The sequence below is a fragment of the Hungatella effluvii genome, assembly GCF_003201875.1.
Taxonomy (GTDB): domain Bacteria; phylum Bacillota; class Clostridia; order Lachnospirales; family Lachnospiraceae; genus Hungatella; species Hungatella effluvii.
This window is the reverse complement of sequence record NZ_QJKD01000001.1, coordinates 57,672-519,044: the sequence shown is the minus strand read 5'-3', so window position 1 is coordinate 519,044 and position 461,373 is coordinate 57,672. Positions and strand designations below refer to the sequence as shown.

General features: G+C 49.2%; 379 protein-coding genes, 1 tRNA gene and 3 pseudogenes (2 of these 383 running past the window's edge). 309 read left to right on the top strand and 74 right to left on the bottom strand.

Features of this window, described 5'->3' with window-relative positions; all coding sequences use genetic code 11:
• The 3 genes from DFR60_RS02135 to DFR60_RS02125 form a co-directional block, all read left to right on the top strand.
• Positions 1 to 1,882 carry the 3' portion of an AAA family ATPase gene (locus DFR60_RS02135; protein ID WP_110321404.1) on the top strand. Its footprint begins 392 nt before the window's first position, so 1,882 of the gene's 2,274 nt are visible here — the last part of the coding sequence; the start codon falls outside the window, past its left edge; its stop codon occupies positions 1,880 to 1,882.
• 163 nt (positions 1,883 to 2,045) lie between these two features.
• Positions 2,046 to 3,020, top strand: coding sequence for a peptidylprolyl isomerase (locus tag DFR60_RS02130; RefSeq protein WP_110321403.1), 975 nt, complete (start codon positions 2,046 to 2,048; stop codon positions 3,018 to 3,020).
• A 27-nt stretch (positions 3,021 to 3,047) separates the two neighbouring features.
• Positions 3,048 to 3,278, top strand: a complete 231-nt coding sequence (locus tag DFR60_RS02125; RefSeq protein ID WP_110321402.1) for a hypothetical protein — start codon at positions 3,048 to 3,050, stop codon at positions 3,276 to 3,278.
• 101 nt (positions 3,279 to 3,379) lie between these two features.
• On the opposite strand, the gene DFR60_RS02120 is transcribed toward DFR60_RS02125, so the two are convergent.
• Entirely contained in the window at positions 3,380 to 4,678 is a 1,299-nt protein-coding gene (locus DFR60_RS02120; RefSeq protein WP_110321401.1) for a M18 family aminopeptidase, read from the bottom strand.
• 204 nt (positions 4,679 to 4,882) lie between these two features.
• Here DFR60_RS02120 and DFR60_RS02115 point away from each other — a divergent pair, with 204 nt between their 5' ends.
• From DFR60_RS02115 to DFR60_RS02070, 10 genes are all read left to right on the top strand, one after another.
• Positions 4,883 to 5,668, top strand: coding sequence for a DUF6882 domain-containing protein (locus DFR60_RS02115; protein WP_110321400.1), 786 nt, complete (start codon positions 4,883 to 4,885; stop codon positions 5,666 to 5,668).
• 1 nt (position 5,669) lies between these two features.
• Entirely contained in the window at positions 5,670 to 6,167 is a 498-nt protein-coding gene (locus DFR60_RS02110; protein WP_002600978.1) for a DUF5721 family protein, read from the top strand.
• Between the two features lie 147 nt (positions 6,168 to 6,314).
• A complete protein-coding gene (gene htpG, locus DFR60_RS02105) occupies positions 6,315 to 8,333 on the top strand; it encodes a molecular chaperone HtpG (protein WP_110321615.1) in 2,019 nt (672 codons plus the stop codon).
• 88 nt (positions 8,334 to 8,421) lie between these two features.
• Positions 8,422 to 8,718, top strand: a complete 297-nt coding sequence (locus DFR60_RS02100; RefSeq protein WP_110321399.1) for a sulfate transporter — start codon at positions 8,422 to 8,424, stop codon at positions 8,716 to 8,718.
• 130 nt (positions 8,719 to 8,848) lie between these two features.
• Positions 8,849 to 9,346 (top strand): MarR family winged helix-turn-helix transcriptional regulator, encoded by a 498-nt coding sequence (locus DFR60_RS02095; protein WP_110321398.1) that lies wholly within the window; start codon positions 8,849 to 8,851, stop codon positions 9,344 to 9,346.
• A gap of 36 nt (positions 9,347 to 9,382) precedes the next feature.
• Positions 9,383 to 9,976 (top strand): flavodoxin domain-containing protein, encoded by a 594-nt coding sequence (locus tag DFR60_RS02090; protein WP_110321397.1) that lies wholly within the window; start codon positions 9,383 to 9,385, stop codon positions 9,974 to 9,976.
• An 87-nt stretch (positions 9,977 to 10,063) separates the two neighbouring features.
• Positions 10,064 to 10,906, top strand: a complete 843-nt coding sequence (locus DFR60_RS02085; RefSeq protein ID WP_110321396.1) for a DegV family protein — start codon at positions 10,064 to 10,066, stop codon at positions 10,904 to 10,906.
• Positions 10,907 to 11,199: 293 nt separating this feature from the next.
• Positions 11,200 to 11,625 (top strand): flavodoxin family protein, encoded by a 426-nt coding sequence (locus DFR60_RS02080; protein WP_110321395.1) that lies wholly within the window; start codon positions 11,200 to 11,202, stop codon positions 11,623 to 11,625.
• A gap of 10 nt (positions 11,626 to 11,635) precedes the next feature.
• Positions 11,636 to 12,865, top strand: a complete 1,230-nt coding sequence (locus DFR60_RS02075; RefSeq protein ID WP_110321394.1) for a CapA family protein — start codon at positions 11,636 to 11,638, stop codon at positions 12,863 to 12,865.
• Between the two features lie 54 nt (positions 12,866 to 12,919).
• Complete coding sequence (locus DFR60_RS02070; protein ID WP_110321393.1) at positions 12,920 to 13,435, top strand: GNAT family N-acetyltransferase; 516 nt, start codon at positions 12,920 to 12,922, stop codon at positions 13,433 to 13,435.
• A 45-nt stretch (positions 13,436 to 13,480) separates the two neighbouring features.
• Here DFR60_RS02070 and mnmL read toward each other — a convergent pair whose 3' ends face one another.
• A complete protein-coding gene (gene mnmL, locus DFR60_RS02065) occupies positions 13,481 to 14,464 on the bottom strand; it encodes a tRNA modification radical SAM protein MnmL/YtqA (RefSeq protein WP_110321392.1) in 984 nt (327 codons plus the stop codon).
• Positions 14,465 to 14,969: 505 nt separating this feature from the next.
• Here mnmL and DFR60_RS02060 point away from each other — a divergent pair.
• Genes DFR60_RS02060 through DFR60_RS02045 form a run of 4 tightly spaced genes read left to right on the top strand, consistent with a single transcriptional unit; the run spans position 14,970 to position 18,396 of the window.
• Positions 14,970 to 16,268 (top strand): galactokinase, encoded by a 1,299-nt coding sequence (locus DFR60_RS02060; RefSeq protein WP_110321391.1) that lies wholly within the window; start codon positions 14,970 to 14,972, stop codon positions 16,266 to 16,268.
• A gap of 13 nt (positions 16,269 to 16,281) precedes the next feature.
• Positions 16,282 to 16,929 carry a cytidylate kinase-like family protein gene (locus tag DFR60_RS02055; protein ID WP_110321390.1) on the top strand — a complete coding sequence of 216 codons (648 nt, stop codon included), beginning with the start codon at positions 16,282 to 16,284 and terminating at the stop codon, positions 16,927 to 16,929.
• Between the two features lies 1 nt (position 16,930).
• Complete coding sequence (locus tag DFR60_RS02050) at positions 16,931 to 17,869, top strand: DMT family transporter (protein WP_110321389.1); 939 nt, start codon at positions 16,931 to 16,933, stop codon at positions 17,867 to 17,869.
• 53 nt (positions 17,870 to 17,922) lie between these two features.
• Complete coding sequence (locus DFR60_RS02045; RefSeq protein ID WP_110321388.1) at positions 17,923 to 18,396, top strand: GNAT family N-acetyltransferase; 474 nt, start codon at positions 17,923 to 17,925, stop codon at positions 18,394 to 18,396.
• A gap of 238 nt (positions 18,397 to 18,634) precedes the next feature.
• Here the strand turns inward: DFR60_RS02045 and DFR60_RS02040 are convergent, their stop codons facing one another.
• On the bottom strand, positions 18,635 to 19,537 hold the full coding sequence (locus DFR60_RS02040; RefSeq protein ID WP_025530148.1) for a LysR family transcriptional regulator: 903 nt from the start codon (positions 19,535 to 19,537) through the stop codon (positions 18,635 to 18,637).
• A gap of 143 nt (positions 19,538 to 19,680) precedes the next feature.
• On the opposite strand from DFR60_RS02040, the gene DFR60_RS02035 reads away from it, so the two are divergent.
• From DFR60_RS02035 to DFR60_RS31200, 4 genes and pseudogenes are all read left to right on the top strand, one after another.
• Complete coding sequence (locus DFR60_RS02035; RefSeq protein ID WP_110321387.1) at positions 19,681 to 20,925, top strand: cation:proton antiporter; 1,245 nt, start codon at positions 19,681 to 19,683, stop codon at positions 20,923 to 20,925.
• A gap of 423 nt (positions 20,926 to 21,348) precedes the next feature.
• Positions 21,349 to 22,179 carry a class I SAM-dependent methyltransferase gene (locus tag DFR60_RS02030; RefSeq protein WP_243004958.1) on the top strand — a complete coding sequence of 277 codons (831 nt, stop codon included), beginning with the start codon at positions 21,349 to 21,351 and terminating at the stop codon, positions 22,177 to 22,179.
• Entirely contained in the window at positions 22,176 to 22,505 is a 330-nt protein-coding gene (locus DFR60_RS02025; protein WP_110321386.1) for a TIGR04076 family protein, read from the top strand. Before DFR60_RS02030 ends, DFR60_RS02025 begins: the two co-directional genes overlap by 4 nt.
• Positions 22,506 to 22,592: 87 nt before the next feature.
• A pseudogene (locus DFR60_RS31200) lies at positions 22,593 to 22,646 on the top strand (DUF6783 domain-containing protein); the annotation flags it as partial.
• Between the two features lie 78 nt (positions 22,647 to 22,724).
• On the opposite strand, the gene DFR60_RS02020 reads toward DFR60_RS31200, so the two are convergent.
• The 4 genes from DFR60_RS02020 to DFR60_RS02005 form a co-directional block, all read right to left on the bottom strand.
• Positions 22,725 to 23,492 (bottom strand): EFR1 family ferrodoxin, encoded by a 768-nt coding sequence (locus tag DFR60_RS02020; RefSeq protein WP_110321385.1) that lies wholly within the window; start codon positions 23,490 to 23,492, stop codon positions 22,725 to 22,727.
• A gap of 24 nt (positions 23,493 to 23,516) precedes the next feature.
• Positions 23,517 to 23,867 (bottom strand): ArsR/SmtB family transcription factor, encoded by a 351-nt coding sequence (locus DFR60_RS02015; protein WP_110321384.1) that lies wholly within the window; start codon positions 23,865 to 23,867, stop codon positions 23,517 to 23,519.
• A gap of 11 nt (positions 23,868 to 23,878) precedes the next feature.
• Positions 23,879 to 24,652, bottom strand: coding sequence for a nitroreductase family protein (locus tag DFR60_RS02010; RefSeq protein ID WP_110321383.1), 774 nt, complete (start codon positions 24,650 to 24,652; stop codon positions 23,879 to 23,881).
• A gap of 80 nt (positions 24,653 to 24,732) precedes the next feature.
• Positions 24,733 to 27,240, bottom strand: a complete 2,508-nt coding sequence (locus DFR60_RS02005) for an excinuclease ABC subunit UvrA (RefSeq protein WP_243004957.1) — start codon at positions 27,238 to 27,240, stop codon at positions 24,733 to 24,735.
• A 287-nt stretch (positions 27,241 to 27,527) separates the two neighbouring features.
• Here DFR60_RS02005 and DFR60_RS02000 point away from each other — a divergent pair, with 287 nt between their 5' ends.
• The 9 genes from DFR60_RS02000 to DFR60_RS30225 all read left to right on the top strand — a co-directional run bounded on the left by DFR60_RS02000 (position 27,528) and on the right by DFR60_RS30225 (position 38,451).
• A complete protein-coding gene (locus DFR60_RS02000; RefSeq protein WP_025530155.1) occupies positions 27,528 to 27,854 on the top strand; it encodes a thioredoxin family protein in 327 nt (108 codons plus the stop codon).
• A gap of 36 nt (positions 27,855 to 27,890) precedes the next feature.
• Positions 27,891 to 28,808, top strand: coding sequence for a thioredoxin-disulfide reductase (gene trxB, locus DFR60_RS01995; RefSeq protein WP_110321382.1), 918 nt, complete (start codon positions 27,891 to 27,893; stop codon positions 28,806 to 28,808).
• Positions 28,809 to 29,345: 537 nt separating this feature from the next.
• On the top strand, positions 29,346 to 30,257 hold the full coding sequence (locus tag DFR60_RS01990; protein ID WP_110321381.1) for an ABC transporter permease: 912 nt from the start codon (positions 29,346 to 29,348) through the stop codon (positions 30,255 to 30,257).
• A 27-nt stretch (positions 30,258 to 30,284) separates the two neighbouring features.
• Complete coding sequence (locus tag DFR60_RS01985; protein WP_110321380.1) at positions 30,285 to 31,157, top strand: carbohydrate ABC transporter permease; 873 nt, start codon at positions 30,285 to 30,287, stop codon at positions 31,155 to 31,157.
• A 227-nt stretch (positions 31,158 to 31,384) separates the two neighbouring features.
• A complete protein-coding gene (locus DFR60_RS01980) occupies positions 31,385 to 32,944 on the top strand; it encodes an ABC transporter substrate-binding protein (RefSeq protein ID WP_110321379.1) in 1,560 nt (519 codons plus the stop codon).
• Between the two features lie 12 nt (positions 32,945 to 32,956).
• A complete protein-coding gene (locus DFR60_RS01975; protein ID WP_110321378.1) occupies positions 32,957 to 34,171 on the top strand; it encodes an exo-alpha-sialidase in 1,215 nt (404 codons plus the stop codon).
• Between the two features lie 73 nt (positions 34,172 to 34,244).
• Positions 34,245 to 36,464 carry an AraC family transcriptional regulator gene (locus tag DFR60_RS01970; RefSeq protein WP_110321377.1) on the top strand — a complete coding sequence of 740 codons (2,220 nt, stop codon included), beginning with the start codon at positions 34,245 to 34,247 and terminating at the stop codon, positions 36,462 to 36,464.
• A 32-nt stretch (positions 36,465 to 36,496) separates the two neighbouring features.
• On the top strand, positions 36,497 to 37,855 hold the full coding sequence (locus DFR60_RS01965) for a glycoside hydrolase family 28 protein (RefSeq protein ID WP_110321376.1): 1,359 nt from the start codon (positions 36,497 to 36,499) through the stop codon (positions 37,853 to 37,855).
• Between the two features lie 440 nt (positions 37,856 to 38,295).
• Positions 38,296 to 38,451, top strand: a complete 156-nt coding sequence (locus DFR60_RS30225) for a hypothetical protein (RefSeq protein ID WP_167437480.1) — start codon at positions 38,296 to 38,298, stop codon at positions 38,449 to 38,451.
• Between the two features lie 18 nt (positions 38,452 to 38,469).
• Here the strand turns inward: DFR60_RS30225 and DFR60_RS01960 are convergent.
• Positions 38,470 to 38,557, bottom strand: a tRNA-Ser gene (locus DFR60_RS01960).
• Between the two features lie 449 nt (positions 38,558 to 39,006).
• Between DFR60_RS01960 and DFR60_RS01955 the strand changes: the two genes are divergently transcribed.
• Positions 39,007 to 39,228, top strand: coding sequence for an HPr family phosphocarrier protein (locus tag DFR60_RS01955; protein ID WP_110321375.1), 222 nt, complete (start codon positions 39,007 to 39,009; stop codon positions 39,226 to 39,228).
• 130 nt (positions 39,229 to 39,358) lie between these two features.
• Here the strand turns inward: DFR60_RS01955 and DFR60_RS01950 are convergent, their stop codons facing one another.
• A complete protein-coding gene (locus tag DFR60_RS01950; protein ID WP_110321374.1) occupies positions 39,359 to 40,396 on the bottom strand; it encodes a lysozyme in 1,038 nt (345 codons plus the stop codon).
• A 160-nt stretch (positions 40,397 to 40,556) separates the two neighbouring features.
• On the opposite strand from DFR60_RS01950, the gene DFR60_RS01945 reads away from it, so the two are divergent.
• The 12 genes from DFR60_RS01945 to DFR60_RS01890 all read left to right on the top strand — a co-directional run bounded on the left by DFR60_RS01945 (position 40,557) and on the right by DFR60_RS01890 (position 54,493).
• Entirely contained in the window at positions 40,557 to 42,161 is a 1,605-nt protein-coding gene (locus DFR60_RS01945; protein WP_207659479.1) for a ClC family H(+)/Cl(-) exchange transporter, read from the top strand.
• A gap of 97 nt (positions 42,162 to 42,258) precedes the next feature.
• Positions 42,259 to 43,125, top strand: a complete 867-nt coding sequence (locus DFR60_RS01940) for a MurR/RpiR family transcriptional regulator (RefSeq protein WP_110321372.1) — start codon at positions 42,259 to 42,261, stop codon at positions 43,123 to 43,125.
• A 174-nt stretch (positions 43,126 to 43,299) separates the two neighbouring features.
• On the top strand, positions 43,300 to 44,076 hold the full coding sequence (locus DFR60_RS01935) for an ABC transporter ATP-binding protein (protein WP_110321371.1): 777 nt from the start codon (positions 43,300 to 43,302) through the stop codon (positions 44,074 to 44,076).
• A gap of 4 nt (positions 44,077 to 44,080) precedes the next feature.
• Entirely contained in the window at positions 44,081 to 45,769 is a 1,689-nt protein-coding gene (locus tag DFR60_RS01930; protein WP_110321370.1) for an ABC transporter permease subunit, read from the top strand.
• The gene (locus tag DFR60_RS01925; RefSeq protein WP_110321369.1) at positions 45,766 to 46,758 is read left to right on the top strand and encodes an extracellular solute-binding protein; all 993 of its coding nucleotides are present in this window, start codon (positions 45,766 to 45,768) and stop codon (positions 46,756 to 46,758) included. Before DFR60_RS01930 ends, DFR60_RS01925 begins: the two co-directional genes overlap by 4 nt.
• A 60-nt stretch (positions 46,759 to 46,818) precedes the next feature.
• On the top strand, positions 46,819 to 47,916 hold the full coding sequence (locus tag DFR60_RS01920) for a 2-aminoethylphosphonate--pyruvate transaminase (RefSeq protein ID WP_110321368.1): 1,098 nt from the start codon (positions 46,819 to 46,821) through the stop codon (positions 47,914 to 47,916).
• A gap of 4 nt (positions 47,917 to 47,920) precedes the next feature.
• A complete protein-coding gene (gene phnX, locus DFR60_RS01915) occupies positions 47,921 to 48,703 on the top strand; it encodes a phosphonoacetaldehyde hydrolase (protein ID WP_110321367.1) in 783 nt (260 codons plus the stop codon).
• Positions 48,704 to 48,939: 236 nt separating this feature from the next.
• Positions 48,940 to 49,392 (top strand): PTS sugar transporter subunit IIA, encoded by a 453-nt coding sequence (locus DFR60_RS01910; protein WP_110321366.1) that lies wholly within the window; start codon positions 48,940 to 48,942, stop codon positions 49,390 to 49,392.
• 4 nt (positions 49,393 to 49,396) lie between these two features.
• Positions 49,397 to 50,464, top strand: coding sequence for a PTS fructose transporter subunit EIIC (locus DFR60_RS01905; protein ID WP_055656364.1), 1,068 nt, complete (start codon positions 49,397 to 49,399; stop codon positions 50,462 to 50,464).
• Between the two features lie 27 nt (positions 50,465 to 50,491).
• Entirely contained in the window at positions 50,492 to 50,800 is a 309-nt protein-coding gene (locus tag DFR60_RS01900) for a PTS fructose-like transporter subunit IIB (RefSeq protein WP_002600942.1), read from the top strand.
• A gap of 131 nt (positions 50,801 to 50,931) precedes the next feature.
• The gene (locus DFR60_RS01895) at positions 50,932 to 52,968 is read left to right on the top strand and encodes a BglG family transcription antiterminator (RefSeq protein WP_110321365.1); all 2,037 of its coding nucleotides are present in this window, start codon (positions 50,932 to 50,934) and stop codon (positions 52,966 to 52,968) included.
• Positions 52,969 to 53,281: 313 nt separating this feature from the next.
• Entirely contained in the window at positions 53,282 to 54,493 is a 1,212-nt protein-coding gene (locus tag DFR60_RS01890; protein ID WP_110321364.1) for an MFS transporter, read from the top strand.
• Between the two features lie 175 nt (positions 54,494 to 54,668).
• Here the strand turns inward: DFR60_RS01890 and DFR60_RS30760 are convergent, their stop codons facing one another.
• Positions 54,669 to 55,007: a hypothetical protein gene (locus DFR60_RS30760; protein ID WP_243004956.1), complete on the bottom strand. Its 339-nt coding sequence runs from the start codon at positions 55,005 to 55,007 to the stop codon at positions 54,669 to 54,671.
• Between the two features lie 1,541 nt (positions 55,008 to 56,548).
• Here DFR60_RS30760 and DFR60_RS01880 point away from each other — a divergent pair.
• Positions 56,549 to 57,424 carry a peptidoglycan recognition protein family protein gene (locus DFR60_RS01880; protein ID WP_110321362.1) on the top strand — a complete coding sequence of 292 codons (876 nt, stop codon included), beginning with the start codon at positions 56,549 to 56,551 and terminating at the stop codon, positions 57,422 to 57,424.
• A 135-nt stretch (positions 57,425 to 57,559) separates the two neighbouring features.
• Here DFR60_RS01880 and DFR60_RS01875 read toward each other — a convergent pair whose 3' ends face one another.
• On the bottom strand, positions 57,560 to 59,344 hold the full coding sequence (locus DFR60_RS01875; RefSeq protein ID WP_110321361.1) for a sensor histidine kinase: 1,785 nt from the start codon (positions 59,342 to 59,344) through the stop codon (positions 57,560 to 57,562).
• On the bottom strand, positions 59,328 to 60,866 hold the full coding sequence (locus DFR60_RS01870) for a response regulator transcription factor (protein WP_110321360.1): 1,539 nt from the start codon (positions 60,864 to 60,866) through the stop codon (positions 59,328 to 59,330). The genes DFR60_RS01875 and DFR60_RS01870 overlap by 17 nt, the downstream gene beginning before the upstream one ends.
• Positions 60,867 to 61,347: 481 nt before the next feature.
• On the opposite strand from DFR60_RS01870, the gene DFR60_RS01865 reads away from it, so the two are divergent.
• The 7 genes from DFR60_RS01865 to DFR60_RS01835 all read left to right on the top strand — a co-directional run bounded on the left by DFR60_RS01865 (position 61,348) and on the right by DFR60_RS01835 (position 67,526).
• A complete protein-coding gene (locus tag DFR60_RS01865; RefSeq protein WP_110321359.1) occupies positions 61,348 to 62,709 on the top strand; it encodes an ABC transporter substrate-binding protein in 1,362 nt (453 codons plus the stop codon).
• A gap of 132 nt (positions 62,710 to 62,841) precedes the next feature.
• On the top strand, positions 62,842 to 63,711 hold the full coding sequence (locus DFR60_RS01860; RefSeq protein WP_002600933.1) for a carbohydrate ABC transporter permease: 870 nt from the start codon (positions 62,842 to 62,844) through the stop codon (positions 63,709 to 63,711).
• On the top strand, positions 63,708 to 64,544 hold the full coding sequence (locus tag DFR60_RS01855; protein WP_110321358.1) for a carbohydrate ABC transporter permease: 837 nt from the start codon (positions 63,708 to 63,710) through the stop codon (positions 64,542 to 64,544). Before DFR60_RS01860 ends, DFR60_RS01855 begins: the two co-directional genes overlap by 4 nt.
• A 63-nt stretch (positions 64,545 to 64,607) precedes the next feature.
• A complete protein-coding gene (locus DFR60_RS01850) occupies positions 64,608 to 65,381 on the top strand; it encodes an HpcH/HpaI aldolase family protein (RefSeq protein WP_110321357.1) in 774 nt (257 codons plus the stop codon).
• 28 nt (positions 65,382 to 65,409) lie between these two features.
• Positions 65,410 to 66,405 carry an aldo/keto reductase gene (locus DFR60_RS01845; protein WP_110321356.1) on the top strand — a complete coding sequence of 332 codons (996 nt, stop codon included), beginning with the start codon at positions 65,410 to 65,412 and terminating at the stop codon, positions 66,403 to 66,405.
• 128 nt (positions 66,406 to 66,533) lie between these two features.
• Complete coding sequence (locus tag DFR60_RS01840) at positions 66,534 to 67,082, top strand: ferredoxin domain-containing protein (protein ID WP_110321355.1); 549 nt, start codon at positions 66,534 to 66,536, stop codon at positions 67,080 to 67,082.
• 27 nt (positions 67,083 to 67,109) lie between these two features.
• A complete protein-coding gene (locus tag DFR60_RS01835) occupies positions 67,110 to 67,526 on the top strand; it encodes a MarR family winged helix-turn-helix transcriptional regulator (protein ID WP_055656327.1) in 417 nt (138 codons plus the stop codon).
• Between the two features lie 6 nt (positions 67,527 to 67,532).
• Here the strand turns inward: DFR60_RS01835 and DFR60_RS01830 are convergent, their stop codons facing one another.
• The 3 genes from DFR60_RS01830 to DFR60_RS01820 form a co-directional block, all read right to left on the bottom strand.
• Entirely contained in the window at positions 67,533 to 68,864 is a 1,332-nt protein-coding gene (locus tag DFR60_RS01830; protein ID WP_110321354.1) for an MATE family efflux transporter, read from the bottom strand.
• A gap of 258 nt (positions 68,865 to 69,122) precedes the next feature.
• Positions 69,123 to 69,563: a C-GCAxxG-C-C family protein gene (locus DFR60_RS01825; RefSeq protein ID WP_110321353.1), complete on the bottom strand. Its 441-nt coding sequence runs from the start codon at positions 69,561 to 69,563 to the stop codon at positions 69,123 to 69,125.
• Positions 69,564 to 69,717: 154 nt separating this feature from the next.
• Positions 69,718 to 70,488: a TMEM164 family acyltransferase gene (locus DFR60_RS01820; protein WP_110321352.1), complete on the bottom strand. Its 771-nt coding sequence runs from the start codon at positions 70,486 to 70,488 to the stop codon at positions 69,718 to 69,720.
• A gap of 166 nt (positions 70,489 to 70,654) precedes the next feature.
• Between DFR60_RS01820 and DFR60_RS01815 the strand changes: the two genes are divergently transcribed.
• The 10 genes from DFR60_RS01815 to DFR60_RS01765 all read left to right on the top strand — a co-directional run bounded on the left by DFR60_RS01815 (position 70,655) and on the right by DFR60_RS01765 (position 83,091).
• The gene (locus DFR60_RS01815; RefSeq protein ID WP_243004955.1) at positions 70,655 to 71,071 is read left to right on the top strand and encodes a VOC family protein; all 417 of its coding nucleotides are present in this window, start codon (positions 70,655 to 70,657) and stop codon (positions 71,069 to 71,071) included.
• A 17-nt stretch (positions 71,072 to 71,088) separates the two neighbouring features.
• Positions 71,089 to 72,657: a response regulator transcription factor gene (locus DFR60_RS01810; protein WP_110321351.1), complete on the top strand. Its 1,569-nt coding sequence runs from the start codon at positions 71,089 to 71,091 to the stop codon at positions 72,655 to 72,657.
• A gap of 6 nt (positions 72,658 to 72,663) precedes the next feature.
• Positions 72,664 to 74,487 carry a sensor histidine kinase gene (locus DFR60_RS01805; protein ID WP_110321350.1) on the top strand — a complete coding sequence of 608 codons (1,824 nt, stop codon included), beginning with the start codon at positions 72,664 to 72,666 and terminating at the stop codon, positions 74,485 to 74,487.
• A 273-nt stretch (positions 74,488 to 74,760) separates the two neighbouring features.
• A complete protein-coding gene (locus tag DFR60_RS01800; protein ID WP_110321349.1) occupies positions 74,761 to 76,191 on the top strand; it encodes an ABC transporter substrate-binding protein in 1,431 nt (476 codons plus the stop codon).
• A 129-nt stretch (positions 76,192 to 76,320) separates the two neighbouring features.
• Positions 76,321 to 77,226 (top strand): carbohydrate ABC transporter permease, encoded by a 906-nt coding sequence (locus DFR60_RS01795; protein WP_110321348.1) that lies wholly within the window; start codon positions 76,321 to 76,323, stop codon positions 77,224 to 77,226.
• On the top strand, positions 77,226 to 78,068 hold the full coding sequence (locus DFR60_RS01790) for a carbohydrate ABC transporter permease (protein ID WP_110321347.1): 843 nt from the start codon (positions 77,226 to 77,228) through the stop codon (positions 78,066 to 78,068). The genes DFR60_RS01795 and DFR60_RS01790 overlap by 1 nt, the downstream gene beginning before the upstream one ends.
• A gap of 50 nt (positions 78,069 to 78,118) precedes the next feature.
• Positions 78,119 to 80,422, top strand: a complete 2,304-nt coding sequence (locus tag DFR60_RS01785; protein ID WP_110321346.1) for a hypothetical protein — start codon at positions 78,119 to 78,121, stop codon at positions 80,420 to 80,422.
• Positions 80,423 to 80,790: 368 nt separating this feature from the next.
• The gene (locus tag DFR60_RS01775) at positions 80,791 to 81,636 is read left to right on the top strand and encodes a basic amino acid ABC transporter substrate-binding protein (protein ID WP_110321344.1); all 846 of its coding nucleotides are present in this window, start codon (positions 80,791 to 80,793) and stop codon (positions 81,634 to 81,636) included.
• Positions 81,637 to 81,653: 17 nt separating this feature from the next.
• Positions 81,654 to 82,346 carry an amino acid ABC transporter permease gene (locus DFR60_RS01770; protein ID WP_002600914.1) on the top strand — a complete coding sequence of 231 codons (693 nt, stop codon included), beginning with the start codon at positions 81,654 to 81,656 and terminating at the stop codon, positions 82,344 to 82,346.
• Between the two features lie 61 nt (positions 82,347 to 82,407).
• Positions 82,408 to 83,091, top strand: coding sequence for an amino acid ABC transporter ATP-binding protein (locus DFR60_RS01765; protein WP_278321366.1), 684 nt, complete (start codon positions 82,408 to 82,410; stop codon positions 83,089 to 83,091).
• Positions 83,092 to 83,184: 93 nt separating this feature from the next.
• On the opposite strand, the gene DFR60_RS01760 is transcribed toward DFR60_RS01765, so the two are convergent.
• Together DFR60_RS01760 and DFR60_RS01755 are read right to left on the bottom strand one after the other, a co-directional pair.
• Entirely contained in the window at positions 83,185 to 83,421 is a 237-nt protein-coding gene (locus DFR60_RS01760) for a 4Fe-4S dicluster domain-containing protein (protein ID WP_110321343.1), read from the bottom strand.
• Positions 83,422 to 83,438: 17 nt separating this feature from the next.
• Positions 83,439 to 85,121, bottom strand: a complete 1,683-nt coding sequence (locus DFR60_RS01755) for an FAD-binding protein (RefSeq protein ID WP_243004954.1) — start codon at positions 85,119 to 85,121, stop codon at positions 83,439 to 83,441.
• 166 nt (positions 85,122 to 85,287) lie between these two features.
• Here DFR60_RS01755 and DFR60_RS01750 point away from each other — a divergent pair, with 166 nt between their 5' ends.
• Positions 85,288 to 86,175, top strand: a complete 888-nt coding sequence (locus DFR60_RS01750) for a LysR family transcriptional regulator (protein WP_110321342.1) — start codon at positions 85,288 to 85,290, stop codon at positions 86,173 to 86,175.
• A gap of 127 nt (positions 86,176 to 86,302) precedes the next feature.
• On the opposite strand, the gene DFR60_RS01745 is transcribed toward DFR60_RS01750, so the two are convergent.
• Complete coding sequence (locus tag DFR60_RS01745; protein WP_110321341.1) at positions 86,303 to 86,866, bottom strand: hypothetical protein; 564 nt, start codon at positions 86,864 to 86,866, stop codon at positions 86,303 to 86,305.
• Positions 86,867 to 87,158: 292 nt separating this feature from the next.
• On the opposite strand from DFR60_RS01745, the gene DFR60_RS01740 reads away from it, so the two are divergent.
• From DFR60_RS01740 to DFR60_RS01715, 6 genes are read left to right on the top strand one after another with little or no spacing between them, the layout of a single operon-like run.
• On the top strand, positions 87,159 to 88,106 hold the full coding sequence (locus DFR60_RS01740; protein WP_110321340.1) for an ABC transporter permease: 948 nt from the start codon (positions 87,159 to 87,161) through the stop codon (positions 88,104 to 88,106).
• Positions 88,107 to 88,116: 10 nt separating this feature from the next.
• Positions 88,117 to 88,977 (top strand): ABC transporter permease, encoded by an 861-nt coding sequence (locus tag DFR60_RS01735; protein ID WP_110321339.1) that lies wholly within the window; start codon positions 88,117 to 88,119, stop codon positions 88,975 to 88,977.
• A 15-nt stretch (positions 88,978 to 88,992) separates the two neighbouring features.
• Positions 88,993 to 89,982 carry an ABC transporter ATP-binding protein gene (locus tag DFR60_RS01730; protein ID WP_110321338.1) on the top strand — a complete coding sequence of 330 codons (990 nt, stop codon included), beginning with the start codon at positions 88,993 to 88,995 and terminating at the stop codon, positions 89,980 to 89,982.
• Between the two features lies 1 nt (position 89,983).
• Complete coding sequence (locus DFR60_RS01725) at positions 89,984 to 90,934, top strand: ABC transporter ATP-binding protein (protein WP_110321337.1); 951 nt, start codon at positions 89,984 to 89,986, stop codon at positions 90,932 to 90,934.
• 12 nt (positions 90,935 to 90,946) lie between these two features.
• Positions 90,947 to 92,563: an ABC transporter substrate-binding protein gene (locus DFR60_RS01720; RefSeq protein ID WP_110321336.1), complete on the top strand. Its 1,617-nt coding sequence runs from the start codon at positions 90,947 to 90,949 to the stop codon at positions 92,561 to 92,563.
• Between the two features lie 13 nt (positions 92,564 to 92,576).
• On the top strand, positions 92,577 to 93,944 hold the full coding sequence (locus DFR60_RS01715; protein ID WP_110321335.1) for a subtype B tannase: 1,368 nt from the start codon (positions 92,577 to 92,579) through the stop codon (positions 93,942 to 93,944).
• Positions 93,945 to 93,966: 22 nt separating this feature from the next.
• Here DFR60_RS01715 and DFR60_RS01710 read toward each other — a convergent pair whose 3' ends face one another.
• Entirely contained in the window at positions 93,967 to 94,635 is a 669-nt protein-coding gene (locus DFR60_RS01710; RefSeq protein ID WP_110321334.1) for a Crp/Fnr family transcriptional regulator, read from the bottom strand.
• 235 nt (positions 94,636 to 94,870) lie between these two features.
• On the opposite strand from DFR60_RS01710, the gene DFR60_RS01705 reads away from it, so the two are divergent.
• The 13 genes from DFR60_RS01705 to ftsH (DFR60_RS01645) all read left to right on the top strand — a co-directional run bounded on the left by DFR60_RS01705 (position 94,871) and on the right by ftsH (DFR60_RS01645) (position 111,342).
• On the top strand, positions 94,871 to 96,346 hold the full coding sequence (locus tag DFR60_RS01705) for an SLC13 family permease (protein ID WP_243004953.1): 1,476 nt from the start codon (positions 94,871 to 94,873) through the stop codon (positions 96,344 to 96,346).
• Positions 96,347 to 96,365: 19 nt separating this feature from the next.
• Positions 96,366 to 97,295 carry an NAD(P)/FAD-dependent oxidoreductase gene (locus tag DFR60_RS01700; RefSeq protein ID WP_278321365.1) on the top strand — a complete coding sequence of 310 codons (930 nt, stop codon included), beginning with the start codon at positions 96,366 to 96,368 and terminating at the stop codon, positions 97,293 to 97,295.
• A gap of 168 nt (positions 97,296 to 97,463) precedes the next feature.
• Entirely contained in the window at positions 97,464 to 97,775 is a 312-nt protein-coding gene (locus tag DFR60_RS01695) for a thioredoxin family protein (protein ID WP_002600909.1), read from the top strand.
• 51 nt (positions 97,776 to 97,826) lie between these two features.
• A complete protein-coding gene (locus DFR60_RS01690) occupies positions 97,827 to 99,689 on the top strand; it encodes an aryl-sulfate sulfotransferase (RefSeq protein WP_110321332.1) in 1,863 nt (620 codons plus the stop codon).
• A 105-nt stretch (positions 99,690 to 99,794) separates the two neighbouring features.
• On the top strand, positions 99,795 to 101,672 hold the full coding sequence (locus DFR60_RS01685) for an aryl-sulfate sulfotransferase (protein WP_110321331.1): 1,878 nt from the start codon (positions 99,795 to 99,797) through the stop codon (positions 101,670 to 101,672).
• Positions 101,673 to 101,730: 58 nt separating this feature from the next.
• The gene (gene asrA, locus DFR60_RS01680) at positions 101,731 to 102,765 is read left to right on the top strand and encodes an anaerobic sulfite reductase subunit AsrA (protein ID WP_110321330.1); all 1,035 of its coding nucleotides are present in this window, start codon (positions 101,731 to 101,733) and stop codon (positions 102,763 to 102,765) included.
• A gap of 18 nt (positions 102,766 to 102,783) precedes the next feature.
• Positions 102,784 to 103,575 (top strand): anaerobic sulfite reductase subunit AsrB, encoded by a 792-nt coding sequence (gene asrB / locus DFR60_RS01675; RefSeq protein ID WP_002600905.1) that lies wholly within the window; start codon positions 102,784 to 102,786, stop codon positions 103,573 to 103,575.
• 19 nt (positions 103,576 to 103,594) lie between these two features.
• Positions 103,595 to 104,659: a sulfite reductase subunit C gene (asrC, locus tag DFR60_RS01670; protein WP_055656294.1), complete on the top strand. Its 1,065-nt coding sequence runs from the start codon at positions 103,595 to 103,597 to the stop codon at positions 104,657 to 104,659.
• An 868-nt stretch (positions 104,660 to 105,527) separates the two neighbouring features.
• Positions 105,528 to 106,178, top strand: coding sequence for a precorrin-2 dehydrogenase/sirohydrochlorin ferrochelatase family protein (locus DFR60_RS01665; protein WP_110321329.1), 651 nt, complete (start codon positions 105,528 to 105,530; stop codon positions 106,176 to 106,178).
• The gene (gene hemC, locus DFR60_RS01660) at positions 106,171 to 107,106 is read left to right on the top strand and encodes a hydroxymethylbilane synthase (RefSeq protein WP_110321328.1); all 936 of its coding nucleotides are present in this window, start codon (positions 106,171 to 106,173) and stop codon (positions 107,104 to 107,106) included. Before DFR60_RS01665 ends, hemC begins: the two co-directional genes overlap by 8 nt.
• A gap of 2 nt (positions 107,107 to 107,108) precedes the next feature.
• On the top strand, positions 107,109 to 108,617 hold the full coding sequence (gene cobA / locus DFR60_RS01655; RefSeq protein WP_110321327.1) for a uroporphyrinogen-III C-methyltransferase: 1,509 nt from the start codon (positions 107,109 to 107,111) through the stop codon (positions 108,615 to 108,617).
• A gap of 320 nt (positions 108,618 to 108,937) precedes the next feature.
• Positions 108,938 to 109,441 (top strand): flavodoxin family protein BilS, encoded by a 504-nt coding sequence (gene bilS, locus DFR60_RS01650; RefSeq protein ID WP_110321326.1) that lies wholly within the window; start codon positions 108,938 to 108,940, stop codon positions 109,439 to 109,441.
• A gap of 23 nt (positions 109,442 to 109,464) precedes the next feature.
• Positions 109,465 to 111,342 (top strand): ATP-dependent zinc metalloprotease FtsH, encoded by a 1,878-nt coding sequence (ftsH, locus tag DFR60_RS01645; protein WP_110321325.1) that lies wholly within the window; start codon positions 109,465 to 109,467, stop codon positions 111,340 to 111,342.
• An 8-nt stretch (positions 111,343 to 111,350) separates the two neighbouring features.
• Here ftsH (DFR60_RS01645) and DFR60_RS01640 read toward each other — a convergent pair whose 3' ends face one another.
• A complete protein-coding gene (locus tag DFR60_RS01640) occupies positions 111,351 to 112,316 on the bottom strand; it encodes a helix-turn-helix domain-containing protein (RefSeq protein WP_110321324.1) in 966 nt (321 codons plus the stop codon).
• Between the two features lie 138 nt (positions 112,317 to 112,454).
• Between DFR60_RS01640 and gnpA the strand changes: the two genes are divergently transcribed.
• Entirely contained in the window at positions 112,455 to 114,614 is a 2,160-nt protein-coding gene (gene gnpA, locus DFR60_RS01635; RefSeq protein ID WP_110321323.1) for a 1,3-beta-galactosyl-N-acetylhexosamine phosphorylase, read from the top strand.
• Positions 114,615 to 114,764: 150 nt separating this feature from the next.
• Complete coding sequence (locus tag DFR60_RS01630; RefSeq protein WP_110321322.1) at positions 114,765 to 116,099, top strand: MATE family efflux transporter; 1,335 nt, start codon at positions 114,765 to 114,767, stop codon at positions 116,097 to 116,099.
• A gap of 43 nt (positions 116,100 to 116,142) precedes the next feature.
• On the opposite strand, the gene DFR60_RS01625 is transcribed toward DFR60_RS01630, so the two are convergent.
• Entirely contained in the window at positions 116,143 to 116,553 is a 411-nt protein-coding gene (locus tag DFR60_RS01625) for an ester cyclase (protein ID WP_110321321.1), read from the bottom strand.
• 1,265 nt (positions 116,554 to 117,818) lie between these two features.
• Between DFR60_RS01625 and DFR60_RS01620 the strand changes: the two genes are divergently transcribed.
• The gene (locus DFR60_RS01620) at positions 117,819 to 119,075 is read left to right on the top strand and encodes an IS110 family RNA-guided transposase (protein WP_110321320.1); all 1,257 of its coding nucleotides are present in this window, start codon (positions 117,819 to 117,821) and stop codon (positions 119,073 to 119,075) included.
• 187 nt (positions 119,076 to 119,262) lie between these two features.
• Here the strand turns inward: DFR60_RS01620 and DFR60_RS01615 are convergent, their stop codons facing one another.
• The gene (locus DFR60_RS01615) at positions 119,263 to 120,345 is read right to left on the bottom strand and encodes a GntR family transcriptional regulator (RefSeq protein WP_110321319.1); all 1,083 of its coding nucleotides are present in this window, start codon (positions 120,343 to 120,345) and stop codon (positions 119,263 to 119,265) included.
• Positions 120,346 to 120,577: 232 nt separating this feature from the next.
• Between DFR60_RS01615 and DFR60_RS01610 the strand changes: the two genes are divergently transcribed.
• The 5 genes from DFR60_RS01610 to DFR60_RS01590 all read left to right on the top strand — a co-directional run bounded on the left by DFR60_RS01610 (position 120,578) and on the right by DFR60_RS01590 (position 129,786).
• Complete coding sequence (locus DFR60_RS01610; RefSeq protein ID WP_167437479.1) at positions 120,578 to 121,477, top strand: carbohydrate ABC transporter permease; 900 nt, start codon at positions 120,578 to 120,580, stop codon at positions 121,475 to 121,477.
• 12 nt (positions 121,478 to 121,489) lie between these two features.
• Positions 121,490 to 122,323 carry a carbohydrate ABC transporter permease gene (locus tag DFR60_RS01605; RefSeq protein ID WP_167437478.1) on the top strand — a complete coding sequence of 278 codons (834 nt, stop codon included), beginning with the start codon at positions 121,490 to 121,492 and terminating at the stop codon, positions 122,321 to 122,323.
• A 51-nt stretch (positions 122,324 to 122,374) separates the two neighbouring features.
• Positions 122,375 to 123,826 carry an ABC transporter substrate-binding protein gene (locus DFR60_RS01600; RefSeq protein WP_110321316.1) on the top strand — a complete coding sequence of 484 codons (1,452 nt, stop codon included), beginning with the start codon at positions 122,375 to 122,377 and terminating at the stop codon, positions 123,824 to 123,826.
• Positions 123,827 to 123,860: 34 nt separating this feature from the next.
• Positions 123,861 to 127,706, top strand: coding sequence for a glycoside hydrolase family 2 TIM barrel-domain containing protein (locus DFR60_RS01595; protein WP_207659478.1), 3,846 nt, complete (start codon positions 123,861 to 123,863; stop codon positions 127,704 to 127,706).
• A gap of 310 nt (positions 127,707 to 128,016) precedes the next feature.
• Complete coding sequence (locus tag DFR60_RS01590; protein WP_110321314.1) at positions 128,017 to 129,786, top strand: glycoside hydrolase family 2 protein; 1,770 nt, start codon at positions 128,017 to 128,019, stop codon at positions 129,784 to 129,786.
• A 56-nt stretch (positions 129,787 to 129,842) separates the two neighbouring features.
• On the opposite strand, the gene DFR60_RS01585 is transcribed toward DFR60_RS01590, so the two are convergent.
• Genes DFR60_RS01585 through DFR60_RS01580 form a run of 3 tightly spaced genes read right to left on the bottom strand, consistent with a single transcriptional unit; the run spans position 129,843 to position 136,462 of the window.
• Positions 129,843 to 134,414, bottom strand: coding sequence for a polysaccharide lyase family 8 super-sandwich domain-containing protein (locus DFR60_RS01585; protein WP_110321313.1), 4,572 nt, complete (start codon positions 134,412 to 134,414; stop codon positions 129,843 to 129,845).
• 33 nt (positions 134,415 to 134,447) lie between these two features.
• Positions 134,448 to 134,711 (bottom strand): hypothetical protein, encoded by a 264-nt coding sequence (locus tag DFR60_RS30130; protein WP_146218570.1) that lies wholly within the window; start codon positions 134,709 to 134,711, stop codon positions 134,448 to 134,450.
• Complete coding sequence (locus DFR60_RS01580; RefSeq protein WP_110321312.1) at positions 134,684 to 136,462, bottom strand: sigma-54-dependent transcriptional regulator; 1,779 nt, start codon at positions 136,460 to 136,462, stop codon at positions 134,684 to 134,686. The genes DFR60_RS30130 and DFR60_RS01580 overlap by 28 nt, the downstream gene beginning before the upstream one ends.
• Before the next feature lie 259 nt (positions 136,463 to 136,721).
• Here DFR60_RS01580 and DFR60_RS01575 point away from each other — a divergent pair, with 259 nt between their 5' ends.
• The 8 genes from DFR60_RS01575 to DFR60_RS01540 all read left to right on the top strand — a co-directional run bounded on the left by DFR60_RS01575 (position 136,722) and on the right by DFR60_RS01540 (position 145,908).
• On the top strand, positions 136,722 to 138,056 hold the full coding sequence (locus DFR60_RS01575; protein ID WP_110321311.1) for a four-carbon acid sugar kinase family protein: 1,335 nt from the start codon (positions 136,722 to 136,724) through the stop codon (positions 138,054 to 138,056).
• On the top strand, positions 137,992 to 139,152 hold the full coding sequence (locus DFR60_RS01570; protein ID WP_110321310.1) for an iron-containing alcohol dehydrogenase: 1,161 nt from the start codon (positions 137,992 to 137,994) through the stop codon (positions 139,150 to 139,152). The genes DFR60_RS01575 and DFR60_RS01570 overlap by 65 nt, the downstream gene beginning before the upstream one ends.
• A gap of 75 nt (positions 139,153 to 139,227) precedes the next feature.
• Positions 139,228 to 140,121: a 4-hydroxy-tetrahydrodipicolinate synthase gene (gene dapA / locus DFR60_RS01565; RefSeq protein ID WP_110321309.1), complete on the top strand. Its 894-nt coding sequence runs from the start codon at positions 139,228 to 139,230 to the stop codon at positions 140,119 to 140,121.
• Positions 140,122 to 140,135: 14 nt separating this feature from the next.
• On the top strand, positions 140,136 to 141,206 hold the full coding sequence (pdxA, locus tag DFR60_RS01560; protein ID WP_110321308.1) for a 4-hydroxythreonine-4-phosphate dehydrogenase PdxA: 1,071 nt from the start codon (positions 140,136 to 140,138) through the stop codon (positions 141,204 to 141,206).
• The gene (locus tag DFR60_RS01555) at positions 141,203 to 142,834 is read left to right on the top strand and encodes a type 2 periplasmic-binding domain-containing protein (protein WP_110321307.1); all 1,632 of its coding nucleotides are present in this window, start codon (positions 141,203 to 141,205) and stop codon (positions 142,832 to 142,834) included. Before pdxA ends, DFR60_RS01555 begins: the two co-directional genes overlap by 4 nt.
• 19 nt (positions 142,835 to 142,853) lie before the next feature.
• Positions 142,854 to 143,828: an ABC transporter permease gene (locus DFR60_RS01550; protein ID WP_110321306.1), complete on the top strand. Its 975-nt coding sequence runs from the start codon at positions 142,854 to 142,856 to the stop codon at positions 143,826 to 143,828.
• 17 nt (positions 143,829 to 143,845) lie between these two features.
• Positions 143,846 to 144,724 (top strand): carbohydrate ABC transporter permease, encoded by an 879-nt coding sequence (locus tag DFR60_RS01545; protein WP_110321305.1) that lies wholly within the window; start codon positions 143,846 to 143,848, stop codon positions 144,722 to 144,724.
• A gap of 17 nt (positions 144,725 to 144,741) precedes the next feature.
• Positions 144,742 to 145,908 carry a sialidase family protein gene (locus DFR60_RS01540; RefSeq protein ID WP_110321304.1) on the top strand — a complete coding sequence of 389 codons (1,167 nt, stop codon included), beginning with the start codon at positions 144,742 to 144,744 and terminating at the stop codon, positions 145,906 to 145,908.
• Between the two features lie 60 nt (positions 145,909 to 145,968).
• Here the strand turns inward: DFR60_RS01540 and DFR60_RS01535 are convergent, their stop codons facing one another.
• Positions 145,969 to 146,925 (bottom strand): helix-turn-helix domain-containing protein, encoded by a 957-nt coding sequence (locus tag DFR60_RS01535; protein ID WP_110321303.1) that lies wholly within the window; start codon positions 146,923 to 146,925, stop codon positions 145,969 to 145,971.
• Between the two features lie 180 nt (positions 146,926 to 147,105).
• On the opposite strand from DFR60_RS01535, the gene DFR60_RS01530 reads away from it, so the two are divergent.
• The 7 genes from DFR60_RS01530 (at position 147,106) to DFR60_RS01500 (ending at position 156,889) form a co-directional block, all read left to right on the top strand.
• Positions 147,106 to 148,287: an MFS transporter gene (locus DFR60_RS01530; RefSeq protein ID WP_110321302.1), complete on the top strand. Its 1,182-nt coding sequence runs from the start codon at positions 147,106 to 147,108 to the stop codon at positions 148,285 to 148,287.
• The gene (locus DFR60_RS01525; RefSeq protein ID WP_110321301.1) at positions 148,284 to 149,924 is read left to right on the top strand and encodes a hypothetical protein; all 1,641 of its coding nucleotides are present in this window, start codon (positions 148,284 to 148,286) and stop codon (positions 149,922 to 149,924) included. Before DFR60_RS01530 ends, DFR60_RS01525 begins: the two co-directional genes overlap by 4 nt.
• Positions 149,925 to 150,107: 183 nt before the next feature.
• Positions 150,108 to 151,253, top strand: a complete 1,146-nt coding sequence (gene bglB, locus DFR60_RS01520) for a beta-galactosidase BglB (RefSeq protein WP_110321300.1) — start codon at positions 150,108 to 150,110, stop codon at positions 151,251 to 151,253.
• On the top strand, positions 151,253 to 152,164 hold the full coding sequence (locus DFR60_RS01515; protein WP_055656236.1) for a carbohydrate ABC transporter permease: 912 nt from the start codon (positions 151,253 to 151,255) through the stop codon (positions 152,162 to 152,164). Before bglB ends, DFR60_RS01515 begins: the two co-directional genes overlap by 1 nt.
• Positions 152,165 to 152,178: 14 nt before the next feature.
• Entirely contained in the window at positions 152,179 to 152,997 is an 819-nt protein-coding gene (locus DFR60_RS01510; protein WP_110321299.1) for a carbohydrate ABC transporter permease, read from the top strand.
• Positions 152,998 to 153,088: 91 nt separating this feature from the next.
• The gene (locus DFR60_RS01505; RefSeq protein ID WP_110321298.1) at positions 153,089 to 154,351 is read left to right on the top strand and encodes an ABC transporter substrate-binding protein; all 1,263 of its coding nucleotides are present in this window, start codon (positions 153,089 to 153,091) and stop codon (positions 154,349 to 154,351) included.
• A gap of 90 nt (positions 154,352 to 154,441) precedes the next feature.
• On the top strand, positions 154,442 to 156,889 hold the full coding sequence (locus DFR60_RS01500; protein WP_110321608.1) for a hypothetical protein: 2,448 nt from the start codon (positions 154,442 to 154,444) through the stop codon (positions 156,887 to 156,889).
• A gap of 59 nt (positions 156,890 to 156,948) precedes the next feature.
• Here DFR60_RS01500 and DFR60_RS01495 read toward each other — a convergent pair whose 3' ends face one another.
• On the bottom strand, positions 156,949 to 158,607 hold the full coding sequence (locus DFR60_RS01495) for an AAA family ATPase (protein ID WP_167437477.1): 1,659 nt from the start codon (positions 158,605 to 158,607) through the stop codon (positions 156,949 to 156,951).
• Between the two features lie 49 nt (positions 158,608 to 158,656).
• Positions 158,657 to 159,616 carry a radical SAM protein gene (locus DFR60_RS01490; RefSeq protein WP_110321296.1) on the bottom strand — a complete coding sequence of 320 codons (960 nt, stop codon included), beginning with the start codon at positions 159,614 to 159,616 and terminating at the stop codon, positions 158,657 to 158,659.
• A 90-nt stretch (positions 159,617 to 159,706) separates the two neighbouring features.
• On the opposite strand from DFR60_RS01490, the gene DFR60_RS01485 reads away from it, so the two are divergent.
• From DFR60_RS01485 to DFR60_RS01475, 3 genes are read left to right on the top strand one after another with little or no spacing between them, the layout of a single operon-like run.
• Positions 159,707 to 160,411: an AzlC family ABC transporter permease gene (locus tag DFR60_RS01485; RefSeq protein ID WP_110321295.1), complete on the top strand. Its 705-nt coding sequence runs from the start codon at positions 159,707 to 159,709 to the stop codon at positions 160,409 to 160,411.
• The gene (locus tag DFR60_RS01480) at positions 160,408 to 160,743 is read left to right on the top strand and encodes a branched-chain amino acid transporter permease (RefSeq protein ID WP_110321294.1); all 336 of its coding nucleotides are present in this window, start codon (positions 160,408 to 160,410) and stop codon (positions 160,741 to 160,743) included. The genes DFR60_RS01485 and DFR60_RS01480 overlap by 4 nt, the downstream gene beginning before the upstream one ends.
• Entirely contained in the window at positions 160,740 to 161,165 is a 426-nt protein-coding gene (locus DFR60_RS01475) for a hypothetical protein (protein ID WP_110321293.1), read from the top strand. Before DFR60_RS01480 ends, DFR60_RS01475 begins: the two co-directional genes overlap by 4 nt.
• Positions 161,166 to 161,264: 99 nt before the next feature.
• On the opposite strand, the gene DFR60_RS01470 is transcribed toward DFR60_RS01475, so the two are convergent.
• Complete coding sequence (locus tag DFR60_RS01470) at positions 161,265 to 162,143, bottom strand: helix-turn-helix transcriptional regulator (RefSeq protein WP_110321292.1); 879 nt, start codon at positions 162,141 to 162,143, stop codon at positions 161,265 to 161,267.
• Between the two features lie 187 nt (positions 162,144 to 162,330).
• On the opposite strand from DFR60_RS01470, the gene uxuA reads away from it, so the two are divergent.
• The gene (gene uxuA, locus DFR60_RS01465; protein ID WP_110321291.1) at positions 162,331 to 163,386 is read left to right on the top strand and encodes a mannonate dehydratase; all 1,056 of its coding nucleotides are present in this window, start codon (positions 162,331 to 162,333) and stop codon (positions 163,384 to 163,386) included.
• A gap of 92 nt (positions 163,387 to 163,478) precedes the next feature.
• A complete protein-coding gene (locus DFR60_RS01460) occupies positions 163,479 to 164,327 on the top strand; it encodes an SDR family oxidoreductase (protein WP_110321290.1) in 849 nt (282 codons plus the stop codon).
• 135 nt (positions 164,328 to 164,462) lie between these two features.
• Here DFR60_RS01460 and DFR60_RS01455 read toward each other — a convergent pair whose 3' ends face one another.
• Positions 164,463 to 164,645 carry a hypothetical protein gene (locus DFR60_RS01455; protein WP_110321289.1) on the bottom strand — a complete coding sequence of 61 codons (183 nt, stop codon included), beginning with the start codon at positions 164,643 to 164,645 and terminating at the stop codon, positions 164,463 to 164,465.
• Between the two features lie 169 nt (positions 164,646 to 164,814).
• Here DFR60_RS01455 and DFR60_RS01450 point away from each other — a divergent pair, with 169 nt between their 5' ends.
• Positions 164,815 to 165,435, top strand: coding sequence for a LytTR family DNA-binding domain-containing protein (locus DFR60_RS01450; protein ID WP_110321288.1), 621 nt, complete (start codon positions 164,815 to 164,817; stop codon positions 165,433 to 165,435).
• Positions 165,436 to 165,537: 102 nt separating this feature from the next.
• Here DFR60_RS01450 and DFR60_RS01445 read toward each other — a convergent pair whose 3' ends face one another.
• Both DFR60_RS01445 and DFR60_RS01440 read right to left on the bottom strand, forming a co-directional pair.
• Positions 165,538 to 166,419 (bottom strand): aldose 1-epimerase family protein, encoded by an 882-nt coding sequence (locus tag DFR60_RS01445; protein WP_110321287.1) that lies wholly within the window; start codon positions 166,417 to 166,419, stop codon positions 165,538 to 165,540.
• Between the two features lie 29 nt (positions 166,420 to 166,448).
• Complete coding sequence (locus tag DFR60_RS01440) at positions 166,449 to 167,495, bottom strand: LacI family DNA-binding transcriptional regulator (RefSeq protein WP_110321286.1); 1,047 nt, start codon at positions 167,493 to 167,495, stop codon at positions 166,449 to 166,451.
• A 241-nt stretch (positions 167,496 to 167,736) separates the two neighbouring features.
• Between DFR60_RS01440 and DFR60_RS01435 the strand changes: the two genes are divergently transcribed.
• From DFR60_RS01435 to DFR60_RS01360, 16 genes are all read left to right on the top strand, one after another.
• On the top strand, positions 167,737 to 168,540 hold the full coding sequence (locus tag DFR60_RS01435) for an ABC transporter permease (protein ID WP_110321285.1): 804 nt from the start codon (positions 167,737 to 167,739) through the stop codon (positions 168,538 to 168,540).
• On the top strand, positions 168,516 to 169,307 hold the full coding sequence (locus tag DFR60_RS01430) for an ABC transporter ATP-binding protein (protein ID WP_110321284.1): 792 nt from the start codon (positions 168,516 to 168,518) through the stop codon (positions 169,305 to 169,307). Before DFR60_RS01435 ends, DFR60_RS01430 begins: the two co-directional genes overlap by 25 nt.
• Before the next feature lie 84 nt (positions 169,308 to 169,391).
• Positions 169,392 to 170,480, top strand: a complete 1,089-nt coding sequence (locus DFR60_RS01425; protein ID WP_110321283.1) for an ABC transporter substrate-binding protein — start codon at positions 169,392 to 169,394, stop codon at positions 170,478 to 170,480.
• Positions 170,481 to 170,623: 143 nt separating this feature from the next.
• Positions 170,624 to 171,445 carry a sugar phosphate isomerase family gene (locus DFR60_RS01420; RefSeq protein WP_110321282.1) on the top strand — a complete coding sequence of 274 codons (822 nt, stop codon included), beginning with the start codon at positions 170,624 to 170,626 and terminating at the stop codon, positions 171,443 to 171,445.
• Positions 171,446 to 171,522: 77 nt separating this feature from the next.
• The gene (locus DFR60_RS01415; RefSeq protein ID WP_110321281.1) at positions 171,523 to 172,674 is read left to right on the top strand and encodes a class II fructose-bisphosphate aldolase; all 1,152 of its coding nucleotides are present in this window, start codon (positions 171,523 to 171,525) and stop codon (positions 172,672 to 172,674) included.
• A 239-nt stretch (positions 172,675 to 172,913) separates the two neighbouring features.
• Positions 172,914 to 174,635: a glycoside hydrolase family 3 protein gene (locus tag DFR60_RS01410; RefSeq protein WP_110321280.1), complete on the top strand. Its 1,722-nt coding sequence runs from the start codon at positions 172,914 to 172,916 to the stop codon at positions 174,633 to 174,635.
• 30 nt (positions 174,636 to 174,665) lie between these two features.
• Positions 174,666 to 176,564 (top strand): DUF4838 domain-containing protein, encoded by a 1,899-nt coding sequence (locus DFR60_RS01405; RefSeq protein ID WP_110321279.1) that lies wholly within the window; start codon positions 174,666 to 174,668, stop codon positions 176,562 to 176,564.
• A gap of 192 nt (positions 176,565 to 176,756) precedes the next feature.
• Positions 176,757 to 177,710, top strand: a complete 954-nt coding sequence (locus DFR60_RS01400) for a carbohydrate ABC transporter permease (protein WP_110321278.1) — start codon at positions 176,757 to 176,759, stop codon at positions 177,708 to 177,710.
• Between the two features lie 28 nt (positions 177,711 to 177,738).
• On the top strand, positions 177,739 to 178,581 hold the full coding sequence (locus tag DFR60_RS01395) for a carbohydrate ABC transporter permease (protein ID WP_002600856.1): 843 nt from the start codon (positions 177,739 to 177,741) through the stop codon (positions 178,579 to 178,581).
• Positions 178,582 to 178,608: 27 nt separating this feature from the next.
• A complete protein-coding gene (locus DFR60_RS01390; protein ID WP_110321277.1) occupies positions 178,609 to 179,487 on the top strand; it encodes a sugar phosphate isomerase/epimerase family protein in 879 nt (292 codons plus the stop codon).
• A 13-nt stretch (positions 179,488 to 179,500) separates the two neighbouring features.
• Positions 179,501 to 180,601, top strand: coding sequence for a Gfo/Idh/MocA family protein (locus tag DFR60_RS01385; protein WP_110321276.1), 1,101 nt, complete (start codon positions 179,501 to 179,503; stop codon positions 180,599 to 180,601).
• 62 nt (positions 180,602 to 180,663) lie between these two features.
• Complete coding sequence (locus DFR60_RS01380; protein ID WP_110321275.1) at positions 180,664 to 181,500, top strand: sugar phosphate isomerase/epimerase family protein; 837 nt, start codon at positions 180,664 to 180,666, stop codon at positions 181,498 to 181,500.
• A 9-nt stretch (positions 181,501 to 181,509) separates the two neighbouring features.
• Positions 181,510 to 182,772, top strand: a complete 1,263-nt coding sequence (locus DFR60_RS01375; RefSeq protein ID WP_110321274.1) for a glucose-6-phosphate isomerase — start codon at positions 181,510 to 181,512, stop codon at positions 182,770 to 182,772.
• A gap of 16 nt (positions 182,773 to 182,788) precedes the next feature.
• Positions 182,789 to 184,309 (top strand): ABC transporter substrate-binding protein, encoded by a 1,521-nt coding sequence (locus DFR60_RS01370; protein ID WP_110321273.1) that lies wholly within the window; start codon positions 182,789 to 182,791, stop codon positions 184,307 to 184,309.
• A 106-nt stretch (positions 184,310 to 184,415) separates the two neighbouring features.
• The gene (locus DFR60_RS01365; RefSeq protein ID WP_110321272.1) at positions 184,416 to 185,633 is read left to right on the top strand and encodes an ROK family transcriptional regulator; all 1,218 of its coding nucleotides are present in this window, start codon (positions 184,416 to 184,418) and stop codon (positions 185,631 to 185,633) included.
• Positions 185,634 to 185,801: 168 nt separating this feature from the next.
• Positions 185,802 to 186,836, top strand: a complete 1,035-nt coding sequence (locus DFR60_RS01360) for a Gfo/Idh/MocA family protein (protein WP_110321271.1) — start codon at positions 185,802 to 185,804, stop codon at positions 186,834 to 186,836.
• Positions 186,837 to 187,030: 194 nt separating this feature from the next.
• Here DFR60_RS01360 and DFR60_RS01355 read toward each other — a convergent pair whose 3' ends face one another.
• The 4 genes from DFR60_RS01355 to DFR60_RS01340 form a co-directional block, all read right to left on the bottom strand.
• Positions 187,031 to 187,777 (bottom strand): hypothetical protein, encoded by a 747-nt coding sequence (locus DFR60_RS01355; RefSeq protein WP_110321270.1) that lies wholly within the window; start codon positions 187,775 to 187,777, stop codon positions 187,031 to 187,033.
• Between the two features lie 132 nt (positions 187,778 to 187,909).
• Complete coding sequence (locus DFR60_RS01350; protein ID WP_110321269.1) at positions 187,910 to 188,176, bottom strand: immunity 17 family protein; 267 nt, start codon at positions 188,174 to 188,176, stop codon at positions 187,910 to 187,912.
• 80 nt (positions 188,177 to 188,256) lie between these two features.
• Positions 188,257 to 188,700 (bottom strand): hypothetical protein, encoded by a 444-nt coding sequence (locus DFR60_RS01345; RefSeq protein ID WP_243004952.1) that lies wholly within the window; start codon positions 188,698 to 188,700, stop codon positions 188,257 to 188,259.
• Positions 188,701 to 188,890: 190 nt separating this feature from the next.
• The gene (locus DFR60_RS01340) at positions 188,891 to 189,499 is read right to left on the bottom strand and encodes a TetR/AcrR family transcriptional regulator (RefSeq protein ID WP_110321267.1); all 609 of its coding nucleotides are present in this window, start codon (positions 189,497 to 189,499) and stop codon (positions 188,891 to 188,893) included.
• A 529-nt stretch (positions 189,500 to 190,028) separates the two neighbouring features.
• Between DFR60_RS01340 and DFR60_RS01335 the strand changes: the two genes are divergently transcribed.
• The 25 genes from DFR60_RS01335 to DFR60_RS01215 all read left to right on the top strand — a co-directional run bounded on the left by DFR60_RS01335 (position 190,029) and on the right by DFR60_RS01215 (position 220,325).
• Positions 190,029 to 191,315: a phosphoglucose isomerase-related protein gene (locus tag DFR60_RS01335; RefSeq protein WP_110321266.1), complete on the top strand. Its 1,287-nt coding sequence runs from the start codon at positions 190,029 to 190,031 to the stop codon at positions 191,313 to 191,315.
• A complete protein-coding gene (locus DFR60_RS01330; protein WP_110321265.1) occupies positions 191,302 to 192,369 on the top strand; it encodes a Gfo/Idh/MocA family protein in 1,068 nt (355 codons plus the stop codon). Before DFR60_RS01335 ends, DFR60_RS01330 begins: the two co-directional genes overlap by 14 nt.
• Before the next feature lie 133 nt (positions 192,370 to 192,502).
• Positions 192,503 to 193,354 carry a sugar phosphate isomerase/epimerase family protein gene (locus tag DFR60_RS01325; protein WP_110321264.1) on the top strand — a complete coding sequence of 284 codons (852 nt, stop codon included), beginning with the start codon at positions 192,503 to 192,505 and terminating at the stop codon, positions 193,352 to 193,354.
• 34 nt (positions 193,355 to 193,388) lie between these two features.
• Positions 193,389 to 194,801 (top strand): ABC transporter substrate-binding protein, encoded by a 1,413-nt coding sequence (locus tag DFR60_RS01320; protein ID WP_110321263.1) that lies wholly within the window; start codon positions 193,389 to 193,391, stop codon positions 194,799 to 194,801.
• Positions 194,802 to 194,817: 16 nt separating this feature from the next.
• Positions 194,818 to 195,750 (top strand): carbohydrate ABC transporter permease, encoded by a 933-nt coding sequence (locus tag DFR60_RS01315; RefSeq protein ID WP_110321262.1) that lies wholly within the window; start codon positions 194,818 to 194,820, stop codon positions 195,748 to 195,750.
• A 176-nt stretch (positions 195,751 to 195,926) separates the two neighbouring features.
• A complete protein-coding gene (locus DFR60_RS01310) occupies positions 195,927 to 196,748 on the top strand; it encodes a carbohydrate ABC transporter permease (RefSeq protein WP_110321261.1) in 822 nt (273 codons plus the stop codon).
• Between the two features lie 18 nt (positions 196,749 to 196,766).
• Positions 196,767 to 197,984: an ROK family transcriptional regulator gene (locus tag DFR60_RS01305; RefSeq protein ID WP_110321260.1), complete on the top strand. Its 1,218-nt coding sequence runs from the start codon at positions 196,767 to 196,769 to the stop codon at positions 197,982 to 197,984.
• Between the two features lie 34 nt (positions 197,985 to 198,018).
• Entirely contained in the window at positions 198,019 to 199,053 is a 1,035-nt protein-coding gene (locus DFR60_RS01300; protein ID WP_110321259.1) for a Gfo/Idh/MocA family protein, read from the top strand.
• Positions 199,054 to 199,614: 561 nt separating this feature from the next.
• Complete coding sequence (locus DFR60_RS01295) at positions 199,615 to 200,814, top strand: diphosphate--fructose-6-phosphate 1-phosphotransferase (RefSeq protein WP_110321258.1); 1,200 nt, start codon at positions 199,615 to 199,617, stop codon at positions 200,812 to 200,814.
• Positions 200,815 to 200,832: 18 nt separating this feature from the next.
• On the top strand, positions 200,833 to 201,669 hold the full coding sequence (locus DFR60_RS01290; protein WP_110321257.1) for a triose-phosphate isomerase: 837 nt from the start codon (positions 200,833 to 200,835) through the stop codon (positions 201,667 to 201,669).
• A gap of 29 nt (positions 201,670 to 201,698) precedes the next feature.
• Positions 201,699 to 203,192, top strand: a complete 1,494-nt coding sequence (locus DFR60_RS01285; protein WP_110321256.1) for a lactate racemase domain-containing protein — start codon at positions 201,699 to 201,701, stop codon at positions 203,190 to 203,192.
• A 136-nt stretch (positions 203,193 to 203,328) separates the two neighbouring features.
• Entirely contained in the window at positions 203,329 to 204,474 is a 1,146-nt protein-coding gene (nagA, locus tag DFR60_RS01280; RefSeq protein ID WP_110321255.1) for an N-acetylglucosamine-6-phosphate deacetylase, read from the top strand.
• Positions 204,475 to 204,510: 36 nt separating this feature from the next.
• Positions 204,511 to 205,308, top strand: a complete 798-nt coding sequence (locus DFR60_RS01275; protein WP_110321254.1) for a sulfite exporter TauE/SafE family protein — start codon at positions 204,511 to 204,513, stop codon at positions 205,306 to 205,308.
• A gap of 179 nt (positions 205,309 to 205,487) precedes the next feature.
• Positions 205,488 to 206,219, top strand: a complete 732-nt coding sequence (locus DFR60_RS01270) for a sulfite exporter TauE/SafE family protein (RefSeq protein WP_110321253.1) — start codon at positions 205,488 to 205,490, stop codon at positions 206,217 to 206,219.
• Positions 206,220 to 206,664: 445 nt separating this feature from the next.
• Positions 206,665 to 208,026, top strand: coding sequence for an ABC transporter substrate-binding protein (locus DFR60_RS01265; RefSeq protein ID WP_110321252.1), 1,362 nt, complete (start codon positions 206,665 to 206,667; stop codon positions 208,024 to 208,026).
• 21 nt (positions 208,027 to 208,047) lie between these two features.
• Positions 208,048 to 209,250, top strand: a complete 1,203-nt coding sequence (locus DFR60_RS01260; RefSeq protein ID WP_110321251.1) for an AGE family epimerase/isomerase — start codon at positions 208,048 to 208,050, stop codon at positions 209,248 to 209,250.
• A 28-nt stretch (positions 209,251 to 209,278) separates the two neighbouring features.
• A complete protein-coding gene (locus tag DFR60_RS01255) occupies positions 209,279 to 210,700 on the top strand; it encodes an ABC transporter substrate-binding protein (RefSeq protein WP_110321250.1) in 1,422 nt (473 codons plus the stop codon).
• 322 nt (positions 210,701 to 211,022) lie between these two features.
• Complete coding sequence (locus tag DFR60_RS01250) at positions 211,023 to 212,363, top strand: L-fucose/L-arabinose isomerase family protein (RefSeq protein ID WP_110321249.1); 1,341 nt, start codon at positions 211,023 to 211,025, stop codon at positions 212,361 to 212,363.
• 100 nt (positions 212,364 to 212,463) lie between these two features.
• Positions 212,464 to 213,474, top strand: a complete 1,011-nt coding sequence (locus DFR60_RS01245) for a LacI family DNA-binding transcriptional regulator (protein WP_110321248.1) — start codon at positions 212,464 to 212,466, stop codon at positions 213,472 to 213,474.
• A 138-nt stretch (positions 213,475 to 213,612) separates the two neighbouring features.
• Positions 213,613 to 214,968 (top strand): ABC transporter substrate-binding protein, encoded by a 1,356-nt coding sequence (locus DFR60_RS01240; RefSeq protein ID WP_110321247.1) that lies wholly within the window; start codon positions 213,613 to 213,615, stop codon positions 214,966 to 214,968.
• Between the two features lie 51 nt (positions 214,969 to 215,019).
• Complete coding sequence (locus tag DFR60_RS01235; protein ID WP_110321246.1) at positions 215,020 to 216,426, top strand: sulfatase family protein; 1,407 nt, start codon at positions 215,020 to 215,022, stop codon at positions 216,424 to 216,426.
• Between the two features lie 14 nt (positions 216,427 to 216,440).
• Positions 216,441 to 217,361, top strand: coding sequence for a carbohydrate ABC transporter permease (locus tag DFR60_RS01230; RefSeq protein WP_055656136.1), 921 nt, complete (start codon positions 216,441 to 216,443; stop codon positions 217,359 to 217,361).
• A gap of 16 nt (positions 217,362 to 217,377) precedes the next feature.
• Positions 217,378 to 218,217 carry a carbohydrate ABC transporter permease gene (locus tag DFR60_RS01225; protein ID WP_110321245.1) on the top strand — a complete coding sequence of 280 codons (840 nt, stop codon included), beginning with the start codon at positions 217,378 to 217,380 and terminating at the stop codon, positions 218,215 to 218,217.
• A gap of 16 nt (positions 218,218 to 218,233) precedes the next feature.
• On the top strand, positions 218,234 to 219,088 hold the full coding sequence (locus DFR60_RS01220; protein WP_055656132.1) for a class II fructose-bisphosphate aldolase: 855 nt from the start codon (positions 218,234 to 218,236) through the stop codon (positions 219,086 to 219,088).
• 181 nt (positions 219,089 to 219,269) lie between these two features.
• Positions 219,270 to 220,325 (top strand): SIS domain-containing protein, encoded by a 1,056-nt coding sequence (locus DFR60_RS01215; protein ID WP_110321244.1) that lies wholly within the window; start codon positions 219,270 to 219,272, stop codon positions 220,323 to 220,325.
• Positions 220,326 to 220,506: 181 nt separating this feature from the next.
• Here DFR60_RS01215 and DFR60_RS01210 read toward each other — a convergent pair whose 3' ends face one another.
• Both DFR60_RS01210 and DFR60_RS01205 read right to left on the bottom strand, forming a co-directional pair.
• Positions 220,507 to 222,099, bottom strand: a complete 1,593-nt coding sequence (locus tag DFR60_RS01210; RefSeq protein ID WP_110321243.1) for a response regulator transcription factor — start codon at positions 222,097 to 222,099, stop codon at positions 220,507 to 220,509.
• Between the two features lie 23 nt (positions 222,100 to 222,122).
• Complete coding sequence (locus tag DFR60_RS01205) at positions 222,123 to 224,048, bottom strand: cache domain-containing sensor histidine kinase (RefSeq protein WP_110321242.1); 1,926 nt, start codon at positions 224,046 to 224,048, stop codon at positions 222,123 to 222,125.
• Between the two features lie 177 nt (positions 224,049 to 224,225).
• Here DFR60_RS01205 and DFR60_RS01200 point away from each other — a divergent pair, with 177 nt between their 5' ends.
• The 21 genes from DFR60_RS01200 (at position 224,226) to larE (ending at position 244,093) form a co-directional block, all read left to right on the top strand.
• Complete coding sequence (locus tag DFR60_RS01200) at positions 224,226 to 225,137, top strand: carbohydrate ABC transporter permease (RefSeq protein WP_110321241.1); 912 nt, start codon at positions 224,226 to 224,228, stop codon at positions 225,135 to 225,137.
• Positions 225,137 to 225,967: a carbohydrate ABC transporter permease gene (locus tag DFR60_RS01195; RefSeq protein ID WP_110321240.1), complete on the top strand. Its 831-nt coding sequence runs from the start codon at positions 225,137 to 225,139 to the stop codon at positions 225,965 to 225,967. The genes DFR60_RS01200 and DFR60_RS01195 overlap by 1 nt, the downstream gene beginning before the upstream one ends.
• Before the next feature lie 71 nt (positions 225,968 to 226,038).
• Positions 226,039 to 227,427: an ABC transporter substrate-binding protein gene (locus DFR60_RS01190; protein ID WP_110321239.1), complete on the top strand. Its 1,389-nt coding sequence runs from the start codon at positions 226,039 to 226,041 to the stop codon at positions 227,425 to 227,427.
• Positions 227,428 to 227,458: 31 nt separating this feature from the next.
• Positions 227,459 to 228,211 (top strand): cupin domain-containing protein, encoded by a 753-nt coding sequence (locus DFR60_RS01185; RefSeq protein WP_146218569.1) that lies wholly within the window; start codon positions 227,459 to 227,461, stop codon positions 228,209 to 228,211.
• Entirely contained in the window at positions 228,211 to 228,987 is a 777-nt protein-coding gene (locus DFR60_RS01180) for a hypothetical protein (RefSeq protein ID WP_243004951.1), read from the top strand. Before DFR60_RS01185 ends, DFR60_RS01180 begins: the two co-directional genes overlap by 1 nt.
• Positions 228,988 to 229,001: 14 nt before the next feature.
• The gene (locus DFR60_RS01175) at positions 229,002 to 229,748 is read left to right on the top strand and encodes a hypothetical protein (protein WP_110321237.1); all 747 of its coding nucleotides are present in this window, start codon (positions 229,002 to 229,004) and stop codon (positions 229,746 to 229,748) included.
• 294 nt (positions 229,749 to 230,042) lie between these two features.
• Entirely contained in the window at positions 230,043 to 230,717 is a 675-nt protein-coding gene (locus tag DFR60_RS01170) for a transglycosylase domain-containing protein (RefSeq protein ID WP_432764096.1), read from the top strand.
• Between the two features lie 326 nt (positions 230,718 to 231,043).
• Complete coding sequence (locus DFR60_RS01165) at positions 231,044 to 231,607, top strand: Uma2 family endonuclease (RefSeq protein WP_110321235.1); 564 nt, start codon at positions 231,044 to 231,046, stop codon at positions 231,605 to 231,607.
• A gap of 82 nt (positions 231,608 to 231,689) precedes the next feature.
• Complete coding sequence (locus DFR60_RS01160; RefSeq protein WP_110321234.1) at positions 231,690 to 232,364, top strand: 3'-5' exonuclease; 675 nt, start codon at positions 231,690 to 231,692, stop codon at positions 232,362 to 232,364.
• 93 nt (positions 232,365 to 232,457) lie between these two features.
• A complete protein-coding gene (locus DFR60_RS30220) occupies positions 232,458 to 232,634 on the top strand; it encodes a hypothetical protein (RefSeq protein WP_167437475.1) in 177 nt (58 codons plus the stop codon).
• Between the two features lie 38 nt (positions 232,635 to 232,672).
• Positions 232,673 to 233,254: a VanZ family protein gene (locus tag DFR60_RS01155; protein WP_207659477.1), complete on the top strand. Its 582-nt coding sequence runs from the start codon at positions 232,673 to 232,675 to the stop codon at positions 233,252 to 233,254.
• Positions 233,251 to 233,781, top strand: coding sequence for a GNAT family N-acetyltransferase (locus tag DFR60_RS01150; RefSeq protein ID WP_002600819.1), 531 nt, complete (start codon positions 233,251 to 233,253; stop codon positions 233,779 to 233,781). The genes DFR60_RS01155 and DFR60_RS01150 overlap by 4 nt, the downstream gene beginning before the upstream one ends.
• Positions 233,782 to 234,328: 547 nt before the next feature.
• Positions 234,329 to 236,008, top strand: coding sequence for an ABC transporter substrate-binding protein (locus DFR60_RS01145; protein ID WP_110321232.1), 1,680 nt, complete (start codon positions 234,329 to 234,331; stop codon positions 236,006 to 236,008).
• 66 nt (positions 236,009 to 236,074) lie between these two features.
• Complete coding sequence (locus DFR60_RS01140; protein ID WP_110321607.1) at positions 236,075 to 237,055, top strand: ABC transporter permease; 981 nt, start codon at positions 236,075 to 236,077, stop codon at positions 237,053 to 237,055.
• Entirely contained in the window at positions 237,052 to 237,867 is an 816-nt protein-coding gene (locus tag DFR60_RS01135; protein WP_110321231.1) for an ABC transporter permease, read from the top strand. The genes DFR60_RS01140 and DFR60_RS01135 overlap by 4 nt, the downstream gene beginning before the upstream one ends.
• An 88-nt stretch (positions 237,868 to 237,955) precedes the next feature.
• Positions 237,956 to 238,939, top strand: a complete 984-nt coding sequence (locus DFR60_RS01130) for an ABC transporter ATP-binding protein (protein ID WP_110321230.1) — start codon at positions 237,956 to 237,958, stop codon at positions 238,937 to 238,939.
• A complete protein-coding gene (locus tag DFR60_RS01125; protein WP_110321229.1) occupies positions 238,902 to 239,501 on the top strand; it encodes an ABC transporter ATP-binding protein in 600 nt (199 codons plus the stop codon). The genes DFR60_RS01130 and DFR60_RS01125 overlap by 38 nt, the downstream gene beginning before the upstream one ends.
• Positions 239,502 to 239,611: 110 nt before the next feature.
• Positions 239,612 to 240,355: a nickel pincer cofactor biosynthesis protein LarB gene (gene larB, locus DFR60_RS01120; RefSeq protein ID WP_110321606.1), complete on the top strand. Its 744-nt coding sequence runs from the start codon at positions 239,612 to 239,614 to the stop codon at positions 240,353 to 240,355.
• The gene (larC, locus tag DFR60_RS01115) at positions 240,356 to 241,684 is read left to right on the top strand and encodes a nickel pincer cofactor biosynthesis protein LarC (protein ID WP_110321228.1); all 1,329 of its coding nucleotides are present in this window, start codon (positions 240,356 to 240,358) and stop codon (positions 241,682 to 241,684) included. It abuts the gene before it with no gap.
• Between the two features lie 160 nt (positions 241,685 to 241,844).
• Positions 241,845 to 243,239, top strand: coding sequence for an ATP-binding protein (locus DFR60_RS01110; protein ID WP_110321227.1), 1,395 nt, complete (start codon positions 241,845 to 241,847; stop codon positions 243,237 to 243,239).
• Positions 243,240 to 243,268: 29 nt separating this feature from the next.
• A complete protein-coding gene (gene larE, locus DFR60_RS01105) occupies positions 243,269 to 244,093 on the top strand; it encodes an ATP-dependent sacrificial sulfur transferase LarE (protein WP_207659476.1) in 825 nt (274 codons plus the stop codon).
• 73 nt (positions 244,094 to 244,166) lie between these two features.
• On the opposite strand, the gene DFR60_RS01100 is transcribed toward larE, so the two are convergent.
• Both DFR60_RS01100 and DFR60_RS01095 read right to left on the bottom strand, forming a co-directional pair.
• Complete coding sequence (locus DFR60_RS01100; RefSeq protein WP_110321225.1) at positions 244,167 to 245,093, bottom strand: ketopantoate reductase family protein; 927 nt, start codon at positions 245,091 to 245,093, stop codon at positions 244,167 to 244,169.
• Between the two features lie 597 nt (positions 245,094 to 245,690).
• Positions 245,691 to 246,623, bottom strand: coding sequence for a LysR family transcriptional regulator (locus DFR60_RS01095; RefSeq protein WP_110321224.1), 933 nt, complete (start codon positions 246,621 to 246,623; stop codon positions 245,691 to 245,693).
• A 260-nt stretch (positions 246,624 to 246,883) separates the two neighbouring features.
• On the opposite strand from DFR60_RS01095, the gene DFR60_RS01090 reads away from it, so the two are divergent.
• From DFR60_RS01090 to ytvI, 7 genes are all read left to right on the top strand, one after another.
• Positions 246,884 to 247,717 (top strand): ABC transporter permease, encoded by an 834-nt coding sequence (locus DFR60_RS01090; RefSeq protein ID WP_002600806.1) that lies wholly within the window; start codon positions 246,884 to 246,886, stop codon positions 247,715 to 247,717.
• Complete coding sequence (locus DFR60_RS01085; protein WP_002600805.1) at positions 247,710 to 248,492, top strand: ABC transporter permease; 783 nt, start codon at positions 247,710 to 247,712, stop codon at positions 248,490 to 248,492. Before DFR60_RS01090 ends, DFR60_RS01085 begins: the two co-directional genes overlap by 8 nt.
• Positions 248,493 to 248,547: 55 nt before the next feature.
• Positions 248,548 to 249,621 (top strand): ABC transporter ATP-binding protein, encoded by a 1,074-nt coding sequence (locus DFR60_RS01080; protein ID WP_110321223.1) that lies wholly within the window; start codon positions 248,548 to 248,550, stop codon positions 249,619 to 249,621.
• 160 nt (positions 249,622 to 249,781) lie between these two features.
• A complete protein-coding gene (locus tag DFR60_RS01075; RefSeq protein ID WP_110321222.1) occupies positions 249,782 to 250,837 on the top strand; it encodes an ABC transporter substrate-binding protein in 1,056 nt (351 codons plus the stop codon).
• A gap of 604 nt (positions 250,838 to 251,441) precedes the next feature.
• Positions 251,442 to 253,358, top strand: coding sequence for an adenine deaminase C-terminal domain-containing protein (locus DFR60_RS01070; protein ID WP_110321221.1), 1,917 nt, complete (start codon positions 251,442 to 251,444; stop codon positions 253,356 to 253,358).
• Entirely contained in the window at positions 253,355 to 254,716 is a 1,362-nt protein-coding gene (locus DFR60_RS01065; protein WP_110321220.1) for an amidohydrolase, read from the top strand. The genes DFR60_RS01070 and DFR60_RS01065 overlap by 4 nt, the downstream gene beginning before the upstream one ends.
• Positions 254,717 to 255,003: 287 nt before the next feature.
• Positions 255,004 to 256,098 (top strand): sporulation integral membrane protein YtvI, encoded by a 1,095-nt coding sequence (ytvI, locus tag DFR60_RS01060; RefSeq protein WP_110321219.1) that lies wholly within the window; start codon positions 255,004 to 255,006, stop codon positions 256,096 to 256,098.
• A 78-nt stretch (positions 256,099 to 256,176) separates the two neighbouring features.
• Here ytvI and DFR60_RS01055 read toward each other — a convergent pair whose 3' ends face one another.
• From DFR60_RS01055 to DFR60_RS01040, 4 genes are read right to left on the bottom strand one after another with little or no spacing between them, the layout of a single operon-like run.
• Positions 256,177 to 256,914, bottom strand: a complete 738-nt coding sequence (locus DFR60_RS01055) for an SDR family NAD(P)-dependent oxidoreductase (RefSeq protein ID WP_110321218.1) — start codon at positions 256,912 to 256,914, stop codon at positions 256,177 to 256,179.
• Positions 256,915 to 256,918: 4 nt separating this feature from the next.
• Positions 256,919 to 258,214: a purine/pyrimidine permease gene (locus DFR60_RS01050; RefSeq protein WP_025530101.1), complete on the bottom strand. Its 1,296-nt coding sequence runs from the start codon at positions 258,212 to 258,214 to the stop codon at positions 256,919 to 256,921.
• Positions 258,215 to 258,245: 31 nt separating this feature from the next.
• Positions 258,246 to 259,238, bottom strand: a complete 993-nt coding sequence (locus DFR60_RS01045) for a RibD family protein (protein WP_110321217.1) — start codon at positions 259,236 to 259,238, stop codon at positions 258,246 to 258,248.
• A 49-nt stretch (positions 259,239 to 259,287) separates the two neighbouring features.
• The gene (locus DFR60_RS01040; protein ID WP_110321216.1) at positions 259,288 to 260,577 is read right to left on the bottom strand and encodes a uracil-xanthine permease family protein; all 1,290 of its coding nucleotides are present in this window, start codon (positions 260,575 to 260,577) and stop codon (positions 259,288 to 259,290) included.
• Positions 260,578 to 260,790: 213 nt separating this feature from the next.
• On the opposite strand from DFR60_RS01040, the gene DFR60_RS01035 reads away from it, so the two are divergent.
• Positions 260,791 to 261,819 (top strand): substrate-binding domain-containing protein, encoded by a 1,029-nt coding sequence (locus tag DFR60_RS01035; RefSeq protein ID WP_110321215.1) that lies wholly within the window; start codon positions 260,791 to 260,793, stop codon positions 261,817 to 261,819.
• A 196-nt stretch (positions 261,820 to 262,015) separates the two neighbouring features.
• Here the strand turns inward: DFR60_RS01035 and DFR60_RS01030 are convergent, their stop codons facing one another.
• Positions 262,016 to 263,335: an alpha-glucosidase/alpha-galactosidase gene (locus tag DFR60_RS01030; RefSeq protein WP_110321214.1), complete on the bottom strand. Its 1,320-nt coding sequence runs from the start codon at positions 263,333 to 263,335 to the stop codon at positions 262,016 to 262,018.
• A 136-nt stretch (positions 263,336 to 263,471) separates the two neighbouring features.
• Between DFR60_RS01030 and DFR60_RS01025 the strand changes: the two genes are divergently transcribed.
• From DFR60_RS01025 to DFR60_RS00990, 8 genes are all read left to right on the top strand, one after another.
• Entirely contained in the window at positions 263,472 to 264,284 is an 813-nt protein-coding gene (locus DFR60_RS01025) for an AraC family transcriptional regulator (protein ID WP_110321605.1), read from the top strand.
• A gap of 120 nt (positions 264,285 to 264,404) precedes the next feature.
• Complete coding sequence (gene rpsO / locus DFR60_RS01020; RefSeq protein ID WP_002600792.1) at positions 264,405 to 264,671, top strand: 30S ribosomal protein S15; 267 nt, start codon at positions 264,405 to 264,407, stop codon at positions 264,669 to 264,671.
• Between the two features lie 205 nt (positions 264,672 to 264,876).
• Complete coding sequence (locus DFR60_RS01015) at positions 264,877 to 267,132, top strand: polyribonucleotide nucleotidyltransferase (protein WP_110321213.1); 2,256 nt, start codon at positions 264,877 to 264,879, stop codon at positions 267,130 to 267,132.
• A gap of 73 nt (positions 267,133 to 267,205) precedes the next feature.
• Positions 267,206 to 268,834, top strand: a complete 1,629-nt coding sequence (locus DFR60_RS01010) for an amidohydrolase (RefSeq protein ID WP_110321212.1) — start codon at positions 267,206 to 267,208, stop codon at positions 268,832 to 268,834.
• Positions 268,835 to 268,855: 21 nt separating this feature from the next.
• On the top strand, positions 268,856 to 270,883 hold the full coding sequence (locus DFR60_RS01005; protein WP_110321211.1) for a DUF2264 domain-containing protein: 2,028 nt from the start codon (positions 268,856 to 268,858) through the stop codon (positions 270,881 to 270,883).
• A 124-nt stretch (positions 270,884 to 271,007) separates the two neighbouring features.
• Positions 271,008 to 271,682 (top strand): GNAT family N-acetyltransferase, encoded by a 675-nt coding sequence (locus DFR60_RS01000; RefSeq protein WP_110321210.1) that lies wholly within the window; start codon positions 271,008 to 271,010, stop codon positions 271,680 to 271,682.
• A gap of 585 nt (positions 271,683 to 272,267) precedes the next feature.
• Positions 272,268 to 274,871: a cation-translocating P-type ATPase gene (locus DFR60_RS00995; RefSeq protein ID WP_110321604.1), complete on the top strand. Its 2,604-nt coding sequence runs from the start codon at positions 272,268 to 272,270 to the stop codon at positions 274,869 to 274,871.
• A gap of 152 nt (positions 274,872 to 275,023) precedes the next feature.
• Positions 275,024 to 276,325, top strand: coding sequence for a DUF1576 domain-containing protein (locus DFR60_RS00990; protein WP_110321209.1), 1,302 nt, complete (start codon positions 275,024 to 275,026; stop codon positions 276,323 to 276,325).
• A gap of 79 nt (positions 276,326 to 276,404) precedes the next feature.
• Here the strand turns inward: DFR60_RS00990 and DFR60_RS00985 are convergent, their stop codons facing one another.
• The 5 genes from DFR60_RS00985 to DFR60_RS00965 form a co-directional block, all read right to left on the bottom strand.
• Positions 276,405 to 276,731 carry a hypothetical protein gene (locus DFR60_RS00985; RefSeq protein WP_110321208.1) on the bottom strand — a complete coding sequence of 109 codons (327 nt, stop codon included), beginning with the start codon at positions 276,729 to 276,731 and terminating at the stop codon, positions 276,405 to 276,407.
• Between the two features lie 110 nt (positions 276,732 to 276,841).
• A complete protein-coding gene (locus DFR60_RS00980) occupies positions 276,842 to 277,198 on the bottom strand; it encodes a hypothetical protein (RefSeq protein WP_110321207.1) in 357 nt (118 codons plus the stop codon).
• 33 nt (positions 277,199 to 277,231) lie between these two features.
• Complete coding sequence (locus DFR60_RS00975) at positions 277,232 to 277,501, bottom strand: hypothetical protein (protein WP_110321206.1); 270 nt, start codon at positions 277,499 to 277,501, stop codon at positions 277,232 to 277,234.
• 161 nt (positions 277,502 to 277,662) lie between these two features.
• The gene (locus DFR60_RS00970) at positions 277,663 to 278,673 is read right to left on the bottom strand and encodes an anti-sigma-I factor RsgI family protein (protein WP_243004966.1); all 1,011 of its coding nucleotides are present in this window, start codon (positions 278,671 to 278,673) and stop codon (positions 277,663 to 277,665) included.
• Entirely contained in the window at positions 278,657 to 279,376 is a 720-nt protein-coding gene (locus DFR60_RS00965) for a sigma factor (protein ID WP_167437472.1), read from the bottom strand. The genes DFR60_RS00970 and DFR60_RS00965 overlap by 17 nt, the downstream gene beginning before the upstream one ends.
• A 142-nt stretch (positions 279,377 to 279,518) precedes the next feature.
• Between DFR60_RS00965 and DFR60_RS00960 the strand changes: the two genes are divergently transcribed.
• From DFR60_RS00960 to DFR60_RS00940, 4 genes are all read left to right on the top strand, one after another.
• The gene (locus DFR60_RS00960) at positions 279,519 to 279,794 is read left to right on the top strand and encodes a hypothetical protein (protein WP_110321204.1); all 276 of its coding nucleotides are present in this window, start codon (positions 279,519 to 279,521) and stop codon (positions 279,792 to 279,794) included.
• Positions 279,795 to 280,086: 292 nt separating this feature from the next.
• Positions 280,087 to 282,021 carry an ABC-F family ATP-binding cassette domain-containing protein gene (locus DFR60_RS00950; protein WP_110321602.1) on the top strand — a complete coding sequence of 645 codons (1,935 nt, stop codon included), beginning with the start codon at positions 280,087 to 280,089 and terminating at the stop codon, positions 282,019 to 282,021.
• A gap of 320 nt (positions 282,022 to 282,341) precedes the next feature.
• Positions 282,342 to 282,701 carry a YccF domain-containing protein gene (locus DFR60_RS00945; protein ID WP_110321202.1) on the top strand — a complete coding sequence of 120 codons (360 nt, stop codon included), beginning with the start codon at positions 282,342 to 282,344 and terminating at the stop codon, positions 282,699 to 282,701.
• A gap of 2 nt (positions 282,702 to 282,703) precedes the next feature.
• Positions 282,704 to 283,528, top strand: a complete 825-nt coding sequence (locus DFR60_RS00940; protein WP_110321201.1) for an EcsC family protein — start codon at positions 282,704 to 282,706, stop codon at positions 283,526 to 283,528.
• Positions 283,529 to 283,587: 59 nt separating this feature from the next.
• Here DFR60_RS00940 and DFR60_RS00935 read toward each other — a convergent pair whose 3' ends face one another.
• Complete coding sequence (locus tag DFR60_RS00935; RefSeq protein WP_110321200.1) at positions 283,588 to 284,451, bottom strand: AraC family transcriptional regulator; 864 nt, start codon at positions 284,449 to 284,451, stop codon at positions 283,588 to 283,590.
• Positions 284,452 to 284,676: 225 nt separating this feature from the next.
• Between DFR60_RS00935 and DFR60_RS00930 the strand changes: the two genes are divergently transcribed.
• The 13 genes and pseudogenes from DFR60_RS00930 (at position 284,677) to DFR60_RS00870 (ending at position 298,524) form a co-directional block, all read left to right on the top strand.
• Positions 284,677 to 286,044 (top strand): ABC transporter substrate-binding protein, encoded by a 1,368-nt coding sequence (locus DFR60_RS00930; RefSeq protein WP_110321199.1) that lies wholly within the window; start codon positions 284,677 to 284,679, stop codon positions 286,042 to 286,044.
• Between the two features lie 398 nt (positions 286,045 to 286,442).
• On the top strand, positions 286,443 to 287,327 hold the full coding sequence (locus DFR60_RS00925; RefSeq protein WP_055657284.1) for a carbohydrate ABC transporter permease: 885 nt from the start codon (positions 286,443 to 286,445) through the stop codon (positions 287,325 to 287,327).
• 17 nt (positions 287,328 to 287,344) lie between these two features.
• Positions 287,345 to 288,169 carry a carbohydrate ABC transporter permease gene (locus DFR60_RS00920; RefSeq protein ID WP_110321198.1) on the top strand — a complete coding sequence of 275 codons (825 nt, stop codon included), beginning with the start codon at positions 287,345 to 287,347 and terminating at the stop codon, positions 288,167 to 288,169.
• Positions 288,170 to 288,176: 7 nt separating this feature from the next.
• Complete coding sequence (locus DFR60_RS00915; protein WP_110321197.1) at positions 288,177 to 289,028, top strand: sugar phosphate isomerase/epimerase family protein; 852 nt, start codon at positions 288,177 to 288,179, stop codon at positions 289,026 to 289,028.
• Positions 289,025 to 290,077: a zinc-dependent alcohol dehydrogenase gene (locus DFR60_RS00910; RefSeq protein WP_110321196.1), complete on the top strand. Its 1,053-nt coding sequence runs from the start codon at positions 289,025 to 289,027 to the stop codon at positions 290,075 to 290,077. The genes DFR60_RS00915 and DFR60_RS00910 overlap by 4 nt, the downstream gene beginning before the upstream one ends.
• 2 nt (positions 290,078 to 290,079) lie before the next feature.
• On the top strand, positions 290,080 to 291,465 hold the full coding sequence (locus tag DFR60_RS00905) for a glycoside hydrolase family 57 (RefSeq protein WP_110321195.1): 1,386 nt from the start codon (positions 290,080 to 290,082) through the stop codon (positions 291,463 to 291,465).
• 1 nt (position 291,466) lies between these two features.
• Positions 291,467 to 292,453 carry a radical SAM protein gene (locus DFR60_RS00900; protein ID WP_110321194.1) on the top strand — a complete coding sequence of 329 codons (987 nt, stop codon included), beginning with the start codon at positions 291,467 to 291,469 and terminating at the stop codon, positions 292,451 to 292,453.
• A 489-nt stretch (positions 292,454 to 292,942) separates the two neighbouring features.
• The gene (locus DFR60_RS00895; RefSeq protein ID WP_110321193.1) at positions 292,943 to 294,004 is read left to right on the top strand and encodes a Fic family protein; all 1,062 of its coding nucleotides are present in this window, start codon (positions 292,943 to 292,945) and stop codon (positions 294,002 to 294,004) included.
• Positions 294,004 to 294,245: pseudogene (locus DFR60_RS00890) on the top strand (SAM-dependent DNA methyltransferase); the annotation flags it as partial. The gene DFR60_RS00895 and the pseudogene DFR60_RS00890, both read left to right, overlap by 1 nt.
• A gap of 685 nt (positions 294,246 to 294,930) precedes the next feature.
• The gene (locus DFR60_RS30755) at positions 294,931 to 295,218 is read left to right on the top strand and encodes a hypothetical protein (protein ID WP_243004950.1); all 288 of its coding nucleotides are present in this window, start codon (positions 294,931 to 294,933) and stop codon (positions 295,216 to 295,218) included.
• 37 nt (positions 295,219 to 295,255) lie between these two features.
• The gene (locus DFR60_RS30750) at positions 295,256 to 295,522 is read left to right on the top strand and encodes a hypothetical protein (protein WP_243004949.1); all 267 of its coding nucleotides are present in this window, start codon (positions 295,256 to 295,258) and stop codon (positions 295,520 to 295,522) included.
• Positions 295,523 to 295,637: 115 nt separating this feature from the next.
• Positions 295,638 to 295,772 carry a hypothetical protein gene (locus DFR60_RS31120; protein WP_278321362.1) on the top strand — a complete coding sequence of 45 codons (135 nt, stop codon included), beginning with the start codon at positions 295,638 to 295,640 and terminating at the stop codon, positions 295,770 to 295,772.
• Between the two features lie 22 nt (positions 295,773 to 295,794).
• Entirely contained in the window at positions 295,795 to 298,524 is a 2,730-nt protein-coding gene (locus tag DFR60_RS00870) for a translation factor GTPase family protein (protein ID WP_110321190.1), read from the top strand.
• Positions 298,525 to 298,577: 53 nt separating this feature from the next.
• Here the strand turns inward: DFR60_RS00870 and DFR60_RS00865 are convergent, their stop codons facing one another.
• The gene (locus DFR60_RS00865; RefSeq protein ID WP_110321189.1) at positions 298,578 to 300,434 is read right to left on the bottom strand and encodes an LTA synthase family protein; all 1,857 of its coding nucleotides are present in this window, start codon (positions 300,432 to 300,434) and stop codon (positions 298,578 to 298,580) included.
• Between the two features lie 201 nt (positions 300,435 to 300,635).
• Here DFR60_RS00865 and DFR60_RS00860 point away from each other — a divergent pair, with 201 nt between their 5' ends.
• Positions 300,636 to 300,932, top strand: a complete 297-nt coding sequence (locus DFR60_RS00860; RefSeq protein ID WP_110321188.1) for an ATP-dependent Clp protease adaptor ClpS — start codon at positions 300,636 to 300,638, stop codon at positions 300,930 to 300,932.
• A gap of 75 nt (positions 300,933 to 301,007) precedes the next feature.
• Positions 301,008 to 303,236, top strand: a complete 2,229-nt coding sequence (gene clpA, locus DFR60_RS00855) for an ATP-dependent Clp protease ATP-binding subunit ClpA (protein ID WP_110321187.1) — start codon at positions 301,008 to 301,010, stop codon at positions 303,234 to 303,236.
• Positions 303,237 to 303,407: 171 nt separating this feature from the next.
• Here clpA and DFR60_RS00850 read toward each other — a convergent pair whose 3' ends face one another.
• The 4 genes from DFR60_RS00850 to DFR60_RS00835 all read right to left on the bottom strand — a co-directional run bounded on the left by DFR60_RS00850 (position 303,408) and on the right by DFR60_RS00835 (position 307,456).
• Positions 303,408 to 304,058, bottom strand: coding sequence for a class I SAM-dependent methyltransferase (locus DFR60_RS00850; protein ID WP_110321186.1), 651 nt, complete (start codon positions 304,056 to 304,058; stop codon positions 303,408 to 303,410).
• The gene (locus DFR60_RS00845) at positions 304,039 to 304,596 is read right to left on the bottom strand and encodes a PadR family transcriptional regulator (protein WP_110321185.1); all 558 of its coding nucleotides are present in this window, start codon (positions 304,594 to 304,596) and stop codon (positions 304,039 to 304,041) included. The genes DFR60_RS00850 and DFR60_RS00845 overlap by 20 nt, the downstream gene beginning before the upstream one ends.
• An 88-nt stretch (positions 304,597 to 304,684) precedes the next feature.
• Positions 304,685 to 306,340 (bottom strand): glycoside hydrolase family 43 protein, encoded by a 1,656-nt coding sequence (locus tag DFR60_RS00840; RefSeq protein WP_110321184.1) that lies wholly within the window; start codon positions 306,338 to 306,340, stop codon positions 304,685 to 304,687.
• Positions 306,341 to 306,466: 126 nt separating this feature from the next.
• Positions 306,467 to 307,456, bottom strand: a complete 990-nt coding sequence (locus tag DFR60_RS00835; protein ID WP_110321183.1) for a serine hydrolase domain-containing protein — start codon at positions 307,454 to 307,456, stop codon at positions 306,467 to 306,469.
• 217 nt (positions 307,457 to 307,673) lie between these two features.
• On the opposite strand from DFR60_RS00835, the gene DFR60_RS00830 reads away from it, so the two are divergent.
• From DFR60_RS00830 to DFR60_RS00820, 3 genes are all read left to right on the top strand, one after another.
• The gene (locus tag DFR60_RS00830) at positions 307,674 to 309,080 is read left to right on the top strand and encodes an ABC transporter substrate-binding protein (protein ID WP_110321182.1); all 1,407 of its coding nucleotides are present in this window, start codon (positions 307,674 to 307,676) and stop codon (positions 309,078 to 309,080) included.
• A 127-nt stretch (positions 309,081 to 309,207) separates the two neighbouring features.
• The gene (locus tag DFR60_RS00825) at positions 309,208 to 310,095 is read left to right on the top strand and encodes a carbohydrate ABC transporter permease (protein ID WP_110321181.1); all 888 of its coding nucleotides are present in this window, start codon (positions 309,208 to 309,210) and stop codon (positions 310,093 to 310,095) included.
• The gene (locus tag DFR60_RS00820; protein WP_034534560.1) at positions 310,095 to 310,949 is read left to right on the top strand and encodes a carbohydrate ABC transporter permease; all 855 of its coding nucleotides are present in this window, start codon (positions 310,095 to 310,097) and stop codon (positions 310,947 to 310,949) included. The genes DFR60_RS00825 and DFR60_RS00820 overlap by 1 nt, the downstream gene beginning before the upstream one ends.
• On the opposite strand, the gene DFR60_RS31195 is transcribed toward DFR60_RS00820, so the two are convergent.
• Positions 310,924 to 311,190, bottom strand: coding sequence for a DUF6783 domain-containing protein (locus DFR60_RS31195; protein ID WP_432764095.1), 267 nt, complete (start codon positions 311,188 to 311,190; stop codon positions 310,924 to 310,926). The two genes, DFR60_RS00820 and DFR60_RS31195, sit on opposite strands and share 26 nt — an antisense overlap.
• Here DFR60_RS31195 and DFR60_RS31190 point away from each other — a divergent pair.
• The 3 genes from DFR60_RS31190 (at position 311,074) to DFR60_RS00805 (ending at position 314,933) form a co-directional block, all read left to right on the top strand.
• Positions 311,074 to 311,442, top strand: coding sequence for a DUF6783 domain-containing protein (locus tag DFR60_RS31190; protein ID WP_341457903.1), 369 nt, complete (start codon positions 311,074 to 311,076; stop codon positions 311,440 to 311,442). The two genes, DFR60_RS31195 and DFR60_RS31190, sit on opposite strands and share 117 nt — an antisense overlap.
• A gap of 123 nt (positions 311,443 to 311,565) precedes the next feature.
• The gene (locus tag DFR60_RS00810) at positions 311,566 to 313,401 is read left to right on the top strand and encodes a sensor histidine kinase (protein WP_110321179.1); all 1,836 of its coding nucleotides are present in this window, start codon (positions 311,566 to 311,568) and stop codon (positions 313,399 to 313,401) included.
• The gene (locus tag DFR60_RS00805) at positions 313,398 to 314,933 is read left to right on the top strand and encodes a response regulator (RefSeq protein ID WP_110321178.1); all 1,536 of its coding nucleotides are present in this window, start codon (positions 313,398 to 313,400) and stop codon (positions 314,931 to 314,933) included. Before DFR60_RS00810 ends, DFR60_RS00805 begins: the two co-directional genes overlap by 4 nt.
• A 530-nt stretch (positions 314,934 to 315,463) precedes the next feature.
• Here DFR60_RS00805 and DFR60_RS00795 read toward each other — a convergent pair.
• Complete coding sequence (locus DFR60_RS00795) at positions 315,464 to 317,707, bottom strand: helix-turn-helix transcriptional regulator (RefSeq protein WP_110321176.1); 2,244 nt, start codon at positions 317,705 to 317,707, stop codon at positions 315,464 to 315,466.
• Positions 317,708 to 317,939: 232 nt separating this feature from the next.
• Here DFR60_RS00795 and DFR60_RS00790 point away from each other — a divergent pair, with 232 nt between their 5' ends.
• The 3 genes from DFR60_RS00790 to DFR60_RS00780 all read left to right on the top strand — a co-directional run bounded on the left by DFR60_RS00790 (position 317,940) and on the right by DFR60_RS00780 (position 321,813).
• Complete coding sequence (locus DFR60_RS00790; protein ID WP_055657343.1) at positions 317,940 to 318,866, top strand: ABC transporter permease; 927 nt, start codon at positions 317,940 to 317,942, stop codon at positions 318,864 to 318,866.
• Positions 318,867 to 318,972: 106 nt separating this feature from the next.
• Positions 318,973 to 319,863: a carbohydrate ABC transporter permease gene (locus DFR60_RS00785; protein WP_002600741.1), complete on the top strand. Its 891-nt coding sequence runs from the start codon at positions 318,973 to 318,975 to the stop codon at positions 319,861 to 319,863.
• Positions 319,864 to 320,250: 387 nt separating this feature from the next.
• Positions 320,251 to 321,813: an extracellular solute-binding protein gene (locus DFR60_RS00780; RefSeq protein WP_110321175.1), complete on the top strand. Its 1,563-nt coding sequence runs from the start codon at positions 320,251 to 320,253 to the stop codon at positions 321,811 to 321,813.
• Positions 321,814 to 321,956: 143 nt separating this feature from the next.
• Here the strand turns inward: DFR60_RS00780 and DFR60_RS00775 are convergent, their stop codons facing one another.
• Positions 321,957 to 323,054, bottom strand: a complete 1,098-nt coding sequence (locus tag DFR60_RS00775; RefSeq protein WP_110321174.1) for an alpha/beta hydrolase family protein — start codon at positions 323,052 to 323,054, stop codon at positions 321,957 to 321,959.
• A gap of 239 nt (positions 323,055 to 323,293) precedes the next feature.
• On the opposite strand from DFR60_RS00775, the gene DFR60_RS00770 reads away from it, so the two are divergent.
• Together DFR60_RS00770 and DFR60_RS00765 are read left to right on the top strand one after the other, a co-directional pair.
• Positions 323,294 to 324,745, top strand: coding sequence for a glycoside hydrolase family 28 protein (locus DFR60_RS00770; RefSeq protein WP_110321173.1), 1,452 nt, complete (start codon positions 323,294 to 323,296; stop codon positions 324,743 to 324,745).
• A 70-nt stretch (positions 324,746 to 324,815) separates the two neighbouring features.
• A complete protein-coding gene (locus DFR60_RS00765; RefSeq protein ID WP_110321172.1) occupies positions 324,816 to 325,226 on the top strand; it encodes a hypothetical protein in 411 nt (136 codons plus the stop codon).
• Positions 325,227 to 325,579: 353 nt separating this feature from the next.
• On the opposite strand, the gene DFR60_RS00760 is transcribed toward DFR60_RS00765, so the two are convergent.
• Positions 325,580 to 326,791, bottom strand: a complete 1,212-nt coding sequence (locus DFR60_RS00760; protein WP_110321171.1) for a winged helix DNA-binding domain-containing protein — start codon at positions 326,789 to 326,791, stop codon at positions 325,580 to 325,582.
• A 270-nt stretch (positions 326,792 to 327,061) separates the two neighbouring features.
• On the opposite strand from DFR60_RS00760, the gene DFR60_RS00755 reads away from it, so the two are divergent.
• Entirely contained in the window at positions 327,062 to 328,225 is a 1,164-nt protein-coding gene (locus tag DFR60_RS00755) for a glycoside hydrolase family 88 protein (protein ID WP_110321170.1), read from the top strand.
• A 17-nt stretch (positions 328,226 to 328,242) separates the two neighbouring features.
• Positions 328,243 to 330,330, top strand: coding sequence for a glycoside hydrolase family 31 protein (locus DFR60_RS00750; protein WP_243004948.1), 2,088 nt, complete (start codon positions 328,243 to 328,245; stop codon positions 330,328 to 330,330).
• A gap of 50 nt (positions 330,331 to 330,380) precedes the next feature.
• Here DFR60_RS00750 and DFR60_RS00745 read toward each other — a convergent pair whose 3' ends face one another.
• The gene (locus tag DFR60_RS00745) at positions 330,381 to 330,998 is read right to left on the bottom strand and encodes a YesL family protein (protein ID WP_110321168.1); all 618 of its coding nucleotides are present in this window, start codon (positions 330,996 to 330,998) and stop codon (positions 330,381 to 330,383) included.
• Between the two features lie 250 nt (positions 330,999 to 331,248).
• On the opposite strand from DFR60_RS00745, the gene DFR60_RS00740 reads away from it, so the two are divergent.
• Together DFR60_RS00740 and DFR60_RS00735 are read left to right on the top strand one after the other, a co-directional pair.
• On the top strand, positions 331,249 to 332,166 hold the full coding sequence (locus tag DFR60_RS00740; RefSeq protein ID WP_110321167.1) for an ABC transporter permease: 918 nt from the start codon (positions 331,249 to 331,251) through the stop codon (positions 332,164 to 332,166).
• A 17-nt stretch (positions 332,167 to 332,183) separates the two neighbouring features.
• Entirely contained in the window at positions 332,184 to 333,071 is an 888-nt protein-coding gene (locus DFR60_RS00735; protein ID WP_110321166.1) for a carbohydrate ABC transporter permease, read from the top strand.
• Here DFR60_RS00735 and DFR60_RS00730 read toward each other — a convergent pair.
• Positions 333,068 to 335,344 carry an AraC family transcriptional regulator gene (locus DFR60_RS00730; RefSeq protein ID WP_110321165.1) on the bottom strand — a complete coding sequence of 759 codons (2,277 nt, stop codon included), beginning with the start codon at positions 335,342 to 335,344 and terminating at the stop codon, positions 333,068 to 333,070. The genes DFR60_RS00735 and DFR60_RS00730 overlap by 4 nt on opposite strands.
• 196 nt (positions 335,345 to 335,540) lie before the next feature.
• Here DFR60_RS00730 and DFR60_RS00725 point away from each other — a divergent pair, with 196 nt between their 5' ends.
• The 5 genes from DFR60_RS00725 to DFR60_RS00705 all read left to right on the top strand — a co-directional run bounded on the left by DFR60_RS00725 (position 335,541) and on the right by DFR60_RS00705 (position 342,576).
• The gene (locus tag DFR60_RS00725; protein ID WP_110321164.1) at positions 335,541 to 336,956 is read left to right on the top strand and encodes a DUF6807 domain-containing protein; all 1,416 of its coding nucleotides are present in this window, start codon (positions 335,541 to 335,543) and stop codon (positions 336,954 to 336,956) included.
• Complete coding sequence (locus DFR60_RS00720) at positions 336,953 to 338,035, top strand: Gfo/Idh/MocA family protein (RefSeq protein WP_167437471.1); 1,083 nt, start codon at positions 336,953 to 336,955, stop codon at positions 338,033 to 338,035. The genes DFR60_RS00725 and DFR60_RS00720 overlap by 4 nt, the downstream gene beginning before the upstream one ends.
• Positions 338,004 to 339,836: a heparinase II/III domain-containing protein gene (locus DFR60_RS00715; RefSeq protein WP_110321162.1), complete on the top strand. Its 1,833-nt coding sequence runs from the start codon at positions 338,004 to 338,006 to the stop codon at positions 339,834 to 339,836. The genes DFR60_RS00720 and DFR60_RS00715 overlap by 32 nt, the downstream gene beginning before the upstream one ends.
• Entirely contained in the window at positions 339,833 to 341,494 is a 1,662-nt protein-coding gene (locus tag DFR60_RS00710) for an extracellular solute-binding protein (RefSeq protein ID WP_110321161.1), read from the top strand. Before DFR60_RS00715 ends, DFR60_RS00710 begins: the two co-directional genes overlap by 4 nt.
• A gap of 62 nt (positions 341,495 to 341,556) precedes the next feature.
• On the top strand, positions 341,557 to 342,576 hold the full coding sequence (locus DFR60_RS00705; RefSeq protein WP_110321160.1) for a hydroxyacid dehydrogenase: 1,020 nt from the start codon (positions 341,557 to 341,559) through the stop codon (positions 342,574 to 342,576).
• A gap of 68 nt (positions 342,577 to 342,644) precedes the next feature.
• On the opposite strand, the gene DFR60_RS00700 is transcribed toward DFR60_RS00705, so the two are convergent.
• On the bottom strand, positions 342,645 to 343,439 hold the full coding sequence (locus DFR60_RS00700) for an ABC transporter permease (RefSeq protein WP_167437470.1): 795 nt from the start codon (positions 343,437 to 343,439) through the stop codon (positions 342,645 to 342,647).
• Complete coding sequence (locus DFR60_RS00695) at positions 343,432 to 344,199, bottom strand: ABC transporter ATP-binding protein (protein WP_002600721.1); 768 nt, start codon at positions 344,197 to 344,199, stop codon at positions 343,432 to 343,434. Before DFR60_RS00695 ends, DFR60_RS00700 begins: the two co-directional genes overlap by 8 nt.
• Positions 344,200 to 344,596: 397 nt before the next feature.
• Here DFR60_RS00695 and DFR60_RS00690 point away from each other — a divergent pair, with 397 nt between their 5' ends.
• The 18 genes from DFR60_RS00690 (at position 344,597) to DFR60_RS00605 (ending at position 366,795) form a co-directional block, all read left to right on the top strand.
• Positions 344,597 to 345,376, top strand: a complete 780-nt coding sequence (locus tag DFR60_RS00690) for a hypothetical protein (protein ID WP_110321159.1) — start codon at positions 344,597 to 344,599, stop codon at positions 345,374 to 345,376.
• Positions 345,377 to 345,393: 17 nt separating this feature from the next.
• A complete protein-coding gene (locus DFR60_RS00685) occupies positions 345,394 to 349,689 on the top strand; it encodes a right-handed parallel beta-helix repeat-containing protein (protein ID WP_146218567.1) in 4,296 nt (1,431 codons plus the stop codon).
• Positions 349,690 to 349,916: 227 nt separating this feature from the next.
• A complete protein-coding gene (locus tag DFR60_RS00680) occupies positions 349,917 to 350,603 on the top strand; it encodes a response regulator transcription factor (protein ID WP_110321599.1) in 687 nt (228 codons plus the stop codon).
• Positions 350,596 to 351,942 carry a HAMP domain-containing sensor histidine kinase gene (locus tag DFR60_RS00675; RefSeq protein ID WP_167437469.1) on the top strand — a complete coding sequence of 449 codons (1,347 nt, stop codon included), beginning with the start codon at positions 350,596 to 350,598 and terminating at the stop codon, positions 351,940 to 351,942. The genes DFR60_RS00680 and DFR60_RS00675 overlap by 8 nt, the downstream gene beginning before the upstream one ends.
• Positions 351,943 to 352,109: 167 nt before the next feature.
• Complete coding sequence (locus tag DFR60_RS00670) at positions 352,110 to 353,198, top strand: S-layer homology domain-containing protein (RefSeq protein ID WP_243004947.1); 1,089 nt, start codon at positions 352,110 to 352,112, stop codon at positions 353,196 to 353,198.
• A gap of 13 nt (positions 353,199 to 353,211) precedes the next feature.
• The gene (locus DFR60_RS00665) at positions 353,212 to 354,840 is read left to right on the top strand and encodes an efflux RND transporter periplasmic adaptor subunit (protein WP_110321155.1); all 1,629 of its coding nucleotides are present in this window, start codon (positions 353,212 to 353,214) and stop codon (positions 354,838 to 354,840) included.
• A gap of 32 nt (positions 354,841 to 354,872) precedes the next feature.
• Positions 354,873 to 355,577 (top strand): ABC transporter ATP-binding protein, encoded by a 705-nt coding sequence (locus tag DFR60_RS00660; protein WP_110321154.1) that lies wholly within the window; start codon positions 354,873 to 354,875, stop codon positions 355,575 to 355,577.
• A complete protein-coding gene (locus DFR60_RS00655) occupies positions 355,561 to 356,739 on the top strand; it encodes an ABC transporter permease (RefSeq protein ID WP_110321153.1) in 1,179 nt (392 codons plus the stop codon). The genes DFR60_RS00660 and DFR60_RS00655 overlap by 17 nt, the downstream gene beginning before the upstream one ends.
• Positions 356,740 to 356,946: 207 nt before the next feature.
• Positions 356,947 to 357,414, top strand: coding sequence for a ribosome maturation factor RimP (gene rimP, locus DFR60_RS00650; protein ID WP_002600711.1), 468 nt, complete (start codon positions 356,947 to 356,949; stop codon positions 357,412 to 357,414).
• Between the two features lie 34 nt (positions 357,415 to 357,448).
• Positions 357,449 to 358,669 (top strand): transcription termination factor NusA, encoded by a 1,221-nt coding sequence (nusA, locus tag DFR60_RS00645; protein ID WP_110321152.1) that lies wholly within the window; start codon positions 357,449 to 357,451, stop codon positions 358,667 to 358,669.
• A 19-nt stretch (positions 358,670 to 358,688) separates the two neighbouring features.
• The gene (rnpM, locus tag DFR60_RS00640; RefSeq protein ID WP_002600709.1) at positions 358,689 to 358,958 is read left to right on the top strand and encodes an RNase P modulator RnpM; all 270 of its coding nucleotides are present in this window, start codon (positions 358,689 to 358,691) and stop codon (positions 358,956 to 358,958) included.
• Positions 358,951 to 359,286, top strand: coding sequence for a L7Ae/L30e/S12e/Gadd45 family ribosomal protein (locus tag DFR60_RS00635; protein WP_002600708.1), 336 nt, complete (start codon positions 358,951 to 358,953; stop codon positions 359,284 to 359,286). The genes rnpM and DFR60_RS00635 overlap by 8 nt, the downstream gene beginning before the upstream one ends.
• A complete protein-coding gene (infB, locus tag DFR60_RS00630; protein WP_110321151.1) occupies positions 359,273 to 362,437 on the top strand; it encodes a translation initiation factor IF-2 in 3,165 nt (1,054 codons plus the stop codon). Before DFR60_RS00635 ends, infB begins: the two co-directional genes overlap by 14 nt.
• Before the next feature lie 61 nt (positions 362,438 to 362,498).
• On the top strand, positions 362,499 to 362,861 hold the full coding sequence (gene rbfA, locus DFR60_RS00625) for a 30S ribosome-binding factor RbfA (protein ID WP_055657491.1): 363 nt from the start codon (positions 362,499 to 362,501) through the stop codon (positions 362,859 to 362,861).
• 11 nt (positions 362,862 to 362,872) lie between these two features.
• Complete coding sequence (locus DFR60_RS00620) at positions 362,873 to 363,832, top strand: DHH family phosphoesterase (RefSeq protein ID WP_110321150.1); 960 nt, start codon at positions 362,873 to 362,875, stop codon at positions 363,830 to 363,832.
• Between the two features lie 2 nt (positions 363,833 to 363,834).
• Positions 363,835 to 364,740 carry a tRNA pseudouridine(55) synthase TruB gene (gene truB, locus DFR60_RS00615; RefSeq protein ID WP_110321149.1) on the top strand — a complete coding sequence of 302 codons (906 nt, stop codon included), beginning with the start codon at positions 363,835 to 363,837 and terminating at the stop codon, positions 364,738 to 364,740.
• On the top strand, positions 364,740 to 365,696 hold the full coding sequence (locus DFR60_RS00610) for a bifunctional riboflavin kinase/FAD synthetase (RefSeq protein WP_207659487.1): 957 nt from the start codon (positions 364,740 to 364,742) through the stop codon (positions 365,694 to 365,696). Before truB ends, DFR60_RS00610 begins: the two co-directional genes overlap by 1 nt.
• 46 nt (positions 365,697 to 365,742) lie before the next feature.
• A complete protein-coding gene (locus DFR60_RS00605; protein ID WP_110321147.1) occupies positions 365,743 to 366,795 on the top strand; it encodes a C40 family peptidase in 1,053 nt (350 codons plus the stop codon).
• Positions 366,796 to 367,176: 381 nt separating this feature from the next.
• On the opposite strand, the gene pyrG is transcribed toward DFR60_RS00605, so the two are convergent.
• A complete protein-coding gene (gene pyrG / locus DFR60_RS00600) occupies positions 367,177 to 368,817 on the bottom strand; it encodes a CTP synthase (protein WP_110321146.1) in 1,641 nt (546 codons plus the stop codon).
• 253 nt (positions 368,818 to 369,070) lie between these two features.
• On the opposite strand from pyrG, the gene ftsH (DFR60_RS00595) reads away from it, so the two are divergent.
• From ftsH (DFR60_RS00595) to DFR60_RS00535, 13 genes are all read left to right on the top strand, one after another.
• Positions 369,071 to 371,131 carry an ATP-dependent zinc metalloprotease FtsH gene (gene ftsH / locus DFR60_RS00595; RefSeq protein ID WP_002600699.1) on the top strand — a complete coding sequence of 687 codons (2,061 nt, stop codon included), beginning with the start codon at positions 369,071 to 369,073 and terminating at the stop codon, positions 371,129 to 371,131.
• A gap of 388 nt (positions 371,132 to 371,519) precedes the next feature.
• On the top strand, positions 371,520 to 373,193 hold the full coding sequence (locus tag DFR60_RS00590; RefSeq protein WP_002600698.1) for a sensor histidine kinase: 1,674 nt from the start codon (positions 371,520 to 371,522) through the stop codon (positions 373,191 to 373,193).
• Between the two features lie 14 nt (positions 373,194 to 373,207).
• The gene (locus tag DFR60_RS00585; protein ID WP_025530622.1) at positions 373,208 to 374,785 is read left to right on the top strand and encodes a helix-turn-helix domain-containing protein; all 1,578 of its coding nucleotides are present in this window, start codon (positions 373,208 to 373,210) and stop codon (positions 374,783 to 374,785) included.
• A 201-nt stretch (positions 374,786 to 374,986) separates the two neighbouring features.
• On the top strand, positions 374,987 to 376,495 hold the full coding sequence (locus tag DFR60_RS00580; protein ID WP_110321145.1) for a sugar ABC transporter ATP-binding protein: 1,509 nt from the start codon (positions 374,987 to 374,989) through the stop codon (positions 376,493 to 376,495).
• Positions 376,496 to 376,508: 13 nt separating this feature from the next.
• Positions 376,509 to 377,513, top strand: a complete 1,005-nt coding sequence (locus DFR60_RS00575; protein WP_002600695.1) for an ABC transporter permease — start codon at positions 376,509 to 376,511, stop codon at positions 377,511 to 377,513.
• A 44-nt stretch (positions 377,514 to 377,557) separates the two neighbouring features.
• Complete coding sequence (locus DFR60_RS00570) at positions 377,558 to 378,868, top strand: hypothetical protein (RefSeq protein ID WP_002600694.1); 1,311 nt, start codon at positions 377,558 to 377,560, stop codon at positions 378,866 to 378,868.
• A 21-nt stretch (positions 378,869 to 378,889) separates the two neighbouring features.
• Positions 378,890 to 379,909, top strand: a complete 1,020-nt coding sequence (locus tag DFR60_RS00565; RefSeq protein WP_110321144.1) for an ABC transporter permease subunit — start codon at positions 378,890 to 378,892, stop codon at positions 379,907 to 379,909.
• Positions 379,910 to 379,923: 14 nt separating this feature from the next.
• Positions 379,924 to 381,465: a sulfatase gene (locus DFR60_RS00560; protein WP_110321143.1), complete on the top strand. Its 1,542-nt coding sequence runs from the start codon at positions 379,924 to 379,926 to the stop codon at positions 381,463 to 381,465.
• Positions 381,449 to 382,846: a family 43 glycosylhydrolase gene (locus tag DFR60_RS00555; protein WP_110321142.1), complete on the top strand. Its 1,398-nt coding sequence runs from the start codon at positions 381,449 to 381,451 to the stop codon at positions 382,844 to 382,846. Before DFR60_RS00560 ends, DFR60_RS00555 begins: the two co-directional genes overlap by 17 nt.
• Positions 382,847 to 382,878: 32 nt before the next feature.
• Positions 382,879 to 384,447 carry a sulfatase family protein gene (locus DFR60_RS00550; protein WP_110321141.1) on the top strand — a complete coding sequence of 523 codons (1,569 nt, stop codon included), beginning with the start codon at positions 382,879 to 382,881 and terminating at the stop codon, positions 384,445 to 384,447.
• Positions 384,416 to 386,032: a sulfatase family protein gene (locus DFR60_RS00545; RefSeq protein WP_110321140.1), complete on the top strand. Its 1,617-nt coding sequence runs from the start codon at positions 384,416 to 384,418 to the stop codon at positions 386,030 to 386,032. The genes DFR60_RS00550 and DFR60_RS00545 overlap by 32 nt, the downstream gene beginning before the upstream one ends.
• 128 nt (positions 386,033 to 386,160) lie before the next feature.
• Positions 386,161 to 387,018, top strand: coding sequence for an SAM-dependent methyltransferase (locus DFR60_RS00540; protein WP_110321139.1), 858 nt, complete (start codon positions 386,161 to 386,163; stop codon positions 387,016 to 387,018).
• Complete coding sequence (locus DFR60_RS00535) at positions 387,015 to 387,884, top strand: ATP-grasp domain-containing protein (RefSeq protein ID WP_110321138.1); 870 nt, start codon at positions 387,015 to 387,017, stop codon at positions 387,882 to 387,884. The genes DFR60_RS00540 and DFR60_RS00535 overlap by 4 nt, the downstream gene beginning before the upstream one ends.
• A 41-nt stretch (positions 387,885 to 387,925) precedes the next feature.
• On the opposite strand, the gene DFR60_RS00530 is transcribed toward DFR60_RS00535, so the two are convergent.
• On the bottom strand, positions 387,926 to 388,807 hold the full coding sequence (locus DFR60_RS00530; protein ID WP_110321137.1) for a helix-turn-helix domain-containing protein: 882 nt from the start codon (positions 388,805 to 388,807) through the stop codon (positions 387,926 to 387,928).
• Between the two features lie 169 nt (positions 388,808 to 388,976).
• Between DFR60_RS00530 and DFR60_RS00525 the strand changes: the two genes are divergently transcribed.
• From DFR60_RS00525 to DFR60_RS00510, 4 genes are read left to right on the top strand one after another with little or no spacing between them, the layout of a single operon-like run.
• Complete coding sequence (locus DFR60_RS00525) at positions 388,977 to 389,735, top strand: sugar phosphate isomerase/epimerase family protein (protein WP_110321136.1); 759 nt, start codon at positions 388,977 to 388,979, stop codon at positions 389,733 to 389,735.
• Positions 389,736 to 389,750: 15 nt separating this feature from the next.
• Positions 389,751 to 390,923 carry a Gfo/Idh/MocA family protein gene (locus DFR60_RS00520; protein ID WP_110321135.1) on the top strand — a complete coding sequence of 391 codons (1,173 nt, stop codon included), beginning with the start codon at positions 389,751 to 389,753 and terminating at the stop codon, positions 390,921 to 390,923.
• A 28-nt stretch (positions 390,924 to 390,951) separates the two neighbouring features.
• Positions 390,952 to 391,965, top strand: a complete 1,014-nt coding sequence (locus tag DFR60_RS00515; protein ID WP_110321134.1) for a Gfo/Idh/MocA family protein — start codon at positions 390,952 to 390,954, stop codon at positions 391,963 to 391,965.
• Positions 391,959 to 392,804: a sugar phosphate isomerase/epimerase family protein gene (locus DFR60_RS00510; protein ID WP_110321133.1), complete on the top strand. Its 846-nt coding sequence runs from the start codon at positions 391,959 to 391,961 to the stop codon at positions 392,802 to 392,804. Before DFR60_RS00515 ends, DFR60_RS00510 begins: the two co-directional genes overlap by 7 nt.
• Positions 392,805 to 392,916: 112 nt before the next feature.
• On the opposite strand, the gene DFR60_RS00505 is transcribed toward DFR60_RS00510, so the two are convergent.
• Positions 392,917 to 394,341 (bottom strand): N-acetylmuramoyl-L-alanine amidase family protein, encoded by a 1,425-nt coding sequence (locus DFR60_RS00505; RefSeq protein WP_110321132.1) that lies wholly within the window; start codon positions 394,339 to 394,341, stop codon positions 392,917 to 392,919.
• A gap of 540 nt (positions 394,342 to 394,881) precedes the next feature.
• On the opposite strand from DFR60_RS00505, the gene DFR60_RS00500 reads away from it, so the two are divergent.
• From DFR60_RS00500 to DFR60_RS00440, 13 genes and pseudogenes are all read left to right on the top strand, one after another.
• Positions 394,882 to 396,381, top strand: coding sequence for a TRM11 family SAM-dependent methyltransferase (locus tag DFR60_RS00500; RefSeq protein WP_110321131.1), 1,500 nt, complete (start codon positions 394,882 to 394,884; stop codon positions 396,379 to 396,381).
• A gap of 181 nt (positions 396,382 to 396,562) precedes the next feature.
• Complete coding sequence (locus DFR60_RS00495) at positions 396,563 to 397,582, top strand: helix-turn-helix domain-containing protein (RefSeq protein ID WP_243004946.1); 1,020 nt, start codon at positions 396,563 to 396,565, stop codon at positions 397,580 to 397,582.
• Between the two features lie 167 nt (positions 397,583 to 397,749).
• Positions 397,750 to 398,952, top strand: coding sequence for an acetate/propionate family kinase (locus DFR60_RS00490; RefSeq protein ID WP_110321129.1), 1,203 nt, complete (start codon positions 397,750 to 397,752; stop codon positions 398,950 to 398,952).
• A 20-nt stretch (positions 398,953 to 398,972) separates the two neighbouring features.
• Complete coding sequence (locus tag DFR60_RS00485) at positions 398,973 to 399,557, top strand: sugar O-acetyltransferase (protein ID WP_110321128.1); 585 nt, start codon at positions 398,973 to 398,975, stop codon at positions 399,555 to 399,557.
• Positions 399,558 to 399,957: 400 nt separating this feature from the next.
• Positions 399,958 to 401,640, top strand: a complete 1,683-nt coding sequence (locus DFR60_RS00480; protein ID WP_110321127.1) for a GGDEF domain-containing protein — start codon at positions 399,958 to 399,960, stop codon at positions 401,638 to 401,640.
• Positions 401,641 to 401,835: 195 nt separating this feature from the next.
• On the top strand, positions 401,836 to 403,212 hold the full coding sequence (locus DFR60_RS00475; RefSeq protein WP_110321126.1) for a Wadjet anti-phage system protein JetA family protein: 1,377 nt from the start codon (positions 401,836 to 401,838) through the stop codon (positions 403,210 to 403,212).
• Positions 403,212 to 403,859 (top strand): annotated as a pseudogene (locus DFR60_RS00470) (DUF4194 domain-containing protein); the annotation flags it as partial. The gene DFR60_RS00475 and the pseudogene DFR60_RS00470, both read left to right, overlap by 1 nt.
• Positions 403,843 to 407,214, top strand: a complete 3,372-nt coding sequence (locus tag DFR60_RS00465) for an ATP-binding protein (protein ID WP_110321124.1) — start codon at positions 403,843 to 403,845, stop codon at positions 407,212 to 407,214. The pseudogene DFR60_RS00470 and the gene DFR60_RS00465, both read left to right, overlap by 17 nt.
• A complete protein-coding gene (locus DFR60_RS00460; RefSeq protein WP_055657413.1) occupies positions 407,207 to 407,785 on the top strand; it encodes a glycerol-3-phosphate responsive antiterminator in 579 nt (192 codons plus the stop codon). Before DFR60_RS00465 ends, DFR60_RS00460 begins: the two co-directional genes overlap by 8 nt.
• Positions 407,786 to 407,996: 211 nt before the next feature.
• Complete coding sequence (gene uvrA / locus DFR60_RS00455) at positions 407,997 to 410,822, top strand: excinuclease ABC subunit UvrA (protein WP_002600672.1); 2,826 nt, start codon at positions 407,997 to 407,999, stop codon at positions 410,820 to 410,822.
• Positions 410,823 to 410,825: 3 nt separating this feature from the next.
• Positions 410,826 to 411,068, top strand: coding sequence for a hypothetical protein (locus tag DFR60_RS00450; RefSeq protein ID WP_110321123.1), 243 nt, complete (start codon positions 410,826 to 410,828; stop codon positions 411,066 to 411,068).
• A gap of 110 nt (positions 411,069 to 411,178) precedes the next feature.
• On the top strand, positions 411,179 to 414,382 hold the full coding sequence (locus tag DFR60_RS00445) for a UvrD-helicase domain-containing protein (protein WP_110321122.1): 3,204 nt from the start codon (positions 411,179 to 411,181) through the stop codon (positions 414,380 to 414,382).
• Between the two features lie 372 nt (positions 414,383 to 414,754).
• Positions 414,755 to 417,763 carry a 3'-5' exonuclease gene (locus tag DFR60_RS00440; protein WP_110321121.1) on the top strand — a complete coding sequence of 1,003 codons (3,009 nt, stop codon included), beginning with the start codon at positions 414,755 to 414,757 and terminating at the stop codon, positions 417,761 to 417,763.
• A 144-nt stretch (positions 417,764 to 417,907) separates the two neighbouring features.
• Here the strand turns inward: DFR60_RS00440 and DFR60_RS00435 are convergent, their stop codons facing one another.
• Positions 417,908 to 419,029 (bottom strand): substrate-binding domain-containing protein, encoded by a 1,122-nt coding sequence (locus tag DFR60_RS00435; RefSeq protein ID WP_110321120.1) that lies wholly within the window; start codon positions 419,027 to 419,029, stop codon positions 417,908 to 417,910.
• A 363-nt stretch (positions 419,030 to 419,392) separates the two neighbouring features.
• Here DFR60_RS00435 and DFR60_RS00430 point away from each other — a divergent pair, with 363 nt between their 5' ends.
• From DFR60_RS00430 to DFR60_RS00390, 9 genes are all read left to right on the top strand, one after another.
• Positions 419,393 to 420,181, top strand: a complete 789-nt coding sequence (locus DFR60_RS00430; protein ID WP_110321119.1) for a transketolase — start codon at positions 419,393 to 419,395, stop codon at positions 420,179 to 420,181.
• Positions 420,182 to 420,196: 15 nt separating this feature from the next.
• A complete protein-coding gene (locus tag DFR60_RS00425; protein WP_110321118.1) occupies positions 420,197 to 421,201 on the top strand; it encodes a transketolase family protein in 1,005 nt (334 codons plus the stop codon).
• Positions 421,179 to 421,874 (top strand): RpiB/LacA/LacB family sugar-phosphate isomerase, encoded by a 696-nt coding sequence (locus tag DFR60_RS00420; protein WP_110321117.1) that lies wholly within the window; start codon positions 421,179 to 421,181, stop codon positions 421,872 to 421,874. The genes DFR60_RS00425 and DFR60_RS00420 overlap by 23 nt, the downstream gene beginning before the upstream one ends.
• Positions 421,875 to 421,889: 15 nt before the next feature.
• Positions 421,890 to 422,804: a carbohydrate ABC transporter permease gene (locus DFR60_RS00415; RefSeq protein ID WP_110321116.1), complete on the top strand. Its 915-nt coding sequence runs from the start codon at positions 421,890 to 421,892 to the stop codon at positions 422,802 to 422,804.
• Between the two features lie 226 nt (positions 422,805 to 423,030).
• Complete coding sequence (locus tag DFR60_RS00410) at positions 423,031 to 423,642, top strand: carbohydrate ABC transporter permease (protein WP_167437468.1); 612 nt, start codon at positions 423,031 to 423,033, stop codon at positions 423,640 to 423,642.
• Between the two features lie 35 nt (positions 423,643 to 423,677).
• Complete coding sequence (locus DFR60_RS00405; RefSeq protein WP_110321114.1) at positions 423,678 to 425,171, top strand: ABC transporter substrate-binding protein; 1,494 nt, start codon at positions 423,678 to 423,680, stop codon at positions 425,169 to 425,171.
• Position 425,172: 1 nt separating this feature from the next.
• Positions 425,173 to 426,525 (top strand): glycoside hydrolase family 140 protein, encoded by a 1,353-nt coding sequence (locus DFR60_RS00400; protein WP_110321113.1) that lies wholly within the window; start codon positions 425,173 to 425,175, stop codon positions 426,523 to 426,525.
• Positions 426,526 to 426,668: 143 nt separating this feature from the next.
• Complete coding sequence (locus DFR60_RS00395; protein ID WP_110321112.1) at positions 426,669 to 427,223, top strand: dihydrofolate reductase family protein; 555 nt, start codon at positions 426,669 to 426,671, stop codon at positions 427,221 to 427,223.
• Between the two features lie 223 nt (positions 427,224 to 427,446).
• On the top strand, positions 427,447 to 427,821 hold the full coding sequence (locus tag DFR60_RS00390; RefSeq protein ID WP_243004945.1) for a hypothetical protein: 375 nt from the start codon (positions 427,447 to 427,449) through the stop codon (positions 427,819 to 427,821).
• Positions 427,822 to 427,936: 115 nt separating this feature from the next.
• Here the strand turns inward: DFR60_RS00390 and DFR60_RS00385 are convergent, their stop codons facing one another.
• Both DFR60_RS00385 and DFR60_RS00380 read right to left on the bottom strand, forming a co-directional pair.
• Positions 427,937 to 428,242 carry an AzlD domain-containing protein gene (locus DFR60_RS00385; protein WP_110321110.1) on the bottom strand — a complete coding sequence of 102 codons (306 nt, stop codon included), beginning with the start codon at positions 428,240 to 428,242 and terminating at the stop codon, positions 427,937 to 427,939.
• Positions 428,235 to 428,957 carry an AzlC family ABC transporter permease gene (locus DFR60_RS00380; protein ID WP_110321109.1) on the bottom strand — a complete coding sequence of 241 codons (723 nt, stop codon included), beginning with the start codon at positions 428,955 to 428,957 and terminating at the stop codon, positions 428,235 to 428,237. Before DFR60_RS00380 ends, DFR60_RS00385 begins: the two co-directional genes overlap by 8 nt.
• 177 nt (positions 428,958 to 429,134) lie before the next feature.
• On the opposite strand from DFR60_RS00380, the gene DFR60_RS00375 reads away from it, so the two are divergent.
• The 8 genes from DFR60_RS00375 (at position 429,135) to DFR60_RS00340 (ending at position 436,106) form a co-directional block, all read left to right on the top strand.
• A complete protein-coding gene (locus DFR60_RS00375; RefSeq protein ID WP_110321108.1) occupies positions 429,135 to 429,512 on the top strand; it encodes a ty transcription activator TEC1 in 378 nt (125 codons plus the stop codon).
• Between the two features lie 74 nt (positions 429,513 to 429,586).
• Positions 429,587 to 430,087: an RNA polymerase sigma factor gene (locus tag DFR60_RS00370; RefSeq protein WP_110321107.1), complete on the top strand. Its 501-nt coding sequence runs from the start codon at positions 429,587 to 429,589 to the stop codon at positions 430,085 to 430,087.
• Entirely contained in the window at positions 430,074 to 431,099 is a 1,026-nt protein-coding gene (locus DFR60_RS00365) for a hypothetical protein (RefSeq protein ID WP_110321106.1), read from the top strand. The genes DFR60_RS00370 and DFR60_RS00365 overlap by 14 nt, the downstream gene beginning before the upstream one ends.
• 5 nt (positions 431,100 to 431,104) lie before the next feature.
• On the top strand, positions 431,105 to 431,644 hold the full coding sequence (locus DFR60_RS00360; RefSeq protein WP_243004944.1) for an NUDIX hydrolase: 540 nt from the start codon (positions 431,105 to 431,107) through the stop codon (positions 431,642 to 431,644).
• A gap of 40 nt (positions 431,645 to 431,684) precedes the next feature.
• Entirely contained in the window at positions 431,685 to 431,894 is a 210-nt protein-coding gene (locus tag DFR60_RS30745; protein ID WP_243004943.1) for a helix-turn-helix domain-containing protein, read from the top strand.
• Positions 431,891 to 432,802: a transposase gene (locus DFR60_RS00355; RefSeq protein ID WP_243004942.1), complete on the top strand. Its 912-nt coding sequence runs from the start codon at positions 431,891 to 431,893 to the stop codon at positions 432,800 to 432,802. The genes DFR60_RS30745 and DFR60_RS00355 overlap by 4 nt, the downstream gene beginning before the upstream one ends.
• A gap of 818 nt (positions 432,803 to 433,620) precedes the next feature.
• The gene (locus tag DFR60_RS00345; RefSeq protein ID WP_110321105.1) at positions 433,621 to 435,543 is read left to right on the top strand and encodes an endonuclease MutS2; all 1,923 of its coding nucleotides are present in this window, start codon (positions 433,621 to 433,623) and stop codon (positions 435,541 to 435,543) included.
• Positions 435,543 to 436,106 (top strand): HD domain-containing protein, encoded by a 564-nt coding sequence (locus DFR60_RS00340; protein ID WP_110321104.1) that lies wholly within the window; start codon positions 435,543 to 435,545, stop codon positions 436,104 to 436,106. The genes DFR60_RS00345 and DFR60_RS00340 overlap by 1 nt, the downstream gene beginning before the upstream one ends.
• On the opposite strand, the gene DFR60_RS00335 is transcribed toward DFR60_RS00340, so the two are convergent.
• Positions 436,099 to 436,677, bottom strand: coding sequence for a ferritin-like domain-containing protein (locus DFR60_RS00335; RefSeq protein ID WP_110321103.1), 579 nt, complete (start codon positions 436,675 to 436,677; stop codon positions 436,099 to 436,101). The two genes, DFR60_RS00340 and DFR60_RS00335, sit on opposite strands and share 8 nt — an antisense overlap.
• A 100-nt stretch (positions 436,678 to 436,777) precedes the next feature.
• On the opposite strand from DFR60_RS00335, the gene DFR60_RS00330 reads away from it, so the two are divergent.
• The 10 genes from DFR60_RS00330 to DFR60_RS00280 all read left to right on the top strand — a co-directional run bounded on the left by DFR60_RS00330 (position 436,778) and on the right by DFR60_RS00280 (position 448,249).
• Positions 436,778 to 437,344, top strand: a complete 567-nt coding sequence (locus DFR60_RS00330; RefSeq protein ID WP_110321102.1) for an NUDIX hydrolase — start codon at positions 436,778 to 436,780, stop codon at positions 437,342 to 437,344.
• Between the two features lie 402 nt (positions 437,345 to 437,746).
• The gene (locus DFR60_RS00325) at positions 437,747 to 438,082 is read left to right on the top strand and encodes a cyclic-di-AMP receptor (RefSeq protein WP_002600650.1); all 336 of its coding nucleotides are present in this window, start codon (positions 437,747 to 437,749) and stop codon (positions 438,080 to 438,082) included.
• Positions 438,083 to 438,217: 135 nt separating this feature from the next.
• Positions 438,218 to 440,668, top strand: coding sequence for an exosporium glycoprotein BclB-related protein (locus DFR60_RS00320; RefSeq protein WP_110321101.1), 2,451 nt, complete (start codon positions 438,218 to 438,220; stop codon positions 440,666 to 440,668).
• Between the two features lie 391 nt (positions 440,669 to 441,059).
• Entirely contained in the window at positions 441,060 to 441,596 is a 537-nt protein-coding gene (locus DFR60_RS00310; RefSeq protein ID WP_110321099.1) for a hypothetical protein, read from the top strand.
• Between the two features lie 86 nt (positions 441,597 to 441,682).
• The gene (locus DFR60_RS31115; RefSeq protein ID WP_110321098.1) at positions 441,683 to 443,248 is read left to right on the top strand and encodes a collagen-like domain-containing protein; all 1,566 of its coding nucleotides are present in this window, start codon (positions 441,683 to 441,685) and stop codon (positions 443,246 to 443,248) included.
• Positions 443,249 to 443,298: 50 nt separating this feature from the next.
• Positions 443,299 to 444,645: a collagen-like domain-containing protein gene (locus tag DFR60_RS31110; protein ID WP_110321097.1), complete on the top strand. Its 1,347-nt coding sequence runs from the start codon at positions 443,299 to 443,301 to the stop codon at positions 444,643 to 444,645.
• Between the two features lie 500 nt (positions 444,646 to 445,145).
• Positions 445,146 to 445,685, top strand: coding sequence for a DUF4489 domain-containing protein (locus DFR60_RS00295; protein WP_110321096.1), 540 nt, complete (start codon positions 445,146 to 445,148; stop codon positions 445,683 to 445,685).
• A 19-nt stretch (positions 445,686 to 445,704) separates the two neighbouring features.
• A complete protein-coding gene (locus tag DFR60_RS00290; RefSeq protein WP_110321095.1) occupies positions 445,705 to 446,286 on the top strand; it encodes a DUF4489 domain-containing protein in 582 nt (193 codons plus the stop codon).
• Between the two features lie 23 nt (positions 446,287 to 446,309).
• Positions 446,310 to 447,038, top strand: a complete 729-nt coding sequence (locus tag DFR60_RS00285) for a hypothetical protein (protein WP_110321094.1) — start codon at positions 446,310 to 446,312, stop codon at positions 447,036 to 447,038.
• A gap of 122 nt (positions 447,039 to 447,160) precedes the next feature.
• Positions 447,161 to 448,249 (top strand): glycosyltransferase, encoded by a 1,089-nt coding sequence (locus DFR60_RS00280; RefSeq protein WP_110321093.1) that lies wholly within the window; start codon positions 447,161 to 447,163, stop codon positions 448,247 to 448,249.
• Positions 448,250 to 448,324: 75 nt separating this feature from the next.
• Here the strand turns inward: DFR60_RS00280 and DFR60_RS00275 are convergent, their stop codons facing one another.
• Complete coding sequence (locus DFR60_RS00275) at positions 448,325 to 448,948, bottom strand: DUF47 domain-containing protein (RefSeq protein WP_002600640.1); 624 nt, start codon at positions 448,946 to 448,948, stop codon at positions 448,325 to 448,327.
• Between the two features lie 71 nt (positions 448,949 to 449,019).
• Positions 449,020 to 450,072, bottom strand: a complete 1,053-nt coding sequence (locus DFR60_RS00270) for an inorganic phosphate transporter (protein ID WP_110321598.1) — start codon at positions 450,070 to 450,072, stop codon at positions 449,020 to 449,022.
• A 429-nt stretch (positions 450,073 to 450,501) separates the two neighbouring features.
• Here DFR60_RS00270 and DFR60_RS00265 point away from each other — a divergent pair, with 429 nt between their 5' ends.
• Positions 450,502 to 451,869, top strand: coding sequence for an MATE family efflux transporter (locus DFR60_RS00265; protein WP_110321092.1), 1,368 nt, complete (start codon positions 450,502 to 450,504; stop codon positions 451,867 to 451,869).
• Between the two features lie 95 nt (positions 451,870 to 451,964).
• Here DFR60_RS00265 and DFR60_RS00260 read toward each other — a convergent pair whose 3' ends face one another.
• Positions 451,965 to 453,443 carry a DUF1846 domain-containing protein gene (locus DFR60_RS00260; protein WP_002600637.1) on the bottom strand — a complete coding sequence of 493 codons (1,479 nt, stop codon included), beginning with the start codon at positions 453,441 to 453,443 and terminating at the stop codon, positions 451,965 to 451,967.
• Between the two features lie 330 nt (positions 453,444 to 453,773).
• Here DFR60_RS00260 and DFR60_RS00255 point away from each other — a divergent pair, with 330 nt between their 5' ends.
• The 6 genes from DFR60_RS00255 to DFR60_RS00230 form a co-directional block, all read left to right on the top strand.
• On the top strand, positions 453,774 to 454,469 hold the full coding sequence (locus DFR60_RS00255; protein ID WP_110321091.1) for a TetR/AcrR family transcriptional regulator: 696 nt from the start codon (positions 453,774 to 453,776) through the stop codon (positions 454,467 to 454,469).
• 1 nt (position 454,470) lies between these two features.
• On the top strand, positions 454,471 to 455,184 hold the full coding sequence (locus tag DFR60_RS00250; RefSeq protein WP_110321090.1) for an ABC transporter ATP-binding protein: 714 nt from the start codon (positions 454,471 to 454,473) through the stop codon (positions 455,182 to 455,184).
• Positions 455,185 to 455,202: 18 nt separating this feature from the next.
• A complete protein-coding gene (locus DFR60_RS00245) occupies positions 455,203 to 457,554 on the top strand; it encodes an ABC transporter permease (protein WP_110321089.1) in 2,352 nt (783 codons plus the stop codon).
• A 9-nt stretch (positions 457,555 to 457,563) separates the two neighbouring features.
• Complete coding sequence (locus DFR60_RS00240) at positions 457,564 to 458,778, top strand: efflux RND transporter periplasmic adaptor subunit (protein WP_110321088.1); 1,215 nt, start codon at positions 457,564 to 457,566, stop codon at positions 458,776 to 458,778.
• Between the two features lie 68 nt (positions 458,779 to 458,846).
• Positions 458,847 to 459,719 (top strand): type I methionyl aminopeptidase, encoded by an 873-nt coding sequence (gene map, locus DFR60_RS00235; protein WP_110321087.1) that lies wholly within the window; start codon positions 458,847 to 458,849, stop codon positions 459,717 to 459,719.
• A 208-nt stretch (positions 459,720 to 459,927) separates the two neighbouring features.
• On the top strand, positions 459,928 to 461,373 hold the 5' portion of the coding sequence (locus DFR60_RS00230; protein ID WP_110321086.1) for a sodium-translocating pyrophosphatase. The gene runs 639 nt beyond the window's last position; the window shows 1,446 of its 2,085 coding nt (coding positions 1–1,446); it begins with the start codon at positions 459,928 to 459,930; its stop codon lies beyond the right edge, outside the window.

Genomic DNA, 461,373 nt, shown 5'->3' with positions numbered 1-461,373 from the left:
GGAGCGGGTGACGGAACTGCTGGGACTGGATTACCGCCAGTTCCGCCAGATATCCATGATCGCCCAGGGGGAATTTCAGCAGCTTCTTGTGTCCAGCTCCAAAGAGAGAACCCAGATATTCCGCGATATTTTCCAGACTCGGATCTACGATACGATGACGGCGCTGCTGTCCTCCAGAGTGAAGGCCCTAAACGGCCGGATCGATGAGGTGAAGCACCGGGCGGACGAGATCACGGGAACGTTCCGCATTGAGAATGGGGACTGGGAAGAACTGAAATCAAAGAAAAACCGGAATTACCGAAAGCTTTTGGGATTTGTGGAACAGGAAAATGAACGGCTGGGTAACCGGGAGAGAGAACTGGCCTCCCGCCTGGGAGAACTGGACCAGACCTATAAGGACCGGGTGAGGGCGATCGAGGAGCTGCGAAGCGGCAACCAGGCAGTCCGAAAGTATGAAAGTGACAGGAAGACCCTGGCAAAGCTGGAAGAGGAGCGGGACGGCTTAAAAGAACAGAAAAAAGAGCTGGCCAGGGCATACGGCCGCCTCCCCGCCCGCCGGGAAAAGCTGGAGGGGAAGAAGTCGGATTTACGCGTGCTGGAGGAGCAGAAAAAGGGGCTTGCCGCATGGAAGGCCGCGCGCAGACAGCTGGTTGAACGGCAGGAAAAGTATCTAAAGCTCGATGGAGAAGCAAAGGAAAAGAAGCGGATTTACGAATATCAGGATGACTGTTTTAAGAAAGCGGCTGCGGGAATTATTGCAAGGGATCTGGTGGAAGGATTTCCGTGTCCGGTCTGCGGCTCCACTGTCCATCCGGCTCCCGCGTCCATGGAAGGCGAGGTGCCGGACGAGAAACAGATCCGGCGGCTGAAGGCGGACTATGAGGCGGCATTAGAAAAGGCATCGGCGGCCGCGAGCGACGCGGCGGCGCTGGTGGGCGCCGTAAAAAATATGGAAGAAAACCTTGGTTCTATGGATTTATCGGACGGCGGAGAGCGGGCTTTTCTCGAAATCGAGGAAAGGCTGCGCCTGCTGGAAGAAGAGACAAAACAGGAAGAAAAAGAGATCCGGGAGTGTGAAAAGGCCTACCAGGACTGCGCGGTTAAGCTGGAAAAGCAGAAAGCGGCTTATTCCCAGTTAAAGGCGGCCATCCGGGTTCCAAAACAGACGGAGCTGGTGGAACTATCCGGATTTGAAGCGGCGCTTACGGAATGTGAGAGAGACCGCAGGCAGACGGCCAAGGAAAAAGAACGGACGGGAGCGGCTCTGGTTTTGAACCGGCAGTCACTGGCCACTCTGAAAGGCCATCTGGAGGAAAAGGAAAAGCTGGAGACAGAGTACAGCGTGGTCCGTGAACTGGAACGGGCGGCCGGGGGATATAACGGCCGGAATCTGGTATTTGAGCAGTACGTCCTATCCGTCTATTTTGAGGACATTCTCCGGGCGGCAAACCGGCGCCTTCTCAAGATGAGCGGGGAGCGGTACGAACTGCACCGGCTGGACAGAACAAGAGACAGGAGAAGTAAGGAGAGCATGGAGATGGAGGTGCTTGACCAGTATACGGGCAAGCGCCGTTCCGTGAAGAGCCTGTCGGGAGGCGAGGCGTTTAACGCTGCGCTGGCACTGGCGCTGGGGACCTCCGATGTGATACAGAGCTACGCGGGAGGCATCCAGGTGGAAGCTCTCTTTGTGGACGAAGGCTTTGGCTCTCTCGATGCAGAATCCCTGGAACAGGCGGTGGCGATTCTGACCTCTTTGAGCGGCGGTTCCAGTATGGTTGGAATCATTTCCCATGTGGAAGAATTGAAAGAACAGATCGGCAGCCATATTCTGGTAGAAAAAACGAATCAGGGAAGTAGAATCGTGACAGAAAGTATGGTATAATGGCGGCAGACATTATACTGGCGCCGGTTCGGTGCCGTCCGGAGGATGGCAAAGCACAGACCGAACCGTGCGCATCCCCCGGAGGGAATCATGGCCGAAGGACATGGTATAATACTATTCGCATAACACATTGGAGAGTTTTTCATTCATACAGGAGTTGTCCATGAATTTTAAATATAGAAAAAAAGTGAAACAAACGCTGGCCGCTGTTCTGGCCGCCATGCTTCTTACCGGCTGCGCCAAGGGGCTTCCCATGGTCTCAGAGGTAAATGAAATGAAGGCATACACACTTCCGCAGTCCATGATTATTGTGGCGACTGAGCGCAACCGTTACCAGCAGGCATATACCGGCCAGATCTGGAGCGTGGAACTGCCGGATGGGGAGACATTTGAGACGTATCTGCTGGGGCAGGCCCAGGAATTCCTTCAGGAGATGAAATGGATGAATCTTCTGGCAAAGGATAAGGAGATTATCATCACGAGCGCCGAGAAGGAGGAGATCCGGAAGCTGTCGGAGGAGTATTATGAGTCTCTGACCGAGGATGACATCACGTACATGGGGGTGAAGGAGGACGATGTGCGGACGATGTATGAGGAATACTTCCTTTCCAACAAGGTGGTCAGTGAACTGACAAAGGATATGAATCTGGAGATCAGCGACAGTGAGGCAAAGGTCATAACCATCGACCAGATCGTCCTCTCAGACGGGAATACAGCCCAGGACGTGCTGAATCAGGTGAACGAAGACGGGGCGGACTTCGAAGCCATTGCACGGGAGTATTCAGAGGATAACGAGATTCAGAAACAGCTGGGACGCGGAGAAGCGAGGAAAGCGCTGGAGGATGCGGCATTTTCCCTGACGGCAGGCGAGATCAGCCCGGTGGTGGAGGATAACGGCATGTTCTACATCATCAAATGTGTGAGCGACTACGACGAGGATGCCACACAGGCGAGAAAGGATAACCTGTACCAGCAGAGGAAAAAGGACGCGTTCGGGCAGATATACGATCAGTTCAAGGCAGAGAATCCGGTTACATTCAGCAACGATATCTGGGATGGAATTAAGTTTTCCATTGACGATAAGACGACGACCACGAATTTTTTTGACTTGTACAGAAAACATTTTCCCAATTCATAATGGGGAAGGAAAGCAGAGGGGCATTCCATGGCAGAAGGGGGAAGGAGCAGCCGGGGCAGGAGCCGGAAGCGCAAAAGTACCAGGGGGAAGGCAGTTTTTGTCACGGTGCTTAAGTTTATTATGGTCCTTTTGATTGCAGCGGGACTTTTATTTTCCGGCACCTATGTATACCGGTACTGGGAAGGAAGCCGTACATCGACCACACCGCTGGAAACCGGCAGAGAGATTGTGCCGGAGACGATGAAGATCTATGAATAGCCTGTAAATAGCGGTTGGGCTTGAGCGCAGAAGAACGAGATAAGGAAACAGGAGGCTCCATCAGCTGGCGCCCCCTGTTTCCTGTTTTTTATTCAAGTCTTTCAATCCATGTTTGCTTTGTTAAAATAAGCAGTCACCAGATCAACAAGTGCTTTCTGATCCGCAGTCCCCATGACCTCCCTGGCGGAGTGCATGGCCAGCATCGGGATTCCCGCATCCACGGTGCGCATGGTTAAATAGCTGGAGGAAATACTTCCGAGAGTCGATCCGCCCTTCATATCGGAACGGTTGGAGAATTTCCTGTATGGAATTTTGGCATTTCTGCAGATGCTTTCAATCATTCCCGTGCTGGTCGCGTCGGTCGCGTAGGACTGGCTGGCCGACAGCTTGATGGCGACTCCGTCTCCCATGAGGATCTGGTTCTTGATATCACATTTTTCGCTGTGGTTGGGATGAATCGCGTGTGCGACGTCGAGGGACAGCATGAAGCCGTCAAACAGGGCGTTTAAGTAGGATTCTCTGGAGCAGCCGAGGGACAGGAAGAGCTTTTCCAGCACACGGTCCATGAGCAGCGAGGCGGCTCCCTGTTTCGTGCTGCTTCCGATCTCCTCATTGTCGTAAAGCGCGATCACATGTATCTCATTTCCGGCAGTGCTGTTCATGATACCGCTTAAGCAGGCCTGCACGGAGGTCAGGTTATCGAGACGCGGAGCGGAATAGAATTCACCGTCAAGTCCGCATAAAGTGCCGCTCTCCGTATTGTAGACGTAGATTTCGTAGTCCAGTATATCCTGCTTTTCCACACCGGCTTCGGCGGCCAGAGCCTTTAAGAAGAAATCTTCCTTTTCCAGGTCACTCTTAATTAAGGTTAAGAGCGGGAGCATGTCAACCTGCGGATTGACAGCGACGCCCTGATTGGCCTCCCGGTTCATGTGGATCGCCAGGTTTGGAATCGTGAGCACCGGGCGCTTAAAGTCCACGAATATGGTTTTCGTGCCGGACGGCGCATCACTGGTCACGCAGACTTTGCCTGCCATGGACAGCGGTCTGTCAAACCAGGTGTGAAGAAGCGGTCCGCCGTAGACCTCTGTGTTGAGTTTTCCGTACCGTCCTGAAGTTACCTCCGGAGAAGGCTTTAATTTCAGACAGGGCCAGTCCGTATGGGAGGCGGCCAGTTTAAGCTTCGGCGTCTGATCCGCCAGCTCGCCGATGGTAAATGCGATGAGCGTCGAATCGTATGCTTTTATATAGTAGGAGTGTCCCTGCTCCAGTTTCCAGGAACCGGAAAGGGAGAGTTCTGTAAATCCGGCGCCGTCTAAGGAAGCGGCGGCCGTCATGATGCAGTGATACGGGGATACGGAAGCGGAGATAAGCCGCTCCAGCTGTTTCATATCATTCATAGGTTTGACCTCTTTTCTGTGTAATTACAGCTTTTAGTATATCACAAAGTGGAAGAGGTGGGAATTGGTTCTTCTGATTTAAAAATGATTTTCCAAAGGTTATAAATATTTGTTACCAGGGAAAATACGAATGGCGTCCCCGCGCCTTCTATGGTAAAATAGTTCCATTGAGAACGAAGCGGAATACAGACGAGGAGGAGCAAAATGAACTTCTTTAAAAATCGAAAAAAAGCGGAGACTCCGGGAACTGATGGGAATGGGGATCATAATAGAAAGTCGGCTTTTACCTGTTGTGAATTTGACAGGAGCAGCTGGTTTCTCGTATTTTCCGCCTGCCTCGGCAAGGTGATGGCGGTTCAGGATGCGTGCAGGGATCTGGTTGTAAAGGACCGGGACTGGAATGTGGATTTTTCACGGGGCGTGATCGCTTTTGGAACAGACGAGTATCCCCTGCAGTTTCTTGGAAGCGAGGCGTCTTCTTCCAATACGTGGCTGTGGGGCTGGGAAAATGTGAATGGTTTTCCAGATGAGATTCTTCAGACGGCGAACCAGGTGAGAGCCGCGGGAGAAAAGTGGGGACTTGAGCCGCTTACGACTGCGGAATTTGAACTGACGGACAGTTTTAACGGCCATTCACTGTCCATAGTGGCCTGTGGGTTAGCGGAGCATTGCTGTTATTACCGGGGGCCGCATTCCGGCGGCGCGGTTCTGGTGGCCTTTTCCGGTGTCCCGGAGGAGGTCTTCGCACCGGTTACCGGGCAGAAATTTGTATCGCTTACCATGCAGTGTATCCAACAGTTTTCTGTCGACCATAAACTGTTTGTCGAGAGCTTCTTACTCTGGAATGAAACGCCGTATGAGTGGCAGGATCTTACGGTGAGGGCGCATTTTAAAGACGATCCCATTTTTAAAAATGACCTGATCATCGAATATGAGATCGTGGACAGCTTTTGGCGAATTAAATGCATGAAGAATACGGGGAGAATGTGAAATGATAGCATTAAGAATTGAAGATATCAGACAATTTACAGCCAAACTCTTTGTGGGAGAGACTTTTGATCACTTCCTGATCAAGGAAGCGGAGATTGTTACCTTTAATGTGTTTACCATCGACGGTCATATCCGCCAGGGGTATTATTCTGAAGAGGAGCTGGAGGAGAATCAGATGGAAGAACTGTCTTCCTGGAAGATGATCCGGCCATACTGTTTTTCACTGATTAAGGGGAAGAAGCTTCCGGGCAGCTTCCAGATTGTGCTGCAGATGCCGCCTCAGGCAGTGGATAAGTTTGTAACTGGCCATCAGATGCCTTTGAAGGCGGATCAGGTCAATGGCCTGTACTTAAATATTCGTTATGAGGAAGGAAAACTGTTCTGCGTGACCGGCACATCGGTCTCGATTTTTACATTGGACAAGACCCTGGATATGGAATGGGATCAGGCGGTGAGAAGCTTTTTGAAGAAAAACGAGATCATTTTCCAGGAGGAATAGGCGATTACTAGCACTCATTTAAAATGAGTGCTAATTTTCTATTGACATTTGGAAAATGGAGTATTAAAATACTCTTTGCAGGCAAAGAGTGAGAAACCATGGCAAACCATGGAAAAATATACAGCAAAGAGTAAGGAGTGTATGGATATGGCAAAGACAGGTAGTTTGACAATTAACAGCGAAAACATATTCCCGATTATCAAGAAGTGGCTTTATTCGGATCACGACATTTTCTACCGTGAATTAGTGTCTAACGGCTGCGATGCGATCACGAAATTAAAGAAGCTTGAGGTCATGGGAGAGTGGCAGAAGCCGGAGGACGTAGAATTTAAGATTACCGTGACGGTGGATTCCAACGATAAGACGATCACCTTCACCGATAACGGCCTCGGTATGACCATGGAAGAAGTGGATGAGTACATCAACCAGATCGCATTTTCAGGAGCACAGGATTTCCTGGAGAAGTATAAGGACAAGGCCAATGAGGATCAGATTATCGGCCATTTCGGACTGGGCTTCTATTCCGCGTTTATGGTAGCGGATAAGGTGACGATCGATACATTATCCTATCAGGAAGGTGCGGCGCCGGTTCACTGGGAATCCGACGGCGGCACGGAATATGAGATGGAAGAGGGGGATAAGACCTCTTTCGGAACCACGATTAAGCTGTACCTGAATGAAGAGAGTCTGGAGTTCTGCAACGAGTACCGCGCCAGAGAAGTGCTGGAGAAGTACTGCTCCTTCATGCCGGTGGAGATTTATCTGGAGAATTCCTCCGCTGAACCGCAGTATGATACCATCGAGAAGGACGAGCTGACCGAGAAAGACACCATTATCGAGACGATCGTCGAGGAAGCCAAGACCGAGGAGAAAGAGAATGAGAACGGCGAAAAAGAAGTCGTAGAGATTTCTCCAGCCAGGGAAAAATATAAGATCTTAAAGCGTCCCGTTCCGGAGAATGACATCCACCCGCTGTGGAACAAGCATCCGAACGAGTGTACAGAGGAAGAGTATAAAGGCTTTTACCGCAAGGTATTCCATGATTACAAGGAACCGCTGTTCTGGATTCATTTAAACATGGACTACCCGTTCAACTTAAAGGGAATCTTATACTTCCCGAAACTGAACTTAAATTATGACAGCCTGGAAGGCGTAATCAAGCTTTACAACAACCAGGTATTTATCGCAGACAACATCAAGGAAGTAATTCCGGAGTTCTTAATGCTGCTGAAGGGCGTGATTGACTGTCCGGATCTGCCGCTTAACGTATCGAGAAGCGCGCTGCAGAACGACGGCTTTGTCAAGAAGATTTCCGATTACATCACAAAGAAGGTAGCGGACAAGTTAAGCGGTATGTTTAAGACTGACCGTGAGAATTACGAGAAGTACTGGGATGATATCAATCCATTTATCAAATTCGGCTGCTTAAAGGACGAGAAATTCGCTGAAAAGATGAATGATTATATCATTTTCAAGAATCTGGAAGGCAAGTATTTGACTCTGGCCGACTGCCTGGAGGAGAATAAGGAAAAGCACGAGAACACCGTATTCTATATCACAGACGAGAAGGAACAGAGCCAGTACATCAATATGTTTAAGCAGGAAGGCATGGACGCGGTTTATATGACTCAGAATATCGACAGCCCGTTCATCAATTTCCTGGAGCAGAAGAATGAGAATGTGAAGTTCCTGGCTATCAACTCAGACTTATCAGACAGCTTTAAGGAAGAGATGACGGAAGAGGCCAGGGAAGCCATGAAGGGCGATGCGGACGCGCTGACAGAGGTGTTCAAGAAGGCACTTGGCAACGATAAACTGGAAGTAAAAGTGGAAAAACTGAAAAATGAAGCCGTTTCTTCCATGATTACGGTCTCCGAAGACAGCCGCCGTATGCAGGAGATGATGAAGATGTACACCATGCCGGGTATGGATCCGTCCATGTTTGGAGCCGGCGGTGAGACTCTGGTGCTCAACTACAACAATAAGCTGGTTCAGTACGTTCTGAATCACAGAGAGGGCGGCCACATCCAGGAAATCTGCGAGCAGCTGTATGACCTGGCTGCATTAAGCCACGGATCCCTGACTCCGGAGCGCATGACGAAATTCATTGCGAGAAGCAACGATATCATGATCCTCATGGCAGATATGGGGAAAGAAGTGGAATAAGAAACTAAGAATGATTGGGGATACCATTTTCCGCTCCCTTATGATATACTAGGTACTATGATTGTATAGTAACCAGGAGGAGATTCTTATGACGGACAAGATAAGGGAGATAAAGAAGGCAGTGCTGCGGCTTATGCTGGCGCTGGCCATCGGAGTATTAGCAGGAGCGGCCCCGGGTGCGGTGCTCATCTCTCATGCGGAGACGGAAAACGCGGCGGCTGCCGCGGAACCAGCTGCCGCAGAGACGGCTTCGGAAGATGACGGTACGACCTTTATGCTGGCATTTTTTGGAGGGATTATTCTGCTGATCCTCTTTGTCGTCGTGATTGTTGTTGCGACTGCCGCCAGTACGGCGGGGGTTGTAGGCGCACAGGAAGACGACTGATCTACAGACAGATAAGACGAACCGGCTGATCTCATGAAGACCAGCCGGAAAATAGGACAGGGAAGCCTGCGGACTTTCCTGTCCTCCCCTTTACGACAAATAGGTAACAAGTTACTATATGGAGGAACACATGCAGATTTCAGATCTCATCAGACGATTTAAAGGTACAAGAGAAAGGCAGGAGAAAGCCGTGTTCAGCACGCTGTGCATTGCTGAAAACAGGCTTCAGACCATATTCGATAAGAGCAGCTCCGGCATTACGCTTAAACAGTTTATGCTGCTGACCATGGTGCGGCAGTCGGAGGAGCGGCTGACGTTCACCCAGCTGGGAGATCTGCTGGGATGCTCCAGGCAGAATATCAAGAAGCTGGCCGCAGTTCTCGAACAGAAGGGTTTCGTTACAATCATACAGAACGAAAATGACAAGCGGGCATCATTTCTGCTTCCGACGGAACGGTTGGGCGAGTACTTTGAACAGACTGCAGCGCTTCACGGACAGAAACTTGCCTGTCTGTTTCAGGGGTACACGGATCGGGAGATGGAGCAGCTGTTTACGCTGCTTATGAAGCTGTACGATGGAATCGACGGCCTGGAGGCCGCGGAAGAGGCGATGAAGGAGACAACGTAACGGTTACAGGAAAAAGAGAGATACAGGAGGAATGATATGGATCGAATTATTATTTATGGCAGCAAATACGGAACGACGAAGCGTTATGCGGAAGAATTGTCACGAAGGACAGGAATACCGTGCAGGAACTGCAAGGAGGTAAAGTCTCTTTCTTCTTGTGAAGAGGTCATACACCTGGGAGGGATCTATGCCGGGCTGATTCTCGGTCTGGGCCACACGGCAAAGCTGCTTCGCCAGGAACCGGCCGCGAAGCTTCTGGTGGTCACCGTAGGGCTGTCAGACCCAAGCGATGAGACCAATGTCAGCAATATCAGAAATTTTATAAAGAAGCAGCTGGCGGACCCGCTTTGGGCCGAGGCGAAGCTCTTTCATCTGAGAGGAGGCATGGATTACTCCAGGCTGTCCGTCGCACACCGGGCGATGATGGGGCTTCTGTACAGCAGGGTTAAGAAGATTCCGCCGGAAGAGCGGAATTCCGAGACACAGGGGCTGATTGAGACATTTGGCAGGAAGGTGGATTTTACAGATTTTGAAAGCCTGAATGAGATTACCGGCTTTCTTATGGACGAAAACGGAACGAATGGCCCGGATCTCCGGAAACAGATGCAAAATGCGGAAGTTCAGGAGTAATATTCTATTGACATTCCACCGTGGCTTCCCTATAATATATAGTAATGAATACTACATGACAAGTTATATGTCAGGAGGAAATAGAATATGAGCTATAAGATTATCGGGGACAGCTGTCTGGATTTAACGGCTGACTTAAAGAAAGATCCGCATTTTCAGATCATTCCCCTTACTTTGCAGGTAGAGCATACCCAGGTAATAGATGATGAGACCTTTGACCAGAAGAAGTTTCTGGAGCTGGTAAGAAGCAGCAGTGAGTGTCCGCAGACCGCATGTCCGTCGCCTGAGAGGTTTAAGGAGGCATTTGAATGCGACGCGGAGCAGATATTTGTTATTACACTGTCTGAGCATTTAAGCGGAACGTACAACAGCGCTGTACTGGCGAAGAAGCTCTATGAGGAGGAACACGGCCAGGAAGGGAAGAGCATCGCGGTCTTCAGTTCCGATTCCGCCTCTTCCGGGGAGTTAAACATCGCCCTCTATATCCAGTCACTCTGTCAGGCATCTCTTCCATTTGAAGAGATTGAGGAGAAGACACGCAGCTTTATTAAGAATATGAGAACATATTTCGTACTGGAGAGTCTGGACACGCTGCGCAAGAACGGCCGTCTGACCGGCCTTCAGGCATTTTTTGCTACCGCACTGAACATTAAGCCGGTTATGGGAGCTGATTCCGGTGTGATCATCAAGCTGGATCAGGCGAGGGGGATCAATAAAGCCCTTACGCGTATGGCCGATATCGCGATCCGGGAAGCAGGAGAGACGAAAGACAAGGTACTTATTATCGCCCACTGCAACAATCCCGAGCGCGCAGAGGTGGTGAAGAACGAGATGTGCCGCCAGGCGTCATTTAAGGATGTCATCATTACAGAGACGGCCGGAGTGGCAACGGTATATGCCAGTGACGGCGGAATTATCGTTGCATTGTAGGCGGTATAACCTCCAGACATGTGCTTTGGAGCAGGAATATAGAACGAAGTATAATGAAACAGTAATGATAAAATAGTAATAGTAAAATAGTAATGCAAGTATATTGGGTAATGTGAATCAGGCCTTCGCGGCTGTCCTGAAATCGGATAGCTGCGAAGGTCTTTCTTTGTCATGGAGGTGTGAACGGTCATGCGCATATAAAGCATAAGCGCGGCCACTGCTGGCATAATTTGACAAATACACAGTCTCAGTGTAATATTAGTAAAGACTATCAAGAGATTGGAGCGGGAAGCATGAAGACAGCAGTGCGTTATTATTCCAGAACAGGAAATACGAAAGTAATCGCGGAAGCCATTGCCCCGGTGGCGGGCTGCCAGGCGGAATCCATCGAAGTTCCGCTGGAAGGAGTAACGGATATCTTATTTTTGGGAGGTGCGGTCTATTGGGGAAAGATTCCCAGGACACTGAAAGAGTATATAAAGAGCCTGTCCCCACAGCAGGTAAAGTGTGTAGCTGTCTTTACCACGGCAGGAATTCTGGAAGGTGCATCAGAAATTTATAAAGTATTTTTGAAGTATCATGACTTAACGGTTATGAAAGAAACGTACTTTTGTAATGGAAAACGGATTTACGATGGGAAAAATAAGGAAGAAACGGAAATATTTGCAGAAAAAGTTATGAATCAGGCTTCTATCATGAATCATTCGATAATGTATTAAGGAGGAAGGGATGAAACGGACGAATTTATTAATGAAGCTGCTGATAATCCTTCCGGTATTTCTCCTTGCGGCACTCCTCGTATGGATTGCGGTGGATGGACAGAGAGGCGGCATAAGGGAGACTCTTGCCTCCGGTCGGGAGACAGCGGCGGCTCCCGCGGCGCAGGAAGGGAAGCAGACGGCAGCTTCGGCTCCGGAGGCGGCTTCGGAGGAAGTGTTAAAGCTGGAAGTATCGGAAACGGAAGCGGCAAGTACGGCCGCAGTGGCGGAGACAGAACCGGAAGATCCTGTCGTTCATCTGCTTTTTAGTGGGGATGTATATTTTTCCAGTCATGTATTAACCGCATATGATAATGCAGGGGGCATACATGGAGTGCTGGATGAGGCATATCGGGACGAAATCGGCAGGGCGGACATCTATATGGCGAATCAGGAGTTCCCGTTCAGCGACAGAGGAACGCCGGCTCCGGATAAACAGTTTACATTTCGTGTACCGCCGGAGCGGGTCTCCATGATGCATGAACTGGGGATCGATATCGTGACGATTGCCAATAATCACACACTGGATTATGGAACAGATGCACTGGTGGATACGTGTACGACTTTGGAGAATGCGGGAATCCCCTATGTAGGCGCCGGTGCCAACATGGACCGTGCGAAGCAGCTGGAGACCATCGAGGTGCGCGGCAGAACCATCGGTTTCCTGGCAGCCTCAAGGGTGTATCCCGATACTTCCTGGGTGGCTAACAGCAAAAAGCCGGGAATGGTGAGCGGATACGATCCAACCATACTCTTAAAAGAGATCGAAGCGGCCGGGGAATACTGTGATTATCTGGTGGTGTACATGCACTGGGGAATCGAACGGGACGAAAAGCCGCAGGAATACCAGCGGACCCTTGGCAGACAGCTGATCGATGCGGGAGCCGATCTCGTCATTGGAAGCCATCCTCATGTACTGCAGGGGATTGAATACTATCAGGGAAAGCCGATTGTATACAGTCTCGGCAATTTTATCTTTGGAAGCAGCATTCCGAAGACCGCACTTTTGCGCGCTGATGTGGATCTGGAACAGAATCAGGTGAATTTATCCCTGGTTCCAGGCACTTCCGGGGCCGGATTTACAAAGGAACTGACCGATCCGGGAAAAAAGGCTGAGTTTTATCAGTACATGCAGGGGATTTCATTCGGTGTGTCCATTGATGAAAATGGCGTCGTGCGGGATGGGACGGCTGGTAATTAGAAAATTGAAGGAAAGACAGCGTAAAAGAATACGACAGGCGCTGAGGGAAGTGACATGAATTTACGGTTGGCTGAAATGGCTGATTTACCGCAGCTTAAAGCAGTATATAAAGAAATCATCCGAAATATGAATGAAAATGGAGTCCCAATCTGGGACGAAATATATCCTTGTGAGTTTTTCGCCGAAGATATTGAAAGGAATCGCCTTTACGTTCTCACGGAAGAAGAGAGAATTGTTTCTGCATTTGCTCTGTGCAGCTCAGCCTCTGGCGCTGACTGTGTGAGTTGGAGCGATGAGCAGGGGAAGGCCCTGTACATTGACCGGTTTGGAGTGAACGTCGATTACCTGAGAAGGGGAATCGGCAGTATTGCACTTAACATGGCGGTTGCCCGGGCGGGAGAACTGGGGGCTGAATACTTAAGGCTGTTTGTTGTGGATATCAATGAACCGGCGATTAATCTCTATGTGAAGAATGGTTTCAAAAAGGCAGAGGGAGTGTATGACGAGGTGATTGATGATGACCTTGTCCTGCATGAGTATGGGTTTGAGAGAATGGCGGCTCTGGTATAAAGAGACCGCCATTTTTTCTGTTTATGAATGGAGCGGGGAAATTGCTCAATCCGTCTGCCCCTTCAAATACCGGTCCCCCTGACACACGCCGCGTTCTTTGAAGCGCTTTGCCATGGAGTTCAGCACAAGCCGTTTGTTTCCGCTCCACACGGGGGCTACGAGAAGTTTTTTGGGACCGTCGCCGCTGATCCGGTGGATCACCGTCTCCGGCGGAAGAAGAGCGATACAGTCGATTACGAGATCGAGGTACTCCTCCAGCGAAAAGGTCTGAAAACCACCTGCGCGGTATAAGACAGCAAGGTCGGTTCCTTCCAGCACATGCAGAAGCTGCAGCTTGATACCGTCAATGCCGTGTTCCCCCAAGCGGCCGAGATAGCTGACCGTATCCTGTATCATGGCGGGCGTCTCCCCGGGAAGGCCGAGAATTACGTGGGCGATCACGGTCAGACCGGCGTCATGGAGTCTTTGATAAGCGTCTTCGAAGACAGATAGCGGGTAGCCGCGGCGAATGAAGCGCGCTGTTTCCTCGTGAATCGTCTGCAGGCCCAGTTCCACCCAGACCGGTTTCATGCGGTTTAACTCTAACAGAAGCGCGATTACTTCGGGCGGAAGGCAGTCGGGGCGTGTGGCAATGGACAGGACAGCGATGTCCGGATGAGTGATGGCCTCAGTAAACAGCGCCCTTAAGCGTGAAGTCGGCGCGTATGTGTTTGTATAGGACTGGAAATAGGCAATGTAACGGCCTTTGGGATATTCCGGTGAAGCTCCGGGCCGGGCTTTTTCCATCTTTTTTTCTACCCGGGCCTTAGCCGCTTCGATCTGTTCCGTGACGGATACGTGGGCGGACAGAGATTCGGCAAATTCTCCGGAACCGCCGCCGCTGCAGAAGATACAGCCGTCCGTACCCAGGGTGCCGTCGCGGTTCGGACAGGTCATGCCGCCGTCTAATGCCAGTTTATATATTTTATGACCATAGATACGTTTCATCTCATAATCCAGGGAATGGTACGGTTTTTCGTTCCAGTACATGAAAAGTCCTCCTTGCCTTTTGAGTTCTTCCTCATTATAAGGAAGCGGCAGGGCGGGTGTCAAGTTCCATTTCACAGTCTCACCGACTCACCGCTCCGGTCTGTCCCGGCTGGCTCATGCGGCCTTTCCTGTTCCAGTTTCGGGCATAAGCGGTTCTAAACGTGCAGGATTTTTCTAAAAGCCAGGGGAAATGCCCAAACTCGCTGACGCTCAGACAGGTGGGCATTTCCCCTGAACGAAAAATTCTGCGCGTTAAGAACCGCTAATACCCTGCAAAGTCACAGGAAAGGCCGCATGAGCCAGCCGGGACAGACCGGAGCGGTGAGTCGGTGAGACTGTGAAATGGAACAGCGTCAAATGAAATTATAGGATTTCGATAAATATTATATTGTAGAAGACTCGTAAGTTATGATATACTTTTGTCAAAGAGCAGATTCCCGCGGCGCAGGTGTCGGAGGTATTCTGATATTTTGAAAATGTATGGAAAAAAAGGAGATCATGTGACATGAAAGTATGCGATACAATCCAAATGCTCGAATCTGAAAAATCCAGGAAGCTTATGACCGCACTGTACGGCGAAGCGGCGGTGGATGCCAATATAGAACGGTATCAGAATCTTGTGAAAAGTTTTCAGAAAAAATTTGCGGAAGAAGACGTGACCCTGTTCAGCTCTCCGGGACGTACGGAAATCAGCGGCAATCATACGGATCATAACCATGGAAAAGTCCTTGCAGGAAGCATTAACTTAGACTGTGTCGGCGTGGCTGCGAAGAACAACAGCAGCAAGGTACATATTATCAGCGAAACATTTAATCAGAGCTTTATCATTGATCTGAATGATTTATCCCCCAGCGATAAAAAAGCCGGAACGATTGACCTGGTGAAGGGACTTCTTCAGGGCTTTAAGGAATCCGGCTATGAGGTCGGCGGTTTTAATGCCTATATTACGAGTAATGTCATCAGCGCGGCCGGCGTCAGCTCCTCTGCGTCCTTCGAGATGCTTTTATGTTCTATTTTAAATACATTCTTTAATGAAGGCCGTATGGATACCGTAGCCTACGCCCACATTGGAAAGTATTCCGAAAACGTATACTGGGACAAGGCATCCGGACTGCTGGATCAGATGGCCTGCGCGGTCGGCGGTCTCATCACCATCGATTTTCTGGAGCCGGCTTCTCCTGTTGTGGAGAAGATCGATTTTGATTTCAGCTCCCAGAATCACAGCCTGATTATCGTCAATACCGGAAAGGGCCATGCGGATTTAAGCGCGGATTATTCCTCTGTGCCGATCGAGATGAAGAAAGTGGCCGAATTCTTTGGAAAAGAGGTCTGTGCTGAGATTACTGAAGATGAGGTAATTGGAAACCTTGCGGAAGTGAGAGAGTATGCGGGAGACCGTTCTGTGCTGCGCGCCCTTCATTTCTTTGAGGAAAACAAGCGTGTGGAGGCGGAAGTAAAGGCGTTAAAGGAAGGCCGTTTTTCCGATTTCTTAAACAATATCACGGCTTCCGGCAATTCCTCCTGGAAATGGCTTCAGAACTGCTTTACCAACAGCGCCTATCAGGAGCAGGGGATCACTGTCGCACTGGCGCTTACGGAGTTATTCATCGCCGGGAAACAGCGCGGCGCGTGCCGTGTTCACGGGGGCGGATTCGCAGGGGTTATCATGGCTATGCTGCCAAACGATCTGGTGGAAGAGTACGTGGCATACATCGAGAAGGCCCTCGGAGAAGGCAATGCTTACCGCATGAGCATCCGCCCATACGGAGCCATCTGTTTTGATACGGTTATGGAAGAACAATAAGGGGGAAGGTATCATGAAGGAAAAACAGAATCTGGTCATTACCATTGGCCGGCAGTACGGCAGCGGCGGCCGGATCGTAGGCAAAGCGCTGGCGGAAGAGCTGGGAATACATTTTTACGATGAGGAAATACTGACCATGACATCGGAGCAGAGTGCAGTCGGAGAGGTATTTTTCCGTTTGGCCGATGAAAAGGCGGGCAATAACCTGCTTTATAAGATTGTAAGCGGGATGAAGCCGCAGCTGGGGAAGCCGTCTACAGACGGCGATATCGTGAAACCCGAGAATCTGTTCCGTTTCCAGTCCGAGGTTATCCGGGAACTGGCATACCAGGAGTCCTGTATCATCGCCGGACGCTGTGCTGATTACATCTTAAGCCGCGAGGACGTGGACGTGCCAGGCCTCGTAAAAATCTTCGTTTATGCCGATGTCCCGGCCCTGATCAAGCGTACCATGGAAGTGGATAAAGTGGACGAAAAAGAGGCTGCAAGACGTGTGAAGAAGATTAACAGAGAGCGCAAGGAATATTACCGTTACTATACAGGCGGCCGCTGGGAGGACTGGACCAATTACGATCTGATTATCAATACCAGCAAATTCGATTTGGAGCAGACCGCGAAGCTCATTAAAGATTACATCAAGTTAAAAGGAATTGAACTGTAAGATGAACCGGAAAAGTGCGTTTCTAACGACTACGATGGGCGTCTGCCTCACAGCGATGGTTTGCTGCGCGCTGTGGGGCAGCGCTTTTCCATGTATAAAGATAGGATATCAACTATTTCTGATTGACGGCAATGACATCTCCAGCCAGCTTTTATTTGCCGGCTGCCGTTTTACCCTTGCAGGTCTGCTGACGATTCTCATTGGCAGCCTGATGAACCGCCGTCCTCTAATCCCTCGGAAGACCTCCTGGATCCGGATCGCAAAGCTGTCCCTGTTCCAGACCGTCATCCAGTATCTCTTTTTCTACGTTGGCCTCGCCCACACGACAGGGGTGAAGGCCTCTATTATTGAGGCCTCCAACGTATTTGTAGCTATTCTCATAGCCAGCCTTATTTTCCGCCAGGAAAAGCTGGACAAACACAAGATCATCGGCTGCATCGCCGGCTTTGCCGGTGTTGTTTTAATCAACATCAACCAGGGCGGACTGGACATGAGCCTGTCCCTGACCGGAGAAGGCTTCATCCTGCTTTCGACCATCGCCTATGCGGTCTCCTCCGTCCTGATAAAAAGCTATTCCCGGGAGGACAATCCGGTTATGCTCAGCGGCTGGCAGTTCCTGCTCGGTGGAATTATCATGATTCTCTGTGGATATCTCACCGGCGGAAGCGTGAGTGTGTGGACAGCGCCTTCCATTTCCATGCTTTTCTACCTGGCAGCCGTCTCGGCGGTAGCGTATTCCCTCTGGGGAATCCTGCTGAAACTGAATCCTGTCTCCAAAGTCGCCGTCTTCGGATTCATGAACCCGGTCTTCGGAGTAATCCTCTCAGCCCTGTTCCTGGGCGAAGGACAACAGGCCTTCGGGCTGACTGCCACAGGAGCCCTGTTCCTGGTCTGCATCGGAATCTATATTGTAAACAAACCCGCCTCCTCCCAATCATAATTGCACGGGAGTAACGGGCCATATTAAAGTTCCCTTTGTGGAGGATACAGGAATTGAATATAAAAATAATCAATGCAAAAGTGAAACATATCGAAGAATGCATAGAAATACTGCAAAATTCTGACATGGGAAGAACCTACTTCACCAATCGTGAAAAAGCGGAAGTAATGCTTACGAATGGAATATTGAAAACAGGGGTATCTGTTGCAATCGATGAGAATGAGAAAATTCTGGGTTTTATTTATTATATGCCTAATGGCGTTTTTGGCAGTTATCCATATTTGCATATTATCGCTGTGAAAGAGGAATACCGTAACCTGGGCATTGGAAAGCAGATGATGAAGTATTTTGAAGAGAATGCTTCTGATCATATATCAACAAAATGTTTTCTTACCGTGGACGATTTTAATCCAAAAGCGAAAAAGCTTTATGAGGGATTGGGGTATCAATGTGTGGGAATTCTGCCTGATTTCTACAAAAAAGGAACAACTTGTTATATAATGATGAAAGAGATAACAAGGAGTTAGTTTACTTTGACACGAAATGGTTCAGTCCACCAGTTCATACTACGCAGCGGATACTTACTGGCGTATTAATAAAAAGGCGGGACAGGAGTTTCCCGATATCTAGTCCTATGATGTACAAGTCCCTTCGTTTGGAGACTGGGAGGGGGAGAAAAACCGAGAGTAAAAGCACTGTCCCTTTCTTTCCCGCCTCTCCTCTGTGGCAGTGTGCCTCTTAATCCCTTTTCCCGAAAAAACAATCTCAAGTATACTTACTTCTGGAGTACTCATAGTAAATCTTAGTAATTTCCTGCAATAGATCCGTATGCTCGAAATCCTTATGGTAAACCATATTGATCTCCCGCGTCATGCTCAGATTCTCGATTGGCAGTCCGGTCATCTTTCCCTTCCGCAGTTCCGAGGCAAATGCGCTCTTCGCCAGAATCGACACTCCGAAGTCTCTTCGCACCAAATCCTTGATCGTGGCCACGTTATCCACCTCCAGAGTCACATTTAACTCATCGATAGAGACGTTATTGCTCTCCAGGTGGGAGATAAATAAGTTTCTGGTGGCAGAATCCGGCAGGCGGAGAATCAGGCGCTGTTTTTTCAGCTCTTCCAGCGTCACAATGCTTTTCTTAGAGAGGGGATTGTGGTTGGATACTGCCAGGATCAGGGAATCCGTGTCCAGCATGACGGAATTAAAGTTGTTATCCACGATCTTTCCCTCGACAATTGCCAGGTCCAGCTCGTAAGTTTTTAACTTATTATAAAGATTATTTATGGTGTCAGAAATAATAGTTATGCGGCAGCCTGCGTTCAGGCTGCTGTAACGTGCCAGGACCTCCACCATGATATTGCTCTCCGAGGTGTGGGTGATTCCGACGGACAGCCTGGTGATGTGACGCTTCTGATCGCCCAGACTCTGCTCCAGATTCTGGTAGAGCGTCTGAATCCTTTTGGCATACTTTATCGCGATTTCCCCTTCCTGCGTCAGTTTCAGGGGGCCTTCGCCCCGAATGAAGAGCGTTGCGCCCAGATCCTGTTCCAACTGCCGGATATGCTGGCTGACTGCCGGCTGCGTGAGAGAAAGCAGCTCGGCCGCCTTCGTAAAACTGCGTGTCTCATTGACCTTAATCAGGGTTTCCAGTTTGGAATCCATCATGAACATCACACCCCTATCATAAAAATTTATAGATACAATAGATACCATAATTTGCTATTATACATATGACTGCTATAATTGTACCATAGAAAGGAGAAAAATCATATAGTATCAACAAAAATGGGGAAAAAGGGGATGTTTTTATGGAACTTTTATACAGTCAAATGGATGAATCTACAGCAGTGCTCTGTTCGCTGTCTATCATACTGTTCGCAGGATTTATTGTCACAAGGATTACGAAACGGCTGAAGCTGCCGAACGTCAGCGGCTATATCATAGCCGGAGTTTTGATCGGCCCATGCTGCTTAAAGATGGTGCCGTCGGATATTCTGGGTCATATGGGATTTATGAGTGATATCGCGCTGGCGTTTATTGCGTTTGGCGTTGGGAAATTTTTTAAGAAGGCAGTAATTAAGGAAGCAGGGATCAGGGTGATTATCATCACGATCTTCGAGGCGCTGGCGGCCGGTGTTCTCGTGACGATCAGCATGAGAATGATATTCGGAATGTCATGGAACTTCGCGCTGATTCTGGGGGCCATTGCCACGGCTACCGCTCCGGCCAGTACGATGATGACCATCCATCAGTACCATGCGAGAGGCGATTTTGTCAATGTCCTTCTGCAGGTGGTGGCTCTGGACGATGTGGTATGCCTTCTGACCTTCAGTGCCGTTGTGGCGGTGGTCAATGCAAGAACCAGCGGCCATATCTCATTTACGGATGTGATGGTTCCCATCTTCTGGAATCTCATGGCACTGATTCTCGGATTTTTATGCGGAGTTGTGCTGTCAAAGCTGCTGACTCCGGCCAGAAGCAAGGATAACCGCCTGATTCTGGCGGTGGCGATGCTGCTGGGGATCTCGGGTATCTGCGCATTCTTCCAGCTTTCGCCCCTTCTGTCCTGCATGGTATTCGGTGCGACATATATGAATGTGACCAATGATAAGAAGCTGTTTAAGCAGGTGAACCATTTTACACCGCCGGTCATGTCCATGTTTTTTATCATTTCCGGTATGAACTTAAATGTGACGGCGCTCCGGACGGCAGGAATCATAGGAGTCAGCTATTTTTTTATCCGTATCGTTGGAAAATACGCGGGTGCTTACATCGGATGCTCCATGACAGGAATGCCTGTAACCATGAAACGCTATATCGGCCTGGCGCTGATTCCACAGGCCGGCGTTGCCATCGGTCTTGCGTTCCTTGGACAGAGAATGCTCCCGGCAGAGATCGGAAGTCTGCTCCTGACCATCATCCTGTCCTCCTCCGTGCTCTATGAGCTGATCGGCCCGGCGTGTGCGAAGATGTCGTTCTTCCTGTCGGGAACGATCAAGCGGGAAGTGATCCAGTCTGTGGAAGATTATCAGCCGGCCCACGCAGTGAAATAAAGAATAGAAAGTGTTGATACAGGAGGCGATCCAGGCGGGCTGCCTCCTGTATTTCGGGGCAAAAAATACGCAAGGATCTGATAGAGATCATGCAGGATTCATCTGGCTTTTCCTTTTCCATTTCCGAATGATTGACTCAGACGATCTGGTGATGTTGTTTGAAAATTTTGCCGGTGCATTCTCGTGATTCCAATTGTGATCAAATGGAAATATTGCCGTACTGGCCGGAGCAGGTCATTGGCCTGGACTATAAATCGGACGGATTGTATATGGATTCAGAAGGCTGCTGCTCCAGCATGCCGCATTATTTTAGTAAGAACCAAAAGAAGCTGACTAAAGCGCAGAGGAAGCTCGTGTATAACACATGAGTAAGTTCACGCGTTTGATATGATCGGGATGTAGTAAAATGGACGGTTATCTGATATGATATTGATTATTATAGAAGAAATGGGACCGCAGATGAAGGAAAATCAGAATAGGGAGGGCGGATTTATGATGGATTACAGCTCCGGAAACAAACGCGCATGGGAATATAACGCTTACGAGTTTTGGCTTAAGGAAGAGGGGCCTCCTTCTAAGAAGGCAGATAAAATCAGGGAGAATCCGGCCGCCATGCTGAAAAAGTATTCTGCGTATTTTGAAACGTATGAAGGCAGAAAGATTGCCAATATCTGCGGTTCCTGCGGAAAGAAGGCGGTTCCCCTGGCCGTGCTGGGAGCGGAAGTGACCGTATTCGATATCTCACAGGATAACAGGCGGTATGCGATGGAGCTGGCAGAAGCCGCAGAAGTACATCTGGAGTATGAGGTATGCGATGTGCTGGAGATCGATATGGATAAATACGGAGGCTGCTTTGACGTGGTTTTTATGGAGGGCGGTGTGCTGCATTATTTCCATGATATCGACGCATTTATGCGGGTTATGTACGAGCTGCTGAAGCCGGGCGGAACGATGATATGCAGCGATTTCCACCCATTTACCAAGATTGCGGATATCCTGAATCTGGAACAGCCATCCATGAGCTACTTCTCAACTGCCGTTTTTGAGGGAGAGATGGCTCACGCGCGTTTTTACGAAGACAGTGTCAGACAGCAGATGCCGCGGTGCAGCTACAGGAAATATACTGTCAGCGAGATTGTCAACGCCGTCATAAACAACAAGTTTATCCTGAAAAGATTTGATGAACATCCGGCCTGGGACAATCCTGATGTACCCGGAGAATTTATGATTACAGCAGACAGAGGTGTAAGATGAAAAGAGTAAAAATAACGGTTCTTCGAAAAGAATTTTATCCGGATTTTGCCGATGCATACTTAACGGAAGGCAGGGAAGCAGGACCCTGTGCCCTGCTGAACGTGGGAGACAGCTTTGTCTTTGAGGGAGGCGCGCAGATGCCCGAGGGATTCTGTCCCTGGGCGTGGATTGACATTTACCACAGTGTCACAAGCGTAGCAGCAGGCGGGACGTATAAGCCGTGGAACCGGAAAGACGGACAGACCATCGTCTGCTGCACGGATGGAATACGCCCCGTAGTGTTTCGTGTGGAGACCTTTGGTGAGAATGATGAAACAATAGAGTAAGAGGAGTGCCGCCTGCCTAGAGCGTGTTTGAAAATTCATTCCTGCCATCTGCACGCCCCACTTCGCGGTATATTTAGCCCCAATTCAGTCAGCGTAGCCCACTACGCCTCCTTCATCGGGGCCAAATCTCCCACAAAGTGTGACGCACAGCTGTCAGAAAGCAATTTTCAAACACACTCTAGTACAGCATTGCACAGATATCAGGCACTGACTTCACCGTTATTTACGCAATGCTGTACTATTTTTTGGACAAACGTACCGCGGCATTCCCTTACTGTGTTTCCCATATTCTATGGCCTCGGCCGGACAGCGGCAGATGCAGGCCATGCAGTGCGTACAGTTCTTTCCCCATACCGGTTTTCCTGCTTCGAGCCGGATGTTGTTCAGCGGACAGACTTTGACGCATTTTCCGCAGGATATGCATGTGTCGGCAGCGGAAAACTTCTTTGCATGAACAAACGCCGGATAAAAAATATCATTTATAATACCGCTGTTTATCTTATCCTGAGCGGTCAAGGCAGGCTGTGGAAAGGGCTCGCCTCTCTTAATCGAAAGGGCGGCTTTGTCAATTACAGCTTCAGACCGCTGGATGATGTCCAGTGCCTCCTCCCGTGTCGGTGTGGAAAACATCGCAATGTAGTTTTCCGGCATCTTGATCTGGGCGCAACCCAGATAGTGAAACTTCCGCGCAGCACAAAGCTTTTCTAAGTATCTGCCTGCATTCCCGATACTGCCGCCGCAGGTCATCACAAAATAAATGTCCCTGTTCCCGGTCAGCGCCGCGTTTTCCAGCCATTCCTGTACGATGCGCGGAATCCGCCATGCATAAGTTGGGACGACGACCACCCACGGGCTGTCTGAGTGTATTTCTGAATAATCGTGGTTCCGGATTCTTTCAAACAAATTGAGAACCTCGTCCCGGAGCTCTCTGCCAATTCTCTTTGCAGCGTATTCGCTGTTTCCTGTCCCTGAAAAATATAAGATCATAGTAATCACCTTTCGCCTTGTTTTTTATGGCTGCGAACTGATATGACGTATGCTCGCATAAATGAGGTTGATCAAATCAGCAATCTCTTTCCATTGCGTTCCGTCTACACTTAAATAGTAGTAGTTCTTCGTCCCCTCTTTCCGCATTGCAACAATCCCGGATTCCTTTAATATTTGCAGATGATGGGAAACGGAGGGTCTTGTAAGGTGTGCTTTCTCTGCAATTTCACCCACTCGGATTCCGGACAGATCGCTTTCCAACAGCACCAGCAGGATCAGCTGTCTTGTTTCATCGCCAATGGCGGTAAATGCGTTTCTGCATTTCTGAAAGCCGTGAACGATTTCTAACAGGTTCTCATCACATTCTTTTGCCATTACCGGCCTCCTTATCGATAACTGACGTCTAATTTTTCACGCGGTGCAGAACGGAGAAATTTAACGGCCGGGTAACCCATTACCAGGGTCATGGCGGCTCGTTTTCCTTTTGGTATATTCAGCGCCCTTTTTATTTTGCAGGAAGCATTAACCGCCATTGTGAAAAATCCGCTGAACAGTACGCCGAGACCGTTAGCCTCCGCGACAAATTCCATATTCTGTGCTGCGAGAATACCGTTTGTTTTATCTTTTGCCAAAATGACAATGACAACAGGCGCGTTGAAAAAGAAGAAGTTGTCATCAATCTTATTATTTCTTGCCATGGGACTGAACAAATCTGCCCATGGCTTTAACTTCTGAAAGAGGCTGACCGCCATTTGCTCGATACGATTTTTTTCGCGATCCAGCACGATAAAGGATACATCCTGCATATTTTTCGCTGTATGCGTAAGTCTGCCCGCTTCCAGAATCTGGCTGATTACTTCACTGGGAATTTCTTTCTGCTTAAATTGCCGGATGGTTCGGCGGAAACGGATAACATTTAACACATCGTCCGGATTCAGACGGCTCTCTTCCTTTTTCTCGATCTGTTCCACAGGATAATTGGTGATGGAAATGGCTTCCTTTGGACAGACCGCGCTGCATTGTCCGCACATGAGGCAGTGATTTGATAATGTTTTTGCTTTTTTATGATTGATGGTAATGTTATGTGCAGCGCATACTTTCGCGCATACACCGCAGCCAACACATTTTGCTGAATCAATCGATACCTGATGCTCTTCCATATTTCAGACTCCTTTCGTTAAAGTTCATGAACCATTATAACGAACAGGAGCACGCACTTCAACATCGGTAAAGAAATTCATTACCAATGACCGTTATGCTGGAGGAGAGCCCGGTGCAGATACTTCGCCGTAATGCTTTTCCCGCGCAGCCTCATCTCCTCCGGTGTTCCCTCAAACATAACGCGCCCGCCGGAATCTCCGCCATCGGGGCCGAGATCGATGACCCAGTCGCTGTTTTCGATCAGCTGCTGGTTGTGTTCCACGACGACCACGGTGTTTCCGGCGTCGGCAAGGCGGTCCAGGAGTATAAGGAAATGTTCGATATCCTTTGGATGAAGGCCTGTTGTGGGCTCATCCAGCAGATAGAGGTTCCGCCCGTTTAATCGGCATTCGGTCAGCTCTCTGGCGAGCTTCAGCCGCTGTCCTTCGCCGCCCGACAGCGTGGTGAGAGACTGTCCCAGCTGGAGGTAGCCCAGACCCACCTCCTGAAGAAGTTCCAGGATTCCGGTAATCTTCGGGCAGTCACAAAATACGGAGCGTGCCTCTGTTACCGAGAGATCCAGCACGTCGTTGACGGACAGGCCTTTATACGTTACGGCCAGTACTTCCGGACGGAAACGGTTACCGCCGCAGACCGGGCAGACGATGGTGGTGTTGGCGAAAAACAGCATGGAATTATCGACATATCCCAGGCCTTCGCAGTTTTCACATCTGCCGCCTGGCGTATTGAAGGAGAAATGCCTGGCCGTCAGTCCCGCGGCTGCCGCGCCGTCAGTCCGGGCGAAAACGGAACGGATCTCCGAGTAGACACCGGAAAAGGTCGCCACATTGGAACGCTTCATTCTGGTGACAGAGGATTGTCCGATCTCCACAATCCGGTCGAAACGCTCCAGCCCTGACACGCGGTTTTGTTCTGTACTTTGATTTCCCTTTGCCAGTACTTCGAAGATCAGTGTGGATTTGCCGGAACCAGAGGGACCCGTGACGGAAACGAGGCACTCGGTCGGAATATCGACGGAAATATGCTGAAGATTGTATTTTTCCGCATTGGAAATTGATATCGTGCCTTTGGGGCTTCGAAACGTAGTCCGGCCGGGGTGGGGAGCGGAGAGATAAGAACCTGTCACCGAATGGGGCTGCTCCATGATTTCTTCCAGAGTCCCGGCGGCAATGATCTCCCCGCCGTGTATTCCGGCTCCGGGGCCCATGTCGATGATGTAGTCCGCGGATGCCATGACATCGACGTCGTGCTCGATGATAAGGACTGTGTTGCCCAAATCCCTCAGTTTCTTCAGAACGGCCATCATTCCGGCAGTATCCTTCGGATGAAGTCCGGTGGTCGGTTCATCCAGAATATAGATGATTCCAGACAAATCAGAATCCAGCGTGGCGGCGAGACGCAGCCGCTGCAGTTCTCCGCCTGACAAGGTGATCACCTGGCGGTCCAGCGTGAGATAGCCCAGCCCCACCCGGATAAAACGGTTTAGTTTAGTCTCAATATCCAGCAGATAAGCGTTTACCAGTTCCAGACAGCGTTCTGTCAGAGACGCCCGGAGTTCGCCGATCCAACGATACAGCCGTTCAAAGGAAAAGGCGGACAGCTGAGGCAGACGCAGGTTGTGAACCGTTACATTGCGGCTCAGTTCGCACAGCCGCTCTCCGCCGCAGTCCGGGCATTCGATGACATCGAAGTATGGGTCCAGAATTCCGGCATCTCCATTCTTTTCGGACAGACGCCGGAGAAGAATAGGGAAGATTCCTTCAAACTTCCCGGCCGCTGTCGTCCTGGGCGGTTTGAGATCAGAATAGGCTTGTTTGATCAGGGGGCTTTCAACTCCTTCATATAAAAGTGCCTTCTGGAGTTCATGCATCTGATTTACCGGAATATCGGAGCCATCGGGAAGTCCATAATATTGAAACGCGCGGTAGAGGATGGAGGTCTGGTAGACTCCATACTGCTTTTCCCAGCAGCGTACCGCGCCCTGCTCCAGAGACAGCGATTCGTCGACGGCGGCCTCCTTTTTGACGGCGTGAATCCGCCCCAGTCCCTCGCAGGTGGGACAGGCCCCCTCTTTCGTATTGAAGGAGAAGAAGGTTCGGGTAATTTTGTCCATCCGCCTGCCGCATTGGCAGCAGTCCATATAGACGTGGAAATCCTGTCCGATCTTTTCTGTCGTCTCCTTACAGTCGGCGGCTGAGATGGTCTCCCCGCAGAAGGGACACGTCCGGATTCCCAGCTTTTCGTAGATCATGCGCAGATCGGTGTAGACATCCGTCACAGTTCCGGCGGTGGAGCGTGGATTTTTATTACTGTCTGTCTGGGAAATTACAATCGCAGGCGACACGCCCTGTATGCGATCCACCTTCGGCTTCTGAATTCCCTGTAATGACATGGCTTCCAGATACTGTCTCTGACATTCCTGAAACAGGACGTCAATGAGCAGTGTGGACTTGCCGGAACCGGAGACACCGGTGAATACGACAAGCTTGTTTTTCGGTATTTCCAGGGAAATGTGTTTGAGACTGCCTTCATACGCACCGGTTATTTTAATGACTGACATGGATACCGCCTTTCTGCCCTGTTCCATCCTCCATCCGTGAGACAGCTTTGCCGATGATGGATGAAGGCTCCTTTCAATTTATCAGTGTGTGTTGATTCGATGATCTTATTCGGAAATTGGATATCATAATTATAGCAAGCGGAAAGTGGGGTGGCAAGAGAACGCGGCTGTTACGATGGAAAATAATAAATTAGAAAATTGATAATAATTATGAAAAACCCCTTGACAGTTCATACTGTAACTAATATAATTACAGTATGAACTGTATCTGAGAAAATAACAGTAGTTACAGCAGAGGGAAAGGAGCAGCAACGATGGATATCATGACAATTAATAAAGATAATTTTGACAAAGAGGTACTTCAGGCGGAAAAACCGGTGGTTCTGGATTTCTGGGCGCCGTGGTGCGGTTACTGCCGCAGACTCGGACCGGTGGTGGACCGTCTGGCGGCACAGTATGAAGGAAAGCTTCTGGTGGGCAAGGTCGATATCGATGAGAGTCCGGAACTGGAGGAGAAGCACGAGATCGAGACGATCCCGACACTGATCGTATATCAGGGCGGCAAGGCGAGCGAGCCTCTCATCAACCCGGGTTCCATGACAGAGATTGAGGACTGGCTGAAAGAGAACGGCGCGGTTTAAACATAACGATAACTGTTCACAAAAGGAGAATACGATATGAACGATAAAATATATGACGTTGTCATTATTGGCGGAGGTCCCGGCGGCTACAGTGCGGCGCTTTACTGTGCAAGAAGCGGCATGTCGGTCCTGGTGCTGGAAAAGCTGTCACCGGGCGGTCAAATGGCGACTACCGGCCAGGTAGATAATTATCCTGGATTTGAAGACGGAATCGACGGCTTCGAGCTGGGAGAAAAGATGAAAAAAGGCGCCGACCGTTTTGGAGCGGAGACTGCGTTCGACGAGGTGATCCGTGTGGATCTTCAGGCTGAGCCGAAGAAGATCACGACTACAGGCGGTGAGCTTCTCACAAAGACAGTGGTGATCGCCACAGGCGCTTCACCGAGAGAACTGGGATTGCCGGAAGAGAAGAAGCTGCGTGGCCGCGGAGTGGCATACTGCGCGGTATGCGACGGAATGCGGTATAAAGACAAGACTGTCGTGGTATCCGGCGGCGGCAACAGCGCGGCGGAGGATGCGTTATTCCTGGCAAAGATCTGTAAAAAAGTATATCTCGTTCACCGGAGAGACGCACTGCGCGCTTCCATGGTATATCAGAATGCGCTGAAGGACAGCGCGGTTGAGTTTTTGTGGAACAGCCGTATTGAAGAAATTCTACACGAGAAGAAGGTGACGGGAGTTCGCCTGGCCGATGTGAAGACGGGGGAGGAGAGGGAGATCGCCTGCGACGGCGTCTTCGTAGCGATTGGACGAGTGCCTGACACCGCAGTTTTTGAAGGACAGGTGGAGAGAAATGAACAGGGATATATCATCGCGGACGAGACGACAAAGACGAACGTACCGGGTGTATTTGCGGTCGGCGATGTGAGAACAAAACCGCTGCGCCAGATCGTTACAGCCGCTTCGGATGGAGCCGTGGCCTCTAAGTTTATTGAAGAATTTATTCAGAAATAAATAAAAAGAACACCAGAGGCCATCAAAGATGATTTCTGGTGTTCTTCTCATGTAAATGCAGAAAAAGATTAGTCAATAGAGAGGCATTTAGCAGGTTATAAATATATATTGCCCATGTATGACAATCATAGAAAAAACTATGCAGAGAGGTCTCACTGATAGTTTCGAAAGATTTACAGGAATACTGGCTTGCTACGGTTGGCCGCAAGAAAGAGATTCTTTTATATGCGGAATATGAGAGCGTGAAGTCATCATAAATATACAAAGTTAAAAAGCACCCATAGCGAATCTCTCAATTGAGATGCTAGCGGTGTTTTTTTTATTATTCCGGAGTTTCTGAATGTTGTTTGCAAATCTATTTTTAATGCTGTGATGAGTCAGAGAATATCCATATAACTACAGCCTTTTTTGATGTTATCATCATACAGAACTTGATTCCAAAATGAGGACTTGATATAGAGGACAGAATATGCATATAATTGCTGCATAACAAAGCAACCCGGGCTTGTTTGTGAAAAACTCAAGGAGGTATAATGAATGGGGTTAATACGAGATATCAGGAAAAATCCGTTTATCTATCTGTTGGGCTTGCCTGGATTAATATTTATAACGGTATTTTCCATTGTTCCCATAACAGGGCATATCCTGGCTTTTAAAAATTATCGCCTTTCAGAAGGCATATGGGGAAGCAAATGGTGTGGGTTGGAGAATTTTAAATTTTTTTTTATGGGAAAGGACTGGCTGACAGTAACATTTAATACACTTTTTCTTAATGCTTTATTTATTGTGTCGACTCTGACAATCGCGGTAATCATGTCTGTTTTTCTTAATGAGATGAGAAGCCGTTTTGTTAAAAAAGTGGTTCAGTCATTGGTATTTCTTCCTTATTTTGTTTCCTGGCTGGTAGTATCCATGATGGTTTACGCTATGCTAAATCAAACGGATGGTTTGATAAACAGTATATTATCGGGATTGGGAAGAGATAAGATTGGATTTTATCAGAACGCTGAACTTTGGCCGTTTTTATTGACTATATTTTACGTATGGAAGTTTGCTGGCTATTATTCTATTATTTTTATTGCATCAATTGTATCGATTTCTCCCGAGTATTATGAGAGTGCAAGAATGGACGGAGCTACCAGATTTCAACAGATTTTATATATTACTCTTCCATTAATAAAAAATACATTCATAACATTACTTTTATTAAGCATTGGCCGTATTTTCTTTGGCGATTTTGGAATGATCTATAGTATTATAGGAGACAACGGGATCCTTTTTCCAACTACAGATATTATTGATACATATTCTTTCCGTGCTTTGCGTCAGATGGGAAATTTTGGGATGGCTTCGGCTGTTTCTTTGTATCAATCTGTTATGGGCCTGCTCGTCATATTGGTATTTAATAAGATTGTTAAAAAATATAGTATAGAAAATGCCATGTTTTGATTTAGGGGCTCCAGGAGGAAACTATCAATGAAAAAAATAAAGAGTGATAAAATATTCAATGGTATAGTCATATTGGTTTTGTTAGCTTTTGCAGTATTTACATTTTTACCTTTCTGGATGGTTTTAATTAATTCATTTGCAACAGAGGCTAGTATTAGCAAATACGGTTTTCAGCTAATTCCCAAGGCATTTACCTTAGATGGATATCAGTATTTGCTAAAAACGCCGCAGATATATCGATCCTATATGGTTACAATATTGATAACAGTAATTGGGACTGCCCTATCGGTCTTTGTCTCTATGACTTATGCATTTTTTCTGGCCAGTAAGAAGGTGAAATATGGAAATACATTTTCTTTTATTACTTATCTTACAATGCTTCTTGGTACATCATTGGTGGGGAGTTATTTGCTTATAGCTAATTGGCTTGGTTTAAAGGACAGCATTTGGTCAATGATTTTGCCATTAGTTATGAATCCTTTTTTCGTGTTTATTGTTGTATCTTCCTATAAAGAAATTCCGGGAGAAATTAATGAGGCGGCTTATATAGACGGAGCGAATGATTTGCAGTTGTTTTTCCGAATCATTATACCTATTGTAAAACCTACTACAGCAATTATTACGTTATTTTCTGCGCTTCGTTATTGGAATGACTGGTGGTATGCATTGATGTTTATTGATGATTACAAACTTCATCCGCTGCAGATGATGATTCGTCAGATGATTTCTAATATGAATACGGCAGCTTATATGGGGGGCGGAAATCTTGGCGTTGCGGTTCCTGCCAATTCATTAAAAATGGTGATAGTATGTGCGACGATTGGACCGATTATCTTAGTGTATCCGTTCATACAGAAGTATTTCGTAAAGGGTATTACTATAGGTTCTGTTAAAGGTTAAGTGCGCCAGGAAAAGGGCGGATAGTTTGGCGAGTGGAACACCCAGGGTTGTAATACTATAGATCTCTGAAATTTTACATAGTCTAAGAGGCCCAATCATACTTCACTATGACTATTCAGTCAACTGGGGATAGCCGTACACACGGTTCTGCAAAGGAGTTCGTATCGTGAAGTGCGAATCTACTGAACGTTCAAAGAATTACAAGAAAAGAAAGAGAGGGATTACAGATGAAAAAATGGAGTTTATTAATCGCAGCAGCTATTATAGTTACTGTTATTGCGGGGTGTGCAGTTAAAGGTAGGAATAATGATAATTCCTCAGAATCAGCAAAGATATCTGTGGGTTCTGAGATGGAGAGCAATAGTACGACTGGCACACAGCTAGATCCGGTTACGTTGAAGATTGTACTTCCGGGAGACCGGCCGGCTGATATGGATTCGGTGATAGCTGAGGCTGAAAAACGAATGAAGGATACTTTAAATATAAAGCTAAATGTGGTTTTTTATCCATTCAGTGATATGAAACAGAAGATGGAAACATCATTAGCAGCCGGCGAGGAAATTGATTTAATATGGGACAATCTTGCAAGAGGAATGCAGTCCCATATCTCCAATGGTTATTATGCACCATTGGATGAATTATTAGACAAATATGGATCAGCTGTGTATTCCATGAGAGGGAAAGAGATGTTTGATGCTAATAAATATGGCGGAAAATATTACTGTATTCCACTTTCCTCGCAATTTAAACAAGGAGCGCATTACGAAATTCGTAAAGATATCAGGGAAGCAATGGGAATAGCACCGATTACATCGAAAGCCGAATTATTGGATTTTGCCCGTAAGGTAAAAGCAGCTTATCCTGAAATGGTCCCGATTATGTCCGGCAATAGTGCGCCTACAGCATGGGCGGCGCTGCTCTTGAAAATGTCAGGAAAACCCGATTACTATAAAGTATCTGATGCATTTGACTCGCCGGTATTGTATTATAAAAACGATGATGGAAAGGTATATAATTTGTTTGATATTGATGAGAATGATGCTCTGTGGAAAGAAATTATGGAGGCACGAATGATCTACCAGGAAGGGCTGATTAATCCGGATATATTATCAACACAGGGAGATTTGATTACACAGGGAAAAGCCGCTGTTTTTTCTACAATGGATTTAACCGTAGAACAAAGTAAACAGATTGCCATAAAATCGATACAGCCGGAAGCTCAGCTGGAGAGTGTCATTTTATATGATTTAGAGCCAGATTCTTTACTAACGGACTATAAAGCGTGGAACTTTTTATGTATTCCGGAATCAAGCAAGAATAAGGAACGAGCCATGATGTTTTTGGAATGGGCACATGAGAAAGAAAATTACGATCTTTTGGCTTATGGAATTGAAGGGGTCCACTGGAAACCTGTTGGAGAGGATAAATACGAAGTTATCAGTAATAATTATAGATGGTATCCCTATGCATGGATATGGAATCCTGTTTTAGACCGAATTCCGTCGTATGTTACAGAACAGGAGTATGAAGCAGAAAAATTCTTCCGTAATTCAGATAACTTTAAGACCAGCCAGCTTACTGGATTTGTCTTTGATCCAACCAGTGTACAAAATCAGATTGCACAGCATTCAACGATTGAAGGAAAATATGTATCAGCTCTTTTAAATGGAGTCATGGATCCTGTCGAGTGTCTGGAAAAGTGGAAAGCAGAGGATTATAATAATGTAAAGGCGGTTCAGGAAGAACTTCAAAAGCAAATCGATATGTTTTTGGCTGGACAGTTATAGGAGGCTTATTGTATGGACCAGGTTTTACAAGCGGGAAAAATCATTAGAAATCCAGATGATAGATATAGTGATAATAACAGATGTTTTCAGGGAATTCCAAGTATTGCCTGTGCCTCCAACGGTCGGCTCTGGGCGGCGTGGTATGGAGGTGGACAGTGGGAGGACAGGGATAATTATATAATGGTAGCATCAGCAGCTGAGAGTGCGTTTGGGCCGCCCAGTATGATTATTGATCCGCCTGGACAGGTTAGAGCTTATGATGCAGCATTATGGATGGATCCGAAGGAGCGGCTGTGGTTATTTTGGTCTCAGTCATATGATTATTTTGACGGTAGATCAGGTGTTTGGGCTATCTATACGGAGAATCCAAAAGTTTCAGACCCGGAATGGAGTGACCCTGTACGGATCTGTGATGGTATTATGATGAATAAACCTTTGGGGCTAAGCAATGGAGAATGGTTATTGCCGGTTTCTTTATGTCCGCTGCATCACGTAAAACTCCCTGATCAGTCCTATTTCAGAGAAACAGATAAACCACGGGAAGCCATTATAATGAGCTCGAAAGATGATGGAAAGACTTTTTATATGAAATCGTATCTTCCGACAGATCGTCCGCGTTATAGTGGAGATGAACACATGTTGGTGGAAATCTCACCAGGACATCTGCAGGGTTTCCTAAGAACAGAAACAGGAATTGGTATATGTGAATCTTTTGATTGGGGAGTAACCTGGACGAAGGAAAAAATATTTTCTGCATTTAAACATATTCCATCTTCACGGTTCCATGTTAGGAAGTTGCCGTCAGGGAATTTGCTGATGATAGGAAATGATCCGCCAGAGAATAAACGGGAAGTGAATGAAAATGATTGGGTTATTCTGCCTAATGGTGACAGGATAATTACCTCATGGAGATTTCGTTCACATATATGTGCTGGTCTGTCAATGGATAATGGTAGAACTTTTCCATACAAATTGATTCTGGATTCACGCAGTGATGTTGCATATCCGGATGCGTGTATATTACCGGATGGAACGATTGCGGCAGTATATGACAGAGAACGAACGGGAGAGAAGGAAATTCTTATGGCTTTGTTCCGGGAAAATGATATTATACAAGGAAATGCATTGAATGAATCAAGCAGATTCCTGGTTAATAAGGCAACTGGAATATGGGGTGAAGAAGCAATGAAAGAGCATAATAAACATATGAAGCAGTTATTTTTCTAAAAAATTATAATGGTATGGCATCATAGACAACGTAGCAGGCAGTCTATGATGCCAGGGGGGAGGATCAGCGGGGATGAAAAGGTTTGAGAAGACCTATATCAAAATATTTGTTATAATTTTACTGATTATTGCGGTGGTATTAGCGATTTTTTCTATCTTGATGTCCAATCTGGTCACCTCATTTTTTGTAAAACAGACAACAGACTTTTATACACGTCAGTCAGAAGAAATATTCTATAATTTGGAACAGACTTTAAAAAATTATCAGTATTATGCACAGGAAATATATGAGGACAGCGACGTTCGTGTTTTTATGCATGCTGGTAAGGAAGATAAAATAGTTTCTCAAAATGCATTTCATGCAATTCAGAACGCAAGAAAATCAGAGAAGAATATTGATGATATTTATATTGTGAACTACGAAAATGGTTATATTTTAAATACAAAAGAGGGAATTGCTCCAATTAGTCAGTTTTATGACAGAGAGTGGATAGATAGCCTTCAGCTTACAAGAAAGAATTATCTCTATTTTTATTATCATGAAGTTAAGGGAATAACATATCTGGCACTGGTATTGCCTGTTCAGGTGCAAAGAAATGGTTCATTTGTAGTAGTGCTTTATGATACGCAGTATCTGAATCGTATGCTGACAAGATATGGGAAGGAAGATTATGTAAAACTGGCATTGCTGTATGGTGGAGAGAATGTAATTGCAGGCGAACGGCCTGTTGACAGTAAAAATTCAGAATATATTTTAGTAATTGAACAGCAATATTTTTATAATCAAAATCTCAGCCTTTCATGCAGTGTTAATATAAAGGAATTTGTACGATCATCAGATATGCTGCGAAACAGTCTGCTAATATCTATTGTATTTCTAATGGCGATTCCTTTAAGCATGCTTTTTCTGATGCTAGTACGTACTTTGAAACCATATAATAAACTGGCAAGTGATATAAGCCGGCTGTATTTCCGACCCGATGAAAAAGAAAAAGCAACAAATAGAACATTACCGGAAACAGAATTTCAGATTATTAGAGGCTGTATTGATTATCTGGTACACAATGTTGATACCCTTCAAAAATCATTGAGTGGCTACGAGGAAATGATATCTGAGGATAAAATCAGAAGATGGCTGTTAAATGGCCAACTTTTCGATGATATGGAGGACTTCATAAAAGAAAAGTGGGAGAATGATGATGTAAATATGATCATCTGCGTAATACGCATTGAAAAGGAATTGTCATTTGAACAGGAAAATTCTTATGGTGCTAGAAAGGCTATGAAAGGCGGAATTATCAACATTGCATCAGAACTTCTGACTGCCGAAGGTTATAAACCGCTGGCGGTTGATATGGGAAGTGATCACGTGACAATTCTTTTAAATGATTTCAATAAAGATAGTGTTAATCCGATAGATAATCTGAAAGAAATAGAGGAACAGGTGAAAAAATGGTTTAATCTGGGACTGGCTGTTGCAATAAGTCCTTTTGTCTCTATTTATACAGATATTCTTCCAGTGTACAAAAGAACATATGAGTTGACAAAGCTTAAGTTTCTTCTGGGAGAAGATAAGGTTTATATGGAAGCAGATGGTGCATACATCAACGCTCACAATATTCCTTTTGCGTCCCCTCTTTTGATAAAAAAAATCAGAGAAAATATAATGCTGCAGAGGACAGAAGAACTGTCTGAAAATCTAAAGGAGCTGGTACAGCCTCTTCGGGGCCTGCCATATGAAGAAAGCCGGTACTTAATTTTATTCTACTATTTTGATATCATCAGCCAGTTGAACCGATATTCGGATTATAAGAGTTTGCAGGAAATGGAGAATGAGATTTCAGACTGTGCAACGATTAACGAAGCATTGGACAGAATCTGTGATATATTTTTTGATATCAGCATGCAGGTAATAACCTTTGAAAAAGGAACAAACCGGAATGAAATAGCTTTACAGATAGAAGATTATATTCATAATCATATATCAGATCCAGCTTTGAATGTTGATGAGATTGCGGATAGTCTATCTTTTTCTACAAAATATATTAGACAGTTGTTTAAAGAATATTATCAGATTTCTTTATCAGATTATCTTCTGAATGCCCGAATTGAAATGGCAAAAGAACTTCTGGAAAACAGTAAGTCCTCTGTAAATGAGATTATGTACAGCGTGGGTATTCAGACGAAGAGCCACTTCTTTACCAGCTTTAAATCGATTACAGGTATGACGCCAAATCAGTGGCGTATTTATACGATGAAAAACAACAGTTCAAATAACAGTATGAGTATATAAAACTTTAGGATGAAAGAAGCCGGAGGTTCAGTATGAAGTTTTATGTTGAAGAATTTGGCGCGAAAGCGGATGGAGAAACGAAAGACACGGAGGCGATTCAGGCTGCGATCGACCGCTGCTTTCAGGAGGGCGGCGGAAAAGTAATATTGGAAAGAGGTACATACGTGTCCGGCACTCTGTATTTAAAATCCGGAGTTTATCTGGAAATTGCGCCGTGCGCGGTGCTGATGGCAAGCCCCGATATCGAGGATTATGGAGACGACACACATCACAACCGCTACCGCAACGAAACCGGCCTTGACCGCTGTTTTATCTACGCGCAGGATGCAGAGAATATCGGTTTGACCGGCTATGGAGAAATAAATGGGAACGCGGACGCATTTCCAAATGGGGGAAGTATCTACCGACCCATGATGATCCGTCTGCTCCGATGTAAAAATGTCAGACTGGAAAATTTAAAACTCTACAATTCGGCAGCGTGGACGACGGCATTCCTGGACAGCCAGTTTATCTGGATAAAAGGGGTGAATATATGGAATGAGAAGAAGTATAATGGGGACGGACTGGATTTCGACGGCTCTAGCCATGTGTGGGTCTCCGACTGCTTCATGAAAGGAACCGATGACAACCTCTGCCTTCAGTCCAGTTCCAGAGCATTTCCGGTGGAGGAGATACATATTACGAACTGCTCCTTTACCTCCACCTGCGCGGCGGTCCGGATCGGACTGAAGTCCGTCGGAACCATCCGCAATGTGGTGATTTCCAATTGTACCATGAAAAATGTATACCGGGAGGGAATTAAGATCGAGTGCACCGAAGGCGGTGATATCACGGATATCCTGATCCAGAATATCGCCATGTACAGCGTGAGACGACCGGTCTTTATAATTTTAAACAATCGGTTCGAGCTGGAGGGATACGGCACCTCCGTCGAGCTGAAAGAGATCCCCGCGATTGGCACAATGAAGCGGATCATGATTTCGAATATAACGGCTGTTGACGGTGATGAGATGAAGAAAATAAACTACCGTTTTAGTGGAGACGCGATGGGGAGTCCAAAGTTCAACGGAATCCGCGTGGACGCCAACGATGCGTATCCGATCGAGGAGATGACCCTCGATCATATCCGCTACCAGTCGGCCGGTGGCGTGAAAAAGGAAGAAATTCCTGCGTTCTATCCCCCTGTCGTTGACCGTCTGACACAGCCGGAGGCGGAGAGCTCAGAAAATTACTATCCGGACTGGAGCCGGGCCGCGTTTATGGATATCAGAAATGTCAGGGGCCTGGAGTTGAACCGAATTGTACTCTCTTCGGAGAAAGCGGACGAGCGGGAGCCATACATCATTGAGAACTGTGAAGTAGTCAGACAGGATATTAAATATCAGGAGTAGACCGGAATGTAAAAAATTGCTGAAGGAGTATGAACGCTATTTACAGCAGAAAAAGTAGTAGCAACGTTGATGAATACTGTTTGTGGGGGAGATTATTTTTATATTGAGACATTAATGCGGGTGCAGAATCCGGGTTGGAATATTGTATCTTTCAGAACTTTTGCTATGTGAAGCTCTGGAACTATGTGGTTATGATGAGCCCGGACATGAATTAAGAAGATTGTATTCTCTAATCTCCGGTTGGGTGAGGCCGGGCAAAAGAGAAAATAATCGCTGTTTCTGGAATTATAAGGCAAAACTTTGTATTAGAGGGACTACGATACTGGTAAGTTTGTGGCGGTTGGTGAAGATGTGCTGATCGAGAAATACGGCCTGAAGAAGATTTGTTTTTATGATCTAAAACATACCTGTGGGAGTTTATTGATGGTGAATGGAGGCAGATGAAGCAAATTCAGGTCTGGATTGGTCACAGTATTTTTGCGACAACGGCAGATATTTATGCACATCTCGACGTATCGTCGCAAATTGAGACAGGGAGGGTTGCAGGTGATTTCTTCGAGAAAACCAGAAATAAAAAAGCCTGTCGCGAAAAGTGACCGCAAACAGGCTAAGAGCGGAGTGGGTGGGATTCGAACCCACGGAGCCAAAAGAGGCTCAACTGATTTCGAGTCAGTCCCGTTATGACCACTTCGATACCACTCCATATTTAATTTATGCCCCGCACCCTTAATATACCTGTCAGATGCAAAGCGTAGAAAAAGCGTAAAATACGCTGATTCCCGAAGGTAATAATAACACGGAAACACCTATTAATCAAGAAGATTTGGCGAGTAGATGCGAAATGACCTACACGATTTCGAGTGCGGCTCGTTACAACCACTTCGATACGTCTCCAGAGCATTCTGTTCTTCCGGCCATATGTGACCGCCGAAACCCGAACTTCTACATTATACACGATAATTCATTTTTTGTGTAGTCCTTTCTCGTAAAAAAATGAAAGAATTTTTCTTTTTTTATGTATGAAAACTCTAAACCCGGGAAAGATTAGAAAAGAACTTAAAATATTACAACATTTCGTAAAAATATCGTATGTTATTTTGTCGAAATAAGGAGTAAAATAAAATCATCAAACAGAGAGGGAGGTGCTCCAAATGAAAAACATGTTTTATACATTTTCAACCGTGGAAGAAATGGTTGCATTCGTAAACAAAGCGGAAGCCTGTGATTTCGATGTGGATATCTGTTACAATCATCTTGTAATCGATGGAAAATCACTGATGGGCGTTATGAATGTTGGCCTTGGAAAACCGGTAGAAATCGTATGCCACAGCACGGCATTTTCCCCGGAATCATTAATCGGAAAAGCGGCGTAAGCCCAATGGCGGGAAAGAACCCGGATCATGCAGTAAAAAGACATGACTCGTGTGCATATGACAAGCCCCGGTTTTATCTCCTGAATCCCTGAGAACAGTCTCATGGGAAAGGAAGATAAAACCGGGGTTTTTATTTGTCTTTTAACGCGCCGGTGCTGCCGACTTCATATCCGTCGGGGGTCTCCGCGTTCTTCAGCATGATCCCGTCTTCGTCACAGTAATACCAGGTACCCTGCCATGGAATCCATCCGCTCTTCCGGTATCCGGAGTGATCGAAATAATACCACTCCCCGCCGATGTATTCCCAGCCGTCCGTGGTCCACGTTCCGTCCGGGTGCTCAAACCACCATCCCGCGTCGTCGGAATTCCATTCTCCCACGGCTCTGCCGGGGGAGGAGACGGTGCCGGGGGAGGAGACGGTGCCGGGACCGTACGTGCTTTTTGTCCCGTTCCCCAGCACGGCGGCCTCAGAAGCGCTGATCTCCCAGGTCTCAGAGGTGATCCATTCACTTCGGTTTAAGGCGTTGTCGACGAAGCGGACGTTGAAGCTGTAGCTGCCTTTTCCCGCTATCTTATCGGATAAACGGCTGTAATTGGTGTAGGTAGTCACCATGGCGCCCACCGGCTGACCGTCTTTTAACAGCTGAACCTGATAATAGCGGGCGTTGCTGTCGTCGTTCCAGAGTGCGGTGAAGGTCCCTTTATCCCAGGAAAGTCCAGTGAGAACGACTGCCGCTTCCGGATCGGAGAGAGCATTTAAATGGACCGTCACATGCAGAACAGACTGGGATTCCAGAAATTCCGCCCGGTCGAATACGGCGCCGGCTCCGGTTAAACGGAACGCCTCTCCCTGTGCAGAAGAAAAATAATACCCGCTTTCCGCGCGGAGGGAAATCATGATTTCCGGCGATACTCCGGCTGTCCAGGCCGAATCCGGCTGATTGACAATCTTCGTGTTGACGATCCGGCAGTGTGATGCGTAGTAGGGATCATCGACCGTGACATATACTTCTCCGCCCGTTTTCCCCGCTGTTATGGAGGAGGAAAAATTGAGAGGAATCTTATCGATCTTTTCTTTCTCTTTGGCAAAGGCCGGAAGAGAGAGAAGGATGGAGAGGAGGCATGCGGCAAGGAGCAGCCCGGTCCATCGATGTGTGTGTTGCTTCATAAAATCTCACCACTTTCTTTTTCATATCCATATCATAATACTTTTTTCAAGGGAATATGTGGCCAAATTGTGAACAATTTCCTTGCTATCTGAAGATCACCGCGTTATAATCAAATACTGTCAATAGAAAAATTAACACGTTTTTAACGAAAGGATTGGAATGTTAAAAGAGAGTAAAGAGGGGGAACGTAAGATGCGGTCGGAGAATACGGTTACGAATACGATTAACCGTTATCGGAGTTTTCGTTATGCACTGATACTGGAAGGGGTCGCCGTGGGCGCTATTTCAGGAGTGGTGGTGGTGGCATTCCGTTACCTGCTGGGATATGCGGAAATACTCCTGAATTCTGTTTTGAATTATGGAAGGACCCATACGTGGTTTGTGCCGGTGTGGTTTGTGGTGCTTGCTGTGGCGGCCATTATTGTGGCGATGCTTCTGAAATGGGATTCGCTCATATCGGGCAGCGGTATTCCACAGGTGGAAGGCGAGATCATGGGCGAGATCGACGAATGCTGGTGGCGGGTCCTGCTGGCTAAGCTGGCAGGCGGCTTGATCGGTCTGGGATGTGGTCTGTCTCTCGGACGCGAGGGTCCCAGCATCCAGCTGGGCGCTATGGCGGCCAAGGGATTTTCCAGGGTTACGAAGCGGGTGAAGACGGAGGAAAAGCTTCTCATGACCTGCGGTGCGAGCGCCGGTTTATCTGCCGCGTTCAATGCGCCGATTGCGGGTGTGCTGTTCTCCTTAGAGGAGATTCATAAGCATTTTTCACCGGAGATCCTTCTGTCATCCATGGCGGCATCGATTACGTCAGACTTTGTTTCCAGAAATGTATTCGGCTTGAAACCGGTCTTTACTTTTAATATTACCCATATGATGCCGTTAGGCACATACGGCCATGTGCTTATTCTGGGAGTCATCATCGGGCTGATGGGCGTGGTCTATAACACCTGCCTGTCCAAATCCCAGGACCTGTATCAGAAGCTTCCGGGACAGACGATGCGGCTGCTGATCCCATTTATGCTGGCCGGGGTGTTCGGATTCCTTTATCCGTCCGTCCTGGGCGGCGGCCATTCCCTGGTGGAGGTGCTCTCCTCCGGTGAAATGGTGATGGGCTCCCTGTGTCTGCTGTTTGTGCTGAAATTCGTATTTTCCATGGTGAGCTTCGGTTCCGGAGCTCCGGGCGGTATCTTCCTGCCCCTTCTCGTCATGGGAGCCGTGATCGGAGGCATCTACTTCAACGCGGTGGGAATGGTGAGCGGCTCTTTAGACGGGCTTTTGGGCAACTTTATCATCCTGGGTATGGCCGGTTACTTCTCCGCCATTGTCCGCGCACCGATTACGGGAATTATCTTAATCAGTGAGATGACGGGGTCCTTCTCCCATCTGCTCACGCTGTCCATGGTGTCCCTGGCTGCGTATCTGGTGCCGGATATCATGCGGTGTGCTCCGGTTTACGACCAGCTCCTTCATCGTCTGCTGGCGAAGCAGAATCCGGATAAGAAGGCGGTTCTGACCGGAGAAAAGGTGCTGGTGGAAGGCATGATCTTCCATGGAAGCGCGGCGGAGGGCATGAAGGTATCGGAGATCGCATGGCCGAAGACGTGTCTCGTCGTCTCCCTGATGAGGGGAGAGGCGGAATTCGTACCGAGAGGCGATACGAAGCTGCTTGCCGGCGATAAGATTGTCGTGCTCTGTGACGAGACGGCGGAGGGCCAGCTGCACCGGACGCTGCAGGAGTTCTGCGAGACGGTGAAAATGCAGTAATTATAGGTAAATTTTACATAACCTGTCTTGTTGGCCTGTTTGGATCTTCGTATAATTGACGTAAAATTGTAGTATTTCTACATAATGGGAGGCGTCAATGAACCAGAGACTGAAACAGGAGATTACCCGGTCCTATCCGGTGCTGCGCAGATCCGAGAAGAAGACGGCGGATTATCTGCTAAAATGCGGGGAGAACTTAAAGGATTTAACGCTGGAAAAGATCGCTGAAGGGGCAGGAGTCAGCCAGCCCACCGTCATGCGGTTTGTGAAGGCGCTGGGCTACCGGGGATTTAAGGATTTCCGGTATGAACTGGCGGGGAGTGAACAGGAGGAGGGCAGCCGTTTTCTGTACGGTTTTCCATTTTCCGAACGCGACACCATCCGCGATGTCCCGGCAAAGATCATCGGAACCACCATCGGACAGATCGAGAAGACCATAAGAAGCATAACGCCGGATATCCTGGAAGACGTAGTAAAAGCGATTACCGGGGCGAATAAAATCGCCGTCTATTACGTGGAGAATTCCTCCTGCACGGCGCAGGATCTGATCACGAAGCTGATGTACCTGGGAATCCACTGCATCGCTTACGGAGATGTATATATGCAGAGCGTCAGCGCGGCCAGCCTCTCGGAAGGGGACGTGGCGATCGGCATCTCTTACTCGGGATTTTCCAGAAATACGGTGGACGCCATGGAGATGGCCGGAAAGGCCGGAGCGAAGACGATCGCCATCACCAATTTTGAGCATACCTTACTGGAACAGTATTCCGATCTGGTCCTGTGCACCAGCAACCGGCAGTTTCTGTACGGCGACGCCATCTTTTCCAGGGCCTCGCAGCTCATGGTGGTGGATATGATCTATATTGCCATTCTTTTGAGCGACTATGAGCGGTATACCGGAAAGCTGGATGAGAGCAGCAGGGTAATACGGAAGCAGGCCTACGGGCAGCCCGCAAAGCTTTAAGTGATGAAAAAATATAAGCTGTAGAATTTCGAACTGTAGAAATTCTACAGCTTTTTTTACGCCCATTTTACAGAGAATTTTCAATAAGACGGTAGTTGAAAGCAGGAAAAATATGGTTTCATAGAGACGTCGGCAAGGCAGACACGCCATATATGAACCATGAGAGGAGTTTCTATGCTAGAGATTAAGAATCTGAAAAAATCGTATGATGGAAATATTATTTTGCAGGATATCAACCTGAATATTGAGGAGGGCGAGATCGTCTCGATCCTGGGTCCCTCCGGATGCGGAAAGACTACGCTCCTGAACCTGATTCTGGGTCTGACCGGGGCGGATGAAGGGGAGATCATATTCAACGGGGAAGCGATCACGGATATGCCCATGGAACAGAGGGGCTTCAACATCGTATTTCAGGATTACGCCCTGTTCCCAAACCTGAACGTGTACCGGAATATCACCTACGGCCTGAAAAATAACCCGAAGATCTCGACGCCGCAGGAGGTGGAGGAACTGATTGATCTGCTGGGGCTGCGGGAGCACTTGCATAAGAAGATCGAGCAGCTTTCCGGAGGACAGAAGCAGAGAGTGGCGCTGGCGAGAACCATGGTGATGAAACCGAGGATTCTGTTGCTGGATGAGCCTCTCAGCGCACTGGACGGTGTGATCAAGGAATCCATCAAGGATAAGATCCGGCAGATCGCCCGGGATTACCACCTGACTACCATCATCGTCACCCATGACCCCGAGGAGGCGCTGACGCTGTCGGATAAGGTGCTGATCGTCAATCAGGGCAGGATCTCCCAATATGGAAGGCCGGAGGAGATCATCGAGACTCCGGAAAATGATTTCGTGAAGGAATTCATCTTAAACCAGCTGGTGATCAAGCGCAACCACATATTCACGCTGTTTAAACAGACGGCCGCACCGATCATGGAAGTGAGAGTAGGGTAGCGTTATGAAACAGAAGAAAGAAGTGGAGATCAAGGGGATATTTCTGGCGGTCACTCTGCTGTTCCTTGGTTTTCTGATCGTGCCGCTCTGCCGTCTGTTTTATAAGTCCCTTGAAAAAGGCGGTGCTCTGACCTTCGGCAATTACCTTGAGGTTCTGACAGGAAGGGGATTCGCAGCGGCGTTCGGCAACAGCATTCAGATATCGGTGTGCTGCGCGATCCTTTCGACGCTGCTGGCATTTCTGCTTGCATACACCATTCATTACAGCAATCTGCCCTCCTTCTATAAAAGCCTGATCCGGCGGGCGGCGGTGATACCGATGCTTTTGCCGACCATTACGTATGGATTTGCCATTATTTATTCCTTTGGAAAGCAGGGACTGATCACGAGGCTGTTCGGAAGACAGCTGTTCGAGCTTTATGGCTTTTACGGGCTGCTGCTGGGATATTTAATCTATACGCTGCCGGTGTCATTTCTGCTGGTGTCCAACACCATGGAATACATAGACAAGAAATTCTCCATTGTATCCCGGATTATGGGGGATAATCCGTGGCAGACGTTTTTCCGGACGGTGGCCCGGCCGCTGCTGGGGACGCTGGCGGCCTCCTTTGTACAGTGTTTCTTCCTGTGCTTTACGGACTATGGGATTCCTGCCTCCGTGGGAGGGAAGTATGAGGTGGTGGCGACAGTGCTTTACAATGAGATGCTGGGCAGCATACCGAATTTTAACCGCGGTTCTGTGGTTGCGATTCTGATGCTGATCCCGTCGGTGCTCACGATCACGCTGCTGCATTATCTGGAGAAATACAATATCCGCTACAATAAAATCTCCGTGATAGAAATACGGAGAAACCGGCTGAGGGACGGCATACTCGGCCTGGGAAGCGCCCTGGTCTTAGTGGTGGTGCTGTCGGTGTTCGCGGTGATCTTCGTGGTGCCGTTTGTGGAAGAATGGCCGTACCGGGTCAGCTTTACCATGGAGCATTTGCAGAGCGTTCTGAGCGATAAGAGTCTGCTGGGAGTGTATAAGAATTCCCTGCTGGTTGCATTTTTAACCGCGCTTACCGGCTCTCTAACCACCTATGGAGCGGCCCTTTCCACGGCGCGGAGCCATCTGCCGGAAAAGGTGAAACGGGTGATCGAGAACATATCCCTGATTACCAATACCATACCGGGCATGGTGGTGGGTATCGCCTATATGCTGGTGTTCTCAGGTACTTCCCTGCAGAATACCCTGACCCTCATCGTCATCTGCAATGTGATTCACTATTTTTCCACGCCGTATCTGATGATGAAAAACTCTCTGGCGAAAATGAACGCATCCTGGGAGACGACGGCCATGCTCATGGGGGACACCTGGCTGAAGACGATTGTGCGGGTGGTGACGCCCAATGCCATGGCTACCATTCTGGAAGTATTCAGCTACTATTTTGTAAACGCCATGGTAACGGTCAGCGCCGTGATCTTTATCGCGGGAGCCCGGACGATGGTGATCACCACGAAGATTAAGGAACTGCAGTATTACACGAAATATAATGAGATTTTTGTATTGTCCATCTTTATCCTGCTCACGAACCTGGCGGCCAGGGCGCTGTTTTCCTGGCTGGCGACGGATCGGAAAGAGGCGAAGGCCGGCAGAATATTGCAATGGATCAGAAAAAAACAGGAAAATTCAGGAGGAGTAAGAATATGAAAAACAGAAAAAGAGCGGCAGCACTGGCCATGGTCTGTGCCCTGGGCGCGATGACCGCGCTCACCGGATGTCAGAAGAAGGCGCAGGAAGTCGTAATCTATACGAATGCGGACGACGAGGCCATAGAGGCCATGAAAAATGCGCTGGACGGTAATGGCTACGAGGGAAAATACATTCTTCAGTCCTTTGGAACCTCCGAGCTGGGCGGAAAACTTCTTGCGGAGGGAACTAATATCGAGGCTGATCTGGTCACCATGAGTTCCTTCTATTTAGACAGCGCACAGGAGACGAATCAGATGTTTCAGGACCTGTCCTTTGAGACGAAGCCCCTTGCCGAGTACCCGGCGTTCTATACACCGATTACGGCCCAGGAAGGAACCATTTTTGTAAATACGGAGGTTTTAAAGGAGAATAACCTGCCGATGCCGACCGGCTTAAAGGACCTGGCGGACCCGGCATATGCGGGAATGGTATCCGTAACCGATGTAAAGAGTTCTTCCACTGCATGGCTGCTCATCCAGGCGCTGGTCAGCGCTTACGGAGAGGAGGGGGCGACGGAGGTTCTCGCCGGCATCTATCAGAACGCGGGAGATCATATCGAGAGCTCAGGCTCCGCGCCGCTTAAAAAGGTGCGCGCCGGAGAGGTGGGGGTGGGCTTCGGTCTTCGCCATCAGGCCGTCGCGGACAAGGCGGATGGACTTCCTGTGGACTATGTGGACCCGCCGGAAGGCAACTTCTCACTGACTGAGTCTGTCGCAGTAGTCGATAAGGGAACAGAGAGCAATCCGCTGGCCATGGAGATGGCGGAATGCATCATCAAAAACGGCCGCCAGGAGCTGCTTAAGACTTACCCGCTGCCGGTATATGAGGGAGAGAGCAGTGATTCTGCCAACAAATCCGCGTACCCTATGGTATTTCCGGAGAAGCTGACGGTTGGGCTTCTGGAGAAGCATCAGCAGTTGTCGGAAAATGCAAAGGTATTGGAGTAAAATGCAGAGGCGCTGAAGGAATATGCAAAGGCAATCAAAATAAGAAGGGGAATAAGAAGCATGATACAGTATAAATTATTGACACCGGGACCACTGACCACCACGGATACCGTGAAGAGAGAGATGATGGTGGATCACTGCACCTGGGATGACGACTATAAGCAGATAACACAGTGGATACGCAAGAAGCTTTTAGAGCTGGCAGGCGTGAAGGAACCGGAGTATACGGCCGTTTTGATGCAGGGCAGCGGAACCTTCGGCGTGGAATCCGTTTTGACGAGTACCATAGGGGATGGGGATCATTTACTGATTGCGGCGAACGGCTCTTACGGGCTTCGTATGAGGGAGATCGCGGACCACGCGGGAATCTCCTGTACGGTGTACGAGACCGCCTATGATGAGATTCCCGATGCCGTGGTTATTCAAAAAATGCTGGAAGATAATCCGCAGATCACCCATGTTGCTATGGTGCACAGTGAGACCACCTCCGGGGTTTTAAATGATATAGAGGCTGTGAGCCGCGTCGTAAAGGCGGCGGGGAGAATCATGATTGTGGACGCCATGTCAAGCTTTGGCGGCATGGAAATTCCTGTCGGTGAATGGGGCATTGATTTTATAGTCAGCAGCGCGAACAAGTGCATTCAGGGTGTTCCAGGTTTTTCCTTTATCATATGCAGGCGTGACGCGCTGGAAGCGGCAAAAGGCGTGGCGAGGAGCCTGTCCCTGGACCTGTATGACCAGTGGAAATGTATGGAAGCCGATGGAAAATGGCGCTATACCTCGCCAACCCACGTGGTTCTCGCATTTGCACAGGCGATCCGGGAGCTGGAGGCGGAAGGCGGCATTGCGGCCAGACACGCGAGATATGCGGAAAATAACCGCATACTGATTGAGGGATTAAAACAGCTGGGATTCCGCCCCTATGTAGGGCCGGAACATCAGGGACCGATCATTACTACGTTTTTCTATCCGGAAGATAAATGCTGCAGCTTTCAGGAGATGTATTCCTATATCAAGGAGCGGGGATACGCCATATATCCGGGAAAGGTGACCGATGCGGAAACCTTCCGCGTGGGAAATATTGGAGAAATCTATCCGGAAGACATGGAAAAGCTTTGTGCGATTCTGGCTGATTATTGGAAGGAAAAGGAGAATTAAATCTATGAAATGGGAAGCGGTTATATTTGACTGGGCGGGAACGACTGTGGATTATGGGTGTTTCGCGCCGGTGCAGACATTTATTGAGGTATTTAAGGAGTTTGGCGTTGAGCCGACCATGGAGGAGACCAGAAAGCCCATGGGAATGCTGAAATGGGATCATATTAAGACAATGCTGAGGATGAACCGGATACATCGGGAATTCGTACAGATCCATGGAAGAGAGCCGGAGGACAGCGATGCGGACGCCATGCACGATCTGTTCCTGGATAAATTAATGAAGGTGCTGGATCAGTTTGCCGAACCGAAGGAGTATGTGCTTGAAACCGTGGAGAAATTAAGGGCTGCGGGGATTCGGATCGGATCGACAACCGGATATACGGATGAGATGATGGCCATAGTCACCAGGGAGGCGAAAAAGGCCGGTTATGAGCCTGACTGCCTGTTTACGCCGGATTCCACCGGGCATGTGGGGCGCCCCTATCCTTACATGATCTTCCGGAACATGGAGGCATTAAAGGTCACCTCCGTAAATGCAGTCATGAAGGTGGGAGATACGATATCCGATATTCTGGAGGCGAAAAACGCGGGGGTTACCGCGGTGGGAATCGTGGAAGGAAGCTCGGAGCTGGGGCTTACAAAGGCGGAATGGGAGGCGTTATCCGCAGATGAGCGAAGGGCGAAGGCGGATGAAGTCGAAAGACGCTACCGGGAGGCCGGTGCGGACTACGTGATCGCGGATATCCGCGGAGTGGCTGCACTTGTGGCGGAAGGCAGGGTGGATTAACGCAAACAGAAAAAAGGCGTCAAAGTATCGGCTGACATTTAAATACAGCCGATATTTTTGACGTCTTTTTATTGGACGGAGGGCCGCAAATTTTTGTAATTTTTTTTTGCAAATGTTCTATCTTTTCATTTTCCGTAAACTGGATTATGATAAGGCATGTAAGGAACAAACAAATTCTTCCAGGCCTGGAACAAAGGAATTTTTAATAACCGGCAGAAGCCGGCAGGAGGTTTGCAATGAGTAAATTAATTAATAAGAACTGCATCGTATTTGACATTGACGCGGCGGAAAAAAAGGACGTAATAAGCGTTCTGGTGAAGGAACTGGACGCAGCCGGAAAGATCACGAATCAGGAAGAGTTTTTCGAGGACGTGCTGGCGAGGGAAGCCATCGCACCGACCTATGTGGGCTTCGACATGGGGCTGCCGCACGGTAAGACGGACCACGTTCTGGAAGCGAGCGTGGCATTTGCGAGAACAGCAGGGCCGGTGGTCTGGAACGAAGAGACCGGGGAGACGGCGGATCTGATCATTCTCATCGCAGTACCGCTTTCTGAGGCGGGAGATACACATATGAAGATCCTGGCGAATTTATCAAGACAGCTGATGCATGAGGAATTCAGAGAATCCTTGAGAAGCAGCACGAAGGATCAGGTATTTGACATCTTAACGGAAGTATTGGAGGGGTAAGAAAATGAAAGAGCAAATTAAGATTTTAAAGAAGCACATTCTGACTGGTACGTCCCACATGATTCCGTTTATCGTAGCCGGCGGTATTCTGTTTTCCATCTCGGTTATGTTAAATCCGGCAGGAGCGGCAACTCCTACCGAGGGCTGGCTGGCGGGTCTTGCGCAGATCGGTCTCGGCGGCCTGACACTGTTCGTTCCGGTTCTGGGCGGATATATCGCGTACTCGATCGCGGATAAACCCGGTCTGGCCCCTGGTATGATCGGAGCATATCTCGCCAATTCCATGGGCGCCGGCTTCCTCGGCGGTATGGCGGCCGGTCTGATTGCCGGTGTTGTGGTAAAACAGCTAAAGAAGATTAAGCTTCCGATTTCTTTAAAGACACTGGGCTCCATTTTCATTTACCCGCTGCTTGGTACCTTTATCACAGGCGGTATCATCGTATGGGGGATCGGCACACCGATCGCATTTATCATGCAGTCCTTAACCTCCTGGCTTTCCGGTCTCGGCGATGTGGGCAGAGTTCCGTTAGCAACGATTCTCGGCGCCATGACCGCATTTGACATGGGCGGCCCGATCAATAAAGTGGCAACCTTATTTGCACAGACACAGGTCGATACACTTCCATATCTGATGGGCGGTGTCGGTGTGGCGATCTGTACGCCTCCGATCGGCATGGGTATCGCAACCCTGCTGGCTCCGAAGAAGTACAATGCAGAAGAAAAAGAAGCAGGCAAGGCGGCTATCCTGATGGGATGTGTGGGAATCACAGAAGGAGCGATTCCATTTGCAGCCAATGACCCGTTACGTGTTATTCCGTCCCTGATTGTGGGCGCAGTCGTCGGCAACATCATTCCTTTCTTAACCGGTGTGTTAAACCATGCGCCATGGGGCGGACTCATTGTACTTCCGGTTGTTGAGGGACGAATCTGGTATATCATTTCCGTATTAGCCGGTGGATTTGTAACTGCAATTATGGTAAACTTATTAAAGAAGAACAATACTGACGATTCCGCGGTCAAAGCGGCGGCAGAAGACGACGGACTCGATGAGATCACATTTGACGAATTATAATAGAAAAATTTCAAGGAGGATATTACAATGAAGGTAGTAGGAATTACATCTTGCCCATCAGGTGTGGCACATACATATATGGCAGCGGAAGCGTTGAAGCTTTCCGGACAGAAACTGGGAATTGACGTAATCATCGAGACACAGGGCGGAGCCGGTGTGGAGAATCAGTTAAAGCAGAAGGATATCGACGAGGCGGCCTGCGTGATTCTGGTCAATGACGTGGCTCTGGAAGGGCTGGACCGTTTTAAGGGAAAAAAAGTTCTGAAGATGGGAGTGTCCGATTTAATTAAGAAATCAGACGCCGTTATGAAAAAGATTCAGGATACATTTCAGTAATGCATTCAGGGGAGCATGATTATACATAACGTGAGAGACAGGACAAAGAGGAGATGGGGAGTATCTTCTCTTGTCCTGTTATCTGCGTTTAGAGAGAAGAAGAGCGGCGGGGCCGCGCAGGGGAAAAGACTATGTTTAACGGAAGAATGCTGAATATCATCCGTCATTTGAAAACGCAGGGCGAATCCACCTACAAGGAGATGGCGAAGGAGCTGGGAGTGTCGGAGCGGAGCGTGCGCTACGATGTGGACCGGATCAACGACATTTTATCGCTGGAGCACCTGCCTGAAATTGAAAAACATTCTAAGGGAGTGCTGAAATATCCGGCAAATCTGGATTTAAAGGGATTAGAGGATGGCAATGAGGTCGTCTACACGAGCAGGGAGCGCATGTCCATCCTGCTCCTGATTCTGATGATACGAAATGAGGATTTAAAGATCAACCAGCTAAGCGAACAGTTTGGCGTCTCCAGATCTACTGTGAAAAATGATATGGCTGCGCTGGATGAGGAGTTGAAAAAGGACGAGATGGGAATCGGCTATTCTGGTCATTTCTATCTGGCAGGACCAAAGCTTAAGAGAACCACTCTGATGAACCAGGAGTTCAGGAAGTATATCGATTATCTGATCAATCCATTTACTAACTATAATTCCTACGAGTTTTACTGTATCCATATCATACACAAGGCGTTTGAGGGCGTGTCGATCGCCAATGTGGTGATGGTGGTCGACGGGCTTTTGGAGGAACTGGGCTGTACTCTGACCAGCAGTTCCTATCTCTGGTATATGTCCAATATCGTGGTTCTGGTCTGGTTCATTCTCCACGACAAGGAATATCCTCTCGACATCACGGTGATGCCGGAGTTTGACACGGAAGTCTACGGCCGGTTTGCGAAAAAGCTGGAGGAAATCATCGGGAGGCCCGTGTCGGAGAATCACGTGTGCATGATGGCGAAAATGTATGATTTTACCAATAAAATGGCGGGAGGCAGTGCGGATGTAGACCCGGTTCATGCGCAGTCGGTGACATTTTCCCTGATATCCGCCATGTCAAAACGTCTCGATATGCCGTTTGATAAGGATAAGACGCTGGCGGAAGGGCTTTTAAACCATATGATTCCTTTGATTCAGCGTGTCAGAAACCACGTGGAGATCAATGACAATATGATTTCTCTGCTGGGGCCGGAGGAGCGGAAGCTGTACGCGGTGATGACTTCCGTCTGCAGAGAGATCGATACGCTGGAAGATATTACGAATGAGGACGAAGTTGTCTATTTGACGGTCTGTTTCATGGCCAGCATCAAGCGGATGAAGAGTGCACCCTATAAGAGAGTGCTCCTGGTCTGCGGCCACGGCTACGGCACTACTACCATGCTTAAGGAGTCTCTGCTCAGCGAGTATCAGATTCATATTATGGATACGATTCCCATCTATAAACTGTCTTCCTACCCGGACTGGGCCGGCATCGACTATGTGCTGTCGACCATCAGGCTGAACAACAGCCTCCCGAGACCATGCATTGTGGTGAATCCTATCCTGCGTCCGGAGGATAAAACGGCCATCGAGCAGCTGGATATTCCCAGGAAAACCATACTTTCCGGATACTATTCCATTGAAGAAAAGCTGGGCTTCCTGGACGCGGCCACCAGGGCGAGAGTGATGGAGGTCATCGAGCGGGAGCTGGGATACCAGACGGTAAAGACGGTGCACAATCCCAAGAGCTTCAGCAGTTTCCTGAAGTTTGACTGTATCCGGCTGGTGACGGAGGAATACGAATGGAGGGCCGCGGTGCGGGCGAGTGCGGCATTGTTGGAAAAAAGAGGATTTATAGATAGCACTTATACAGATAATATGATAGAATTCATAGAAGAACAGGGATTTTACGCGGTATCGGACGATTCCTTCGCACTTTTGCATGGAAAAGGGGTGGAGGGGATCCATCAGACCAGCTTAAGCCTGCTGGTCAGCCGGCAGCCGGTTCACTTTGGGGACAAGAAGGCGAAGGTCATCTTGTGCCTGGCAAGCCGGGACTCGAAAGAGCACATTCCGGCGGTCGTGACGCTGATGCGTATGGTGAAGACCACGCCGTTTATCCATGATCTGGAGCAGTGCTCCAATGAGGAAGAGATTTATCAGACAATATTGAATTGTGAATTCGAAGTACTGTAGAGAAAGGTTACTGTTCACGGTCCGCTGACCACTTCCGCCGTCCGGTCTGCCCGGTTGGTTCGCGCCCCGTTTTCAGTTCCGGTTTCGGGCATAAGCGGTTCTAAACGTGCAAATTTTTTCTAAAAACCAGTGAAAATGCCCAAACTCGCTGACGCTCAAACAAGTGGGCATTTCCCCTGAACGAAAAATTCTGCGCGTTAAGAACCGCTAATACCCTGCAAAGTCACAGAAAACGGGGCGCGAACCAACCGGGCAGACCGGACGGCGGAAGTGGTCAGCGGACATTGAACAGTAACAGAGAAAGGCAGGAATCATGACGACCAAGATCAGACAAAACTACAAACATACCTTAAACGCCTGCTATATCGGTTATATTACCCAGGCCATTGTAAACAATTTCGCACCGCTGCTGTTTTTGACATTTCAGAGAAGCTTTGGGATATCTCTGGCAAAGATATCGTTCCTGGTTACTATAAATTTTGGCGTTCAGCTGCTTGTGGATTTTTTTGCTGCCCATTTTGTGGACCGCATCGGGTACCGGATCTGCATGGTGGGAGCCCATTTGCTGGCCGCGGCGGGGCTGATCGGAATGGCATTTCTGCCCAGACTCATGTCGGACAGTTATCCCGGGCTGATGGCGTCGATTATCCTCTATGCCATCGGAGGCGGTCTGCTTGAGGTTTTAGTGAGCCCGATCGTGGAGGCGTGCCCGACAGAGAAGAAGGAAGCGGCCATGAGCCTGCTGCACTCCTTCTATTGCTGGGGACATATGGGGGTAGTAATTCTCTCGACTGCGTTCTTTTTCGTATTTGGCATCGACAAATGGCAGCTGCTGGCTGTGATCTGGGCTGCCGTGCCGCTGGCAAATGCGCTGTATTTTATGGTTGTGCCGATCCGTACGCTGGCAGAAGAAGAGGAAGGCCTATCAATCCGGACGCTCTCCGGGAGGACGGTATTCTGGATCCTCATGGTGTTGATGATCTGTGCGGGGGCCAGTGAGCAGGCAGTGAGCCAGTGGGCGTCCGCGTTTGCCGAGTCGGCTCTGCACGTGTCGAAGAGTATCGGTGACCTGGCGGGACCGTGTGCGTTTGCATTTTTTATGGGAACCTCCCGTGTGGTTTCTGCTAAATTCAGCGAGAAGCTTTCGCTGGAGAAGATCATGCTGGGAAGCGCCGGACTCTGTGTGGTGAGCTATCTGATGATTTCCTTGTCGCCGTGGCCGGTTTTAAGCCTGGCCGGCTGCGCCCTGTGTGGATTCGCGGTAGGAGCGCTCTGGCCCTCGACCTTCAGTCTTGCAATGAAAAAGATTCCAGGCGGCGGAACCGCCATGTTCGCGCTGTTTGCGCTGGCCGGCGATATTGGCTGCGCTGGCGGACCACTTCTGGTGGGTCGTATCTCTGGCATATTCGGAGATGATTTGCGTACCGGCATTCTCGCGGCGCTGGTCTTCCCGATTCTGCTGATCCTGGGAGTTCTGGCATCGGGGAAGATGAGGGAAGAGGCCAATGTTGCATTGCGTAATTAATTATGTGATTTATTGTGAATATAATGCCTTATATGCGTCGAATTCGTTGATAAGGGGTTTGATAAAGAAAGAGGGAATAAATGAGCCGGACAGCACATGGTATGGTTGATGCCAATGCGTTGTCCGGCTTTGAAGTTGTGTGGGGCACGCTTTAGTAGTTAGTGGAAGTCCTGCATTATAAATCTCTTCTCAGTTTAAATATTACCATGGTAAGTGTGCCTTCGCTGGCAGTTACGGGGCTGTTGAAGGTTAAGCTGAATGCGGTTTCTGTAGGAACCTCAATGATAAATGATACAGAACCGAATGCACTGGAACGCCCGGAATTAGTCATGAAGTAGATACCATACTCGATATGAGGCGCGCCATTATAGAAGGGCGTAATCTGCATATAGCCCGAATCTGAAAGTAAGGCAGATACTTCATAAAAAATAGAGTAGATACCGGGAGCCAGCGTAACGTGCGTCGGATCTGTCAGCACAATATTGCCCGTTGTATCGGCAACGCCGATCCCCATGGGAATCAATGTGGCATTTGTAAACAGTGCGGCGAAATTGATAAAAGATCCAAATATATCGTCGGGTACCGGGCCAGTGGCGCCGGTTGGGCCAGTGACTCCGGTAGGGCCAGTGACTCCGGTGGAACCGGTCGGGCCAGTGGGGCCGGTAGGGCCAGTGACTCCGGTGGAACCGGTTGGGCCAGTGGAGCCGGTGACTCCGGTTGGGCCAGTAATGCCAGTGGGACCGGTTGGGCCAGTAATGCCAGTGGGTCCGGTTGGGCCAGGATCGCCAGTTAGACCAGTAGGGCCAGTAGCACCAGTAAGTCCGGTGGAGCCGGTTGGACCAGTAATGCCGGTTGGGCCAGTTGGGCCAGTAGATCCGGTGGAGCCAGTTGAACCGGTAGGACCGGTAGGACCGATAAGGCCAGTAGGACCGGTAAGTCCGGTGGAGCCAGTTGAACCGGTAAGACCAGTAGGGCCAGTAGGACCAATGGGCCCAGTAGGGCCAGTAGGGCCAATAAGGCCAGTAGCGCCAGTAGGACCAGTGGGTCCGGTAGGGCCAATAAGGCCAGTAGCGCCAGTGGATCCGGTAGCACCAGTAGGACCGGTAAGACCGGTAGGTCCAGTAGGTCCGGTGGCACCAGTAGGGCCGGTAAGACCGGTAGGTCCAGTAACTCCAGTCGGTCCAGGATCCCCGGTGAGTCCAGTTGGGCCAGTAGATCCAGTAGACCCAGTAGGACCAACAAGGCCGGTAGCGCCGGTAGGTCCAGTAGGTCCGGGATCACCAGTAAGTCCTGTTGGGCCAGTAGGACCAGTAGCGCCAGCGGGCCCAGTAGGCCCAGGATCACCAGTAAGTCCTGTAGGCCCAGTGGGTCCTAAAGTGCCAGTGGATCCCGTAGCCCCGGTCGCCCCAGTAACTCCCGTAGCCCCAGTGCCCCCCGTAGGCCCAGGATCACCAGTAAGTCCGGTAGGGCCAGTCGCTCCAGTAGCGCCAGTGACCCCAGTAGGCCCCGTAGGCCCCGTAGCTCCAGTAAGTCCAGTAATTCCAGTGGAACCGGTAGGCCCCGTAGCTCCAGTCAGTCCCGTAGTTCCGGTCGCCCCGGTCGCCCCTGTAACTCCCTGAGGGCCTGTCACCCCAGTGGGCCCAATTGGTCCAGCAGGTCCAGTATCACCCATCCCCCCCGTAGGCCCTGTCGGACCAGCAGCCCCGGTAGCTCCGGTCGGTCCAGTTGGCCCAGTAGCTCCGGTCGGTCCGACCCGGCAAGGGCATGGCTCCGGAGCAGGGCCGTGGCAGCAGCCAGGGCAGCCGGGACAACAGCCGGGACAGCGGCATTGACATTGTTTATTATATGAATTCATGATCATTATCCTTTCAAATAAAATACAGTTACACTATCATTATATACACAGGAAGGGATTGTTGTTTTTATATGTTACAAAACAATAAGAATTTCCGGTGAAATTTGTAATAAAAGCTTAATAGTATGATTGTTGACATTTCAGGCCTTCACGACTTACACTTATGTAAGAGAAAATGGGGGCGAGGTGAGCCGGTACAAATGAATCGGGATAATGAAAGATACGAAGATCTTGAGATGCGGAGACGTTCCAGGATACGAAGACAGAAAAGAATGAAACGGCAGCGCCGGAGAGCGAGGATTTTATTTGGCCTCTTTTCCGCATTTTTGGCTCTTTTGACCGGAGCCGTTCTGGGAGCGCTCAGTCTGTATATGGAAGGCCGGATAGAACGCAGAGCTATCGATCTAAGCGCCCTTGTCGCTCCTGACTGGATTACGCAGGATTTCTTCGAAGTGAATCCGTATTCCAGGCCGGGAACAAAGATGAACCGGGTTAATGAGATCATCATTCATTACGTGGCGAATCCGGGAACGACTGCAAAGCAGAACTGGAATTATTTCAACAATTTAAAAGATCAGAAGGGAGATAAGGCGACCTCGGCCAGCAGCCATTTTATCATAGGGCTTGACGGGGAGATTCTTCAGGGAATTCCACTGGATGAAATCGCCTATTCCACATCGAAGGAAAAGAATCTGGACTCGGTTTCGATTGAGAACTGCCATCCCGGCGAGGATGGAAAGTTTACCGGTGATACATATGCTTCCCTGGTGAAGCTGACTTCCTGGCTTTGCTGGGAACTGGATCTGACAGAAAAAGATGTGATCCGCCATTACGATGCCACAGGAAAAGACTGCCCTCGTTATTATGTGGCCCATGAAGACGAGTGGAATGCATTTTTAAAAGATGTAAAGGCGGCGTTAAAGGAACTGAATAAGAATGGCAGGCCTGACAGCCAAAAGGCCGGAACTGATAATTCCGAAAGTGAAAATTTCAAAAGTGATAATTCTGATAACGGCAAGAAAAGTACCGGCCAGAATGAAAACGCCGGTAATCTGGAAACGATGAAAGCGGAGTAAGGGAAATGCAGTTTAAGCAAATCACAGTGCTGTCGGCAGCAGAAGATTTTAGATAACAAATCATTATAAAAGGAGTGGACCCATTTTTATGCGTTCCACTCCTTTTTCCTGCTTAAAAATAACGGTGTCTCTCATTTACAGCAGCGCCGGAAATGTAATAAATACCGTTGTGCCGATATACGGCCGGCTCGTGTAGCGAAGGCCGTACTGCGTTCCGTAAGAAAGCTGGATTCTTTCATGAATATTCCATACTCCATAGCCGGAATTCTTTTCCCCGCGGGTAAGGAGTGTCCCCAGCTTCTCCTCTGGAATTCCGATCCCGTCGTCTTCAATAGAAATGGTAATCACGCCGTCTTCCAGCCCAGCCCTGATGGTAATTTCTCCAGATTCCGAACTTTTTTCGCGGATTCCATGAAGGATTGCATTTTCAACCAGCGGCTGGAGAATAATTTTGATAATCTTATAGTCGTATAGCTCTTCCGGCACATCGATGGTCAGCTTAAAATGATCTTCAAACCGCATATTCTGGACGTTGACGTAGGCGGCCACGTGGTCCAGCTCATTTTTCAGGGAGACGATGGTCTCCCCATGTCCAAGGCTCAGCATGTAGAAACGTCCCAGTTCTTTTGCTGCCTCCGCCACATCGGGCGCCTCATTATCGATTCCCAGCCAGTAGATCATGTCCAGCGTATTGTAGAGAAAATGGGGATTGATCTGTGACTGGAGAACCTGAAATTCCAGATCCTTGATTTCATAACCCAGCTTGTACTGTTCCTTCAGGAGACCGGAGATCTGCCGGACCATGTCATTGAAGCTGTTGGTTAGAACACCGATTTCATCCGTACCGTTGCAGAGCGGTTCGATCTCAAAGTTAGAGCTGACGGCTCTGGAGATGTATTCCTTCAACACGTAGATGCGGGAGCTTAACTGCTTCGAGGTCCGGTACAGTACCGGAATCAGGAGAACGATCAACAGAATGACCAGGATGATGGTCTGCTGCTGGTAACGTCTCGTCGCTCTTAAGATATCGGAGGAAGGAGTCAGAATAGCCAGAGTCCAGTCACAGCCGCTGATCGGCTGGATTCCAATAAAGTGATTTTTGCCATTAAATTTAATCTGCTGCAGCTCCGAATCCGTGTCCGAAGCGGCCTGCAAATGCAGCGCTTCGACATCTGCCGGCGTAAAAAAGTCCTCCTTTCCGTGATACATAATCGTCTCACCATATGAATTGTAGAGGAGGACAGAGGTACCCAGCGTAGTAGCCGCCTGGGCAACTACGTCTTTAAACGCAGAATTACTGATCGTGGCAGTCAGGGTTCCCAAATACTGATTTAAATTTTTGGAATCGGGGATTTTCTTCACGTAGGTAATGGCCCCGAGCTTATCGGAGGAGCTGAAAAACGAAGCGGGAAGCCACAGGGAACTGATATTTTCTTTTTCGGAGGAGCGTTCATACCAGCGCTCTTTTTCTTCCTCCGTGAGCTGGCCGAATTCCTTGCTGTTTTCGAAGGAAATGGGGCCGCCTGGCGCAAAGAGGCGGATGTTATGGATATCTTTAGACGTATTGGCATTGTACATGATGCTCTTTGCCGTCGTGCTTAATATAATCCAGTTGTTCTGACTCTCTCTGTTAAATTCATCGCTGGAGGCAATCAGGGTCTGGATTGTCTCATCTGCACTGATCACATTGATGATGTTCTTGATGGAGGTTACCTTATAGCCGAGAAATTCCGTGGTCTGGAGCAGCATGTTCTTAGCCGTATACAGCGCCTGCTTCGTCTCCGATTTTGATGAATAGTAGGAGCTGGCCGAAGAGAAGATCACAAGAATCAGACAAATAATCAGGAAATAGGAGAAAAACAGCTTCTTCATATAATTCATAGAAGAAAAACAGCGTTTGATGTTATGAATCACCTTCATGGATTTTCTCCCTTCTCGGAAATTTTGCCGTAGTCCTGCGGTACTGTGTCGGTGTGACACCGTACTGCCTCTTAAAGACAGTACTTAAGTAATTGGCGTCCAAAAGACCTATCCTTTCCGCAATTTCATAAAGCTTTAAGTCCGTATCACTTAAAAGGCGGCACGCTTTTTCCGCACGGATATTCAGAAGAAAGTCATTGATGGTTACCCCGGTCTGTTTTTTGAACAGCGTACTTAAGTAATTCTGCGATAAATTTACGTGATCTGCGATGACCTTGATAGACAAGTCGGGATTGGAGTAATTCCACAGAATGTAATGTACCGCATTTTTAATCTTAATATCGTAGATGTCGCCGCCTAAAAGCTGGATGGTATTGACTTCATAATAGATAAGCTCCCTGTATTCCGCCAGCGAAAGCGTCTCAAACGCATCCCAGGACACCACCCTTTCATCCCAGCTTTTTTCTATGGTCATCATGTAAATCTTGTAAAGTTCACCGCGAATATAGGGAATGTCCGTATACTTTTCCCGGGCAAGAGTGTCAAACAGTGTTTCCGCACCGGATAAGGTCAGTTCCTTCAGACGAAAGATATTTTTGGGAACCTCTTTTAAAGGCAGCGGTTCCGCAAAAGTAGTCGTCCCATAATTCTCATAGTAAAAGCTTTCATATTCGGTCATCCGTGATACCGCAGCATAGAGTTCGGGAATCTCCGTCAGGGAGAGACAGGGCCAGCTGATTCCGATCGCCGTCTCCGGAAGCTGGGATTTTGATGCGGAAGCCTGAAGGTCCCCCAGGATGCGCGTCATAACAGAGGGGGGGAGATTCCTGTAAATGAGTACGGCCTCTCTCGAAGAACGAAGGCTTAATAGGTAATCGTCCGGAGCAAGACCGTGCGCCTGCTCGAGTTCTCGGGCAACCGAAGAGAGAAAGGCTCTGGCACCGGCATCACCGGCCAGCTTTTTGACGGGCCGGATACAGGACAGGGAGTAATTCCCTATTTTAGTCCACTCAAAATAGAGCGGGATAAAGTCCTGACTGAATCTCTGCCAGTCCAGGCCTGGGGAAACGAGGGCGGAGACGATCTCCTCATGGATAATCGGAAGGGTTTTCTGAAATCCGTCGTGTATCAGTTCCTCTTTCTGCTCGGATTCCAGCTGCATGACCGCTTTTGATACCGCTTTCCGTATCTCAACCACGTCGATCGGTTTTTCTATGTAATTAACCACCTTCAGCTCGATTGCAGACATCAGATATTCTTTATCTGCATAACCGCTGAGGAAAATGATTTTGCATCTGGGAAATTTTTTTCGGATAATGGTCGCCAGCTCAATTCCTGTCATATGAGGCATCCGTATATCGGACAGCAGAATATCAGGCTTGATATCATCCACGGCAAGCAGCGCCTCCATCCCGCCCGCGACAGCGGTTACGGGATCGACACCGATTCCGTTCCAGTCGATATGGCGGCACAATCCCTCCCGTGTCCGTTTTTCATCTTCGACAATTAATAAATGAAACACAGATTTCCCCCCTTTTTTGCGTCTTTCGCACAGAATACAGAAATAAATCGTAGGATTTTAAAGAATATAGTAATATTAGCATATGTTCAGAAAATTGTAAATCCAATATAATAGGGGTACAAAGTAACAGTTCAGCCCCCGCTTCCGGCAGCCGCTGTCCGGCCCAGTCCTTTCGTTTTCCGGGCCTTTCCAGTTCCGGTTTCGGGCATAAGCATTTCTAAATGTGCAGTATTTTTCTAAAAACCAGTGAAAATCCCCAAACTCGCTGCGCTCAGACAAGTGGGGATTTTCACTGAACGAAAAATTCTGCGCATTAAGAACTGCTAATACCCTGCAAAGTCACTGGACGGCTCGGAAAACGAAAGGACCGGGCCGGACAGCGGCTGCTGGAAGCGGGGGCTGAACTGTTACAACAAGAGAGATACCGGCCGGTATTAACTTGAAATCATTACTGAAAACCACGATAGAAAGGACATGAGTTATGAAAAGGAGAAGAATTGCAGCATTGGCTTTAAGCTATATGATGGTGGGAACTATGCTTGCCGGTTGTGGGACAGGAAGTGAGGCTCCAGCCGGAGGAGAAACCACGGCACAGGCCCAGGCGGGGGAGAAGAAGGAGACGACAGAGGGCGCGGCTTCGGGGGAAAAGACGACTCTCTCCATGATGGTATTTCCGTCTACGGAAAACTACGAGACGATCAATGAGAAATTTCTGGAACAGAACCCCGATCTGGCAGAAAAGGTGGATTTTGAGGTTCAGCTGGGAGGAAGCGGAGACGGCGATGTGGCTGACAAGCTGAGACTGGCTCTAACCTCCGGCGAGAATGTTCCCGATATTGTCCGCCTTAATTACACGCAGCTCCCGGAATTTGCCAAGGCCGGCGTTCTCTATCCGCTGGGGGACTACATTGCGGAATATGAGGACAAGATCATTGACGCAGCGAAAAGTATTATGAAGTACGACGGCACGTATTATGCACTGCCGAGGGAGGTAAAGCCAAAGGTATGGTTTTACCGCGCAGACATCTTTGAGGAATGCGGCATTGACGTGCGTCAGGTAAAGACAATCGACGAATTTATCGCAGCGGGTGAGACGATCCGGGAAAAGTATCCCAACGCCTGCATGGAAAATTACAATGTACCGACCACAAGCTATGATTTTATGATGATGTTAAGCGGCACAGGAGCTGGATTCTGTGACGAAAACGGCAATTATAATCTGGCTTCCAACGAGGACGTAAAGCTGACCTTTGAACGGATGAAGAAGCTGAACGATTCCGGCGTCATGTCCAGCGCGGCTGAATGGTCGGCGGACTGGACTCCTGCCTTTGACAACGGTGAAATTGTATCTCAGCTCATCGGAGGCTGGTTTAAGACCGATTTTAAGAATTTCAACCTTGAGAGCCAGAAGGGGAAATGGGCTATGGCTCCGTGGCCGGAAGAGATCAGAGAAGGTTCTGATGCCGGCGGAGCAATCTGGGTAATTCCGGCGGCGGCCAAGAATAAGGAGCTGGCGGCAGAAGTGATGACAAAGATGTGCTTTGACGAAGACGCGGCCAAGATTATTTTCGATGTAACCGGCGTACTTCCTGCATTAAAATCCGCGGCTGACGATGCGTACTACAATGGCGGCAACGAGTATTATGCATGCAGCTTAGGCGAGGTGAACAGCGAAGCCATGGAATATTTAAAGATATTCCCGTATAATCCGGCTTCCTCCCAGGAGCAGAAGATTATTCTCCAGTATCTTGACGAGTATTTACAGGATAATATGACACTTGATGAAGCGCTGAAGGCCGCGCAGGATGATATGATCAATCAGATCGGCAATCCGTATGAATAAATAGCGGGAGCGTTTACTTGTATAAAGAGAGGCGATGATGCATTTCGTCGCCTTTCTTGTTGGAAAAATGCCAGTGATACGGAACGATCCGCCTGGCTCGTCACTTGCGAAAACAAAGGAGGCATCGACAATTTGAACCGGTATAAATTAAAAAAATCTGCCGTCCCCTATCTGTTTCTGCTGCCGTTTATGGTCATTTACCTGCTGTTTTTTCTCTGGCCCGCTCTGTATTCTCTGGGCTTAAGCTTTTTCAAATACAGCGGTTACGGTGCGGCAAAGTGGGTGGGACTGCAGAACTATAAAAATCTTTTTAACTATGACACGATGTGGAAATGTCTGGGGAATACAGTCTTTTACTTTATTTTCAGCTTCATTCCAACCATGGCCTTCTCTTTTTTACTGGCTCTGGCTGTCAAATCAAAGTTTGTGGGACGGATGCGTTCTGTCTATAAACCACTTATTTTCCTTCCGCAGATCTGTGCGGTGGTTGCCAGTTCCCTCTGCTTTAAGATTATCTTTGGAGAGAGAGTCGGCGTCATCAATCAGATCCTTGGAAAGACGATTCCATTTTTGACCGATCCGGCCTGGATGCGCTGGACTGTGGTCACGCTGCTGTCCTGGAGGGGTATCGGCTGGTATTTTATCATCTATCTGTCCGGCCTGACGACCATCGGTGAGGACATCACGGAAGCCGCATCCATCGACGGAGCCAGCGGTCTGCAGAATTTATGGCACATCATTCTTCCGATGATGAAGCCGACCTTTATGGTGGCGTTTATCACCAATGCCATCGGTTCCTTTAAGATCTATACGGAACCCAACCTTCTGCTGGCACAGAACTACGATCCTTCCATGAAGGTAGCGCCCTATATCAACTTAATCATCAACAGCATGTCCGGCGGCCAGTTCGGGATGGCGGCGGCGGCCGGATGGATTCTGGTAGCTGTGATTCTGGTGCTGACGCTGATTCAGCTTAAAGTTTTGGGAGGTGATGAGGAATGACGAAAAGACAGGGAAAAATAATCCTGCTGAACGCGGTTGTCATGATGGCCTGCTTTGTAGCCGTATTTCCGGTATTTATCATGATTTCCGGCTCTTTAAAGACAGCCCAGGAGCTGTACGGCAATTCGGCCGGATTTCCGGTTCATCCGACACTGGCCAATTTTAAGCGCCTGCTGAACTTCAATTCGGGCCTGATTCTGCGGACCTTTGGAAACTCCATCTTCGTGGCAGCCAGCTACACGGCGCTTTCCTGCCTTCTGGCTTCCATGGCAGGCTATGCCTTTGCCAAATTTAAATTCCGCGGAAGAAATGTGCTGTTTCTCATGCTTCTGATCACCATGATGATCCCGGCAGAGCTGAACATCACGCCGCTGTACCTGATCTTTTCCAAGATGAAATGGCTGAATACTTACCGGGTTCAGATCATTCCGGGGGCGGCCAATGTATTTGCCATGTTCCTGATGCGTCAGTATATGATGTCGATTCCGGATTCCCTGATTGAGGCCGCCAGAATCGACGGGGCAGGAGAGTGGAAAATCTTCTCGAAGATCGTCCTCCCAATTTCATCTCCCTCCATTGGAGCGCTGGCGATTCTGCAGTTTTTAAGCAAATGGAATGAGCTTCTCTACCCCAAGATCATGCTGACGAAACAGAAGCTGATGCCGATCATGGTTATTCTCCCGACATTGAACGAGACGGATTCTGCCCGTTCGGTGCCCTGGGAGCTGGTGCTTTCCGGCTGTACGCTGGTCACAATCCCGTTAATCATCGTATTCCTCATGTTCCAGGATAAATTCTTATCGAGTGTGACACTTGGGGCAGTAAAGGGATAAGGCAGCCCATATTTTATATTAAATGAAATGTCCGCAGGATTCGGACGGAAATGGAGACAAATAATGAACAAGGTTGACAGAATAAGAGAGAAGATAGCAGCAGGAAAGCTGGTTAAAGGATTTTTCCTAAACATGGCCGATCCCATGGTGAGCGAGATGGCCGGATATATTGGATATGACTATGTTTGGATAGATGCGGAGCACGGGCCCCTGGACAGACAGGAGATATTTCATCACATCGTAGCGGCGCAGGGAGCAGGCTGTGCGGCATTTGTCAGGGTACCGGGAGTCGATGCGAAGGCGATGAAAGCGATTCTCGATATGGGACCGGACGGTATTATATTCCCGTTTACCAATAACGCGGAGGCGGCGAAGGAGGCAGTCCGTTCCTGTTCCTACCCGGATCATGGCGGCGTGCGGGGCCAGGGACCGATCAGAGCCATCCGCTACGGTCTGATTGATGAGGACGAGTACATTCAGACGGCATACGAGCGTGTGTATAAGATCATGCAGATCGAGACTCTGGAGGGGTATGAGAACCTGGATGAAATCATGGAGGTGACTGGAATCGACTCTCTCTTCATCGGTGCGGCGGATTTGGGCCGATCGATTAAGGGCCAGACCGGGGAGAAGAAGTATGAGCTTCCAGAGGTATACGATGACATCTGCCGGCGTGTCAGAGCCAGAGGCTTAACGCTGGGGGCAGCCATCGGAGCAACGAAGGAAGAAGCCGCGAAAGCCATGGGAAAAGGAATTCAGTGGGTGGTATTCGGACAGGATGCCAGGGTGCTGGCCGATGGTTTGAAACGGAATTTTGACGAACTGGCGGAATTTTAGACCTAACGGTTTAAGAATGGAGAAAAATATGAATTACATTGCGAAACCGGAACGATATGAGACAATGAAATACATCCGATGCGGAAAGAGCGGCCTGTTTCTTCCCGCCATGTCCCTTGGCTTGTGGCATAATTTTGGAAATACATCGGATTTTACCAATTGCCGGGAAATGCTGCTGGAATCATTTGACCGGGGCATTACACATTTTGATCTGGCCAATAATTACGGGCCGGAGGCCGGAAGCGCGGAGGAGACATTCGGGCGCGTGGTCCATCAGGAATTAAAGGCTTACCGGGATGAGATGATTATCTCGACGAAGGCGGGATACTATATGTGGCCCGGACCATACGGGGAGTGGGGATCCAAGAAGAATCTGGTGGCTTCTCTGGATCAGAGCCTGAAGCGCATGAACTTAGATTATGTGGATATTTATTACCACCACAGGCCGGACCCGGATACACCGATGGAAGAGACGATGGATGCGCTGGCAGGGATCGTAAAGAGCGGAAAGGCGCTTTATGTGGGAATCTCCAACTATAACGCGGAACAGACGGCGGAGGCGGTGAGAATTCTGAAAGGCATGGGCATACACTGTCTGATTCATCAGATGCAGCTGTCGATGATTCACCGTGAAAATGAGGCCGTTCTCGATGTGCTCAATGAAAATGGCGTCGGAGCAATCGCCTTTTCACCGCTTGCCCAGGGAATTCTGACAGGCAAATACATCGATGGCATTCCAGACGGTTCCAGAGCCGCCGGCGCCAGCGTGTTCCTGAATGCGAACCATGTGACCGGTTCCGTCCCGGTGATCACGAAGCATTTAAAAGAGGTATCCGACAGCCGCGGCCAGAGCCTGGCTCAGATGGCGCTGGCCTGGGTTCTTCAGAAAAAGGGAATGACCTCGGTTGTAATCGGAGCCAGCCGTACGGAACAGATCGTGGAGAATTTAAAGGCGATGGAGAAGCTGACGTTTTGCGAGGAAGAGTTGAGACGGATTGATGAAATTTTGTATGAGAGAGTTTAGGAGGAAGAGCGGATTCTATGGGAATCCGCTTTTTTTCGTTGACAGCAGGTAAAGAAAAGATTATAATATGTATATACACGGTGTATATACATATATCTAAAAATAACACTCAACAAGGAGGAAAAGACATGCTATACCAAAGCGATTACATGGAAGAAAAAGCAATTCTCCAGACAGCCGCCCGAATGTGTGCTGCTGCGAGAACGGCGCCCAAAGCCCATGGCAGGGACACCCTGCATACGCTGGTGCTGACTGGGGAGGAGAAAGAGAATCTGGCGAAGAAGATGGAAGAAGTCGGCAGACGTGAGATGGGGGACGGAATGAACACATGGTATGGCCGCGACGCCGGCAATGTCCGCGCTGCCCATGCCGTCGTTTTAATCGGAACAGACAGAAAGAAGCGGGGCGTCTCTCACTGTGGTTACTGCGGTTTCGGAGACTGCGGCGGCTGTAAAGATTCCGGCGGAAACTGTGCCTATACCTATGTCGATCTCGGTATAGCAGTCTCATCGGCGGTTTCGGCCGCCGCATCGGATAAGACTGACTGCCGCATCATGTACTCCGTGGGAAAGACAGCCGCCGAGATGGAGTACGGACACGATGCTGTGTGGCTGGGAATTCCGATATCCATCTCCGGGAAAAATATTTTCTTTGACCGCGGAGTTGTTCACGCGTAAAATAAAAGACAGAAGGAGAGATTGCTTATGTCTAAATTGTATAACAGTACCTGCTACTGCACAAATCTAAGAAGAAGTGCCAACGCGATGTCCGAGTTCTATGACTCGGCCTTAAAAGAGGCAGAACTGACCATCTCGCAGTACTATCTTCTGGTCAATTTATCGAGACTGGGAAAGGCCAACATCACGCACTGGTCCGAGCAGGTGGGGCTGGATCGGAGTACGATGGTCAGGAATATAAAACCGCTCCAGTCTCGCGGTCTGATCGAAGGGGCAGAAGGCCATGGAAAGACCTTCACCCTGTCGGAGAAAGGCCGGCACGCCCTGGATACAGCCACGGTCATCTGGCAGCAGATGCAGGAAAAGATGGAACAATTCCTGGGAAAAGAGGACGCAGATGCCATTCTGCGGATCGGCAGCAGGCTTCAGGATTTGAAGGATTAAAGGATACTACAAATTCTGTTTTTTCACCATAACCCTTGCCATTCCGGCCGCCAGGAATTCGGCGATCGGGAAGCATACCCAGATACCGACCGGCCCCCAGATACGTGACAAGATAAAACCCAGAGGTATAATGATGACAATTTGCCGTATCAATGAGATAAGCAGGGATTTCTTCCCGCATCCCAACGCTTCAAACAGTCCGGCGTAGACGACGCTGACCGTGGATACAATGAAGCCGAGGCTGATGATACGCAGAGCCATGCTTCCCGGTCCAATGAGTGCCGGATCATCAATAAAGACAGCGAAGATCTGCTGGGGGAAGACAAGGGCTGCCAGAGTTCCTGCTGTCATAATGGCGACAACCAGCAGCATACTGCATCGGATAATTTTATGAAGCCTTTCCTTTTCACCGGCTCCGTAATTATAGCCCGCGATAGGCCTGAGCGCCTGTACGATACCGGAAGCAGGCGTGTATAAGAACGTCTGCAGCTTTAAGTAAATACCAAGGATGGCTACATAAATATCAGAAAATCCTGCAAGCATGAAATTTAAGATACCCGACATGAGGGAAGGTGCGGCCAGCATTAAGGAGGACGGTATTCCAACGCTGTATATCTGTACAATGGTACTTTTGTCAAAAGAAAAGTATTTCGGGCTGATCTTAATACCGATATCCTTTCTGCCATAGATGATCAGATAAACAAACAGAGAACAGAACTGCCCGGTCACGGTTGCCACCGCGGCTCCTGTAACTCCCATTGCAGGAAGGCCGAACAGCCCGAAAATCAGGATCGGATCGAGAATAATATTAGTGATGCATCCCACCAGCAGTGAAATCATGGTCAGGAACATGGCTCCCACAGACTGGAAGATCTTCTCAAAGCAAATGTGAATCAAGCTTCCCGCAGAGAAACACAGGACGATATAAGAGTAGCGGCAGGCCCATGCAAGCGTCTGCGGATCGGAGGTGAAGATGGAGAGGAATGGCTTCGTCACCAGTAAACCGAAGATAATGATCAGGATACAGTGAATAAATGTAAGCCCCATTCCAATGGAGGCGGCTTTATTAGCTTCCTCCGGCTTCTGTTCCCCCAGTTTTCTGGCGATGACGGAGTTAATTCCGACGCCGACGCCGACGGAAAGAGACAGGACAATATTCTGGAGCGGGTATACGAGAGAGACCGCGGTCAGGGCCTCCGTTCCCAGCCGGGCCACGAAAATACTGTCTACAATGTTGTAAAGTGACTGGATTAACATGGACAGTACCATAGGCGCCGCCATGGAAAGTAAAAGCGGAAATACCGGCTTTGTCTTCATAAAATCCTGTTTGTTCTGCATAAAATAACCTCCCTGAATGAGTACTGACTAAAAAAAGGCAACAAAAAAACCATATGGTGGGCTGTTTAGTTCCAGAAACAGTAAACCATATGGTTCATTAAAATGGGGACGGCAATCCATGTTCTGACTTCATAATTCAAACTTAACATGGTATTGACGTCATATTATATTTTGTTTTGTCTTCTGATGGCATAATAACATACGAAAAATCAGGTGTCAACATTTTTTATAAGATTTATTCTGAAATTTTTCCGAGTTTTATTCTGAATCTTCCGCATCTTCCCCGTAGAGCTCCGTCTCAATGATTCGAACTGCATCAGCAATACAGTCATTGCAGGAGCGGAGTACGCTGCCGGTATCCACGCCCTTTAATTCGCGGCAGATAACACTTCCGTTCTGATCCTTGAACTCATTTAAACACTGTCTGGCGGCTTTGTAGGAGACCGCCTTGGAATCCGGATGATCGAGATGGACCGTACTGTTTTTCATACCGGCCAGAATGGCTGCGGCACCGATAGCCCCGCAGGTTCCATCCATGCTGCCCATACCCAGCCCCATACCTTCTGTTATGCGGAACATGGTTTCCTCATCAAATCCCAGCTCGTCACAGAATGTACATGCAACAGACTGAGAGCAGTTATACCCGCGGTTATGTCTGCCCAGCGCTTCCTGTACTTTTTCTTCTATTTTATCTGACATAATATTCCTCCTGTAATCAGCAATAATTAAACTGTAACCAATATGATAACACTTCCGAAAAGAAATGTCAATTGGGAATAAAAATGTCAAATCCTTTGGAATCTATGAGTCATCATCGGATGAACCAGGCCATAAGCGGGTGAAGAAACGTGACTTAACTCCTGGCTGCATGCCTGAAAAGAAGGGCAAATATCATATGAAACAGGAGGCCGCCTGTGCAGATCGAAAGGAGATAAATGATGTTTCCCGGAAGCACGCCAATCTTTTGTGAAATAGTGTAAAATACAGCCTGATTGTTGGGATAGTAGGGGGAGATGTAGAACATATCTGCCTGCCCGAGAGGTTTGGCCGTCACATTAATCAGTGTAGCGATCCCACAGCAGATCAGAAACAGCGGCAGTGTGCTGACGTAACCGGTAAAACTGGTATCAGATTCATGGGAAAATCCGATCAAAAGCCCAATAAAGATCAGCAGGATATGCCACAGCAATCCGTGCAGCGTCAAAAACCAGTAAGGATGCAGCAGGCCGGAGGGCTCCGCCAGAGCCATAATACCCCCTAAAAGGTTAAAATCCTGCATAAAGGTCAGAATGATCAGCTGCAGCCTCCTGTTTTTTACGAAAGGAAGGAGCAGGCAGAAATACATGGGAAGGCTGCACAGCTGAAACGGGAAATACCACCAGTCGTATTTCTCCTGATTTACCACGTAATACAGGAACAGCTGTTTATAAATCTCGCTTGCGGTCAGGATAACGCCGCAGAAAAACAGCAGCCGAATAAAAAACTTCCTCTCTGTTTTCCTGGAAAGAAAGTAAGCCGTCAGCACAGCCGCCAGGAAGCCCGCGGCCATAATACAGATATGAAAAGCAGAATATGGCCTGGGCGGAACCATGGGCCATGCTGTTTTTATAATAAATTCTTTCATTGTGATTACCTCAGTTAAATGTTTATTCAGTCCGTTTTGTGTCTTTCTAAAGTGTAATTCCAGTGGTGGCATAAGTCAATGGGAATCTTGCGGCGGCTGCGTTTGACAGCTGAAAGAGACTCATGTTAAACTGTAAATAATTTTTAGAAAATTAAAAGGAGGAGAAATGATCATGATTACAGGGCTGGATCACATTACCGTAAACATGGCGGACAGAGAAGCAAGTTTTACATTTTACGAGGAGGTGCTGGGGCTTGAAAAAATGTATGATGTGGATATGGGGGACCACAGACTTACATATTTTTGCTTAAATGGCAGCACGCGGCTGGAACTGATTGAGTACTACAATGATAAGCCGGCGCATACGGAGCCGTCGGATGAGAAAGGAATCTATCGCCATATGGCTCTGACAACGGATGGTATCGAAGCTCTGTTTAAGCGGTGTACCACATATGGGGTAAATGTGCTGATGGAGCCTGTCCGGGTGGATAAACTGAAATGGACCGGCATGCTGATAGAAGATCCAAACGGAGTAGAAATCGAAATCGTACAGAGAGAGTCTGCCACCAATACCGACATCTGAAGGAATGTGGATAAGCCATGTATAAAATACTGATTGTAGACGATGAAGCAGACCACAGAAAAGGACTGATGAATCTTCTGACCGCCATGAGGCCGGAGGATATGCTTCTGGAAGCGGATGACGGTGTGACCGCTCTGGAAGTGATCGAACTGGTGGACTGCGATATTATTATAACCGATATACGAATGACCAATATGGACGGTTTGGAACTGTTAAAGGCGGCGAAGGCACAAAATCCGGAGGTGGAGGTAATCATCTTAAGCGGCTATGGGCAGTTCGACTATGCCAGAGAGGCATTAAAATACCAGGCTGCCGATTATATTATGAAGCCAGTGGACAGTGACGAGATTCAGATGGTTTTGACAAAGGTCACAGAAAGGCTTTCTGAGCGTCAGAAAAGCCGGAGCAAGCAGGAAAGTATTGAAAGCCGTCTGACAGAGACGATGCCCGTGTATATGGATCATCTGATGAACCTGTTTGTCCAGAAGCCGGATTTTGCCGGAAAAGAGAAACTGAAGGACATGTTCCAGCTGGAACAGCCGGGAACTGTTATTTGCTGCCATGTGGTAAGCGACGGCAGAGATCTGAGCGAGGAGCAGAGGAAAGATCTGAAGTATCAGATGAAGAAGTCCCTCGACCCGAATTCTTCCTATCCCTTCTTTCTGGAGCATCAGCCGGATATGATGGCGGTCTGTTTGTTGACAGAGGAGCCCATGACCGGGGCGCGGTGGTCCGCCATCGAGGGCCATATGAGATCTGTACAGTCGTTCTGCAGACTGGTCTGCTCTCCCGGTTCCATGACGGACAATCTCTACGAGCAGGCGTCTCAGTCCTATGAGGAGGCGGTCCGCTTCAGCCAGTACGAATTCTATGAGCCGGGGACACTTCTTTCGGAGGAAACTATCGGAGGCCGGATTGGAAAGAATTCCGATGCGGTTACCTACTCGGTTCTGCCTGTTGTGGAAGGGCTAAAAAGGGGAGAACTTCGAAACGCCTACGAACTTCTGGCCGCGGAGATCGATGAAGGAGTAAGCACGCTTTTTTCGCCCCCGGTGCTGCTAAAGCAGAGAGTGATATTTGCTCTGTTTCAGATCATGAGAAATCTCGATGTTCTCATCTCCGGAAGCTTTAAAAAAGAGGCGAATTTACAGATCAGCAGCCTCCAGCGGTCGGCGACTCTGACACTGCTGAAACGGAGTCTCTACGCCTTCTTCCTGGACCTGGGAAAGGAACTGAACAGCCAGAAGGAGGGAAAAGGGCGCGATATCATGACAGACTGCGGAGAGTATTTGGAAAATCATTACATGGATGAGATTAATCTGGAAAGCGTTGCGGAGAAATACCATTTTAACCCCTCCTATTTCAGTACGCTGTTTAAAAATACGTATAAGAGCACATTTTCCGAGTATCTGATCCGGCTGCGGATGGAGAAAGCCAGGGAACTGCTGCTTACGACAGAATCCAGGGTCCGGGATATCGCGGTTCTTACCGGTTACCGGGACGCCAACTACTTTGTCCGGGCGTTTAAGCGTTACTATGGCATGACACCCGAGGAATACCGGAAAATGAGCGGCAGAACGGAGTGATGTCCTATGGAAAAATGGAAGCATAAGAGAAAAATATACTGGAAACTGAGGACCCAGCTGCTGGTTCTGTTCCTGGTTCTCACGATCGTGCCGCTCATCATTTTCAGTATCCTGATTTACCGGAATTCCGTCAAATCCATTACGGAGCAGGCCCAGGGATATTTCATGCAAAGCGTGGAAAAGAGCAGTGTGATCGTGGATAAGGAATTTGACTACATCGATGAGTTCGCTCAGAAGCTGAATATCGATTCGCGTCTCTACGAGATTTTCAAGAATCTGGACAAGACGGATGAGGTGTCCCTCATGAACGCCAACTCCCGGATTACGGCTATTTTAAATGCATATAAGCCGTGGGGCAGCAATATTTATTCCGTTCATCTGGTTACATCCTATTTTAGGTTCGGGGAGGAGGACAAAAACTTCTACCCCAAAGGTGCTTTTATGAATTCCAGACTGGAGAAGGAAGCCAGGGAGGCGAAAGGATCGGTCTGCTGGATTCCGACTTACAGTTATACCGATATGTTCGGGATCAACAATCTGACGGATGCGCAGGTGGAGTACGGTTCCCTCTTTACTGCGGTATGCCAGATGAATTTCTGTGATGTGTCCAGCGGGCGGGTGGAACGGCTCCGTGAGTCTGTGGAGAAACCGATTCTGGTGATCAACTATACCGAAGAGTTTCTCATGTCTTTGATCCGGCGTTATGGAGCGAAAGACATTGTAAGTGACGCGGATTATCTGGTGATTGACCGCGAAGGAAATGTGATCTGCAGTTCCGATCCCGCCTATGGTGCCAGCCGCCGCTATCAGGCGGACTGGCTGGGAACCTTAAAGAAGGGGACAAATTCCGGGTATACCACGGAGAAAGACGGGCGGGAGAGATACATGGTAACGTACGCCCAGAGCGAGATTACTGACTGGCTGGTGGTAGCGCGGGTACCGGTACATTTGCTGATCCAGGATGTGGAAAGAAACATACGGAGCTATATCATCGCCATCATGGTGATTCTTCTGCTTCTGTCCGCTGTTTCCTCCTATATGATTTCCCGCTATATTAACCGGAAGATTTACGGAACGATACATATGATCGATCAGGTGGGGACGGGACAGTTTGGCAGTCTCATCACCTATGACGACAGAGATGAGTTCTCTTTCTTTTATGAGAAACTCAATGAGATGAGCCGCAACATAAAGGCGTTGATTTACGAGAATTACGAGGTGAAGCTGCAGCAGAAGGATTTTGAGATCATGATTCTGACGATCCAGTTAAATCCCCACTTCCTGTACAATACCTTAAACATCATCAACTGGACGTGCCTGGCGGGCGACACTCCCAAGGCCAGCCGTATGATCGTGGATCTGTCGCGGATGCTCCAGTATACCAGCCAGAGCAGAAAGCAGCTGGTTTATTTAAAAGACGATATTGACTGGCTGAAACGCTACATTGAAATTATGCAGATTCGATATGAGAATCAGTTTGAGGTGAATTTCGATATTCCGGAGGAACTGATGGAGAAGGAGGTCCCCAAGCTGTTTTTACAGCCTCTGGTTGAAAATGCCATTGTCCATGGTTTTAAGAATTCCGAGGAAAGAGGGATCCTGGAAATCAGTGCGGAAACCGATGAAGAGAATATCTGTTTCACCGTGGAGGACAACGGGGCTGGCATGACACAGCAGAGAGTAAAAGAGGTGCTTAAGTTCACCGGTACTTCCATCGGGGTGGCCAACACGGACCGGCGGATTAAGATCCTTTACGGGGAAGCTTACGGCGTTTCCCTCCATTCCCAGTTAGGAGAAGGGACGGCTGTGGTCGTTACGATTCCGAAATAGGGCGGCCCCATTGATCTGCATAAAGATTATTTATAAATCAATTGTCTGAGAGTGCCGCCATAAATAAAAGGCCGCAGAACGATTCAGGAACTTTTTCCCGTAAAAGACGGGAGACAGTTTTCCCGAGTTTCTGCGGTCTTTTTGTTTTCCAGCTAACAAACAATAAAAGTGCTGTTTTCCAACAAAAACCATATAGAAGTCCCCTCCTCCTTCCATTAAAATATAGTTATCGAAACAAAGACAGTAAACAGAAAAATATGGGAGGTAATTAAAATGAAGCGTAATCATCTGAAACAGCTGGCGGCACTATTGATGGCGGGGACAATGATCCTCACGGGATGTGGAGGAAGCGGAGGAAATGCCACGACTGCAGGGGAGAGCAGTACGGCAGGAAAAACCGAGGCAGCCACGGGAAAAACCGAAGAGGAGCCGGTGGAGATCACTTTTACTTACTGGGGAAGCGGCGCTGAGAAGACGGCGATCGAGGCATCGGTAAAGACATTTGAGGAAGCCAATCCGGATATTAAGGTAAAGGCCATGCATATTCCGAGCGATGATTTCCTGACAAAGCTAAACGCGATGATCGCGGCGGGGGAGACGCCGGATATCAGCTATTCCGCATCGTGGAAATGCCAGTTTGGCGAGGATGGCCTGATCTATAACTTTTACGATCTGATCAAAGACGATCCGGAGGTTTCCGTGGACGATTATCTGGAAACCTGCTGGTGGAACTGGTCGCCGACAGAGTCCGCAGGCCCGATTATGGCCAATGTCACCCTTTCGCTTATGTATAATGAGGACCTGTTTCAAGACGCCGGCATCGATACACCGCCGACGAAGGTGGCCGATGCGTGGTCCTGGCAGGAATTTGTGGAGAAGGCTCAGGAACTGACGCTGGATTCCTCCGGACGCAACGCCAAAGACCCGAATTTCGATGCCAATAACATCACTCAGTACGGTGTGATGTTTGCGCCGAACTGGAATGTATACATGCCATTTATCTACTCAAACGGCGGCGCTTATTTAAATGAAGACATGACAGAATTTGGTTTAAATGATCCAAAAGCGGCGGAAGTAATCCAGAATTTTGCAGATCTGATCAATGTATACCACGTTGCACCGACTGCAATTCAGTCCAACAGTATGCCGGCGGCCGCGACCGCACTGGCGTCCAAACAGGCTGCCATGTACATCGACGGAAGCTGGAACCATCTGGATCTGGCCGAGGCAGGCATCAATTGGGGCGTAGGTGTTCTTCCAATTGATAAGAATTATACAACATTCTTTGACGGTGGTTCCCTGATCATCTTCAAGGCGACAGAGCATCTGGAGGAAACGCTGAAGCTGTATCAATGGATCACCAACCCGGAAAGCTCTGCCGAGATTACGGAAATGTTCCGAAGTATCTGGCTTCCGGTTCATAAAGAGTACTATACCGACGGTGAGAAGCTTGATTTCTGGGCTTCCGAGGAATTCCCGGCACGTCCGGAAGGCTTTAAGGATGCCGTTGTCCAGTCCACCTACGATCATCAGGTGATTGCGACAGAAATCGATGTAAAAAATTTCAATGAAATTGATACGATGGTGAAGGCAGCCCTGCAGCAGGTATGGGCGGGGGATAAGACTGCCGAGGAGGCGATGACTGAAATCAAGACGAGCGTAGATCCGCTGGTGGACGGCACGTACTCCGGAAACCGTTCCTGATGAAATACATAGCAGGATTGCCGCACAGACCACAGCGGATGAGGTAATCCCGGCATGCGGGCCGTCATTTAGAAGAGGGCGGCCCGCCTTACCGGCGGGGCGGTCCGGCCGGAGACAGGAGGTATCACTATGAAAGAAAAAATCAAGATGACCCACAGGGAAAAGCGTGAAAACGTGGCCGGCTTTCTGTTCTGCCTTCCCTGTATCCTGGGCTTTCTTTTTTTTGCCGCAATACCGATGATTATCAGCTTTATTATGAGCTTTTCGGACTACAGCATTGTGAAGGAGAGTCATTTTGTAGGCGTCGATAATTATGTGCGGCTGTTTGCAGGGCAGGATCCCTACTTCTATAAATCACTGACTGTGACAGTCATCTACGTAGTCCTTTCCGTCCCTACATCGATCATATTTGCATTTTTAATCGCGTCACTTTTAAACAAAAGCGTAAAGGGGAAGGGGCTTTTCAGAACACTTTTTTATCTGCCCTCCATCATTCCGATCGTAGCTATGGGCGCGATCTGGATGTGGATATTCAATCCGGACGTGGGTCTAGCCAACACCCTGCTAAAAGCGGTGGGACTGCCGCCGAATAAATGGCTGTCCTCGGAATCCACAGTTTTACCGACCCTGGTATTCGTCAACCTGTGGACAACGGGTTCCACCATGGTAATCTTTCTGGCCGGTATGCAGGATGTTCCGAGGCAGCTGATCGAGGCCGTGGAGATCGATGGCGGCGGTGTGATGGCAAAGCTGTTCCATGTCATCGTTCCCATCATGACTCCGACTATTTTTTACAATGTGGTAATGGGCTTTATCAATGGATTCCAGATTTTCACCCAGTCCTACGTCATGACGCAGGGGGGGCCCAACAATGCCAGCCTCTTTTACGTGTATTATCTATACCGGGAATCCTTTCAGTTTATGCGCATGGGCAATTCCTGTGCAATCGCCTGGATCCTGTTCGTGATCATTATGATACTGACCGCAATTCTGTTCAAGTTTCAGAACCGATGGGTCTACTATGGAGGTGAGTGATGTTGAGTGCAAAAACGAAGAAAACAGTCGGAAAGCTGATTACATACGCAGTGCTGGTTACAGGCAGCCTCTTCTGCATCGTACCTCTGGTCTGGATGGTGAGAAGTTCCCTTATGACTCCCGTAGAAATCTTTATGGTGCCGGTCAAATGGGTACCGGATAAGCTGATGTGGTCGAACTATAAGAAGGTATTTGAGGTTCTGCCGTTCTTTACGTATTACAGAAATTCCCTCTTCATCGCGGCTCTGGTCGTGGCCGGGTCGATGCTTACCAGCTCCATCTGTGCCTACGGACTGGCCAGAATCAAGTGGAAAGGGAGAAATGTGGTATTTGCCTGCATCATGGCCAGTATGATGCTGCCGTTTGCAGTTACCCTCATTCCGACCTTCCTGATGTGGAGGGCGATCGGATTTACCAACAGCTTTGTGCCGCTCATTGCCCCGGCCTGGTTCGGCGGCGGAGCATTCTATATTTTTTTGCTGCGTCAGTTCTATATGACGATTCCAAAGGATTTCGATGAGGCGGCATATTTAGACGGCGCCAGCCATTTTCAGATCTTTACCAGGATTATACTGCCGATTACAAAGCCATCCCTGGCTGTGGTAGGACTCTTTACCTTCATGAACACATGGAACGATTTTCTGGGACCTCTGGTCTATTTAAATGATGAGGCAAAGTACACGGTGGCACTGGGACTTCAGCTCTTTACCGGTTCCTACCGTTCAGAGTGGCATTTGATGATGGCGGCCGCCTGCCTCGTATTGATACCCGTTATTCTGGTATTCATCGTCGGACAGAGGTATTTAATCGAAGGAATCACCATGTCGGGCGTCAAGGGCTGAGAATGTGAACACGATAAGAGCGTCAGATAACAATTTTGGAGGAGATAAACATGATTACAGATATCATTACAAGTATCAAAGACATGGTTCATGCACCAGTCAATCCGTTTTTTTCCGTCGCTGTAAAGGACGGTCAATATGAATGCGGAAACCGGGAAAGCTATTATGCGAAGAAGCTGCCGGACGAAACATTTTCCTATGATATATCCAATAACAAGGTCCTTGCAAATGCAGACGAGTTCGGAACTCTGAAGACTGTGACCTTTTACCGGGGCTGTTACACCTGTGATGATATCCCGGGTGTGTGGGTCTCCAAAGACTTCGGTCAGGCAGGCCCGTTCTATTTCAGACTGACAGTGGAGGGGCAGGAGGTGTCCCTTCGAGACGGCTCTCTGCCGTGTCAGTCCGATCTGGCGGAAAACCTGATCCCGAGAGCAGCCTTTACCCATCCCCGCCTCACCGCTACGGTCCTTTCGTACGCACCCATTTCAGCCGATGGCAAAAGAAGGCCGCGCGCCCTCGTATACGGGCTGTATCTGGAAAATACAACAGACGGTGATGTAAAGGGAACCGTGATTCCGCCAGACTTTTCCCCGGATAAGGATTATTTTACCATTCCCGACGCCAGTGGGAAGATGGTGGAATGCGGGGCGATGACAGAAGCGGGACAGATGAGCGAATCCGGCCAGACTACACCGGCAGTTCCATTCCACTTAAAAAAAGGGGGCGGCGCGTGGTTCCCCATGGTAATCTACGCACCCGGCGAGAGCGGCGCAGTAAAAGAGATCGAAGAGGCGGGGACACTTCACTGGCTGAATGAGACGCTTTCCTGCTTCCGGGGGATGCTGGGCATCTTAAAGATGGATGGGGATCCGCTGACCGCCGCCATCTTCGAACGTGCCGTATACCAGGGAATCTCGGCTTTCGGTATGGACAGAGACGGCGCGATCTGCGGTTCCAACTGGGGTACATTTCCGGCTACGAGACAGATATGGATGAAAGACATGTACTATTCCAGTCTCCCTCTCAGCGTGCTGAATCCCGACTTCTTCCGTCAGTCCTGCCTGTGGTTTACAGAGCATGGGATTCGTCCGGAGGGATCGAAATACCAGGGGGGAGCGGCCCATTCTTTGAGTAATTCCCTGACCTCTGTCTTAATGGGAGTCCTGTATTACGAAGCGACGGCGGACAGAGAATTTTTCCTGACCCACCGGGAGACTGTGGAAGTCTTTGAAGAGATTTTAGAAGAGGTGCTGGCGTTAAAGGAGGGGGACGTGTGGCTGTTTTCGACCGTGTGGATATCCGATGCGCTCGCCTTGGGAAAATACCATACCGGATCGAATATCTGCGCGTGGAAGGCTTTTAACGGCATGGCGCGGCTGATGGGCGAGGTGTTTGAAGACCAGGAGAAACAGAAGAAATACGGGGAAATTGCCGGTGAGATTAAAAAGGCCATCGAGACCTACATGGTGACCGACGGCAGGTTTGGCCCCCAGTACTTAGAGGGGATCGGCGGACTGACACCTGAGACGCAGACGCGCTATCCGATATCAGAGTATGAGAAGAAGTATGTGGATCAGGCTCTCACATTTTATCCCGATATAATAAATGGAGATGAGATCAACCTGATGATGCATGACGGGGAAGAGTCTGATACGACGCTGATTCCATTTTACGGATATAAGACGTATGACGATCCTGTTGTGAGAAATTATGCCAGATTTTCTGCCAGTGAAGAAAATCCGACCTACGGAACCGAGTGCCGCGGCATCAAATGGGGCCATGAGTCCGGTGCAACTTTCCCAGGTTACACCACAGCATTTTCCGGAGTTGTGGATGAGGAGACCATGAATGGGGAAAGAGGCTATATGACAGAGCTGAAACGCCTCTGTGATCTGGACGGTTCCTGGTGGTGGTGGCCATACAAATGCGATACGAAGACCGGCGACGTAGTCAGGCTGAACTGCTGCGGGAAATGCGGCTGGGCGGCCGGAGTATTTGCCAGCCTCTTTATGACACAGATTCTGGGAGTCCGGTACGACGCTCCGTCGAAGACTCTGAATTTCGAGCCATTTTCGCCGGGCAGCAGCTTTGAATGGAACGATGCTAGGACAGGAAGCGGCAAGTTTGATTTTACTTACCGGAAAACGGCAGATGCGGTGACCGCGTCGGTGACAAGCCGCGTGGATCATCAGGTGACCCTGGTGCTTACCCTGATCACCGATGGTATACCGAAATTTACGGACAGCGGAAAGATAGCGGAATTTGAAGAGACAGAATTCCTGGGAAAACGTGCAGTAAAAATACAGACAGTCTTAAAGCCGGATCAGAAAGTCAAAATAGAGACATCATGATCATAAACTTAAAGAAAGTTATAAATCAGATTCATGAAAGCAGTTTTATAAAACAAATCTATTTATAATATGAAACAGCAATACCATTTACATAAAACGTAATACTACTTCTTCAAACGCCTGGAATCCGCCAATGGAAAGGATTTCCAGGCGCTTTTTGCATAAACAGGCGGAATTTTTCAGGATTTTTATAATATTATAAATATTCCGGCCATCTTTTTTCACTTTCCACCAGCCATAAAGGGATAAGTCACTGAGAATCCAGATAAAATAAGACTTGAATAATTTCAAAAATGCTATATAATGTATAACTGATACTTATTTCTATATTTATGCAAAAAAAGTGCATATAATGAGGAGGATTCATTATGAAAAAGAATGTAATAGTACTTGCGGCGGCCGTATGCATGGCAGCGGCACTTACCGCCTGCGGAAGTTCAAAATCCGCTACAGAAACAACAACAGCGGCAGCAGAAACCACAACAACAGCAGATACCACGGCAGCAGATGCGGCTGATACCTCAGCGGCAGCGGCCGAGAAGACAGAAAGCACCGGCGGCAAGATCGTTATGGTAACGAACGCTGAGTTCCCGCCATATGAGTACCACGAGAACGACACCATTGTTGGTATTGATGCCGATATTGCAAGAGCAGTCGCTGAGCAGATGGGAGTGGAACTGGAGATCCAGGATATGGCATTCGATTCTCTGATTCCGGCGATCCAGTCTGGAAAGGCTGATTTTGCGGCAGCTGGTATGACTGTAAACGAAGACCGTTTAAAGAATGTGGACTTTACCGATACCTACGCACAGGCAGCTCAGGTAATCATTGTTAAAACAGACAGCCCGATCGCTTCTCCCGATGATTTAACAGGCAAGAAGATCGGTGTTCAGACCGGTACAACCGGCGATATCTACGCGGACGACATCGAGAACGCGGAAGTACAGAGATTTAACAAGGGCATGGAAGCTGTTATGGCCTTAAACCAGGGCAAGATCGACGCGGTTATCATCGACCGTGAGCCTGCGAAGGTATTCGTGAAGGAAAACGAAGGCTTAAAGATCTTAGACGAAGCATTTACAGAGGAAGAGTATGCAATCGCTGTAAAGAAGGGCAACACCGAACTGCTTGAGAAGATGAATGCCGCGATCAAGGAATTAAAGGAATCCGGCGAGTTACAGAAGATCGTTGATAAGTATATTACCGCAGAATAATATAAAGGAAGAGTGCCATGTGGGAAAAATTAGTCGCTGACTTTTATCAGAATTTTATAGAGGACAACCGCTGGAAATACATCACGGATGGGCTGCAGAATACTCTGAAAATTACATTTTTTGCAGTTCTCATCGGAATCGTGCTGGGATTTCTGGTTGCAATTATCCGTTCTACTTACGAGAACACTCACAGGCTGAAGATACTGAATGCAGTCTGCAGCGTATATCTGACGGTAATCCGCGGAACGCCGGTGGTTGTTCAGCTGATGATCGTATATTTTGTTGTCTTTGTCACGGTTAATCCGGGTATGGTCCCGACGGCGATTCTGGCCTTCGGCATCAACTCCGGCGCCTACGTGGCCGAAATCTTCCGAAGCGGCATCAGCTCCATCGAGAGAGGCCAGTTTGAGGCCGGGCGGAGCTTAGGCTTTAACTACGCGCAGACCATGTGGTATATCATCATGCCGCAGGCGTTTAAAAACGTGGTTCCGACGCTGGCCAACGAGTTTATCGTGCTGCTGAAGGAGACTTCCGTAGCCGGTTACATCGGTCTGCAGGATCTGACGAAGGGCGGCGACATCATCAAGAGCCGTACGTATTCCGCGTTTATGCCGCTGATCGCGGTGGCACTGATTTATCTTTGCATGGTTATGATATTTTCTTACCTTGTAAAATTACTGGAGAGGAGGCTGCGCAGAAGTGAGCACTAGAGAAAATCGTATAGAAAAGCCTCTGATTCAGGTACAGAACTTAGGCAAGAAATTCGGAAGCATGGAAGTCTTAAAGGACATCACGGTTGACATCTACAAAGGTGACGTCGTGTGTGTAATCGGACCCTCCGGATCTGGAAAGAGTACCTTTCTCCGCTGTTTAAACAGACTGGAGGAGACGACATCGGGCCATATCCTGTTTGAGGGAACTGATATTACCGATAAGAAGACGGATATCGACCGCCACCGCCAGAAGATGGGGATGGTGTTCCAGCAGTTCAACCTGTTTCCGCACATGACGATCTTAAAGAATCTGACCCTGGCGCCGGTGAAGCTTCAGGGACGGAGCGAGGAGGAGGCAAAGAACCAGGCCATGGCGCTCCTCGACAAGGTCGGCTTAGCGGACCGGTGCAATGCATATCCGAACCAGTTATCCGGCGGACAGAAGCAGCGAATCGCCATTGTCCGTGCCCTGTGTATGAACCCGGACGTCATGCTCTTTGACGAACCGACGTCTGCACTCGACCCTGAGATGGTAGGCGAGGTGTTAAACGTTATGAGGGATTTGGCGAACGAGAAGATGACCATGGTAGTGGTTACCCATGAGATGGGCTTCGCCAGAGAAGTTGCCACCCGCGTCATGTTCATGGACGGCGGATACTTTCTGGAGGAGAATGAACCGAAGGAATTCTTCGAGCATCCGGAGAATGAGAGGCTTAAGGGCTTTTTAGGCAAGGTTTTGTAAAGAAAAATTGTGACGTAATGTAAGTGATTAAGAAATAAATGAAAAAAATGGTGTCTGTCTGCAACGGTAAAATGCAGATGACACCATTTTTTATTATGATTCTTTCTTTGGTGCATTTACAAAGACCATGGCTGCGGGCGCTGGTATCCGTAAGGAGATGGCTTTCACCGGGCAGTCAAAGACACATGCATTGCAATGCCAGCACTCGTCCGGATATTGAATTACGGGAGGCTGCTTTTTCGCCTGCTTCAGACCATAGACATCTACAGGGCAGATATCGACGCAGGTATGGCAGCCAATACATTTTTTTTTGTCTATAATTGGTGGCATAATCCGTACCTCTCTTTCTATTTGTGCTTTTCCCGCCAGCCGGTGATGGGGATTCCGTTTATTTTTTCGACTGTTACAAATTTGTTGTTAAGCAGCGGGTTGGTGAAGGGGTAATCGACGCGATTGTGTTTGCCTCGGGTTTCCTTACGCTCGATAGCACTGACAAAGGCGAGTTCTCCCAACAGTGCCAGATCCTCGGCCTCCAGGCAGCGCATGAATTCATGACTGTTCGCACAGTGTACTGTGGCTGCCTTTTTCTGAAGCCGTTTTAAGTGACTCAATCCGGTAGTGAGAATATGCTCGCTCCTTACCTCCGGCCCGCAGTAGTCGGTCATGACCTGCTGGATAGCTACATTAATTTCCTTCCAGTCGGGGGTTGCAGTATCGGCGTCCCGTGAGATGATTTCGCTGTAATGATTTGCACGGGCTTTCACAAGTTCCGTTTCTTCTGCCGGGAAAGGAGTCTGCCCATGGCTGTAGCAGGCCGCGCTGATCCCGGCGATATGTCCGTAGGTGGCTGCTCCGCCCATATCAGCCCGGAAGTTTCCTGTTTCATCCCCGGCGGCGAAGAGGCCGTGAACCGTGCACTGGGCGTCAACAGAAATATCAATGCCGCCGCCGATACTGCCGCCGTCTTTACAGTCAAATTCTACCATATGCTTTCGGAAGTCAAAGCCTTCCAGAGCGAGATGATCCAGGGTTCCTACATTTCCCTCGTTGCTTAACCCCCAGAGCATGTAATCCAGCTGTTCATCCGTACATTCGGAACAGTTCATAAATACGGGTTCCCCCTGGCGGCGCTTGATGGAGAACATATCATGCCAGATATCACCGGCCAGATCGCCGTATTCTTTCGAGGGTTTTGTTACAAAGGGGCCTAACGGTTTCCCCTCAATATCACTGTATACCCCCAGCCATGTGGCCTTACCGCCGCGGTTAAAATATTTGCAGCCAGCTCCTGTTCCTGTGCGGTCCAGATTAACAAGTCTGGCACCGGCGCGATAGGCGGCTGCCCTACCGGTACAGACATCGGAAGGGCAGCCAGCGTTATTGAACATCCAACCCATGGTTTTGGAACCGAAAAGCCGGTTGACGCTTCCAGTGGCCAAAACTACACTTTTTGCCCGTATCACCTGCATTTTTGGAACTTCGTCTGTGACATCAATACAGATTCCTCCAACGACCCGGTTGTTTCCGTCGGTAATGACATCGGCAAAGGGATGGTGGTTTAGAATGGTCACGCCGCGCTTTAACGCCTCACGGGTAAAGATTGGTTTCTGTTCCCTTCCTGCGTATTTGAGCCAGACGCGGAGATGGCCGGGTTTTGCATGGCCGTTGAACTCCCAATCCCCATGCTCCCGCATTCCGACACCCCAGCGGTCCCAGTCCTTTACGCGGTCAAACGATTCAGCAACATATCTGCGGACAAGATCCATATCGTTGTTTCCACCGATCTGCGATGCCTCCATTTCATTGATAAATTCCGCCGGATCATCACCGTGGACCGACGGGATGTAGCAGAGAAAATGATCGTTTCCGGTGGCACCGGATCCGCTTCGCTTTGAGTTGGCCTTTTCTGCTACGATTACTCTGGCTCCTTCCCCGGCCGCTGCAATGGCTGCCATAAGGCCCGCGACACCGCCGCCTGCCACGAGAACATCGCATTCCAGGGTTTCATTCATTTCAATCATATCAGACATATAACCCTCCTTATTTTTGATATCTCTATTATAAAAACGAGACTTCTCATCTGTCCAATACGGAAAGTCAATTACCATATAAAATGAAAATTATACTCGATAAAGAATTATTACGGTGATATAATAAAAGAATTAGAATGAGTTAAAATTAAAGGGGGAGAGTAAAATGGAATTGCTGCAGCTTCAGTATTTTGAGCGGATCGCAAAGTATCAGAGCATGTCAAAAGCGGCAGAGGAACTGCACGTTTCCCAGCCGTCCTTAAGCAGCTGTATCATACGGTTGGAAAAAGAACTGGGAGTAAAGCTGTTTGACCGGAACGGGAGAAAGATTGTTTTAAACAGCTACGGCAAGTATTTTCTCAATATGACGAGGCAGATTTTAAACCTGGTTAATGAATGCAAGGTGCCGACGAATGAAAAGGCCCTGATGGAACGGATTAACATCGGTTTTATGAATTACAATGAGAAAATGTTTTCGCTAATTGGAAGCTTCTCTGCGGAAAACCCAGAGGTAGGCTTTAATGTCCATGGCAGCACCATGAGCCAGCCGTTTGCCTACTCGGCTTTTGATTTTATTATCGGCCTTGCCTATGAGGGAATTCCTCTATTCCGGCATGAGCTGACAATCGGTTCCCGCCATGATTACGTAATCGTTCCGAAAAATCACCCGCTGGCAGAAAAAGAGTCGATTGCCTTTGAAGAGCTTAAGGATGAGAAATTCTGCTTTTTAAAGGACGAAGACGGGGGGTATGAAAGCGAATATAAAGCATGTGTTATGAGCGGCTTTATTCCGAAGTGTGCTTTTGTGACAAATGACGCCTTTTATAAACTACATTATATTTCTCAGGGAAATGTGTTCGGATTTATTCCCAATACCTGGAAAGAAGTATACGAAAAGTGCGATAAGATTGTTTTAATTCCTGAAGCAGGGAATTTAAAGGAGACAGCAACGAAGCTGTACTGGTCGGATGCAACATTGGATTCTGAGGCAAACAGAAAATTTCTAAGCTACGTAAAAGAGAAAATGGGAGGGAGCAGCGATATACGGGAATAGACAGCGAAGGGGAAGCGTTCAGAGAAAAAATCGGATATGCTTTGATAGAAGACGCGGCTGTATCTGTCGGAACTACCGGCGATTACAGCCGCGTCTTCTTTGAGTTGCGTAAAGAGTGCCTTGCGTCTCATCTGTAGTGTCCGCCATATTCCCTGTGGTAGGGAAGCTTTTTAAAACAGAGGCAGATGGCGAGGGATAATACCCCACAAATTAGATAGCAGCATGCAGTGAACAGTTCCCTGCCGATGAAAAAAAAGTTCCCGGAGGCAATGGTAAAGAAGCAGGCTGCAGCTGCAAGCAGAATGAAGACGGTATAGGCTCCAAATCCGGCCTGTACCTTAAAATGCATGGATCGGAAATCATATTCCTGCAGCCTTGAGACACGCAGAAAACGGGAAAACAGTCCATAGGTTCCAAACATGAGGGCCAGAATGGAAAAAATCGAAGGGATAGCGACAAAAGAAACAGTGTTGCAGACTGTCCGCTGCAGGGCACCGAACAGGAAAAAGCACACCGTAAGAAGCGTGGCGGCCAGAGCACGGAGCCGGAAGGAACGCAGTGTATCGGGAGTGCAGTCCCAGACATACCAGTCTCCCTGATAGATATATTCTGTTTGACAGCCTTTCCTGTTCTCTGTGGGTATTTGTTTGGGTACGTAATCCTGCAGAATTTTCTTACGTTGCAAAGACATAACCTTCCTCCTGTTAAATAAATGAGATTATATTTATCTTAATCAGGAAGATGCTGGGCGTCAAGTGGTTTGATGCTTAAGTTTTAAGCTTTTTAATATAAAATAAATGTTATATACAAATTGAAAATGAATATTGGACACTTATAAGACTCATAGCGTATAATCAGTAAAAACAAACAAGCAAACTGCTTTTAGGCATCATGAATTATCTGAAATAGACAAGAAATGGAGGGAGGAACCGCAAAGTATTTTAGCAATAGGAAAATAAAAAAGGAGAGGTGGAGAAGGAGTTATGATTAAGTACATAGGAAAGCGGATATTGATGATGATTCCCGTTATGTTTGGAGTGACGCTGTTGATTTTTACACTGCTTTATTTTGCCAACGGAGATCCAGCCAGGAATCTTCTGGGAGCAGAAGCCACAGAAGAGGAGGTGCAGGAGTTAAGAGATGAATGGGGACTGGATGATCCGTATCTGATCCGATATGGCAATTATCTGAAGCAGCTTCTGGTGGACAGGAGCCTCGGCGTCTCATATGTAAACAAAAAAGAAGTCTCAACGGAAATTGTGGCCCGATTTAAGGTATCCTTTGCCATAGCGGTTGAAAGTACCATCATAGCGGTACTGTTTGGCACGGTTATGGGTGTTTTGGCTGCAACCCATCAAAATACATGGGTTGATAATGCCTCCATGGTGGCAGCTCTGGTGGGCGCCTCTATGCCTGGCTTCTGGATCGGACTTGTTCTGTCGATCGTCTTCGCATTGAAGCTGGGCTGGCTTCCGTCCAGTGGCTGGGGGACGTTTAAGGAGTCCCTGCTTCCCTGTATTTCCCTGGCAATTGGAGCGGCTGGAGGTCTTGCAAGACAGACCCGTTCCAGTATGCTGGAGGTGATCAGGCAGGACTATATTGTTACAGCCAAGGCAAAAGGAGTGTCAAAATTCAAGGTTACATATGTCCATGCGTTGAGAAATGCCTTGATTCCTGTCGTTACAGCGGCGGGAGGAACGCTCAGCTGGCTGATGGGCGGTGTTGTGGTGACAGAGACGGTATTTTCCATACCCGGGCTCGGGATGTATATGGTTACAGCAATCAATCAGAGGGATTATCCAGTCATTCAGGGCAGTGTCCTCTATATTGCACTGACATTCAGCCTTGTCATGCTGGCAGTGGATATTCTGTATGCCTACATAGAACCGAGAATCAAGGCGCGATATAAGACCGCAAAGACTGTAAAATAAGGAGTAGACGATGGATAAGATGAAGAAAAAAGAGAGTATGTTCTTTATGACATGGAAGCGTCTGGCGAAAAACAAACTGGCAGTTGCCGGGCTGATCGTTCTTATCATAACCGCTCTTCTCGCGGTTTTTGCGCCGGTCGCCGCTCCGTATGGATATGAGGAACAGGATTTATTCAATACGCTTGCGGGTCCAAGCAGAGAACACTGGCTGGGGACAGACAATCTGGGACGTGATATGCTGAGCAGGCTGATCTACGGCGGAAGAAACTCCCTGACGCTGGGACTCATCTCTGTGGCGCTGGCAGCTGCACTGGGAGTGGTTCTGGGTGCTGTGTCCGGCTATTATGGAGGGAAGGTGGACATGGTGATCATGCGTCTCCTGGATGTGCTTCAGGCAGTGCCGGCTATCCTGCTGGCTATTGCGATATCGGCCACGCTGGGCCCCGGATATATGAATTGTATCCTGGCGCTGACGATTTCCCAGATTCCGGGGTTTACCCGTATGACGCGGGCATCCTGCTTAAATGTACAGGGGATGGAATATGTGGAAGCGGCTCGCTCTATCAACGCAAGAGAACGGAGAATTATCTTCAAACACGTACTTCCAAACGCTATTTCACCTATTATCGTACAGGCAACCATGAGCGTAGCCACAGCTATTCTGACATCAGCCAGTTTAAGCTTTATTGGGCTCGGAGTACAGCCGCCTCAGGCAGAGTGGGGGGCCATGCTCTCCGCAGGCAGAAGCTATATCCGCAGTAATCCCCACGTGATCATCTATCCGGGCATTACCATTATGATTGTGGTGCTGTCACTGAACCTGCTTGGGGATGGTTTGAGGGATGCGCTGGATCCCAGACTGAAAAACTGATGAAGGAGGGCAGCCATGGAGGCAAATCATCAAAACAGCGCTTTATTAAGCGTGGAGGACTTAGAGGTCCGGTATACATTGAGTGAGGAAACGGTATATGCCGTGAACGGCGTGTCTTTCACCGTGAATAAAGGAGAAACCCTGGGACTGGTGGGAGAGACCGGCGCTGGAAAGACGACTATAGCAAAGGCGGTCATGAGTATTCTTCCAGATCCGCCGGCGAAGATTAAGAATGGAAAGATCATATACGGCCAGAAAGACTTACTGGCTATGAAAGAAAAAGAAGTGAGGAAGATCAGGGGAAAGAAGATATCCATGATTTTTCAGGATCCGATGACGGCGTTAAATCCCGTATTTACAGTGGGAGACCAGATTGCCGAGGTAGTGAAGATACACGAAAACTTAAAGGGCAGAGATTCCGTAAAAAGAGCGGTTGAGATGCTGGAAATGGTAGGAATACCGGGAGAGCGGTACGGGGAGTATCCCCACCAGTTCTCAGGTGGAATGAAGCAGAGAGTTGTAATTGCCATGGCACTGGCCTGCAATCCTGAACTGCTGATTGCCGATGAGCCCACGACCGCTCTCGATGTCACCATACAGGCACAGGTGCTGGAGATGATGACAAAGTTAAAAGAACAGCTGAATACGGCAATGATCCTGATTACGCATGATCTGGGAATCGTCGCTCAGATGTGTGATAATGTGGCCATCGTCTATGCTGGTGAGATTGTGGAGATGGGAACGGCAGAGGATATCTTTGACCGCCCCCTGCATCCTTATACGACAGGTCTGTTTGCGGCCCTGCCTAGCCTGGCAGATGACCAGACGAGACTGACTCCGATCCATGGACTGGTGCCCGACCCGACGGCGCCTCCAACAGGCTGTAAGTTTCATACCAGATGTCCATATGCGTCTGAAGCGTGTGAACAAGCGATTCCCCCGCTTGAAGAAGTGGAACCCGGCCATTATACCCGGTGCGGACGCGGAAGAAAGGAGGCTACATGACATGGAAAACATTATTGAAGTACACCATTTGAAAAAGTATTTTAAGACTCCGCGGGGGATGCTTCACGCGGTGGATGACGTTTCTTTTTCCATAGAAAAAGGAAAGACTGTAGGGATCGTAGGGGAGTCTGGCTGCGGAAAATCTACACTGGGCAGAACGATGATCCACCTGCTGGAGAGCACGGATGGAAGAATCATCTTTAAGGGGGAGGATGTGACCAGGGTTAATGCCAAGAAGCTCAGGGAGCTGAGGGAGAATATGCAGATTATTTTCCAGGATCCGTTCGCTTCTTTAAATCCCCGTATGACTGCTATTGAGACGATCCGGGAGCCGCTTCAGTTGGCGGAGCACTACTCCGCTGCAGAGATAGAGACGGAGACGGCAAAGATTATGGAGACTGTGGGAATTGACCGGCGCCTGGGAAATTCCTATCCCCATGAACTGGATGGAGGCAGGAGGCAGAGAATCGGTATTGCCAGAGCTCTGGCCTTAAACCCTGATTTTGTGGTATGCGACGAGCCTGTTTCGGCGCTGGATGTGTCAATTCAGGCACAGATTCTCAATTTAATGCAGGATCTGCAGGAAGAGAGAAAACTGACCTACGTGTTTATTACACATGACTTATCCGTGGTGCGTTACATATCGGATGAAATATGTGTCATGTATCTTGGACAGATGGTAGAGCGGGCTTCGACAAAGGAGCTGTTCCGGAATCCGGTTCATCCTTATACAAAAGCGCTGCTGTCCGCCATACCAGTCCCGGATATCCATGCAAAGAGAGAATTTGTAAAACTCACGGGAGAGGTTACTTCCCCGATAGAGCCAAAACCGGGCTGCCGCTTTATGGCGCGTTGCCCCTATGCGGCTGAGGCATGTAAAAAGCCTCAGGAGCTTTCAGAATTAAGCGAAAATCATTTTGTATCCTGTATCAGGGTAAAAGAGATAAATTAGGAGGAAACGTTCATGAAAAGAAGAAAAATGGTATCTCTGTTGCTGGCGGCGGCAATGACAGCAGGCGTTTTGAATGGCTGTGGAGGCAGCGGTGAGACATCAGGAATCACAGATGCGAAGAGCACAGAGGCAGCTGTGGCTGAGAGTGGAGGAAAGGAGAAGGGAGAGTCTACCATCGTCATGGAGATCACCAACGATCCCTCCAGTTTACAGCCTTCTACTATTAATCAGCAGGCGTTTATGGAGCAGCGCATGAATTATTATGAGCGGCTGTTTGAGTGGGACTACAATGGAGAGGTATCGCCGCTTCTGGTAAAGGATTATGAGTGGGTGGATGAACTTCATTTAAAGATCACTCTCTATGATAACATCGCCACACATACCGGTAAAAATCTGACGACAGAGGATGTGAAGTTCAGCCTGGAATACGCAAAGAACTCGGCGGAATTTGCACGTCACACCACCAACATTGATTACGATCATATTGAGATTACGGATGATTACACCATGATAATCCCAATTTTACAGCAGAACGTGCTGTTCTGGAATGATATTACGAGGATTGATATTGTATCAAAGGCAGATTTCGAGGAGAGCAAAGACCAGATGATTACCACTCCGATAGGAACGGGACCATACAAAGTGACTGGATATACACCGGGAGTGGAAGTGGTGCTGGAGAAAAATGAGGACTACTGGAACGCAGGGCAGACCGAAATTCAGCAGAGAAATGTAGACCGCATCATTTATAAGTTCATCCCGGAAGAAGCCCAGAGAACTATTTCCTTAGAGAGCGGTGATGTGGATTTCGTCTACGATCCGCCGTTAACAGAGCTGGAAGGCCTGATGAACAGCAGTGATTACGATGTTCTTGAAGTAAAAACCAGCAGTACGCCCAGCCTTTATTTTAACAGCTCGGATGGAAGTGTCTGCAGTAATAAGGAACTGAGGCAGGCTATTTCCTGTGCGATTGATAATACCGCAATTGTGGCTGCTGTTTATAAAGGATTTGCCCATCCGGCCTGTTCCGTGGTAACCCCCAACAATCCGGAATGGAACGATGATCTGGAAACCAGCGATCCCTATGCCTTTGATCTGGAGAAGGCAAAATCATATCTGGCAGAAGCGGGATTTGAGCCTGGACAGTTAAAATTAAGGCTTGCTACAGATGATGTCAGCACTCATAAAGCAGCAGCTGAAATAATCCAGGCGTATTTACAGCAGATTGGCATAGAAGTGGAAATCAGTATTTTTGATGCAGGCTCCTATAATACGCTGCTGACTCAGAAAGATACATGGGATATGCAGATCAACGAATATACTACCAAGGGATCGATACTGTTCTTTTTTGGCAATCAGGTAAACCGCAATAAGAATATCCGTGGTTTCTGGGATGATGATGAATTCCAGAATATATTGGCAGAGGCACTAAAAGATGGGGATGACGAAAAGGTATCGAAGCTCGTATCGATTTTTATGGAGAATATACCGATCTACCCCCTCATGAATAAGACAAACTATTATGTCTATCGCAAGGGAATCGAGAATGTCAGAACAAAGGACGATTACATCGTGTTCCCGGGAGATGTGACGTATACGGAGGAAGCTTCTTCCTGGCTCTATAACTGATCGGGGGAACTCAATGAACATATCTCTTGAATTTAACGAAAATAATTACACTGTACGGGAAGTCTGCCTGGAAGGAAAACGGATCGAGTACCGTGCCTTTGAAAACATTGTCTATGTCGGAAATCCGGTGGATACAGAGCATCAAAGGCTGAGTATATTTGTGCCTGAACAGTATTATAGAGACGCAAAGGGGAAGGCGCCGGTAAAAAAGCCGCCTGTCTTTTTACCAAATACAGTGGGAGGCTATATGCCAGGGCTCCCGGAAGAACCAGGTCTAGACCGCAGTGGAAAGCCCAACGCCTCATTTTATGCCATATTAAACGGTTATGTCGTAGTCTCCCCTGGTGCCAGAGGCCGGGGCCTGAGAGATGAAAATGGCGTATTTACAGGAACTGCGCCCGCTTGTATCGTAGATCAGAAGGCTGCAGTGCGCTACCTTAAATATAATCGGGACAGAATTCCCGGCGACACGGAGAGAATCATATCCAGCGGGACAAGCGCTGGGGGCGCCTTATCCGCCCTTTTAGGAGCAACTGGAAACCATCCGGATTATGAGCCGTATTTAGAGGAAATCGGAGCCGCAAAGGAAACGGATGATGTGTATGCTGCCTCCTGCTACTGTCCGATTACAAATCTGGAGCATGCGGATATGGCGTATGAATGGGAGTTTGGCGGACTCAGTGATTATCACTGGGGAGATCGGGAGGGCGTTATGACGGAGGCGCAGAACATGCTTTCCGTCATGGAGAAAACACTTTTTCCTCCCTATTTAAACAGTCTGAAGCTGACGGGAGATTCCGGAGAATGGCTTTTTCTCAGGGAAGACGGAAACGGAAGCTTTAAAGATTACATTGTGGAATATATTCTGCAGTCGGCAGGAAGAGAGATGGGGCGCGGCACCGACCTGACAGCATTAAATTGGCTGGTGATAGAAGACGGTCAGCCAACGGGAATGGATTGGGCGGCCTTCATCAGGTACCGGACAAGAATGAAGACGGCCCCTGCATTTGACGATGTGTTCCTTTCTGCGCCGGAAAACGAACTCTTTGGTTCTCCTGTTACCGCACGCCGTCATTTTACTCCATTTTCGCTGAAGTATACAAAAGCTTCTGGTGAAATAGCGGAAGAAGGACAGATTAAGCGGATGAACCCCATGAATTACATTCAGGATCGTGCGGCAAAGAAAGCAAAATATTTCCGAATCCGCCACGGAGCCGCTGACAGGGACACCTCTCTGGCGATTTCAGCCATGCTGACGGCGGCGCTGCGAGGCAGGGGCGTTGCAGTGGACTATCAGCTGCCATGGGGAGTTCCCCACGCAGGTGACTATGATCCGGAAGAATTATTTGACTGGATTAAGCGTATTTGTCAAATCGAATAAAACATTCTAAAAAATCCCGCTTTCAATATTGAAAGCGGGATTCCGTGTTAAGCAGTTCCTGCAGTGCCTCCTCCTGCTCAATCGCAATTCCTGACGGTGTCTTCGACACATATCCCTTCTGTTTTAACTTTGCCATGATCCGGGATACGGTTACGGAATGGCAGCCTAGATATTTCGCCATCTCGGCGTATGTAAAAAAGCGGGGAACAATCCTCGTCCCGCCCCGGAGCTGTGACACTTCAAAAAGCAGATGGCACAGCCGGACTACAACCGATTCCTCCTGCATCAAGTGGAAATGGATCAGAGCGTCATTATAATTGTCTGCCAGTGTCTCCATGAGAAATGTGTTGAATTCCGTATTCTTCAAGACCAGCTCCTGAAAGGTGCAGTAGGGAATCTGACACAGCGTGCATGTTGTCTTTGTGACCACCGAGAATTCCGGTGCACTGGCATTGAGCCGTTCGGCGCTTACAACAAACTGATTAAAGCCGATGAGGCGGTATGGGCGGAAGTATAAGTATACTTTTTCCTCTCCCTGCTTCGTGATACTGTTGAGTGCACAGATGCCTTCCTCCAACAGATACACATAGTTTGATATATACTTGTCATACTTTTTATTAAGAACAATGTCCTTCGGCATTGTGACACGCGTTCCGCTGTCTGTGATGATTTTTAAGAGCGACTCCTTCATGTTTTCTCCGTTCCTTGCGATAGTAATAAAAGATCGGATTTAGTATATCATAATTTTGTCAAAATAACCAGATTTATAACCTGTGTTATTTTTCTATGAGCAGATATATGATAAAATTAGATCAACAATGCAGGGGAGTAAATGAGCCGGAAAAGTTAGTAAAAGATGCTTTCGGGTTTTGTTGTGCCCTTATTGTTATATTTTTCACAATATGGTAGAAAAGGGGTTTCAAGACATGGCGAATCAAAATGAGCGTAAGAGAGAAAAAATGTTTTTAATTCATTCTCTGATCGGTGTAGGAATTATGGTATTTTTCCGCTTCCTCCCGCTGAATCTCCCGGAAGTTACTTCGGTTGGTATGGAAGTATTGGGAATCTTTATCGGAACACTTTATCTTTGGACATTCGTAGATCCGCTTTGGGGGAGCCTGATGTCCATTGCTATGGTAGGCTTATCCAATTATATGCCGATGGCGGGCCTGCTTAAGGAAGCATTCGGAGCACCGGTTGTGGCTCAGGTATTTTTCCTGCTGATCATGGCAGGCGGTCTTGTATATTATAAGATCACACTATACATAGGCCGTTTCTTTTTAACGAGAAAATTCACGAATGGCAAGCCTTGGCTGCTGATGTTCGTAATCTGTATAGGCTGCTACTTCCTCGGTGGTTTTATCAGCCCGTTTACTGCGATCTTCTTATTCTGGCCGGTTCTTTATGATGTATTTGAGGAAGTTGGCTATAAGAAGGGCGATGCGCTGCCACGTGTCATGCTGACCCTGGTGGTTGTCGCAGCTCTGATCGGTTTCCCGATGGCACCGTTCGCTCAGAATGGTCTGGCGCTGCTCACAAATTTCAGCAACATTACGGCAAACCTTCCGGGAGGTCCGATTGTTGTCAATAATGCGGCTTACATGGCTGTGGCCATTATACTTGGTCTCATTATGATCGTGGCCAATATCCTGTTTGCAAAGTTTGTCATTCGCCCGGATGTGACAAAGTTAAAGAATTACGATGTCGATATGCTGAATAAGAACCCGCTTCCGCCTATGGAACCGAGACAGAAGGTCATCGGCATAAGTTTTGTGATTCTGATTCTGGGTATGCTTCTTCCCAGCCTTTTCCCAACTTTACCGGGAATGGCGTTTCTTTCCTCCAACAGCCTCGGTCTGGCTCTTCTGATGGTAGCTGTTCTAGGAGCGATCCGTCTCAATGGAAAGAGCGTTTTAGAGATTCCGCAGGTCATGGCCACCAACTTTAACTGGGGCGCATACTTTATCATCGTTGCTGCGATCCTGCTGGGAAGCGTGCTGACCAGTGACAATACCGGTGTTTCCGCTTTCTTAAGCGTCGTACTTTCCCCGATTTTCCAGGGAATGTCACCGATGGTCTTCACCGTTCTTTTAATGGCGATGGCGGTTCTCTTAACCAACCTCTGCAACAGCCTGGTAATCGGCATGATTCTGCAGCCGGTTATCGTTACATATTGTACACAGACCGGAGCCAACCCGGCACCGATCGTTACGCTGTTAATTATCTTTGTACTGTTATCGGCGGCTATTACACCGGCAGCTTCCCCGTTTGCGGCGATCCTGCACAGCAACAAGGAATGGGTTCCGACCAAGTACGTTTACCAGTATACGATTCCATTTGTAATACTGGAGCTGATTATCGTTCTTGTGATCGGTGTCCCGTTAGCAAATCTGTTAATGTAAGTTTAGAAAGGAGTTATGTATCATGGCACAGTATGATGTAATTATTGTTGGCGCGGGTCCTGCCGGTATGACGGCGGCAATCTACGCGGCGAGAGCGGATATGAATGTTCTGCTTCTCGACAAGCTGGCCCCGGGCGGACAGATTATCAATACGAATGAAATTCAGAACTATCCGGGGGTCGGAACGATCAACGGAGCAGAGCTTGCGTATCAGATGTTTGAGCATACACAGCAGTTTGACAATATCGCGTTCGACTACGGCACGGTAAAGAGTATTACAGACGAAGGAAAAGTAAAGAGAGTCCTCTGTGAGGAGGATGACAAGGAATTTACGGCGAAGGCCATTATCCTCGCTACCGGAACGAGACCGAGATGCCTCGATATACCGGGAGAAGATAAGTTCCGCGGCAACGGAATCAGCTGGTGCGCCATCTGTGACGGAGCCCAGTACCGCGACCGTGACGTCGTGGTAATCGGCGGAGGCAATTCCGCGGTGGAGGAATCCATATTCCTTGCCGGTATCGTAAAATCACTGACGATTGTAACCATGTTTGATTTGACGGCTGATCCGATGGCCTGCGACAAGCTTCGCGCCATGGACCACGTAACCGTTTATCCATACCAGGATATCCTGGAATTTACCGGAGACACGAAGCTGACCGGCGTTCATTTCAAGTCTACGAAGACCGGAGAGGAAAACTCGGTTTCCTGTGACGGCGTGTTCGAATATATCGGACTCACACCGACCACAGAATTCTTAAAGGATTTAGGCGTGTTAAACCAGTTCGGCTATGTAGAAGTAGACGAGAAGATGCACACAAAGACAGCCGGTATCTACGGAGCCGGAGACTGTGTGACCAAGAACCTGCGCCAGGTTATCACCGCCTGTGCGGATGGCGCGATCGCAGCTCAGGAAGCTTCCCACTACGTTCAGAATTTAGAAGATTAAACAACGATTCATGCCCGCCTGTTTTCCTGTGACGAACGATAACGGAATTTTATTGTAAGATAAAAATTTAGAATTTTACTTTATTGTTATTTTGCAATAGAATAGAGTTAGTATGTTTAGAATGGGAAAACAGTGTGGAGTTCATACAAAAGGAAAGGAAGAAAGATTATGTTAAAGGAAGTAAACAGCGAAGAATTTAAGGAACTGGCCGGAAAAGGCCTGGTACTGGCGGACTTTTTTTCAACCACCTGTGGACCCTGTAAGATGTTGGGATTTGTATTGAAAGATGTAGAGAAGGAATTCGGCGACGACTTAACCATTTTAAAGGTTGATTTCGACCAGAACAAAGATTTGACAGCAGAATATGGCGTGACAGGATACCCAACCCTGGTTCTTTTAAAGGAAGGCGAGGAAGTAGGACGTCTTCAGGGATTACAGCAGAAACCGGTTATTATCAAGCTGGTGGAAGAACATAAGTAAGATCTTAAATTAGAACCTAACTATAAAGAACAGATACGGGGAGGTATCATCATGTCAGTAAAATATTCATTTGAAGATCATATTGTAAACAGACAGTACGAAGCAGAGCAGGAGATGTTAAAGGAATTCGAAGCAGGCAATTACACAATTGCCAATCCGCTCGTAAAATATAATGCTTATCTTGTCAATCCGTTATCCGCAGTTGTATGTTTCCATACAGATAAGGAAACAGCCATCACCGTTACCGTGCTTGGCAAGACACCACAGGGCAATATCAGCCACACATTCCCGAAGGCAAAGAAGCACGTGCTTCCGATCGTAGGTCTGTATTCCGATTATCAGAACAGAGTTGAGATCAGAGCTTACCGCGGCGAGTCTAACATCATCACCATCGATGTACCGGATGTGTTTGACGGCAAGGAAGTAATCTATTCCATGGATACGACTCCTGAGTATTTACAGGACAACATCATCTTAGTATCTCCGGCAGGCGAGGATCTGGCAGTTGGATTCGACTACGCAGGCGATGCAAGATGGCATATGACGATTCCATGTGTATTCGATGTGAAGAGACTGAAAAACGGCAACTTAATCATGGGTTCCCACCGGGTAATCCAGATGCCTTACTATATGTCCGGTTTATACGAGATCAGCCCATGCGGAAAGATCTACAAGGAATTCCGTCTCCCGGGCGGCTACCATCACGATGAATTCGAGATGGAGGACGGCAATCTCTTAAGCCTGACAGACGATTTAACCAGCGAGACAGTAGAAGATATGTGCGTTCTGATCGACCGCAACACAGGCGAGATCTTAAAGACCTGGGACTACAAGAAGTTCCTCGATCCGAAGAAGGTAAGCAAGTCCGGCAGCTGGTCTGACCATGACTGGTTCCACAACAACGCTGTATGGTACGACAAGAATACCAATTCCTTAACCTTCTCCGGACGTCACATCGATTCCATGGTAAACATCGATTATGAGACCGGAGAACTGAACTGGATCATCGGCGATCCGGAAGGATGGCCGGAAGAGATGCAGAAGTACTTCTTCAAACCAGTTGGCAATAACTTCGGCTGGCAGTACGAGCAGCACGCCTGCGTCATCACACCTGACGGCGATGTTATGTGCTTCGACAACCATCACTACGGTTCCAAGAACCCGGAGAAATATCTGGCAGCTAAGGATAACTACTCCAGAGGCGTTCGTTACAAAATTAACACCGATGACATGACCATCGAGCAGGTATGGCAGTACGGCAAGGACAGAGGAGCAGAATTCTTCTCCCCATACATCTGTAACGTAGAGTACTACAACGAAGGACACTACATGGTTCATTCCGGCGGTATCGCATACGACACAGAAGGCAATCCTTCCGAGGCACTGGGGGCATTTGCAAAGGATCAGGGCGGCCGTCTGGAGAGTATCACGGTTGAGATCTGTGACAATAAGAAGATGCTTGATTTACACGTACCGGGTAACTATTACCGCGGCGAGAAGCTGAAATTATACAGCGACGGCATCAACTTAGAGCTTGGCAAGGGCCAGATTTTAGGCGAGATGGGCGTTACGAAGGAATTCGATACCGAGATCCCGTTAGATCCGTCAGGCGAGATGCTTCCGGAGAGCTGCAACGCGAGAATCGAAGACGAGATCGACCGTTTCACCTTCTTCTCCCGTTTCGAGAAAGGCCAGCTGGTTATGCTTCTGTTAGAGCAGGGCGAAGAGGTTCACCGCTACTTCATCTCCACTACGGCGGTTCCGTTCCTGGCGATGTGCTGCGGTACATTCCTCGATTCCGACGACAGAAATACGAGAACCAATATCAATAAGACCGGATTAAAAGGTACCTATGATCTTCGCGTTATCATCGATGACAAGAAGTATGAGACAGGCGTTACGATAAGCTGTTAATCAGGATTTGACACTGTTACAGGATGCAGGAAGACACATATAGACTGCAGGAGGGGGCCGTGATTGAAAGACGTCCCCCCTCTTCGCAGGTTTTCAGGAGGGTTTATGGGAGTTTTATACAAAGAAGTAAAACATATCATTGACCAGCAGTATGAGGCGGAATCAAAATTTCTGGCTGAGTACGAAAAGGAGAGCCATACCATCGTCAATCCTTTCGTTGTGCTCAATCCATATCTGATTGCGCCTCTTACCGCGCTTGTCATGTTTGAGAATGAAAGACCGGCTTTCGCCAAGGTGACGGTGAAAGGAAAAGAGGCGGCGGGAGATTACATGTACCGCCCGAAATCAGACGCAAGGAAGATGGTTCTTCCGATATACGGCCTGTACGAGGACTATGAGAATACCGTAGTCATCGAGCTGAGCACAGGGGAGAACGCGACTCTTAAGATCGTGACAGAGAGGGCTTCCGAAAAGTTAAAGAAGCCGACCTCCATCGAGACCACGCCGGAGTACATGGAAGACAACGTCATGATGGTAAGTCCGACTTCACCGGCTTATACGGCGGCTTATGACTATGCAGGGGACGCGCGCTGGTATAACACGCTGAATCTTGCCTTTGATTTAAAGCGTGTCCGCAACGGACGCCTTTTCGTGGGAACCGACCGTCTGGTGGCTCCGCCTTACCATACCACCGGCATCTACGAGATGGGTATGATCGGTAAGATCTATAAGGAATTCCGCATTCCGGGCGGCTATCACCATGATGAGTGGGAGATGGAGAATGGCGATATTTTAATCTTGACCCAGTATCTGGCCCGTGGTACCGTAGAAGATGCTTGCGTCATGGTAGACAGAAATACCGGCGAGATATTAAAGGAATGGGATCATCAGGACGTACTTCCTGTTTACCCGGTCGGCGGCTCCGGAAGCCAGGATGCGCATGACTGGTTCCATAACAATGCGGTATGGTACGACAAGAAGACGAATTCTCTCACCTTCTCCGGACGCCATCAGGATATCATCATCAACCGTGATTTTGAGACCGGGAAGCTGAACTGGATCATCGGTGATCCGACCGGCTGGCCGGAAGACATGCAGAAGTATTTCTTCAAACCGGTCGGCGGAGACTTCGACTGGCAGTATGAGCAGCATGCCTGCATGGTGCTTCCAAACGGTGATATCATGTGCTTCGACAACGGCCACTGGCGTTCCAAGGAAAAGGAGCACTACGTCGACGCGAAGGATAACTTCTCCCGCGGTGTTATTTATCACATCGACACGGACAACATGACGATCGAGCAGGTATGGCAGTACGGAAAAGAGAGAGGCGCCGAGTTCTTCTCCTGCTACATATGTAACTGCGAGTACTATGAGAGAGGCCATTATCTCGTTCATTCCGGCGGTATCGGCAAGCTGAACGGAGAATGGATGAACATGCCTGGCGCAGGTATGACGGCGGCTATCGACGATGGATCGGCTGAACTCAGTTCCATCACCGTGGAGGTGAAGGACGATGTCGTTCTGTATGAGATGCATCTGCCGGCCAACTATTACCGTGCGGAGAAGCTCCATTTATACGACGAGGGCGATGCAGTAACCTTCGGACGCGGGGAGGTTCTTGGAAGCATCGGTAAGACCGAGGAATTCCTGACGGAAGTACCTGCAGAAGACGGCGGCATGGTCCCGGATTCCTATAAGACGAAGATTGCAAAGGAAGCGGACCGCCTTGTATTTAAGGCAAGCTTTGAAAAGGGCACGCTGGTCATGCTGAATTTAGAGGGCGAAAACGGAAGCCCGACGCGTCACTACTTTGTTCCAACCACAAAGCGCCCGTTCCTGGCCATGTGCGTAGGCACATTCCTGGAACACGATGAGAGAGCCGTGGAATTCCCTGTCAGCGGTGAGGGAATAGAAGGAACATATAAAGTTACCGTTACCATCGATGAAAAGAAATATGATACAGGAGTTACAGTAAACTTCTAAACAATTTCTTTATCATACCAACGAGACTGAAGGAGTCAAAAAAAGGAGGATACACGCAATGGGTTACAAAGTAAGCTTTGAAGAAGCGAACAAGATCTTTGCAGCGCTCCAGGATGAATACGAAATCTGGGCACCGAAAAGATTTGTAGGAAAAGGAAGATATTCCGACACCGATATGATCAAGTATGACAAGATTAACACTGTAGAAGAGATCGAGTACATGGATAAGTCCGATTTCCCTGCAAAAGAAGTGTTAAGCCCGATCACAGAATCCCTGTTCTATTTCACAGAGGACGAGTACATTGAGAGCAAGGCTACAGGCAAGAAGCTTTTAATCTTCATGAGACCGTGTGATATCCATGCACAGCATCATCAGGAGAAGATATACTTAAGTAACGGCGGCTTCGAGGACATGTACTATAAGCGCATGAACGAGAAAGTGAAAATCGTTATGATGGAATGTACCACAGGATGGGATACCTGCTTCTGCGTAAGCATGGGTACCAACAAGTCCGAGGATTATTCCATGGCAGTCCGCTTCGGCGAAGGCGAGTTAAGCCTGGATGTGAAGGATGACGCGTTCGCTCCTTACTTTGAAGGCAAGAACGAGACCGGATTTAAGCCGGAATACGTAGAGAAGAATCAGCTGACCGTTGATGTTCCGGAGATTCCGAACAAGGAAGTATTAACCAAGTTAAAGAACCACCCGATGTGGAATGAATACAATAAGCGCTGTATCTCCTGTGGTGCCTGTACCGTAGCCTGCAGCACCTGTACCTGCTTCACCACCACAGACATCATCTACAATGAAAATGCCAACGTTGGCGAGAGAAAGAGAACAACCGCTTCCTGTCAGGTTAAGGGCTTCTCCGATATGGCCGGCGGCATGAGCTTCCGCAACACAGCCGGAGACAGAATGCGCTTTAAAGTGCTTCACAAATTCCATGATTACAAGGAACGTTTCCAGGATTACCATATGTGCGTAGGCTGCGGCAGATGTATCGACCGATGTCCAGAATACATTTCCATCGCTGCTACTGTAAAGAAGATGGCGAATGCGATCGATGAAATCGTTGCAGAAGAGAATAAATAGGGAGAGGTGGACGAAGAGATGAATAACATAGTAAAACCTGTTGCATGCAAGATTCTTGAAGTTAAGAGAGAAAGCTTACATGAATATACATTTAAAGTTGCAACCGATATTAAACCGGAGCACGGACAGTTCTTACAGCTCTCCATTCCGAAGGTAGGAGAGGCTCCTATCTCCGTCAGCTCTTTCGGCGACGGCTGGATGGATTTCACGATCCGTTCCGTTGGTAAAGTAACCGATGAGATTTTCGAGAAGCAGGCCGGCGATACCTTATTCCTTCGCGGCGCTTACGGAAAAGGCTGGCCGGTAGAGAAGTTCCAGGGCAAGCATGTGGTAGTTATCACAGGCGGTACTGGTCTGGCTCCTGTAAAGAGCATGTTAAACATGTTCTATGACAATCCTGATTACGTAAAGAGCGTAACCTTAATCAGCGGATTCAAGAACGAGGAAGGCATCATCTTCAAGAACGACCTTGATAAGTGGCACGACAGATTTACCACATTCTATACACTGGACAGAGATCAGAAGGAAGGCTGGAACACAGGTTTCGTAACCGAGTTCGTTTCCAAGGTTCCATTTTCCGAGTTTGACGGCGATTACGAAGTAGTAATCGTAGGACCGCCGCCAATGATGAAGTTCACAGGCCTGGAAGCTGTTAAATGCGGCGTTCCGGAAGAGAAGATCTGGGTATCCTTCGAGCGTAAGATGTCCTGTGCTGTCGGCAAATGCGGCCACTGCCGTATCGACGAGGTTTATGTTTGCTTAGATGGCCCGGTATTCAACTATACACAGGCCAAATATCTGGTTGACTAAGGAAAGGAGCGAATAGAGAATGAATCACGATATTGATATTAAAAAAGTACGTATCAACTGTTTCAGACAGTCAAAAGTAGCGGGAGAGTTCATGCTTCAGCTCCGTGTTCCGGGCGCTTTAATCGAAGCGAAACACTTAACCATGGTTCAGGAAATCTGTGAGAAATGGGGCAACGGCACCTTCCACATGGGTACAAGACAGACCTTAAACATTCCTGGAATCAAATTTGAGAATATCGAAGAAGTAAACAAATACATCAAGAAATACATCTCCGATGTTGATATCGAGATGTGTAACGTGGATATGGAATCCGATGACTACGGCTACCCGACAATCGGCGCCCGTAACATCATGTCCTGTATCGGCAACGCACACTGTATCAAAGGCAACATCAACACCTATGAGCTGGCCCGCAAGATCGAGAAACTGATCTTCCCGTCCCACTACCACATCAAAGTAGCTGTCGCAGGATGTCCAAACGACTGTGTAAAGGCAAACTTTAACGATTTCGGTGTTATGGGTGTCAACAAGCAGGTTTATGATATTGACCGCTGTATCGGATGCGGCTCCTGTGTGGAGGCGTGTGAGCACCATGCAACAGGCGTATTGAGCCTGAATGCCAACGGAAAGATTGACAAGGACGCATGCTGCTGCGTAGGCTGCGGCGAATGTTCCCTGATCTGCCCGACAGGCGCATGGACCAGAGGCACCAAGAAGCTTTACCGCGTAACCTTAGGCGGCCGTACCGGCAAGCAGAATCCGCGTGCAGGCAAGCTGTTCTTAAACTGGGTAACCGAGGATGTTGTTTTAGGCATGTTCGGAAACTGGCAGAAGTTCTCCGCATGGGCGTTAGACTACAAGCCGGAGTACTTACATGGCGGTCACTTAATCGACCGTGTCGGATACAAAGAGTTCGTAAAACATATCTTCGAGGGTGTTGAATTCAATCCGGAAGCAAAGATGGCAGACGATATTTACTGGGCTGAGAACGAGCAGAGAGGCAATATGCACGTTATGCCGATCTCCCAGCACAAGCATGCCGGCCCGGCTGAAACAGCAAACTATACATTTACACAGAAATAAATAAGAGTGCTCTCGGAAACTCCTTGTGCTCAGCTTTGTGAGATGATTTTTCGTCAGATGTGCACAAATTTACGAGGCGTACACGGCGTGTACGTTGAATAAATTTGTGTGCATATGGCGGAAAATCAGCCACAAAGATGAGTGCAAGGGAGTTTCCGAGAGTGCTTAATAATGGAAAGGGAGGGCGCGCCATCTACATCAGACCACCGCGCCCTCCCTGTTTCATTGAAACACCGGGGTACGCAGAGCTGCTGCACATGATGCACGCTGCATAGATACCCGGCGCGATTTGTTACGATAGAAAAGCAGGAAAATTGAGCGTACTGTGCCTCCTCAGAGACATCCCCATGGACTTCTCCCAGGCACGCACCCCGAAAATTGGTATAAAATTCCCCCTCACATCCCTTAACCCAAAAGTGAGTCCAATTTTCCCTCAATCATTCCCGCTTTTTTTATGGTATTTTCCTGTTTCAATAGTTAAAGTTCACTCCCCACCAGGGGCACCGCAGTCCGGTTCGGCCGGGCAGGCTTCCTCAGCCTTTCCTGTGACTTTGCAGGGGATTAGAAGTTCTTAACGCGCAAAATTTTCGTTCAGGTGAAATTCCCATTTGTCTGAGCGCAGCGAGTTTGGGAATTTCACCTGGTTTTTAGAAAAATTCTGCACGTTTAGAACTTCTTATGCCCGAAACCGGAACTGGAAAGGCTGAGGAAGCCTGCCCGGCCGAACCGGACTGCGGTGCCCCTGGTGGGGAGTGAATTTTAACTTTCAATACATCTGTTACAAAACCCCTGTTTTATACATCTGTCCTAAATGAGAATTTTATGATAAAATAGACAGGTCTTAAAACACAGAAAGAAGAGGAAGACAATGGCATATTTCCCATTTTTTATGGATATAGAGGGGCAGCGATGCTTAATCGTCGGAGGCGGAATCGTTGCCTGCCGGAAGGTAGAGGTTCTTTTGGACTACGGACCGGAGATCGTCGTCGTGTCCCCTGAGATGACGGACCGTATGGTACGGTACGGCGAAAACGCGGGCGGAAAGGTAACGCTTCTTTGCCGGGAATATCAGGAGGAAGACTTAGACGGCGTGGATTTTGTGGTCGCGGCCACGGCGGATGAAGAACTGAACCGGCGGATTTCCCTGGTCTGCAGAGAGCGGCGGATTCCGGTGAATGTGGTGGATGTCAGGGAGGAATGCAGCTTCATTTTCCCGGCCCTGATCAAGGACGAGGATATTACCGTGGGAATATCCACCGGAGGAAGCAGTCCCACCATCGCACAGTATTTAAAGGCAAAGTTCCGTGCCGCGATTCCGGAGGGCTTCGGGAGACTGGCTGCAGAGCTGGGGACGTACCGGGAGCTGGTGAAGGAGCGGGTGCCCATCCTTTCTGTCAGAACCGCGGTCTTTAAAGAGATGGTTGAGGAAGGAATCCGTCAGGGCGGAACATTTACCAGGGAACAGGCGGAGCAGTTGATTGACAGAAAGTTAGAGGAATTGGAGAAGGACCATGAATAAGATGATTCGTATCGGGACGAGAAAGAGCGCTCTGGCGATGGTACAGACAGAACTGGTGGCGGAAGCGCTGAAAGGCGTTCAGCCGGGACTTTTAGTCGAGACAGTGACGAAAGTGACGGAAGGGGACCGCATCTTAAATAAGCCTCTGCTGGAGTTTGGCGGAAAGGGCGTCTTTGTGACGGAATTCGAGCAGGCGCTGTTAAAGGGCGAGATTGACTTTGCGGTACACAGCGCCAAGGATCTTCCCATGGATTTGGAGGATGGACTGGGGATCGTGGCCGTGCCCCCGAGAGAGGACCCGAGAGACGTGCTGATGACGCCTGCAGGAACCGACCTAAGCGCGAAAAAAGTGATTGTTATCGGTACCTCCAGCTTAAGACGGAGGCTCCAGATCGAGGCGCTGGGAAAGAAGCTGTGGCCCGGTTCAGCTGTGCGGTGTGAGGATATCCGGGGAAATATCCAGACAAGGATCAGAAAGATGGATGAAGGCCTCTATGACGCGATTATTCTGGCCGCTGCGGGCCTGAAACGCATGAAGATGGTAAATCCTCCGGCTGACGGCCTGGAGGAGTATTTTGAGACAAATGGGACGTATGATTTTCATTACTTTGACTGTGAGACGTTTATTCCGGCCGGAGGACAGGGAATTCTGGCCGTGGAGGGGCGGATCGAGGACAGGACCTGCGAGCTGGCGGTGCGCATCCAGGACGAGGAGGCGAAGACGTGCCTCATACTGGAGCGGAAGATCTTAAAGCTGCTGGAGGCGGGCTGTCACGAACCGATCGGCGTGTACTCCAGAATCAGGGACGAACAGATCGAAGTATTTGGAATCAACAGACGGGACGGAGAAACGAAGCGTGTGTATCTGACAGGCGGAACCGGGGAGCTGGATCTTCTTGCGGAACGCGCCGCGAAAGGACTGAGATAGAGATGAAGGAAACGGGTAAAGTATTTCTGGTCGGAGCAGGCCCTGGAGATCCGGGACTGATTACGGAAAAAGGGTTAAAGAGGCTGCGGGAATGTGATGTGGTGGTCTACGACCATCTGGCGTCTGAGCGTTTTTTAGATGAGGTTCCAGAGGAGAGCCAAAGGATATATGTGGGAAAAAAGGCGGGCTGCCACTACATGAAGCAGGAGGAGATCAATCAGCTTTTGGTGGATCTGGCCAGGGAGGGAAAGAACGTGGTTCGGTTAAAGGGCGGCGATCCCTTCGTCTTTGGACGCGGCGGTGAAGAGGTGATGGCTGTTTCCCGGGAAGGCATTCCTTTTGAGGTGGTATCCGGAGTCACATCGGCCGTTGCCGCCCTGGCATCGGCGGGAATTCCGGTGACGCACCGGGCTGTCAGCAGAAGCTTTCACATCATGACCGGCCATACCATGACGGAGGCGGGGAAGCTGCCTCTCGATTTCTCGGAGTTTGCAAAGCTTTCGGGCACCCTGATCTTTCTCATGGGGCTGACTCATCTTCCACTGATCGTAAAAGGGCTTTTGGAGAACGGAAAGCCGGGAAACACGCCAGCGGCGGTCATCGAAAAGGGCACGCTGCCGGGGCAACGCGTCGTGCGCGGAACGCTTGACACTATTGAACAGCGGGTGACGGAGGAAGGGATTGGAACTCCGGCCATCATCGCTGTGGGGGAAGTGACTGCGCTGGATTTCGCTTCCACATACCACGAGCCTCTGGAAGGTGTCAGAGTGGCGGTGACCGGAACGGATCTGCTGGCAGCCAAGTTGAGAAAGAGTCTGGAGGAGGCGGGAGCCTGCACAGAGTGTGTCCTCAGCATGGAACTGGAATCCCACCGGTCCGGCGAGGCGATGAAGAACGCCTATGAGAGACTGGCGGATTACGGATGGATCGTATTTACCAGCGCCAATGCGGTGCGTGAATTCTTTCTCGGCCTTCTGGAGAGCGGAAGGGATAACCGCAGGCTCGGCCATGCGAAGTTTGCCGCCGTGGGTAAGGGAACGGCAAAGGAACTGCTCCGGTACGGGTTTACAACGGATTACACGCCGGAGGAATACTGCGCGGCCGCCCTTGCCGAGGGTCTTAAGAGCGTTGTGAAGGAGAGCGAACGCCTCCTGATCCCGAGGTCAGGAAAAGGCTCGCCGGAACTGGTTGAGATTCTGGACAGCGCCGGAATCCTGTACGATGATATCGTCCTTTACGATGTGGCAGAGCGGAGAAAGGGGACGAAGGAAATGGCGGAATCCCTCAAAAAAGCGGATTACTTAACGTTTGCCAGCGGTTCCGGAGTGGACGCCTTCTTTGAAAATGCAGGTGAAGACGTGACCGCACTTCTGGACGGGATTCGTGTGGTGTGTATCGGTGACATTACGGCCAGAAAGCTGGAGGAGCACGGAAGAAAGGCAGATGTGACGGCTGCCAGATTCACGGTGGAAGGCATGACAGAGGCTATCTCCCGGGACTGGAACCGGTGAAGCGATAACTGATTCTCACGCCTTCGGGAGCATCGATGGAAAAAGAGACCTGTCTATAGTGCGTAAATTCACAGAAAAATTCTGAAAAGATATAAAATAAAAACAATAAAATCTTAAAAAAACATAAAGTAGATAAACATTTCCGATTTGATCTTGATATATGTGAATTTTAGGTATATTTTATTACTATAGGAATTTGAGTGCTCATAGCGAGCCACTCCACTAGATTCGTGAAGGACCTCATCAAGTGGAGATGACATGCATCGCACGTAAGCGGTCAAAGGACGCCCGCTAAGTGCTCATAGCGAGGAGGCAGGATCATGGATTATTTGGTTGTTTATACAAGCAATACAGGCAATACAGAAAAAGTAGCGATGAAAATATTCGATTCAATACCGGGCCGTTCGAAGGATATCCAGAGGCTGGAGGAACTGCGTGACGAGGAGGCGGATACGTATTTTGTGGGCTTCTGGAATGACAGAGGCACCTGCGGGAGCCGTGTGATGGAGTTCCTTTCCGGTCTGCACGGGAAGAAGGTGGCTCTCTTCGGGACCTGCGGGATGGGCGGAAGCAGTGAGTATTTTAAACAGGTGGAGAACCGGGTGTCCGTTTTTGTGCCGGAGGATAATGAGTATCTGGGCTGTTTCCTATGCGGCGGCAAGATGATGCTGCAGGTACTGGACCGTTACAAACAGATGCAGGCCATCAACGATTCCCCCCAGATCCGGACGATGATAGCCGCGTACGAGGAGGGAATGCTTCATCCCGATGAACAGGATTTCCGGGATGCGGAAGCATTTGTGGAAGAGGCTCTTAATAAGTAACTGGCGGATAAAGGAGAAAAAGCATGGGTATCAAAAATGAGGACGACAATAAAAGCCCAAAAAAACCATTTATATACTACTATTTAATCGTCATGATCGTCATGATTCTGTTCAACGCGCTGATGGTGCCGTGGATACAGTCCAGAGCCGTGATCGAGGTGCCGTACAGTACGTTCCTTGAGAAGGTGGACGCAGGGCAGGTGACAGATGTCGCCAGAACGGACTCGGAGATCCAGTTTATTGCGAACACGGGCGAGAAGGACAGGAACGGAAAAGAGATATACGCGACGTATAAGACAGGCCCGTGGCCGGATGAACAGCTGACAGAACGGCTTCTGGCTCATAAAGAAATCAATTTCCAGAAGACAATTGTGGAGCCGGTGAATCCGCTGCTGTCATTTTTCTTAACCTGGATTCTTCCGATTCTGATTTTCGTATTCCTTGGGAATATGATGGCGAAGCAGATGCAGAAGCGTATGGGCGGCGGTAATGCCATGACTTTTGGAAAATCCAATGCTAAGATTTACGCGGAGTCGGAGACCGGCAAGACCTTTGCCGACGTGGCGGGCCAGGAAGAGGCGAAGGATGCCTTAAAGGAAATCGTGGATTTCCTCCATAACCCGCAGAAGTACGCAGATATCGGCGCCTGCCTTCCGAAGGGCGCGCTGCTGGTTGGCCCCCCTGGTACCGGCAAGACGCTTCTCGCCAGAGCCGTAGCGGGTGAGGCACACGTGCCGTTCTTCTCTATCTCCGGTTCGGAATTCGTAGAGATGTTTGTCGGCATGGGCGCTTCCAAGGTAAGGGATCTGTTTAAACAGGCTAACGAGAAGGCCCCCTGTATCGTCTTCATCGATGAGATCGATACTATCGGTAAGAAACGTGACGGCGGCGGCTTCAGCGGCAACGATGAGCGGGAGCAGACATTGAATCAGCTTCTGGCCGAGATGGACGGATTCGACGGAAAGAAGGGAGTCGTTATCTTAGCGGCCACCAACCGTCCCGATTCACTGGATAAGGCGCTGCTTCGTCCGGGCCGTTTCGACCGGAGAATTCCGGTGGAACTTCCTGACCTTGGCGGACGCGAGGCGATCCTGAAGGTACACGGAAAGAATGTGAAGCTGTCCGATGATGTGAATTTCCATGACGTGGCGCTGGCAACAGCGGGCGCCAGCGGCGCAGAGCTTGCCAATATCGTCAACGAGGCGGCCTTACGGGCGGTCCGCATGGGCAGAAAGCTCGTGTCTCAGGAAGATTTAGAGGAGAGCGTGGAGGTGGTTATCGCCGGATACCAGAAGAAGGATTCCGGTGTCAGCGTCAACGAGCGGAAGATCATTGCCTACCACGAGGTGGGACACGCACTGGTTGCGGCATGCCAGAGCAATTCCGCGCCGGTACACAAGATTACGATTATCCCGAGAACATCGGGTGCGCTGGGCTACACCATGCAGGTGGATGAGGAGCAGCGGTATCTGCTCACAAAGGATGAGGCGCTCAATAAGATCGCCACCTTCACCGGCGGCCGTGCGGCGGAAGAGCTGATCTTCCATTCCGTGACCAGCGGAGCTTCCAATGATATCGAGCAGGCGACGAGAATCGCACGGGCTATGGTGACCCGGTACGGCATGAGCGAGGCGTTTGATATGGTGGCCTTAGAGACGGTGACGAACCAGTATCTGGGCGGCGATACGTCACTGGCCTGTGCACCGGATACGGCGAAGCTGATCGACGAGGAAGTGATAAAGATTGTCAGAGAGCAGCACCAGAAGGCCCTTCAGATCTTAAAAGAGAACGAAGGAAAGCTGCACGAGATAGCAGAGTATTTACTGGATAAGGAAACGATTACCGGCGAAGAATTTATGGATATCTTTCGTAAAACAAGCGAAAATGCCATTGAAATCTAAGCCCTGATTTATACGTCAGGAGTCACTAGCGTTTCGGGAACCAGGAAGCCGCGGTATTTCATGACGGACTGGTCTTTCAGGATCGACATGCGGCGGCGCCACTCCCGTGGTGTCTGCCCCATGGTGTCGTGAAACTGCCGGTTGAAGCTGGACACGGAACGATAGCCCACCTCCTCTGAGATGGAGAGCACAGAGGCCTCCGTCGTGCGAAGCAGGGAGGCGGCCTGGCGGATCCGGGTGTCTGTCAGATACTTAAGCGGACTGGTCTCCATGACGGAGGAGAAGATTCTTCTGAAATGAGCCGGGCTTAAGCTGCAGAGTTCAGCCAGATACTCCATAGAAAAATCGTCCATGTAGTGACTGCGGATATATTCCAGTGCAGGAGCGATGACCAGCGCATTTTCAGGCGGCTGGTCATCTTTTTTTTCTGCCCATGCAGCAATCTGACGGTATGCCCTGGCAAGATCGGTCAGAAGCGTGAGGAAGAGACCGCGCACCGAGATATCATAATAGTCTTTTTTTCGTTCAAGCTCTCTCATAATCTGCGCCGTCAGGGCGTGGATATCCGGGTAATCCCGTTCGTTTAAAATCAGGCTGGTCCGGTGCTCCAGAATCGTTAAAAGGTTGAAAATGCGAAGATCCGATCCCGAAAACAATGGCGTTAAGAGCTCTGTAAGATCGACAAACAGGTACGACCATTTGCTTGCCGTACCAGGGGAACTGTAGGTGGTGTGGGGAACGTCGCAGGAGATAACAGTCAGATCACCGGCCCCAAACGGCCGTTTCGTGTCTTCGAAGATCATGGTGCCGCTGTCCGATTCACAGAGCCCGATCTCCAGACAGTTGTGGATATGAAGCCGGGGGGAGGCCACGTCGGAGATCCGCCATTCTTCCCCGGATAAGAGGAGAACCGGGAAGCGGGAGGACAGGTTGTAATCACGGAATTCAATGTATGGTCTTTTGTGTCTGGGCATGGGAACTTCCTCCTTCTTTTCTATGATCCCATTATATCTGTAAATGATTGAAAATGCAAAGTTTTTGCCTCACTCTGACTGGAATGAGTGCGGCTGTTTTTATATAATTAAGAAAGAAAAGGAAGGAGAAGATTTATTATGGAGAAGACAAAGGGAAGTTTTACACTGCCGGGGGAAGCCGGTTATGAGGAGCTGACGCTCAAGCTGGCGGAACGCTGGGGCGCCGATGTGATCAGAGACAGTGACGGCACGGAGCTGTCGGAGGAGATCACAGGCGCGGGATATGGAATCTATTCCACCATCTGCCTCATACGCGATCACAATGAGTGGGCGGAGGCCCATCCGGACCAGCTTCAGCAGACGTTTCTCGTGACAGAGCCGAAGACGGCGTTTGGCGGGGTACTGACGTTTGACCTGATGGAGGATTTTTTTACCGAACAGTTTACTATAAACGACAGCCCGGAAGCGTTCGCTTACTGGCAGGTCTTTGACCGCACGGAGGAGACGGAGGTATCCCGCGCCAGCTGGCGTTATGATAAAAACAGCGGATCGGTGGTACTTGAGGGAGCGCATCCATTTCATGACTATACGGTGAATTTCCTGGCATACCGGATCTGGGAAGAAATATCGATGTACAACCATGTGACAAATAACTGGGAGAAAGAGCATTTGATGCCGGTAGATCCAATCCACGAGGAGACCAGGGAATATCTCTATGGCTGGATGGAGAATTGGTGCGATACCCATCCGGTGACGACGGTAGTCCGGTTTACCTCCCTGTTTTATAATTTTGTGTGGATGTGGGGCAGCAGCGAAAAGAAGAGAAATTTATTTACAGACTGGGGCTCCTATGATTTTACGGTCAGCCCCGCGATGCTGAAGGCGTTTGAGGCGGAATACGGCTACGGCCTGACGGCGGAGGATTTCATCAACCAGGGGAAATTTCATGTCACCCATATGCCGCCTTCCAGGCATCAGCTGGATTATATGGCCTTTGTAAACCGTTTCGTTGTGGACTTTGGGAAACGCCTGGTGGAACTGGTGCACAGCTACGGTAAGAAGGCGTATGTGTTCTACGATGACAGCTGGGTGGGAGTGGAGCCGTATAACGACCATTTTAAGGAATTCGGCTTTGACGGTCTGATCAAATGCGTCTTTTCCGGCTATGAGGTACGGCTCTGCGCCGGGGCAGAGGTGGAGACGCATGAACTGAGGCTTCATCCCTACTTATTCCCGGTTGGTCTGGGGGGAGCCCCCACGTTCTGCGAGGGAGGAGACCCGGTCCGCGATGCGAAAGAGTACTGGATCCACGTGCGCCGCGCACTGCTCAGGGAAAAGATTGACCGGATCGGTCTTGGCGGATATCTGCATCTGGTGGAAGACTTCCCCGACTTTTGCAGCTATATGGAGACGATCGCGGATGATTTCCGGCGGATTAAGTCCTTCCATGAAGAGGGCGCTGTGTATACACTGCCGATTCGGGCTGCGGTGCTCCATTCATGGGGAAAGCTTCGTTCCTGGACGCTGTCCGGTCATTTTCACGAAACGTATATGCATGACCTGATCCATATCAACGAGGCTCTCTCAGGGCTTCCGGTTTCGGTGGAATTTATAAATTTTGAAGATGTAAAGGCAGGACGCCTGGAAGGCGTCGATGTTCTGATCAATGCCGGGACGGCGGGAAGCGCCTGGAGCGGCGGGATGGCCTGGAATGACAGTGGTGTCACGGAAGCGGTCTCACGCTGGGTCTATGAGGGCGGCGTGCTCATCGGAGTAGGCGAACCGTCGGCAGCACCCGGGGCATCCGCGTATTTCCGTCTGGCTTCTGTGTTGGGAGTGGACGAGGATACGGGGGCAAAGGTGTGTCATGGACGCTGGGAGTATGAACTGGCGGAGAAACCCGGTCTGATACCGGCGGGAGCTTCCGTGCGCGGCAGAAAAGGTATCTGTCTCACAGGCCCCGACACGGAGGTGATAGAGGAAAAGGATGGCCTGCCCGCCATCACGTCTCACCGTTTTGGCAGCGGCACCGCGTTCTATCTCAGCAGCTTCCAGGTGACGCCGGAAAATACCAGGATGCTCTTAAACCTGATGGTAAGCGGAATGGGCATGGATTTAAACCAGAAATATCTGACGGACAGCCCCGACACGGAATGCGCCTGGTATCCGGCCTCCGGTAAGCTGGTGGTGATTAATAACAGCGGCGAAGAACGGAAAACCGTGATTCGGATGGAAGACGGCCGGCAGACGGTGAGACTGGAACCGTACGGCATGGCCGTGGTGGCCGTTTCGTTGTAACAACCATGAACGGTAAGCGACCACGGCTGCCGGAAGCGAGGGCTGAACAGTTACAAAGACCGGAATAAAAACGAATTTTCCATTGAAAATCGCCTGAAAGTAGTAGTATAATCTATCCTTGTATGGAAAAGTGAGGAAAGAGGTAGAACAATGGTAAAGGATTTAACAGTAGGGAAACCATCGTCAGTGCTCTGGCGTTTCTCCATCCCCATGTTTGTCAGCGTAATATTTCAGCAGATGTATAATATCGCGGACAGCGTGGTGGCTGGTAAATTTGCAGGTGAGGCGGCTCTGGCAGCCGTTGGGGCGTCTTATCCCATCACCATGATCTTTATGGCAGTGGCGGTAGGCAGCAACATCGGCTGTGCGGTCGTCATTTCCCAGCTCTTCGGAGCAAAACGGTGGAAGGAGATGAAGACGGCCATCTACACGACGCTGATAGCCTGTATTGCGCTGAGTCTCGGCCTGATGGCTCTGGGCTTTCTCTTCTGCCGCCCGGTGATGAACCTGATTCAGACGCCGGCCGATATCTTCTCGGACGGAGCGCTGTATTTAAGAATTTATATCGGCGGATTTCTGTTTCTGTATCTCTATAATGTGTGTACAGGCATCTTTACATCTCTGGGAGATTCCAGGACGCCGCTCTATTTCCTGATTGGTTCCTCTCTGGGAAATATTCTGCTGGATATGATCTTCGTCATCGTCTTTCACTGGGGTGTGGCGGGCGTGGCGTGGGCGACCTTTATCGCCCAGGGAGCGGCCTGTGTGCTGGCGCTTCTGACCGTACATAAAAGAATTGCGGAGGTAAAGACGGAGGGCAGCTTTCCGCTGTTCTCCTGGAATATGCTGAAAAAGATCAGTGTGGTTGCGGTCCCCAGCATTCTCCAGCAAAGCTTTATCTCGGTAGGCAACATGTTTATTCAGGGACTGGTCAACAGCTTTGGTTCCTCGGTGATTGCCGGCTACAGCGCAGCAGTGAAGCTCAATACCTTCACGATTACCTCGTTTACGACGCTGGCAAACGGACTCTCCAGCTTTACGGCACAGAACATCGGCGCAGGGCAGGAGGAACGGGTAAAGAGCGGATTCAAGGCCGGATGGTTCATGGCGTTCTGCGTTGCCGTACCCTTTACAATCCTGTTCTTTTTCTTCGGCGGTCCGGCGGTGACCATCTTTATGGAGCAGACAGGCGGAGAGGCCATGAGTACTGGCGTTACATTTTTAAAGATCGTCTCTCCGTTTTATGTGGTGGTTGCCACGAAACTGATGGCGGACGGTGTGCTGCGGGGATCCGGCGCCATGGGCTGTTTCATGATCGCCACATTTGCCGATCTGATTCTACGCGTGCTGATCTCCTTCGTGCTTGCCGGACCGTTTGGTGCGGACGGGATCTGGATGTCGTGGCCCATTGGCTGGACGATCGCTACGGCGCTGTCACTCAGCTTTTATCTCAGGGGGAAATGGAAATTAAGCAGGGATTTGTAACAGGCCTGAAGCCGGCACTCGGTTTTGCATTGACTGGATTCTGCTATACCGGCTTAATAAGATGATGCTCATATAATGTATCGAAGGTATTTACTGCGCCTCCATGCTCGACGATCTTCCCGTCGATGACCTTGTCGATATCAACACCGGTGAAGGAGAGTCTCTTGTGTGTCGGCTTTATTCCAATCCATTCGCCTTCGTGGGTCCCTTCCATGATAAATTCTGAAATCACGTAGTCACCATCGGTGTATTGTTTGATGATTTTCATCGTATAGTCGGGATAAGTCTTTTTTACATCAATAAGATGCTGCTTCATACCGTCGACACCCACGTGAATGATGGTTTCTCCGGCTTTTACAACACAGTTTTCTGAGACGTACTGCGTAACCTGATCCAGCAGGTTTTCTGAGACTACGGTCTCGTAGAAATAGGTTACAATATCTTTATTCTCCATTCTGACACCTCCGGAATGAGTCTGGTTGGATCTGCTGCAATTATTTTAAAGTATTATAACAGGCGGCAGACAATCCGTCTATAGGTGCCTGTGATTGAATTTAGCGAAAATTCAGAAAATAGTGTTGAATATACGGCAAGTAATGGGTATAAAAATAGAAACAATTGTAATAATTGCATACAATTTGAAAATTAGCAAATAACATATAGAAAATAAAGAAAAAGTATTGACAAATCAAAACGCATCCGCTATAATAAAGCCAAGATAAGAGATAAGAAAACAAAAACTCCTAAAGAAAAAGGAGAAGAAACAAACTCTTAAGAATCAAAAATATAGAAGAAGGAGGTACAGTCCACCAGAAACAGTAATTTAGCTTAATTTATAATAAAAATTATAAATTAGGCAAAAGGAAAAACCGATCTGCCGATGCTAAAAAAACCAATCTTATAAGATAAAAGCAAAAGAGGAACATCAAAGAGCTGATATCAAAAAAATAAGATAAAATCTATGAAATGTTTAAAGAACTATGATTGTTTCAAGCAGTAGAACAAAAGAATAATCATCTTTGTTATATGACGAGAAAGTATAATGAGGAATGAAAGAAAATTTTGAAATACGAAAAGATGAACAGATAGTAAGAATGAAAAGAAAGAGAATAAACGAAAAACATAGATGAGGCGGAAGAGCAGCGGAGAGAGGGAAAATTTCATATAGATCATGTTAGAGAAAGTACCAGGTACAAAAAAACATGAGAGAAAAGAGGTATCAAGTCCAATGGATGAGATAGTGTAGAAACGGGTATCGGATGAATGTCAAATCAATCGGTACCCGTTTCTATCTGTCTTTTTGTGTAAAAGAAAATGAATAAAGATCCTTTTTCTGATGGCCGGTGAGAAAGCCGGCAGTCGGAATAAGGATCTTTTTTTATGTAATAGAAAAGTGCTCCTATTACATAAAAACTCTCATTCCTTTCGCTTCGCTTAGGCACAAACCAGTTATGAAATAGCAAGTTTGTGCTTCCGCTATTTTATTTTTAATGTTAAACTCTCCTCAGACAGATACACTACAGAGCACGGAGGAGGAAGTAGAATCGGTTCCTCCATTTGGGATCAAGTCCGCATAAAAACATGTGCCGGCTGCCTTTTCAAGCACAAACCAGTGACGCCTTGAGCTCGTAACCTAATCATTGTCAAAGCAATTCCTTAGGTCTTTCTTTGCTGGACAGCCAGTCAATGTCTGTCTAGTTTACTTAGGAGGGCCTTTTTATGTTATCCATCAAACACTTTGTCTGCTGTGGCATGGATGTTCACAAGAAATTTCTTGTCGCTACCATTGCTCTGACAGACTACAGGGGCGTTACTTCTTATGTCAGAAAGCGCTTCGCCACTTTTAATTCTGACCTTAAAGCTTTGGAAAAATGGCTTCTTTCTTTCCACTGCACTGAGGTCTGTCTTGAATCCACCGGCAAATACTGGATTCCAATTTTTAATATCCTGGAGGATTCCTGTCACGTTGTCGTTGCTAACCCCAAGTATGTCAGGGCTATTAAAGGACAGAAAACCGATGACAAGGACTCCGCCTGGATTGCTGATCTGTTTAAATTTGATATTGTTCCTTCCAGTTATATCCCCTGTAAGGAAATCCGCATGCTTCGGGAATTGTTCCGATACCGACAGAAACTGATTGGTCACCGCAGCAGTGAGAAAAACCGGTTACAGAATGCTCTTACGGTTTCCAACATTGCCCTTGCATCCGTCCACTCAGATACCTTTGGAAAATCAGCGACCGCCATCGTTGACTATATCCTGACCTGTGAGGTATTTGACCCCGAATACTGTAAATCCCTGCTTCGTAAAAAAGCAAAGGACAAGGCAGATGATGTTGTAACCTCCATAATCGGTTATGAACTGCGCCGTGACCAATCCGTTAAGATTAAGGTCTGCAGAAAGCATTTCGATGATATCAATGAGTGCGTCTCCACTCTCGAAGAAACGATTTCCGACCTGGCTAAACCTTACCATAAATTTATCGAATTGGCTACTACAATTCCTGGAATTACAGAGCAGTCTGCAACCTTTATCATTGCTGAAATCGGGGTGGATATGGCGGTATTTAAATCCTCAAAGCGTTTGTGCTCCTGGGCTGGACTGACTCCTGAGAATAACGAAAGTGCCGGTAAAAAGAAGAGTGTCCATGTTTCAAGAGCCGGGGTGTACTTAAAGCCTCTGCTGGTTCAGTGTGCAAATGCTGCCATCAAGAGTAAAATTCCTTACTTCAGAGACAAATACGACCGTATAAAAAAACGTCGTGGTCATAAACGGGCAATCATCGCCATTGCACGCATGGTGTTGACATGCATTTACCACATGTTCCAAAAGCAGGAGGTATTTAATCCTGCCGATACGGATTATTCCGCTATTCCTGAAGAAATGTACTGGAAATTTCAGGAACAGTATGACAGAAATGCCATCAAACGTTTAGAGAAACGAGGCTATGTGATTACCCCTCCTGCTATGGCCTGATACCCTTTATTCCATAGTTTCTTTTGGGGCGGCAGCTTACTGGTGCTCTTGTTAAGTTACGACTTTTTTTGTTCTTTTCTTTCAACCTAAGCCCTCCGGGCAGGAGGCGCACTTGGCGCTAAGGAAATATGGTTGCTGAAGCAACCGCGCTCCGGCGCGTGAGTCCGGCTCGCCGGACTCTTTATTCTTATACGGGATTCTGAGGAACAAACGATGCAGGCACGACTATATGACTATATTCCCTCTTTCCCTGAATTAACTCGATCAGCCTGGTTACACACGCTCTGGCGATCTGGGGAATGTCCTGTCTGATATAGGAGATGCGGTGATCGTCGGGATAATCGAAGGCTGTAATCCGGTAACGGTCCCACCAGCCGCGGCGGTCCAGGATATGGGAAATGTATTTTGTAAACTCTCGGTTGACACAGAACAGGCCGTCAATCTCCGGATGGCTGTCGAGAAACCTTGCCAGAAGCGCTTCTTTTTCAGCAGGGTCCGTGACGGACAGCGGAATCAGGCACTGATGCTCCGGAGGAAGAAGACAGCCGCCCTCCTCCAGCGCCGCCTTAAAACCGGACAGCCGGTCGCTGGTTACCGTGTTATGGCTGTCGGGAGACAGGAAGGCCGGATGCGCGATTCCCTGAGAGAGGAGATGGCGGACGGCTGTCCTGGTGATTTCTTCATTATCCGTATAGACGCAGCTGCACCGTATTCCCTTTAAATACCGGTCGATGAGCACAAATGGGAAATCGGTGAGATTCAGCTTTAAGATATCCTCATTGTACATCTCATGCTCTGTCGGGAAGATGATGAGACCGCTGGCACCGCGCTCCTTCAGCTTATGGATGGCGGCCGATTCCAGCTCCTGATTCTCCCGGGTGATGGTGACGGCCAGAATGTAATCGGTGGCGTTTAATTCCTCCTCGATACAGTTGAGAAGCTGCTGGTCGATGCTTGTCTTCATAGAGGGCATGATAAGACCGATGGTTTTTGACTTTAAGATTGTCCGGTGGTTGACGGTACTGTTAAACTCTGCGATCATCTGCAGCTGTTCCATGGGGCTTACAAAGGAGCCCTTGCCTTTCTGCCGGGTGATATATCCCTTGTCCGCGAGCTCGGCCAGCGCGTTCTTGGAGGTGATATGGCTCACTAAATACTGTTCCGCCAGTTCCCGCTCTGAGGGGATACGGTCTCCGGGCTGCAGGCTTCCATCGTGGATTCTGGACAGAATGTCTTCTATGATCTGTTTGTAGAGTGGAATGCTGTTCATAAGAGGTTACTCCTTACTTAGTATACTATTTACGGATAAGGGGTTGAAGGGCAATGCATACCATTATTATAGTTATATTGGGAAAATAAAGCAAGTATATTGTAAAAAATATTCAAATTAGAGCGTAAATATAGAGAAAAATTAGAAGGTAATTTATTTTATACTAAGGTTAGTATATTAATTAGTCTGCTCAAATAGTATAATGAGTCCAGATGAAGGGAAGGTGTTGCAAATGTATGAAGGAAATGGCAGGAGACTGAATAAGCCGAAACGGGTAGCGGCTTTTGTATTTATCTCTCCGGCGGTATTATTTTTAGTTGTATTCTCCGTTATACCAATGCTGTATTCGTTTGGGATCAGTTTTTTTCACTATAACACATCCATGAATGCAGATACCATACGGTTTATCGGACTGAAAAACTACGTGAGCGTACTGACGAATAAGCAGTTTCTGGATTCCGCCTGCTGGACATTTATATTTACCGTATCCGCTGTGGCGCTGAATCTCCTGTTTGGTATGACGCTGGCAGTGGTCCTCACGACGAATTTTCTCCCCAGGATATCCAAAGTGATGAAGACCGTGTTTACGATACCCATGATGATCGCTCCTATCGTGATTGCTACCATTTGGAAGCTGATGTTTTCACCCATTTACGGTGTGCTCAACGGACTGCTGGTCTCCATGGGGCTTGACCGGGTGGAATGGCTGTCCGCAGTGGTTCCGGCCAGAATCGCGCTTGTCATCGTAGAGGTATGGGCCACCACACCGCTGTGTATGCTTATCTTTATGGCGGCGCTTAAAACCGTCCCGGAGGAGCTTTTAGAGGCCGCGACCATCGACGGAGCGAACTGGAGACAGAAATTCTTCCAGGTGACCATGCCGCTGATTCGTAACTTTACCGTCCTGGTGCTGACCATGCGTTTCATGGACGCGATCCGGATGTTCGATATTGTCTACAACTTGACGAATGGCGGACCCGGGACTTCCACAGAAACGCTGGCGTCCACCATTTACAAAATGGCATTCCGGTATTATAACGTGGGTGAGGGATCAGCAGGCGCGTTTATCTTCTTCGTGCTGATTGTGCTGTTCTCCCTGCTGATTATGAAGCTTACCGGCAAAGAAGAATAGGAGGGAATGACCATGAAGAAGAAAATAGTAAAGTCTGCGGGACTTCTCATCATTCTGCTTTTACTGGGCGTGCTGTTTTTCTTTCCGGTTTACTGGACGATCATCACGTCGTTTAAGACAAAGGCGCAGGTGTTCGTGGAACGGCCGATCCTGTGGATCGATACGCTCTATCTCGATAATTACATAGAGATATTCCGGAAATCCTACGTCGCCACCTTCTTTTCCAACAGTATGCTGGTGGCGGTGAGCACGACGGTTATTTCCCTGGCGCTGGCTACGATGGCAGGCTTCGGGCTGTCCAGGTACCATTTCAAGGGAAATAAAATCATCAAGAACAGTGTAATCGCAGTCCGGATGATTCCGGCTCTGGTTTACACGATCCCGTATTACATCATTTACAGCAAGATCCATCTGCTGGATACGATGACAGGACTCATTATGGCATACATATCATTTGCACTGCCTCTGGCGATCTGGCTGTCCATCAGCTTCTTCTATGAAATACCGGATGAGCTGTATGAAGCGGCCGAGATCGACGGATGTACGGAATACGGAATGTATACGAAAATCGCGCTGCCGTTAGTAAAGGCGGGGCTGGTGGTAATTGCGATTCTGGTGTTTATCGGCGCATGGAATGAATTCGGCTTGGCACTGGTGCTCCAGTCTTCCGATGCAAAGAAGACGCTGCCCATAGGAATTGCCAGCATGGTACAGACTCATAAGGATACCCCTTCCGGCTCACTGGCTGCTGCGGGTGTGATCGCTATGATACCGGCTGTGATATTATCCATGACGACACAGAAATATATTGTGAAGGGCACGATGGCAGGCGCCGTAAAAGGATAAAAGAGCAATACATGAAATTTTAAATAGAAGTATAAATCGAGGAGGAAAGTAATGATGAGAAGGAACGGATTATGGAAACGAGTGGCAACGGCAGCGGCCTGTACGGCGGTTGCGGCAGTAGGTCTGACCGGCTGTAAGGTGGCTGTGTCGGAGGAAATGCAGACGACCGCGGAGACGGCGGCTGTTACAGAAGCGGCTGGGGGGACGGAAGCCTCTGAAAAGAAAACGATTGAAAAGTTTGGTAAAACGCTGGACAATATGAACCTGGATGGAACGCTTCACGGCCAGTATGCAGGTCAGACGCTTACCGTTCCGGTGATGTCCGGAGACTTTGAAAAGGCGGTCAGCGATGTGGTTCCGCTGTTTGAAGAGCTGTCAGGGGCCAAGGTAGTGGTGGAATCAATTCCCGGCGAGCAGTTTACCGATAAGCTGCAGCTGGATTTAAACAATACGAAGCGGTATGACGTGGTGCTGGCGCCCATCGCTTTCCTGCACAGCTTCGCAAAGGCGGACAAGATAGAGCCGCTTGATACCATGATCAGCCAGTATGCAGGCGAATCCTACGATACTTCGGATTTCCTGCCGGGTCTGTTCGATACATATGGAAACTATGACGGCAAGCTCTGTGCGATTCCTTATAAGCCGGATGTGGAGCTTCTGTTCTACCGGAAGGATTTGTTTGAGGATGAGTCTTTGAAGAAGGCGTATCAGGAGAAGTATGAGACCGAGCTGAAGGTTCCGGAAACGAATGAGGAAATGATGCAGGTTGCGGAATTTTTCACCAAGAGCGTCAATCCGGAATCTCCTGTGGACTATGGTTATTCCACGAACATGCTGAAGGGCTGTACCAGACTGCTGTGGATTAACCGCGGCGGCGACGATGTGGATGAGAATTTAAAGCCTAACATGAACAATGAAGCAGGCATTGACGCTTTAAACCGCGTATTGAAGCTTCAGGAGTATGCTCCAAAGGAATGGATGCAGATGGGATGGGACGAGGCCAATCAGTTCTTTGCAAACGGCAATGCCGCAATGATGGAGCAGTGGCCTGGCCTGTGGCTGACATGTCAGTCGGATACCTCGGCAGTTAAGGATAAGATCGGCGTAGCAGTCGCTCCTGGTAAAACTCCTGTTCTTGGAGGATGGGGAGTTGGAATATCGGCAGGAAGCCAGAACAAGGAACTGGCCTGGAAACTGATTGAATTCATGACCTCAAAGGATGGAGAGCTGTTAAAGATTGAAAATACCATGGACCCGTGCCGTACCTCCACATACGAGGTGCCGGGAGTCGCACAGTCCAGTCTGTTGTACGGTGCGCTGATGGAATCCTTCCAGTATGCAAAGACGCTGGCCGACGTGGACGTGCCATACATTTCATCTAAATTAAACGATGTGATGGAATTCCATATTCAGGAAGCCATGGCCGGGAAGGTGACTCCGGAGGAGGCGCTCGCCAATATGGAACAGGAATTCATCGATGAGATGGCGAAAGTGGAGAATTAAGACAAATAAAAATTAAATGAACGGGGATAGAAGCATGGAAGAATACTTCAATCATGTCGAGTGGAATTTTATTAATATGAACAGCCCGGCGGACTTATTCTGCCATTATCGGGAGGACGGCACAATTTATCTGGAGGAATATGACAGATGCAGAAACGGCCACCTGCTTCTATCCTCGTTTTTTGTGGACGCGGCTTCCTGCGGGTTTGAGACAGAGATCCTGAATATCCAGGATGGAGCGGGAATCGGCCTTTACTTTGGGGACGGCTGTTTTGACCGTTATATTCTGGCCGTCGTGGGTAATGGACGGCTGGAGGTGCGGATCCCCAACGGCGTGCCGCTGGGAGATACGTTTCGCTATGACGGACCCAGACGGTGGTATTCGGCAGCGTCCGTACCATTTACGAGAGAGCCTCCGTTCAGGATGGGATTTCAGGCCGCGGAGAAAGGCTTTTCCGTGGTCTGCGACGGCGAAGTACTGATCGACAGCACGGCGATTGAAGTTCCATGGAGAAAGCCGTATGCAAGGCTGGCGGTAATGGCCGTGAATGACTGCGATGCATCTCCGAAGTCAGGGGCTGTGCTGGGAAAATACCGGATGAGTGGCCGGGAAAATGGGGAGCGGATGGCCGGAGCCTGCGTAGACGGAGAGGGCCGGCCGCTGCCTCGGGTATGGCTCCACGTGGCCGGGATTTCAGGACACAGCGGGCTTACCGACGATGGGGGGCGTTTCGATCTGGGATATCTGCCTTCTGGGGATTATGAGGTGATTGGTGGGGCGGAAGGACAGGGATTCTGCCATTTTCCGGTGAAACATGGGGGCAGCGAATACCGATGGTGCCTGGAGCCATACTGGCAGCAGGACAGCCGCGAAATGATTCCACAGGGAGAATTAAAAAATGACTGTTTCTTAGCTTCCTTAAACGGCGTGTGGAAATTCACCATGGATCCGCTGGAAATGGGAGAAGAGGAGAAATGGTATCTTCCCGGCAGGCATACCTTTGACCAGAGAATCCGGATTCCCGGTTCCTGGCAGTCTCTGCGGGCTTTTGGGGAAGAATTTCTGGCCGATGACAATTCTCTGCATCAGGCCTCTTCGTTTCGGTGTAACTGGAGAGAACAGGGGCGGACAGCCTGGATGCAGACGGAGATTTCCGTGGAAAAGGAAACGAGGGTTCAGCTGGTATTGGGAGCTGTATCGGGAATTGCGAAGATATGGCTGGATGAGAAGGAAATTGGCTGTACGGTGGACTTTTATGCGCCCTGCCGTCTTCGCCTGGGGCGGCTTAAGGCAGGCAGAAGGTATACGCTGACCATGGAGGTTCTGTATCCGTTTGAAGGGGACCAATGCTGTTTTGGAAAGCAGGGATTCTGGTTTACAGACAGCCCCGGAATCTGGCAGAATGTCTGGCTGGAGGAAGAGAAGAAAGTCCGGATCAGCGAAATTCTGGTGGATGATTACCGAAAAGAGGATGGCGGAATCCGTTTTGGCGGAAGAATAGAAGCCGAGGGGAATCCGGAGACCATGTCGGAGGTGAGCGTGGATTCCGGAACTCTTAAGTGGGACACAGAGAAAGATACTGTATACCGCCTGGATTTCCTTTACCGCGCACCGGAGGGGCACGCGGAGGCAGTACTCGAGTTTGGAGAGACACGGCTTTCCGTGGATTTCGATGCGACATACGGCGAGGCGTATGACTGCATGACTGTCTATGTAAAGGACTGTGGCCGGACAGAAGAGGCTCAGTTTAAAACGGAAGCAGGATATCTGGAGATTCTTCGTGTTCTGGCCGGACCGGTTGATTTTAATTGCCGTTTAGAAATGAATCTTGAAATTCCAGAAGAAGACGTAAGGATCGAAGCGCTGGAGCCTTTAACGATTAATAGCCGCGGTATACCGGAGGCTGCATTTCGAATCTTTGGAAAAGGGCTTATGCAGTGGGAACCCGGAGCACCGAACCGGTATGTACTCTCCGCGTCGGTTGGTGGGGAGAGCGGCTCTGGGGGAACGTATGAACGCTGGGTTTCCTTTCGCAGGGTAGGGCAGAAGACGGTGAAGGACGGGACTGCGTATGTGACAGTGAACGGAAATCCGGTCTATCTCCGCGGCGTTCTGGACCAGGGGTATAATCCCTGGGGGATCTATACGTATCCTTCTTTGACGGGAGAGGGACCGGGAAGCGTTTCCTTCGATGTAAAGGCGGCCGGTGAATGCGGATACAACATGATCCGGATGCACATCAAGGACAATGAGCCGGAATGGTACACCGCCTGTGACCGGGAGGGGGTTCTGGTATGGGACGAGGTTCCTTCCTGTTTCTATGGGACGTGGAAGGATCCGTTGTGGCGCGGGCTGCATCTGCGGCGGCTGAAGGCTATGGCCAGGAAACAGAACTACCATTCCAGTGTGGTTATGTGTTCTGTGTTCAATGAGTCATGGGGAATTCTCGGAGATCACGAGCAAAGCCCATGGGATAACGATGAGGCCCAGAACTGGATTCGCACTTCGGCACAGACGTATAGACGGCTGGCGCCAGGAATTCTGGTGGTGGATAATTCGGGTTATGGAAAGACCGGGGAGACGGATATTCTGGACTATCACAGCTATCCGACAGAATTTGCGGATGCGATGGACTTTTTTGAACGGCTGGATAAACAGAATTACCCGGGATCGGCGTTTAACTGTTATAACGAGGAAAACCGGCAATTGATGAAGGATGAAATGGTGGCCGATCTCCTTCAGAGAAATTGCAGGAACCCGTTGAAGGAGACGGTATTTACAGGAAAGGACTGTCAGAAAGGGCAGCCGGTCATTATCAGCGAGTTTGTACACACCAATGATATTGAACGCCTGGTCCGTATCTGCCGGTTTGCGGGATACGTGCGTATGAATCTGGCCTCTCAGGAGAATGAGGACACCAGTCCGTTTACCTCTCTGCGTGTCAGAAGAGATTTCGGCCTGATGCATCGGGATATGACGCCGGCTGGATACGAGCAGGCCAATCAGGCGGACTTTATCTTTCTGGCGAGGCCCTGGCTGACCGTGGTGAAAACGGGAGAGGTGGTAAAGGTGCCGGTTTACGGCGGGATCAGAGGAAGGGAACCGGGAGACAGTGATATTCGGGTGCACTGGAGCCTGGCTGGTGTTGATTTTCTGGGGCAGTGGAACCGGGAACTGGACGGCGGTGAGGTTAATATGGGTATTCCATGGCTGGAAACAGGTAAACCGGGTGAAATCGAAGTGAGGATACCGGAGGGGATTAAGGGAGCCTGGCTGTTTGCCTGGATCACAGACCGCGGCGCCACTCTGTGTGAGCACGATGTGCAGTTTGAAGTTGTGACGGAAGAAGAGACAGGACCGGAGGCATTTTACTGGAATCCGGAGAACACGGACAGAGAAGTATTTTCTGGCTTTACCGGCAGGGGAAGCATGGAGAAACGCCGCGTATGGTGGGCGGCAGGCAGCGGCCGCGCTTCCTGGCATATTCCGGTGCCGAAGGGATACTGTGGAAATAAGATACTGCGGCTTGAGCTTTCCTCCTGCAAATGTCTGGAAGGAACGAGGCTGACGGATGAGAGGAAGTATCCGTCGAAAGTTCGGATTTACGTACAGGGAAAGTTGTGCGGGGAACTGATAATTCCGGATCAGCCCTGGGATAAGAGGGCGCTGTTTTCCAATGCAGAGGCGGCGGAAGACGGGATTGTCTCGTACCGCCGGACGGGGACGTATGGTTATGGCTTCCGGTATGATATACCGGTGGAAGTGGAAGAAAACACGGTAGTGTCGGTAGAGACGGAAGGCGGCGGATGCATCATCTATGGAAACCGGATGGGCCGGTATGGGTGTGATCCCATGTTTTTGGACGGGGAAAATGAGTAACAGTTCAGCCTCCGCTTCCGGCTGCTGCCGTCTGGTCCGGCGCTCCTGTTTCCCGGATCTTTCCTGTGACTTTGCAGGGTATTAGCAGTTCTTAACGCGCAGAATTTTTCGTTCAGGGGAAATCCCCACCTGTCTGAGCGCAGCGAGTTTGGGGATTTTCACTGGCTTTTAGAAAAATCCTGCACGTTTAGAAATGCTTATGCCCGAAACCGGAACTGGAAAGATCCGGGAAACAGGAGCGCCGGACCAGACGGCAGCAGCCGGAAGCGGAGGCTGAACTGTTACGAAAATGAGATAGAGGAGAATCACAATGATTGACAGAGAAAAAATGGCCAGCCCAAGGCCGGACTTTTACCGGAGGGGCTGGAAGAGCCTGAATGGAGCCTGGAAATTTGCATTTGACGATGAAAACATCGGTATACGGGAAGGTTGGCAGAACGGCCATGCCTATGAGCGTGAAATTACGGTGCCTTTCTGCTACCAGAGCCGGAAAAGCGGTATTGGGGAAACGGAAGGGCACCCATGCTTGTGGTATGAGCGGGAATTTACATGGGAAGAGCAGGCGGAGGATGCCAGGCTGTGGCTGAATTTCGGGGCCGTGGATTATGAAGCGGTTGTATGGATCAATGGCCGGTGGGCAGGAGGCCATAGGGGCGGACACACGCCGTTTTCCGTGGAAATGACACCGTTTGTAAGCCGGACGGACAAAACGGCGAGAGTTACAGTTATGTGCCGTGACAGCTATGATACAGCCCAGCCCCGGGGAAAACAGCACTGGAATATCGAGACAGACCGCTGCTGGTATACGGCGACCAGCGGAATATGGCAGAACGTCTGGATGGAGATTACGGGACCGCGCCGTATGGAACATGTCCGGCTGATTCCGCTGCCGGATCAGGGTGAGGTGAGAGTGAAAATCAGCTTTGCGGAACCTGATGCCTGCGGAGAGGTGCGATGGAAATTAAAGTTTGAAGGCGGGGAAATTGGAACGGGTGTCGTGGCGGTAAAGGGAAAGCGTCCTGAATTTATCATAGCCGTGCGTCAGGAAGATCCCATAGACAATACCGTTCATCTCTGGAGTCCGGAAAAGCCGGTGCTTTATGATCTGGAGCTTGAATATCTGGAAGGGGCATCTGCTTGTGACCGGGTGGAGACGTATTTTGGGATGCGTACCATCGAGGTGAAGGAGAATCACGTTTTACTTAACCACTTTCCTCTGTACCAGCGCCTGGTTCTCGACCAGGGATACTGGCCGGACAGCCTCATGACGCCGCCGGATGGCGAGGCGTTTCTTAAGGATCTGGAGATGGTTCGCGCCATGGGCTTTAACGGCGTGCGGAAGCACCAGAAAATCGAGGATCCGGTTTTCCTGTATCTGGCGGATCATATGGGAATTCTCGTGTGGGAGGAGATGCCGTCCAATTATGAGTTCTGCCGGGAAGGTATGGGCGCGCTGCTGCATGAGTATGGAGAGGTAATAGCGAGAGACTGCAATCATCCCTGCATCATTACGTGGGTTCCGTTCAATGAGAGCTGGGGAATCAGAAACGTCCTGTTTGATCAGGAGCAGCAGCATTTTGCCGAGACCTTCTACCACTATACGAAGGCCCTGGATCCATACCGGCTCGTCAGCACGAATGATGGATGGGAAGCTGTAAAGGCCGATTTTGTGGGGATCCATGATTATGAGAGCGACGGAGAAGTCCTGGCAGAGAAGTTCCGCGACATGGAAGCACTGATGGGATGGACTGCGGTTGGAAAAATGGTGTTGAGTGAAGGCCGCAGCTATGGCGGTGAGCCGGTATTTCTGTCGGAGTTCGGCGGGATCGCCATGGAAGATGGGAAGACGGAATCCTGGGGATATAACGAGAAGGCGGCAGGGCCGGAAGCATTTGCGGAGCGCTTGTCGAAACTGACCGGCGCGGTGAACCGGATCGGAGGTCTGGCCGGTTTCTGCTATACCCAGCTGACTGACGTGGAACAGGAGACCAACGGACTGCTGTATGCGGACAGGACGCCGAAGATGGAAGTGGACAGGATTGCGGCTTGTATGACTGGGGAAGACGGCGGAGGAAGATAGCTGAGGAAAATCCCCTGGAGCGGGTTATTTTGCTCCAGGGGATTTTTGTGTTGTTTTTATTCTGCCATTGCCCCATCCGCTCCCAGATGGTAAACGACGTTTTTCCATGTTACGGAGGTGTTTGCCGCCATTTCGCCGCTGCGGTTAAAATAGTACCACCGGTCCCTGTAAAAAATCCATTCATCGGCGGCCATGCTGCCGTCGGGCTTCAGATAGTACCAGAGGTTCTGATCCAGAATCCAGCCGGTCTGCATGTAGCCGGATTCGTTGAAATGGTACCAGCAGCCCTTGATCCATTTCCACTGAGACGACGGCCAGGTGCCGTTGTATTGTTTAAACCACCAGCCGTTTGTATCCAGAATCCATGTACCGTCGGATACATTAGAAGTGGAAGTATCCCGGTCATTTGACGGTTTGGAATCAGGCACAGGATCCGGTTGCGGATCTGGATCGGGTTCCGGTTCAGGAGCCATGTCTTTGTCCAGCGCAAATCCATAGATGGCATCACGGTTTATTTCAAAAGTAATTGTGCCGTCATGGTTTGTGGTATAGGTGACCTCCTCAGGAGCGGCCGCAGCCTGTGCTTTTGCGGCTGGAACGAAACGGTACAGTTTCAGGGTTCCTTTCTGACCGGATTCTATGGCGGGTGCTTTTGCGGTGACGCGCACCGGATGGTCATTCAGGCTTAAGTTTTTGCCTTTTAAAAGGAGTTCTGGTCTGAATAAGGTCAGGAGCGCCGCGGTCCCGGACAGTGATTCCTGGAAAATTCCGATGGAATCGGATTCGTTGGTCAGGAGGAAGAGGGTACGCACATCCATTGTGCCGTTTGCGGCCTTTACCGTTATACCGTCAGCCGTCGTGTTAATCTCTTCCTTCTGAAAGCCTGCCAGGAGTTCCCTGATTTTTGCCTGATCGGATTCGCTTAAAACGGATTTTTCTTCTTCGGTCAGATTCTCGTATTTTTTCAGAAGTTCTTCGACCGCGTCGGCATTTTCATAAGTCACTTCATCAATACCAGTGATTGGAACCATAATTTCATCGGCAGAATCCATCAGCGCCAGCTTTTCTTTTGCAGCTTCGATGACTGAGGTGATGAGCAGAGTCTGTTCCTCATTAAAGTGTGCGGTGTCGAGAGCCTGTACTTCCTTTAATATCATTTCTACATTTGACTTTTCTGCCCTTGTGGCACTTTCGATCTCGCTTTGCCAGTGTGCCAGTTTCTTGTCCAGGCTTTCCAGAACGATGGTATACGTTTTTCCCAAATCTTTTGCGCCTTCTATGGTGATAATGGTTTTACCGTTTTGCAGGGCTGCGGTCACGCCGTCCTCTGCCTCAACCGTTTCATAGAGGCTGTTCAGTACAATGATGGTATCTTTGCCGTTTTGGGTCGGGTTGGAGATTCCGGCGGTGATAAGGCCATTTTCTTCTGCGAGAGTAACGGAGGCGGGCGTCTTCGCGGAAACCGGAAGGTCTTCCGGGTCACAGGCGGTCCAGAAATTATAGCCGCTGACTCCGTATTTCGTATTCCCTACAGCCTGTACCTCCGGGGTGTTGGCGAGAATTGTTACTTCCGGATTTTCGGAAAACTCAGCCATTTCGTCCGGAGTTCTGCCGGGCAGAAGGACGTAGCTGTACGTTTCGTTCTGCGGATTGGTTCCATGATCCACGGCAAAACTGATGTAGCTTCTGGTAATCTCGTAGTCGTTTGCGCTTCCTGCTGTGATTGCTCCGTTAATATCTTTCCAGTTACCGGTTCTGGTCTCCTTCAGCACCGAAATCTCGGTTTCTTCCGGGAAATAGTATCCGATGTTCTGCTGTTTGCCGTTATTTCCTTCCAGAAGCGCCCAGCTTGCAGGCATGACAGCAGAATCGCCAACGGTGAGTTCCGCCTCTTTTCCGTCTACCCATACGGTATTGGCGGCGTCTTTCATTGCCTTCCGGTTATCTACAATTGTTTCGGTGGCCTTGTCTTCCTTGGAGGTAATCCCTGCTCCCAGGGCGGCTACGCCGTTCGGGAATGTGAACCAGGATTTTTTTGCTTTTAGTGAGGAGATGTCTCCAGTGGGGAGCTCCCCTTCAAAATCCATGCCTACAGACCCGTACTGGTTCAAGACGGAAGATCCGCCTGCCCAGTTTTTCGTGCTGGTGTGAGGCTTCCAACTGTCGTCGGATGGAATAAACCCTTCTGTGTGATCTGTGGTGATGCCTGCCAGACGGTGAGGGTCGACGGTAGGCCAGTAAACGTCCGCATAGTGTGCCTGGTCTCCATTATATAAGTAGAGGGCGCCATCGCTCATATGCCAGCCTTTCTTATTTTCTTTGTTGCCGTACTCGAAATTGCCGGTTCGTTTGGAATACATGCTGATGCCCAGATCAAAATTTTCACCGTGGTATACAGCCTTGTCCATGACTCCAAAATTCTTGTGGTAAATTTCGTCATCCTCGCCTAAGGAATCATCCGTTATAATATTTTTCATGGCAGCCATGTCGGCAACGGTCATACCGGTAAAATAGTCTTTCTTGTATTCCATGCCAGCCAGAATCTCTGTGCGGGCGAAGGTGCGCAATGCATTCCTTTCGTCCTCCGGCGCAATGCTCATCAGGTGAGAAATATGCTTTAACAGGCCTTTTCCTACCGTGTGTTCATTGGTAGATGGCCTTGCGACGCCGCGTCCTGTTGTCATATCCATCATGGCTCCATCGGCATAAAGAGGCCGGATGCCATTCCAGATCCATTGAAATATACTGGTCAGTTTATCGGAATCCACTTCCCATGGACTGCCAGCGGTGATAAAGAGAAGTTTCTCCATACTCCCTAACAGCGTGGAGCCGTATCCACCGTTGTAGGCCAGATTTTCATGGTCGATATAGGAACCGTCTTCATAGTATCCGTTTCCTTCGCTCGTAAAGCCAATGGTTTTCATCAGTGATTCCATTGCCATGTTCATCGGTTTGGCGGTTTCTCCGATGGAAGAGCGGAGGGCGGATACGAGAGAGGTATCAACTATGTTTGCCGCATCAAGCTGAACCTTACTGCCGTAGACCGTATGATACCGGTATTTGGGGTCTTCGTTAAAGGTTTCTAGCGTTTTGGCTTCCCGTTCGATGAATTCCGGGTCAAGATCGTCATACATCAGGATAACCGTATTGCACAGGCTCTGAGGCATTCCGATAAACCAGTGCCACCAGTTTCCGTAGAGATCTTTTGTTACATCCATATTGTCGTTGTACATGGTTGCGTATACCCATTCCAGAGCGCCGATTATATCCTCCTTCAAATCCTCGTTCTGGTACAAAACGCTCCCTTTTGCGCTGTAAGCGGTAGCCATCTGTTCAATCCGGGAAAAGCCGGTTCCCAGACCTTCTGTTACATTGGTTGCGACATTCTGTTTCCGGTATGTAAAATCAATGTCATCCCACAGGAGGTCTCTGTCATTTCCACCTTTTTTCATGGAGTCCCAATTCTCCTGCGCGGTCTCGGTCAAATCAGCCATCATGGCCTGATAGACTTCGTCTTCGGTATCTTCCATATTGTTGCCGGTCAGACGGTCTCTCCAGTTCTCACGGATCGGCTTATAGTATGGGCGAAGATCGGCGTCTTCTACGGAGACTCTGCATACAGCCTCATGGAGTTCATCTGTCTGGGCAACGATCTCTGTGAGACCCATCTTATGAGCGGTTACCAATCCGTTTTCGTCAACACTTGCAATTTCAGGATTTTTGGAGTACCAGGTGATTTCCTCATCGATTCCTTCGGTTAAGACAGCCTCCAACTGCAAGGTAGCTCCAGTAAATATTGATACATCTTTTTTGTCCAGACTCAGGCTGTAGAGCGGTACAATCTGCACATCATCTATCCAGATTTCACCTGACATATATTCTGAGAAAATATCAATCTGTAATCCGTTCGTATTAGAAGACGGGAGGCCTTTGGTTACGAGACTGTACTGTACCCAGCCGTCGGTATCTTTTTTGATGGGGGGCAGCTCAACATTAAGTTCAGTTTTACCATCGTCTTTTTTGACACGTGACAGTCTTACAAAAAGTCCAGATGTCTTGGAAGAAGTAACCTGAAGATTCTCAGCCTTTAACCAAAACGTACACTGATACTCCGAGGTTGGATCAACAGGAAGCTTTGGATAATTAATACTAATCCGGGAGGTTTTATCCCCGGAATTAATACGTAAATAGTTGTTCCCCTCTTTCGCATTATCTTTATCAATTACAATTTCATATAATATTTTTTGATTTCCCGGTGTCGCGGCCCATGTCCCCCATCCCGCCGGTATAATACTATCCTTCCATATCCATTTCCATCCTGCATTTGTAACCGATGTCTCCTCAAAACTGCCATTAGGAAGAATGCTGCTGTTCTTCTTCGCATTGCTCAGCGTCGCCTTCTCAGCTTTACCAGCCTCAGACGGCGTCGCTTTCGTCCCGTCATCCTCTCTGTCCGCCTCAGACGGACTCGCTTTTCTGCCGGAACCTGTTACCGATTCGGCGGACATCATCTCACCATACCATGGTGCCGCCATAGCCGGAGCCCCTGCCTGTACAACCATGGCAGCAGTCAGAAATAATGCCGCAGCCCTGGACCTGTACCGTCTCGTTTGCCTGTACTTTCTCATAAACGACCTCCTTTGATCGTGTCGCCTTCTCAATCAATAAGCAAAAGAGATGAGAGGTGACACCTTTGTCTCACCAGTATAAGGGAAAAATTGCCAAGGAGATATAATTGAATTTTTACTTTTATCGTCAAAAATTATCTTTTTTTCATTATTAATAAGGTTGTTTTGTTGTGTTTTACATAAAATACCCCAAATAACCGTTTTTGACAGATCTGTAACCAGTAAAATAAAACCTGATGTGCAGTCAGAGCGTTCTTTAAACGGCGGATTCACACAATATTCTGCAGCATCCGCCACAACGTGGTTCTGCTGATTCCCAGCCGTTTGGCGGCCTGGCTCTGGTTGCCTTTTTCTTCGGAGAGAACGTGGCGCACGATATCCAGATTTATTTCTTCCAGGGTCCGGTTTAAATCGAGAGGAATGCCGTCGCCGGAGATGATGGCGGGCTGTTCTCTGAGCAGAAGCCTGGAAACTGAGGCGGCTCTGATGTAGGACGTATCTGTTATGGCAAACAGCTCCGTCATGATTCGTTTGAACTGATTATAATTGCCGGGCCAGCCGTATTCTTTCAAAAGGGAGACGGCTTCCGGTTCCAGACCGACGATTTCCCGGGCCAGCTGCATGTTTAAATTACTGATATATAAGTTGGCAAGATCCGGGATCTCGTCCTTGTTAGCCCGGAGCGGCCGGAGGGTGAAGGACAGGCAGTTAAAGTGATTCATGAGAAGCTGGGAATTCTGATTCAGTTCCTCGCCTTCCCGTGTGGTGCAGGAAAAGATCATGTGGTTCTGCCGGTGCAGATTCAAATCCCGAATGATGGAAAACAGCTCTTTAAACTGCTGGTCAGACAGAAACTCCAGTTCACGGATATAGATGGTGGTATCCGTATCGCTGAATGGAGAGTTGGTGTGCCCGGTAAGAAACTGCCAGCTCTTATCCGTAATACGGGAACAGTCGATAATCGCCATTGGCTTATTTTGAAATTTGCTTTGGGAATAGATAAAGGCAGCCATCTCTTCTTTTCCTGTACCGTCTTCCCCGAGAATCATGACGGGAGCACCGGTCTGATTCATCTGGTCCAGAGAAGGCGTATAGGTTCCGGATGGGTTGGTGAGGCCGTAGAAGCTGGAATAAAACTGTTCCAGAGCCTGGCTCCTGTCGATATAGCGGACTCCATTTTTGATGAGAGACAGAGGGACTTTCCGGGTGTTGACGTAATAGACAACGTAAGTCTGCTTGTAAATCAGTTTTCTGACTCCCTTGATGGCAACCAGCAGATCGCCTTCATCTCTGTAAAATTTCTTGCTGTTCTCGGAAAGAATTTCCGTCACATAGTTTTTCATGGCGGTCATCACGGCCGGTGAAAAATTATGTTCTTTTGAGGTATAGATCAGCTCTTCCTTTTCACTGTAGACAAACACATAATACGGATAATCCTCCAGAAGCGTCCGGAAAAATTCAGCCTTGGAAATCAGGGCCTGGTACGTACCGGCTGTTTTGACGGCCTGATCGAATGCCGCCTCGATACTTTCCGAACCGGAAGTAAAGAGGATTGAGCGCATCCCCAGTCTCTGGGCATGGGAATTCGTCACAACATCACATAAAACCATGCGGTATCCGGCTGTGGTCAGGCGGGTGAGCGTGTCATTTACTTCTTCCGGATTATGGATGGTGTAGATGTCAATGGTATACTGCAATAAATCACATAGAAAACGGGCATTTTTGGTGATACCGGGGAAGCCGACGATTGCATAGCGGTCGTTGTTGTTTTCCGCCAGTTTGATGGCGCGGAGAATATCGTATACAGAGAGCTGAATCTCCACTACAGGAATCGGGGAAATGGAAGAAATCATTTCGGCGGTGCCGCCCCGGGATAAGATAACATCGTAATCCTGGAAAGTGTGCCTGGAAGCAATCTCGGCCCCAGCCTCCAGATCGCCGACGTACACAGTCAGATCGATATCATCCCGCTGTCCGGCCAGACGCATCATCAGCGCTTTCATACCCTCATACGGTGCGATTCCCAGTATCTTTGTTTTTTTATCCATTAAAAACTCCTGCCTTTCCCCAAAATGAAATATTTCTGATTAAAGTGTTTCTATTTAAAACAAATATAGCATAGTAAATAATAAAAAACAATATATAACTATAATGTTTCAAAATAAAACAATATTAATTGAAAAAATAGCAGTAGAATTCTTGAATAGTTCGGTTTTAATTGGTATTATTAAACAAACGAAGGGAAAAACAAGAAACCATAGGAAAAAGAATGTTCAATAATGAAACAATAATAGGTGGGTAGACAAAATGATAAAACTTCTTGTAATTGCAGACGATTTTACAGGAGCCCTTGATACCGGAGTGCAGTTTGCCGGGAAAGGAATGACGACGAAAGTCCTGAATTATTTTCCTGAGGACGAGGAGACACTGAAACGGCTACAGGCGGAAGTGCTGGTGATCGATGCACAGACAAGACATTTGGAGGGCCAGGAAGCGTACCGGAAGGTTTTCGATGTGGTAAAGAGGGCGGGGGATGCGGGAGTTCCTTATATTTATAAGAAAACGGATTCCGGACTCAGAGGAAACATCGGAAAAGAGCTGGAAGCAGCACTCCTGGCCAGCGGAGAACAGTATCTTACGTTTATCCCGGCGCTGCCGGCCATGGACCGGATCACAGTCGGCGGAGTCCATTATGTGGAAGGGGTTCCTATTCACGAGAGCGTATTCGGACGCGATCCTTTTGAACCGGTGGTATCGCCCAGCGTGGAAGCGTTGTTTTGCGGTGTATCAGTAAAAACCGTATTGTATCAGGAAAGTGGACACTACGAGAGAGGCAGGGGTAAGGAGATTGGAATCTTTGATGCGTCGAGTGAAGCGCAGATAAAAAAGATCACAGAGGATTTGATGAAACAGAAGTGTCTGGGCGTCATGGCTGGCTGCGCTGGTTTTGCATCGGTGCTGGGAGATTTCCTGAAATTGGAAATACGTAAGATGGAAATTCCTGTTATAACAGATAGGATGATCATTATCTGCGGAAGCATAAATGAAATTACAAAGAGACAGATTGAATATGCGGAACAGAACGGCATGAAGCGGATTACCATGACTCCGGACCAGCAGTTTACTCCAGGATACTTAAGCTCTGAGGAAGGAAAGAGATGGCTGTACGGTCTGAAGCAGGATTGTGAAGCAGGAATCACCTGTGTGATCGAAACGGGGATTTCCGACACGAAAAAGGTGACGGAATACCGGAGGGAGAACCACATTCCGCTGGAGGAAGCGCGGGTGACGATCTCAAAGACGCTGGGAGAGATCTTAAAGCAGCTTCTGGAGATGGGGCTGGACGCCACCTTCATGATTATTGGCGGAGACACGCTGGCGGGATTTATCACCGAGATGTGCTGCGGCGAGATCACCATTTACCAGGAACTGGAGCAGGGAACGGTCCTGTCCTCAATACGGACGGAAGGAAAAGATCAGTGGATCATCTCGAAGTCGGGCGGTTTTGGGGATCGGGAGCTTTTAATGGAAGTGGAACAACTGGTGAAACACAGCGTTTTAGGGGGAGGAAGAAAAAATGCCGGATCATTATTCAATTACAATGCCGGGAGCTGTCTACAGCGGCCGGGGAGCACTCCGTAAGATCAGAGAAATTACGGAAGGAAGATTTAAGAAAGCAGCCCTGTTTACGGATCGGGGAGTGGAACAGGCCGGTCTGTTAAAGATTCCGCTGGAAATTTTAAATGAGGCCGGGGTAGAGACGGTGGTGATCACAGATCTGCCTGCCGAACCGAATTGTGACGAGGCGGAGCAGGTAATGGAACGCTTTCGCCGGACAGGCGCCGATTTCATCGTGGCCGCAGGTGGAGGAAGCGTCATGGATGTGGCAAAACTGGCTTCCATTACGGCCGACGGTTCTCTGACAGTCAGACAGCTGCTGGAAGATCCGGGGCTTGGAAGAAAGTGTGTTCCAACGCTCATGATTCCAACGACAGCAGGAACCGGTTCTGAGGCTACGATGAACAGCATTGTGGCAGTGCCGGAAAAGCAGTTGAAGGTCGGTATCGTGAACCCGGAGATGATCCCGGATTACGTGATTCTGGATGGCAGCCTTTTAAAGAATCTTCCCAGGAAGATCGCGGCAGCTACGGGAGTCGACGCAATGGCGCACGCGGTGGAATGCTTTACTTCGAATAAAGCGAACCCTTTCAGCAACTTGTTTGCGAAGGAGGCCGCAAAACTGATTTTTGACAATATCGAGGCGGCTTGTGAAGATCCAGAGGCGGAAGAAGCAAAGACAAATATGTTAATTGCCGCATTTTACGCGGGCGCTGCGATTTCCTCATCGGGGACCACCGCGGTACATGCCCTGTCCTATCCGCTGGGAGGAAAGTATCATATCCCCCACGGTGTTTCCAATGCCATGCTGCTGCTCCCGGTTATGCGGTTTAATAAATCGGCTTGTCTGAAGGAATTTGCAGAACTGTATGATACGGTTGTTGGAAAAGAGCTGCAGATAACAGACGAGGAAAAGGCGGACAGGCTCCTGAAACGCATGGAGGAAATTATCCGGCGGCTGGAAATACCGTCCTCTCTGTCGACATTCGGGATTGGGACGGATGCGTTGGAAGAGCTGGTGAATGCCGGAATGGATGTAAAACGGCTGCTGAATAATAATAAGAGAGAGATAACACACGAGGATGCCCGCAGACTGTATTTAGAAGTAATGCATGGATAGAATGGGGCGCGGCAGACTAGTACCTCCCGGCGTAAATACGCCGGGAGGCACTTGATACGAGAGAGGGGAAATTTGATGACTGTCCTGAAAGGTATTATTCCTCCCATCATCACTCCGATGAATGAGGATGAATCCATCAATGAACCGGAACTGAGACGGCAGGTGAACCGCCTGATCGAGGCGGGGGTACACGGACTGTTTCCGTTCGGAACAAACGGAGAAGGCTACATATTGACTGAAAAGGAAAAGGAGCGGGTTCTGTCCATCGTAATCCAGGAAACGGACGGACGGGTTCCCGTCTATGCGGGAAGCGGATGCATCGGGACGAAGGATACGATCCGGATGTGCCGGATGGCGGAGTCACTGGGGGCAGATGTCCTGTCTGTGATTACGCCGTGGTTTGCCAAAGCGTCCGATGAAGAGCTGTATGAACATTACTGTGCGGTGGCAAAGGCTGTAAAAATCCCGGTGGTCCTCTATAACATTCCGGCAAGAACGGGCAACAGCCTTTCTCCGGCTCTGGTAGAGCGGCTGTCCGAGGTCGACAACATTGCAGGAGCCAAGGATTCCAGCGGCAGCTTTGACAATATGCTCCAGTATCTGGAGCGAACGAGGGGGAAGGACTTCACGGTGCTTTCCGGCAATGATTCCCTGATATACTGGAACCTGCTTGCAGGAGGCGGCGGAGGTATCGCAGGATGTGCCAATGTCTATCCGGGGACGATGACGGCCATCTATGAGCGGTTTATGCAGGGAGATTTAGAGGGAGCGAGAGAGGCTCAGGACTCCATTCGTTCCTTCCGGGATTGCTTCAAATACGGAAATCCCAATACAATCGTAAAAACCGCGGTTGCAATGCTGGGGTATCCCGTCGGTAAATGCCGCGCACCGTTTGACCGAATCTCCCCGGAGGGACTGGAGGCCATAAGACGTGTAATCGATGAAAACCGAGAAGCTGGAATGGAGTAGAAAGGAACGAAACTATGAGACCATTAATTGGCATAACACTCGGTGATCCGGCTGGAATCGGTCCGGAGATAACAGTGAAAGCACTGGCGGATCACCCGGTCAGTGAAAAATGCCGCCCTTTGGTGATTGGAGATGTCCGTGTCCTGAAGAACGCGGCACAGATAGTCGGCAGACGGTCGATCCGGATCAATGGAATTGAAAATCCGTCTGAAGGAGAGTACCGTCCCGGCTGTATCGATGTCATAGACATGAAGAACGTGGATACGGAGACGCTGGCCATCGGCAAGGTGTCCGCCGTGGCGGGGGAAGCTGCCTTTCAGTATGTAAAAAAGGCCATCGGGCTGGCTATGGCCGGGGAGGTGGATGCGACCGTGACGAATGCCCTGAATAAGGAAGCGCTTAATCTGGCGGGACGTCACTATTCCGGACATACGGAAATCTATGCGGAGTTCACCGGAACCGAAAAATATACGATGATGCTTGCACATAAAAATCTGCGGGTGGTACATGTGTCCACCCATGTAGCCTTGAGAGAGGCGTGTGACCGCGTGAAAAAAGACCGGATTATAGAGGTCATCCGGATTGCGGAACAGGCGTGTAAGGACATGGGAATCGGGAATCCGCGCATTGGAGTCGCGGGCCTTAATCCTCACTGCGGTGAGAATGGACTGTTTGGAAGAGAAGAGATAGAAGAGATTATTCCGGCTGTTGAGGAAGCGAGAGCGGAAGGCATCAATACGGAGGGCCCGATACCGGCCGACACCATATTTTCAAAAGCCCGGGGGGGCTGGTACGATGTGGTGGTTGCCATGTATCACGATCAGGGCCACATTCCACTCAAGGTCGTCGGATTTGTATACAATCAGGAAGAACAGAAATGGGACGCGGTGGAAGGAGTGAATATCACTCTGGGACTTCCGATTATAAGGACCAGCGTGGATCATGGAACGGCCTTTGATCAGGCCGGGACCGGAACTGCAAATGAACTTAGCCTGTTGAATGCGATCGATTATGCAGTGAGATTCGCGGATGGCAGGCGAAAAAGTACATCAACAACATTATTATCCCAGGAGGAACGAGAATGAGAAGGAAAATGGTATCTGTAATTTTGACTGTTGCAATGATGGGAACAATGCTGGCTGGCTGTGGAAGCAAGGCGGCGGAACAGCAGGGGAGTACAGCAAACACGGGGGGAGAATCAGTAACTGAAAAATCAAATGATGGAAAGGATACAGCCGACGGCGGCAACAGCTATACCATGTTTATGCGAAATACCTATGTAGACTGGATCAAAGAACTCAAATGGTATGACGCGGCAGAAGCAAATACGGGAATTCATGTAGAATATGTGGAAGGACCTGATGACTTTAATGACGTGTATGCGGAGGTAGATCAGAGAATTATTTCCAAAACTCTTCCGGATGCGGTGATGACCAAGCTGGTACAGACCAATGTTTATGGACCGCAGGGGGCATTTGTGGATCTTGCTCCTTACATAAAAAAATACGCGCCTAATTTGCAGAAGTATATCGATGACAACCCGGATTACGCAGCTCTGGTCACAGATGAGAACGGAGCGATCTATGGACTTGTAAAGGAATCCCCTATTTTTACGGATTATCTGGCTTACCGTGCCGATCACCTCGAAAAAGCAGGCATTGATGTAAATTCGATTAAGACGGTTCAAGATTTTACAGAAGCCATGCGAACGCTGAAAGCACATTATGGAAAGGACAACCCGAACTACTATCCTCTGGAGGGCAGAGAAAATCCTATCCGTTTTGCTGCATGGTTCGGCTGCCCCAGCAATATATCGTCGGAAGAATCCAACGGAATATATGTAGGTCATCAGAAGGATGGTTCGTTGGATATTATGGATGACAGGGCATATACCATGGTAGAGACTATGAAAACCTGGTATGATGAAGGGCTGATCAATCCGGAGTTTGCTGCCAATACCCGTACGGAGGGTGACTGGGAAGCTGCAATGATCAACGGAAATGGAACCTTTGAATACGACTATTACAACAGAGCCGAATGGTTTATGGCAAACGGCGGCGTAGATGCGGATCCGGATTATCAGATGGGTGTTATGAACATGTTCCAGGATGAAAATGGAAAAGTATTAAAAGGGACCAGCAGCTGTAAATATAATGAAGAATGTGTTACGGCTGTCAATGCTCAGTGCAGTGAAGAGAAAATCAAAACAATTCTTACCTTTATTGATTATTTTTACAGTGAGGATGGCGTTATCTTAGCGAATTATGGAGTAGAAGGGGAAAGCTTCGAAACAGAAGGCGACGGTTCCCAAAAGTTTATCGTTGATTATGCCAAGGAAGAGGCAACTCCGGAAGGAGAGAAGAGATGGTCTTTCTTAAGTGATAGATTTACCGTTTGCAAGCCGGTTGATAATGAGGCATTCTTTGCATGGAATTCTCCTTTGATTGCAGAAGCGGCACAGAGGATTAATACGGAAGAAAATATGATGGAGTCCTACAATATCAAATATACAGCAGAACAGACAGAGGAATTATCCAATCTGGTAGCAACGGTCTTTGATGCTGAAATTGCCGGTATCGTATCTTTTGTCACAGGAAATAAGGAATTCAATGCAGATACATGGAAAGCCTTCCAGGATGAGATGAACAGTCTTGGACTGTCCAGGATTGAAGAGATTCAGCTGGACGCTTATCGGGCAACATTCGATAATTAAGTTTGGAAAGGAGATCAGGATGGCTGGAAAGAAAAAAGGAGGGGCGGCTTTGCCGCCCCGGCGGAAAAAGGGGAGTTTTTCACAGAGGTTTGTAAAGGATATCAGGAGAAACTGGATTTTATATCTGCTGCTGCTTCCCGGCCTTCTGAGTCTTATCCTGTTTAAAATAGGACCTGTTGGAGGTATGGTAATCGCCTTTGAAAAGTTTAGTGCTTTCCAGGGGATCTTGGGAAGTAAGTGGGTAGGGCTGGATAATTTTAAAAGAATTTTCACAGATCCCTATATTCCCAAGGTTTTTATGAACACCATTATACTGGCTGTGCTGACAATTGTAGTTGTGTTTCCAATCCCGATTATTTTCTCTCTGTTTCTTAATGAGATCAGGCAGAAATGGGTTCGGTCTACAGTGCAGTCTTTGAGCTTTCTTCCTTATTTTATATCAGCGGCAGTCATGGTCAGTATCCTTTATACGATCCTTTCTCCAAGCTCAGGAATTGTGAACAACATCATCAGGAGTCTGGGGGGCAGCTCCGTTAATTTTATGGCCAAGCCAGGCTGGTTCCGGCCACTGTACGTGATTTTGGAAATATGGCAGACATTCGGTTACTCTGCAATTATTTATATTGCAGCTATGATGAATATCGATCCTTCTTTATATGAGGCAGCAGAAGTGGACGGCGCGAACCGGTGGGATAAAATGTTACGGATTACACTGCCCTGCATCTCTACTTCCATTATAGTCATGCTGATTATCAGTGTAGGAAACATTTTCACGGTTAATCTGGATCGTATTCTTTTGATGTACAACAGCAGTGTATATGATACGGCCGATGTTATTCAGACCTACGTATATAGAATCGCCTTTGAATCCAAGGGATTCCCGGACTACAGCTACGGAACGGCAGTGAATATATTAAAATCTGTGATTGCTTTTGTCATGGTTAGTTTCGTGAATAAAATGGCGGATAGATTTGCTGAGACAAGACTATTTTAGGAAAGGAGAAATGGAGCATGAAAAGAAAAAAAGTGCAGGTATTTGATATTATTAATAATATAATCCTGCTGCTGGTAGCAGTGATCTGTATCTATCCTTTCCTGTATGTCTTTTTTGTAGCATGTAGCAACGGAACGTATCTTCAGAGGGGAGAGGTCAGCTTTCTCCCGAAGGGATTTAATTTAGAAGCCTTTAAATATATCATGGGAAGCACAAAGTTCCATGTATGGACCGGGCTTAGAAACTCATTTCTGTATACTTTTGGAGGAACAATTGTTGCGATACTGACAACCTATGTGACCGCTTACGCGCTCTCCAGGCCCAGGCTGAAAGGCAGATATCTCCTGATGGGAGCCTTCATCGTTACATGGGTCTTTGATGCCGGAATTATTCCGCAGTATATCATTTATAATAAACTGGGATTTATCGATAATCCATGGGTCATGATTATTCCGGGTGCCATCAATACGCAGTTCCTGATTATAACAAAGACCTTTATTGAAGGAATTCCGGGAGAGCTGGAGGAGGCTGCTGTGGTGGATGGGGCCAATGACTGGACGATTCTGACCAGGCTGTATTTTCCTCTGTCGAAGACAATTATGGCAACCATAGGAACCTTTTATGCGGTATCTATTTGGAATCAATATCTGATTCCCCAGATTTATCTGAAAACAGATAATTTTAAGGTGATTCAGCAGGTGTTAAAAGAGGTAGTAATTGCGGATGCAGGAACGAGTACGGCTTTTAAAAACGTTATTTTAAATGGCGTTACGTTAAATCAGCAGAATTTGAAGGCTGCGGCCATATTTGTATCGATGCTGCCGATCGTAATGGTATATCCGTTTGTTCAGAAATACTTTAAAAAAGGTATTATGATTGGGGCAGTAAAAGGCTAGAGAGTGAGGAGTGAATTATGAGAGAATATGTGGAACTGAACCGTTTAGAAGAGGATGGCAGACTGTATCACAATAATCTGCTGGATACGATAGAGGCGCTGATTCCCAACCAGTTTGACAGTGTGCATGCGGCAGATATTCTGGAACTGCCTGACGGTGATTTGCTGGCCTGCTGGTTTGCAGGGAGTGATGAAGGAAATGCGGACATCAGCATTGCCGTGTCCCGGTTAAAGGCAGAGACAAGCAGATGGAGTGTGGGAGAGATCGTTTCGGATGATCCGTCCCGGTCAGAGCAGAATCCTTCTCTTTTTTTAACACCTGGAGGAGAAATCTGGTTGATGTATACGGCACAGACTTCCCGGACACCCGATGACAATCCGAATTTTAATCTGCAGTATACGGCCGAAATACGGAGAAAAGTATCTAAGGACAACGGCTATACCTGGGGGCCTACGGAGACCATGTTTTCCCGGCCGGGTTCCTTCTGCCGTCAGAAAATACAGATTTTATCTAATGGAAGATGGGTGTTTGGAAACTGGATCTGCTTTCCGGATGAGTCGAGAAATGGCAGTGATATCACTGTGGTGCAGATTTCAGATGATGAGGGAAAGACATGGCGGGAGACAGAAATACCAGACAGTGCCGGCCGTGTGCATGCCAATCTGATGGAAGTGGCTCCGGGGAAATTGACAGCTTTATTCAGAAGCCGTTTTGCGGATCACATCTATATTGCATACAGTGAAGACTATGGGGATACATGGACGAGTCCGGTGCCAACCTGCCTGCCCAATAACAATTCTTCCATTTCTTCGATAAAATTACAGAGCGGCAGTCTGGCTCTTATTTACAATCCGGTAAAATTCAATGATGATACAGCGAAGACGGTCTGGCCGAATCAGCGCTGTCCGGTTACCTTTGCGATCTCAGATGACGGTGGGAAGACATGGCCCTATAAACGTATCATTGAACTGGGAGAAGGGTTCGTCGGTGAATTTAATGATATCAATAACCGCCGATATGAATATCCCGTTATGATGCAGTCAAAAGACGGAAAAATCCATGCGGCCTACAGCTTTGGTAACCGCCGATGTGTCAAATATGTATGCGTGGATGAAACGTGGATCCGGGGAGAAAAAATGCTTCCGGGTGCAGAAGGCGATCCCGGAATGCCCTGCCAGAGGTAATGAAAAGAAAAATAAAGCGTGGAAATACCAACTCCAAACGGTATTCCCACGCTTTTCTCACTATAAATTACTCTTCGTTGACATCATCGGCGCATTCACCCGCATCGCATTCTCATTATAAAAGGTCTTATAATCGGACGGCGACATGCTGCAGAATCGGTGGAAGACTCGGTTGAACTGGGAAAAGCTGGAGAAACCGATCTTTTCCGCGATGTCGGTGATCTTTAGGCTGGTGTTTAGCAGCAGGTACTGGGCGTTTTTGACGCGGGTCTGCTGGATGTACTGCACGACGGTGAAGCCGGTCACCAGCTTGAACTGGTGGGACAGGTAGAAGGAGCTGATAAAAAATTTGTCGGCCAGGTACGCCAGTGAGAGATCCTCGTTATAATGCGTCTGTATGTAGTTGGTGATGGTATATATTTTCTCTTTGATGCTTCTCTCGGAATTGTATTCATAGAGATTTTCGTTCCGCATCTGGTAGAGCGTGAACAAAAATTCTGTGAATTTGTTGTTGATCATCATATTTCTGACAGCGGGATCTTCTACGGTATGGCTTAGTTCCGTAAGCTGGTTGATGAGCTGGAACAGCGTTTTCTGGCGCTCTAAGTCAAAACGGAAAATCGGGACCGGATCGTTAAAGATGGATAGAATCCTGTCATATCCTTCCGGGTGGAGCAGCAGATGCTTGGGAACCATGAAATTGATGATGATGCGGTCGCTGGGAGGACCCGGTAAGTACTCCGTCTGGTGCAGGATGGCCGGAGCCAGCAGGACGATATCATTGTTTATGATGGAGTAAGGTTTTCCTGCGATAAAATGATACGCCTTCGGACTTAAGAGAATCATGATCTCGTAAAACATGTGCATATGCGGGAAAGACATGTTTACAGAGTAGGAACGCGCATCGTAATCAAAATAGTAGCAGATGGAATTTTCCACTGGGGTTTTCAGTTCATTGATGATGATTGAAAACCCCTTTTCGTAGTTTAAGACGGAATCAGAGTATGGTTTCATCATAAAATTTCTCCTTTTCTTCTGATTCTATTTTACTACAAATCGGGGAAAAAAGCAAAATATGTAATATAAAAATGAAAAAAAGAGCAAGAAGGGAATAGATATTGTTTCGCATTTTCTATATACTCTACTATGAAATAGAGAATAAGACAGATCGAAAAGCGGGAGGATATGGATAAATAAATGAAGACGTGGAAAAAAGCAGTTCCATTTTTGTGTTTTGCGGTTCTGATGTTCGGGCTGGGTTCCAGCGATTCCCTCAGAGGTATATTCGCCCCTGTGTTTCAGAACCGGTATGCGCTCAGCGATACCCAGCTGTCCATGATTGTTACCATCAGCTATGTGGGAAACCTGTTGTTTCTGAGTCTGGGCGGAAAGCTTCTGGATACGTTTGGGCGGAAAACGGTGGTACTGTCAGTGACGGCAATCTGGGTACTGTCCATGCTGTTAAACGTGGTGTCCGACAGCTATATCTGCATTCTGATCTCCATGTTTTTTGCGCTGGGAGCATCGACACTTTTAAATACCACAGTCAATATTTTAACGCCGGTGGTTTTCAGCGGATATGCGGGGCTGATGGTGAATATTTTCTTCTTTATTCAGGGAATAGGAACCAGCGGCAGCCAGTTTGTGCTGGGACGGTATGGTCTCAGCTATCCTGGGTTTAAGAGTGTGAGCATCCTTCTGCTGCTGATCGGAGCGGCCGCAGGCTTCCTCCTTATTTTAATTCCGTTGGGTGGGGAGAGGCAGCCGGAACACCTGCAATCCAAAGTCAAATCGGAAGCCCCCACCATGCAGGCGAATCCCAAACCGGCAGTATTCATCCTCCTGTGCACCATGATAGGCTTTTACTTCATTGGGGAGCACGGAATCATGAACTGGCTCTTCTCGTACTGTATTCAGGCGTTCCAGGTTCCAAGCAGCAAAGCCTCGGTTTACTTATCCCTGTTCTGGGGCGGAATGACGGCCGGGCGGCTGATTTTTGCGCCGGTGGTCCAGAAAATGGGAACGGTGAAAAGTATCCGGATCTTTGGAACGGTGGGAACACTGCTGTTCTGTGCGGGCATTTTGACCGGGGAAAATGGAATTCTGCTTCTAAGCATATCCGGTCTGGCAATTTCCGTGCTCTACCCGACCATGGTACTGCTGATTCAGCAGATCTATCCGGCTGGGGTAGTGGCGACCAGAACAGGCGCGATTATCAGCGTGGCGACGGTTGCGGATATTGTTTTCAACCTGTTCTTCGGGGTGATTACAGGGGCGATCGGATACCGGTTAAGCTTTATGATACTGCCAGCCTGTATGGTCGGATTTAATATCTGTTACATAGCACTGCAAAAATATATTTGGAGGAATGTGAAATGAAACGTTATATAAAACACCTGATGAAGGGCGCCGAGATCAGAACCGATCACTTTTTAAGAAGCCAGGATAAGAATCCGGAGAGCCTCCAGTATGGTGGGATGCATGGTGATGTGGCGGAGGCGAAGACGACCATCTACCATATGGCTACGGCGCTGTCTGTTTATTTTAAGGAAGACAGCAGATTTTACCGGAACGAAGCACTGTTTGACGCGATCAATCTGGCATGCGGCTTTGTCCGGAGAATGCAGCGGGAAAATGGATCGTTTGATTATCCTACCTGTAACTTCCAGTCCGCCGCCGATACTTCCTTCTGCTTCAAGAGGCTGATCCTGGGATACCGTCTGTTAGAAAAATATGGAACCGACGGAGACAGGACAGAGGTTCTGAAGAGAAAATATCTCGTAATCATGCATGACGCGTTAAAGGCAATCCGTGACGGCGGATTCCACACGCCAAATCACAGATGGGGCATAACCGCGGCACTTATGCAGGGAGCTAACTTATTCGCAGAGGACGAGGCGTTCGCAGACAGCCTTAAAAAACGGGCGGCTCAGTATCTGGCCGAGGGAGTCGATGAGGATGAGGACGGCGAGTATGCCGAGCGTTCCACCGGTAATTACAATGCCGTTGTCAATAACGCCATGTTTGCCATTGGACAGGAGACCGGCGAGGAGCTTTATTACGACTACGCAAGAAAAAATCTGAATATGATGCTTCTCTATATCGACCCGGACGATACCATTTTCACACAGAACTCGTCCCGTCAGGATAAGGGAAGGGCCGAATATGCAGACAAGTACTTTTACCAGTACTTATATGCGGCTTGTCTGGGGGACGACGGGGTCTTCGATAGTGCGGCGCATAAGATCGTGAAGGATAATATGGAACGCGGGGATATCGCGCCGGACTGCTTCCCGGTAATTATGACACACGACGAGATGATGAAGCATGAATTTACGGGATATGGATTTGCGGAATCCTACCGGAAATACTTCAGACACTCGGGCGTTCTCCGGGTGAAAAAAGAGGAGTATACCTATACGGTTCTGAATGGAAAGAGTTCCTTCCTGTTTTTCAAGACGGGAAGTACGGCTGTTTGTGTGAAGATCGGCGAGAGCTGCTGCGAGAAGCGGAATTTCGTCCCGAAGACGATGGAAGTGAACGAACAGGGCTGCGTGCTGAGCGAAGCGTTTGATTCCTGGTACTATCTTCACTTTAACGAGCCTCAGAACACCTCCGACTGGTGGGAGATGGACCAGACGAAGAGGAAGAAGCTGCTTCCGGAAAGGCTGAACACGAGGCTGGAGATCCGGGAACTTCCCGAGGGTCTGGAACTTCATTTGAAGGCGGACGGCTTAAAGGGGCTTCCTCTCCGGTTGGAGATCTGCATACCCGCGGGGACAACGGTTGAAAATGAACATTTTTATATGAAGGCAGAGGCCGGAAGCGGCATGATTCTGCGAGATGGCTGTTTACAGGTGAAGGACGGCGACAGAGAGCTTGTTATGGGCCCGGGATTTGGAAGTCATGAGTTTAAAGGACATTATTCCGGGGAAGAGGTCAACGACTCCGGATTTACGGTGTACTGCAATGAGTATACACCACTGGAGAAAGTATTTAAAATTTGTGTAAAATAGTTTCCGTTCGCCGCCGGCAGAGCAGGCCGCGCAGCGGAGACTGACAGCGGGCGGCGAACGGAAATATTCATAATAGCCGTTTTGAGCAAGATATGCAATACTTTTACTCTATTTCTAACAATAATTGCATAGCTTGCCAGAATGATTGGCTATATAATATAGATAGATTAAGGAGACAGCGAGATGATGATGAAAAATAATCTGGAAGAAAAGAAAGACATGCTTTTGGAGGAAATTACAGAAAAACTGGAATGTCTCATCAATGGATTTGAAAAAGTTCTTTACGATGATGATGATATTTTCCTTCAGAACATGAAAACCGATAACCTGGCGGGAGACGACGTACAGAAATACCGTTTCTGGGAATGGACTCAGGGAGTCGGGCTGTTCGGGCTCTGGAAGCAGTTCGAGGAAAATCGGGACGAGAAGGCGCTTGCCATGCTGAAACGGTATTACGATGAGCGGATTGCCGACGGCCTTCCATCCTGCAACATCAACACCACGGCACCCATGCTGACACTTACATATCTGTATGAATACACAAAGAATGAGACTTACTGGGAGACTTGCAGGGAATGGCTTAAAAAGGTTTTGACCGAGCTTCCGAGAACAAAGGAAGGCGGATTCCAGCATCTCACCTCCGATACGCTGAATGAACAGGAGCTTTGGGACGACACTCTGTTTATGACCATTCTCTTTATTGCCAGAATGGGGAAAATGATGAATGACAGGGCGTGCATCGAGGAGGCCCAGTATCAGTTCGAACTCCACAAAAAATATCTGGAGGACCGGAAGACAGGGCTGTGGTTCCATGGCTGGACCTTCAACGGCAGGCATAATTTCGCCGGAGGGCTCTGGGGAAGAGGCAACAGCTGGGTTACGATCGCGATTCCGGAGCTGATCGGGATCCTGGGAGACGACTGCGAGCCGGTGATCAGGAGGCTCCTGACCGAGACTCTCTTAAACCAGGTGGAAGCCTTAAAGACCTACCAGGCGGACAACGGAATGTGGCATACGCTGATCGACGACAGTGATTCCTATCTGGAGACCAGCGCAACGACCGGCTTTGCATACGGTATGCTGAAGGCGGCCCACATGGGACTGATCGATGAATCCTTTGCAGAATGCGGAATGAAGCCGCTGGGAGCTGTGATGGATTACATCAGCGAGGACGGCGTGGTAGGACAGGTATCCTACGGAACCCCGATGGGAAGGGAAGAGAAGCAGTTTTACAAGGACATTGAGATCCGTCCGATGCCTTACGGGCAGGCGATGGCGATCCTGTATCTGATTGAAGCGAGAAAAGAGCTGACAAGGGAGGTAAAATAATGGCAAATACGAACACGGCGGGGGCTGCGCCTGCCAGAAGAAAGAAGAGGGACACGCGCCAGCTTTGGGCATTTGGTTTCTGTCTGCCCAATATCCTGTTCTTTCTGGTATTTTTCGTAGCGCCTGCGATAGTAGGTGTCTGGTACTCATTAACCAATTACAATGGGTTTAAGCAGATGGATTTCGTCGGGCTGAGCAATTACATCAAGCTGTTTCGGGATCCGGAATTCTATAAGACCCTGTGGCAGACGATCCTTTATTCCATCGTTTCCGTGCCTCTGGGCTACGCGGTGGCGCTGGGGCTGGGACTTTTACTCTCCTCAGAGAAAATCAAAGGCATTACGATCTTAAGAATCCTGATTTACTGGCCGATCCTGCTTTCGACCATCATGGTCGGTCTTACCTGGAGATGGATCTTCGGCGAGAGCTTCGGCCTCATCAACTACCTGCTTCAGTGTATCGGGCTGGATGGAATCAAATGGGCGACAAATCCGACGGCCGCCTTCGTTACCACGATCATTGCGGGCATCTGGTCCGGATGCGGAACGAATATGCTGATTTTCATCGGGGCGCTCAAACAGGTTCCGGGAGAGCTGCTGGAAGCGGCAAATTTAGACGGGGCAAACAAATGGCAGTCATTCAAGCATATTATTCTGCCCCATTTAAAACCGGTTTCCTTCATGGTCATCATTCTCTCCGTGATTTCCTCCTTCAAAGTGTTCGCCATGGTGCAGACCCTTACGAACGGAGGTCCGGGTACGGCCACGACATACATGATCCAGTATATCTACACAACCGGCTTTACCAAGAACAAGGTCGGATACGCGAGTGCCGTTTCCATGGTGCTGTTTGTAATCCTGCTGATCCTTTCTTTCGTACAGACGAAGGTCAGCGACAAGAGCAATGATTAGGGAGGTGGAGAAAAGTGAAAACTACAAATAAAGTTTTAAAATATGTGTTCGCATTTGGTTTCGCCATTCTCTGGATTTTCCCGGTCATATGGCTGATTATCAGTTCCTTTAAGGATGGATCGGAATTATTTAATTATCCGCTGACCATACTGCCGGAGCATTTTACACTGGAGAATTACACGACTGCGCTTCAGCAGTTTGATTTAATCCGATACACCAGCAATACCGCATTTATCACTGTGGTTGCCACGGTTATCACCGTTTTAATGAGCTGTATGTGCGGATACGCGCTGGCAAAATATAAGTACAAATGGCTGAATGTCCTGTTTATGTGTCTGCTCGCGACGACCATGCTGCCGACCGAGGTCATTATGAGTCCAAGCTTTACCGTATTGAATACCCTCGGCCTTTACAACAGCCTCTGGGGCTGCATCATACCGACCGTAGGAACCATGACCGGCGTATTCTTAATGAGGCAGTTCTTTATCACGGTACCGACAGAGCTTATGGAATCAGCGCGGATCGACGGCGCCAATGAAGGATCCATCTTTGTGAGAATCATGCTCCCGATTTGTAAACCGCAGATAGCGATTCTGGCGATCTTCAGTTTCCAGTGGAGATGGAACGACTATATCTGGCCGCTGCTCGCACTCAGTGATCCGAAGAAATATACGCTTCAGCTTGCACTCAGGACGCTGTCCGGTGCGGAGGCGGTCAACTGGACGGTTCTGCTCTCTACAGCGGTTCTCTCCATGATTCCGATTCTGATCGTATTTATCGTCTTCAATAAACAGATTATGAACGCCAACATGTCGTCCGGTGTTAAGGGATAACCGCGAAAGACATCGGCAGTAAAAAGAGCAATGAGAAAAAATCAATGAAAAAAACATCAAATCATATGAAAAAATCAGGAGGAAAAGATTCATGAGAAAAAGATTACTGACAGGCGCAGTGTGTTTATCACTGGCAGGAATGATCATGCTGACAGCGTGCTCCGGCAAAGAGTCCGCAAAAAAAGGAAATGTGGAACTGGAGATTCTGCTTGCCGACGATACGCTGGAAGGCGGTGCGATGAAGGCTGTCGTAGAAAAGTTCAACGAGGAGCACAAGGACCAGGGCGTGAGCGCATTTGTCAATGAGATTGCATACGCCGATATGGAGACGCAGATCAAAAACCGTGCTAAGGCAGGTAATCTGCCGGCGATCTGCAAGATGTCAAACTTCGATACGTATATCGATTACGTACTTCCGCTGGACGACACCTCCCTTGATCCGGACAACTTCAACCGAAGCGGCGTCAGGAACGGCAAGCTTTACGGTACAGATGTAAATGATACGGCAGTAGGTATGGTTATCAATAAGACGGCCTTTGATGAGGCGGGAGTTTCCTATCCGACCACATCAGAGGAACGTTGGACATGGGACGAGTTCTCCGCGGCAGTAAAAGAGGTAGCGGAAAAGAATGAGAAGATCACGACTCCTTTCGTGATAGACCACTCTCAGCAGCGCTCCGGAACCGTGCTCTATCAGTTCGGCATGAAGTATTTCGATCCGGACGACTCGACAAAGGTCACCTTCAGAAGTGAAGATACGAAAAAGGGCGTGGAATTCTTCCTCGATATGTTTAAGGAGGGCGGCATTTCCAAGGCATCCATCGGTACCGGCGCAGAGAATGCACAGGACGTATTTAAGACAGGTACGGTAGCGGCCCATATGGCAGGCAACTGGGTTATCTCAGATTATACGCAGAATATTAAGGATTTCGAGTGGACGCCTGTTCTCATGCCGTATGAGAAGGAAAAGGCAACCTGCCTGGGCGGCAACTGGCTGTATGCATTCGATGGCTCAGGTATGGAGGACCAGGCGAAGAAGTTTCTGGAATGGTTCTATCAGCCGGAGAATTACTCCCTCTACTGCCAGACCGGCAATTATCTGCCGGGAACGAAGGACGTAGAAGTAGACTACGAGATCGAAGGAATCAATATTTTCAACATGGAAATCGCAGAGTCGATCAAACAGCCTCAGTATGACCAGTCCATCACAGAGCAGGAGCACAGCGGTGAAAATACAGGAAACGCACTGCGCGATGCACTCGACCGGGCGATCGCAGGCGAGCTTGACGCGGACGGCGTCATGGATTACGTAGTGACTCAGTTCCTGGAGAATCTTACAGGAGTTCATGAGTAAGCGAAAGTTTATTTTGAATACTTATCATCAGGCACATGGGATATGAAAGCTTCTTTCATATCCCAGTACTGCATTCAGGGAGAAAAAATCATGGAATTAACGTATCAGATCGGATATGACGAGACAATCAGCAGATGGAATGTGACAGCCATGGGGAAGGAACCATTCCATTCCCCGAAGAAATCCTTTGAGGCCGAGGTGAACATGGAGGAATCCTATGTTCAGGTGGTGTATCCGGTCAGAGAGGCATTTTTAAAGGAAGAAAGGATCAAAAAGGCGGCCAGGTATGACGGCCCGTACGAGAATCTTTATTTCCCGTTTGAGAATAACAGAATTGACTTATCCACGTTTCTTCACACGCCCCATTACATATACGTCCACGCGAAGGCGGGCGTGCGCGCGGAGGAGGAGGGAAGCTACCCGTTCGATCTCTATACCTGCGGCGGAGTCAGAGTGTGGGTGAATGGCGGGGAACAGGCCTGCTATACACCTTACACCAGAAATATCGCGGGCCACACCCGGGTGAACCTTTTTCTGAAAAAAGGCCTTAATGAAATCAAGGTTTACGCGGATGAACTGGCGGAACGGGATGTCTTCTTCTATTTTGAACTGCGGTATAAGGGCGGGATACCGGTGGAAGGCAGTGTGGAAGTGACCGAACAGCCGGAGGAGATAAAAAAGGCGGAGGAAATCTTAAAGAGCTGCTATTTTCAGCAGGACATGTATACGGAGGGAGAGGTCCGGCTCTGCTACGACCGGACGCTTTTGGACGGCGACACCAGGGTATACTTAACTTCAAGTCCCTGCGGAACCGGAATGCAGCTTTCCGATATAGAACATTCGGAAATGACGCTGAAAAAGGATGAGGATTACCTGGTATTTGCTGAGACAGAGGAAAGCAGCATCCGGCTTTCAAGAATCTCCGCCTGCTTAACGGTGGGGAACTACGTGGTACCGAGAAATTTATTCGTCGGGATCATTCCGAAAAGCCGGATCGTACTGGAGCCGGCGGCGACGATCGGGGAGAGGAAGCAGCAGGCCCTGGAATTCCTGGTGAAGAACGGCGAGATCGGTTTCCAGTCCGTAATTACCTCCCTGGAGCTGTTAAAGGGCTGGAACGGCAATGCGGAGAAGGGCTTTGATCTGGCCTGCAAAAAAGTCGAGCGCCACGACGACTGCGCGGACTTCAGCCTCGCGCCATTTACCCTCTTGATGACCCGCTACCGGAATCTTCTGACACCGGAAAAGGCGGAGCGGATCAAAGCGATGGTGCTGAATTTCCGGTACTGGATCGACGAACCGGGAAATGACGTGATGTGGTATTTCAGCGAAAATCACGCATTCCTGTTCCACGTTTCCCAGTATCTCTGGGGCTGTATTTTCGGGAAAGAGACATTTACCGTCAGCGGCAGAACGGGAGCGGAGCAGTCTGAAATCGGGAAGAAGCGGGTGCTTGCATGGTTCGACAACTTTTTTGCATACGGTTACGCGGAGTGGAATTCGGCAACCTATATTCCCATCGATCTGATCGGATTTTTCAGCCTGTATTTGAACGCTCCCGATGAGGAAATCCGGCAGAAGGCTAAAAGGGCGCTGGATTTCACCATGCAGGTCATCGGATTTAACTCCTTTGAGGGTGTGATGAATACTACCTACGGAAGAATTTACGAGGAGACCATCAAGACGCGGCTCCAGGTCGAACCGAATTTTGTGAGCTGGGTGTCTACGGGGAGAGGCTACTGCACCTATTACGGCAATGCCACCTGTTTATACGCCATCAGCGATTACGAACCGGAGGACTACGAAATGGAATGCCGTCCTCAGCCAGGACAGGGGGTGGCCATGGAAACCGACCAGGGAATCGCAGGGGTAAAGATCAACACTTACCGGACAAGAGAGTACTTAACGGCGGGAGTCAGACGGTTTAAGCCATTCCGTCACGGCCATCAGCAGCATCTGATGAATGTGGTATTCGGAAAGGAACGTCCGGCGATCTTCTATGTCAATCATCCGGGAGAGCGGGTCTTCAGCGGGGAAAACCGTCCCAGCTACTGGGCCGGCAATGGAACCATGCCGTGGATCGAGCGGTACCGGAATTTAACGGTCATGGTGTTCGCCATCGATCCCAACGAACTCGTACATTACATCCATGCCTACGCGCCGGTCTATGAGTATGAAGCGTATGCCTGCGACGGCAGCTGGTTCTTTGCAAAATCCGGTGACGGATATCTGGGAAGCTGGTTTTCCAACGGTTATGAGATGACGGCCTATGGAGCCAACACGGGGAAAGAACTGGTATCTCAGGGATTAAACCACGCCGTGATTGTAAAATGCGGGTCGAAGGAAGAGTTTGGCAGTTTCGAGGCATTTCAGAAGAGCTTAAAAGAGATGGAAATCGAATGGAACGGGGACCGCAGCGCTGCGTTTACAGACAGCCAGTATGGGGAAATCCGGGTGAGGGACGCGGAAGAATTCCTGGTGAACGGTACGGCAGTATCGGTGGAACCGGCAAAGGGATTCCGGTTCCTGCTGTGCTAGGTTTCTGATGTACAAAAAGTGGGTGGATTTACTCCACCCACTGCTGCCCGATGATTGTTTTAGCCAGATAACCTGCCTGCCTCGCAGTGAATTTCCTTAAATACCATCTCGCATCTTTTTTTATCGTGAGCCAGTCCCACACAGATAATATCTCCCTGTAATCCTATATAATATTTTTGATCAAGAATCTGCTGCAGTGCCTCCTCCTTCAACCGTTCCAAATCATCACCCTGCTTGAATTCTATAATCACATGACTATGAGAGGGCATAAGCGATTCCAGTGTGATATCACTCCTGCCAAATCCAGCCTCTATATTGCTGGTTACCCTGTAGGCTCCACGAAGCGTGATACACATTCCCAGGAACAGCATATGATAAGCATTTTCTTTCGCATCCATATAGCTGGTGCAGGATATAACGATATTCTGATAAAGTTCAAAAAACGGTTTCATATCCCTATTTACCAGACAAGAAAGCATTCGCTTCAGATCAAGACCGTTAACACCGGCCAGTTCGGAAATCAACACCTGAAACTCAGACATCACTTCGTCATTCGGAATCCTTACTACCGCTGTATTTTCGTCTACCCGCCGGAGGGCAGTTAAATAACCGGAGTTTACAAGAAGCCCCCATAAACTGTAATTGCTGTCCCTCTCTATATAAGAAGTCTCTAATGTAAGCCAAACGGGGATTTCCTCGCCTGATGCTAAACGGTCGAAGTCTTCCCAGAATCTGTGATCTGCGGCTTTTAATGCCTTTTTTACAAGGAAATTGGAAGAAGTATTAATCCAATAGTTATCCAATGAGCCTATATCGGCATAATTTAATATAGACCATGGATTGTACATCTCTATGCCGCCAAAAAGGTAACCATCATACTTCTTTTGTACCCATTCATCCAGGGTTAAGCCATATTCAGCTAAAAGAGTCTCTGTTTCAGAAACGGTCAGTCCAAAATAGGGGGCATATTGTCTGTGCAGCACCGTATATACCCTGGCGTTGTTAAACTGAGAAAAGATACTTTCCTTCGCAATACGCTGGACGCCGGTAAGCAGAGCCTGATCCAGATACGGATTTCCTTTCATAGCGCTTCCATATAAATTCGAGAAAAATACACCGGTCTCATGATGATAACCATATTCATAGCTGCTTATAATCGGCTGATCATACTCATCAATTAGAAGAATAGGCTGTATGCCATATGCATTACTCACAACCTGAGTCAGCAACCGTATGGAGTTCGTAAAAAGCGCATGGTGAGACTGTGGATTACGCAGGATTTTAATCATATCATAAAAATCATCAGCCTCCAGCGATCCCTTCGTAAGTTTGTTTTTTAGTAGTTTTTCATATCGGAAATACTCCTGATATATCTGTTGTTTTACAAAAAGCAGCATCTCATTACTGGTAATACCTTTGCAATCCTTCATTGTAAAAAAGATAACCGGCCGGGAGTTGATCTGATCGGCATATTCTGTATCCATGATTGCCAGGTTCTTAAATATTACTCTGCTGTCTTTTGTAATATCAAAAAATTCCCGCAGCATTGTCATATTAATGGTCTTTCCAAATCTTCTGGGACGGGCAATAAGCGCCACTTTATCATTCATTCTCAAAAAGTCTTTTATCATCAGGCTTTTATCAACATAATAACTGTTATCTCTTCGTACTTCTGCAAAATCATCATTCCCTATTGGTAAAGTTCTTTTTCTGTTCATATTGGCAGTCCTTTCCGAAGCATACACTTTATGGATTATTACCATCATATCATACATTTATCGTACTTTCCAACCCTTCTAAATCAAAAGGCGGCGTATATTCTTCTTTTGCGCTGCTTTTTTCCTGCATAAAACCATGGACAAGTCCCAGCTCAATGGCGGTATCGACTACCTTATAGTATTCATACGACGTAATGCGGCGGTTGATCTCCGGAAAACCGCCGCTTTTATAAAATGGGGTGTACTGGCTCATCAGGCTCACATCGAACTTCCCTTCCGGAAGATGTTCCTTCATCCAGTGCAGCAGTAACATGGAATCGTCCTTCGCCCCGGGCAGCACCATGTGGCGTATGATGACGCCCTTTTTCATAAGCGTGTATGCGGGGGCATCGGGGTTTTCCGGATCGTGACAGGAAGTGAATTCGGGCGTCCCGGTCTGCCGGATCATCTGCAGAATGGCGGCCGATGCCTTTTCAAAGTAGTCCGGCGCCTTGCTGTAGCGGGCGGACAGCCGGGAACTGTAGTATTTCAAATCGGGCAGCCAGATGTCCACGTAGCCCTTAAGGGCTTTTACCACTTCTGTCCGTTCGTAGCCGCCGCAGTTATAGACTATGGGGATGGACAGCCTGGGCTTTACGAGATCCAGGGCGGAGATGACGGAGGGAAGATACTGGGTGGCGGTGACGAGATTGATATTGTGAGCGCCTTCATCCTGAAGGCGAAGAAAGATATCGCCAAGCTGCCGGACCGTGATCTCCTTTCCCAGTCCCTCCTGACTGATGGGGTAATTCTGGCAGAAGCAGCAGCGAAGGGTACATCCGGTGAAAAATACTGTGCCGCTTCCGTGGATTCCGCTGATCCAAGGCTCCTCCCACTGGTGAAGGGCCGCCCGGGCCACCATGACGGTATCGCCGCAGCCGCAGAAGCCCTTCGCTCCAGCGGTGCGGCGGTCGACCATACAGCTCCTGGGACAGAGCGTGCAGGAATCATATTGGGAAATCAAATCCATCGTGAACCTCCTGTATTTGACAAAATCACTTTTCTACATTAATATAGTAAACAATATACATAAAAAAAGCAAGTGAACAGGTGATAACACATGGAAAATCAAGAGAGAATAAGAGCTTTGAAGTACGCGTTTCCCAGGACGGTGCCGGTGATGGCGGGATATCTTGTGCTGGGAACCGCCTATGGAATTTTAATGAACATCAACGGTTTCGGTATCTGGTGGGCCCTCGCCATCAGCGTGTTTGTCTACGCGGGAAGCCTGCAGTATCTGGGAATTACATTTCTGACGGCGATGGTGAATCCCATTTATGCATTTTTAATGTCCCTGATGCTGAATGCCCGACATCTCTTTTATGGCCTTTCCATGCTGGACAAGTATCGTGACGCGGGGAAATTAAAGCCGTATCTGATCTTTGCACTGACGGATGAGACATTTTCCATCGTATGCCATGAGGAGCCGCCGAAGAGCATTCCGAGATACTGGGTCTGCTTCTGGATCTCTATCCTGGACCAGTGCTACTGGGTGGCGGGAACCGTCATCGGCGTGCTGCTGGGGAGTCTGATTACGTTTAACACCACAGGGCTGGATTTCGCTTTAACGGCATTGTTTGTCGTCATATTTGTTGACCAGTGGAAGTCAGGGCACGGACATAAAGCCGCGTTAACCGGCGTGGCGGCTTCGGCGCTCTGCGTGGTGATATTCGGACAGAGCGCATTTATCATACCGGCCATGATTCTGATTCTGGCTGCGATTACATGGGATTATAAGAAGAGTGGAAAGGAGATGGAGGCATGAGCGGACATACCGTACAGGGAATTACGATTATAGCTGTGATGGCGGCGGCCACGCTGCTCACAAGATTCCTTCCTTTTATTCTGTTTCCGGCAGGAAAGAAGACTCCCAGATATATTACTTTTCTGGGAACAACACTTCCCTATGCTACAATCGGGCTTTTGGTGGTATACTGTTTAAAAGGCGTTAATTTTATTTCCTGGCCGCATGCGCTGCCGGAGATAATTTCGGTCGCGGCGATCGTGCTTCTCCATGTCTGGAAGGGCAATTCGCTTCTGAGCATCGGAGCGGGAACCGTGATCTACATGGTGCTTATACAGGGAGTGTTCGGATGAACAAAAAATCAAAGGTTGTGAAAACGTACGGGGCCGTTCATAAGAAGCGGCTTCCGGTTATACTGGCTGTGGCGGCGGTTCTGGCTGTGGCGGGTGTCATCATTGGCATGAATGTCTATGATGAATACCACACGTACCGCAGCAGCGAGGCGACAGAATTTGAGACGACGGCAGAGGAGAAAAACGGACTTCTGCTGACCTCAGAGACGAAGACGCTGCTGGGAAAGGTCTACGCGGGCTTTACTATAAAGGATGCAGAAAGCGGCGGCGCCATCTATCAGTGCCCCGATCTTTATCTGGTCAGGGATCTGGCTTCCATCAGCTGGGGAACGGAGGATACTTCTGTTCTGCTGACACAAAAGGATGGAAGCAGTGTGATCTATGTCCGGGCCGGGAACCGGTGGGAGAAGGAGAGCCGTTAGGCGAGATGCTGTGGGGAAGCAGCGTTTTGTCAGGAGAGGGGCGGCAGGCACTGATTGGGCAGACACAGAATTGGCAGGTACAGAATCGCCAGCCAACGCTCAATAACCCTCCGGAAGGGACTTCTGCTCCCTGAATTCCTTCGGTGAGAGACCGAATTCCTTTTTAAACGCCCGGTAAAAGCTTGTATAATCTGAGAAACCGTACTGATGGTACAGCTCGCCAAATGGAATCCCTGACAGGATTCCATTTTTGCTTGCCTGAAGACGTTTCTTTAAAATGTACTGATGCAGGGAGATTCCCATATTATCCTTGAATACGTGGGAAATATGGTATTTGCTTGCATAGAAGAATGACGCCAGGTGGTCCAGGGACAGATCCTCGTCCAGGTGGTTGTTGATATAATCGCAGACATTTAAATAGAGCACATTTTCATAGACTGCGGGAACCTGGTGGAGCAAGTCGTAGGTAATCCGGTTCAAATGAAGCAGGAAGGAACAAACCATCAAGTGGGCTGATGTCTCACGAAACGGTCTGGTTCCCCTCATCTCTTCGATCATGTCCAGAAGGCGTCCCTGGAGATCCTGAAAAGTGATAAAATCCGTCCGGAAATGGTACTGCTTTTTTTCTGCCACATGGAGGAAGCTGTATGCAAAATCCACGGAACTGGCCGCCAGCGCCTCATAATAGGGGCGGCTGATCCAGAGCACGAACCTGCGGTAGTCCTGCCCGGTGGAATGGAAGATGGGATGGTGCCTCGTCTCCGGGGGGATCATCAGATAGTCGCCGTACTGCAGCTCATACCGGTTCCCGTCCACCTCATAAGTCACGTCTCCGTTCAGGAAAAAATAGATCTCATAATAGGGATGGGTATGATCTACCACATGATCCAGATCCATATCATTGTAAAAAAATACCTCAAATTCCCCGGAATTCATATATTGTCTGGTATTAAAACCGGTAGATAATTCTTTTTTCATGTAAAAACCTCCAAAGATAATGGGCGAAGTCTGTTACGTTATATATAGTATAGTAGAGAACCGCAACTTTTGCAATGTGAACGGCAACTAAATCCATGGTATTCAAAACAGATTTTGTTATACTAAGGTCATGAGGCAGCGAGATGATGGGCTGCAGACAAATTGCTAATATTCAAGGAGGTTTATCATGAAATTATCATTCAGATGGTACGGAGACGATGACAAGGTAACGCTGGAGCAGATTCGCCAGATCCCGGGCATGCATTCCATCGTAACGGCCGTATATGACGTTCCGGTCGGCGAGGTATGGAGCAATGAAAGCATTGCAAAGCTTAAAAAAGAAACCGAGGATGCGGGCCTTGCGTTTGAGGTGATCGAGAGCATTCCGGTTCACGAGGACATCAAGCTGGGCAAATCGACGAGAGACCAGTACATTACCAACTACTGCGAGAATATCCGCCGCGTTGCAAAAGCGGGAATCAAATGCATCTGTTATAATTTCATGCCTGTCTTTGACTGGACAAGAACTCAGCTGGACCATGTGCTGGAGGACGGTTCCACGTCACTGGTCTATTATCAGGATCAGGTAGATAAGGTAAACCCCCTTGAGAGCGACAGCGATTTAACACTTCCCGGCTGGGATTCCAGCTACACAAGAGACGGCTTAAAGAAGGTGGTATCCGAATACAACGCCATGTCGGAAGACGACTTATGGAACAACTTAAAATACTTTCTGGAAGCCATTATTCCGGTAGCTGCGGAGTGTGACGTAAACATGGCAATCCACGAGGATGATCCCTGCTGGAGCATCTTCGGACTTCCGAGAATCATCACCTGCGAGGAGAACTTAGACCGTTTCTTAAAGCTGGTTGACGATAAGCACAACGGCATCACCCTCTGTACCGGTTCCCTGGGCTGCTCCAATAAGAACGACGTGGTAAAGATGGCGGCTAAATATGCGGCAATGGGAAGAATCCACTTCGTTCATGCGAGAAATGTGGCGGTTCTGGACAACAACCAGGGCTTCGAGGAGAGAGCGCACTTATCCAGTTGCGGTTCCCTTGATATGTTTGCCATATTAAAGGCGCTTTATGACAATGGCTTTGATGGATATATGCGTCCGGATCATGGCCGCATGATCTGGGGCGAGACAGGACGAGCCGGATACGGCCTCTACGACAGAGCGCTGGGCGCCACCTATTTAAACGGACTGTGGGAAGCCATCGGCAAAATGAGCCGGTAGATGTAAGACAAAATCAAAATTAGAAATCTTGAGACAGAAAATCAATGATTTGTAAATCAACGATTATTAAAATAGAAAGAGGGAAATGACTTATGGGATTATCATTTGGAACGGATTTAACAGGAAAAGTTGCAGTTGTTACAGGCGCAGGCGGAGTTTTATGCGGTATGTTTGCCAAGACACTGGCTGAGGCGGGCGCAAAGGTTGCGGTTCTCGATTTGAACGAAGAGGCGGCCGGCAAGGTTGCAGAGGACATCGTGGCAGCTGGCCATACCGCAAAGGCATATAAGGCAAACGTTCTGGAGCGCGAGAGCCTGGAAGAGGTTCACGCAAAGGTGCTGGCTGAGTTAGGTCCGTGTGACGTTCTGGTAAACGGCGCAGGCGGCAACAATCCGAAGGCACAGACGACGAAGGAATACTTTGAGATGGGCGACATCGAGGCGGATACCATATCCTTCTTCGACTTAGACCCGAAGGGCGTGGAATTTGTATTCAACTTAAACTTCCTGGGAACCCTGCTTCCGACACAGATATTCGCAAAAGACATGATCGGCAGAGAAGGCTGCAACATCTTAAACGTTTCCTCCATGAACGCCTTCACCCCATTGACGAAGATTCCGGCCTACAGCGGCGCGAAGGCGGCTGTGAGCAACTTCACCCAGTGGCTGGCTGTTCATTTCTCCAAGGCTGGCATCCGTGTAAATGCCATGGCGCCTGGCTTCTTTGTGACAAAGCAGAATGAAAAGCTTCTCTTTAACGAGGACGGAACAGCTACTGCGAGAACTGCTAAGATTCTGGCAGCGACTCCAATGGGACGGTTCGGCGAGGCAGAAGAATTAAACGGAACACTTCTGTTCCTGTTAAACAATGAGGCAGCCGGCTTCATCACAGGCGTGGTTATTCCGGTTGACGGCGGTTTCTCTGCTTATTCAGGAGTGTAAGAGATTCAACTTTTGCTATCATGTATGCTAGAAAGCGGGAGGTTTGATATTTCGTGTCAACCACGTCTCCTGTCCGCTGAAAAATGACCGGGAGTGTCGGACACAAAATGGTTGTGTTCGCCATTCCCGGTCATTTTATTTGTCTTCCGCAGTATTCTTTGCGTGGGTGATGTAAGGGTATAAGTCTTCGTAAGCTTCTTTTTCCGCCTCCGTTTCAGGCAGGGCAGGGATAAGGCCGGTGCAGTCCATGGTGGAACACGCCTGGATATCAACATCGAAATCATCGGGCTGACTGATTGCATTTTTATCTTTTTCCATAGGTATCTCCTTTCACAAAAGTAACTGATGTTAGTGTGAGGAGTTTCGTTATATTTATGCGTAACTTGCAGAATATCTTGCATTGCACGTCACAGCCTGAAGAAAAAAACGTTATATAATATGAGATCTCAAAATTATATGATATCAGGAAATTACGGAGGTAGCGTGCATGAAGATAGCAGTGTACGCAGGCAATACGTCACAGCTGGATAATGCAAGAGAATATTTTGAGAAATGGAAAAAAAGAGGGATTCTGTTAAATGAAGACTATTTTTTATCTATGGCAGAATTGCTAAATGCCGCGGAGGAAAAAAAGTATCATGCAATCCTTGTCTATACAGATTCTGATGGGGCAACAAAGGAATCCGATTTCGATCAGCTGAAGCAGAAGGAAAAGGAGAGTTTAATTATCTATATTTGCGGACGTAAGGACCAATGGAAGAAATTGTCTCGTGCAAAATATACGGCGGTATTTAATGGACAGCCTATCGTTTACAACATGGAGGATATCTGCTTTCTGGAATCCTATGACAGGAAGACCAGCGTGGTGCTTGGAAAGAAAAAGATACGGGTTAAGGCCAGGCTGGATGTCGAAGAGCAGAGGCTCTCCAATTACCATTTTGCACGCATTAATCAGTATAACCTGATTAATATGCTGCAGATAAGCAGCATGGAGGGGGATGAGATTCATATGGCAAACGGCGAGAAGCTTTATCTCAGCAGCAGCCGCAGAAAATTATTTATGGAGAAATACAGGCAGTTTACCCAGGAAAATTTCAGCGTTGTGTGATAGAAAAAACGGAATAATCGGGAGGAGACAGTGAAAGAAAAGGCTGTCTCCTCCCGATTATTTGTTTTTATCTGTTTTCCTGAATTATCTGGACCATTCCAATCAGATAATCCTCATGGTAAGACCGTAAGTTTTGCTTTTCCCTGTTTCCAGCTTCTGTACATGATTCTTATGGACGAATTCATCATCTTCCGTTGCGTAAATACCGGAACCGTTCCATGGCTCCACGCACAGGAATGGGGCTTCTGCCGGGTAAGGGGTCCAGAATGCGACTGTTTCGAAGCCAGGGAATCCCACCTCAATTCCGTGTCCCGTATTCTTATTGATGATGGATACTTTCCTTGAGTTTAAGTCGTCAAAGTATACAGCGTCATCCTTGAACAGCTCCCTTGTGAGCGGCAGCCTGCGGCTGTGATCGAGACGGGGAACTCTGTGGGAGGGGTCAAACTGTAAATGTTCCAGATCGTAGACCATGCTGGATGCGGTCTCGTCCTCTTCGAATTCCAGTTCGTAATCGGTGAAGGAAGCGCCTTCCTCCATCGGACAGTTAAATCCGGGATGAGCGCCGAGGCAGTAGTAGATGGTTCTGTCATCGGTGTTGGCTACGCAGTATTCCATGGAAAGCATGCCGTTCTCAATGACATAAGTTAAGGAGAGGCAGAAGGAGTATGGATAAATGGCTTTCGTCTCTTCCGTATCGTGAATCTCAAAGGTAACCATGGTATCGGACTGTCTGGTGACCTGGAAATCGACATCGCGGCAGAAGCCGTGTTTTTCGATATGGTAAGTCTCCCCCTCGATGATGGTCTTGTTGTTCCGGCAGTTTCCTACGATGGGAAACAACAGCGGGGAACAGCGGTTCCAGAATTTCGGGTCTCTCTGCCAGATGTATTCTTTTCCGGTACTGTCCTTATAGGAGATTAACTGGGCGCCGATGCTGTCGATGACAGCAGATCCGTTGGAATCAAAGATCGTTACGAGCATAAAATTTACCTCTTTTCTTCTATAATTAATTATTTTGATTTTGCTAAGTTTCTGGAAGGATGGTACTGACCGCAGCTTTCGCGGCTGGCCAGGTAATAGGGCAGGTTCATGCGGATCGGAAGGCGGTGGCCGCCCTCGATGCGGTCAATCAGGATTTTCGCCGTCATCTGTCCCATCTCCTCCACCGGCATGTGAATGGTGGTCAGCATGGGGGAGAGATACTGGGCCGTATCGATATCATCAATGCTGATGATGGAGACATCCTCCGGAATCCGGCATCCAGTTTCCTGTATGGCTCTCATGGCTCCGATGGCTGTCACATCATTGCCGCAGAAGAGGGCGGAGACATCAGCGCCCCGGTCAATCAGCTGTCTGGCGCCGCGGTAGCCGCCTTCCGATGACAGAGGGACATCTGCTACGTATTCCTTCTTCAAGGGAATGCCGCCTGTGTTCAGCGCGGTGCAGTATCCGGTGTAGCGGTCCTCATCCCTGGTCTCCCCGATATATCCGATTCGCGTGTGGCCAAGGCTCATAAGGTGGTTCATAGCGGTCAGCGAGGCCTGGTAGCCGTCACTGATGACCTGGTCGTACTTTGCATCCAGAATATTCAAACCGGTATAGGCGACGCAGTTAAAATACTTCTTTAAAAAACTGAGCGTCTGTTTATCGCACCGTCCCAGCACGACAACGCCGTCCACATGGTTGTCCGTAATGAGACGGAAGGTGTTGGGATGATGGATGTCAATGGCAGTAAAGGAATACTTGAGCACATAATTATGCTTAAACGCCTCCTGTTCAATACTTCGTGCCAGCGTGGAGAAAAAAAGATCCGATTTAGAATCCTCTGTCCGGGCAAAGAGACAGGCAATCGAGCGGGAGAGCGGTTCGGGAGAATCGGAGCCTCCCATCTTCAAATCGCGGGCCGTGCTGTTGGGCGTATATCCCGTGCGCCTCACAATCTCCCAGATCCGGTCCTGCACCTCTTTGCTGGCCGCATTTGTGCTGTTTTTATTGATGACTCGGGAAACCGTGGAGATGGATACGCCGGCTTCTTTGGCGATTTCTTTCAGTGTCATAAACCAGCCCCCTTTACTTGAGTTTAACATCCTTATTATTTATGCCAGTTTATCATAAGTATACACGAAAAATGGACAAAATGCCATAGGTGAATGGTCAAACGTTTGCGTGAAGTTTTATCTTTACGGTTACGCAAACGTTTGACTAAATAAGGGGTGCTATTTTTATACAATGTGTTATAATGTACACATGAAATAGATGCGTGTATTGGGAAAAATCACAAAGAAAGGGGATTTACAAATGTCTTTTGGAAATTCTGAAAACAAAAAGAAGAAGGACATCGTTGCCGCTATACCAAACTGGGGCTGGCTGCTTATCTCATTTTTGGTTGCCATGATACTCTGGTTCTGGCTTTCGGTCAATCCGTCTACAGCGAGAAGCTTTCCATTTCTTCCGGAAGTAATTAAGTCACTGAAAACCATGATTGAGAGAGGTGTTCTGTGGAACGACTTTTCAAGCAGTATGATTTCTGTTATTCTGGGATTTATCCTTGGATTTGTCACCGCAGTGCCGATTGCATTTATGATGGCTTGGTACCGCCCGGTACGATACATAGTAGAACCATGGATTCAGTTTATTCGTAACATTCCGCCACTGGCATACGTACCGCTGGTTGTTATTGCGGCAGGTGTTGGCAGAAAGCCGCAGGTGATCGTTATCTGGCTTGCAACCTTCTTAATTATGTGCGTTACCATTTATCAGGGTGTCCGCAATGTGGATGAGACACTGATCAAGGCCGCCCGGGTTCTGGGAGCAAAAGACAGAGATATTTTTGTGAAGGTTATTTTCCCGGCAACCACCCCATTTATCATCACGGCAGTCCGTCTCGGCGTATCCGTTGCACTGACAACCTTAATCGCCGCAGAATCGACAGGTGCCGTAGCAGGACTCGGTATGAGAATTCGTTCTTTAAACAACAGCTTCGATGTTCCGCCGATGCTTCTCTACATCATTATCATCGGTATCATCGGAATTACGAGTGAAAAGATCATCAAATATCTGGAAAGGAAGTTCACGGGATGGCAGGAAACGAGAGAAATATAAAGGTTAAGATCGATCATGTGGAGAAGATCTATGAAGGCCGCAAGGGCCGTATGGTGGCGTTAAACGGCATTGACTTAGATATTATGGAGAATGAATTTATCTGCGTGGTCGGCCCTTCCGGATGCGGAAAGTCTACCCTGCTGAATATTATCGCAGGCCTTCTCCCGGCCACCTCCGGCGCCGTTTACGTAGACGGCAAGAAGGTGGAAGGCACAGGCACGGAACGAGGCGTGGTTTTCCAGCAGTATGCCTTATTCCCATGGCTGACCGTATTAAAGAATGTTATGTTTGGCCTTAAATTAAAAGGTATGAACGACGCACAGGCCAGGGAAATCGCCATGAAGTACATCAAGATGGTGGAACTGGAAGATTTCGTGGATGCATACCCGAAGGAGCTGTCAGGCGGTATGAAGCAGAGGGTGGCGATCGCCAGAGCCTATGCGGTACAGCCGGAAGTGCTTCTCATGGATGAGCCCTTCGGAGCTCTGGATGCGCAGACGAGGACCCAGCTTCAGTCAGAACTTACAAAGACGTGGCAGGAAGAGAAGAAGACCTGTTTCTTTATCACCCATGATGTGGAGGAGGCCGTCATTCTGGCCACCAAAGTCATTATCATGAGCGCGAGACCGGGCCGCATCAAAAAGATTGTGGACATCAATCTTCCGTATCCGCGTACGCAGGAGATGAAGATGGAGCTTCCATTCCTGGATTTAAAGACGTATATCTGGGGCGAGGTTTATCAGGAATATCTGGAAGTGCGTAAATAGGGAGTGTTTATTGGAACATTATAAAAACCAATATTTTATAAAAAACTCAATGTTTTATAAAAACCATTAAAGGAGGAAAACATTATGAAGAAGGCGTTACCATTAATTATGGCGGCTCTGGTAGCTGCATCACTGGCAGGCTGCGGAAGCACCAAGACAGAGGCAACAACAGCGGCACCTGCGGAGACGACAACGGCCGCGGCGGCGGAGACGACAAAGGAAGAGGCAAAGGCTGAGGAGACAACAGAGGCTCCTACAGAAGCCAAGGCAGAGCCTATCACCATGAATGTGGCATATATGCCAAACTACGGAAGCTTATGGTCCGTGATGACGGCAAAAGAAAAAGGCTTTTTCGACGAGGAAGGCATCACCGTTAATCTCGTAGAATTCGCAGACGGCCCTACCATCATCGCAGCCATGGAGTCCGGCAGCATCGATGTCGGCTACATCGGACAGGGCGCTCATAAGCTTTGTGTCAACGGCCAGGCGAAGATCTTCGCTCTGTCCCATATCTCCAACGGCGACGCTTTAATCGGCGGCCCTGGATTCACAAAGGTTGAAGATTTAAAGGGAAAGAAAGTTGCTTATTCTTCCGGTACCTCCAGTGAAGATATTCTGGTCAACAGCCTGACAAAGGCCGGCATGACCATGGATGACATCACAGCTGTAGATATGGACGCCTCCGGTATCGTAACCGCTATGATTTCCGGCGGTGTTGACGCATGTGCCACATGGTCACCAAACAGCTTAAAGATTTTAGAGGAAGTAAAAGATTCCACAAAGATCTGTGACAACTTAACCTTCTCTGATACGACAGTATCCCTTGCAAGCTGGATTGCAACACCAAAGTATGCAGACGCGAACCAGGATAAGCTCCTGCGCTTCACAAGGGCTTTATTCAAAGCCATGGACTATGCTGCAGACGATCATTACGATGAAGTTGCCAAGTACGTATCCACGCAGACAGCAACCGATTACGACAGCGTTTACGCACAGCGCGGCGACGCAGACTGGCTGACAGGAAAAGAAGTAGCGGAAGGCGCCAAAGACGGCACCGTTGAGAATTACTACAAGATTCAGCAGGATAACTTTATCAAGGCCGGCGCAGTAGAGAAAGAAGTTCCGGTAGCCGATTACGTTATGCTGGATAACATGATTGAAGCAGGCAAGTAAGAGTAAAAAGTAACACACAGGTGAAGAGAGTGTCCCGGAAATTCTATTTCCAATTCAGAGACACTCTCTTTTCTAAGGCGGGATGGCGAAATGCATATCTTAACGCATTTTCAGTCCCTCCGACAGTAGACAGGAGGAAAATGATGAGTCACGCATATTACCAGTACAACAAAGAGCAGCTTTTAAAGGAACCCAGGCTCCCGCTGATCTGCATGCCGGACAACGCCACGGTTTTCCAGGCGATGGCAAAGGAGATGTTTGAAGAGATCGAGGCAAACAATCAGGCGGGTAAGAAGACTGTATTTATCTGCCCGGTCGGCCCGGTTGGTCAGTACCCCTATTTCGTAGACATGGTCAATGAAAGGAATTTAAGTCTTAAGGATACCTGGTTTATCAACATGGACGAGTATCTGGACGACGATAAAAAATGGATTCCCGTGGATCACCCCTTAAGCTTCCATGGCTTCATGGAACGGACTGTCTATACGAAGATCAAACCGGAACTCATCATGCCGGAAGAGCAGAGAGTATTCCCGGACCCTGAAAATGTGGGCTTCATACCGGAACTGATCGAGAAGCTGGGCGGCGTCGATATTGCCTTCGGCGGCATCGGCATCAACGGCCATGTGGCGTTTAACGAGGCAGATCCGTCTCTTTCACCGGAGGAATTTCTGGCGCAGAAGACGAGGGTTCTCACCATTACACCGGAGACGAGAACGGCTAACGCCATCGGCGATTTCGGCGGAGCGCTGGAGGATATGCCGCGTTACTGTGTGACGATTGGAATCTACGAAATCGCCCACGCGAGAAAGATCCGTCTGGGAGTGTTCCGCAACTGGCACAGAGCGGTCGTGCGCCGCACGGCCTACGGGGAACCGTCCACCGATTTCCCGGTGAGTTTATTGCAGAATCATCCGGATATAACGCTGACACTGACGGATTACGTGGCAGCGCTGACGGACTGAGAGATACAAAGACGGACTGAGAAAAACAAAGTAATTGATACAGACTGGCAACAGAAAAGAAAGTGAGGATACAGACAATGCCATTGATTCCCTTAAGACCTCTGATGGAGGCAACGATAAAATACGGTTTCGGCCAGGGGGCGTTTAATGTAAACGCGGTAGCCCAGGCAAAAGCAGCCATTGAAGTGCACGAGATGTTCCGTTCCCCGGCCATTTTACAGGGCGCAGACTTAGCAAACGGCTTTATGGGCGGCCGTACCGACTTTATGAATGCGACACTGGAAGACAAGAAGATCGGCGCGAAGAATATCGCGGACGCCGTAAAGAAATATGGGGCAGATTCGGATATTCCCATCGTCCTGCACTTAGATCACGGCCGTGATTTCGATTCCTGTGTGGCGGCGATCGAGGGCGGATATACCTCTGTTATGATCGACGGTTCCTCCCTGCCATTTGACGAGAACGTGGATCTGACGCGAGAAGTGGTAAAATATGCACATGCGAGAGGCGTCAGCGTAGAAGGAGAGTTGGGCGTTCTGGCCGGCGTGGAAGATCATGTATTCTCCGCGTCCTCCACCTACACTAACCCATTAAAGGCAGTGGAATTCTTCCGTAAGACCGGCGTGGATGCGCTTGCCATCTCCTACGGAACCATGCACGGCGCTTCCAAGGGAAAAGACGTAAAGCTGAGAAAAGAGATCGCCACGGCGATCAGAGAGTGCTTAAGCCATGAAGGCATCTTCGGCGCACTCGTATCTCATGGTTCCTCCACGGTGCCAAAATACATAGTAGATGAGATTAACGCTTTGGGCGGAGAACTGACGAATGCCTACGGTATTTCCATCGAGGAGCTGCAGGCAGCCATTCCGTGCGGCATCAATAAGATCAACGTGGATACGGATATCCGTCTGGCAGTCACAAGAAATATGAAGGAGCTGTTTGTAAAATATCCGGAGCTTCGTACCAGCGCGTCCATCGGCGGGATTTACGAGCTGCTGGAGGCTAAGAAGAGCCAGTTTGACCCGCGGGTATTCCTTCCCCCGATCATGGATACGGTTATGAAGGGAACAATCCCGGACGACGATGTGGCGGCTATTGTAAACTGCGTTGAGCGCGGCGTAAAGGAAGTAGTCGGAACGCTGATCGTACAGTTCGGCTCCTTCGGCAAGGCGCCGTTAGTGGAGCAGGTGACGCTGGAAGAGATGATTGAACGGTATAAGAAGAATTAAACAGATTGTTATTTGGCCCGGCAGAAGGTCCTGAGAAGGAGTGATGCCGGGCTTTTTCTATGGGGTGCTTTTTCCATATATATTGTTTATAGGGATGGCCTTTTTCGCTATGTCATGAAAGATAAAAGAAAAAAATGGTATCCCCGATTGACAAAAGTCCATAAACAGTATAATATTTAATTAAATTAATTAAATAAATTAGACGATCAAAATAAACTCAGGAGAAGGAGGCAGATCAAGTGGTTGATTTAAGGGGAAATCCGTTTTATCTGGATGAAGCAGGGGAGCGGTGGGTAAAGGAAACCGAGGCCGCCATGACGCCGCATGAAAAGGTATGCCAGCTCTTTGCAGACCCGCTCATGGGAAAAAGCAGGGAGGAGCTGATTCAGTTCCTGGAAGAGTATCCGCTTGCGGCCATACCGTTCAGGGCCGCACTCTATGGCAACGAGGAGGCTCAGGATATCATGGCAGAGCTTCAGGAGCGTGCAAAAATTCCTTATCTCTACGCGGGAAACTGTGAGTCCGGTCCTAACGGCGCGCTGAAAGGGGGAACCCTGGTGGCTTCCGGGGCGCAGGTCCGGGCGACGAGAGATGCCCGTTATGCCTATGAGGTGGGGCGGATTACAGGCAGTGAGACATCTGCAGTGGGGTATAACTGGACGTTTGGTCCGGTGGGGGATATCTATGGCAACTGGAGAAACAGTCTGATTAATACGAGGGCCTACGGCAGTGACCCGCAGTTCGTCAGCGACTGCGTGGAGGCATATAATAAGGGGTGCATGGAGTTCGGCGTAGTGCCGTGCCTGAAGCATTTCCCGGGGGATGGCTGGGAAGAGAGAGACCAGCATCTGGCCATTTCAAACAATGGCCTGACTTGTGAAGAGTGGGATGAGACGTATGGGAAAATCTATCAGACGGCGATTGATCATGGTGTGTTAAGCATCATGGCGGCCCATTTTACGCTTCCCGCCTATCAGAAGAAGCTGAATCCGCAGCTGGAAGAACGGGATATGCAGCCGGCCTGCCTTTCCAGAGAGCTAATCGAGGGGCTTCTGCGCGGCCGGCTTGGGTTTCAAGGTCTGGTAGTAACCGATCAGACGAAGATGATGGGATATTACGGAATGAGCCGTTTCGATGCAATACCTCTGTCGATTGCCTGCGGCTGCGATATGATATTGGGAATCAATGACATTGAAGAGGACTTGGAGGCGATGAAAGCGGGCCTTAAGTCGGGAATCGTGACAGAGGAGCGGCTTACGGAGGCAATTTACCGGATCCTGGCCTGCAAAGCGGCGATCGGGCTTCACAGAAGGAAAGAGAGCGGCAGTTTTCATCCGGGAAAGGAGGCACTGGGGCGAATCGGATGCAGAGCGCATCTGAAGACGGCGAGAGAGGCATCGCGGAAGGCTGTCACACTGGTTAAGAATACGAAGGGACAGCTTCCTCTGTCTCCGGAGGTCTATAAAAAGATCGGGGTGTTTGCCCTGTCCGGCAATGTGGGAAGTCTGAATTCTTCCTACGGCCAGGGAGTTCAGTCGGGAGGAAGTGATCAGATTACGGAGCGGATTCTGGCAGCGTTAAAGAAATACGGCTATGAGCCGGAGCTCATGGTATCTTCCGTCAATAAAGGGAAAATAGCGGATTTTAAGGCGAAGTACGACGCGGTGATGATCTTTGCGGATATTACCAGCTTCGCACAGACTAATTCAGTAAGGCTGCTTTGGCCGCATCCAATGTCGAGCTGTTATCCCTGGTACATACATGACGTTCCCACGGTGTTTACATCCTTTAATTATACGAACCATCTCGTCGATGTGGCGAGAGTACCGGCCTTCGTAAACGCATACAATGATACGCCGGAAACGGTGGATGAGACGGTAAAGCGTATTGCGGGGCTGGCTCCGTTCGAGGGGAAATACGACGAGGATGTCTGGTGCGGCATGTGGGACACACATTTTTAGACTGCCCGTCAGGGGAAAGGGGGTCATGAATTGGAATTAATCATAGATAATGCGTATCAAAATCACGAGGTATTTCAGTTTGCGGAAAAGGAACTGAAGGATTACTGGAAAAAGATGCAGGAGAAGAGCGATGCGCTTCAATTGCAGGGAAGCTATCGGCTGAGGCTGGAACTGGCAGCAGGAGGGGAAAGCTGTCATGAAACGGAACAATCCACGATGGCTCCGGATGGATATGTAATTGATACCGGAGAACAGGGCGGCGTGATCGCCGGAAATAGTCCGTGCAGTGTGCTGATCGGTGTATACTCCTGGCTCCAGTCTGCCGGCTGTCATTTCCTGCGGCCGGGGAAGAAGTATGAGGTCATCGAGCCGCTGTCCGGGCTGGATGCACTTTCGATGACTGAGAAAAAGACGGCTTCCCTGCGCCATCGGGGAGTCTGCATTGAGGGTGCCGATTCGCTGGAAAACATCCTGGACTTCATTGACTGGCTGCCCAAAATGGGATATAACTCATTTTTCCTTCAGTTTAAGCTTCCCTATACCTTTATGGCCAGATGGTACCATCATGAAAACAATCCGCTGCTTCCGGAGGAGGAATTTAATATGGACCGGGCGGAAGCATATACAGAGACCGTTCGCAGGGAGATGAAACGGAGGGGACTGAAGCTTCATCAGGTGGGGCACGGATGGACCGGTGACGTAATCGGATTTCCGGCAGTGGAGTGGAAGCCAGCATCTCGGAATCCAACCGGAGAAGAGACCGGCATGATGGCGCAGCTGAATGGAACACGGGCGCTGTTTCATGGAATTCCAATGAATACAAATCTTTGCTATTCCGATGAAACGGTAATGAAGGCATTTACCGATCAGATTGTCCGGTATGCGGTTCAGAATCCGGATATCGATTATCTTCACGTATGGCTGGCCGATGAGTACAACAACGTCTGCGAGTGTGATTCCTGCAAGATGGAACTTCCTTCCGACCAGTACGTCAGAATACTAAATCTGGCCGACCAAAAGCTTACGGAGGCGGGGAGCACCATGCGGATCGTATTTCTGCTGTATCAGGAGCTTTTATGGCCGCCCCAAAAGGAGCGCTTTCAGAACCCGGACCGTTTTGTGCTGATGTTTGCGCCGATCAGCCGTACTTTTGAGGAGTCATACCAAATCCGTCCGGAGTATGGAGCCGTTATGCCATACCGGAGAAATGAGATCCGGCTTCCGGTGGACTTGAATGAGAATATGGCTTTTCTGCGCGCGTGGCAGGAGATATTTCACGGGGACAGCTTTGTCTATGATTATCCGCTGGGCAGGGCTCATTACGGAGATTTTGGCTATGTCAGGCTGGCGGAGGTCATCGGCCATGATATAGAGCGGCTGGGGGATATGGGGCTGAACGGATATATCAGCTGCCAGGAGCTTCGGGCGGCGCTTCCGAATGCACTGCCGAACTACATTATGGGAAAGAAGCTGTTTGATCCGTTCCTTTCTGAGGAGCGGCTGGAAAAAGAGTATTTCTCGGCGGCATATGGACTTGAGGGCGAACGGGTACGGGAGTACTTAAAAGCGGTGTCTGCCTTATGCAGCTGTGATTATTTCAATGGAAAGGGACCGCGGGAGAACCGTGTCGTGGCAGACCGCATGGCGACGCTTGAAAAAATGGCGCATGAGTTTCTGCCGTTTATCCAGGAACACGCGAAAAGCTGCGGAGAGGAGAACCGGAGCTATTGGATTCATCTGGAGTTTCACTCCGAATACATCAGGCGTCTGGGTAAGGCGTTGTTTTATCTGGCAGCAGGAGAGCGGGAAGAGGCGGGAAAATACTGGTCGGAGTTTTGCACCTTTCTGCAGCAGCATGAAATAGAGTTCCAGGAATGTGTGGATGTATACCGTGTGATCGAGGTAGGACAGCACTATACAGGATTTTAGCAGTAAAATTTAATTTGGAAAGGGCCGAAATTGCTTATGAACCAGGACTTCATAAGTGGTTTTAGCCCTTTCTTTGTGAGAAATATATAAAAAATTAAAAAATATATTGACAAGTAATAGGCACAATGATATTATTTAATTAAATTAAAAAACTAATTCAAACCGTAAGAAATTTTATCTGTGAGGTGGATTATGAAAGCAAAGACGGAGAATATGGGAGTGGAAGCTGTCACAAAACGGAATAAACGCCGGGAGAAGCTGATCTTAAACGGCTGGTGTTGGCTGTTTATGTCAATGTCACTTATTTTTTATATCCTGTTTCAGGGATATCCCATCATCTGCAGTATCCAGTACTCGTTTCTGGACTGGTCGGGTCTGACGAGCCATGCGGCTTTTATCGGACTTCAGAATTACGTGGAACTGATTCATGACGAGCTGTTCTGGAATGCCTTTTTCAACAGCTTCAAATATACAATCATGATCGTTCCCTTAGAGCTGGCGGTATCGCTGTTCCTGGCATATATGCTGAACAACGAGGCGCTGAAGGGGAGAACTGTTTACCGGACCATGTACTTTATACCGGTTGTCACCACAGCGTCAGTCGTCGGTATCATCATGATCTTCCTGCTGGGTGTCCAGGGGCCGATTAACCATTTACTGGTCACGCTTCATCTGATCAAGACGCCGATTAATTTCCTGGGAAATGCAAAATACGCCATGCCGACGCTGGTACTCATCTCTCTCTGGAAAGACTGCGGTACTTACATGATCTACTGGCTGGCTGGACTTCAGGGCGTTTCGAAGGACGTGTACGAGGCGGCCACCGTGGACGGAGCTACCAGATTCCAGACATTTATCCATATCGTCCTTCCGCTTATCGCACCGGTCGGTGGAATCATCGCAATCCTGTGCGCGATCAATTCCCTGAAGGTATTCGATATTGTCAAGACGATGACAGAAGGCGGCCCTTTCTATGCGACCGATGTTATAGCCACTTACGTTTATCGTTCGGCGTTCTCCAGTGAGATTGGAATGCCGAGACTGGGATATGCCAGCGCGGCGGCAATTCTCTTTGGAATCGCTGTGATTGTGATCGGTGTCGTGTTAAATATCATCAAGGCGCGTTTGAACAGCAGGCGCGTATAGATGTCAGGAAATCAGGAGGTAAAGATAGATGAACAGAGATAAGGCAAAGAGACAGGTGAAGACCCTGCTGAATCATGGATTGCTGCTGATAATCGGCCTGGCATGGATCTATCCGTTTTTGTGGATGATATCCGCTTCCTTCAAGGACCAGAACGAATTCTTTAAAAATAAACTGGGACTGATTCCCCAGAATCCCACCTTTGACAATGTCACCAGAATCTGGGAGAAGGCGCATTTCGATACATACTTCATTAACACGGTAATTGTAACATTTTTCGCGGTATTCCTCGTGCTGATCATGACCATGCTCGCGGGATATGCGATGGGAAGATATAACTTCGTGGGTAAGAAAGTGGTGATGATGGTTTTCATGAGCAGCATTGCGATACCGTTAGTCAGTACGATCATACCTACCTATGAGGTGATCAAGAGCATGAAGCTGGTCGGTACGAAACTGGGGCTGATCCTGGCTCAGGCCGGCGGCGCTCACGTGATTTTCCTTCTTCTCTTCTCCAGCTTTTTCGAGCAGATCCCCGGAGAACTGGAAGAGGCGGCAAAGGTGGACGGCTGTAATTTCTTTCGGACCTTCTTTAATATTATGATGCCGCTGACGAAGCCGATTGCAACTACTGTAGTCATCATGGAGACCATCTGGGCGTGGAACGCATTTATGCTTCCATTGGTACTGACGCTGAACAACCCGTCTTCCCGTACTCTGGCTGTCGGACTGTACGCGTTTAAAGGTGAAAATACCGTTGACTGGACCGGCATCGCGGCCGGCGGCGTGATTGCGGTTATTCCTATCATTCTGTTGTTTATCTGTCTGCAGAAATACTTCGTGGAAGGCATTGCGGGAGCGGTTAAGAGTTAATGAGTGTTCATAACGAGGAGGAATAAGATGAGACTTGGTTTTATGACAAACATCCTTGTGAAAAAAGGGATGGTGCATCTGGACGAAATTGCGGAATGGGCGGCGGCCCAGGGCTTTGAAGACCTGGAAGTGGGACCTACCGTTCCGATGGAGAGAGAACTGTTTGAGCGGGTTTTGGAGAAGGGGAAGGTGGCGATAACATCTCTTACCTACTGCAGAAATTTTCTCAGCACAGACAGCGGGGAAGCAGAAGCGCATATTGCGGAACTGAAAAAGAGGATTGCATTTGCAGGCGATCTTGGAATAGAAAAGATCGTGACTTCTACGGGCATTAATAAGACCCTGGAGGAGGGAATCTATGACAAGGCGGATTCGATCCGCAGGACACCGGCCCGGAGCCTGGATCAGTTTGTGGAGACCTTTGCTCCCATTGTAGAATACGCAGAGAAGAAGAATGTAAAGCTGGCCTTTGAGAACTGCCCGCTGATGGGAAATATCGCCATTTCTCCGGTGATGTGGAGAGAGATCTTAAAACGGCTGGACAGCAAAATGGTGGGGCTGGCCTATGATCCCTCCCATCTGGTATGGCAGTTTATCGATCCGTATGCTCCGGTGGCGGAGTTCGGGGACCGGATATTCCATGTCCATGCCAAGGATACGGAGATAAAAGAAGAGCGGTTGAAGGAGTGCGGAATTCTGACAGATTTCAGCTGGTGGAGCTACCGGATTCCGGGCCATGGACTTCTGGACTGGAGAAAGCTGACCGGAGAACTGGAAAAAGCAGGATATCAGGGAACTGTCAGCATCGAACACGAGGATCCGGATTACGAGGATTCGCTGGAACTGGTGGAGAATGGTCTGATACTTGGAAAAGAATATTTAAAGGCATTTATAGGAAAGCGTTGAGAGGAGAAAAACAATGGTAAGAGTAGGAATTGTAGGAGTTGGAAATACGATTGGAATCGCAGGCAACCACATTGACGGGTATTTAAGAGTGCCGGAGGCGAAGATTACGGCTGTTTACGATATTATCAGGGAGAGAGCCGCCGGTTACATAGAGAAATTCGGACTGGAGGGGGCAAGGGCCTGCGAAAGCTTTGAAGAACTTCTGGATCTGGTGGATGCAGTCAGCATCTGTACCCCCAATGCCTCCCATATTGAATTAACGGTTCAGGCTCTGAAGGCGGGAAAACACGTCCTGTGTGAGAAGCCGTTTGGAGTCGATGCGGCGGAATGCCAGAAAGCGTTAAATTATGCGGAAATGTCCGGCAATGTCTGCATGATCGGGCTCTGCTACCGCGGAATTCCCGGGTATATGTATTTGAAGAAGCTGATCGATGACGGCTCCCTCGGAAAGATATTTTATATTCGCCAGTCCCTTGGCGGAAACAGAATCGCCAATCCACAGGTAAAGCTGGAATGGAGGATGCAGAAGGAGTTATCGGGACCTGGAGCCATGGCGGACTTTGGAAGCCATATGCTGGACATTGGCGATATGCTGATCCGCGACACGGCGGGACCGATCACCGAGGTACAATGCATGAGCGGTATTATGGTGGAGGAACGCGACCGGGTACATGGGAACGGCAGGGGCAGTGTGGATAACGACGATGTGGCCATGTTCTCTGCCAGAACGAGGGATGGCGTCCTGCTCTCCTACACGGCCAGCAGAATCGGCAGCAGACATACGGTGGAGGTATACGGCAGCGGCGGAAACGCAGTATTTGACGGTGCCGACCATTTCTCACTGCAGATCCAGAAGAAAGATCCGGAGGGCGGATATTTAGGCGCGCCGGAGTGCGTAAAGGTTCCGGAGGAGATGTATCTGATCAATGAAAATGTTCCGAGAACACCGTTTGCAATCAATTTCTATTTTGAGATAAAACAGTTTATTGATGCAATTGAAAAAGGAACGCCGGTGGATACAGACTTCCAGAGAGGCGTTTATATTCAGAAGCTGATCGACGCGCTGCAGGAGTCTTCAGACTGCGGATGCAGTGTTCCCATTGATTTTGAGTAACAGCTCGGACGATGAGCCGTCTGAACTGTTACGACTTTGAATAGACCAGGAGGATTTTTAGAATGAAAATAGGTTGTCATGCCGTCCTGTTTACCGACAGGATCGCAAAGGAAACGGAAGAAGTATTAAAGGAATTTGAGAAGACCGGATGCCAGGGCGTGGAGATCGGCGCGCGTTTCTTCGGAGTCGAAAAGAGCAGTTATTTAAAGGAACTGCTGGATCAGTATCATTTGCAGCTGGCAGGACTTCATGTATCTGCGCTGTGGACCGATTTGCTGGATGATCCGCAGAAGGTGGAGGAGGCGGTTGGGAAGGCAGTGGAATTTCTGCAGGTTATGCCGAATAAGAATATTATTTTTACAGGCATGGCTCAGAACGACCCATCGCAGCATCCAGAAGAAGGCATAGATCCGAGATTATCTGATCCGGCAGCGGCTGAGAAAATGGCTGGAAAACTGAACAAGATAGCAGCAAAGGCGAAGGAGAGTGGTGTTTCCATCAACTATCATAACCACTGCTGGGAGTTTGACCAGGATGGCCTGCTGTTTATGGCGCTGATTCATCATGCTCCGGAGGTGCGGTTTGCACTGGATACCGGATGGGCGGCCGGCAGCGGTTGGGATCCGGCAGATTTATTAGAGAAGTATCCGGACAGAATTTCATACGTTCATTTACGGGACTTTAAAAAAGAAGATATGGAAAAATGCAGGACATTTGCTGAGAAACAGGATAACTATGTGGACCTGGGCAAGGGCAATATGGACTATGAAAGACTCCTGTCTGTAATAAAAAAGAATTTCGGAGACAATGGCTGGGCGGTCATTGAATATGAAAAAGGAAAGGTAGACTTTGAACGGTATACGAAGGCAGTTTCGTATGTTCGGGAAATTCTTGGGTAGGTGATCGGTATGGTACATTTGGAATTCTATGACGGAAGCGGGCAGGCGTCTTGTGAAGAGCTGAACGAGTACATGAGACAGAAGAAAGAAATCCTGACCCGGGCACAGGCCGGAGAAGAGCAGTATCGTGACAGTCTTGGATGGCTCAGCGTGGATGAGTGGGCCGGAGAAGAGCGGATTGCTGAGATCGAGACTTTCGCAAAAAGGGTCCGGGACGATGGGGATATCCTCGTGGTAATCGGGATCGGGGGTTCCAATCAGGCGGCCAGGGCAGTGACCTGTGCGCTGCCTAACCAGAGTAAGGTAAAGGTTCTGTACGCCGGAAACAATATATCTTCCGCGTATATGAAGCAGATTTTAGCGCAGTTGGACGGGAAATCCGTATATATAAATGTCATTGCCAAGAACTTTGAGACGATGGAACCGGGAATCGGTTTCCGGATTCTCAGGCAGTATCTGAGAAAACGCTATGGGGCAGACTACAACAGCAGGGTATTCGCAACCGGGACGAGAGGAAGTGAGCTGCAGGAGCTGTGTGTGGCTCACGGTTATACATTTCTTGACTTCCCGGAAGACATAGGGGGACGGTATTCCGCCCTGTGCAATGTCGGGCTGTTCCCGGCCGCGGTGGCGGGAATTGATATTCGTGCCATGGTATCCGGCGCCAGGGATATGGAGCAGAATTTAAAGACGGCAGCAGGGGCAGAAAACAGCGCCTTCCAGTATGCCGCAATCCGTAATGTTCTGTATCAGAAAGGTTTCCGCATGGAGATGCTGGCTTCCTTTGAACCGAGGTATCAGTATTTCAATGGCTGGTGGACCCAGCTGTTTGCGGAGAGCGAGGGGAAAGACGGAAAAGGGCTGTATCCGGTGGCTGTAAAATATTCGGAAGATCTGCATTCGATCGGCCAGTTTGTACAGGAGGGGACTCCGGTACTGTTTGAGACATTTCTGGATATTGAAAATCCGGATGAGGAACTGATTCTTGAGGCGGACGATGTGGACGACGGCTTTGATTACTTAAACGGGGCGGATTTGCGGGAGGTCAACAGAGCTGCGTTTTTAGCTACCTTTCAGGCCCACAGTGAGAGGCTTCCATGTGTCAGGCTGAAGATTAAAGAATTGAACGAATACAGTTTTGGCCAGTTGTTTTACTTTTTTGAATTTGCATGCTACCTTTCCGGAAGCATGCTGGGGGTAAATCCATTTAACCAGCCGGGAGTGGAGAATTACAAGGGCTATATGTTTCAAGCGCTTGGAAAACATAAATAAAAGGAGGAAGTATTTTATGAAACTGAAGAAAATGGGGGCATTATCACTGGCAATTGCAATGACGGTAACAGCCATGACGGGCTGTGCGATGCCGAGTACGGGGGGAAGCGACACAACAGCAGCACCCACACAGGAGAAGACGGAAGCTTCGTCTAAGGACAGCAGTTCTGATACAACGGCGGCTGAATCGGATGAAAAGATTACCCTGCGGATTGTGGACTGGAGTGACAGTTCTCTGGCAAGAAGAGAGGAATTTAACAAGAAGTATATGGAGGATCATCCCAATATCACCATCGAATACACGATGCTGACGATTGATCAGTTTAAGAATACGATTGTTACAATGATCAAATCAGGAGATGGACCAGATTTATTCCCGATTCCAACAGGCATGACCTTAAGCACCGCACTGAAGGAAGAGTGGTACCAGCCGCTGAATGACTACGTGACAGAGGAATTTTTAAATACACTGGATCCGTCTGTTTTTGAAGAGGGAGTGACTATGAAGGGGGAAGAACTCTATACAATTCCGGAAAATATGCCGGTCGTAAATTGTTTATTCTTCTATAACAAAGATGTATTGGACAATGCTGGTATTACCAAGGTTCCGGAGACGTATTCTGAATTTGCAGAGGCGTGTAAAAAGATAACAGAAACAGGGAACGGTGAGGTATTCGGTCTGATTGAAGGCGGAAAACAGCTAAATCGTCTGGATATTCTGGCTCGCTCCTTAGCTGCTGTGGGAGGTGGAAAAGTCGCTCCCAATGCCAAGGTGCTGACTGTAGATGGGAAGGCTCCATATGACAGCGAAGCCATGAATGAGGCAATGGCACTGATGGAACAGTTGGTTTCTGACGGAAGTATTCATCCGGATACTGTGAATATCAGCGCTCCCGAGGCAAGGGAGATGTTTGCTCAGGGACAGGCAGGTTTCCTCTGCCAGGGTATGTGGTGTATTCCACCGTGGGCGCAGAGTTATCCAGACTTAAAATATGGAGTAATGGCAGTTCCTGTTCCGGACAGTGGAGTAAAGGGCGGTGTTCAGCAGGTAGAAAGTGCTCCGTGGATGGGACTTTATAAACAGTCCAAGCATCCGAAAGAGGCGGCGGAATATTTAATGGCTCTGTTTGATGAAGACTACGGATATCAGTCCGGCTGTGTATCCGACGGTAACTATGTTTCAATCGTACCGAGCGTCAATGAAAAATATATGACGAATGAAGTTATGAAGCAGTATTACGAAGTTGCAAGTGAAATAGCAAAGGTGGTACCTGCAGCAACAACAAGAGACGAAAAAGCATATGACTTCTATGCGGAAGTAAAAGACGTACAACCGAGCCTGGGAGCCATCTTACAGGGGGTGCTTTCCCAGAGTATTACAGACTATTCAAGTGAACTGAAAAAATTGTCAGAGGCTTCCACCGTGGAATGGCAGAGAGCATCCGAAGCTGTCGGCCTCGATTACGCAACCTTTGATTTCCCGAACTGGGATCCGCTTAAGGATTATACAGAGGCAGATTATGCAGCATTAAAATAATACGCCGGACAGAGGATACGTAAGGCTTTTGCGTATCCTCTGCTTGTAATATGTCCTGAAATTCACTATAATGAAAGGGATAGAATACGGAGTTGGAGGGAATAAAATGACTGCACGCGGAACGAATCTGCCCAGAGTTAAGAAACAGAATGAGGCTCTGATCAAGGAGATAATTTATAAGTACGGCCCTATATCGAGGAGCAAGATCGCAGAGATGCTGTCGCTGACTCCGCCGACGATCACGACGAATGTATCGTCCCTGATCGAGAGGGGGCTGGTCTATGAGTTTGCGGCAGAGGATTCTGACGTGGAGGAGCGTTCCCTGGGACGTAAACCGATCAAAATCAATTTTATTCAGGACGCCAGATATGCTGTCGGAGTGGAGATGAATCCATACCAGACCGCAATCTGTATGCTGGATTTGCGGGGGAATGAACAAATCAGCATGAAGTATCCGCCCATGAAAGGATTATATGTTGAGGAAATGGATACGCTTGCCCGCAATATTGATAAGCTGATTTCCGAAAGCGGCGTGGACCCGGAGAAGATACTCGGAGTGGGCATGGGCCTTCCGGGGTTTGTGGAATCCAAGGTGGGAATTTTAAGAGAAAGCTTTAAAACAGAATGGAATAATAAAAACATAGCGAGAGATTTGTCGCGGAGACTGGATATTCCGGTCCTGATCGAGAACAATGCGAGAGCGCGCGCCATAGGAGAGGAGATGTTCGGAAAGACTCTGAGGCCGGATTCCTTCGCATACTACCTGATTTCTTATGGTATCGCCTGTCCTCTGTTTGTGAAGAACCGGATGATTACCGGAGAAAATGCCAGCGCAGGAGAGGCGGGGCACATGGTAGTGGACATCAACGGCCCCAAATGTGAGACTTGCGGCCACAACGGCTGCCTGGAGGAGATGGCCAGCGAAAGAGCCATTCTTAAGAAGTGCAAAGCCGCAGTCAATGATGGCGTTGCCACAATGCTGACGGAACTCTGTCCGGACACCGGGGAACTGACCATGAAGGACGTGCTGATGGCGGAAGAGTGCAACGACGCATATGTGGTGAAGGTCATGGAGGAGGCGGTTATGTATCTGGGCGTAACACTGGCCAACATCATCAATCTCATCAGCCCGCCGTTAGTGATTGTGGACGGCTATATTATGAAGGTGAAAAGGAACCGGAGACAGTTGTTGGAGGAGACTAAGAAGCATATCTTTGGCCTGAACGATCAGGAGATTGAGATTGAGTTTATCGATTTCAATCCTCTCACCGGGGCCAGAGGCGGTGCGGCTCTGGCAATTAAACAATTCTTTATTAAGGAGTAACAGTTCAGGACGGCGGGAAAAACAGTGCAAAAGCAGGCGTTAAGCTCGCTTATAAGACTGTTTTTGCACTGTTTTTCACATCGGATGGACATCCGAAGCTTCTTGAACGGCTTTTTCGGTCAAGAAGATAAGCCGTCCTGAACAGTTACGTGGAGGAGTAAGAAGCAAGTGGAAAAGATAAAAGCTGGCATTATTGGATGCGGAAGGATTTCTTCTGTATACCAGGCTGCGTTTGAGAATATGAAGGACGAGGTAGAACTTGCCTTCGTGGTGGACAAGGAAGTATGCAGGGCCAGGAAGCTGGCTGCTGCGTTTCCTGGCTGTGGCTATTCGGATAAGCTGGAAGATTTACTGAAGCAGCCCCTGTCCGTGGTTCACGTTCTGACACCGCATTTTTTACATAAGGAGCATGCGGTCGCATGTCTCGATGCAGGATTTCACGTTCTGACAGAGAAGCCGGTAGCCCTTACGACGGAAGATGCCGACGCCATGATCAGGGCGGCAGACAGAAACGGAAGGCAGCTGGGCGTTATCTTCCAGAACCGCTATATCGAGGGAATTCAGGAAGTTAAAAAGCTGATTGAGCAGGGTAAATTCGGCCGAATTACCGGAGCATTTTCTACATTAAACTGGTGGCGTCCCCCTTCGTATTATGAGTGTGACTGGAAAGGAAGCTGGGAAAAGGAAGGCGGAGGTGTGGTCATTGACCAGGCCATTCACAGCCTGGATCTGGTCCGCTATCTGATGGGCTGTGAACCGGTAAAGGTGAAAGGACATATTGACCGCAGAATCCTGACCAATATTGAAGTGGAGGATGTGGCAGACGCAGCCATTACGTTTGAAAACGGATCGGTCTATTCCTTTTTTGCGTGTAATTATTATACAAGCAACAGCCCGATCCGGGTGGAAATCAGCGGGGAAAATGGAATCGCGCTCTTAACGCAGAATGAAGTACTGATTCAGCTAAAGGGTCAGGAGCCGAGAACCATATATCCATCTGTTGGACCGGATGTAAAGGGCGAGGCGTACTGGGGAAATTATCATGAGATTCAGATTCGGGATTTTTACCGCTGTTTAAGGGAAGGAAGACCAGTACCAACAGATCCGGAGGATGCGAAACGTACACTGGGGCTTGTTCTGGATATTTACCGTTCTTCCCGGGAGAACAGGGAGATTATAACGGAAAGACAGGCGACGGAATAATAGGCGGCGGAAAGACAGGTATCGAAAAAATATAATGCAGGGAGAAATCAAAGCAAACAAAAAGGCGGTGGCCTTGAAATAGTTAGTTTCAAAACCACCGTCTGGCTTTTAAGACGCATAATTACGTTATGTCAGTCCCGCTAAAGTTCATGGCCTTCTTCGCGGAGCCGGCCATTCATTATTTTCTCAATGGTTCACACTTTATAATACTTTCCCGGTATGGCGGCAAGCTGGACTGGGATTTGCTTTTTTGGCTTCACTTCCAGAAGAAATGGCACGATGCCATCCTCCGGCAGACGGTTTCCGGGCAGGAGCGTCTGTTTTTCAAACTTGTAGGTCACGCACCACGCATCCGCACCGCTGCTCAGGGAAGCGCCCAGAGGGAAACAGAACTCACTTTGGGAGTCCCGCAGGATGCCGATAAACTCCTGGCAGTCGGCTGGAACGTGGGAGCTTTCTTTCATGCTGCTGATTTTTTCAGCCGTGGCCGTCAGCCATTCCACGTCATAAATATGGGCGCTGTCCAGGGCAAACACAAAAACAGCGGGTAGAAAGGCTTCTGTGCCGGGGAGCCAAAGGGCGGTATTTGCTTGTACCACCGCGCCATAGATCATGGGAGCGTTGGCAAACTTCTCGCGCCATTTCTCCTTGCCAAAGAGAGGGGCTTTTCCAGCCACATCCTTGAAAAACTCACTTTCGGTGCTCCGAGGCGTGGCTCGATAGGAAATCAATTGATTCACATCGGTAGCGACAGCAGTTGCTTTGCGTTGTTCCATAAAAGCGGCCTCATCAGTTTCCTCCTGTGCGGCAATCTTCTCTTGTTTGCTGCGGACCGAGGACATATCATAGCCTTTTTTCTCCATCTCGGCAATCTCTTCCTCGGTCATAGCGGATTCCCAGCCACCAGCCTCTTTTAAGGGGTCAAATCCAAATAGTCCCATACTTTAAAACTCCTTTTTCTTTTTATATTTTAGGGGCGCTGAACCCGCGTCACCTTCGTCACAGCCTCTTTTTTTTATGTCTTAAACTCTTTGATTTCCTCTGCAGAAATGCGTCCGGATCATTGTTATCATTTACATCAACAACCACAGTACTGCGCTGCACAGGATAATAGCGGCTCCGGAAATGCCGGTGATGACACGATAACCCTTTTCTCCAAAATTGCGGTAGACAAAGGCCGGAAAGCCCTGTGTATTGCCGCCCTGGGGATTACAGACCCATTTCCAGCGAAAAATCGCCCCCAGCAGGAACAGCGCCCCGACCACGATTAGAAAGAGCAGCCAGTTGGCCTGGAGGAATGGCATGACCCGCTCCATCAGCTTTGTATATAAATCGCTCATTCTGTATCTCCTCACTCAGCTGCCTTTTAATACCACCGGTTTGAGCCGTATTAAAAAAGACATGGCATCTGAGTGCCTCTTTATTTTGTTTTGAAATGATTCAGGAAAAAGTCGGTGAATGCCTTTACCTCTGCTTCTTGAGAAACATAGACGTACAGTTTTTCGTCCTCCAGCCAGTCGCAGACATTGATGCCGATGTATCCCTTCCGATCCGGATAAATGATAAATGCATCGGTAGGGTACTTGTTCTGATAGGCTTTGAGAATTTCGCTCCGGCGGTAGATCACCGGTTCGCCGCCTTCGGATAGATCAGGAACGGTAGGCACAACAACAATGGTTTGGCTGGTTTCGTTCCAGCCCACAATAAGATTGCCGATTTTCGTTTTGCTGCCGTGAACCAGTCCGTAATTAAAACGTCCCACATCCTCTGTATAGCCGAAAAGAATGTTATAGTCTTCTCCGTGTTCCACTAACTGGTTGAACAGGGAGCGCATCCTTTTGCGGTTAGCATCGCTTTTTTCCATATCTACTTCAGGCCCTTTGAATAATTTTCCAAACAATCCCATAATTATGTCCCTTTCACTTAATTACTTTTTGATTTAAATAGTATTTAAATGAAATTATACCTGAATATCTGGAAAATGGCAAGTCAATAAATAGAAAAACAGCGCACCGTATGAAACGATGCGCTGTTTTTCTATTTATTGACTTGCTTTACACAAGAGAGGATAGATACCTGGAAAGGGCTGCTGCCTGGGCCTGGGCTGTCCGTTCCAATTCCTCAGGGAAGAAGAACGGGAGCGATCTGGCCGCCGAATTATAAATCAAAACCACGGTAAGCAGTAGGTTGCCAAGCTCTTTCGGCGTACATTTTTCTTCTGGAATATGCCAGAGGGAAAGGAGCTGCTCATAAAACTGCACTTGTCCCTGCTGGTAAATATCAAAGTCTTCCGGGTTTAAGTGCTTGTGTACCCACAGCTCCTCTTCTTGCGTCATCACGAAGAAATGGTGCTGGCGGCTGTGAACAGCCGTTTGAATAAAGCGATTGATTTTTTCTTCCAATGATATATCCTGCCGCGCGGCGTTGTCTTTCGCCGTCTGAAGTAAAAGTGCCATTTCATAGTCGATAATATGGATCACCAGTTCCGCCAATGAAGTATAGTAGTTTCCATAAAAGAACGGTTTCGAGATACCGACTGCCTGGAGTATGTCCTGCAGTCTGGTATTTTTCAGTCCCCGCTGGGACAGCATTTCCAATCCCACAGACAGCAAATCGCGCCCGACCTGTTCCCGTTCCTGTTCCGTATATGCTTTCTTTGACATGGCTTCCCCCTCATTTCCGCTGATATGCCAATAGTTTACCACAGTTATCATGGGAAGTCATGCGTTCTTTGCAGAAAGGCGAGGGAGCAGGGAGGCCAGCGGTTCCCACTACGTAAAACAGATCAAAGCGGCCATACGGCTGGGCGTGTTTTACCTCACAGGCACTTATACGTTTGAGCGATCCTGCAGCAGAAGAGAAACAAACTTAGTCTTTCATGAAAAAATGGGTTGGAGGCTGTCTGATAGGGCATAAATGGCTGGTTTTATTGACGATTAAAGAAGACAGTTGGTGAACTTTTATATAAATAATGTATTAATAATACAAAAGAGTGCTGGGAAAGATATATAATAATGCTGATAAAATAAAGAAAATGCGATTTAAAAATGTATTAATAATACAAAACACTATTGACAAACACAAAACAGGATGCTAATATTTATTTAAATTAAAAAACTAATATCACTTAACGAAACAAATAAGTAATTACCGACACAAAAGTGAAAAAATACTTGAAAGGTGATTGATACGATGCGGTTAGAATTCTATGACGCGGAGAGACGATTTACGCTCTGCAGGCTGAAACAGTATATGAAACAGGAAGCAGATATTTTGACGAGGGCACAGGCTGGGGAAGAGAGATATTCAGGTAATCTGGGCTGGCTTCATGTGGACGAATGGGCCGGAGAGGAGAAACTTCGGGAAATAGAGACCTGTGCAGGAAGAGTCAGAGAAGATGGTGAAATCCTGGTGGTGATTGGAATCGGCGGTTCCAATCAGGCGGCGAGAGCCGTGGTCGAGGCACTTTCCTGCGGCGGCCCTATGAAGATTTTATATGCAGGCAACAACGTATCGTCCCAGTATATGAAACAGCTTCTAAAGCAGCTGGAAGGCAAATCTGTCTATGTGAATGTCATAGCGAAAAATTTCGAAACGCTGGAACCGGGAATCGGTTTTCGGATTCTTCGCCAGTATCTGAAAGAGAGAAACGGAACCGGATACGAAAGACGGGTTTTTGCTACTGGAACGAGGGGAAGCCGCCTGCATGAGCTTTGTAGAATTTACGGTTATACCTTTCTGGATTTTCCCGAGAACATCGGGGGACGGTATTCGGGCCTTTGCAATGTAGGTCTGTTCCCGGCGGCAGTGGCCGGAATGGATATCCGCGCCATGGCTGCCGGAGCCGGAGACATGGAACGGGAACTGCGGAACACAAAGGGAGAGGAAAATACGGCATTTCAGTACGCGGCCATCCGCAGCCTCTTGTATCAGGAGGGCTTCCGTGTGGAGATGCTGGCTTCCTTTGAACCGAGGCTTCAGTACTTTTACGGCTGGTGGACGCAGCTGTTTGCGGAAAGCGAAGGGAAGCAGGGAAAAGGCCTTTATCCTACGGCAGTGAAATACTCGGAGGACTTACACTCCATCGGGCAGTTTGTGCAGGAGGGAACGCCGATTCTGTTTGAGACATTTCTGGACATTGAGGAGCAGGGAGATGCGGTGTCCGTGGAAGCGGACGAAGTGGAGGACGGTTTTGATTACTTGAATGGTTCCAGTCTGGCGGACATCAGCCGGGCGGCCTTTGAGGCGACCGTAAAGGCGCACAGTGAGCGTCTGCCCTGTATCAGAATCAGAATTGACGAATTGAATGAATACAGCTTTGGCCAATTATTTTATTTCTTTGAATTTGCATGCTACCTTTCAGGAAAGCTGCTGGGAGTCAATCCTTTTGACCAGCCAGGTGTGGAGAACTACAAGGGCTATATGTTTGAAGCCCTTGGAAAATATAAATACAGGAGTGAAAGCAATGGAGAAAATTAGAGTAGGTATTGTTGGAACGGGCTATACGGTGGGGATTGCAGGCAATCATGCGAAGGGCTACTTACAGAATCCAGGCTGTGTCCTCACCGCTGTCTACGACATTGTCCCTGGACGTGCCGCCCAGTGGGCAAAGGAAAAAAATCTGGAGGTGGAAATCTGTTCTGACTACGATGAGCTGCTTGAGAAGGTAGATGCCGTAAGCATCTGTACTCCCAATTATGCTCACGGAGAGCTGGCTGTACGGGCTATGGAAAAAGGAAAGCATCTGCTGTGCGAAAAACCTTTAAGCATTGATTCCGAAAGCTCTGTCCGGGCGGTAAGCATTGCTAGATGCTGTTCCACGGTTGCCATGATCGGATTCAGCTATCGCGGAATACCGGCGGTCCGTTATATGCGCCAGGTTCTGCAGTCCGGTAAGATGGGAAAGATTTTTACATACCGGGAGACACTGGGCGGATGCAGGATTGCCAATCCCGGAGTGAAGCTGGAATGGCGTATGCAGAAGCAGCTTTCCGGCACGGGGGCGCTGGCTGATTTTGGCTGCCACATGCTGGATCTGTGCGACTGGCTGTTTGACGGTTCTCAGGGAGCGGTTTCCGAGGTGAATGGCTTCGTCTCCTGCTCCATTCCGGAGCGGGATGAGATATTTGACCCGGGACAGGGCCAGGTAAGCAACGACGATTCCGCCGCATTTAACCTCCGGTTTGAGGGCGGAACACTGGCTTCCTTTGTAGCGAGCCGGCTGGGAGTGGCGAGACATACCATTGAGATATATGGAGAAGGCGGCATGATGCTTTTCCGGGACGACCGGCCTGCGGAAGTGGAAGTCTGGTTTAAGGAAAAGGACGGGGGATATACAGGCAAGCCGGAGGTCATCTCCGTCGACGCAGATCTGGTGACAGATCCATGGTTTTTTGCCGAAATCAATGATTTCATCCATTGCATTCAGACAGGGGAACGGCCAGACCGCAATTTTGACCGGGCGCTCTATATTCAGGATCTGCTGGATAAGATTTTACTGGCCTGCGAAACCGGTAAAACTATTCATATATAAGCCACTCCACTAAGCTCGTGAAAGACCTCGCTATACCCGATAAAGCGGGGCACGCTGAGTGGAGATGACATGTATCGCACGTAGGCGGCCAAAGGACGACCGCCAAGTGCTCATAACAAGGAGGAAAGATATTATGAGAATGAGCCTTTTAACAAACAGCCTGACCGGTGTCGGGATCAGGGATTTGAAGACCATTGCCGACTGGGCCTGGGAAAACGGGATCTGCGAGTTAGATGTGGGGCCGGCGATTCCTCTCGACAAGGAACAGTTCGACGCGGTACTGGGGGAAGGAAAGGTATCGGTCGGGACCATGATATACTGCCGTAATTTCCTCAGCAGGGACAAGGAAGAGGCAGAGTTTCACTGCAGCGCTCTTCGGGACCGGATCCGGTTTGCCGGTGAGATGGGAATCGGAAAGATTGTGTGTTCCACCGGTGTTACGGCGGAATCCTTTGGCGGTATGGGATTTGCTCCGGAGAAGAGTCTGCCTGCTGTAGTGGAACTGGCGAAGCAGTTTGTGGAACTGGCGGAGAAATATGGGGTTAAGCTCTGTTATGAGAACTGCCCCATGATGGGCAACATTGCCACCTCACCGGATCTGTGGAAAGCTGTTTTTGATGCGGTGGACAGTGAGCAGCTGGGGCTCTGCTACGATCCGTCTCATCTCGTCTGGCAGTTCATTGATCCATATAAAAATATCTATCAGTTTGCCGACAGGATTTTCCATGTCCATGCCAAGGATACCGTCGTGGATCGGGAGGCACTGGCGCAAACCGGCGTTTTACAGAATGGGAAATGGTGGAGACACCGCCTGCCGGGGCTGGGAGAACTGGATTGGGGCCGGATTGTGGATGCTCTTTATGAGATTAAGTATGAGGGGGCCATCTGCATCGAGCACGAGGATCCGGTCTGGGAAGGCACGGAGGATAAGGTGAAACGGGGAATCTTAAAGACAAGAGATCATGTCAGTTCTTTCTTTATGTAAAATAATTATAGAAGGTAAAGAGGAGGTATTTCATATGAAAAACAAACGTTTACTCGCCGCATGCATGGCCGCATTACTTGCAGCCTCATCCCTGACGGCCTGCGCCGGAGGCACGACAGTATCCAGCGGAGATAATTCCGGAAAAACAGAGTCTACGAAGGCTTTAGCAGGAGAGACAACTACCGGAGCGGCAAAGGATACGGAGGGAGAGAGTCCGAAAGGAGAGAGTTCAAAGGGGGAAAAGACAGTTCTGACCGTGTGGCATACCTGGGGCGCCGGTCCGGGAACGGATGCGATGGAAAAGGTTGTCGATATGTACAACCAGACGAATGACAAGAATGTGGAGATTAATCTTCAGTTTGTAGCCAATAAGGCCAGCGGCAACACACAGACCATGGATAAGCTGATGGCTTCCATAGCTGCAGGAAGCCCGCCGGAGATGGCGCTGCTGGATAATTTCCAGGTTGCGACCTGGGCCCAGCAGGATGCGCTTGTAAAGCTGGACGACTTGATGGCGGCTTCCGGCACCTCCTTTGACGGCATTTACGACTGGGCCAAGTCTGGTTCCCAGTACAAGGGCAGCACCTATTCGATTCCCTACAATGGAGATACCCGCGCACTTTTCTATAACAAGGACTTATTTGCGGCCGCGGGGTTGGATCCTGAGAATCCGCCGTCTACGATCGAGGAATTAAATGCAGCAGCGGAAAAGCTGACAATTATGGATGGCAGTACCTATAAGCAGGTTGGTATCATTCCGTGGTTATTTGCGGGTAAACCGATTTATACCTGGGGCTGGAACTTTGGCGGGGACTTCTACGATGCCGACGCCAATGTGCTGACGATCGCAAAGGCGGAGAATATCGAAGCACTTCAGTGGGAAGTGGATATCGCTGACAAATTTGGCGGAAAGAGCTTTGTGGAATTTGCAGCGGGGCTCGGTACCGGAGCGCAGGACCCGTTTGTGACCGGACAGGTGGCCATGGCAGTCAAAGGAAATTTCGATATTGCCAACATGGCGCAGTATAACCCGGATTTGAACTATGGAATCTGCCCGATCCCCAGTAAGGAAGAGGGAAAACATATGACGTGGGCAGGCGGCTGGGCGTTCGTAATTCCACGCGGAGCAGGCAATCAGGAGCTTTCCATGGATTTTATGAAATACATACTGAGCGACGAAGCACAGACCGTCATGGCGGAAGACAGCGCCAGCCTGTCTCCGTGTAAGAGCGTGTCGGAGAAGGTATTCGGCTCCAAAGATAACTATAAGGCATTTATGGACTACATATCTACTGCGAAAATTCGCCCGCCGGTACCTGTCGGACAGATGCTGTGGGATAACTTAAACCAGGTACTGGATTCGGCGCTGAACAAAAAGGATACGCCTGAGAACCTGATGAAAGCCCTGGATGTCTCCATCAATGAAGAACTGAAGAAACTTGAATGAGAAGAGGTGATTACCATTGAAGAGTGGCAGCAATGTACGGCGGGCGCAGGGAAGGTTTGTTAAGAAAAGTGGTATTGAGGCCCATAAATCGAGGATGGGGTTATTGTTTACGGCACCGTGGATTCTTGGCCTGCTCCTGTTTTATGCTTACCCGCTTCTTTCCTCCATCTACTACAGCTTTACATCCTATAGTGTGTTAAACAGAGGAACCTTTGTCGGGCTGGCAAATTACAAAGAACTTGTAAAGGATAACCTGTTCTGGAAGAGTATCTGGAACACCCTGTATTTCACGGCGCTCAGTGTTCCCGTCAATATTATTCTTGGAATTGTCATTGCGCTTTTGCTCAATTCCAGGATCCGGTTAATTGGTCTCTACCGCACCGTTTTCTTTATCCCTACGCTGGTGCCGGTCGTTGCTACCGCCACGGTGTGGCGCTGGCTGCTGGATTCCAATTATGGTATCATTAACAGTCTGCTTAATAAGATTGGAATTGCATCGATTCCCTGGCTGGCCAGCGAAACCTGGTCAAAGCCAGCGCTCGTGCTGATCGCTTCCTGGGGAATTGGGCAGGCCATTATCATTAATCTGGCAGGCCTTCAGGATATATCACCTGAGTATTACGAGGCGGCGCAGATCGATGGTGCGAACCTGTTTCAGCGGGTTCGCAACATCACCCTGCCGCTGCTGACACCTGTTATTTTCTACAATGTGGTCATGGGCGTTATAAACGCCCTGCAGACCTTTACACTGCCCTATACACTTACGAACGGTGAAGGCAATCCGGTTAATTCCCTTACCTTTTATGTCATGCATTTGTACAACAATGCGTTTGGCTACATGCACATGGGGTATGCATCGGCAATGGCCTGGATTCTGTTTTTGATCATTCTGGTTCTCACCATTGTGATCTTCGGTACTTCAAAAAAATGGGTGCATTATCAAGAGTAGAAGTATCGATTCAGCCGTGCGGCAGTTTGTACGGAAAAGTGTGTTACAAGCTCGCTTGTATAAGCACTTTTTTGTACAAACTGACATAGGGCGGAACGCCCGGGCTTCTTGTTTTCGTGCTTTTCGAAAACAAGAAGATGCACGGCTGAATCGTTACGAATAGGAGGGATTTAATAATGAAACGGTTAAAAAAGCTTCCAATCCATCTGATTCTGATTGGGCTGGGTTTTTTCTTCCTGCTTCCTTTTATCTGGATGCTTTCCACTGCACTCAAATCGGATCAGCAGGTACTTGTGAATCCGCCGATTTGGATTCCGAATCCGGTCATGTGGGAGAATTTTGCCAGGGCAATAAACTATATTCCGTTTTTCCGCTATATGGGCAATACAGCCGTGATCGCGGTTTTAGATGTGCTGGGAACGGTGGTCGCCTGCCCCTTAGTGGCCTATGGGCTGTCCCGGCTGGAGTGGAAGGGGCGTGAACTGCTGTTTTTTATCACCATAGCGGTTATGATGATTCCCCAGGAGGTCACGATGGTTCCGACCTTTATCCTGTTTAATAAAATTGGTCTGACCGGAACGTATGTGCCTCTGTTTATCCAGTCCTTTTTCGGAAGGCCATTCATGATCTTTTTGCTGCGGCAGTTTTTTATGAATCTTCCCCATGATCTGGAAGATGCGGCTCGGGTGGACGGAGCTTCGGAATTCTATATCTACGCGAAAATTATGCTGCCCCTGGTCGTGCCGGGCGTGTTGACGGTAGCTTTGTTCCGGTTTATGAACTCCTGGAACGACTTTTTAGGACCGCTGCTTTACTTAAGCGATGAGAAGCGGTATACGCTCAGCATCGGGCTGCAGATGTTTACCACGCAGTATAAGACAGAGTGGTCACTTCTTATGGCTACGGCGCTGATGATTACCCTGCCGGTTATTATCATTTACTTTATTGTCCAGAAGCGGTTTATCGAAGGAATTACTTTCTCCGGGATCAAAGGCTGAGACAGGGAGGAGGAGAAGATGACTGCACGTGGTACAAATCTGCCAAGAGTCAAGAAGCAGAACGAGGCTCTGATAAAAGAAATTATCTATAAGTACGGCCCTATATCGCGAGGGAAGATTGCAGAGATGCTGTCGCTGACTCCTCCTACGATTACGACGAACGTGACCTCCCTGATCGAGAGAGGGCTGGTGTATGAGTTCCCGGCGGACGCTTCCGATGTGGAAGAACGTTCCCTGGGGCGCAGACCGGTAAAAATTGATTTTGTCCAAGATGCCAGATATGCCATCGGAGTGGAGTTAAATCCCTATCAGACGGCAATCTGCATGCTGGATCTCCATGGAAATGAGAAAATCAGCGTGAAATATCCTCCCATGAATGGGGAGTATGTGGAGGAAATGGACGCGCTTGCTCAGAGTATTGATAAGCTGATCGCCGGGAGCGGAGTGGATATGGAAAAGATACTTGGCGTAGGCGTGGGGCTGCCGGGCTTTGTGGAAGCGAAGGCAGGTGTCTTGAGGGAAAGCTTCAAGACAAACTGGAATAATAAAAATATAGCCAGAGACTTGACGAGAAGGCTGGAGGTCCCGGTACTCATCGAAAATAACGCCAGAATAAGGGCGGCCGGAGAAGAGATGTTTGGAAAGACGCTGAGACCGGATTCCTTTGCTTACTATCTGATTTCCTATGGTATTGCATGCCCGCTGCTGGTAAAGAACCGTATGATTACAGGGGAAAATGCCAGCACCGGCGAGGCCGGCCACATGGTAGTGGAAATCAACGGTCCGAAATGCGAGACCTGCGGCCACAACGGCTGTCTGGAGGAGATGGCCAGTGAACGGGCGATTCTCAAGCGGTGTAAAGCGGCCGTATCCGCAGGCGCCTCCACGATGCTGACAGAGCTGTGCCCCGACCCGGCGGAAATGACCATGAAGGACGTTATCATGGCGGAGGAATGCAATGATACGCTGGTTGTAAAAATCATGGAGGAGGCAGTCATGTATCTCGGCGTGGCGCTGGCGAATATCATCAACCTGATCAGCCCGCCGCTGGTCATTGTGGACGGCTATATCATGAAGGTAAAGAGAAACCGAAGGCGGCTTCTGGAAGAGACCAAGAAACACATCTTTGGTCTGAATGACCAGGAGATCGAGATTGAATTTATCGATTTCAATCCCTTCACAGGTGCCAGAGGCGGGGCTGCTCTGGCAATCAAACAGTTCTTTATCAAGGAGTAAGTATTGTATAAAATAAGTGAGGATTCGTAATCAAGTGGAAAATATAAAAGCAGGTATCATTGGATGCGGCAGGATTTCATCGGTTTACAGGGCCGCGTTTGAGAATATGAAGGAAGAAGCAGAGCTTGTCTTTGCAGTGGATAAGGATTTAAGCCGGGCGGAGCAGCTGGCCGCAGCGTTTCCCGGTTGTGGTTATTCCGACAGGCTGGAGGATCTGCTGAGGCAGCCGCTGTCTGTGGTTCACGTCCTGACTCCCCATTTTTTACATAAGAAGCATGTAATTGCATGTCTGGAAGCGGGATTTCATGTGCTGACAGAGAAACCTATCGCGCTGTCACTGGAAGATGCTGACTTGATGATCGCGGCAGCGAAGAAAAATAAAAGGCAGCTGGGCGTCATATTTCAGAACCGTTATATTGAAGGCGTTCAGGAAGTAAAGCGAATGATAGAGAATGGGGAATTTGGACGGATCACAGGTGCGTTCTCCACGCTGAACTGGTGGCGGCCGCCTTCCTATTATGAATGTGACTGGAAGGGAAGCTGGGAGAAGGAGGGCGGCGGTGTGGTCATCGACCAGGCCATCCACAGTCTGGACCTGGTTCGTTATCTGATGGGCTGCGAACCGGTAAAGGTGAAAGGTCATATTGACCGGAGAATCCTGACCAATATTGAGGTGGAGGATGTGGCGGACGCAGCCATTACATTTGAAAACGGTGCGGTTTATTCGTTTTTCGCATGCAATTACTACACCAGCAACAGCCCCATCCGGGTAGAGATAAGCGGGGAACATGGAACGGCACTTTTAACAGAGAATGAAGTAGTCATTCGGTTGAAGGGCCGGGAGCCAAGAACCGTGTCTCCATCCGTCGGGCCGGAGGTAAAAGGAGAGGCGTACTGGGGAAATTATCACGAGGTTCAGATCCGGGATTTTTACCGCTGTCTAAGGGAAGGAACCCCGGTACAGACAGACCCTGAGGATGCGAAACGTACACTGGGGCTTGTTCTGGATATTTACCGTTCTTCGAAAGAAAATCGGGAGATTGAGAGAAAATACTCCGCAGAAGAGTAAAAATATAAAAGCATCCTTGAAATATTGATGGGAATATGATATATTGTAGATACAAAGAGGAACAACCGCCCACAAGGTGGGTTGACCTTATGAGAGTTTAGAAAATGCCACCTCGTCGCTCGGCCAAAGTTCAGGGGTGGTTTTTCTATGTAGGTCAGTGACAGATCAAATACATAAATGTCAGCAACGCTAGAATAAACATTCCAAAGACCATCAGGTCTTTAAAATCGAATTTCATAGACATCACCTCCATTCTAAAGAATGAAGGCCAACGCCACCCTGTAACACGGTTCTTCCTTTTTGTAGTATAGCATATCTATAGAAAAACAACAATGATAAGTATAAAAAACATAGATTAAAAGTATTTATAACTCATATCATAGATCCTCTGCTCACAAATAAATCCCATGATCCTCTTTTTTACATCATCATACAAACTCCATTTCTGCACGCAAACGTTTGAGTAAAAACTTCGCAAATCCCCTCTGAAATGTGTTAATATAAAGTCATTGAAGTACGCAAAAACATAAAAAGAAATAAAAAGAAGAAAGGTGGAAAAGCATGGCGGAAAATGTTTTGATTGTCCATGGAGGCGGGCCAACAGCGGTAATCAATTCTTCCCTTTACGGAGTGATAGAGGAAGCGAAGAAAATTGGAACAATTGATAAGGTTTATGCAGCGATTGGGGGAAGCGAAGGGATATTGAAGGAGCGTTTTTTAGATCTTCTGGAATTTCCGGAGGAGAAACTGAAGCTGCTTCTGGAAACTCCGGCCACGGCGATCGGATCGTCCCGGTATGCGCTGGAGCAGGAAGATTACGAGGCCATGGTCGCCATTTTTAAGAAGTATGAGATTAAGTATGTGCTGTTAAATGGCGGAAATGGAACCATGGATACATGCGGACGTGTTTACGAGGTTTGTAAGAATGAGGATATCCGTGTCGTTGGAATTCCCAAAACCATTGACAACGATATCGCAATTACGGACCACACGCCGGGCTTTGGAAGCGCAGCGAGATACATAGCGGCCACGACCGCCGAGGTAGGCGTAGATGTGAAATCCCTTCCGATTCACGTATGCATCATTGAGGCCATGGGACGGAATGCCGGCTGGATCACTGCGGCATCGGCACTGGCCAGGAAAAAGCCTGGGGATGCCCCGCATCTGATCTATTTGCCGGAACGGCCTTTTCATGAGGCGGAATTTTTAGAGGATGTAAAACGCATCCATGAAGAAAAGGGCGGAGTCGTAGTAGTCGTCAGCGAGGGCCTGAAAAATGAAGCGGGAGAGCCCATTGTTCCTCCGATCTTCAAGACGGAAAGGGCCACGTATTATGGAGATGTCAGCGCCTATTTAGCAGAACTGGTCATTAAGAAGCTGGGAATTAAGGCGAGAAGCGAAAAGCCGGGTATCTGCGGAAGGGCGTCGATTGCATGGCAGTCTCCCGTGGACCGGGATGAAGCGGTTCTTGCAGGAAGCGAGGCGTTAAAGGCGGCAGTAGCGGGCCAGAGCGGCGTCATGGTCGGATTTATCCGTGATGAAGAGTCGGAGAAGGCTGACGGTGTATACCGCATGCACACGGAGATGATACCGATTAAGGAAGTCATGATGTACGAACGGACCATTCCGGAGTCCTGCATGAACGAACGAGGCAATGATGTGACAGAGGAATTTATCCGCTGGTGCAGACCTCTGATCGGGCCGGAGCTGAGAGACTTTATTGATTTTAGAGAATTATATGAGCAGCATGCTCAGTACTGATTAAAAGGAGGGGATTCGATGAAACACATTTTTTTGAATTTGAAACGATTTGATATTCCGAAGGAATACGGCGGGGTAAACAGCATTGCTCCCATTGGCGAGTGGGGAAGCTTTATTGTATCCAATACCCAGGAGCAGTTAAAAAAATATGCCGGTGAAGACGTGGAATTTGCCATGTATTTTCCGGAGGCCCACTTGATTTCGGCCGCAGGCGCACTGTGTGAGGACAGTCCGGTTAAGGTTGGATGCCAGAGCGTATACCGCGACGATACGGCGGCCCACGGCAATTTTGGCGCATTTACCACCAACAGGACGGCTAATGCGGCGAAAGCCATCGGCTGCACCACGACAATTATCGGCCACTGTGAAGAGAGAAAAGACAAGGCGGGAATCCTGGCGGAAGCCGGAGTGACGGATACAAAAGCGGTGAACCGCCTGCTGAATCAGGAGATAAAAAAGGCTGTTTCTTCCGGTCTGTCTGTGTTATACTGTATCGGAGAGTCCTCTGAAGAGCAGGAGAGATGGAAAGAGGTATTAAAGGAGCAGATTACTGTCGGCCTGGAAGGCGTGGATAAGAGCCTGGTCACCATTGCGTATGAACCGATCTGGGCCATCGGACCTGGAAAGATTCCGCCGGATAAGGACTATATCACCATGATCGGCACTTATATTAAGGAAATTACCGATGGATGCGATGTTGTGTACGGCGGTGGATTAAAGGTGGATAATGCAGAGATGCTGGCTTCCGTTCCGGTAATGGACGGCGGGCTTATCGCACTGACCAGATTCCAGGGAGAGATTGGATTTTACCCGGAAGAGTATCTGGAAATCATTAAAACCTACATGGGACATTGATTGCAAATCAAAAGCAGGAGGAAATTTATATGAAATTATCATTTGAATACGGCGCCGGCCTTATGGCGGCAGAACTTCCCGATACAACTGACATCTTTATTCCGGGTGAGACCGTGCCGGATCCGGCATATATTCCGGAGGACCGTCTGGTAGAGGAGACTTTAAAGTCCATCAGGAACCCTATGGGTATGGAACCCCTCTCTGAACTGGCACATAAGGGATCCAAGGTTACCATTATTTTCCCAGACCGTGTAAAAGGCGGAGAGCAGCCGACGTCTCACCGCAAGATATCCATTAAACTGATTCTGGACGAGCTGTATGCGGCTGGTGTGGAGAAGAAGGACATTTTACTGATCTGTTCCAACGGCCTTCACCGGAAGAATACAGAGCAGGAGATTCATAATATACTGGGCGACGAGCTGTTCCATGAGTTCTGGCATACCCATCAGATCATCAATCACGACAGCGAGGATTACGATCATCTGGTAGATTTAGGAACCACGGACAGAGGCGACCCTGTTCTGATGAATAAGTACGTTTACGACAGTGATGTCGCTATTCTGATCGGCCATACACAGGGCAATCCTTATGGCGGATATTCAGGCGGCTACAAGCACTGCGCGACAGGAATTACGCACTGGCGTTCCATTGCCTCCCACCATGTGCCGGAGGTTATGCACCGGAAGGACTTTACTCCGGTCAGCGGTACGTCTCTGATGAGAACAAAGTTTGACGAGATCGGACAGCACATGGAGAAATGCATGGGCAAGAAGTTCTTCTGCTGTGACGCGGTTCTCGATACGAAATCCAGACAGATTGAGATCAACAGCGGATACGCAAAGGTAATGCAGCCTCACTCCTGGATCATGGCAGACAAGAGAACGTATGTACCGTGGGCAGAGAAGAAGTACGATGTCATGGTATTTGGTATGCCTCAGTTCTTCCACTACGGAGAAGGCATGGGAACCAATCCGATTATGCTGCTTCAGGCTATTTCCGCCCAGGTCATCAGACATAAGAGAATCATGAGCGATAACTGTGTAATTATCTGCGCTTCTCTCTGCAACGGATACTTCCACGATGAACTGTGGCCGTATCTTAGAGAAATGTACGATATGTTCCAGCACGACTATATGAATACACTTCCGGATATGAACCGCTATGGCGAGTACTTTGCAACCAATGAGGAGTATATCAGAAAGTATCGTTACTGCAACGCGTTCCATCCATTCCACGGCTTCTCCATGATTAGTTGCGGCCACATTGCGGAGATGAACACTTCCGCAATCTATCTCTGCGGCGCTCAGGATCCGGGATATGCAAGAGGAATGGGACTTAAGACGAGAGCAACCATCGAAGAGGCGCTGGAGGATGCAAAGAAGAAATTTGTAGGACCGAATCCGAATATTCTTGCTCTTCCGCAGACATTTAAGCTGGGAGCCGTTCATCTGATGATGAAGGATGACGTATATGAGGGAAAGGGCGCGGAAGACTGTGCCTGTGCGGCTCATATGCACCACTAAAGGGTGTTTGATGATTTCTGATTAAAACAATGACGGAACGGCCTTACAGCGGCAGAACCTTGTGGCTGACGGGCCGTTCTAAGCAATGCCGGGGTATTTACGCCGGACAGTAATATTTATGGAAGGGGGTTTTTCAGTGAAAACATTGATTAAAAATGCATCTGTCTATCACAACCACCGTTTTGAGGCGTTGGATCTTCTGCTGGAAGACGGCCGGATTGCCCGTATGGGCGGCTGTGGGGGAGAGTCCTGTGACGAGGTAATTGATGCCGGCGGAAGCCGTGTGGTTCCCGGCTTCCTTGATATTCACACCCACGGAGCGGTGGGCGTGGATGTCAATGGGGCGGACGCGGAAGGCTTTGAGAAAATCTGCCGTTTCTTCGCTTCGCAGGGAACGACCAGCTGGCTCTGTTCCGTCCTTACGGATACGAAAGAGCAGACGATGCAGGCCATCGATATGTATAAAGAATGGAAGAAGACGGAGCATCATGGTGCGAATCTGATGGGAATCCATCTGGAGGGACCATTCTTATGCCCGGATTACAAAGGAGCCATGCCGGAGCACCTCTTAAAGAAGCCTGACATGGAGCTTTTAAAGGCTTACCAGGAAGAGGCGGAAGGAGATATCCGCTATATTACGGTTTCGCCTGAGGTGGAAGGCATCGTAGATTTCATCCCCTACATCAAGAGCCTGGGTATCCAGGTTGCCATCGGCCATTCAGGCGCGGATTATGATACGGCGCGAAAAGCCATACAAAACGGCGCTTTAGGGGCAACTCATACCGGCAATGCCATGAAGCTGCTGCATCAGCATTTCCCGGCGATCTGGGGAGCTGTACTGGAAGATGACGATGTGTACTGTGAAATGATTTGTGACGGCAGACACCTTCATCCGGGCACAGTCCGCTTTATCATTAAGATTAAGGGGCTGGACCGTGTGGTTGCGATCACGGATTCCATCATGGCCGCCGGACTTCCGGATGGCAATTATAAGCTGGGAGTCAATGACGTGGTGGTAGTGGATGGCGATGCGAAGCTGGCTACTGACGGAACCCGCGCAGGCAGCACGCTGACAACCGGAAAGGCGCTTAAGAATCTTCTGGAATTTACGGGACGTTCTCTGACGGATATCATTCCGATGCTGACAGAGAATCCGGCCAGACTGATCGGTGTCTATGACCGGGTAGGCTCCATCGAGCCAGGCAAGGATGCGGATCTCGTATTTTTGGATGAGGAATGTAATGTTGTGCGTACCTTAGTTAAGGGGAAAGAGTGTCACTGAATATATAAAAATGAGTGAGAAAGAGACGGTTAGATAATGAGTGGATATCTTTATATTTTATTCTGGATTGTCAGCTTCGGGGCATCCATAGCAGGAGCGATCTGTGGAATTGGCGGAGGTGTTATCATAAAGCCTACGCTTGACGCATTTGGAGTCTTAAGCGTTTCAACCATCAGTTTCCTGTCAGGCTGTACGGTGCTGGCCATGACCTGCTATTCCGTAATCAAGGGAAAGATGAGCGGGGAATCATTGATTGACATGAAGACAGGGACACCTTTAGCGATTGGTGCCGCGATTGGAGGCGTAGTTGGAAAATCCATGTTCCAGGCGCTTTCCGACATGTTTGTGAATAAAGATATGGTGGGAGCAGTTCAGGCAGGATGTCTGCTCATTATCACACTGGGAACTCTGATTTATACGCTAAAAAAGGATAAGATAAAAACGCTCCATGTGACGAATGCGGTATTATGTATCGTCATAGGTATCGTGCTGGGAATTTTCTCCTCCTTCCTGGGAATCGGAGGAGGCCCGATCAATCTGGTTGTCCTGTTCTATTTCTTTTCCATGGAAACAAAAACAGCGGCCCAGAATTCCCTGTACATTATTCTGTTTTCACAGATTACCAGCCTGATAAATTCCCTGGTCACCAGAACTGTACCAGAGTTCACGATCTGGCTTTTGGTGCTCATGGTAATCGGCGGTATTCTCGGTGGAATGAGCGGCCGGATTATCAATAAAAAAATTGATTCCAAAGTGGTGGACAAGTTATTCATCATTTTAATGATTGTGATTATATTTATCAATATTTACAATATTTATCAATTTGCACGTTAGCAATGAGCAGTGCGAAAAAAGCCAAAGGAAAATTTGTGTTGTGCTCGCACATAAACAAATTTTCCTTTGGCTTTTTTCATAGGGCGAAGCCCGTGACCGAGGTGTAGCGGAGCGGAACCGAGGTGCACTGCGGGGTATCGGGTATCGGTCAGCGGGCAGCAACCAGCAAGGGAGATGCGATGGAACAGGTACTAATAGTAATTTTCTCCTCCTTCTGCGGAGGACTTGTGCAGGCAGTTACAGGATTTGGCGGTGCAGTAATCATCATGATTTTTCTTCCGCTTATTCTAAATATGACGGCGGCTCCGGCACTCAGCGATGTCATAACCATGACACTGTCATTTTCCATGTTTTGGAGATACCGTAAGGCGGTGCATTATAAAAGCATCCTAATACCGGCCGCCGTTTATCTGGTTACCAGCACACTTGCGATCCATGGTTCCGCCTATGTGGACGCGGGAAAGCTGAAAGGATTTTTCGGTGTATTTCTGATTTTACTGTCGGTATACTTCTTTGCCTTTTCAGGCAAGCTTTCGGTGAAACCGACATTCTTTATGAAGTTTGGATGCGGCGCCCTGGCTGGCATCTGCGGCGGTTTATTTGGAATCAGCGGGCCGCCGGCCAGTCTGTTTTATCTGGCAGCGACGGATACAAAAGAAGAGTATCTAGGAACCCTGAATGCATTTTTTTCCTTCACGGTAATTTTCAACCTGATATCCAGGATCTGCAATGGCTTTCTGACTGTATCACTGATCCCTCTAATGGGATTCGGGATTGCCGCCATCTTAACCGGATGTGTCCTTGGAAGCAGGATTGTTAAGAAGATCAACATTGATGTTATGAGAAAGTGTGTGTATGGGTTTATGGCATTTGCGGGAGTGGTGATTGTGGTGCAGGGCGGGCTTCGGTGATACATATTCAATATTGCGAACAGCATGAAAGGAGTGGCAGCAAAGATGATATATCATACAAATTCCGCTGCATATGGGCGTGTACGTACGGCATCCGGCTTTTTTATAAAATTTTTAATGAATTAAAAAAGTAGAAGAAAAAGTAAAATAATATATAAATATAGGCAATTTGACGTAATGTATAATAAAGCATATTGACAAGTTATATAATATATGATAAATATGTATTATACACACGTATTTATTATAATATATTTGTATAAAATGCCATGTTGGCGAATCCTAATACAACTCAGCTTAATGTTTGGTTTTTAGAAAAATCATTTGCAATATTAGTAGGGGTAAAAATAAAATGGTCAACCATTTTATATACCCTATATACACACGTGTGTATATATAGGGGCTGCAAAACGGTGTTCAGTACTAAGAAAGAGAGGGGATTTACATGAAGAAAGGAAGATGGATGGCACTTGCACTTGCCTGCACAATGATTTTTACAGCGGGCTGTCAAAAAGGGGGAAAAGAGACTGCTGAGGTGCCGGTCAACCAGGAAACAAAAGAAAGTCAGGCAGAGACGGCAAAGACGGAGGTTCCAAACACAGAAAATACTGAGAGCCAGGAGGAGCCGGTTACAATTAAGTTTGCTAATTACGCGGTTTTGGAGGAAGGAAACAGTGCCTTCTGGGAAAAGATTAAAACAGATTTTGAAGCGGAGAATCCCAATATAACGATTGAATGGATTACGGCGCCGTTTGGGGAAATGGTGCAGCAGGTTATTAATATGGCAGGGGGTGGCGAGTATGTTGACCTGATTTTTGGTGAATTGGACTGGACTCCAACTTTGGCGGATTCGGGAATAGCATGTCCGGTATCAGACATTATGTCGGCGGAGTATCTGGCGGATTTCTATCCTAATGTTTTGGAAGCACACTCAGTTGATCAGGTGCTTTATTCTCTTCCATTATATGTAGGACCGTATATTTTGTACATCAATAAGGATTTGTTTGAGCAGGCCGGGTTGGATGCGTCGAATCCTCCGACTACCTATGACGAGATGCTTAAGTGCGCAGAGAAACTTTCTGAATTAAAGGACGCAGATGGAAATCAGGTATATGCGTTTGGTCAGACCACTGCATCGGTGCCGGTATCGGGCGCTTCCCTGACGAGCATGGTATTCAATTTTGGAGGCCAGGTGCTTGATGAAAATGGAAAGTTAAGCTGTGACAATGAAGGATTTAAGCAGGCCTTTGAAATGCTGAAGCTTCTGGATGAGAAAGGCTATAATCCGCAGAATGCAAAGCTGAAGGATTTGAGAAACTTATTTGCTCTGGGCAGACTGGCCATGTATTATGATCAGTCATGGGGATTTGCAGGTATCAAACCGATCAATCCGGAATCGGAAGCATTTACGGTTACAGCAAAGCCTTTAAAAGGCGGCAGCGGTACGGGACAGAGTATCTTACAGTCCCACTGCCTGATGATGGTGGATAATGGAGATGCACGAAAGAAAGCTGTAGAAAAGCTTGTTGAATATATTATAACGAATGATAATCTGAGTTACCGTATGTCTAATGAGACGCTTGCATACCCGGCTAAGAAATCTATGGAACACGCAGTGGATGATAGTCTGATTTTAAAGGGGGCTGCCGGTTCTGAGGCAAATACAAAGACACAGGTTTTCATTCCGCAGAACAGTGATTTAAATCTTGAACTCTGTGCATTGGCTCAGGCGGTGACCGTTGGAAAGACGGATGTGGACAAGGCAATCACAGACTTTAAGAAGGCCGCAGAAATGATTCTTGATTAAGTACGTTCAGAGAGGATTAGTATGGTAACGGGGATAAAAAGTGAAGAGGCCAGGGAACTGGCGGCCATGTATAGAAGTCAGCTCTCAGATATTATGGAAGAGTGGGCGAAGCATACTGTGGACCCGACCGGAGGTTATATAACTGATTTCGGCGAGGATTGGGAACTGGTTTCCAGGCGTAAGAATATATGGGCTCAAGCACGCCAAACGTATATGTTTGCTGCCTATTATGAATATTCTGGCCATGAGGATAAGTGGCTTTCACTGGCAAAGCTGGGACGTGATTTTCTGGTTCACCATGCATATGCCGGGGAGGGCCGATGGTATTATGAGGTGTCGGAAGATGGAGAACGGGTGATTGAAGGAACAACAACCATCTTTACGGATCTATTTGCCCTGATCGCGCTGGCACAGTATGCATCTTCATCGGGAGACCAGACGGATTATGTACTGATCAGGGAGACATTTGATTGTGCTAGAAATCATATTATGGATCCTGAGTTCCGGGATATAAAACCGCATGTGTGGCAGAAGGGGATCGAGAGACATTCCCCATACATGATTGCTGTTCATTCGTCCATGATAGCGGAAAAAGTTCTGGGAAAAGATGTCACAGGACCGTTTATTGATTTCTGTATTCATAAACTGTTGTATTTCTTTGGGAAAAATGAGAGCGGATATCTGTTGGAAAGTCTTAAAGAAGATGGAAGCGTGTGGGATACTCCGGAGGGGCGAATTGTCAACCCTGGACATATTTTTGAAGGAATGTGGTTTTGCATCGATTATGCAAGAGGAACGGATGATGCTGTAATTTCGAGTGCGCTCAGCATTATTCAAGATACTGCTGAAGCAGCAGTTGACCGGACACATGGGGGTGTGATTCATCGGTTTGACTGCTATGGGAAGGAGGGAGAGGATACAGTAAGGACGGATACAGGAGAGCTTAAGGCGGATGACAAGGTGGATTGGGTGAACTGTGAGAGTCTTTATGCTCTTGCTCTTGCAGCGGTACTGACAGAGAACGAGACTTCGATCGATCAGTTTCGTCAGCTTCATCAATTCTGTCAGACGCATTTTAAACCTGAGGACGGGGGAGACTGGTATCCTGTTCTGGACCGGGAAGGGACGCCCCTTCGCAAAAATAAAGGTGGGAAGCACAGGGTAGCGTTTCATGTACCGCGTGCATTGATGAATCTCAGCGAATTATTTGAAACTGTGAGTTGATCTGTGTTTAGAAAGGAGAAGGAAACTTATGACAAGAAGGAGGATGTCAGCGCTTGTACTGGCTTGTCTGCTGGTATTGATGACGGGCTGTGCAAATCATAATACTGCACAGGAGAGTGGCGCAGATTTAAATTCAGATACAAAGACTAATGCTAACGCGGAGGAAAAAGCTGGTAAAGACAAGGAAAACAGTGAGGAATCCAGCGAAATGACAGAGGAGAGCGCACCGACTGCCAACTCTCCAGGATCGGATTTGGGAAGTCCGGTAACCATAAAGATTGCAAATTATGCAGTTTTGGAAAAGGGGTATGAGGAATTCTGGCAGAATGTAAAAGCGGGATATGAGGCGAAATATCCCAATATAACAGTAGAATGGGTGACAGCACCTTACGGTGAGATTTTAAACCAGGTTATTAATATGGCGGGAGGCGGAGACAAAGTGGATTGTGTCTTTGGTGAGGATATCTGGATTCCGTCGTTGGTTGAAGCCGGACTGGCGGCCCCTATGGATCAGGTACTGGATTCGGATTTTTTGAATGACTATTATCCGGATGCATTAGCGGCACATTCTATGGAGGGCACTGTGTATGCAGCTCCTCTGTATTTGACTCCGCCGGTATTATTTTACAACAAGGAACTTTTTAAGGAGGCTGGTCTGGATCCGGAGAAGCCGCCGAAGTCTTATGACGAAATGATGGTGATGGCAGAGAAGTTGTCACAGTTAAAGTCATCTGACGGAAACAAGGTATATGCGTTCGGATTTCCAACAGGATCGGTGATTGTAGTGGGATCTTATCTGCAGGGGCTGATAAAGAATTTTGGCGGCGAGATTTTGGATGCCGATGGAAAGCTGGATGTGAAAAATACTGGATTCGTTGATGCCTTTAAATTTTTACAGGAGTTAGATGAAAAGGGCTATAATCCCCAGAATGCAAAGGCAAAGGATTTAAGAAATCTTTTTGCACTGGGGCAGTTGGCTATGTATTATGATAAGACTGGCGGAATCAACGGTGTCACTTCTATTAATCCGGCAGCAGCAGATTTTACAGCTACTGCATGTCCACTGGCTGGAGGCGGGGGAACTGGTGAGACAGTTTCACAGTCCCACTGTTTTATTGCAATTGACAACGGCCAGGAGAAAAAAGAAGCGGTTAAGAATTTTATTCAGTATGTGATTACTCCTGAAGTAATGGAAGACTACATGACAAATATCGCACCAGCGTACCCGGCTAAAAAAGCCATGGAACATATGGAGGGAGTGAATAACAACGCATTTTTGGCAGGCGCCAGGGATACAGTAAACCATCTCTCTCCCAGTTTGATGTTTCCGGCAGTGGCAGATTTTAATTTGGAACTCTGCGCTCTGGCCCAGGCTGTGACGATGGGGGATGAGGAGATCCAGACGGCGGCAGCAGATTTTGAGAAATCTGTTCAGCCATTGCTGCCATAAAATAGGCCAGTGGTATCAAAGGTTTAGCAAGCGGCAGCACGTGAATGAAATAAGGAACGTGCTGCCGCTTTGCTTATAGGAAAGTTGATCATTAGACGACCTCCATGAGGGTCAAATTCCCTGTCGCTTGCGGGAAGGGGGGACTTAGTATGTGGACTATGTGCTGAGGCTTTAGAGCTTGGCTTGCCATGCTTCTTAAAACAAAAATAATTAAAAAAAAGGTATTGACAACAACATTAAGATATGGTAAAAATGATATATACACACGAGTTGATATAAATTATAATTGTGCAAATTACTAAGAAATGGGGAAGGTAATAAGATGCAGTTAACGATTGGTTTTATAACAACCTGTTCAGGACGATGGCCGAGAGAGATTCCTGAGCAAAGAAACAAAGAGTACGGAGACTGGCTCGAAGCTCAGATGCCGGAAGCAAAAGTAGTCCGTGCGCCAGAACTTGGCAGCGGAAGTGAGTCCGTAGAAGCGGCGGTCAGAGAATTCAAGCGACAGGAAGCCGATGTCATCGTTTTTGTATATGGGGCGTTTACTGGTGATGATGTAGCTTCTTATCTTGCAGAAATGCTTCAGAAACCGATTATCCTCTGGGCACCGTATGAAGTCCCCTTTGAAAGGGAGGACAGACTGTATTCCAATGCACTCTGTTCCATGACAATGAATGCAGCCGCATTAAGACGGCTGGGAGTCTCCTGTCACACGGTTTACGGAAGCAGGGAAGAGGATAAGGCAGCAGAGAAAGTCATAAATCTTCTTCGTGCCTATGGAGCGGTTAAGTCCTTAAAGCATACGACATTAGGCCTGTTGGGATACCGTCCGACAGCATTTTATAACTGCGCATTCGATGAAGGGCTGATTCGAAGGACCTTTGGAGTTAAAATTGAAGAGACCGATTTGAAAGTAGTTTTCGATAAGATGGATCGTTTGCCGGCGGAAGTATATGAGGCAGATATGGCGAAGATGGCAGAAACTTATGATACAGAGAACCTGCCAAAGGGTCATATGGAGAATCATTCCAGATTGTACCTGGCATTAAAAGATGTAATGACAGAACAGCATTATGATTTTGCAGCGATTAAGTGCTGGCCGGAGATGGGAAATTTACATACGACACCGTGTGCAGTGCTGGGAAGGCTGGCTGATGATGGGATTACCATTGGCTGTGAAGGCGATGTCGATGCAGAACTGGCTCAGATGACAGAGTATTATCTCACGGGAGAGCCAAGTTTTATTACAGATTTAATTAATATCGATGAGGAGAAGAATGTAATCACCTTCTGGCATTGTGGAAATGCAGCTCCATCTTTATTTAATAAGGAGTATGAGGTAGAAATCAGAAACCATCCGCTGGCCGGACAGGGAACCGCTTTTTATGGTGCCTTGAAGCCTGGAAAGGTGACGGTTGCCAGGTTCTGTAATATTGACGGAGCATATAAACTCTTTCTCCTTAGCGGAGAAGCAGTTGCAATGGATCGCTGTACAAAAGGCGTAACAGCCAGTGTAAAAGTGGAGCGGCCGGTTAGAGAGATCATAGAAGGAATTATAGCAGAGGGAGTGCCTCACCATTACAGCATTGTCTGGGAAGATGTGGCGGAAGCCATGAAGGGGATCTGTGCATTGCTTCATATTCCGGTTATTGAGATGTAAAAGCTGACTGTGGTCATTGACACTATTTCTCATACAGAGGTATACTGAATAAAAGTACAGCACTGGAGTTTCAGTGTATGCGGCAAGGAGAAAAGAACGTATGGAGAAAAACAGTGAGCGGGTCACAAGAGCAGATGTGGCAAAGGCTGCAGGGGTGAGCGAAACCATTGTATCGTATGTCGTGAATAACAATCGTTATGTAGCGAAAGATAAAAGGCAGAGAGTGGAAGAGGCTATTGCGGCCCTGCACTACCGGCCCAACAATGTGGCGAGAGCTTTAAAGGGAAAACGAAGTAATCAGCTGCTTTTCATTGCAGATCAGATCACAAATGAATATTTCAGCAGAATTGTCAGCGAGATGGATAAGTATGCGTATGAAGCGGGATTTCTGATTTCTCTCTGCGCCAACCGAAATACACCGGAGTTTGTTTCACAGGTCATAAGCCGCCAGTATGATGGAATCATTATCAGTTCTATCAGCTTTCCGGAAGAATATGTAAGACACTTCAGTAAGGCCGGAATTCCGGTGCTGCTGTTTGAACATAAGAAACACGATACTCTGCCTGAGAATGTGGCGACGCTGGCTTCCGGATTGTATTCCGGCGCGAGAAGAGGTGTAAACCATCTGATCAGCAGAGGAAAAAAGAACATAATCTACATTGATCGTATCAGCAGGCGGGGAAATGTCAGCGGTCCATCGGACCTGCGACTCAGCGGTTACTTAGATGAGCTTCACGATTACGGCCTGGAGGCTGGCGATGGTACAGTAATAGCCGGATGCCATACGGAAGAGGAACTGACTGCGACTGTGGCGAATTACTTACGGAGTCACGAGTATGTGGATGGAATGATGGGACGTAACGATATGGTAGCCTGTATAGCCATGCAGGCGGCGATTGGAATTGGAAAACGGGTACCTGAGGATATCGGCGTTGTTGGATTTGATAATTCCAGTATCAGCCAGTTTTGTTCACCTAAGCTTACTACACTGGAGATGCAGAGGGAAGAGATAAGCAGAACTGTTATTGATATGATGGTTCAGATGATCGGGGGTAAGATGCCGGAAAATGCGACATTTGAGACGAAACTGATCGTTCGTGAAAGCACTTAAGAAGGCATAGCAGCATTATGAAATTATAAAATGGGAAACCATTTTATATCGGGAATATACACTCGTGTGTATGTTTCCGGACTAATAATATAGAAACTCTAAAAACTATATTTTAATGAGGAAAGAGAGGGTATTACAATGAAAAAAAGAAGACTGGCAGCACTGGCACTTGCATGTGTTATGGCATTAACCACAGGATGTTCCAGTGGAGGCGGCAGTACGGCGGGGAGTGCAGCAGACACGGAAGCGAAGACAGAGGCAGGAGCAAAAGAGGAGGCGAAGACGACCGAAGCTGGAAGCGGAGAAAAGGTTACATTAAAGATTGCCAACTACGCCGTTCTGGAAAAGGGATATGATGAGTTCTGGAGCAGCGTAAAGGCCGGATATGAAGAGAAATATCCGAATGTAACGATCGAATGGGTAACAGCACCTTATGGAGAGATATTAAATCAGGTTATCAACATGGCAGGCGGCGGAGACCGTGTGGACTGTATTTTCAGTGAGATGATCTGGCTGCCAGCACTGGTAGATTCTGGTCTGGCAATGCCGATGAAGGACGTCCTGGATGAATCCTTCTTAAATGACTACTATGCGAACATTCTTGAGGCACACTCCATCGATGGAGAGGTTTACGGAGCGCCGCTTTATGTATCACCGTCCCTTTTATTCTACAACAAGGAGTTGTTTAAGAAAGCCGGCCTGGATCCGGAGCAGCCGCCGAAAACATATGACGAGATGCTTACAATGGCTGAGAAACTATCAACTCTGACAACGGATGATGGAAATAAAGTATATGCGTTTGGGCAGCCGACAGCGTCTGTTATCGTAATTGGTTCTTCTATTCAGGCGTTTGCAGCTAACTTTGGCGGAAAGGTTATTGACGATAACGGCAAGCTTACTGCTGACGATCCTGCATTTAAAGAATCCCTGGAGATGTTAAAACTTCTGGATCAAAAGGGGTACAATCCGCAGAACGCGAAACCGAAGGATTTAAGAAACTTATTTGCACTTGGTCAGTTAGCTATGTATTACGATAATTCATGGGGCTTTAACGGTGCAAAATCCATTAATCCGGATGTAGTGAACTTTGCTGCAGCGGCAGAGCCGTTAAAGGGTGGAAACGGCGATGGTGCATCGACACTTCAGTCTCACTGCTTTGCAGCAGTGGACAATGGACCGGAACATGTAGAAGCAGTTAAAAATTTTATTCAGTACGTAATTACACCTGAAGTATTAAATGACTATATTGCCAACATTGCACCAGCTCTTCCGGCGAAAAATTCTATGAAGGATATGGAAGCTGTTAAGAACAGCCCGATTTTAAATGGTGCTGGGGATTCTGTTGAGAAGGCAGAACCGGTTTACATGTTCCCAACATTATCTGAGTTTAACCTGGAATTATGTGCACTGTCACAGGCAGTAACGGTAGGAGGAGAGGACGTGGATACGGCGATCGAAGGATTTAAGACGGCCGTACAGCCGCTGCTTCCATAGGGAATGAAAGATAGTATAAGAATCAAGGATAGAGAAAAGGGGTAGAAAGATATGGCAGGAAAGAAACCGAACGTGGTATTTATTCTGACGGACGATCAGGGAATCTGGTCCATGGGCTGTTATGGCAATTACGAGATCCGGACGCCAAACCTTGATAAGTTGGCGAAACAGGGAGTGAGATTTGACAACTTTTTCTGTACGTCACCGGTTTGTTCTCCTGCCAGAGCCTCTCTGTTAACAGGAAAGATTCCGTCACAACACGGAATTCTAGATTATCTTAGCGGGGGAAACGGAGGCGCTTCCCAGGCTGCGATTGAGTTTTTAAAGGATCACCGCGGATATACGGATATCCTGGCCGAAGAAGGCTACACCTGTGGATTGAGCGGAAAATGGCATTTAGGCGACGGCGGCCATCCGCAGAAGGGCTTCTCCTTCTGGTATGCACACCAGAAGGGGGGCGGCCCCTACTATAACGCACCAATGTTCCGGGAAGGAAAAAAGGTGGAGGAAGAGGGGTACATAACTGATATTATTACTGATGAAGCGATATCTTTCATAGACAGAGAAAAGAAGAAAAAACAGCCATTTTATTTAAGCGTGCATTATACTGCTCCCCATTCTCCGTGGATTGACTGCCATCCGAAGAAGTATACGGATCTTTATGAGGATTGTCCGTTTGAGACATGTCCACAGGGAGAGACGCATCCGTGGGCAAAGACAGAAGTACTCGCAGGATATCAAAAGCCCAGAGAGTCCCTGATCGGTTACTTTGCAGCGGTTACGGCTATGGATGATAATGTGGGGCGTATTTTAAAGAAGCTGGAAGAGGAGAACCTGATGGAAGATACTTTGATCATTTTCTCCAGTGATAATGGCTTTAACTGCGGTCATCATGGAATCTGGGGGAAGGGAAATGGGACGTTCCCGCTCAATATGTATGATTCTTCTGTAAAGGTTCCTTTCATTATGTGTCATAAGGGCCGTATTCCGGAGGACCAGGTATGTGATGAGATGCACAGCGGATACGATTTTATGCCTACTCTCCTGGAATATCTGGGATTTGAGAATGACGAGGCGGATAAACTTCCGGGAAAGAGTTTTCTGCCGGCACTGATGGGACAGGAGCACAAGAATGAAGATAGCAGAGTTGTTGTATTCGATGAGTATGGGCCGGTCCGCATGATAAGGAGCAGGAAGTATAAGCTGGTACACAGATATCCATATGGTCCTGACGAGTTCTATGATTTGGAAGCGGATCCGGGGGAGACGCATAACGGAATCGAAGATGAACAGTATCAGGATATGATACAGGATATGAAGAAGCAGATGGAACTGTGGTTTTTACAGTACGTGGATCCAAGAATTGATGGTGCTAAGGAGCCAGTTATGGGCGGCGGGCAGAGAGACTTAGCAGGACTTCTGGGACCAGGTATCAATGTATATGGGGAAAATATATAAAGGGAGTTGTAACGATGGAGAAAGGTATTAAGAAATCCCTCTGGAAGAGCCAGACGGGTGATAAAATATTTGCAATCGCGCTGATGATTCCAGCCATTATCACAACAGTTTCGTTTATTCTGGTTCCTGTTGTGGATTCAATCTACCGAAGTTTTTTCGATTATAAGGTGAGAAATATTATTTCGGGGCAGCCAGGGGTATGGAATAACTTCGCCAATTATACAAAGCTGTTTTCCAACGGAAAGCTGATTCCGTCCATGACTAACACCCTTGCATTCGTCTTTGGAGTGGTTATTGCTCAGTTCGTGCTCGGTATGGCTCTGGCACTGATTCTTAACAGTAATGTGAAATTTTCAAGGTTTATCCGGAGTATTATGATGGTTCCCTGGGTGGTTCCGACACTGATATCAGGTCTTGTATGGCTGTGGATGTTCCAGCCTCAGTACGGTCTGGTTAAGTATTTCGTAGGAATCTTAACAAAAGGAAGAATCACGGATTTTGCCATTTTAAATAATCCGGCTACGGCCATGTTTGGTGTATCGGTAGCGGCATTGTGGAAGCAGATTCCACTTGCCACACTGCTTCTTCTCGCCGGACTTGCCAATGTCCCGGAGGATATGCAGGAAGCAGCAAAGATTGATGGAGCGAACGGCGTTCAGCGATTTTTCCGTATTGTCCTTCCATACATGAAGAGTGTGATCAAGGTTACGGTATCCATGTCCATCATTGAGAACTTCAAACAGTTCCCCCTGTTCTGGACTATGACAGGCGGCGGCCCCAACAACTCCACAACCACCATGGCGATCTTAAGCTACCGGGAAGCCTTCGTCTCTAATAACTTTGGATCAGGAGCAGCGGTTACAACCGTCTGGATGCTGATGATGATTATCGTAGTCTATATCTATAACCGCATCTTTAAGAGCGAAGACATGTAGAGGGGATGGAAAGCTTATGAAACGGAAACGTATCCTTAATGGCGTAATAAAATACGTGGTATTAATTATAATTCTCGTCTTTTTGCTGTTCCCCCTTTTGTGGGTACTGCTGACGTCCTTTAAGACCAATATGGAGGCGTACAAATTCCCTCCGACTTTTATTGTGAAAAATCCTACATTCCAGAGTTATATCAATCTGTTTACTGTGGATAATGATTTCTTTACCTATTATAAGAACAACTTTATTGTAGCCGGTTCCACCGCGCTGCTGACAACCTTTATGGCAATTATTTCCGGTTATGCACTGTCCCGTTTCCACTTTAAGTGGAATAAATGGATTATTGCAGCATTTACCTCCGCTCAGATGTTCCCGGTTGTCAGCCGTTTGATTTCCCTGTATAAAATACTTGGAGATGTTAATCTGATTAATACCCATGCGGGACTGATCCTGGCCATTGCTGCCGGACAGCTGCCGTTCACTATCATGCTGATGTCCAGTTTCTATGACGGGATTCCGAGAGAACTGGAAGAGGCGGCCCGTGTAGACGGAGCAGGCCGGTTTGGAACACTGTTTCGAGTCGTTGTTCCATTAGTGAAACCCGGTATGCTGGCAGTTGGTATTTACGCATTCTTGCTGTCCTGGGATGATTATTTACACGCATCCACACTCATACAGACAGACTCGCTTCGGACATTATCCGCAGGCGTGGCGCTTCGCTATCTGGGCGAGCTTTCCTATGACTGGTCTCTGATCAATACGATATCCATTGTAGGTACGATACCTATGGTGATTGTATTCTTCTTTTTCCAGAAATATATGATTAAGGGCCTGGTAGCTGGAGCCGTAAAAGGTTAAGAAAAAGGAGAAAATTATGCTTGTAACTAACAAAGAAAATCTAATTGAGGCATCCAAAAACGGATATGCCATTCCAGCACTCAATACGCAGGGCGGAAACTACGATATCATATGGGCTGCATGCCGTGCGGCCGAGGAGATGAAATCTCCCATCATTCTGGCGCACTATGTGTCTACTGGCGCTTATTCTGGTCATGACTGGTTTGTACAGGTCTGCAAGTGGTGTGCCGACAAGGTGTCAGTCCCTGTATCCATTCATCTGGACCATGGTGCTGATTTCGACATTTGTATGGAGGCTCTGAAGTTAGGCTTTACCTCCGTGATGATCGACGGTTCCACAAGTCCGATCAAAGAGAATGCTGCTATGACCAATGAGGTAATCAAGGTGGCAAAATGCTTTGGTGTGCCGGTGGAGGCGGAAATCGGAGAACTCCTTCGTCTTGACAATATGGGGACAGTGATGGAAAATAAGAATATTGTAGATCCCTGCGAAGTGAAGGAATTCCTGGAAATGTGTCAGCCCGATTCCCTGGCGATTGGCATTGGTAATGCCCATGGCTATTACAAAGGAGAGCCGGATATTCATTTAGAGGTACTGGAGGCAGTGAGAAAATTCACGGATATTCCGCTGGTGCTTCATGGCTGCACAGGAATGAAGGAAGAGATTGTAAAGGAAGCGATCAAGCTGGGTGTGGCAAAGATTAATTTTGGTACTGAAATCCGGTATAAATACGTGGAACACTACGAAGAAGGATTAAAAACACTGGATCATCAGGGACATTCCTGGAAACTGTCCCAGTTTGCCAATGACAGGCTGACAGAAGACATCAAGGATATTATCCGTCTGGCCGGTTCTGAAGGAAAAGCTTAAAATAACGTGACAGTTCAGATGGCGGGACAATTGGCTCAGAAAGCAGCGTCAAGCTTGCTTGTAAGCGGTTTTCTGCACCAATTGTCACATCGGATGAATATCCGATGCTTCTTGACCGGCTTTTTCGGTCAAGAAGATGAGCTATCTGAACTGTTACAAAATAAAGAGAGGACTTATTAAAATGGAAAAGAGAAACAGTGAAGTTACATACAAAGAAATTTACTTACAGCCGGAGTCATTCGAGGCAATCAACAACACGCTTGGGGACATCTATGGTGTTCTTGACAAGGTATTCGCAGAAGATTACGATGAGCTGATCTTCACCGGCTGCGGCACCAGCCTCTATCTGGCCCAGGCAGCGGCCCACGCATTTTCAAGCTACAACGCGATACCGTCGAAAGCGGTGTGCTGTTCGGAACTCTATTATTTCCCGGAGACCTTTGTAAAGAACCGGAAGGTGCTTGTACTCCCGATTACGAGAAAGAGCTATACGACAGAAGTACGCATGGCCATCGATAAAGTGAGAAGCTATCCTGGTGTAAAATCGCTGGCAATTACCTGTGATCAGGACAGCGCGCTCTACAATGACTTTATGATCCTTTCCCCGGATACGGCGGAGGACAGTGTAATCATGACCCGTTCTTTCACCAGCATGGTGTATTTGGCAGCTGTCATGGCAATGTATGCAGGCGGTAAGAAGGACGAGATCGCAGCCATGGCCGGTTACGGCGACAGCGCCCGAGACGCGTTAAAGAAGATGGATGATCTGGCAAAGAGCATCATCACGGAGCATGAGGGACTGAATCTGTTTATCACGCTTGGCCAGGGCATTAACTACGGCGTCGCCAACGAGTGTATGAACAAGATGAAGGAAATGGGACTCTCCAATTCGGAGGCTTACTTCTCACTGGAATACCGCCATGGCCCGATGAGCCTGGTAGACGAGAACACCCTGATTATCTTTTTAAGCCATTCTGAAACCGTAAAAGAGGATGCGAAGCTCCTCGCGCAGATGAAAGAATACGGAGCAGTGACTGTGGCAATCGGAAACACGGCTTCCGCAGATCTGAAAGACGCGGACTACTGCCTCGACCTGCCATATGGCTATAACGATACGCAGAATGCGGCAATTATTGGATTCATCGGTCAGTTTATAGGCTATTATATTGCAGAAAAGAAGGGGATTGATGCAGATTCCCCGAGGCATTTATCCCAGGCGATTGTGATATCCGCGTAGGCAATGAGCCATGCGAAAAACGGTATGCAGAAAATTGCGTTGTGCTCGCACATAAGCAATTTTTTGTGTGCCGTTTTTCATAGGGCGAAGCCCGCGACCGAATGACCGCAGGTCATGAGGTGCATGGCGGACTTAGCTCCCCCCAAAAACCGCCTCCCCCCTCCTGTCCCTAAATTCCCCGTCACTTACTATGACGATATTCATTTGGCGTCATTCCAGTACATTTCTTAAAGGTTCTGATAAAATACTTCTCATCATTATACCCAATCTGAATCGCAATATCAGTAATCTTAGCGCTGCTGGAGCGCAGCAGCTTCTTTGCATGCCCGATTCGTATTTCATTCAAACGGGTTACCATACTCACGCCGTAAGCCTCCTTAAATTTTCTGCACAGGTAATCCTTGTTCATGTGAAACAGCTCTGCGTATTCCGTCTGATCGAAGGGCTGGTTGTAGTTGATTTCCAGATAGCTGCCGATCTGTCGGAAAACATCGCCGGATCGACAGACGTCATGAAGATTTGCAGCCAGCTCCATCAAAATTTCCCTGCACCGGCTGGCTGCATGTTCTGCCTGGAAATGGTAAGATCCGTCGAAGAGACTGCAGGGAGTCAGGGCTGAGGCGTTACCAGGTGTAAAACCGGGATAGCGTTCTGTAAAGTACCCGCACCAGTGGGAATACATAGTTTCAAAATCGGTACTGATTCTTTTTATGGCACCATAAGTGACCGGCGCAGAAAGAAGCATGCCGGAGAGCCACTGCTGTACACTGGCCGTTATCGCCATTTCCTCATTCAGCATGATGGATGACAGAAGCTGTGCCTCATTTCTGTCATCTGCGGGCGGAATGGTGTGGAAAAATCCTGGCAGCCCGACGATGAGAGGAGTCCTGCCATTCTGATTGACTTCCATACTGTAGAAGGCTCTGCGGGCGGAATCGTAGGCTGACAGAATATCTTCCGGTCTGTTGCTGCCGGAACAGCATCCAAAGTGGAAAGGATAGCCGGACTGTCGCCGGAAATGAGAGACGGCCGTCTGAACGGAGTTAAGCCCCCGGTCTGTCCGTCCATAGAGGATCACTGCGGCATCATGGGGATTCCAATGGCGCAGAATTGCAGCGCCCAGCCCGCGGCTCTCCAAATCTGTTTTCATCATATCAAAAAATGCTGTGAAGCTGCGCTGAAAGGCGGCATCCTCCTCTGAAGGATAAAATGTTAAATCACTGTAAAAGATGAGGCAGGTATCGGCTTTGGAAAAACTGTCGCTTAAGGAGGACAGCTCCTGATAAGCCGCCTGGCTGGCCGCGGGAGAGAGCAGCTGGGAAAGAAGCGTGTGTCTTCGTTCGGAACTTAAGTAATTGATCTGATGAAGCAGCGACCGGGCGTCATCGTTTTTCCTGCGGTCCTCCTTCCAGGTATTGACTGCCTTTTCAACTGCCGCCAGCAGGGCGGTCCGTTCCAGGGGTTTCAGCAGATAATCAACGCAGCCTAAGACCAGCATGCTTCTGACGTACTCAAAATCACTGTAACCGGATATGGCAATGACTTTGGAGGAAATCTTCTGTTCGACGACGTAATTCATAAGATCGGTTCCGCGCTCATCTCCGATCATAATATCAAAGAAAGCCAGCTGCGGCTGCTCACGGCTTAACAGTTCGCGGGCCTCTGCGGCCGTGGTAGCAGAGAAAACCTTATCAATGTCATATTCCTGCCAGGGAACCAAAGCCTTGATCGCATGGATCAGATGAGGCTCATCGTCCACAATCAGTACCTTCATAAATCATGCCTCCTCTATATGAGCTAAAAATAAATTGTGTCGGGTGCGGAGACCTGCGGCTGGCCCGGGAGCTTAAGCCGAACGGTGGTACCGCCATGGTCGTTAGCGAGGATCTCGATGGTGCAGTCTGCCCCAAATTGAAAAAGCAGGCGCATAAAAACGTTGTTGATGCCAATATGCTCTCTGGGAATTCCGTCCGCGTAATAACCGAGCGCCAGGGAGCGGTAGTTGGAGGCGGTTTCAAGCTGGGCATAGCGTTCCACAAACCAGTCCTTCTGCATAGAAAAGCTCTTTTGCATCTCCAGCGCCCGTTCTGCCGCAATCGGCTGCCCATTGTCGCAAATAGAGAGAACGAAAAAATCCCCTTCTGTTTCTGCCGTAAATTCGATAAAGCCATCCGTTTTTTTCATAACTCCGCCATGGTAAATACAGTTTTCAATCAGTGGCTGCAGTGTCATCTTCGGGAGAAGAAACAGCCTGGGATAGACGGGGCATATCTTAAATTCCGCAGAAGAGCAGAACCGCATCTTCTGCAGTGTAAAATAACGGTATACATAGTCAAGCTCTTCTCCCAGCGATGAGACGGTCTGGGAGATTTCCATGGCATAGCGCATCATCTGGCCCAATGCTGTGATATAGTCGTACTGGGCCAGATCGTTGTTAGCCAGAGCGTTGTTGGCCAGGCACTGGAGCGTGTTATGGATAAAGTGTGGATTGATCTGAGCCTGCAGCATCTTAAGCTCTGTATCCTGCTGCAGTAATTCCATTTTGTACTGGCGGATGGTATAGTGCTGGATAGAATCCATCATTTCCTGCATGGAATCAAACAGCATTTTTAACTCATCATTCTGGCGGTATTCCAAATATTCCGAGAGCTGGAATTTCGAAAAATCACCGGACTTCCCCTTCGCCTTTGTCAAATAACGGGTGGCCTTTTTGAGCGGTCCGGTAAGTCTGGTCAGCGTAAGTGAATTGAGCACAGTGGCAAGCAGCACACCCAGCAGGAAGGTAGTGGTCAGAAAACGCAGCTGTAAATCAGTACTGCTGTAGATACTGGCATCCGGCGCAGCTTTCATCATATGCCAGTCTAAGTAGGAGGCAGGGAAACTGGATTTCAGATATAGAACGCCGTCCTCTGTAAAGGAATGAAACGTATCGTGGCCGGGAGCCAGAAGTTTTTTTACTATGGGATCGGAAAGCAGGATATCCCCGGATTGCGGTGCTCCGGAAAGTATCATTTCTCCATCGGAATTAACGATACAGACGAATTCCCCTTCTTTATAGGCAAGACAGCAGTTATCGTAGATAAACGTAGCCGGCATATCAATGGAAAGGACGCCGAGCAGCTGTTTCTCTGCCGAGATGCTGTAAATGGGGAGCCATATCGTAAAGACCTCCTCCGTATCGAGACTTCCTGAAGAATAGTAGGTTCTGTGACCGTACGTCGACATGGGATGGACCGGTTCGATGGTAACGTCGGTATATTCAGAGAACGTGGGCCTTTCCGCTTCCGCCGCATTTAAGGATATCATGGATTTCTGCAGTGTGTTTGTGATGAGCAGAAAACTTTTATTTAAACGGAAGGAGAGGAGACGGATCTGCCTGGCGTTCGGGGCAACGGTATAAATGCCCTGCATATAGCTGAAGATTCGGCCCGGTTCTGTGAATTCCTGGGAGACAAAGTCCTGCGGGCTGCCTTTCAAGAGAATATTATGCAGGTCAGGATTGGAATAAACTGTTCTGGCAGAGGAGACGCAGGTGGAGATATAGTATTCAATATTCTTAATGGCTACGGACATATTGATCTCAGACTCCCGTCTGTACTGCTCCAGTGCCCGGGATCTCTCGTAGGAATAGAAATAAAAGGAGAAAATCAGCATGGGAGCGATCGTGCACAGGGCTAGCAGCGTAATAAACCGGGTATTGATGCTGATAAAATGTTTTTTCATACTCAGATCCTCTTTCGAAATGTTTAAACTTATTATAATGAATAGTCTGAATCATTGCAAGACGATGTCAAAATAGTGCACCAAAAGGTAAAAATTGACAGTGCATGAAAATGTTAGCAGGAAGTATAATGCGATTAAAGAGACCGGAAAAAATAAAGAAAAGTTAGAGGTGAGCTTATGGAAGAAGCAAAAATACAGCCGGCAGCGGTCACAAGCAGAAAGCTGCCAAAAGAGTTCAAGTATTATTTTATCTTTATGGGGCCGGCAATCCTGCTGTTTTCATCGCTGTTCGTCATTCCGTTTTTTGGAGAAATCTATTACTCCTTTACCAACTGGAATGGAATTGATCAGACGTATGGGATGGTGGGGATCAATAATTACTTCCGGACATTTCAGGACAAGGGATATTGGAAATCAGTATGGTTTACCATCCGGTTCTCCGCTCTTTCGGTATTGTTTTCCAACCTGATTGCGTTTTGCTGGGCCTATATTCTGTCGAAGCCCATCCCATTCAGAAATTTCTGGAGGGCTGTCATTTTCCTCCCGCGTATCATCGGAGGAGTGGTATTGGGATACTTATGGAGATTTATCTTTCAGAATGCATTCGTGCAGTTTGGGCAGGCCACCGGGCTTTCCTGGTTTTCCCAAAACTGGTTTACGACACCGGAGTCTTCCTTTACCGCTCTGGTCATTGTATTTACCTGGACGCTCTCCGGTTATCTGATGCTGATCTACAGTGCGGGCTTTGCCTCAATACCAGGAGATTTACAGGAGGCGGCGATCGTAGACGGGGCGTCACCGCTGCAGGTGCTTAAAAATGTGATCATTCCCATGATTATGCCTTCCATTACCCAGTGCCTGTTTATCGCCATCAACTGGACAATGCTTTTGTATGATACTAATATATCGCTGACCGACGGCAATCCTTACCGTTCGTCCGAAGGCGTTACCATGAATATTTACGCGACGGCTTACCGGTCGAACCAGATTGGCTACGGTGCGGCCAAGTCCTGTATCTTTATTGTCATCATTGTTGCAATTACCATGATCCAGATTTATGCAACCTCAAAGAGGGAGGTGGAGCTGTAATGAAGCGTTCGGAAAAGATAAGAATCGGAGTATCGTTACTCATTCTGGCTGTCAGTGTGACGATCGTCATCGTCCCGCTGTATTTGGTAGTGCTGAACTCCTTTAAACCATATTCGGAGATTGCAAAAAATATCAGTGCTCTGCCCAAGGAGATTACGCTTATCAACTACCAGCAGGCATGGAAAAGGCTGAATTTCTCCACTGTATTTAAAAATACCATGATCATAGCAGTTTTCTCCAATATCGGCAGCATTGTGTTTGCCGGAATGATGGGATACTGGATCGTGAGGCATCCATGCAGATTTACAAAGGCATGGTATCTGATCATCATCGCGGGCATGTCGGTGCCGTTTCAGGGGATTATGATTACATTTGCAAAGATGGCGGGATTGTTGAAGCTCACCAACCATCTTTATGGCGTGGTGATCAGCAACTGGGTCTTCTCCATGCCTATGAGCATGTTTCTGACTGCAGGGGCGGTGAAATCAGTCCCGTATGAAATTGAGGAATCGGCCAGGATCGATGGCTGCGGCCCGCTTAAGACGTACTGGACCATTGTATTCCCACTGATTAAAGGAACGGTATTTACGGTAGCTTCACTCAATGTCATCACGTACTGGAATGATTACTTAATGACGCAGTTCCTGTTGACGAAAAAGGGGCTCAGGACTCTTCAGATAGCCATGCAGTCTCTGTTTAATGAAGCATTTTTTGCCTGGGACACGGCTTTGGGAGCAATATCCCTTTCAATCCTGCCGTTGTTTATTTTCTTCATTTTTTCGCAGAAACAGGTGCTTGATGGTGTGGCCGCAGGGGCGGTGAAAGGTTAGCGCGTCCGTATGAGAAAACGAAGGGAAAATCCCTTGTTGGTTAAATTATTATTTAGAAGGAGGTATTACTTATGAAGAAAAGAGTGAGTTCTCTGATGTTGGCGGCGATGTTTACGGCGATGTCTGTCACGGCGTGCTCCGGGGGAAAAGAAGCGGGGACGACGCCTGTCACGACGGCTGCTGCGGAGAAGGCGGCAGAAGAGACGAAGTCGGAGCAGCAGACAGCTGAGACACCTGCGCCCACAGAAGAAAAGGCGGCGGATGGCTCTGTCGATTTGACGGTAACCATGCCGCTGGGACAGTGGACCGACAACTTTGATATTCTGATCGAGGCGTATAAGGCGGAGCATCCGGAGATCGGTACGATTGAAGCAACATTTCCGTCCACCTCGGATTATAATGACCTGCTGAAAGCCGCAGCTGCAGCAGGAGAGCTTCCGGATATCATCGGAACGAATTACGGGGAACCATTTAAGGAATGGAACAACTATATGGCAGACTTAAGCACGGACTTCCCTGCGTATGAACTGTTTACAGAGGATCAGAAGACTCTTGGCACTGTTAACGGCAAGGTTGTGGTGGCGCCGATCTATCTGGAGGGGACGGGAATTCTTTACAACATGGCGCTGCTTGAAAAAGCAGGCTGGAAAGAGGTTCCGAAAACCAGAGATGAACTGAAAAAACTGTGCGAGGACTTGACAGCCGCGGGAATACAGCCTTTTATGCACCAATGGGCGGAGACAAATCTGAATCTGTTTAACTGGGTAGGACCGACATGGCTTGGCAACAAAGAGAACGGCGGACTCGATTTTATTCAGAAGATGCTGGCCGGAGAGGATATGGATCTGGCGAATGATCCGGAGATGAATGAATTCCTGGATTACTATGACATCGCCATTCAGTATGCTCAGCCAAACGCCACAGCGACTGACAAATGGACGGCCAGAAATGCGTTCTTCCTGGAAGAGGCGGCCATGCTGACAGGCGAAGGTAGCTGGGAGTATCCCAATATCATGAATGTGAATCCGGATCTGATGAACCATATTAAGCAGGATGTGATTCCGTGCTCCAACGATGCGGACAAGAATCATTTACAGATCCAGACCATGTGTGCAGGGGTCAGCAGCCAGTCGAAGAATGTGAAGGCGGCTAAGGATTTCCTTTCCTATATTATATCATCGGAGGCGGCCCGTGTATGGCATCAGGAGACAATGGGAAGTCCGACATCCATCGTGTCTCTGGAAATTTCAGATAAACTTCCGTGTATCGCGGTCGATGTGCTGGATCATGTGGCGGCTGGAAAGGCCAGTGAATCCATGTGGGAGTTCACACCGGCAGTTCTTGCGACTGACCTGGAAGAAATCTGGTCCAGATACGTAAATCAGCAGATATCCAGGGAAGATTTTACTGCCAGATATGCGGAGATATTCAAGGATTATGCCGCTGGAAAATATAACTAAACAGCCATTGGCGCAGGAAAGGATGGAAGACATGGCAATTATGAATTTTGAGGACGCCGCTTTCGAAAAGGCGTACGGCAGTGATGGAACGGTGTGTGTGGAACTTCTGCCGGACACAGTGGAAGGAATACGGAATTACAAGTATTATCTGAGAGCAGGAGCAAGGGTAACTCCGCCCCGGTATGCGGACAAGGCCGTGGTATTGATCTTCGGAAAGGGGAGGGGATACGTAGCCGGAACAGATGGAGGATTTAAAATTGAGGAGCTTAGCTTCTACGCTCCTGACTTTGAAAACGCGGAGTATTATGTTTATGCTGTAGAAGACATGGAATTTATTATGTGCGCGGCAGATATGAATGACTACGACCGTGTGAGAGCGGGAGAGTGCAGGGTACATACCCCATTTTTCAGAACTGTCAGGCAGTGCTATGGATATGACCAGAGCTGCAAGACAGCCGGAACGTGGTCAAAATCCGTACTGTTCGGGGATTTTGGGAGACTGGGAAAGCTTACGATCGGTGTGGTTCATGGCGGCGGCTCAGCGGAGGGAGGAACCATAGAAAAGGGCCATGGCGAGGTTCATCAATGGAACTATTGTGTGGGAAATTCCGATTTTACCCTGACCGTGGAGGACGAGAAGGTTCACCAGAAAGCAGGGGACTGGAGCTTTGTTCCGGCGGGACTTGATCATAGTCTGTGTGCGGAGGAAGGCAAAGAAGTGTATTATGTCTGGGTGGAACTCTATACCAGTGAACACGGAATATATCAGACGGAGGGATTTTGATGATGGATAATTTTGTATGCAGGGCGGAGAAGGCCAGGCGTGAATATAACGGGTTTGGTTACGCGCAGGAAGAACTTCTGCCGGGAGCTGATGCGGTCAATGCAAAATTTTACCGCTGTTCCCTGCGGGCAGGCTGCAGCGTAACGCCTGAACTGGATCGGGAGAAGATTACCATTCTTATTTTTAATGGAAAAACAGGATATATAACGACACCGTATGATTTATATAACATAACAGAACCTTCCTTCTTTATTCCGGATTTCGAACGTGTTCCATATACGGTTCACGCGGTAGAAGATAGCGAGTTCATCATGGCTGCCTTTTCTATGAATCAGTGGGACAGGGAGTTTTATGAAAAATGGAATCTGCATCTTCCATTTTTCAGCAAATATTCGGATGGAGTACAGTACGATCAGGACTGCAAGGGGCCAAATACAAGGTCTTACAGCATTCTTCAGCCGTTCCAGTTAGGGCACGTATCCATTGGAGTGGTAAAGGCAATTGGGGAAGGGACGGATGAGAAGGGACACGGCCTTCTTCATCAGTGGAATTACTGCCTGGGCAATTCGGACTTTGATTTAACAGTGGAGGAAGAGACAGAGCCGCAGAAGCCAGGTGACTGGAGCTTTATCTATGCTGGAAAGGACCATAAGCTTCTGGCAAAGCCCGGGAAGGAAGTCTTTTATGTCTGGGTGGAATATTTTACGGATGAGGATCTGCAGAAATACTATCTATGCCAGATTCATAATGGAAGCCTCACCGAGGCACAGGACTGACAGGAGGAAGAAAAATGAATGTTATTTCCTACGTGAAGAGAGAAGATATCCTGTTTCATCGTGTTTCTGAAGGCTATTACCGGGGAGAGATGCTGCCGGGGGCGATGGAAGGAATCATTACGAATAAATGCAGGATCGAGGCCGGCGCACAGGTATGGCCTGCCTGTTACGCAGACCGTGTCACCGCGCTTTTCATCTTTAAGGGAACAGGCCGGATCAAAAGCGGAAGCCAGGTATATGAAATTACGGAGAGGTGCCTGTTCTGCCCGGATTTTGACCACGAGAAGTATTTGATCGAGACAGATACGGAGATGGAATATCTGGAGCTTAGCCAGAGGATGAGCGAGGAAGACTGGAAGCATCATGAAATGTACCACATTGTACTGCCGTGGTTTCATACGCATTCCAACTGGCATCTGTACATCGAGGGGTTCCGGGCATCGGAATTAAAGTCCTATGCGGTTCTTCACCAGTACTATGTGAGCCGGATGAGCCTTGGAGAAGTGACCGGGCCTGGGGAGGCGAGGCTGGAACCACACACGCATCCGGAATTGTACCAGTGGTTTTATGGACTTCCAGGGACGGATCCATTCCTGTTTAAGGCTCAGGATGAGGAAGTGGAGGTCAGAGAAGGTGACTGGATCTGCATTCCCAATGAAGTGGCTCACATCGTATCTCCGATGAAGAGCGGGGATTATATCGATTACGTATGGTTTGAGGTTGTGGTACCAGGAAAAGAAATGTGTCCGTATTTTTATTAAACAGATAGAGCAGGCGCGATCTGCCGCACAGAGAAAGAGGGTGCGGCAGAACGGCGCCTGTTTTCCTGTTGTAAACAGGGGAGAATGTTGTTTTTCGTAATAATTGTTCAGATTCTCGTCAGTATTTGCCAGAATCTGTCAGATTATTATAAGGGTTTATTAAAGTCTTCCGTTTAAAAATCTGTTACAATAGAACCAGTAAAACAAAAAAAGTCTGAAACCAAAAAGAAAGGAGCAGATGCAATGAAAAAAATAAAGGTTATGAAACTATTAAAATGGTTTATCGTTCTGACAATGGTACTCTGTATCTGTTCCGGTTTCGTTGTTGCCGGTAAGGGATACTCCATGTACCGGAATGCGCTGGATCAGATGAGTCTGGCAGATAAAGTCGAGTCCATTCAGGATAAGGAACATTATACGACATTTGAAGAGCTGCCGGAGGTGTATGTGAACGCAGTGGTTTCTGTGGAAGACCACAGATTTTACAATCACCCGGGAATCGATCTCATCGCCATCGGAAGAGCCGTGTTTAATGACTTGCGTGCAGGCAGGTTCGTGGAGGGCGGAAGCACCATCACCCAGCAGCTGGCAAAGAATCTTTACTTCAGCCAGGAAAAGGAGATGACCAGGAAAGCCGCTGAGGTCTTCATGGCTTTTGATCTTGAACGCAATTACAGCAAGGAAGAGATCCTGGAGCTGTATGTAAATACAATCTATTACGGAGACGGGTATTACACCGTAGCCGATGCCAGCGAAGGTTATTTTGGTAAGGCGCCGGAAGAGATGAGTAAGTATGAGAGCACGCTTCTGGCGGGAATTCCGAATGCGCCTTCCAGATATGCGCCGACTAAAAATCCCGTTCTGGCGGAGAAACGCCAGATGCAGGTGTTAAGACGCATGGAAGACTGTGGCTACTTCTCTACGGAAGAAGCGGAAACAGTGGCGGCACAGATGGTTGCAATCCATTAATCTGATTAACTAAATATTGAAATCACCGGTGTTACTCCAGACTGAGAAAGAGTTTGAGCGAAGCGGCCCGGTGATTTTTTTGTGCAGTGACAAGCATTGAAAATGGGGGAAGAGGAAAAAAAACTGGAAGTACTCTGGGAAAACAAGTATAATTGTAGGAGCGTTAAGCAAGGGGGCGGCAAGCGGATCAGGAACAGTCTTCTCTTGTACCAAATTAAAAACAAGATAAAATTGTAAACTTTACTACAAAACAAGATATAATCGGACATGAGGCTGGAAATGGATTCGTATGGAGCGTGGAGTCTTAAGAAAGCGAGGCCTGAAGTGTGAAAGATGTGCCAGAAGAAAGTAATGCAAGAGAGTGTAATACAAGAGAAAGAAGTGCAAACGCTGTAGAGGAACCGCTTGCCGAGCGGATTGATGGCCGGATTTATATTATGAGGAAACCGAAACGGTGGCATCAGCGGATTGTCAGAATTTTAAAGGAAATGATTGAGGAGTACCGGAGAAAGAATCCGGGACTCTGTGAAGTGCGTACGGCTCCATTTGGCCTTACTCTGGCCGGAGGGGGGACGACCTATCTGATCCCTGATCTCTGCGTGATTCTTGACCGGGGAAAGCTGACGGAGCATGGCTGCAACGGGGCGCCGGAGATTGTGATCGAGGTAGTAGCGCCGGAGTCCCAGTATATGGATTACCGGATCAAACTGACCAGATACCGGAATGCCGGTGTGAAAGAGTACTGGATCGTGGATCGGGACTGGGATCACGGTTACGTCTATTATTTCGATGACGGTGATATGGATCTGGCCTCTTTTTCCGGTGCGCTGGGTTCCAGGGTGTGCAGGGGACTGGTGTTTGATTTCTCCAGATTAAAACACCAGAGGTAAAGTTTCTGGTGGAAATCCTGCTGGAAATCCGGTATAATTACGGAAAAAGAGGAAGCTGATATACGGAAAGGATGAAACGATTATGGCAGCAGCGGGAAACAAAGGAAAAAGGCTCAGCAAATATGTGGACAATTATGTGGTGTTTGATCTGGAAACTACGGGAATCAGCTCGGTAAAGGATGATATCATCGAGATATCCGCCCTGAAGGTGAAGAATCATGAACGGGTGGAGACTTTTTCAAGGCTGGTGAATCCCGGGCGTCCCATTCCGCCAGGGGCCACGAAGGTAAACGGGATTACCGATGAGATGGTTCAGAATGAGCCTGGGCTCGTTCATATCCTGCCGGAATTTTTAAACTTTATCGGCGGAGAGATTTTGATCGGCCATAATATTCAGTCTTTCGATCTTCTGTTTCTGAACCGTGTGGCCGGCGAGGTGTGTGGGACGGCAGTGCTCAACGATTTTATAGATACGTTATATATGGCCAGAGCATGCCTTCCGGGGCTTTCCCATTACCGCCTTACGGATCTGGCGGAGTATTTTAAGATCAGTTCGGAGGGGGCTCACCGGGCGCTTAACGACTGCGTGATGAACCAGATCTGCTATGAGCATATGGGAAAACTTTTGAAGGACGTGGACATTCCGGTCTGCCCCAGATGCGGGGGAGAGCTTACAAAACGAAATGGCAAATTCGGACCATTCTATGGCTGCTCCAACTACCCGGTCTGCAGGTATACGAAAAATATTGTTGTATAAGATGTAAGAAAACGGAAAGAGACATGGCGCCTGTTTTGTGATACACTGAAAGAAAAGAGTGAAGCGTGCCGGAAGGCAGGAAAGGACAGGGAGATGGAGGATAAGAATCTGTATAACAAAGTCATGCTGATTGCATTTTGTATTATTCTTGTACTGCTGGGAGCGGGAATGTACAGCCGCAGCAAAGCAGCACAGCGGGCCTCAGAGAATTACGTTCCCAGAGGAAACGTCCAGGAATTACAATTGGAAACAGAGCGTACCGCTGTATGAACGCTGTTTTGGCATACATAAGGAATATGGCGCCTTACATGGCGTATGCAGTACCGGTCATATGGATCGTCCGTTTAATCGCTGTGCGGAGGCTGCGTAAGAGTCACAGGAGCACCACGGTATGTCATGAGGCAGGACTGTGGTGCTTTCTGCTCTTTATGGCGGGTCTGGCATCCATTACTGTCATTCCGCGCAGTGCGGATGGCGGGCTTACCGGTTTTGTGGGTCTGAAGGGATTTTCGAGGGTCAATCTGATTCCGTTCCGCATTATTGTGGATTCGTGGATAGCCCTGTCTGACGGAAACTGGATTTATCCCATGATTAATATAGCAGGCAATATCGTGATGTTCATGCCGGCGGGCTTTTTTGCAGCGCTTCTCTGGAAAGGGGAGTCCTTAAAGAAAGCGGCCTTTGCGGGCTTCTTTTTTTCGCTTACGGTGGAGATCTGTCAGCTGCCCCAGGCGAGGGGGACGGACATCGATGATTTGTGGCTCAATACGCTGGGCGCTGTTCTGGGCTACGGTGTATTTTGGTTGATGAAAAGATACAGACCGCTGTGGATCCCGGGATTTCGGGTCAGAGAGGCAGCGGGTCAACAGGTTGAAGGAGAGACGAAATGACATTTGAGATTGTGAAGGCGGAGGAGAAGGATTATGAGCTTTTTGCCTCCATTATTCAGGAAGTATATGAGGCGATGGAGGAGAAGGAGTGGTTTGCGGCCGATAATGCGGAGTACACATACGAAATGCTGAAATACAGCAACGGAGTCGGTTATAAGGCGATTCATCAGCCCTCGGGCGCGGTGGCTGGAATTTTACTTACGACATTTCCAGGGGATTCCGAGGAAAATCTGGGGCGCGATATTGGCCTTCCGGAATCGGAGCTTTTGCTGGTGGCTCATATGGATTCCGTGGCAATTCTTCCGGAGTACCGTGGTGCAGGCCTCCAGAAAAGACTGATGCAGCACGCGGAGCAGGAACTGGCAGAACAGGGATACCGTTATTTTATGTGTACGGTGCACCCGGAAAACCGGTACAGCAGGCAGAATATCATCAAGCAGGGATTTAAACCGGTAAAAACTGCGCTGAAGTATGGTGGTTATCGGCGGGAGATATTTTTACGCGACAGGAGTGAAGGTCTGGATTGACGGACCATCATTTGACAGATGATAATAAACAGAAATGAGAGAACACAAATTTTCATCAAACGTTTGTGTGAAATATGATTGACGTTTTCCCTCTTTTTTCGTATACTTTCTATAACGGCTGACTGAAGTCACCACCCTGAAACAGAATGGTTGCAGGCATAAGAAATGCATGGCATTGGAAGAAAGCAAATATAGATAAAATATGACAATACTACGTTACGAAATAATAGTATGATTGTGTAACGGTACAATAGCGGAAGTGTGTAACAATACAACCGATATAGGAATCGCAGTAACCGGGGTACCGGTCAGCAGAGCAGAAGCGAATAGAATGATGATCAGATACCAGGAAGGTATGAGTATTCCCAAGGAGTACGCCTGAACCTGGTATTTTTATTTTTGCAGATCATTCCTTTAGGATAGTACGCGAAAACGTCTGCGCAGAGAACCTTACGCTATATTTAAAACCGCTGCTGCATCTCCTGTTATACTTGGTTTGTTATATTTTATGAGACTTTGCCGGCAGAAAACAGGAAGGGAAAGAAATATGAAAAAAAGAGGATGGAAACTGAAAACAGCGGTTTTATTGGCTGCGGCAGCGATTGTGATCACTGGATGCAGTGCCGGTAAGAGTCAGGAAGCAACGGGGATGGAAGGAAAGGAAGAGCGCACGGAGCAGAGTGCGGCGGACAGTACAGAGAGTACGACCGAAGGAACAGGCGCGGGTAAAGACAGCGTAATCGTGGTGATGGGGCCCAGCTCGGAGCCGGAGGCGGGATTTGACCCGGCCTATGGATGGGGCGCGGGAGAACACGTGCATGAGCCGCTGATTCAGAGCACGCTGACCGTGACGACAGCGGATTTAAAGATTGATTACGACCTTGCTACCGATATGAGCGTCAGCGATGACGGACTTACCTGGACCGTGAAGATTCGGGACGGCGTCTCCTTTACCGACGGAGAGAAGCTGACTGCGAAGGATGTGGCATTTACATATAATACGCTGAAGAGTACGAGCTCAGTCAATGATTTTACCATGCTGGACTCCGCTGAGGCGGTGGACGACATGACCGTGGTTTTCCACATGAAACGGGCCTATTCGATCTGGCCGTATACCATGGCAATCGTGGGAATCGTTCCGGAGCACGCGTATGGCGCTGATTACGGAGAGCACCCGATCGGATCCGGCCGCTACATTATGAAGCAGTGGGACAGAGGACAGCAGGTGATATTTGAGGCAAATCCCGACTATTACGGGGAAGCGCCGAAGATGAAGAAGGTGACTGTGCTGTTTATGGAAGAGGACGCGGCATTTGCGGCGGTGCAGTCCGGACAGGTGGATCTTGCCTATACGGCGGCTTCTTATTCAGATCAGACCATTTCAGGCTATGATCTGCTTTCCTTCGAGACAGTGGACAACCGCGGCTTCAATCTTCCGGCTATAGCAGCGGGAGGCAGCGATGGTAATGGAAATCCCATTGGTAACGATTTTACCGCAGATGTGCGTGTGAGACGGGCCATCAATATCGCCATCAACAGAGACGAAATGATTGAAAATGTGTTGAGCGGTTACGGAAGCCCGGCCTACAGTGTCTGCGACAAGATGCCGTGGTACAATAACGCGGCAGAAACAAAGTATGACGCGGAAGGCGCGAAGGCGCTCTTAGAGGAAGCCGGATGGACAGAAGGAAATGACGGAATCAGGGAAAAGGACGGCAAAAAGGCTGGCTTTACGCTGATGTATCCGGCCAGTGATTCTGTGAGACAGGCTCTTGCTGCAGATACGGCAAACCAGCTGAAGGAGATCGGCATCGATGTGAAGACGGAAGGCGTGGGCTGGGATACCGCCTATGACCGTGCACAGGCAGAACCGCTGATATGGGGCTGGGGAGCACATACGCCGATGGAGCTTTATAATATTTACCACACCATGAAGGATACAGGGCTGGCGGAATACTCTCCATACAGCAACGAATCCGTGGATCGCTATATGGATGAAGCACTGGCAAGCAGCAGCCTCGAGGAGTCTTATGAGCTGTGGAAGAAAGCGCAGTGGGACGGAGAGACCGGTATTACGGAACAGGGCGATATTCCGTGGATCTGGCTCGTCAATATTGACCACCTTTACTGGGCGAAATCTGATCTGGCTGTGGCACAGCAGAAGCTGCATCCTCACGGTCACGGATGGTCTATTGTAAATAACGTGGATCAGTGGAGCTGGAAGTAAGCAGTAAGAGTAAAAGAAAATAAAAGTAAAAGGAAATTCAGGAGGCGTACGGCATTGGAAAAAAGCATGCCATGGTTTATTCTTAAAAATTTAATACGGATGGCAGTACTTCTGCTGTTGGTGAGTGCGGCGGCCTTTTTCCTGGTGTCGGCGTCTCCTCTTGATCCGCTTAAGACGAATGTAGGGCAGACTGCGCTGGGATCCATGAGCCAGGAACAGATTGCGAAGCTGGAGGAATACTGGGGGATGAATACCCCGCCGATGGAGCGGTTTGTCTCCTGGGCAAAGGATTTCTTCCGGGGCGACATGGGGACTTCCCTGCTTTACCGCCAGCCGGTGTCCCATGTAATCTCAGTGAAGCTGAAGGATTCCTTATGGCTCATGGGAACTGCCTGGCTGATATCCGGTGCGGCAGGATTGCTGCTCGGAGTGGTGGCGGGGGCGAATCGCGGTAAAACGGTGGACAAGGTTATTACCGGGTATGCGCTGGTGACGGCCAGCACGCCGGCATTCTGGCTGGCGCTGGTTCTGCTTATGATCTTTGCAGTATGGCTGAAGGTGCTTCCGATTGGCTTAAGTGTTCCAATTGGAGTGGAGGCCGCCGGAGTTACTGTTACCGACAGAATCGCTCATGGTATTCTGCCGGCTTTGACGCTTTCCATCACCGGGCTGTCTAACATCATACTGCATACCAGGGAGAAGATGGCCGAGGCCATGGAAAGCGATTACGTGCTGTTTGCAAAGGCAAGAGGCGAGTCTGAGGGGCAGATTATTCTGCGTCACGGTCTCCGCAATATCATACTGCCTGCCATGACTTTGCAGTTTGCTTCGATCAGTGAAATTTTCGGAGGCTCCGTTCTGGTGGAGCAGGTATTCTCTTATCCGGGAATCGGACAGGCGGCTGTGACGGCCGGACTGGGCGGAGATGTTCCGCTGCTTCTGGGAATTACCGTGATCAGCGCAGCGATTGTATTTGCAGGGAATTTCACCGCCAATGTGCTTTACGGCGTCGTGGACCCAAGAATCAGAAGGAGGGCAAAGGCATGAACAGGAGGAAGATGATGATTCTTCTCGCGGGCCTGTCGATTCTGATGCTGGCGGCTATTACGGTGGCAGGGCAGCTCCTTTCGGAGGCTGCCATGGTGACGGATTTTTCCAGAAAGAATCTGGCGCCCTGTCTCTCTTATCCATTTGGAACGGACTGGATGGGGAGAGACATGTTTGTCCGTACCATAACGGGACTTTCCATGAGCATCCGGATCGGGCTTCTGACGGCGGCCATCAGCGCGGTGATTGCATTTCTCATGGGAATTCTGGCCGCGACCATGGGGAAAATCGCGGATGGCCTGATCATTGGGCTTATCGATCTGGTCATGGGAATTCCTCATATCCTTTTGCTGGTGCTTATCTCCTTTGCACTGGGAAAGGGATTTTGGGGTGTTGTGACTGGGATTGCGCTGACGCACTGGACTTCCCTTGCACGCCTGATCCGCGGAGAGGTTCTGCAGCTGAAGCAGAGCCAGTACATAAAGATAGCGGAAAAACTGGGACAGGGAAAGCTTACAATTACGCTTAAACATATGACGCCTCATCTGATTCCGCAGCTGTTCGTTGGGCTGGTTCTGATGTTTCCCCATGCGATACTGCACGAAGCCAGCATCACATTTCTGGGTTTTGGACTGTCGCCGGAACAGCCGGCCATCGGCGTCATTTTGTCGGAAAGCATGAAATATCTCGCCATGGGAAAATGGTGGCTCGCCCTTTTCCCGGGATTGTTTCTGGTCTTTGTGGTGCTGCTGTTTCATTTTATGGGAAGCACCATCAGTCAGCTTTTGGATCCGGCACACGCACATCAGTGAAATATCCCGCGAGAGTCAGATAGACCCGCAAGCGCGCCCACCTGGCTCGCTGCCCGCGGGAATAAATTGAAAGGATGGAAGAGGTTCGATGGAAGAGAGAAAAACAGTTCTGTCCGTGGAACATTTATCGGTGAAATTTACCCAGTATGAAAGGGGCTTTCGCCAGATAGAGCTTCCCGCAATTCGTGATTTGAGTCTTACGGTAAAGGAAGGGGAAATGGTGGCGGTGGTAGGCTCCAGCGGTTCGGGCAAGAGCCTCCTGGTCCACGCCGTGCTGGGAATCCTTCCGTATAACGCCGTGACCGGAGGGCGCATTGATTATGACGGGATGGAGCTGACGGAAAAGAGAATAAGAGCCCTGCGCGGCCGGGAGATCGTTCTTGTCCCTCAGAGTGTTTCCTATCTGGATCCGCTCATGAAGGCGGGAGCATCTGTGAGGAAAGGCAAAAAGGATTCGGAAACCAGAAGGAAATGCAGGGAGGTTCTGGCACGCTATGGACTTGGAAAGGAGACGGAGGAACTGTATCCGTTTGAACTTTCCGGGGGCATGACGAGACGTGTGCTGATTTCTACGGCGGTGATGGAAAAACCGAGACTGGTCATTGCAGACGAGCCTACGCCGGGACTTCATATGGAAGCAGCCAAACGGGTACTTTCTCATTTTCGGGAGATTGCGGACGAGGGAGCGGGAGTCCTCCTGATCACCCACGATCTGGAACTGGCTTTAGAGGCGGCCGACCGGATTGTTGTCTTCTATGCGGGAACCAATGTGGAGGAGGCTCCGGTATCTGATTTTGAGGAGGAAGAAAGACTTCGCCATCCCTATACGAAGGCATTGTTCCGCGCTATGCCGCAGCACGGTTTCGTCCCGATTTCGGGCAGTCAGCCTTACGGAAAGGAATTTTTGTCCGGATGTCCGTATGCGTCCCGGTGTGAACTGGCAGATGGAACCTGCGGCAAAGAGGTGGAATATACGAGTCTTCGCGGAGGCATGGTGAGATGCCGGAAAGCCGCGGAAGGAGGGAACGGAAGATATGGAGCTGGAGGCGAGAGCGCTCTCTTTTCGATATGACAATGGAAACAGACAGATTTTAAACAATTTGAGTATGACGCTTACAAGCACGGATCGCCTGGGGCTCATTGCACCCAGCGGGTTTGGAAAAACGACATTCTGCAAGATTCTGGCCGGATATGAGAAGCCGGACAGCGGTGAAGTGCTTTTGGACGGAAAACCGCTTTCTGCCTGGAAGGGTTACTGCCCGGTGCAGATGATATGGCAGCATCCGGAGCTGTCGGTCAATCCCAGGTGGAAGATGGGAGAGGTTATAAAAGAGGGGGATCAGGTGGAACAGAGGATCATGGACGGTCTGGGAATTGAGCCGGACTGGCTTAACCGGTACCCTTCGGAGTTGTCCGGAGGCGAGCTCCAGCGTTTCTGCATTGCCAGGGCGCTTGGACAGAGAACGCGGTTCCTTCTGGCGGATGAGATCAGCACGATGCTGGATTTGATTACCCAGAGCCAGCTGTGGAATTTCCTTCTGGAGGAAGTGAAAAACAGAGAAATCGGCCTTCTGGCGGTGAGTCATTCGGATGCGCTGCTGGAACGGATCTGTACGAAAATGCTGAGACTGTAGTGCCGGGCGACACTGGGGTCGGCGGCACTAGGTTCGGCAGCACAATGTTCGGCAGCACTGGAATAATGCTGCACAGCGGAAACGATAAAAGGAGAAAGGATACAATTGCGATGGATGTAAAAAAGGTGTTGGAACGTGTGAGCAGTGGAGTGATGGATGTGGCAGAGGCAGAGGCACTTTTAAAGGATCTTCCCTATGAGGACCTGGGATATGCCAAACTGGATCATCACAGGAAGCTGCGTTCCGGGTTTGGAGAGACCGTGTTCTGTCAGGGAAAGCCGGATCCGTATCTGGTGGAGATTATGAAGCGGTTTTATGAGCGGGATGGTGAGGTTCTGGGAACGCGGGCGTCTGCGGAACAGTTTCTTCTGGTGAAAGAGGTGGTGCCGGAGATCGAGTACGATGCGGTGTCCAGAATTCTGAAGGTGGAGAAGAAGGATAAGGAAAGAAAGGGCTGCGTGGCGGTGTGTACCGGTGGGACTGCGGATATTCCAGTGGCGGAGGAAGCAGCCCAGACGGCGGAATATTTCGGCTGCGCGGTGGACCGGATCTATGATGTGGGCGTGGCGGGAATCCACCGCCTGTTGTCACAGAGGGATCGACTCATGAAGGCAAACTGCATCATTGCGGTGGCCGGAATGGAGGGGGCCCTGGGAACGGTAGTGGCCGGTCTGGTGGACTGCCCTGTGATTGCGGTTCCGACATCAGTCGGTTACGGCGCCAGCTTCCACGGAGTTTCAGCCCTCCTGACCATGCTGAATTCCTGCGCGAACGGGATTTCCGTGGTAAATATCGATAATGGATACGGCGCAGGTTATCTGGCAACACAAATAAACAGACTGGCGGTGAAATAAATGGGGAAAATACTGTATTTGGAATGTAATTCGGGAATTAGCGGAGATATGACGGTCGGAGCGCTTCTGGATCTTGGCGCCGACAGAGAAGTTCTGGAGCGGGCACTCGGCAGCCTGGGCGTGGAGGGATACCACCTCCATTTTGGCAGGGCGGTGAAATGCGGGCTGGATGCGTATGATTTTGATGTGCATTTGGAGGAAGAGGGGCATGAACATGGGCATGACCATGAGTGTGGAGAGAGCCATGGGCATGATCATGAGCACGAACACGGGCACGAGCACGGGGAAGGCCATGGACATGATCATGAGCATACGCACTCTCACAGCCATGGACATTCCCATTCACACATCCACCGGAATCTTTCGGATATTTACGGGATTATTGAACGCCTGGATTCCAAGGAAGAAGTAAAGGAACTGGCCAGGAACATGTTTCTTATTGTGGCGGAGGCGGAAGCGAAAGCGCATGGCCTTCCCATCAATGAAGTCCATTTCCATGAGGTTGGGGCGATTGATTCTATCGTCGATATCATCAGTGTGGCAGTCTGCCTCGACAATCTGGGGGTGAAGGACGTAGTGGTATCTCCGCTGGCGGAGGGACATGGCCAGATCCGGTGTCAGCACGGAGTGATACCGGTACCGGTGCCTGCTACGGCTAATATTGCAGCGGCTCACGGCCTTGCACTGCGGCTGACGGATCAGGAGGGGGAGATGGTGACGCCTACGGGAGCAGCCATCGCGGCGGCGGTCCGGACGAGAGAAAAACTGCCTGCTTCCTGCAGAATCGTAAAGACTGGCATGGGGGCTGGTAAAAAGGATTTCGATCATGCCAATGTACTGCGCGCCATGCTTCTTGAGACGAATGAAGAGGAGAATGACCAGGCCTGGGTGCTGGAGACCAATGTAGACGACTGCAGCGGTGAGATGCTGGGATTTGTGATGGAAGAACTGTTCGCCGCAGGAGCACTGGATGTGTGGAACACGCCCATTTACATGAAGAAAAACCGGCCGGCCTATCTGCTCTCCACACTCTGCATGGAAAATGACATCGAAAAGATGGAAGATCTGATCTTTGTACATACGACGACAATCGGTGTACGCCGCTACCCGGTTTCCAGAACTATTTTGGAGAGAAGGAAGGCGGAAGTCGAGACCCGGTTTGGTAATGCCTCGGTCAAAATCTGTACCAGAAACGAGAAAACGTTCTGTTATCCGGAATATGAGAGTGTGCGTGCCATCTGCCAATGTCATGCTGTGGATTTTCAGACAGTGTATTATGAAATCCAAAGAGCCGCCCGGACCACGTACGATCAGCCCGAAAAATATTAAAGAATCGTCTGAATAGTAACAGTAAGGCGGGACGATAAAAAAGAATAAAGCCGAGCCCTTGACTTTATCTGTCATAGTTTTATAATAATATTGATAATTTACTGACATAAAAGTAACTTACTTGAAAGTACGATAAATGCAAATCTGAGGGGGACAGTCTATGTTTATAGGAAGAGAAAATGAACTTTCCGATATGAACCAGTTATACAGTGAGGACCGTTTTCATCTGTTTGTCCTTTATGGCAGAAGGCGTGTTGGAAAAACCACACTTTTAAAAGAGTTCTGCAAAGGGAAGGAAGCTATTTTTTATTCGGCGGAACAGAGTAATGAAAAAATAAATTTAGATAAGTTTTCAGCGCTGGTGTTCTTACACTATGGAGAAACGTCATTGGAACCGTTTTCGTCATGGGAAAATTCATTGACCTATATTCATAAGAGACAAATGGAAAAACCACTGGTGCTGGTATGGGATGAATTTCCATACCTGGCGGACATGACCCCGTCATTGCTTTCGATTCTTCAACATTTGATCGACCATAAATTACAGCATGGTAAACTTTTTTTCGTTCTGTGCGGCAGTTATATGGGATTTATGGAAAAAGAAGTGCTTGGTTCAAAGAGTCCGATCTTTGGAAGAAGAACCGCACAGCTTCATCTAAAGTCATTTGATTACAGAACGAGCGTACAGTTTTTGAAGGGATTCAGCAAAGAGGAACAGCTATTACTCTATGGTGCTTTCGGCGGTACCGCGATGTATTTACAACTGGTGCGTCCGGATAAATCCATCAGAGAAAATATCATGGACACCTTTTTAAAACCCACCGGATACTTGTACGAAGAACCTCTTTTATTGATGAGACAGGAGGTGAAAGAACCGGGGGTCTACTGTGCTGTGATAGAAGCCATTGCGGGCGGAGCGTCAAGAGCAAATGAAATTTCTTTAAAAACAGGTGAAGATTCTTCGAAATGTTTAAAATACATCAGTACGTTAAGGGAACTGGGAATTGTCTATAAAGAGACTCCGTTTGGAGAAAAAGAGAATTCCAGGAAAACGCTGTATGGGATATCTGATTTTATGTTCCGTTTCTGGTACCGCTATGTTTCGGACAACAAAACGTTATTAGAGACCGATGCACAGGCGATTGTGTGGAAACGGCGCATAGAACCGGACTTCAATCATTATATGGGGATTGTATTTGAACGAGTTTGCCGTGATTATTTGCTGCATCAAAACAGTAAAGGAAAGCTGCCTGTCTTATTTACCGCCATCGGACGCTGGTGGGGAACCGATCCGAAGAGACGAAAGCAGGCAGAGATTGACTTAGTTGCTCAGGACGGGGACGATTACCTGTTTTGTGAATGCAAGTGGAGAAATGAAATGCTGGATTTATCAGTTCTGAGGGGACTTAAGGAAAGGGCAGAGGTTTTTGGGAGAAAACGGGAGAAGACTTTTTATCTGCTGTTTTCAAAGAGCGGATTTACGGATGGTGTGATACAGGAAGCCGTTCAGGAAGACAATATTATTCTTGTGACATTAGATGAAATACTTTCATGAAGACAGCAGGAACAGCAAAGGAGTATAAAATGACAGTTCTTTTACAAGAAAAGAAAAGACAGCTGGAAAGCGCAATGGCGCAGTATGGAAAAGAAGACATCTGCCTTGCTTTTTCCGGTGGTGTTGATTCAAGCCTCCTTTTAAAGGCGGCGTCGGATGCGGCCAGGGAAAATGGGACAAAAGTCTACGCGGTGACCTTCGACAGCAGGCTTCATCCTTCCTGTGATTTAGAGATTGCGAGCCGTGTGGCGAAGGAGCTGGGCGGAATTCATGAGGTTATTATGGTAGATGAACTGGAACAGGAGGAAATCCGCCATAATCCGGTAAACCGCTGTTATCTGTGTAAACGCCACTTGTTCCAGGGACTCAGGGATTTTGCAGTACAGAGGGGTGTCCGGATTATCCTTGACGGGACGAATGAAGACGATCTGCACGTTTACCGCCCAGGAATCCAGGCATTAAAGGAACTGGAGATTATCAGCCCGCTGGCCGAACTGCATATGACGAAGGCGGAGGTAAAGGAGCTGGCGGCAGAATATGGAATCTCTGTGGCTTCCCGGCCGTCTACACCGTGTATGGCAACCAGAATACCTTATGATACGGATATTGATTATGGGGTGCTGGAAAGAATTGCGGAAGGTGAGGCACGCTTGAGAGCACAGATTGACGGCAATGTACGTCTGCGTCTGCACGGTGACATTGTGCGGATTGAGGTAGACGGCAATGCCTTCTTAAGGGTACTGGAAATAAAGGATGAGATAATCAGAGGCCTAAAGGAACTGGGATTTCTATATATCACTCTGGATCTGGAGGGCTTTCGGTCTGGAAGTATGGATTTAAAAATCGAAAAGTAATGTAAATCAAAAGACCGTGTATCTGCTGGCCAATCAATACCAGCCGGGATACACGGTCTTATTGCTTCATTTTTTACAAACATAAGGAGTACTGCGCTTCCATTTCTTTAATTCTTTCATACAGCCGGTCGTTGACAGGTGTAGAGAGGCCATGTTTTTTAGCCATACGGCCTACGGTTCCGGCAAACATTTCCACCTCCGATGGGCGGTGCGAAATCCCATCCTGCCGCATGGACGGCATGCCGTCGGGGGAAAGTGTCTCCAGCAGTCTGATGTAATCCTCTAAATCCTGTTCTGTCAGATTGACATGCTCCGCTTTAGCAAGGGCAATGACCTCACGCATGGCGCCTACCATGGTATCGTGTGCTTCGCCTGGCGTCAGGGTGCCGGAGTAGGTGGTTTCGTACGCCATGCATGTCTGGTTTACACCGACATTCAGCATGAATTTCCCCCACAGGCGGTGCAGGATATCGTCTTCAGCCACATAGGCGATCTTCGCCCTGTCCAGGAAGTCAGTCATGGCTTTTAAGCGGTCAGCCTGGTCCGGTGTCCGGACACCAATTCTCAGTTCCCCGAATTTTGTGTAGGTCAGGGCGGCTCCGAATTTCATGGCATCCATGCCCTGGGCGATGGAGTAGAGTACTTTTTCGTGACCGTATCGTTCTCCGATTATCTGCTCGCTGCTGATCCCATTCATGACAGAGATGATGGTGGTATCCGGCCCTACACAGTGTTTCATGGTATCCAAAGCAGCGGGAAGCGCGTTGTATTTGACTGCAACGATTATAAAATCAGCAGGGGCAGCCGTTTCACAGTCCTCAACCGGAAAGGAACGGCGCTCCCCGTTGACAGTAAAATTCATTTCTCTGTATTTTTTAATCCGGTCTTTGTCTGCAATGAAACGGACGGCAGATGTCCCGAGCTCTGCTGCTATCTGATTTCCGTATAATAAGCCTAGCGCACCCATGCCGACGATGGCGGTGGTCTGTATTTCTTTCATGATTTGCCTCCCTTACAGCGATTTTATTTATCATACCACTGGAGGTATCATAAGTAAAACAGAAACGGTAAAAATATGGATAAAATCTAAAAAGGTACTTGTAAAATACAAGTACCTCGGGTATAATGTACTTAGAAGTGATCAAAAGATTTGTGGTGTCTGATGATCAAAACTTCGGATAACTGTGTAATTTATAGTTACAAGCTATCCTCTACTGGTGATAGAGGATAGCTATTTTCTATTCTGACGATTATCTATGTAGGTCAGTGTTGTGAAGATAACCAGCACCAGTGTCAACACTTCAAGTGTTTTCATACCACATATCCTCCTTCGCATATTTCCGAAGGAAACCATCAGACTATCCTCTGACCATTGTACAATTATACAAAGTTGTTTTAACATAAAAACAAGGTAAAATCAATGGCAGTTTTTATTGCAGCCCCTTTTGATTTTTGACATTTTCCGACATTATTTACTCCTCATTTATTTCGATCGCCGTATTCCAATATACTCATCCCGCCAATCTTCGTCAATTCTGCTCTGTTATTCCAAATCTGCCACTCTTAAGAATCGCTCTCTCTTTTTATTTTACAATATTTACCTTACAATATTTCCCTTACAATACTCCCGTATCATATCCAGGTAAACCCTCGCATACTGGGGCAGATACCGGTTTTTCTGATAAGCAGCGATCAGGGTGTTTTCGATTTTTTCATTTCCTATAGAAAAGCATGCACAGGGAGAACTGGACTGTTTCTTTAAATAATGGTAATAGCTCTCCGGTGCGAAGGCCGCGCCCATGCCTTCCATGGCCAGGCGGATGGACATCTCGCTGTTGCGGGTGTGCATCAGGATATGAGGTTCCATTCCATATTCGGAAAACAGTTTCAGGGCGATGCCTCCTGTATTCTGGTCGGGATAGAGGAGGATGAAGTCTTCTTCCGCAAGCAGCCGTAAATCCAGCCATGGGTATTTGAAGCCTTCTCTTTCCACAGCCTTTGAGGCCGCGGAGCTGGAAGCGGAGAGTACAAGGACCATCTCTTCCTTTCCAAGAATCTGATAATCTAAATCCCTGGGATATTCGTGAACATTATAGAAGGTTAAATCCACGGTATGGTCGTTAAGGGTGTGCTCCGCGACGAAATTGACTTCTTCCATCATATTTACCGTTACGTGGGGAAATTGTTTGTGAAAACGCGGCAGAGTGGGGCCGATTATGCTGTTGCCAAGCATGATCGGAATCGCAATGTTTAAACGGCCGTGGTTTTGGTGCATAATATCATCAAGCTCTGTATCCCATTCCAGGCCGTATTCTACGATTTTTTCCGCGTAATGGAGATAGCGCTCGCCCACATAGGTAGGGAAGTAGCCGTTTCCAATCCGGTCAAACAGGCGGGTTCCAAGCTGCTGCTCTAAATTTTTTAAATATTTACTTAAGGAAGGCTGGGAGATGAACAGGGCCTCGGCCGCCTTGCTGATGCTCTTGTGGCGGGCGATGGCGAGAATGTAGCGGGCTTCTTTTAATTCCATGGCGGACTCCTCCTGGGTGAAAGAAAATGGATCAATGGGGGATTATAGCTTTACTGCATAAAAATTATAGATTATATGTATTTGACGTACAGTATATCACATTTTATAATAAATGTACATCGTTGGATTAACTAAACTAATAAGTCAAGCCTCGCAGCAAGCTGCGGGGGTGACTCTCGCGGCAGTCGCCGGATGGACATGCAAGCATGCCCGCCCGGCTCGTTGCCCGCGGAAATAAAAATGAATTTGGAGAGGTCGAGATGAAGAAAAGTAGTGCATTTGTTATGGTGGTGCCCGGACTTGTCATCCTGGTGGTGTGTCTGTTTCTTCCGCTTTTGAAGGTTCTGGTCCCCACGCTCTTTGCCGGTGAGTATCCGTTAAGCTCTTACGTGGACTTTTTCCTGGACGAGTATTATCTGAAGATATTCGCAAGGACCGTGAAGGTGGCGGTTATTACGACGGCGGCATGTATGGCGGCAGGTGTTCCGACCGCGTATTTTATCAGCCGGTGCGGCAGAAAATGGCGGGGAATCCTTCTTGCAGTTTCCATTTTCCCGATGATGACAAATTCTGTCATCCGAAGCTTCGCATGGATCAATATCCTGGGAAGCAATGGGATTATGAACCGATTTCTGATGGCCGCGGGATTTGCGGATAAACCGGTGAAATTATTATATACCGATTTCGCCATTATCATCGGTTCTGTTTACTTATTCCTTCCATTGATGATCGTTACGGTGGCTGGTGTCATGGAGAACATTGGGGACGATATGATGGAAGCCGCTCAGAGCCTGGGCGCCAACCGGTTTACCGCGTTTCTGAAGGTTGTTTTTCCCATGAGCCTTCCGGGAATTATTGTAGGCGGTATCCTTGTGTTTACCGGAACGCTGACAGCCTATACTACACCGCAGCTGCTGGGCGGCAATAAAAATATGGTGCTGTCGACCTTTATTTACCAGCGCGCCATGACTGTGGGTGACTGGAATGGAGCGGCGGTCATATCCCTGATTATGATTATTGTGACGTTGATTGTCATCAAAGGATTTAACGCTCTGGCAAACAGGCTGGACAGAAGAGGAGGAAGCCATGCGTAAGAATAAACTGCTCACGATTTTTGCGGTGCTGGTATTTGCATTTCTGATTATACCGCTCATCATCATCACCGTGACGGCGTTTGGCGGGGGAAATGCCATAACTTTTCCGATTGAGTCATTTTCCATGAAATGGTTTCTCAATGTCTTCTCTCTGAAATCCTTCCGGAAATCGTTTTTAACGAGCCTGGAGATTGCGTTTCTGGCTACCTTTATCGCTCTTCTGGTGGGAATTCCGGCGGCCTACGCGCTGGCCAGATCCGGGATGAAGGGAAAAGGGATCTTAAAGTCGGTGTTCCTGTCGCCTACCATTGTTCCGGGTATTGTCATCGGTTTTGTGCTTTACCAGTTTCTTGTGCTGTCGTTGAGAATTCCGGTGTATGCGGGACTTCTGGCAGGCCATTTCATGGTGACGCTTCCATATGTGATCCGGGTGGTAGGATCGAGTCTGGATCAGTTTGATTTCTCGGTGGAGGAAGCAGCGTGGAGCCTGGGCTGCGGCAAGATTTCCGCATTTTTCAAGGTGGTGCTTCCGAATATCACGTCGGGAATTTCTGCGGCCTTTATGCTTGCGTTTATCAATTCCTTCAATAATATTCCGGTATCCATGTTTCTTTCCGGTCCGGGGGTATCCACGTTCCCGGCAACCCTGATGAATTATATCGAATATAATTATGACCCGACCGTATCGGCGGTATCTGTGCTTTTAATGGCGGCCACGGTCATCATTATGGTAATTGTAGATAAGACGCTGGGAATCGCTGCGCTGACAAAGTAGCAGGGCAGCAGGAAAGCGGGGCACGCGGAGTGCTTATAATGAGGAGGAAAAAACGATGGCATTTATGACACTTAAGGATATTGATGTCTGTTATGATAAGAAAAAACAGGTTTTAAAGGGACTGAATCTGGAGGTAGAGGAGGGCGAACTGGTATCTCTCTTAGGCCCTAGCGGCTGCGGCAAGACGACGACGCTCCGGGTGGTGGCCGGATTTATTGAACCGCAGGGCGGAATCTTCTCTCTGGATGGAACTGATTTAACAAAGGTGCCGGTGCATAAGAGAAATTTCGGTATCGTATTTCAGAGTTATGCGCTGTTTCCTCATTTGTCAGTCTATGATAATGTAGCGTTCGGTTTGAAAATCAGGAAGCTGGACAAGGCGGAAATGGACAAAAAGGTGAAGAACATCCTTGAAGTGTGCGGACTCACGGAATTCGCGAACCGTTTTCCGCAGCAGATGTCCGGCGGACAGCGGCAGAGAGTCGCTCTTGCCAGGGCGCTGGTGATCGAGCCAAAGCTTTTGCTGCTCGATGAGCCGCTCAGCAACTTAGATGCCAAGCTGCGCATCAATATGAGAATGGAGATCAAACGGATTCAGAAGCAGTTGGGAATCACCACTCTGTTCGTCACCCATGACCAGGAGGAGTGCTTCTCCATCTCAGATAAGGTAGCTGTTATGAACCGCGGTGTGATCGAACAGTATGACACACCGGAGCACATTTACAGCAGGCCGGAGACGGAGTTTGTGGCGAGGTTTATCGGTTTTGAGAATTTCCTTACGCTTCATAAGGGCGGGGATATTTACCGGACAGACGGCGGGGAGGCATTTTCCGTGAAGACGGCTCATGGTACGGTTCCGTCGGAAGAAACGGTTACCGGAACGATCAGACCGGAAGATATTCTGGTGGATACAGAAGACAGGACCGTAAATGTGCTGGCAGGAACTGTGGGAGTGCGCACCTTTTTGGGAAAGAGCTATCAGTATGAGGTAAATACCGCAGCCGGAAAATTTCTGGTGAACAGAACAGCGGATGAATCGTATGAAGAGGGCCAGATGGTTCGCCTGTACCTGCCGGAAGAAAAACTGATTTTAGTAAACGGTAACAATTCAGACGGATCATCTTCTTGACCGAAAAATCCGGTCAAGAAGCATCGGATGTTTATCCGATGTGAAAATTGGTACACAAAGCTGCTTACAAGCGAGCTTGACGCTGCTTCCTGCGCCAATTTTCCCGCCGTCTGAACTGTTACAGTAAATAAATAATTGAGAAAAGTGAGGTACTATTATTATGAAGAAAATCATTGCATTGTCTCTTTGCGCAGCACTGGCGCTTACTGGTTGTGGAAGCTCCAACTCTGCAGAGGGCGGAAAAAATGACGAGGGTATGAAGAAACTGATTCTCTCCACTTATGGACTCAGCGAGGATATATCCGAGGAGGAAGTCTATAAGCCGTTCGAGGACGAATTTGGCTGCAAAATTGTAACGGAGACAGGAAGCACCAATGAACGTTATACAAAATTGTCAGCAGACTCGGAAACGGTCATTGATGTGATCGAGCTGTCTCAGGCCATGACAGCGAAGGGAATCGAGGAAGGCTTATTTGAGCCAATCGACTTAAGCAAAATTGAAAACAGCAAGTATTTGATCGGCGCTGCGAAGAAGATGGCGGAAGCGGGACAGGGTGTCGCTTATACCATCAACAGCATCGGTATCATGTACAATCCGGAGGATGTGGGATTTGAGATTAAGAGTTTTGATGACCTTTGGGATGCGAGACTCGAGGGACGGATCGCCATACCGGATATCACTACAACCTTTGGACCGGCCATGGTGTATATGGCCAGTGATTACAAAGGGGCGGACGTGACAGCAGATCAGGGAGCCGCGGCCTTTGAAGCGCTTAAGGAACTGAAACCGAATATCGTGAAGACGTATGCGAAGTCTTCGGACCTGATTAATATGTTTACATCCGGAGAAATTTCTGCGGCCATTGTTGGTGATTTCGGCGTGCCGACGATTCAGGCGGCGGATCAGAGCCTCGTCTACGTGACTCCTGATGTGACATATGCGAACTTTAATACGATCAGCATTACGAAGAACTCGAAAAATAAGGAACTGGCTTATGAGTACATCAATTACAGACTGAGCCAGGAACTCCAGACCAAGACAGGAAAAGCGCTGAATGAGGCGCCTACAAATAACCAGGTAGCATTTACAGAGGAAGAGTCCGCAAATATGACGTATGGCGATGCGGCGGAGAACGCAAAGGTGATTGATTATTCGTTTGTGAATCCGATATTGGGAGAGTGGATTGATCAGTGGAATCGGATTATTAATTCTTAGTTCAGAAATTTTTGGTGATGGCAAGGGGGCGCGGACTTTGCGAAGGGGTTGAGGAAAACGGGCGCGGGAGACGCGGGCAGGGCACGGGCTAAGCTCCTGCGGGGGATGTGTCTAAGCCTGGAGAAGTACCTCCGCAGGGGGACCGCGGAAACTACGGAGAAGCCCTGATGGCTTCTCCTCCGTGTCCGCTCTGCTCTGGGCCCTGTATGCCCTCCGCAGCCCCCTGCTCCGGCACTTCTCCAGGCTAAGACACATCGACCCGCATACGCAAAACGCCCGTTCTCTGCCCGCGTCTCCCACGCCCGCTTTCCGGCGAGGCTGTGAAAAGTCCGCTGGGGCAGGCGGCATTAGAAATTTGTGAACGAAGGGGATCTGTAGGAGATGGCGGACGGCGGAGATACTGATGAGAAGAAAGTGATAAGAAAAGGGATAAGATAAAGAGACAAAAAGAAATTAAAAAAAGATGAGATAAAGGATTTGAAAGATAACGAGGCTGTAAAAAAGCCGGATAAACAGAGAGAAGGAAATTAAAAAGTGGGCTGAGGAGTAAAAGCGGGATAATTGGAGAACTTTGGCTAACGGGAATGAAGGAGGTGTTGTGGTTGTGAAAGTGGATCTGGTGATAGAGAATGCCTGGGTTTATCGGACTTTCAGGCAGTGCTTTGAACGAATGAATATTGCAGTGACAGGAGGAAAGTTTTTTGACGTTTCTCCTGTTTCTGATTTTGTGGGAGATTCGGAGCAGCGGGTGGGAGCACGGCGCGGGGAATGGGAAGCGGAGTCGGTCTTTGATGGGACCGGAAAGTTTGTGATTCCCGGGTTGGTGGACATTCATATGCATGTGGAAAGCTCGATGACGTATCCGGAGGAATTTTCACGGGCCGTGGTGCCGTTTGGAGTCACAACTGTGGTGGCGGATCCTCATGAGATTGCCAATGTGTTTGGACTCGAAGGGATTTTAAGTTTTATGGAACAGGAGACGGAGCTGGATATTTTTTATGGTATTCCGTCCAGTGTTCCGGCTACCAGAACAGAGATGGAGACATCAGGGGCAGAGTTTGGGGAAAAGGAACTTCGGGAGCTTCTGCGGGATGAGCGGGTGGTTTGTCTCGGGGAAGTGATGAACTTTAAAGATCTGGTGGCGGAAGGGGATACAAAGAGTAAAAGATTTCTGGAAGTCTGCGGGGAATGCGGCAGAAAAGTCAGAATTGAAGGGCATTGTCCGGGGCTGTCGGGCGGAGATTTAGCGGCGTTTATCAGAGCGGGCGTGGATGCGGATCATACGGAACAGACGGCAGAATCGGTCCTGGAGAAGACAGATATGGGGATGTTTCTGGAATTGCAGGAGAAATCTTTGAAAGAGGAAGTTGTGGAAGTGGTAAAACGGAAGCAGCTCTATGAAAATATTGCACTGGTAACCGATGACACAATGCCTGACCGGTTGATGGAAGGACACTTGAACCGGATTGTCAGGCTGGCTGTGGAGAAGGGGATGCCGGCAGAGAAAGCAATTTATCTGGCTACATTTACTCCGGCCAGGAGAATGCATCTCGATGACAGGGGAATCATCGCGCCGGGGAAGAAGGCGGATTTCGTCGTTCTTCCCGACCTGGAAAGCTTTGTGCCGGAAGCGGTTTTTAAAGACGGAAAGCGCTGTATGGACGCGGCGGCGGAGGTCCTGGAAAACAGTCTGAAAAAAAGGTTTCCTGATCATTTTTACAGTTCGGTGAAGTGCAGGCTGGCCCTGGCATCGGATTTTATATTGCCAGTTGATGATTTCTGGAAGGAAGAGTACCAGAAGGAAGAGTGTCGGAAGGAAGAGTACCGGAAGGAAGAGTGCCGAAAGGAAGCGTGCCGGAATGAGTGCGGGGAAGAGGCTTTGTCCGGGAAGCCAAGCGGGAGTGAGGTATCAAACCTGTCTGGAACCGCTGTGGTGAATGTGATGCAGATCCAGACCTTTGGAACCAGGGCGAAGCATGTTCAGAGAGAAATCCCTGTACAGGACGGAAACCTTTGCTGGCAGGAGGCGGGGCTGTGCCTGGCAGCTGTTTTCGAGAGATATGGGAAAAATGGAAATGTCTCGTGGGGATTCGTGGAACACGCGCTGGAGCAGAAAGGGGCCGTGGCGACTACGTGGTCCCATGACAGCCATAATCTGCTGGTGCTGGGGAATTCTGTGGAAGATATGGTTCTGGCACAGAATGAGGTGGTGCATATGCAGGGCGGCTATGTGACGGCGAGCAGCGGCAGAGTGACAGCGGCGGCAGAACTGCCGGTGGGTGGAATTATATCCGATAAGAGCCTTCCGGAGCTGGCGGCAGAGATCAGGGCTGTGAGGGGAGAGATCGAGCGAATGGGCTATGTGAACAACAATGTCATTATGTCCATTTCGACACTGTCTCTTCTGGTGTCTCCGGAGCTCAAGTTAAGCGATCAGGGTATGTTCGATGTGAAGAGCCAGAGAAAAATTCCTCTGGTAGAAGCATTTCAGATACAGGAAGAAAAGGTAGTGGAACAGTGAGTACAATTATTACGAATGTAGCTGTGGTGACGATGAATGAAACGCGCGAAGTGATACAACACGGGTTTGCCGCATGGAAAGGCGGAGAGATCACCGCGGTTGGAACGATGGATATGCTGGAGGCGCTGATTGCGGAGGAAAGGGACGATGAAATGGACGATGAAACAGGGGAAAGTTTCCGTCTGATCGACGGGAAGGGCGGAATCCTCATGCCGGGTATGGTAAACCTTCATGCGCATATGGGGATGATTCCGTTTCGGGGTCTGGGCGACGACTGCAGGGACCGTCTGAGAGTATTTCTGTTGCCTATGGAACAGAGGGCCATGGATGCCGAGCTCGTCTATCTTTCCACGAAATATGCCGCGGCGGAAATGCTGCTGGCCGGGGTCACCACAGTTTTTGATATGTATTATTTCGAGGCGGAGGCTGCACGTGCCATGGATGAGATGGGGATTCGTGGTATTGCGGGAGAAACCATAATGGAAGAGGAAGCCTGTGATTTTAAAGACCCGTATGAGGCACTTTCCTATGGGGAAAGCCTCATGAAGAAGTACCAGGGCCATACCAGGATTTCCGCCTGTGTGGCGCCGCATGGGACGACTACCTGCTCTGCCGGCCTCCTTAAGGCGGCTTGGAAGCTGGATGATGCGTTTGGGGCTCCCTTCAGCCTTCATACGGCGGAAATGGATTATGAGATGGATTATTTTCGGGAGACTTCTGAACAGACTCCGGCGGGATATCTGGATTCCCTGGGAGTTCTGGGGGAACATACGCTGGCTGCACACTGCATCCAGATGACGGAAGCGGATTTGCGGCTGTTTGCAAAGAGGAGGGCCTCGGTAGCTCACTGTATCGGTTCCAACACGAAGGCGGCCAAGGGCGTCGCTCCGGTCAGCCGTATGCGGGAACTGGGGATTTTTGTGGGGCTCGGCACCGATGGGCCGGCCAGCGGCAATACGCTGGACCTTTTTACGCAGATGAAGCTGTTTGCCAACTTCCATAAGAATGAGACGAGGAACCGGAGCGCATTTCCGGCACGGCAGGTGGTGGAGATGGCTACGATCGGTGGCGCGAAGGCCCTTCATATGGAACAGAAGATCGGCTCCATTGAAGTGGGAAAGCGGGCGGATCTGGTTCTGGTGGAGACCCGCTCCGCCAATATGTTCCCCATCTACGATCCTTATTCGGCTCTGGTCTACAGCGCCGGCCCCTCCAATGTGGACATGGTGTTTGTGGAAGGGACGTGCGTTGTAAAGGCTGGGAAGCTGGCTGAAAAGAGCGTGGAGGTTTTACGAGGAGAACTGGCAGGAAAGATGGCGAAGACTGCGTTTGCGGAGGAAGTACTGTTTTCTCTGTAAAGATGTCGTTAAGCTTCCTTAAGTTCGCTTGACGAAAGGGCTTTCTGTTTCTATAATGGCGTCAGATGCAGGCTTCGGTCCGGTATACCCCATCAAGCGGTGGACGTGCAGACGCCTGCTCAAATTATGACGATAAGAGGAAACAATGAACCACGCCGACAGCGACGCAGAGATAAAAATGATAAGAAAAGGCATGGCCTGCATTTTTTATGGCAGGTTGTGCCTTTTTGTGCATGAATTGGACAAAATCATAATAAGATGCATGAGGAAGGGAAGGATATCCAAATATGGAAGAGAGTAAGGAAAGTGCAGTACAGAAACGCAGGATGGAAGCCAGGAAACGGTTTATAACGAATTTTATCTACTTTATCATTTTAGGAGGGATTTTTCTCTTTGTGATGAAGCGGTTTGTTCCCATGTTTTTCCCGTTTATTTTGGGACTTGCGGTGGCGGCCGTGCTGTCGCCGCTGATCAGAAAGCTGTGTGAGAAGACAGGAGGAAAGCGTGCGCTGGTGTCGATCGCGGTACTTCTGGTATTTTATGGGCTGCTGGTGCTGGCGGCGCTGTTTTCCGCGAGCCATGTCGTTACCTTTATTCAGAACCTGGCCGGGAAGCTGCCTCAGTTTTATGTGGAGGTGATTGAGCCGGAACTGGGAATTCTGTTTGAACGGATCGTGGTCAGCTTCCCGGAATATCAGGATTGGGTGAGTCAGATGTCCGCCAGCCTGGAAAATGCCCTGCAGAGCGGGATTATGACTGTGTCAGGTACTCTGATCGGCTGGGGGGCCTCCTGGATCGTGGGATTTCCGGCGATTCTGGTGCAGACGATATTTACGATTATTTCGTCCTTTTTCTTTACAATCGATTATGACCGGATCTGGGACTTTGTTTTGCGGCAGTTTAAAGAGGAGCAGAGGAAGATGATTGCGGAGACTGCGGCGGGGGCGAGAACGACGATCTGGAAGATTCTCCGGGTCTATGCTCTTATGATGACGATTACCTTTGCTGAGCTGTATCTGGGATTTGTGCTGCTGAAGATTCCGATGCCGCTGCTGCTGGCATTTCTGGTGGCTGTGGTCGATATTCTTCCGGTACTGGGAACCGGAACGGTCCTGATTCCGTGGGCGCTTATTCTCTGCATTATTGGGAAGACCGGACTCGGAGTGGGGATTTTTGTTCTGTATGTGATTATCACTATAGTCAGACAGACTCTGGAACCGAAGGTGATCGGACAGCAGGTGGGGCTTCATCCGATTGTCACTCTGCTGTGTATTTTCGCGGGGGCGCAGCTGATCGGGGTGCTGGGGATCTTTACGTTTCCGGTTATCGCTACCATTGTGAAGAAAATGAATGATGAGGGGACGATTCATTTGATTAAATAGGGATCAGCCGTATTATAAAATTTAATACGGCTGACCACTTGACACATCTAGCTATGAATGATATATTTCACACTCTGCCTATTCCATCTGGCTCCCGCCGCTGACGCAGATTGTTTCCCCTGTAATGAACGAGCTTTCTTCTGTGGAGAGGAAGAGGGCGGCGTTTTCCATGTCGGAAACCTGGGCGATTCGTTTCATCGGATACTGGTTCTCGTAGCTGGCGCGTAAGGCGGCCGGATCTTCTGCGGTCTCAAAACGGCAGGTGATCATAGGAGTCTCTGTAATGCCAGGGCAGATGATATTGCAGCGGACATCGGGCGCATATTCCATGGCGATGCAGCGGCTTAACTGGATCACAGCGGCTTTTGAGGGGCCGTAGCCGATCCAGCCCTTCATGGTCTTAAATGCGCAGTCCGAGGCGATGTTGACGATGGTAGCGCCCTTCTGTTCCTTTAAATACGGGATAGCGGCCTTGCAGATGTGGAACATGCCGAAGACGTTGACAGCAAATTCTTTCTGCATATCTTCCACGGATAAGTCCTCCAGACCGCCAAGGAGGGCGATCCCCGCACAGTTCACCATGGAATCAATCTTTCCAAACGTTTTTACGGCAGTGTCGATCACGTTTTTGGCATCCTCATACCGGCTTAAATCTCCCTTCACGTAGACGGCGCGCTCGTGTTCTACAGGCATGGAGTCTTTGATATCACAGCCAACCACGCAGGCCCCTTCTTCCAGCCAGCGTCTCACCATGCCGGCTCCGATTCCTGATGCTGCTCCTGTAATGACTGCGACTCTTCCTTCTAAACGACTCATAATTTCAATTCTCCTTTTCTTTTTTATGAATTCTGATTACTTCCATAATCAATGCGATAATGGTACCAACAATAAGGCCATTGCTTAAAAATGTGGACAGGAACGCCGGAAGTGCCATGGTAAATCCGGTTCCGGGTACGTTCATGATTCCGATGCCGATCAGCACCGAAAGTCCTACGGTCTGATACATGCTCTTCTTGTCCTCCGCGCCCTCCAGGCATTCAATGGAGAAGCCGCACAGGCTTACGAATGGAACGAAGAGGGCCGCATAGCCAACCGATTCCGGTATCATGGAAAGCAGGCTGGTGATCGGCGGGAAGAAGCTGATCGCCGCGATGATGATTCCGCCGATGATCAGGGGCTTCGTCCTTGTCATGCCGGTGCTTACGACGAAGCCGCCGCCCTCCGACGTGGGGATCAGTCCGGTGACACCGAAACAGCCCAGCAGGATATAGATAAAGGAAAAACAGTTGCCTGCCTGTTTCGTGCGCCCGGTGGCCACCTCATCATACTGGGAGACCATCTGCTGGGCGATCTTCATGCTGCTGAGTAAATTTGTGACCAGCAGCAGGGTGCATAAGAACGAGGTGATAATCATGGACAGCTCAATCCGCGGTGGTCCGAAGGGGAAAATTCTCGGCATGCGCACCAGCTGTGACGGCATCTCATAGGGGGTGGACAGTCCCAGCAGCGTGTAGAGGCCCCAGCCCACCACGATACTGATCAGGACGGAATAGGCCTTTAACCGGGTGTTCATCAGGAAAAAGGTCAGTACTATGATGACGACGGAGCAGAGCACCACCTTCAAATTCATTCCGTAACCGTCGCCGTAGACGGATGTCATGGCCTGGAAGAAGAATTTCGAACACAGGGCCACTAAAAGAAGCAGGTTTGTTCCGACGACGGTGGGGGTAAAATACTTTTCCAGCTTCTCAATGACACCCAGCATATTCAGAATAAATCCGAATACACCGCACAGGATCAGAGAGAATTCCAGAACGCGAAGCGTTTCCGATTCCGAACCAAATAACGTGACTCCGATGGTGGCATACATGGTAAAGATGCCGAACCAGAGGCCGCAGGGCGTTTCGTTGATGGGGAGGCGGTGACCGAAGACCGCCTGTGTGATCGTGGCGAGGCCGATGCACAGCAGCGTAACCTGGATGTACATGCTGGCATCCGACGGGCTTAAGTGATAACTCTGCCCGATGACCACGGGCATGACGATACCCGTGGAAATCATATAAAGGGCCCACTGGAGTCCGCCCAGAAGGTTTTTAACGGTTGACTGATTTTTCATGGTTTCCTTTTCTCCTTTTTTGCAGTTCGCTCTATTCCCTTCCCTTTACACCGTGGATGACCGCTTCGCGGAAGCAGAACCAGTGGTCAGGCGAAGCCTTTGCGTTGACAATACTCAGCATCTTTGTGTGCGGATGGTCTGTTGAGGTGCATGATTTTGAGTGAAGACCGATGGACATGGCGCCGCCCCCCACGTAAATACAGGCATAGTTTAAGAACAATTCATCCATCAGGCCGTTCATCATCAGATGGTGGGTATATACCGGTGTCTCAATCAAGAGACGCTCGATTCCCATATGGCGAAGGATTCGAAACAGGATGTTGGAATCGGTCTGGGCACCCTCTCCGGTGACGACGACGGGAATCTTTCCTTTGTTTTCTTCCAGCAGCCGGTCAAGCTTAACAAAGTCCACGTCCTCTATGGTGCGGTAGGGGCCAACCAGGAAGATCGGGTTCTGGCATTTCTCACGGACGACTTCCCAGCCGACAGGGGAGGTGTTGATCATCTTCGGAACTTCGTCCTTTTTGAAGATGGTGTGGTCGAACAGAAGATCGGTGCCATCCAGCGTGGAAATGATGTTGAGCGGAACCGGCGGCAGACCGTTGTCAATTCTCGCCTGCTCTAAATCCACATCGTATAAGTGAACCGTCATATTCGGCTCCTCCCTCATGGTTCCGGCGCCGCAGATGACCGCATCGGCCGCGGCCCGCTGGAGCATGAAGACGAAAAACGGGGCGTTGCCGCCGGTCTTGTCGAGAAAGTTGTTCGTCTGAAGAAGGGCGCTGTCTCTGGCATCCTGAAACGCGATCTTTCCGTCTATGGTGGTGATAAAGGACGCGTAGACGTAAGGGCGGTCTGCCGGCGCCTTCGGAAATTTCAAGTGGCCGTAAACTTCTTCGATTTTCGGCGATTTCACCGGTTCCTCCGTAAATTCCTTAAGGGCCTCCGATTCATAGACCGTGCTGCACAATACTTCCTCCGCCTTCATTGGAATGCGGAATAAATCCTTTGTTAACTGATACATGGTAAATCCTCCTTATAAATATATTTGATACAGGCTGGGCCTGTAAAACTCACACGGGTTTTGGCTGGTTCCTGTCTCCGGGAAGCAGCAGGTTCAGAAAAATACCGGTAAAGGTGGCGACGGCGATGGAAGGCATTTCAAAATACAGGCCGCCTGTATGGAAACTGATGGAAGCCCCTCCCAGTCCCAGAACGATGACACACAAGGCGATGACGGCGTTCCGGTTGCTGCTGAAATCGATATGGGCATCCATATAGATGCGGATTCCGGTTATGGCGATGATTCCAAACAGCAGGATGCTGATTCCTCCCAGCACGGGAGTGGGTATCCCTGTGATAACGGCGTTCACCGGAGCGAAAAAGGAGATCACGATGGCTATGCAGGCAGCCAGAAAGACTACGGATACGGAGCAGACCTTGGTCAGAGCCATGATCCCGATGTTCTCACTGTAGGTGGTAACGGGAGCACCGCCGAAGAAGGCGGCGATCACAGAGGCCACCCCATCTCCAAACAGGGAGCGGTGGAGGCCCGGATCATGAATGAAATCCCGGCGGCATACGTTTCCGGCCGCCGTCACATCGGCTATGTGCTCCCCGACGGTAACCAGCGCCAGCGGAGCTGTCATGAAGGCCGCTTCCATATTAGCCCGGGGCAGGCAGAACTTTGGCAGCGCCAATACCGGACCGGAGATGGCTTCCGCGATGGCGGAAGGGGAGACGACGCCCAGTACGAGAGAGGCCACATAGCCGGCGATCAGGGCCAGCATTACGGGGATTACCGAAAAAATGCCGCGGAAACAGGTGGTTCCCAGAATTCCGACCAGCAGTGTAATTGTGGATACGGCAATCCATTTTAAGCGCATGGACGGTTCCAATGCCGCGGCAGCCCCGGACGAGGCGTTGTATCCCGCCCAACCGACCGCAGTAAGTGCGGACGAGAGGCCGATGACAATCATGACAGAGGCCGTGACCACCGGAGGCATCAGCCTGCGGATCCATCCGGTTCCGCAGAGCCTCACCAGGAGGGAGAGGAGCACGTACATGAGGCCTGCCGTCAGGACTCCGAACATCATGCCCTCAACTCCGTATTTTTCCCGCACAATCAGAAGCGGAGCAGTATATGCAAAAGAAGTGCACAGAAATATGGGCATTTTCTTTTTGGTGATAAAGAGATAGAAAAGTGTTCCGGCACCGCTGCAGAACATCGTGGCGGAAGGATTAATTCCGATGATCAGCGGCGCTACCACAAGGCCGCCGAGCATGGAAAATAAATGTTGAAAACTGAGGGACACCCATCTTTTAAAAGGAAGGCGCCCTTCTGTACCGATTAATTCGTCCATGATTTACCTCCGTAAATGCTGTTGATGCCTGGAGTATAGCAGTGACACAAAACTGTGTCAATAAATTAACAAAGTTAAGAGGAATCGAATTTTACACATAAAACAGACTCGTTTATGAAAACAGAGATGCTAATAATTAACTAAAATACTGTGTTGTAAATTACTTAAAAATATCGTATAATTAAGCTAATTTAAGGAGAAGGGGATACGGATGTGAGTAAAAAAGGAATTAAGATGAAGGATATCGCCAATATGCTTGGGGTCAGCACGGTGACGGTGTCAAAGGCGCTGGCCGATAAAGACGGTGTCAGCGAGGAACTGAAAAAGAAGATCAAGGAGACGGCCAGGGAACTGGGATACCGAAACAGGGACAGCATGCGCAGCGGAAGCGCGACGAACACGGTTGGTATCCTGGTGGCCGACCATTTTGTGGCTTCGGGGCAGTCCTTTTACTGGGATATCTATCAGAGCATTGTCAAATCTCTGCGGCAGAGGGGCTACTATGCCATGCTGGAGATGATTTCCGTGAAGGACGAGCAGGAGGGCAACATCCCGGCCTTTGTAAGAGAGGAGAAGGTAGATATTATCTTTGTCCTGGGATGGCTGGGACGGACGTATCTGCGTGCCCTTGACGCCGCAGGGCTGCCTCTTTTGTATGTGGATTTTTACAGCAAGGCCAACAGAGCCACGGCGGTGATTGCGGACATGCTATACGACACGTACCAGATGACAGAGTATTTATACAGCATCGGACACCGCAGGATTGGATTTGTGGGAAGCATCCATGCGACCAGCGATATTGAGGACCGGTATCTGGGATATTATAAATCCGTGATTCGAAGGCGCCTTCCCTATCAGGAGGACTGGGTGCTTGAGGATCGGGACGAGGTCTCCGGTACCATGCCGAAACGAGTCTTCCAACTCCCGGAGAACATGCCCACGGCCTTTGTCTGCAACAATGATGAGACCGCATACTATTTTATCCATTACCTGGAGTCCCAGGGATTTCGTGTCCCTGAGGATGTCTCCGTGACGGGTTTTTACGACAACAAATTTGCAACGGCAGGAACTCCGGCCATAACCACGATCCGCGTGGATGCCCACCGAATCGCGGAGAGCGCGGTGAATGCCGGTCTCCGCCTGATGTGGGGTTCGGAAAGCCTTCCTGATATGGTGCTGGTCCGGGGAGAGATGGTGATGAGGGATTCTGTTCAGAGTCTGGAAACAGGGGAAGGTAATTAATTACTTAATGAACCGATGGAAATTTACTTATTTAGCTTCCCCATTTGGTATTTGAAGAGAAAATTAGGAGACGGGCTTACAAAAATTTTTATTTTTCGTCATAATGCACAAGGAAAAGAATGGTTTTTAGGGAAAAACAGAGCAGCCGCGGCGTGAATTATCTGCCGCGGCTGTTTCCTGTATTACAGCGGTGCTTCTAATATTCCTTCATATATTCGCCATGCGCTGCAATCAACTCATCGCACATGGCGATAATGTCCGGGATATTCAACTCGGCGGCGGTATGGGGATCCATCATGGCCGCCTGGTAAATGGTGCGTCGGTCTCTGTTTTTGGCCGCTTCGATGGTGAGAAGCTGGACGGAAATATTGCTGGAGTTCATGGCGGCCAGCTGCGTGGGGAGAGCGCCTACGTGGCATGGCGTGATTCCGCTGCCGTCCACGAGACAGGGAACCTCCACACAGGCGTCGGCCGGGAGGTTGTTGATCAGACCGTGGTTGAGCACATTTCCTCCGATCTTATACGGTTTATTGGTGACGACTGCTTCCATTATATAGGAAGCGTATTCCAGGGAACGGGTGTGCGTGATGGCTCCATCCTTCAGGATGCTTTCCTTTTCCTGATTCCATCCTTCGATCTGCCTGATGCAGCGGCGCGGATATTCGTCTAACGGAATCTGATAGTCCTCTATCATGTCCGGATACTTACTTTTGATGAACAGTGGATTGTATTCGGCATTGTGTTCGCTGGATTCGGTGCAGTAGTAACCGAGATGGCGGATATACTCGAAGCGCACCATGTCTTTGTGCTTCTCCTCCCTGTTTTTCTGATCAGCGAGGCGGCGGATCTCGGGATAGAGGTCATGGCCGTCTTTGTCGTGAAGCTTTAAGAGCCATGCCATGTGGTTGATTCCCGCGATCAGCTCGGTGCGGCCCTCCAGCTTATCCTCCATACCCAGCTCCGTTAAAATGGTCTTCGAGCAGGTCTGAACGCTGTGGCATAATCCGATGGTCTTCACCTTCGTATAGCGCTGCATATATCCGGTCAGCATGGCCATGGGATTGGTATAATTCAGGAAATAAGCGTCAGGGCAGACTTCCTCCATATCGCGTGCGAAATCTTCCAGTACAGGGATGGTGCGCAGCGCCCGCATCATTCCGCCGATTCCCAGTGTGTCGGCGATGGTCTGGTTCAAACCGTATTTTTTCGGAACCTCGAAATCTGTGATGGTACACGGATCGTAGCCGCCGACCTGGATGGCATTTACGACGAAGTTGGCGTCACGAAGCGCGTCTTTCCGGTTCGGCACGCCTAAATAGGTGTGGATGGAGGCGCGGCCTTCGTTGACATTTTTGTTGATTGCGGACAGGATGACGTAAGAGTCATTCAAACGATCCCCGTCAATGTCGTACAGCGCGATCTCTGCGTCGCACAGAGCCGGGGTGCACATGCAGTCACCCAGGACGTTTCTTGCAAATACGGTGCTGCCGGCGCCCATAAACGTAATTTTTACCATGATGATTCTCCTCTTTTTCTTCATTTTTCTGTTGTGCTGCTTATGAAGAAAGTATATAATGAGACAGGAAAACAAGATAGAAAAATTGTTTCGGATTTATTGTCATTTTGTTGCATCCGAAAAGGGAGAGAGAAGCGTGAAGGTATACTATTGCGGCAGGGAGGACTGTGAGAAGGGGCATTTCTTCGGACCGGCGGTGAGGTCCCATCAGCTGATTCATTTCGTCCTGAAGGGAAAGGGGATTTACAGGACGGAATATGGAGAGTATGAGATAAAGGAAGGGGAAGCGTTTTTAATCAGGCCGGGAGAGGTGACGTATTACCGGGCGGACCTGGAGGAACCGTGGAGTTACGCGTGGATTGCATTTGACGGTGACGAGGCGGAAACGCTGCTGGAACGGTACTATCCGGACCGCCGTCTGCCCGTATGTGCCATGGGCGAGACCGCCGCAGTCTCCGGCTGGTTTGAAGGGCTGCTTGGCTCCTTTGGAAGCGCGGAGGAAAACCGGGAGAGGGTTCTGGGATACTTCTATTTAATTATGGCCTGTCTTTTAAGGACCGGAAAGGGCGGTGTCCCGGTGGATGAGGAAGGCTATTTTAAGAGGGCCGTTGCGTTTATCCGCCATAATTACAGTTATCCGATCCAGGTAAGCGAGATTGCCGATTACGTAGGAATCGACAGGACGTATCTCTACCGTATCTTTATGCGTCAGGCGGGAGTGTCGCCGAAGCAGTATTTAAACAGGTACCGTTTAGAGGAAGCGAAGGAGATGCTGGTGCAGACGGAATACCGGATCACCGAGATCGCCTACTCCTGCGGGTACCACGATTCGTCTTCCTTTTGCAGACATTTTCAAAAGGAAACGAAAACCGCGCCGGCCAGGTACCGCCGTCTGAACTGTTATAAAAAAACAGAAAAGATGGGGGAGAACTGCGGAAAAAATCATTGACAACAGAGGACAGCTTATGATAAACTAGATCGGTATGAAAACGCGCCAATGCTCAGCGCTTTGGAAACTCCAACCAGCGCCTGGTATTTGGTGAGACTGAAAATTAAGGAGGAAATCATCATGATTTCAAAGGAAAAGAAAGCAGCAATTATCGAAGAATTCGGCAGAAAGGCCGGCGATACAGGTTCACCGGAAGTACAGATCGCAATCTTAACAGAGAGAATCACAGAATTAACCGATCACCTTCAGAAGAACCCGAAAGACCATCACTCCAGAAGAGGACTTTTAATGATGGTTGGACAGAGAAGAGGACTTCTTGACTACTTAAAGAAGACTGACTTAGACGGCTACCGTGCATTAATCGAGAAGTTAGGAATCAGAAAATAAAACCATTTAGGGTGGAGAAACTTCTCCACCCTATCTGTCTATTATCAGAGAAATGAAACGTGCGTATTAAAAGCGGAGGGAAAATCCGAGACCGCTGATGTACGCGTAATAAGCGGCATTGATTCTTATTGCGCGCAGATCAGTAGTTTCGGCCCTCCTCTGCTTATAATATATATATTAATTATAATCAAAAGGAGATTCAAACATGTTCAAGAGTTACAGCATGGAACTTGCCGGCCGTACCTTAACGGTAGAAGTTGGCAGAGTTGCGAAGCAGGCCAGCGGCGCTGCATTTATGCATTACGGAGATACTGTTGTATTATCGACTGCGACAGCATCTGACAAGCCAAGAGAGGGCATCGATTTCTTCCCGTTAAGTGTAGAATACGAAGAGAAATTATACGCAGTAGGTAAGATCCCTGGCGGTTTCAATAAAAGAGAGGGAAAGGCTTCTGAGAATTCCGTTCTGACTTCCCGTGTTATCGATCGTCCGATGAGACCGTTATTCCCGAAGGATTACCGCAACGACGTGACACTGGACAACATCGTTATGTCCGTAGATCAGGACTGCAGCCCTGAGCTTACCGCTATGTTAGGCTCCGCGATTGCGACCTGTATATCCGATATCCCGTTTGACGGTCCATGTGCGACGACCCAGATCGGTATGGTTGACGGTGAACTGGTTGTGAACCCGACTCAGGCGCAGAAACAGGCGTCCGATATGGCGCTCACAGTCGCTTCTACCAGAGAAAAAGTAATCATGATCGAAGCAGGAGCCAATGAGGTTGCGGAAGATATCATGATCGAAGCGATATTTAAGGCTCATTCCGTAAACCAGGAAGTGATCAAATTTATCGACACCATCGTGGCAGAGTGCGGAAAACCGAAGCATACCTACATCAGCTGTGCGGTTCCGGAAGAATTATTCGCAGCCATCCGGGAGATCGTTCCGCAGGAAGAGATGGAAGTAGCGGTCTTCACAGATGACAAGCAGACAAGAGAAGACAATATCAGAAATATTACCGCTAAATTGGAAGAGGCATTTGCTGATAAGGAAGAATGGCTGGCAGTATTGGGAGAGGCCATCTATCAGTATCAGAAGAAGACTGTCCGCAAGATGATCTTAAAAGACCACAAGCGTCCGGATGGCCGTGCTGTCGATCAGATCCGTCCTCTGGCGGCTGAGATCGATATGCTCCCGAGAGTACACGGTTCCGCCATGTTTACACGTGGACAGACTCAGATTTTAAACATCTGTACACTCGCTCCATTATCCGAGAGCCAGAGATTAGACGGCATCGACGATATGGAGACATCCAAGAGATATATGCACCATTACAATTTCCCGTCATTCTCCGTTGGCGAGACAAAGCCATCCAGAGGACCGGGACGCCGTGAGATCGGCCATGGCGCGCTGGCAGAGAGAGCTCTTGTTCCGGTGCTTCCATCAGAAGAAGAGTTCCCATATGCAATCCGTACCGTATCCGAGACCATGGAATCCAATGGTTCCACCTCTCAGGCCAGCATCTGTTCCTCCTCCATGTCCTTAATGGCGGCTGGTGTTCCGATCAAATCCGCGGTAGCAGGTATTTCCTGCGGCCTGGTGACCGGCGATACCGATGATGACTATATCGTATTAACCGATATCCAGGGTCTGGAAGATTTCTTCGGCGACATGGATTTCAAGGTTGGCGGTACTCACAAGGGCATCACCGCGATTCAGATGGATATCAAGATTCACGGCCTGACAAGACCGATCATCGAAGAGGCCATCAGAAGAACGAGAGAAGCAAGAATCTACATCCTTGACGAGGTTATGGCAAAGGCAATCGCAGAGCCGCGTACAGAGGTTGGCAAGTACGCTCCGAAGATCGAGCAGATCTCCATCGATCCTCAGAAGATCGGCGATGTTGTCGGCAAGCAGGGTAAGGTAATCAATAAGATTATCGAGGAGACCGGCGTTAAGATCGACATTTCCGACGACGGAAGCGTATCCGTATGCGGAACCGATAAGGAGATGATTGCACGCGCGATTGAGATTATCAAGAGCATCGTGACAGACATCGAAGCGGGCGCCATCATGAAGGGCAAGGTTGTCAGAATTATGAACTTCGGCGCATTTGTGGAGCTGGCACCGAACAAGGATGGTATGGTTCACATTTCCAAATTATCCGACAAGCGCGTAGAGAAAGTGGAAGACGCGGTAAATATCGGCGATGAAGTGACTGTAAGGGTTATGGAAGTCGATAAGATGGGAAGAATCAACTTAAGCATGAAGCCAGGCGATATGGATCCCAATGTGGATGTATCAACCCTGGACAGCGGCAGAAGAGATTCTGACAGAAGAGACTCCGGAAGAAGAGATTCCGGCAGACGCGACGGCGGCAGAAGAGATTCTGACAGACGTGATTCTGATCGTAGAGATTCTGACAGAAGAGATTCCGACAGAAGAAATTCCTAAAAAAATCTGACAGGCGGCAGAAACGGAGAATATCCGGTTTTGCTGCCTGTTTTTTCAGAGAGGTATATAAAAAATGAGGGAAATCTATTATAATGGAGTTATCTATACGGGAACCGGGAGAGACGCAGAGGCGATGGCCGTCGAGGACGGACGGTTTGCCGGCGTGGGGAACCTTACTGATCTGGAGACTTGTTCCGATGCGGTGTACCATAATCTGGACGGCCATTTTGTCGTTCCGGGATTTAACGATTCCCATATGCATCTGCTGAATTACGGCCACACGCTGAAGCTTGTGGATCTGACGGCGGCGACCTCGTCCCTGGAATCGATGTGCTCCGCCCTTTCCCATTTTATTTCAAAGGAAAAGCCTGCTCCGGGCACATGGGTGGTAGGCCGGGGATGGAATCACGATTACTTTCAGGATGAGAAACGTTTTCCCAACCGGTACGATTTGGACCGGGTGTCCGCGGAGCATCCCATTTTGGTGATCCGCGCCTGCGGCCACATTGCCTGTGCCAATACGAAGGCCATGGAGGCCGCCGGGATTACGAGGATGACACCACAGCCGGAAGGCGGCTGTTTCGACATGGATGAAGATGGACAACCTGTCGGGATTTTCAGGGAATTCGGCGTGGATCTGATCCATGGGAGCATCCCGAAGCCGACGAAGAAGGAGCTGAAACAGTATCTCCGTCTGGCCATGAGGGATTTGAACAGCCGCGGCGTCACATCGAGCCAGACCGATGATCTGGCGGCATTTCCCGGTGTACCCTTTGAGACGGTGCTGGAGGCGTATCGGGAACTGGAACGGGAGGGCGCGATGACGGTACGGGTCTACGAACAGTGCCTGCTTCCGACCATGAAGCAGCTGGAGAATTTTCTGGCGCGCGGCTACCGCACAGGCCAGGGAAGCGCATATTTTAAAATCGGGCCGCTGAAGCTTCTGTCGGACGGATCCCTGGGGGCCAGAACTGCTTTTCTCAGTCAGCCTTACGAGGATGGGGAGAACCCGGATGAGAGAGGGATCGCCATCTACACCCAGGAAGAGCTGGAGAAGCTGATCACCCTGGCCGATGAGGCGGGGATGCAGATCGCCGTACACGCCATCGGGGACGGCGCCATGGAGATGGCAGTGAGAGCGTATGAACGGGCTGTGGAAGCTAATCCGGACCGCATGGACAGGCGGCATGGAATTGTCCACTGCCAGATTACGACGGGCAGGCTTCTGGAGGCATTTCGGAGGTTAAAGCTGCACGCCTACATTCAGTCCATTTTTCTCGATTACGACAATCATATCGTGGAGGCCCGGATCGGAGCAGAGCGGGCTGGAGAGACGTATCAGTTTAAGACGCTGCTATCCATGGGAGTCTCAGTCTCTAACGGGTCGGACTGCCCGGTGGAGAGGCCGGATGTCATGGCGGGAATTCAGTGCGCGGTGACCCGCACCACACTGGATGGGACCAAGACATTTCTGAAGGAGCAGGCGCTTACGGTGGAAGAGGCGATATCCACTTATACTTCCATGGGTGCGGAGGCCAGTTTTGAGGAACAGGAAAAGGGGACGCTGTCAGTGGGAAAGCTGGCGGACTTTGCTGTGCTGGAACGGGACATCAGGGCGTGCGCACCCGACAGAATAAAGGACACTGCCGTGCTGGAAACGTATGTGGGCGGTGTCTGTGTATACAAAAAAGAGAAGAGCTGAGAGGCGGAGAGGGGAAGAACGATGAAGTTTACAGTAGAAAATCCGGATGAGAAACGGAGTCCCTATACGGGAATGACAAGAGAACACTGGATTGGTATCAGCCATTTTTTCCTGGAGGGAATTTTTGAGCATGTGGAGAAGCTGGAGGATCCGATCGTGGTTTTGCGCCATGAGACAAAGGTCAGCTATCCGCAGCCGGACGGGCCGAAATGGAGAATTGCGGCGGAACGGTTCGAGGGACTCGCCAGGAGCTTTTTGATCGCTGCTCCGCTGCTCCATAACGAGCCGGAGGCAGCGGCGGGAGGTTACTCTCTTAAGGAGTATTACTCAAAACAGATTCTTCTCTCCGTTACGCCCGGAACATCCAATTATCTGCTTCGGGTGGAGGAGATATTTCCGGAGGCGCAGGAGGGGGAGATGGCATTCCAGCACACGTGTGAGTGTGCATCCCTGGTGATCGGCCTGTCCATGTGCCGGGAAGTAATCTGGGAGAATTATACGAAGGCAGAGAAGGACCGCATTGCGGATTACCTGTCGAATTTCGGCCACTCGTATACGGGCCACCACAACTGGCGTCTGTTCAACATGCTGATTCTGGCATTTCTGGACAGGGAGGGATACCCGATCGATCATGGAATGATGCGGGATCATGCGGCCGCCATTCTCTCCTATTACGCGGGGGACGGCTGGTACCGCGACGGCCATTTATTTGATTATTACTGTCCATGGGCCTTTCATGTGTACGGACCGCTGTGGAACCAGTGGTACGGCTATGAAAAGGAGCCGTACGTAGCGGCGAAGATTGAGGAATATTCCAACCGTCTGGTGGAGACCTTCCATCGCATGTTTGATGAAGAGGGCCACGTGACCATGTGGGGGAGAAGCGGCATCTACAGAAGTGCGGCATCGGCCCCGCTGGCGGCTAATTTCCTCCTGAAGAATCCGGCTGCGGAGCCGGGACTGGCCAGAAGGATCGCCTCAGGCGCCGTGCTGCAGTTTGCTTCCAGGGAGGAGTGTTTCTATGAGGGCGTACCATGCCTCGGCTTCTACGGGCCATTCCAGCCATTGATTCAGACTTACAGCTGCGCAGCCAGCCCCTTCTGGATCGCCAATGCATTCGTCTGCCTGGCGCTTCCGGAGGACCATCCGTTCTGGACCGATACGGAGACGAACGGAGTCTGGGAGGAGATGAAGGACAGGGAAGTGAGAACCACGGTGCTCGACGGTCCGGGAATCGTGGTGGATAATCATAAGGATACCGGAATTACGGAATTCAGGACGGCGAAGGTCCTGATGAAGAAAGAGAATCCATCCCTCAATACCTACTCCCGACTGTCCTTTAACAGCCAGTTTTTATGGGAAGACTTTGATTTCAAGGGAATCGAGGCCATGCAGTACAGCGTGACCTACGACGGAAGGGTGAAGAGCCTGATTCCGAATATCCTGATGTACGGCGGTGTGAAGGATGGAGTGCTCTACCGGAAAGAATATTTTGAATTCGAATTTACCTTCCAGAACAAGGCGTCGATCGATCTGGCCGATTTTCCGGTGGCGGACGGCATCGTGCGCGTGGACAGGACCAGGATCCCGGATAAGCCGTATACCCTGACGCTGGGCTCCTATGGAATGCCGGATGTGGACCGTTCGGGCGTCGATGTGAGAATCCGCACGGATCAGAAGACGGGGGCCAAGGCCATTCTTTTAAAGTCCTCACAAGGGCAGATGGCGATGGTCATCTACGGCGGATTCGATGACATTGAAATCATGTCGAGACAGGGCGTAAGCGCCGTGACGAAACAGAGCTGCATCATGTATGGCGTCAGCCGCAGGAAGAGATACTATGAATATCTTCCGTATGCGATGATCAGCGTAATTCTGACAAAGAAGAGCCAGGAAGAATGGCGGGATGAAGACCTCTTCCCGATCCGCAGCATCACCTATACCGATAAAGAGAAATGCGGGGCTTACGGTCCTGTTGTTCTGGAGATGAAGGATGGAAGGACGGTTACGGTCGATTATGAGGGACTGGAAGGGCGGCTCCATATATAATCAGATTGGCAGGAACTTTTTTAGGGTATGCAGCTGGCGGGGATCTAAATGTGGATTGAAATAAACTGGCCCTGGTGTGAATAAATAATTCCCTTTGAAAGGGAAATGGAAACGGAGACGGCAAATGGATGTAATGATCAGAAACGAGAGACCTGGGGATTACCGCGAGACAGAGGAAGTGACGAGAGAGGCATTCTGGAACGTCCACGAGCCGGGATGCTGTGAGCATTATCTGGCACATCTTATGAGGGAGAGGCCGGAATTTATCCGGGAGCTGGATTTCGTGGCAGTGCGGGACGGGCGGATTGTCGGAAATATCATGTATGCCCGCACGGAGATTCAGTGTGACGATGGAACGACTCATCCGGCAGTGACCTTTGGGCCGATCAGCGTCCTGCCGGCTTATCAGGGGCAGGGGATCGGAAAACGGCTCATTGAAACCTCGAAGAAGCTGGCGGCAGACATGGGAGCTGACGTTATTATTATCTACGGAGACCCGGATTACTATTCAAAGACAGGTTTTGTGCCTGCGGAAACGTACGGCGTCAGAAACGGGGAGAATCAGTGTGCGGCGGCGCTTCTGGCCTGTTTGCTGAAACCGGAGGCCGCGGCATCGATAAAAGGCCGATATTCGGAAGGACCGGCCTACGAGCTTCCGCCAGTGACAGATCCGGCGTTCCTGGAATTTGAGGAGACATTTCCTCCCAAAATCAAGGGGAAAGCGCCGTCCCAGGAGCGTTTTGCAGAACTGGTGAACAGCACGGTTCCATGGGAAGAGAGGGCAAAGGGGCGAGATTAAGAATCTGTGAAGATCGCCTCAGATGAGAAAAAATGTCAAATATGCCTTGACACCCCTTACGAAAACGGATATACTACTAATCACAAATCGAATACGAAACATCTGCTGAATCAGATTCATTAAGAGGGAGTAGTTTTAGTGCATCATCAACATCCTGGCTGTGAAAACAGTCTGGTGATGCATACCAACAGTTGGTTACCAGACTTTTAATGTATTTATTTTGAGAAATGGGTTATTTCTTAATAATAGGTACATTAAAAGTCTTTTTTATTTCATAGGAAAGTCCGTCCTATGAAATAAAAACCCTCCGGGAGGATGCGCACTCCGCGCTAAGGAAGTATGGCCGCTGAAGCGACCGCGCTCCGGCGCGAGAGTCCGGCTCGCCGGACTCTTTCTTGTGTAATAGAAAAGTACTCCTATTACATAAAAAGCCCTCCGGGCAGGATGCGCCCTCCGCGCCAAGGAAATTTGGCTGCTGAAGCAACCTCGCTCCAGCGCGAGAGGCTGGTGAACCGGACGGTTTGTGGATTCTGCTTATGTTTGATGCAGAGCCGTTTTTTTGGAAACGGCAGAATGGAGGAAAATTTGAAGGATTGGTATCAGAAAGACGAACAGGAAATATTAAAGGAACTGCATGTGACGAAGGAGGGGCTTACAGCCAGTCAGGCGGAAACGCTTCTCCTTGAAAAGGGCGAAAATGTGTTAATGGAAGGAAAGAAGAAGAGCGTGCTTGCAGTATTTGCGGAGCAGTTCTGTGATCTTCTGGTGGTGATCCTGATTGCGGCGGCCGTTATTTCCATGTTTTCGGGAAATGTGGAGAGCACCATCGTCATCGTGGCGGTTATTATTTTGAATGCGATCTTAGGAACCGTACAGCATGAAAAAGCGAAGAAGTCCCTGGAGAGCTTAAAGAGCCTTTCATCACCCAATGCAAAGGTGATCCGCGGCGGTCAGAAGATCGAGGTCCCGTCTGCCAAGGTGGTTCCCGGCGACATTCTCCTATTGGAAGCGGGAGACATGGTGGTGGCCGATGGAAGAATCTTAAACAACTATTCGCTTCAGGTCAATGAGAGCTCCCTGACAGGAGAATCGACCAACGTGGATAAGGAGGAAGGGACGATCGACGGCGAGATGCCTCTGGCGGACCGGACCAATATGGTATATTCCGGAAGCCTTGTCACTTACGGAAGGGCCATGGTGGTGGTGACAGGAACGGGAATGGATACGGAGATCGGTAAGATCGCCAGTCTGATGAATGCGACAAAGGAGAAGAAGACACCTCTTCAGGTGAGTCTGGACCAGTTCTCCGGACGTCTGGCGGCGGTGATCATGGTCATCTGTGCCATTGTATTCGCCTTAAGCTTATACCGGAAAATGCCGATTCTCGACTCTCTGATGTTTGCCGTGGCGCTGGCCGTGGCGGCGATTCCGGAGGCACTCAGTTCCATCGTAACCATTGTGCAGGCCATGGGAACGCAGAAGATGGCAAAGGAAAACGCTATCATCAAGGAACTGAAGGCGGTAGAGAGTCTGGGGTGCGTCTCTGTTATCTGTTCCGATAAGACAGGAACCCTGACCCAGAATAAGATGACGGTCCAGGAGATTTACATTGACGGAAATACATTCCGTCCGGAAGAACTGGATCTGCACGAACAGCTTCACCGTTATATCTTATACGATTCGATTCTGACCAATGATTCCACCCTCGTTGACGGTAAGGGAATCGGAGATCCCACCGAGTATGCCCTTCTGGAAATGGCCAGAAAAGTAAGCGTCAATGACGATGTGCTGCGGACAATGATGCTTCGGCTGGAAGAGATTCCCTTTGATTCCGACCGAAAGCTGATGAGTACCAAATATGAACTGCATGGTGTGCCTACTATTTTGACGAAGGGCGCTGTCGATGTCCTTTTAGACCGGACAACCCATATCCGCACCGCGGAAGGAATCCGGGACTTTACGGAGGCAGACCGGGAGGAAATCAACCGCCAGAATATGGAATTCTCCCAGAATGGTCTGCGTGTGCTGGCATTTGCCTATAAAGAGGTGGAAGACGACCACGTTCTCTCCTTAAAAACGGAGAACGGCTTTACATTCCTCGGACTGGTAGCCATGGTGGATCCGCCGAGGGAGGAATCGAAAGAGGCCGTGTCCGACGCCAAACGGGCCGGAATTCGCCCGGTTATGATTACCGGTGACCATAAGATCACGGCGACGGCCATTGCGAAGCAGATCGGTATCTTTGAAGAAGGCGATCTGGCGGTTACAGGAACGGAACTGGACGCCATGAGCGATCAGGAACTGGATGGGAAGATTACGAAGATATCCGTTTACGCCAGGGTGTCTCCGGAAAATAAGATCCGGATTGTCGATGCATGGCAGAGACGAGGCAATATCGTATCCATGACGGGAGACGGCGTCAATGACGCGCCGGCCCTTAAGAAAGCAGACATCGGTGTAGCCATGGGAATTACGGGAACCGAGGTGTCCAAGGATGCGGCTTCCATGATTCTGGCGGACGACAATTTCGCAACCATCATCAAGGCTGTGGCCAACGGCCGTAACGTATACCGAAACATCAAAAATGCAATACAGTTTTTATTATCAGGCAACATGGCGGGGATCCTGTCGGTACTGTACACGTCCATCATGGCGCTTCCCGTTCCGTTTGCACCGGTACATCTGCTGTTTATCAACCTTCTGACGGACTCGCTTCCGGCCATCGCAATCGGTATGGAGCCGGCGGAAAAGGATTTGCTGTCTCAGAAACCGAGAAATCCGAAAGAGGGAATTTTGACAAAGGAATTCATGATGAAGCTGTTTCTGCAGGGCGGTCTGATCGCTGTCTGTACCATGACAGCCTTCCATCTGGGACTGAACCAGGGCGGCGCCGCGGTCGCCAGCACCATGGCGTTCTGTACGCTGACACTGGCGCGTCTGTTCCACGGATTTAACTGCCGAAGCAGCCATTCGATCTTCCGAATTGGATTTTCGGGAAACTGGTACAGTCTGGGTGCATTTCTGGCGGGTGTCGCACTCCTGAGTCTGGTGATGTTTGTACCGTTCCTGGAAAGACTGTTTTCCGTCGCACCTCTGACCGGCAGCCAGATCGGACTGGTCTATCTGCTGGCGGTAATACCGACTGTGGTGATACAGCTTACGAAAATAGTCAGAGAACAGAGACATTAAGGATACATGAAATGCATTTAAGGCGCAGATAATAAAAGAGCAGTATCCGGTACCGCTGCCGGATATTGTTCTTTTTTTAACGCTTTTCACCGATAAAATAGTATGATAAAATAATCCGGTACTGATATTAAGTAATATGGGAAGGAAACGACATGACAGGACAATTATTACACAAGTTCAGAAATCACGGACCTTTGTCAAGACGGACAAAGTTTCTGATTCTTGCCCTGGTGCCGGTTTATTTTATGGCTGCGGGACTGTTTCTCCAGCCGGTAAATGAAGTATTAAAGGGAATTATTACGATTATCAGGGAACCGGATTTCCTGATTACGGATTATATTGCGATCGGAGGAATCGGGGCCGCGTTTGTCAACGCCGGTGTGATGGCTCTGATTTCCATTGCCATTGTCTATTATCTGGGGATGGAGATGAGCGGCCACACGATTACCTCCTGCTTTCTAATGTTTGGTTTTTCTCTGTTCGGAAAGAATATCTTAAATATCTGGTCGATCATGATGGGGGTCTGTCTTTATGCCTTCTATCATAAGACCTCAGTTACGCGGTACATCTATGTTGGTTTCTATGGAACCAGCCTGTCACCGATTATTACCCAGCTTATGACGGTGGGACATCTGCCGCTGGCCGTAAGGCTGCCGCTCAGCATACTTGTGGGGATAATCATCGGGTTCGTACTGCCGCCGCTTTCCACACATACTCATTACTCCCATAAGGGCTACTCCCTTTACAATGTGGGTTTTGCATCGGGAATTATAGCGACGGTTATCGTCTCTCTGATGAGATCCTTTGGGCTACAGACGGAGGCTCGTCTGATCTGGTCCACGGGAAATGACGTGCTTTTTGCCAGACTGCTTCTCGGGCTGTTCGGCGGTATGATCGTGTTTTCCTGCCTCATCGCGGAGTCGGTCTGGAAGCGGTATATGGAAATCTGGAAGACGTATGGCTTAAGCGGCACCGATTACGTGAAAAGTGAGGGCTTTGCGCCGACACTGTTTAACATGGGCGTCAATGGAATTGCTTCCACGCTGATTGTGCTGCTGGTTGGGGGAGATTTGAACGGTCCGACTATCGGAGGTATCTTTACCATCGTCGGATTCAGTGCCACGGGAAAGCATCTGAGGAACATACTTCCGGTTATGGCCGGAGTGATTCTGGGAAGTTTTGTGAAGACGTGGAATATCTCCGATCCCAGCGCCATGCTGGCCCTTTTACTCTCCACGACGCTGGCTCCGATCGCCGGTGAGTTCGGCGTGGTAGCGGGTGTGCTGGCCGGATTCCTGCACGCATCTGTGGCGCTGAACGTGGGAATCGTCTATGGAGGAATGAATCTTTATAACAATGGGTTTGCCGGGGGTATTATCGCCATGTTCCTGGTGCCGGTGATTCAGTCGGTCCGGGACAGAAGAGCGAGAGCGCGCACGCATGATTCCCTGTAAAAAAGTCGAAAACTGCTGAGAATTATTTTGGCAGTTTTCGACTTTTTATATGGGGATTATTGTGAGGAAAAACTGGTTTTTATGCGGGGAAAACCTGCGTACAGTTTTCCAGGTCTTCTGTTTCATTTTCAGAAATATATAGTTCTGCTGACTGGGATAAGTCGTTGTCTAAAAATTTCTCTTCGTGGAACAGCTTGTCAATGACAGGCCAGCTCTGGGCGGCGTTCTCTGTCTCGAGCCATATTCCCAGCAGCGGGCCGGCGCCTTCGCAGTCAATATAATCGTAACCGTTATCACGTATGGCGCCTTCTGTGATTTCGCTGACGCGGTCTGGTATGAGATAGCGTAAGTCCAGATCGGGATTTATTAGTTTACCGGGGTTTAATACTATGATGATAGTCTGCATATTGTTTTCTCCTTATGGTTTGATTTTTTGATTGTTTTTTGAGGGGAGGACTGGAATATGGGGGAAGCATAAAGGTTGAAACTTAAAGTCTAAAACTTAAAGCATAAAACTTAAAGCCATTCCAGATAACTGTTATCTTTAAATGGGCGTTTCCAATCAACGGGATTCTGCTGGGCCTGCAATAGCAAATCTTTCTTCTTTTTTAGGATTGTTTTATCAAATTTAGAGAGATAAAATGCCGCTCCTATTTGTGATTCGGAACCATCATACTCCTCATTCAACAGGAAGTCAAAGAGTAATTCCGCCAAACCCTCATCATTTTGGTAGGAACTGAAAAAGTCATTAAGCGGCCGCTCAAAATTTTTATAACAACTAGATACCAGATATTCATACAAGAGTTCCTGATCCCATTTTCCGTCTTTGACAGGATTAAATTTTTTTAACTCAGACCAGTTTTGGTAATACATATTTTTCGTCTCCATTCAGGGAAATGTGCCGCATTAGGAATCGGGTGAGATCGCTCTTTCATACTGAACATTTTCCATATACTCTTCGATCGTTTCAACATCAAACCACATTCCAACCTTATCCATCTCGAAAAGCTTTTCATACCCATATAAATAAATTAGAAAGTCCCAGCCTTCTTTGGTGATCAGGCCTTCTAAAATACCGCAGTAGCCGAATAACTCGATAACTTTATCCGGCTGTTCAAGATCGGCCGCTGTGTATTCGGTTCCTTTCGGCGGCGGATAAATATATAAGCCTAACATGTTTGGTACCCCCTTAACTTCTGTTGCGATATGGCAGTTCTGGCTGTATTTGGCAAGGGATTCTTTTGGGGCGGTATCGGAGGTGTGTGAGCCGGGAACTTATGAGTCAGGGAAGCGAATTCGGAGTGTTCCTGAACAGAGCACCTCGTCCCGGAGTGTTACTAATTAGAGTGTCCCGAATCAGAGTGCCCCATCCTGGAGCGTTCCGAATCTGATTGTTCCGAATTTGATTTTTCCGAAACCGAATGCCTCGAACCTGATTGTTCTGAATCCAAGTGTTCCGAATCCGAGTGTTCCAAATCTGAACGTTCCAAATCCGAGTGCTCTGAATCCGAGTGTTCTGAATCTAAGTGTTCCGAATCCAAGTGCTCCGTAACCGAATGCCTTGAATCTGAGTGTTCGGCCCCGGAATATTTCGATCCGGATCCCGCCTTCCCGGATTCCTCGTAATCCGTTTGGTGCCGGTTTTCACAGTTGGAAATGTGTTCCTTGATTTCATCGATAGAGCAATGGCTGTACTGGGTAATATCAGTTTCAGGTGCCGCCTCCTCCAGCTTCTGCAGGTAAATATATTTGCCTGCGGTCACTCCGCAGGAATGGGCGGCTTCCACCTCCTCGGAGGTCACAGCCCGGTATTCCGTATTTCCGTCTGGACGCAGCGTGGTCACGGTAGTATCCGCCGTCTCTCGGATTTCCTCCAGAAGCCGGGACTGTCTGGCCTCATTGGCTGAGTAGACGGTGACTACCACGTTCTTATTTCCGGACAGATACGGTTCTCCGCTTTCGGATTGCAGCAATTCTTTTACCGCTTCCCCGCACTCCATGCCGGTCAGCCGGACGCTAGAGAGCAGAGCTTCCCCATCTTCGTTGAGCGCCGAGGAAGAGGTTACGCGGTCCAGGCGGTTGACGGACAGTTCTATGGAAGGATTGACATCCACACTGATTAAAGCCGCCTGTGCATAATAATAGTGGTAACCGCCTCCGGTTACTACGAAGCACAGGCAGGCGGCGATGGCAGCGGCGGCTGTGAGAAAACGGCGGGATCGCTGTTTCGTCTTTATAGGGACGATATCCCCCTTTTTCCAGCCTTCTTTAGCCGGGAGTGAGACGAAATCTCCGCCATTTTTCATTATGACAGCTTCTTTTCCTGTTATTTCAATGATAATTCCCATCTTCAATCGGTATCACCTCCCTGTATTGTGGAAGAAACGCTCTGATTCCGGGATAATCTCCGGATAAGAGGATGATCAGAGTTACAATGTATTTCCTGTGCTTTTCTATGGTTTTCGGAGAGATAAAGAGGGCCGAGGCAAGCTGTGCCTGCGGGAGCTTTTTCTGTTCAAAAAACATGGTGTGAAATTCCGGATTTAAAAGTACGGCTACAGCTAACTGGCGGCATGTGGCTTTTGCACGCGCCTGTTTGGGACAAATACGGGGCAGATCTTTCCAGACGACGCCGTATACGCCGATCGCATCAGAAAGGCGGTCAATCTCTTCGCAGAGGGAGAGACGTTCCTGTTCCCTGTCGTAGGCCTCTAAGGAGGCTTTCCCTGCCGCGGCTTCCAGCTCGGCCGCATCGGAACCAGGCGCCTGAATACTCTTCCAATACCGGTTCTGCCTGCGGATTTCATCATTGATCCGGTTATGAAAGCAGACCGAGAAAAATGAGATAAAGCTGCCCCTGTTCTCCGTGTACTGGCGGACGCAGCTGACAAAAGTCAGCATGGCGAGACTGAGCCGGTCTTCATAATCCAGAAGCGGAGATGCGGCCGCACCGGCCTGCTTTTTTAAGAGAGGCAGATAGTCGCCTAAAAGCTGCTCAAGCTCTGCGGAATCGGACTGAGCTTTTTTTATGCGGTTTTCAATGTCGTTCACGGTTCCACCTCCTGTTCCATGCCATTGTACAGCTTTTTCCAGGTTATGTAAATCAATAAAAATTTTTTCAGACCCTACATTTTGGAAGAGAGCCGTCGTATTCTTTAAACGAGAATAAAAAATGAAATGAGGAAATGAATTTATGAAGAAAATAGTAACCGGCATTCTTGCATCTGCTGTTGTATTGAGTATGGCGTTTCCGGCGCTGGCATCGACACGTGTCTGCGACCGGTATGAGTCGTGTGCCGTGGAAGGCTGTGAGACAGAGGCCTGCCATGAGCATGATGGAGTGATCTATCGTGGAACGTGCCAGGGTGGAACCTGCTCGTATCACAGTGAGAACTGCGGACCGGGAAACGGAAGCCAGCGAGGACACCACAGAAGCCATGGGAACCATGGAAGTCACGGCTGCCATTGAAAAACGAAGAAGTTAGTGAAAGGTAACAGGCTGTAAAAGAAATGGGCTGGAAAAGAAGCTGGCTGGAAAAGAAATCAGGCGGAATCATTGATTCTTCCGGGTTTCTTTTTTATTACAGTCTTTTTTATTACAGGAAAGTGCTTTCTAAGAAACAAAAAACTTTGGACAGCACGTTACGGAGGTATGGGTATAAAATCCCGCGTCATCGGTGCAAAATAGGGATAGCGCCGGCGGAAATGGTGTGATAAGATTAAGAGGCAGAAATAAAATAAAACAGAAAAAAGGGATTGTTATGTTATACCAGATAATGGATGGGACGGTGAGCGCCGGCGGAGTGCCAATACTGTCCCATATTGATTTTGAAATACGGGGAACGGAAAAGATTGCAGTTGCCGGAAAGAACGGGGCGGGAAAGACGACTCTTCTGAGGCTCATTGCGGGTGAGATTACCCTGGACCGGGACGATAAACGGAATGGGCCGGGAATCATGGCTTCCAGAAGACTTACCGTGGGCATGATGAGGCAGCAGCCTTTCGGTGATACGTCATGCACGGTGGAGGAGGAACTCCTTAAGGGCTGCCCTGGAAGAGAGGTCGCTGGTAAAAATGGAACAGGCCTAAGCAGCTCCGAAATTTTTTCGGAATGGGACCGGGAACGGTTCGACTATGAGCGGGAGTATGACATCCTGTTTACCGGCTTCGGATTCTCAAAAGAGGATAAGAAAAAGAAGCTGTCGGAATTTTCCGGAGGAGAGCAGACGAAGATTGCACTGATCCGGCTTTTGCTGGAAAAACCGGATATTCTGCTGCTCGATGAGCCGACGAATCATCTGGACTTAGAGACGGTGCAGTGGCTGGAGGAGTATTTAAGGCAGTATGACAAGGCAGTGGTGATGGTATCCCATGACCGCTTTTTTTTAGACCGGACGGCTTTAGTGGTCTATGAAGTGGCGGGAGGGAAGCTTACCCGCTATGTGGGGAATTACTCCGCGTACAGGGAGCAGAAACGAAAGCAGCTTAGCTTGCAGAAAAAGGCGTATGAGAGCCAGCAGGAGGAGCTGGAGCGGCTGAATTCCGTGGTGGAACGGTTTAAACACAAACCGACCAAGGCGTCGTTTGCCAGAGCGAAGAAGAAGGCCATGGAACGGCTGAACCGGGTGGAGAAGCCGGAGGAAGACGATATCCATATCTTTACCGGGGAACTGACGCCGCTCATAATCGGCAGCAAATGGGTCTTTGAATCGGAACATTTAAAGATCGGCTATGACCGAGCCCTGCTGGAAATCACCTTGAGAATCCGGCGGGGACAGAAGATCGGCATCCTGGGGCCAAACGGCTCCGGAAAGACGACCTTTTTAAAGACGGTTGCAGGTTTCCTGCCGCCGCTGGACGGGGAAATGTCTGTCGGAGTCAATATTACCATGGGATATTTTGATCAGCTTTCGGCCCAGGTGACGTCTGAAAAAACAGTGGCAGATCATTTTCATGACTTATTTCCCGCCCTGACGGAAAAGGAGGCGCGCACCATCCTGGGGGCCTATCTGTTTGGAGGGCGCGTGGCACAGAGATCTGTATCCTCTCTCTCGGGAGGGGAGAAGGCGAGGCTGGTGCTTGCAGAGCTTTTGCAGAGCAGACCTAATTTCCTCGTTCTGGACGAGCCGACGAACCACATGGATATTCAGGCGAAGGAAACACTGGAATCCGCGTTCCGCGCCTATACCGGAACGCTGTTGTTCGTATCCCATGACCGGTACTTTTTGAGCGAGGTGGCCGATTCACTCCTGATTTTTGAAAATCAGTCGGTGATGTATTACCCGTTTGGCTATGCACATTACCTGGAAAGAAAGCGAAAATCGGAGGGAGAAGGCGGTCTGGCGGCCCAGATGAAGGCAGAGGAACAGGCATTGATCGCCGGTATGAGGGCGGTTCCGAAGGCGGAGCGTCACAGACTTAGGGAAATATCCGCGGAGGATGCGTATATCGACTGGCGGCTTCGTCTGGTATCCGAAAAAATGATTCCGGCCGGAGCGCAGGCAGGAGAACTGTACGCGGCGAAGGAAGCGATGAAACAGGAGTGGATGGTGTCGGAAGACTTCTGGTCTGGAAAGAGGTGGGACAAGGAATCGGAATATGCGGAGCTCTGCCGCCGGTATGAGGAAACGGCCGCTGTCTGGCATGAGCTCTGTCTGGAGTGGTACGCCGTCTGGTCCGGAGAGGAAAACGAGTAACAGATCCGCCTTCGCTTCCGGCAGCAGCCAGTCGGCCTGGCGCTTTCGTATCCCGGAGCTTTCCAGTTCCGGTTTCGGGCATAAGCATTTCTAAATGTGCAGGATTTTTCTAAAAACCACCCTGCAAAGTCACAGGAAAGCTCCGGGATACGAAAGCGCCAGGCCGACTGGCTGCTGCCGGAAGCGAAGGCGGAACTGCTACGAAAGCGAAGAGAATTCTTAGCGAACCCTTATTTTTTTCTAAAAGCTGTTGTCCAGGGATTGCACAGCGTGCGGCGGGATGGTACAGTGTAGTGGAATAAATAGAAATGAGGGATGATATGGGTTGTCTTGGTAATTTACTTTGGTTTATATTCGGCGGTTTCATCAGCGGACTGAGCTGGACGCTTACGGGCTGCCTCTGGTGTATTACGATTATCGGCATTCCGGTGGGGATGCAGTGCTTTAAATTTGCCGCGCTCAGCTTCTTTCCGTTTGGAAAAGAGGTCCGGTATGGCGACGGCGCGGGATCCTTTCTTTTAAATTTAATCTGGCTCATTGTGTCTGGGCTGCCCTTAGCGATCGAGTCGGCCCTGATCGGAGTGGTGCTGTGCATCACGGTGATTGGAATTCCTTTTGGACTTCAGCAGTTCAAACTGGCGAAGCTGGCTCTGATGCCGTTTGGAAGTGAGGTGTATTAAACATGGAGTTTCCGGGAAAGCGTCCGGGGAAAAAGAGTACAGCGCTGGAAAAGGAGTGGGCCGCGCTTAAGAAGAGCGAGGCGCGTTTCGTGGAACGGCAGAAGGAAAAGGGGCCGTCGATCATCAATCAGAAGCTGGACCGGGTAGTCCCGGAGAAGTTAAAGGGAACGCTGGATGCCGCGTTTTACAAGGCGTTTCAGCTGGTTTTCGAAAAAGGCGGAACGGTGATCAATAAGACGTACCGGAAGGAAGACGGGGAGTACAGGCAGAAACTGAACGCTTATGCCGCCGGTCTGAAGGAAAACAGGAAGAATTTGAAGGCATTTTCGAAGCAGGCGGGTGTGTCTAAGACGAAGAATCTGCTGATTTCCGGAGTGGAGGGAATCGGCACAGGGGTCTTCGGAATCGGGATACCGGATATCCCCCTGTTTACAGGCGTGATTCTGAAGAGCCTTTATGAGATTGCCGTCAGTTACGGGTACGCCTACGAGTCCGAGCGGGAGCAGGAGTTTTTGCTGGAGATTATCAAGACTGCTTTGGAACGGGGCGGGGAACTGGCTGAGGATAACGAGCGGATTAACCGCTGGATCGAAGGAACCGGCGGACTGGAAGAGAAGAAGGTTCTGATGCGCAAGACGGCGAACCGGCTCTCGGAGGAACTTCTGTATATGAAGTTTGTACAGGGACTGCCTGTTGTGGGTGTCGCGGGAGGTTTGTCGGACTGCGTTTATCTAAAGAAAATTACGGATTATGCGGAACTTAAGTATCGAAGAAGATTTCTGTGGGAGCGGATTGCTGCCGGAGAAGGAGCCTGGAGCAGGGGATGAACCTGCCAGGCTCCTTTTTTGTTGTCCTGATTACAGTTCAACCGGTCCCGCTGTTTTCCCTACTTTTGTCCATCCTCAATCATCTGGAAAGAAAGCTGCTGAATTCCGTCGATCTTCCGGAACTGCTGGGGCGTGAAGCCTAAGTATTTTTTGAAGCAGATGGAGAAGAGGGAGGTGTCGGTAAAACCGCAGGCGTAGCTGATCTCCTTTATGGACTGGTTTGTCGTGGACAGCATGACCGTGGCCATACGGATCCTGTACTGGGTTAAGTATTCTTTGGGGCATACACCGACTTCTTTCTTAAACAGGCGATAAAGATAAGTCCGGTCAACCCGGACCTGGTCGGCCAGCCACTGGATGGTGAGCTTCTCAAAATAGTTGCTCCGGATCACGCCTACAGTGCGGCGGACAATTTCATTTTTATATGCGTTCTGTGTGTTGATGACCGGTCTGGAGAGATGGTAAAAAATGTTGTACAGCCGGGAGAGAAGGTAGTAATCGTTTTCATCACCGGACTGCATGTGGCAGATGATGTCGTCGATGGATTCGATCAGTTCCGGAGAATCGGGATAGGTCGCCACGGGACTGTAGGCAAAGCCGCAGCTTTCCGTAATCTGTGCCGCATCGCTTCCAACGAATGCGACCCACGCATATTCCCAGGGATCCTCCTCGTCCGCATAGTAAAATGTTGTCTCTCCGGGCCGGATTAAAAACATGTCCCTCTGTTTTAATACGTATTTTTTCTCATCAGCAAAGAAGACACCCTTTCCTTTTATAATGAAATGAATCAGATAATGGGCCCTCTTGGCGGGACCAAAGGAGTGGCTGCCCATACACTGTTCCCGGCCGGCAAAACCAAAGGAAAGAGATGAAGATTCCCCGGAAATATTCTTTCGAAAGATTTCTATCATATTTCTCTGCATAAGTCCCTCCTGAAAGACAACATTTTTTATATAAAATACAACAAAACATATTGTTTTTGATGAATCTTTATTATATTATAATATTAACAAAAATAAGTTTCCAAATCAATAAAAAATAAACAGAGTGCACTATAAACCGCGGTTTCTTTGTTTTAAAAGGCTACAGATGAGGTTGAAACTATTCATGAACCATATTAAAAATGTTGATTACAGGAGGAGAAGGAAATGAAGAAAAAGACACTGGCACTCGTAATGACAGCAGCAATGGCATTTTCTGCCCTGACCGGATGCGGATCGACCGGATCAGCGCCTGCCACGAAGGAAGAGACGACTACGGCTGCGGAGAAAAAGGAGACAGAGGCTGTGACGCAGGCGGCATCAGAGAGTGAGAAGCCGGCGGAAAGGCCGGAGGTAAGAGTCCTCATTAAATGGTCGGAGAGCCAGATTTCCAACTGGCCCGTTCTTGTGGACGAGTACAACGCAGATGACAGCAATCCGGTAAAGATCAATCTGGAGTTTTACGGCTCAGAGGGCTATGACGACAAGGTGAAGGCGGAGCTGATGGGGGATAATCCACCGGAGATTGTACAGCTGATGAAGACGACCTTCAACGAATATTCCGCCAATGGACAGCTCATGGAACTGACCGGTTTCCTTGGAAAAGAGGGCTGGAATTACAACAAAGGCGCGCTTGCATGGGCAGGCCCGCTCAATAATCCGGAAAATGGCGTGTACGGAATCCCGGATTTTGCAAATACAAGCTGTATCTTCTATAACACGAAGCTGTTTGCGGAGCTGGGAATTGAAGAGCCTGCAAATCTTGAGGAACTTACAAATGCCGCGAAGACTTTAAATGACAATGGGTACAAAGCGATTGTGACCGGCGGCGGGAACTGGTGTGCACCAGATCTTCTGGCTAAGGTACAGGCTCAGCTTGTGGGTACGGACCTGCTGATCAAAGCCTATAATAACGAGGCGAAATACAACGATCCTTCCATGGTGGAAGCAATGACGATTGTCGATGAGATGGTTAAGAGCGGCGTAATCGATAAGTCCAGCGCCGACTATATTTCCGACGATGACGCGATTGCCGAGTTCGTTATGGGAAAGGCCGGCATGTACACGGCTCACACGGGCATGGCATCGGCTATCGATTCTTCGAAGGAAGACGATTTCGAGTACAATATCATTGAAAAGATGGATTTTGTTGAGAATCCAAAGACGAGTGTGTCGGTTACCTGGGGCAGCATGTGGTGTATTCCGGCAAATGTGAAGAATCAGGAGGCAGCCGAGGACGCACTGGCATTTTTATTTGGTGAAAAGGTTCAGAAGAGTGATGTAACAGAATTAGGAAAGATAGTCAATGTGGATGAATGGAACGCAGGTCTTACCCATCCGGCTCTCCTTACAGCGGCAGAGCAGTTAAAGGGCGCGGGAACCGCAGATTCCTTCTACCTTCTGGACATGGTGTCCTCCAAGGTACTGGATAATATGATCAAGGGCATCCAGGAGATGATTCAGGGAAATCAGACTCCGGCCGGTGTGCTGGATCATGTCCAGAAGATCTGGGAAGAGGAGCAGGCTCAGAAATAGCGTTTGTTTCAATCCACGTTCGGTAATTTCACAGAGTGCGGCCACACCTTATAGAGATGTGTAGTTTGACTTCATATCAGTGGGGGAATCTTCACTTTCCTAGTTAAATTGAGGGGCCGGATTAATACATCCGGCTCCTCTCTTAAAACCAGTACAATATATATTGCACTGGAAGGGTCGAGATAAGTGCCTTTGTAATCAGGTGTTTCTCTGCGATTACATAACGGTTTTCTTTCTTGCTTAACTTTAAATATGAGTATATTATACATAATAATAGAGTGAAATGCAAGCGGATGTTTGAGCAATTGAAAATTATTAAAAAGGAGAAGGAGCTCACAAAGGAGTCATGAGGGGCATAATCCCTCTCATGTCTAAAGCTGAGTCTTCAAGTACACTTTATGAAAGAGAGAAGGAACCGAAAATATTTTCTGATGTTTTCCCTTCCTGCGCTGGCCGTGTACACCGTGTTCTGGATATTTCCCGTATTTTTGGGATTCTATATCAGCTTTACCAACTGGAACGGCATCGTGAATCTGGCGGACGCGCAGTTTACGGGATTTAAGAATTATGTGAATCTGTTGTATGACAGCATCTTAAGAGTATCGGTTCTCAACAACATTAAATATGGAATCATCACCCTGATCGTCGTTCCGGTGGCCGCATTTGCCGTCGCCTATCTGGTTGAGAATTTCACGAGGAAAAAGTCCTTCTGGAGGACCGTAACATACCTGCCGGCTATGATACCGACGATTGTAACCGTGTTTCTCTGGAAGTGGATCTATAATCCGCAGTACGGTATTTTAAACGAGATATTAAAGGCGGTGGGACTGGGAGGGCTGGCCACAGGCTGGATTACCAATACGAAGACGGCCCTGTATGCGGTGACCTTTACCTCTCTCTGGAAGATGGTTCCGGTCTATTTCGTTCTGTTTCTTGCGGGTCTCCAGTCCGTGTCCATCGATCTGATCGAAGCCGCGGTGCTGGACGGAGCAGGCAGGTGGCAGGTGATCAGAAATGTCACCATCCCGTGTATGAAACGAATTATCACTATTGTCTATGTTTTAGTATTTATAGATATATTCAGAGTTTTTGATTTGATATACACAATGACAAAAGGAGGGCCGGGGTATTATACCACGGAGATGATTCTTACGTATTCGTATAAAACTGTATTTACGAATTCCAACGCCGGATACGGGATGGCAATCATCTCAGCACTGACCCTGTTTGTGATCATCTGTTCCTTTATCCAGATGAAAATACAGAACAGGACTGCGGATTGAGAAGGGAGACGGACAGCATGAAGACAGTAAAAAAGTTATTTTTAGGTTTCGTACTTGCGATGGTATTCAGCGTCACGATGATCCCGATTATCTGGGTCTTCTTTTCTTCCTTTAAATCTAAAAAGGAATTGATGACTAAGCCCTGGAGCCTTCCGGAAAAGTTCCTGTTTTCCAATTACACTGATGCGTGGCAGAAAGCGGATTTTGCCGTTCTCACGAAAAACAGCGTGACGATTACCGCTTTCTCTCTGTTATTGATGCTGGTTTTTGCGACGATGCTGGCTTTTGCCATTTCCCGGTATAAGGGAAATTTAAGCCAGGTGACCTTGATTTATCTTCTGGCAGGACAAACGATTTCGGCTGGAATGATCATATTTCCCATCGTCATTGTCTTAAGAAAGCTGGGATTCGGCAGCTCCCACGCGGGACTGATTTTGACCTATGCGGCGGGCGGCCTGCCCTTCGCAGTCTTTGTCCTTCAGGGATTTTTTGCGGGAATCCCGTATGAACTTTACGAGGCGGGGGAGATAGACGGAGCGGGGGAATTTAAGATTTTCGCCAACATTGCCATTCCTCTGGCGAAACCGGCTCTGGCCACCGTGCTTCTCTATCAGTTTATGTGGGTGTGGAACGAGTTTGTGCTGGCATTTACCATTGTGAGCAGGCCGGAGAAGAGGACAATTATCGCAGGGCTCTACTCGGTGGTAAACGGATATTTAAATACGGATTATGTGACGGCGTTTGCCGGAGCCATGATCGTGTGTATTCCAATCATTATTATTTATCTGATTTTCCAGAAATATTTGATTCAGGGACTGATCGCGGGAGCGGTGAAAGGATGAGTGAGGCATGAAGGAGATTAGAATCGGAGCGGCTGCGTGGGGCTTTCGGGAGCTTACACTGCAGCAGCAGCTTGACTTGGCAAGGCGCCTGGGGCTCGTTTCCCTGGAACTGGGAATCGCCAATTCGCCTGCGGATGTGCAGACAGACGCAGATGTACGTCTTCTCGAGCAGGTAAAGAAGGAGTATGAAGCATTTGGGATTTCTCTGGATACCGCGGCGACGGGCAATGACTTTACGCTTGAAGACGGGAACGCGGCAGCGGAGGATATCGGGAAGCTTAAGAGGGTAATCGATATCTGTTCCTTTTTAGGAGTGGAAACGCTGCGGATATTTGCCGGTTTTACGCCTTACAGGGAAGTGGATGAGACGCGCTTTTCACGTATGATAGATGCGTTAAACACGGTAGCCCGGTATGGAAAGGAGCATGGAGTGGTGACAGCCATGGAGACCCATGGGGGAGTGATGGCGTATCCGGATGGGGTGGTTCATTTCCATTCGGCAGCCACGGAGACCGGGTGTTTAAAGAGAATTCTCAGGGAAACGGATGACAGCTTGAAATTCGTCTTCGATCCGGCCAATCTCTATGCCATTGCAGGATGCGACGTGGAAGAGACGGCGGAGCTTGTCGGCAGCCGCATCGCCTATGCCCATATCAAGGATTTTGTGAAGCTGCCGGGCGGTCACTTAAAACCTGGAGCCATCGGAGATGAGAAGAGAGACTGGAAGCGCACCATAGAAACGGTCCTGAAATGGACGGATACCCTGATGATCGAATATGAGGAACCACAGGACATAGAAGAAGGGACCAGGCGCAGCAAACAGTACCTGGAGACTATTTTGAAGGAGGTCTGGCTATGAGTACTATTTACGATTATAAGAAGACAAGGGCCGTCGTAATTGAGAGACCATATGAGGTCCGCTTAAGGGAAATTACTCTGACGGAGCCAAAAAAGGATGCCTATATCGCGCGGACGTATTACAGCAGTATTTCCAGCGGAACGGATATGAAGACCTATAAGGGACTTCAGCATCCGGAACAGTGCTACTATCCGCTGGTGCCTGGTTATGAAACCGCCGGTGAGGTAGTTGCGGCAGGGGAAGAGAGCGATGGAAGCCTGAAACCGGGAGACCGGGTTATGATTAACGAATGCCGGAAATACGGTGATGTCTGTGCCGCATGGGGCGGCGGCTCCGAATACACGGTAAAGGATTCCGATACCACGAATGACACGTTTGACTATATGGTTAAGATTCCAGAAAACCTCTCCTATATTGACGGTGTGCTGGCTTATCTTCCATGTGTGGCCCTAAAGGGAATCCGGATGCTGAATCTGGAGGGCAGACAGACAATCGTGGTGAGCGGCGCAGGCATGGTGGGAATCAGCGCCATGCAGATTTTAAAGATCGTAAATCCGAGTTTGAGAGTCATTGCCATTGAGCCGAATAAATTCAGGCGTGACATTGCGAAGAAGTATGTGGATATTGTGACCGATCCGTTTGAAGCGGAACTGGTAATCAGGAAGGCCACCGGAGGCGCCATGGCGGATCAGATCATCGAGTGCTCCGGCAATGCGGAGGTGCCAGGTATTCTCCATAAATATTTGAAGGACGGCGGCTGGGGAACCGACGATGCGCCGGGCCATATTCACTGGCAGGGGGATTATCCGGAGAAAATCATCATGGACAGCTATCACCGCTGGTTTACAAAGAACTGCACAATTTCCATGTCCTGTGCGCTGGCGCCCGGCTGTAAGGAGCAGATTCTTACCTGGATCAGCGAGGGGAAATTCGATACGAACGGCCTTCCGGTGGAGATCTGGCCGGTATCGAAGTGTGCGGAGGCATTTGAATACAAGATGGCGAAGGGCGAGGATGTATTTAAAATAATCTTTGATTGGAGCAAATAATTATGAGGCCTAAAGTTATTTTTCTTCCACATGCGAACATCCAGTATTCCCAGCTGAAAATGGAACGGCGGGAATGGGTCGTGAAAAACTGCTATGAAAAGCTGTTTGACCTGGTTCGGGACAATCAGTATAAAATAGGATTTGAGGCCAGCGGCAAGACGCTGGATGAAATAGAGAGGCTGGCTCCCGAGGTCATGAAAAAGCTGAAGGCGCTGATTCTGGACGGTCAGGTGGAGCCGGTGGCATCCCCGTATACACATCTGATGATGGGAAATGTGCCGCGTGAGGTGGCAGTGCATACCTTGCTAAGGAGCCTGGACACATGGGAGCGTTATACGGGAATCCGCCCGAAGGTTGGATGGAATCCGGAATGCAGCTGGAACGCACAGATTCCGGGCATCTATAGGGAGGTGGGAATCGAGACACTCATTATGGACGCCGATTCCTTCTTCCTCTCATTTCCCGAGATAAGAAAGGCCACCGGACTGTGCTATGACGTGCAGGGGCACAGCAATAAAAACCAGCTGTTTCTTATCGAGGAATATATAAAGGATAAGCCGGAGTATTTAAAGTATCTGACGAATCCCTCTATCTGTGATAACGGGCTGAAGCTGATCTTCCGTTCCGATTGTATGGCAAATCTGCTGCTCTGGTATCTGATGGGGGCGACGGAGGGCGTGAGAAACGAGGCGGTCCGCTATGAGGAGATTCAGTCCATGTTCTGCCGCTGGAACGCACGTGCACAGGAGACAGGCTCCTTTATCATGCCGTATGCCGAGGATGCGGAATACATAGGAAGTTCGGCATACTTCTATGTCAAACAGTTTAATCAGGCCAGGTTCTTTGAGGAAGAAGGCGACAGCTTGAAACGGTTTAAGGAAATCATGGACCTGTCCATAGAAAGCGGATTTGTTCCGGCGACACCTTCGGAGGTGGTGGAATCCGCAGAGCTTCTGGAGAACCTGTCCATTTTGAAAATTGAAAATGGGGCTGCGTGGCACGGGGGAACGGCAAAGGCATGGCTGAATACGGATCAGGCGCTGCAGCTGGATCCGGTCTGCCGCATGATTCTGGAGGGGATCGAGGGGATCGCCGCCTATAGGCAGATCGACTGGCATGAGAATGAAGCGCTGGCTGCGGCCTTTCGGGCGGTTACCGAAGGGTGGGTGTCGGATGCGAGATGGCCGCCTGCTCCGACTTCTCCCGGCAGATTTAATGTGAGAGAGGCGCTGGAGGCATTGTACCGGGCAAATGACCGGGTGGCGGGGGCTATGGAGGAACTGGGAATCGCCGGGCTCCGTTCCCTGTATTCACCCGATATTATGAGCTCCCAGCTTGGTTTGATCGAGGAGAGGCTGATGGAGATGCGATATTTTGAGGAAGAGTGAGATGGAACGACGACTGGAGATGATTCATTTACAGCTGACCAGGCAGTGTAATTTAAACTGCTGGTTTTGCGGACAGAGGAAAAACAGCGCGCTGCGTGACGGCAAGGAGAGCATGGCCCTGAAAACGGAAGAGTGGCTTGGGATCGTAAATGAGCTGGATGCGGCCGCCGGAAAGAAGCCATCGGTCATGCTCTGGGGCGGGGAACCGCTCATGAGCCCATGCTTTGATGAGATCGCCTCCACACTTCATGAACGGGGGTACCGGGTCGGAATCGTTACAAACGGGACTCTGCTGGACCGGCATGCGGAGACTGTTCCGGACTGCCTGGACAAGATTTACGTGTCTGTTGACGGACCGGAGCAGCTCCATGACAGTATCCGCGGAGCGGGAACATTCCGGAAGATCCGGGAGAATCTGCTTGCGGTAAAGAGGGCGGCGCCTTTGCTGCCGGTGGTCTGTATGGCCGTTTTGACAGAGGAGCTGAAAGGGCAGCTGAAGGAGTTTTTTGCTGAATTGTCGGATTTTCCCGTGGATGAGGTGCTGCTTCAGGATATGATCGTTTTAAACGGCCGGGAGATTGGAGAATATAAAGCCGTGATGGAACGGGAATTTTCCATCGAAGCGGAGGCGGTTGAATCGTGGAGGCAGAGTGGTGAGGGGAATTCGGAGATGGAGAAGGCCGGATTTCGCCTGGATGAGCCCGGGACGCATGCTTTTAAGGTCCGGTATCTGCCGCATGTTCGTTCCGGAGAAATCGTGAGACCCTGTCTTTCCCCATGGCGTCATCTCCATATTATGTGGAACGGGGAGACATCGTTTTGTACTGATTTTACCGACTTTTCCGTGGGGAATGTGCGGGAACAGCCGCTTGAGGCACTGTTTCGGGGAGAACAAGCCGAAAAGTTCCGGAATCTGGTGGAAAATGGGAGAAATCCGGCGTGCAGACACTGCTCCTGGGGGGATAAGGAGTGTTTTTATGAGCTGTAAAGTATTGGGGGGTAAAATGACCGCTTTCATGTAATCAGATATTCATTTGAAAAGATATACTATTTTGCGTAATGAGGAGAGGGTGTCGCCCGGTGATTTTTAATTGCTGGGGTGACACCCTCTTTTGATTATACGAGATTTGTTAAGTCTTTTTGAGAAGAATATTTAACTGGAGCGGTAGATGCAGCGTTAAAGTTTGCCAGCGTTATATGCCTGCTTTTGCATCTCTTTTACAGGAACAACTGTATAATCAGTAATTATTTCAAATGACCATATTAAAAAAGCTGAATTTTTCAAAATAGTGTTAGATCAGTTTCGCACAGACCAAAAGATCCTGTCCTTTGCGTTTTATCTAATATTGCAATTTGAAATTCAATTTAGTCATTTTGGCTAAAAAGACTAAATTATTATTGATTATGACATAAATCAATGATATAATTAGGTCAAGAAAATGGAAAACTTCACTAATACTAAATTTGAGGTAGATAGATGAGAAACTATGATTATCAGGAAAAGTGGAAAAAACTACTTACACCGCAAGTGGTAGTATATTTAACTACAATTCATGAATATAAAGGTGAGCAGCGATTGATTGTAAGCAGACATGCAGATATACTGAATAACTTAGTAAATGTTGCAAAAATTCAAAGTACAGAGAGCTCTAATAAAATAGAAGGTATCTATACGTCAGACGATCGGTTAAAAAAAATTGTTTTAGATAAGACAATGCCCAGGAGCAGGAATGAAAGGGAGATTGCCGGTTATAGAGATGTTTTAAATATCATTCATGAGAATAATGAGCATATACCTGTTCGAAGTACATTTATTTTACAGCTTCACAGGGATTTGTATAAATTTGAGAATACAGGAATCGGCGGCGCTTTTAAGAGTGCAGATAACCTGATTGAAGAGGAGGAGGCGGAAGGAAACAAGTTTATTCGGTTTAGCCCGGTACCGGCATGGGAGACGCCTGAAGCAATCGATAGACTTTGTGAGGCATATCATTACGCTGTAAACAATACCGAAGCTGACCCGCTGCTGCTTATTCCGATGTTTGTTCTCGACTTTTTGTGCATTCACCCATTTCGGGATGGAAACGGAAGAATGAGCCGCTTACTGACATTGCTTTTACTTTACAAGTCAGAATATATTGTTGGAAAATATATCAGTGTTGAAAAGCTGATTGAAGCAACAAAGGAGTCTTATTATGATGCACTGCAGGAAAGTTCACAAAAATGGCATGAGGAAGAGAATGATTATCTGCCTTTTGTGACTTATCTGTTAGGGATACTTGCGGCTGCATACAGAGAATTTTTTGACAGAACAAGACTGATTGAGGAAAAGAAAATAGCAAAACCAAGTCGTGTCGCGGAAGAAATAAAAAATCATATTGGTACAATTACAAAATCAGAAATCATGGAAAGAGTACCGGGAGTTAGTCAGACAACGATTCAGCGTACACTTGCAGAATTGATAAAACAAAGAAAAATTATTAAAATAGGAAATGGACGATATACCAAATATACTTGGAACTGGGAGGAAGAACAGTAGTGATTACAGGCGAATTAAAAAACAAAATGACAGTTTATGGGAGATATTCTGGACAGGAGGTCTAACCAATCCTTTGGATGTCATTGAACAGATGACTTATATGATGTTTATTCATGATTTGGATGACACAGATAATATTCATGCGAAGGAAAGTGCAATGCTTGGATTGCCGTATCAAAGTATTTTTGCTGGTGAAGTACAGGTTGGAGACAGGATGATTGATGGAAGGCAATTAAAATGGTAGGTATTCCATTTAAGGCTATATCGAAGAATGCACTTGGCGAAATACAGATTAAGAAAATTTCAATAGAAGAGCAGAGGGTGTGTATTCATATAATAGATAAAGTTGTAAAAATTATTGCAATTAGAAAGCAACAGTTACAAGAACTGGACACCCTCATCAGAGCCCGATTTGTCGAGATGTTTGGGGATCCGGAAACGAACCCTATGGGATGGTCCGTTTGCGAGTTGTCGGAACATATTGAATTTCTCACATCAGCATATGACATGCATCAGGTTGAACAAAACTGTAGTGTGCCCTTTATATGTTGCATATTACATGGAGAGTGAAGCCGGAAAAAAGCAGTTTCAGTCTAAAAACCAAAGTGCTGTAAAAGCGGGGCTGAATTTCAACTTCATCAACACATTGAAATTGATGGTGCCCCCATTACAACTCCAAAACCTGTTCGCCGCATTCGTTGCCCAAACCGACAAATCAAAAGTTATGATACAGAAGACTTTAGACGAAACCCAAATATTGTTTGATTCGTTATTTCAAAAATATTTTGGATAATTTAACATGATAAAGATGTGATCTACACAAGGTAAGGTTTCATGTATATGAAGAAAGAACGAAATGAGTGGGTTGAAAATACTTGCAGGATCATGCAGATAAAACAGAAAGCCATATATACTTGGAAGATTGTATGGCAGCAGAAAATATAAAAAGTTACGATAAAGAAAGGAAGAAATACATGCAGCTATATCAGTTCGAAAGGATCTATTCACAGATGGAAAAAGAATTTGGTAAGATTCAAAAAGGAGAAGAGGACGCTTATTCTATGCTTCTGTTGCCGTTGGAAGGAAATGTGTTGAAAATACATCGAAAATTCCCGTTATCAAACAGCAGACGATTGAGAGAAGCCATTGCACTGGTACTGTTTGAGATAAAAGGGAATTGTACTGGAGAAGTGATAGATACTGAGAAATTTTAGAAATGAAGACAATGAAAAACTGGAACATGCGCTTCTCATGGCGTTTGATCCAAATACGAATGTAGAAGTAAAGGAACTTCTTAAGCGGCAAAACAGGACAGATGAATTAACACCGGATATTATTAAGAATTATTATAAACTTCCCGTTATGTGTCTGTTAAGGATTAAAGATTCAATAGACACATGGGAAAAGCGATCTGGAGCAGATGGATATTTTGATTTTATAGAAAGTTACATGGGGAGCCAGATTAAAGGTACAAAAATGGACTTTACTATCATGAGTTCTGGATTAAGTGAAATGTAATAATTTTTAAGTTTTGCGGAACACAAAGATAGCAACCCCGGAAATCAGGAACCGCTAAAAACGAATTGAAAACGCAATTTGCCATTAAGTGGATGTATTCGGTGGACAAGTTTTAATGAAAGATTTGTCTGTACTGCAGGAATCTCCTTTTACGGATAAAGGCAGTGTGGCAGAGATATTTACAGATCTGAATCTCTGGCTGGGGATTCGGAATGTAATTGAGCAGATTAATGCAAATGCGGTAGCATAGGTGATAGGAAAGGCCATTTTTTATGAATGACAGATCAGAGGATAAACAAAAAAAACATATCAATGTCGGTATTTTGGCCCACGTAGACGCGGGAAAGACGACATTGTCGGAGGCGATGCTCTATATGGGCGGAAGCATCCGGAAAATGGGACGGGTGGACCGGGGGGACGCGTTTCTCGATACGTATGAACTGGAGAAGAAGCGGGGGATTACGATCTTCTCGAAACAGGCCATTTTGAAGTGGAAGGATATGGAGATGACGCTTCTCGACACTCCGGGGCACGTGGATTTTTCGGCGGAGATGGAACGGACCCTGCAGGTGCTGGATTACGCCATTCTGGTGATCAGCGGAACGGACGGAGTGCAGGAGCATACGAGGACGCTGTGGCGTCTTCTTGCCAGATATCGGGTTCCCACATTTCTCTTTATCAATAAGATGGACCTGGCAGGGCTGGGTAAAGGGGCTATCCTGGATGACTTAAGAAAAGTCTTAAAGGAAACCTTTGTGGACTTCGGAGAGGCCGGAACGGATCATTTTTATGAGCAGATTGCCATGACCAGTGAGGAGAAGCTGGATGAATATCTGGAGACCGGCCGTGTGGAGGCGGCCGGGATACGGGAGCAGATTATAAACAGGCGCCTGTTTCCATGTTTTTTCGGTTCTGCGCTTAAGTTTACGGGCGTGGAGGAATTCATGAAGGGACTTGAGGAGTACACGGAAACGCCTGAATATCCACAGGAATTCGGAGCGAAGATTTTCAAGATATCGAGAGATGCTCAGGGAAACCGCATGAGCCATATGAAGATCACGGGCGGCAGCTTATTGACGAGGGAGATCATCGACGAGGAGAAGGTAAACCAGATCCGCCTCTATTCCGGGGAGAAATTCGAGACAGTGCGGGAGGCGCCGGCCGGTACCGTCTGCGCCGTGCTGGGGCTTGCCAAAACGGTTCCGGGACAGGGGCTGGGGATCGAAGCGGCCTCGGCCATGCCGCTCTTAGAGCCGGTGATGACGTACCGGATCGGGCTGCCGGAGGGCGTCGATGCGGCGGCCGTACTTCCAAAATTCCGGGAGCTGGAGGAGGAAGATCCGGAGCTGCATCTGACATGGGAGGAGAGTAAGAAGGAGATCCATGTCCAGATTATGGGCGAGATTCAGATGGAGATTTTAAAAAGCGTAATCGAGGAACGTTTCGGTCTCTGTGTGGAATTCGGAGACCGGAGCATCGTCTACCGGGAGACGATCACGAACACGGTGGAGGGCGTGGGGCATTTTGAACCGCTCCGTCATTATGCGGAGGTCCATCTTCTTTTGGAACCCGGGGAGCTAGGGAGCGGTATGCAGTTTGCTTCCGCCTGCAGCGAGGATATTCTGGGAAGAAACTGGCAGCGGCTGGTTCTGACCCATCTGGCGGAGAAGGAGCACAAGGGTGTGCTGACGGGTTCTTCGGTCACGGATATGAAGATCACGCTGATGTCGGGGCGGGCCCATTTAAAGCATACGGAGGGCGGCGATTTCCGCCAGGCTGTCTACCGGGCAGTCCGCCAGGGACTGATGCAGGCGGAATCCATGCTGCTGGAACCATTTTACGATTTCCGCCTTGAACTTCCGGACCGTTACGTGGGACGGGCGATGAGCGATGTGGAACGCATGGCAGGGAAAGTGATGCCTCCTGTCATGGAGGGAGACCGGGCGGTTCTCACCGGAAGCGCCCCGGCGGCCTGCATGGGGGGATATCAGAAAGAGGTAACCGCCTATACGGGCGGCGCGGGACAGTTGTCATTTACATTTTCCGGCTACGGGCCGTGCCACAATACGGAGGAAGTGGTGGCCGCAATCGGCTATGATCCGGACGGAGACATGGCGAACCCGGCCGGGTCCGTATTCTGTGCCCACGGGGCGGGATTCTTAGTGGAATGGAACCAGGTCCCGGAGTATATGCATCTGGAAAGTTGTCTGGAACCGCAGAAAGACATGGGGGCGGATGGACTAGCCGGGCTAGCCGGAGCTGCCGCCAGAAAAGGTCAGGCGGCGAACGGCCGGAACGATGAGCCGGAGAGTGACAGGGAATGGATCGGCACGGAGGAAGTGGATGCCATTCTGGAACGCACCTTTTACGCCAACCGTCGGGGAAATTCCTCCGGGGCTAAGTCCGGATGGAAAAACCGGGAGAAATCTTTCCGCATTCCTGTAACCAGCGTTCCTGCGGTGAGGACCTATAAAAAGGAGGCCCCCAGGGAAGAGTATCTTCTGGTTGACGGGTATAACATCATTTTCGCATGGGATGAATTGAAGGAGCTGGCGGAGCAAACCATTGACGGTGCCAGAGGAAAACTCCTGGATATTCTCTGCAATTACCAGGGCATGAAGAAATGCCGGCTGATTGCCGTGTTCGACGCCTACCGGGTACAGGGCCATGTGACTGAGTGCCTGGACTACCACAACATCCAGGTGGTCTTTACAAAGGAGGCGGAGACGGCGGACCAGTATATTGAGAAGTTCGCTCATGAAAACGGAAGAAAATACGATGTGACAGTAGCTACTTCGGACCATCTGGAACAGATTATCATACACGGCCAGGGCTGCCGGCTGATATCGGCCAGGGAGCTGAAGGAAGAGATCCGCCGTTTGAGCGAGACGGTTCATCAGGAGTATCAGGAGAGAAAGACAGGGGAAAAGCATAAAAATTATCTGCTGGATTCGGTGTCCGAGGAGATGATGAAACAGATAAAGGAACTTCCGGAAGAATGACGGAAGTTCCTTTATCTGATGCGTGCTCTTTGCATTTGCGGCAGTTTCCTGCACTACTGACCTGTAGTATACATGTCCTTATATTTTTTCGGATCAAAGCTATGATTATAAACTAGATATTCATAATCCCTGATGGTTTCCCAGTACGGAAAACTATCAGCGCCGGTCTCCTCCCAGGCGTAGTAGGTTCCCGAGGCATCATAGCAGCCCAGCGGATGAATCACGGGCAGTGTTTCCTCCATGGAAAGCAGAAAACGCTGGTACGGCGTCATATCCAGGCCGGCCTGATCCAGCAGCTCGGAAGCGAGATAGATGGCGCTCATCTTCCCTTTCTCTTCCGATCCGGATTCATAGTTTGTCCAGATAAGAAACGGCGTCTCATACCACATTAAGTGGTCTCCGGCGGGAACATCGGCGCTGGGCATGCCTGCGATCTCATCGAAAAATTCGTCCTCCACGCTGGGCTGGTGGTCGCCGAACATCACGATCATGGTGGGCTCGTTGCTGGCCTCAAAGTATCGGATCAGGTATTCCAGGGCCTCATCGGAACGCTTCATCAGTGATAAATACTGGTCGGTCTTCGGATACTTATCCTTTAAGGAGCCGGTCAGCCACACCTCCTGCGGAAAGTTGTCATAGATTCCCTCATAGCCGCCGTGGTTCTGCATGGTCACATTGAACAGAAAAAGGCGGTCGGCAGGATTCTCCTTATTCTCCACCTGTTTGATCAGGTTCTCGTAATCGGACTGGTCGCTCACGTAATTTCTCAGAAAATCCCGTTCCTCATAGCGGGTTTCATCAATGAAATCGTCGAATCCCATATTCTTGTAACACGTATCCCGGTTCCAGTTTTCACCCGGATAAGGATGCATGGCGACGGTCCGGTAGCCCTGGTCCTTTAAGGTGCTGACAAGGCTGTAGGTTCCGGGTTTTATGTAGAACTGGTAGGCACTGCAGTTAGAAGGCAGGAAAACGATGGAATCACCCGTCAGAAATTCGAATTCCGAATTGCACGTCATGGAGCCGAAGACGGGAACACACAGGCTTCCGCTTATGGTGTTCTCTTTCAGGCTGTACAGGAATGGGAAATACGCCTGATTCGTCTGAAAGGAACCGCCTGTGCGTAAGTCGGACAGGCTCTCATTCATGATGCAGATAATATTGACCGGGGTGGTGATATCTTCACTCAGTGCCACCTCCTCGGCAGAGGCCAGGAGGACATCTTCCGCCTTGTAATCGTTATAGATCCGTTTTATCTGTGATGTGCCGTATCCGGCGGGCTTCTGCTTCACTGCATAGCGGAAGGACACTGCTGTGGAGAGGACGTAACCGTATTCCTTATAGGTCTCGTTGACCTCCCACATGTTGATTCCCAGGCCCCAGGAAGGCATGAGAAATGTAAAAAACCATACGCCGTAGGCGGCGATGACAGCGGCCGCCGTGCCTGCGAAGGCAAGCCTGTATTTGCGGCCGGAGATCCGTCTTGGAAATGCAATTGCGGCTATATTGATGACGAGGAGAATCACCCCGGCGGCTTTCATGGCCTTCGTTATGGTAAATACGTAGTTCTGGGAAACCGTCATGGCTGTTCCAAAGGCCAGGATGTCCCAAAACATGATGGGGCGGCTCCGGAAAGACACCACGAAGGCCTCGGCCAGGGAGAGGATGAACAGGAGAATGGACACGACGGGGATGGCGATTCTGGTCCGTCCGCTCGCCGCAAACACCAGGAGATAGAGGATATAAATCCAGCCGATGTTCAGGGCGGCCATATAGGAAGGGATCGTCGCCAGATTGCCGGTTACATACTCAAATAAAAAATAGGATATACATGGAACCGTCATAAGAAATATGGTAAAAAGTATGCGGGCCGCTTTGCGGGCCAGTGGCAGTATATTTTCTTTTGTCATTGGTAAGCCTCACTGTTAATAGGAATGAGGTTATCGTACCACAAAGATTTTTTGGGTTCAAGAGATAAAACGAAAAATAAAAAATGAAGCAGAAACAGAGCTGATCAGGAGATTCCCAGCCTTCCGTTACCGCTTGCATTTCCATGCATGATGGATTAAAATGGAGTTTAAATGATCCGGATCAGGAGGTAATGATACAGTATGCCGGCAAATACAGGATTGTCAGAAAAAACAGAAATCAGGCTCAAACAGCCGAAACAGTATAAAGTGGTCATGTACAACGATGATTTTACGCCCATGGATGTGGTGGTGGAGATTCTCATCGACGTGTTCCGCAAGAATTATGAGGAAGCGGTAGCCATCATGATGACGGTCCATAAGGGACAGAAAGCTGTGGTGGGGATTTATTCCTACGATATTGCAAAGACGAAGGCGGCCAGGGCGGTGAAGATTGCCCGGGAGCAGGGATATCCGTTCCGGGTGGAAGTGGAGTCATAGTACGACGCTGTGCAGATTACGGTGAAGACAGGATGTGGATAAAGGCTGCCGATTATGACTGGAGGAAGAAGAAATTTGAAGATAGCAAAAGAAGTGGAAGAGCTGCTGAATGACGCAGTTTTAAATGCGGGGAAGAGGGGAAACGAGTATGTGACCCCGGAGCACGTGTGGTTTGTGCTCGCAGACCGGCCCGCCTTCCAGGCTGCGTTTAAAAGCTGCGGAGGCGACGTGAAAAAGTTAAAGTCACGGCTGGAGGAGTACCTGGAGCAGATGGACACTGTGGAGAAGGAGGAAGGCGGTATCGAGGTCAGCTACGGCTTGAGCCAGACCATAGAGGAGGCGGCAAGGAAGGCGATTTCCTCAGACCGCGATACGATTGAGTTGCCGCATCTGCTGTACAGCATGATGGAGCTGGAGGAGAGCTACGGCGCGTATTTTGTTCAGATGCAGGGCGTGGAGTGCGTGGATATCCTGGTGGAACTGGGCACCGATGGTTCTGGGAGAAAAATGGGGGCTGGAGCAGGCGGAACCTCTGATATGGATAATGAGGAAGATGCGGAAGAGGAGCGGGAGAGCATCCTGCTTCAATACGCCGTCTGCATCAATGATGAGGTGAAAAACAGCTGCCCTTTAATAGGAAGGGAGGCGGAGCTGGAACGCACCATGCAGGTATTGTGCCGGCGTCAGAAGAATAATCCGCTCCATGTGGGGGAACCCGGTGTGGGAAAGACGGCCATCACGTATGGGCTGGCGGCCAGAATCAATGAGGGCCGCGTGCCAGAGAAGCTGAAAAATGCCAGAATCTACGGGATTGATTTGGGATCCATGCTGGCGGGCACCCAGTTTCGGGGCGATTTTGAGAAGCGGCTCAAGGCGGTGATGGAAGAGCTGAAGGAGGAAGAAAATCCCATTCTCTATATCGATGAGATTCATAATCTGGTAGGGGCCGGCGCGGTAAACGGCGGATCCATGGACGCCTCCAATCTGCTGAAGCCGTATTTAACAGATGGAAAGCTTAAATTTATCGGGGCCACCACCTATGAGGAATATAAGAAGTATTTTTCCAAGGATAAGAGCCTGGTAAGGCGTTTTCAGAATATCGATATCAAGGAACCGACGGTGGAAGAGACGGTGGAGATCTTAAATGGCCTAAAGCCGTACTATGAAAAATTCCACCATGTCCGCTACCAGAAGGGGACTATGGAGCACGCGGCCAGTCTCTCGGAACAGTATATCAACGAGCGGTATCTGCCTGACAAGGCTATTGACTTAATTGACGAGGCGGGGGCCTATCTGGAGCTGCATCCGAAAAACAAGAAGATCCAGGTGGTGGATAAGAAGCTGGTGGAAGAGGTGCTGGCGAAGATATGCAGGATTCCAAAGCAGACGGTGGAGACGGAGGAACGGCAGAAACTGGCACGCCTGGAGCGGGAGCTGAAGGGCAGAGTCTTCGGTCAGGAGGCGGCGGTGGATCAGCTGACCAATGCCATCAAGCTGTCGAAGGCGGGCCTGAGCGAGGAGAATAAACCGGTGGGGAGTCTCTTGTTCGTCGGGCCGACCGGAGTGGGAAAGACAGAGCTTGCAAAGTCGGTGGCTGAGGTGTTAGGAATCCGCCTTGTGCGGTTTGATATGAGCGAGTACGCAGAAAAACATACGGTGGCGAAGCTGATCGGCTCGCCGGCGGGCTACGTGGGATATGAGGAAGGCGGCCTTCTGACGGAAGCAATCAGGAAGAACCCGCACTGTGTTCTCCTGCTCGATGAGATCGAGAAAGCGCATTCGGACATCTATAACATTCTGCTTCAAATTATGGATTATGCAACGCTGACCGACAACCAGGGCAGGAAGGCGGATTTTCGCAGCGTTATTTTAATCATGACCTCCAACGCGGGGGCGGAAAAGGCCGACCGCGCCTCCATCGGATTCGGGGGACGGCAGCTCAATGAGGAAGGAATCACCGATGAGGTGAAGCGCGTGTTCCGGCCGGAGTTCAGAAACCGCCTCGACCGGATCATTATTTTCCGTCCGCTGGATGCGGCCATGGCGGACCGGATTGTGGGAAAAGAATTCGGTAATCTGGCCCGGAAGGCGGCGGAGAAAAACGTGGAGCTGACCCTGTCAAGAGCGTGCCGGAAATACCTGGCGGCGAAAGGCGTGAGCCGCGAATACGGAGCCAGGGAGATTAAGCGGATCATCGGTCAGGAAATCAAGCCGCTCCTGGTAGACGAGATGCTGTTCGGACGGCTAAAGAAGGGCGGAAGCTGTGAGATTGATTATGATGGGAAAAGAGTGATACTGCTTTAACAAAACAAGCGTGAATTCCCCCACCTCTACATGAAGTCAAGCCGCGCATCTATAAGATGTAGTCGCATTCTGTGAAATGATCGAGCGTGGATTGAAACAATTGCTTACTGGAACAGCCATAGACAGCCGTATACAGCAGCCGCAGAGATAAATACTGCGGCTGCTGTTGTTTTACTTCTTTTCCCCCGAAATACACAGCCCAAAGAAATCGGTCGTTACCATAGCTCCTTTTAAATCGGAGTTGCGCAGAAGCTCTGTAATTTCGCCCACCGTATAAGCTGCGTTTAAGGAGGAAATAAATCCCGGACGAATTGCCCTGGGTTTTGCGGTTGCCAGCCCCAGGTATCTGGCCAGCAGATTTACGTTCCTTCTGAGATCGGTGATACAGTACCGTCCGCCGGGACGGAGCACCCTGTAAATTTCGTTGAAGACGCGAACCGGGGTTTCCCATTCGTGCAGGGAACCGTTGGAGATGACGCTGTCGAAGCTTTCAGCCTCAAATGGCATCTCCATGCAGTTGCCCTGGACATACCGGGCATCGATCCCGTAATTCTTCGCATTTTTGCGGGCGAACTGGAGCATGGCGGGACTGATCTCACATCCGGTGAGGGAATCGGGAGTCAGCTTCTTCGCAATTTCCAGACCGACGTATCCAGGGCCGGGGCCGATTTCCAGCATGTCTCCGCCGCGGAGGCCTGAGGCAATCATGGAATCCACCCCATTCCAGCCACGGTCACGCATGGTGCGGGCAAAGGAATCAAACATTTCTACGGTTACTTCATTCTGAATTCCCACATTGGTTTCAATGACTCTCATTTTCATCTTGATCTGCCTCCTCAAACTTACGGATCGATTGTTCCGCCCACTCAAGCTCCGCCTGGAAATGGAGAATATGGTGTTCAAATATAATGCCGGCCGGTATCCTTAGCTGCTCCGGAATGGCTGCCATGGTCTCCTCCCGGTGGTGTCTGATGGTTTCCAGCGCCTTTTTTAAGTGCGCCGCATGGCTGGAAAGACTGTTTAAAAGTGTGGTGCTGTCCAAATGATCGGAAAAATAGAATGCGGCGTCGCTGTCGAACGTAGGGCGGTACTGCATATTCAGTGTCTCGGCCAGCAGCTCATTGAAACGGCCGATTCCCGCGTCACTGACCTGGTATACGGTTTTTTCGGGTCTGGCTCCCTGCCGGTCCCTGTGGGCTTCGATCAGGCCGGCGGCCTCCATCTTCTCTAAATGGTAATAGACAGTTGGCAGCTTGATCTGGGTGAAGTCCTCTAACTGTTCTTCCAACAGTTTCTTAATCTGATAGCCGTGCTGCGGGCCGAATCGAAGCAGCAGGCCGAGGATGTAAAGCGGGATCATGACAAGTTCCTCCTCTCTCATATAAAATAGTCAGTACTGAGTAATTACAGTATACTCAGTACTGACTATTTTGTCAAGACACTTTTTATCACTGAAATGAATCTGTTCTGTACTCAAACCAGTCAAAATCCGCATAGACTCCACCTCCGGTCAGATCCTGGCAGCAGATTCCGACCATAGCTCCGGTAAACCAGCCCTCTTCGCAAGCCTCGTCGGAGAGAAAGCTGCAGTCCATGGGAGCGCCGATGGGGACGAAATGCTGCTCGTCCGACAGGCTGTAGAAGAAACGAATGGTGTCATGATCCACCGCGGCCTTAAGGAGCAGAGGGGCATCGGCGGGAACGGGCAGAATGCCGGCCGGATAGGAGTAGCTTCTGTTTTCCGCTCTCAGGAGGGTCAGGCAGGTCCCTGAATCTTCGTCAAAGGTCACATGCAGATAGAAGTAATTATCCGTATCGTACATACAGATGAGCCCGGCCATCTGCTTAAACACCTCGGGATGAAATTCCATCCGGGCCGATGCCTCAAAGGTGAATTCCGTCCATCTTCTGGCGATGAGCGTCTGCGTAAAGCGTGAAGCCAGTCCCTCCCTTCCATACATGCGAAGCCATCCCGGGCGTGCAGTCAGGGAAATGTGCGTGTGATTCATGGGAACCCTCAGCGACTGCCATACAGGAGCGAGGCTGGGGAGATCGAAGTCGTCCCTCGCCGGTATTTCCGGACAGGGACAGGGCGGAAGCTCCGGCGCGGGCACCTTAGTATCGGGCAGCGTCGTCCCGTTATCCAGCACGAGCCAGTCATCCACGGTCCAGCGCATCTTCTGAACCGCTGTTTCACGCCCCAGGGGATAGCGGCGGCAGCCGGGAAATCGCCGTCGGTCCGCTTCGGTGCGGTTGGAGAGGGGGCGGCCGCAGAGATGGACCGCGTACCACTCGCCGTTCTGCGTTTCCACGAGATCGGCATGGCCTGCTTTCTGAAGGGGATAGTCCTCGTGATGGCGTGTGGTAAGAATGGAAAAAGCCTCGGTGTCGGCGGTTCTCTCCATGATGGGAGACTGATACATTTCATACGGCCCCCAGACACTCCGGGAACGCAAAATGGTCTGACCGTGCAGCTCCCCGGTGCCGGTATCCGCGGAAAACAGATAATACCAGCTGTTTCTTTTAAAGATGTGCGGACCTTCCAGAAAGATTTTATCTCCCTGATAGATTTCCTTTACCGGTCCGACCATCTGCTGTTCGGAAGGGGAGTACTCCTGCAAAATAATTCTGCCCGCATATTTCTGTGGAATTCGATGATCCGTTACCATGCTGACCATGTATTTGCGGCCGTCTGTGTCGTGAAACAGAGAGGGATCGAATCCGAAGTCACTTAATGAAACAGGCGCGGACCAGGGTCCCATGATATGTTTGGAGGTCACCAGATAATTGTGGGTGTCGTACATGTTGCAGTAGAAGGAGCGGACAATGGTGAATACGAGATAGAAGGTCCCCTGATCCCAGGTCAGGCACGGGGCCCAGACGCCCTGGGATGGCCCCACCCCTTTCAGATCCAGAATGGCCGGGTCATTCAGCGTGCCGCCCAGGGTCTCCCAGTGAATGAAATCCCTGGAATGGCTGATCTGTACGCCGGGAAACCATTCGAAGGTGGAGGTGGCGATATAATAGTCCTCCCCCACCCGGACAATGGAGGGATCGGGATGGAATCCTCTTAGAATTGGATTGGTAATTATGTTTGCGTTCATGTGTTTTGCAGTCCTTTCTATTAGAAACTTCTTGTGCTGAGTATCATTATAGTGACTGCAACATGGAAACGTAAGTCCATATTTTAACAATAGAGTTCAAATTTTAAAGAAAAAGCCCGTCTGTGGTTAATACAATTCCGCTGTCAGCTTTCTGTGAAGCTGCCAGACATCATCTCCATAATTGCTGACCAGAGTGACCACAGTCTCTGTCTCTTTCTTATAAGAAGAGATAAAACTGACTCCGGGGTCGCTGCCCTGAAAATAGGGGAAATAGATTCCGTTTTGCTCCCGCAGCCAGATCCCGTATCCGTAGCACCGCGCATCGCCGCTGTGATTTTCGATCATTTTCGCAGTCATGTCCGGGGAAATCACTTTGCCGGACATGAGGTGTTCCCAGAACCGTCCGATATCGCCGACCGTCGTAAATGCGCCGCCCGCTCCCGTGCCTTTTGCGTCAACGCTGAATATGTTAGTGCGGTACGTCTGCGTTTCTGCATCATAGATATAGTTTGACGCGCATTTGGCCGGGAGCCGGTCCAGCTCATAGTATCCCGTGGAGGTCATGCCGCAGGGGATAAACAGGCTGTCTCTCAAGTATTCATCAAACGCGGCCCCTGTCACGGATTCCAGGATCATGGCCAGCACGACAAAACCGGTATTGTTGTATTGAAACCGGCTTCCGCGGGGATACATCATGGGTTTATCAAGGAACAGCGGCAGCAAGTCCCTGTTGGAGCGTATCTTATAATTGGGGTAATCTCTCCATAAGTCCTCGTATTCCTCCATGATACTCTCGTCGAAGTAGTCCGGTATGCCGGAGGTATGGGTCAGCAGCTCCTCCACGGTGATATTCCGGTCGATGGCTCTTAAGTCAAAGTCGAGTAAATCACCGATGCGGCCGCTGAAATTCAGCCGTCCCCGCTCGATCAGCTGTAATATTCCCGCCGCCACAAACACTTTTCCTGCCGAAGCGGTTGCAAATTTTGTGTCGGGTTCATTTGGGACCCGGTTGGCCAGGTCGGCGAATCCGTATGCCTTTTCAAATATCGTCTCGCCGTGTCGGACTGCCTGGATGCAGCCCCTGAAATCGGCGTTTATGAGTGTTTCTATGTTCATGGAAGAAGATCTCCTTTCAGCCTTTATTGTATCGTTATTGGGTTACGCTGTCTATCGGATTTTGCCAACGATCTTTAAAAATTGCATGAATACCTTAAAAAACAGAGTTTTTTCGGAATGTATTTCCTGATATAGTTATGACAGAAAGAAAAAACAAGTATTGCACGTGAGCGGCCAAAAGGCGTCCGCTAAGTGCTCATAGCAAGGAGGATACAACATGAAAAAGAGATTACTGGCTTCTGTATTATGTGCAGCCATGGCGGGAACACTTCTGGCCGGCTGTGGTTCCAAGGATTCTTCAGGCGGTGCGTCACAGGCCCCTGCTGCGGGAACGGAGGCAAAGACCGAGGCGGCAAAAACGGAGGCGGCAAAGACCGAATCAGATACGACGGCAGCAGGCACAGACACTTCCGTCGTGACGGAGCCGACAGAGCTGATCTTCATATTCGCGGATGGTGACGAGGGAGCCAAGGCGTCTATGAATGAAATTGTCAACCGTTTTAACGAAACGTATCAGGATATCACGGTGAAGATTCAGCCGGGCAACGGCGGGGCGTACAGCGAGTTCTTAAAGACAAAGGAGAGTGTTGGCGAATTTCCGGATGTGATGGAAATGCGGGATACCCCAATGTATGTACGCGCAGGCATGCTGGAGCCATTGCCGGAGGATATTATTTCCTTATTTAAGACGACGGTTGCATTTGACGGAAAGACTTATACCGCTCCAATAAGCGGTGAGAATACGCAGGGAATTATCTATAATAAGAAGTATTTTGACGATAACGGATTCACAGAGCCGAAGACATACGATGAATTCATGGAGCTTTGCCAGAAAATAAAAGATAAGGGTGATATGGCGCCTCTGGTTATTGGCGGTCAGGATATCTGGCATATGGGTTTCTGGTTTTATAAGGCATATAATGACCAGGTGATGAGCCAGGATACTGACTTTATCAAGCATTGCTATGAGGGAACAAAGGATTTTTCTGATCCCGCTATAACTGCAACATTTGAAGAAATGAAGGATATCTTCCAGTACGCTCAGGATGGCTGGGTATCAACCCCGGATGCGCAGATTACAACATTCCTGGTCAGCGACATGGCGGCCATGATGTACTCCGGTACTCATATGTTTTCTCAGATCACAGATGCAGACCCTGATTTTGAATTAGGATGGTTTGCAGTGCCAAGTCCAGACGGAAAGACCCGCCTTGTAGGCGGCGGTGGCGCTGGCGGTCTGGCGATTTCTGCAGAATCTGCAAAGGATCCGAATAAAAAAGCCGCGGCAGAGGAATTCATCCGCTTCTTCTATAAAATGGATAATTATAAAATTTTCTGTGATAAGTTAAATGCTATTCCTTCTACCGTAGAGACCCCGGATCTGGCTGCCGCTCCGGTTATGCTGAAGGTAATCGAGGCTACGAATACGGCGGATGATTTAAGTCTGATGTGGAACGGACGAGTAGGTGAAAATGAGCTTCCTCCGGATTTCAGAAATTTCATGTATAAGACAACGATTGAAATAATCCAGGGACAGAGGGATATTCCGTCCGCATGTGAGGAATTAAACAAGACGTGGCAGGTTGCCATGCAGAGCTTTAACCCGTTGAAGAGTGCGGAATAGAGATATGCTCCGCGAAAATGATGCTTTGCGGAACATAACAGGAAACTGATGGAAAAGGGGTTGTTACAGAGCCGGAATGGTTCTCTAACAGCCCCTTAGATAAGAAAAGGAAAGGGGATGGGGACAGATGGGAAAGAAAAAAGTAAAGATTGATTTCGTATCAATGGGATTTATCGCACCGGCTTTCCTGTTTTTTACGCTGTTTATTATCGTGCCGACGATTGCCAGCGTTTATTACAGCTTTACCTCATGGGACGGACTGAATCCGGTCGTCAAGTTTGTCGGGCTGGCAAACTACAAAGAGATTTTTACCAGCGCCCGTTTTGGAAATGCACTGAAGAATACGGTGATTCTTACCGCGTTCATATCGATTCTGGAAAACAGCATGGCGTTAATCCTGGCGCTGATCGTGGATAATGTGAGATGGGGAAAGAATTTCTTCCGGAGCGCTTTCTACGTTCCCGTACTGATCAGCGGCATCGTGTCGGGCTTTATCTGGAAGATCATGTACAACTACAATTTCGGAGCGGTCAATACGATATTCCGTTCGCTGGGAATGGGCGAGTATTGCCAGGACTGGCTGGGGAATCCGAAGCTGGCTCTGATCATGGTCGGTGTCGTGCTGGTGTGGAAAGGCGCTGGTTACTACATGATTATCTACCTGGCCTCGCTGCAGAGTGTACCCACCGATGTGGTGGAGGCGGCGGCTATCGACGGCGCCTCACCGCTTCAGCGTTTCAAGGCAATCACACTGCCTCTGATCTCCGGTGCATTTACCATCAATCTGACACTTTCCCTGATCAACGGTCTGAAGGTGTTCGATCAGATCTCCGTCATGACGGACGGCGGTCCCGGATTTACGACAGAGACCATCGTGTACCTGCTGTATAAGGTGGGCTTTAATGAAGGCCGGCAGGGCTTCGGAACGGCGGTCGGCATCGTGCTCCTGTTTATTATTCTGATTCTCAACGCGATCCAGCAGAGTATTCTAAAACGCAGGGAGGTGCAGTTATAATGAAAGAAGTAGGAATTAAAGCCAGCAGACGGAAAGTACGCCCGGGAAACGGTATTCTCTTTGCCGCGACGATTATACTGGCCGTTCTGTTCCTGGCTCCCGTATTCTTTGCGATTATATCCGCATTTAAGAGCAACGGCGAAATCCTGAAGAATCCCATGTCTCTGCCAACTACGCTGTACTTAAAGAACTTTCAGGATTTATTTGCCCAGTCGGATTTTGTGACTGCCATTTTCCACAGTGTGGTTTTAACGCTGGTATCCGAAGTGCTGATTGTCTTTATCGTTCCCATGGCGGCCTATGCGATGGAGCGGCGCAGGACGAGGACGACTATATTTATCTATACATACTTTCTGGCAGGCATGATGATTCCGTTTCATCTCTATATGTTTCCGTTGTTTAAAGAGATGAAGATGTTCGGACTGTTCGGCAATCTGGCAGGCCCCATCGCCTGTTATATCTCAGGCTCAGTGGCCTTCGGCTCCCTGCTGTACTGCAGCTTTTTAAAGGGAGTGCCTTTAGAGATCGAGGAGGCGGCCCAGATCGATGGGTGCAATCCGTTCCAGACATTCTGGAAGGTGACATTTCCTCTTCTTGGACCGTGTACTGCTTCCATGGTGGTGTTAAACGGACTCGGTATCTGGAATGACTTTTTAATGCCGTATCTCGTTCTTCCTTCAGACCGGGCGAAAACGATTACGGTTGAGGTATACTCCTTTGTCGGTCAGTATACGGCGCGGTGGGATATTGTGTTTGCAGGTACGGTTTGTTCCATCATTCCGGCACTCATTATCTTTGTGCTGCTGCAGAAGTATTTTGTGAAGGGGATTACGGCGGGGGCTGCAAAAGGGTAATGTGCCAGGGGGTACGCCCCAACGCTTGCGGAGCGCCCGGGGACGGCAGGAGCAGAAGATTCAGCTGCTTCTTGTTTCCTCGGTGGCAGGAACCAGAGCGTGTTTGAAAATTGCTTTCTGACAGATGTGCGTCACACTTTGTGGGAGATTTTCCCCGAATGAGGGAAGCGTAGTGGGCTACGTTGACCGAATGAGGGGTAAATATGCCGCAAAGTGGGGCGTGCAGATGGCAGGAATGAATTTTCAAACACGCTCTAAAGCAGGAAGACAGGAAAAAAGGGCGGATCGCGCAAACTACGGAAGAAATCCTGAAGGATTTTTCCTCCGTGTGCGCTTGAAAGCAGGCTTTGAGGCCTGCTTTCACCACCCTTTTTTCCTGCCTTCCTGCTTAAGGTCCTGCGTACCTCGGAAAAGGAAGCTGCTGAATCTTCTGCTCCTGCCGTCCCCGGGCTCTCCGCAAGCGCTGGGGCTGTGTACTGGCTGCGTGAGGTGAGAAGGGCTGTGTACTGGCTGCGAGAGGAGGGAAGGGCGGAAGATGGGGTGGAAATTGAGGTTAAATGGAATGTATGGTATAATGGTGGGTAATAGTTTTGGGGAGTAAGGGGGAGGAAATAGTATGAAGAAGCGCTGGAAAAGGAATTTGAGCCTGTATCAGAAATTCTGTCTCGTTATTATTACGCTGGGGTTAATTCCCATGCTTTTTCTCTCGACGGTGATCGTAAACCGGATGTTTAAGGAGTATGGTAATTCTTTGAGGAGTAATTACGTTCAGGCGGCGTCTTATGTGAGTGAGTCGCTGGCTGATATGATGGAGAGCTATAATGGGGTGTCGAAGATGCCTTATTATTATAATTATTCCAGCGAGGGGGAGTTTCAGTTTAATTATATGTCGTATGATAATCTGAGACGGATTATCTATGGGATTGGTGAGGATCCGGAGTATATGGAGGCCAACCGGTATAAAAGCATGATGGTGTTTCTGGGAAATGTCCAGGCGGTGGACAGTTATATTTCCGGGACTCATTTTGCTGGAGAGGGGATTCGGGGGGAGAAGCTGGCGTTTCACCGGTCGCGGAGGAATATACCTTCGGAGGAAGAGATGGTGTTTAACGCCAGGATGGGGCTTGATGGACTGGATCGGAACAGTAAGAATCTGATGCTGATTCTGACTCATAAGAACGATTATTTTCGTATGCAGGATTCCTGGGTCTTTACACTGGCCAGGAATTACTTTGATTTATCGGGGGCAGTAGGGAATTATGAGTATGTCGGTACGCTGTTTATCGATGTGGATTTAGAGCGGATGGAGGCGGCGTTTAAGAATTTGAATCTAAATGCAAGGGACCAGGTCTATGTGTGCGATCGGGAAAATAATTGCTATTACAGCAGTGATGAGTCGCTGATCGGGAAAAATCTGACGTCGGAGGGAGTCCGGTTTGAGGAGACGAAGGAAGAGTTCGTCGTGGATACACCGTATAATGCCAGCGGGCTGAAGGTGATTATTACGATGAAGACGGCGACCGCCTATGAGAAGATCAGACGTATGCAGACGATGATGTATGTGTTCATCGGGGCCTCTCTGGCGGCGCTGCTGGGCGGTTCGGTGTGGTTTTCCAGGCGTCTGACAAAGCCGATTCGGAATATGATGGAACAGATGTCGGAGATTGAGACCGGTAACTTTCAGGTTCGCCTCCCTGTAACCTCGGGGGATGAGATTGGGGTGCTGTCGAAGCGGTTCAATCAGATGTCGAAGGAGCTGGAGAGTTATATCAATCAGTCCTATGTGGCACATATGAAGCAGGCGGAGGCGGAGATGACGGCGCTGAAATCCCAGATTTATCCGCATTTCCTCTATAATACGCTGGAAATTATCCGGATGACGGCGCTGGACAAGGATGATACGGTCGTATCTGAGATGATCGAGGCGCTGTCCAGCCAGATCCACTATATGATTGGCCCCATGCAGGACATGGTGCCGCTGGAAAAAGAGGTGGAGATCACAAGGCAGTATGTCTATCTGTTAAACTGCCGGATCAAGGGGAAAGTCCATTTTACCGCGGATTTAAACGGACTCAGTGAGGTTCACGTCCCCAAGCTGATTCTGCAGCCGATCGTGGAGAATGCCTATGTCCATGGAATCAAACCGAAGGACGGGTCCGGACATGTGATGATCGAGGCGGAGCATGTGGAGCACCGCATGGAAATCTCGGTCATGGACAATGGCGCCGGTATGAGCACCGGGGAACTGGAACAGCTAAAGCTGCTTCTGGAGGGGAATGAGCCGGGGATTAAAAATGAACACAACTGGCAGAGTATCGGCCTGAAAAATGTGCACGACCGCGTGCGGTATTTATACGGAGAGGCGTACGGAATTGAAATCACCAGCACGCCCGGAGTCGGAACCATGGTTCGGATTATCATGCCGTGGAAAGAAGGGGGAGAAGAGGAATGATAAAAATGATTCTGGCGGACGATGAGCCCGTGATCATAAGAGGAATTCAGAAGCTTGTGGATTTTAACCGTCTGGGCATCGAGATCGTGGGGGAATACGAAGACGGGAAATCTGCGTTCGATGGGATTCTCACAGAAAAACCGGATATTGCGCTTCTCGATATCTATATGCCGAAGAAGACGGGAATCGAGGTTTTAAAAGAACTGAAGACGCTGGGGATTGAGACAAAGGTGATCTTCGTCAGCGGGTTCCAGGATTTTCAGTATGCCAAGGATGCTCTGACGTACGGCGCCGTGAACTATCTGCTGAAGCCCGTTATCCGCGAAGAACTGGTGGAGACGCTGGAGAAATGCATCACCATGCTGAAAAATGATGCAGATGGCGAAGGCGGCAGCCCGGAGCACCCGGATTGCCCGGAGGAAGAGGGGCCAGCGGCGGCGTACGATAAGCTGGTGGAAGTGGAAGAGTGCAGATATTTACCGATCCTGACGGAAATTCTCTACAGCAGACAGACCGGGAAACAGGAGCGAAGGCTGATTCAGTTTTCGGTATTGAGCTTTCTGGAGCAATATCTGGAAAAACGGCAGATGGGGATTGTTTTCTTAAAAAATGGCCACATTGTTATGGTGCTCAAGAATCCGGAGAAGGAGGAGACGGGAAGAACACTCGATTCCATCCTGGAGGCAGCAGAGGTGCAGCTCCACATTCCGCGCTGCCAGCTTGGTTTTATTGTTGGTAATCCGGTCGACTCCATGGGGGAGATACCGAGGGCGTATGAAGAGTGTCTGTCCATGACGGGATATTTCTATTTCAGCAGCCAGATTAAGGTTCCGGTTCTGCATGCCGGGGAGCCGGTTTTTAAGAAGCCCGCCACACTCGATGAGATCCGGGAAGTGAGAAATCAGCTGATCGAAGGGATGGTGGCCCAGGATGAAAAGGCGTTTACGGATGCGGCCGCCCGTTTCCGTCGTCTGGTGTGCCTGATTTCGGAGGGAAGAAGGGACGACGCCTGCTTCCACTACGGAAGCACGATTCGTATCATAGAGGAACGGTTTGAAACCATGGGCATTGATGGAATGCCCGTGGAGTTTAAGGATATTCTGGAGCAGGCGAGGCAGAGCGAGTCCTATGAATGCCTTACGGGCCTGTTTGAAGGATACTTTAAGGAGTATAAGGAGCGGATAAAAAAGGCGGTCGTGAGCAGTGAGAAAAAGGATATTATCCATGCCAGAGAGTATATTGAGAGGCATTACAGCGAGAACCTGACACTGGAGGTGCTGGCCGGAGAAATACATATGAATCCCTACTATTTCAGCAGCTTTTTTAAGAAAAATTCCGGAGAGAATTTTAAGGATTACTTAAATAAGGTGCGGATGAAACATGCGATCAACCTGCTGGTATCCACCGATAAAAAAACTGCGGATATAGCGTCGGAAGTTGGCTTTCGGGACAGCAGAGCCTTTTCGGAGCTGTTTTCCAGAATTTACGGAGAGACGCCTTCCAATTACAGGAAACGGGTGAAGAACGGGTGAGATGCGGAGTGATGGAGGGAAAAGGCTTTATTGTGATGCGGAAGGATAGGATTTTTTATTGTACCATACTTTGGGGGAGACTACTATCATGGATTTTGGCTGTGATGAGTATTAATTTTTTGAATATGATTGAGAAAAATATAAAAGGGTACTTGAAAAAAACAAGTACCCAGTGTATAATTTACTTAGAAGTAATCAAAAGACAATTTCTGGTCTGATGATTGCGCTTCGGATAAGTGCATAATTTATAGTTATGAGCTATCCTCTATTGCGAGTAGAGGATAGCTATTTTCTTTTCTGATGATTTTCTATGTAAGTCAGTGCGGCAAAGATCACCAGCACTAATGTCAACACTTCAAGTGTATTCATATTACATGTCCTCCTGCGGTTATTTCCGAAGGAAACCATCAGACTATCCTCTGACTTCTATAATCAATTATACAAAAATATTATAACATCGCATGAGAGTAAATACAACATGAAAATAGAGTGAAAAATTCGATAATTCCCATCCTCCACATCCCCAATCCTTACCCATTCCTCTGCCCCGCATTCCTATATGCGGCCGGCGTCAGTCCTGTCTCTTTTTTGAATATGGAATAAAAGTAGTTCGGATTGGAGAATCCGGTTGCCTCGGCGATGGTGGTGATGGTCATATCGCTGTTCATCAGAAGCTCCTGAGCCTTAACGATGCGGATCTGGCGTATGTAGTCATTGATATAAAAGCCGGTGATGGACTTAAAGATTCTGGAAAAGTAATTGGTGGAATAGCCTAAGTACTCGGCCACCATTCCGGCGCTTAAGTTGTAATCATTATAGTGCTCTTCAATGTACTTTCTGCTTTCCTCAATCCGTTCAAAATGCTTGTTGTCCTTTAACTGTTCGGCTGCGGCCTTCCGTTCCTGGTACCATTCAAAGATGGTCAGGAGGACGCCGGCCCCTTCCGTCAGAGTGGCAGGAGTGTGGAGCGTCTCGGCAGATAAATAGGAGTCCTTGTCGGGAGCGTTTAATTTCTGCATCTGGAACAGGAGGTCTAAGTACAGCCGGTTAAACAGCAGGGAGGCGGGCTGATAGGAATACTGCTTTAAAATAGAAAGAAACTCCTGAACATTTTCCGTGAATTCCTTTTGTTTTCCGTGCAGCATGCAGGCGAGAATCTCATCGGCCAGCTTATCGGGATACGTCATGTATTCCGGCATCAGTTCCATCACGCGCCCCGGATAGATAATCTGATTGGTACCAAGCACGAAACGGTAGTTCTTAAGCTCCAATACGCGCCGGTACACACGGTTCAAATCATCAATTCCACTGGTCACGCCGTCGAGACTGATTGTTAAAACCAGATGGTTGTCTGTAAGCAGTTGGTCCTTAGCCGCTTCCAGAAGCCGTACCAGTTCATCGAAGGTGATGGGAATGTCCTCTATGGTATTAATCAGACAGATGACCTGGTCAGAGGCGACGGGAACACATTCTGTGTAGAAGAGAGGGCTTAAGGTTTCGTGAAGATGCTGGCTGATCCTGGTCTGCACAATGGGAGCAAGGAGATCGCTGCTGTCACTGTTCTCTATGAAAAAACAGGCTAAAAACATTCCGTCAAAGGGAATCTCCCATCCATTCTTTTCCAGAAGCTCCTTCGTTTGGGCGATATCGCGGTTTCCCAAAACCAGACCACGGATTAAGTCAGATTTCATGCGGGGCTGATAGAAGGCATTTTCCTCCTCCAGCTCCCTGATTTCATCGATGGCATTTTCATAGACGTGGCGGATCAGGGAGAATTCATCCATGTCAGAGCCGCCGGCGTACTTGGAATCCCGGAGCTCTTCGGTAATCGCCTCCAAAGGCCGGTAGAGCCGTTTCGTAATGATATACTGCAGCAGAATGGCAGTCAGGAAGATCGCCGCTGCCACAGCCAGAGACAAGTTTCTCTGAACCTTCATGGGGCCGACGATTTCACTGTATGGGACACCGCTTAAAAAGGTGAAATTCTGGGCGGGATCCTTGTAAAAGGCGCATAAATGATCGTCTCCGTGAAAGGTTCTTAAGCTGCTGGCGGATTCGCCCTCTGTCAGACCGGGCCAAGCGAGGAACGCCTCGCAGGCTTCCGGATCTGAGGTAAAATCTTCCGTCAAGTCGGAGAGCAGAACCATACCATTATCCCCCAGAACCATACCCGTCTGGGAACCGGTTCCCAGCACGTGCTCCGAGAGCTTCTTCATATCCAGATTGATGAAGATGCCTCCGCTCAGCTCATCAAAATTGTCCGCATAGACCGGATAGGCGAAGGTAAGAACCTCTTCCGACGTTCCTGTCAAAGGGGAAGGGAAGACGGAAGCCTTCTTTGCCTCTTTTAAATACTCCCAGCAGTAATCGAGGTTGAAACGGTAGGAGCCGCAGGTTATGGCGTCGTCTGCCATGGCGTTGTATATATATAGGGAGTTTACGTATGGATTGATGTTGTAGAATTTCTTTACAATCAGATACGTAGCGTAGTTCTCCGCCGGATCGAATTCCTTCAGTGAGCTGAAGCCGACAACTCTGGAATCCAGGATGACGGTATTGTAAAGCTGTGAGATCTCACTGACCAGATCGTTCATAGTGCGGGCGCTCTTTTCCAGATTTTTTTCCTGGCCGTCGTACAGATTTTTAGAGAGAGAATCCGCGTATCTCTGATAAAAAAATACCGTCAGGATGAAAATTGTGACGGAGATGACCAGCAGGCATGTGCTGAGCATCTTTCTGAAATAATTCTGGCCACCAATCAATTTCTTTATCATATCTCTTTTACCCCAATCGTAATAGTTCTCTATGCTATCAGTATAGCGAAAAGCGGCCCTGGAATCAATCGTCAGGAGGGCTGATCTTTGGAAATGAGAGTAAAGTGTTAGATTTTAAAGTCTGAAAACCCCGCTTTTTGAAGCCATTACGGAGTATCCGCAGTTTACGGAGGCATGCCTGGGAGCGTATAGTGAAATCATGCAGGGAGCAGGAAAGGAGTAGAAAAGTGATATGAAAGGAAAGGGATTTTTTAAGGAACTTTATAAGAACAGGGCTCTGTACAGCATGTTTCTTCCGGCCGCCGCGGTTTTAATTCTGTTTAATTATCTGCCTATGTTTGGCATGGTAACGGCGTTTAAGGATTTTAACTTTGCGGACGGAATATTCGGAAGCCCCTGGATTTCACCGCTGACGAAAAACTTTGAATATCTGTTTTCGTCGGGATCGGCGACAAGGGCCACATGGAATACGATATTGCTGAATCTGTTATTTATCGTATTCGGACTGGTATTCGAACTGGGATTTGCATTGATGTTTAATGAACTGAGGATGAAGAAATTTAAATCTGCCGTGCAGTTTGGTATCTTTCTCCCCTATTTCATTTCCTGGATTGTGGTAGGATTGTTTTCCTATAACTTATTTAACTATGAACACGGAAGTCTGAATACACTGCTCAAATTGTTTGGAATGGAGGCCATTAACTGGTACGAGAACCCGAAGATGTGGGTCGTGATCCTGGTGGTGTTCCGTGTCTGGAAGATGACAGGGTACGGCATGATCATGTACATAGCGGCATTGGGCGGTATTGATACGACGTACTATGAGGCGGCAAAGATTGACGGCGCATCGAGATGGCAGCAGATTAAGAGCATCAGCCTGCCGCTGCTGGCACCGACAGCAATTACGCTTCTTCTGCTGAACTGCGGCAAAATCATGAACGCGGATTTCGGAATGTTCTACTCCATGATTGGAAATAACGCGCAGCTCTATTCCACCACGGATGTGCTGGATACGTTCATTTACCGTAACTTAAGGCTCAATGGAGACGTGGGGATGTCGTCGGCCGCAGGGCTTTACCAGTCGGTGCTGTCCACGGCAATCCTGCTTTTTATGAACCGTCTGGCAAGAAAGCACAATCCTGACGGAGCACTGTTTTAAGTCACTCCACTAGGTTCGTGGAAAACCTCGCCAAGTGGAGATGACATGCATCGCACGTAAGCGCCTAAAAGACAGGCGCTAAGTGCTCATAGCAAGGGAGGAGAAAATGATGAAACAAGGAAAAAAGCTGTCATGGAAAAATTTCCCCATCAGCATCCTGCTGGCGGTCAGCGCACTCATCTGTATCGTGCCGTTCTGGCTGGTTCTGGTCAGCTCACTGACGCCGGAAGCTGATATTATATCATACGGATACTCGCTGTTTCCAAGGCGGATCGATTTTACGGCGTATAAGATCCTTCTGGCGGACGCGGGAAGAATCTTAAATGGATATAAGATTTCAATTTTTGTAACTGTGGTGGGAACGATTCTGAGTGTTGCGGTGATTACGCTGGCGGCATACCCCATTTCCCAGGACCGCGTGAAGTATCACAGGGCTCTCAATTTCTTCGTCTTGTTTACCATGCTGTTCAATGGAGGAATGGTGCCGTGGTTTATCGTCTGCCGGAATATGCTTCATCTGAAGGATTCCGTATGGGCCCTGATTCTGCCGTATCTGGCTAATGCCTGGTATATTTTCCTGACGAGAAACTATTACCGGAGCATTCCTGCGGAACTGGTGGAGTCTGCGAAAATCGACGGAGCGTCGGAATACCGGATCTTTTTCCAGATTATTCTGCCTCTGGCGAAACCGGTTATCGCCACCATCAGCCTGTTTATCAGCTTAAACTACTGGAATGACTGGTGGCTGGGGATCATGCTGATCGACAACACGGATTTACAGCCGCTGCAGCTGCTCCTGCGAACGATCACCTCCAATATTCAGTTCTTAAGCTCCTCCTCCAATGTCAACGCGATCACGCAGGCGGCGGGGAGCATACCATCGGAGGGAATCAAGATGGCGACCTGTATCGCCACCATCGGTCCGATTATTCTGGTCTATCCGTTTGTACAGAAGTATTTTGTAAAAGGCATTATGGTAGGGGCTGTAAAAGGGTGAGAATACCTGACGGATTACAGTTCACAGCCCGTTCGGTCTCTGCTTCCCGGTCTGTCCCGGCTGGCCTACGCGTTTTCCAGTTCAAGTTTCGGGGATAAGCACTTCTAAACGTGCAGAATTTTTCTAAAAACCAGGGAAAATTCCCAAACTCGCTGCGCTCAGACAGGTGGGAATTTCCCCTGAACGAAAAATCCAGCGCGTTAAGAATTGCTAATCCCCTGCAAAGTCACTGGAAACTACGCGTAAGCCAGCCGGGACAGACCGGGAAGCAGAGACCGAACGGGCTGTGAACTGCAACCCTGACAGAGGTATCACTGCAAAATAATACAGATGTTTTTGCAATGCGCAACAAAAAAATATATAATAATCAAAAGGAGAGAGGTTACAATGAAAAAAAGAACAGGTACAAAGGCATTATCGATTGCACTGGCCGCTGCGCTGTGCATGACAGGACTTGCGGGGTGCGGGTCCAAAACACAGGAGACACAGGGAAGCACCGCGGCAAAGACAGAGGTGGGAGAGACTCCCGCGGAGTTAAAACCAGTGACGCTGAAGCTGTGGTCCTGCAGCGATAAGTATCAGGCGCAGGAGGAGGTACTGGACAAATTTTGCGAAACTTATAAAGACAAACTGAATATTGATAAGATCGAGTTCAATTACGTGCCGTTCGGCGATTATGAGGATAAGATGACCTCCCTGGTCGCAGGCGGAGATGATTTTGACGGAATGTATGTTTCGGACTGGATGCTCTATAATAAAATGTCCAACAAGGGTGGTCTGATGCCGTTAAATGAACTTATGCAGCAGTATGCGCCGTCGCTCTTTTCGACGTATCAGGAAAACGGATCCATGACGGCATGCAGCATCGACGGCCAGCTGGTGGCCATGCCGTGGACGAAAAAGAAGAGCTCCAAGGCCATACTGTTTTACCGAAAAGATCTGGCGGAAAAGTATGGAGTTGATACCTCGAAGTTAGAGACGATCGAGGATCTGGATGCCATGCTGGCGGATGCTAAGGCAAAGGTTCCGGATATTACAATATTCGAATCAGGTTTCCCGAGAGGCAATACATACAGCGATGTGCTGGCTATACTCCATGCAAAATATGAAATGGACAACATGAATTATCATACACTGACGTTTGACTTAAACGCAGAGAAGCCAGTGCTGGAGGCTGTGGAAGAGACTCCGATGTTTAAAGAGGCTGTCACTTGGATGAACAAGTGGTATAACGAAGAAATTGTATCTAAAAATGAACTGTCAGAAACGGATACAAAATTATTTGAAAACGGCAAGACATTTGCAAAGGTTGGGCTTTATGGGGATGCCGTACAGGGCGTTGTGTTCAATATTCCGGATGCAGAACTGGGATACGCGGAAATTTATCCAGATGGAAAGTATCGCTATGATTCACCGTTGAATAATGCATTTGCCGTTAATAAGAACGCCGCCAATCCTGAGCGTCTTCTGATGTTGCTGGAACTGTTAAACACGGATGAGGATGCGTATGATTTATTCATGTATGGAATTGAAGGGGAAACGTATGTGAAGGGTGAAGATGGTTCCATTCAGTTTCCGGAAGGGCAGGATGCAGCGAATTCTACATTCCTGGGTTGGTTCTGTTGGCCATTTGTTAGGGATCAGTTTGATAAGCCATCAGGAAAAATAACGCCAAAGGCATTGGAAATGGAAAAGGAATGGCTCGAAAAGGACAGCCTTGTCGTATCTCCGTTGACTGGATTTAACCCTGGAACCAGCAGCATCAAGACAGAACTGGCACAGAGAGACCAGTTATACGATGAGCAGGGCAAGCTGCTCCTGGCAGGCATTGTGGAAAACAATGATGTAGACGCGGCCGTCAATAAGTATATAGAGAGTCAGAAGGCGGCAGGACTTGATAAAATTCTGGAATTCATGCAGACGGAAGCAGATAAAATGATTGGGAAGTAAGCCTGTAAGGCAGATAAAGTGGCTGGGAAGTAAGCCAAAAGGCAGATAAAAGACCGGCGGGCAAGCCGAAAAAAAGCAGATAAAAGGCGGGAGCGAAAAGTGGACAATCAATCATGGTCCGGTTTAACGTTCCCGCCATTTTACTACAGAGAAGATGAAAGGTATTCGTCTATGAAATCGTATCCCAGTCCATACCACATATGCGGTCCGTCGAAGGTGCGGTGACGCACATGGCCGGCTTTGCCGAACAGGGAGTAGATTCTCTGGATTTTGTGGAATTGGCTGATGGGATCATCAATGCCTTTTGGCCCGTTCAGCACATCCTGGAGTCCATTTTCAAAGAACGCGGGCCGGGGAGCGATGAGAGAGGCGATGTCACACAGATCGAAATCACGCCACAGTCCGGGAACGAAATTGCAGGGGCATAAATGGGTTTCCAGTATACTTTCTTTTGCACTGTGTAAGTACCCGCTGATCACTGCAAGGCGGATTCGGTCGTCCATGGCGGCAAGCCACATGGAATAGAGACCGCCCCCGGAAAAGCCGCAGCAGCCAAGTCTCTCCGAATCGACCGTGGGAAGTGTCTCTGTATAATCGACGAGCCGCATCAGATCCCACAGGGCGAGTCCGGCAAAGGTGAGTCCCAGGGCTTCCGCGGTCATGGTCAGATTTTTACAGGAAGAGCCAAGAGGATTCGGTAAGACATCGCCGAGGAAGGTACGATCCTCCATGGAGACCGGCTCTAAGCGTTCCCCATATCCCGGGGGATCGGGGCAGAATACGGTATAGCCCATTTTGACCAGCTGAAGGCCGTAACTCTCCTTGGGATCGGACGCCAGCTTTTCCCTGACTCCGGGAGCGGTGAGAACGCCGGCCACACTTTCCTTGCTGGCACCGTGGGCCGGGATAGCGATCATGGTCTTACGAGGCCGGGAATCCGAAAGTCCGTCTGGAACCAGCATGTAAAAAGGCATGAAAACATCCGGCAGTGTCTGTATTTTCAGTTTATACCGGGTATATCCGTCCTCCTGAAAGGTACTTAAAAGCTCTGCTTCCCTGCTGTACGGAGCAGAATCGGCAATAAACTGCTCCAGACGTGAAAGGCCGAGTAATTCCTGGAGATGGTCTCTGGATTTGTCCTTCCAGATTAGAAAGGAAGCGGCATCCGGTGCGGTGCAGGCGTATTTGGGAGGGGCGGATTCATAGATCTGCCGAAAAAATTGTTTATAAGAGTAAGTCATAATGATACCCCGCTTTCATAATCATGGTATTCGTGCTGCCATTATCATTATAAAAGAAGATTCGGGAGCCTGAAAGTATAAAAACAGGGGATTGCTGCCGGGATTAGTTTTTGTAATAGAAAGAAACAGACAGATTCCTGAAAAATGTGCATGGAAACCTAAAAAAAGCGGCATTCAAATTTTCAGGATACGGCTTATAATGATTAAAAAAGAGAGAAGATAGTCGAAGGAGAGATAATATGGAAACATTTTATTTAGTAAAAGATTTTGGCGCAGCGGGGGACGGAAAGAGTCTGGACACGGAAGCGATTCAGGCGGCAATCGATCGGTGCAGCCAGGAGGGCGGTGGGTACGTTCTGCTGGAGAAAGGCGAATTCATCTCCGGGACTTTGTATATGAAGTCGGGCGTCTATTTGATCGTGACGGCGTCGGCAAAGCTGACAGCAAGCGGTTCCATTGCCGCGTACGGGACGGACACTCATTACAACCGCTATGTCAACGAGCATGACATGGACCGCTGTTTCATCTACGCGGAGGAGGCGGAGAATTTCGGAATTATGGGGGAAGGGATCATCGACGGAAATGCGGAATGCTTTCCGAATGAGGGAAGCATTTACCGCCCCATGATGATTCGTTTCCTGAGATGCCGCGATGTGAAGCTGAAGGGGATAAAGCTCTATCAGTCCGCCGCATGGACAACCGCATTTCTGGATAGTGAAAATATCTGGGTGGAAGATTTGGAGATCTGCAACGATAAGAGATACAATGGAGACGGCCTCGATTTCGATGGATGCAGAAATGTCTTTGTGGCGCGGTGCAGGATATCCGGTACGGATGACAATCTCTGCCTTCAGGCGGGCAGCAGGGAGTATCCCGTGGAAAATGTCCACATATCGGACTGTCATTTTACCTCCATCTGTGCGGGAATCCGGATTGGCCTCAAATCCATCGGGGATATCAGAAATGTGACGGTTTCCGGCTGTACCTTCCAGAATGTATGGCGGGAGGGAATTAAGATCGAGTGCACCGAGGGCGGAAATATCTCGGATATCTGTATTCTGGGAAACACCATGCACAATGTGAGCAGGCCAGTCTTCATTCTGCTGAACAAGCGCATGCAGGAGATTGGGTCTTCCGTGGAACTGAAGGAAATGCCGGAAATCGGAACGCTTAGGAGGATAACCATTTCCGGGCTGATTGCAAGGGACGATGAAGAAATGGAAAAGATTCATTACCGTTTCCAGGACGATGTTATGGGGAGACCGGAATTCGGAGGAATCCGGGTGGATGCGAATAAGGATCATCCGATTGAAAATCTGGTGTTCCAGAACATTGATTATACGGCGATCGGAGGAGTCCGGCTGGATGAGATTCCGGAGAGATATCCGGAGGTACCGGACTATAAGGCGGAGTCTAAGACAGAGTATAAGGCGGACCATAAGTCAAAGAATAAGACCAGCTATGCAGCGGGTAATAAATCGGATATCTGGACGGATACAGGCAAAACGGAAGCCGAAGTAAGTGAAAACTATTATCCGGATTGGAGCCGGACCACTCATCTGGATATCCGGAATGTGAAGAATCTCATTCTGGCGCAGGTAATGGTTTCAACGGTACATGAGGATGAACGGCCAAAGTATCTGGTGGAAGGATGCAGATGCCTGAAGGAAGAGATTTATGATTTGGACTGAACCTGTTATGGGGCAGAATTACACAAGGGAAAGACAGACAGTAAAATATGCAGCAAAGTGAGGAACGGATATGAGAAATGAGCTGAATTTTCTCGCATTCTGGGCGGTCAATGATCGTCTGAAACCGGAACGTATGATGGGGCAGCTGTCCGACATGAAAGAAATGGGGTTTCACGGGACGATCTTTCATCCCAGATATTATCCGGGGATTCCGGCATATATGAGTGAGGAGTATCTGGAACTTCTGTCCCGGCTGATCTTACACGCGAAGCAGATCGGCCTGCAGTTCTGGATATACGATGAAAACGGATGGCCGTCCGGATCGGCCGACGGCAGAGTGCTGGAACATTTTCCAGACAGCCGGTGCCGGTGGATGCAGTATGAAAACGGGCGTGTGGAGTGGCATGAGGTCCGTCAGTTTAATACCTTCGACAGAGAAGCGATGAAGTGGGATTTCTCTACGGGCACGGCGTTTCCATAAAAAATGGGGACGTTCCATGGTGCGAGGAGGCGGGGGAGCGCTATAAAAAGCTCTATCACGAGGACGTTATGGAAAAACTGGAACTCCTTTTTGTGGAGAAGGAGGGTTACCATCAGTTCCGGTATCGTTACTGGCAGATTCTTACTGATCTTCTGGCAGAATCATTTTATCAGAATTGTAACGATTGGTGTGTCAGGTACGGGAAACGGTATACGGCTCATTTGAAGGCAGAAGAAAATCTGTTCTTTCAAACCTCGTGCAGTGGTTCTGTCTGCTGGAATTTGAAGAATGTGAATGTTCCGGCAGTCGATGCGCTGGAACGGAATTGTTGGCAGACACCACCATATACTGGTCTAAAGTTGAGCGATTTCCAGGTTCATCAGCGCCTGCTGCCGGAACGCTGCGTATTCCTCTGCAAGATTCTGAAGCGGCGTTTTCCCGGCGGCATCGGTCCACAGGGTCATTTTGATATCCATTCCTTTGGCCTTCTTTTTCGTTGTCCAGATTCCGATCACCTCCCCGCGGTATACAACCGCTCCCGGGTTGGTCACAAGCTTCCAGATCTGTTTCTGAAGTGTTTTATCGGGTTGAAGAACCGCGCGGTCACGCTGGTCCAGGTAAGGATCGTGCCCTCCGAGCAGCAGGAGGTCCCTCTGCAAATCTCCCGGGTGATTCCCGGTAAAAGAGGCCGGAGCAAAGAGGCGCTCCCTGTCCTCTGACAGGATAAATGCCTTTTTTCCGAAGACTGTGACAGGCTCCATTTCTTCTGAAATGGTGTTCCACATACGCCGCGCCTGTTTGCCGGAGCAGCCCAGCCAGCTTGCAAACATATCGGCGGTCGCCGGTCCATAGCAATGCAGGTATTTTCGGACCAGCTTCTTTTCCGCATCACGATCCGGGGGGAGAGGGCTGCCTGTCCAGTTTTTAAATGAGGTAAACGTCGGGCTGATCCCGTCCCGTTTTCCGAATACAACGAGCCCGTGAAAAGCACACGGCCGAAGCAGAAAGGAGACAACGGCCCCGCCGACGGTCTGGATATCGGGGCTGCCGTACATGGAGGGCTGATTCCATAGCTCCCGTTTTTGGACGGGAATCAGAGGTGTCATCCACCCGGCCAGAGTCTGATCAAGGGCGCTCTTGCTGACGATGACGTGATCGTCCAGCTGTGGAATTACCTGTTTCAGTATTTCGAGCAGGCTGTCAAAATCCATCTGCAGGAAGTCGAGGGCCAGAGCGATTCCCTGCGTGTAAATCCATGGCTCCGGTTCATCCGGTATGAGCGCAGACAGAAAAGCACTGCTCTCCGAAAACGGAAACACGACCGGCGTGCCCCGGTAGCTCCATGCCTGCAGGAGCGTTTTCTGTTCATACAGCAGGTGTTCCATATCCGATAAGGTACAGTCCGGCATCCGGTTAAAGAGTGCGGTTTCCCATGCTCCGGGCGGCGTGTTCTGCATACCGCACGCACCCACCAGCCGGTCTGTTTCCGATTTCCAGTACACGGCATCCAGGTGATGGGAGCGAAGCCTGAAAATTCTGATCTGTTCTATACTCGGTTCTGTCATGGCGTTTTTCCTTTCCTTTCTTTATCCTTATAATACGTTAGAGGGAGGAAAAAAGCAAGATGAGGACAAAAAGTCAAAATCAGAACCTGCGAGTGAAGAATAAGGGAAAGGATGTATAAAAAGTGTACTCAATAGTTAAAAAATGCAGTTTCTTTTCCCTTCTCCTTCTGCTATTTTAATGGTGAACCCAATGTTACACGAAAGCGGTGCCCCCCCGGCGGAGGTTTTGGGCCGGAGCCGCAAAACAGGATGAGAACAGGAGAGAATAGTATGATAAGTCTGCAGGATAACGCCTGGATCGATGAGGCAGTAGAAAAAATTGTGAAAAAAATGGATCTGGTCAGTGAGCGGTCAAGGAACAAGATTCCCTATACGGCCAAAAACGGTGTTCATGATGACAGAAGCAGGGAAGATCAGACATTTTCGGCAGATGATGGGCTGAACTGGTGGTGCAACGGATTCTGGGCGGGCATGCTCTGGCAGATGTACCATGCGGCGGGAAATGAGAAGTATGCGGAAATCGCCCGGATTTCGGAGGAGAAGCTGGACCGGTGTTTCAGCGATTATTACGGGCTGCATCATGACGTCGGCTTCATGTTCCTGCCGAGCGCAGTGGCGGATTACCGTCTGACAGGGAACCCGGATTCGAGGAAACGGGGGCTGCACGCTGCCAATCTTCTGGCAGGCCGGTTCAATCCGGTGGGAAAATTTATCCGCGCCTGGAATGACATTCCGGGCAGCCAGGATGATACGAGGGGATGGGCGATTATTGACTGCTTATTTAATATTCCGCTGCTGTACTGGGCCAGTGAAGAAACGAAGGATCCAAGGTTTGAGCAGATAGCCAAAATGCACGCAGATACGGTTATGGAAACGTTTGTGAGACCGGATGGCTCGGTACGCCACATTGTGGAATTCGATCCGTTTACAGGGGAAATGGTGCGGGATTACGGCGGCCAGGGATATGGCCAGGGATCTTCCTGGACGAGAGGACAGACGTGGGGACTGTACGGCTTCCTCATGAGCTACCGCCATACCGGAAAGCAGGAATACTTAGATACGGCAAAGCGGATTGCCCATTATTTTATCGCCAATATCCCCGAAGACGGCCTGATTCCGGTGGATTTCAGGCAGCCGGCAGCGCCTCTGTGGTATGACGATACGGCCGCTGCGATCGCCGCCTGCGGCCTGCTGGAGATCGCAAAAGAAGTGGGAGACTTAGAAAAAGAGCTGTACGAGAGGGCTGCCCATAAGCTTCTGCATGCATTATGCCGGGAACACTGTGATTTCAGTATGGACAGCGACTGCTTCCTGACAAAATGCACCGGTTCCTATCATAATGAAAAGGATCATGAAATGCCCATTATTTACGGGGACTATTTCTTTATAGAGGCAATGCTTAAGCTGAAGGGGCAGGACGTATTTCTGTGGTAGCAGGAGAGGAAAAGCAGATGGAAAAAATTGCGGAAGGCATTTATAAGATAACGTATCAGAAACCGGAACCATTTACGCCCGTTTCCATGAGGAAAAGTGAGATGGCGGACGGCGCGCTTGAACGGCTGGGGAAGGGAAGGAAAGACGGAGCCGCAGCCCTGCCGTTTGAAGAGACAGAAATTCAGTTTGAGCAGACAGCGCGCGGGATTACGGTGACGCTGCCCATGAAGACGGACGAGGACATCTACGGGTTTGGTCTTCAGCTGTTGAGTCTCAATGCAGCAGGCAGAAAACGATACGTTAAGGTGAATTCTGATCCCAGGATGGATACGGGAGAGAGCCATGCACCGGCTCCGTTTTACGTCTCGACGGCGGGATACGGGCTGTTGGTGGATACGTACCGGTACGCCACTTTTTATATGGGGACGAATACGGAAAAAGGGACATCTGCGGGCAAACGGGAGGTGAACATACCGCATCGGGAATTCAGTGAATCTGCGCTGTACGCATTCAAGCGGGCGAAGGAAGAACGGAAGGTCATTATTGAGATTCCGGCGGCGGGCGGTATCGATCTGTATTTCTTTGCCGGAGACGTGAAGGAAGCCGTGATGCGGTACAACCTGTTTTCGGGAGGCGGCTGTCTGCCGCCCATGTGGGGTCTCGGTATGTGGTACCGCGTATACGGGGGCAGTGATGAGAACCATGTGAAGAAGCTGGCAAAAGGCTTCAGAGAGGATAAAATGCCGGTGGACGTGATCGGGATCGAACCGGGATGGCATTCACACTCGTATTCCTGTACGTATGAGTGGGGATATCTGTTTCCCAATCATCAGGAAATGGTGGATACCCTGAACCAGGAGGGGTATCACGTGAATCTTTGGGAACATATTTTTGTCTATCCGGCTGCACCGTTTTATGAGAAGCTGCTGGATTACAGCGGGGATTATGAGGTGTGGAACGGTCTGGTGCCGGATTTTGCGACGGAAGAGGCCCGCAATATATTTGCAGGCTGGCACGAAGAGCAGTTTATTCAAAATGGAATAGCCGGATTTAAGCTGGACGAGTGTGATAATTCGGATTTCAATCCCTCTAACTGGTCCTTTCCAGATTCCACAAAATTTCCTTCCGGTATGGACGGGGAACAGATGCATAATGCGGTGGGTGTGCTGTATCAGGAGTTGATTTTCAATGCATTTAAGAACAGGGGGATCCGGACGCTGTCTTCAGTCCGCTCTTCCGGGGCTCTCGCGGCACCGCTTCCGTTTGTCCTGTATTCCGATTTATACGGACACCGGGAATTTATCAGAGGAATGGTTACCGCCTCCTTTTCGGGCATGCTGTGGGCGCCCGAGGTGAGGGACTGCGCGAGTGGGGAAGATCTGTTAAGAAGAGTGGAGACGATCGTATTTTCGCCGCAGGCACTGCTAAACTGCTGGAGAATCCCCAATCCGCCGTGGGAACAGGTGTGTATAGAGAAGAATCTGCAAAACGAGGCGATGGAAGAACGGGCGTTTTACATGGATGCCTGCCGGAAGCTGTTTGAACTGCGGATGTCATTGCTTCCATACCTGTACAGCGCTTTTGTGGAGTATCATGAGCTCGGAATACCGCCTGTCAGGGCCATGGCGATTGAGGACCCGGAGGATTATGAGGCACGAGGTATCGATGATCAGTATTTCTTCGGAAGGGACCTTCTGGTGTGTCCGCTGACCCTGGAAGATGGAGATTCGAGGGAGGTATACCTGCCGGCTGGGCTGTGGTATGGCTTTTTCGACGGTCAGCCCTATGAGGGCGGACGGAGATTATCCGTACAGGCGAAAGAGGAGGTTATTCCTGTTTTTGTGAGAGACGGCGCCATAGTTCCCATGGCAGAACCGGTTCTCTGCGTCAGAGAAGATACGGTGTTTGAGATGACAATTCGTTCCTATGGACGGAAAGAGGGGGCGTATACCCTGTATGAAGACGACTTTACTTCCTTCCAGTATGAAAATGAGGGAATGAGAGAAGTGGAGATACGGCGAGGCGGAGATGGTAAGATAGAAATTGCGGGTGGGGAGAATAGCCTGCGGTACCGGTTTAAGGGCAAGACAGAGTTTATTGGATAGATATTAGTAAAAGGGCCTTCTGTGCGGAATATGCAGCACAGAAGGCTGTTTTATATTTCATTGACTGAGCAGTTTTTAAAAATTCGGTTTAGAAGATAAGACTGAAGAAAGACCGGAAGTGCCGGTCCGAATACAATGAGAGGCAAAAAGCGGAAAAGGATGACGAGAGGCAGTGCCACATTTAAGATCAGCAGACAGAACGACCAGTGTAGATTTTGGGAGGCGATTCCCAGGGCGGCCCGAAAGGTACCGCCTATGGTATTGTCGTACTGCGCTGTCAGAGGCAGAAGGTAGACGGCAGCGAACAGGAAGAAAAGCAGAAAACCGGCGATGAGAAATGCCAGAAATCTAAGTGCCAACAGCTCACTTTTTCCAAAGTAGAAAAAGTCTGTACAGCAGACCGCGGTTACAGCGGCAATGAAAAAGAAGAAGAAAGAGGCTTTGGGGAATCCGTTCCGGAAGGCATGAAAATATTCCCTGGTCAGATAGCCTTCTTCGTCCCTGACCAGGCGCAAGGTGGTGTAATAGAGCGCGCAGGTGGAGGCGCCGAGCGTAAAGAGCGGCAGACTTGTAATCAGCCACAGTATATTGAGCCATAAAAGCTTTCCCAGTTTTGCGAGAAAACGGGTCATAGGATTGTCGTAAGAAAAGATGGAATTAAAATTCATGTTTCAGCCCTCCCTGTAATTGCTGCCATAATTATAGGATGAGAAGAAATATGAAACAAGCGGTTCATTAACATTCGAAATCAGATCGTTAAAAAGTGTACAGTACAGCGCCGGATTATAAAATATACTGAAGCAGAAGTTCATTAACTTTTCGGATTACCTTTCCGTGACAGATCTGTTAGGCTTTGAGGGTCAGATATTTGTGAGGACAAAACACATAAAAACAATTGAAAGAAATGGAGATGACACGATGTTCAAAAATTTGCGTTTTGACGTAAAGCGTAACAAGTTCCTTCTTATTCTCTGTGCCCCTGCGATCCTGTGGTTTTGCATCTTTTCCTATGCCCCCCTCTGTGGTCTGGTGGTCGCCTTCCAGAAATACAGTCCGGCGAAGGGAATTTTTGGCAGTGAATTCGTTGGACTTAAGAATTTTGAGTTCTTCTTTGGATCCCAGTCTTTTTTTCGGATCACATTTAATACCCTGTTTCTGAATGCGTTATTCATAATCTCTACAATGGTATGCTCCATACTGATCGCGCTGGCGGTCTCTGAGGTGTCTAACAGGTGGTTTAAGAAAATATCGCAGTCCGTCATTCTGCTGCCCCACTTTATTTCCTGGACGGTTGTTGCCCTGCTCATGGAGGCATTTCTCAAAACAGACGGCGGAATTATTAACCGGTTCATTACATTTCTGGGGTTCGATGTCATTCCTTTTTACCAGAGTCCCAGGGTATGGCCTGCACTGCTCACGTTTCTGCGTGTATGGCAGGGGGCCGGGTACGGTTCAATCGTCTATCTGGCTGCCATCACAGGTCTCGACCAGGAGATGTATGAGGCGGCAAGAGTCGATGGGGCGTCCCGTCTCCAGCGCATCCGATATCTGACCCTGCCGCTTCTTAAGAGCACGGCGGTTCTTCTTTTTATCATGAACGTGGGGAAGATTTTTAACGGAGATTTTGGTATGATCTATACCCTGGTAGGCAACAATTCGGTGCTGTATCCGACCACGGATGTCATCGATACATACGTGTATCGCCAGCTGGTGGAGGCCAATAATATGGGGATGTCCTCGGCGGTGGGGCTCTATCAGTCCATAATGGGCTTTGTTATGGTAATGATTACAAACTTTATAACGAAAAAAGCAGATCCGGAATCGGCGCTGTTTTGAGAGAGGAGAAATGAGATATGAGAAAAGTTAGAGAATCTAAGGGAGACAGAGCTCTTAATACGGCTTTTTACCTGTTTATCACGCTGTTTTCCGTGTTCTGCCTGATTCCGTTTCTGGTGGTGCTGGGCTCGTCTTTTACGGACGAGGTCACTCTGGTGAAAGAAGGATACAACATAATTCCAGCCAGATTTTCCGTGGCATCCTACAAGATGGTGGCGCAGGCATCGGACATTCTCTCTGCCTATAAGGTGACCGTCTTTACGACAACGGTGGGTACCATTCTCTCCATGCTCCTAACCTGTGGCGTGTCATATGCCATGAGTGTGAAGAAGTTGGCGATCCGGGGCGGCTTGGCTATGTTTATCTACTTTACCATGTTGTTTAACGGCGGTCTGGTAGCCAATTATCTGATGATTACGAAGATTCTGCATTTGAAAAACAGCATCTGGGTCCTGATACTTCCCAGCATGGTCAATGCATACAACTGTCTTTTGATGCGTAATTTTTTTAACGGTGTGCCAGCCTCTCTGGCAGAGTCTGCCAAAATTGACGGAGCAAACGATATTATGATTCTTTTTCGCATTATTCTTCCGGTATCTACGCCGGGAATTGCCACCATCGGCCTTTTTTACGCATTAAGCTATTGGAATGAGTGGTATAAGGTGCTTCTATACATATCCCAGGAGAAGCTGTATACCCTGCAGTATCTGATCATGTCGATCCTGAGAAAAGTAAATTATGCGAGCACGCTTCCGGCAACCGCACTGAATGCGCAGGAAACACTGCCGACATACGGGTTCCGAATGGCGGCAGTCGTTGTGACGATCGGTCCGATCATTTTCCTGTATCCGTTTTTACAGAAGTATTTTGTTCAGGGGCTGACGGTTGGTTCCGTCAAAGGTTAAGAGTGAAGCTTTCGATACTGTGTCGGTGTTAAATCCATGTTCTTTTTAAAGAAAGTAAAGAAGTAATTCTTCGTGGTAAATCCCATGCGGTCGCTGATATCCTGTGTTGATAAATCCGTGGTTGTCAGCAGGCCGCAGATTAAATCCAGTTTCTTTTGGTTGATATAAGAGGACAGGGAGATACCCGTTCTTTCCTTATAGATTCCCCTTAGATAATTGACAGATAACCCCACCTCATTGGCCAGGTAGATAACGGACAGATTGGGATCGTAAATGTGGGAATCGACCAGTGCCTCTACTTTGGCAATCAGACGCGCCTTTTCATCCGTACTGCTCATGGAAGCCTTTACGGCTGCGATGGCGTTAAGGCAGCGATCCTGGAACATGGCAGAAAATTCCACCAGGGTTCTGGAAAACATGGTGATATCATCCGGCTCCAGCGGGAGGGGCTCCAGCCCATTTGCATATTCAAATTCCTGAATGGCACAGTGAAGCATCATGAGATAAAGAACGACTCTGGGATAGTCGTAGTCCCGGATTCTGGCGAAAAACGCGTCCAGAGCAGCCGCTGTCTTATCCGGTGCAATATGCTTCATTCCGTTGATGATTTCCTTTTCTGAGTCCTCCGGATACCTCTGCCCTCCTTCTGATGCCAGAACCAGACTGCTATAAAAGTGAAGGGACCCGGGGCCGTCGATGAAACGGCGGTTTAAGGCGCTTTCTGCTTCAGACCGGGCGGAAGGCAGGTCATCCATATCATGGAGGACAGAACTTGCGCCGACGGAGAAGCTGATTTTAAAATGATGTGTAATGAAATCCTGGAGCTGATCTAAGCAGTCCTTAAGAAGAATTTCATTGTATTCGTCAAAGTTCAGTACGTAAATCAGTTTGCTGAAGGATGATTCCATATGACAGAAGGTGTAGTGGCCGGTGAAGAGTTCATCGGCCACATTGCTTATGGCGTACATGAGGAGCTCCGTTTCGTAAGGCGTTTCCGTGGAATGACCGCCCTGATCCAGGCTCATGATCAGAATCATATAGTCTTTCCGGTCAAACATCATGGAAATCTCCGTATAGGCGGCCGGAGTGACGGCATTCGAGCTGCCCTGGATAAAATGAAGCAGATTTTTAAGCTTCCGGTCATTCTTATACGTTTTCATGCGCTGTTCCAGCGTGACATTTTTCTGGAGCATATTGGAATAAATCGAATTCAGCATGGTAAATTCATCCGGCGATCCGGCAGAATGCTCTTGGACGTCCGGCTCAGGGAGCGCACTGATAACCGAATGCGTCAGGGTGTCGATTGGGCGGTATAAAATGATGCTGGCCATGCAGGAGATTACGAGGCATGCGGCCAGATACGCAAGCGATACAAAGAAGGTCACGGTCAGAAGGCCATTGGTGGTATCAATCAGCGAGTAGGGAACCTCTTTGATGGTTATAAGTCCGAGGCTGGATTCCCTTGAGAAACTTACCGTATACCGGCTGCCGTCCCTCCGATGAATTAAATGGCCCGAGCTTCTCGGATTCTCCTGAATCATGGAGAGCAGTTGCGGGTCTGAGTATTCGGAGGCAAACGGGAGACTGCCGTCGGAAGCCAGCACCTGGCCGGAACGGTTCAGAAGGGTGAGACCGCCGGTAGGAAGTGCCTCCGCATCGATATTAATCACCATGGCCCCCGCCTGATTGGAGTAATAGATCAGAGACCAGACCGGTTCTTCTTTTCCGGCACTGATTTCCTTCGAGTACCGGCTGTAGCTGTTGACCAGCCGCGGACTGAAGAGCACAGGGGAGAGGGAAGGCGTTCTGGCAGCCAAAATTCCCAAAAGTTCCTGATCGAAAAAGGTGTCCGTCGTATAAGCGCCGTGGTTGGTCAAAATATAGTCCGCATTAAAGTTGATAAAATAAACGGAGTGGATATAACGGCTGCTGCTTTTTACGGATGAGAGTGTATCAATGGAATTGATCTTGGTATTCATATCGTAAGGCGGGCCGTAAAGCAGCCGGAGAACCTGGGCATTGTTGGATACCAGTGTTCCGGTATGGAGATAGACGTCTTCCAGAATCTCGGAGATGGTCCGTTCAGTGCTCAAAACCTGGCTGTCATTCACTGCCGTCATATTCTCTTTATACTTGGTGTTGATCATCGTTATGATAAAGAATAAAAACAGAAAAAACAGAGCACAGGACACGAAAATGCAGGTGAAGAAGGTCTTCCTGAAAAATCTGCTTTTTTTAAACCCTGCTGTTGCTTCCCGAAATGTTGTGAACATTTTGCCGCCTTCCTTCTACTGTAATAGGTGTTTCCCTTATTCTACAAAAAAGTGCGGTCCGTTTCAATGGAAAAGGCACATTTCATACCCGATTGAGGCATTTTATACCCATTGTATGCTCCTTTTAGCCAGGTATAAAAAGTACAAATAACGGAACTGGTAAGTTTGAAAATTGAAATTTATGAGATGACGGTATATGTTTGGAATAACCCCGGTTGTGACAGATATCCGGGTCAAAAAAATGAGAGGGATGAGAATCATGGATAAGCGGCAGATATCCGTGCAGCTGGAATTAGAAAGGCCTGTGAAGACAGACCGGTGGGTGGTACCGATTCGGCTGACGGTAAATCTATCATCTTTTTTACCGGATGAACTGACCGGTACAGGAGTCATCGATTTAGGAAGTATCGCACTGTGCGAAAAGAAAAGCGGGAAGAATGTGCCGTATCAGTTTTTTCCGGAGCAGCAGGAATTGGGAGCGCGCAGAAAGGCGCAGGGAATATCAATTGGACCCGCAGCAAGGATTTGCTGCAGGGCTGGCGTCCCGTTTGACAGCAGAGGCGAACTCGTGTTTTTCCCTTTAGCGGCTCGTTCAGTCTACCTCCTCACCTTTGACGTGATTTGTTCGGGGCAGGCGCTGCAGTCTCCCTATTTCAATTACCACTATCTTGTGCTGGATGAGAGCAGCAGGCCGCTGCCCGCGCCGGTCTGGCACATGGAAGTGAGTCCGCTGTCTTCCAGAGATGGAGAGCTTCACGTCTGGCAGGAGGGAAAGCTGGTTGCCACATACCATTTTGGGGACGGAAAACAGGGGTATCTCTATCCGTTGCGTACCGTTGACGGAAGAAACGTAGTCTCGATCGGACGATCCGCCGACCCCACTGACAGCCACCGCCATCATAAAGGGCTTTGGTTTGGGTGCCGTGATGTAAACGGAGTGAATTTCTGGGAGGAGGACGGCAGGGGGGTAATCCGGCACAAGAACTTTCCGCTTCTGAAAGGTGGGCCACTGACAGCGGAAATACGGGAGGAGCTGGAATGGATTCAGGAGGAAGAGGTGCTGCTTCAGGAGCGGCGCAGCCTTACCTTCTATCGGGGGGACGAAAGCAGCAGACTGGTTGATGTGGAAATGCGGCTGGTTCCCACAAAGGACACGGTAATCGGCCGGAATCTCTTCGGCTTCATGGCCATGCGGGGCAATCCGGCTCTCGAGCCATTATCGGGGGGCGGCTGCTTAATCAATGGAAATGGGGGGATCAGCGAGGAAGAGATACTGTGGAAACACAGTCCCTGGTGCTGTCTTGCTGGAATCCTTGTATCAGGCTGTAAACATGGCTTCGCCATTTTTGATCATCCGGGGAATCCGGGATATCCTGTGGCATGGCAGGCGCGGGACGACGGCTTTTTCGGACCGGCTCTAGCCTGTGACAAAGAAGTATTTATGGCGAAAGATCAGGAGTTTTGCCTTCGTTACCGGATTCTGCTGTTTCAGGAGGCAGAAGACCGGTTTGAGGCCCTTGTGAAAGACACATGGGAGGGATACAGAAACGATACAACAGGAGTATGGAGCAAAAACCATGCAGAAGAACAAACAGGAAGGAAAGAGGAATGATGGAAGAGGAAGTAAGAGTTGCCTTGATCGGATGTGGGGGGATATGCGGGCCGCATCTGAGGGCCATGAAAAAAAGGCAGGAAGAGCGAGTGACCGTTTTTTGCGATGTAGATGAGGAACGGGCCAGGAGGCGTTCACAGGAATACGGAGTCGGTATTCCTGACATTATGACCGATTACAGGAAGGTGCTGGAGAGACCGGACATCGACGCGGTGCATATACTGACGCCCCATTTCCTTCATCCGCAGATGATCAGAGAGGCTTTGGCTGCGGGAAAATATGTCCTTTGCGAAAAACCCATGGCTGTGACGAAAGCGGATGCGCGGATTCTGGCGGAGACTGAGGCCGATGCCAGACTGGGGTTTGTCTTTCAGAACCGCTATAATCCTGCGACGCGGGAGTGTGTAAGAATGGTACGGTCGGGAGAAATGGGAAAGATTCTGGGGCTGAAAGCAGACGTCTGCTGGAAGCGGGATAAAAACTATTATTCAGATGGTGACTGGAGAGGAACCTGGGAGATGGAAGGCGGCGGATCCCTGATCAATCAGGCGGTCCATACGATTGATTTGATGTATTGCCTGTGCGGACCATTTTCGCGGGTAAAAGGAAGTATTTCACGGGAGCTTAATGCAGATTTTATCGAAGTTGAAGACAATTCCCATGCGGTGTTTCAGTTTAAAAATGGCTGTACCGGACTGCTTCATACAAGCAATAACAATGTGGAAGATTATCCGCCGACCATCGTCATAACCATGGAAAAAGGAAGGCTGGAACTGAGAGGAAACTCTCTCTGGAGAACAACCGGAGACGATGTGGAGATTCTCATAAAAGCGGCTCCTGTAACCAATGGAGCAAAGGCGGTCTACGGCAACAGCCATGAGGCGCTGATAGCAGATTTCTACGGCTGTATGAGAGAGCAAAAACCATTCTGGCTGAATGCCCGGGAAGCCTATCCCTCGATCTGGGCAGTTCTGTCCATCTATGAGTCTTCCTTAAGCGGAAGATGGGTTAATTATCATGAAACAGGCATAAAAGGATGCGAAAACGATGATAGAAGAACTTGTAAACGAGATCGATGAGGTTTCCTGTTTCCGGCCATACGGTCCCGCGGCTGACCGCAGGGCGTGGGAAACAGTTCCGAAAGCATACCGCAGGGCATTGATTGAAGCAGGAGAAGGGTATCTCGGATTTGTTTATCCGCTCCTTCCCGCCGTTAAGTATATGAACTTCTGCCGCAGCGGCAATCAGACGGAGTTTGACGCGCTGTATTTTTCCCGGCGCCGCGCTCTCGCGGATCTTGTGATGGCGGAATGTGCGGAGTATGAGGGGCGTTTTCTTGATGATATCATTAATGGAATCATGGCGGTTTGTGAGGAGAGCGGCTGGCAGGTACCTGCACATAACCGGAAAACGGGCCAGTCCTTTGAATGCCTCCCGGATCCGGATAGGTCTGTTATGGACTTATTTGCCTGTGAGACGGGGGCGCTCCTGGCCATGACATCCTATTTGCTGGAGAAGGAGCTGGATGCAGTGAGCACGCTGATTCGCCGGAGAATTGACATGGAGATACAGAGAAGAATAACGATTCCCTACCTTCATGATTCGTTTGAATGGACAGGCGGAAATGGGATTCGGGTAAATAACTGGACTCCATGGTGCACTCAGAATACACTGATTGCGATTCTTGCAGGTACCAAAGCGGAGGCGGAAGTAAGAAAAAAGGCGGCAGTCAAGGCGGCCATGGGGCTTGATTGTTTTCTGGACAGCTATGGAGAAGATGGGGGCTGCGATGAAGGTCCGGCCTATTACCGCACCGCCGGATTATGTTTTTTCGGTGCGGCAGAAGTGCTGAATCAGGTAACAAACGGATACCTGGAAAGTATTTATGAGAATACCAAAATAAAAAATATTGCGGCCTTTATACTGGACGTTCATATTGCGGACTGTTACTATGCAAACTTTGCGGACTGTGCGCCGCGGCTGAACCGGTCCGGTGTAAGGGAGTATCTGTTTGGAAAGCATACAAAAAATCTTGATATGATGCAGTATGCGGCGGAGGATCACAGGCGGGATCCGGACTTTTTGATGAAGCGGGAGACCAATCTGTTTTATAAGCTCCAGGCCGCTTTTACGGAAGCGGAGATCGCGGCTTTCGAGTCCGCAGGACCGGTTCGGATACGGGATATTTATTATGAAAGCATAGGGCTCTTTCTGGCCAGAGACAAGGAATATTTTCTGGCTGTGAAAGCGGGCGGAAATGACGACAGCCATAATCACAACGACACGGGGAGCATAACTGTGTACCGGAATGGTCAGCCGCTTCTCATCGATGTGGGTCCCGCTGTTTATTTTGGCCAGACATTTTCCGACCGGCGGTATGAACTGTGGTATCTGCAGTCTGCATACCACAATGTGATGACCTTTGGATCGGTCATGCAGATGGCGGGACCGGAGTATGCGGCAAAGACGGAACGAACAGAGTTTACGAAAGAACGGGCTGTAATCGAGATGGAACTGTCTGGCTGCTATCCCTGCGGAAGTGTGGGGAGCTACCGGCGCAGAGTGGAGTTTGATAAAAATAAGGGAATTACGGTTACTGATACCTGCAAAGCCGTTCCTCGTGACGCTTACTCCAGCTTTATGACCAGGGAAAAACCGGTGATTAAGGGGCATTTTATAGAAATCGGCGGGCTTGGAAGGCTGGAGATGAAAGAATTATATAAAATAGAAACAGAAACGATTGAGCTAAAGGATCCAAAGCTTTATACTAATTGGGGACCCTGCATTTACAGAACAAAAATATTTATGCCGGATGATTTTACGTGCAATGAAAAAATAGTGCAAGGGAGCATTTGCTGCCGGATAGGAGAGGTTTTATGAGAGGAAAAAAATTGCTGGCCTGTGTGCTGGCGTTTGCCATGCTGGCGTCGCTTGGCGGCTGCGCAGGAAAGAATGGGAACGGGGAGAGCCAAAAAGAAGAGAAGACATCGGCAGTTTCAGAAAAATCAGGATCGGAAAAAGGAGGATTGGACGAAAAAACTCCGGACGAAGTGACTCTGAACATCATGTTTCGCGGTTCCAGACCGGAGGGCTTCGAGGAGGTTTACGAGGAGTTCCTGAAACGGACAAAGGACGATTTGAATATCAAACTCAATTTTACCTGGGTGGAAAATGCCGACTATAAAGAAAAACTGAATCTGGAGATTATCAGCGGAGCCGATTACGATCTTGTTTATGACGCTTTATGGCTGAATCTGCGGGTACTGGCAGCCGATGATTATTATGCGGATTTGTCGGAATATTTTAACAATCCGGAATATCCGGGATTACAGAAGGCATTTGCTCCGGAGGTCATGGAGAATAATAAATACTATGGAAAAATGTGTTACATCCCATTGATTCGTGGCTATGGAAACGGTGTTCAGGTCGTTCATTACCGTCAGGACTGGGCTGATCAGTGGGGAATCGGACAGATTGACAGCTATGAAAAGCTGGAACAGTACTGGGAGAAGGCCAAATCTGAGAATATTCTTCCCGTGTCCGTCCGCAGCAACCGTGGATTCTGGCAGTTATTTACCTCTGGTGCCTATTATCCGGGCGCCGCGGAAGCGGGAATCATGCAGGTGGCCAGCGCGGGAATCGACTTGTTTTTCTATGTAAAGGATGGCGCGGTTCAGGCCATTGCGCCGTCGGGTGCAGGGGATGAGGCATTTAAAGATTTCCCAGAGGGGTGGAATTACGATTTTACGGTGGAGCGGTACGAAAAATTTGCCGATTGGGCAAAAAAGGGATATATCAGTCCGGATTCCATGACGGTCTCCGACGAGAAGATGCCGTACTGGGCAGGTGAGGCGGCGTCCTATATCGGCACAATCGATGAGGCTGAAAATAATTTTACGCAGATGGCAAAGTACAGTCCTGAGGCGGTAGAAGGAGAATTCGTGTGGGATGACAGAATCAGAGAGATGGAAGACCACGCGATCGTGACAAATTACATGAGCAATAACGGCCTTTGTGTGCCGGAGTCATCTACAAAAAAGGACGATACGATGAGGTTTTTAAACTGGCTGTTCTTATCAAAGGAGAACCATGATCTTTTCGAAATGGGAATCGAGGGAAAGGACTATGAACTGACGGAAGACGGCACCTACATATCACTGAGCGCTTATCCGGATTCCTTTCCCGGCTATGCATTTACATGGACACCATCCTATGTTACCTTCTCAGAACTGACGACTGGAAAAAATCTGGAATACCGCCGGTATGAGCTGAAAGAGGAGAGCTATGTCAGCCAGCCGGTGTGCGGTTTTGCCTTTGATGTGACGGACGTGGATCTGGCCTCCTATGTCGCACAGGTGACTGCCGTGTCAGAAAAGGTGTCAAAGACGAAGTATCATGGAATTTTAAGCGATGGAACGAGAAATTATGATTCCATGCGGGAGATGCTGAAGGTCAATACGGAAGAGTGCTACCAGGCAGGCCTTCAGAACATTATTGATGCATTGTGGAAGCAGCTGGATGAGCATCTGGCTTCCTAGTGCAGAGCTGTGCTGGTCACAAGCCTTATTATATAAGTAAAAATATGCAGGAGAGAGACACCATGGCAAACAAATCGGAACAAATAAAAATTCTGGTCTCCATACCAGACGGAGAGGTGCGGGACAGCTTTTTTTCTGAAGAGTTGAGAGAACGTCTGGAGCGGCTGGGCTGTGTGGAGTGGAACGCGAACACAGAGCAGTACGGTGAAGAAGAACTGGCGGAAAAACTGAGAGGAGTCGATATCTGTATCAGCGGCTGGGGAAATACGCCTTTTCATGAGAAGACATTGAAATATGCGGACAAACTGAAGCTGATCGCCCATATTGGCGGATCCGTGCGTCCTATGGTGGGAGACGCGGCATTTGAGAGGGGGATCCGGGTCTGCAGCGGCAACCGGGTATTCGCGGAGAGTGTGGCGGAAGGCGTCCTCGCTTATATGCTCTGCTCCCTGAGAAAAATCGGGGAGTATGAGGCCCGCATGGCTGCCGGCGAATGGCCTTCTCTTATCGGAACGCGAGGCCTTTTGGGCCGCAGCGTAGGGCTGGTGGGATACGGGATGATCGCGGAGTATCTCGTGAAATTTCTAAAGCCGTTCGGATGCAGGATCATGGTCTCATCCCGTCATATTTCTGCGGAAGAACTTGCAGAGGCAGGCATCGAGGCGGCGGCAGCGGAAGAAATCTTCCGAACCTGTGATATCGTTTCGCTTCACAGCAGTCTGACAGCGAGGACGAAGCACAGCATAGGGGCAGACCTTTTAAACAGCATGAAAGACGGCGCGCTGCTGGTCAATACGGCACGCGGCGCGCTGATCGATGAGGAGGCGCTGGTCTCTGTACTGCAGGAGAGACCGGTATGGGCGGCGCTTGATGTATTTGAAACAGAGCCGCTTCCCATGGACTCTCCGCTTCGGGAGTGTGAGAAAGTCCTTTTAATGCCTCATGCGGCGGGGCCTACGGCAGACAGACGGTATGTAGTCACCAGCCATGTGCTTGATGACATTGGGCGTTTCCTGAATGGGGAGCCGCTGGACTGCGAAATCGACTTTGCGAGAGCAGGGACGATGACGACAGTCGTGTAGAGAATGATAGAAGAGGGACTCAGAATCATCTTTTGACAGAGAGGATTCTGAGTCCTGATTTTTATCTTTTATTTCATTCGCTTTTCCAACACCGTAATCCCCTGATACAAAATTGCCGAAACAATACAAAGGATAACGATTGACATGACTACCAAATCCATTTTAAAGACCTGGCTGCCATAGATAATCAAATACCCCAGCCCCTTATTTGCCGCCAAAAATTCGCCGATTATAACGCCGACGAGGCAGAGTCCGATGTTTACCTTCATATTACTGATAATCAGAGGTACAGAGCCGGGCAGCAGGACCTTAGTGAGTACATCTTTTTTTGTTCCGCCGAGGGAATAGATGAGCTTGACTTTATCCGGGTCTGTCTGCATGAAGCCGGTGTGAAGCGTCATGATACAACCAAAGACGGCCACAGAGATAGCGGCCACGATAATAGTCTTTATGTTGTTGCCCAGCCATACGATCAGGATTGGGGCCAGAGCCGATTTCGGAAGGCTGTTGAGCATGACGAGATAAGGCTCTAAAACTTCGGATACACTGCGGCTGGACCATAACAGAATCGCGGTCGCAAGACCGACCACGACGACGAGGGCAAAGCTTACCAGTGTTTCCATAACTGTGACGCCGGTATGGAGAAAGATTGTGCCATCCTTCACCATGCCTATAAAACAAATGGTCATTCTGGAGGGAGAACTGAAGATAAAATCATTGATAATGCCGAGTCTTGCGCACAGTTCCCACAGAGCGAGAAGGAGCACCAGCAGCATGATGCGCAGAATCCGGACATTCCGGCGGTGTAGCATTTCTTTGGCGATGAATTCCTGTTGTGCCAGAGTTGGATGTGTCTCAATCATGGGTCTGCAGCTCCTTCCATACCTGATTAAAATAAGTGGAGAATTCCGGAGTATTCCGGCGTTCCAACGGCCTTACATAGCCCTCTCCAAAGGAAACAGGGACGATGCCCTTCATTCTTCCTGGCCTGCTTGTCAGAATGATGACCCTGTCGGCGACGCTGATGGCCTCCGATAAGTCATGAGTGATCAGAATGGCTGTCTTATGGGTACTTTTTATGATCGAACTGATATCATCGCAGACGGCCAGTCTCGTCTGGTAATCCAGAGCGGAAAATGGTTCATCTAATAAAAGAAGGTCCGGTTCCAGGGCCAGTGTACGGACGAGAGCCGCACGCTGCCTCATACCTCCGGACAGCTCAGACGGACGGGCATTTTTAAAGGCCTCAAGTCCGTAAGTATTTAACATCTCATGTAATTTCTTTTTGGAACTGTCGTTCAGTTTCTTCTGAATCTCCAGCCCTAATTCGGCGTTGCTTAAAATGGTACGCCATTCGAATAAATGGTCCCGCTGCAGCATATATCCGATGCCCGCACCGGAATTTGTACGCGGGACTCCGTCAATGATAATTTCTCCTTCATCCGGTTCGATTAGACCGGATAACATGGACAGCAGGGTGGATTTACCACAGCCGGATGGCCCGACGATGGCAATGAATTCCCCGTTATCTACCGTAAATGATATATTGGAAAGGGCCAGAGTCTCACCCTCGAGGGAATGATAGGAGTAGCTGACCCCACAAACTTCCAGTTTTGGCTTCATGGGTCCTCCTTGTATAACAGATTTATCTGATATAGTGTTATGATATGTACAAAGTCCGGGAAGTTGCAAGTACGGAACAGAAGTTTGGAAGCGGGGTCAAAAAGGATCAGAGCAAAAAAGATGAAATAGATAATTTAAAATAATAAGCAAATAATGCTAAAAAAGATACAGAAAACTTAAATAAAGTAAGAAATATTAAGGAGAATAAAATAAAAACGCTCATATTGATTTTAAAATATAATTATATTATCTACCGAGATAAGAATACAATTGTTCAAAATATACAAAAACACACTTGAAATATTAGGAAAATAAGCAATATCAATTTCATATTCTCTTCTTTATAATAATTATAAAAAATAATTAATTAAAATGAAAAAGAAAAGGGGAGGATGCCTTGTTTAAAAGAAGAACATACCTGGCAGTCTTTGCAGCAGTGGTTATAATATTTATTTTAGCAAAGCAGTTAAACGAAGAAAAGGCACCGCTTACCATAAATGGCGAGCCAGTATCCGAAGAGGAACTGGCTTTCCATGACGGCAGTCTGGAGCGCACGGTGCGGTCCAGGGAAATATGGAGCTGGGCGGCAGAGGGCGGTATGGCTGATGAGTTTTCCTATGATGATTTGATACAGTCATTGGAAAATGAAAATAGAGAGAGAAAGAAGCTTCAGTCTGAAGGAGGGGTCCTGTATGGCCCGGTTGAATATACGCCGCTTCAGTATTACCGCAGACTTACGGGGGAGCGGGAACGGATGCTGCGAACCCGCATTCTGGAGAAAACGGATTCGTCTGAGCTGATCCGCTATTATGAAACTCATCAGGAAAATTATATGGATGTGGACACGATTGAAGCAGAATATACCATTCGGCAGGAGGGACGCACCATATATGAAGGAAATGTGGTTCTGGAGGCAGAGAGTATGCGTGGGCTATCGGAATCGGATGAAGAACTGGCAGAACATTTGATGCAGTTGGAGGAAGGAGGACAGTATCGCTGGACTGGAAAAAATGGGGAAGACAAGCTGTTAAATTGTGTCAGGAGAGAAAAGGGAAGAGTTATTCCATTTGAGGAAGTGGCAGGAGCGGTTGCAGATCAGTACGCTGCGGAACGGTTTGAACAGGAATTGACAAAGCGGATTGCGGACTGCAAAGTCAGTGACCGGAGGCAAAAATGAATAGCAGGAGGATGGATATGAGGTATACAGGGAGAAGAGTTTGCTGCGCACTGCTCAGTGCAGTGCTGATCACCGGGGGACTGCCGGGCGGTACAGGCGCCGCTGGATTTCCAGGGCGCATGACGGCCAGGGCGGCAGTTGTAACAGAGCGTCTTAAGGACGGAAAAGCAACTCCGTCAGAAGCGGGAGAAGCCACTCCGTCAGAGGCAGAGAAGGCCACCCCGTCAACAGCCATGAGGGCGGAGGCCATGACGCTTTCCCGAATTCTGATGGAAGAGACGTTTGACAACGGTGATGGTTGGAACGTCAATAACACGGCCGTGGTAACTTTCACCGGAGGGCAGGGTGTGATAAAGGGTGGCGGGCCCAATAACCGTATGGGGTCGAAGATGAAGATCCCGGCGAACGATTTTCTGTTGGAAGCGGATTTGATGATCGGAGGCGGAAATACGAACTGCAATGCGAAATTCGGATTTAAGGCGGCGGAAGGCTATGACGGGGACCGGCTGCAGCTGCGTTTCGATTTCCCGAGGAACCTGGTGTATCTGGAGAAAAATGGAGGAACCGTATATAATTCTGTTCATTTTCCGGCCTTAAGTCAGGGGGAGTACCAGATCGCCATAGAAGTAAGCGGAAGGAAGATTACTGCATACCTGGACGGTGAGGAAATCATTACAGCGGAGAATGATGAAATTGAGGAAATGGAGCAGGGATATATCGTAATCGCGGGCCAGTATCCGGCCCAGGATTTCGCTGTGGACAATCTCGTAGTTTCCACAGATGAAGCGCCGCAGGGGGAAGAGTATACCGTCGCTCTAAAAACAGTGACCGACGGAGTGGATGACCCGGAAGGAACAAGCCGCGGCGGAACGCTGACAGCAGACCGGCAGACCGGATACTCAGGAGATACGATCACACTGCAGGCAAAAGCGAAACACGGGTATGTATTCGATCATTACGCATCCTGGGGACAGGATGGGACACCGACGGACGGGCTGATGCCCATTATTAACCACAAGTTCCAGTTAAATGAAAAATTTGGAAATGTGACGGTTGCAGCGTATTTTAAGACACGGGAGCCGGGAAAAGACGAGATTTTCTTCGATGACTTCGGAGCGGAACTGAATGAAGACGGGCAGTATGGTTTTATTAAAGATGCAGATCGCGCAGAAATCGCAGATGAGGAGCTGATTCTGGATGCTCAGGCAGGAGAAGCCAACTGCGTTTTGGTGGATCCAGGTGTCTTTGATCAGCTGGCGAAAGGCGACGGCTACCGGATTTCCGTGGATGTGCGCAGGGCCGGAGCCAACAACGGAACTCTACAGATCGCCTTTGCAGGAAATGGAAAAGCGTTTGATGAACGTTATGTATTGGCGGTAAACTCCCAGGGAAGCGCTATGTTCCGGAGGTTTCAGGACGGTAAGAACGATGAATTGAAGAAATGTGCATTTCAGCTGACCAGTGCGTATTCCCATGTGGAGATCGAGGTAAATAACGGGAAAGCCGTGCTTCTAATCGACGGAACAGAAAAAATGGTGTTGGAAGATAACAGCGGCGAATGGTCAGGCATGGCTCCCGGAGCGGGACTGTTTAATATGAGCGCCGGTGCGCCGGTGATCTTTGACAACCTGATGATTGAACGGATTCTTCAGAAAAAGACTGTGGAAGTGGTTTCCATTTACCAGGGTGAGGTGGATTCCGCTTATAAAACAGGAGCGGCATCTGCAAATGTGAGTGAAGCCTCGGAGGGAGAGCAGATCACGCTTTCTTCTGTGGCTAAGGCGGGGTATCGTCTGAAGGAGTATCAGGCAGAGGGTTACCCGGAGGTCGTGGTGGCTGGTGATACGCTTACCGTGCCGGCCGGGGATTACCAGACTCTGAGAATTATGGCGGTGTTTGAAGAAGATACGTTAAGGAATCCGCAGACCTTCTATATTGATTCAGAAACGGGAGATGATGCCGCTGCAGGAACTTCTGAAGTGGAAGCATGGAAAACCCTCGGAAAAATGAAACAGTACGGCACCTTTGTTCCCGGTGACCAGATCCTTTTAAAACGCGGCAGCGTGTTCAGGGAGCAGCAGCTGGTATTTAACGGAATGGGCAGCGAAGCGGCGCCAATTATAATTGGCGCTTATGGTGAGGGAGAGCTGCCGCGCCTTGACGGCGGCGGAGCGGTGGAAAACGTAATCGCTCTGTTTAATCAGGAGTACATAACCATATCAGATTTGGAAATTACCAACCTCTCTTCCGAATATCAGACTGATTTCGGGCTAAACAACAGCAATAACCGGTCAAAGGCTCTGAGGGCTGTAAACGTGTCCATCAAGGATTTCGGAACGGCGTCCGGTATATCGATTACGGACTGCTATATTCACGATATCAACGGCAATATTAACCTTAAATGGAACGGAGGTATTTTCTTCGATGTACAGGCGGATATCAGGGGAGGAAAGCTGACCGGGGTTCCGAGCAGATACGACGATGTGCTGATCGCAGGCTGTACCTTTGAACGGGTGGACAGATCGGGAATCAAGCTTGTCAGCTCTTCCTGGTGTAACCAGTGGGAGAAGAATTCTCCGGGAGTTCCAGTGAACTGGTATCCTTCCACTAATGTGGTGGTGAGAAACAACTATATGGAAAAGATCGGCGGCGACGGAATTACGGTGCGGGATACCGATGGAGCCCTGATTGAACACAATCTGGTGCGCGACTGCCGTTATCAGAACACGGGCTATAATGTAGGAATCTGGCCATTTGAGGCGGCTAATACTGTGATTCAATATAATGAAGCCTATGATACGCACAGTGTACAGGACGGCCAGGGGCTGGACTGCGATCACGCCTCCTCCAATTCCGTCATGCAGTACAATTACAGTCATAACAATGAAGGCGGCTTTATGCTGATCATGGGAGGTTATCCCCACACAGGGGCTACAATCCGTTACAATATCAGCCAGAATGACAGGGACAAGGCCTTCGAGTTTGCCCAGGGATGTCCGAAGGGAACGATGATCTACCAGAATACCATTTACTCGGACCGCACCATACCTAAAGGCGTTTTCTATCTGTCCAACACAGGAGCCGGTTTGGGCGTGAATGAAATCTATGCGTTCAACAATGTCTTCCAATATCCGGAGGGACAGGTATTCTACGGTGAAAGCGGAGATACGGCGAAACTGAAAGACCATTTAAAACTGTATAACAACGCTTATATCGGAGGAATGGAGTCACCGGCCGGAGATTCCAAGGCAATAAAAGCCGATGCGGCCGGGATGAAGGCCCCGGGCACTGCGCCGGAAATCAATCAAACGCAGCAGCCTGTGACAGGAAGTTCAGGCAAACTGGACGGCTATCAGCTGACCGAAGGTTCCGTGCTGATTGACGCCGGCGTGACGATGGAAGAAGCGCTGATGTATTTCGGAGGCGGAGAACCGGTAGACGGAAGAGAATATTCTCCGAGGGAACTTTACGAGGAAGCCAAGAGCGGCAGAAGTATTGACTATGTGGTGGGAATGAATTTCCCGAAGATAGACGGCGTGGAATATAACAGGGATTTCTTTGGAAATGAGAACCTTGCCGGGCTGCGGCCGGATATCGGAGCGATGGAGTTCGGCGGAAAGACGCCGGGGAATCCGGATAACCCGGACAACCCGGACAACCCGGACAACCCAGATAACCCGGACAACCCGGATAATCCAAGCAACCCGGATAATCCAGACAATCCGGATAATCCAAGCAACCCGGATAACCCAAGCAACCCGGATAATCCGAATAACCCAGACAATCCGGATAACCCAGGCAACCCGGATAATCCAAGCAATCCGGACAATCCCAATAACCCGGATAACCCAAGCAACCCGGACAATCCCAATAACCCGGATAATCCAAGCAACCCAGACAACCCGAGTAATCCAAACACCCCAGCCCCTCCCTCCTCTGACAACGATTCCACCACCACCTCAGAGACCGGGAAAAATTCATCAAATTCCATTCCGGAAACAACAGGAAGCTGGACAAAATCCGAGCGCGGATGGAGCTTCTGTCACCCGGATGGAACACCTTACCAGTCGGAGTGGATTTACAAAGGAAAGCAGTGGTACTGGGTCGATGAAAACGGAATGATGGCGGAAGACTGGAAGTATATCGGCGGCTCGTGGCACTATTTCATGCCCCAGTCCGGGGCCATGGCAACCGGATGGATCAAGGCTGGAGAGCTATGGTACTATCTGGATGAAGACGGCCGCATGCTGGCTGACACGGTAACGCCGGATGGATACCGTTTGGACAATACAGGAGCCTGGATCACAGAATAGCGGGTAACAGAATAGCAAAGACCAAAATAGCAAAAACAAAATAGCAAAACAAAAATAGTGAAAACAAAATAAACCTATAAACCAATCAATCAATCCCCGCGTGACGTTACCCGTCCCGCGGGGATTCCTGACAGATTTTATACTGCTTTCTTAAGAATGCTTAAGGATACGTCCGGGTGATGGAAAATAAAAGACAGCCGGGTTATAATTACCCCGGAGGTGCCGTGATGAAGAAAATACTATTTGCAGACGACGATCCTGAGATAAGAGAGGTTGTAAGAATATTACTGACGAGAGAGGGCTATGAGGTGGTGGAGGCCGTCAATGGTATCGAGGCGGTTGAAAAGGCGGATCACACGATCGATTTGATCATTCTGGACGTGATGATGCCGGGATGCTCCGGTGTGGAGGCGTGCGGGGAGATCAGAAAGAAATCATCGGCTCCCATCCTGTTTCTGACGGCCAAATCCAAGGACCGGGACAAGGAAGAGGGATTTGCGGCGGGAGGAGACGACTATCTGGTCAAGCCATTTTCCAGTGTGGAGTTAAAGGCCAGAGTCAATGCCATGCTGCGCCGCTACTGTGTATATAAAGGAAAGAAGGGAACGGAAAGAGAGGCGATCAGCCTGCCGGGGCTGGAAATCTTCGCGGATACAGAGGAAGTCAACAAGAACGGGGAACGGGTTCTGCTGACCGATATCGAGTACCGAATTCTGCTCCTTCTGGCAGAGAACCGTAAGAAGACGTATACCACGCAGGACATTTACGAGGCGGTATGGAATGAGCCGTTTTTATTTTCATCGAACAACACCGTGATGGTCCACATCAGGAATCTGAGAAAAAAGCTGGAGGATGATCCCCAGAATCCGCGCTGCATCAGGAATGTATGGGGAAGGGGGTACCGCATTGATTAAACGGCCCGGCAGAAAACAGAAAATATCATGGAAAAACAGAATTTGGGCGGAGTTAATGGCCTCAGTGGCCATCGCCATGGCGGCGGCATTTCTTCTCTATATGGGAATTCATACGACCGCTTATGACTGGATTGACAGGACGCAGAGTACCCAGGAAGCCTATGCGCGGCAGAAAGTGCGGACGGAGGAAGCGCTGCAGCAGTATATTAAGGATAATAGCATCGCACTCTCCGATTTGAGCCCATTGGACGAGTGGGTTGAAAGGGAGGCGTATGTGACGATGGTCATTTACCGTTCCGGGCGTGTAATCTATTCCTCGTATCCCTTTGATGTGGAAAATGTAATCATTCCGGAAGAGGATGCAGCTGAGACGGAGGTCATGCCGGTATCGGACGACGGCGCATATACCTTTACCTTTGCAGACGGAACGGCGTCTGTGCTTTTGATGCCGTTCTATGAATACCGCTATTACCAGTGGGCGGACCGGATCTCTGTGATCTGCGGATTCCTGCTCTTTATTACCGTATTTCTGCATTTGATACAGAAAAAGACTTCCTACATCGAACTCCTGAAGAAGGAGCTTCAGATTCTGGAGGGCGGCCAGATGGAGTACGCTGTCTCCGTCAAGGGAAGCGACGAGCTGGGGGAACTGGCAGAAGGGATCAACCGGATGCGGATGTCCATTTTGGAGCGGGAGCAGAAGGAGGCGGAGGCCAGACAAGCCAATCAGGAACTGGTGACTGCCATGTCTCACGACTTACGTTCTCCCCTCACGTCTCTGCTGGGATATCTGGAGCTGCTGGATGAGGAGGAGACGGAGGACGCCGCCCAGCAGAAGCATTTTATTGCTGCCAGCCGGAAGAAGGCCATGCAGATCAAGGAGATGTCAGACCGTCTGTTTGAATATTTTCTTGTGTACGGCAGGGAGGAAAAACCGGCCATGGAGCCGGTGGACGGGTCGGCTCTGTTCCAGCAGACGGTGGGAGAGAGTGCATTTGCACTGGAGGGCCGGGGATTTACGGTGAATTTTCAAATAGAAGAGATGGATGGGATCTACTACGTTTCCGTGGATTTATTCCGCAGGGTAGTGGACAACCTCTTTTCCAACTTGACGAAGTATGCTGCCAGGGAATACCCTGTTACGATTGCCTGTGTGCAGACAAAGGGAGGTGCCCGGCTTACGATCCACAACCGGAAAAGGATGGATGGCGCCCTGGTGGAGAGTTCAGGAATCGGCCTTAAGACGTGCGGAAAGATTATGAAGGAGCACGAAGGATCCTTCGATACAACAGAAGACGATGATGGATTTACCGTGACGCTGTTTTTACCAAAAGCTTAGCGCCGAGGAAAGAAAAAAACGCCGGCTGAAATGGCTGAAAAGTCATTTCGGCCGGTGCTTTTTTAATTCTGAAGAAAACTGAATAAGAGCCCCAGATTATGGAAAAACGCTGCCTTACACGTTATAATGCAGATGAATTTATTCTGAGAAATGAGGGATTACAATTGATGAACAGACGATTATTTGCAGCTTCGACGGCAGCCTGTATCGTGGTTACAGCGGTATATCCGATGACCTCCTTGGCTGCCGTTAATATGGATTTGAAAAAGAAAGTAGTGGGCATGGCCGGGATCATGAACGTGACCAACACGGAAAAAAACGTTACCAGGGCAGAATATGCAAAGATGGTTGTGCTGGCCTCCCCCTACGGCAGCTCGGTGCCGCCGGAAGGCAGCAGCTCCGTCTTCGCGGATGTCGGAAAGGATCACGCCTGCGCCTCCTATATCAAAACGGCGGTGGAAAAAGGATATATGACGGGCTATCTGGGCGGCGTGTTTAAACCGGACCAGAACGTCACACTTCAGGACGCGGTCAGAGGTATTCTGGCACTGCTGGGGTATAAGGATGAAGACTTTGCCGGCAGCCAGGCGGGAGGAAGGATCTCCCAGTACCGCTTTTTGAAGCTTGACGAGAACGTGAACCGGGAAGCGGCAGAGCTGCTGGCGAGAGGGGACTGTATCAACCTGTTTTATAATTTGTTAAAGACAAAGCCGAAAGACGGCGGCGATATCTACGGCAAACTGTTCGGATGCGAGCTGACCTCCGACGGAGAGATCAATCCTTTAAAGATGGCGGACAACGGTTTGAAGGGCCCCAAACTGGTTCGCAGTAAGAGAAGCTTATCCAGCTATATTCCATTTAAGCTGGATAAGGCCAATGTGTTTATCAACGGCGAGTCCTCCACGGTCTCGGCACTGAAAGACGCGGTGGAGAGCGGCGGCGCGGTGCTGCTTTACTATCACCCGGGATCGAAGAGCATCTGGGCCTACACGGAGGATTCGTCGGACAGCAGGCGCGGAATCGTCCGGGGAACGGTCTCCAATGTCTATTATACCTCCGTGGACGTGATGTCACCCAGCGCCGTGATGCTGGAGGAAAGCGGGGAGCAGTATCTGCTTACCAGTTCGGAGATGCAGTTTGCATTCTCCATGTACGGGAATGTCCGGGTCGGGGACACGGTCACGCTGGTCTATGAAAAGACTGTGAAAGAGGACGGTACAGAAACGTACACAGTATTGGATTATTTAGAAGACTGACAGGAGAACGGCCATGAAAAACAGGAAAAAGAAGAAAACGGTAATCATTGTGGCAGCAGCGTTTGCGCTTTTGGCAGCGGCGGGAACCGCGGCCTTAAGGAATCATGTGCGGAGCGCCGGGGCGGGTAAGGGGACCGAGGCGATGACCGCGCCGGTGACGCGGCAGGACATCAGCTCCAGACTCTCCTCCTCGGGAGTGCTGAAGCCGAGGAATTCCTATCAGGTATCCTCGCTGGTGGAGGGCGAGATCACCAGCGCCGATTTCGAGGTGGGGGATCAGGTGGAGAAGGGCCAGGTGCTTTACCGGATCGATGTGAGCAGCATGGAAGAGGAGATGAAGTCCGCGCAGAACTCCGTGGAAAGAGCGGCGAGGAATCTGGAAGACGCCCAGAAGGACTATTCCAGAGCCCAGGGCCGGTTTAACGACGGTGTTTTCCGCTCCGGGGACAGCGGATATATCAAAAAGATCTACATAAGAGCAGGCGAGACGGTGACCAGCGGAACGAAGATTGCAGATATCGAGGACGATTCTGTCATGCGGCTGAAGGTTCCCTTCCTTTCTGCGGAAGCGGCGGCCATCGGAGCGGGAAGCGCGGCCCTTGCCACTCTGTCTTCCACGGGAGAACAGATACCAGGAACCGTGACTGCAGTCAGCGCAAAGGATGAGACGCTGACGGGCGGCCGGATTGTGCGCTATGTGACCATTGAGGCGGCCAATCCGGGCGGTTTAACCACGGAACAGTCGGCGGCCGCGACGGTGGGCGATTACAGCAGCAGCCTGGAGGGAACCTTCAGCCCGGTTGTCGAGACGATACTGAGCGCGGATTTGCCGGACAGCGTGACTGTGGAACAGCTTCTCGTCTCAGAGGGCGATTACGCGGCAAAGGGGACTCCCATCTTCCGTTTCGACCGGGAATCGGCTGATAAGCTGATGAGAAGCTTCCGGGAGAAGCTGGACAGCGCAAAGGATGCCATGGATTCCGCCAATAATAAGATCCAGAGTACGAAGAACAGCATGAATAACTACACCATCACGGCACCCATATCGGGAACCGTCATCCGCAAGAACATGAAGGCCGGTGACAAGATCACCAGCAAGACAAGCGGCGACGGGGCGATGGCGGTGATTTACGACCTCTCCTCCATCACATTTTCCATGTCCATCGACGAGCTGGACGTATCGAAGGTGAAGGCGGGACAGACGGTGGACATCACGGCGGAAGCGGCCGGCGATGCGGCTTTCCAGGGGATTGTGGAAAATGTGAGCCTGGAAAGCACCAATAACAACGGAATTACCACGTACCCTGTCTCCGTAACGGTGAAGGACCCGAAGGGACTTCTGCCGGGAATGAACGTCAACGGAAAGATCCTTCTGGAGGAATCGAAGAATGCGCTGGTCATCCCGGCCGCCAGCCTGATGAGGGGAAATGTGGTCTATATAAAGGACCCCTCGGTGAAGGAGGCGAAGGGGGAGGTGCCCGCCGGATTCAGAGAGGTGACGGTGGAAACGGGAATCATGAACGACGAGCAGGTGGAGGTCACATCGGGCCTGTCAGAGGGGGATGAGGTCTACCTGGTTCAGGGCTTCGACAGTGCTCCAGGCAGCGAGAGTATGGGAGAAGAAATGGCACTAGATCTGTAAGAACACTCAATAAGAGGAAAGGAGGAGCGGCTATGGGCCCTTTGATTGATTTGCAGGATATCTATAAAATATACGAAATGGGGGATGAGGAGGTGCGGGCCAACGACGGCATTTCCCTCTCGATCGAAAAGGGAGAGATGACGGCCATTGTGGGAAAGTCGGGAAGCGGAAAATCCACGCTGATGAACATTATCGGAGCGCTGGATGTGCCCACCAGCGGGACGTACCATCTGGAAGGCGAGAACGTGGGGGAGATGACAGACAACCAGCTGGCTGGTATCCGCAACCGTCTGATCGGCTTCATCTTTCAGCAGTACAATCTGCTGACGCGCAGCACGCTTCTGGAAAATGTGGAGCTGCCGCTCATCTACGCCGGAATTGACGGAGAAGAGCGGAGGGAACGTGCCATGGCGTCACTGAAACGGGTGGGTCTGGCGGATAAGTATAAGAATCTGCCGGGACAGCTGTCCGGAGGCCAGCAGCAGCGTGTCTCTATCGCCAGGGCGCTGGCGGGCAGTCCCTCCCTGATCCTGGCCGATGAGCCGACCGGAGCCCTGGATTCCAGAACGAGCCGGGAAGTTCTGGACTTTTTAAAGCAGCTGAACGAAGAAGGAAATACCATCGTGATGATCACCCACGACAACTCCATTGCCCTGGAGGCCAAGCGGGTGATCCGGATTCACGACGGCAGGATTAATTTTGACGGGGATGTGAACGACTATGCGGCAGTCATTTAAGATGGCAATTAAAAATATCCTGAGCAACAAGATGCGTTCCTTCCTGACCATGCTGGGAATCATCATCGGGGTTGCTTCGGTCATCATTCTGGTGGGGCTGGTGGAAGGGCAGATGAACTACATCAGGGCCAGCTTCTCAGACATGGGGACCAATCAGCTGCAGGTACAGCTGACCAATACACCCACCAGGTCGGTCTCCCCCCAGGACTTATATGCGTTTTACGACAAAAACAGGGCTTATTATAAAGAAATATCTCCGCAGGTCCCTGTGAAGGCGACGATCAAGCATAAGACTGATAAGCTGACCAAAACCAGGATTTCCGGCGTCAGCGAGCAGTTTTACGGCATTGACGCGAAAAAGCTGGAGGCGGGCCGGTATATCCAGTATTCGGATATTGCGTCGAGACAGCCTGTCTGTGTGCTGGGGTACTTCACCGCCGCGCGCCTGTTTGGAAGCGCTGAGGCGGCGGTGGGGGAGAGCGTGCGGTTTGACGGAAATGTGGTCAAGGTGGTGGGCGTGCTGCAGCGCCGGGACAAAGACGAGCTAAAGCAGGGCGGTCCGGATGACCGCGCCCTTCTGCCATATACCACGGCGCTCTTAATGAATCAGAATGCCGATGTGTCCGAGTATATCATAACGGTGGATAAGGTGGAGGAGATTGCGGCGGCCAGAATCCTTCTGACCGTATTTCTACAGAGACGGTATAAATCGCCCGACTATTTCTATATCAGTTCCATGAGCGAGATGTTAAAGTCCATGGAGTCCACCATGTCCATGATGTCCGCCGCACTTGGAGGAATCGCGGGGATTTCCCTTCTGGTGGCCGGCGTCGGCGTGATGAACATCATGCTGGTATCGGTGACGGAGCGGACGCGGGAAATCGGGATCAGAAAGTCCCTGGGAGCGAAAAAATCCGTCATTCTTCAGCAGTTTGTCATTGAGGCGGCGGTCACCAGCTCCATCGGAGGACTGGTGGGCATCGCACTTGGATGCGTGATCACTCCGGCCGCGGGGAGTCTGATGCACATGAAGGCGGCCGCCACACTTCCGGCTGTTCTCGTTTCCTTTGGTGTTTCCGCGGCGATTGGCCTGGTCTTCGGGTATATGCCTGCCAGAAGGGCTGCAGGTTTAAACCCTATCGATGCGCTGCGGAGTGATTAATATTAATATAGGAAGAAAAAATTGCACACAGCAGACGCAAAATGAGGCGGAAATGGCGTAAATACGACGGTTTTACGGGGAAAGTTAAAAAAAACCTTGCAATGGCTGGAAAACAGTGCTATAATCGTACCGATAACATGATAGAAGACTGATAAAGAGTGGGCGAGAGTCCACTCTTTCAATTTTGTGCAGAAAGGTGGGAAGAACATGACAAAAAAAGAGACCTATGAAAAGAAAACGGAAGACTACCTGCTTCCATTGATGGAAGAATATCATTTTGAACTGGTTGATGTGGAATATGTAAAAGAGGCGGGAAACTGGTATCTGCGTGCTTATATAGATAAGGAAGGCGGAATTACGGTTGATGACTGTGAGGTCGTCAGCAGAAGACTGGGAGAATGGCTGGACGAGAAGGATTTTATCGAGGACAGCTATATTCTGGAAGTGAGTTCACCGGGGCTGGGAAGGCCGCTTAAGAAAGATAAGGACTTTGACAGAAGTATTGGAGAAGATGTGGATATTAAATTGTACAAACCGATGAATAAACAGAAGGATTATACGGGTACTTTAAAAGCATATGATAAAAATACCGTGACTGTCACGGTGGAAGACGGGACCGAGCTTGTATTCAACCGCCCGGAGATCGCATTAATCCGGCTGGCATTTGATTTCTAAACAGTATGATGGATGAGAGTAGGAGGATAAAAAAATGAATAAGGAACTGTTAGAAGCACTGAATATTCTGGAAAAAGAGAATAATATCAGCAAAGATACCCTGCTGGAGGCGATCGAGAATTCTCTTCTTACGGCGTGCAAGAACCACTTTGGCAAGGCGGACAATGTCAAGGTGACCATGAACCGCGATACATGCGACTTTTCCGTTTACGCGGAGAAGGAAGTGGTGGAGGAAGTGGAAGATCCGCTGCTTCAGATCAGCCTCGCGGAAGCCAAGATGACGGATCCGAAATATGACGTGGGAGATATCGTACAGTGTCCGATCGATTCCAAGAAGTTTGGACGTATTGCCACGCAGAATGCGAAGAATGTGATCCTCCAGAAGATCCGTGAGGAAGGAAGAAAAGCTCTGTATAACGACTGGTACTGCCAGGAGAAGGAAGTGGTTACCGGTATTGTACAGAGATATTTAGGGAAGAATGTCAGCATTAACTTAGGTAAGGTCGATGCCATTTTAAATGAGGCGGAGATGGTGAAGGGCGAGGTATTCAAGGCCACGGAGAGAATCAAGGTGTACGTTCTGGAGGTAAAGGATACTCCGAAGGGACCGAGGATTTCCGCATCGAGAACCCATCCGGATCTGGTAAAACGCTTATTTGAATCAGAAGTGGCAGAGGTAAAGGACGGAACGGTAGAGATGAAAGCCATTGCCAGAGAGGCAGGCTCCAGAACGAAGATCGCCGTTAAATCCAACGACCAGAATGTGGATCCGGTAGGCGCATGTGTCGGCTTAAACGGCGCGCGGGTGAATGCCATCGTGAATGAGCTTCGCGGCGAAAAGATCGACATCATCAACTGGGACGACAACCCGGCATACTTAATTGAGAATGCATTAAGCCCGGCAAAGGTTATCTGCGTGGTGGCTGACGAGGATTCAAAGGAAGCTCAGGTTATCGTACCGGATTACCAGCTTTCACTGGCAATCGGTAAAGAAGGCCAGAACGCGAGACTGGCAGCAAGGCTGACAGGATATAAGATTGATATCAAGAGTGAGACACAGGCCCGAGAGATGGGATTATTCGAAGAACTGGGTCTGGATTATCAGGAAGACGGAGGTTACGAGGATTACGAAAGCGATTATCAGGAAGATGGAGACACAGAATACCAGGAGGATTACCAGGAAGACGATCAGGAAGATTACCAGGACGGCGGCTTAGAGGAAGACAGCTTAGAGGAAGACAGCCAGGAAAAATAAAACGGGAAGTGATTGAAACGTGAGTACAAAGAAGATACCGCTCAGACAGTGTATCGGCTGTGGTGAGATGAAAAGTAAAAAAGAGATGATTCGTGTGCTTAAGACGGCGGAGGACGAGATTGTGCTGGATGCGACCGGACGGAAGAACGGGCGCGGCGCATATCTGTGTCCCTCCATGGACTGTTTTAAGAAAGCAGTTAAGAACAAGGGTCTGGAACGCTCCTTTAAGACGGCGATTCCAAAGGAAGTATACGAAACGTTGGAAAAGGAGATGGAGCAGCTTGGATGACAGACAGAAAGTTCTTAATCTGATTGGTCTGGCTACAAAGGCCGGGAAGACTGCAAGCGGAGAATTTATGACGGAGAAATCCGTGAAGAGTGGAAAGGCATTCCTGGTGATCGTGTCGGAGGAAGCATCTGACAACACCAGAAAAATGTTCACCAATATGTGTACTTACTATGAAGTTCCAATCTACTTTTTCGGTAAAAAGAGCGAGATCGGTCATGCAATGGGAAAGGAAATGAGAGCTTCCCTTGTCATTCTGGACGCGGGGTTCGCAAAAGCAGTCGTGAAACTATTGAATACAAATGGAGGTAGTAAGTATGAGAGTATATGATCTGGCAAAAGAACTGGGAAAAGACAGCAGTAAAGAGATACTGGATATCCTGGAAAAGCACGATATAAATTTAAAGAGTTCATCCAATATATCGGATGACCAGGCGTCTATCGTGAGAAAAGCGATGGGCGGAGCTGGAAAAAGCAGCGAAGGAAGGCAGAACGCACCGGCGTCCGAGAAGCCGGCGGGTGATGACTCGGCCAGAACTGAAGCAGGCGCGGGTGAGCCGCACAAAAAGAAAATAGCAGCAGTTTTCCGTCCGCAGAACGCGCAGATGAAGCCGCAGCGTCCGCAGGGCCAGGGAAACCGCGATGGAAGACCGCAGGGTCAGGGAAACCGCGACGGAAGACCACAGGGCCAGGGCTATCAGGGAAACCGCGACGGAAGACCGCAGGGCCAGGGTTATCAGGGAAACCGTGACGGAAGACCGCAGAATCAGGGCGGCAGCTATGAGCAGAGAACCGCTGGAAACAACACGGTATCCGGTCAGAGTGTCCAGCCGCGTGAAGCAGCAGATAACACAGTAAATACGCAGCAGGCACCGCAGAGCCAGACAGCGCCGGTTCAGCCGACTCAGACTCAGCCGACTCAGGCTCCGCAGACACAGGCACCCGCAGGCCAGTCACCGCAGGCGCAGCCGCAGCATACCGGTTCCGATCAGAATTCATCTGCAAGACCGCAGGGCCAGGGCTACCAGGGAAACCGCGACGGAAGACCGCAGGGCCAGGGCTACCAGGGAAACCGCGACGGAAGACCGCAGGGCCAGGGCTACCAGGGAAACCGTGACGGAAGACCGCAGGGCCAGGGCTACCAGGGAAACCGCGACGGAAGACCGCAGGGCCAGGGCTACCAGGGCAATCGTGACGGAAGACCGCAGGGCCAGGGCTATCAGGGAAACCGCGACGGAAGACCGCAGGGCCAGGGAGGCTATCAGGGCAACCGTGATGGAAGACCGCAGGGCCAGGGAGGCTATCAGGGCAACCGTGATGGAAGACCGCAGGGCCAGGGCTATCAGGGCAACCGTGATGGAAGACCGCAGGGCCAGGGAGGCTACCAGGGAAACCGCGACGGAAGACCGCAGGGCCAGGGAGGCTATCAGGGCAACCGTGATGGAAGACCGCAGGGCCAGGGCGGTTATCAGGGCAACCGCGATAATCGTGGAGGCAGACCGCAGGGACCGGGCGGACGTCCGGGAACAGGCAGAGACGGAGGAGCCAAGTCCTTTGATACACCGATCCAGGCAAAACCAACGAGCAACAGAGGCAATAAAAACGCCTATAAGAACGATAGATTCGACAAGAGAGACAAGGACGACGACGCAAAGAAGAATCTGGGCAAAGGCGGCAAATTTAAAGCGCCGATCCAGCCGCCGACACACGAAGAGCCTAAGGTGGAGGTCGTTAAGACGATCATTCTTCCGGAGGTCCTGACGATCAAGGAATTAGCGGAGAAGATGAAGCTTCAGCCGTCAGCAATCGTTAAAAAGCTGTTCCTGCAGGGCAAGATTGTAACCCTGAACCAGGAGATCGACTTCGATCAGGCGGAAGAGATCGCTATGGAATACGAAGTTCTCTGCGAAAAAGAAGTAAAAGTGGATGTCATCGAAGAGCTCTTAAAAGAGGATGAGGAGAACGAGGCCGATATGGTTGCCAGACCGCCAGTCGTATGCGTTATGGGCCACGTTGACCACGGTAAAACCTCCCTTCTTGATGCGATTCGTCAGACAAACGTAACCTCCAGAGAGGCCGGCGGTATCACACAGCATATCGGCGCCTACATGGTGGAAATTAACGGACAGAAGATCACCTTCTTAGACACACCAGGCCACGAGGCATTTACGGCCATGCGTATGAGAGGCGCTCAGTCCACAGATATCGCAATTCTGGTAGTCGCAGCGGATGACGGCGTGATGCCGCAGACCGTGGAGGCGATCAACCATGCGAAGGCGGCCGGCGTAGAGATTATTGTGGCAATCAATAAGATCGATAAGCCGAGCGCCAACATCGACAGAGTAAAACAGGAATTATCCGAATACGAACTGATTCCGGAAGACTGGGGCGGCAGCACGGTATTTGTACCGGTATCTGCACATACAAAGGACGGTATTCCGGAGCTTCTGGAGATGATCCTTTTAACCGCAGAGGTGAAGGAGCTGAAGGCCAATCCGAACAGAACTGCCAGAGGTTTAATCATCGAGGCAGAGCTTGACAAGGGAAAAGGCCCGGTTGCCACCGTTCTGGTACAGAAGGGTGTTCTCCATGTAGGAGATACCGTTGCCGCAGGTTCCTGCTACGGAAAAGTCCGTGCCATGATGGATGACAAGGGCCGCAGAGTCAAAGAGGCCGGTCCATCCACACCTGTGGAAATCCTGGGACTGGGTGACGTTCCAAACGCAGGCGAGGTTCTGGTAGGAACTGTAAACGAGAAGGAAGCGAGAAACTTCGCAGAGACATTTATCTCTGAAGGCAAGAATAAATTACTGGAAGATACAAAAGCTAAGTTATCACTGGATGACTTGTTCAGCCAGATCAAGGCCGGCAATATCAAGGAACTGCCGATCATCGTCAAGGCTGACGTACAGGGTTCTGTGGAAGCAGTGAAGCAGAGTCTTGTGAAGCTGTCCAATGAAGAAGTTATGGTAAAGGTAATCCACGGCGGCGTTGGCGCCATCAACGAATCCGACGTATCTCTGGCATCTGCTTCCAATGCCATCATCATCGGCTTTAACGTAAGGCCGGATGTGACGGCGAAGTCCATAGCAGAGCGCGAGAAAGTGGATATGAGACTGTACAAGGTAATCTATCAGGCAATCGAGGATGTGGAAGCGGCCATGAAGGGCATGCTGGATCCGATCTTTGAAGAGCAGGTGATCGGCCACGCCATTGTGCGTCAGACATTCAAGGCTTCCGGCGTCGGTACCATCGCAGGTTCCTATGTCATGGACGGTAAGTTCCAGAGAGGCTGCAGCGTGCGTATTACACGTGCAGGAGAGCAGCTCTACGATGGCCCGCTGGCATCCTTAAAGAGATTTAAGGATGATGTGAAGGAAGTTGCGACAGGTTACGAATGTGGTCTTGTATTTGAGAAGTTCAATGACATCCAGGAAGATGACATGATTGAAGCTTACGCGATGGTAGAGGTTCCCCGCTAGGACTTAAGTGGAAGCCGGGGAATCCTGCCGGAAGGCGGAGCGGCAAAACGAAAGGAAGAACATGCGTAAAAACAGTATAAAGAATACAAGAATCAATATGGAGGTTCAGAGAGAACTGAGCGAGATTATCCGCCTGGAGATCAAGGACCCGAGAATCCATCCCATGACGACGGTGGTTGCAGTCTCTGTGACTCCGGACTTGAAATTCTGCAAGGCTTATATCAGCGTTTTAGGCGACGAGGAAGCCGGCAATGCGACCATCGAAGGATTGAAGAGCGCGGAGGGCTATATCCGCCGCGAGCTGGCCAGAAGAGTGAATTTACGGAATACTCCGGAGATCAAATTTATTCTGGACCAGTCCATCGAATATGGGGTAAATATGTCGAAACTGATTGACGAGGTAACGAAAGATATCAAAGAGTAGGAGGTGTTTCCATGAGCTTTTTTGATACTATGCTTGAGGATGTAGAGACGATGGCGATCATCGGCCATATCCGCCCGGACGGAGACTGTATCGGATCCTGTCTGGCAGCGTACAACTACCTGGAAGAACATTATCCTGATGTCCGAGTGACCGTCTTTTTAGAGGAACCATCCATAAAATTCGGTTATTTAAAGAATATTCAATGTATCTGCAGTGATTTTTCAGTGGAGGCGGAGTTTGATCTCTGCCTCTGCCTGGACTGCAGTGACATGCTCCGCTTCGGTGAGGCGGTGCGGTACTTAAACAGCGCCAAAAAAAGTATTTGCGTGGACCACCACGTGACCAATACCGGATTTGCGGGACAGAATATTGTAGAAGCGAAAGCCAGCTCTACCTGCGAGGTCCTCTTCGGCCTTCTGGAGGAAGAGAAAATAAGCAAAGCGGTGGCGGAATGTATTTACACCGGTATTATCCACGACACAGGGGTGTTTAAATACGACTGCACCTCTGCAAGGACCATGGAGATCGCGGGAAAGATGATGGCAAAGGGAATCGATTTCCCCCACATCATTGACAACAGCTTTTACCGGAAAACGTATATTCAGAACCAGATTCTGGGACGTGCGCTTCTGGAGAGCATTACCTTCCTGGATGGGCGCTGCATTTTCAGCGTGATTCATAAGAGGGACATGGATTTCTACGGCGTGACCAGCGCCGATATGGATGGAATCATCGACCAGCTGAGGATTACGGAGGGCGTGGAGTGTGCGATTTTCATGTACGAGACGGCTTGCCGCGAGTATAAAGTGAGCCTGCGTTCCACCAATGATCTGGATGTGAGTAAGATCGCCGTGTATTTCGGCGGCGGCGGCCACGTGAAGGCGGCAGGATGTACCATGGCCGGCAGTGTTCACGATGTCGTCAACAACTTATCCGCACGGATTTCAGTACAAATTAATGGAGATACTTAAAGATGGCAGACGGTATCATCAATGTATACAAAGAAAAAGGCTATACCTCTCATGACGTTGTTGCGAAAATGAGAGGTATTTTAAAACAGAAAAAAATCGGACATACCGGCACGCTGGACCCCATGGCGGAGGGCGTGCTTCCCGTGTGTCTCGGAAACGGCACGAAGCTCTGCGATCTGCTGGCAGACCGGACGAAGACTTACCGCGCCGTGCTTTTGCTGGGCCTCGAGACCGATACGCAGGATACGACGGGCGTGACGCTCGCCGAATATCCGGTGGCGGTGACGGAGGAAGAGGTGAAAGCGGCAGTCTTAAGTTTTCTGGGCGATTACGACCAGGTGCCGCCCATGTATTCCGCGCTGAAGGTGGATGGGAAGAAGCTCTATGAGCTGGCCCGGGCCGGCAGGGAAGTGGAACGGAAGGCGAGACCGGTGAAGATCCTGGATATCTCCGTGGAGGAGATCGCCCTGCCCCGAGTGACCATGACGGTGTCATGCACAAAGGGGACTTATATCCGGACGCTCTGCTACGATATCGGACGAAAGCTGGGATGCGGCGGCTGTATGGAATCGCTTTTGAGGACGAGAGTCGGCCAGTTTGAACTGAAGGACAGCCTGACGCTCTCCGAGATAGAAAAGCGGAGGGATGACGGCGGACTTGCGGATCATATTCTTGCCGTTGACGCCGTGTTTTTAGAGTATCCGGCTCTTACGATGAAGGAAGAGTTTGATAAGCTGGTCCATAACGGCAATCCGTTCTACCGCAATCAGGCGGAGGGAGACTCCCCGGCGCAGGACAGCCCGGTCAGGGTCTACGACAGCCAGGGGCGGTTTATCGGGATTTACGCCCTGGACCGGGAGAAGAACGTATTGAAGCCTCAGAAGGTTTTTCTGGGAGGAAACAAATGATGGAATATATAACCGAAACAACAGATTTTCAGATTCAGGAGCCTGCGGTCGTGACCATCGGCAAGTTTGACGGACGCCACAGGGGCCATCAGAAGCTGCTGAAGCAGATGCTGGAGGTGAAGGCGGAACGCGGCCTTAAGACGGCTGTATTTACCTTTGATATGACGCCGGGAAGCCTGGTGGGGGGAAAGAAACAGACGGTTATCACCACCAATCTGGAGAGAAGGAATAATCTGGAAAGAATCGGCATAGACTATTTAGTGGAGTATCCATTTACGAAGGAGACGGCCCGTATGGCACCGGAGGACTTTGTGCGGGATATCCTGGTTTCGCGCATGCATGCCAGGGTGATCGTCGTCGGAACGGACTGCTCCTTTGGCTATAAGGGGGCCGGCAATGCGGACCGCCTCGAAGATTGGAAGGCGAAATACGGGTACGAGCTCATCGTCATCCACAAGGAACAGGATGACAACCGGGATATCAGCAGTACGTATGTGAGGGAAGAGCTGGATGCCGGAAATATCGAGAAGGCGAACGAGCTTCTCGGCGAGCCGTATGCCATCCACGGAACCGTGGTGCACGGAAATCATATCGGGGGAAGCGTCCTGGGATTTCCAACGGCCAACATTCTGCCGCCGCCTGAAAAACATCTGCCGACATTTGGCGTTTACGTGTCAAAGGTCTATGTAGAAGGTACTTATTACGGGGGAGTGACGAACATCGGAAGGAAGCCGACCGTAAGCGGGGTATCCCCTGTGGGAGCGGAGACATTTCTGTTTGGTATAGATGAGGATATTTATGGGAAGAATATAGAAGTACAGCTGCTTATCTTTATTCGCCCGGAGAAGAAATTTGACGGACTTGAGCAGCTGAAGGCGCAGATAGGAAGAGACAGGGATTACGCTCTGGCGTATTTAAAGAACCTGTCAGATCAGCAGATAACTCATTTATCATAAACAGCTTCAACAAATCTGAATAATAACTTGCGAAGGAATGTGCATAATGACTGACAAAGCATGGAAAATGCTGGGATTTTGCCTGGCCTGCGGCAGCGCCGTGGTCCTGGGCACAGCAGATGTACAGGCGGCGAAGCCGGAACCTTCCTTCACGTCCGGAAACTCCATAGCGGGATTCGGGACGGCCATGGACAAGCATTTGGAGTCCGTGGAGGAAACGGAGAGCCAGGCGGTGTCCGCCGGTCTTACGCAAGAAAAAGTGGTGTTCGGAACCTTTCGTGATATTTTCAAAAACCTTGGCGTAGCCATGGTGGAGGATTCCCTGAACATCAGAAAAGAACCAAAGAATGACGCGGATATAGTAGGAAAAATGGACAGCCATGCCGGATGCAGCGTGCTGGGAATGGAACATGGCTGGTATAAGATAAAGTCGGGTCAGGTGACCGGCTACGTCTCGGGTAAGTATCTCGCCGTGGGACAGGCTGCCAGGGCATCGGCCTATTACGATATGAAACTCATGCTCCGCGTAAACACGGATACCCTGAGGGTCCGCAGCGCTCCGGATACGGATTCGGAGATCCTGGGCCGTATCCACGAGGGAGAGACGTATGATTTTCTCTCCAGAGCGGGAGACGGCTGGATTAAGATCCGTTACGGTGAAAAAGACGGCTACGCCTACGTGCCGGGCAACGCGGTGGTGGCTTATACCATTCCGGAGGCGGAAAAAGTGGAGAATTCCCTTCGCCAGCAGGTGGTGAACTACGCCGTGCGTTTCGTCGGCAATCCATACCGGTGGGGCGGAACAAACCCGAATACGGGAGCCGACTGCTCCGGTTTCGTGCAGTATGTCATGGAACATGCCGCCGGCATTCATTTAGACAGAACCTCCAGGGAACAGTCCGCGGAGGGACTGGCGGTTTCTTCCACGGCCATGCAGCCGGGAGATTTACTGTTTTATGCCAGCGGAAGCACGATCGATCATGTCGCCATGTATATCGGAGGCGGAAAGATCGTCCATGCGGCCAACCGGAGAAGCGGCATCAAGATTTCAACCTGGAATTACCGGAAGCCGGTGACGATACGGAGAGTGATTCCATAGGCTTTAGTACCTCATGGATGAGATCGGGCCGAAATGGAGAACACCTCCATAAATGCGGCAGAATACGGACAGGAGAAAGCTGTTTGCCAGCTTTTTTCTGTCCGTTCTTTTATTCACAGGAACGCAGTCAAACGCGCTGTTCTCCTTCGGACTCCGTATTTAAATGATGCAATGCCTGAAGCACAAGCTCCTCTGTCCAGCCGGAACACTTCCCCTGAAATGGACAGTCGGAGCAATTTTTACTCAACATGCAGGCGGCGTATGCCCTTAAAAGTATTACTGCTTTTTCCGTAGTCACGATCGTGTCTGCCCCCATTTTCAATGATATTGATAGTATAACCAATATTCTTATTTTATGTGGGCGACAGGATAACTGGGGAATTATTTATCCTGATTTTTAAGCGCCGCCTCGATAAAGCCGGCAAACAGTGGATGCGGACGGTTTGGCCGTGATTTAAATTCCGGATGGGCCTGTGTGGCGACGAACCAGGGATGCTCCGGAAGCTCGATCATCTCGACAATCCGTCCATCCGGGGAAATGCCGGACAGCTTCATGCCGTTTTCGGTCAGAGCCTGGCGGTAGTCGTTGTTGACCTCATACCGGTGGCGGTGGCGCTCGTGAATCGTTTCCTGGCCGTATAGGGCGTAGGCTCTGGAGTTTTTGTCAAGCACACAGGGATAGGAGCCGAGACGCAGGGTTCCTCCGATGTCCTCGACGCCGTTCTGATCCGGCATCAGATGGATGACCGGATGGCCGGTGTCAGGGTCTAACTCAGCCGTGTGGGCGTCGCTGTAGCCAACGACGTCGCGGGCGAATTCCACGATTGCCATCTGCATTCCGAGACAGAGACCGAGGAACGGGATCCCATGGGTGCGCGCCCAGCGGATGGCAGAGATTTTCCCTTCGATTCCCCTGCTTCCAAAGCCTCCGGGCACGAGGATGCCGTTTACACCATCAAAGATCTCGGCGGCATTACCATCGTTTACCTCCTCGGAGTCGACCCAGCGGATGGATACGCTGGCATGGTTAGCCACACCGCCGTGTTTTAATGCTTCCACAACGGAGATATAGGCGTCATGTAAGGAGATGTATTTGCCGACCAGAGCCACCGTCACCTGTTTCTGCGGGTGTTTCCAGCTCTCGATCATGGAACTCCACTCGGATAAATCCGGTTGGGGACATGGGATACGCAGACTCTCACAGGCCACCTCGGCCAGATGCTCCTGTTCCATTACCAGCGGGAGTTCATAGAGTACCTCCACATCGAGATTCTGGAGCACGTGATTTTTCGGAACGTTGCAGAACTGGGCGATTTTGCTGCGGATTCCGTCGTCGAGGGGAAGCTCGGAGCGGCAGACGATGATGTCCGGCTGGATTCCCATACCCTGCAAATCCTTGACGCTGGCCTGGGTGGGCTTTGTCTTTAATTCCTCGGACACTTTTAGATAGGGAACTAAGGTTACGTGGATCAGAATCGCATTTTCATGGCCGACATCGTGCTGGAACTGGCGGATTGCCTCCAAAAACGGCTGGCTCTCAATGTCTCCGACGGTGCCGCCGACCTCGATGATGGCAATCTCCATGTCATCGGAATGCAGGCAGTCTGAGACGCCAGACGCGGTCTGTTCACCGCTGCGGTGAAAACGGCTTTTGATTTCGTCGGTGATGTGGGGGATCACCTGAACCGTGCCTCCGCCGAAGTCTCCGCGGCGTTCCTTTGTCAGAACGGTCCAGTAGACCTTGCCGGTGGTGACATTGGAATTTTTCGTCAGATTTTCGTCGATAAACCGTTCATAGTGGCCTAAATCCAGGTCCGTTTCCACGCCGTCCTCGGTGACAAATACCTCACCGTGCTGGACCGGATTCATGGTGCCGGGGTCGATGTTGATGTAGGGATCGAATTTCTGCATGGTGACGTGATAGCCGCGCGCCTTCAACAGACGGCCAAGGGATGCTGCGGTGATGCCTTTGCCAAGACCGGACACGACGCCACCGGTGACAAATACGTATTTCACTGGCATAAAAATGGTACCTCCTTAAGGTTTTTTGGGGATGTGTCATTTAATAAAAACGATATTATACAACTAATTATTTCAGAAATCCACATTTTCATGAAAAAACTTTCGATTATTAAGTGTAAAATTTGTCTTAAAATACCATGGAATGAAAATCTCTTTATAAGGATTTTATAATTCTTTTCTTGATTTATGGAGAGACTGACACTATAATGATATAGAATGGGTATAGAATATCCGGATTGGAGAATTTACACATATGGATAACAACAACAATCAGAATAATAACAGTAAGATGCCAAAGAACGCACAGGTAATTATTGCATGGGTAGTTACCTTTTTAATTGCGGTGGCAGGGCTGTCCTATCTGCACAACGCACTCTCAGCGAGGACCACGGAAGAACTCAGCTATGATACATTTATGAACATGGTAGATGAGAAGCAGGTAGAGGCCGTAAGCGTCGAGGACTCCAGAATTACAATCGAGCCGAAGAGCACCTGGGAAGGATACATGCCCGGGAAAACATATTATACCGTGCGCATGGATAATGATTTAACACTTGCGGAGAGACTTCGGACAGCCGGCGTAGATACGCACAGGATCCGTAAGGATGGCAACTTCATTATCCAGACCATTGTCAGCTATCTGCTGCTGTTTGGTCTGATGGGAATTCTACTTAACTTTATGATGCGCCGAGTCGGCGGAGGCGGCGGTATCATGGGCGTGGGCAAGAGCAACGCCAAGGTATACGTACAGAAAGAGACCGGAGTCACATTCCGCGATGTAGCCGGTGAAGACGAGGCGAAGGAGTCGCTGACGGAGATCGTAGACTTCCTTCACAATCCGGGTAAATACACGAAGATCGGCGCAAAGCTGCCGAAAGGCGCCCTGCTTGTGGGCCCTCCTGGTACAGGTAAGACCCTGCTTGCCAAGGCGGTAGCCGGAGAGGCGCATGTCCCATTCTATTCGCTGTCCGGTTCTGATTTCGTAGAGATGTTCGTGGGTGTCGGCGCCTCCCGTGTGCGTGACTTATTCAAGCAGGCCCAGGAGTCTGCTCCCTGTATCATTTTCATCGATGAGGTGGATGCCATCGGTAAGAGCCGTGATTCCAGATTCGGCGGAGGCAATGACGAGCGTGAACAGACATTAAACCAGCTGCTGTCCGAGATGGACGGATTCGATTCCTCCAAGGGACTTCTGGTTCTGGCTGCGACAAACCGTCCGGAGATATTAGACCCGGCGCTGCTGCGTCCAGGCCGTTTCGACCGCCGGATTATCGTGGATAAGCCGGATTTAAAGGGCCGTGTGGATATCTTAAAGGTTCATTCCAGAGACGTATTGATGGATGAGAGTGTCGATCTCGACGCGATTGCGCTGGCGACCTCCGGCGCGGTTGGATCGGATCTTGCCAACATGATCAACGAGGCAGCCATTCTGGCGGTTAAGAGCGGCAGACAGGCCGTCGCCCAGAAAGACTTATTTGAAGCGGTTGAAGTCGTGCTTGTGGGTAAAGAGAAGAAAGACAGAATCATGAATAAGGAAGAGCGCCGCATCGTGTCTTACCACGAGGTTGGCCATGCTCTCGTAAGCGCCCTCCAGAAGGACGCGGAGCCGGTTCAGAAGATCACCATCGTTCCGAGAACCATGGGCGCCCTTGGCTACGTTATGCACGTGCCGGAGGAAGAAAAATATTTAAATACGAAGAAAGAACTTCACGCCATGCTGGTCGGGGCCCTGGCCGGACGAGCAGCGGAGGAGCTTGTGTTTGATACTGTGACCACGGGAGCAGCCAACGATATTGAGCAGGCGACCAGAATGGCCCGCGCCATGATTACTCAGTACGGTATGTCCGATAAGTTTGGTCTGATGGGCTTAGCGACTCAGGAAGACCAGTACTTAACCGGCCGTACGGTCATGAACTGCGGCGATGCCACGGCTGCCGAAGTCGACAACGAGGTCATGAAGATGCTGAAGGAAGCTTATGAGGAAGCCAAGGCTCTGTTGTCTGATAACCGCGATGTGATGGATAAGATCGCCGAGTTCTTAATCGAGAAGGAGACCATCACCGGCAAGGAATTTATGAAGATCTTCAGAGAGATGAAGGGAATACCGGAGCCGGAGGAGAAGGATAAGACCGATGCCGACAAGATGGACGATGTGGTAAGCCATAAGGACACGTTCGACGATAAGAAGGAAGAAGCAGTCCTGAGCAGTCCCGCAGCGGAAGAGACTGCGCCAAAGGAACCGTCCCAGGAGACAACGGATACGGAAGAGAAATCCGGATCTGATGAGATGTTCCATATGGGAGTAAAGAGATAAGAATTGAAGAGATAAGAAGTGAGACAGGTCCCCTGATTTCGTATGAAGTCAGGGGACTTCTTTATCAGAGGAATGTTTAAGATTCACATTTCTTTCACATTTAGGGCAAATATTTTTCACATTTATTGGTTATAGTAATACTCGTAAACGTTATTAATAATATAAAACTTTTTTTCATACTCAAAGCCGGTAGGATCCCCCTCTTACCGGCTTCCTCCCTTTTATGGGGGATTTTTTTGATTGGAGACAGATTTTATTGGGGGGGGCAAGTCTGCCTGGCAGCGCGGAATCAGAATCCGTTTACTTTTCTCATTGAAGAAGATCGGATGTTTGGCTATAATGTAAGATACCAGATTACAGTTGCTTTCTATTTAACACGGGGGGAAGTATGAAAGATAAAATTCTACTGAAACACAAGATTCTGTTTTCTATATTCGGCGTCATTATTCTCTTTTCGCTGGTATTCGGAACCGGAATGAGGATGGCAATAAAGCAGATAGAGCAGCAGATTGCCAAATCGAACAATGCCAGCCTGCAGGTTTATTATAATACGCTCCAGAGCGAAATCGAGCGTTCGGAGGTATTTATCACAAATACGGTGTATCATAACGATGCATTTGACCAGTTTCTCGCTCTGCGGGGGGATCCGGGCCGCAGCCCGTTTGTGGGGGAGATTATGGACCGCTTTTCGGAGGAACTGAAGGACAACCAGGACGTTGCGGCGTATCTGCTGTACGATACCGGTACAGGCGTCAGAGGCAGCGTATTTAACTCGATTGTCGGTTACGGCTCTGTGAAGGAAGAAATTACAGATTCCTTCGGAACGTTTCTGGAAGAGGAGGAGGTTCCTCTGGGATGGTTTATAAAAAGGATCGGAAGCCGGTCATTTCTGTGCAGAGTCATGGAGCGGGACAACACTTTTGTAGTGGGAATATACGATCTGCCTCAGGCCTCCAAGAATGCAAAACTCTTTTATTCCTATGAGGGCGAAATCGTATTTTTTAATAACCAGGAGATCTTTTCTAACGAAGACTTCGTTCAGAAGAATGGTATTTATCTGAATTATCTGGACGATTCGGACTACTATTTCTCCAACAGTAAGAACTATATGGTGGTGCAGAAGCAGCTGATCCATTTTAAGGTTGCGCTCATATCAGAATTCTATAACAGCAGTGTGGTGTTAAAATTTCTGTATATGAGCCCGTATCTGTATATTGCCCTGGGATTTGTGACGGTCTGGATTCTGATCGGGTATTTAAAGAGCATTCTGTTTCGTCCGATGGATTCTCTGGTACAGGCCATGCAGAAGATAGAAGAAGGCGATTTAAATGTGCGGGTGGAAGAACAGGGCGGCCGCGAATTCCAGAAGGTACAGCAGGCGTTTAACCATATGATCTCGGAGATCACCACACTGAAGATTAAGAGCTACGAGCAGCAGATTGCCAGGGAAAAGGCACAGCTGTACGCGTTGAAGATGCAGATCCGGCCTCATTTTTTCCTGAACTGTCTCAAGAGTATTTTTGGACTGGCGCAGTCGGAAAAGATCGGGCAGATTCAGAAAGCCGTGGTGTATTTAGGCACTCATTTGCGGTATGTGTTCGATCAGCAGAGCGATCTGATCCCGTTGGAAAAAGAGATGCAGATGTGCGAGAACTATATTGAACTGCATCGGAGCATAGAAAGCGGCCGGGCAGAGATACATATCAGCATGGATGAGGGCGTCAGGATGATGAAGGTACCGCCGGTCAGCTGTCTGACTCTGATTGAAAATTGTATGAAACACGGTATGGCCCAGGACGGAACACTGCAGATCAGGATCGATGCACGGTCCCTGGAGATGGATGGCCGGCACCTGGCGGATATTGTGATACGCGACAATGGACCCGGTTTTCCGGAGGAACTGCTCAGTGAGCTGAACCACCATCTGGATGAGACTGCTGCCCTGACGGGGGTGGGGATTCGCAATGTCATCCAGAGATTCCGCCTGATTTACGGAGAAGATTTCGCTGTTCAGTTCTCCAACCAGGGCGGAGCGAAAATTAACCTGATGATACAGATATGAGGAGAGGGGAACGAATGATGAAACTGCTGATTGTCGATGACCAGCCTTCGGTCAGCGAGGGCCTTAAAAAGGGGATCGCATGGGAGGAACTGCAGATTGACGAAGTATTTGCAGCCTATAATGCCCTGGAGGCGAGGGAGATCTTAAACAGCCGGCCCATTGATATTATGCTGTGCGATATCGAGATGCCGGTGGAAAACGGCTTACAGCTCCTGGCCTGGGTTAAGGAAAAGAAGATGAAAACCCTGTGTATCCTGTTGACGAGCCACGCGGAATTTGATTACGCAAGAGAGGGGATCCGCCTGGGAGCGTTTGATTATGTAGTGCAGCCGGCTCTGTATCCTACCATTGCGGCCACTGTGAAGAAGGCGGTGGAAGCGGTAAAACAGAAGCAGATGAACGAGAACGCCATCTATAAGGGAAAGGCGTTCACGCGCCAGCAGAAAAATATTACGTCCAATGCACTCCGCAATTACCTGTACGGAGACAGCAACTACCTGGACATTGAAAATCTGTCCGGCCTGGGTGTTCTGCCTGACTTTACGGGACAGGGGCATGCGGTGCTGATTCAGATCGTGAAGTGGGTGGGAAAGAAAGAGGACTGGGACAATTACCTGCTGGAACAAAGCCTTCATAACATTCTCAATGAGATCTTTCTGCCAAATGACCAGAAGGTGGCGTTATCCTGTATCGAGGAAAATGTATTTCTGCTGGTGATTCAGTCCACCTCGGATGAAGAAATTACCCAGGACAGCCTAAGCCGGCAGTTTATGTTTTTAAGCAGTGTATGCAGACAGTTTTTCCGGTGTCAGATCGCCTGCTATCTATCGGAGCTTAAGCCGCTCTCGGATTTGAGCGAAGTCTGGCGGCAGTTAAAAGAACGGAAAGAGAACAATGTATCGCTGAAGCAGGGGGTATTTCCTGAATCCGGTAAGGAGGAGAAAAAGGAGTATGTATTCCGTCTGGTATCAGTCAAACAGTGGGAGACCCTGTATGAGGAGGGATATCCGCAGGCAGTCGAAGAGCAGGCGTTTCAGCTTTTGGATGACCTGGCGGACCGGGGGATTCTGGATAAGAAGACGCTGCTCTATTTTTACCAGGATTATATGCAGCTGATGTATACCGTATTTGGGAAACAGGGCGTAAATGTATGCGAGCTTTTTCAAACAGCAGAAGAACTGGAGCTCTACCGCAATGGGATGAAATCCGTAGATGCCATGAAACGCCTGCTTTCCTTTGTCACCTCCTGCTGTCATCCGGAGCAGGAGGTGGATGACGCCCAGGCGCTGGTGCAGACGGTGATGGCCTACGTGGCAGAAAATCTGGAGCAGGAGCTAAGGCGTGGAACCATCGCGGAACTGGTGCATTTAAATCCGGACTATTTAACCCGGACATTCAAGAAGGAAACGGGAATGACGCTGAAGGAGTACATAATTGAACAGAAGATTAAGGCGGCCCAGTCGCTTCTGCGTACCACCAGCCTTCCGGTCAGCTTCGTGGCGGCCAAGGTGGGATATTCCAACTTCAGCCATTTTTCCAAAGCATATAAGAAAGTGATGGGACACACGCCGCAGGAAGAGCGCGACAGGTGAAAAAGTCTGAAAAAGAACAACAGCCGAAGTTTTTTGCAAAACCGGCTGTTCTTTTTTTGCGCCGAAGTCGTTTTTTGACTATAAACGGCCGTTAATTGTGCGGCAGAAGGGAATAAAATCCGATATAATGAGGACTATCAAAGATCCGGTGGGGTGCTCCGGGCAGGAGTGCTCATAGCGGGGGAGGAAGGAGAAGGAAATATGCACGAGAAAGGCGAAGTGCTGGTGGAAGTAAAGGACATGTGCAAAAACTTCGGAGTAACCGTGGCTTTAAATCATGTGGATATCACCATCAGACGCGGTGAGATTCGGGGGCTGATTGGGGAAAACGGCTCGGGAAAATCTACAGTTTCTTCCATTATCGCAGGCATTCAGCCGGCTACCAGCGGGGAAATGTTTTATAAAGGAAAGCCGTGGAAACCGTCTACCAGCCTGGAAGCGGTGAAACAGGGAATCGGCATGATAGTGCAGGAAGCAGGGACGATTGAGAACATTACCGTGGCAGAGAATATCTTTCTGGGAAATTATGAGGCGTTTAAGAACGGCGTCTTCATGAACAAGGCGAAAATGAACGCGGAGGCGGCCAAAGCACTAGAGAAAATAGGGGTGACGACCATAAATCCGGCGCTGCCGACCAGAGTGTATGACATGCAGGACAGGAAGCTGATCGAGATTGCCGGGACCATGTACAATAATCCGGACCTGTTTGTGGTAGACGAGACGACCACGGCGCTGTCGCAGAGCGGAAGAACCATTCTTTATAATCTGATGCACCGGGCGGCAAACGAGAACCGGGCGGTCGTCTTCATCAGCCATGATCTGGAAGAGCTTATGGAACACTGCGATACGCTGACAATTCTGCGGGATGGCGTGATCATTGACAACATGGAGAAGAAGGATTTTGACAGCAATGACATCAAACACAAGATGGTGGGACGGGAAATCAAAGGAAACTACTACCGGGTAGACAAGGATGAATACAGCAGCGAAGTGGTGCTGAAGGCAGACTGTATCACCACCATGAATGCGCTGCTCTGTTTCGACTTAGAGCTTCATCAGGGAGAGATTCTGGGCATTGGAGGTCTGTCGGAATGTGGTATGCACGAACTTGGAAAGGCGCTTTACGGACTGGAGGAGGTGGTAGATGGACAGGTAGTTCTCACGAAGACAGGGACTGTGGTGAAAAACGCGCAGACGGCCTTTAAGAACAAGATGGGATACGTGTCAAAGAACAGAGATACGGAGTCCCTGGAACTTAACGCATCCATAGCGGCCAATATACAAAGCACAGGCCTCGATAAGAACCGGCTGTTCGGACCGTTTCTCTCCTTCCGGAAGGAAAGACGGTATGCGAAGCTCCAGGTTGATTCGCTGGCAATCAAGTGTGTCAATATGCTGCAGCCGGTGAAGGCGCTTTCCGGAGGAAACAAGCAGAAGGTGGTATTCGGAAAATGGATAGCGGATGACGCGGATATCCTGATTCTGGACTGCCCCACCAGAGGCGTAGATATTGGAGTGAAGGCGGCCATGTATCAGTTGATTTACCAGATGAAGCAGAAAGGAAAATCCATTATCATGATCAGTGAGGAGATGCCAGAGCTGATCGGCATGTCAGACCGGCTGCTGGTTATCAGAGATGGAAAGGTCAACGGAGAATTTTATCGAAAAGACGGCTACGATCAGCACAAACTGATCGAGTGCATGATTTAGGGAGGTGGAAGAGATGGCTGAACTTGCTGTTCAAAAGGATGTTCCGAAGCTGAAGGCGGGGGACAGGATTTCAATAATTAAAAACAAACCTTCCTTTTCTCTGGTGTTTTCTGTTATCATCCTGGTGCTGATCGTCGCTTTATTCGGAGGCGTCACGAAGGGGGCCTTTTTTGGCAGAAACGTGTTGATGGGAATCTTCAATCAGGCGCTCATCATCGGTACGATGGCCACCGCGGTGTCCTTTATCTATACGACGGGGAACCTGGATATTTCCGTGGGGAACTCCATGGCGCTGGCGGCTACCATCGGCGCGCTGATTTATAACAGGACGGGAAATATCGCCCTTATGGTGGTAACCGCTGTTACCGTCGGCATTATTCTGATGGTATTCAATTGTACGCTCAGCGTGGTGTTTCAGATAAAAACGGTTACGGTAGCCATTGTGATGATCCAGCTGTACAGTGCGATTGTCAGCGAAATACTGGGACCGGATTCCCTGAAAGTGGATTACAGTGTCTGTAAAATGCTGGAAAATGCCGGATTCCGGTATGCAATGTTTCTGGGATATTTTATACTCTGTATTATCGTATACCATTTCACTCCGGTTGGAAGGCGGCTGCGTTTCGTAGGCGGAAATCCAAACTGTGCGGATCAGACGGGAATCAGCGCGAAGAGATCGACCTATGTCAGCTTCTTCATGGCGGGCATCGGAGTCGGTGTGGCCGCGATCTTTACGATCATCCGGACCGGATCAGTCAGTACGGAGGTGGGAAGCGGTATGGGTATGGATGTGATGCTGGCTACAGTCCTTGGAGGCATGTCTATCTTTGGCGGAGCAAGGTCCAACGCCTACGCGGGGCTGATGGGGGCGCTCACGGTATCGGCTTTAAATAAGGGACTTCTCATGGCAGGGGTATCTTCGACAGCCATACAGGGAGTCCGGGGGATCGTATTTTTGCTTCTTGTATTTTTAAACTCTGAGCGGCCGTCCACACTGCCGACCAGACAGCAGGTATAAAAAACGCGAATCGAGGATTCGCGAAATGGAGAAGGAGAAGAAAGATGAAAAAGAGATTAACAGCAGTATTACTTTGTGCGGCGATGGTGTTAGGGCTTACCGCATGTTCCGGGAAGGAAAGCTCCGTGGAGACGGCAGCACAGACAACGGCGCCTGCGACAGAAGCCTCTTTGGCAGAAGGCGGAGCAAAGACTCCTCAGGACTTCAAGAAGTTTAAGATCGGCGTATGTGAACCGCAGGCCATCGATGAGGTCGTGATCCGCCGCGATTATTATGAAAACTATCTGGCGTCGCGCTATAACGTGGAATTCGTATTTTCAGAGCAGTGTAAGGACACCGATGATGAGCTGACCTTTATCGAGGGCTGTGCAGACGCAGGCTGCGACGCCATCATTTCCTACCGTTCGGTGGACGCCAATCAGATGGCGCAGGTCTGTGAGGAGTACGGAATGCAGTATGTGATTAACACGGCGAGAATACCAGAGGTTGACGGTGCGTTTGAAGGCGGCTATGAGACCTTCCAGGGAAGCTTCGGCGCCGACAATGAGCATGTCGGACAACTCTTCCGGGACTGGCTCTCAAGCAATGCTTCTGACGATGGAAGCGAGGGCTTTATGATTACCTCTTCACTGGCATTTTCCGGAAATATTCAGCATCTCGAGACGGCGATTGCTGCATTGTCGGCTCTGCAGAGCAAATATAATTTGACCTTTGAAGATACGGTGGAAAACCTGGCAAAGACGTCTGCTCCGATCGAGGTTGCCAACGACAAGGGAATCAACATTTACATCTATCCGGGAAGCCCCAGCGGCATGGAAGGATGGCTGGAAGGAGTCAGCGCGGCGCTTCAGACCGGCAAATACGGCGTATTGATCCATTCCGGACAGAGCTATGCGCAGACCGCGGTTGTAGTGGACGAGGTGGAAAAGAACTTTGACAAGGATATTAAGGTGGCTTCAATCGCGTCGATGTCGGAATCGTTGATCAATGCGTTTAACACACAGGATAAGTTCGGGAATTCTTCTCTGAATATGGCTTCTTTAAAATCCACCAGTCTGGTGAGCAGCATGGGTTTTATATCCGTCTATAATGCATTGACCGGCTATGCCGCTTTAAATGACAGCAGTGAAAATGAAAAGAGGACTTTAAGCTTCCGCATGTGGTCCCTTGACACGCTCGATCAGATCAATACGTGCGCCAATTGGGACGTCAAGGGCGGAGACAAATGGATCATGGATGAGAGCATGATTAATCAGTGTCTGGGCATAATGAATCCGGACCTGACTGCGGACGATGTACAGGCGGTTTATAATGGCATGACGTATGAGAGTACGCTGGAGCGCCTGGGTAAATAATGCGGATTGAAGGAGAGTAGGATGAAACAGAGGACTCTGGAATATCGGATAAAAAATGTAATACAGCTGATCAGTCTTCCCCTTATTGTGTTTGCTGTTATGAATGTGCTGGACTTGAGCATCGCCGGTACCAGGACGGTCAGTACAATCACGGATTTAAAGACACTGCTTCGGACGGGACTCACATGCTATTGCTTTGCCCTGGCCTTAAACTGTAATCTTCTGTCCGGCCGCATGGACTTATCAGCGGGTGCGCAGATGTATATGGGGTGCGTATTCGGCGGTAATCTGGCGCTGCAGCTTCATTTGGGCGGAGTCGGGATCCTCGTGCTCAGTATGGCGGTGGGCGCTCTGTGCGGACTTCTGGTGGGACTGCTATTTGTAAATTTAAGAATTCTTCCCATGGTACTGGGAATCGGCATGACTCTGATTTTCGAATGCTTTTCCTTCGGCGCTTACAATCAGCAGGGACTGATGATATACGGAAAATCGGGGGTATCCATACTGTCAAATGTAACCTTTATTCTGGCGGTTGCCGCGGCGCTGCTGCTCATTATGACATTTCTGTTTCAGTACAGCAGCTTTGGCTATAAGAGACGGGCGATTCAGGGCGACCAGAAGCTGGCGTCGGATGCGGGAATCAATATCTTTGTGAACTGCGTCATCTGCTATACGCTGGCAGGCGCGCTGGTAGCCTGCGCCGGAGTTTTTGACACAGCGTACAAGGGGTCTCTGACACCAGTACTGGGCATGAGCAGCAATGGAAGTGTATTCAGCAACATGTTTCCGCTGTTCCTCGGCGTGTTCATCGGAGCTTACGTCGGCAACCCAATTCTCGGTGTGCTGTCGGGGGCAGTCAGTGTAAGGCTGCTGATTCTGGGACTGTCGAAGCTTTCCCTGGAAGGAAGCGTGCAGAATATCATTGTCTATTCCCTTTTTCTGATCTTCATGATTTACCGGATGAACGTGGATAAGTTCTCCTATGCGAAGAAGAAGCGGGAACGGATCAGGCTGGCGCAGCAGACCAGACAGGCGGTTTAATAGGAGACTTTATCATGAGAGCGATTATGGTTATGTATGATTCACTGAGGCGGGACATAATTCCCTGTTTTGGAGAGAAAAAGGTTCCGATGCCGAATTTTGAAAGGCTGGCCCGGCATACGGTCATGTTTGACAACAGCTACGTGTGCAGTCTGCCCTGTATGCCGGCCAGAAGAGAGCTGCACACTGGAAGGGCCAATTTCCTGCACAGAAGCTGGGGACCAATGGAGCCGTTTGATGATTCCATGCCGGAGATGCTTAAAAAGGCGGGTATTCACTCCCATCTTTCCACAGACCATTACCATTATATGGAGGATGGGGGCGCTACCTATCACCCGCGTTTTTCTACATGGGAATGCTACAGAGGACAGGAATCTGATGCATGGGTGGGAGATTGTTCAAAGAAAGAACCGGAATTTGCACCGGTTCTTTTAAGCCCGGAGTCTCAGCCGGAACGGCTTCAGAATATCAGAAAGATAAGCGGCTGGCAGAATATGGCCAACCGGACCCGGATGAGAAAGGAGGAGGAGTATCCCCAGACGCTGACGTTTGACGGAGGAATCCGTTTCATTGAGGATAACATCGATTGTGACAACTGGTATGTCCAGATTGAAACCTTTGATCCCCATGAACCGTTCGACTCCCCGGAACCGTATCAGGCCGCCTGGTTCGATCCGGACCGTCCGTTTGTTCCGGACTGGCCTCCCTATGCTGAGGCGCATGAAGACCCGGAAACCATAAAACAGATGCAGAAAAAGTATTACGCACTTGCTCAGTTCTGTGACAGGAGTCTGGGCCGGATTTTAGACCGTATGGATCGATACGATATGTGGAAGGACACCATGCTTATCGTGAATACCGACCACGGTTTTCTTCTGGGTGAGCATGGCTGGTGGGCAAAAAACAATACGCTGGAATACAACGAGGTGGCGCATACTCCGCTGTTTATCTGGGACCCGCGGTATAAAACGGCGGGAGAGCACAGAACGTCACTGGTGCAGACCATCGATCTGGCACCGACAATCCTGGAATTCTTCGGACTGCCTGTTCCGGAGCGGATGAAGGGGAAGGCGCTGGGCCCGGTGATAGAATTGGATGCAGCGGTTCGCCAATACGGAATATACGGGGTACATGGAGGTCCGGTCTGTGTAACAGATGGAAAGACCGTTTATATGCGGGCTGTGAGAAATCCGGAGGAGAAAGCCCTGGAATATACTCTGATGCCGACCCATATGGTGGGCATGTTCAGCCACGACGAACTGCGGGAAATGCGCCTGCACGAGGGCTTTTCCTTTACCAGGGGCTGCAGGGTCATGGAGATACCGGTTATGCCAACCCGCAATCCGGGGAAGCTGGAACACGATATTCTGTTCGATCTGCAGTCAGATCCCGGCCAGCAGAAGCCGTTCCGGGACGCAGAGACAGAAGGTAGAATGGAAAGGGCGCTGATCGGTCTGTTAAAGGACAACGACGCGCCGAAGTATTTATACAAACGGTTTGGACTGGATTATATTCCGGGGAAGAGGGAGGAAGCTGTCCATGAAACAGATTTGTAATCCGTATTTGCCTCTATGTGAGTATATACCAGATGGAGAACCTCACGTATTCGGCGGCCGGCTGTACCTATATGGCTCTCATGACCGGGAAAATGGCGATGAATTCTGCGAACTGGACTATGTCTGCTACTCCGCCGATGCCTGTGACCTTACGGAGTGGCGGTATGAGGGCGTTATTTACAGAAAGGACCAGGATCCGGACAATCCGGATGGCAGTTTATGCCTTTATGCGCCGGATGTCTGTATGGGACCGGATGGAAGGTATTATCTCTATTACTGCCTGAAATTCTGTGACTTCATCTCCGTAGCAGTCTGCGATACACCGGCGGGGCGGTATGAATACTACGGGAAGGCAGCATACCCCGATGGCAGGCTGTTAAGTGAGAATCTTCCTTACGATCCCGCCGTTCTGGTTGAGGACGGTAAGGTGTATCTTTATTATGGCTTTGCGCCGACAACCCTGCAGATTCCAAGATACAGGGGAGCAGAGATGCCGGGAGGGAGCGTCGTCGAGCTGGAGGCCGACATGCGGACCGTGAAGCGGGGACCGTATGTAGTGCTTCCCAGTTCCGAATATGGAACCGGAACCTCATTCGAGGGACACGAGTATTTTGAAGCGCCCTCCATTCGAAAAATCGGAGAGCTCTACTATCTGGTCTATTCCTCGGTCCACGCACATGAACTCTGTTATGCGGTAAGCAGAGATCCCATGGGAGGCTTTCTGTTCGGCGGAGTCATCGTCAGCAATGGGGATATCGGCTATGAGGGACGAAAAACGGAAGACCGGCTGATGGCGATAGGAAATAACCACGGAGGACTGGTCTGTGTAAAGGATCAATGGTATATCTTCTACCACCGCCACACCCATACCAATGCCTATAACCGGCAGGGCTGTGCGGAGCCGGTATTCTTAGATAAAAATGGGCGGATTGAGCAGGTTACCATCACAAGCAGCGGATTAAACAACGGTCCTCTGGCAGGACAGGGGACGTATCCGGCAGTGATCTGCTGCAATTTGACGGACGGCCATATGCCGATGATGCCGTCTAAGGGAAGGGGAAATGAGGCAGCGGATTTTCCCAATATTACGGACATGGGCGGCGAGCACTTTCTTACAGGCATAAAGGACGGGACACGGATCGGATATAAGTATATCGAGTTAAGATCCGCAGCGGGTATCCGTGTCACATATCGCGGCCATGCGGCGGGAACGCTTCTGATTGGCACGGAAAGAGAACAGAGATTTAGCATTCCGATCCTTCCTGCGGATGACTGGACGGATGCGGAAACAGAGGTCCGGTTTACAGAGGAACGTGAACTGTACTTCGTATATCAGGGGGCGGGGCACATGGAGATGCTCTCTTTTACATTTTTCCAGTGAAGGCGCACCGAGCTGTGAAAGGAGACCGGGCTATGAATCGGGACAGGACTATGAACCAATCAACACAACCGGATATTCTGATTTATTTAAGCGATCAGCACGACGGCAGAGTCATGGGATGTGCGGGGCATCCGGTGGTGGAGACTCCCAATCTGGATGCACTGGCATCTGAGGGAACGATGTTTGAAAATGCCTATACGTCGTGTCCGCTCTGTGTTCCTGCGCGCATGTCTTTTCTGACAGGGCGGCTTCCCGTTCACACCGGCGTTTATACGAACCGCGGTTCGATCCCTTCGGAAATGCCTACGTTTCTTCACCTCCTGGCTCTGGCCGGCTATGAAACCGTTCTGTGCGGGAGAATGCATTTTGAAGGGGAGGACCAGCGCCACGGATTCACGAAGCGGATTGCAGGGGACATCACACCTGTCTCGATAGGGCCAATGGCTCCGTATTGGGAACGAATGGGGCCGATGGCTCCAGTCATGACGGAGGGCGGCTGTATTCACGCCGTCGGAGGGGGGAATTCTCCGGTGCAGGAATACGACCGTTATGTGATAAGGGAAGCGGAAATCTACTTATCCCAGCCTCACAAAAAACCGCAGTGTGTTGTCGTGGGAACGTATGCACCTCATTTTCCCTATATTGCACCTACAGAGCTGTACGATAAGTACAGAATGCGTACGGATTTGCCGCCAACACTGGATATTATGGCCTCTGCGCAGGATGCCGGGCGTCTTCGCGATACAACGCCGGAGCTGGTTAAGGGCGTCCGTGCTGCTTACTGGGGCCTGATAGAATTCGAAGATCACTGCCTGGGCCAGGTCAAATCGGCATGGGACACTTATCTCTCCCGGCATGGGAAACGGGGAATCTTCTTTTATCTGTCAGATCATGGCGATCATGCCGGTGACCGGGGATTTTATGGGAAACAGTCTCTGTATGAGGCGGCGGTACGGATCCCTATGATCGTGTCAGGAGACGGGATCTTAGCTGGAAATCGGCTGCGGTCTCCGGTCAGTCTCCTGGACGCAGCACCGACCGTGTGTCAGCTGGCCGGTGCACGGGAGCTTCCGTTTCAGGATGGGGTCAGCCTGATTCCAGAACTGGAAAGAGGGGAAGAACGTGAGAATCGCGCGGTGACTGCCGAATGGATTAATCTCCCTTATGGCAGGGGAACGGATTATGGGCGTATGATTCGTCAGGGAAAGTGGAAACTGATCTCCTATGTCAGCCATCCGGAGGAGGAACTGCTTATCTGCCCGGACAGCGATCCGTGGGAACTTTATAACCGGATTGCAGAGTTCCCGGAGGCTGCTGACGAACTTCGCGAAGCTGCCTTCCATAACGTCTGCGCCGGCAGGATCGTGGAAGAGAAGAATATTCGTGAGGACGGATATCAGATTGTAGCGCAGTTTCAGGGACAAAAATCGTGGGTTTCCAGCGAAACATGGATACCGCCGCGCTCCGTTACGCAGCTTCCAAAGCAGTATCTTACCACGAATCAGCCCATGCCGGAGAAATTCAGACGGTATTGGGAAATGAAAAACGCGGAAGAAGGAGGAAAGAAATGTGAAAAAGCGGCCGAACATAGTCATCTTTAATCCCGACCAGATGCGTTATGATGCATTGGGCCATATGGGGGTAAATCCTGGTGCGGAAACGCCTTTTCTGGATGAAATGATCAGAGAAGATGCTGTGAGCTATCGCTATGCCTTTTGTCAGAATCCGGTGTGCACGCCGAGCAGATGCAGTTTTTTTACCGGATTGTATCCCCATGTACACGGACACAGGACCATGCGTCATATGCTGCACCGCCACGAGAGTTCTCTGCTCAGCGAGTTGAAGGAGGCCGGCTATTACGTCTGGATGAACACCAGAAACGATCTGCTTCCCGGGCAGGATGATGATATCTTTTCCAGGCACGCCACCGAAATCTTTTATGGAGGTAATGTTCCTCCCGCACCAGGGCCGGTAAACCCGGGACTTAGGGGAAAACCGGGAAGTAAGTATTTTTATTCCCATTATAAGGGGGAACTGGCGACCGATGAGCATGGGCTTAACTATACCCCTGATGACGAGGCGGTAGATGCGGCCATCGACCGTTTGAAATCACCGGCAGATGACCGGCCGCTCTGCATATTTCTGGGACTTATCTATCCCCACCCGCCATACCGGGTGGAGGAACCCTATTATTCACGGATCGACAGAGAGAAGGTTATGCCAAGAATTGCAGAGGCGGTTCCCGGGGATAAAAAGCCGTTATTTCACAGGAGAATCCGTGAGGAACTGGGAATGCAGGATTTTACGGAAGAAGACTATAAGGAACTGCGAGGCGTATATTACGGCATGTGCAGTAAGATAGATGCGCAGTTTAAGCGGCTGTGTGATGGGCTGAAGGAGGCGGGAATCTATGAGGACACGGCCATCTTTTTCCTGAGTGATCACGGGGATTATACAGGAGATTACGGGATCGTGGAAAAGGCTCAGAATATGATGGAAGACTGTCTCGTCAGGGTGCCGCTGTTAATCAAGCCTCCAAAGGACTTCGGTGTGGATGCAGGAATCAGTGACCAGATGGTGGAATTGGTGGATTTCTACCGGACCGCCATGGCGTTTGCCGATGTAGCTCCGGATCACAGCCAGTTCGGAAGAAAGCTTCAGAGTAATCTGGCGGACCGCAGCGTGAAGGTTCGGGACTACGTGTGCAGCGAGGGAGGCAGAAATGAGGACGAGATACACTGTGACGAATTTCATGATGATAAAAATCTGCCGACCGTGATGGGGGAATACTATCCAAGGCAAAAGCTGCAGACGGATTCTGTCATTCATGGAAAAGCCGCGATGATACGGACTGAGCAGTATAAATATATACGCCGTATTTACGAGGATGACGAATTCTATGATCTGCGGCTGGATCCGCAGGAGAGGATGAACCGGATTCATGCGAAGGAGTATGCAGAAATAATCATGGAAATGAAAGAACTGCTGCTGGACTGGTACCAGAAGACCTGCGATGTGGTTCCATTCGAAAAGGACGACCGCCATTCCAAAGAAATGATCAGGCAGGCGGTTAAGAATATCTGTCCGCCGGAGTATAAGGCGGAAGTGGAGCGGATGATAGAGAACCGGGAAGGGACCCTGTTCGAGATCAGAAAATACTGTGAGGAGGCGGCCAGAAGAACCTGATCAGTCACTAAAACAGCAGCGAAAGAATGGTTCTGCCTTCAACATAGGGTTGCTATCTCCATAGGAAAAAAGGTATACTGAAAGAATACCCGTCATAACAGTAAGTGACAACTCACACGGAGGTTTCTATGTACAGCAAATTCATCAACTATTTAAAGGAAAAACCATCTCTCTATGCGCCCAGCTCCGCTCCATTCTGGGATGACGAACATATTTCGGAGTATATGCTGAAGGCGCATCTCGATCCGGAGATCGACGCGGCTTCCAGGCACTATGATTTTATAGAACAGTCAGCGAAATGGATCGCACAGTACTGTAAGGTCAGGCCGGACATGAGGCTGCTGGACTTAGGCTGCGGCCCCGGTCTCTATGCAGAGCGATTCTGCAAAGAGGGCTTCCAGGTCACAGGGCTGGACTATTCCAGGCGTTCCATCGAGTATGCCAGGGAACACGCGGAGGCGGAGAGGCTTCCGATCGGATATCATTATAAAAATTATCTGGAAATGGATTACCGGGAGGAATTCGATGCAGCCGTTCTGATATACTGCGATTATGGCGTGCTTCCGCCGGAAAACAGGAAAGTACTATTAAAGAACGTGTATGGAGCCCTGAAGAAAGACGGAATTTTCATTCTGGATGGGGATTCAGAGAAGTACAGGGAAAAACTGAGGGAAATGGAATCCGTAGAGTATCTGGAGCGGGGATTCTGGTCCGGAAAACCCCATGTCTGTATCCAGCGGAATTATCAGTATCCGGAGACGAATAACTATGTTGAACAGTATGTGATCGTAACGGAAGACGCGTGTCAGTGCTATAATAACTGGAATCAGATCTATACCGTGGAGTCCATGGAGAAAGAGCTGCGGGATGCTGGCTTTGAAGATATTGTATTTTTTGATGATGCAGCAGGCAGGCCATACACGGGAAATGCGGATACCATCTGTGCGGTATCTGTGAAGCGGAGGGAGGGAACCATACAACCATGAAAATAACCATACTCTACCCGGCCGACTACTTTGACATCAAAAAAGTGGATGCGGATTACCGCCAGGAGTACGAGGAGGCGGTAAAATTTCCTGAATTTCAGGCCGTGCTGTACAATTACGATAATTTCGTGGCGGGAGAACCTTTCAGGCTGTATCCGGCGGAGGCGGCAGGTGACGACGAGCGATGCATCTACCGGGGCTGGATGCTGCAGCCGGAAGCGTATGCAAGGCTGTTTGAGGCGCTGAAGGAGCGGAATCTGACCCTGATCAATACGCCGGCGGAATACGAGAACTGCCATGAATTCCCGCTGGCTTATCCGGCGATTGCGGATTATACTCCAGGAATCAGAGTATATCCGGAAGGGGAGGCGATCGACTGGAGAGAAGTTAAACACGCATTTCCCCGTTTTATGATGAAAGACTACGTGAAATCGGTGAAGGGGACGGATTTCCCCGCCTGTTTCGACTCATCGTACGATGACGGGCAGTTGGATGAATATGCCCGGAGGTTTCAGGCAATGCGCGGAGATTTATATGTGAGAGGCATTGTGTTAAAGGAATATGTGGAACTGAAGAGGCGGGACAGTATGACCAATGAATACAGGGCGTTTTATTTAAACGGGGAACTCCTGACGCTCAGCCCGAATTCCAATCAGAAAGAGGGATGGCCCGTTGTTCCCATGGAACAGGTGAACGCGATTCCGGTGCTGGACAGCCATTTTTATACGGTCGATTTTGCGGAGCTTGAAAACGGTTCCTGGACGGTGATTGAAACGGGAGACGGGCAGGTGTCCGGGCTTTCGCCGAATCAGTATGTGTTTAAGTTTTACGATGAAATCAGATGGAAGCTGTGCGGGAACGAATAAAAGCCGTGCGGGAACGGATAGAAGAAAGTGCAGAGGACCGGTTAAATATCGGTTCCCTGCACTTTTTTCCCTGTTTCATGGGGATTCGGGGACGTTTTTCCGGTCCTGTCCGCTCCGGGGCGGCATCCCATCACCTTTTTATAAGCGCGGTAAAAGGTTGAATAGTCTCCAAAGCCCGTCTCATTGGCCGCGTCAGCCGCCGTGAAGCCGTTGAGCATGAGCTGTCTGGCCATGACGATGCGCTTGTAGATTAAGTAATCCATGACTGTGGTGCCGGTGGCCTTTTTAAATGCGCGGTTCATATAGTATTTGCTGATGAAAAAACGGCCGGACAGTTCGTCGAGTGTGACTGGCTCGGTTAAGTGCTCATTTAAATAGCGGATGATATCCGTTATGGTGCCGGAGGCGCTGCTGTCAGGCGTAGAGGGCCGCAGAGTCTGGCACATCAGGGAAATCTCAGCCAGGAGCGCTTCTAAGAACATGGCATAATAGGCGCCGCTTAAGGCAGCAGGCTGTTTCTGGGACCAGATTAAGTGTTCAAAATAGGCGTAAAGGCCATATTCTTCCGTCTGTTCGTAGAACACTTCTCCTGGTCCGCTTTTTTTATTTCCCGGAAATGAGGACAGCAGAAGGACACGCCGCTCTGCAATGACCGATTCCGGCGAAAAATGGACCGAACAGCGGACGTAATCCGTCGTGGAATTCACCCTCACTCCGTGAAAAACGTAGGGGGACAGCAGAATCAGGCTGTGGGGAGTCAGATGGTACTCCCGGCCCTCTACCATATAATCGGCGTCTCCCTTTAGAAAATAGTAGATCTCATAGCAGGAGTGGTAATGGACTTCAAAGGTATCGCTTTTCATATGACTGGTGGTAAAATTTACTTTTCCCGACACGGGGGCCGGGGCGGATTCGTAGATCATGAAGCAGTTCCTCCCAAATGTGCGCATAAGCAAAATCGATGCTGGCTGCTTCTATTGTATATCAGGGAGGGCTATATTTGCAAACTTTATTTCATCATTACCAATCCATTTTTTGCGGGAAGAGCGCTATGATAGAGGCAACAGAAATGAATGCAGGAGGTAATGATTTATGAAGACAGGAGCACAGCTTTATACAGTCAGGCTGTTTACACAGACGGTTCCGGATTTTCGGGAGACCATGAGACGGGTTGCGGAGATCGGATATGAGACGGTACAGATGTCGGCCACAGGCAGCGGGATCACCCCGCAGACTGCCAGGGAAATTGCCGACGAGATGGGACTGAAGATCGTGCTGACCCACAGCGATATAAACAGGATACGGAAGGACACGGAGCAGCTGATCCGCGACCACGAGGTGATGGGATGTAAGTATATTGGTATCGGATCGATGCCGGAGAAATACAGGAACCCGGACTGGATCAGGCGTTTTGCAGTTGATTTTAAGGAACCGGCCCGTATGATTAAGGAAGCGGGAATGCGCCTCATGTACCACAATCATGCGTTTGAGTTTGAGAAAACAGGGGGAACGTATCTGATGGATTATCTGCTGGACGCATTTGCCCCTGATGAGCTTGGAATTACGCTGGATACGTACTGGGTACAGACGGCAGGCGGTGATGTGTGCCAGTGGATCGAGCGTCTGGCCGACCGGATTCCCTGTGTTCACTTAAAGGACAGAGGCATCGTGAACGGTCAGGAGGTCATGGCTCCGGTGATGGAAGGAAACATGAATTTCCCCGCCATTTTAGAGGCGCTTAAGAAGACTGACTGCGAATACGCATTGGTGGAACAGGATACGTGTCTGGAGAATCCATTTGTCTGCCTGGAAAAGAGCTGGCGGAATCTTGCGGAATTGGGATACAGGTAGAAGGAGGATAGGATCATGAATAAAGTAAGGCTGGGAATTATCGGGATTGGTAACATGGGAAGCGGCCATGTGGAGAGTATTTTAGATGGGAAAGTGCCGGAGATAGAACTGGCGGCGGTTGCTGACCTGCGGGAATCGAGACGCCAATGGGCAGAGGAGACTCTTCCGGAGAATGTGAAGATTTTTGAAACGGCGGAGGAGCTGTTGGATTATTCGGACATGGACGCCGTTCTGGTGGCGATTCCACACTACGACCATCCGAAGTATGTGATGGAAGCTTTAAAACGGGGATTTCATGCCATGTGTGAAAAACCGGCGGGCGTGTATACGAAGCAGGTACGGGAGATGAACGAGGAAGCAGCAAAGCACGATCTGGTATTTGGAATGATGTTCAATCAGAGGACGAACCACATCTACCGGAAGATGCATGAGCTGGTGAACGGCGGCCAGTACGGGGCCATCAAGCGTGTCAACTGGATCATCACAGACTGGTACAGAACCCAGGCGTACTACAATTCCGGCGGATGGCGCGCTACCTGGGACGGCGAGGGCGGCGGTGTCCTTTTAAACCAGTGTCCTCACAATCTGGATTTGATTCAGTGGATCTGCGGCATGCCGAAGTCGGTTCAGGCCTTCTGCCACGAGGGCAAATGGCATGATATTGAGGTGGAAGACGATGTGACGGCGTATCTGGAGTATCCGAACGGGGCAACCGGCGTATTTGTGACGACAACGGGAGATGCGCCCGGAACCAACCGGTTTGAGGTGGATTTGGAAAAGGCAAAGATCGTCTGCGAAAATGAGGAGATTAAGGTTTACGAGCTGGATGTCAATGAGAGAGAGTACTGCTATACTGCCACGGAAGGCTTTAAGAAGCCTGAGGGAAGCTGGATCGACGTGGAGACAGACGGAGAAAATCTTCAGCATGTGGGAGTCCTGAGGGCATTTGCAGGAGCCATTTTAAGAGGAGAACCGCTGATCGCGGGCGGAGAGGAAGGAATTAACGGATTAACACTCTCCAATGCCATGCATTTATCCAGCTGGCTGAAACGCCCGGTGGAGATTCCCTTCGACGAAGAGCTGTTCCTGGAGGAACTGAATAAGAAGAGAGCCGCTTCCCGGAAAAAGGAACATGTGAATGAGATAACCTTCAACACAAAGGGGTCCTATGGGAGTGGAAAGGCTTAGAAGAGAGAAGATAAAGAGGGAAGCATAAATGAAGAGTGCGATCATCGGATGCGGCAGCATTGCCGCAGTACACGCGAAATCGATCATGAAAATGGAAGGCTGCAAACTGGCTGCCGTGGCAGATGTAATTCCGGAACGCGCGGAGTCTATGGCCCGGGAGTACGGTGCAGTTCCCTATACCGACTGGAAACAGATGCTGGAGAAGGAGGAGATCGACGTCCTCCATATCTGTACGCCCCATTATCTTCACACGCCCATGGCAGCGGAGGCGTTAAGGCGGGGAATTCATACATTTATGGAGAAGCCCCCGGTCATCAGCCAGGAGCAGTGGGAGACGCTTCAGCGTGCGGAAAAAGAGGCGAACAACGGGGCAACCCTGGGCGTCTGCTTTCAGAACCGGTTTAATCCCAGCGTTGCGGCGGTGAAGGAACGGCTTGAGAACGGTGAGTTCGGCAGGATCCTGGGAGCCAGGGGCCTGGTCACCTGGTGCAGAAAGGAACGCTACTATACGGAGAGCGGCTGGCGCGGAACGGTTGAAAAGGAAGGCGGCGGCGCTCTGATCAATCAGTCCATCCATACGCTTGACCTGATCCAGTATCTGATCGGAAAGACGCCTCTGACCATGGAAGCCTCCACCTCCAATCACCATTTAAAAGGCATTATTGAGGTGGAGGACACGATGGAGGCCTACATCTCTTACGGGGAAGAAAAGGCATGCTTCTATGCTACTACCGGCTATGTGGCGGATGTTCCTCCCATGATTGAACTGGAATGCGAGAAGGCCAGGGTCCGGATCGAGGAGTTGAAAGTCACCATTGCGGGCAGCGATGGGGAGACGAAAACGATCGATTACTCGGGCCGGGAACATCTCGGCAAGAGCTACTGGGGGGCTGGACATATGGACTGTATTCACAGCTTTTATGAGAGCGTGGAGCAGGGGAAACCATTTTCCGTTGGTCTGGAACAGATTAAGAACACTGTCTGGCTCATGCTGAAGGCTTATGAGACAGCAGGAAAAATTGAAGAGGTGAAAAAATGTTAAGTGACTGCAGAATTTCTGGATTTGCAGATGAAATCAATAAGGATTTTGATATACAGTTAAGTGTTTTAAAGGAACTGGGACAGGAGTATGTAGAACTTCGAAGCGCCGATGGAACCGGCGTGGCAGACTTAAGCCTTGAGAAGGCTTCCGAACTGGGAGAGAGGATGAAGGCGGCTGGTATCCGTGTTTCTTCTGTGGGATCACCGGTCGGAAAGATTAAGATTACCGATGACTTTGAACCGCATTTCGAGACATACCGGCATGTTGTGGAATTGGCAAAGCTGTGGGGAGTACGGTATATCCGCATGTTCAGCTTTTACATACCGGAAGGGGAAGATCCAGCGCAGTATAAGGAAGAGGTATTTTCCAGAATGAAGCGAATGGTGGACTATGCTGTGGAACAGGAGGTCGTTCTTCTCCATGAAAATGAAAAGGAGATTTACGGCGATATCGCCAGCCGGTGTCTGGAGCTGATGGAGGCCTTTTACGGAGATCATTTTAAATGTGTCTTTGACTTTGCGAATTTTGTCCAGTGTGGCCAGGATACGCTGGAGGCATATGAGATGCTGAAACCCTATATCTTTTATATACATATTAAGGATGCCCTTCAGGAAGACGGCGAGGTCGTGCTTCCGGGGGATGGCGACGGTAATGTGAAGGAGATTCTGTCCATGCTGGATTCTTCCGGCTATAAAGGATTTTTAAGTCTGGAACCGCATCTCGTGTCATTCGACGGCCTGGATAAACTGGAGCAGGGGGCCAGGGAGCGCAGGGAGCAGGATGGCGTGTTGGCTTATAAGAAGGCGCATGGCAGGCTGATCGAACTGCTGGGCCGATGAGAACAGCTCTTTAGATATAAGCAGGAGTACAGAGGGCACCGCAAAATCATGATTTTGCGGCGCCCTTTTGACTACATAATTTTATAGAACCGGAAGAGTATTAATCCGGATTTTATGGAATCCAGACGCCGTCTTCATTAACATGGTAGCCGTCAGGTGTGGTGATGTCCTTTAGCATGGCGCCCTGATTGCCCTCTTTGTCTGTACAGAAATAATACCAGGTTCCATTCAGTTGCTGCCAACCGGTCATCATCTCGCCGGTTATGGGGTTTAAGTAGAAGACCTGATCGCCAATGGCAGCAAGACCAGTTATCATATAGGTATCCTTGCCCATATAGTACCATTTGCCGTTGAGATAGGCCCAGGCCTCTGTCAGATAGGAGCCGTCTGGTTTCTTAAGTCTCCATTTGCCGCCATCCTCCTCCCAGGTACCGGATACAGTATAATGCCTGGCCACTGCGTCTAAGTACTGCTGCGCCTGGTTTACGGAACGGCTTCCTGAGGAAGAACTGCTTCCCGAGGAAGAACCGTTTCCTGAGGAAGAGCTGCCTCCCGAACTGCTGGAATGGTAAGGGGTGGCTTTGATTGTAAGAGTCAGGAGCCTGGTCATCCCTTCGATCTCCCCTTCATCGGTATCGAGAGTAATAAGAAACTTAAATCTGAATTTGCCGTCAGTGCCTGTTTTTTTGGAGCTTGTACCTGCCACTGCCGGCGTACAGTCGCTCGGGCTGGCTTTGATATAGATACTGTCGCTGCCGGGTATCTGATCCAGATATTCCTGGGCGTAGCTCTGTACATAATCGATGCATTCGTCCTCACTGTTGGCGTCTTCCTGATCGACATTGTACGTCAGGCTTTCCAGCGCCTGTCTGGCTGTCGCGACACTGGGAGTTGCAAATTCCATAAGTTTTCCGTCGCTGTCAAATGAATACTTAACTCCGCCGATAGTCACTCCATTTTTGTTTTTATAGGCCCTGAAGTCTTCTCCAAAATAATAACAGTCACTGCCAATCGTTAGCCAGCCTTTCCAGGCATCATAATCTTCTCCAAAATAATAGGTATCGCTGTCAATCTGCAGCAGTCCCTGGAAAGCTTTCGCGTCTTCTCCGAAAAAGTAGAGTTTTTGATTAATCGTTTTAAGGCCTTTGACAGCCTTCATGTCACTTCCGAAAAAGTACCAGTTGCCGCTGCCAATTTCTACCCATTGCTTCGACACCAACGCGCCCTCTATCCGCTTGTCATTTGGATCCTCCGGGTCCGGCGCCTCGCTGGCATAATAGAGATCGTCACCATTTTCGATCAGTTCTCCTGTGACCATCACACCATCTTCATTGAGATAGAACCATGAATTACCTGATTTCTTAAATTCATCGCAAACCATAACCCCGTCCTTGTCATAAAAATGCCAAAGGCCTTCCTCCTGCTGCCAGCCTGTTTTGCCTGCCATGGCAATCATACTCCACGCCAGGCTCATCATTAAAACCAGTGTGACAAGCAATCGCCTGTGAGTTGTCTTTTTTTCTCCTTTTTTCTCCATATCCGATACCTCCTTGTCATCTTATCAATCCTTTATATGTGCTCTGGATATAATGGCTTAAGCAGATAATGATAATTATGAGTACAAAAAAACAGGTGTGGCTGCAGCTGTTTATCAAGACTATAGGGAAAAGGAGGCGCAGGGTACAAGCTCTCAGAAGAATAATATAAAAAATAGTAAATAATATATGGGAAATATATAAATATATTCTCATAATTATCATTATAAGAATTAAATAGTATCCAAAACATACCAAAATTATACAACATTATCTGATTAAACACAAGAGAAAAAGAAATGACAGGCTATTGAATTCGCCAGAAGTGGTAAGAAAAAGACGAAGGCCCCACCTGCCTATGATGTATAGAAAAAATAAAGAAAGGGCAGCACGATGTGGAAAAATAAATTTTAAAGAAAAGGTATCGAATGACCTGATTAAAAAAAAGCGCCTTTCGGCGCTGATATTTCCGGCTGATTCATGACAAGAGAGGAAAATTATAGTATACTGATAGGAAAGCAAGCGCTTACAGAAGGAGAAATATGATAAAAGAGACTTGGAATCAGATCACAGAGGGTCAGGACGTTCGGCAGAATTTAAGTAAATTGAGACAGGATATGAAAGAAGGAAGAGGCAGGGAGGCGGCAATTACCTGCATATCAGGGGAGGAAGAGCGTCTTATTCTGCTGCTGCAGGACGGGGATGCCAAAATAAGAAAGAACGCTGCACTGCTCATGGGTGATTTGGGCAGTCAGGAGTATTTGGTTCCCATTTTGCATGCATACAGGATAGAGGAGCAGTTGTTTGTCAAGAGTTCCTATCTGAATGCAGTTAAGAATTTCGATTATGGGCGGTACCTTGCATTTTTTAAGGAACGGTTGGACGAGCTGGCGGAAATGAAGCTGACTCCGGAGAACGAAAAACATATAACGGAAGAAATCCGCGAGTTATCTTCCATGATAATCAGCAGGGAAGGCGTGTTGCTGCACCCGTTTTGCGGACAGGATGAGACATTCGACATTGTGCTTTTGACCAACCGCAATTTTCAGGAGATTACCAGAGAAGAACTGCGGCGGCTGGAACCCCATGCGAAAACAAAGGTATTTGGAGCCGGGGTAATGGCCAGAGTCCCGAATTTGAACTGGCTGGCTGAGATCAGGACGTATCAGGAGCTTTTATTCAGCATAAAGGGGCTTCCAACCTGCCCCATGGATGCGGAAAAAGCGGCGGAAATGATTGTAAAATCTGACCTTCTGAAGCTTTTGGCAAGGAGCCATGAGGGAAATCCGCCGTACTATTTCAGGGTTGAGCTTAAGTGCAGGATGGATCACAGCAAAAAGAGCGCGTTTACACGGAGACTTTCTTCGAAAATAGAAAAGTTGTCCGGCCGTAAGCTTATCAATACAACCTCCAATTATGAGTTTGAGTTACGGCTTATTGAAAATAAAGAAGGAAACTGCAATGTCCTGATTAAACTTTTTACCCTGAAGGATGAGCGCTTTTCATACCGGAAGGAAGTGATTCCAACCAGCTTAAAGGCGGTCAATGCGGCGCTGACGGTTAAGCTGGCAGAACGCTATATGAAAGAGGGCGCACAGGTGCTGGACCCGTTTTGCGGTGTGGGAACGATGCTGATCGAACGCCACAAGGCAGTGAAGAGCAATACCATGTATGGCCTGGATATTTTAGAGGAGGCCGTAGAAAAGGCCAGGAAAAATACGGAGGCAGCAGGCCAGATTATCCACTATATTAACCGGGATTTTTTCGATTTTAAGCATGAGTATCTGTTTGATGAGATCATAACAAATATGCCTTTTAAGATTGGACGGAAGACGGAGGAGGAGATCGGGAACCTGTATGCGGAATTTTTTTCTTCCGTAAAACGTGTTTTGAAAGATGATGGTGTCATGATTCTGTATTCCCATAACGCGGGTTATGTTAGGCAAATGGCGCCGGCCAACGGATTTGTTTTGGCTGAAACGTTCGAGATTTCTTTAAAGGAAGGGACTTATGTGTTTGTTTTGAAACGGAAAATAAATTAAGCTCTACGCATAAAAGTGTGATATACTGGTTTTAGAAACTCAACCAGCGGTTGTTTTTGCTGATTTTTGCAGATAACAACCGCTGGTTGCTTGATTTTTGAGGTGGATTAAGGATATCTTAAAATTGTACAGCGCAACAGACCGCGGTGAAAATCAGACGCTGAGACGGAAGGAGAATCGTATGATGCAGGAGCGAAGAGAATTTGTCCCGGGTACTATGGGAGAAAGAATTGCTTATTTAAGAAAACGGAAAAAAATGACCCAGGCACAGCTTGCGGAACAGCTGGGAATATCGGCACAGGCTGTGAGTAAATGGGAATCGGGGATTTCCTGTCCGGATATTATGACACTGGTTCCATTATCACAGATATTGGGAGTGAGTACGGACGAACTTCTGGGCATACAGAGCGGCAGTGTACATGACACGGACGGTTTGCGTGATGCAGAACCGGAGGTGAATTTTACGATGGGACCGGATGATTCTGAGAAACGGGAACCGGAGCGGGGGCGAGAAGCCGAGCGGACCAGATTCCAGAGCCTGCTTATGATACCGTCCAGGAATGACGGCATGCACAGTATCAGTGAGCTGATTGTCGGAGCTGGAGCGTGTGCTGCAGTTATTAGGACCGGCAGCGACTTCAGCCTGGAAACAGAGGGGTATCAGGAGGGCGATATCATCAGCGAGGTATCGGGTGGAATCTGGACGGTTCGTGACATTACCGACAAAAATATTCTGCGGATCGGAAGAAATACATTTTCGAAGAGAAAGATGATCATTACCATTCCCAAGGGGTATCATTTTGATAAGGTGAAGCTGAATATCGGAGCGGGAACGCTGACCGGGACGGGAATTACAGCCGGTGAGAGTACCTTGAGCGTGGGAGCGGGTCAGGTGACCATGAAGGACTTTATCAGTTATGCGTCAAAGATTACATGTGGAATGGGAGAGATTGTGGTACGGGGCGAGCTGTATGGAAAGTGCTCCGTGGACTGCGGAATGGGATCGGTCCGCTTATACATCAAAGAACCGGAGCACTACGGCTATCGTACCTCCGTGGGAATGGGCGAGGTCAGAATCGGGGACAACAAACTGAGCGGAATCGGCGGAAGTCAGACCATGAACGCCGGGGATTCCAATTTCTATAAGGTTTCATGCAGCATGGGTATGGTCAGCGTTGCTTTTACCGACTGGGACGCATAAGCGGATACGGTATAACAGGGAGAAATGACGGCATCTTCGGGCAGGCAGATAAAATGCGGATCCGAGGGTGCCGTTTTATATAGCGTCCCGTTTTTCATTGCCAACAGGGAGCAAGTCAAGTATAATAAACTGTGACAGATACGGCTGAAAGGGGGCGCACAGCGGATATGACTATTTTGGTGATTAACAGCGGCAGTTCCTCGCTGAAATTTCAGGTGATAGATTCGGAGAACGAGGAGGTACTGGCGAAGGGGGTGTGTGAGCGGATCGGCATAGACGGACGGTTTACCTACCGGACACGGACGGGTATTTCCTTAAAAGAGGCGGTGCCGATGAAAAACCATACGCAGGCGGTACATACGCTGCTGGACACGCTGGCGGACCCGGAAAAAGGCGTGATAAAGGATTTTCGGGAAATCGATGTGATAGGACACAGGCTCGTGCATGGCGGAGAAAAGTTTACGGGTTCCGTGGTGATCACAGACGAGGTGACCCAGGCCATGACGGAGTGCAACGACCTTGCGCCGCTCCATAATCCGGCGAATCTGGTGGGCGTGGAGGCCTGCCGGAAACTGATGCCGGATACGTTGATGGTGGGGGTATTTGATACGGCGTTCAACCAGACGATGGAGCCGAAGGCATTTCTCTATGGGCTTCCGTACCGGTATTATGAGAGGCACAGGATCCGCCGCTACGGTTTTCATGGGATCAGTCATAAGTATGTCTCACGGAGGGCCGCAGAATTTATGGGACAGGACCCGGGCCGGGTGAAGACCATCGTCTGCCACCTCGGAAATGGAGCGAGCATCTGTGCGGTGAAATACGGGCAGGTAGTGGACAATTCCATGGGATTTACACCGTTAGAGGGGCTGGTCATGGGAACGAGATGCGGAGATGTCGATCCGGGAGCGCTGGAATTTCTGGCGAAGAAGGAGAATCTGGATTTCGCGCAGGTACTGGATATTCTCAATCAGGAATCCGGCGTCCTGGGCATTTCCAAGAATTTCTCCAGTGATTTCCGGGAGCTGAAGGACGCGGAGATCAAGTATAACGACCAGGCGGCTCTGGCGCGGGAGATATTTGCCTACCGGGTGGCCAAATACGTGGGCAGCTATGCGGCAGCGATGAATGGCGTTGATAATATAGTATTTACCGCAGGTGTCGGGGAAAATGATTCCGATATCCGCATGGAGATCTGCAGTTATCTGGAATATCTGGGGATAACCATAGACGAGGTAAAGAACAGGGATGAGGCAGAGGCGTTCCGGATCTCAGATGGGTCGTCACGGGTGAATGTGCTGGTCATTAAGACCAATGAGGAACTGGAAATCGCCAGAGAGGCGGCGGAAGTGGCGCGGATGTACCACTGATATGAAAAAAGGAGGCAGGTATGACAGAACGGGAAAAAATGCTGGCAGGACAGCTGTATGACTGCGGTGACAGCGAGCTGCTGAACCGGTGGCACGAGGCCAAGAATCTGGTCCGCGATTACAACCGGGCAGATTCGGAAGATTTTGTTGAAAAGGAAAGGATCTTAGAACGGATGCTGGGGGGACGCGGCGCCAATCTCTGGATAACGGCGCCATTTTATGTGGATTACGGAAATAACATCTATTTCGGCAATAACTGCGAAGTGAATATGAACTGTACCTTTCTGGATGATAATCTGATTATCATCGGTGATAACGCCCTCATTGCGCCCAATGTGCAGATCTATACGGCCTTTCATCCCACGAACGCCGGAGAACGGTTTGGTGAGGTGAAAGCGGATGGTTCTTTTGCATTCTGCAAGACGCAGACGGCGCCTGTCAGGATCGGCAGCAATGTGTGGATTGGCGGCGGTGCGATTATCATGCCTGGAGTGACGATCGGCGATAATGTGGTGATCGGAGCGGGCAGTGTCGTGACTAGGGATATTCCCTCGGATAAGATTGCCTATGGGAATCCGTGCAGGGTGATGAGAGATAATCTCTGACCTGTGGTTACCGCCTTGGCCCGCCGGCCTCAGCTTCCCGGTCTGTCCAGCTCTGCTCATGCTCCGTTTCCTGTTCCGGTTTCGGATATAAGTACTTCTAAACGTGCAGAATTTTTCTAAAAGCCAGAGGAAATCCCCAAACTCGCTGCGCTCAGACAGGTGGGGATTTCCCCTGAACGAAAAATCCTGCGCGTTAAGAATTGCTAATATCCTGCAAAGTCACAGGAAACGGAGCATGAGCAGAGCTGGACAGACCGGGAAGCTGAGGCCGGCGGGCTGCAGCCACTTATAAAACCAGTTATGGGTTCAGTCATGGATTGAATAAAGAATTCGATTGTCACAAGTCCGTGTTCTTGTTATAATATTCCTGTAACCTTTGAACGAAATGAGGTGTGCGGGCATGGAAAAGAAGCGAGCGGGAAGTGACAGAAGGAGCCAGTCCGCCGTCATGTATCTTGTGATGGCGTTTTCTTTCTGTATTTTTATATGGCTTCTCGGTACCGTGAAGGCTCCTGATGTCCGCTTTGACAGTGAGAAGCCGGTGGTGATTACCGGTGACTGGAGTATGGAATATCAGGGAGAAACGGCAGTGTCGCATCTGCCGGGGCCATTTTCTCCGCAAAAGGGGATTCCGGTCCGCTATTCCATAACGCTTGGTGAATACGGGACCAGAGGCAATTCGGTCATGGTTCGTGCTGTTCACCAGTACGTGAGGGTTTTCCTGGACGGGGAGATGATAGAGGAGTTCGGATATGGCCAGAAGACTCCATTTGGAGAGGCGCCCTATAACGCGTGGGTGATTGCCAGACTTCCGAATGACTGCCAGGGAAAGACTCTTTCCATCGAAGTTGAGAACTATTACAGCGGCCTTTCCGGCCAATTGAACCAGGTCTATATCGGCACTAAGAATGCACTGGTATTTCAGATTATCCATGAATGCATGCCGACGATGATCTTTAACTTTGCAATTATCCTGGCGGCACTTCTGCTGCTGGCGTACAGTTTCAGCTTTAAGAAACAATATGTGACGTATCAGCTGCGCTGTCTCTGCCTTTTTTCGCTGGTGACCTGCATGTGGCTCGTGCTGGAGTCCGGGGGATACCAGATCCTGTGGGGGCGGGCGCCGCTTGTGTCCAATATGCTCTTTCTTCTTTTTTATCTGATTCCGCCGACCTGTATCCGGTTTATTCTGACCTATGAAAGCTTTTCGAAGGACAAATGGCTGAATCTGCTCTACTGGCTGTCCTGTATCAACGTTGTGGTGGTATCGGTCCTTCAGATTGCCGGAATCCGCGATTTTATCGAGAGTCTGATGGGTGCCCATGTGCTTCTGGTCCTGATTATGGCGGAACTCCTATTCCAGTTTATCTGGCGCATACTGCACAGGGATAAGGTGCGGGATATTCAGCTGATGGCAGCCTGCCTGTCCTTTGCCGTATTTGCCTGCCTTGATATTGTGCGGTTTTACGTGTGCAGCCCGGAGATCAGCTCGGCCTATTTCAGCCAGATCGGAGTGGTGATATTTTTCTGCATTCTGGTCTATTACGCGGTGCGCCAGATCGTGGAGGAGCGGGAAGAAGGCGTGAAACGGGAACTTTTGGAGCGTATGGCTTACACAGACCTGCTGACCGGCCTGCCCAACCGAAATGCCTTTGAAAAGAGGATGGAGGCGCTTCGCGGAAGCGGAATTTCCGGTACTATGGTGGTGGTGGCCGATTTAAATGATTTAAAACGGATCAATGACCAGCGTGGGCATCAGAAGGGGGATGCGGCCCTGATCTTTGTGGCAGATGCCCTGAAAGCTTCTTTTCAGGATAAGGAAGAGCTCTACCGCATAGGAGGCGACGAGTTCTGTGCCCTGTCCGGCCGGATTACCGGGAAAGAGCTGGAGGATTTTGCAGCCAGCCTTCAGAAGAAGCTGGAGGAGGGGGAGACGAAGCTTGGATTTCCCGTCTCGGTGGCGGTCGGCTGGTCCAGGGAGGACGAGTGCGGAATCGATCTGGCCTTTCGCCGCGCCGATTTTACCATGTATGAGAAAAAGCAGCAGATGAAGCGGGAACGAAACTGGTGCCGTCGGACCTAAATGCGTACTACATAGCACCCGCTATCTACGCCAGGAGCACGCCCACGAAGCTAGTCGTAGGGTCCGCTACGCCGTCGCTTCGCGGACGCACACCTGACGCAGATATCAGGCACTATATAGTACGTATTTAAGTCCGGCGGCACCAGGATGAAACGCGTTTAGAACCGTCGGAATGTAGCTGCGGAGGCATAAAGAATGAAACAGAATAAGAAACTGATGGAAGAAATACCGGACCGGTTCTGGGGGCTGTTCCGCTCGGTGAACCGGTCCACCTACATAGAAGCACTATTGAGAATCAATGAGGAATATGAATACAGCAACTACTTTTTGAGCCGTGAGGTCTGCATCCAGGTATTAAGCGAGTATTTTGCAAAGAAACGGTACGTGATCTGGCAGGATGAGCTGGAGGATGAACTGGATACGCTGGAACCGCCGGCCACGAGGGTGCTCAACTGGCTTTTAAAGACCGGATGGCTCAGAAAAGTGGATGATTATGCCTCTATGACGGTGTATATTGTGATTCCGGACTACGCCGCCGTCATGACAGAGGCTTTTTTGCGGCTCGACAGCGAGGATGAGGATGAGACGCAGATCTATATTCAGAATGTTTACGCCATATTGTTTTCCTTAAAGAATGATCCGAGGGCCAGCATCAGCCTGCTGAATACGGCATTTGTCAATACGAAACGGCTGAACAAGACACTGCAGGATATGCTGCATAATATGGACAAATTCTTTGCAAGCCTGCTGGAACAGAAGACGTATGAAGACCTGCTCCGGGATCATTTAGAGGGGTATGTGGAGGAGATTGTGAAGAAGAAATACCACATTTTAAAGACCTCCGACAATTTTTACCTCTATAAGACCGATATCAAGAGATGGATAGCGGCCATGCGGGAGGACACGGAATGGATGGAGCAGATGAGCAGACGGAGCGGAGGGAAGGTATCTGCCGCCGATATCGCAGAGAAGCTGGACCAGATCGAGAGGGGCTTCGACAGCATTGAACACCGGATATCCAACATGGACCGGGAGCATTCCAGATATATCCGTGCCACGGTGACAAGGCTTAACTACTTACTTAACCAGGATGATAATATGAAAGGGCTGGTCATACAGCTGCTGAACCATCTATCCGAGGGCGAGGAGCAGGAGGAAAGAATCCGGGAGGTAGGAGAGCACATGAATCTGTCGCAGATGACCATCTTGTCCGAGAAATCCTTATACAAGCGGAGACGGCCAAAGGCCGACTTCACCGGGAATCTGGAGGCGGAGGAAGAGGCGGAGGAACTTTCCAGGGAAGAAATCCTGAACTTAAATAAGCTGAAAAACCGCTACAGCAAAAAAGAGATTGAGAGTTTCATCGAGGAGAACATGGAAGAGGGGCGGATGGAGGTAACCGATGGTTCGGTTCGCTCTGGTGAAGACTTTGAGAAACTGATTCTGGCTTACGACTATTCCACCAGGCGAAAGAGCCTCTACCGGGTGGAAGAAGCGGATGGAGAGCCGGAGATGATAGAGAGCGGAGGATACCGTTATCCGAAGCTGACATTTATAAGGAGGAAATCTTAATGGGGTACGAGGAACAGACGACAGTAAATTTGGGGTTCCCCTATTATGACTGCCTTTTGCCGGAAGAGCAGCAGGAGGTAACGGAAGCCGTTAAGCTTCTGCTTCGTCAGACGTTTGTGCTGGAACGGAAATACGAGAAGCGTTCCGGACGTTTTACCAATAACCGGGAGTTTCGGATCTGCAACAAGCATCTGGAATTTCTGCGGAAGTATTTTGCCGTCAGCGGCGTGTCGGTGGTGGAGAACAGCCAGATGGGAGTCATCTACATCCAGGGGGAGACCCTGGTGGGCGACAAGCTTCCGAAGCTTGCCACTCTTTATTTACTGATATTAAAGCTGATTTACGACGAGCAGATGGCCACGGTCTCCACCAGCGTCAATATCTACACGTCGCTGGGAGAAATGCATGAGAAGCTGGGAAATTACCGGCTGTTCAAAAAGCAGCCGTCGCCCACCGACATCAGAAGGGCGGTCACCCTGCTGAAAAAATACCAGGTGGTGGAGCCGCTGGACCTGCTGGAAGATTTAAATGGCGACAGCAGACTGATTATCTATCCGTGCATCAATGTGGTGCTGTTTGGCGACGATGTGCGGGTGCTGCTGGAATCATTTGGCGAAGGAGAAGAGAACGATGACGAATCAGAGATTTGAGGCCCTGTCCCGGATCTGTTTAAATAACTGGCATTATATCAACCGCAAAACGCTGTCCTTTAACCGGGAAATCAATTTTTTTACCGGGCATTCAGGGAGCGGAAAGTCCACGGTGATCGACGCCATGCAGATCGTGCTCTATGCCAACACGGATGGCCGCGGATTCTTTAATAAGGCGGCCGCAGATGACTCCGACCGGAACTTGATTGAGTATCTGCGGGGCATGGTGAACATTGGAGAGAACAACGAGTTCGCTTACCTGCGAAATCAGAATTTCTCCAGCACCATTGTTCTGGAGCTGCAGCGCACCGATACGGAAGAATGCCAGTGTGTGGGCATTGTATTCGATGTGGATACATCGACCAATGAGATATCGAGACGTTTCTTCTGGCACCGCGGGCCTCTGTGGGACAGCGGTTACCGGACGGCCAGACGGACGATGTCCATCGCGGAGGTGGAAGGCTATTTACAGAGCCATTACGGCAAAGAAGAGTACTTCGCGACTTCTCACAACGAACGGTTCCGCAGGCAGCTTTACGATGTGTATTTAGGCGGCCTGGACTCTGAGAAATTTCCGCTGCTGTTTAAGCGGGCGATTCCGTTCCGCATGAACATCCGCCTGGAAGATTTCGTGAAGGAATATATCTGTATGGAACAGGATATCCATATCGATGACATGCAGGAGAGCGTCATGCAGTACGGGCGCATGAGAAAGAAGATTGAAGACACCTACATAGAGATTTCGATCCTGAAGGAGATGCAGGAGAAGTACGGCCTCGTCCTGGAGAAGGAAGAGAATATCCGGAAAAACGGTTACTTCACGGGCAGACTCGAGATTCTGGAACTGAAAGAAAGGGCCGGAGAACTGACGGATAAGGCGGCGCTTTCCAGAGACGATCTTCAGAAGCAGGAGCGCTTAAAGGACGGCCTCGACGAACAGATCGCAGAACTGACCGCCCAGGGAGAGGAACTGCTGAAACGGATCTCCTCCACCGGATACGAGGATTTAAAGACGCGTCTGGAATCCTTAAACGAGCTGCTGGAGCATTTAAATAAGAGCGAGGTCAAATGGCGCCAGACTGCGGAGCGTCTAAACGCATGGATCGACCAGGAGACCACGTCGAATCAGACGATCTGGGACATTGAGGAGTTTGAGAAAAACACCATAGATGGGGAGAAGCTGGAACGTTTAAAAAAGTCCATTGCAGAGATGCGGAAGGAGGCGGAGGATTTAAAGAGTGAGGCCGCCGCCATCCTTCGCGATTTGAAGCGCCAGGAGCGCCAGCTGAAAGAGGAGCTGGCTCAGTTAAAGGCCGGAAGCAAGGCGTATCCCAAGTATCTGGAGCATGCCCGGTCCTATATTCAGCGAAGGCTGCTGGAGGAGACGGGGAAGGCTGTGGAGGTTCACGTCATGGCCGATCTCTTAGATATCCGCAACGAGGAGTGGAGAAATGCGGTCGAAGGATATTTGGGAGGCAATAAGCTTTCCCTCGTGGTGCCGCCGGCATACGCGGAGGATGCCTTAAGAATATACAGTGAGCTGGACAAAAATGAGTACTTCCGCGTGGCCGTTCTCGATACGGAAAAAGCCGGAAAGGATACGCCGACCGTTCTGGAAGATGCGCTTTGCGAGGAAGTTGAGGTGCGGGAGGCGTATTTAAAGCCGTATCTGGAGCGGCTTCTGGGTCAGGTGGTCAAGTGCAGGAGCATCGATGAGCTTCGCGGCTGCCGCATCGGCGTGACGCCGGACTGTATGGTCTACCACACTTTCCGGCTGCAGCAGATGAATCCGGAGCAGTACACGAAATCCGCCTATATCGGTAAGGACAGTGTGAGACAGAGAATCCGCCTTCTGGAGAAAGCTTTGTCGGAAATGGAGAAAAAGCGGGCTCCGGAAGAGACGACGGTCAGGGAATGCGAGGCCGTATTAAGCCTGGAGCAGTTAAGCGAGGAGATCTCCGTCTATCTGGAGTGGCAGAAGGATATGGGAGATTTGAAGGAGCGGCAGAAGGAAAAGAAGAGGCTGGAGCAGAAGCTTTTAAAACTGAAAGAAGAAAATGTGGACCAGTGGGAGAAAGAGCGGAGCGCGGTTTCAGCCCTTGCCGACGGCAAGAGGAGAGAGCGGGACGCAGTCAGCCGCCGGATCTACGAGATCAACACAAGGATCACCCAGATGGCCCAGGCGGTCACCGCAGTGGAGCAGGAGCTGCTGGCAAAGGACCGGGAATTCATGCAGGACGATTTGCTGGAGGCAGAGTTTGCAGAGTACATGGCTGGAAAAGAAAATCCGCGGTATGAGAAACTTAAGGATACCTTTACCGGAAGACTGAATGCTGCGGCGGAGGCCAGGGACCAGGCGTTCCAGACGCTGATGGACGCCAGGGGAGAGTACGCGAGAAAGTATCCGAACCGGAATTTCTCCATCACGTCCAGGGACAACCGGGAATATGAGAAGCTGATGGAGATTCTGGAATGCGATCATCTGGAGGAGTACCGCCAGATCGCGGCCGAACAGGCGCGGTCGGCAGTGGAGCATTTTAAGGACGACTTCATGTTTAAGATCAGGAGCGCTATCCGGGAGGCGCTTCAGCGAAAGGATGAGCTGAACCGCATCATCAGCCGCCTCGATTTCGGCAAGGATAAATACCAGTTTGTTATCGGCAAAAATAAAGGGGCAGACGGCCGTTTTTACGATATGTTTATGGACGATTCCCTGGAGGTCAATCCCAACGAGCTCAGTGAAGCCGTGGACAACCAGATGAATTTGTTCACGATGGAGCATGAGAGTCAGTACGGGGAACTGATTGAGGAACTGATTAACGTCTTTATCCCGCCGGATAACGCGACACCGGAGCAGATGGAGGAGGCCAAACGCAATATGGACAAGTATGCCGATTACCGGACATACTTATCCTTCGATATGCAGCAGCTGATCCAGAATGAGGATGAGGTAATCCGGATCCGCCTGAGTAAGATGATCAAGAAAAATTCCGGCGGCGAGGGGCAGAACCCGCTCTATGTGGCACTTCTGGCCAGCTTTGCGCAGGCGTACCGCATCAGCATGCCGGAGAGCGTCCGGAGAAATCCGACGATCCGGCTGGTGGTGCTGGACGAGGCGTTTTCCAAGATGGATGCGGAGAAGGTGGCCAGCTGTATTGAACTGATCCGCGGCCTCGGTTTCCAGGCGATCATAAGCGCTACCAATGATAAGATTCAGAATTACGTGGAGAATGTGGATAAGACATTCGTATTCGCTAATCCGAATAAGAAGTCAATATCGATTCAGGAATTTGAGCGGGAAAGCTTTCCGCAGCTGATGAAGGAACTGGATGAGGGGGAAGAAGATGATTGATGATAAAAAGAGGAAGTTCAGAGTGATACTGGAGGACTGTCCGGTAATCGCCGCGGTAAAGGATGAGACGGGGCTGAAAGAATGCTTATACTCTGAGAGCCAGATTATATTTCTGCTGTTTGGCGATATCTGCAGTGTGGGCCGGTATGTGGAGATCGCAAAAAGCGCCGGGAAAATGGTGTTTGTGCACATGGATCTGATCAACGGACTGGGAAATAAAGAGGTGGCTGTCGATTTTATCCGGGAGCATACAGGAGTGGACGGGATCATTTCCACGAAACCCCAGCTGGTCAAGCGGGCCAAGGAGCTGGGGCTGTTCGGAATCCTGAGGATCTTCGTGATAGATTCCATGGCCTTTGGAAATATCGAAAAACAGTGCGCCTCCCTGGTGCCCGACGCGGTGGAGATTCTGCCGGGGCTGATGCCGAAGATCATCAAGAAGCTGTGCAGTACCGTGAACGTACCCATCATCGCAGGCGGCCTGATCTCCGATAAGGAGGACGTGATGAATGCGCTGAATGCGGGGGCGGTTGCGATATCGGTGACGAATCAGAGGGTGTGGTTTATGTGAGCGGAATCCCTTTATTTTCCTGCTGAAAACAGGGGCCTGTCCTTCCCGAAAATGGGAAAACAGAAAATCATGGAAAACACGAACAAATGTTTGCAAAAATGAAAAAGCTGTGATATTATGAGATGGCAGACCATTAGAATGAGTGCTGGAAGCAGCACAGATCATATAGTAATGATTATTTATTTCATACTTTCAGACAGGAGTCATATGTATGGCAAAGCAGTATATTAAAATCAGAGGTGCCAATGAGCACAATCTTAAAAACATCTCTCTGGATATTCCAAGAAACGAACTGGTGGTATTAACGGGTCTCAGTGGTTCCGGCAAATCTTCTCTGGCGTTTGACACGATTTACGCGGAAGGGCAGAGGCGTTATATGGAGTCACTGTCTTCCTATGCCCGCCAGTTCCTGGGGCAGATGGAGAAGCCGGATGTGGAGAGCATCGAGGGGCTGTCCCCCGCCATTTCCATCGATCAGAAGTCCACGAACCGCAACCCGCGTTCTACGGTGGGAACGGTGACAGAGATCTATGATTACATGAGGCTTCTCTATGCGAGAATCGGTATTCCCCATTGCCCGAAGTGCGGACGGGAGATTAAGAAGCAGACGGTGGACCAGATGGTGGACCACATCATGGGACTGCCGGAGAAGACGAAGATTCAGCTTCTTGCCCCTGTGGTAAGAGGCCGGAAAGGCGAACATGCGAAGGTTCTGGATCATGCCAGGAGAAGCGGTTACGTCAGAATCCGCATCGACGGCAGCATGTACGAGCTGTCAGAGGAAATCAAGCTGGAGAAGAACATCAAGCACAACATTGATATCGTGGTGGACCGTCTCGTGGTGAAGGAAGGGATTGAGAAGCGTCTTGCCGATTCCATTGAGACCGTGATGGAGCTTTCCGACGGGCTGATGACCGTGGATGTGATTGACGGCGAGCCGATTACCTTCAGCCAGAGCTTTTCCTGCCCGGACTGCGGAATCAGCATTGACGAGGTGGAGCCGAGAAGCTTTTCCTTCAATAATCCCTTCGGGGCCTGTCCGGACTGTTTCGGACTGGGATATAAGATGGAATTTGATGAAGACCTGATGATTCCGGACAAGAGCCTGAGCATCAATCAGGGGGCGATCACCGTGCTGGGATGGCAGTCCTGTACCGATAAGGGAAGCTTTACCCGCGCCATTTTAGAGGCGCTGAGCAGGGAATACAAGTTTGACCTGGATACCCCGTTTGAGGAGTATCCGAAGGAGATCCATGACGTCCTGATTAATGGAACGAATGGAAAGGAGATCAAGGTGCACTACAAGGGCCAGCGTGGAGAAGGCGTATACGATGTTGCCTTTGAAGGCCTGGTTCAGAACGTGGCCCGCAGATACCGCGAGACGTATTCCGAGGCATCCAAGGCGGAGTATGAAACCTTTATGCGGATTACCCCGTGTCCGACGTGCCGCGGCATGAGACTGAAAAAAGAGTCTCTGGCGGTTACGGTGGGAGATAAGAATATCTATGAAGCGACCAATATGTCGATCGTCAAGTTCCGGGAGTTCTTAGACCAGCTGGTGCTGACACCGATGCAGCATTCCATCGGCGACCTGATTTTAAAGGAGATCCGGGCCAGAGTGACGTTCCTGATCGACGTCGGCCTCGATTATCTGACCCTTACCCGCGCCACCGGCAGCTTATCGGGAGGCGAGGCACAGCGTATCCGTCTGGCGACCCAGATCGGCTCCGGCCTGGTGGGCGTGGCTTATATTCTGGATGAGCCGAGTATCGGCCTTCATCAGAGAGATAACGACAAGCTGCTGAAAACGCTGCTTCATTTGAAGGATCTGGGAAACAGTGTGCTGGTGGTCGAGCATGATGAGGATACCATGCGCGCGGCGGACTGCATCATCGATATCGGTCCGGGCGCAGGCGAGCACGGCGGCAATGTGGTAGCCGTCGGAACGGCAAACCAGATCATGAAGTGCAAGGATTCCATCACAGGCGCGTACTTAAGCGGCAGAATCAAGATTCCGGTTCCGGAGGAGCGCAGAAAGCCGACCGGCTACCTGACCGTCCGCGGAGCGAAGGAGAATAACTTAAAGAATATCGACGTCACATTCCCTCTGGGTGTGATGACGTGTGTGACCGGTGTCTCCGGTTCGGGAAAGAGTTCTCTGGTGAACGAGATTCTGTACAAATCGCTGGCGAAGAAGTTAAACCGGGCAAGGACTATTCCAGGCAAGCACAAGTGCATTGAAGGAGTGGAACAGCTGGATAAGATCATCGCCATCGACCAGTCCCCGATCGGAAGAACCCCGCGTTCGAATCCGGCCACATATACCGGCGTATTCGATCTGATCCGTGATCTGTTTGCATCGACATCGGATGCGAAGGCAAAGGGCTATTCCAAAGGCCGTTTCAGCTTTAATGTGAAGGGCGGCCGGTGTGAGGCGTGCAGCGGCGACGGTATCATTAAGATTGAGATGCATTTCCTGCCGGACGTTTACGTTCCCTGTGAAGTCTGCGGAGGAAAGCGGTACAATCGTGAGACGCTGGATGTGAAGTATAAAGGCAAGAGTATTTATGACGTGCTGAATATGACGGTGGAAGAGGCGCTGAAGTTCTTTGAGAACGTGCCTTCCATCTCGAGAAAGATAGCGACCCTGTACGATGTGGGACTTTCCTATATCAGGCTGGGACAGCCTTCCACAGAGCTCTCCGGCGGTGAGGCACAGCGTATCAAGCTGGCGACGGAGTTAAGCAAGCGTGGGACAGGCAAGACCATCTATCTGCTGGACGAGCCGACGACGGGACTCCATTTCGCCGACGTCCATAAGCTGATCGAGATTCTGCGGAAGCTGTCGGAAGGCGGCAATACCGTGGTCGTTATTGAGCATAATTTAGATGTCATAAAGACTGCGGATTACATCATTGATATCGGTCCGGAAGGGGGAGACAAGGGCGGTACGGTGATTGCCCAGGGAACCCCGGAGGAAGTAGCTGCAAATCCGGTGTCTTATACGGGGCAGTATGTGAAGAAGTATTTGGAATAAAGAATGAATGCCGGGATTCCTTGTGGAATCTGGAGTTTGAAAAATAAAGAGATGCCAGGCCATTTGCAGAAGATGCAGGTGGCCTGGCATCTCTTTAAAAGTTCCCGTAAAAAGGGAGGAAGCCGGCAAGAGGGGGATCCTGCCGGCTTTGAGTATGAAAAAAAGTTTTATGTTGAAAAGGTGTTTACCTTGTTTACGAGTATTAATATACCCAATGAATGTGAAGATTATTTGATGAAAATGTGAAAAAATTGTGATGAAGAGGATTTATGAGTCCCTGCCCGGAAACCTTCTTGCGCCGTCTGCCAAAGAAGACTATAATATACCATATATTGACAAAAAGCAGGTGAAAAATTATGTATATAGCGGATTTACATATTCATTCCAGATATTCGCGGGCGACGAGCAGAGACTGTACACCGGAATATCTGGATTTATGGGCCAGGAGAAAAGGGATTTCCATTGTCGGTACCGGGGACTTTACCCATCCGGCATGGCGTCAGGAGCTGGAGGAGAAGCTGGAGCCGGCGGAGGATGGGCTCTATGTGCTGAAGGAGGAGTACCGGATCAAAGATGAAACGGCAGGTGCTGCAGCTGCGCCGCGCTTTGTGATTACAGGAGAGATCAGTTCCATTTACAAGAAACACGACAGGGTGCGGAAAGTGCACAGTGTGATTCTGCTTCCGGGGCTGGAGGCGGCCGAGTGTCTGTCAAGAAAACTGGAAACGATCGGCAACATTCATTCCGATGGGCGTCCCATCCTGGGTCTGGACTGCCATGATCTTTTGGAAATTATGCTGGAACTCAATTCTGAATCGATCTATATTCCGGCGCATATCTGGACGCCGCATTTTTCCCTGTTTGGAGCATTTTCAGGGTTTGACACGGTGGAAGAATGCTATGAAGATTTGACTCCGTACATCCACGCCATGGAAACGGGACTCTCCTCCGATCCGCCCATGAACTGGCGGCTTTCGGCGCTGGACGGCTATCAGCTGGTGTCCAATTCAGACGCTCATTCCCCTGCAAAGCTGGGGCGGGAAGCGAACTTACTCGATATGGAATTGTCCTATAAAGGGCTGCAAACGGCGATACAGACGGGAGAGGGGCTGATGGGAACCATCGAATTCTTCCCGGAAGAAGGGAAATACCATTATGACGGCCACCGGAAATGCCATCTCTGCCTGAGCCCTCTGGACGCGGAAAAATACTCCGGTAAATGCCCTGTCTGCGGCAGAAAACTGACCATAGGCGTTTCCCACCGCGTGGAGCAGTTGGCGGACCGGGAGGAAGGCTTCGTGCTGCCGGGAGCGAAGGCATTTGAGAGCCTGGTTCCGCTGCCGGAGGTGATCGCCGCATCCAACGGGCATTCAGCGGCCAGCCGGAAGGTGGAAAATCAGTATTATGAAATGCTTTCCGCACTCGGCTCAGAATTTTCGATTCTCAGGGAGCTTCCGATTGAAGATATCCAAAAGGTCTCCGGCCGCCTGACGGCAGAGGGAATCCGCAGACTGCGTGAAGGAAAAGTGGAACGCCGTCCGGGCTATGACGGAGAATACGGGACCATACGCTTATTCGATCAGGTGGAACTGGACGGAATGGACGGACAGCTCAGCCTGTTTACGGGAATCGAGATGGCCGAATTGTCACGCATGGAGACGGCTGCGGCTGCAGTGGCGGTTCCTGATCATTTATCAGAACAAGGGGAGAAACAGAGTATAGGGGGAACTGTTGACGCAGGCGGAGACGAAGCGGCCTTTCATCAGCTTACGTCCGGCCTGAATCCGCAGCAGGAGGCCGCTGTGACAGCAATCTCGCGCACCATCAATGTGGCTGCAGGGCCTGGAACGGGAAAGACGAAGACACTGGTGTCCCATGCCTTCCATCTTCTGGAGGGAAGAGGGGTAAAACCGACGGAAATGACTGCCGTTACATTTACCAATCAGGCGGCCAGGGAGATGCGGGAGCGCCTGGAAAGCCAGTTAGGCGGAAAACGATTCGTAAGCCGCATGAGAATCGGAACCTTTCATTCCATTTGCTACGATATCCTAAAAAAATCAGGCATGGAGTTTACTCTGGCCGATGAAGTGGAGATGAAGGATACCGCAGAAGAGATCATTGCAGACCGGGAGCTGAACCTGCCGGCCAAACAGTTCCTGCGGCAGGTTTCCGCGAGAAAATGCGGACTGGAAAAAGAGGCGGAATCGGTTCCGGCAGAGGCTTACGAGGCGTATCAGAGAAAGCTGAAGGAGCAGAGGATATTGGATTTCGATGATCTGCTTCTGGAAACGCTTCACCTATTCGAAGAGGAGGGGAAGAACAAAACGCTCCGCCAGGGATTCTCTTATCTGCTGGTGGACGAGTTCCAGGATATCAGCCCTGTTCAGTACCGGCTGATTCAGGAATGGAATAAGGGTGGGAGAGAATTATTTGTCATTGGAGACCCGGATCAGGCGATCTACTCTTTCCGGGGATCGGATGCCAGATGTTTTGAAAAGCTGAGAGAGGACTATCCTCAGATAACCACGATCTGTCTGGAACAGAATTACCGTTCCACTCCGCAGATCCTGGAGGCGGCCTCCGGCGTGATTTCACAAAACGATGGACCGGAGCGAAGACTGATTCCGCAGAGGCAGGCTGGTACTCCGGTGCGCCTGGTGACGGCGTCCGGGGAGATGTCAGAGGATATCTTTGTGGCAAAAGAGATTAACCGCCTGATCGGCGGAATCGATATGCTGGACGCGCAGGGGCATTTGGAAATGGGGGATGACTTAAGAGCCAGAAGTTTTTCGGACATTGCCGTGCTGTACCGTACCAACAGACAGGCGGAACTTCTGGAGACCTGTCTGAAAAAAGAGGGAATTCCTTATGTGGTTGCCGGCAGGGAAGATTTCCTGATGGAACCGGCTGTGCGGGGAACGCTCTGCTTTTTCAAAGCGCTTCTTAACCCGGAGGACCGGACGGCGCGCCGGCTGAGCTTGAAGCTGTTATGGAAGCTGCCGGAGGATGAAATGTCCGGGAGTATTTTCGATGCGGCGGCTTTAAAGTACCGGAAAAAGATGAAAAAGGAAAAGCCGCAGAAGCTTCTGGAGGCCTGGGTCTCGGATATGAATCTGCAGGAAGAAGAGGGCGTGGCAAAGCTGGCCTCCATGTCTGTTTTTTATAAAAATATGGCTGAATTCCTCGATAATCTGACCTTTGGGCAGGAAAGTGATATAAAACGGTGCGGAGGCAAAACGTATACATCGGATTCCGTGACACTCATGACGCTGCACGGCTCAAAGGGGCTGGAATTTCCAGTGGTTCTGATGTGCGGAGTCAGAAAAGGGCTGATTCCACTGGAGAGCGGTAAGCAGGATATCGATGAAGCCGAAGAGCGACGTCTGTTCTATGTTGGTATGACCCGTGCCAAGGATGAACTGCTCCTGATTACATCGCAGGAACCGTCACCGTTTTTGAAAGCGATTCCAGAGGAAGTGACAACGCGGGAAAATGCGGGAAAACAGCGTGATCCAGGTATGGGGAAACAGATGAGCCTGTTTGATTTCATGCAGCCGTGATGCGTGGAATATGTGGAAGCGAAATAATGGATTAAACGAAAATGCTGAAAGAAGGTAAAAACTCGAGAGTGTGATTGGAAATAAAAAAATGCCCTGACGGATCTCCGGGCACACTTCATTATCCATTATACATAATTTTTTATTACAAGTCTACCATTTTTTCTTTTTTTTGCTAAGATAGTAATATGCACGTAACAGTTCAGACGGCGGGAAAATTGGTGCAGGAAGCAGCGTCAAGCTTGCTTGTAAGCTGCTTTATGCACCAATTTTCACATCGGATGAATATCCGATGCTTCTTGACCAGATTTTTCGGTCAAGAAGATGAGCCGTCTGAACTGCAGCATATGCGCAGAAAGAAGAAGGGAGACGGGCATGAAACAGAAAAATCAGACAGAGACAAAGAGTATACCGGGAGTCACCCTGGAGGATGAGAGAAATACACTTTCAGAAATTCTTGCCATCGCGGACAGGAATTTAAATCAGGCGAGGTCCTCTGTTGAGAATTTAGCAGATGAACTGCATGAACTGAAGGAAATTTATGATGTTGAGGACAAAGAGGGTCTGGCGCTGTGGTTCAATACTGACGCCAGATTCCAGCAGGTCCGGCAGGAACTGCTCCGCATGGAGCGAAGCAGAAAAAAGCCGTATTTCGGAAGAATTGATTTTACTGATGCCAGTCTGTTAAAGAAAGAATGTTACTACATTGGAAAGGCAGCAATTACAAAGAATTCCGCGGAACTGGTAGTCATCGACTGGAGGGCGCCGATCGCATCGGTTTATTATGAAAGTTCCCTTGGAGCGTGTACGTATTCGGTAAAGGGAGAAGGGGCGTTTGAGATCGATCTCTCCAGAAAGCGCACCTACGAAATCGAAAACGATGAACTGAAGGATTTTTACGATTCGGACGTAGTGGCCAATGATGATCTGCTGACAAAATACCTTGCCAGGAATAAACGATCCGTATTAAATGATATCATTGCAACGATTCAACAGGAGCAGAATGAGATCATTCGTAAGAGGCCGCAGCATAATGTCATTGTACAGGGCGGGGCCGGTTCCGGTAAGACGACTGTGGCCATGCACCGCATTTCCTACATTTTGTACAACTACGATCTGGAATTTCAGCCAAAGGATTTCTACATTATTGGAAGCAACCGGATTCTCCTCAACTATATCACGGGTATTTTACCGGATCTGGACGTTTACGGCGTATCGCAGATGACGATGGAGCAGTTGTTTACGCGGCTTCTGTATGAGGACTGGGATGAGCGGAAATATACGATTAAAAAACTGGAGAGGGAAGATAAAACAGCCTGCGTAAAAGGCAGCTTTTCCTGGTTTCATGATCTGGAAGCGTTTTGCCGGCGCTACGAGTGGAGCTATATTCCGTTGGAGGACGTCTATACGGAGAAAACACACCGCCTGCTGATGACCCGAAGCTCCATTGAGGGGCTGCTTAAGAAGTTTGATTACCTGTCGCTTCCTGACAAGCTGGACAAGCTGACGGAGCACCTCATGGCGAAGGTGGAGAATGAGATATATGGAAGATACTATACGTATCCGCCGGAAGAGCAGAAGGCACTTCTGAAGTATTACCAGACCTATTTCGGAAAACGGGAGTGGAAGGGTTCCATTTTTGAGTTGTATGACAGTTTTCTGGCAGAGCAAAGGGAAAAAGGAACCAGGATTCCTTCACCTGGAAATTCCTTCGATCTCTATGATCTGGCCGCATTGGCTTATCTGTATAAACGAATCAAGGAGACGGAGGTCATCCAGGAAGCAAGCCATGTGGTTATCGATGAGGCGCAGGATTTTGGCATGATGGCCTATGGGGCATTAAAATACTGCCTCAGTAAATGTACGTATACCATCATGGGCGATGTGTCCCAGAACATCTATTTTGATTACGGACTGACAGACTGGGAGGAACTCAGGAGCCTCATGCTGCCAGGGGAATTTGATTATTTCGGGCTGCTGAGAAAAAGTTATCGAAACACGGTGGAAATCTCTAATTTCGCAACGAATATTCTGCAGCATGGGAATTTTCCTATTTATCCGGTTGAGCCGATTATCCGCCACGGAAAAGAAGTTCGAACGACGGGGTGCGAGGATGAGGGACGGCTGATTGCAGAGACCGCGGGCACCATTTTGGAATGGCAGAAGAAGGGCTATGAAACGATTGCAGTCATTTGCAGAGACGAAGAGGAAGTGAGCAAATTAACGAAAGAGCTGCGGAAAAAAGTAGAACTTCGGGAGTTTGATGCGGAAACGGAAGAGTTTGGAAGCGGTGTTATGGTTCTGCCGATCGAATATGCAAAAGGTCTGGAATTTGATGCAGTTCTCCTTTTTAATGCCAGTGAGGAGAATTATCCGTCAGAGGATGGCTTTGCGAGACTGCTGTATGTGGCGGCTACGAGAGCGCTCCATGAATTGGTGGTGCTTTATTCCGGAAAATTGACAGATTTGATTGGTACCACCGTATCAGAGGAGAAGAAACGAAAGTACGTAGTCGTGCGGCAGGAGCAGCCTGCCAGGCGGGTGCGTGAGGAGAAGCCCAAAACCAACAGGGAAATAGAACTGGAACGCGTATCCCATGGAAAATTTGAGATGGAGCTGCGCAACCGCATCGGACCGAAGCGAATCGTTGTTCAGAATTCCATCGAAGAGAAGCGGTCAGAAAAAGCACGCGCTGCAAATAGCCAGTCAGAGAAATCGGAATTTGGAGTAATTCCTGGTACGAACAGCTTAAGGCCGCTGGGCCATTCCAAATTAAATCTGGCAGTACGATGGGTGACCGGCAATAAAAGCTATGTTGAGGTGACGAATGCCTGCGGAGTTCTTCGGATCACGCCGATATCCGAGAACACGGTTCGAATCAGCTTTGCAGGGGAGTCATTAGGCCAGCTTCCGGAGATACCGGCAGAGATTGAGCCCACACCAAAGCTGAAATGGAATTACAGGGAAGATAAAGGCCGTGTAGAGGTGAAATTTGGAAAGCTGCTCTTGCGGATCGACAAGAGAAACGGCGGAATCTCTTTCTATACTGAGAAAGAGATACTTCTTCTCAGCGAAAATCCTTCACTGCCAAGACAGATTGCAGGCACTGCCAGGAATCAGACGTGGACCTATTTCGACTGGAGCAAAAAAGAGGTATTGAAGGCGAGAGGGGCGGTCGACCAGCAATGGCTTGATTTGAAGACCACGGCGAAGTATATCTCTTTCGGTGCAAAATCAAAGAGGCCTGCCTGTGTCAAGTCGAACAGCGGCTATCAGATCCTGGTTCCAGGAGGGAGACGGGTCATGTGCTGCACGATACCGATGTATGGCTCTTATTTATATACGGAAGGAGAAGCGCAGATTGATTATTTTTTCACTTTATAGGAATGTTTGTCCTATGAAATGAAAACCCTTCGAGGGACAGCGTGCCATGCTTGGCGGATTCTTTATTTGAACGGTGTTATAGTGTAATGAAACAAAAGCAGGATATGGCGTATGTAATTCGGCAGCCATATCCTGCTTTTTGTTTTACGTAGATTCTCCTATGATAAAATCTGAAAAAAATTCCACCGCGTGCGGCGGAGCCTTTTGATTATTTTTTACAGCTTCCATACGTGCGATTGCCTCGCGTGCGCACTCACGGTAAGGATGGCGGAACGTGGTCAGGGAGAGCGGGGACATGGCTCCTACATCAACGTCATTGTCACAGCCGATCACACAGATGTCCTTTGGTACACGTACGCTGTTTTTGACGAAAAAATTAATCAGAGCAACTGCAATACGGTCAAAACTGCATACAACAGCTGTTGGACGCGGGGTGAGCGATAAAATTTTGGCGCCTATACGGTCGATTTCCCCCTGAATATCTGCAATTGATCCGACGTTGGCGTTAGTCAGCGAGAAGATGTTCTGCTTTTCCAATGGTATCGAAGAAAGATCCAAAGCAGTCTGGAAGGAGGAAAATCTGTCATGAATAGTAGAAATCTTCCCATAGGCTTTGATGTAAGCAATGTGCTCATGGCCATTTTGCAGTAAATATTCAGCGGTCCGGCTTCCAATATAGTTGTTGCTTACACCGATATAGTGAAAATTCCGGCCATGAAAATACCGGTCGATCAGAATACAGGGCAGTTCTTCATTCATTTTTTGAAGCATCGCCAGGTTGGGATTCTCAGTACTGTCACAGGTAGTTAAAAATAGAAAATCAGGACGCAGAGAAGCCGGCTTGGAGTAGATCGTTTCCAGCAGACGGCCTTCCTCTTCCACGGAATTATGGGTATTACTGAAGATTAAATTGATTCCGTGTCTTGAAAATATGCTTTCGAAATTAGACAGATATTTGTTGATCGTGTAATTCCAGGTAGTAAAAGGAAGCAAGTACTGGACCGACAGTTCCTGACCCCGATTGTATTTGCTGTTTACCCCGATTGGTTTTTCACAGAGCCGGTATCCCTGACGGGGAGACATCCCTTTTTTTATGATCCCCTTTTCATTCAGAGACTGAATTGCCGTCAGAACAGAATTGCGCGACAAACAGAGACGGGATTGGAGTTCACGTACAGAGGGAATTGTATCGCCTACTTCAAGCTCATCCATATAAATCTGCTGTAAAATTAATTTTTCCTGGGTTATTAAATCATTCTTATTCATGTTATTTATCTTAGATGAAGCAGGGGGAAAAGTCAATACAATTATTCCAGAACAGGAACAAAAATATAAACAAAACAGGAACAAAAAGATTGTATAATATGACAAAAATAACAAAAAAGGAACAAAAAAGGAACAAAAGTGGTTGACTTTAAGCAGTCAAGTATGGTTTAATTCAGTTAGGGCGAGAAAACAACTGCCGATATGTTCGACGAAATGTCAACATTCAGAAGCGGAAATGTTGAAGCCTCCGGCGGATGTGCAGAACGCCCAAAGGTATTATGTCATGCAAGTATGATGGCCGCTCACACCAATTCGCCGAGGCGAATTGAATAGGATCATGGAACAAAAAACGGAGGAATGATTATGGAATTAACACAGCAAATAAAGAACGGAATAAAATTGGCCGTGTGTTCTTCAGGAGGCGGGCACGCGGGGGGAAGTCTTTCTGTCTCAGATATTCTTGCGAGCCTGTATGGCACAGTTATGAAGTATGATTCTTCAAATCCGGAGTGGGAGGGGAGGGACCGGCTTATTTTATCAAAGGGGCATTCCGGAATTGCTCTCTACGCGGCGTTGGCGGCCAGCGGATTTATTCCATTTGAAGAGCTTGCCAGCTTCGGAGCGGCGGGAAGCCGTCTCATGAACCATCCGGATGCGCATCTGGTTCCTGGAGTGGAAATGTGTACCGGTTCACTGGGGCATGGCCTTTCCCTTGCAGTGGGTATGGCTTTGGCAGGACAGATGAAGGGGCAGGAATATTTCACATACTGTATTCTGGGTGACAGTGAATGCTGTGAGGGCAGTGTGTGGGAGGCCGCCATGTATGCCTGCCAGAAGAAATTAAAACGTTTGGTTGCTATTATTGACCAAAATGGAATCGGATGCGATGGTCCGGTGGAGCAGATGGTTCAGATGGAACCGTTTGACAGCAAATGGAGCAGTTTTGGTTTCAAGGTAGAGGAAACCAACGGTCATGATGCAGAGAAGATGAATCAGTTGTTTTTACGCCTCAGGAAAGAAGGGGATGGGCCTTATGCGGTTATCGCTCATACGATAAAAGGCCATGGACTGATTAGGGAAGTTGAGGGAACAGGAGCCTGTCATTACATATCAGGAACCAGAGAGGCACTCAATGAAATGTTTGCATTTTAGGAGGTGTAGCAGAACATGCAGGTGAAAGAAAAAGTCTCTTTATTTTCGCAGCTGGAGGCATCGGCAGGAAAGCTGGAACAGTTAATGGAGAATGATGAACAGATTATTATAATAACGGCGGATCTGGCAGAATCCTGTAAGCTTAAAAGAATCGAGAAACGCTTTCCGGACAGATTTATAAATGTCGGTATTGCGGAGCAAAACATGGTATCCATTGCAGCAGGGCTGGCGCATGAAGGATTTAAGCCATTTGTCCATACGTTTTCTGTCTTTTCCAGTCTGAGGGCCTGTGAACAAATCCGTACGGATGTATTCTATAACCAGGCAAATGTAAAGATTATAGGGACGCATTGCGGCATGAGCGCAGGGCAGGCAGGATCAACGCATTTTTCCCTGGAAGATATCGGGGTGATTCGGGCCATGCCGGAAAGTATCATGATTGCTCCGGCAGATGCAGTTTCTGCCGCCAAATTTATAGAATTGCTTTCCGGCATCAAGGGACCGGCTTATGTCCGGCTGGACAGGAATCCGCTTCCGAATTTATATGATGAAAGCTACGAGGCTGTGATTGGAAAAGGAAAGGTATTGACGGAAGGAAGGGATATTGCAGTTATCGCCATTGGTGAGGCAGTGTCAGAAGCGATGGCGGCAGGAAAAGAACTTCTGCAGCAGGGCGGTCCTGTCATTACGGTGGTGGATATGGCGACCATTAAACCGATGGACTGTGATTTATTAAGGCGGTTATCGGAAAATCACTCTGTTTTTATAACCGTTGAGGAGCACAATGTTTATGGAGGCCTGGGAAGCGCGGTCGGACAGGCCGCGGCAGAGTTGGGACTGGGAATCCGGTTAAAATGTATTGGAATACCGGACTGTTATCCTCAGGGAAATCCAATCGGCTGCAACAGAGCATTGTATGGATTAGATAAAAAATCAATAAAAGAGACCGTAGAAAAATTATATGGAGTAACAGGCAGTCGTGACAGGGGGATAAATTATGAGAGTGGCGTTGATGAATGAATTCAGTCAGGCAAGTAAAAATGCATTGATTTTACGAGCCCTGGAAAAAAGTGCTGCAAAATATCATGTGGAGTGGTTCAATACGGGGATGAGAACAGACAATGATCAGCCGGTGCTAAACTATATCCATCTGGGCATCCAGGCATTTGTACTTCTTAATACAGGGACGGTCGATTTTGTAATTACAGGATGCGGTTCCGGACAGGGGGCCTGTATGTCTTTAAACAGTTATCCGGGTGTAAACTGCGGTTATATTACAGACCCGTCAGATGCATATCTGTTTACACAGATTAATAATGGAAACGCGGTTGCACTGCCTTTTGCCAAGGACTTTGGATGGGCTGCGGAACTGAAATTGGAGGATATCTTTGATAAGCTGTTTTCCTGTGAGGGCGGGGGCGGCTACCCCGTGGAAATGAGGGATATTCAGAGTAAAAACGGTACAGTTTTTAATCAGGTAAAGGATTTATTGTGTAAGGAACCTGTGGATATTTTGAAGGCATTGGATCCGGAAATGGTGAGAACCGCACTGGAAGGGGAGTGGTTTTGCAGCTGTTTTCAAAAATATGCAAAGCCGGGAAGCCTGACTGCATATGTAAAAGAAATAATTGCAGAAAAACCGGATGATCCAGCGTTGCCAGGCACAGACGGACACGACGGTTCTAAAAACTGACAGGGGGAGACGGATATGGATACAAAAAAAACAGGACGGAGAAGGCTGGGAACGACTGGAGTTATGCGAAAGATGCAACCATACCTGTATATTTTGCCACTCTTTATTCTTCTTGGAGTTTTCAAACTGTATTCTTCGGTTTATGCGATCTATCGGTCATTTTTTGAATGGGACGGCGGACGGATATCGGTGTTTATCGGAATCCAGAACTATATAGCGCTACTTACCGATGCAACGTTTGGAAAATCGCTGGTGAACCTTCTTATATTATTGGTAACGTCTGTACTTAAAGTAGTGACTGTTCCGCTTCTGGTAGCAGAGCTGGTAATGAGTGTGAAGCGTCAGTTTTCCAGCAACTTATATAAATATCTGCTCATCATTCCCATGGTGGTACCTGGTGTGGTGATGATTCTGTTATGGCGCTGGATTTACGATTACAATGGGCTTCTTAACGGTATACTATCGACACTGGGGCTTGAAAATTTTATGCACTCCTGGCTTGGGGAGCAGGCGACGGCTTTGGGGGCTCTGATCTTCTACCAGTTTCCATGGGTAGCAGGAATTCAGTTTCTGATCTTTCTGGCAGGACTGCAAAGTATTGATACCAGCATTTATGAGGCGACCAGAATTGACGGTATTGGTCCGGTAAGCAGGCTCTTTTACATCGATATTCCACTGCTGACAGGACAGTTCCGCTATCTGATAATAACTACAATCATATCGACATTCCAGGCATTTGAACACGTCCTTATCATGACAAACGGAGGACCGGGGGATTCCACCATGGTGCCGGCATTACATATGTATAATGAGACATTTTCATATTATAACATGGGATATGCATGTGCCATGGGAACGGTACTGTTTCTGTTTACATTAGGTGTTACCGCCTTTAATATGAAGTATATTAAAGGCGTTGACAGTCAATAGGGAGGGAGAAAGTCTCATGAAAAAAAGACACATAAATCGATTGCTTGTGCATGGCACACTGGTTTTTATACTTTTTCTTACTATTTATCCTTTATTTGTTATGGTGGTATCTTCCCTGAAAACGAATATACAGATTTATCAGAATCTCTATTTTTTCAGTCTGCCGCTGCATTTTGAACATTATACCATTGCTTTTGGACAAATATACAAAAGCATTATAAACTCATTGATTGTAACAGCAGGTAACGTAATTCTTACCCTGATTATTTCTGCGCTGGCTGGCTATGCCTTTGCGCGATTCCAGTTTAAGGGGAAAAACTTATTATTCATGGTTATGATGATGATGATGATGGTGCCATATTTCCTCATATTGATTCCTCAGTTTATTATTTCACAGAAAATGCATTTATTAAATACTTATGCAGTGCAGATACTGCCGCCTTCCTCGGCCTTTGCGATATTATCTACATTCCTGATCACGACACATATGGAATCCCTGCCGCAGAGCCTGTTTGAAATGGCTACGATTGAGGGCGCCGGTGATTTTAAAATTTTCTATTACATAGCATTGCCGCTCAGCAAACCAATTCTGGCTACTGTATGTATTACAACGTTGATTTCCAGCTGGAATAACTACATATGGCCGCTGGTATCAGCCAATGCCGAGAAGGTGCGTCCGGTAATTTTGCAGGTATCAAAGGTGATAGCCAGTACCTATCAGATGCCGGGCGTCAGTTTTGCAGCATACGTAATTGCATCGATCCCGCTGCTTCTCATCTTTACAGTTGCAACAAAACCGTTTGTGGAAGGGCTGACTGCAGGGGCAGTGAAAGCATGATAAAGTGTTTATTATTTTAAGGAGGATAAATTATAATGAAAATGGGGAAGAAATTTTTAGCAATGACAGTGGCAGCACTTACGCTGACCGCCTTAACCGGATGCGGAGAAAAGACGGAAAACAGCCAGGCATCACCAGAAACGACACAGGAGGCGGTAAATACAGGCCAGGCGGATGGAAACTGGCATCCGGATAAGCCCATTACACTTAAGTGGGCAACCTGGGAACATAACAGTACGGAAGGACAGGAATACCTGAAAAAATCGCTGGAGCTATATAAAAAATACCAGCCTAATATTACGATTGAATACGAATACATTGCCAGCGACCAGTATCAGACGTGGCTGCAGACCCAGTTGATGGGGGGCACCGCTCCGGATCTGTTCCTGGTTCGTCATACCTGGGGGCAGCAGTATCTGCGCGATGGTTCTGTGATTGATCTGACCGATTATCTGAATCAGGAAACCAACCCTTACAACAATAATCTGAACTGGATGAGCACATTTCAGGAGTCGGTAATGGCGCAGGTGATGGATCCTACTAACGGAAAATACGCCAGTGTACCAACCAATGGGGTTCTTTGCAAGCTGTTTTACAATAAGGATCTGATGGCAAAAGCAGGAATTGATACGATGCCGTCCACATTTGCTGAGTTATTGGAAACGTGTAAGGTGCTGCAGGGAGCAGGCATTACTCCAATGGTAGTCGGTATGAAGGTTTCGGAAGGTGGTGGTTACCACTGGTTTGAACGTCTCATGATGGATCCGCTGGCTACCCGGTTTATCGAAGATCTGGATATTAACGGAACCGGACTGATCGAAGTCAATGAAATAGCCCGCGGTGTAGACCAGGGAGTCATTGACATTACACAGAAGCCGTGGAAGGATATTTACCCGCTGATTAAGGAATTTTCGCAGTATTGGTATCCGGGTTACACCGCTATGGATAATAATGAGGCTCTGGAACAGTTCATGCGGGGAGAGATTGCCATGACCTTTTCGGTCGGATCCTATGCAAAAATCATGGCCAGTAATCCTGATTTGTCCTTTGAGATTGGAATAACAGAATTTCCGACCCTCGGGACAGAGAGCCATCCGGATTCTTCCGGGGTTGCATATGAAATTGGAGGGGCACCCCAGGGAAATATCTGTATACCGACCACAACCACAGGGGATCAGCTGCTGGCGGCCATGGATTTCCTGAAATTCAAGACAGGCCAGGAGGATTCCAGCCTTTACGTAAATGAGCTGTGGGGCGTTACTCCGGTAAAAAATGTAGAAGTCAACAGTGAAAATCCTATGCTGCAGGCCCTGCAGTTTAAAAATGACGTATCGCCTTTAAAATTGTATGAGACTTATTTTGACAAGCAGTTCTTTGATGATTCCGTTATGTATGGACAGCTGTATTTACAGGACAAGATGAGTCTGGAGGAGTATACTCAGGTTCTTCAGGAGGATCTTGTAAAAGCAAAAGATAATTACGTGAAAAAGGAAGGCTGGAGCGAAGAGAATAATTGGGGAGAGAATTAATATGAAACTTACAATATCACCGGATAAACATTATTTTATGAAGGACGGTAAGCCGCTGTTTCTGATGGCAGATACAAACTGGAGTGCGTTTACCCATCCGGATTTGGAAGAATGGCGTGAGTATCTTGATTTTCGCAGGGAGCAGAATTTTAATGCGGTACAGATGAATCTGCTGCCGCAGCGCCATTCCTGCACACCACGTCAATGGATTCATCCATTTACAGTTACGAGTGAAGGCCGTTTTGACTATTCCTGCATCCGGACAGAGTATTTTGACCATGTATGCCAGTATCTCGACGAGATGGCAGCACGAGAGATGCAGCCCATGATTGTACTTCTGTGGGGGAATTTCGTTCAGGGTACCTGGCAGGGGATCAGGGACGCAGGTCGTACAAACGTGGAGGAAAAACCATATTATCAGCCTATGACAATAGCTGAGATGGAGCATTTCTTACAGTACGTGATCCCGAGACTGCGGGAATACAATCCTGTATTTCTGGTAAGCGGTGATGTAAATCTATCCGAGGACGTGGTTCATTATGATACGGTTCAGGATCAGATGGGAGCCAACCCTGAAACTGTGGCGTTTTATCACAAAGCGTTGCAGGTCACAAAGAATCTGGCGCCGGACTGTCTTACGACGCTGCATATTGCGCCCAAGGTAGTACTGCCTGCACAGCTGATAGAGGCTCCGGAACTGGATTTTTATATGTATCAGCCGGGACATGTATACTCGGAGCCACAGCTAAACCGTACGCTGGCACAGGATATCCGTTCCTATCCGGTCTCACGTCCCATATACAACAGTGAGACCAGTTATGAAGCAAATATATACTTCGACCGGTCACAGGGCAGGTTTGATGAGAGATGGATACGGAGAGCTTTCTGGCAGGGAGTGTTGAGCGGAGCGAACGCAGGATTTACCTATGGTGCTGGAGGTGTGTGGCTATGGAGACAGAATCAGAATTTTTGCAGTGAAAGAGGAGACTTGGGGTTGGTAAATGACTGGCGAGATGACTTACGCCTGCCGGGAGCCTACGACATGGGATTTGCAAAACTGGCTGCAGATATGATCGGGCTTTATGATTTGAAACCAGCATCTGATCTGATACACAACAATCCCTGTGAGGAGATTGTGTGCGCGGCAAATGATGATCAGAGCAAACTTGTTATCTATATGCCGTTTTCATGGCCGATGAGTGTCGATGCCGATTTAAGTGGTTATCGTGTCTATGGAGTGGATCTGGAAAAACGCTGGGCATTGACTCCTGCATACTCTGTACGGGACGGAATCACCTTTTTCAGACAACTGCGTTATAATCACGATTATCTTATTGTTGCATGTAGAGAATAAAGTTTTGGATAGCGGAGGCCGAAGGGGCTCCGCTTTTCGATGAATTAACGATTGTATTGAGTAAAGTATTTGATAAAATATAAAAATTAGTATACTATATTATCAAACAAGACATCAAAAACATCCACCCACGGAGGTACCCTATGCGAAAAGTAACCCTATTCATCGCCATGAGCTTAGACGGCTATATTGCGGATAAAAACGGCAGCGTAGACTGGCTGGCCGGTCAGGAACCGGATTATGACGATATGGAAAGCTATCATGAGTTCATCAAAGACATTGACACAGTCGTCATGGGCTGGAACACGTATCATCAGGTGACAACTGAGCTGTCACCTGATGAATGGATATACCGTGGGCTGACAACCCATGTTGTGACTCACCGGACCATGGTTTCAACGGAAGAAATAAAGTTTACGAAGGAAGAGGTCTGCAGTCTGGTAACCGCACTGAAACAGGAAGATGGAAAAGGTATCTGGATTTGCGGCGGGGCGAACATAATTCAGCCTCTGATAAGGGAAAATAGGATTGACCGATACCATATCTCCGTCATACCAACTATTTTAGGCTCCGGCCTTCCTTTATTTCCGCGGACAGCGAGTCCGGTGGGGGCGCCTGCAGACGGGGAAATTAAATTAAAATGCATCAAAACCCAATTATATAACGGCATAACGGATCTTATTTACGAACCAAGATAACTTTCGTGTAAACGAGGAGAGGAGCACTATTATGCAGGAACGTCCAATTCTGGAACGAAAGAATATCCCCATCGCCTCCCTTTTGAGAACCCCATCCATACGGAAGGAAATTCATTCTATTTGTCATAATCAATGTGTGGATGACACATTTCTAACCAGCGCCTCCGTTACGTTTCGCCAGTTATCTCTTCTGTCTTCGAAAACGCGGATACCTAGTGGGACGATGAAACTGGTATTTGAATTTTTGGCCTCAGAAGACAGGAGCCATCCTGTTTTCCTGGAAGAAGAATACGCTTATTTAAAAGAGCCCGCCTGGTGTTTGAATATGAGTGAAATCAGTTATATGAAGGTCTCTTTGGAGAAAAGAGGAGAGTATGTTTTCTCCATACACAAAATACAAAAAGAGATTGATCCAGTGTCCGGGAAGCCGTATCTGATACTTTTTCCGGAAGATTCCAGGAAATCTAATGGCTGTTCAGAGGACAGGGAAAGAATGGCGGAAGAGAGGAAAGTTACTTTTGATCATGAATATCAGATGCAGGAATTCATGAAAGAAATTATATTAAATGGAATGGTTGATCTTGAAGACTATTCATAATAAAATGGCAGAATGATAAAAACAGCCTCATGGTTTCAAACAGAAATCCACTTGCTCTTCTGTTTGAAATTATGAGACTGTTTGATGTGAAAACGATCTCTGCCCCAAACGATCCCTACAGGAATAATTCAGTCAGAAATACAGCCGCACATGCAGCCAGTGATACGACAAAAAGGCTTTTTCCTCTGTAAGCCAGGAAAATAGCAATCATGAGGGCAATCACAGCCGACCAGACACTTGCCGTGGCGGTTAAGATTGCCGGAAACGTCATGACAGACAGCGTCACATACGGCACGTAGTATAAAAATGAGCGGATATAAGTGTTTTTAATTTCTTTTCTTATCAGGGTCAGGGGGAGAACGCGGATCAGATAAGTGACTCCCGCCATGACGACTATGTATAAATAGATACGGTTATTCATGCTGTTCCTCCCCTGTCTCTTTTACCGGGAATAAATATGCGGCCGCCCCTGCAATCAGCAGTGTCAGAATAATAATTTTAAATCCCGATGAAATGGTATTCAATACCGGTGTTGCTGCAAAGATCAGACTGCAGACCATGGATACCACGATAACCCCTGATAAAATCCGGTTTCCCTTAGCGGGAGGGATAATAACTGCAAGAAACATGCCATACAGGGCTACGTTTAGTGCACTCAAAATACGAGGGGGCAGGAAATCTCCGGAAACCGCACCGAGAAGAGTACCCAGAGTCCAGCCCGGTACTGCGACGGCAATCAGGCCGTAGCTGAAAAATGGACTCAGCCTTCCAGGCCTGCACACGGAGACTCCGAAAATTTCGTCGGTAACACCGTATCCGATCAGGAAACGGTGAAAAAATGGCGTCTTTTCGTCCAGCTTCTGGGAAAGAGAGCAGGACATAAGGCAATATCGCAGATTTATGATAAATTGTGCCACGGCCATTTCCATAAACGGCGCCTTCGCCGCAATGATTCCCAGCGCCGCAAATTGCCCCGCCGATGTCAGGTTTGTAAAGGACATGATGACTGCCTGCCAGGGGGAAAGACCGGCGCCGGAAGCCATAATGCCAAAGGTAAAGGACACCGCAAAGTATCCGAGACAGATGGGGATTCCGTCTTTTAACCCATTTTTCCATTGAATCGTATTCGTATTCATTTTTATAACCTTCAATTCTTATATTCTTTTGTTTTCAAAATAGTTCGTAACAGTTCCTACAAAATATACCACGAAACTTTACATCAGTAAAGCAAATGTTTATAATGAAAACATTGACCTTCCGGCCGACGGAGAAATATGCCGTTTCGGACTGTTTGAGAGGCAAGGAGGAAATCTATGAAGAAAATTCATATAACACTGTTCAGCGCGATTGTGCTGGTAATTATTCTGGCAGCATTGTACGGAAATCTGACCGGAAAGAATGATCCGCTGTTTGACCAGGGGACGAAAACCACGTTTTATGCAGAAACAGAGGTTGGAAAGGAGCCGGATATCAGGGCTGAGAATTATTTTTCTGAAGAGGAATATGATTTATCGAAATTCACCTTTGATTTGAGCAGCTGCAACTGGGAGCAGGAAGGAATCTGCCAGATTCCGGTACTGTATGACGGAAAGGAAACAAACTGCGTGGTTTCTCTGGAAGTCATGGGGACTGCGGGCAGAATACCGGAGACAAAAGCAGGAATGAATGAGGATACGGCAATCACCAATTAATTTGAAATTTTTTTCACCCAAAGTGTCACAAATCTCTGGCTGGATTGTTTTATAGTCAGAAGGAGGGAAGGGGCATGGAACAGGACGAGTTTACAACTGTATACAGGCAGTTTTACAGGCCGCTTTATGTCTATGCACTGTCTCTTTCCGGTAACCGATCTGATGCGGAAGACCTGGTGCAGTCCACATTTTTAAAAGCGCTGTTGTCTTATGAGGGAGGCGGGAGTCTGCGTTACTGGCTTACCAAGGTACTGAAGAATGAGTATTTCAACCTGTGGAAGAGGCGTAACCGTCTGGTGGATGAAGGAAGCTTTGATTTGTCGCTTATCAGGCAGGAGGATCATATTCTGGATGATCTGATTCAGGATGAGGAGAAGCGTCTTTTACTGGAAGCGATTACCACGCTTCCGGTTCACTATAAGGAAGTGCTGCTGGATTCGATCTATTTTCATTTAAGCGACGAGGAGATCGGAAGATCCATGGGAATCACGAAAGAGAATGTGCGGCAGATCCGGTCCCGTGCAAAGAAACAGGTCATGAGGTTGTTGGAGGTGAAAGATCATGAAGGATTTTGATGAACTGGCAGAAGGCTTGAATGATCTGCCAGAATGTTATGTTATGGAGGACAGAGGCCTGGAGAGGCAGATCGAGCGTCAGATTAACAGAAGGATTACAAAGATCAGTCTTCGCACGCTCTTCGCAGTGGCGATTGCGGCGGCGGTGCTGCTTCTGATCATTAATCCTGTGATGAAACTCTGCAGTTTTAATCCGCGCCCCTTGTTTACATCGGCTGAGGCGGCATACGAGAATGAATTTACGAAATATATGAGGGTTTATTATGAAACTGCCCAGCCATATGTAACGGTATACGATTCCAGCCTGAAGGATCGTGGATTTGGCCGTTACGTAATTGAAATGAGTGTTCTGGACACCAGCAGTCCCATATATGTGGGCCTTCCTCCCAATGTTAAGATGAATGTGAACTGGGGCAGAATTGCGGTTGAGGATCCTCAGAATCTTACGACGGTTACTGCGAACCGTTATGGCTACGGACTGATGAGCGAAGAGGATAAGGCTGCGCTTAAGGAAGAGATGGAAGAACTGCCGGATTCCAGTGTGATTCATTTATCACTCAGTATCAGGACAGCGAAACCGGTATCTGAAGTGATTGACGCCCCGATCCAGGTAAACTGGGTGGAAATATATAATGAAGAAGGAAAGGTACGCGGTGGTCTTACGATCAGAAAGAGCATTATGGGAGAGGACGAACGCGACCGGGTGGGAATGACAGATGAAGAGTTAAAGCAGGAGTATCTGGGGAATCTGGAATATCTGCTGTCACAGCCGCAGCTGTTGAATGCTTTGGGCCTTCGTATGGGAAGCAAAGGACGGTATTACGTATATCCTACAACGGTGGGACCAGTGAAGGAATTGCTGGATCAGACCAGGGAGCAGGCGGTACTGACCACGAAGAACTACTGTATTTCCGGAAAGAAGCAGGAGATACTGGATTATTTAAATACCATAGACTATACTTCTGTCATGGTGGATGATGTACGTTTATCAATTTTGGGGAAGAGGAAGTAAATTTCATGCCGCATACAAATTTTACAACACTTTGTTATATCGAAACGGAAGACAGCTATCTGATGCTGCACCGGGTGAAAAAAGAAGGGGATATGAACCGTGATAAGTGGCTGGGCGTAGGCGGCCACTTTGAGAAGGGAGAGAGTCCGGAGGAGTGTCTGCTTCGGGAAGTGAAGGAAGAGACCGGACTCACACTCTTAAGATGGCGTTTCCGCGGCCTTGTCACGTTCGTTTCTGACCGTTGGCCGGAAGAGTATATGTGTCTGTATACAGCTGACCGCTATGAGGGGACGATCGGTGATTGCCGGGAAGGACAGCTTGAATGGGTAAAAAAGGATCAGATTCGGGAACTGAGTCTATGGGAAGGCGACCTGATCTTCTTTGAATTGCTGCAGAATAACCAGCCTTTCTTTTCGTTGAAGCTTTGTTATAAAGGGGAGCGGCTGACTCAGGCAGTACTGGATGGCAGTTCTCTGGAACTATTGGATGAACGGGATGCGGATGGTTTCAAACATCTGTTTGCTTTTTACTCCAATTTGCGGTAAAATGTACTCAGGAAATAATCTGTTATGAGGTTCAAAATCTATGAAATCTATTACAATTACTGCTAAAGTCAAACTATACCCTACATCAGAGCAGATGATGATTTTGAACAAGACACTGTCCGTTATCCGGGATGTACTGAACTTCGTCTCCGCTTTCGTTTTTGGACGGGAGGGAATCCGCTATCTCGAATTAGACCATGCTTTATACTCTACCCGGTCAGACAGCAGTTCGGACTCCGCTCTCAGATGACTCAGAGTGTATTTAAGACCGTCCTTGCGAAATATAAATCCATGAAAAGCAATGGCCACCCTTTCTCGAAAGTATCTTTTCGAAACTTTGAGTATGATCTGGTATGGAACCGGGATTACTCCATATCAGGTCAGTCCGTCAGTTTAAATACCCTTTCCGGCAGGCTGCATATCCCATTTGAATTAAAAGGGATGGAACACTGGTTTTCTGCCGGTGGACGCTTTGGCACTGCTAAACTGATCCGTAAAAACAGGAAATACTATCTGCATATACCGGTTACTCTGGAAGCAGAGAACAGGAATATCTTAAACCATGTCGTTGGAATTGATCTCGGTGTGAACCATCTGGCAGTTTCCTTTGACGATGAAGGGAACACCAGATTCTTTTCCGGCCGCACGGTCAAGGAAAAGCGCGCAAAAGTCCTTGCTCTGCGGAAGCGTCTGCAGGCATGTGGAACAAAATCAGCAAAGCGGAAGCTGAAAAAGCTCCGTGAGAAAGAAACCCGTTACGTAACTGCGGTAAATCACGCGGTTACGAAGGCACTTATCTCACAGTATGGAGCAGGTACGCTTTTTATTATAGAGGATCTAACGGGGATACGCACTGTCACAGAACACGTCCGTTTAAAATCCCGGTACGTCATGGTCTCCTGGTCATTCTGCCAGTTCCGGGAGATGCTGGAATACAAAGCTGCGCTGTCGCAGTCAGAAGTCCTTGCGACAGACCCGAAGTACACCAGCCAGAGCTGTCCGGTCTGCGGAAATACGACAAAGGCCAACCGTAACAGGAGAAAGCATGAATTTTGCTGTACGGTATGCGGTTACCGGAGTAATGACGACCGGACAGGGGCCATCAATATCTACCGTAAAGGATGTAATACTCTGTTTGCAGAGGCCTGTCAGGCATAGCCGAAGCAGGCGGGCTGTCGTCAATCAGCCTATTGTAGCCAACGTTTGAGGCAGGAGGCATGAATCACATGCCGTACTACGTGTAGTTGAGTTGCAAGCCCGTGTCTTCAGACATGGGTAATTGACAACCATGAAATCTGCAGAGTCTATGTATACACAAGGCCGATAGAAGCGGATAAGCTGAAGCTTCAGAAGGAAGAGGTAGAATCTGTCATGTGGATAGACTATGACGAGTGCCTTTCCCGAATCGAGAATCATACCCTGAAAAATTGCCTGAATGTGAAAGAACTCCAGATGCTGAAAACGTGGTGGATAGAAGGTGGAAGGAAATTCCGTTGACATTTTCAGATTGACATGATATAGTAGCGATAAATAAAAATGATTGGAAGTGTGTGTTTGTTAATTGCATCTGAATATGGCGCATAGAAAGAGAATAGCGGGAACAGGAACAGCTTAAGAGAAGATTGATTTTGTAAGGCAATATCTTCTTTCTATTTTGTGTACCTGTTTAGACCATAGGGATGTGAATGGCAGTGATATACACGAAAAGGATGAATCGTTATCTGCAGGAACATAGCCAGCCCTATGATCCTGCAGTTTTTTGTGTAACAGGAAAGTGCTCCTGTTACACAAAAAGCCCTCCGGGCAGGATGCGCACTCCGCGCTAAGGAAGTATGGTTGCTGAGGCAACCGCGCTCCGGCGCGAGAGTCCGGCGAGCCGGACTCTTTATTCGTAATAAGAAAAGCTGCCGTCTATTCCTCTTCTGATGCCGCCTGGCTGCTGCTGGTAAATGAACAATAAAACAGGAGAAAGAACAATGAACAACACATTTCATACATTAGAATTTGACCATATATTAAGACAACTGGAAGAACTGGCATGTACAAAGTCAGCAAAAGAGAGAATACGCAGCCTGGAACCGTATCTGTACGAGGGCGATGTAAGGAAGAGTCAGAAAGATACGACAGAGGCGAGACTGATTATTGAAAGTGCAGGTATGCCGCCGATTGCGTCCATGGGTGATGTGGATGACATCCTGATTATAGTCGGACAGGACGGCTGTCTGTCAGCCGAACAGCTGGAATCGGTCGGTATGACGCTGACGGCGGTAAAACGCCTGAAGGACTTTTTGAACCGGTGCAGATATTTAAACACGAGTCTGGCCTGCTATGATGAGGAACTGGATCCCCTGGAGCACTTGAGGGAGCAGCTCGCGGAAGCTGTCAGAGGGGGACGGGTTGAGGACGGAGCCAGCCGCCTTCTCAGAAGTCTGCGGCAGGACATGATCCGTATGGAGGAAAAGGTCCGGGCTAAAGCGGACTCAATCTTAAAGAGCAGGAAGAACTGTTTTGCTGATCATTACGTGACGAACCGTAATGGCAAGATGTGTCTGCCTGTAAAGAAGGATTACCGGTCATCGGTGCCGGGAAGTGTGATTGATAAGTCCGCTACAGGGGCGACTCTTTTTATCGAACCGGAAGCGGTTGCCTCTATGAATTCAGAGCTGGAGCTGCTGAAGATGGAAGAAGAGAATGAAACGAGACGAATTCTCTATGAACTGACGGCCATGGTGGCGGAAAACCGGGAGGTTTTCGAAGCCGACAAGAGATTGATTGAGAAGCTGGACTATATATTCGCCAAAGGAAAGTTAAGCGCCGTTATGGAGGCGAAAGAACCGCAGATCAACATGGAACGGAACATTCGAATCAGGAACGGCAGACATCCGCTGATGAGCCGGGAACACGCAGTGCCCTTGAGCTTCGAACTCGGAGACCGGGGAAATGGAGTCGTCATTACAGGACCCAATACAGGCGGGAAGACTGTGACGATGAAGACGGTGGGACTGTTCTGCATCATGGCGCAGTGCGGACTTCACGTGCCATGTGAAGAAGCCAGTCTCTGTATGAATAATCAGGTGCTGTGCGATATTGGAGACGGACAGAATATATCTGAGAATCTGTCCACATTTTCCGCTCACATTACAAATGTGCTGGATATTTTGAAAAAAGCAGGACCGGAGAGTCTGGTACTTCTGGACGAACTTGGGTCCGGTACGGATCCGGCGGAGGGAATGGGGATTGCCATTGCCATATTGGAGAGTCTGAGGCAGTGCGGATGTCTGTTTCTGGTTACGACCCACTATCCGGAGGTGAAGGGGTATGCGGAAGCGGCCGATGGTGTTGAGAATGCAAGAATGGCCTTTGACCGGGAGACCCTGCAGCCGCTTTACCGGCTTGTACAGGGAGAAGCGGGAGAAAGCTGCGCTCTGTTTATTGCTAAAAAATTAGGTATGCCGGACGCCATGCTTTTAAGGGCGGAACAGGCTGCATACGGCAATTTGAAACCAGAGCGGCTTCAGGAGGAGCGCGGAGGCAAAAAGAAAAAACATGTCATTCTTCCGGAAGGCCCCCGTATTCGAAAACAGAAGGAAGAAAAGGGAATTCAGAAGGAACTGGCTGTGAAGTTTACAGTTGGCGACAGTGTTTTAGTTCTGCCGGATAAAAAGACGGGAATTGTATGCAGAACGGTGAATGAGAAGGGGGTCCTCCAGGTGCAGCTGCAGGACAGGAAGATATGGATCAATCACAAACGGATAAAGCTTTTAGTCGCAGCAGAAGAGCTCTATCCGGAAGATTACGATTTCTCGATTATATTTGACACAGTGGAAAATCGAAAGAATCGGCATCAGATGGAGAGGAAGCACCAGGAGGGTGTGGAAATCAGGATGGAGGATGAATGATGGAGGAAGAACGGCTTGACCGGTATCTGGCTTTTATCAAGGAGACAGAGCTTTTGAAAAATGTACTGCGCACGGCGTGGGGATCTGCAGGGAGACAGGAGAGCACGGCTGAACACAGCTGGAGGCTGGCTCTCTTTGCCGCTCTGATGCTGGACGAATATCCGGAACTGGATGGAAAGAAGGCACTTCTCATGTGCCTGATCCATGATCTGGGGGAGCTGTATGACGGTGATATATCGGCCGCCCTGCTGCCAGATGAACAGCAAAAGCATGCGGAGGAGCAGCGGTCTGTGGAACGGCTGTTTTCATTTCTCCCGGATAAGGATCGTGATAATTTTATGGCGATCTGGAAGGAGTATAACGAGAACAGTTCTCCTGAAGCCCATCTGGTGAAGGCTCTGGATAAGGCGGAAACTATTTTGCAGCATAATCAGGGGATGAATCCCTCCGATTTTGATTATGAATTTAATCTGCAGTACGGCGCAGCCTATTTTCGTGAAGACGGGCTGATGGCCGCACTGCGTGACAGACTGGATCAGGAGACGAAGAAACACATTATGTAGGAACCTGCGAAGTGGGCTCCGGTGATTCGGCCGGCTCCGATTGCGGTTCCGGTTCCGGCATGGAAAGCTCGGATAAGAGAGAACGGAATATCTTGACGTGAAGCTCTTCATCCGCGATGATGCGGTTTAAAATTGACCGAATATGTCCATCTTCAATCCATTCAGATTGAGCATGGTATTTGCGGATAGCTTCGATCTCTCCTTCGAGTGCGTTGGTGAGCAATGCATGAATCTGCGTCGGATACTGGTTGCATCCGGGACACCAATAATACATGCGCCCTTTGTTATAGCTCCATAACCGCGGGTCAGTTCCCAGCTTTAAAGCCAGTTCACCGAAGATATCGAGGTGCTGCATTTCCACAATGCTGATCCGGTGGAAACATTCGGCTACGTCGTGATAGTACTCCCTGGTGACCAGGCTGTTATAAAAGTAAAGGCTGACCGCGGTCATCTCGGAGTTGCAGGAACCGATATTGGAAAGAATCGCGGCCGCATACTGGGGATTTTTGCCGTCCACCTTTATGGGTGGATACGGAGTATGATCTGAGTAATGAAATGTTGTTATATCCATAAAATATCCTCGTTTAATAAGGTTCTTATTCAATATATAAGCAAAAAAAGACGAGTTATGACTGGAAAGTTTAAAAAATGGTGGATGGAGGGAAAAAAAGATGGATTTGCGGGAAGCGTTAATGGGCTACATACCCTATAATGAACAGGAAGAAAAAGACCGGGAACAGATTCTGAAGTTTTTGGAGCGAGGGGATCTGATATATACGAGAGAGAGCAAGGACGTTCATATGACGGCCTCGGCATGGGTGACAAACCGTGAGCGCAATAAGATATTGATGGCGTATCATAATATTTACGATTCGTGGGCCTGGCTGGGCGGTCATGCGGATGGAGAGAAGAACCTGCTTCTGGTGGCTCAAAAAGAGGTGATGGAGGAGAGCGGGCTTCGCTCTGTGAGCCCTGTCACCGAAGATATCTTTTCTATTGAGATACTGACTGTGTCCGGTCATATAAAAAATGGAAGCTATGTATCGTCTCACCTTCATTTGAACATCACCTATCTGCTGGAGGCGGATGAAGAAGCAAATCTGCATGAAAAAGAGGATGAAAACAGTGATGTGCGCTGGTTTTTGACGGAGGATGGAATCAATGCATCAAAGGAGCCATGGATGCAGACCTGGGTTTATCGAAAGCTTGCAGAAAAGATGAAGAATTTTGAATATTAACGTTGCAGTTCACAGCCCCGTCGTCCTCTGCTTCCCGGTCTGCCCCGGCTGGCTCATGGGCCGTTTCCAGTTCCAGTTTCGGGGATAAGCACTTCTAAACGTGCAGAATTTTTCTAAAAACCAGGGGAAATTCCCAAACTCACTGCGCTCAGACAGGTGGGAATTTCCCCTGAACGAAAAATCCTGCGCGTTAAGAATTGCTAATCCCCTGCAAAGTCACTGGAAACGGCCCATGAGCCAGCCGGGGCAGATCGGGAAGCAGAGGACGACGGGGCTGTGAACTGTTACATATTAACAGAAAATTGATAATTATTTTGTGATTTGCTGTTTTATTTTTCCTGATTATGCTTTATAATAGAACCAGCTTATATATTTGCCAAGAAAGACAACGAGGTGATTGATATGAAGATAGTTTATGCAATTGTCAGTTCCGACGATGGAAACCGTGTGACAGATGTACTGAATGAAAACAGCTTCAGCGTAACGAAATTGGCTACTACCGGTGGGTTCTTGAAGAAAGGCAACTCTACCCTGATGATTGGTACGAATGATGACAAGGTTGAGGAAGTAATTAATTTAATTAAGGATACCTGTGGAAAGAGACAGAAGATAACCTGTAATGTTCCGGCACCGAATATTGCATCTATTTCAGCAGGATATATGATGATGCCAATGACCGTTGAGCTTGGCGGAGCAACGATATTTGTAACGGACGTGGAACGGTTCGAAAAGATTTAAGCGGAAAGAGGGATTGCAGGAAGCTGTGATCCCTTTTATTTTTGCCTTGATCAATGGAAGTGAACGGAACCTCTAGAACTCTTTTTTCCTGTTGGACATAGAATAATAATGGAAAGAGAATTCAGGAGGTTTTTTATGAGTTGTAAATATTATCCGAAGGCGGGGGGCCCGTTTGGGATCCCCAATTTCGATAACCATATATCCGATGGACAACAGGAGTACCAGTCTGTTTCACAGCAGTCGCCGTATGCAGACCGTCCAGGCTGTCCGAATGTATCAAATCGTAGTTGTGGAGGTAATTGCGGTAGTAATTGCGGCAATAACTGTGGTAATAACATGTGCCACTGCTGTCCAGGGCCTCAGGGACCGAGAGGACCGCAGGGACTTCCGGGTCTTCCGGGGCCGCAGGGTCCGCAGGGATGTCCTGGGCCGAGAGGGCCTCAGGGCGCGACAGGTCCGCAGGGGCCTCGTGGGGCAACAGGGCCGCAGGGTCCGCAGGGGCCAAGAGGTTTTCAGGGCGTTACAGGTCCGCAGGGGCCTGCCGGTGTGACAGGTCCTCAGGGTCCCCAGGGTGTAACCGGACTTCAGGGGCTTCCTGGAGCAACAGGTGCTACCGGAGCAGCAGGAGCTGCAGGTCCGACAGGAGTCGCAGGCCCGACAGGTCCAACCGGAGCAACCGGCCCAATCGGTCCAACAGGAGCAACAGGGGCAGCAGGCAGCCCGGGAGCAACTGGTGCTACAGGTGCGACTGGCTCTACTGGAGTCGCAGGCCCAATCGGTCCGACTGGAGCAACGGGGGCGAATGGCCCGGCAGGTGCTACCGGAGCGACTGGAGCAACGGGAGCAAACGGAGCCGCAGGTGCGACGGGTGCAACTGGAGCAACGGGAGCGAATGGAGCCGCAGGTGCAACGGGTGCAACTGGCGCTACCGGAGCCGCAGGCCCGATTGGCCCGACCGGAGCAACAGGAGCTAATGGTGCTGCAGGTGCGACAGGAGCTACCGGAGCAACGGGAGCGAATGGAGCGGCAGGTCCGACAGGCCCAACAGGAGCCGCCGGAGCCGCTGGAGCAACCGGAGCAACTGGAGCAACAGGCGCGACTGGAGCTGCAGGCGCGGCGGGAGCCACCGGAGCTACCGGAGCCACAGGTGCCACAGGCGCAAATGGTGTGGCAGGAGCCACGGGCCCGACAGGTGCCACTGGAGCGGCTGGAGCAGCCGGAGCCACAGGTGCCACAGGTGCAACCGGAAGCGCAGGTCCGATGGGAGCCACAGGCCTGACAGGTCCAACAGGTCCGACAGGTCCAACCGGCGCAACAGGTCCAACCGGAGCCAACGGAGTGGCAGGAGCCACGGGTGCAACGGGAGCGACCGGAGCAGCCGGAGCCGCAGGCGCAACAGGAGCCACTGGAGCGACTGGCGCCGCAGGAGCGGCAGGAGCCACGGGTGCGACGGGTCCAACAGGTCCGACTGGCCCGACAGGTGCAACTGGTTCCAATGGAGCAGCCGGAGCAACGGGTGCAACCGGAGCCACCGGAGCAACAGGAGCAAATGGAGCAGCCGGAGTAACGGGAGCTACAGGTGCGACCGGAGCCACTGGAACCGCAGGAGCAGATGGAGCTACAGGTGCGACAGGTCCAACAGGTCCGACAGGCGCTAACGGAGCCACGGGAGCGAATGGAGCCACAGGAGCAACGGGAGCGACAGGAGCCGCTGGTGCGAATGGAGCCACCGGAGCCACTGGCCCAACAGGAGCCACCGGAGCAGCTGGAGCAGACGGAGCCACCGGAGCCACGGGCCCGACAGGTCCAACAGGAGCAACCGGAACTGCAGGAGCCAATGGTGCGACGGGAGCAACAGGAGCCACAGGAGCAGCCGGAGCGGCCGGAGCCACAGGAGCCACGGGAGCCACAGGAGCAGCCGGAGCGGCCGGAGCCACAGGAGCCACGGGAGCCACAGGGGCAGCCGGAGCAGCCGGAGCAACCGGGGCCACGGGAGCCACAGGAGCAGCCGGAGCAACAGGAGCAACCGGAGCAACCGGGGCAACCGGAGCAGCTGGTATAGCCGGAAGCAGTGCAATTATTCCGTATTCGTCTGGATTACCAATTACAATGACAACAATTCTCGGCGGATTAGCTGGTATTCCATCATTGATTGGTTTTGGAGACAGCGCACCAAGTGTTGGTGTGTTGGGAACAACAATCGATTTAACAAATGCGGCCGGAACACTTACAAACTTTGCATTTTCAGTACCGCGTGATGGTGTGATCACTTCTATGTCCGCATTTTTCAGCAGTACTGTGGCATTGTCTTTAGTAGGTTCGACAATTACAATCCGGGCACAGCTTTATCAATCTACGACACCGAATAACATTTTCTCACCGATTGCAGGGGCAGTTGTTACGTTGGCTCCAGCTCTCAGCGGTCTCATTTCCATTGGTGATATCTCCAGTGGGTCGACGACAGGGCTTTCAATCCCGGTGACAATGAATACACGTCTCTTACTTGTATTTTCAACTACGGCTACGGGCCTTAATCTTGTAAACAGTGTTGTAGGTTATGCAAGTGCTGGTGTAGCTATATCATAAAGAAAAATAGAAGCAAAGGAATAAATGTCTCCTTGTATTAATGGGTGAAGAAAACACTGGCAGTTCATACTTTGTTGAACTGCCGGTGTTTTTTGTATAGGTTTGATGAAAAACAGGAGTATGCTGAAAATCATTTATTCAGATATGTTTCAGCAGATTGTAAATGACTTAAATGTGGTAATGTGCGTTTGTGACATAATACAAGCCTACGCATATAATAGCCTAGGTGTATTTGATCCATCTGTGTGTCTGATTACAGGGACGAAACAGCTGGCGCCTGGGAATGGAGTAAATTTAAAATATCGGTTTCGGCTGCATGGCACGATATACCTGGCAGCTCCATTCATGCAGCATATTGATTTGCAGCTTAATCAGGAAAGGAACATGCGTGATGCTTAGGGACAATGATAATGATAACCGCGGACACGGTGATGTGAGGAATTGTGAGAACACCTCTTGTAACAGATGCGGCTGCAAGCGCTGTTGTCCCGTCTGTCCTCCGGAACAGAGGTCCTGTAACTTAAGTGGTGTACAGGTACAGCTGCGCGGGGCGGCCAGAGCGCTTTTAGAGAACAACACCAATGTCGTGTTTGATAAAATGGTAAACCAGTCAAATCCAAGAATACAATATAATGATATGACGGGAGAGTTCACATTACCTTCCAATAGAAGCTACTATGTTTCCTGGGAGGTGGCTATTGACGGGGCAGAGACTGTGCAGAGTATTGATTTTTGTGTGGTAGTTAACAATGTCATGATCTCAGTCAGTTCGTCTTCACAGGTAACCTGTCAGCTGTCAGGAACAGCTCTTATTACGACGGGAAAAACACCGGGAAGACTCTCGCTTGTAAATATAAGCGGAGATACCGTGAGGTACACGGAGGCTTCGGTACAGGCTAATATTGTGATTGCAGGAATTACTTGCTAGGCTGGTTTTACAAAAGCAATTGATCAAATCAGAAGTTTACGCAATGAAACATTGCGATTTATATAGAATTTAGGGATGGTGATATTATGGCCGATATAGGATTACAACTTCAAAATACTATTGCTGATTATATCGCTGTAGGCGGTGCGGTCCTTTTTAATGAGACGCTTGTCAGCGATGATCCAAACGTAGTTTATAATTCTGCTGATGGAACAATATCCTTTGTGCAGGAAGGTGAATATTATGTATCTTGGTTTGTGGTGACGAAAACGGGGCTTGGCACATCTGGGCCAAGCTTTTCTATTGTGACCAATGAAGCCACGCCTACGTATTATACGGCTGGAAGCGGTATAAAAACAGGAGAAATATCCGGCTTTGCACTTCTCAATGTAAGTGCCGGATTTAGTTTGACACTTCGAAATGTGACGAACGGCGGAGTTCGGCTTAATGATAATGTAGAAGTTATGGCTGGAATTGCAGTAGTCAATATCGGTAAGGGGGGTCCCACTGGCCCAACTGGTGCCACTGGTGCAACCGGAGCGACGGGCCCACAAGGGGATATAGGTCCAACGGGGGTAACTGGTGCAACGGGGGCGATAGGTCCGCAGGGAAATACCGGATCAACGGGAGCAACAGGCCCACAGGGAGATATAGGGCCGACGGGTGCCGCTGGTTCAACGGGAGCAACAGGTCCACAGGGAGATATAGGGCCGACGGGAGTAACTGGTTCAACAGGAGCAACAGGTCCGCAGGGAAATACCGGATCAACAGGCCCGACGGGAGCGACAGGTCCACAAGGAGATATAGGGCCGACGGGAGCAACGGGACCGCAAGGAAATACCGGATCAACGGGTCCGACAGGAGCAACAGGGCCACAAGGTGATACAGGCCCGACTGGGGCAACGGGAGCAATGGGCCCGACGGGAGCAACAGGTCCACAAGGAGATATAGGTCCAACAGGAGCAATAGGACCGCAAGGAATTACCGGAGCGACAGGCCCCCAGGGAAATACGGGAGTAACGGGTCCGGCAGGAGCAACAGGTTCACAAGGAGATACAGGTCCAACAGGAGCAACAGGACCGCAAGGAAATACCGGAGCGACAGGCCCGACTGGGGCAACGGGAGCAACAGGACCACAGGGAGATATAGGCCCGACAGGAGCAACAGGACCGCAAGGAAATACCGGAGCAACAGGCCCGACTGGGGCAACGGGAGTAACAGGTCCATCAGGAGTGGTTGGTGGTATTCAGCTTGAAGTTAAAAATAGTTTGGGAAACAATGTTGCGGATGGAGGAGTATTTACTTTTGATACAGTCTTTACAAATTTAACTCCGGATATCACAAATACGGCTGGGACAATTGAAATTACGGCAGAAGGTTTATATTTTGTTGATTGGTGGTTGAATTTAGACGGATCAGGAGATCTTGATTTTGTAGTAGTAAACTTGGTTAATGCTACGACGTCCACTATAATTGGCGAAAGTTATGCACCGCCATCCATACCGGGACAATTTTATGGGAATGCGATTCTTCAAGTAACGGCTGGTCAATTACCATTTACAATGCAGCTGGTAAACCAATCAGGTGCGGCACTGACATTATCAGATATAACTGTTCAGGCGAGTATGCGTATAGTAGAGGCTAAAGTATAAGCCATATTTAAATATGGCTAAGAATAAAAGGTTTTAAAAGAGGTGTTATAATGGCTGGTTTAGGATTACAGTTACAAAATACGACGCCCCTTATAGTATCTGCAAATGCCGCTGTATTGTTTAACGAAATATTGGTTGATTCTGATACCAATGTAACGTATAATCCGGCAGATGGTATGATAACGTTTATAAATGCGGGGCAATACTATGTATCATGGTTTGTGACTGTCAAAACAGCACTTGGCGTATTCGGTCCAAGTTTTTCGATTGTGACTAACGAAACGCCTTCCAGTAGTTATACCGCTGGCAGTGGAATAAAAAATGGAGAGATATTTGGCTCGGCAGTTTTGACAGTTACAGCAGGTTTTAGTATTTCATTAAGAAATGCATTAGCTACGGAGGTCAGTCTATCAGATGTGGTTCCGGTTAATGCTGGTATTAGTGTATTAAATGCTGGATCAGCAGGTCCGACTGGTCCTACGGGAGCGACAGGAGCAACCGGCCCGCAGGGCGCGACAGGTCCTACAGGGACGATGGGTCCCACAGGAGCGACAGGAGTTACAGGACCACAAGGAGCGACAGGCCCAACAGGCTCACAAGGAGTGACAGGACCAACGGGAGCGACAGGAGCAACCGGACCGCAAGGGCCAACAGGATCAACAGGAGCTACGGGTCCACAAGGGGATATAGGACCAACGGGAGTGACAGGAGCAACCGGACCACAAGGCGTCACAGGCCCCACCGGCCCAACCGGAGCGACAGGCCCGCAAGGCATCACAGGCCCCACCGGCCCAACCGGAGCGACAGGCCCGCAAGGCATCATAGGCCCAACAGGTCCAACCGGAGCAACAGGCCCGCAAGGCATCATAGGCCCAACCGGCCCAACAGGCGCCACCGGTCCGACTGTCACGAGTGAAGGTTTTTCAGCATTTCTGTCAACAGCTAGTGTATCTGCCAGCAGTCAGCTAACTGGCTGGTCGGTGGCCGCCCCATATTTCAACGGTGGAAATTTTAATCCGGCGACTGGAAATTATACTGTGCCGGCCACAGGCAGATATATTATAGAAGCGACAATTAACTATGCAACGACAGCGGTAATCACAATCGCACTGGGGGCGGGAATTAACCCTGCATTTGTTGTACAGAGAAGTTCACCGACGGTGACCAGTTTAATTACAGGTTTATTTCCTATCTTAAATGTTAATATTGCGCTGATACTGTCATTAAGAACAATCTTGGGCAGCGGAACTGTAACATTGGCTGGAGAGGTACAGCTAAATGCTGGTGATATCATCGGACTTTACTATGTAGCAAACGGACTTACGATCGGGCTGAATTTAGGTGGTTCCGGCAGTGGTATTGTTTGGTCTGTAAATCAGATTAATAAGCAGCAATAAACAAAGGAAAAGCAAATGGTCTGGATTAAAACAGACCACATAAGTCAGGCGGATTCTTAAGAATCCGCCTGTTAAGAATACCTTAAACGCTGTTCACGATACCTTCAATTCGTATCTGAATCCACGCCTCACCCCATTTGCTGATTCCCCCTTATTAGCCTTCCAGTTCATACCTTAATTTGCTTTTCGGAAATCGTTATAATTCTTCAAAAAACTGTCTCCACCCCACCCTCAAATCTGCCTCGCCCCTGAAAATATCTGCCACTAATCCAAAAAAAATTCTGCCTCTCAATCCCACCAAATCCCATCCTCCCCTATATCCTGGTCGCCCAATCAATTTGTCTTCGGGTCCCCACACCCCCCATGCCGCCCTCATGTCCCCACCAGCCAAAGGACAGGCAAGATGCCCAAATTCCGATATGTCACCTTTTTCCATTTTTGAAATATACTGTAGTATACCATCAGGGTATTAATAAAAGAAATAATATGGAGGTTCCATTATGAGTGATATGAACTATAATAACTGTGAGTGTGATCAGAGAGAATCCTGCGATTGTGACTGCAAATGTTACTGTGAATGTGAAAGATGCAGAGCTCTCGCTCCGAACAGAACAACATTAAAATGTGGCTGTCCTGGTGCGGTGACTCTTCCTCTGGCAACGATTGCAGGAACTAATTTTACAGTTGCTACAACAACTGTAGATACAAAAGGATTCCGTAAACCTTGCATTAAGTTTGAATTTGCCAGCAATATTGTTACTACGGCGGCAGTTCTTTCCCTGAATTTCCAGATTTTCAAACAGTGTAAAAATCAGCTGGTTCCGATTCCGGTTGGTCCTGTCTGGACGTTCTCCCGCCTCGTTGCTGTTACTGCGAGTGATTCATTCTCATTTTTCGTATGTGACTGCGATATCTGCGAGGCAGAATGCTGCACTTACAGTGTAGTTGCAACGGTTGCAGGTGTTGCAACGGTTGGTGTTACTTCTATTAACAATGCGACTCTTGGAGCTATTGTTGTCGATAACGCTACCGGTTGCTAATTAGCTAAAAGGAGCAGCAATGTATTACAGGCTATTTGGACATGGTTGTCAAACAGGTTCTGGAACATGTAACTGCATTCCCCCGAAATTCAATCAGCCAAGATATAATGTGGGGCAATACCCTTTCCCCCAGATGAAACAGCGCCCACATTCTTCTGAAGATGTATGCCGCAAAGAAAATATATTCATTAAAAATGCTGATTTTGGGGGAGTTGTCCTGCCCGAAGGAACAGATAAGAGAGCCACATTTCATGTGGCTTCTCTTAGTTTGGATACCTCTGGTTATAAAAATATACTGATCCAATTGGCTTTTTCCTGTAATATTATTGCTGAGAAACTAAAACTGCGGCTGAGATTTCAAATTTTGAGGCAGGAAAGCGGTCATGGGGTTACTGTTCCAGTCAGTGCAGGGATATTATACGATCGGGATAAAGTATGTTCGGAGGCGAATAGTTTTACGCTGTCTGTGTATGACCACAATGCAGCGGCAGAGAAATGCTGTATCTATAGCGTCTTAGTGGATATTGAAGAATTTGATATGGGGGGAAGCGCAATAATAGCAAATCCTACATTAATCGCAACAGTTGTGGGAGAAGTGTGATTTCGTTTTTGGAAGGATACATTATGTCAGGAAAAAACCAGGAAACTCAGTATAAGATTTCTAACATACAGATAAAAGATGGTCTCATAAGCTGGGAAAATCATATGGTGCGGTCATCAGGGATTTCCCAGGTATGGCTGGGGGAGCTGACGGTGAAACCGTTTCCGGCGGAACTGTTCCTTATTCTTCTATTTATAGCATTAGCGGGTACGCATGTTGTGTGCATGTTGATCGCCCTGGCGGCCTCTGCCGCTGTGTGGCTGCTGTACCATCGGACCGGCAACGCAGAGAAAATGGTTCATATGAAGCTTTTGGATGGAGATATTATTTCTTTTTCAGCTCATGATGAGGACTCCGCAGTCGGGTTTTACGAGGCAGTTAAAAGTTTGACAGAGGACGGCACTGCAGTAGAGATTCTGTTTGATGAAAATGGAAAGGCAGTAAAGAGCTCAGAGGAAGACAACGCTAAGGATACGACACCAGCTAAAGTAAAAACCGTCAGCAGAAATGCGGTAAGCGGGCCGCTGGCCCAGGAACTGCAGGTGTTATATGAGAACTATTCGAAGAAGGAAGATGCGGACAGTGAAATTTTAGCTTTTATTGATGAAATGATCGGCTTGACTGAATCCGGTGACCGGAGCAGTCTGACAGCGGCTTATAAGAAATTTGTTACAATGGGGCTGATCAGTGAGTGTAATGAGCTAGGCCTCGATAAGATCATTCAGGAAATAAAAGCCAGCATCTATCAATAGCAGAAGGAAGTCTGAACACAGCCGGAATGAACCGAAAGGTTCGTTCCGGCTGTGTTTTGCATATGATAACCGTAAGAGCCTATGCGTATTTATCGGATAAAAATCAGAAAGGATGAGATAAAATGGCGACGGTGAGCCTGTGTATGATTGTACGGAATGAGGAGGACGTTCTGGGGCGGTGCCTGGAGAGTGTGAAAGATATCGTGGATGAAATCATCATTGTGGACACGGGGTCCACAGACAGAACAAAGGAAATTGCCGGCCGGTTTACGAACACGGTATACGACTTTCCGTGGATTGATGATTTCTCGGCAGCGCGCAATTTTTCCTTTTCAAAAGCGACTATGGATTATCAGATGTGGCTGGATGCGGATGACGTGATCGAAGAAGAGGACAGGAAGAAATTTCAGCAGATGAAAGAGGAGCTGGATGGGAACACGGATGTCGTCATGATGCCGTATCAGGTGGCCTTCGACCAGAAGGGGAACCCCACCATGACGTATTACCGGGAGCGCCTTCTGAAACGAAGCAGGAGATTTCTCTGGCAGGGAGCGGTTCACGAGGTAATCACACCGGCCGGGACCATCCTTTATGGCAAGGCGGCCGTCTGCCACAGAAAGCTGCACCCTTCGGATCCCGACCGCAATTTGAAGATCTATGAGACCATGAAAGAACATGGAGGGATCACGGATCCCAGACATCAGTTTTACTATGCCAGGGAGCTGTTCTATCATGGGCGTTATGAAGAGGCTGCGGCCATGTTTCTGACATTTCTGGAAGAGGGGAGAGGATGGATTGAAAATAATATCAGTGCCTGTCTGGATCTCTCCCATTGCTACGCCAGAATGGGAAAACGGGAAGAAGCCCTTCAGGCATTGTTCCGAAGCTTTCGTTACGACCTGCCCCGCCCGGAACTCTGCTGTGAGGCGGGAAAATGGTTTATGGAACAGGGGGGAAGCGACAAGGGTAACTTGAAACAGGCCGTTTACTGGTATCTGCGGGCGAAGGATCAGAAGACCAATGAGGAAAGCGGCGCCTTCGTGAATCCGGACTGCAGTGATTTCATACCGGATATTCAGCTCTGTGTCTGCTATGACAGGCTGGGAGAAAGGGAAAAAGCATTGGAGTACCATGAGAAGTCCAAAAAGAAAAAGCCGGATCACCCGGCCGTTCTGTTCAATGAAGCTTACTTTGCAGGAAAGGGAATGTGAAATACCGCTCCCTTTCGGATTTTTGCAGGAAGGACACAGGGACGCTGAAGAGTCATTCTCCGGCGCCCTGTACCATCAGCTGTTTTTCAATATTACCAGTTCCACCGAGTCGGCTACGTGTTCACACATGTCGCAGCATTTTTCGAACCGGTCATAAATTGTGGTCCAGGACAGGATTTCCACGGCATCCGGACGCTCTGTGTGAAGGCGGTGCATGGCTTCCGTGTAGAGGCGGTCTCCAATTTCTTCCAGATGGTTAATCTCAATGATCTTTTCCCTTATGGTTTTCGATTTACGGAAATGAGGAAACTCATCCATCAAATCCTGAAGCGCAGCGCAGCACTGTGCCACGATACGGGAAAATTCCAGGGCATCCGGCCTTAACTCATGAATGTTAAACATGTAGAGGCGCAGCAGCACATCCTCGATGCTGTCTGTCACATCGTCGATCGCGCTGGTGAGACCCAGAATGTCTTCGCGCTCCAGGGGAGTGATGAATTCCCGGATCAGCTTTTCCATCGCCTGATGTTTAGTCAAATCGGCCTGGTGCTCCAGCTCGTGCATGGTATCAATCTGCTGATTTAACACGGAGGCATCAAAGTGCTCTAAATCGTTCTGCAGCTGCGCCGCCGCTTCAACCGCATACCGGACGCCTTCCTGAAGCAGTTCAAAATATAAATGATCTCGTTTTCCTGTCATGATTCTGACTCCTTTTCTATTTGCTGTTTATAGTTTGATCGTTATTTATCTCCCGATATCTTCCATTTTTCCTAAAAGATCCAGAGAAACAGTTTCGCCATGAAAAAGCCGATGACACCGCAGCCGGGAAATGTTAAGACCCAGGTAAGGACCATCTCCTTCACGACGCCCCAGTCCACACAGGAAATCCGCTTTGCGGCCCCCACGCCCATGATGGCGGTGGTCTTCGTGTGCGTGGTGGAGACCGGAATCCCTGCGATGGAGGATAGGAAGAGGCAGAAGGCCCCGGCTAAGTCGGCGGCAAAACCCTGGTATTTCTCCAGCTTCACCATGTCCATGCCCACCGCCTTGATGATGCGGTAACCTCCGACGGAGGTGCCAAGCGCCATGACGATACTGCACAGTACCATCAGCCAGACCGGAATGGAGAAATGGCCTTCGCCCACATTTCCCTGGGCCAGGAAGATTCCAAGCATGAAGACACCCATGAATTTCTGGCCGTCCTGAGCGCCGTGCATGAAGGCCATGGCGGCTCCGCCGGCAATCTGGGCGCCTCCGAAGAAGCGGTTTGTCTTTCTGCGGTCGCGGTCCCGGAAGAGCAGTTCCACCAGCCGGACAGAGATCCAGCCGGAGACGAAGCCGAGAACAGTGGAGAGCAGGAGGCCATAGAGAACCTTGACCCACTCGGACGCATTGATTCCGTCGACGCCGTTATGCAGGGCGATCGCGGCTCCCGACAGGCCGGCGATCAGGGCGTGGCTTTCGCTGGTCGGAATTCCGAACCACCATGCGGCCACGGCCCATGCGACGATGGCGGTCAGCCCGGCGCAGAGCGCAATCAGCGCCTGGTGGTTGTCGCCTCCGAAATCGACCATATTGTAAATGGTGGAGGCCACACTCTGATTGAGCATGGTCATGAGAAAAACTCCCAGAAAATTAAAAACGGCCGCCATCAGAATCGCATACTTCGCGGTGATGGCCCGGGTAGAGACGCAGGTAGCGATGGCGTTAGGGGCGTCGGTCCAGCCGTTGACCAGAATAACGCCCAGCGTCAGAACCGTGGTAACGGCAAACGCCGGGCTGGACGAGAGTCCTGTTAAAAAATCAGATATGGGGATTGTCATACCATTCATGTCTTACCTCACTTTACGTGGATTTTAATGTTTCTTTACTTCGATTATAACGGACTGACGTGAAAAATCTATAGAAAATGAAAAGCTTAACGCCGATTTTACAAAGGATAAAAAAGCGTTAAGACGAGGCGGCGAAAGGGAAGAGGGAATATGTAACAGTTCAGACGGCTCATCTTCTTGACCGAAAAAGCCGGTCAAGAAGCATCGGATATTCATCCGATGTGAAAATTGGTGCATAAAGCCGCTTACAAGCAAGCTTGACGCTGCTTCCTGCGCCAATTTTCCCGCCGTCTGAACTGTTACGGGGATATTAACAAACTGCTAAAAATGGAAAAAGCAGGATGCAGGAACAGATAAATTGTGCTATAGTTAGAATTTGTGACATTTTAATTGTACAGAAAAGAAAGAGATGTGTGGAACATGAAAACTGGAATATTGAAAACGGGCGCGGCCGAACGCCGTGAACTGATCCTGAACGGCAGTATCGTAAGAACTCTGATGATGCTGTCGTTTCCGACCCTGATGATGAGCGTGGTGCAGTCCCTGATGCCGCTGTCCGACGGTCTTTTCATCAATAATGTAGCGGGTACGCTGGTGGCCAGCGCCGTTACCTACAGCGAGCCGATCATAAACATGATGACCGCGCTGGCCCAGGGCTTAAGCGTGGCCGCCATGGCCATCATCGGGCAGACCTTCGGCCAGGGGAATTTTAAGCGGGTGAAGCATATCAGCACTCAGACCGTGGTTTTCGCATTCTGCCTCGGCCTGTGCATCGCGCCGCTTCTGGTGCTCATCGCGTTTCCAATATCGGGCCATGTGGATCAGGAAATCTCTCATAATGTCTGGCTTTATATCGCCTTATATGCCATGGTTCTTCCGTTTTCCTTCCTGGAAAGCATTTATAATGCTATTATGAATGCCACCGGGCGGCCGGAAGCGACATTTATCCGGATGGTTTTGATGCTGGTATTAAAAATAATTTTTAATGTAGTCTTTATCGTCTGGCTCCGCCTGGGGATTGTGGGCTGTGTCATGGCTTCGCTCTGCGCCAATATGCTCATCTGTATCTGGATGTTCTATGAGCTGTTTATCCAGAAGGGAGAGAACCAGCTGACCCTGAAGGGCTTTCGGTTTGACGGAGTCCTGATCCATCAGCTGATCCGCGTCGGCATCCCGGCTATGGTGACAAGCCTGATGCTGAATTTCGGCTTCTTCCTCATCAACAATGAGACCCAGAAATACGGTCCTGTTGTCTTAAACGGTCAGGGAATTGCCAATAACATCACGTCAGTATGCTTTAACCTGCCCAGCTCCTTCGGCGCTGCCATCACAACCATGGTGAGTATGAACGTGGGCGCGGGACAGGGCGCACGGGCGAAGAAGTGTACTCTGACCGGATGCGTGGCCAGCATGATCACGGCTTTCCTTATTATTTCCATTATAGTACCGGCCTCGTCCCATTTGACGACCCTGTTTACGCGCCAGCAGGATGTGCTGGAGATTGCAAATCACGCGTTACATATTTACACGTATTCCGTCGTCGGTTTCGGAATCTGCATGGTAGTTCAGGGGGCGTTTATCGGCCTCGGAAAGACAAAGGTTCCGATGGTGGTGGGGCTGCTGCGAATATGGCTGCTCCGTTACCTGTTTATACTGGCAACGGAAAGCTTCCTCGCCTATTATTCCGTATTCTGGGGGAATTTATTCTCCAACTACATGGCGGCGGCGATCTCCATCGTCCTGCTTCTCCGTGTTAAATGGGAATCCGCATTGCAGGAAAATGAATAAAAGCCATTAGCCGCCGGGCATTTCCGGACAGGAAAACGGGCGCCGCAGCCGATGATACCCGGCCGCGACGCCCGTTCCTTTTCTATTTTCCTGAATTAATGGTAAATCTTTTTCTCCTCATAGATCGGTTCGCATGTCAGATTGACACCCAGCTTCTTGAAAATCTTCGTATCCACGTCGGAGAGCAGGACGGAAGTGTGAACTTCGCGGCCCTTTAGCTTTGGAAGCTGCTCTAAGGCGACCTGTGCGTTGTGATCGGTGGCCGCGCTGGCGGACAGGGCGATCAGCACCTCGTCGGTGTGGAGACGAGGGTTCTTGCTGCCCAGGTAATTGACCTTTAACTTCTGGATCGGTTCGATGGCAGAAGGTGCGATCAGATGAATGTCATGAGAAATGTTTCCCAGTACCTTGACCACATTTAACAGGAGGGCCGCGGAGGCGCCGAGAAGATTGGTTGTCTTGCCGGTGATGATGGTTCCGTCATCCAGCTCCATGGCGGCCGCCGGGGAGCCGGTCTTTTCCGCCCGCTCGTTGGCCGCTCCGACAACACGTCTTAAGTCGGTGGTGATCTTGGCCTGCTTCATCAGAAGCTCGATCTTATAGACCTCATCCTTGCTGCCCATATCCTTGGCCAGGCGGGCCAGCGCCTGGTAGTAGCGCCGAATAATTTCCTGACGGGAAGCCTCGGCACATACCTCGTCATCCATAATACAGCATCCAACCATATTGACACCCATGTCGGTAGGAGACTTGTAGGGGCATTCGCCGTAGATTCCCTCGAAGATGGCGCTTAACACAGGGAAAATCTCCACGTCGCGGTTGTAGTTTACCGTGGTAACACCGTAGGCGTCGAGATGGAAGGGGTCGATCATGTTGACGTCATTTAAATCGGCGGTAGCCGCTTCATAGGCTAAGTTTACCGGATGCTTTAACGGGATATTCCAGATCGGGAAGGTCTCGAACTTGGCGTATCCGGCCTTGATGCCGCGCTTGTTCTCATGGTAGAGCTGGGAAAGGCAGGTGGCCATCTTTCCGCTTCCCGGTCCCGGCGCCGTGATGATGACGAGCGGCTTCGCTGTTTCGATATAATCATTTCTGCCGTATCCCTCGTCGCTCACAATCAGAGATACATTGCTGGGATATCCGTCGATGATGTAGTGGCGGTAGACGCGGATGCCGATTTTTTCCAGCTTGCTCTTGAAGAGATCGGCTGCCTTCTGTCCGGAGTACTGGGTGATGACGACACTGCCGACATAGAGCCCCCGGTCCGTGAAGGACTGAATCAGGCGGAGCACATCCACATCGTAGGTGATGCCGAGATCGTGGCGTATCTTGTTCTTCTCGATGTCTGCGGCATTGATGGCGATGATGATCTCGGCCTGGTCGGCGAGCTGCATCAGCATGCTTAACTTGCTGTCAGGTGCGAATCCCGGAAGGACTCTGGAGGCGTGATAATCATCAAATAATTTTCCGCCGAATTCCAGATACAGCTTATCGCCGAACTGGTTAATCCGCTCCCTGATGTGCTCAGACTGCAGCTGCAAGTACTTGTTGTTATCAAATCCGATTTTCATGTTCGTACCCCTTTTTATTCTTTAGAATCTATGTCCTCAGAGGCTGTTTACCCGCAAAAAAGCACGCAAAAAGCCCCCATATCGTTAAAAACGACGGGTTCCTGCTCATAATACTTACCGATTGTATCATAAAACGAATGAAATTACCACGGTTATTTCGTTCTCCCCTTCCTCTTTTTCCGCCTGTTATGGAAAGCTCAGGGAAATTTTTCCGTTTCTGAGAAAAAATGATTATTTAAAGGTCTTGCAGGGGGTTGTAAAATACAGTCAATGCGGTACAATAAAACTGACCAGATCGGTTAAACCAAACAGGTTAAGGGGGTCAGGAAGATGAATGAACAGTTTTATGAGCTTCCTCAGGAAAAACAGTTGCGGATCATCAACGCCGGGCTGGAGGTATTTTCAAAAAATGATTACAGACATGCGGTGACGGACGAGATCGCGAGAAAAGCGGGGATATCCAAGGGGCTGTTATTCTATTATTTTCACAATAAAAAGTCGCTGTACCTGTATCTGTTCGATTACTGCGCCAGTCTCATCATTAACCAGGTCATGGGAGATGAGAACGGCGGCAGTGGAGATGAACCCGCCAGCAGCGGAAACGCGCCCGGCGGTAAGGTGGCCAGATGGGAGACAGTTACCGATTTTTTCGAGCTCCTGGAGATGGCGGCGGAGGCCAAGATCAAAGTGCTGGAGAAGACGCCTTATCTGGCTGATTTCATGGTGCGGGGATATTACTCTGAAGACGGAATCGTAAAGGAGGACTTAAACCGGGCGACGATGGAGTCTGTTTCGTCTGCCTTCAGGAAGTATTTCAGAAATGTAGACTACAGCAAGTTTAAGCCGGATGTCCCACCGATGGAAATTTACGAGATGCTGGTCTGGATGACGGAGGGGTACCTCCATGACAAGCGAAAATCCAACGCGTCCATTTCCATGAAGGAAATCATGGAAAAGTTCTATGTCTGGGAAAAATGGCTGAAGCAGATCGCTTATAAAGAAGAATATCAGAAAACGGAGGCATAGAATGGCAGCAGGAAAACCGGTAATCAGAGCGGATCATCTCTCCGTCCGGTATGAAGGGGAGGGCGTGGCGGTGGACGCCTTAAAGGATGTCACCTTCGAGGTGGAACAGGGAGAATTTATCGTGGTACTGGGGCCCTCCGGCTCCGGAAAGAGTACTCTTCTAAATATAGTAGGCGGGATGGATAAGCCCACAGGCGGTGAGATCTGGTACAAGGACAGGGAACTGACGGGATATACGGCGGACCAGCTCTCCGACTACCGGAAGGATGTCGTAGGCTTCGTATTTCAGTTTTTCAATCTCATCCCCTCCTTAAATGCCGTAGAGAATGTGGAGCTGGCGGCCAGTATTGTGAAGGAGCACATGGACCCGAAGGAGGTGCTGGCCATGGTGGGGCTGGGCGGAAGAGAGAGACACTTTCCGGCCCAGCTGTCAGGCGGAGAACAGCAGCGGGTCTCCATCGCCAGGGCCATTGTAAAAAAGCCGGACCTCCTTTTGTGCGACGAGCCGACGGGGGCGCTGGACAGCAAAAACAGCGTGGCCATCGTAAAGCTTCTCCTGGAGGTGGGCAGAAGCTTAAACTGTCCCGTCATGACCATCACCCACAACGCGGAGATGGTCCGTGTGGCGGACCGCGTCTTCCACATGAAGGACGGAAGGCTGCAGCGTATCACGGTCAATGAGCATCCATGCCAGGCGGAAGAACTGGACTGGTAGCGGCGGAAAGGGACGGATATGACGAAACTTTTATTGAGAAAAATGATTCGCGACATGAAGAGATCCATGACGGCCTACATACTGTGTATCCTGATCGTTGCCATCGGTTTCTGCGGTTTTACCGTGCTGGAGCTGTGCTACGACAATCTGGCCGAATCCCGGGATATGTTCTTTTCCCAGTCCGAATTCTGCGACGGCTTTGCCCAGGTGACCGATTCACCAGTCTCCGAGGCAGGCATTTTAAAAATGATACCCGGCATCGATTCGGTGCAGGCCCGGCTTGTGAAGGACACGAGGGTATACGGATACGAAGAGGACGTGGAACTCCATCTCGTATCCTGGTCGGAGGGGGAGATGAACCGTCCGGTTTTATCCAGAGGTACTCTGCCGGAAGAGGGGAAAAAGGAGATTGTCATCGGCGACGGCATTGCAAAGGCCAGAAATTTAAATCCGGGGGACACGATGGAGATTGTCGTGGAAGGAAAGAGGATTCCTATGGAGATCACAGGAATTGGCCTGACGCCGGAAAATATCTACATGATCCGCAATATGAATGAACTGTATCCCAGTCCTGCCGTGTACGACGCGGCGTTTACCTCATATCGGACCATGGCCCAGATGTTCGGCCAGGAAGGCCATAGTAACAGCTTTTTGTTTAAGCTGGAGCCCGGCAGCGACTGGGAGGCCGTGAAGGACCGGATCGAACAGGCACTGAAGCCCTACGGTCTCATATCCCATTATGCCCGGGAGGACCAGCTGGCCGTCTCCATGGTTGACGAGGAGATCAAGCAGCTGGAGAAAATGTCCGGCGTGGTGCCAGTTCTCTTCCTGACCGTGGCGGGAGTGATTCTCTATATCACGCAGAGCCGTATGGTGGAGCAGCAGCGGACCCAGATCGGAACCCTGATGGCGATTGGAATCCCATTGAGGAAAATAAGGCTCCATTACATGGGCTTCGGAGCAGTGACCGGTTTGCTCGGCGGGCTGTTCGGCGGGCTTCTGGGGTATGCCCTGGCGGATCCCATGGCGGGCTTTTACCGGGTATACTTTAACCTGCCGGACGTGACGGCTCCGCTTTCGGTATCCTATCTGCTGGAAGGCATCCTGCTGGCGGGGATCTTCTGCTCCGGCACCTCCTGGATAATCGCCGGTGTGATCGGGAAGATGAAGCCCGCCCAGGCGCTGCGTCCTCCGTCTCCCAAGTCGGCCAGACAGTCATTTCTGGAGCGCATTCCGGGTTTTTTAAACCTATTTACGGTTCCGGGCGTCATGGCGCTTCGAAGCCTTTCCAGAAACAGACGGCGGACAGCCATGTCGGTGGCCGGTATCGCCTTTGCCTATATGATTACGGCTACCCTGGTGTCCATGAACTCCCTGTTTGATGTCTTTATCTTCGATTACTGGGAGAAGACGCAGAGACAGGACATCATGGTTCAGTTTGAGCAGCCGGTTCTTTTAGAGGATGCCCTGGAGGCGGTAAAGCATCCGCAGGTGGAAAACGCGGAGGGGATGCTGGAATTCGCGGTCACCCTGTCAGGGCCGGGAGGAAAGACGGACTGCACCATCCAGGCCATTTCGCCGGAGGCTTCCCTCACAAGACTGTATAAGGAGGACGGAAGCCGCGCGTATCCGGAGGAAGAGGGCATCGTGATATCGGAGCACATGGCGAACGTCATGGGCGTGAAGAAGGGGAGCACCATAGAGGTGAAGGTTCCCTATCCCAAGGAGCGGCTCAGCCGCGTCACAGTGACGGACACGATCGCCCAGTATATGGGGAGCTCCGCCTATATGTCCTTCGGCGGCGCTGGCAGGATCAGCGATTACCGCAATGTGTGTACGACCGTTCTTCTGAAGGCCCCGCTCACGGTTCAGGAGGAGCTGCGGGTGCGTCTCGAGGATGCGGCCGCTGTGTCTGGAATCCAGAGCCGCCAGGACAGACTTTCCCAGTACCGGTCCATGATGGGGAGCATGAGCGCCATTATGGCCTCCATGTCCATGCTGGGCGTTATCATCAGCTTTGCAGTCATCTACATCAGTTCCCTGATCAGCTTCGAGGAACTGAAGCGGGAGCTGTCCACCCTGATGATGCTGGGATTAAAGAGTAAGGAATGTCTCGATGTAATCTCCACGGGACAGTGGCTGCTGGCCGCGGGCGCGGTGCTCATCGGAATTCCCATGTCCATGGGGGCCAGCCAGCTGATCTCGGTCTCTATGGCTTCGGATATGTATACAATCCCCAGCTTTATCGACGGAAAGGCACTGCTGCAGGCCATTGGGCTGACCGCAGTCTCTGTCGGGTTCAGCTCCATGATGATGCTTCGAAAACTGAAAAAAATAGTTCCGGCAGACCTTCTGCGGGAACGGGAATAGAGGTGCAGGATGAAAAGAAAAGTGAAATGGATATTTCTTGCGGCCATTGCCGTGATCAGTATCGGCGCGTATGCGGCGGTGCTCTTAAAACCCGTGGAAGCTTCCGCAGAGCAGGCGGTAAAAGGAAACCTGGAGCGTCAGTTTACCGTTTCGGCCTCCATACTTCCCGTATCAGGCATGGTGCTTAATTCCGTTACCGCGGGCAATGTCTCGGAAATTCCGTATTTGCCGGGAATGGAGGTAAAGGAGGGGGATATCCTTTTAAAGACGGATACCACCTCCCAGACGACGCTGGACATTCAGAGAGAGCAGTTTAAGCAGCAGCTGAGCGCGGCCCGTCAGGAGTACGACCGTCTCTACGGTTCCAATGGTTCGGCAGCGGCGGCCCTTAAGGCGGCGGAAAGCGAGTACCGCCTTGCGAAGAAGAATTACGACAACGGGGTGGTGCTGGCGCAGCAGGGCGGTTTCATCGCCCAGTCAGACCTGGATTCCTTAAAGACCCAGTTGGATCTGACTTACCAGAAATACGCACAGGCGAAGGAAGATAATTCCGAGGAGCAGAAGGCGCATTCCCAGGAGCAGATTGCTTCCTTCGAAAGGCAGTTGGCCCTTCTCGACGATACCGTGAATCCCGGTGCGGTTAAGATGCCCTATGACGGTGTCCTGTGGGAGGTATACACGGAGGAAGGCGCCTATCTGTCGCCCAATCAGCCAGTGGTGAAGATTTACCGCCCGGACAACATGAAACTTTCCGCCTCTGTTCTGTCGGAGGATGCAGCCGCCCTGACACCCGGGCTTAAGGCGGAAGTCATTTACGCCGACGGAAGCGAGGGAGAAGCCGAGGTGAGCTTTATCGCGAAGACAGCCGAGAAACAGATGTCTTCCATCGGCCTGGAAGAGAACCGGTGTACCGTAGAGTTAAAGCCCACAGCACTTCCGGAGCACGCGGGAGCGGGCCAGGCAGCGGATGTATCCTTTCACGTCGTGACCGCCCCGGAGGTCTTTTCCGTACCCGCGGCGGCCGTAATACCGGCGGAGAATGGAAGCGCGGTCTATCTCATACAGAATGGGAAAGCGGTATTAAAGACTGTGGAAACCGGAAGAAGAGAGGGCGGCCGGGTAGAAATTATTTCCGGACTGGAAGATGGGGATATCGTGGCCTCCGACCCATATAATGATAATGTAGAGAAGAACGGCCGGGTAAAAGCCGTCTTAAAAGAATAATCGGGAGCGCTCTTTACAACGGAGAGAAAACGTGATAAAACGTTGTAGAGAAGATGGAGGAATTAGTGATGTTAAAGTTAGGAAGAAATGACGCCTGCTGGTGCGGCAGCGGAAAGAAGTATAAGAACTGCCATCTGGCGTTCGACAGAAAGATTGAAAATTACGGTATCATGGGTGATCTGGTGCCGGAGCATTACATGATCAAGACTCCGGCGCAGATCGAGGGAATCAGGAAGGCCGGCGAGGTGAATACGAAGATCCTCGATCTGGTGGATTCGTTCATACGTCCGGGTATCAGCACAGAGGATATCAACACCCTGGTCCATGAAAATACGATAAAGATGGGCGGCATCCCGGCTCCCCTTAATTTTGAAGGATACCCGAAGAGCGTCTGCACTTCCGTCAATGAGGTGGTCTGCCACGGCATTCCCGATCCGAACCGGATCCTGAAGGAGGGCGACATCATCAACGTGGATGTGACGACGATCTTAGACGGTTATTACGGAGACGCCTCCAGAATGTACTGCATCGGAAACGTGTCGCCGGAGGCGGAGAAGCTGGTACGCGTGACGAAAGAGAGCGTAGACTTAGCGCTTAAGGAAGCCCGGGCCTGGGGCCATTTGGGCGACATAGGAGCTGCCATATCCGAGTACATTTATGCAAATGGTTTTACGGTAGTGCGTGAGATCGGCGGCCACGGCGTGGGGAATGATTTCCATGAGGAACCGTGGGTCAGCCATATCGGAGAGCGGGGAACGGATATGCTTCTGGTTCCCGGCATGATCTTTACCATTGAACCGATGGTAAATGCGGGACGGCCCGATGTGGTTCAGGACGAGGAAGACGGCTGGACCATCTATACAGAAGACGGAAGCCTGTCGGCACAGTGGGAGTACACGGTGCTGATCACGGAAGAGGGGCCGGAGGTGCTCACTTATTAAGAGTTTTTTTGAGCCGGCATATGCAGGGAGAAGCCCGGCGGGAAGCAGGATGTGGAAGATGTAGTTCCACTCCGGTTCCCCGCCGGGCTTCTGTCCGTTAAGGTGTTGAAAAAATTCATGCATATTTGTTGAATCCGCCCATATAAAGAACTATAATGAAATTGAAACTAAACAATTTCAACAAAATGTTATTACGAGGAGGGGTACCATGAATGTTATGTATGTCGTAGCAATTGGTTCCATAGCCGCTCTGATTTATGCTGCCTGTATGTTTGTCCGGGTGAAGGGACAGCCGGAGGGCAGCGCTGGGATGATTAAAATCTCTACTGCGGTCAGGAAAGGTGCCGGCGCCTATTTAAGACGGCAGTATCTGGGCGTCGGCATTTTCTTTGCTGTCGTTTTCATCATATTGCTGTGTATGGCGTTTGGCGGTTTTTTGAGTTATTTTACACCGTTTGCATTTTTAACGGGCGGCTTTTTCTCCGGTTTGTCGGGGTTTATCGGAATGCGGACCGCGACGATGGCAAACTGCAGGACGGCGGAGGGAGCTTCCCGCAGCCTGAACAAGGGCCTCAAAGTGGCATTCTCGGCAGGCTCTGTTATGGGCTTTACCGTGGTGGGGCTGGGACTTCTCGATCTGACGATCTGGTATTTTATCCTGAATACCGTGTTCCATTCGCTTCCGGAGACGGAACGGATCACACAGATTACGGCCAATATGCTGACCTTCGGAATGGGCGCCTCCAGTATGGCGCTGTTTGCCCGTGTGGGCGGCGGTATTTTCACGAAGGCGGCCGATGTGGGAGCCGATCTGGTTGGTAAGGTAGAGGCGGGTATTCCGGAGGATGATCCCCGTAATCCTGCTGTTATCGCGGATAACGTAGGCGACAACGTAGGCGATGTGGCTGGTATGGGCGCAGATTTGTATGAATCGTATGTGGGCTCGATCGTGTCTACCGCAGCGCTGGCGGTTGCGGCCGGCTTTGGAGTGAAGGGCGTGGCCGTTCCCATGATGCTGGCGGCATTCGGCGTCATCGCATCGATTATCGGCACCTTCTTCGTAAAGACAAAGGAAGACGCCTCACAGAAAAACCTTTTAAAGGCGCTGCGGCTGGGAACGTATATCAGCGCTGTTCTGGTGGTGGCGGGGGCCTATGTGATTATCCGCCTCCTGCTTCCGGAACACATCGGGATCTATGCGGCGGTGCTGTCCGGTCTTGTCGCCGGTGTTCTGATCGGTGCGATTACGGAATATTTTACGTCGGATTCGTACCGGCCGACGAGGGATCTGGCTTCGTCCAGTGAGACGGGGGCGGCTACGGTGATTATCAGCGGACTGTCTCTCGGCATGCTTTCTACGGTAGCTCCGGTGATTATCGTCGGTGTGTCGGTCCTGATCAGCTATTACTGTTCGGGCGGTAACGCAGATTTTAACATGGGGCTTTACGGTGTCGGAGTCTCTGCGGTCGGCATGCTTTCGACTCTGGGAATCACGCTGGCAACCGACGCGTATGGACCAATCGCCGATAATGCGGGAGGAATCGCGGAGATGACTCATATGCCTCCTGAGGTCAGAAACCGGACGGATGCCCTGGATTCTCTGGGAAATACGACGGCGGCTACCGGAAAGGGCTTTGCCATCGGCTCAGCTGCG

Coding starts and splice junctions, on each gene's coding strand:
- DFR60_RS02130 (WP_110321403.1), top strand. CDS start 2,046: ATGAATTTTAAATATAGAAAAAAAGTGAAACAAACGCTGGCCGCTGTT.
- DFR60_RS02125 (WP_110321402.1), top strand. CDS start 3,048: ATGGCAGAAGGGGGAAGGAGCAGCCGGGGCAGGAGCCGGAAGCGCAAA.
- DFR60_RS02120 (WP_110321401.1), bottom strand. CDS start 4,678: ATGAATGATATGAAACAGCTGGAGCGGCTTATCTCCGCTTCCGTATCC.
- DFR60_RS02115 (WP_110321400.1), top strand. CDS start 4,883: ATGAACTTCTTTAAAAATCGAAAAAAAGCGGAGACTCCGGGAACTGAT.
- DFR60_RS02110 (WP_002600978.1), top strand. CDS start 5,670: ATGATAGCATTAAGAATTGAAGATATCAGACAATTTACAGCCAAACTC.
- htpG (WP_110321615.1), top strand. CDS start 6,315: ATGGCAAAGACAGGTAGTTTGACAATTAACAGCGAAAACATATTCCCG.
- DFR60_RS02100 (WP_110321399.1), top strand. CDS start 8,422: ATGACGGACAAGATAAGGGAGATAAAGAAGGCAGTGCTGCGGCTTATG.
- DFR60_RS02095 (WP_110321398.1), top strand. CDS start 8,849: ATGCAGATTTCAGATCTCATCAGACGATTTAAAGGTACAAGAGAAAGG.
- DFR60_RS02090 (WP_110321397.1), top strand. CDS start 9,383: ATGGATCGAATTATTATTTATGGCAGCAAATACGGAACGACGAAGCGT.
- DFR60_RS02085 (WP_110321396.1), top strand. CDS start 10,064: ATGAGCTATAAGATTATCGGGGACAGCTGTCTGGATTTAACGGCTGAC.
- DFR60_RS02080 (WP_110321395.1), top strand. CDS start 11,200: ATGAAGACAGCAGTGCGTTATTATTCCAGAACAGGAAATACGAAAGTA.
- DFR60_RS02075 (WP_110321394.1), top strand. CDS start 11,636: ATGAAACGGACGAATTTATTAATGAAGCTGCTGATAATCCTTCCGGTA.
- DFR60_RS02070 (WP_110321393.1), top strand. CDS start 12,920: ATGAATTTACGGTTGGCTGAAATGGCTGATTTACCGCAGCTTAAAGCA.
- mnmL (WP_110321392.1), bottom strand. CDS start 14,464: ATGTACTGGAACGAAAAACCGTACCATTCCCTGGATTATGAGATGAAA.
- DFR60_RS02060 (WP_110321391.1), top strand. CDS start 14,970: ATGAAAGTATGCGATACAATCCAAATGCTCGAATCTGAAAAATCCAGG.
- DFR60_RS02055 (WP_110321390.1), top strand. CDS start 16,282: ATGAAGGAAAAACAGAATCTGGTCATTACCATTGGCCGGCAGTACGGC.
- DFR60_RS02050 (WP_110321389.1), top strand. CDS start 16,931: ATGAACCGGAAAAGTGCGTTTCTAACGACTACGATGGGCGTCTGCCTC.
- DFR60_RS02040 (WP_025530148.1), bottom strand. CDS start 19,537: ATGATGGATTCCAAACTGGAAACCCTGATTAAGGTCAATGAGACACGC.
- DFR60_RS02035 (WP_110321387.1), top strand. CDS start 19,681: ATGGAACTTTTATACAGTCAAATGGATGAATCTACAGCAGTGCTCTGT.
- DFR60_RS02030 (WP_243004958.1), top strand. CDS start 21,349: ATGATATTGATTATTATAGAAGAAATGGGACCGCAGATGAAGGAAAAT.
- DFR60_RS02025 (WP_110321386.1), top strand. CDS start 22,176: ATGAAAAGAGTAAAAATAACGGTTCTTCGAAAAGAATTTTATCCGGAT.
- DFR60_RS02020 (WP_110321385.1), bottom strand. CDS start 23,492: ATGATCTTATATTTTTCAGGGACAGGAAACAGCGAATACGCTGCAAAG.
- DFR60_RS02015 (WP_110321384.1), bottom strand. CDS start 23,867: ATGGCAAAAGAATGTGATGAGAACCTGTTAGAAATCGTTCACGGCTTT.
- DFR60_RS02010 (WP_110321383.1), bottom strand. CDS start 24,652: ATGGAAGAGCATCAGGTATCGATTGATTCAGCAAAATGTGTTGGCTGC.
- DFR60_RS02005 (WP_243004957.1), bottom strand. CDS start 27,240: ATGGAACAGGGCAGAAAGGCGGTATCCATGTCAGTCATTAAAATAACC.
- DFR60_RS02000 (WP_025530155.1), top strand. CDS start 27,528: ATGGATATCATGACAATTAATAAAGATAATTTTGACAAAGAGGTACTT.
- trxB (WP_110321382.1), top strand. CDS start 27,891: ATGAACGATAAAATATATGACGTTGTCATTATTGGCGGAGGTCCCGGC.
- DFR60_RS01990 (WP_110321381.1), top strand. CDS start 29,346: ATGGGGTTAATACGAGATATCAGGAAAAATCCGTTTATCTATCTGTTG.
- DFR60_RS01985 (WP_110321380.1), top strand. CDS start 30,285: ATGAAAAAAATAAAGAGTGATAAAATATTCAATGGTATAGTCATATTG.
- DFR60_RS01980 (WP_110321379.1), top strand. CDS start 31,385: ATGAAAAAATGGAGTTTATTAATCGCAGCAGCTATTATAGTTACTGTT.
- DFR60_RS01975 (WP_110321378.1), top strand. CDS start 32,957: ATGGACCAGGTTTTACAAGCGGGAAAAATCATTAGAAATCCAGATGAT.
- DFR60_RS01970 (WP_110321377.1), top strand. CDS start 34,245: ATGAAAAGGTTTGAGAAGACCTATATCAAAATATTTGTTATAATTTTA.
- DFR60_RS01965 (WP_110321376.1), top strand. CDS start 36,497: ATGAAGTTTTATGTTGAAGAATTTGGCGCGAAAGCGGATGGAGAAACG.
- DFR60_RS30225 (WP_167437480.1), top strand. CDS start 38,296: ATGAAGCAAATTCAGGTCTGGATTGGTCACAGTATTTTTGCGACAACG.
- DFR60_RS01955 (WP_110321375.1), top strand. CDS start 39,007: ATGAAAAACATGTTTTATACATTTTCAACCGTGGAAGAAATGGTTGCA.
- DFR60_RS01950 (WP_110321374.1), bottom strand. CDS start 40,396: ATGAAGCAACACACACATCGATGGACCGGGCTGCTCCTTGCCGCATGC.
- DFR60_RS01945 (WP_207659479.1), top strand. CDS start 40,557: ATGTTAAAAGAGAGTAAAGAGGGGGAACGTAAGATGCGGTCGGAGAAT.
- DFR60_RS01940 (WP_110321372.1), top strand. CDS start 42,259: ATGAACCAGAGACTGAAACAGGAGATTACCCGGTCCTATCCGGTGCTG.
- DFR60_RS01935 (WP_110321371.1), top strand. CDS start 43,300: ATGCTAGAGATTAAGAATCTGAAAAAATCGTATGATGGAAATATTATT.
- DFR60_RS01930 (WP_110321370.1), top strand. CDS start 44,081: ATGAAACAGAAGAAAGAAGTGGAGATCAAGGGGATATTTCTGGCGGTC.
- DFR60_RS01925 (WP_110321369.1), top strand. CDS start 45,766: ATGAAAAACAGAAAAAGAGCGGCAGCACTGGCCATGGTCTGTGCCCTG.
- DFR60_RS01920 (WP_110321368.1), top strand. CDS start 46,819: ATGATACAGTATAAATTATTGACACCGGGACCACTGACCACCACGGAT.
- phnX (WP_110321367.1), top strand. CDS start 47,921: ATGAAATGGGAAGCGGTTATATTTGACTGGGCGGGAACGACTGTGGAT.
- DFR60_RS01910 (WP_110321366.1), top strand. CDS start 48,940: ATGAGTAAATTAATTAATAAGAACTGCATCGTATTTGACATTGACGCG.
- DFR60_RS01905 (WP_055656364.1), top strand. CDS start 49,397: ATGAAAGAGCAAATTAAGATTTTAAAGAAGCACATTCTGACTGGTACG.
- DFR60_RS01900 (WP_002600942.1), top strand. CDS start 50,492: ATGAAGGTAGTAGGAATTACATCTTGCCCATCAGGTGTGGCACATACA.
- DFR60_RS01895 (WP_110321365.1), top strand. CDS start 50,932: ATGTTTAACGGAAGAATGCTGAATATCATCCGTCATTTGAAAACGCAG.
- DFR60_RS01890 (WP_110321364.1), top strand. CDS start 53,282: ATGACGACCAAGATCAGACAAAACTACAAACATACCTTAAACGCCTGC.
- DFR60_RS30760 (WP_243004956.1), bottom strand. CDS start 55,007: ATGGGGATCGGCGTTGCCGATACAACGGGCAATATTGTGCTGACAGAT.
- DFR60_RS01880 (WP_110321362.1), top strand. CDS start 56,549: ATGAATCGGGATAATGAAAGATACGAAGATCTTGAGATGCGGAGACGT.
- DFR60_RS01875 (WP_110321361.1), bottom strand. CDS start 59,344: ATGAAGGTGATTCATAACATCAAACGCTGTTTTTCTTCTATGAATTAT.
- DFR60_RS01865 (WP_110321359.1), top strand. CDS start 61,348: ATGAAAAGGAGAAGAATTGCAGCATTGGCTTTAAGCTATATGATGGTG.
- DFR60_RS01855 (WP_110321358.1), top strand. CDS start 63,708: ATGACGAAAAGACAGGGAAAAATAATCCTGCTGAACGCGGTTGTCATG.
- DFR60_RS01850 (WP_110321357.1), top strand. CDS start 64,608: ATGAACAAGGTTGACAGAATAAGAGAGAAGATAGCAGCAGGAAAGCTG.
- DFR60_RS01845 (WP_110321356.1), top strand. CDS start 65,410: ATGAATTACATTGCGAAACCGGAACGATATGAGACAATGAAATACATC.
- DFR60_RS01840 (WP_110321355.1), top strand. CDS start 66,534: ATGCTATACCAAAGCGATTACATGGAAGAAAAAGCAATTCTCCAGACA.
- DFR60_RS01835 (WP_055656327.1), top strand. CDS start 67,110: ATGTCTAAATTGTATAACAGTACCTGCTACTGCACAAATCTAAGAAGA.
- DFR60_RS01830 (WP_110321354.1), bottom strand. CDS start 68,864: ATGCAGAACAAACAGGATTTTATGAAGACAAAGCCGGTATTTCCGCTT.
- DFR60_RS01825 (WP_110321353.1), bottom strand. CDS start 69,563: ATGTCAGATAAAATAGAAGAAAAAGTACAGGAAGCGCTGGGCAGACAT.
- DFR60_RS01820 (WP_110321352.1), bottom strand. CDS start 70,488: ATGAAAGAATTTATTATAAAAACAGCATGGCCCATGGTTCCGCCCAGG.
- DFR60_RS01815 (WP_243004955.1), top strand. CDS start 70,655: ATGATCATGATTACAGGGCTGGATCACATTACCGTAAACATGGCGGAC.
- DFR60_RS01810 (WP_110321351.1), top strand. CDS start 71,089: ATGTATAAAATACTGATTGTAGACGATGAAGCAGACCACAGAAAAGGA.
- DFR60_RS01805 (WP_110321350.1), top strand. CDS start 72,664: ATGGAAAAATGGAAGCATAAGAGAAAAATATACTGGAAACTGAGGACC.
- DFR60_RS01800 (WP_110321349.1), top strand. CDS start 74,761: ATGAAGCGTAATCATCTGAAACAGCTGGCGGCACTATTGATGGCGGGG.
- DFR60_RS01795 (WP_110321348.1), top strand. CDS start 76,321: ATGAAAGAAAAAATCAAGATGACCCACAGGGAAAAGCGTGAAAACGTG.
- DFR60_RS01790 (WP_110321347.1), top strand. CDS start 77,226: ATGTTGAGTGCAAAAACGAAGAAAACAGTCGGAAAGCTGATTACATAC.
- DFR60_RS01785 (WP_110321346.1), top strand. CDS start 78,119: ATGATTACAGATATCATTACAAGTATCAAAGACATGGTTCATGCACCA.
- DFR60_RS01775 (WP_110321344.1), top strand. CDS start 80,791: ATGAAAAAGAATGTAATAGTACTTGCGGCGGCCGTATGCATGGCAGCG.
- DFR60_RS01770 (WP_002600914.1), top strand. CDS start 81,654: ATGTGGGAAAAATTAGTCGCTGACTTTTATCAGAATTTTATAGAGGAC.
- DFR60_RS01765 (WP_278321366.1), top strand. CDS start 82,408: ATGGAAGTCTTAAAGGACATCACGGTTGACATCTACAAAGGTGACGTC.
- DFR60_RS01760 (WP_110321343.1), bottom strand. CDS start 83,421: ATGCCACCAATTATAGACAAAAAAAAATGTATTGGCTGCCATACCTGC.
- DFR60_RS01755 (WP_243004954.1), bottom strand. CDS start 85,121: ATGTCTGATATGATTGAAATGAATGAAACCCTGGAATGCGATGTTCTC.
- DFR60_RS01750 (WP_110321342.1), top strand. CDS start 85,288: ATGGAATTGCTGCAGCTTCAGTATTTTGAGCGGATCGCAAAGTATCAG.
- DFR60_RS01745 (WP_110321341.1), bottom strand. CDS start 86,866: ATGTCTTTGCAACGTAAGAAAATTCTGCAGGATTACGTACCCAAACAA.
- DFR60_RS01740 (WP_110321340.1), top strand. CDS start 87,159: ATGATTAAGTACATAGGAAAGCGGATATTGATGATGATTCCCGTTATG.
- DFR60_RS01735 (WP_110321339.1), top strand. CDS start 88,117: ATGGATAAGATGAAGAAAAAAGAGAGTATGTTCTTTATGACATGGAAG.
- DFR60_RS01730 (WP_110321338.1), top strand. CDS start 88,993: ATGGAGGCAAATCATCAAAACAGCGCTTTATTAAGCGTGGAGGACTTA.
- DFR60_RS01725 (WP_110321337.1), top strand. CDS start 89,984: ATGGAAAACATTATTGAAGTACACCATTTGAAAAAGTATTTTAAGACT.
- DFR60_RS01720 (WP_110321336.1), top strand. CDS start 90,947: ATGAAAAGAAGAAAAATGGTATCTCTGTTGCTGGCGGCGGCAATGACA.
- DFR60_RS01715 (WP_110321335.1), top strand. CDS start 92,577: ATGAACATATCTCTTGAATTTAACGAAAATAATTACACTGTACGGGAA.
- DFR60_RS01710 (WP_110321334.1), bottom strand. CDS start 94,635: ATGAAGGAGTCGCTCTTAAAAATCATCACAGACAGCGGAACGCGTGTC.
- DFR60_RS01705 (WP_243004953.1), top strand. CDS start 94,871: ATGGCGAATCAAAATGAGCGTAAGAGAGAAAAAATGTTTTTAATTCAT.
- DFR60_RS01695 (WP_002600909.1), top strand. CDS start 97,464: ATGTTAAAGGAAGTAAACAGCGAAGAATTTAAGGAACTGGCCGGAAAA.
- DFR60_RS01690 (WP_110321332.1), top strand. CDS start 97,827: ATGTCAGTAAAATATTCATTTGAAGATCATATTGTAAACAGACAGTAC.
- DFR60_RS01685 (WP_110321331.1), top strand. CDS start 99,795: ATGGGAGTTTTATACAAAGAAGTAAAACATATCATTGACCAGCAGTAT.
- asrA (WP_110321330.1), top strand. CDS start 101,731: ATGGGTTACAAAGTAAGCTTTGAAGAAGCGAACAAGATCTTTGCAGCG.
- asrB (WP_002600905.1), top strand. CDS start 102,784: ATGAATAACATAGTAAAACCTGTTGCATGCAAGATTCTTGAAGTTAAG.
- asrC (WP_055656294.1), top strand. CDS start 103,595: ATGAATCACGATATTGATATTAAAAAAGTACGTATCAACTGTTTCAGA.
- DFR60_RS01665 (WP_110321329.1), top strand. CDS start 105,528: ATGGCATATTTCCCATTTTTTATGGATATAGAGGGGCAGCGATGCTTA.
- hemC (WP_110321328.1), top strand. CDS start 106,171: ATGAATAAGATGATTCGTATCGGGACGAGAAAGAGCGCTCTGGCGATG.
- cobA (WP_110321327.1), top strand. CDS start 107,109: ATGAAGGAAACGGGTAAAGTATTTCTGGTCGGAGCAGGCCCTGGAGAT.
- bilS (WP_110321326.1), top strand. CDS start 108,938: ATGGATTATTTGGTTGTTTATACAAGCAATACAGGCAATACAGAAAAA.
- ftsH (WP_110321325.1), top strand. CDS start 109,465: ATGGGTATCAAAAATGAGGACGACAATAAAAGCCCAAAAAAACCATTT.
- DFR60_RS01640 (WP_110321324.1), bottom strand. CDS start 112,316: ATGCCCAGACACAAAAGACCATACATTGAATTCCGTGATTACAACCTG.
- gnpA (WP_110321323.1), top strand. CDS start 112,455: ATGGAGAAGACAAAGGGAAGTTTTACACTGCCGGGGGAAGCCGGTTAT.
- DFR60_RS01630 (WP_110321322.1), top strand. CDS start 114,765: ATGGTAAAGGATTTAACAGTAGGGAAACCATCGTCAGTGCTCTGGCGT.
- DFR60_RS01625 (WP_110321321.1), bottom strand. CDS start 116,553: ATGGAGAATAAAGATATTGTAACCTATTTCTACGAGACCGTAGTCTCA.
- DFR60_RS01620 (WP_110321320.1), top strand. CDS start 117,819: ATGTTATCCATCAAACACTTTGTCTGCTGTGGCATGGATGTTCACAAG.
- DFR60_RS01615 (WP_110321319.1), bottom strand. CDS start 120,345: ATGAACAGCATTCCACTCTACAAACAGATCATAGAAGACATTCTGTCC.
- DFR60_RS01610 (WP_167437479.1), top strand. CDS start 120,578: ATGTATGAAGGAAATGGCAGGAGACTGAATAAGCCGAAACGGGTAGCG.
- DFR60_RS01605 (WP_167437478.1), top strand. CDS start 121,490: ATGAAGAAGAAAATAGTAAAGTCTGCGGGACTTCTCATCATTCTGCTT.
- DFR60_RS01600 (WP_110321316.1), top strand. CDS start 122,375: ATGATGAGAAGGAACGGATTATGGAAACGAGTGGCAACGGCAGCGGCC.
- DFR60_RS01595 (WP_207659478.1), top strand. CDS start 123,861: ATGGAAGAATACTTCAATCATGTCGAGTGGAATTTTATTAATATGAAC.
- DFR60_RS01590 (WP_110321314.1), top strand. CDS start 128,017: ATGATTGACAGAGAAAAAATGGCCAGCCCAAGGCCGGACTTTTACCGG.
- DFR60_RS01585 (WP_110321313.1), bottom strand. CDS start 134,414: ATGAGAAAGTACAGGCAAACGAGACGGTACAGGTCCAGGGCTGCGGCA.
- DFR60_RS01580 (WP_110321312.1), bottom strand. CDS start 136,462: ATGGATAAAAAAACAAAGATACTGGGAATCGCACCGTATGAGGGTATG.
- DFR60_RS01575 (WP_110321311.1), top strand. CDS start 136,722: ATGATAAAACTTCTTGTAATTGCAGACGATTTTACAGGAGCCCTTGAT.
- DFR60_RS01570 (WP_110321310.1), top strand. CDS start 137,992: ATGCCGGATCATTATTCAATTACAATGCCGGGAGCTGTCTACAGCGGC.
- dapA (WP_110321309.1), top strand. CDS start 139,228: ATGACTGTCCTGAAAGGTATTATTCCTCCCATCATCACTCCGATGAAT.
- pdxA (WP_110321308.1), top strand. CDS start 140,136: ATGAGACCATTAATTGGCATAACACTCGGTGATCCGGCTGGAATCGGT.
- DFR60_RS01555 (WP_110321307.1), top strand. CDS start 141,203: ATGAGAAGGAAAATGGTATCTGTAATTTTGACTGTTGCAATGATGGGA.
- DFR60_RS01550 (WP_110321306.1), top strand. CDS start 142,854: ATGGCTGGAAAGAAAAAAGGAGGGGCGGCTTTGCCGCCCCGGCGGAAA.
- DFR60_RS01545 (WP_110321305.1), top strand. CDS start 143,846: ATGAAAAGAAAAAAAGTGCAGGTATTTGATATTATTAATAATATAATC.
- DFR60_RS01540 (WP_110321304.1), top strand. CDS start 144,742: ATGAGAGAATATGTGGAACTGAACCGTTTAGAAGAGGATGGCAGACTG.
- DFR60_RS01535 (WP_110321303.1), bottom strand. CDS start 146,925: ATGATGAAACCATACTCTGATTCCGTCTTAAACTACGAAAAGGGGTTT.
- DFR60_RS01530 (WP_110321302.1), top strand. CDS start 147,106: ATGAAGACGTGGAAAAAAGCAGTTCCATTTTTGTGTTTTGCGGTTCTG.
- DFR60_RS01525 (WP_110321301.1), top strand. CDS start 148,284: ATGAAACGTTATATAAAACACCTGATGAAGGGCGCCGAGATCAGAACC.
- bglB (WP_110321300.1), top strand. CDS start 150,108: ATGATGATGAAAAATAATCTGGAAGAAAAGAAAGACATGCTTTTGGAG.
- DFR60_RS01515 (WP_055656236.1), top strand. CDS start 151,253: ATGGCAAATACGAACACGGCGGGGGCTGCGCCTGCCAGAAGAAAGAAG.
- DFR60_RS01505 (WP_110321298.1), top strand. CDS start 153,089: ATGAGAAAAAGATTACTGACAGGCGCAGTGTGTTTATCACTGGCAGGA.
- DFR60_RS01500 (WP_110321608.1), top strand. CDS start 154,442: ATGGAATTAACGTATCAGATCGGATATGACGAGACAATCAGCAGATGG.
- DFR60_RS01495 (WP_167437477.1), bottom strand. CDS start 158,607: ATGAACAGAAAAAGAACTTTACCAATAGGGAATGATGATTTTGCAGAA.
- DFR60_RS01490 (WP_110321296.1), bottom strand. CDS start 159,616: ATGGATTTGATTTCCCAATATGATTCCTGCACGCTCTGTCCCAGGAGC.
- DFR60_RS01485 (WP_110321295.1), top strand. CDS start 159,707: ATGGAAAATCAAGAGAGAATAAGAGCTTTGAAGTACGCGTTTCCCAGG.
- DFR60_RS01480 (WP_110321294.1), top strand. CDS start 160,408: ATGAGCGGACATACCGTACAGGGAATTACGATTATAGCTGTGATGGCG.
- DFR60_RS01475 (WP_110321293.1), top strand. CDS start 160,740: ATGAACAAAAAATCAAAGGTTGTGAAAACGTACGGGGCCGTTCATAAG.
- DFR60_RS01470 (WP_110321292.1), bottom strand. CDS start 162,143: ATGAAAAAAGAATTATCTACCGGTTTTAATACCAGACAATATATGAAT.
- uxuA (WP_110321291.1), top strand. CDS start 162,331: ATGAAATTATCATTCAGATGGTACGGAGACGATGACAAGGTAACGCTG.
- DFR60_RS01460 (WP_110321290.1), top strand. CDS start 163,479: ATGGGATTATCATTTGGAACGGATTTAACAGGAAAAGTTGCAGTTGTT.
- DFR60_RS01455 (WP_110321289.1), bottom strand. CDS start 164,645: ATGGAAAAAGATAAAAATGCAATCAGTCAGCCCGATGATTTCGATGTT.
- DFR60_RS01450 (WP_110321288.1), top strand. CDS start 164,815: ATGAAGATAGCAGTGTACGCAGGCAATACGTCACAGCTGGATAATGCA.
- DFR60_RS01445 (WP_110321287.1), bottom strand. CDS start 166,419: ATGCTCGTAACGATCTTTGATTCCAACGGATCTGCTGTCATCGACAGC.
- DFR60_RS01440 (WP_110321286.1), bottom strand. CDS start 167,495: ATGACACTGAAAGAAATCGCCAAAGAAGCCGGCGTATCCATCTCCACG.
- DFR60_RS01435 (WP_110321285.1), top strand. CDS start 167,737: ATGTCTTTTGGAAATTCTGAAAACAAAAAGAAGAAGGACATCGTTGCC.
- DFR60_RS01430 (WP_110321284.1), top strand. CDS start 168,516: ATGGCAGGAAACGAGAGAAATATAAAGGTTAAGATCGATCATGTGGAG.
- DFR60_RS01425 (WP_110321283.1), top strand. CDS start 169,392: ATGAAGAAGGCGTTACCATTAATTATGGCGGCTCTGGTAGCTGCATCA.
- DFR60_RS01420 (WP_110321282.1), top strand. CDS start 170,624: ATGAGTCACGCATATTACCAGTACAACAAAGAGCAGCTTTTAAAGGAA.
- DFR60_RS01415 (WP_110321281.1), top strand. CDS start 171,523: ATGCCATTGATTCCCTTAAGACCTCTGATGGAGGCAACGATAAAATAC.
- DFR60_RS01400 (WP_110321278.1), top strand. CDS start 176,757: ATGAAAGCAAAGACGGAGAATATGGGAGTGGAAGCTGTCACAAAACGG.
- DFR60_RS01395 (WP_002600856.1), top strand. CDS start 177,739: ATGAACAGAGATAAGGCAAAGAGACAGGTGAAGACCCTGCTGAATCAT.
- DFR60_RS01390 (WP_110321277.1), top strand. CDS start 178,609: ATGAGACTTGGTTTTATGACAAACATCCTTGTGAAAAAAGGGATGGTG.
- DFR60_RS01385 (WP_110321276.1), top strand. CDS start 179,501: ATGGTAAGAGTAGGAATTGTAGGAGTTGGAAATACGATTGGAATCGCA.
- DFR60_RS01380 (WP_110321275.1), top strand. CDS start 180,664: ATGAAAATAGGTTGTCATGCCGTCCTGTTTACCGACAGGATCGCAAAG.
- DFR60_RS01375 (WP_110321274.1), top strand. CDS start 181,510: ATGGTACATTTGGAATTCTATGACGGAAGCGGGCAGGCGTCTTGTGAA.
- DFR60_RS01370 (WP_110321273.1), top strand. CDS start 182,789: ATGAAACTGAAGAAAATGGGGGCATTATCACTGGCAATTGCAATGACG.
- DFR60_RS01365 (WP_110321272.1), top strand. CDS start 184,416: ATGACTGCACGCGGAACGAATCTGCCCAGAGTTAAGAAACAGAATGAG.
- DFR60_RS01355 (WP_110321270.1), bottom strand. CDS start 187,777: ATGGGACTATTTGGATTTGACCCCTTAAAAGAGGCTGGTGGCTGGGAA.
- DFR60_RS01350 (WP_110321269.1), bottom strand. CDS start 188,176: ATGAGCGATTTATATACAAAGCTGATGGAGCGGGTCATGCCATTCCTC.
- DFR60_RS01345 (WP_243004952.1), bottom strand. CDS start 188,700: ATGGAAAAAAGCGATGCTAACCGCAAAAGGATGCGCTCCCTGTTCAAC.
- DFR60_RS01340 (WP_110321267.1), bottom strand. CDS start 189,499: ATGTCAAAGAAAGCATATACGGAACAGGAACGGGAACAGGTCGGGCGC.
- DFR60_RS01335 (WP_110321266.1), top strand. CDS start 190,029: ATGCGGTTAGAATTCTATGACGCGGAGAGACGATTTACGCTCTGCAGG.
- DFR60_RS01330 (WP_110321265.1), top strand. CDS start 191,302: ATGGAGAAAATTAGAGTAGGTATTGTTGGAACGGGCTATACGGTGGGG.
- DFR60_RS01325 (WP_110321264.1), top strand. CDS start 192,503: ATGAGAATGAGCCTTTTAACAAACAGCCTGACCGGTGTCGGGATCAGG.
- DFR60_RS01320 (WP_110321263.1), top strand. CDS start 193,389: ATGAAAAACAAACGTTTACTCGCCGCATGCATGGCCGCATTACTTGCA.
- DFR60_RS01310 (WP_110321261.1), top strand. CDS start 195,927: ATGAAACGGTTAAAAAAGCTTCCAATCCATCTGATTCTGATTGGGCTG.
- DFR60_RS01305 (WP_110321260.1), top strand. CDS start 196,767: ATGACTGCACGTGGTACAAATCTGCCAAGAGTCAAGAAGCAGAACGAG.
- DFR60_RS01295 (WP_110321258.1), top strand. CDS start 199,615: ATGGCGGAAAATGTTTTGATTGTCCATGGAGGCGGGCCAACAGCGGTA.
- DFR60_RS01290 (WP_110321257.1), top strand. CDS start 200,833: ATGAAACACATTTTTTTGAATTTGAAACGATTTGATATTCCGAAGGAA.
- DFR60_RS01285 (WP_110321256.1), top strand. CDS start 201,699: ATGAAATTATCATTTGAATACGGCGCCGGCCTTATGGCGGCAGAACTT.
- DFR60_RS01275 (WP_110321254.1), top strand. CDS start 204,511: ATGAGTGGATATCTTTATATTTTATTCTGGATTGTCAGCTTCGGGGCA.
- DFR60_RS01270 (WP_110321253.1), top strand. CDS start 205,488: ATGGAACAGGTACTAATAGTAATTTTCTCCTCCTTCTGCGGAGGACTT.
- DFR60_RS01265 (WP_110321252.1), top strand. CDS start 206,665: ATGAAGAAAGGAAGATGGATGGCACTTGCACTTGCCTGCACAATGATT.
- DFR60_RS01260 (WP_110321251.1), top strand. CDS start 208,048: ATGGTAACGGGGATAAAAAGTGAAGAGGCCAGGGAACTGGCGGCCATG.
- DFR60_RS01255 (WP_110321250.1), top strand. CDS start 209,279: ATGACAAGAAGGAGGATGTCAGCGCTTGTACTGGCTTGTCTGCTGGTA.
- DFR60_RS01250 (WP_110321249.1), top strand. CDS start 211,023: ATGCAGTTAACGATTGGTTTTATAACAACCTGTTCAGGACGATGGCCG.
- DFR60_RS01245 (WP_110321248.1), top strand. CDS start 212,464: ATGGAGAAAAACAGTGAGCGGGTCACAAGAGCAGATGTGGCAAAGGCT.
- DFR60_RS01240 (WP_110321247.1), top strand. CDS start 213,613: ATGAAAAAAAGAAGACTGGCAGCACTGGCACTTGCATGTGTTATGGCA.
- DFR60_RS01235 (WP_110321246.1), top strand. CDS start 215,020: ATGGCAGGAAAGAAACCGAACGTGGTATTTATTCTGACGGACGATCAG.
- DFR60_RS01230 (WP_055656136.1), top strand. CDS start 216,441: ATGGAGAAAGGTATTAAGAAATCCCTCTGGAAGAGCCAGACGGGTGAT.
- DFR60_RS01225 (WP_110321245.1), top strand. CDS start 217,378: ATGAAACGGAAACGTATCCTTAATGGCGTAATAAAATACGTGGTATTA.
- DFR60_RS01220 (WP_055656132.1), top strand. CDS start 218,234: ATGCTTGTAACTAACAAAGAAAATCTAATTGAGGCATCCAAAAACGGA.
- DFR60_RS01215 (WP_110321244.1), top strand. CDS start 219,270: ATGGAAAAGAGAAACAGTGAAGTTACATACAAAGAAATTTACTTACAG.
- DFR60_RS01210 (WP_110321243.1), bottom strand. CDS start 222,099: ATGAAGGTACTGATTGTGGACGATGAGCCTCATCTGATCCATGCGATC.
- DFR60_RS01205 (WP_110321242.1), bottom strand. CDS start 224,048: ATGAAAAAACATTTTATCAGCATCAATACCCGGTTTATTACGCTGCTA.
- DFR60_RS01200 (WP_110321241.1), top strand. CDS start 224,226: ATGGAAGAAGCAAAAATACAGCCGGCAGCGGTCACAAGCAGAAAGCTG.
- DFR60_RS01195 (WP_110321240.1), top strand. CDS start 225,137: ATGAAGCGTTCGGAAAAGATAAGAATCGGAGTATCGTTACTCATTCTG.
- DFR60_RS01190 (WP_110321239.1), top strand. CDS start 226,039: ATGAAGAAAAGAGTGAGTTCTCTGATGTTGGCGGCGATGTTTACGGCG.
- DFR60_RS01185 (WP_146218569.1), top strand. CDS start 227,459: ATGGCAATTATGAATTTTGAGGACGCCGCTTTCGAAAAGGCGTACGGC.
- DFR60_RS01180 (WP_243004951.1), top strand. CDS start 228,211: ATGATGGATAATTTTGTATGCAGGGCGGAGAAGGCCAGGCGTGAATAT.
- DFR60_RS01175 (WP_110321237.1), top strand. CDS start 229,002: ATGAATGTTATTTCCTACGTGAAGAGAGAAGATATCCTGTTTCATCGT.
- DFR60_RS01170 (WP_432764096.1), top strand. CDS start 230,043: ATGGTACTCTGTATCTGTTCCGGTTTCGTTGTTGCCGGTAAGGGATAC.
- DFR60_RS01160 (WP_110321234.1), top strand. CDS start 231,690: ATGGCAGCAGCGGGAAACAAAGGAAAAAGGCTCAGCAAATATGTGGAC.
- DFR60_RS30220 (WP_167437475.1), top strand. CDS start 232,458: ATGGAGGATAAGAATCTGTATAACAAAGTCATGCTGATTGCATTTTGT.
- DFR60_RS01155 (WP_207659477.1), top strand. CDS start 232,673: ATGGCGTATGCAGTACCGGTCATATGGATCGTCCGTTTAATCGCTGTG.
- DFR60_RS01150 (WP_002600819.1), top strand. CDS start 233,251: ATGACATTTGAGATTGTGAAGGCGGAGGAGAAGGATTATGAGCTTTTT.
- DFR60_RS01145 (WP_110321232.1), top strand. CDS start 234,329: ATGAAAAAAAGAGGATGGAAACTGAAAACAGCGGTTTTATTGGCTGCG.
- DFR60_RS01140 (WP_110321607.1), top strand. CDS start 236,075: ATGCCATGGTTTATTCTTAAAAATTTAATACGGATGGCAGTACTTCTG.
- DFR60_RS01135 (WP_110321231.1), top strand. CDS start 237,052: ATGAACAGGAGGAAGATGATGATTCTTCTCGCGGGCCTGTCGATTCTG.
- DFR60_RS01130 (WP_110321230.1), top strand. CDS start 237,956: ATGGAAGAGAGAAAAACAGTTCTGTCCGTGGAACATTTATCGGTGAAA.
- DFR60_RS01125 (WP_110321229.1), top strand. CDS start 238,902: ATGGAGCTGGAGGCGAGAGCGCTCTCTTTTCGATATGACAATGGAAAC.
- larB (WP_110321606.1), top strand. CDS start 239,612: ATGGATGTAAAAAAGGTGTTGGAACGTGTGAGCAGTGGAGTGATGGAT.
- larC (WP_110321228.1), top strand. CDS start 240,356: ATGGGGAAAATACTGTATTTGGAATGTAATTCGGGAATTAGCGGAGAT.
- DFR60_RS01110 (WP_110321227.1), top strand. CDS start 241,845: ATGTTTATAGGAAGAGAAAATGAACTTTCCGATATGAACCAGTTATAC.
- larE (WP_207659476.1), top strand. CDS start 243,269: ATGACAGTTCTTTTACAAGAAAAGAAAAGACAGCTGGAAAGCGCAATG.
- DFR60_RS01100 (WP_110321225.1), bottom strand. CDS start 245,093: ATGAAAGAAATACAGACCACCGCCATCGTCGGCATGGGTGCGCTAGGC.
- DFR60_RS01095 (WP_110321224.1), bottom strand. CDS start 246,623: ATGGAATTAAAAGAAGCCCGCTACATTCTCGCCATCGCCCGCCACAAG.
- DFR60_RS01090 (WP_002600806.1), top strand. CDS start 246,884: ATGAAGAAAAGTAGTGCATTTGTTATGGTGGTGCCCGGACTTGTCATC.
- DFR60_RS01085 (WP_002600805.1), top strand. CDS start 247,710: ATGCGTAAGAATAAACTGCTCACGATTTTTGCGGTGCTGGTATTTGCA.
- DFR60_RS01080 (WP_110321223.1), top strand. CDS start 248,548: ATGGCATTTATGACACTTAAGGATATTGATGTCTGTTATGATAAGAAA.
- DFR60_RS01075 (WP_110321222.1), top strand. CDS start 249,782: ATGAAGAAAATCATTGCATTGTCTCTTTGCGCAGCACTGGCGCTTACT.
- ytvI (WP_110321219.1), top strand. CDS start 255,004: ATGGAAGAGAGTAAGGAAAGTGCAGTACAGAAACGCAGGATGGAAGCC.
- DFR60_RS01055 (WP_110321218.1), bottom strand. CDS start 256,914: ATGAGTCGTTTAGAAGGAAGAGTCGCAGTCATTACAGGAGCAGCATCA.
- DFR60_RS01050 (WP_025530101.1), bottom strand. CDS start 258,214: ATGAAAAATCAGTCAACCGTTAAAAACCTTCTGGGCGGACTCCAGTGG.
- DFR60_RS01045 (WP_110321217.1), bottom strand. CDS start 259,238: ATGTATCAGTTAACAAAGGATTTATTCCGCATTCCAATGAAGGCGGAG.
- DFR60_RS01040 (WP_110321216.1), bottom strand. CDS start 260,577: ATGGACGAATTAATCGGTACAGAAGGGCGCCTTCCTTTTAAAAGATGG.
- DFR60_RS01030 (WP_110321214.1), bottom strand. CDS start 263,335: ATGGTAAAAATTACGTTTATGGGCGCCGGCAGCACCGTATTTGCAAGA.
- rpsO (WP_002600792.1), top strand. CDS start 264,405: ATGATTTCAAAGGAAAAGAAAGCAGCAATTATCGAAGAATTCGGCAGA.
- DFR60_RS01015 (WP_110321213.1), top strand. CDS start 264,877: ATGTTCAAGAGTTACAGCATGGAACTTGCCGGCCGTACCTTAACGGTA.
- DFR60_RS01010 (WP_110321212.1), top strand. CDS start 267,206: ATGAGGGAAATCTATTATAATGGAGTTATCTATACGGGAACCGGGAGA.
- DFR60_RS01005 (WP_110321211.1), top strand. CDS start 268,856: ATGAAGTTTACAGTAGAAAATCCGGATGAGAAACGGAGTCCCTATACG.
- DFR60_RS01000 (WP_110321210.1), top strand. CDS start 271,008: ATGGATGTAATGATCAGAAACGAGAGACCTGGGGATTACCGCGAGACA.
- DFR60_RS00990 (WP_110321209.1), top strand. CDS start 275,024: ATGACAGGACAATTATTACACAAGTTCAGAAATCACGGACCTTTGTCA.
- DFR60_RS00985 (WP_110321208.1), bottom strand. CDS start 276,731: ATGCAGACTATCATCATAGTATTAAACCCCGGTAAACTAATAAATCCC.
- DFR60_RS00980 (WP_110321207.1), bottom strand. CDS start 277,198: ATGTATTACCAAAACTGGTCTGAGTTAAAAAAATTTAATCCTGTCAAA.
- DFR60_RS00975 (WP_110321206.1), bottom strand. CDS start 277,501: ATGTTAGGCTTATATATTTATCCGCCGCCGAAAGGAACCGAATACACA.
- DFR60_RS00970 (WP_243004966.1), bottom strand. CDS start 278,673: ATGGGAATTATCATTGAAATAACAGGAAAAGAAGCTGTCATAATGAAA.
- DFR60_RS00960 (WP_110321204.1), top strand. CDS start 279,519: ATGAAGAAAATAGTAACCGGCATTCTTGCATCTGCTGTTGTATTGAGT.
- DFR60_RS00950 (WP_110321602.1), top strand. CDS start 280,087: ATGTTATACCAGATAATGGATGGGACGGTGAGCGCCGGCGGAGTGCCA.
- DFR60_RS00945 (WP_110321202.1), top strand. CDS start 282,342: ATGGGTTGTCTTGGTAATTTACTTTGGTTTATATTCGGCGGTTTCATC.
- DFR60_RS00940 (WP_110321201.1), top strand. CDS start 282,704: ATGGAGTTTCCGGGAAAGCGTCCGGGGAAAAAGAGTACAGCGCTGGAA.
- DFR60_RS00935 (WP_110321200.1), bottom strand. CDS start 284,451: ATGCAGAGAAATATGATAGAAATCTTTCGAAAGAATATTTCCGGGGAA.
- DFR60_RS00930 (WP_110321199.1), top strand. CDS start 284,677: ATGAAGAAAAAGACACTGGCACTCGTAATGACAGCAGCAATGGCATTT.
- DFR60_RS00925 (WP_055657284.1), top strand. CDS start 286,443: ATGAAAGAGAGAAGGAACCGAAAATATTTTCTGATGTTTTCCCTTCCT.
- DFR60_RS00920 (WP_110321198.1), top strand. CDS start 287,345: ATGAAGACAGTAAAAAAGTTATTTTTAGGTTTCGTACTTGCGATGGTA.
- DFR60_RS00915 (WP_110321197.1), top strand. CDS start 288,177: ATGAAGGAGATTAGAATCGGAGCGGCTGCGTGGGGCTTTCGGGAGCTT.
- DFR60_RS00910 (WP_110321196.1), top strand. CDS start 289,025: ATGAGTACTATTTACGATTATAAGAAGACAAGGGCCGTCGTAATTGAG.
- DFR60_RS00905 (WP_110321195.1), top strand. CDS start 290,080: ATGAGGCCTAAAGTTATTTTTCTTCCACATGCGAACATCCAGTATTCC.
- DFR60_RS00900 (WP_110321194.1), top strand. CDS start 291,467: ATGGAACGACGACTGGAGATGATTCATTTACAGCTGACCAGGCAGTGT.
- DFR60_RS00895 (WP_110321193.1), top strand. CDS start 292,943: ATGAGAAACTATGATTATCAGGAAAAGTGGAAAAAACTACTTACACCG.
- DFR60_RS30755 (WP_243004950.1), top strand. CDS start 294,931: ATGGCAGCAGAAAATATAAAAAGTTACGATAAAGAAAGGAAGAAATAC.
- DFR60_RS30750 (WP_243004949.1), top strand. CDS start 295,256: ATGGCGTTTGATCCAAATACGAATGTAGAAGTAAAGGAACTTCTTAAG.
- DFR60_RS31120 (WP_278321362.1), top strand. CDS start 295,638: ATGAAAGATTTGTCTGTACTGCAGGAATCTCCTTTTACGGATAAAGGC.
- DFR60_RS00870 (WP_110321190.1), top strand. CDS start 295,795: ATGAATGACAGATCAGAGGATAAACAAAAAAAACATATCAATGTCGGT.
- DFR60_RS00865 (WP_110321189.1), bottom strand. CDS start 300,434: ATGACAAAAGAAAATATACTGCCACTGGCCCGCAAAGCGGCCCGCATA.
- DFR60_RS00860 (WP_110321188.1), top strand. CDS start 300,636: ATGCCGGCAAATACAGGATTGTCAGAAAAAACAGAAATCAGGCTCAAA.
- DFR60_RS00850 (WP_110321186.1), bottom strand. CDS start 304,058: ATGAAAATGAGAGTCATTGAAACCAATGTGGGAATTCAGAATGAAGTA.
- DFR60_RS00845 (WP_110321185.1), bottom strand. CDS start 304,596: ATGATCCCGCTTTACATCCTCGGCCTGCTGCTTCGATTCGGCCCGCAG.
- DFR60_RS00840 (WP_110321184.1), bottom strand. CDS start 306,340: ATGAACGCAAACATAATTACCAATCCAATTCTAAGAGGATTCCATCCC.
- DFR60_RS00835 (WP_110321183.1), bottom strand. CDS start 307,456: ATGAACATAGAAACACTCATAAACGCCGATTTCAGGGGCTGCATCCAG.
- DFR60_RS00830 (WP_110321182.1), top strand. CDS start 307,674: ATGAAAAAGAGATTACTGGCTTCTGTATTATGTGCAGCCATGGCGGGA.
- DFR60_RS00825 (WP_110321181.1), top strand. CDS start 309,208: ATGGGAAAGAAAAAAGTAAAGATTGATTTCGTATCAATGGGATTTATC.
- DFR60_RS00820 (WP_034534560.1), top strand. CDS start 310,095: ATGAAAGAAGTAGGAATTAAAGCCAGCAGACGGAAAGTACGCCCGGGA.
- DFR60_RS31190 (WP_341457903.1), top strand. CDS start 311,074: ATGTGCGTCACACTTTGTGGGAGATTTTCCCCGAATGAGGGAAGCGTA.
- DFR60_RS00810 (WP_110321179.1), top strand. CDS start 311,566: ATGAAGAAGCGCTGGAAAAGGAATTTGAGCCTGTATCAGAAATTCTGT.
- DFR60_RS00805 (WP_110321178.1), top strand. CDS start 313,398: ATGATAAAAATGATTCTGGCGGACGATGAGCCCGTGATCATAAGAGGA.
- DFR60_RS00795 (WP_110321176.1), bottom strand. CDS start 317,707: ATGATAAAGAAATTGATTGGTGGCCAGAATTATTTCAGAAAGATGCTC.
- DFR60_RS00790 (WP_055657343.1), top strand. CDS start 317,940: ATGAAAGGAAAGGGATTTTTTAAGGAACTTTATAAGAACAGGGCTCTG.
- DFR60_RS00785 (WP_002600741.1), top strand. CDS start 318,973: ATGATGAAACAAGGAAAAAAGCTGTCATGGAAAAATTTCCCCATCAGC.
- DFR60_RS00780 (WP_110321175.1), top strand. CDS start 320,251: ATGAAAAAAAGAACAGGTACAAAGGCATTATCGATTGCACTGGCCGCT.
- DFR60_RS00775 (WP_110321174.1), bottom strand. CDS start 323,054: ATGACTTACTCTTATAAACAATTTTTTCGGCAGATCTATGAATCCGCC.
- DFR60_RS00770 (WP_110321173.1), top strand. CDS start 323,294: ATGGAAACATTTTATTTAGTAAAAGATTTTGGCGCAGCGGGGGACGGA.
- DFR60_RS00765 (WP_110321172.1), top strand. CDS start 324,816: ATGAGAAATGAGCTGAATTTTCTCGCATTCTGGGCGGTCAATGATCGT.
- DFR60_RS00760 (WP_110321171.1), bottom strand. CDS start 326,791: ATGACAGAACCGAGTATAGAACAGATCAGAATTTTCAGGCTTCGCTCC.
- DFR60_RS00755 (WP_110321170.1), top strand. CDS start 327,062: ATGATAAGTCTGCAGGATAACGCCTGGATCGATGAGGCAGTAGAAAAA.
- DFR60_RS00750 (WP_243004948.1), top strand. CDS start 328,243: ATGGAAAAAATTGCGGAAGGCATTTATAAGATAACGTATCAGAAACCG.
- DFR60_RS00745 (WP_110321168.1), bottom strand. CDS start 330,998: ATGAATTTTAATTCCATCTTTTCTTACGACAATCCTATGACCCGTTTT.
- DFR60_RS00740 (WP_110321167.1), top strand. CDS start 331,249: ATGTTCAAAAATTTGCGTTTTGACGTAAAGCGTAACAAGTTCCTTCTT.
- DFR60_RS00735 (WP_110321166.1), top strand. CDS start 332,184: ATGAGAAAAGTTAGAGAATCTAAGGGAGACAGAGCTCTTAATACGGCT.
- DFR60_RS00730 (WP_110321165.1), bottom strand. CDS start 335,344: ATGTTCACAACATTTCGGGAAGCAACAGCAGGGTTTAAAAAAAGCAGA.
- DFR60_RS00725 (WP_110321164.1), top strand. CDS start 335,541: ATGTTTGGAATAACCCCGGTTGTGACAGATATCCGGGTCAAAAAAATG.
- DFR60_RS00720 (WP_167437471.1), top strand. CDS start 336,953: ATGATGGAAGAGGAAGTAAGAGTTGCCTTGATCGGATGTGGGGGGATA.
- DFR60_RS00715 (WP_110321162.1), top strand. CDS start 338,004: ATGATAGAAGAACTTGTAAACGAGATCGATGAGGTTTCCTGTTTCCGG.
- DFR60_RS00710 (WP_110321161.1), top strand. CDS start 339,833: ATGAGAGGAAAAAAATTGCTGGCCTGTGTGCTGGCGTTTGCCATGCTG.
- DFR60_RS00705 (WP_110321160.1), top strand. CDS start 341,557: ATGGCAAACAAATCGGAACAAATAAAAATTCTGGTCTCCATACCAGAC.
- DFR60_RS00700 (WP_167437470.1), bottom strand. CDS start 343,439: ATGATTGAGACACATCCAACTCTGGCACAACAGGAATTCATCGCCAAA.
- DFR60_RS00695 (WP_002600721.1), bottom strand. CDS start 344,199: ATGAAGCCAAAACTGGAAGTTTGTGGGGTCAGCTACTCCTATCATTCC.
- DFR60_RS00685 (WP_146218567.1), top strand. CDS start 345,394: ATGAGGTATACAGGGAGAAGAGTTTGCTGCGCACTGCTCAGTGCAGTG.
- DFR60_RS00680 (WP_110321599.1), top strand. CDS start 349,917: ATGAAGAAAATACTATTTGCAGACGACGATCCTGAGATAAGAGAGGTT.
- DFR60_RS00670 (WP_243004947.1), top strand. CDS start 352,110: ATGAACAGACGATTATTTGCAGCTTCGACGGCAGCCTGTATCGTGGTT.
- DFR60_RS00665 (WP_110321155.1), top strand. CDS start 353,212: ATGAAAAACAGGAAAAAGAAGAAAACGGTAATCATTGTGGCAGCAGCG.
- DFR60_RS00660 (WP_110321154.1), top strand. CDS start 354,873: ATGGGCCCTTTGATTGATTTGCAGGATATCTATAAAATATACGAAATG.
- DFR60_RS00655 (WP_110321153.1), top strand. CDS start 355,561: ATGCGGCAGTCATTTAAGATGGCAATTAAAAATATCCTGAGCAACAAG.
- rimP (WP_002600711.1), top strand. CDS start 356,947: ATGACAAAAAAAGAGACCTATGAAAAGAAAACGGAAGACTACCTGCTT.
- nusA (WP_110321152.1), top strand. CDS start 357,449: ATGAATAAGGAACTGTTAGAAGCACTGAATATTCTGGAAAAAGAGAAT.
- infB (WP_110321151.1), top strand. CDS start 359,273: ATGAGAGTATATGATCTGGCAAAAGAACTGGGAAAAGACAGCAGTAAA.
- rbfA (WP_055657491.1), top strand. CDS start 362,499: ATGCGTAAAAACAGTATAAAGAATACAAGAATCAATATGGAGGTTCAG.
- DFR60_RS00620 (WP_110321150.1), top strand. CDS start 362,873: ATGAGCTTTTTTGATACTATGCTTGAGGATGTAGAGACGATGGCGATC.
- truB (WP_110321149.1), top strand. CDS start 363,835: ATGGCAGACGGTATCATCAATGTATACAAAGAAAAAGGCTATACCTCT.
- DFR60_RS00610 (WP_207659487.1), top strand. CDS start 364,740: ATGGAATATATAACCGAAACAACAGATTTTCAGATTCAGGAGCCTGCG.
- DFR60_RS00605 (WP_110321147.1), top strand. CDS start 365,743: ATGACTGACAAAGCATGGAAAATGCTGGGATTTTGCCTGGCCTGCGGC.
- pyrG (WP_110321146.1), bottom strand. CDS start 368,817: ATGCCAGTGAAATACGTATTTGTCACCGGTGGCGTCGTGTCCGGTCTT.
- ftsH (WP_002600699.1), top strand. CDS start 369,071: ATGGATAACAACAACAATCAGAATAATAACAGTAAGATGCCAAAGAAC.
- DFR60_RS00590 (WP_002600698.1), top strand. CDS start 371,520: ATGAAAGATAAAATTCTACTGAAACACAAGATTCTGTTTTCTATATTC.
- DFR60_RS00585 (WP_025530622.1), top strand. CDS start 373,208: ATGATGAAACTGCTGATTGTCGATGACCAGCCTTCGGTCAGCGAGGGC.
- DFR60_RS00580 (WP_110321145.1), top strand. CDS start 374,987: ATGCACGAGAAAGGCGAAGTGCTGGTGGAAGTAAAGGACATGTGCAAA.
- DFR60_RS00575 (WP_002600695.1), top strand. CDS start 376,509: ATGGCTGAACTTGCTGTTCAAAAGGATGTTCCGAAGCTGAAGGCGGGG.
- DFR60_RS00570 (WP_002600694.1), top strand. CDS start 377,558: ATGAAAAAGAGATTAACAGCAGTATTACTTTGTGCGGCGATGGTGTTA.
- DFR60_RS00565 (WP_110321144.1), top strand. CDS start 378,890: ATGAAACAGAGGACTCTGGAATATCGGATAAAAAATGTAATACAGCTG.
- DFR60_RS00560 (WP_110321143.1), top strand. CDS start 379,924: ATGAGAGCGATTATGGTTATGTATGATTCACTGAGGCGGGACATAATT.
- DFR60_RS00555 (WP_110321142.1), top strand. CDS start 381,449: ATGAAACAGATTTGTAATCCGTATTTGCCTCTATGTGAGTATATACCA.
- DFR60_RS00550 (WP_110321141.1), top strand. CDS start 382,879: ATGAATCGGGACAGGACTATGAACCAATCAACACAACCGGATATTCTG.
- DFR60_RS00540 (WP_110321139.1), top strand. CDS start 386,161: ATGTACAGCAAATTCATCAACTATTTAAAGGAAAAACCATCTCTCTAT.
- DFR60_RS00535 (WP_110321138.1), top strand. CDS start 387,015: ATGAAAATAACCATACTCTACCCGGCCGACTACTTTGACATCAAAAAA.
- DFR60_RS00530 (WP_110321137.1), bottom strand. CDS start 388,807: ATGATCTACGAATCCGCCCCGGCCCCCGTGTCGGGAAAAGTAAATTTT.
- DFR60_RS00525 (WP_110321136.1), top strand. CDS start 388,977: ATGAAGACAGGAGCACAGCTTTATACAGTCAGGCTGTTTACACAGACG.
- DFR60_RS00520 (WP_110321135.1), top strand. CDS start 389,751: ATGAATAAAGTAAGGCTGGGAATTATCGGGATTGGTAACATGGGAAGC.
- DFR60_RS00515 (WP_110321134.1), top strand. CDS start 390,952: ATGAAGAGTGCGATCATCGGATGCGGCAGCATTGCCGCAGTACACGCG.
- DFR60_RS00510 (WP_110321133.1), top strand. CDS start 391,959: ATGTTAAGTGACTGCAGAATTTCTGGATTTGCAGATGAAATCAATAAG.
- DFR60_RS00505 (WP_110321132.1), bottom strand. CDS start 394,341: ATGGAGAAAAAAGGAGAAAAAAAGACAACTCACAGGCGATTGCTTGTC.
- DFR60_RS00500 (WP_110321131.1), top strand. CDS start 394,882: ATGATAAAAGAGACTTGGAATCAGATCACAGAGGGTCAGGACGTTCGG.
- DFR60_RS00495 (WP_243004946.1), top strand. CDS start 396,563: ATGATGCAGGAGCGAAGAGAATTTGTCCCGGGTACTATGGGAGAAAGA.
- DFR60_RS00490 (WP_110321129.1), top strand. CDS start 397,750: ATGACTATTTTGGTGATTAACAGCGGCAGTTCCTCGCTGAAATTTCAG.
- DFR60_RS00485 (WP_110321128.1), top strand. CDS start 398,973: ATGACAGAACGGGAAAAAATGCTGGCAGGACAGCTGTATGACTGCGGT.
- DFR60_RS00480 (WP_110321127.1), top strand. CDS start 399,958: ATGGAAAAGAAGCGAGCGGGAAGTGACAGAAGGAGCCAGTCCGCCGTC.
- DFR60_RS00475 (WP_110321126.1), top strand. CDS start 401,836: ATGAAACAGAATAAGAAACTGATGGAAGAAATACCGGACCGGTTCTGG.
- DFR60_RS00465 (WP_110321124.1), top strand. CDS start 403,843: ATGACGAATCAGAGATTTGAGGCCCTGTCCCGGATCTGTTTAAATAAC.
- DFR60_RS00460 (WP_055657413.1), top strand. CDS start 407,207: ATGATTGATGATAAAAAGAGGAAGTTCAGAGTGATACTGGAGGACTGT.
- uvrA (WP_002600672.1), top strand. CDS start 407,997: ATGGCAAAGCAGTATATTAAAATCAGAGGTGCCAATGAGCACAATCTT.
- DFR60_RS00450 (WP_110321123.1), top strand. CDS start 410,826: ATGAATGCCGGGATTCCTTGTGGAATCTGGAGTTTGAAAAATAAAGAG.
- DFR60_RS00445 (WP_110321122.1), top strand. CDS start 411,179: ATGTATATAGCGGATTTACATATTCATTCCAGATATTCGCGGGCGACG.
- DFR60_RS00440 (WP_110321121.1), top strand. CDS start 414,755: ATGAAACAGAAAAATCAGACAGAGACAAAGAGTATACCGGGAGTCACC.
- DFR60_RS00435 (WP_110321120.1), bottom strand. CDS start 419,029: ATGAATAAGAATGATTTAATAACCCAGGAAAAATTAATTTTACAGCAG.
- DFR60_RS00430 (WP_110321119.1), top strand. CDS start 419,393: ATGGAATTAACACAGCAAATAAAGAACGGAATAAAATTGGCCGTGTGT.
- DFR60_RS00425 (WP_110321118.1), top strand. CDS start 420,197: ATGCAGGTGAAAGAAAAAGTCTCTTTATTTTCGCAGCTGGAGGCATCG.
- DFR60_RS00420 (WP_110321117.1), top strand. CDS start 421,179: ATGAGAGTGGCGTTGATGAATGAATTCAGTCAGGCAAGTAAAAATGCA.
- DFR60_RS00415 (WP_110321116.1), top strand. CDS start 421,890: ATGGATACAAAAAAAACAGGACGGAGAAGGCTGGGAACGACTGGAGTT.
- DFR60_RS00405 (WP_110321114.1), top strand. CDS start 423,678: ATGAAAATGGGGAAGAAATTTTTAGCAATGACAGTGGCAGCACTTACG.
- DFR60_RS00400 (WP_110321113.1), top strand. CDS start 425,173: ATGAAACTTACAATATCACCGGATAAACATTATTTTATGAAGGACGGT.
- DFR60_RS00395 (WP_110321112.1), top strand. CDS start 426,669: ATGCGAAAAGTAACCCTATTCATCGCCATGAGCTTAGACGGCTATATT.
- DFR60_RS00390 (WP_243004945.1), top strand. CDS start 427,447: ATGAAACTGGTATTTGAATTTTTGGCCTCAGAAGACAGGAGCCATCCT.
- DFR60_RS00385 (WP_110321110.1), bottom strand. CDS start 428,242: ATGAATAACCGTATCTATTTATACATAGTCGTCATGGCGGGAGTCACT.
- DFR60_RS00380 (WP_110321109.1), bottom strand. CDS start 428,957: ATGAATACGAATACGATTCAATGGAAAAATGGGTTAAAAGACGGAATC.
- DFR60_RS00375 (WP_110321108.1), top strand. CDS start 429,135: ATGAAGAAAATTCATATAACACTGTTCAGCGCGATTGTGCTGGTAATT.
- DFR60_RS00370 (WP_110321107.1), top strand. CDS start 429,587: ATGGAACAGGACGAGTTTACAACTGTATACAGGCAGTTTTACAGGCCG.
- DFR60_RS00365 (WP_110321106.1), top strand. CDS start 430,074: ATGAAGGATTTTGATGAACTGGCAGAAGGCTTGAATGATCTGCCAGAA.
- DFR60_RS00360 (WP_243004944.1), top strand. CDS start 431,105: ATGCCGCATACAAATTTTACAACACTTTGTTATATCGAAACGGAAGAC.
- DFR60_RS30745 (WP_243004943.1), top strand. CDS start 431,685: ATGAAATCTATTACAATTACTGCTAAAGTCAAACTATACCCTACATCA.
- DFR60_RS00355 (WP_243004942.1), top strand. CDS start 431,891: ATGACTCAGAGTGTATTTAAGACCGTCCTTGCGAAATATAAATCCATG.
- DFR60_RS00345 (WP_110321105.1), top strand. CDS start 433,621: ATGAACAACACATTTCATACATTAGAATTTGACCATATATTAAGACAA.
- DFR60_RS00340 (WP_110321104.1), top strand. CDS start 435,543: ATGGAGGAAGAACGGCTTGACCGGTATCTGGCTTTTATCAAGGAGACA.
- DFR60_RS00335 (WP_110321103.1), bottom strand. CDS start 436,677: ATGGATATAACAACATTTCATTACTCAGATCATACTCCGTATCCACCC.
- DFR60_RS00330 (WP_110321102.1), top strand. CDS start 436,778: ATGGATTTGCGGGAAGCGTTAATGGGCTACATACCCTATAATGAACAG.
- DFR60_RS00325 (WP_002600650.1), top strand. CDS start 437,747: ATGAAGATAGTTTATGCAATTGTCAGTTCCGACGATGGAAACCGTGTG.
- DFR60_RS00320 (WP_110321101.1), top strand. CDS start 438,218: ATGAGTTGTAAATATTATCCGAAGGCGGGGGGCCCGTTTGGGATCCCC.
- DFR60_RS00310 (WP_110321099.1), top strand. CDS start 441,060: ATGCTTAGGGACAATGATAATGATAACCGCGGACACGGTGATGTGAGG.
- DFR60_RS31115 (WP_110321098.1), top strand. CDS start 441,683: ATGGCCGATATAGGATTACAACTTCAAAATACTATTGCTGATTATATC.
- DFR60_RS31110 (WP_110321097.1), top strand. CDS start 443,299: ATGGCTGGTTTAGGATTACAGTTACAAAATACGACGCCCCTTATAGTA.
- DFR60_RS00295 (WP_110321096.1), top strand. CDS start 445,146: ATGAGTGATATGAACTATAATAACTGTGAGTGTGATCAGAGAGAATCC.
- DFR60_RS00290 (WP_110321095.1), top strand. CDS start 445,705: ATGTATTACAGGCTATTTGGACATGGTTGTCAAACAGGTTCTGGAACA.
- DFR60_RS00285 (WP_110321094.1), top strand. CDS start 446,310: ATGTCAGGAAAAAACCAGGAAACTCAGTATAAGATTTCTAACATACAG.
- DFR60_RS00280 (WP_110321093.1), top strand. CDS start 447,161: ATGGCGACGGTGAGCCTGTGTATGATTGTACGGAATGAGGAGGACGTT.
- DFR60_RS00275 (WP_002600640.1), bottom strand. CDS start 448,948: ATGACAGGAAAACGAGATCATTTATATTTTGAACTGCTTCAGGAAGGC.
- DFR60_RS00270 (WP_110321598.1), bottom strand. CDS start 450,072: ATGACAATCCCCATATCTGATTTTTTAACAGGACTCTCGTCCAGCCCG.
- DFR60_RS00265 (WP_110321092.1), top strand. CDS start 450,502: ATGAAAACTGGAATATTGAAAACGGGCGCGGCCGAACGCCGTGAACTG.
- DFR60_RS00260 (WP_002600637.1), bottom strand. CDS start 453,443: ATGAAAATCGGATTTGATAACAACAAGTACTTGCAGCTGCAGTCTGAG.
- DFR60_RS00255 (WP_110321091.1), top strand. CDS start 453,774: ATGAATGAACAGTTTTATGAGCTTCCTCAGGAAAAACAGTTGCGGATC.
- DFR60_RS00250 (WP_110321090.1), top strand. CDS start 454,471: ATGGCAGCAGGAAAACCGGTAATCAGAGCGGATCATCTCTCCGTCCGG.
- DFR60_RS00245 (WP_110321089.1), top strand. CDS start 455,203: ATGACGAAACTTTTATTGAGAAAAATGATTCGCGACATGAAGAGATCC.
- DFR60_RS00240 (WP_110321088.1), top strand. CDS start 457,564: ATGAAAAGAAAAGTGAAATGGATATTTCTTGCGGCCATTGCCGTGATC.
- map (WP_110321087.1), top strand. CDS start 458,847: ATGTTAAAGTTAGGAAGAAATGACGCCTGCTGGTGCGGCAGCGGAAAG.